The organism is Variovorax sp. Varisp53, assembly GCF_059491555.1.
The window spans coordinates 1,695,302-2,141,005 of sequence record NZ_CP168512.1 but is presented as its reverse complement, the minus strand read 5'-3'; the positions used below and the strand labels follow the sequence as shown (position 1 = coordinate 2,141,005).

Here is a 445,704-nt window from a genome sequence, read left to right as displayed (position 1 = left end):
CCCGGAGGCGCTCAGGATTCGCGACCAGGGATTCGACGGACTCGATCGCGGGCTGGGTCGGTTCGGACTTGCCGCAGCCGGCGAGCAGCAGGACCACGGCGGCCGTGATGATGAAGATCAGATTCTTCATGGACGCCCCTCAGTTGCCGTAGAAGTTGACGCTGTAGGGCGTGTACGGCGTGCCGCTGCCCATGAAGCGCCGGCGCACCTCGCGCGCACGCTCCTGCACCGCCACCTGCCGCGCCTGCTCCAGCGCCGCGGCGCGGTCCTGCGTGATCTGCAACTGCTGCGCCTGGATCGCCTGGCGCGACTGCAGCGCCAGCAGCTGGTTGGTCGCCTGCATCGCCTGCAGGGCCCCTGTGGCCGACTGGCTGCGGTTCACGAGGTCCGTGAGTGCCTGCTCGTCCGACGCGAAGTTCTGCATCGACTGCGACTGCACCTGGGTCGCCGTGCGCAGGGCTTCCAGCGAGTTGCGCCAGCGCTGTCGCGCATCGCCGGCCATCTGCGCGCCGGACAGCGCCGCCGAAAAGGACTCGGGATAGAGGCGCTTGAACTCCTCCTCCATGCGCGAGACGTTGAAGGCCAGCCCCTGGGCCTGCTGGATCAGCTGGTTCGTGGCCGCCAGGGTCGACTTGAGCTCGGACAGCGCACTGAAGTCCAGGCCCTGAAGGTTCCTCGCCTGGTTGCGCAGCATCTGCGCCTCGTTCTGCAGCTGCTCGACCTGGTTGTTGATCTGTTCCAGCGCGCGCGCCGCCGTCAGCATGTTCTGGATGAAGTTCGAAGCATCGAACACGGTGTCGCCGACACCGAAGATGGCATGCGCCGGCGGGGCCACACCGAAAGCGATCGCACCGGCCGCGACCAGCGCGGCGATCCGGGGCTTGAACGAGGACGTGAGGTTCACGGTGATTTCTCCTGCGGGGTTGAGGAAAGAGACGGTGATGCAGAGGGAAACGAAGGGATGAGGTCGGCGGCCCAGCCCAAGCCACGGTGGCGCAGCCAGGCCGCCGCGAATACTGAAGGCATGCGCGCGAACGGCGACGCCAGCACCGAGGCCTGGACGCGGTCGATCTCACGCTGGTCCTCGGGCGAAGCAGCGCCGGCAAAGGCCAGTGCCACCGGCCCGAGCCCGAGTTCGAAGACCCGGTTGCCAAGGCGCGACTGGTAGTAGTAGTCGCGCTTGGGCTGCGCCGTGGCGACGATCTCGATCTGCCGGCGGTTGAGCCCGAAGCCCTCGTAGATCACGCGGATCTGCGGCTCGGTGGCCTGCGGGTTCGGCAGGAAGATCCGGCTCGCGCAGCTCTCGACGATCGCAGGCGCGATACTGGAGTTCTGGATGTCCGCGAGCGATTGCGTCGCGAAGATCACCGAGACGTTCTTCTTGCGCAGCGTCTTGAGCCACTGGCGGATGCGCGCCGCGAACACCGGGTCGTCGAGGAACAGCCAGGCCTCGTCGAGGATCAGCAGGGTCGGCGGGCCGTCGAAGCGCTCCTCGAAACGCGCGAACAGGTAGCCGAGCACAGCCAGCACGGCCGCCTTGCTGTGCATCAGCTCCTCCATCTCGAAGCACTGGATGGAGGAGGCTCCCAGCCGGTCCCGGTCCGCGTCCAGCAGCCGCCCGTGCGCACCACCGAGCACATAGGGCGCCAGTGCCTGGCGCAGGGCATTCGACTGCAGCAGGACCGCCAGACCGGTCATCGTGCGCTGTTCGGGCGGCGCGGTGGCGAGGCTGGCCAGTGCCGACCACACCATCTCCCGCTCGGCCGGCCCGACCTCCAGGCCCTCCTGCCGAAGCCGCCCCGCCACCCACTCCGCCGCCCAGGTGCGGTACCCGTCCTGGTCGATGTGCGCGAGCGGCTGGAACGCGATGGCGCCATCCGAACCGAGGTCGTAGTGCTCGCCGCCCAGCCCAAGGATCGTGGCCCGCAACGAGCGTCCCATGTCGAAGGCGAGGATGCGCGCGCCGGGATAGCGGCGGAACTGCAGCGCGAGCGTCGCGAGCAGCACCGACTTGCCCATGCCGGTCGGCCCGACCACGAGCGTGTGCCCGACGTCGCCGATGTGCGTGACGAGTCGGAACGGCGTCGCGCCATCGGTGCGTGTGACGATCAGCGGCGGCCCGTCGAGGTGCGCATTGCGCTCTGGACCTGCCCACACGGCCGACACCGGCATCATGTGCGCGAGGTTCAAGGTCGAGACGAGGGGTTGGCGAACGTTCGCGTAGGCATGGCCCGGGATCGACGACAGCCAGGCCTCGACCGCGTTGAGGGTCTCGGGAATCGTGACGAAGCCCCTCCCTTGGATCGCGCGCTCGACCGCGCGCAGTTTCTCGTCGGCCGCCGCGGCATCGGCGTCGAGCACGGTCACCGTGGCGGTCACGTAGCCGAAGGCCACCTGGTCGCTGCCGAGTTCCTGCAGCGCCGCATCGGCATCGGCCGCCGTGTTGGAGGCGTCCGAGTCGACCAGCGCGCTTTCCTGCTGGAAGATGGTCTCGCGCAGCAGCGCCACGATGTTCTTACGCTTGGCGAACCACTGGCGGCGCAGCCGCACGAGTTCTTTTTCCGCCTCGGCCTTGTCCAGGCACAGGAAGCGCGTGCTCCAGCGGTAGGCGAAGCCCAGGCGGTTCAGGTCGTCGAGCAGGCCCGGCCAGGTCGACGTCGGAAAGCCACGCACCGAGAGCACGCGCAGGTGATGTCTCCCGAGCATCGGCGCCAGCCCGCCCGTCAGCGGCTCGTCGGCCAGCAGCGCGTCGAGGTGCATCGGCACCTCGGGCACCGCCACCGCCTGCCGGCGCGTGGACACGCAGCCGTGCAGATGGGTCAATGTCTGCGCATCGTCGAGCCAGCCGATCTCGGGCATCACGCCTTCGAGCAGACCGAGGAAGCGTTCGGTCTCGGCCACGAAGGAATCCAGCCGCCCTCGCCAGTCCGATCCATTCGATTCACCCGATCCGTTCTTCCCATCTTTGCTCTCAACCCCGGCGTTTTCGTAGAGCAGCCCCGCGGCGCGCGTTTTCGATTGCTCGGGCGGCAGGTACAACAGCGTCAGGTGGTAGCGGCTCTCGAAATGGCTGGCATCCGCTTCGAAGGCGGCGCGGCGCTCCTCGTCGACCAGCCAGGACAGCGCCTCCGGGAAAGACGAGTCCGGATAGCCGGCCGCCTCGCGCCGCTCGGCCTCCACGAACAGCGCCCAGCCTGAAGCCAGCCGGCGCAGCGCGTTGTTCAACCGCGCCGACGTGGCGATGAGTTCGCCCAGCGTCGCGCTGTCCAGATCCGGTCCGCGGAACCGCGCCGTGCGCTGGAACGACCCGTCCTTGTTGAGCACGACGCCCGGCGCGACCAGGCCTGCCCAGGGCAGCCAGTCGGCCAATAGCGCCGGGCGCTTGCGGTATTCGGCGAGGTTCAGCATGGCGTCTCCCTTCTTGCGTCACGCATCCACTAGACATCGAGAAGGGGCCGCTGCTTGATGTGGCGCGCGAAGACCTGCATGAACTGCGGGTCCAGGCGCGCGCCCCAAACGGCAAGCGCGTGACCGACGACCCAGAGCGCGAGGCCGGGCAGCCAGAGCTGCAGCCCCAGCCCCACGGCGGCGGCCAGCGTGCCGTTGGCGATCGCCACGGTGCGCGGTGCGCCGCCCAGCAGGATCGGCTCGGTCAGGGATCGGTGCAGCGGGATCTCGAAACCAGGCGCGAGGCCTGCGGAGAAAGCAGTTGGTGCGTTCATGCCAGCACCGCCCCACCCGAGAACGAGAAGAACGACAGGAAGAAGCTCGAGGCGGCGAACGCGATCGACAGGCCGAACACGATCTGGATCAACCGGCGGAAGCCCCCTGAGGTGTCGCCGAAGGCCAGCGTCAGGCCAGTCACGATGATGATGATGACCGCGACGATCTTGGCCACCGGACCCTGGATCGAGTCGAGGATCGATTGCAGCGGCGCTTCCCAGGGCATGTTCGAGCCCGCTGCCTGCGCGGGCAGCACGACGCCCAGCAGGAACATTGCCGCAACAGCCGCGTGCAGCAGCGGCTTGGCGGAACTGCGTGAAATCGTCATGACGGTTCTCCAGAAGACGACAGGGTTGAAGGGGCAGGACGAGATGAAGAGAGCAACGGAAATCCAGGCACCGCCGAGGTGTCGAGCTGGTAGCCCTCGCTGTCGTGGCCGACGACGCGCGCGATCTCCCGCACCCGCCGGGCACGGCCGCGGCCGGCGATGAAGACGATGACCTGGACCGCCTCGGCAATCAGCGCGCGCGGCACGGTCACCGCAACTTCCTGAACCAGTTGCTCCAGCCGCGTGAGCGCGCCCAGCGCGGAACCGGCATGCACGGTGGCGATTCCGCCCGGATGCCCGGTGCCCCAGGCCTTGAGCAGGTCCAGCGCCTCGGCGCCGCGCACCTCGCCAACCACGATGCGGTCCGGCCGCAACCGCAAGGTGGCGCGCACCAGGTCGGCCATCGTGGTCACGCCCGGTTCGCTGCGCATGCTCACGTGGTCGTCGGAGCGGCACTGCAGCTCCGCCGTGTCTTCGAGGATCAAGACGCGGTCTCGTGTCTCGGCGATCTCGTCGAGCAGCGCGTTTGCGAGGGTCGTCTTGCCCGTGCTGGTGCCGCCGGCGACCACGATGTTCAGGCGCTCGCGCACGGCCTGCCGCAGAAATCCAGCCTGGTCTGCGGTGAGGATGCCATCGGCCACGTACTGCGCCATGCTCACGATGCGCAGTGCCCGCTTGCGGATCGCGAACGAGGGGGCACGCACCACCGGTGGCAGCACGCCCAGGAAACGCTCGCCGGTCTCGGGCAGCTCGGCCGAGAGGATCGGCATGCCGGCATGCACCTCGGCGCGCACGTGCGCGGCGACGAGCCGGATGATGCGTTCGGCCACGGGCGGCGGCAGCGCCGCGCCGGTCGGCGCGCGGCCGCTGCCGAGCCGGTCCACCCACAGCGAACCATCGGGGTTGAGCAGCACCTCCACAACCTCCGGATCGGCGAGGGCCGCTGCGATTTCTGGCCCCATGGCGGTGCGCAACATGCGGATGCGCCGGGCCACCGCGTTGTCCACGACGCCTGGCGACGAGCCGGAAGAACGATCAGACGGCTGGACCATCAGCGGCCTCCTCCGGCTCCTGCCCTGCGTGCATTGGCGCCGCTTCAGGCTCGATCTCCTCATGGACCTCGCGTACCAGACTGCGCCCGCGCTGCAGGTGCCGCCCGAGCTGCTCGATGAACTGCACATAGCGGGCCCGCCCCTGCGCGCGTGCGGCTTCCTGCTGGCCCTCGGGCACCGGGATCGAGACGGTGAGGAAGTAGCGGACATAGAGCGCGACCGTTTCGATCAGGATGTTCTGGTCGCGCTCCAGCCGGTCGAACTGGCGCGAGAGCCGGTCCAGGCGCTTGGCGATCGCTGCCTCGCGCTGGTCGCCGCCATCGGGCGACAGGAACGACGCCAGCGCCGCGGCGATCACGGCAGATTTCGAGACACCCTTATGCACCGCCAGCCGATCCAGCCGTTTGGCGTGCTCCGGCTCGATGAAGATGTTGAGGCGAGCCCGGCTCATAGGGCGATCCCGTCGTCAGGGTCCAGCGCGGCGAGGCGCGCAGTGCGCGTGAGCTGACGACTCACGTCCCGCGGCCGCAGGGGTACGTCGTCCTCGTCATAGAGCACCAGCAGGCTGTCGTCCTCCGGCAGCGCCGGCGTGTCGCGCACGACTTCCAGCTCGGGCTTGAGCTGGTAGCCGCCCTCGTCGGCAAAGCCACCCGCATCGACTGACGACAAAGACTCGGGAGCGATCAGCGGCGCCAGTCCACTCCAGTCGTCGGGCCGTATCGCAGGACGATCCGCGTAGAAGCCCGCAGCCAGCGCCGGTGGTGGCAGCACACGCCGCGTGAAGTTGCGGTCCTGGTAGTAGCGCAGCTTCCTAGCCTTGATCGGCGGATGGCCGGAGACCATCACCACCGCGTCGTCGGGTGGCAGCTGCATCACCTCGCCCGGCGTCAGCAGCGGCCGCGCCGTCTCCTGGCGCGAGACCATAAGGTGGCCCAGCCACGGCGCGAGCCGGTGCCCCGCGTAGTTGCGCTGCGCGCGCAACTCGGTGGCCGTCCCCAGCGCCTCCGAGATGCGCTTGGCCGTGCGCTCGTCGTTGGTGCCGAACGCAATGCGCACATGGCAGTTGTCAAGAATCGCGTGATTCGGGCCATAGGCCTTGTCGATCTGGTTCAGGGACTGCGCGATCAGGAAGGCACGCAGGTCGTAGCCGGCCATGAACGCCAGCGCAGATTCGAAGAAGTCCAGTCGGCCCAGCGCCGGGAACTCGTCGAGCATCAGCAGCAGCTTGTGGAGCCGTGCGATGCCATCGGACCCGTCGAGCGATTCGGTGAGGCGCCGGCCGATCTGGTTGAGGATCAGGCGGATCAGCGGCTTGGTGCGGCTGATGTCCGAGGGCGGGACGACCAGGTACAGCGAGACCGGGTGTTTCGCCGAGATCAGGTCGGCGATGCGCCAGTCGCAGCGCGAGGTGACTTCAGCCACCGTCGGGTCGCGATACAGCCCCAGGAAGGACATGGCCGTGGACAGCACCCCGGAGCGCTCGTTGTCGCTCTTGTTGAGCACCTCACGGGCAGCCGAAGCAACGACCGGATGGATGTCCTCACCCAGGTGCCGCGTCGTCATCATCCGGTGCAGCGTGACCTCGAAGGGGCATGCGGGATCGGAAAGGAAGTTCGCCACCCCACGCAGCGTCTTGTCCTCACCCGCGTAGAGCACATGCAGGATCGCCCCGACCAACAGCGCATGGCTGGTCTTCTCCCAGTGGTTACGCCGCTCGAGTGCGCCCTCAGGATCGACCAGGATGTCCGCGATGTTCTGCACGTCGCGCACCTCGTGCGCGCCGCGGCGCACTTCGAGCAGCGGGTTGTAGGCAGCCGAGCGCGCCTCGATCGGATTGAACAGCAGGCAGTGCGAGAAGCGAGCGCGCCAGCCAGCAGTGAGATTCCAGTTCTCGCCCTTGATGTCGTGGATCACGGCCGAGCCGGGCCAGGACAGCAGTGTGGGCACCACGAGCCCGACGCCCTTGCCGGAGCGCGTGGGCGCGAACGCCATCACATGCTCTGGGCCCTCATGACGCAGATAGGCGCCGCTCTTGTCCGAAGTCTTGCCGAGGAACACACCTGCCGGCTTCGTCAGTCCGACCTTGTCGATCTCCTCACGCTCGGCCCAGCGCGCGGAACCGTAAGTTGTGACGCGCTTGGCCATCCGCGCGCGCCATACGGCCATCGCAATGGCTGCGCCCGTCGCCGACATCCCGCTCAATGCGGCTATGACCCCACCACGCTTGAACACCTGGGGCGCATAGGTCTCGTAGAAGTACCACCACGCGAACAGCTTCCACGGCTCGTAGACTGGCACGCCGGAAACCTCGAACCACCAGGGCCCGAGCCTCGATTGGTAACCCAGCGAGTGCGCCGTCCACTGCGTGGCCGCCCACACCCCGCCCAAGGCGACGCCGAGCACCACGAATATCTGTCCGAACAGGATGCCGGTCGCTGCTGTCGGCATAGGGCGCCACCTCCCAGGCGTATGAGTTCCAGCACATGTGTGCCGCTGCGGCACGCAGGCATGAGTCTGGAATCAAGCCGCCGGGCGGCACACCCATGGGGGCGTGGCGTGGCGTACGTTGGCGTGGGACTGGCTTGCGACTCCTTCTTCTGCTGAGTGCATGAGCCTTCAGGCTGTCATGACGGGAGCATTCCACGGGCAGCTCGACAACTCCATGGCTGTTGGAGCGAGGCAGTTCGCCTTGCAATCCCGCACCGTAACGTTCAGTTCAAAGCTGTGGCGTGGGTAAGAAACCGTTGCAGCGATTCGGGCAGGCCATTGCGCCGGTGCTTGTGCAGCACGTAGGTTGTGAAGTGCACCGGTTCGGCGAGCGGCACGACCACGACGTCCGTACGTCGCAGTGCCCGCATGTGGTCAGCATCTGCAACCCCAACCCCCTGACCTGCCGCCACACGGGTCAGATAGCCAGTCAGTGTGCGAGCCTCCCCGACGATTGTCGGAGCTACAGAATATCGCCGACGTACTGCCTTCATCTGCTGACATAGTCCTGGATGGTAGGAAGCACTGCAGGCGATGGCGGGGAAGGATGACAACTCGGCAAGGGAAACCACCTCGCGGCAGGCGAGTTCATGTGCTCTTGGAAGCAACGCCACGATGGGGCTCATCCAGGCCACATGTTGTGCGATGGCTTCACTATCTGGCAGGCCGAAGGAGAACCCTGCATCCATCTCCTCGCTGCGCAGCGCGGCCAAGAGTTCTGCCGGGCGCATTTCCGTCAGCTCCACTGGGATATCGGGGACAAGTTCCCGCCAGCGGGTCAGGCATTCGGCCAGCCTGGGCTGCACCGTGCTGTCGTCCGCGCCGATGCGCAAGGGCTCGCGATAGCGTGCATCGGTTTCGCGTATGACGCGTTTAATGCGCTCCAGACGCAAGAAAAGTCCTCGCGCATGATCAAGCAATTTGGCACCTGCGGGAGTGAGCTCGAGTCTGCGGGGCTTTCGAATTAAAAGAGCCACGCCCATTCGGTCTTCCAGGTCACGGACGGTTCGCGACAGTGGAGTCTGGTCGATATGGACTCGCTCGGCGGCGCGACGGAAGCTCAGTTCCTCTGCAACGGCCATGAAATGGCGAAGGTGGCGCAGCTCGATCATCTGCGCGCGAGCAATGAGGCAAGACAGAACTCGGTCACGGGCGGCCATGGTGCCGATGTCGGAGCGAGCCGCTTCGAACTTTCGAGTTGCGGTGCCATCTCAATCAACCGATCAAGTCATCCTAGTCGCGATCTTGGCCGAGATTCGCGAAACGCGCGGGGTCACGGCGCTTGAGTCGACCTGCCGCCAACCACCCGACAGACGCTGCGATCGGCAACAGACCGATCAAAGCGAGAGCACTCCTTTCGCTGGCGCCCGTCAAAATATGGAAGTTCGCAACCGCAAGCACCAGGACCACGCAAAGCCCCATTCCCGCCAACGCCGGCAGCAGCAGGATCCGGACCTTGCCATAACCGTGCGATGCGCGGCGAAAGAACCTAATCACCGAGATCGCGGTGGCGATCATCAGCAAGAGCACACAGACCGTGGCCAGGTTACTCAGCCACGAGAACATCGTCAGGACCGGATCTGCACGGGCCACGGCGAAGCCGATCACCACGGCGGCGCACAAGGCCGTCTGCAACAGCGAAGCAATATGCGGGCTCTTGTGCCTGGGATGTGTCCAGCCGAGCCGTGATGGCAGCAAGCGTTCACGTCCCATCGAGTAGAAATAGCGCGCGGTCGAGTTGTGAAATGCGATCAATCCTGCATAGATACTGACGATGAACATGCCGCGCAGGATCATGGTCAAATGCGATCCCGCATAGGTATCTGACAAGGTGTACAGGAAATTCGTTGGGTCACCCAAGGCAGCAACCGTGGCAGCGACCTTGTCAGTGCCGGCACCCAGCACCAGGCACCACAGCGAGAACGAGTAGAAGCCGCCCACGAGCAACAGCGCGGCGTATGTGGCGATCGGGATGCTGCGTTTGGGATCCTTGGCTTCCTCGCTGTAGATAGTCGTCGCCTCGAAGCCTATGAAGGCCGCAAAGCAGAAGAGCAATCCGATGAACGGGTTTCCGCCAGCGATCACCTGCGGGGTGAAGGACTTGAAGTTGATACCGTCCGCCCCTCCCTGGCTGAGAATCAGCACATCAAGAATCAGCACCACCGCATATTCCGCAACGACGAAGCCGGCCAGCACCTTCGCGGAGAAGTCGATCTGGCGATAGCCGAAGTACGCTACCGTCGCCATGGCTGCCAGTGCGCAGGCCCACCATGGAACACTCAGCCCAAACTGGGCAAGCAAGGCCTCGGACGAGACAGCGCCCAGCAGGCCGTATAGCCCGAATTGCAGTGTGAGGTAGCCCAGGATCGCCACCATCGCCGCAGCGCCGCCGGCGCTTCCACCAAGGCCGCGGGCAACCATGGCATAGAAGCCCCCTGCACTCGTGACGCAAGTGGCCATCGCCGTGTAGCCCGCGGCGAACAGCAGCAGCAGCGCCAGCGCCACAACAACCAGCGCGGGCGTGCCGGCACCGTTGCCCAGCATGATCCCAAGTGGAAAGCCGCCAGCGACAACGCTCAATGGGCTTGCCGCCGAGATCACCAGCAGTGTGATGAACCCCGCGCTGAGCGTTGAACGGCGCAGAGTGGTGGAGCGGACTGCGGCAGCCTCCTGTGGCCGCTCCAACAAGGTGTTCATAACTTCCATGTACTGTCTCCTGACTCGGCATGCGATGTTCGAAGCCGGAATTGCGGGTGGGCGCGAACCTGCTCGGTTGCAGCAGAGGGGTGGCCGGCAGTCTATGAATAGAAGCCTGCTGCGCGGTATCCCGGATCGGCAAGCCATTGCGCGGCCGTTGTGCGCGAGACCAGTCGTGGCACATCCAGCCGATGCTTCATTCGCTGAAAGTGAACCGCCCCTCGGCTGCCAATTGGGTCAGCGGCAGTCGTCCGTTGGGCATCTCGCGAGCGCGCAGCCCCTCGGCAAGCAAGGCCTTGTCGCCCTGCTTGCCAATCGCCAACACCGTTTCCAGCGCGTAGGTGTCTGGAATGCCTGCGGCCTTTCGCAGCCGATCTGCATCGAAGCCCGCCATCCCATGGGCGGACCAGCCCGCGAGCGTGGCCTGGAAGGCGATGCTGGCCCACGCCGCGCCGGCATCGAACGAATGCCATGCGTTGGGCGCGGCATCTGTCTGCCCTGGAAACACGGCTTGCCTGGCCGACACGATGACCACCAGTGCAGCTGCATGCTGGGCCCAGCCTTGGTTGAATTCCACCAGCGTAGCAAAGATCGGCTCCCAACTGAGGGTCTCGCGCTGCGCATAGATGAAGCGCCATGGCTGCGCGTTGTATGCCGAGGGTGCCCACCGAGCTGCTTCCAGCAGGCTCAGCAGCATGGGCCTGGCAATCGGCTCGCCCGTGAATGCGCGCGGCGACCAGCGGTCGACGAACAGGGAATTGATCGGGTGATCGGGCTGGCGTGCTTCAGTCATGGTTTCCTAGTTGAGTTGATTCGTTCGCGGGCTCTCGATTCCCGCCATGTTGATGTACTTGATGACCAAGTAGTCCTCGATGCCATGGCGCGATCCCTCGCGTCCGAGGCCCGATTGCTTGACACCGCCGAACGGCGCCACCTCGTTGGAGATCAGCCCGGTGTTCACGCCAACCATGCCGTACTCGAGGCGCTCCGCGACACGCCACACGCGGCCGAGATCGCGCGCATAGAAATAGCTTGCCAGGCCGAATTCGGTGTCGTTCGCCATCGCGACGACTTCGTCTTCTGTCTCGAAGCGAAACAGGGGCGCGAGCGGCCCGAAGGTCTCCTCGCGCGCGACGCGCATGGCCTGGGTGACGCCCACGAGCACGGTCGGCTCGAAGAAGCTGCGCCCCAGCGCATGCCTGCCGCCACCGGTGATCACCTGCGCCCCTCTTTCTAGCGCGTCAGCCAGATGTTCCTCGACCTTCCGCACGGCCGCGTCGTCGATCAACGGCCCGATGCGTACGCCCTCCTCCTCGCCGGACCCCACCTTCAGCGCCTTCAGCGCGTCCGCCAACTTGCGTGCAAACTGGTCGTAGACCTTGGAGTGCACGTACAGCCGGTTGGCGCATACGCAGGTCTGGCCTGCATTGCGGAACTTGGACACGATGGCCCCTTCCACCGCGGCGTCGAGATCTGCATCTTCGAAGACGATGAAAGGTGCATTGCCTCCCAGTTCCATCGACACCTTCTTTACTGTCGCCGCGGTCTGCTGCATCAGATGTCGCCCGACTTCGGTGGAGCCGGTGAAACTAAGCTTGCGCACCAACGGATTGGTCGCCAACTCCGTCCCGATGTCGCCAGCCGACCCGGTGACTACCGACAGCACGCCCGAAGGAATCCCTGCACGTTCGGCCAACGCCGCGAGAGCAAGCGCCGTCAACGGTGTCTGGCTCGCCGGCTTGACGACCATGACGCAACCCGCGGCCAATGCCGGTCCCGCCTTGCGCGTGATCATCGCAGCGGGAAAATTCCAGGGCGTGATTGCCGCGCACACACCCACGGGCTCCTTGGTCACCACGATCCTCTGGGTGGAGATCGGCGAAGGAATCGTCTCGCCGTAGACCCGCTTGGCCTCCTCGGCGAACCATTGGATGAAGGACGCCGCGTAGGCAATCTCGCCGCGCGCTTCCGCCAGCGGCTTGCCTTGCTCGGCAGTCATGATTCTGGCGAGGTCGTCCTGGTTCTCCAGGATCAGCGCGTGCCAGCGCGCCAGCAGCGCCGAGCGGTCATGGGCCGTGCGCGCGCGCCATGCGGGCCACGCACCATTCGCGGCGTCGATCGCCTGGCGGGTTTCGGTGGCACCCAGGCGCGGTACGTGAGCCACCACGGCGCCACTGGCGGGGTTGGTGACGGCGATGGTTCGGGCGGCAGATATCCACTGACCCGCCACGAAGCATTGCTCTCGAAGCAGAGAAGGGTCTCGCAGGTTCAACATGGTGCAGGAACTCGGGGTTGAGGTTTCAGATCTGGGTGATCAGCTTGGTCACCAGGAAGCTGTCGAAGGACTCGGTGCCGCCCTCGCTGCCGAAGCCGCTGTCCTTCACGCCGCCGAAAGGCAGCTCGGGATGCGCCATGCCGGAATGGTTGATGTTGACCATGCCGGCCTCCAGTTCGTTGGCCACGCGCGTCGAGGTCTGGATCGACTGCGTGAAGACGTAGGCAGCCAAGCCGAAAGGGAGCGCGTTGCCCAGGCGCAATGCATCGTCCACCGTATCGAAACGCGCGAGGGCGGCCAGGGGTCCGAATGGTTCCTCACGCATGACGCGAGCGTGCTGCGGCACGTTAGCGATCACGGTCGGCTCGTGAAAATGGCCGCGCTCGCCCAATGTGCCGCCGCCTGCGAGCACCTGCGCGCCCGCCTGCACTGCGTCGTCCACGAGTTCGCGTATGGCTTGCAGGCGCCTCTCGTGGATCAGTGGCCCCATTTGGACGCCCTCTTCCAAGCCATGGCCCACCTTCACGCCGCGCATCGCATCGGCGAAACTTGCCACGAAGCTGTCGTGGATGCCAGCCTGGACGAAGAAGCGCGAGGGTGATACACACACCTGGCCCGCGTTGCGGGTCTTCAGCCGCGCAAGCAGCGCCGCGGCCTGATCCACGTCGGCGTCGTCGAATACCAGAACCGGCGCATGACCGCCGAGTTCCATGTTCATTCGCTTCATGTGCGAGCCCGCGAGCGCCGCGAGATGCCTGCCCACCGGAACCGAGCCGGTGAACGAGACGACCCGCACCAGGGGCGATTCGATCAATTGGCGCGAGATCTCGCTTGGCACGCCCCACACGATGTTGAACACGCCTTCGGGCAGTCCCGCGTCGTGGAACAAGCGAGCCATCGCCACAATGGCGCTTGGCGATTCTTCCGGCCCCTTGAGCACGACGGTGCAACCGGCGCCGATCGCGGCCACGACCTTCTTCATCGCCTGGCCAAATGGAAAGTTCCAAGGGCTGAATGCGACGCAGACGCCTGCCGGCTCGCGCACCACGAGCTGGCGCACCGCGGGATTGCGCGATGGCACGACACGGCCGTAGATGCGACGGCATTCCTCCGCGTGCCATTCGATATGCTCGACGGCGTTGAGCACCTCGGCCACTGCTTCCGGCAATGGCTTTCCGTTGTCCAGCGTGATGCCATGCCCGATCTCGCTGGCGCGCTCGCGTGCCAGCGCTGCCGCCTTGCGCAACACCTCGGAACGCTCCATCGGCGAACTGCGCCGCCAGGACTGGAACGCCCGGTGTGCGGCCCTCAGTGCCGCATCGACGTCCTCGCGCGTTGCCCAGGGCAGGCGCCCGAGCAGATCAAAGGTGGCGGGATCACGCACGTCCTGTCCTGGACGGCCATCGCCATTCAGAAAGCGGCCGCCGACATAGAGGGAAAGCTCGGGATACAACATCATGGTTTCCTCAGGCATGCGCCGGCAAGCGGGACTGCTCGGAGGCGCTCGCCGAGCCGGCGAAAACAGAGCCAGTTGGCGGCAGTACGGTTTCGCAAAATGTCGAAAGCTGCGGCACCGAATCGCCCGCCTTGCCAGCGGCCGCGATGAAGCGGTCCGGGCGGATCAGCACCCAGTCGACACCTTTGGCCTGGAACCAGAAGTGCAGCGTGTTCTCCACGTCCTCGATCACTGTTCCCGATGGCTGGACCGGCACGTGAGAACAGGCCTCGCTCCTGATGCTGCGCGAGCGCACGCCGACATAGTGGTCGCAGCCCAGACGCTCGAGCTGCTCCCGCAAACAGGCGGGTGCACCCGCCAGTGCGTCGCCGCACCAGCTCAGCAGCGCGAAGCGCGCACCGACCATATCGTCCAGGCGCTGGGTGCGCCCGGCTTCGCGCTCGACGTTGGGTTGGATGAACATGCGCCCCACCAATTCGTCGCTCCGCGCATCGCCACTGTTCAGGACAACACCCTTTGTAAAGCGCGGCATGGGTTTGAACTTCATCTGCAGCACGTAGTCGCGCACGCGCGGAATGTTCTTGATGGACAGGAAGAAACGGTCACGCATCCAGGCCACGAAGCGGTTGCGCTGGGACAGCACGGAGCCGAACAAGTCCGCCAGATCGATCATCGCCTTGGCGTGCGCGTGGCGCTCTTCGTGATAGCTCGCCAGCAACCCGGGCTTCATCCGTCCCTGCAGGATCCAGGCTAGCTTCCAGGCCAGGTTGAAGGCGTCGCGCAGGCCCGCGTTCAACCCCTGGCCGATCCATGGCGGCGTGATGTGTGCAGCATCCCCGGCCAGGCAAACGCGCCCGACGACGAACGCGCCGGCCACGCGAGAGTTGTGCGTGTACACGCGGGCGCGGATCACGTTGAGCTTGTCGGGTTCTGCCACATGCCGGCCCAGCAGTTCTCGCACCTTCTCAGGCTGCAGCATCTGCTCGCCGTCTTCGCCCGGAAACAGCATGAACTCCCAGCGCCGCAGCCCATAGGGGAGCCTCAGGCACACGTAGGGCCTTTGAGGCTCGCAGTGCAACGCGGTGTAGGGCGCGTCCAGGGGATCGTGGTCGCATTCGATCACCACCCACTTGGCTGGATGCGTGCGCCCTTCGAAAGGCAACTTGAGGATGCCTTCGCGCACCATGCTGCGTCCGCCGTCGCATGCCACGAGGTAGCCTGCGCGCACCCGGTGCTCGGCCCCCTCTGCGTCGCGCAAGGTCGCCGTCACGCCCTCATCGTCCTGGACCAGATGAACCAGTTCCACGCCGGGACAAAGGTTCACGTGCGGGAAGCGTTCGAGCCCCTGGCGCAGCGTCAGCTCGCCGAGCGGCTGTGAAAAGAGATTGCGGCGAAACCAGCCGAACTCGCGCGTGCTCGGCAGGATCTCCGCAAAACAGCGCTTGCCGGCGGTGTACATGCGCATCGGCACGTTCTGGATCATGTCGCGCAGCATCGCCTCGGCCAGGCCGGCCGCCTGGAAGGTGCGCAGCGCCTCATCGTCGAGGCCCACCGCGCGGGGATAGTTCAGCACCTGCAGGTTGCGCTCGACGACCAAGCAAGCGGTGCCGTAGTGGCCCAACAGGTTGGCGATGGAGACGCCGACCGGGCCCGCGCCGACGATCAGCACCGGAATGTCCGTGGGGATTTTCATAGGTTCTTGTCTCCGTGCCCGCCGACTCAGGCGGCGGTGAGAAGGCGGCTGTCCTGCCGGACCAGCAAGTGGCGCACGCTCTTGCGAAACTCCGTGAAGCTGGCGTCGGCCATCAACTGGGCACGTCGACGCGCGCGCTCTTCATGGCTGTCATAGGCCCAGAGAAAGACAAGCTGATTGAGATCACCACTCTCCGGCGTCATCAGCGTCACCAGGTTGCCCAGCATGCGGGTCTGCAGCGCTCGCGCCGTCTCGTTGTAGATGCGCAAGTACTCGCGCGTGCCGCCTGGTACGAGGGTATAGGTTCGAAGTTCGTGGATCACGGTGCGCCCTTTCCTGCATGGAACAGACCCCGATCGAGAAAATGGGATACCGCCTGCTGGAACAAGGCCGGCTGGTCGTCATGCACGTAGTGGCCGGCGTCCGGGATCTCGATGCTCGCGATGCGCGGATTCAACGCCTGCATGCGCTCGACCATCGACGGCTGCAGGTAGTCGGATCGCCCCCCGCGGATCACCAGGGTCTCGCAACCGATGGCCGACAGGCACGGCTCAAGATCAACGACACGCGCCGGGTCGGGGTTCAGCCGCGTCGCCGCAATGCCGGCATGGTCGTAGCGCCAGGTGTAGCCGCCCTCGCGCAGGGGCTTGAGCATGCTGTGCAAGCGCTGCTGCCGGGCCTCTTCGCTCACCGTGGGACGCAGCGCCCGCATGAATTCGCCGGCGGCCTCCCAGGACTCGAAGCGCTCGGGCGTCGTTGCGTGTTCCTTGCGGATGCGTGTCGCGCCGTCGCGGGGCTCGAAGGCGCCGGGGCCGGCGTCCTCGATCACCAGGCGCCGCACACGCCCGGGATGGCGCGCGGCATAGACGATCGCGTTGATGCCTCCCATGGAGTGACCCAACAGGTCGAAGCGGTCGAGCCCCAACTGTTGAACGATGGCCTCCACATCCGCCACGTAGGCGTCGGCATAGTAGTTGTGAGCGGGGTCCCAGTCAGAGCCGCCGCGCCCGCGCTGATCGAACGCAATGACGCGGAAGCCGGGATGCAGGGCCGCCGCGATGCCAGCGAAGGTCTCGGCGTAGCCGCGAATGCCGTGGAGCATGACGACGGGCCATCCCTGTTCCGCCCCCCACTCGCTGACGTGGAAGTTCAGCCCCGACAGGGCCAGCATGTAGTCGCGCCGCTCCATGTGCGTCTTTCAGTACAAGCCGTCCTGGCCCTTGACCTCGGAGGCCTTCAGGCCCCCCAGCCGCGCGTTGAGGCGTCCGCGGGTGGCGAAGGCCCAGCAGACGATGACCTCGTCGCGGTTGGGGCCGTCGCTGAACTGGGCGGTCACGGTGTCGTAGTGCGAACGCACGTACAGCGCGTCCTTGTGCGCCAGCGGGATGTCGATCGCGGCGCCGGGACCGCCACGCTTTCCGGTGGAAGGCACCCAGGACTTGCCGCCGCCGAGTGCGTCGCGGATCGGGTTGGCTGCCGGATTGGTGAGCAGCGCGTTGCCATGCTCGTACTCGCCGTCGATGCCCACGAGGCAGGCCTTGCCGTAGCTCTCGATCGCGCGGCCCTGGGCAGCCTCCTGGATGCGGCGACCGAACTCGCGCCCCAGTTCAGGCGACGGCTCGATCCAGGCAGACAGGTCCTGGACGAACCTGCCGGCGAACGGGTTGTGGATGGAGGCCGCAATGACGATCTTGCGCAGTGGGTCGCCATCGGCCGGCGCGCCGGTTTCGCCTGCGAGGGTGTCCTCGATCTGCAGGTACCACTTGCGGATGTGAAAGACGCTGAAATTGGCTGACTTGGTCATGAGAATGATGTGTGAATGTTGAAGAACAGGAAGGGGAAAGCGCGCCGCACTCAGTCGTACAGCGGCTCCAGTTCGAAGTGGTCGCTAGGCGCGTTGTAGTTATGCAGCACTCGCTTGCCCTCCTCATCGTCGTGGACGGTTTCGCAGAAGAACTCGAAGCGATGACCATCCGGGTCGTTGAAGTACAGGCCGTAACCCACCTTGTGGTCGGTGGTCTTGATCACCTCCACTCCGGCCTTGAGCAGTTGCCCGTAGAGCCGCCGCAGTTCCGTGATGTCGCCATCGATTTCCAGGCCGTAGTGCTGCAGCGCACAGCCGCCCACAACGATGCCCGGCTCCGGGCGGATCAACGCGATGTCATGGTGCTTCTGTCCGAAGCTCATGAACACCCACTGCTCGCCGCGCGCGGTTTCCTGCATGCCCAGCACGCGCTCGTACCAACTTGCCGATGCGAAGGGGTTCGACACAAAGAGCGAGAGGTGCGTGCGGCGAATCTTCGGGCGCACGGTCCGGGTCGTCGTATCAGTCATGTGGCTTCGCCCCGAGAGTGGATTTCGGGTGCGCCTTGACGGCGGCGACGACCGGCGTCCATGCCACTGCGGTGATCTCGCTGAAGTCGCGCCAGTCCTTGAACCAGGTTTTTCCCGCGTCCATGGAACGGAAGAGGTGGCCGTATTTGGTGCCGGCCAACACAAACTGAGGGTCTGCGGCGTGCGTTCCCAACGCCCAGAACGTGGAGTTGGGCACCGCATGAAGCAGTGCCGCCGACCATGTCGCGCCACGGTCGAGCGAGCGGTAGATCTGCGTGCGCGTGCCCGGCGTGCCATCGCCGATGGCCACCAGCAGCACGTCCTCCGCGCCCTCCAGAGGTGCGAGCGTGCGGGTGTAGTACATGCCATCGAAGCGATCGGCCGAACTTTCCGCGGCCCACGGCCCGTAGCCACCGTCGCGGTTGGTATAGACCGAATTCACCGTGGCGAGCAGATGGGTCTTGGGCCGGCCGCCGCGGGCCGGAAGGATGGTGATGGCGTGGATGTCGCCGTTGAGGATGCCGCTTTGCGCATCGTCCGCGCGGCGCCAGGTCTCGCCCTGGTCCAGGCTGTGCCAGGCACCGCCCTCCTCTACGCCGAACCACACCGCGCCGTCATCGGCGTCCACGCAGATGGTGAGGATCCGCGGACGGTTTACGCCGCCGCAGAACTCCGGCAATTCGATGCCAAGCCGCGTCCAGCTCTGACCCCCATCGAGCGAGCGGAACATCGCGGCGCGAGAAGGCGCGCCCGTTCCTGCGTAGATGACATTGGAGTCGCGCGGGTCGATCGCGATGGACCAGACATGCATTCCGTTCGCGGGCGATTCGAGGCGCCTGAAATGCGCACCCGCGTCTTCGCTCAGGCAAATGCCGGCGTCCGCACCCGCGAAGATCCGGTTCGGGTCCCGAGGGTCCACCAGAAGACTTCGCACGACGCCATCGAACTCGATGGCTTCCTTCAACCCGAGGCGATGCCATGTCGCGCCGTCGTCTGCGCTGCGCAGGATGCCCTGCCCCGCGGTTCCCACAAGAATCGTTCCTTGCATGATTGAGTGCTCCTTCGCTTTGCTCAGATGAAGATGCCGCGCGTGATGCCGCCGTCCACCGCGATCGACTCTCCGGTGATCGCGCCCGCTCGTTCGGAGGCGAGGAACAGCACGGCATCGGCAATCTCGTTGGGCTGCAGCACGCGGCGGATGGGCGTGGCCTTGGCGTAGTTCGCCTCCACCTGATCCGGCGTGAGGCCCTGTAGCTTGGCCTCCTTGGCGTAGAGCTCGTGGATGTGCGGTGTTTCCACCACGCCGGGATGGATCACGTTGACCGTGATACCCGACGGGCCGAGTTGGTCGGAAAGCGTCTTGGTCAAGTGGCAGATCGCCACGTTGCGCATGCCCGAGAGTTGCTTGCTGCCGCGGCCCGTGAGGCCGCCGATGTTGATGATGCGGCCGAAGCCGCCCTTGCGCATGTGGGGCGCGGCCGCCTTGGCGCAGCGCATGTAGCCCACCACCTTGATGTTGATGTCTTCCAGCAGCCCTTCGGGGCTGGCGTTCTCGATCTCGCTGCGCACCAGACCGCCCGGGTGGGCAGCCCCATTGACGAGAATGTCGATTCGGCCGAAATGCGCCGCGACCCTGCTCATCATGGCGTCGACCTGCTCGGTGCTGCTGACATCCGCGGGCGCAGCAAGAATCTCGATGCCGGTTTGTTCGCTGATTTCGCGCGCCGCCTGTTCGAGCGGTTCCTTGCTGCGCGCCACGATCGCCACGCGCACGCCTTCGGCCGCCAGCGCCTGCGTCACGGCCCGGCCAATGCCAAGGCTGCCGCCGGTCACGACCGCGACCTTGCCCCTGAGTTTCAGATCCATATGTTCTCCTTGATTGATGCAGGCCGCCTGCCGGCGCCCGGACGTTGCGCCCTCAAAGGGCCATTTCGATGAGCGCAGGGCCGGTTTGCCCGAACGCCCGCTGCAGTTGTTCGGACAGTTCCTGCGCTGTGTGCGCACGCGTCGCGGGAACGCCGTAGGCCTGGGCGAGCCCCACCCAATCGATGCGGGGGTGATCCAGGGCGGTCAGAGCCTCGGCCCTTGCGCCAAGGGTCGCGCCATCGCGCCGCAGTTCGTTTCGCAGGATCGCGTACTGATGATTGGCTGCGATCAGCACGACCACGTCGAGGTTTTCATGCGCGAGCGACCACAGCGTCTGGATCGTGTACTGGGTGCTGCCGTCCGACAGCAGCCCGACCACCTTGCGCTCCGGGCAGGCGATGGCCGCGCCCATCGCCACGGGAAGCCCCTGCCCGATGGCACCTCCGGTGTTGGTGAGCGTGGTATGCGGACGGGCGGCCGAAGACGCCGCATAGAAGGGGTAGCCGCAAGTCCCGCCCTCAACCGAGACGATCGCGCCCGCCGGCAATTCGCGCGCCAGAACCGCTGCGATCCTGGCCGGCGTCAGCGCGCCCTCGGGCGCGTCCGGCAGCGACGACACGGCCGCCTGGTAGGCCGGCGCCCCCAGGGCATCGGCCATTTCCTCGAGCCGCCCGGCCACTGGCTGCCCCGGCTCGCTGATGACCAGCAACCGTTCGGCATCGACCAGCAAACTCGGGTGACCCGCATAGCCGAAGTACGTCACCGGCGGCAGCGCGCCGACGAGCACGACGAGTTCGGCCGCATCCAGCACTTCGCGCGCCGGCTCGGGAAAGTAGGGCAACCGATCGAAGGCCGGCAGCCCCTGCCCGCGCTCTGAACGCGACGGAAAGGTCTCGGCATAGGCCTGTGCGCCCAGCAGCGTGCACAGGCGGGCCGTCGCGCGCTGAGCGCGCTGACCCAAGCCAGAGAGTTCTCCGCCACCGCCCAACAGGAAGACCACGCGCCGCGCTGCGCGCAGGCGCTCGATGCATTGTGCTGTGTCGGGGCCGCCCTCGGCGCTCGTGCTGGTGGCGCCAGGCCTTTCGATCTTGGCGGCCTGCGTGACATCGCCCGCCTGAAAATCTGCGGGGAAGATCAGCGTCGTGCCGCGCCCACCTGCTGCAACGCTTTGTCGCACAGCCTCGGCGGCCGCGGCCGCGCTGTCGTCGACACTGTCGATGCGGTGCACCCAGCCAGAGACGGGCCGCGCGAGCGATTCGATGTCGGAGGTCAGCGGCGCGTCATATGGCAAATGCCAGCTGGCGTGATCGCCGACGAGGTTGACGATCGGCGTGCGTGCGCGCCGCGCGTTGTGCAGGTTCGCGATGCCGTTGGCAAACCCCGGCCCCAGGTGCAGGAGCGTTGCCGCGGGACGCCCGAGCATGCGGCCGTACCCGTCGGCCGCTCCCGTGCAGACGTTTTCCTGCAGGCCGACCACGCACCGGATTTCATCGCGCTGCTCCAGTGCACGCACCAGGTCGAGTTCGGTGGTGCCCGGATTGGCAAAGCAGGTGTCCACACCTTCGCCTGCAAGCGCGAGCCAGAGCGCCTCGGCGCCGGTCATTTTCTTCATTGCCTTGTTCCTCTTATTGCACCTTGATGCCGCGCTCGCGCACCAGCTTGCCGACACGCTCGGCGTCGACGGCGATCTGCGCGTCGAGCTCCGCGGGCTTGGAAGCCCCGGCCCGCAGGCCTCGGGCGGACGCCCAGGCCTGCAGGTCGGGAGCGGCCAGCACCTTGGCCAGGGCTGCGTTCATTCGCGCCAGGATTTCTGCAGGGGTGCCTGCCTTGGCATGCAGCGAGTAGGAGGTGGACAGCAGCATGTCGGACCCGCCGGCCTCGGTGATCGTCGGTACATTCGGTGCCACCGGCGTGCGCGCGCTGGCGCCGACAGCCAGCAGCTTCAGGCTGCCCTTTTGCACATGGGGCAGCAGAGCCTCCACGCCGCCCGACGTCGCCACCACCTGGCCACCGAGCATGGCGGGAATGACTTCCGCGAGCGCCTTGTACGGCACGTGCAGGAACTGCACGCCGGTGCCTGCTTGCAGCAACTCCATGTTCAGGTGCATGACGCTGCCAACGCCGCCGGTGCCGAACGGCACCTCCCCGGGATGCGCCTTGACGTAGGCGATGAAGGATCTGAAATCGTTGGCAGGCACCTGCGCACTGGCCACGAGATACAGATTCACGTCGGCGATGTTGCTGACCGAGACGAGATCCTTCCGGGGGTCGAACGGCAGCGGCTGGTAGAGCAGCGGATTGACCGTGAGCGTGAGCCGGTCGACCAGCAGGAAGGTATAGCCGTCGGCCGGCGACTTCACTACCTCCGACGTCCCGATGATCGCGTTGGCCCCCGCCTTGTTTTCCACGACGAAGGCGGTCTTGAGCTCCTTCGCCATTCCTTCCGTCACCAGGCGAGCCATCACGTCCGGCCCCGTACCTGGCGGGTACGGAACGACGATGCGGATCGGCCGGGATGGCCAACCGCCCTCGGCCCAGGCTGGAGCCGGGGCCAGACACGCGGCGAAAAGCATCGCCAGGGCGGCACATGTTTGCCGAAAGCAATTCCTGTTCATCTCGAACTCCTGAACACCCCGACTGACGACGTTCGGCTTCGAGCGGGGCGTGCGCTCGCTGGGCCGGGGCCAACGGCCCGACTACCCCTGCCAGAGCTCTTTCATTCTGCGAGGAATTTTGCAAGTTTATCGATTAGACAAAACAATGCAATATTGTTTGTCATTTTCACGCGCACAACATGCATATTTTTCTCAATATGAGATATTGATCGATCATTTCGAAGCGAGCAAGAAGCCGACAACGGCGCCGATGCTTCGATTAACCTTCCGGGTTTGCCAAGACATGCCGCCCACCCATGACGCCACGCGCTGCCAACGCCCATGAATAGCCTCAGTCGCATGCTCGAGGTGCTGAATCTGTTCAAGCCGGAACAGCCCGTGATTGACATCGAGGTCATCTGCTCGCAGTTGGGTTACACGTCCGCGAGCGCATACCGCTATGTGAAGGAGCTGTCCAACGCGGGCCTGCTCGTTCGCCTGCCCCGCGGTTACGCCCTGGGGCCGCGAATCATCGAACTCGATCGGCACATGACTCAGTTCGACCCATTGCTGGCAGCCAGCCGCGACATCGTGGGCGACCTGATCGCCCAGACCCATCTGGAACTGCTGATCAGCGAGCTCTACGACTCGACCGTGATCAACATCCTGCAGCGCTCCGGTGCCGACGAGCAGGCGCTGAACTTCGGACGCGGCAGACCCATGGACTTGTTTCGCAGCGCGACGGCCAAGGTGATCCTGGCGTACCTGCTGCCGCGTCAGTTGAAACGGCTCTTCGACAACGCCGCGCCAGGAGACCTGGAGCGCATCGGGCTGACCTGGAAAGACTTCTCCAAGGCCATGCTGCGCATCCGCAAGGACGGCTACTGCATCAGCGAGGGCGAACTCGATCCCGGCAAGAGTGGTATCGCCGCGCCGATCTTCGACGAGAAGGGACGCATCCTCGGCAGCATCACCCTGGCGGGAAACTCCGAACGGTTCAATGCCTTCAACCGGGAGTTCCTCTCGACGCTGATGATCGACGCCGCGCGCAAGATCACGTCGCGGATCGCTGGCTAGGGCGGCCAACTCGGCACCCCCTTTAGCTCACGAACGCACCGAGTCTGGCGCAAGGTTTGTCATGGCCGTCAATCGGCCACCTTGATCTTGCGCTCCGAGACCACGCGCTGATAGGTCGCCTTGCCTTGGGTGATTCGCGCCTGCATCTGTTCGGGAGTGCTGTAGGCCGCGGTGAAACCCAGGTTGTCGAATGCGTGGCTGACCGCGGGCGCCGCAAGCGCCGTCTTCATGGCGCCGTTGAGCTTCGCCAGTACTTCCGGTGGCGTCCCTCCGGGCGCGAGCAGGCCGAAGAAGCCGGTAATGGCCAGGTCGGGCAGTCCCACTTCCAACGCGGTGGGAATGGACGGGAACAGCCGGTCGCGCGTGTCGCCCGTGATGAACAGCGGCACCAGTTGATTGGAGCGCAACGCGCCGATGAGCGGCGAGACGACCTCGTCCATCAGTTGGGCATCACCCTTCAGAAGCCCCTCCTTCGCCGAGGCGGCCCCTCTGTAAGGCACGTGAACCAGTTGGATGCCGGTGACCGACATGAGTATTTCGCCCAGCAGATGATTGCTCGACCCCGTCCCGGCCGATGCGAAGTTCAACTCACCAGGCCGTCGCTTTGCCAGCGCGACAAATTCAGCCAGCGTTTTCGCGCCGGTGGCAGGCGTCGTCACGAAGACAAAGGGCTGGGTCGCGCCAAGGCTGACGGGAGCCAGGCTCGCCGCATGCCCCTGGTCCGGATAAAGCACCGGCCCAGCCGTCAGGGTGCTCCCGCTCCCCCAGAGAAGCGTGTAGCCGTCGGCCTTCGCCGAAGCGGCGTATTTCGTCCCGATACGCCCCCCTGCACCCGGCTTGTTGTCGACGATGACAGGCTGGCCCAGGGCGACCGAGAGTTCCTGCGCAACCGCACGGGCAGAGATATCAGTGGAGCCCCCTGGCTCGAACGAGACGACGAGCGTGATCGGCCTGGACGGATAGGCCTGGGCACCGGCCGGCTGCACGAGGGACAGCGCAGTGGCAAGGACGCAGCAAGCCAGGAAGGCCATGCGCAAAAGCGCCGGGTGCAAGCGATTCATCATCATGGACAGCCTCTTCAAGTGAAAGGGAACGCCGAAGCCCCGCGCCGAGGCGCGCTCAAACAGTGGCAATGGGCGTGACAGGCGAACCTGCGGCACCGGGAAGATTCAATGGCGGCGCAGTCAGAAGGAAACGGCTTCGCTCGTTCTTTCTCAGCCAGCGCGCGAGTTCGCCCAATCGCCACAACTCGCCCAGGTGGATGCCGTTCTTGAAAAGGCAGTGCTCGTGAAGCGGCAGCATTGCGTGCCTGGCGCTCTGGCGCATGGCTTTGGGCATCAACTCCACCGCGAAGTTGTCCGAGATCAGCGCAGCAATGCCTGTGTCGGTGATCCACTGAAGCAACCGCTGGTCGCCGCCATTCAGGCCAGCACAGGAATGAAGCAGTTTCTCGGTGACGGGCTTCCTGTTCATGCCGAGGATCAGGTCGTCGAGGCCGGTGTAGAGGCAGACCATGTCTCCGCGCTCTATGACCACCCGATCCTCCTGCAGGATTCGCATCAGGTCCGCATAGCCGACGGGATGATTCTCCTCGCCGTAGTGGCGATTCAGGTCGATCATGACCGCGCGCCCCTGCACGCCGTGGCTGGCCAGTTGCTCGATGCCAAGCGCGCTTGCCGTCGGGTCCTCGTAGGTGTCCCATCGCACGGCGCCTTCGGCACGGCGTGCCGGCTTGACGTGCTCTCCGCCCCGGTAGCCGTTGTAGAAGACGATCTCGTCGACGCCATCACCGTCGGCGTCAAACTCCGCGCCGACGTGCGCCAAGCCGTCCCACTGCGTGGAGTACTGCGTGTGCAGGACCACGACGTCATCCGAATAGACGTCGGAATAAAAAGGATTCTCGCGGGAGAGCGCAAAGCAGAAGCACTGCTCGCCCTCGTTCTTTCCGCCCCGCAGCGTGGCGAAGCGCCGAGGGGCATGGCGGCGCGGATGCAGTGCCGTGCCGCCGGGGTAGTCCAGCGGAAGCGACAAGCTGAATGTCAGCCCCTCTTTCGCCTCCTCGAGCCCCTTCAGCACTTGCGGCCGGCCAACGAGGTTCATCGATCCGAGCTGATCGTCGTTCCCGAAGAGGCCCCAGTTCGAACCCGGCGGCCTTTGCTTCCATCGGTTCGTCATGGCGATCTTTCTTCGGGCGCCTCAGGCGGCGGCACGGGCGGCGATCTCCTGCCGCTCCGCATTCAGTGCCGCCCGAACGCTCTCACGTTGCTCGATGCGTTCGAGATAGGCATTCAGGCTGGGCCATTGCGAAAGATCGATGTCGTGGACGTGGCTCCACATGACGATGGTGTAGCAGTAGGCGTCGGCAATCGTGAAGCGATCGCCGTGCAGGTACTCGCGCCCCGACAGCACGGTGTCGAGCCAGGCCAGCCGCTTGTTCAGGTTCTCTATCGCCAGCACCCGATACGCGGGAGGCGTGGTCGGTCGGAACAACGGAGTGAAGCCCTTGTGCAGTTCCGAACCGATGAAGTTGAGCCACTCGATGACACGGTATCGGTCCATCACGGCACCTGCAGCCAGCAACCCGCTTCCCGGCTTCATGTCGGCCAGGTACTGCACGATCACCGGGCCTTCGGTCAGCAACTCCCCTGCGTCGGTCTCCAAGGTCGGAACCTGTCCCTTCGGGTTGATGGCGAAGTAGTCGCCTCCGTCTTTGAGCTTCTTGGCGCGCACATCCACCCAGATCAGTTCCAGCGGGATACCCGCTTCTCGCGCCACGATGTCGACGGCCAGCGAGCATGCGGTGGGTGTCAGGTACAGCTTCATGTGTTTCCTCAGTCAGTTGCGGGGGTCTCGCGCCATGCCAGCGCCGTCAGGTCAAATTGCCATTTTTCCCATATTCCGATAATTTATTTGTTTCGTCAACACATCACCCACGAACCCGCATCGGCCATCCACCGGAAGGCCGGGCGCAGCCTCGAGCGACGCGGCCCCTAGAATTCCCAGCCATCGCTCAGCCGAAGGGGGAGGAGACCCATACATGCCGCGTGCAAACACAAAGACCAAGCCCCTCAAGGCGACTCCCAAGACGGCCCGCAAGACGCGCTCGGTCGCCGTCAAGGTCCGCGATTCGGAGCAGGACTCCTCGAGCCTCTCCCGGATGCTGAGCACGCTTCAACTCTTCACGCGCGAGCACCCGGTGCTGTCGGCCGAGGAGATCGCCAAGGGCGCGGGCGTTCCCACCAGCACGGCCTATCGCTACGTGAAGCAGTTGGCAACGGCCGGCTTGTTGGTTCGCTGGAAAGGCGGCTACACGCTCGGGCCCAGCATCATGGAACTGGACCTGCAAATCAGGGAGTGCGATCCGGTCATCCGTGCGGCGTCCGAACCCATGCGCACACTGTGTGCGCAGACAGGCCTGAACGCGCTGCTGACCAAGCTCTATGGCAACAAGGTCATGACCGTGCACATCGAATCCACGAGCGACACGGGCTCGCTTGCCTACGGCCGGGGCCGGCCGCTGCCCCTGTTCCGAGGCTCCAGTTCCAAGGCCATCACCGCCTTCCTGCCGGCCGCCAAACTGCGCCGACTCTTCGAGAACGGCGAGGCGCAGGGCGACGAACAGCTCAACGACTGGGAGAGCTTCCACGCCAGCATGTCGAACATCAGACGCCAGGGTTTCGCCCTCTCCGTCGGAGAGCTCAACAGCGGCATCGAAGGCATCTCCGCGCCCGTCTTCATCGAATCCCGGCAGGTCGTGGGCAGCATCACCCTCATTGGCGATGCGGCGCGCATGGCACTGCTGCGCGAGGAGGTCGTCATCGAAATGGTGAAAGCTGCGGCAGCCACGGTCAGCAGCGCCCTGCAGTAACGCGCCGGTAAAGCACCGCGCTTTCGCGCCCCGGAAAAGCCGGCATTTCTTTTTTGTTTGATTTTTTCCCAAAATATGAGAAAGTTCTTCTGACACAACACTGAAAGGCCGACCATGGTGCTTCGCTTGCTCCGAGACGCGCTGAAGATCGGACTTCTGGCTGCAGTGCCGCTCTCGGCCTGGACTCAACCTCAGGCGCAAGCGTTTCCCGCAAGGCCCATCACCATGGTTGTCGGCTTTGCCGCCGGCGGAGGCACGGACACAGCGGCGCGCTTGCTGGCGCAGGACCTGGCCGCCGAGCTGGGACAGCCGGTAGTGATCGAAAACAGGGCGGGCGCCGGAGGAATGATCGGAGCCGCCGCCGTAGCCAAGGCATCTGCGGATGGCTACACACTGTTCTTCGGGTCGGGCTCGGAGTTGACCGTTTTGCCGGCCCTGAAAAAGGCGGTGCCCTATGACACGCTGAAGAGCTTCAGGCCCATCACGCAAGTGGGCACCGTGTCGTTCATGCTGGTGGCGCATCCATCAGTCCCAGCCAGCAGCGTCGGCGAGTTGACCGCCCTTGCCCGGGCGAAGCCGGGGCAGCTGAGCTTCGCGTCCTACGGCGCAGGTTCGACCAATCACCTGATCGGTGAACTCTTCGCGATCAAGACGCAGACAAAACTGCTGCACGTGCCCTACAAGGGAAGCGCAGCTGCCGCGACGGACCTGGTCTCCGGCGAGGTGCAGATTGCGTTCGATACCGTGTCGGTGATGCTTCCGTATGTGCAGGCGGGAAGGCTCAAGGCACTTGGTGTCCTGTCTGCTCAGCGCACCACCCAGGCCCCCAATCTTCCAACGATGGCCGAGGCGGGTATCCCGGACCTGGTGGTTGACGGCTGGCTTGGTGTCATGGCCCCGGCGGGAACATCCGACGCCATCGTGCAACGCCTCGACAAGGCAATCGGAAACGCACTTGCCAAACCGCAGGTCGCAGAGGCCTTGGCGCAGCGCGGCGTGAAGGTATCCGGCGAAGGTCCAGGACCGTTTCGAGCCTTCATCGAACGAGATCAGGACAAGTGGCGAAGCGTTGTCCAGCACGCTCACATTCAACTCGAGTAGCCACTCCAACCCGACAGAGCACTTTTGCCGAAACCCGCATCGACGCCGGCACACGGTCGACCACCGCCGATCGACGACCCGGGCCCGGCGCCGCCGAGCGCCTTCTTACCCCACTTGCCATGCTCAAGAAAATACCTCTCGCAGCGCTTGCACTGTTTACCGCTCTCGCATCCCTCAGCGCCCAGGCCGCTCCTGCATTCCCCGCAGATCGCCCGATCGCGTTGGTCGTGCCGTTTTCCGCCGGTGGCGGGACCGACATACTTGCCAGACTTGTGGCGGCCAAGCTGGGCGCGATGATTCGGCAATCCGTTGTTGTCGAGAACAAGCCGGGTGCCAACGGTGTTCTCGCGAGTCAGTATGCCGAACGAGCGAAAGCCGATGGCTACACGCTGATGTTCGGCGGCAGCTCGACCCACGTCCTGTCGCCGCTGCTGTCTCCGAAGAGGCAGCAGATGGAACAAACCCGCAAGAACTTCTCGATGGTCGGCATCGTGGCGGAAACACCGCTTGTACTGGCCGTGAACGCCAAGTCTTCGTTCAAGAATCTCGATCAGCTGCTGAAGGCTTCGCGCGACCGCGAGCTGACTTTCGGCACCTTCGGCTCCGGGTCGTCTCCCCACATCATGGGGGCGCTGCTTGCGGCGCGAACCAATGCGCGCCTGCAGCATGTTCCGTACAAAGGCTCTTCGCCCGCGATCACCGAGTTGCTCGGCGGTCACATCGACAGCGTGTTCCTGACAGTCGCCGCGCTCAGCAGCCATGTCGAAGACAAGGAAGTGCGCGCCTTGGCGGTGACCGGGGCCCGCCGCGTGCAGACATTGCCCGACGTTCCCACATTCAAGGAAGCCGGCGTATCGGGTTTCGAAGACTCGGGTTGGTTCGCTGTGTTCGCACCCGCCGGGACTCCGGAGCCTGTCATGGACTTTCTTCACGATGCCATCGGGCGCGTGATGGCAACCCCGGAAGTTCAGGCCAAGTTGGTGGAGCTTGGATTGCGCAGCGCGAACAGCAGCCGTGCGCTCCAGATGGCCGTGTGGGAGCGATCCATCGTCGCCACGCAGGGCATCCTGACTCAGGTCAAGATCGAAACGGACCGGTAGCGAACCGTCGCATGAGATTCGACTCAATTCCTGGTCGGCACGACGCTGGCCATTTATGCACTAGAAGAAGATGAGAAATGTCATGAAGCTTTATCACGAGGTGCGCGGCTGCTCGCTGGCTGTCGATATCGTTGCGCGCGAACTGCAAATCCCTCTTGAGCTTGAATGGGTCAACATGACCACCAAGCGTCTGAAGGACGGCACCGACTACTTTCAGGTCAACAGCAAGGGAACCGTGCCCACTCTCGAAATGGCCGACGGGCAGTATCTCAGCGAAGGCGCGGTCATCATGCAGTACTTGGCAGACCAGAGCCCGGGCAGTTCGCTGCTGGCGCCCCCGGGCACGCTCGAACGGTACCGGACGCTCGAATGGATGAGCTTCATCGGAGCGGACCTTCACAAGGGTGGCTTCATGCCGCTCTTCAAGGCGGCGACTCCTCCTGAATACAGGAGCATCGCTCGCCAATACCTCAATGGCCGACTGGGTTGGCTGAACACGCAGTTGAGCGACAGGAACTACCTCATGGGGTCCATCTTCACGATTGCGGATGCGCATTGCTACACCATTGCCATGTGGACAAGAGCCCACGCTATCGACACTGCGCCATGGCCCCACCTGGAAGCCTACCTCACCCGGACCGGTTCACGGTCCAGCGTGAAAGCGGCCGAGCAGGCAGCGCGCGAACAAGGTGAGCGTGAAAGCGCAGAGAGAATGCACAACACTCACTAACCGATTCGCGCACGCGCTCATCGCCGAGCCGACGGACGAGCGTGATCGCCCCCGTCACGGCCATCGCGCTTGAACTGGGTTACGCGATTGCGAGTGCGCTCGTCGGCATGTCTACCGCACCTTCGAAGAGACACGCGCATCCATCGGGTGCATCGCTGGCCCGCATGCACCTCTTGACTCTATTCAATTGTCGCGGCGCTGCGCGCGCGTCTTTCGGCGCAAGTCGATGTGCCGCTCGCAGGCGGTCAAGTTCAAGCGGCACTTGACGCCGCCCGCTCCGCTGGCGACTTCGTCCAGTTGCTGATTTGGGCTAACGCGGGTGACACAGGCAAACGCACACTCGCCATGCGCCCAGAGTTCGGCGCGACTTTCTTCAACCTGCCAGAGCCTCTGGCATTTGTGCGATTTTCATCTGGCAGATCACCCATGACCCTGCAACTGAATCACTTTATCGAGGGCGCTTTGGTCCCTGCCTCGGACCATGCCCGCATGAGCCTCGTCAGTCCTGTTGACGAACTGGAATATGCCACCGCAGCGCGCGGCACGTCCGAGGACGTGCAGCGCGCCGTAGCGGCTGCGCATGCCCAATTGGAAAGCGGCGCCTGGAAGCTACTCAGCGGAGCGCAACGCGGCCACCTGCTGAGCAAGCTGGCCGACCTCGTCGAACGCGACACTGCGCTGTTGGCCGACATGGATGCCAATGCCATCGGACGCTCGCCGATGGAGCCCCGCATGATGGACGTTCCCAATGCCGTGGCCAACTTGCGTGCCGCAGCGGGCTGGGCCAACCAGCTTGAAGGCCGCGCCATCCCTACGGGCGGCTATATGGGGAATCGGACGCTCTCATACACGATCCGGGAGCCGATCGGCGTGGTCGGTGCCATCCTGCCGTGGAACTCGCCCCTGATGATCACGACATGGAAGCTGGCCGCTCTGTTGGCGGCGGGCTGCACCGTGGTGGTGAAGCCGTCAGAGGAAACGCCCCAATCCGCGCTGCATCTGGCTCTCCTCGCGCAGGAGGCGGGCTTTCCCGACGGCGTGATCAACGTGGTCACGGGCTACGGTGAGGTGGTCGGCCGTGCGCTTTGCGAGCATCCCGACGTGGCGAAGATCAGCTTTACTGGAAGCCCCGAAGCGGGACGGGCCATCCAGCGCATCGCAGCTCCGTTGTTCAAGCGAATCACACTGGAACTGGGTGGCAAGAGTCCGCAGATCGTATTTGATGATGCCTCCATGGAGGAGGCACTGCGCGGCTGCGCGATGGGCCTGTTCGTGAATCAGGGGCAGGTGTGCGCGGCTGGATCGCGGATCCTCGTGCAGCACGGCATCGCCCGCGAATTCGCGGCTGCATTGGCGGAGGCGGCGAATTCCATCACCGTGGGGGATCCGCGCCAACCCGGTGTGCAGATGGGCCCAGTGGCCAAGAAGGCGCAGTTCGACCGTGTGAATCGCTACGTGCAGATTGGCCTCGACGAAGGCGCCGAACTCCTTGCCGGCGGTGTGTCGCAGCCTGAGAGAGGATGGTTCGTGAAGCCCACCATCTTCGCCAACGCAACAAACTCAATGACGATTGCGCGGGAAGAGATTTTTGGTCCCGTGGGGACGATCATCGTCTTCGACACCGAGAAGGAAGCCATCGATCTGGCCAACGACTCCGCCTATGGCTTGGCCGCCACAGTGTGGACCAGCCACCTCGCGCGCGCTCACCGCGTCGCAGCCGCCCTCAAGGTCGGAGCCGTTGGCGTGAATTGCTGGAGCCCTCTGGATGCGAACCTGCCATGGGGTGGACTCAAGACGAGCGGCATTGGCCGCGAGGGCGGGTTGTCCGGTGCCCTCGCGTATACCGAAGAAAAGGTTGTCACTGTGCTGTTGCCAAACTGACCTTGGTGCTGCAGTCAAAAGAAGAAGGAGATTGCGATGGGTTGGCGCAACAGAATCGACGCTTACGGAAATGCCTCAATGCTGTTCCATTGGTTCACAGCGGGGGCATTCATCACCGCCTATGTGATTGCGTACTATGTGATCTGGATAGTCGATCCGGAAACAAGTATCAAGCCGGCACTCTTCGGCATCGCTCCGGAGCCTGACCGGGTCATCCCGCTCCTCAATATCCACTGGATTCTGGGTATCACGATCGGCGTGATTACGCTGCCGCGGCTCGTTTGGCGGCTCTGGGGCGGCGTGCCCCGGCACGTCCCCGGTTCACGTCTGGAACATCTCGCCGCGGACGTGGCCCATTGGGCGTTGTACGCCTTCCTCATCCTCATGCCCGTGACGGGCTACATGACGACGTACCACCCGACTGATTTCGGGTTCTTCGTGATTCCGGCATGCAGGGACACAGTCTTCGCGGCCTGGGTCCGGGACCTGTTCGGCCTGAGTGTCAAAGACCTGGAAGACATCATGTGGTCGATTCACAGCTTCTGCGGCAAGTGGCTGGCATGGCCGCTGGTGGTGCTGCACGTCGCTGCGGCTCTTGTGCATCACTTCGTTCGCAAGGATGCCGTGCTGCGGCGGATGCTGCCGTTGAAGCCGCGACCCCAGGTCGTTCCGGCGCACGCCCACCCGGAAAAACGCTGCAACCCCTGATGTGCAAGAGCTCCGGCGCGGTTCGACCGGCCGATGCCCGGCGCGGAAATGGACGGGGTCAGAAGACCGGGGTCATGGAGGATCGTTTCATGCAAGAAGCTCGGAACCTGCTGTTCCTGTCCGTGGTGGTCTGCATTGCGCAGACCAGCTTGGCACAGCCCTCTGTTGCTCAACTGCCCACCGTGCAGGTGACGGATACGCAGGCCGAGGCCGGCAGCACCCTGTCGCTCGATGCGCCCAACAGCACCGGCTCCCGCCTGGGCCTCACTGCACGCGAGACACCGGCCAGCGTCAGCCGTCTGGAGGCGGCCGACATCGCCGAGCGTGATCTCACGCGTGCGCAGGACGTGGCCGTGCGCATGCCCGGCATCAGCGAAGCGCCCGCTCCGGGGAATGGCGGGACCAGCTTGATTGCGCGCGGCTTCGTCGGCCACAACTCGGTGGCCCAGTTGATCGACGGAACACGCCTCACCGTCGCAGCAGGCACCGTCACCTATCCCTTCTCGACCTGGCCCATGGAGTCAGTCGAGGTCCTGCGAGGCCCTGCGTCGGTGCTCTATGGCGATGGAGCCATCGGCGCGGCCGTGAACTATGTGACCAAACGCCCCGACTTCGAGCGCACCCAGCGCGAGGCCTTCCTGGGCGGCGGCTCCTTTGGCACAGTGCAAGGGGGCGTGGGCTTGCGCGGCCCCATCAACGACGTGCTGGCTTATTCGGTCTACCTTGATGCAGAAAGAAGCGACGGCTATCGCCAGTTCATGGACGTGCAGCGTCACAACTACGCGCTGGCACTGGCGGTGCGCGCGAGCCGCGACCTGAGGGTGACCTTCTCCCTCGACGGCGGCATAAACGATGACGCGCGCTACTTTGGTACACCGCTGCGCGATGGTGTGTTGGACCAGCGGCTGCGCCGGACGAACTTCAACGTCTCCGACTCGGTGGTCAAGTACGACGACCGCGTCTGGCGCGCCAAGGTGGACTATCAAGTCGCTGCCGGCCTTCGCCTGCGCAACGAAACCTACCACCTCACCACCGCCCGGCATTGGCGCAACGCGGAGGACTACAATTTCAGTACCGCGGGCACCAGCGTGGACCGCAGCGATTACCTGGAGATCCTGCACGACCAGGAGCAGACCGGCAACCGATTCGACGCGACCTTCGACGGCACGCTGGGCGGCTTGAAGAACCGCTTCATCGTGGGCCTGGACTGGTACCGTACCCGGCTCGTGCACACCAACAATTCGCCCTATGGAGGCGCCAGTGCGGTAGACCCGTACAACTTCACGCCTGGCGTCTTCATCAGTCCTGTACCCACCATTGGGGGCCGTGCGTCACAACTGGAAACCACCGCCTTGTTCGCCGAGAACGCACTCGACCTGACTCGAGAGTGGAGGCTGGTGGCCGGCCTGCGCAGCGACCGCATGGAACTTCACAGCACGGACCTGCGCCGCGGCGTGAACCTGGTCAAGAAGTATTCGCCCATCACCGGCCGTCTTGGCGCCGTGTGGTCGCCCAGCGAGGCGCTCTCGCTCTACGGACAGTTCGGCACCGGCACCGACCCGCTTTCGGGCGCACTGTCGCTGCCCGGAGGCGGCAACACCTTCGATCTCACGAAGGGCCGCCAGGTCGAGGTAGGCGCCAAGGGCGCCGTGCCCGCCGTGCGCGGCGAATGGACGGTGGCACTGTACAAGATCGCAAAGCGCAACCTGCTCTCGCGCGATGCCGGCAATCCCAACGTCACGCAGCAGATCGGCCAGCAGTCGTCCACCGGTATCGAGCTGGCCTTCGCGGCCGAGCCCGTGCGCGGCTGGACGATCGACGCCAATGCCGCCTTCTTGCGCGCGCGCTACGACGATTTCGGGGAACGGGTCTCGGGCGCCCTGGTCTCGCGCAACGGCATGACGCCTCCCGGCGTGCCCGAGCGCACAGCCAGCGTCTGGACAACGTGGCGCTTCCTGCCGCAATGGCAGGTGGGCTTCGGCGCGCGCTACGTGGGTGAGCGTCAGGGCAACACCGCCAACACCACGAAGCTGCCGTCGTACGTGGTACTCGACGCGTCGCTGGCCTACGAACATTCACCCAACCTCAGGTTCAGCCTGTCCGTGAAAAACCTGGCCAATCGCGACTACGCGCTGACAGGCACCGCCAATACAAGCTGGCTGCTGGGTGCTCCGCGCACAGTGCAACTCACGGCGCGAGCGAGCTTCTGATCCGCGCCTGCTGTACAGCAGGCGCGGATTGGGGAATTCCCTAGCCTCAGGACGAACTGCCGTTTTGGGCTAAGGCCACATCACGAAGCGGCCTAACCTTGGCATGCATCGCGATGGTGCAGTGGCATTTTGAGAGGCCACAGATCAATACAAGAGTGGAGACACCCGCAATGAGACATCCGAGGTTATCGCCGTCCTCAATCAGAAGGCGCCTCGTGCTGGCAGTGATCGCATCGGGCCTGCTGCCATTGACTGCATCGGCACATCACTCCTTTGCCATTTTCGACAGAACCAAGACCACCGCGGTCAAAGGCCTCGTCGGTCGGTTCGACTGGACGAATCCCCACGTGACGATCTACGTGGATGCAGAGGGCACGCCGGCCCAGCGATACAAGGTCGAGACCGGAAGCATCAACGCCCTGGCCAGATCGGGCTGGAAATCCGATTCGATCAAGGTTGGCGACAAAGCAGAGGTGTCGTTTCACCCGCTGAAGAACGGTGATCCTGGAGGGTTGCTCATCGAGATCAAGATCGGCAGCGTGGTTCTGACGGGGGGAGGATGATGACGCGCCGCCCAGCCCTTTGTACTGAGACCGACGACGTCCGCCGGGTGGAGATATCGATATGACAATGACACGACGCTCTCGTGCGGGCTTGCTGGCCCTGTTCATCGCCGCAGCTGCCGCAGTGACGTTCATCGCCTCCGAACGCGGTGGTGGTCCTGCAGAAGCGCAGAAGCTCGGCATCAGCGGAACGTGGGAAAGAACACCGGACGACTGGTTTGGCGAGGATCCGGACAACCCTGTATTGCCAGGCGGAAAGATCGACCTGAAAGAGCCCTTCCTCAGTGAATACGAGACGCTGAAGAAAAAGCAGGCTGAGGCCAACGAAGCCGGGACCCCGCTTGCCACAACGAGCAGCAAGTGCCTCCCGGAGGGAATGCCCACGCTGATGGCGGCGCTTTTTCCGATCGAGATTATTCACAACAACAAGCAAGTGGTCGTGCTCGGCGAGTATCTCCAGCAAGTACGTCGCATCCTGTTGACCGAACCGATGCCGTCAAAGGACAAGCTGGAGGCCACGTTCCAAGGGCAATCGCGCGGGCGGTGGGAGGGCGACACGCTCGTGGTGGAGACCCAAGGTATTCGGCCCGAGGCGCGGCTGTACGACGTTCCGCATGGGAAGGACATGAAGATCACGGAGCGAATCCGGCTCAAGGATCCCGATCATCTCGAGAACCAGATCGTGATCGAGGATCCGGAAGTTCTTAACGCGCCGTATCGCTTCACCTTCGAATACAAGAGGTCCGACTACAGGATCCAGGAATACGTCTGTGAGAACAACCAGATCGTGATCGACAGCGAGGGAAAGACCGCCCTTCGTCGCAACTGACACCGCCGCCCTGCCCCCTCACTCCATCCCAAGAGCGGACGTACTGAAATGAATTGGATCTCGAGCGGTCTGATGCGTGCCGTGCTGCAAAGCGCTTTGGTTTCGCTCAGCGTTTCCGGGCTGTCGTGGGCGGAGGTTCCCACCACGCCCACGATCGTGGCAGTCCCCCCCTCCGGCAAGGCGCCCTTGTCTTCGGCGCAGCGCAGGGGCACGGAGTACATCGACCTGGCGCGCCACGGGTATGTCGAAGAGGAGTACTACCTTTCGGGCATCGCGCCAGCCATCACCGCCGCAGGCGAGACGCTGCTGCAAGCCCCATATACCACGCGCATTCTCGTGCGCAAGCCGATCGACCCGGCACGCTTCAATGGAACCGTGGTGATCGAACCGTTCAGCTGGTTCGGCGAGCGTGGAGCCGGCTGGATCCTCACCCGCGACTACCTGCTGCGGCGAGGATACGCCTACGTCGGCTACACGCTGAACATCAACAAGCCAAAGCGTGATCCCAAGTTCATCTCCGAAATGGCGGCGGAGGAAGCCGACGGCATCAGGCAGTACGGCCGGATCGTGAACTTCGACTTCATGCGCCGGTACGACTACGCACGCTACGCACCGCTGGGCACGTACTCCGATCCCGAGCGCTTCAAGCGCGGCAGCGTTGCCGATCCCTTCGTTCCGCAATCGCAGGCCATTGCGGCGCAGCTTGCGATGGCGTTGAAATCCAATGCGCCACAAGGTCCGCTCACCGGACTCGAAGTTCATCGCGTGTATGTCAACAGCTGGGCCGTGACGGCCCAGGTGTGGATGGACTATCTCGACCAAGGGCGTCACCAGCAATGGCGGATGCCCGATGGTGGTCCCCTGATCGACGCCTATATGACTGGCCGCATGGCCTACGGCGAAGTCGGGGGTGACGCCATTCGCGTACCTCGCAAGATGCCCGACGGCGTGCCATTCGTGACGGTCTACAGCCAGTCCGAATTGATGCACGACGCGATCGAGGGCATCGAGCTGCCGCCGGACACGGACAGTCCGAAACTTCGCTACTACGAAGTGACCGGCATGCCGCATCTGCGCCTGGCGGACCTCGGCACGGAGCATTCGGAGCGCCTGGCCGCCGATGTCAGCAAAGGTCGCGATCCTCGCTGCCAGACCTTGTACGACGAGCCGGTCGAAATGCTTGCCTCGGCCTTGCTCGACGGCATGGACCGCTGGGTCCGCGAAGGTACAGCGATGCCCAAGGCGCCACGGGTGGCACGCAAGGGCAAATCGGTGGCGCGCGACCCCGTAACCGGCAACATGCTCGGCGGCGTCCGCCCCCCCTGGATCAGAGTGCCATCCAGCCGCTACATGACCGACCAGGAGACCCGCTGCGGCCTGATCTACGACACCAAGATTCCGTACTCGCGTACGCAGCTGCGCAAGCTCTACGGAACCGGTGAAATCTACGCAAAGAAGTTCGAGGAGGCCAAGGCGCTGTCTGTCAAGGAGGGTTATCTCCTTCCCGAAGACGCCGCGAGCTTGCGCCCGATCGCGAAGCCAGGTGACTTCTGACGAGAAGTTCCATGGTCCCGGCCTGCCAGGCAAGCCAATCCTGATTCTTTTCATTGAAAGGCGACAGATGTCCTCGGAGACCTTCATCGCGTGGCTCTATGAGTCCGCGCCCAGCACCATGATCCGGGACGTGTCCTGGATCGTTCCGACCGTGCAGTGCATCCACATCATTGCGATCGCCGTGATCTTCGGCTCGGCATTCGTTTCCGATCTGCGCCTTGCAGGCGTACTGGCCACGGATGAGTCCCCGGGCAAAGTCGTTCGCCGCTATTTCCCGTGGATGTGGCGCGCGCTCATCGTGCTGCTCCTCACCGGGCTGGTCATGAGCATCGGTGAGCCTGAACGCGTTCTGACGAACTCGACGTTCTGGCTCAAGATGGTGCTGGTCGTTGCCGCCTTCACGTTGACCTGGCTCGCGCGGCGTCCGCTCCTGTCTCCGGACGCGGAGGCCAGTGGCGCTCGATGGGCACACCTCGTCAAGCCGATCTCCTGGCTATCGCTTTTCCTGTGGTGCTGCGTGATCGTCTGCGGCCGATGGATTGCCTACACGATCTAGGTCGCCTCCTCTTTGACGCAACGCTCACCGGTACCTTCCATGGTCATTCAATCCATCCTCCAAGCCGTTCAAGATTCCCGGCTTTCGACTTTCATCCGAGAGACCGGTGTGGCATTTCCGGCGCTCGAGTCAGTGCATGTGATTGCGATCACGCTGGTGCTCGGAATCATTGCCATTGTGGATCTGCGGCTCATCGGCTGTGCCTCGCACCGCTGCAGCGCCCATCGGCTGATGCAAGAGCTGCTGCCATTTACCTGGGTGGCCTTCATCGCCTCCGTGGCGACGGGCCTGCTCATGTTCGCGTCGAATGCCACTACCTACGCCGAGAACAGCCTGTTCTGGTGGAAGATGACCATCCTGGTCTTCGCCGGCATCAACATGGCGATCTTCCATCTGGGCATCTATCGCCGGATCGGCGAATGGGACGAACTGCTGCCGCCGCCGCGCGCGGCGCGCGCCGCGGGATTGAGCTCGATGGGGTTGTGGATCGTTGTGATTGTTCTCGGCCGATGGATAGGATTCTCCTCGTGAGCGCGGGAGGCAGTCTCGTGGGGCGCAGCATCCGGCGGGCGTTGGGTGACTCACCGGCCTTGAAAGGTGGGAGCGCTCGACTCTGGACCGTGCGTCCCCTCACCGGCAGGCTTGAAACGCTCATGATGCCTCTGCTGTTCGTGGCGATGGTCGGCAGCCTGGCAGGCTACGTGCTGTTGCGCCCCGCCCATCCTGAACCCCCGAAACCCCTCAGCTGGCAGATCAGGTCCTTCGACGGCCTCGGGCCCGCCGACCAGGCCATTCACGGCGCGCTGCTGCCCGCCTCGGAAGAGATCATCTGGTTCAACAACGACACGGGCGGCTGGATCTCCCTCGCGGACGCCCAGCGGATCCTGCTCCCGCCCTTCTATCAGGACACCTTCTGGAAGGCGAATGGGGAGGTGCATTGGCAATTGATCCTCCCCGGCGCTCACCAGCCCCATGCCAGCCAGCCCGGCGCAGAGAGCGGCCATCGTGAGACGCCTGCCGCGGCGGCGCCGAACGCTGTGTCCGAAGGCACGCAGGGTCAGGGTGCCACCGTCTACTACGGCTCTGCTGGCAAGGCGCCGGCCCAAAGCGCCTACCTGCTGGTGATCGGACATGCGCACGCGGGGGTGATGTGGGCGAACCAGGCCACCATCTGGATCCATCCCGATGCCCTGGCGCCCTACCCCGAGATCGTCAAACCCGAAGCACTGGTCGCCAAGGGATGGCGGCAAGTCATCGCCTATAACGGCGCGAGTGAAGTCGAGCGCATCAAGGAGGCTCGATGACGGCCACGTCGAAGAAGCTTTCGCTGCGCCGGCGCGGGACGACGATGTGCCTGCTGCTTCTGGGGTGCGGATTGGTCGGCCCGGCACTGGCCGCGGGTAAAAAGCTCAAGGTGGGCGTCACCTTGCACCCCTACTACAGCTTCGTCGCCAACATCGTCGGAGACAAGGCAGAGGTGGTCCCGCTCATCGCGGGAGATGCGAATCCGCACAACTATCAGCCGCAGACGGAAGACATCACGCGTGCCATGTCACTCGATGCGCTGGTGGTCAACGGCATCGGGCACGACGAGTGGGCCTTCGAGATCGTCAAGGCAGCCGGACGCAAGGGGACGCTGCCGCTCATCTACGCCAATGCTTCGGTGGCGCTCATACCGATCGCGGGGGACCAGGGCGACGCCAAGGTCGTCAATCCCCACACCTTCGTGTCCACCACCGCGGCCATCCAACAAGTGTTCGAAATCACCCGGCGCCTGGGAGAGCTCGACCCGGACAACGCCGCCGCGTACCGGCGCAATGCCGCCGCCTATGCGGCGCGGATCCGGGGGCTGCGTGCGGAGTTCATGACCCGTTTTGCCAGTCTCGACCTGTCGTCGTTCCGATGCGCCACGACACACGCGGGCTACGACTACCTGATGCAGGAGTTCGGCCTGACCGTGACGGCGGTCATCGAGCCGCGCCATGGCGTTGCGCCGACCGCGCGCCAGCTCGCCAACACGGTCGATGTCATCAGGAAGGCGAACGTCCGCGTGCTCTTCGCTGAAAAATACTTCTCCATCGGCCTGGGCAAGCCAATCGAGGAAGCCACGGGCGTGAAGATCTTTGCGCTCTCTCACATCACCGGCGGACCGTACACCGCGGACCGGTTCGAAGTGGAGATGCGCGAAAACCTCCAAACTTTGGCCTCGGCCATCGAGTCCACGCGCCGTTGAAGGAGAAAGACCGATGCGTGGCCCGGCCCTGGTATTCGAGCATGTCACCCTTCAGTTGGGTGGAACGCGTGTTCTGGACGACGTGACGTTCCGCGTCGAGGCCGGTGCGCTGCACTGCCTGGTCGGCCCGAACGGCGGCGGCAAGACCTCATTGGCCCGCGCCCTGTTGGGCCAGATGCCGCATTCGGGGCATATCCGCCTCGAAGGTGATGTGGTGGGTCCGATCGGCTACGTTCCTCAGTTGCCGGAGTTCGACCGCAACTTGCCGATGACGGTGGATGACGTCATGGCGCTTCTCAGTCAGCGCAGGCCCGCCTTCATGGGCGCCTCCCGACCGGGCCGGGAAGCATGCGCCGCGGCCCTGCAGCGAACCGGCGTCCAGGTCTCAGGCAGGCGCCCCTTCGGAGCCCTCTCCGGCGGGGAGCGGCAGCGCGTCCTGTTGGCACAGGCCCTGAATCCGGCGCCATGGCTGCTGGTTCTTGACGAGCCCACCACCGGTGTCGACAGGCCGGGCATGCGGCTGCTCGAGGATCTGGTGGCCGAACTGCATGCGCGTGGGGTCACCATCCTGTGGATCAATCATGACCTGGATCAGGTGATGCGTCTCGCCCAGTGCGTGACCAGCATCAATGGTCAAGTCCTTTTCCATGGCTCTCCCGCCGAAGCACTCGACTGGACGCATTTTCGGTAAGAGACCAGCCAATGACGCCCGTATACGAATTCATTCGCAACCAGTTGCAGGCACTCGCCGAACGAGGTGCCTTGCCAGAGCCGTTCCAGTATGAGTTCCTGATCAATGCGCTGCTGTGTACGTTGCTGATCGGCCCGCTGCTGGGGGTGCTGGGCTCGATGGTCATGATCAAGCGGATGGCATTCTTCAGCCAGGCTGTCGGCAATGCAGCCATGACGGGCGTGGCCATCGGGGTGCTCATCGGCGAGTCCTACACGTCGCCCTATGTCTCGATGTTTGCCTTCTGCCTGCTGTTCTCTCTGACGCTCAAGTACGCACAGCACCGCACGACGTTGTCCAACGACATCCTGATCGGCGTCTTCCTGTCGATCTCGCTGGCCCTGGGGGCCTCGCTGTTGCTGTTCGTGTCCGCAAAGATCAATACCCACGTCATGGAAAGCGTGCTGTTCGGCTCCATCCTGGCGGTCGACCACACCGACATGAACGTGCTGCTTGTCGTCACGGTGATCTGCGCCTGCATTGGACTGCCGATGTACAACGCGATGCTGCTGGCCAGCATCAACCCGAGCCTGGCACATGCAAGGGGCGTGCGGGTGCGCTTTGTGGACTATGTATTTGTCGCCATGGTCACGCTGGTGACCGTGGCCTGCCTGAAGATCATTGGTGCCGTGCTCGTCGAAGCTCTTCTTCTCATTCCGGCGGCGGCAGCCCGCAACGTCAGCCGCTCACTGGGTGAATTGGTCGCGCGCTCGGTCGCCATCGCGACGGTGTCCTGCGTGCTCGGCATCCTGCTGCCGATGCAGCTGCATATCCCGGTCCCCACGGGCGGGGCGATTGTCCTCGTCGCTGCGGCGATCTTCGTCTTTACCTCCGTCGTTCGAGCCCGCGCGCCCCGGTTCCGAAGCGCTGGCATCTAGAGCGCACTCCATGACTTTCCGAAACTGGTTGACGATCTTGGTGTTCGCGTGGGGCGCCCCTCTTGCGGCACATGCAGGCGCCGGCGGTGAAAAATGCCGCGTGCTTACGGCACTTCCGGCACTACACGCCCTCACCTCCGCCCTCACCGAAGGGACAGACATCGAAGCTATACGCCTGCCTGAAGGTGCTGCAGTGCCAATGGAAGCACAGGGCAACGCGCTCGCACGCTTGCAGGCCGACGCGTTCATGAAGGCAGAAGCGGTTGTCACGCTGCGCAACCTGTGGCGCGCGGACCCGCTGTATCCGACGGCGCGCCGGCACAACCTGCGCATCATCGAGATCGATGCATCGCGCTCGTGGGATGCCGCGAAGCCGGGGTTGTCGGTGCTCGAAACACCAAGGAACAACGTCCCCTGGGTTGAGGCAGCTGGCCCGGATGCGGGGCCGTCGCCCTACGCTTGGCTCAGCCCCGACAACGGCATGCGCATGGCGGCACTGATCGCTGCCGACCTGGAGCGCTTGTCGCGTCCGGATGCCAACCGGATACAGCAGAACCTCGCCGCCTTCGAAGGGCGCTTGCGCCGATTGAAAGCCGAATATGGCGCACGCATGGCGGCGCAGCGCGACCCTCGCGTTCTTTCGCTGGCCAGCGAGTTCGCCTACATGCTGGGCGACTTCGGCGTGTTCGTCGAAGGCTGGTATGTCAAACAGGATGTCGACTGGAGCGATGGCGATCGCTCGGCGCTGAGCCGCTACTTGCGCGAGCGAGACATTCGGCTGGTTGTCCACAAGTGGAAACCGGACGAGCGGATCGTCAAGGCCATCGAGAAAGGCGGCGCGCGGCTGCTGGTACTGGATGCGGGCAACCCCGGCATTCTCACCGACGAGGCCGGCGCCTACGAGGCCCTTCTGAGGTGGAACATGAATGCCTTGTCGACGGCTCTAGCAGAAACCGCCGGCGACGCAATGAAAGACACGGACCGCTCGCCCCGGCGTTAAGCGGCATGTGAATGAAGGAAAAGACTTGATGAAGCCATTGCTCTCGCTTCGTGGGACGTCGGTTGCTGGAATTCTCTCCGCGTGTGCGGCGGCGCATGCGCATGCGCCCGTCCTTGACTGCTACATCAAACAAGACCAGGTGCAATGCGAAGCTGGTTTCTCGGACGGCAGTTCCGCCGCCGGAAAAAAAATCCAGGTGCTCGACGCCAGGAACAAGGTGCTGCTGGAGGGCGTCCTTGACAACGCCGGCACCTACGTATTCAAGCCACCAGGCGTCGATTACCACGTGGTCTTTCTCGGTGGCGACAACCACCAAACCACGCTGTACAGCTCCAACATCACCAAATGAGGACTTTGATGAACTTTCTTCGCCGAGCCGGAGTGCTCACGTTGGCCGGTTGCCTAGCCGCACTGCCCGTGCAAGCCCATTTTCAGACACTGTATGTCCAGGAGTCGACGCTCGAACGCGGCACAGATCTGGAATTCGCGCTGGTGTTCACCCATCCCTTTCAGGGTGGACCCACGATGCCGATGGCAGAGCCGCGTTCCTTCAGCGTGACCACCCACCGCGCCGGCGCAGAGCCGGTGAAGGCTGATCTCAAGAAATACCTGCGCCCCGTCGAATGGAAAGCGGGTGGCCGGCGGGCCGCAGCGTTCCGGGCCTCCATCCCGCGAGAGGTGGTGCGCTCGCTCGGAGATCACGTGTTCGTACTCGAGCCCGAGCCCTATCTCGAGACAGAGGAAGACCTGTACATCCAGCAGTTCACCAAAGTCGTTGTGAATGTCGGCGGCGTGCCCAGCGGTTGGGCCAACACGCAGGGCCTTCCGGTCGAGATACAGCCCCTCACGAGACCGTACGGCATCTGGACCGGCGGCGTTTTCCGCGCGATCGTTTTGTCGGACGGCAAGCCGGTCCCCTTTGCCCGCGTGGAGATCGAGTATCTGAACCACCCGGTCGATCTCAAGACGGAGGCATTCGGACGAAAGGCGCACGTGACGGCGCCTCATGCCGCATACGAACGCCTGAGCGTTGTCGCCGATACCGAAGGCGTCATCGCGGTCGGCTTGCCCAAAGCGGGATGGTGGGGCATTGCGGCCTTGGACATCGGTACCGCGAGAAGCCACAAGGGAAAGACCATGTCGCAGGACGCCGTGCTGTGGGTCCAGGTCAAGGACATGAAGTGACATCGAGTGGCAGATGCCCAAGAGGTCCCCCTGGGCGGCGAAGCTCATGAAGCGCGCGCTGATCTTCGTTCACAAGTGGCTCGGCGTTGTCCTGGCGCTTTTTTTCCTGATGTGGTTTGCCTCCGGCATGGTGCTGCACTATGTGCCGTTTCCCAACCTGTCGCAGGTGGATCGGCTCGAAGGGCTCGCGCCGCTGCGGGTAGAGCCGGGCTGCTGCTTGACAGCGGAAGCGATCGCGCAGCGCGCCGGCATCGGCTTGGGCGCTGCAAGGCTGGGCATGCACGCCGACGTGCCTGTCTGGCGCATCCTGGCCGGCGAGGCCGAGGGCCGCGCCCCCGTCTGGCGGACCTTCGACGCGGAAAGCGGCGCACCGGTCGCGCCGCTGACTGCGCAACAGGCCGCGCTGGTCGCCCAGGCCTTCAGCGGCCGCAAGGCTGTAGACACCGAGGAACTGGAGCGCGACCAATGGACGGTGCCGCAGGGACTCGATCCTTATCGTCCGCTGGTGAAGGTCAGGCTGGCCGGCGACGACGGCCTTGAGTTATATGTGTCACGCGGCAGCGCCGAAGTGGTTCGAGACACGCGCCGGGCCGAGCGTTTCTGGAACTGGATCGGCGCGGTGCCGCACTGGATCTACCCGACAGTGTTGCGCCAGTTTCCGCAGGCGTGGAACCAGGTCGTGGTCTGGCTGTCGATTCCGGGCGTGGTGCTTGCGGCCACCGGGCTTGCGCTGGGCATCTGGCAGATCTTCCTGAATCGCACCCGCTGGATTCCCTATCGCAAGTTCTGGATGCGATGGCATCACATCGCGGGCCTTGTGGCCGCAGTCTTCACGCTGACGTGGATGTTCTCGGGCTTGATGTCGATGAACCCTTACGGCGTTTTCGGTCCGCGCAGTGCCCTGCCTTCCGAGCAAGCGCGTTGGTTCGGTGCGCCATCGGTCGCACAGCTTCAACCGCGCGACGCACTTGCCGCGCATGCCCGAAGCTCGCCGAACGCCGACGCCCTGGAACTTGAGCGTGTGCAGTTTGCAGGGCACACCTGGTATCGCGTCCATACCCGCGTGGGCCAAAGCGTAATGCGCGCCGATGCCGCCGCGCCGGCTCCGGTGTTGCACGCCAGGTTTCCTGAGGAAGAGATCGCGCGGGCGCTGGGAGGCATCCGGGGCGCCGGGCATGTTCCGGTCGAGTTGCGGCGGATCGACGCCTACGACAGCGCCTACTACGCGCAGAACGCGGCGTCCTCCGACGTACGGGATACGCGTCCGCTGCCGGTGTGGCGAGCCCGATGGGCGGACGGGATCGACCTGTATGCGGATCCGCTGTCGGCCAGGGTGCTGCTGCGTATCGCCCCCTCGGGCCGCTGGCAGCGTGTGCTGTACCAGGGCATGCACAGCCTGGACTTCGAGGCATTGCGCAACCGGCCGTTGGTGCGCGACGGCGTCGTGATGATGCTGTCGCTTCTCGGCCTTGCGCTGTGCATCACGTCGTGCGTGATCGGTTGGCGAATTTTCGCGAGCAAGGTCAGGCCGCGCCGCATGCCCAAGCTCGATGAGCCCTGGTCGCCATCTTCTTGAATTCCTCGCGATTGCTGATTTGGGCTACCACCCCACCCACGGGCAACAGGACACTCGCCCCGCTTGTGGTCGACTCCCTGTCTCCATGGCGCGGTCGTCGTCGAACGACGACAACGCGCACGCTCTGCCGCCGCATGGGCGCCCATCACAAGTCTCTCACGACACAACACAGGAGACACCATGCGTCCGATCCGCAGCCTACCCTTCATTTCACTCACCGCCCTTTGCGTGCTCACGCCTGCGGCCCATGGCTATGAACTCTACGCCGAAAGCGAAACGACTCTGAACGCAGAGCTCAAAGCGGGCTACGGCATGTTCGGCACCCGGCGCAACTATGTGGGTCGACCCGGTGGTTTCCGATGGCAAGAGGGCTTCGCCAAGTACGGCCTGAACGGCTCCACCGACCGGATCGGCAGCGGGACGCTCTACGGCGCACTGAGTGCGATCAGCACGGCTACATGGGGAGACGGGGACCCCGGCGGCATTACCACGGGCCGGGAACACCGCACACGGTTCGAGGACGCGTACGTGGGATGGAAGTCGGGTGACTTGTTTCCCGCATTGGGCAAGGACGGAATCGACTTTTCAGCGGGCCGCCAGGTTGTGAAAGCCGGCTCCGGCTTCCTGGTCAACGACGACGGCGTGAATCCCGGCAAAGGCCTGGCAGATGGACGCTATGACCGCGGCGGTGCCTACTACTTCGGCCAGCGCCTGGCGTTCGCGAGGACGGCTGTCCTGCGTCTGGGCGGCACCGAGGGACTGCACGGAAGCGCGATGTGGCTCAAGTCGAACACGCGCCTGCAGGCCAACACGGAGATTGCGGTCGGGACGCTCGACTACACCGCCCCCGAAGGCACCGTCGGATTCACCTTCATCCGCGGCCTGGACGTCGATGAGCGATACGCCATCTCACCGACGCGTCTGGAGCGCAAGGGCATGAAGATCTATAGCATTCGCGCGGACGGCAACGCCGGAATTCCGGATGCAGACTTCGCATTCGAGTACGCCTACCAAAAGAAGCGCTCTCGCAACGACAACGCATGGTACGCGGAGGCGGGCTATACGTTTTCCGACGTGGCATGGCAGCCTTCGCTGAGCTACCGCTACACCCGGTATTCGAAAGAATTCGACTCCCTGTTTCAGGGTGGCTTCCGCGGGCGGTACCAAGGCGAGGTCGCATCGAACTATGCGTTCTCGTACAACTTCAACACCCGCATCCACGATGTCGCACTCACCGTTCGGCCGCTTGAGAATCTGGCAGCGACGCTGATGTTCTTCGACTTCAGGACGCTCGCCGACCGCTCGACGCTAAACCTGGACGCGCGCGAATTGGCTCTTTACCTGGATTGGGCCATCACCAAGAACCTGACTTTCTCGCCGATCATTGGGATCTACAAGCCTCGCAAATACGAGGGCAACGGGGGCAATCAAAGCGGCAGCGCCAAGGCCAATCCCTATCTCAAGCTGATGGTGGTGGCAAGCTTTTAAACGGTGCACCACGCCGCGTCGTGCCCAGAAAGGGCCGGGAACGTATGCGGCGGGGAGTGCTGCACATGATGGGCGATTCGACGCGCTGCTTCAGGCAGCGTATGCCCGGGCCTCTTCCGCCCGCTTGGTCTGGGACGGCAGGACACCGAACAGTTCCTGGTATTCCGCTGCGAAATGGCTCAGGTGGAAGAAGCCCCATCGGGAGGCCGCGTCGCCAATGGAAAGCTCGGAGGCCGGAGTCGACATGAGAGTCCGACGTACTCCGTTCAGGCGCACGGAGCGCAGGTAGTTCAAAGGCGTAGTCTCAGCGACCAAGCGAAAGCTGTTTTGGACAGTGCGCCGGCTCACCTGAAGGCGTTGGCACAACTCGATCACGCTGGGCACGTTGATCGTCTCCGACATCGCCAATCTGTGGCACTTCTCAACGATGAAACTGTGCGTGGAGCTGCCGCTGCGCTGCCGCCTGTCGCAGGCCGGGTCGGTCATCAGCACCAGAAGTTCATCCAGCATGGCCTGTTCCAGCTCGCGCTCGCGCGCCTGCGTATTGCCAAGCTCCTCGTTGACAAGCGCTTCGGAGAACATCGTGAGCAAACGCTGGCGACACTCTGCAAGACGCGGCGGCGGCACCTTGATTACTGGTTGCCGAAGCAAGGTCTGGATCTCGCTAGCCGAAGCGGTGTCGCCCAACGCGGCTTCGAAGAATTCGCGCTCGAAGGTAATCGCCAGCATGTCCATGCCTGTTGGCATGTGGAACATGAACTCCTCTCCGCCACGAAGAAAAAAGATGCTGCTGTAGTCCGCCTCGCGTCCCTGCATCCGGATCGCCCCCGGGATCGCAAGTGGCACCGCGAAACACACCCTGCCCTTCGGCGCCTCCCCGTGCTGCACCACCCGCTGGTTGATTTGCTCCCGAAAGACATGGCATCTTGCACTCGTGAGTTGCATGAGTGAACTCTCGAGCGACCCCGCAGTGATCTGGCTGTAGGTCTGGTTCCACTCCTGCACCGAGACCGCGTGGGCATGTATGTCTTGAAAGCGATGGATGCTTTGATTCACCGGCTGGCACTCCTTGAAGGACGGCTGCTTTTTGCTATGCCAAATTCTCACATAGACGAAATTTTGCACAGATCGATCAGAGCTTCATAGAGGGGAAACCCCTTTAGGCGAAGGACAGCTTCGCGGCCAACGCAAAGGCCGTGCCGATCAAACGCCGTTGACCTGTTGAATGCTTGTCCAATGCGGAGCGCCTTGGCGTGCAGTCCGTCCGATCCTCCGCAGCTCGTCAGAGAGATTGCACAAGGCAAGGCCCGTTGCCGATGCATTGCACGTATGGAAACAACTGGGTGGAGGATCGAGATCTGTCCAATCAGCGTGGGCAGAGGCACCCGAGGCAACTGGCTGTTCGCGGGTTCACCGTGCGCGGATCGGCACGGCGGCCGCAGCGATGGACTTGATCCGGTCGACAAGTCGCCCAAGCTCAATCGGCTCGATCCGTACGCGTACTTGAAGGACGTCCTGCTTGTGCCTGCCACGCACAAGGTGTCGCTTGTCGGCGAACTGCTGCCGCATCGCCGCCAGCCCGGGGCATCCGCTTCCTGACAGTCGTACGTGTGCGGCCAGCGTCAGGCGCAGAGGGTCGCGATGTTCCGCGAAGTGCTGAGCCTCCTAAAGGAACCCACCTCAGGCACGATCGCTTGTGGGATCCCAAAAAACCCAAACGCCGACGTATGTTGGCGCATCTGCCGATCGGCTCCGGAAGCGAAACCCCGGCCAGCGCGGAAAAACGGTTTGCCTGGCCAAGCGAGATCGAGCGGCAAGGCCATCGTGCTGACCCAAGCGCAGTTCGGCGTGCTGGTTACGACGCGATTTACCGAACAAGCGCCCCCCTAAACCATGAGCTTCTCAAATCTGAACATGTCCCACCTCCCGGGGAGACCTGCAGGCTGGGGATGCTCGGGATCGGGATGGCGCCGGTTGTAAAACTCTACGATTTTGAATCCGCATTTGTTCACGTAGAAGTGGATATTGCGTTTCTCAAAATACGGCGTGTGCGTTTCCCAGACTTTCGTCTCAGGATAACGAGCCTCGATGACCTTCCAGGCCTGGAGTCCGACGCCACGGCCGTGAGTGCCGGTCGACACAAAAAAGAGGTCCAGCGAGTTGTACTGGGTGGCCTCGTCAATTCTCAGCACTACACCACCGACCCGGGCTCCATTCATCAAGATGTGACAGGTGACGGCACCCGTCGCGCCAAACGATTTCTCCATGTCCTCATCCGAGGGGATGAGCTCGTCCGGGCTGGTGCCCAGGGCTTCGACCATGCCTGCAGCAAATGCTTTCTGCAGCTCCCGTTTGAATCCCCGCAGATCCTCCTTGCGAGCAATCTCGAGTGTCAGGCAGATCTCCTGCCAATTTTTCTTCACGACTTCTGCTCCTGTTCCACTCGCCGCAAGGCAATAGTGATAGAGGTCTCATTCATAGTGGTTTGAAGCCACTTCGCCGAGCGCCATCACGCAGGGGATTTTTTGACTTGCGAGATTGTTTCATCCGCCGTCATCGATGCACGATCGCGTCAGCGACCACGGCGCCCCCCGTTGGGCACACAGCGGAGCACCTGATCGTGGCGTCCGGCAACGCAAAGCTCACAACCAGTTCGCGGCAACTTGGCGATGGACAAGCTGCGTCCCACCTCACCGCACTCCCGGGCCGCGCTACATGAAACCCATAGTCCGAAAACAAGCTGGCTCTTCTGCGCGCAGGCTAGGCCGATCGGGAAAGAATCTTGGTGCGCGGTGTGCAGATACCCCAGCAACGAAGGCCTCGATCATCCGCGTGCGGCACCATGACCTTTTCGCAGCCACGCAGCGTCTCCCTTGCCGCTGGCAAGGCGTGGCGCATATCGGCTCGTCGCGTTGCGGCCCCGTCAAAGCGTGGACAAGCCCCGTCCAAAGATGTCAAGCGCCTTGAACAACAGCGATCGCGGAATCGTGAGCGACGGCATCACGCGCATCACATTGCCATAGCGCCCGCATGGCACCATCATCACGCCGTGGCTCAGAACATAGCCCATCAGCTCGCCAATCTTCTCGTGGCTCAGGGGCTCCTTGGTCGCCCGATCCTGCACCAACTCGATACCGATCATGAGCCCCAAGCCGCGGACTTCGCCGATGAACGGACTGTTGAGGCCTTGGATGTACTCCTTTGCCTCGTGACCAAGCGAGCGAGCGCGATCCAGCAGACCCAGCGAAGGATCCTGCAACAGACTGATGTTGGTGAGCGCAACGGCGGCGGAGACCGAATTGGCTGCGAAGGTATTCGGTACTGATCCGTCCGGAATCTTTGCCGCTAGGTCTGAGCGCATCACGAGTCCTGCCATAGGGACATCGCCCCCGATGCCCTTGCCGAAGGTGAGCATGTCCGGCTTCACGCCAGAGTGCTCCACCGCCCACATCTTGCCGGTCCGACCTGCGCCGGCTTGCACCTCGTCAACAATTAGCAGCGCGCCACTGCGATCACAGGCCTTGCGCAATATTTGCAGGAACTCCGGCGCGGGCGGCACGTATCCGCCTTCGCCCTGCACAGGTTCGACAATCACAGCTGCAACATCGTCGGCGGCCGTGTATGGCGTATTCAGAAGATAGTCGACGTACTCACCTGCGATCTGTTCGGCACTTTTTTGATTGGTGTCGAATGGAAACCGATAAGCATAAGGATAGGGCGCGTGAATTACGCCGCCCATGAAGGGAGCGTAGCCCTTGCGATAGGCTGTACCGGTAGTCAGCGCCACGGAGGCGTTCCACACACCGTGATAGCCCCCATGAAAAGCGATGATCTGGTGCCGTCCCGTGACGCGCTTAGCAAACTTCACTGCTGCTTCGAGCGCGTCGCTGCCGCCCTGCGTGAAGAACGTGATGCAATCGCCTCGCAGGCCTTCCGGCATGATCTCAGAGATCTTGGTCGCCAACTCCGTGCGCTTCGTGCTATTCACCTCCATGGCATGCATCAGCACTTCGGATTGCTCGCGCATGGCTGCGACCACCTTGGGATGGCAACGTCCCACACTGCTTACACCAACGCCAGCCGACAGGTCGATGAACGTATTGCCGTCGGGGTCCTTGAAAGTCACGCCGAAGGCGCGATCGATCACCACGGGTGCTCGACCGGCACCGCGCGCCATGGATTCGGTACGTGCCGACTGGGCCAGCGCATCAGCCGACTTCGGGCCAGGGAACTCGGCTGACACCATTTTCGGTGCGTCGGGGAAATTGAGGGCTTCCAGATCGGTCTCGGTCATAGTCATAGTCATAGCTTTTCGGTCGGATTCGGGGTTGAGCAATCGCCGCATCGCTGCGACGGACAAGGACGGAGCGGACAGCTTCGTGAGGCGGCTAGGCCGCGAGGCGGCGGCTCTGCATTCATGAAATACGGTCCGACAACGCTTGGTCCAACCGATGTTGGCCGAGATCACCTCGGCTCGGTAGCCCGAATCGGCAATGCACGCCGGGCGGTCGTCATACGGAGATGCCCCGCTGCCGCCCCAACTGCCAAGTCACCGATTGGCCACGGCTGACGGCGGAGACCTGTTGACCCAGGTGCTGTTCAATCACAGGTCGCCAAGGCAGCAGGGCGAAACCCACCCCGTCATCGAGCATGGCGAAGCGACCACTGGCAAGCTGAATACTTCGGCGATAGGTGCCGCTGGCCCGCTCGCCGTCCTTCAGTCTCCGGTAGCTCCGGCCGGTCTGATCCTGCAAGGATTTGGCAGCTACCGCCAATTCCCGATCCCGCAAGGTCGACAGCAGGTCACGTGCGAGCGCGAAACGCCGACCTCGACGTTCGGCCAGGCCCTGTTCGATCAGGAACTCCGCGCGGCTGCGCATTGCATCGCGTACCTGGGTACCGAAGCCTTGCGCTACCAAGCCGCGGCCCCCATCGATCAATTGCCTGTCCAGCCAGGTGGCGCCGATGGCGCGTACCTGCTGATCGATGCGCAGGTGGGAGTGCAACTCGATGGTCGGTCCTGCAGCTTTCTGCGCATCGTGTTGTCGCGCTTTCACCGTCAGATCCGACGGCACCTTCCAGACGCCATCGGCCACACGCTCCACGACGCCCGCACGGCGCAACGCCTCAAGTCGGCGCACGTGGACATCCACGGCAGATCGAGGATCCGGATCGTTGGCCAGCTCGAGATGGGCCAAATGCTCGGCGGTCCTGTAGACGCCATCTCTCGAGACCGCCGCGATGTTGCGGTCCACCGCCCGCTCCTGCGCCGGCGGGCTCGCCTCCACAATCCCGCCCATCGGAAGCGCCGACAAGTCGGCGCCGACCGGCAGCTTCAGGTAGTGCGCCCGTCCGTCGACGCCATCGACCACCAGATAGCCTCGCCCGTGCAGTTCGTCGGCCAAGCCCTTGCCTGTGATGCGCCCGACGATGGACATTGTCGGGCTCGCCTCAATCACCAGCTCGCGCTTGTCGCCCTTCATTGCCCGGTGCATCGCGCGCAGGATGTCTCCGCGCGCGCCCATCGCTGACAGCGATCGCTCCACGCCCGGCGCCAACCGCCAGTGGTTCGCGTCGAGCCGCTCGGCCAGCCCCATGGCTTCGAGCCGCTGCAGCCGGGCACGCAGCAGGGTCTGGCGCTGCCGCAGGTTCGCGGTCTTCTCTGGCGCCTGGGTCAGGTCCACCACATCGGCCGCCGCTTGCCGCAACAGCGCCCGGTCGAGGTTAGTCAGCCGCTCCTGCTCTACCTCTCGCTGCAGCCCTTGCCGGATCTCCAGCTCGGTACGGGGCCCGAGCCACTCGGTCGCGATCTCGCTGGCACGCAACCGCATGCCGTGGGCCATGTAGTCCGGGGCGATGACCAGGTCCCGGCTCGCCCTCCCCTCGCCGACCTTGCCGCGCAACACGACGTGGGTGTGCGGGTTGTCCGTGTCCCAATGATCGACCGCGACCCAGTCCAGCCGCGTCTCCAGATCCACCTCCATGCGCCGCATCAGCTCGCGCGTGTAGCCGCGCAGGTCTTCCAGCTGCTCGGCGTCTTCGACTGAAACGATAAGACGGAACTGGTGCCTGTCGCCTCGGCCTCGTTCCTCGAAGGCCTTGAGATTCGCCTCGTCCGTGGCCGCACCGTAGGCTTGGCCGCGCTGCCCATCGCGCGTGACACCGTCGCGCTCGATGTAACGCAGGTGCGCGGCGACCGAACTGGCGCCCGCTTTCTTGAGGACCACGAAGCGGGACTTGATGACCACGCGCCGGGCGTTCGCCGGGAGCCGGTGGCCAGCCATGCCGGCAGCCACGCGGCCGCGGCCGAAGATGGATGCTGGCCGCCCAATACGTACACCTGAAGCATTGGCGCCGGCCTTCGAGGCCGCCTTCAGGACATGCGAGACGAAGCGCTGCGAACGTGGCCCGGCGCGCGACCTCGGCGCCGCCGGCCTGACGCGAAAACGCTCGCCATCCTGCGTGTCTTTACGCGAGGCCATGGCGCAAGCTCCAGCGCAACACAACACAAAGCAACGCAGACGGCACGCAGGCATGCTTGGCGGCGAATCGCGTTGCATGCATGCGCGGCACAGGCACTGCAAGGTGCCGTGCCGCGCCAAACCCACGTGCAAACTGGATCGGCAGGCGAAGGCGTGCCGCCCCTTTTATCTTGCCCTCCGTCTCCGCCTCCCGCATCCGCTCCCGGCTCCGACCCACCGCCAGCCGCGCACGAGGTGCGCAACGCTGCCCGAAGGGCAGCGGCGGTGCAGCTGGCGCTGCACGCTGGCGGCAGGATGTCTGTACGGCAGAATGCAGCCCGAGCGCCAGCGCGGCGGCCGTTCGGAAGCACGGGCTACGCAGGGCCAGGCACGGCTGTGGCGCATGTTCAGTGCAGGGGCCGTGCACGCACCAACGCAATGCGATCTCCGCCTGGAGGCGAGACGGAAGAACACTCACCGCGTGTTCCAAGTGCACAGTGCGTGCGCGCTGCCGATCACCGCAGACGCATGGACAGGACCGAAGTAGCGACTGTCAAACGACGCAGGATGGGCATTGCTGAGCAAGAACAGTTCGCCCTCCGCGAGCGTCCTGCACTGCGTCCAAGTTGGCATGGGGCGATGCGTGCCGTCCTGCGCCAGCACCGCCGCCACGGCTGCGCCGTCGATGCGCACGACGCTTCCTCGCACACATATCGATTGCGGCGCCACGGCACCGATCCGCTTGAGCAAGGGAACGCCCTCCGGCAGGTAGCCCCGCTGCGCCGCGAGAGCAGCCGCATCAGCCGGAAGCCGTACCAGCACGATGCTGCCAACGTGCGGCGACTCAGACGGCTCGATGCGATACCAGCCACGCGCCACGCTGTCGCTTGGGTTGTAGACCAGGCGCACCGGAACCTGCACCATGGCCGGCACGCACAGTGCCGCAAGGCTGATGCCCATGCAGGCGAAAACCATGCGGTGCATCATTGCAGCGCCTCGCGCGCGAGATGCGCCGCATGTCGCTCGGCCGTGTAGACGGGCAACGACTGCCGTGCGGCCAGCCGGTTGCCGACTGTGCGCCAGTATGTGGCGGCGGCTGCGCACGGGTCGATGCCCAGCGCCTCGACGGCGTCAATCACCGCGAGCACCGCCTTGACCTGCAGCTCGCCGTCGGCGCGCAGCAGTATGCGCGCGCCGGGTGCCACGCCGGCAACGCGCTGAGCGTCGTCAAATAGTGTCGGCGCCTGCAGCACCATGAGCTGCCAGAGCGCCGTGCCGTAGTCATTCCCGATCCACTTCACGCGGCAGCAGACTTTGCGTGGCGTGAACATCGCCACGCGCCGCCAACGATCCAGCACGATCTCCGCGGTTGGCTGACCAAACCGCAACCAGACGTTCACCCGATGCTCGACGAAAGCGAGCGAAACCCGCATCCCGGTGGGCCAATGCGGCGCCACCGCCTGCAGAGAAGCCTGCGAGACGGTTGGCGTCGGATGCGAAGCCGGCGCCGTCATGCCGCGTCCTCCGGGTACTCACGCTCCAGCAATTCGCGCAGCATGTCCGCCGCCGTGAGGTCGCGCCGGAATGCCACCACCTTGATACGTCCGCGCAGCGCCGGCGTCACGTCGATGGTGAGCCGCGCGGTGTAGATGGAGGCCTTGGCTGGCAGCTCGAGCGTTTCCGCCTGCCGCACCCAGGCCGATACCGGATCGGCACCGGGCCTGCGGCCAATGGACGCCCGGCGCGGCTTCGCGGATGGCAGGGGCTTGGTCATCGCAGCATCTCCCGCACCGCCTGCGCGAGCGCCGCGATCTCGCGCGCGGCCGCGCACTGCGGCGCCACTTCGCAGGCCAGGCGCCCCGCGGCGACGCTGTCGGCGAACACGATGCGCTGCGAGACTTCCGCCGTCAGCGCGGCGAACGGCTGATCGGCGAGCGCGGCGCGTGCCTCGCGGCCGATCACCGTGCCGACCACGCGCCGGTTGATGACAAAGGCCGCGCGCAGCGCAGGCCGGAACACCCGGGCCTCTGCAATGAGCTGCACCATCTCGTGGCTGGCCCACACGTCGTAGGCGCTCGGCTGCACCGGAATCAGCACGAGGTCGGCGGCCAGCAGCGCGGAACGCGCAAGGGCCGCGACGCGCGGTGGCCCGTCGATCACCACGAAATCCGTCTGCAAAGCGATCTGCGGCGCCTCCTGGTGCAGCGAGTCCCTCGCCAGCCCGAAGACGCTGTACAGCCGCCCCTGCCTGTTCTGAAGCCGTCGTTGCGCCCAGTCGAGGGCCGACCCCTGCGGGTCGGCGTCGAGCAGCGTGACGCGGCTTCCCTGCAAGGCCAGCTCGCCAGCCAGGTGCGTGGCGAGCGTGGTCTTGCCGGCGCCGCCCTTCTGGTTGAGCAACGCGATCACCTTGCCGGGGCGGCTGTCTTCTCTTGCCGGGAGGCGGATCTCGGGTATTGGACCTGCCTGATTTGCAGTCGCCGAACCATTGCCCATTTTTTGGGCATCCTCCGCTCGTGCGCGCGTGACTTCCATTTATGTATCCCTTTAGATGTTTAGGGAGCCCCGAAACCGTTGCTGGGCGCGGCTTGGGGGATGTTTCGCGCCGGTGATCTACCGATAGAAGCGCCGGTGATACCCCGAGTCGCGCGCCGGTGATCCACCGAGTCCGTCCACACACCATCCACAGGTTCTTCAACAGAAGCTGTGGACAAGTCGCCCCTCACGACGACGTCCGGGCAATGGCGGAACGCCAGCCATTCGCTGCCGCCGCTGCGCTCGATGAAGAGGCGATAGCCCGGCAGCGCCTGGCGCAGAGCCAGGCCGCGCACATGCGCGGCGAAGTCGCGGTAGCGCTGCAACGCGCCGGACTTCAGATACAAATGGCGCATATCGAATCGCCAGCCACCGGGCTGCCGGCCGCCATGCTTGCGCACGAGCCGGTACAGCCAGCGCTCGATGCCTCCGGAAAGCCGGAAGTACGTGGGGTCCAGAGTGAGCACCAGGGCCTCGTCCATCACCCCCGAGAAGAACCAGTCGGCCAGGATCAGCTCGATGCCGTCGGAGCGGCCATCGAGCCGGATGTACTCCTTCCACTCGTTGATCCAGGAAAAGCGGTGCGTGCGCCTGGCTCCGTTGGGGCGCTCCCGCTGGCGCAAGGTCGTCGAGACGGTGGTGGACTGCAGCCGGTCCAACGCGGCGCGCAGCGCCAGGTAGTCGCTGCGGCCGGTGCCGCGCTGCGCGAAGCGCAGGATTTCGTAGGGCGTGGCCACCATCAGGCGCGAAGGCGCGATGCCCTCCTTCTTGGCCTGGACGATCTGGCTCGCGGCCCAGATCAGCACGTCGGCATCCCAGATGGTGGCGATGCCGTGTTCCGGGACACCCTCCACGGTGAGCGACACGCCGCCGGCCTCGAAGCGAATCGGCACGGTGCGCGGCGACTTGGCCAGCGAGAAGAACGGGTAGGCCATCAGGTCCTGCGCGTCGCGCAGCGCCATGTCGCCGCCCGGCAATGCGCGGAACAGTGACAGCTGTTCGCGTTCACTCGGGCGCTTCGACATTGAGACCGGCCCCTGCCCTGCATCGATCAGCGGACCGAGTCGCGCTGCACGTAGCCGGGATCGGAGGTCATTCCGTAGGCGCGGCTGTTGGCCCAGGTGCGCAGGTCCTCGACCGCGTAGACCACACGCGCGCCGAACTTGCGGAAGCGTGGGCCACCGCCCAACACGCGCTGTTTCTCCAGCGTGCGCGGCGACAGCCGCAGGAAGGCGCCGGCCTCCTCGGTGGTCAGGAACTCGGGGTTAGCTGGCGCGGCGGGTACCGCTTGCGCCTTTAGCGATGGCGCAGGGGCGCGGGTGGGATACAGGGAACTGGCACTCGCCATGACGGCCTCCATCACTGTCGGTGAGCCGCAAACCATTTGCAGCCCGATGGAGGCAGTCTCGGGAGTAAGGGCCTTCCTGCGCAGGGAGAGATTCAGCGCATCGGTTCGTCTCCGGGGGACTGTGCTGCGGTGCGCCTGGCCCCCGCCAGGACCAGATAGCCGCCCCTCATGTACGCCTCGGCGCGCCGCAGCAGGTGCCGGACCTGCGCTCGCAGTTCACCATCGGCTTGCCAGCGCAACGCCACGGCTTCGAGGCCGAACAGGGCCTGAGCGATGTCGCGATGCGACGCGCCGGCCTGCGTGCCGTCGAGCGCCTGCAGGGCGCGAAGATGCAGCAGTTCGGCACGGCTAGCAGCCCGCACGCCCCCTGCCGCGGGTGAAAGGCCCTGCAGGGCCTGTGCCTGCACGGTGAATGTGTCGAGTTGCCCACGCAGGGCAGGGCCGAGCGGAACGGTGACGGCGTAGGCCGTCCCGTCGGCGAGGTCACCAGCCAGTGACGCATGCAAATGCTGCGCGGACACCTCAGCCAGCAGCGTCAGGCCTGCGCCGCCCAGCGCCAGGCGCTTGCGTCCAGGCACACGCCACAGGTCGAAGGACTGCTGGTCAGATGCGCTGCGCGCAGTCAATGCGCGCACGTGCAGCAAATCATCAGTCGCCGTGATCCAGAGCGGATGCGCCTCACGCGCGTCGAGAGTTGGATCTTCAGCGCCATCGCAACCCCCATCGCTCGAACGATGCACCGCGCCGTGCCCAGTCCCTCTGGTACTGCGGATGGCGGCGCAGATACTCCCAAGCGAGTGCGGGACCATCGAGGCTCAGCGTGTACAGATAGGCGGCCGACACGCCCCAGGGTGCGTTCGGCTGATCCTCAATATTGCGGCCAGTCATGGCGGAACTCCGTTTTTCTTGCCTGGGAGTACGCTGCCACAGGTATGGCTGGCATGGCTGGCTTTTGCGGCGGTGCGCTGTCGCGCACGCGGCGACGCTGCCGCGCGACCCAACCGTCATGAAGCTCAGTCGTTGATCGACCCGTCGCGCTGTGCGTCTGCCACATAGGCTGACAGCGGCTGACGCGCGTTGAAATGCGGATCGGCCACGATGCGCAGGCCCTTGGGGCCGCGCACGCTCTCGAGCGCCGACAGGCTCACTCGGCCCAACTCGGGGAAGCCGGTGCCGGCATCGGTAAGCCCGTAGGCGCGATCGCCATCGGCATCGAGCTCGGTCAGTAGCCAGCAGGCGGGCGCGTCCAGCGTGTACAGCTTGACGATGGGATAGGGATCGATGGCCTGGCCAGTGGCGCGGGCCGCGCCGTTGGCCAGCAACTGGGTGCGCTGTTGTTCGGTGAGGAGGGTCATGGTTCCTCCGCAAGAGGGGTTGAAGCTACTGCCGTGAAGGGGGAAAGGACGCAGGTAAGTACTTCCAAGAGGCATTAATTAGACGCCAGATTGAGTTAAAGATAACGTGGTTTAAATTGTGCTGAACCGGGACGCTTCTGTCCATGCAGAAGCGAACCATCCAGCGTGGACGGCCGGCCGGCGCGACGACCTTCGAGGTCGCGCCCGCGCTGGCGTTCGGTGCCGTGGTGCGCGCACTGCGTACCGCGGATGGTGTTGCCCAGGAAACGCTGGCGCACCTGGCCGGCATCGAGCGTTCGCACATGGGCAAGATCGAGCGCGGCGAACACATGCCCACGCTGGTCCTCGTGCTCAAAATAGCCCGGGCACTCGACCGCAGCGCGGGCGAACTGCTGCTGGAGACGGAGGCCAGGCTTCCGAAGGAATGGCACCAGCCGCCCGCCGGACAAGCCGGCGACTGATGCCCGCGGCGCCTATGCCACGATGCGCCCCGCCAGCCGGGCTTCGCGTGCATAGGCGCTGATGGGCTTGTCACCCTGGAAGTACAAGTCGCGCTCGATGGGCAGAACCCAGCGCCCTCGCAAGCTCTCCAACTCTTGAAGGCTCACGTAGCCCAACTCGGGAAATCCTTGCCCCAGATCGCACAGGCCGAAGGCGCGGTCCTGGTCATCCGGATCGATTTCGGTCAGGAGCCAGGTCGCACCTGCATTGGGCGTGAACAGCTTGACCACGGGATATGGATCGAATCCGTCGTTTTCGATGGATCGCCGGCCGTTGGCCAGCAGCTGCGCACTTTGTTCGTCGGTGATGAGTTTCGTCATGGTCTTTCTCCTTGGAAGGAATCCGGGCGGAATTGCCCGAGACCGGACGCAGCACGGCGCAGCGCAGCCGTCAGGGTTCGAAGACGGCCGCCAGGACGCCAGCGCGCAAGGCACGCGCCGACCTTGACGGCGAGAACGGCGTGCAACGATGAAGGGAACAGCAAGACAGTCCCCCAACCACGGCATCCGCATCGCAAGCGCAGCGCGCAGCACCGCAGGTGCGAAGGCGTCAGCGATGGAAGCCCGAACGGGGCGAGACGCCATGGGCGGCTCGATGCGCAGCACGAGAGCGCGGTCCGGCATCGCTGGAGACGCACGGAATCGTGAAACCATGGAAGCGCATCAGCTGAAATCCGAGGAACCGTCATTCCGACTCCACACATCGACGTAAAACCGCAGGTCAGCACAAGCACGGAATCGGCTCTTCGACAAAGCGCAAATGCGGAGTTGCGCTTTTGGGTATATCCGCACATGCACAAAAAAGACGAGCCGCGAACACGAACGCCAACACGACGACGCCCGCGAACCTTCGCGGGCCATCGGTGCGTTCGGCAGAGAAAGCGCCCCGCCGAAGCGGGGCGCCGAGGGCGACGCTCAGTCGCCCTTGCTGCGCGACCAGATCAGGTTGTGCGCGCCGTCCTCGCCTTCGACCAGGCGGGCATAGATGGTCGCCGGGAACGACGGGTCATCCAGCGTCACCGACAGGTAGGGCCGATCCGCCTTGCTGACCTTCTTCCACGCCGCGCCGATCTCCAGGCCGTTGCCGGCGATGACGCGGAAGTCAGGGGCGTTTTCGCTCGTCTTGTCGCTGGCGGCGATCTTGACCTTGACATTCAAGGTCAGGGTGCGAACCGTGCCGGTGTAGCCGTTGCCCGAAGCGGTGAAGTTACCAATGGTGCTCATGATGAAGTCCTTTCGAGGTTGATCCAGGTCCGCGCCGATCGCGGCCTTGGCGTGATCCGGACGGCGCGGGGCCGGGCGCGCCGCACCCCAGGCGAAGCAGGGGCCGCAGCGCAGCGAAGGACCGGAAGGCACGAGAAATTTGCCTCGCGAGGAATCTGCGCAGCAGAGGGGAAATTTGTCGGGCCGCACGGTTGCGGCGAGGAAGCCCGAGGCGAAACGAAACGAAGAGCAGCGCCGCCGTGCCCGCGCCAGGATTCACGGCAAATACAAGGCCGTGGGCGTGGACCTGTTCTCGCAAAGGACGCATGAGCCTGGTACCCGCTCGAAGCAACAGCATTCCGGCATGGACCCGCCCGCACCCGAACGCCAAAGTAGCCGCCTCGCGAAGACCAGAAAGAACGCACCGCCGCATCGCAGCGGCATGGAAGTCGGCATCGGCGAAATGGAAGGGCATGGCGGACGGCCTGTCGAAGAAGGCCTCCGTCGTTCACGGTGGCCTGCCGCCAGCGTCGAGGACGACGCTGCATTCCGGAACCCAGCGCAGCCAAGCCTGTCGTGAACCCGCTCCGCCCATCGGCGGGGCGCACTCCCGGAAGGTCTCAGCGGCGCAGCCGCTGGATGTCAAAACGCGCGCGGCACACCTGCCGCGCGCGTCGCGCCGATTCAAAAGCCCCGGCCCGAAGGCCGGGGCTCATGTTCACGCAGTAGCGTGCTCGCCCTCTTTGGCCACCGCCTCGATGCTGCCACGGCCTACGGCTTCGGCCCTGACCTCACTCTCCGGCACGACACGCGTTGCCGCTTCGGCTGCGACAGCAGCGTCCTGCCCCCCGAACATCACAGGCAACCAGCCCGTTCCCACTGCCAGCCGCTCGGCTTCGCTCGCGATGTCGGCCTTCTTGAGCTTGCCCAGCCGCTTCACCTGATCGGGTGCGAACGCCTGCACCGCTTCCAGTGCCTTGGCTTTCGAGACATGCTCGAAATAGCCCGCAGCGGTCGGCGTCCACCAGTCGTGCATGTCGAGGTTCACCGCCCGCGCGAGCGCGGCGGCAGGCACTTCCTCTTCGCGCGAGGCCAGCACGCTGACCGTGGAGGCCACGCACACCGCCAGCAGCGACAGCAGTTCCTGCTGCGGCAAGGTCAGCAGTTCGGCGAACAGTGTTTCCGAGTTGTCGGGCAGGCGATCGGCCCACGCCTGTCGAACCTTCGTCATCCCGATGGCTGCGAGCGACTGCGCCACGTCCGGCGCATGCAGCCCCAACCCGTCCTGCGGCGTGGCGCTGATATCGACCGGCGAGCCGCCCGAGCCGTAGCTGTCCACAATCACACGCATAGCGAGACGATGCACCAAGGCCACCAGCGCGACCTGCGGGTGCCGCGCCACCTCGGCCTGCAAGGCGGCGGTGCGGTGCGCGCTCAGGCGCTTCGCCAGCTTCTCCGAAATGCCGGGCTTGGCCGGTCCGTCGCTATCGACCGGGTTGCTGCCCGCTCCGCCCTCTTCCTGCCGCGCCTGCTCCCGCAAGACCTTGGCCTGTTCCTCGCGCAGCAAGCCGCGATGCACGACCACGCCTCCCATGGGATCGAGCGACACCACGGCCCCGGCCAGCGCCACCACGGCGGGCGAGTATTCGACCAGCCTCTGCTCGATGGCGTCCAGCTCGTTGCCGAGCTCGTCCATTTCCTCCTGCAGCGCCTGCGCCTGTTCGTCGGTCATGTCCGCGTTCTCGTCGTCCAACCGCGCCTGCAGCTTCGCCTGTTGGTCTTCGAGCTTGGCGATTCGCTTGGCCTCGGCCTTGCAGGGTTCGCGCCGCGCGCTGCGCGCGCGTTGGAACTGGTACAGATCGGAGGACGCGACACGCGGCGCGGCATCCACCCATGCCCAGCCTTCGGCCCGCACCTGCTCGACGGTCGGTGCAAGCCTGTCGCGCGCCAGCGCATCCAACAGCGCGCCATCGGTCAGGAAGATGCCGCTTTGCTCGTCCGCGAACAGGTCGCGGCGCACCCCGCCGCCCGCCTGCTCGTAGGCTTCCACCCCCACGAAGCGCGCCACCGCACCGCGGCTGGCGTCGATCTCGTCGCAGGTCAGATGGTCGCGCAGCGCCTCCGGGCTGCGCTGCCATTGCGGCGAGTCGTAGAACGCAGCCTCCTGCGCCGCATGGTCGTCGGTGATGGCGAGCGCCATCAACTGCTCCAGCGTCACGGCCTGCGTCCCAAAGTCGGCCAGCAGGCGCGGCGAGACGTTGGCGAGCTTCAGGCGCCGCTGCACCACTAGAGGCGTCACCCCGAAATCGGCCGCGATGTCCTCCACCGGACGGCCCTCGGCCACGAGGTCTTTCCAAGCGAACAGTTCTTCGATGGGTGACATGGCCTCGCGCTGCACGTTCTCGGTCAGACTGACAGTTCGGGCCGCATCATCCGGCACCAGCAGGCAATGCACCTCGTGATCCTTCGCCAGTTTGCGGCGCTTGACCAGTAGCTTGAGCGCAGCCAAGCGCCGCCGCCCGGCCACCACCTCGTAGTGCTCGCCATCGGGTGCGGCGACCACGGTGAGGTTCTGAAGCAAGCCGACGCGGGCAATGCTCGATGCAAGTTCGGGAATCGATGTGGCGCCGCTCTTGCGCACATTGCGGCTCGAAGGCCGCAGCTTGGACAGCGGGATCGGCAGCAGTTGCTGCGAGGCCGCGACGGCGGCAGCGCCGCCCGTAGTAACCGCCACGGCATTGGTTTCTTGAAAGGTAGTGGTGTTCATGGTGTAGCTCCAATCGGAAAAACGGAAAGACGTAAAACTTGGGAATCGATAGAGGGGCTGCACGCCCCTCCCAGCTCGGAGTTCAGGCCTTGAGCTGGCGCATGCCATCGGCCAGCAGCCACAGGGCCCGGTTCAGCCGCAGGTTCTGGTCGATGCCCTGCACGGGCCGCGTGCTTTGGCGGCGCCCGTTGCTGGCGCGGGCGCGCAGGCCGCCCTTGATGAGGTTTTCCTGCGTGCGGTTGAACACGCTCCACAGGTCGCGGCGCTCGTCGTCCGTGCGGCGCGGCATCAGGATTTGCGCTTCCGTGATGGGTGCGGGCTTGTCGGGGTCGTCGTACTTGAGGGTCAGCGCGGCACGGGCGAACACCTCGGATTCCCCGGCGTCCAGCGTGATGGCTCGCATGGATTCACGCGATTCCTGGGCCTGCCCGAAGCCTTCCAGCACGGCATAGGCGCCTTCGATCACATGGCCCGCCACGTCGCCCTTGTGGGGCACGCGCACATCGGCCACGGTGTCGCCGCACACCAGCCCGTTGCTGCACACGAAGCGGAACATGCCCGCCAGCATCTGGTAGCTGCTCGTCCCGTCGTGGGAGTTCAGCAGGATGATTTCGTTGGCCTCGCGGCCATTGATCTGGCTGGCATGGCGCAGCCGGATCATGTGCTTGGTGAAGTCGCGCCTCCCCTCCTGCCGCACGCGGGTCTGGCACACCATGAAGGGCTCGAAGCCCTCCCCTCTGAGTTCCCCCAGCACGCTGGCCGTGGGGATGTAGCTGTAGCGCTCCGAGCGGCTGCCGTGCGGGGCCTGCGCGAAGATGGACGGGGCCACGGTCCGTATCTGCTCATCCGACAAGGGATGTTCCGAGCGCAGCACCGGCGAGTGGTTCGCGAAACGGGACGCAAGTTGCATGGTGATTTCTCCTAACGAAGTTGGCTGTTGAAAAAAGCCTCACCGGATTCCTAGATTCGGAGCCCTCTTCGGGTCTTCCGGTGGGGTCGGCACGAAGAACCCGGTTGGCCTCGTTGCCACCGTCTTTCCTGAGTTCATCGCCCGCGGCCCAAGGAGCGCGCGCCGGGGCGCCGTCAAGGAAGAAGCGCGAGGGCTGGTGCGGCCCGCAGCCGAAGGCGAGGACACGGCCTGGCGCGCCTTGACGGCGCCCCGGCGCGCGCTACGGTCGCGGACAAGGTGATGAGGGAAGGAAAGATGGCTGGACAGGCAATGGCCGCCTTCGTCGCCGACACCACGCAAGCGAAGCGCGCAGGCCCGGATCAGCGAACCGGGCCGAAGGCGTCAGCCGAGCGGCGCGAGGGAACGATGGAAGCCCGAAGGGGGCGAGACGCCAAAGGTGGCTCGATGCGCAAGCACGACAGCGCGGCCGGTCAGATCTCCATGGCCGGAGACGCCCGGAATCAGCTACTGTTGCGAGCAATTCAACCCCGCAACGCGAAACCCCGGATGAGCACCACCCCAACGACAACAGAGACACGCGTCGCCGTCCTGGTCGACTGCGACAACGTGCCGCCCGACATCCTCGAGCACGCGCTGCGCATGGTGGCCCAGTTCGGCCGCGTCGTGCTGCGCCGCGGCTACGGCAACCAGGGCACGCTGGCCAACAAATGGCAGGATGCCTTGGTGCGCCTGGCCTTCACGCCCTGCCTGCAGTACCAGTACGCCGCCGGCAAGAACACCGCCGACATCGCCCTGGCGCTGGATGCGCTGGAAGCGCTCTTCGACAAGCGCGCCGACACCTTCTGCTTGGTCACCAGCGATTCCGACTTCGCCTACCTGTGCCGCAAGCTGCGCGAACGCGGCGCCACCGTCTGCATCGTCGGCGAGCCCAAGACGCCCGACGCCCTGCGCAACGCCAGCGACCAGTTCTTCGAATGGGTGCGTCCCGAGCCCCCGGCGGAAACGGCCTCCGAGGCCGCGCCGAAGACCGCCGCGAAGGCGGAGCCGGCCAAGGCCGAGCCGCCGAAACAGGAACCACCCAAGCCGGCGCCGAAGCGCCGGCCACGCTTCCTCGTCGAGGCCGTGGCGCTACTGGCCAGCGACACCTCCGAAGGCAAGGTCGGCCTGGGCGTCCTCGGGCAGTACCTCAAGCGCACCGACCCGGCCTTCTCGCCCCAGACCTACGGCCACTCCGGACTGTTGAACATGGTCAAGACCTACGACCTGCTGGCCCCAAAGCAGGAAGAAGGCGGCCACTGGTCGGTAAGCCTGCTGCCCAAGGCCGAGGGCGCGGCGGAGGCCGACGTGCCGCACACATAGGACGTGCGCCGTGCGGTCGACTTGTTGCCTGCGCTGCGCGAAGCCCGCATCGCCAACACCTGGGCCGGCTACATCGACAGCACGCCCGACGGCGTGCCGGGGATCGGCGAGTTGACGCAGGTTCCCGGGCTCATCTTGGCTGCGGGCTTTTCGGGCCACGGTTTCGGCATCGGTCCCGGCGCAGGCCACCTGATCGCCGACCTGGTGTCCGGGGCCAAGCCCATATTTGATCCCGCGCCTTTCGACCTCGCACGGTTCAAGGAGTCGACGTGGGGCAAGGTGGCTGATTTCTAGACTGTTCCGGGTTTGCCGCACTAGGCCGGCGCCCCATCGCCTTTGATCACCACCCGAAGGGCTTCGATGATCCAGCGCACTGCCTTCATCCACACGGTCGCGATGCTGGTCGAGCGTTTCCCTCCGCTCTTCCAGGCGGAGTTGCCCGACGCAGATTGCTTTCACATGCTGGATGAAGGCGTCCAGCAGGATCTGATCCGGCAGGGTCCTTCGAGCGGCATCACGCGCCGCATCGTCACACTGTCGCAACTGGCGGCCAACGCCGGTCGTGCCCTTCATTGATGGCTCCAGTTGATGCGCCAGCAGCAGCCGGTCACGTGCTGTTGAGAGACACGCTGACCGTGTTGACCGCAGGCACGTCGCGGATCGCGGTCTCGAAGCGAAAGAAATCCTCGCGTCGCGGTCCAAGGACAGCTGGAGCGCAATATCGGCGCCGAGCAGTGTTTTCGGCTACATCGTCATCAAGTCGCGGTTCGTCAAGACGCCCTGCCCGATCGAGAAGCTGTTCCCCAACCGCGCGGCTTGATGCTGTCACGCGGCCCCTGGGACCGAAGTGGGCAGGCCCGCACCACAAAAAGCAGCATCTGCCAGGGCCCGCTCGAAAACCACACGAAGCTCGACATCGAGCCCGAATTGCAGCATCACGCTGCGGCGACGTGCATGTACTCTCGTCAACACGATCTCGGCCTCGGAAGCGGCTGGGCACGCCGATGGTCCTGCAGGCCGGCCGCGCACGGCGCCACCGAGGGCAGTCGGCCCCGAGCCCCTGAATGGAGAAATCACACCGATGAAGACACTGCTGCTGAATAAAGAGAATGTAGGAAGCCTGATTTCCATGAGGGAAGTCATTGGAACGGTGGAGGAGGCGTACAAAGCCTTCAACAGCGGCCGGGTGATCCAACCGGCCTATACATGCATCCACCTCCCACCACCCCGGGGCGAAATCGACTTCAAGCTGGGTTATTGCGAGGCCAACGAGATCATCTCGATGAAGGCCTCGTCCGGGGGATTCCCAAACAACCCCACCGAGCACGGTGTGCCCAGCGGCATGGGAACCATCCTCCTGTTCGACGCCAGAACCTGCGCGCTCATTTGCGTGATGGATGGCAGCCTTATCACCGGCGTGAGAACAGGCGCCGCCGGGGCCGTTTCGGTGAGGGCGCTGGCCCGCAAGAACGCGAAGACCATCACGTCTATCGGGACCGGCAATCAGGCCCGGATGCAGATCCGGGCGATCCGGGAAGTGATGACGATCGAAACCATCCATGCGTGGGACGACCAGCTCCAGGCACGCGCCCAGTACAAGGCTGACATCGAACGAGAGTTCGGCATCCCGGTGGTGATGGCCCGCTCCAAACAAGACGCGGTGGAGCAGGCGGACATCCTCGTGACCACCACCCGTGGCAAAGGTTCGCTGGTGGAAGCCGCCTGGGTCCGACCTGGCACGCATATCGTCGCCATCGGCACGGACACGCAAGGCAAGCAGGAACTGGAGCCGGAGATCTTCCGCAATGCCAAGATCGTCAACGATTCGATCGCGCAATGCGTCGAGAAAGGCGAAACCTGGCACCCGCTGCACAAGAACATCATCAGCAAGCACGACATCCACGCCGAGATCGGCGAGATCCTGCTGGGCAAGAAGCCGGGGCGCGAGTCCGACGACGAGATCACGATCTTCGACTCGACGGGCATGGCCATCCAGGACAACACGACGTCGCACCTGATCTATCGCAACGCCATCGCCAGCAAGACCGGCACGGCCTTTGAGTTCATTCAATCATGACGCCCCTGCTCGAGCACCCCACCCTTCGCGACATCCACCAAGCACGGGAGCGATTGAAACCACACATCCGTCACACGCCCTTGCTGCGCGCCGAGAAGATGGAGACCACCCTCGGGTGCGAGGTGTACCTCAAACCCGAGACGCTGCAGATCACCGGGGCCTTCAAGATCCGCGGCGCGCTGAACAAGGCCTTGTCGCTGCCCCGCGAGGCCATTGCCAACGGCATCATCGCCACGTCTTCAGGCAACCATGCCCAGGGGCTGGCCTACGCGGCGCGGATGCTGGGTGTCAAGGCGCTTCTGGTGGTGCCCGTCACCACTCCGAAAATCAAGGTGGAAAACACCCGGGCGCTCGGCGCGGAGGTGATTCTGTTCGACGGCGACACCGCGGCGCGATGGAAACGGGTTTACGAGATCGCGGCAGAAAACCACTACGCCGTAGTGCACGCATTCGAGGACCCTATGGTCATGGCGGGCCAGGGAACCATTGGCTGCGAAATCCTGGAAGACCTGGCCGACGTGGACACCGTCATCATCCCGATGGGGGGCGGGGGTCTCATTTCCGGCATTGCCACCGCCATCAAGGAAACCAGACCCTCCGTGCGTGTGGTGGGCGCGGAACCCGCGCTGACCCCCAAGTACTTCCATAGCCGCATCAACAAGGAGCGCACTTCGCTGCCGCTGAAGAACACGATCGCCGACGGTCTGCGTATCAGTGTGCCAGGCCAGAACCCCTACCCCATCATCGAAAGGTACGTCGACGAGATCGTGCTGGTGGAGGACGAACACATCATCGAGGGCATGCGCATGCTGGCCAAGGACGCCAAGCTGATTGCAGAGCCGGCGGCCTCGATCGGCATTGGCGCGCTGCTGGCGAAAGGACTCAAAGTGACGCCGAAAGAAAAGGTCTGTGTGGTGTTGACAGGCGGCAACTGGGATTTGTGCGATCTTGCCGAAATCTTTCAACGCGGCAATTGATCGCTCTCGGGTTGAGCGGGTCTGCCATGGGAAGGCGGCGCCGGCAAAGCATCATCTGCCGAGACCCGCTTCACAACCACAGGAAGCGCGGCTCGCGTACATGCCATATGCCCGTGGGCATCGCGAAAGCCGGCGACTGCTCACGTACCAAGGCGTGTCGAGGTAGGCCTCGATCGTGTTGTCTTCCGGATCCATGCAGTAGATGGAGAGCGCGTTGCCATGATTCATGGCCGCGCATCTTCGTCGCACCCAGCGACAGCGCGCGGCGCCGCCCCTCGCGCACCTGAGCTACGGCCATCAGCGCGATGGCCTCCTCCATCAGTCCGCGACGATGGCAGCGGCTCGCGCTCGAAGACATCGAGCGTGGCGCTGCGATGTGCCCGCTCTGGAGCAATGTGCTCAGCGCGGCCAGGTCGACCAGTGCGCCCCGTGCCACGTTCACGGAGGCGGCGCTGGGGCGCAGGTGCTCAGCCGTGTGCGGTTGAAAAGGCCTCTGATCTGCGACTTGATGCGCCCGCGAGCACCCGGGGAATTGCTGGAGTCAAGGCTTCCAGTCGCGAAGGTTGCAAACCGTCTTGGTGCCTGGGCCCATGTCCCTGACTGTGCCGGCTCCAGGGGCTGGTTGGCATGGCCGAGTCGACTGCTCGTTGTCCATGGCAGAGGAGCGCACCCATACGGAGACCAGACCGGAATTTTCTATAGTCTGGTTGCAACCCTCAAGTGCGTGGAATGCGTGAATGGCGTTTCGTTCAAAGTATGTCAGCCACTCCTTGTTCGAGTCGGTGTTGGCGAACCACTTCTTCCAACGGCCGTTCGAACCGTCAATTTCGACTGTCCAGCCCTTGTCGCCTCGCTTCTGACGAAACTGGTCGCTGTCCCAATGCATGACCATGTATTTGTTCTGGTCGATGCACTGCGGCTTGGTCAGCGTTGCGTACATCTCCTGTGGGTGGTGATAGTGGAATGGGTACGTTGTGTTGAACAACTGTGCTGTCATGCCGACCTCGGCGCCGACGGTTTCCCCATCGATCTCCTTGATACGCAGGTTGCCCCATGGTCCCATGACCTCTGCGTAAAGGTAGCCACCGCGGAAGCGTTCGCTGCCAGCGGCCTTGTTTTCGGCATAGAAGGGGATCCAGCCCACCGAAGACCATAGAGTCGGCAGCCCGTTGATGCTCACGTCCTTTGCCCAATGGACGCTCGTGTCGATTCGCGAAGTGACGGCGACGAAGTTCTCGTTGAGCTCCAGGCCGGCCTTGCCCACTTCGCCGCCCATCTTCTTGTAGAAGTCGGTGAGCAAAGGGCGGTTGAGCCACTTGGCCGTTGCCGACAGGTTCCTGGTCTGCTCGCTGGGCGTGTACAGGGGAAATTCCTTGTAGTTCTTCTGCGTGTCGAAGCACGCCTTTGCCTTTTCCGGCTCCGCCAGGATGGCTCTCAGGTGCTTGGCCATCAGCTCGACGTCACGATACTTGAGTACGCATCGTGTCTGTGCCTTTCCGGTTTGAGAGCTGTAGGTCTGAACGGTTGCTTGTGCAGAGTCCTTGCATTGGCCTGTCGGCGTTTCGATGGTCTTCAGGAACTGCCCCAGGTATGTGAGCGACTCGTTCCAGAACTGGTCCACCAGCTTTTGCTCTTCGGGCGTGTGGTTCACAGGTACCACGTCGTCCTGGCACTTGAAGTCGGCCGCGAAAGCATGGACGGATACGAATGCGCTGCCGATGAGGCAGCTCAGAATGCGTTTGCTCATGTTTGTCTCCTTGGATACTGCAACAGAACAGAAGTCGAGTCGCCCTCGAGCAGGCGAGGCCGCTCGCTGAACTCAGGAATTGACGTCGACGACGACCCGCCCACGGACTTTTCCGTCCAGCAGCCTTGGAGCCGTGGCGATGACCTCGGAAAGGCCGATCTCCTCGGCGATGTCCGGTAGCTTGGAAAGGTCTAGGTCGATGGACAGGCGCGTCCATGCCGCGATTCGTTCTTCGCGAGGGCACATCACGCTGTCGATGCCCACAAGCGTTACGCCACGCAGGATGAACGGGGCGACCGATGCGGGAAGGTCCATTCCTCCAGCGAGGCCGCATGCGGTCACGACGCCGCGGTACTTGGTTGCGGCACAGATGTTTGCGAGTGTGTTGGAGCCGACCACGTCGACGGCACCGGCCCAGCGCTCTTTCTGCAGCGGACGGCCGGGCGCCGCGAACTCGGCACGATCCAGCACGAGGCTTGCACCGAGCCCCGTGATGTACTGCGCCTCGTCCAGGCGGCCGGTCACGCCCGCGACCTTGTAGCCGAGCCTGGCGAGGATCGCCACCGCAAAGCTGCCGACGCCACCGGCTGCCCCGGTCACCACGATCTCGCCCGCTTCCGGTGTCACCCCGTGGCGCTCCAGTGCCATGACGCAGAGCATGGCGGTGTAGCCTGCCGTGCCGATCGCCATGGCCTCGCGCGGAGAGAAAGTCGTCGGCAGCGGCACGAGCCAATCGGCGTCAACGCGTGCGCGTTGCGCCAGGCCTCCCCAATGCCGTTCACCCACGCCCCAGCCATTCAGCAGCACGGCATCGCCGGGCTTGTACATCGGGCTTTCGGACTGTTCGACCACGCCCACCAGATCGATGCCTGGAATCATCGGGAAGGAGCGGGCGATGGGAGCGCGTCCGGTGATGGCCAGCGCATCCTTGTAGTTGAGCGTGGAGTAGCTCACGCGAACCGTCACGTTGGCATGCGGAAGCTCGCTGTTGTCGAGCTGCTTGAGCGCGGCTCGATCCGGCCCTGGGCCGTCATCGATGACGATGGCTGAGAAATGTGATTGCATGGTATTTGGACCTGTCTTCTGTGAGGGGAAAAGCCGGTGCGCGGCAAATCAACGGTGCCGGAATACGGGCGCGCGTTTCGACAGGAAGGCATTCATGCCCTCCTTCTGGCCGTCGGTCGCAAAGGCTGCCTGGAACAGCCGGCGCTCGTGCAGCATGCCTTCGGACAAGCCTATTTCCAGGGCGCGGTTGACGGCTTCCTTTGCCATGCGAACGGCCGGGGCGTTGTAGCCAGCGATGGTGTGGGCAGCCTCGAGAGCCGTCTGCAGCAATTCGCCCGCCGGCACGATTCGCGCGACAAGGCCGGCTGCCTTTGCTTCAGGCGCGGTAAGGCTGCGACCGGTAAGAATCAGGTCCATGGCCAAGGCCTTGCCCACCGATTTCGTGAGACGCTGAGAGCCACCTATGCCGGGCAGGATGCCAAGCTTGATTTCGGGCTGTCCGAAGTGCGCATCCTCGGATGCGATGATGAAGTCGCACATCATCGCGAGTTCGCAGCCGCCGCCCAATGCATAGCCGCTGACGGCCGCGATGATCGGCTTGGAGACCTCGATGAGCTCATTCCACGCGGCGAAGATGTCACGTGACTGGAGTTCTGCGAACGTCTTGTCGGCCATCTCCTCGATATCGGCCCCTGCGGCGAATGCGCGGGGACTTCCAGTGATCACGATGGCGCCAATGTTGTCGTCCACGTCGAAGGTCTTCAGGGCGCTGACCACCTCACGGGACATGCGCACATTCAGTGCGTTGAGCGATTTCGGGCGATTCAGCGTAATGAGGCCGACCCGGTCCCGGCGCTCGACGATGATGGTCTCGTACCGTGCGGACAAAGCGTCCCGGGGTACTGGCGCCGTGGCAGGGTCGGCGGCTGCTGCGGGGACGCCCTTCGCGGGGACTGGCGCAGAGGTCTTGGGTGAAGTTGCGGCGATGGACATTTGGAGTTCTCCTTCAGACAGATGAAACAGATGGTTCAAGCAGCGGCGTCGAGCTCTGCGCTGCCGGCCGCAGGTGCGTAATCGCCGGTGCGCGACATCAGTTCTGCGAGGATGCTTTCGCGGTGTTCATCCAGGCCCGGAGCGCGCAAGGGCGTCAGTACATCGATGTCGGCAAATGCGCTCATCTTGATGGGATTGCCAGCTGTACGGATAGGCTTCTTTCCTGCGCCTTCAACTTGAACAATCATGTTGCGCGCCAGCAGCTGCGGATGGTCGAACAGCTTGTCGATCGTGTTGATGGGCGCGCACGGAACGCCGGCTTCGTTGAGTCGCGCGATCCAATGGGCAATCGGCTTGATTCGTGTGATGTCTTCGATGGCCTGGACCAACGCCGGACGGTTCTGACAGCGCAGGTCATTGGTGAAGAACCGCACGTCCAACGCCAGCTGAGGGCTCTCCAGCGCATCTGCCATCAGCATGAACAGCTGGTCATTGCCTGCGGCGATGACGAATCGCCCATCCTTGGCGGCGAAAGTCTCGAAGGGTGCAAGGGAAGGATGGCAGTCGCCAGTCCGCGTGGGGACCTTCTTCTCCACGTCGAAACGAGCGAGTGCCGTTTCCATGAGGGCTGCCTGGCAGTCGAGCATGCCGATGTCCACGCGGGTGCCCTGGGCGTCACGTGTCCTCTTGTAGAGCGCCGAAATGATTCCGATGGCTGCGAACAGCGCTGCGCTGAGGTCCCCGAAACTTGTGCCAACCCGTGCCGGAGGCGCGTCTGGCCATCCGGTCAGGCTCATTACGCCTCCCATGGCCTGCACGACCATGTCGTAGCCGGGGAGGTCGCTGAAGGGGCCTGTATGCCCAAAGCCCGAAATGGAAGCGTAGACCAGATGAGGGTGGGTGCGAGCCAGACGCTCTGCGCCGTAGCCGAGTCGGTCCAGCACACCAGGGCGGAAGTTCTCCACCAGTACGTCCGCTTCGGACAACATTCGCTCGAGCAGGTCACGATCGCGTGGGCTCTTGATGTCCAGCGCGATGCTTTCCTTGCCTCGGTTGAAGCACATGAAGTACGCCGACTCATGATCCACGAAGGGGCCGAACGCTCGGGTGTCGTCGCCAGTCGCGATGCGCTCGATCTTGATGACGCGCGCTCCGAGGTCCGCCAGCACCATCGTGCAGTAGGGACCGGCAAGTACGCGCGAGAAGTCCAGGACGGTGATTCCGTCCAGCGGCCCTTTCTTGGGGGGCAATCCCTGGGGGGTATTCATGGCGGATGTCTCCTCTGTTGGGTGAGTCAGATGCCAGCGAGAATCCAGCGTGCGGCCTTCTCGGCAATCATGAGCGTTGGACTGTTGGTGTTGCCGCTGGTGATGGTCGGCATGACCCCGGCGTCGACCACCCGCAGGTTCTTGACGCCGTGGACTCGCAGATGGCTGTCGACGACCGAGAGTGGGTCGCGAGCAGGGCCCATGGCGGTGGTTCCGACCGGATGGAAGATGGTCGTTCCGATGTCGCCTGCCAGCCGGGCGAGTTGCTCATCCGTTTCGTATTGAGGTCCGGGCTTGTACTCGACCGGCTTGTAGGGGGTCATGGCTGGTTGAGCGGCGATGTGCCGCGTTACGCGCAATGAGTCCGCTGCGACCTGCCTGTCTTCCGAGGTGCTCAGGTAGTTCGGCGCAATGCGCGGAGCCTTGTTGAAGTCGGGGCTCGAAATGGAGACTTGCCCGCGGCTGGTTGGATTCAGGTTGCAGACGCTCGCTGTGATCGCCGGGAAGGTGTGAAGAGGTTGGCCGAACGCTTCCAGGCTCAAGGGCTGAACGTGGTACTGAATGTTCGGGTGAACGTACGACGGGCTGCTGCGAGTGAAGATTCCGAGCTGGGACGGGGCCATGCTCATCGGGCCGCTGCGCCTGAGAAGGTACTCGAGGCCGATTCCCGCCTTGCCCCACAACGTCGAGGCTTGGGTGTTCAAGGTCTTGGCTCCCTCCACCTTGTAGACCGACCGGATCTGGAGGTGGTCCTGGAGGTTGGCTCCGACGCCCGGCAAGTGTTTCACCACGGGAATCTGCAGCTGACGCAGGGTGCTCTCGTCGCCGATGCCTGAGAGCTGCAACAGCTGCGGGGAGCCGATCGCACCACAACTCAAGATGACTTCGCCCCTCGCGTGAACTGTTTGGCGATGGCCGTTCATCACCAATTCGACGCCATGGCAGGCAGGCTGGCCGTCGGCGGATTGCTTGAGCAGGAGCCGGCTGGCTTGCGCACCCGTCCACACGGTGAGATTTACGCGGCTCCTTCGAACGGGCCTCAGGAATGCCTTCGAAGCATTCCAACGCCATCCGCTGCGTTGATTCACCTCGAAGTAGCTGACGCCATCGTTGTCGCCGCTGTTGAAGTCATCTGTGGCAGGGATGCCAGCTTGCCTGGCCGCGTCAGCGAAGGCATCCAGCACTTCCCACTTGAGGCGTTGCTTCTCGACGCGCCATTCTCCGCCGGACCCATGGAGCGACTTGAAGGCTTCTCCATGCCCATTCAATGCTGCTGCGTTCCGGGCATCCAGGCGGTAGTGGTTTTCGTGCGCCCTGAAGTCGTTCAGGCAGTTTTCCCAACGCCATGCGTCGTCGGCGGTGATGTTTGCCCAATGCTCGTAGTCTCGGGCTTGTCCGCGCATGTAGATCATGCCGTTGATGCTGGAGCAACCGCCCAAGGTTTTGCCCCGTGGATACAGAAGCTCGCGCCCATTCAGGCCAGGTGAAGCTTCGGTGCGGAAGCGCCAATCGGTTCGGGGGTTGTCTATGCAGTAGAGGTAGCCGACCGGGATATGAATCCACGGATAGTTGTCAGGTCCGCCCGACTCCAGGAGAAGGACCTTCCTGGTCGGGTCGGCACTGAGCCGGTTTGCCAGCAGGCAACCAGCTGTGCCTGCACCGACCACGATGTAGTCAAAGGATGAGGCGGTCATGGATGAAGTCCTGGCGCGGCAACCGGCGTGAGGTAACCCATTAAATAGACCGATCGTTTTTTAAAAGGCAAAAAAAAGGAGACCTTGGCCGCCGCACATCGCAGCAAGAGGCTGCCTTGGCTCGCCCATGGCGGGATGCTGAGAGAGGTTCTGGGCATGCATGGGACGCGTGTCATCTTGTAGTGCGCCAAGTGGTCAGTCGCTAGGGTAAGTCGGTCGATCTATTGCTGGGACGTCCTTTCGGACAGGTTCGCCATCCGCCCAGCTCTGCGGCAGGGCCTGCATTGCTGAGAGCTAGCCGCCCCTTCGTCGACGGCAAACAAATATTAGACCGATTGCCTAATTAAATGATTAGGGTTTGTTCGGTGTTTTTCGTGCTCCGAAGGCGCGCGTTTCCTTGTCCAGGTGTCCCGAGGAAACACTCTGGACATATTGAGCCGATTGGTCTAATACTTGCACGATGCATTCACTCGCCGCACTCCCTCGCAGAAGAGGGCGGCCGCCAAAGGCGGCTGGTGAGCACCGCGAAACTCGTGAGCAGCTGCTGCGAGCTGGAGTCGCCGCACTTACCGAGAAAGGTTTCTCATCGACCGGCATCGACGAAGTGTTGACGGCTGTTGGTGTTCCGAAGGGGTCGTTCTATCACTTCTTCGCCAGCAAGGAAGCCTATGGTGCGGAGCTCATCAGGCTCTACGCCGACTACTTTGTTCGCAAGCTCGACCTGGCGTTGCTTGATACGAGCCTGACGCCGCTTCAGCGCATCGATGCTTTTTGTAAGGAAGCTGAGCAAGGCATGGGCCGGTTTGACTTCAAGCGAGGCTGCCTCATCGGCAACCTCGGCCAGGAAATGGGCGCGCTCCCAGAAGCGTTTAGAACGCAGCTCAGCGACGTGCTCCTTGACTGGCAGGCGAGAGTTGAACGCTGCCTCGAGGAGGCGAAGCGTCTCGGCGAGATTCCAGAAAGAGCGAACTGCGCACGGCTATCCGCTTTCTTCTGGATTGGCTGGGAAGGCGCCGTCTTGCGAGCAAAGCTCGAGCGTAAGAACGAACCCCTGCGGATATTCGCCGAAGCTTTTCAGGCGTGCGTCAAGAACTAGAGTGATCTGCACCAATCGGGCTGAGGCATTCCGAAGTGCGTCGGAATTTCCGCCCGGTGCGCGCAAACCCTCAATACCCCCCGCCCCACATGCGGTCGCCCTGGGCGGAGCTGGGACGCGGAGCAGCAGCAGGTACTTTTGCAGGGCTTGAGCGTCACATCCGCCCGGTCCACTTCCGCTCGTATTCATGGTCGGCAAATTCATCAACCATGAAGTTGATGAACGCGCGAACTTTCGCCGACAAGTGTTTTCGATTGGGGTAGGCGATATTGATCGTGAGTTGCGGCAACTCCCACTCGTCCAGTACAGGCACCAAGCGACCGGCAACAACGTCGTCGTAGAGGATGTAGCTGGGCTGCACGAGTATTCCATGGCCGTTCAGCGCAGCTGCCCTGAGGACTTGGCCATCGTTCGACTCGAGCAAGCCATGAACCGCCACTGATTCCCGCTGCGCCCCGCGGGTGAAACTCAGTTCATTCGGGTTCTTCGCATAGACGTATAGCAAAAGCGCGTGCCGCGAAAGCTCGTTCGGGTGTTGCGGCACGCCTCGGTTCGCAAGGTATGCCGGCGAAGCCGCCAAGAATCTCCGTGTGGTCCCCAGCCGGCGAATAGTGATGGTGCTGTCCGGTTCCAGTTCGCGTGTTCGGATTGCGACATCGATCCCGTTGTCGATCATGTCCAAGTACCTGTTCGCGGTCTCTATGTGCACACGCAGCTGCGGGTACAACTGTTGAAAACGTGGCAAGCGAGGCGCAATGATTTGCATCGCGAAAGACAGCGAGGCACTCACTCGTAGAACGCCCGAGGGATTGAGCGTAGCGCTTTGGAGTGCCGATTCCGCGTCTTCCAACTCACTGAGGATGTGCCTCGCACGCTCAAGAAATTCCTGCCCCTCGCGTGTCAGGTACAGGCGACGCGTGTTCCGCTCTACGAGCCGCACCTTGACGCGGTTCTCGAGCGAAGCCAAGGTGCGACTTGCCGCAGGATTCGACAAGCCCAACGCCTCGGCGGCCTTGCCAAGCCCCCCACGCTCAGCAACCTGAATGAAGAGCGATAGCTCAGTGAATCGATCCATTTTTCCGACTTTTGGAAATGTGAATTCCGGGCTGGGTGGTTTTCGTCCTAATTGTGAAATTCTAAAGTGTGGCTCACCGGTTCGGTACATGGGTCTTATCCGAATCGCCCACTTTGGAGAAAGCATGAGCATCAATCGTTTCCGTGCGGCTCTTTCCCGCCGTACCGCGTCTGTACTCACGGCAGCAATGCTCGTAGGCGGATCCGTCTTCGCCCAGACAGCGTTTCCGACGAAGCCCATTCGGCTGGTCGTCGCCACGCCAGCGGGAACGTCACCAGACGTTTCGGCCCGTTTTGTTGCCGAGCGCCTCTCCAGGGATCTTGGACAGCCAGTGCTTGTAGACAACAAGCCGGGGGCAAGCTCGATCATCGGCGCGGACACAGTGGCCAAGGCTCCCGCCGACGGATACACGCTTTTCTACGGCACAGCTCCCGCGATCTCGCTCAATCCGCATTTGTTTACCAAGCTGCCATACAAGTCTTCAGACTTTGTGCCGATCATTCACCTCGTCGACGTTCCCTTTGTGCTGAGCGTTCGTACGAGTTCCCCGTACAAGTCAGTCGACGAGGTGTTGCAAGCCGCCAAGCAGCAGCCCGGCAAGCTGACCTATGCGTCTCATGGTCCGGGTACCCCCAACCATGTTGCGATGCTGGAGCTGTTGCAGAAGACCGGCGCGACGATGACGCACGTGCCATACAAAGATGGAGGCATTCTCGACCTCATGAGCGGAGTCGTGGATTGGGCGTTCGTCGCTTCGGCGGACGCCATTCCTCAAATCAAGGGAGGGAAGCTGCGCGCGCTGGCCGTATCTGCGAACGGACGTATGCCAAGTCTTCCTGGCATACCCGCCCTATCTGAGAGCTTCCCCGGCAGCCAGTTGTACTCGTGGAACGGCATCCTGGCGCCGCGTGGCACTCCTGCGGAAGTGGTGGATCGCTTGTCTGCGCCACTGCAGAAGATCGCGGCATCGAGCGAGTTTCGGCAGTACCTGCTCGAACTCGGATTGATTCCCGCCGGGGGAACGCCTGCAGAGTTTCGTTCGTTCCTGGCCAGGGATTTCGACAACTGGGGAGCAGTGGTGAAGCAGAACAGCATTCGACTCGACTGACTCAGCCAAGCGGAAAGCGTCAATCTCATCAATTCAAAAACGGAGTTTTAGTCATGACTTTCACGATCATTGCGCGCGACAAGCAGTCGGGTGATTTCGGTCTCTGCATTTCGAGCTTCTCGCCGGCGGTGGGTTGGATAGCGCCGTTCGGGTCGGCGCAGGCCGGCGTGCTCTCCTATCAATCCTCCGTGGAACCGCGGCTGGGCAAGGTGGCGCTGGGCTTGCTTGAAAGAGGATATTCAGCCCAGAAGGTGCTCATCGACATGGAGCAGATGGACAAACACTGGGAATACCGGCAGGTCGGCGTCCTCGATGCACGCGGCGGGATGGCGGTCTTCACGGGCAAGAAGAACTATCAATGGGCGGGGCACCGCATCGGGCCCGACTTCATCGCCTTCGGCAACGTGCTCGCCGGCGAGAAGACCATCGATGGGATCTGCGAGGCATGGGAGAGCAACCGAGCTGCGAGTTTCGACGACCGCTTGCTGCGCGCCATCGAAGGTGGCCGTGATGCCGGCGGCCAATTGGAGGGCCAGACCTCGGCGGCAATCAAGACGTTCGGCCGCAAGGGCACGGCGCGGCTCGATCTGCGCTGCGACCACGCGTCCGAGCCGATCGCGGAACTGCGGCGGATCGTCGACTGGTACATGCCACTGGTGGAGTATTACGAGGCGTTGGTCGATGACCCGTCGGTCATGCCCCGGCACAAGGACTGGCTCAAGGAGCGCGGTATCGAACGCGAGTACGGCAAACCGCCGTCGCACCTGGCCTGAACTTCAACCCATTCCTTTCGTAGAGCCAGACATGAGAATCAATCTTTTTCGTTGCGCCGTTTCACGCCGCACCGCGTCTGTATTCGCGGCAGCGGCACTCCTGTCCGCGTCCGCCTTCGCCCAGACGCCGTTTCCGACAAAGCCGGTGCGCCTGGTCGTCCCCTGGCCGGCAGGAGCCTCTCCGGATGTCACGGCCCGCTTCATTGCAGAGCGCCTTACCAAGGATCTTGGCCAGCCGGTCCTCGTCGACAACAGGCCAGGGGCGAGCCAGATCATTGGCACGGACCTTGTGGCCAAAGCTCCCGCCGATGGACACACGCTTCTCTTTACCGCGGCTCCGTCGGTCTCGCTCAATCCACATGTGTTTACCAAGCTTCCATACAAGGCATCCGATCTGGTGCCGGTCATCCATGTCGTGGAAGTTCCTTTTGTGATGATCGTTCGCGCTAACTCCCCGTTCAAGTCGGTCGATGAGTTGGTGCAAGCCGCCAAACGGGAACCGGGCAAGCTGAACTACGCGACATACGGAGACGGCACGCCAAGCCACATTGCTGCCCTCCAGTTCGTGCAGAAGGCGGGCATTGCTATGACGGCAATTCCATACAAGGATGGAGGCATCCTTTCTGTCATGAGTGGGGACGTGGAGTTTTCGATGGAAGCGTCAGCTGCCGCCATCCCTCAGATCAACGGAGGCAAGCTGCGAGGGTTGGCAGTGTCTGCAAACGGGCGTGTGCCGAATCTGCCAGGTGTCCCTGTCCTGTCGGAGATTTATCCCGGCAACCAGTTGCATTCATGGAATGGAATCCTGGCGCCGCGCGGCACCCCTCCGGAAGCCCTGAATCGTCTATCAGTGGCATTGCAGAAGATCGTGGCATCGAGCGAGTTCCAACAGAAGGCGCTCGATCTAGGCTTGATTCCAGTGGGTGGAACACAGGCGCAGTTTGCTTCATTCCTGGCCAAAGACTTCGAAGAGTGGGGAGCAGTCGTGAAGCGCAACAACATTCGCCTTGACTGAGCCTATACCTATTACCCTGACAAAAAATTCATCGTGACCTACACAGTAATCGGGCGCTGCCCTCGGACTCACCAGATCGGCGTCGCCGTTGCGACGTATTCAGTTGCCTTCGGGTCGTTCACGCAAGGAGCGCACAGTGCCTATGGCGTCGTGATGTCACAGGCCAACGGGCGCAGGCGGAATGCCCCTCTGGGGCAGAGCCTGCTGCGGCAAGGGCTAACGAGCAAAAGCGTGCTTGCAGCGCTGGTCCAGGATGACGTCCACGAGAGCCTTCGCCAGATCGCCGTGATGACACGAGACGGTTTGGGCGTGGTTCACACGGGCTCGCGCGTCACGGGTTGGGCCGGAGACAAGACGGGGACGGACTACACCGTCTTCGGGAACGTACTAGCAGGCGAACACGTGCTCAATGCGATGGAGGCCAAGTTCAATGAAGATGCGACCTGGCCGCTGGTTGAACGCCTCATCAGCACGCTGGAGTCCGGCAGGGACGCAGGTGGCCAGACCGCCAACGACCGACATTTGCCCGAGCGATCGGCCTGTGTGGTCGTGATGGATCGCGAGAGCTATGCGGCATGGGACCTGCGCGTCGACATGCACGGGACCGCGGTGGAGGAACTGCGTCGCATCTACAACCTGTACAAGCCGTATCAGCCTTACTACGAAGCACGGGAGGTCGACCCCACCAGCTGCCCGACCCAGTTGGCATGGGAGCGCGAGAGCCTGAGCGGCGCTCACCTCCAAGAAACGCTGAAGTGATCAGAGGGCAACTGCCGGCCCTTTGTGCCGCCTCTCCGAACGCCTTGCGCAATCGACGAAACCCCTGACCTTTCCGTCTTCATGAACTTCGCTGGCAACCTCGGCCAGGGTAACGGTGAAAGCCGGGCAGCCGGCCCATCCACTGTGAGCGGACACCCCAAGCGACCGCCAGTGGCGCCATGACGGTCCCCCTCTTGGCTGGCGCAGCGTTTTTCAGCGCGGCCGCCTTGCGCATCTGCGACGCGATGCTGCCGCGCTTGGCCAGCGACTTCAGCGTGACGCCGGGTACAGCCGGGCAGGTCATCATCTGGTTTGCCGTCGCCTACGGCCTGGTGCAGTTGCTGTTCGGACCGATGGGCGACCGCTATGGCAAGGCACGTTTGGTGCGTCTGGCGCTCGCCGGCTGTGCGGGGGCATCCTTGGCGTCGGCGCTTGCGCCCGACTTCCAAGTGCTCGTCTGGACCCGCGTCGCATGGGGCATCGCCGCCGCGGGCGTGATCCCGCTGGCCATGGCCTGGATCGGTGACACCGTCCCCTACGACCAGCGCCAGGTAACGCTGGCGCGCTTGCTCACAGGGACCATCTCGGGAATGATGGCAGGCCAGTTGGCCGGCGGATTCTTTGCCGAATCGGCCGTCGGCTGGCGCGCCGCCTTCCTCAGCTTGAGCGTGGGGTACTCCGTTGTGGCGCTCCTGCTCGTGGCGCAAGCGCGGCAGGTACATGCCTCGATCGCCGCGCCCGTCGCTGCTGCTTCTCGGGTGCCGATGTCGCAGCAGTTGCTGTACGTTCTGCGCCTGCCTTGGGCGCGTGTCGTGCTGCTGGCGGTACTGGCAGAGGGGTTCTTCCTACTAGGGCCGCTGAGCTATCTACCCACCTACCTGCATGTGCGCCACGAACTGCCGCTGTCCACGGCTTCTGCCCTGGCAGCTCTCAATGCGGTCGGCGGCTTGGTATACGCCTTCACCGCCAGGCACATCGTGGCCCGCTTCGGGGAATGGCGCATGGTGCTGGCAGGTGGCTGGCTGATGGGGATCGGCTTTCTGGCTTGGTGGATTTCTGCGGTGCCTCTGCTTTCTGGCCTTATCGCCTTGGTGGTGGGTTTCGGAACCTTCCTGTATCACAACACCCTGCAGACCCACGCAACCCAGATGGTGCCTGCGGCACGGGGGACATCCGTGGCCGTATTCGCGTCTTTCCTGTTCACCGGACAGGCGCTGGGCGTGACCGCCGCCGGGTATGTCGTGGACCGGTTCGGCTTTACTCCAGTCCTGTTGTCGGCGGCTGTTGCCTTGCCTTTCGTGGGCCGAAGTTTTGCGCGTGGCCTTCAGCGCCGGTCGGCTGGCGATTGAGTGCGCCCGGTTTCAATGGCGAGCCACGGTAAAGCGATCCATTTTTCCAAACTCAGGAAATATCATTTCCATTTCAGCGACTTTTCATCTACTTTGTGAAAATTTAAAGTTCGACTGCCCCACGCGGAAAAACGCGCTTCTTGTGAACCATGCGAAACCTCAATCAAGACAACATCACTCAGGCCGTGATCGCCAGCTTCGCAGAGGCCGGGACTCCTCGTCTCCAGCAGATCATGACGAGCTTGGTGCAGCATCTCCATGCCTTTGCACGTGACGTGAAGCTGACAGAGGAGGAATGGTTCCAGGGAGTCGACTTCCTCACGCAGTGCGGACACATCACGGACTCGAAGCGTCAGGAGTTCATCCTGCTCTCCGACGTGTTGGGGTTGTCCATGCTCACGGTTGCGATGAATACCGAGAAGCCGCGAGGATGCACAGAATCGACTGTCTTCGGACCCTTCCATGTCGAAGGTGCGCCCCGGTATGAGCTCGGCGATGACATCGCCAACGGGGCGAAGGGTACGCCTTGCCTGGTGCGCGGGACCGTCCGCGACATCGCGGGTAAAGCCATCCCGGGCGCCGTCTTGGATGTATGGCAATCCGACGAAGACGGACTTTATGACGTACAACAAGAAGGCTTGGACCAAGCCCAGGCGAGGGGCGTATTGACGGCGGATGGTGACGGCACGTTCTGCTTCCGATCCATCCTCGCTGTTCCATACGCAATTCCTCACGATGGTCCCGTGGGTCGCTTGCTGGAAGCCACAGGACGCCATCCCTGGCGCCCTGCGCACCTTCATTTCATGATCAAGGCGCCCGGCTACGAGACGCTGGTCACGCATGTCTTTCGCGACAAGAGCGACTATCTCGATTCGGATGCCGTATTCGGCGTGCGCCAGTCGCTGATCTGCGAGTGGAAGGAGCAGGCGGATGGCAGCTACCTGCTGGAATTTGACTTCGTTCTCAACCCGACTCGCGGGCACTCGGGTTGATGGACATGAAGGAATTCGTCTATACCGCGCAACCCTCGCGAGTGATCTTCGGTGCCGGGAGCCTGTCGCATCTCGAGCGGGAGATCGATCTCCTGGGCGCCAGACGAGCGATTGTTCTTTCGACTCCCGAGCAGGCCGAACAGGCTCGCGCGATTGCCGAGCGCATCGGCAACCGAGCTGCAGGGGTGTTTGCACGTGCGGTGATGCATGTGCCGATCGAAACTGCGCGGGAAGCCCGTGAGTTCGCGCGCCAGCTCAATGCCGATTGCGCCATTGCGATCGGCGGTGGATCCACGACCGGACTGGGCAAGGCGATTGCGCTCGAGTCTTCCCTCCCTGTGCTTGCAATTCCGACGACCTACGCTGGAAGCGAGATGACGCCGATCTATGGCATCACGGAAGCCGGGCTCAAAAAGACAGGCAAGGATCTGCGCGTGCTGCCTCGCACCGTGATCTACGACCCCGAACTCACGCTGACGCTTCCAGTCGGCATGAGCGTCACCAGCGCGATGAACGCCATCGCGCATGCCGCAGAGGGTTTGTACGCGCAGGACAGCAATCCGGTCATGGATCTGATGGCCGAGGAAGGGATTCGCGCACTTGCACAGGCGCTGCCGGGAATCCGGGCGGACGCCACGGAGATAGCGGCCAGGAGCGACGCGCTGTACGGGGCTTGGCTGTGCGGCACCGTGCTCGGAACGGTCGGCATGGCGCTGCACCACAAGCTTTGCCACACGCTTGGCGGAACATTCAACTTGCCCCACGCTGAAGTCCATACCATCGTGCTGCCCCACGCGATAGCGTTCAACTCGACCGCGGCCCCACAAGCAGTCAGACGCATCGAGCGTGCGCTTGGAAGAAATGGGGTGAGCGCGGCGGCTGGCCTTTTCGACCTTGCGCAGCAAAACGGTGCCCCGGTGGCATTGAAGGATATTGGCATGCGGCACGAGGATCTCGACAAGGCTGCTTACATTGCGGTTGCCAACCCATATTGGAACCCGCGTCCGATCGGCAGCGCCCAGCGCGCCGAGATCCGCGATCTGCTGCAGCACGCCTATGAAGGCGTGAGGCCGAGTTCGATTGGCGCACAAGTGCCTTAACCGCCTGCCTCTCGAGGCAGATTTAACCAACCTTTAGGAGAGCAACATGAAGAGAACCGTCATTCACACGAACAAAGTCCCGCCAGTGAAGGTACCGCTGTCACAAGGCATCAAGGTTGGCGACTGGATCTACACGTCCGGCATGCTCGGTATGGATCCCGCCACGGGGCAACTGGCTGTGGGCGGCATGGAGGCGGAAACGCGCCAGGTCTGTGAGAACCTGAAAGCCGTTCTCGAAGCCGGTGGTTCGTCGCTTCAAGATGTCCACAAGGTGGTCATCTATGTTGCGGACCTTGCGGAAATGTTGCCGATGAACAAGGTGTTCAGCGAGTATTTCCCGAACGATCCGCCGGCGCGTACGACGTTCCAGGCGGCAGCGCTGGTCATGGGCGCCCGGGTGGAGATCGAGGCGATCGCCACCGTCAAGGACTGACCAGGCCAATCAAAGCCCCGCCGACGGGAGCCATGAGGCTCCCGTCGGTGGTGATTCGATACGCCGGCATATCGCGACCATCATCAACGCCCAGGCTCCACGACCTCGAGTAAAGGGACCTGGACGAGTCAAGGCAAGCAAAAGCCGATCGTCGGCGGTGTCCGATGTCCGGTGGCCTTTGTTTTCCCCGAAGAGCTGCGCGGTTGAACGCCGCGCTCTTGGGGCTTCTTCGATATTGCGAGCGTCAACCCGCCGACTGCGATGTTCCCTGTCCACGGCACTTGCGAGGATGCGATATCCCAAAATGCTCTACACATTCTTTTTGATCGACAAGCCTGGTTCGAAGGAGCTACGCCTGCAACTTCGGCCCGCCCACAAAGCATATCTGGCCCAGGTAGCTGACCGGATCGCCTTTGCCGGCCCCCTTCTCACGGATGACGGAACGTCGATGATCGGTAGCTTGCTGTCGATCGAGTTCGCCTCCCGGGACGATGCACTCACATGGCTCAATGACGAGCCGTTCACGCACGCTGGCGTCTATGCATCAAGCAGTATCCATGCCTTCCAGAATCTATGGCCTCAGAAGGCGGGCTTTCCGCCCGCAAAGTAAGCGTCATGGAGAGCAATGTGATCAAACACATCGTCATGTGGAAGCTGCGCGGCGAAACGCCTGAACAGCGTCGGCAAAACGCTGGCCAGCTCGCGGAGAGCTTCCACAGCCTTCGCGGGCGAATACCCGGCCTTCTGCACCTGGAAATTGGAATCGATACAAGCGGCGTGGACTATGCGTGCGACGTCGTGCTGTACAGCGAATTCGCCTCCCAAGCAGACCTGGAGGCCTACGCGAGTCACCCCGAACACCTGCGCGTGAAGCGCGAAGTTGGCAATCTGCGTATCGCGCGGCACCAGGTGGATTACTTCACTACAAGACTCGCGGCATAGGTCCGCGGACCTCGTCTAATTTCGACTGGAAACCCGATGAACATTCTTGGCCTGTCCGGCAGCCTCCGCGCCGGCTCTTACAACACGCTGGCACTCAAAGCAGCTCAGAAACTCGCGCCTTCAGGAATCAGGATCGAGATCGCAAGCATCGGCGATGTTCCCATCTACAACGACGATCAGCGCGTTCAGGGTGAGCCCGCCGCCGTCGCAGCGCTGAAGGAAAAAGTGCGCCGCGCGGATGGACTGCTGATCGCCACACCAGAATACAACTTCTCCATCCCCGGAGTGCTGAAGAACACTCTCGATTGGATGTCGCGCCCGCCGGAGCCCCCCTTCACAGGCAAAGTCGTCGGCATCATCGGCGCGAGCCCCGGGCCAGTCGGGACGGCGCGCGTGCAGTACGACCTGCGCAAGGTCCTGGTGTTCATGGATGCGTTCACGGTGAACAAGCCCGAGGTGTTCATCAATCATTGCGCGGACAAGTTCGATGCGCAAGGACAGTTCACCGATGAGGGTGGCAGCAAGCTCATCGTTGATTTGCTGCTTGCCATGCAGGCCCTGAAACAGCGGCTCGGCTAAGCCATGATCGACGATCCAGTACGGCTGCTCTCCATCCTCTGCGGATTGATGTTCATCCCGCACAGCGTTGCGAAGTTCACTGCGCGCCAAGCCGTGGACAAGGTCTTCGAGTCCGCAGGATTGCGCCCAGTTGCCTTCTTCGTCATCGTGTCGCTGATCATTGAAGTCATTGCGACTATCGGTCTCGTGTTCAACCTGCTGCAGCCATACATCGCGTGGCTTGGGGCATTGTTCATGCTTTCCGCGGGAGCGGCCTCGTACAAGATCTCGGGCGGTAAATGGAACTGGAGCCTGGGGGGCTGCGAACTGCATGTCTTCTGGGCACTCTGCATGGTGATCGTCGCCATCCATGGCTGATGTGGCGGGCCAATCCGCTCCCCACTTGTCCGTCGCGACGTCAACTGCGCCCTTTACCCGTGCGGCGTTGACCAGGATCTCGTGGGGATCGCCTTCCAATTGAACGGTCGGAGCCGATCTTGTGATCTGCAATCTACAGATCGACGGCGGATCTCAGCTTTTTCAAGCTGGTGAAACCGTCGGGTCCGATGTCCTTCCTGGAAATATCAGGGCTGAGGACTTCGACCTGGAAGGAAACGCGCGGTTGACGAGCTGACTCAATTCTTCCGATCTTCGTAAATCTCAATTCCAAGTTCCGTTCTTCTCTAAAGAATGTCGAAATCATAGATTCCGTCCCATGGCGCCAGTTATGGCACATCGCATTCCCATCCAACCATACGATCATGAGGTCAGAATGAGTTCTGCTATCACCCGCCGTACCGCATTTGCATTTGCCGCGGCAACATACTTGACTGGAGCCGCTGGCGCCCGTGAAAGATCAGCAATTTTCGATCGGGGCGCCGAGCTGATGGCACCGCTGGCACCGCCCCCTCGCAAGCTTCTGATTCGAGGCGCCACGATCATCAGCATGGATGACAAAGTCGGCAATATGCCCAAGGGAGACATCCTGATTGCCGACGGCACCATTGCTGCCATCGGCGTGAACCTTGATGCTGGCGGAGCCGAAGTAATCAACGCCGCGGACATGATCGCCATTCCAGGCATGGTCGATACTCATCGCCATTCCTGGGAAGGCCAACTGCGTCGCATTAACCCCAATGCGGCAACGCTTGAGGACTATAGCAACGCTACCCACCTCTCATTTGCCAAGTACTACCGCCCGCGCGACATCTACGTAGGCAACATGATCACGGCGCTGGGTTGCATCGATGCCGGTATCACTACCGTGGTCGACGATTCGCACAACAGCCGTACGGCCGCGCACTCCGACGCCGCAGTTGACGCACTGCTCGAGTCAGGCATCCGGGCAGTGCACGTCACCGGGGCGCCGGTCGCGGGCGATTGGGATACGGCACATTGGCCGGGCAACCTTGCACGTTTGCATGCCAAGTACCTCGCCAATCGGCCTGCAGGCTTGTTGACACTTGGCGTGATGGACGCCTTTCCAAAGCTTGAAACGGACCAGTGGGCCATTGCACGGGAACTGGGCGCTGTCATCGTGACCGAGTTCATTGGCGCCGACCTGGCAGCCCAACTTCCGGACCTGCACCGCAAGGGGCTGCTACGTAGCGACAACATCTTCAACCACTGCATCGGCCTGCCGGAATCCGCCTGGAAGATCTTGCGCGAAGCAGGTGTGCGCGTCAGCGTGACCCCACGTTCAGATGCCCACTACGGCATCGAGGATGGCATGAATGCGTGGCAGAAGGCGCTCGAGCATGGCATTCGCCCTGGCCTGAGCGTCGATAACGAGACCTCCTACAGCGGTGACATGTTCATGGAGATGCGCGTGGCCTTCTATCTGCGACGGGTGCTGGGACACGGTGGCAATCCCGATGTGGCGGCATCGACAAATGCCTCCCGGTTGCTGCAGGCTGCCACGATCGACGGCGCAGCAACTGCGGGACTGGAAAAGCGCACTGGCAGCCTGACACCGGGCAAGCAGGCCGACGTGGTTCTGATCCGAACGAGGGACCTCAACATCTACCCGGTCAACAACGCGATCGGTACCGTGGTGCACGCGGCTGAGCGCAGCAATGTCGATACCGTCATCATCGGTGGGCGGCTGCGCAAACGTGATGGCGTCGTGCTGGGCGTAGATCGAGCAAAACTGCGCGCCGCGATCGACGAGTCCCGCGCTTATCTGTTCAATGCCGCCGGCTACAAGCCAGATCCATTTTCGGAATCGTTTATGCCGCTCCGCCGTATGTAAGCAACGCTTGGGGACATCGCAGCGCTGGTGTCCTCCATCGTCGGCTACCGGCGGGCTCTACCTCAAAGTTGAACTCCACGCGTTAGCGCTCCGTCAACTACCAAGTTGGTGCCGGTAATGAAACTCGCCGCCGGACTGGCGAGAAACACCGCCGCATTGGCCATTTCCTGAGGCGTGCCCATCCGCCCTGTTGGATTCAGTGCGAGGGCTTCCGCAAACAGCTTGGGATTGTCAGTCTCGATCTGAGTCCAGACGCCGCCGGGAAAGTATGTGTTTCCCGGTGAGACCGAATTGGCACGGATGCCCTTACCCGCCAGATGAAAAGCCAAGCCTTGTGTGTAGTGCACGATCGCGGCCTTGAACGCGCCGTACGGCCCAGAGGCAAAGTCGATCTCTCGCGCGGAGACGCTGGCGATGGTGACCAAGGCCGCGTGTGCACTCTTTTCCAGCGAAGGCATGGCCGCGTCAACCAAACGGACCGTGCCCATCAAGTCCACCTCGAACCCGTTGCGCCAGGCAGCTTCGTCGTGCGAGATGGCGAGCGCACTGACATTGGCGACGACAATGTCTATGCCGCCAAAATCGGCGTTGATTTCGGCAATCCAAGCTTTGAGTGAGTCGCCATCGCTCACATCCAGTGCGTGGCCCCGAACCTTCGCGCCGCCGGCCGAGAGTTCAGCTTGCACTTGTGCGACTTCGGCGCCATGGCGCGCGCAAAAAGCGACCCTTGCTCCCTCAGCCAGAAGCGTTTCAACGATCGCTCGTCCAATGCCCTTGGTGCCGCCGGTGACAACGGCTTTCAATCCTTGCAATCGCAGGTCCACATCGATCTCCTATGCCTTGAACAGCTGACTCAAGCCAGGTCGGCGAGGTACTTCTTCTCCACGCCGGCGGCCACCGAGTACTTGGGGTCCACAAAGTTGCCCAGGCGAACCTTGCCGCACTGACTGAGCATCATGTAGGCATCCCACTGGTCGTAGCCGTACTCCTGGGCCATCCAGAGCACCAGTTCACGGTAGGCGATGCGGGTAGCGTCCTCGAGCGGCCGGGCACTTCCGATCACCATGATCTTGTCCTCCGTTTCCAGACGGGGCCAATCAATCTCCCAAGCCTTGATGAGGTCTACGTGAATCGTGGTTCGGCTCGCGTACTCCACCGCCGTGCCGCAGACCTCACCGTCGCCTTGGCAGGCGTGCGCATCACCAATGAACAGCCGCGCGCCGGGCGAACGAACCGGCAGGTAGGTGATGCTGCCCGGCCCCATGTCGGGGATGTCCATGTTGCCCCCGTGGTTGTCGGGGGTGAGCGAATTGATGGAGTCGATCTCGGGCGAGAGGCTCAGGGTGCCGATATGCGGCCGGTAAGGCAGCGTGACGCGGCGACTCCAGTAGACGCCGTCTTCATCGAGGTCGATCTTGCGAGTGATCTCCGGCAGCGGATCGTTGAGCAGTGCCGTGAAGTCCGTGGCTGCGAGTCCACCAAAGCGCGGGATCAGGCAACAAGTGCCTCGGGGGTTGGCGCCGCGCGGCAACATCGACTCGATGTAGACCGCCACCACGTCGCCCTTTTCAGCACCCTCGATCATGATCGGGCCGCTTTGGGGATTGAGGAACGGAACTCGCAGCTTCTGGCTGGGGAGGTCCTGTTCGGTCTGGATCTTCCCGTCGAACGCATCACGGGTGTCCACGACGATACGGTCACCCGGTGCGACTTGCATCACCGGCTGCGAGTAGGGGCCGATCGTGTAGTGAAAGGTGCCTTGGCGGGCCTCGCTCAACTCATGAGTCTGCCCCACTTCACCGCGGGCGACACCTCGCATGTGCATGATCGATTGTTTGAGCCAGTCCATTGTCTTTTCCTTGCTTTGGTTAGGTTGAAATCAGGGAGAGGTCTGCCGGGCTGGTCAGACCGAAATCAGAGAACGAATGTCGGTGGCCGCCATGTCACGGCCTTCACCACAGGCCGCGACCTGACCTCGCACGAGCACAGTGAAATGGTCAGCCACCGATTCGGCAAAGTCGACGTATTGCTCCACCAGAAGAATCGATAGCTGCCCCTTGAGCGAGGCGATGACGGCCTGGATCTCCTGCACGATGGAGGGCTGGATGCCTTCCGTGGGTTCATCGAGAATCAGCAGCGTTGGCTGGGTCAGCAGCGCCCGCGCAATGGCCAACTGCTGTTGTTGACCGCCCGAGAGATTCCCGGCCAACCGCTGCCCCATGCTCTTGAGCACGGGAAACAGGTTCACGACGTCTTCGTAGGTGTGGCGGGGCCGGCGGTCCGGTCCGGCACCGTCTCCATGCCCTACTGGCCTGCGCCGCCGCTCAGCGGTGATTTCGCCCACGAGCAGGTTTTCACGCACCGTGAGTTCTGGAAACACCTCGCGGCCCTGAGGCACGTAGCCCATGCCTGCCTGCGCGCGGGCTTCGGGTGTCCACGATGCCACCTCCTGACCACCCAACATTACCTGGCCCGAACGAATGGGCAGCAGTCCCATGAGGCAGCGCAAAAGAGTGGTCTTGCCGACGCCGTTTCGCCCGAGCAGCACCGTGCAGCCGCCATCAGCCACCTGCAGGCTCACCTGCCGCAAAACGTGGCTGCTGCCGTAGTACTGGTTCAGTCCTTCAATCTTGAGCATCACCATCACCTTCCCAGATAGACCTGGATGACCTTCGCGTTGGTTCGCACCGCCTGCATCGACCCTTCGCCCAGCAGCCGCCCTTCGTGCAGCACGCTCACCAGATCGGCCACGCGACCGACAAACTCCATGTCGTGTTCGACGACCACGATGGCCCGGGCGGGGGAACGCAGAGAGGCAATCAACTCGACCGTTCGCTCGGATTCCGCCTCGGTCATGCCCGCCACCGGCTCGTCCAGCAACAACACCTTGGGCTCGGCCACAAGCAACATGCCGATCTCCAGCCACTGCTTCTGGCCGTGCGAGAGTTCGGCCGCCTTGCGCTGGCGCTCTTCCTGCAATCCAATGGTCACGAGCACCTCATCGATGCGCTCCCGCTGCACCGCGCTCAGCCGCGACATCACCATCGCGCCCCAGCCCAACCCGCGCCGCACGGCCAGTTCGAGGTTCTGCGCCACCGGCAACGCCTCGAAGACGCTGGGTTTCTGAAATTTGCGTCCGATGCCGCTGCGCGCGATTTCGGCCTCGCCGCGCACGGCCAGATCCAGCGTGCGGTCCAGAAAAACCTCGCCACTGTTGGGTCGTGTCTTGCCGGTGATGACGTCCATCAAGGTGGTCTTGCCAGCGCCATTCGGCCCAATCAGGGCACGTGTTTCGCCGTAACGGATTTCCAGTGTGAGATCGGTGATGGCCGCGAAGCCCCCGAAACGAACGTTCAGCCCGTTGATGTACAAGGCGGTCGTCTGGCTCATGACACAGCCTTCCAGGCACGCAACTGCTGCAAACCGCCCCACAGCCCGTTTTGCAAGGCCACCGTGATGAGCAGCGTGATGCCAGCCAGCACGAAAGGCCAAGCGCTGGGAATCTCGGCGCTCAGCCAGAACTTGAGGCAGCTGAGGATGACCGCCCCGAGCACCGCACCAGCCAGCGTTCCACGCCCCCCGATGGCCACCCACACCGCGATCTCGACCGAGAGCGTGGGCGAGACGATGCCAGGATTGATGATCCCGACCTGAGGCACGTACAGCATGCCGGCCAGTGCGGCCACGGCAGCCGACAGGCACCAAGCGGCGAGCTTGATGCGGTCGGTCCTGAAACCCAGAAAGCGCAACCGCGCCTCATCGTCCCGCACGGCCACCATGGCTTGCCCGAAGCTGGACAGTGCCAGCCGGCGCAACAGAAAGAACACCGCCGCCAGCACGACGGCCGACAAACTGGCCAACGCTACCTGGGTCGATTCGTGGGCCAGGTTGAAGCCCGCCAGCAGCGTGAAGCCCGTCAAGCCGTTGTTGCCACCGAGACCCAGGTCGTTGTTGAACAGCAGAAGCATCAACGCGTACGTCAAAGCCTGGGTGATGATGGAGAAATACACACCGTTGATGCGGGACCGGAACGCTGCCAGCCCGACCACGCCACCCACCAGCACCGCCAGCACCAAACCCAACAGCAGGGCCATGGGGAGGTCGGCAAAGGGCTTCAGTGCCGCCGGAAATGTGCTCCATCCCATGAACTGCATGAAGTCAGGCAACACCTTCGTGTCTGCATAGGCCGAGTTGAGAAGGTGGAACCCCATCACGTAGCCGCCGATGCCGAAGAAGATGCCGTGTCCTAGGCTCAGCACGCCCAACAGACCCCACACGAAGTCCAGCGCCAGCGCCAGCAGCGCGAAGCACATGATCTGCCCCACCAGATTCACGACGAACAAGGACAGATGCAGCGGGTGGCCGGGGGAAAAGACCGCGTTGAAGAGCGGCAGCACGAACGCCACGCACACCAGCAGCGCAGGCAAGCCGATGCGGCTGGCTGAGCGAAAAGGGGTTCGAGGGGAAAAGACGGAATTCGGCATGGTTCAACCCCGGGTCTTGAGCGCAAAGAGGCCCTGCGGGCGGCGCTGGATGATCAAAACGATGAGCAGCAGTACGGCCACTTTCGCAGCCACAGCGCCATGGAATGGTTCGATCAACTGGTTGACCTCGCCCAGGATCAGGGAGGACACGGCCGTCCCCACCAAACTCCCTGCCCCACCGAGCACCACCACCATGAAGGCATCGATCACGAAGCCGGTGCCCATGGAGGGATTCACGCTGGCGATCTGGGTAAGCACAACGCCAGCCAAGCCGGCCAGGCCGCTGCCCAGTCCGAACGCCAGGCGGTCGATGGAAGACGCGGGAATGCCCAGTGCCCGTGCAGTATCCCGCCGCTGCGTTGTGGCGCGGATCAACAGACCGAACCGTGTTTGGCGGATCAGTGCGTAGGCAGTCGCAAAAATGACCAGCCCCAGTGCGATGGCGAACACGCGATTCCAAGTGACAAAGAAACCGGGATACAACTGCACCCCTCCCTGCAAGAACGACGGTGTGATGAACTCGACGTTCTGCGAGCCGAAGAGGATCTGTACCAGCTTGATCAAGGCGATGCTGACCGCCCACGTCGCCAACAGCGTCTCCAGCGGCCTTTTGTAGAGGTGTCGGATGATGGTCATCTCGAGCACGATCCCGATCAGCGCACACACGAGGAAAGCAAAGGGAATGGCGAGGAACACATACGCATCGAACCAACCAGGCGCGTGAGCCTGAAGCCATTTTTCGACCACATAGGTGGCATACGCACCGATCATGATGAATTCGCCGTGCGCGAGGTTGATCACACCGAGCAAGCCAAACACGATCGACAGACCCAGTGCGGTGATGAGAAGAACCCCCGCATAGCTCAGGCCGCTGAAGAAGATCGAAGCGGCCCTCCCTACCTCCAGTGCACGATCAATCTGCGACAGTGACTGCGTCAGTGCCGCGCGCTCGCCGGCACTCATATCCGGGCGATCCTCTTGGTACTTTTGCAAGAGAGAGCGTGTGCTTTCGCTGGGCGCTTTACCCATGGCGCGTATGGCTTCGACGCGCACTTCCACTGACCCGCTGGCGAGGCTGCGCTTGGCCAGGGCGAGTTCGAGCGTCGCGATGACTTCAGGGTCCGCAGCCTTGGACAATGCCAACCGCACGAGGGGCTCGTTGATCTGTGCGTATGCCTGGCTCATGCGCTGGGCCGCCGCTCGGCGAATGAGCACGTCGGGACTGAAAAGCTCTATCTCTGCCTGCGACGTTTTCAGCAGTCGCGCCAACACCAGCGTAGGCACCATGGGCAATTCATCGACGGCCTCGGTGACGGGTTCGAACGTAGCCGCGTCCACAACGCCGTGGTCCACCTTGAACACCGGGGCACCTTGCGCGCGGCAGATCACCGCCACGGCTTGAAGCCGCTCCAGCAATGTCTTGCCCCAGGCGGCGTCCTCCGAAGAGGCGCCAACCACCGCTTGAACGATGCGATCCAGGGCGCCGCGATACGACCCAGGATCGGTACAGATGGACGCGACGATAGAGCTGCGCTCTTGCGCGGGCATGGCTGCCTGTGCCTGCAGCAATGGTCCGCACAGGCACGCGAGCATCAGATGCTGGAACCAGCGGCGCCAGCGCGCTGTTCCGCGCAATGGTTCGAACAAAGACTTCATGAGAGAGCTCCACAGTCAGGAGATCCGACGTGCCGTGCACGTCGGCCGCGCGCAGGCGCGATCACGCCTTGACGAAAGGGCTGTAGGGAACCGGCGCAACGATGTCCTTGGACTTCCAGAGAATGTCGAAGCCTTGCTTGGCGTTGATGGAGCCGATCATGGTGCCGCGCCACAGGTATTGATTGGTCGCATCCATCTTCGCGACGTAACCTGCAGGATCCGCGACCGTCATGCCCGCCATGGCTTTGCGTACGGCCGCGGGCTCGAACGACTTTGCTTTGGTAACAGCCTGCGCCCATAGCTGGATTCCCATTACCGTGCTCACCATGGGATCGATCACCATGTCAGGGCGGTGCTTGAGTTGTTTGGCCTTGACATAGCTCGCCCAGTCGGACTTGAGCTGGCGATTTGCAGGGGTGTCGACGTTCTGGAAGTAGCACCAGCAACTCAGATGCCCCGTGAGTGGCGCCGTGTCCAGCCCTTCGAGATCGCTGTCCACCACGTCCAGGCCGAGGATCGGGATGTCTGTGGCACGAATGCCCTGGTTGATGGCCTCTTTGAACATCGCGGGAATCGAATCTCCCACCACTGTCAGCACCACGATGGCCTGGCCGCCGGGCTGCGCCGCGAAGGCCTTGATGTCGCGCACGATCGACTGAAAGTTCGAATGGCTGAAGGGAACGTACTGCTCGCGGATAGCACTGTTGGGCACACCCTTGGTCGTGAGGTAACCCTTGAGCATTTTGTTGATGGTGCGCGGCCAAACATAGTCGCTGCCCAACATGAAGAATCGCTTGGCCTCACCGCCTTGGGGGGTCATCAGGTATTCAACTGCAGGAAGCACAGAGCTGCTGGGCGGAGAGTTGAGGTAGACGACGTTCTTGGATTGCTCCTCGCCCTCGAAATGCAGCGGATAGAACAACAGGCTGTCTTGCGCCTCCACTACAGGCAACACCGACTTGCGCGAAACCGAGGTCCAGCAACCGAAGATGGCCGCCACCTTCTCGCTGAGGATCAACTGCTTGCTCATCTGTGCATACATCGGCCAGTCGCTCGCGGGATCCACCACGACACCTTCGACCTTGCGCCCCATCACACCACCTTTGGCGTTGATCTGATCGATCGTCATCAGCGAGATGTCCTTCAGCAACGACTCGTTGTTCGCCATGGCGCCAGATTGAGAGAACAGCAGACCCAGCTTGACGGGACCACTACCCGAAGGTGTTGCCGCGAGCGCGGTCTGGGAAAGATTGCCAGCCGACACCGCCACGACACCCGATCCCACTGCAGACAGAAAATTTCGTCTTTTCATTGCTTCACTCCGACTGAAGAAATTCGCGAACAAAAAAAAAGAGCCCGCACCCCTCGGAGGGGTCGGGCTCTTTTGCCGTTGTCGCCATGGACGCCTTTGTCCGCAGCAACGTGTCCTGGATGCTTGACGATGGTGCGCATCCCAGAGACTGCTTCCACGATGCAAACGGCGTGCCACCCTTCAACACGGCTGCATGTAAATGGTCCTCACCTTGCGCGTCTGCGTGCTTCTCTCACAGGTGGATCGACGGGAGCCGATGGCTCGCTTCTTGCGCCGAGGTCTGCTCCACAGCGGCATGCACCGCGTCCGCGCACCCACACCGCACCATCGCGGTGCTGCATGGTGAACCAGCACAGCACATTCATACACATGGCACCCATCGAGATCGGCGTTCTTTATTCTTCAACCGGCGTAACGGCAGCTGTCGAGGAAACGCAGCGCAGAGCCGTGTTGATGGCCATCGAGGAAATCAACGACGCCGGCGGCGTGCTCGGCAGAGAGATCGTCCCGGTGTGTGTCGATCCCGCATCCAACCCGCGTCTGTATGGGCAGTTGAGTGAGCAACTCATCATTGAAAGCGGCATTCGTCTGTTCCTGGGTTGCTATATGTCGAGCAGCCGGAAGGCAGTCATTCCGTTGGTGGAACGACACGACGCGCTGCTGTTCTACGGCACTGCCTACGAGGGCTTCGAATTCAGCCGCAATGTCTTCTACGGCGGTGCCGTGCCCAACCAGAACATCTTGCCGCTCGCGGGCTACATGCTTGAACGCCATGGCAGCCGCGTCGCCCTGATCGGATCGGACTACGTCTGCCCCCACGAAGCCAACCGCGTGATGAGCGAACTCATCCACGAGCGCGGCGGCAGCAAGGCCCTGGAAACCTACCTGCCGCTTGATGCCGGTGCGCGTGACTACGAAGCAGCGGCCCAGGCCATCCGGCGCAGCGGTGTCGATTTCATCTACTCGACCGTGGTGGGTGAAGGAATGGCCCGGCTGCACAGAGCACTGGAACGCGCCGGCATCGATCGTCAAAGGGTGCCGGTTGCCAGCCATATGAGTTGCGAGGCCGACGTCCAGGCCATCGGCACCGAACTGGCAGAGGGGCTGATCACCTGCTCGACCTACTTCGAGTCTGTGGACACGGAAGCCAACGGCAAAGCCATCCAGCGTTATCGCCAGCGTTTTGGGGCCGACGCACGCACCAATGCCTCCTGGGAGGCGGCCTACGTGCAAACCCATTTGCTCGTCCGAGCCATAGGCGTAAGCGGCAGCACGGAGCCGGTTCATATCTCGCGCGCCATGGCGGGCCTTGAAATGGATGCGCCTCAAGGGCGCATCTGCGTGGACGGCAACAACCACCACACCCACTTGAACCCTCGTATTGGACGCTGCAATGCCAACGGCAGTTTCGACATCCTGGCGGAAGCGCCCGAACCCGTGATTGCGGACCCTTACGTCATGTCGCATGTCCCCCCCGCTTGGGCAGGCCGTCCGCACCCGCAATACAACGGCACAGGCAAGGTTGCAGTGGGGGCCGCATGACCAGAATCAACGAAAGCCAGGTCATCTTCAAAGACATCCGCCTGCTGCAGCTGCTGGTAATCCACCCCGATGACGCAGACCGAGAGGAACTCACGGCCCAGCTTTCGCGCATTGGGTGTTCGTTCAGCTGCACATGGCCGGCGCTAGACACTCTGCCGCAGGGTACCGACATGGTCCTCATGTCCGTTCACCCCGACACACTGTCGCAGCCCTGCTCATGGCTTGAAAGGCCGAATGCACCTCCCGTCATTCCCATCGTTGCGTTCGAGAATCCCATCACCCTTGCGGCGGTATTGCACTTGAACGCATTCACGACGATTGCCTCGCCCGTGAGGCCAGCCGGGGTGCTGACCGCGCTCGCGCTGACACTGCACCAAAGCAAGCAACGCCGATCAAGGGAGCACTACATACAGCGCCTTGAGCAGAAGGCGGCCCACCAGCAAGTCATTCACAAAGCCACGCGTGCACTCATGGATGCGCGTCGGCTCAGGGAAGACGAAGCCTACGAGGTCCTGCGCGAGCGAGCCATGTTGCAGCGCGAACCGATCGAGAGTGTGGCGCGCCAAGTTCTGAAAGCTACCGAAGCGCTGGGAATGTGATTCTGTAGCGCGCCCCCTTCCCCCAAAGACTGCTGGTTCGCCGCCGTTGCCAAGCCCGACCCGGCCGCCAAGCTCACCATATCGGTGCCCTCCACGTGGGCCACATGGAGGGTGCCCGCGCCGTTGCCGCACCAACGCCGAGCGCGAAGTTGCCTCGGCCGGCGACCGAAGCGCTTTTCGCCGATTTACTGACCCTGCCAGACCGGCTTGCGCTTCTCCGCAAAAGCCTTGGGGCCTTCAATCCTGTCGGCGCTGGAGTACACGGCAGCGACCGTCGGCAATTGCTTCTGCATCGGATATGTTCGATCAATTGCCGGAGCCGACAAGCCTGCGTTCACCAGCGCCTTTGATGCGCGTATGGCAAGTGGCGAGGCCCTGAGAATTTCCTCGGCCCAGCGAAGTGCCGCTGGAAGCACTTGGTCCTTGGCAACTACTTCATTGACAAAGCCCAAAGACTTCGCTTCGGCGGCTCCGACGCGTCGGCTCGTCAAGATGATCCCCATCGCTTCCTTGAGTGCAATCTGCTGGGGCAGACGCAAGAGTCCGCCGCAGACTGCAGCCAGCCCCACTTGCGGCTCGGGTAGAGCAAACTCCGCGTGCTCGGCGGCGATGATCAGGTCGCATGCCAAAGCAATCTCGAAGCCCCCGCCCAACGCAACGCCGTTCACGGCTGCGATAACGGGCTTTTCAAGTTGATGCCGAGCAGTCAGACCGCCGAAGCCGCTGGGCGGCCAGGTGTTGTCATTGCCTGCCGCTTGAAACTTCAGGTCATTTCCGGCGCAAAAAGCTTTGTCGCCTTCTCCGGTGATGATCGCCACCCAGGCTGATGAATCTGCGGCAAAACGATCGAATACTTCCTCAAGTTCGAGGCATGCAGGCCGATGCAGTGCGTTCCTCACTTCCTGCCGACAAATCGTGATGACGGTGATGCGCCCACGATGTTCGACGCGGCAGTACTGCAGTTCCAGGATCGAAGACGCGTTCATTCCTTCAACCTCGCGACCTTGGAAAGCGAACGAATGGTCGCTTGGTCGGACTGCAAGCGTTTGAGGAAGTCGGCACCCGTGCTACCAACACCAGTCACACCCAATGCGGCGACCGACTTCGTGAACTCCGGCGTCTTCACCACGTTCACGGAAGCTCGCTCGAGCTTTTCCAAGACTGCCTTTGGCGTTTTGGCGGGCGCTACGATGCCGTACCAGACGTTGAAGTTCATGTTCTTGACGCCGGCCTCGTCGAAGGTCGGTACATCAGGCAGCAGAGGAAAGCGGCTGCTTCCCGTCACTGCCAGGGGACAAATGCGCTTCCCTGTGATGTGGGGCATGGCGACCGGACTGACGAACGTGAACTGCACCTCGCCACCGATGAGGCCCGTGATCGCAGGTGCCTCGCCCTTGTAGGGGACGTGCAACGCTTTGATACCGCTGCTGCGCTTGAACATCTCTCCCACGAGATTGCTTGCGCTTCCATAGCCCACCGACGAATAGTTGAGCGCGTCGGGCTTGGCGCGCGCCATCTCGACCAATTGCGCAACGGTCTTCGGGCCGTTGCGGCACTCAGCGACGAGGAGCCATGGCAGATCGGTCGCGAGACTGACCGTAGCGAAGTCCTTCACCGGATCGAAGCCGGCCTGGTCGTTCAGTACGGGTTCTGCCGCGAGCGAGGATGTGCTGCCGAACAACAACGTATAGCCATCGGCTTCAGCCTTGGCGACGAAACGGGTGCCGATGGCGCCAGAGGCTCCCGCTTTGTTATCGACCACGACTGGCGTCTTGAGCTGCTCCTGCAACCCGCGCGCGACCAGTCGCGCCTGCACATCGGTGCTTCCGCCGGGTGGGAAGGGAACGACGAGAGTGATCGGCTTCGTTGGGTAGTCTTGCGCCGAAGCCGTCAGCGCAAGAGTTCCCAACATCAACGCAAGAATGCTCTGTCGCAGCGAACGTGGTTGTTTTTTGTTGATGGACATGACGTGTCTCCTTTTCGATTTAATTTCAGCCAGCAGGATCAGGGCGATGACCCTGCACAATGTGTATGCATCTAGATCAGGTTGATCGGCCGCCGGCCGCCCGCGACTTGCGAAACTCTGGCCTGACCGCACGGTCTCCTATCACGCCTGCCTCCCGCAGCGCGTCGATTCCGGTTTTTTCGAGACCCAACAGATCGCTCAAAACTTCGTTGTTGAACTGGCCGAGCGTCGGCGCTGGGCGCAATGGAGGAAGCGTTTCCAGGGAATCGCGATAAGGCGGCGAAGGTTGCGGGTGCGGGCCGACCAGTTCCCGGTCGATCCACTGCCAGAAGCCTCTCGCCTTGAGATGAGGGTCGTTCAGCAGTTCCAAGGGCCGTCGGCTCACACCAGCCGGAACACCCGCACGCTGCAGTTCCTCCATCGCGATCTGCGGCGTGCGAGTGGTCGTCCAAGCGGTTATGGCATCGTCGATTCGGGGAAGCGCCCCGCGCCGTCCTGCCGGAGTGGCCAGCGCGCTATCGCTGGCTAGGTCAGGCCTGCCGATCACTTCGCATAGACGCAGCCATTTGGCGTCGTCGGTGACGGCGACCAACAACCACTCGTCCTTGCCCATGCAGCGGTAGAAGCCGTGAGGCGCATGATGAGGGTGGCGTGTGCCCATCCGGGCGGCAACATGGCCATTGGCGGACTGCTCGACGATCCACGGCCCCGCCATGGACATCATGCACTCGACCTGGGAAAGAATGATGCGCTGGCCGCGCCCTGTCCGCTGCTTGTGGTACAGCGCCACCAACATTGCCGACGCCGCATGCAGGCCGCCGATCGGATCTCCATACGCGATGTGCACCATTGAAGGCGGATCTTCCGCACGCCCAGCCACCGTGGGCAGTCCTGAAGCCTGTTCGAGGGTGGAGCCGTAGGCTCGGCATTCCCGCCATGGACCGTCGGTGCCGAAAGCCGGCATCGACAGCATGATGATTTCAGGGTTGGCCTGCTTCAGGTCTGCGTATTCAAGACCCAGTTTCGAAAGCACGCCAGCGGAATAATTGTCGATAACGACGTCCGCGTCTTTCACGAGCTCCTTCACCAGTCGCCGACCTTCTTCCGTCGTCAGATCGAGTGTGATGCCGCGCTTGCTGCGGCTCAGCACGTTGAAGTAGGGGCTTTTCTCGTACAACCGTTGCTCGAAGACAATCGCACGGTCGTCGACCCCGCGCCACCAGTCGGGGTATTGGCAGGCTTCGACCTTCACGACGTCAGCACCAAGCTCAGCGAAGTGACGTGTGGCGAGTGGCCCAGCCCAGCCCATGGACAGGTCGACAACGCGGATGCCGTTCAGCGGCGCGCTTGGATCGCCGTGATCCAGCGGTACTTCGGCGCGTGATTCTGAAAATTCGCGCCAACGTGCTTCATCTGCGCAAGCCACCGGAACCGATCCCCCATGCAGCGGGGGCGTATCCTGCAACCGCAACGGAGAAGCAGGCTGCTCGTGTGTGCGGCTACCGTGACGAATAGTCTCGAAAACCTTGCGTCGACGGTGCTCGGGCGTGTCGAGCAATTCCTCAACGCTCGGAACCACCACGAGCGGAAGCATCTTCTGCAACGCCAGAGAAAACCATTCTTCCGCAGTTTTTTCCAGAAAGCGGGAAGCGAAGCGGGCTTCCAGTTCGTCAGCAAATTGCAACCGGCCGGTGCGTTCTACGAAGCGCGCATCGCGCCCCAAATCTTCCACTCCAAGCAGCGAGCAAAAATTTCTCCACTGGACTGGAGTAACGACGGTCACTCCTACCCAGCCACTTTTGCAACGGTAAATGCCGAGTGGAAAATTCGGTGAGAAGCGGTTGACCCCCCAGCGTTCATCCAGGCCGTTTGTCGCCCAACTCAGCGCAACGTTGTAATCCGCCAGCGCAATGGCAGCATCGAACAGCGGCAACTCCAGCCGCCGCCCGCGCCGCGAAGGTGCCTGCACCGACGAAAGCGTGGCAATGAAAGCGGTCAGTCCGCCGACGAGGCCAGCCTGGTAGTCGTACAGCGCGGTAGGCGGGCCTTCCGCGGATCCTACCAATTGGGTGCCGCCGGCGAGCGCGCGGCATACCGCGTCACTGCCGCAAAAATCGCTGTACGGGCCATCGTCTCCAAACCAGCTCATGGCGGCGACCACGAGGCGTGGATTCGACGTTGCAAGAGCTGCGTGGTCGACCCCCAGCTCCAGACGCTCGGCCGGCGAAAGCGAATCGATCAAAACGTCAGCTTCGACCAGCAGGCTGGCAAGGGCTTCGCGGGAGAGAAGTGCACTGCGCTTTCGTGCATTGAGAAACGAGAAGAAAGCGCCTTCGCCAACCCCCTCGCCGATGTCGATCAAAGGTGCAACGCGGCGCGCGGGGTCGCCGGCAGACGGCTCCAGTTTCAGAACGTCAGCGCCAAAGTCGGCAAACATGCGAGCGCAAAGAGCACCGGCAGGAAGATCGCCGATTTCCAGCACTCGCAAACCGGAGAGAGCGGAGAGAGCAGCTCCCGCCGACCTCATGCCTGCAGCTCCATGAGCCGCGCGCGGTCTTGGTGGCCAAACTTTCGTCCCGACTGCGAGCTCGAGGATTCTTCTTGTTTTGCCGCTGCGGAGTGAATGCCGCTGCAAAAAGTGTGTTGAGGGGAAATTGCCTCAAGCGTTGCTTGGGCAAGGGGCGACGTAAGCACAGCCATATTTTTCTTCCAGATATGTCTCGTTGGGCGGGACTTCATCCGGCGGTGCAGAAGCTGGACAACATGAAGATGTAGCCACTTCAATTTCACCGATCGGCATCCCGCCAGAGCGAGCATAAGGAAGCTCGGATCTGCTGTGCACACAACGCGCGCAAGCCTGGGTTGAGCAAAAATGCAAACCAGCAGGGCGAGAATTGCAAAGCTAGTTGCTATCGCCCGGCTTGATCCCACATGCCCTTGTCCCTCTGGCTTCCAATGATTTCCGTAATTTGGCGGGCCACTGCCGATACAGCTCGAGACGGCCCTTTCTTCCTCGATAAAACCATGGAAACGATACGCCGAATTTCAGGCGAAACAATTTTCGCGGCCTGAAGGCGATTTTCCTGAATCTGAGCCCAAACTGCATGAATAGGCAATACCGTATACAAGCCCGAATCCGCTACTCCGTCGCGCATGAGTGGCAGCGAATCGGCTTCAATCACTGCATTGAGGGATATGCGGTTAAGCCGCGAAAGCCTGTCCAGTGCTGCCCTTAAGCCATTCGGAGCACCGGGCAAAATGAAAGGCAATCCGTGCAAAGAAGAAAAAGGGATCGTCGAGGCAGAGGTAAGTCGATCACCCGCCGGACCTATGAGATAGCTATCGATCGTCGCCAAAGCCTGTTCATCTTCCAATGGCTGATCGCCGTAGCGATATAGGATTCCTATGTCAATCCGCGCCCCGGCCAGTAACTCTTCCACCTGGCCGCTGGAACCTTCTTGAACCTTAAGTCGAATAGCAGGATATCGTTCTCGCACACGCTCAAACAGGCGTGTGGCGATAGCGCTTGCAATAGAGGGAAGCAAACCTAGCGTAACTTGCCCTGCTGGCTCGAGGGCATCACCATGGATTTCGGCCTCGAGTTGCTCCGCATCAGAAAGCAGGTCTCTTACGATCGGGAAAATGCGTAATCCTACGTCCGATAGAGCTAAGCCCCGCCCAGTACGATTGAACAGGCGAGCCTTGCAGTCACGCTCCAAAGAGTTGAGGTGGCGACTCAGATGCGATTGGCTTGTATCAAGAAAAATCGCGGCATGCGTCAGACTTCCGAGTTCTGCTATCGCCACAAAGGCACGCCACTTGCGAAGGTCGGATGTAAGATTGAGTTGAATCTGGCTTGGACTTTTTGGATGCATCTGAAATACCTCTGATTTCACAACCTTCCAGCGAAATTGAGCAACCGCGATAAGGCTTTTTCAGTTGGAGCTATGCAAACGAGATCCACTTGCCCATAACTCGACCATTCAAAAAATGGATCGAAGAGATGTTGTACAGCACCAAGCGCACGATGGAGTCGAGGGTGAGCCAGCGCGACTGACCAACATGAGTCATGAAGCGAACAGGGCGTGAATCGCTACCCATACGCACTGAAGGCTGCGGATCGGGCCCAACCATCCGGGCCGCAGGCAAAGACAACGGGGCATCACAAGAAGTTGCGCGACCACGCACCGGGCTCGACCCAATCAGGCACCAGATCCACGCTCCCTGCTGGCCAACTGGCCGGGTTCAGCCCCTCTTGGCTACAGCGTCCATGCAGCCATCGATGCCAAGCCCCACCGCATCGAAGTTCTGCGTGGATGACCGAACTCACGACCGATTGCCGCGGCCCGACGCGAGGTTGGCGCTGATCCACGATGCCACGTCGGTGACCGGGATGGCGCGCTGTTGATTGAACGTCCCGGTCTTGTCCCATGCGACACCGCGCCCTTGAGCAAAGGCCGCACGATACTTGCGCATCATGTTGGTCGGGTCGCGCGCCAGCTCGTCCAGCAGATACTGTTCGCTCCATTCCGAACGGCTGAAGGGGCGGCCGAGGCCCGTCTGCAGCTTGTCGGCGACCTCACCGTAAGTTACGGTGTCGCCGGCCAGGAACACGATCTCGTTCCGGATACGGGGCGTGGTGAAGACGATCTCGGCAGTCAGCGCTCCGATGTCATCGGGAGTGGTCAGCGTCACGGCAGTGTCGAGGCTGCCGATCGCGTGGACCGCGTCGTTCTGCAGGTCGACCACGCCGAATTCCGGCTCGAACAGGTAGCTCATGAACATGCCTGTAGAGATGATGACCCACTCGGTCTGGTGCTGGCTGCGCAGCAACTCGCGCACGTCCAGCTGTGCATCGAAGATGTCCTGCGGACTGCCGCGGCCGATCACGTCGAAATCGACTCCGAACTGCCACGGGAAGTACCTCGGGATTCGCGCCTGCAAGGCGGCCCGCGCCAACTTCATCGGTGTGTCGATTCCGGCCGCATAGCCCGCGCAACCGATGACCGTGTCATATCGCGCGAACACCACGGCGAGTTCGTCGATGGAGCTCTTCACAAGATCGCCTATGACGATCTCGATTCCGAGACCTTTGAGTTCCGCGATGGCTTGCTGCTTATCCGGTGCACTGGACTCCACGGCGCTTGCACGCAGCAGCACGCTGATCTTCGCACCCTCCACGGCTTTCGCCCGTTTCGCAAGGCTGCGCAGCACCGGGAGGCCGAGTTCCCCGGCGCCGAGCACGAGAATGTTTTGGGAGGTCAAGTTAGGATCGGTTTGGTTCATCGTATGGCTTAGTGGCATCAGAAGTTGCGGGCCTTGATCAGACGTCGTTGATTTCGCCGTAGGCATCATGCGGATGCACTTTAAGGAGTGCAGCAGCGCAGAAAAAGGAGCCCGGGAGGTTTTCATCATTCAGGAAACCCGAACAATGGGTTGTGACGCCGCTTGCTTTACCGCTATTGGGACAAGATATGGATCGCGTACAAGCAATGCAGGTTTTCCTTCGCGTGGTCGAAAGCGGGAGTTTTGTGCGCGCAGCGGAAACCCTGGGCTTGCCGCCATCGTCCGTCACAGGCCTCATCAAGAGGCTTGAAAGACATCTGCAGACGCGCCTTCTGAACCGCTCCACCAGAAGCCTCAGCCTGACACCAGAAGGCGAGCGATACTTCTCTCGCTGTCGCGAAATACTTGAGCTGATCGAGGACACCGAATCCAGTTTGCGCCACGACGAGCGCCCGCAAGGGCGACTGCGCGTAGATGTGCCGGGCGGCATCGCACATGCCTTGATCCTGCCGCAGTTGGGTCAATTCCGGCGACAGTACCCGGATATTTACCTGGCTATCGGTGTCAATGATCGCCAAGTGGACTTGATCCAGGAAGGTGTTGACTGCGTAATCCGCACCGGCAGCCTCAATGACTCGGCTTTGGTTGCTCGACGCTTGGGCAATCTGCGCTGGATCACGTGCGCGGCTCCTTCCTATCTGGAAGACAACGGCATCCCGGAAGTGCTGGGAGACTTGCAACGACACCGAGCGGTCCATTACTTCTCCAGCACGACTCGAAGGGGCAGCGAGTTGCATTTCATCGATGAGGGAGTGAGCTTCGACGTCCCAGTCCCCGGTACTGTGGCGGTCAACGAGACTGCGCTGTACATAAAGCTTGGCCTCGCGGGCCTCGGCTTGATCCAGCTACCTGAAATTCTTGTGGCGGACCATCTGCAGTCAGGAGATCTGGTCGAGGTGCTGGCAGGCATGCGGCCCGAGTCTGTGCCGGTATCGCTTCTGTACCCCCATCACACTTTTCTTTCGCCGGCGATGCGAGCGTTCTCTGATTGGGCGACCGAACTGTTTGCCGTGCCCGGGCTGAAGTGAAGCGGACCATCAGCCGGTGCCATGAAGCTCCCCGAGCCACGATGATTGCGGTACATCTGAGCGGCGAGAGTCCGCTGTAACCAGTCGCCGCACATCTGTCTCACAGAATGGAAATGTCGCCAATCGGAGCGGCCTCCATGCGTTCTGGCTTCCAGTCGATGCGCTGCGCGTGCGGTGGATTGATACCCAGGCGCCGGTGCAGCGGCAACATGGCCGTCACGCACAAGAGGTCAGCGGGCTTGCTTCGAGAGGGAGGGAAAGGAAGGGCAGAAGGCCTTCCTGCCAGGTCAGCCCAGAGTTGCGCCTTGGCTTGCACTGGGCACGTCACTGCCCGGCATGGCGTCGGGCAGCTCGTGCTGGGGTCCTCCGATTTCCGGCTGCAGCCGTTTTGCCGAATGAGACACATGCTCTTCGGACTTGCCGGACACATAGTCACGCCACACCAGCGGCAGGATGCCGCCGTGACGCCAGTAGTCCACGTCCTCTTCAGTGTCGAGACGGATGATGAGCGGGACGGTCGTGGTGGTTCCGTTGATGCGGCGCACGATGGCCTCAATGCGGCCGGAGACCTCGAGGTGCTGAGCGAGCGCTGGTACGTCGATGGTTTCGCTGCCGTCCAGGTTCAACGATTCCGCCGTGGTGCCTGGCTCAAACTGCAGCGGCAGCACGCCCATGCCCACCAGGTTGGTCCTGTGGATGCGCTCGAAGCTCTCGGCAATCACTGCCTTCACTCCAAGCAATGCAACGCCCTTCGCGGCCCAGTCGCGGGACGAGCCGCACCCATAGTTCCTGCCGGCGATAACAGCAAGTGGCACCTCGCGACGCAGATACTCTTTCGCCGCTTCGAAGACCCGCATCTGCTTGCCCTCAGGCATGAGCTTCGTCTCGCCCCCTTCGACGCCAGGAACGATGCGGTTGCGCAAGCGGATGTTTGCGAACGTAGCGCGTACGGCCACGTCATGATTTCCACGGCGCGTCGTGTAGTTGTTGAAATCGCGGCGTTCGACGCCCCTCGACAGGAGGAAGTCGGCGGCGGGCGTCCCGAGGCTGATGGCCCCGGAAGGAGAGATGTGGTCTGTCGTCACTGAATCACCGAGGATGACCAAAGGCCGCATTCCTGTGATGTCCTGAACGGGAGCAGCTTCGCGCGAGAGCCCTTCGAAATAAGGGGGCTGGAGGATGTAGGTGCTGGCGTCATTCCAAGGGAACCGCTCGCTTCGCTCGCCGGCCAGAGCATCCCATGGCTCGCCCCCTTCGAACAGGTCCGAGTATTTCTGGCGGAAGATTTCCGGCTCGTAGGCCCCGTCGACTGCCGCTGCGATCTCGGCTGAAGTGGGCCAGATGTTGCGCAAGTACACAGGTTGACCGTTGCTTCCGGTTCCGATGGGCTCCTTGGTCACATCGACCGACAAGGTGCCGGTAAGCGCATAGACCACCACCAGTGCCGGCGAACCGAGGTAGGCGGCCCGAACATTGGGATGGATGCGGCCCTCGAAGTTGCGGTTGCCGGAGAGCACTGCGGTACCGACCAGTTTTTCTGCTTCGATGGCCTCCACCAAGTGCTCCGGAAGTGGACCGGAGCCGCCATTGCAGGTCGTGCAGCCGAAGCCGGCAACATGGAAGCCGAGCGCATCAAGCGACTGCTGCAGCCCGGCTTTTTCAAGCACGGCGGCCGTCACATGGCTGCCTGGCACCAGAGATGTCTTCACCCACGGCTTTGCCTTGAGGCCCAGTGCCACAGCCTTCTTCGCGACGAGGCCTGCGGCCATCATGTTTACGGGGTTGGCTGTGTTCGTGCAGCTGGTGATGGCTGCAATGAGCACGTCGCCATCGTGCAGGGAGAACTGCTCGCCCTTCACGGGGGCGACATGCTCGGGGTCGAGGGGCCGACCGGCAATCTCCTGATAGTGCTTCACGAATGCGCTGGGCACTGTCTCCAGCGGCAGATGGTCCTCGGGGTTCCGGGGGCCGGCCAAGCACGGGCGAATTTCATCGAGGTCGATGGTCACGACGGCGTCGAAAACAGGTGCGGGCGTTTCGGCGCTGCGCCAGAGCTTTTGCGCCTTGGCGTAAGCCTCCACGAGTTCCACCTGCGCGTCCTCGCGCCCCGTCACGCGCAGATAGTCCATCGTGCGCTCGTCAATGGGAAAGTACACGGCAGTCGCTCCGTACTCCGGCGCCATGTTGGCAATCATCCCGCGGTCACCCAGGGACAGGGCCTCCAATCCGTTGCCGAAGAACTCGACGAACTTCCCGACAACTCCGAGTGCGCGCATGCGCTGCGTGATGGCGAGGACCAGGTCGGTGGGAAGAACGCCTTCACGCAGCTTGCCCTTGACCTCGATGCCGACCACTTCTGGAAGCGCCAGAGCGACGGGCTTGCCGACCATGACAGCTTCGGCTTCGATGCCGCCGACGCCCCAGCCCAACACACCGAGGCCGTTGATCATCGGCGTGTGGCTGTCCGTGCCGACGCAGGTGTCAGGAATCGCCAGTTCGCCCTGGCCGTCCTTTTCGGTCCAAACCACCTTGCCGATGTACTCGAGGTGTATCTGGTGCATGATGCCCTTGCCCGGGGGCACGATTCGTACACCTTCGAAGCTGCTGCTGCACCAACGTAGAAAGGCGAACCGCTCGGCATTGCGTTGGTATTCGCGCTCCAGGTTGACTTTGCGCGCAATCGGAGACGCCCAACTGTCCACCTGAAGCGAGTGGTCGATGATGACGTCGACCGGCACCCTGGGGCCAACTTGCGAGGCATCGCCGCCGGCCTCGGCTACTGCGTCGCGCATGCCGGCCATGTCGACCAACATCACTTGCCCAAGGATGTCCTGGCCATACACACGAGTCGGGTAGAAGCTCAAGCCGGCGCCAATCTTGCGACCGAGAAGCGCATCGATTTCGGCTTGGGTGTCCACGCCGCGCGTCGCAGCCTGACGCAGGAGGTTTTCCAGCAGGATACGGAACGAGAAAGGAAGCTGGTCCACGCCGGCCACGTCGGCGATGGAGACATAACGCACCGCCCGGTTTGCCACGGGAAGCTGCTTGATCTGGGGGGTGGCATTCATCTGCTTTTCCTTTGTTGGGGCGAGGGGCGGTGCTGAAGTATTCAAATCAGCCCGACGTTGGTCATGACGGTGCGAAGCCGGTTGTGCTCCTCGTCGACAAATTTGGAGAAGTCATCGCCGGTCATGACGCTGGGCGACCAGGCATTGGTCTTCAGCGCTTCTTGCCAGACCTTGGTCTTCGTCGCGGCAATGACGGCGTCGGTCAATTCCTTGCGCTGAGCGGGCGTCAGATTGGCGGCGCCGTAGACCCCGCGCCAGTTCCCGATCTCCATGTTGTAGCCAGCCTCTTTCAACGTCGGTGCATCCACCCCCGGGATACGGGTGGGCGAGCCCACCGCCAGTACGCGGAACTGACCCGACTCGATGTATTTGGCGAGCTCGGCGTAGCCCCCGCCGATGGCGGAAATGTGGCCACCGAGCGTTGCGGAGACCACCTCACCGCCACCGCCGAACGGGATGTAGTTCACCTTGGCGACGGGGACCCCTGCGGCGGCCGCAAGCTCAGCGGTACCGATGTGATCGACTGAACCCTTGGAGCCGCCGCCCCACTTCACCGAGCCGGGGTTCTTCTTGAAGTCCGCCATCAAGTCGGCAAAGGTCTTGTACGGCGAATCCTTGCGAACGGCGATGACGTTGTACTCGGTGAAGAGCCGCGCGATAGGCGTCGCGTTGGCCAGCGTGATTTGCGGCTTGTTCTGCACGATTCCCGTCACCATGATGGCGCCCATCACGCACAGCGCGTTCACGTCGCCCTTTGAACCGTTGGCGAACTGCGCCAAGCCCAGCGTACCGCCGGCGCCGTTCTTGTTGTCATACACGACGCTCTTCGCGACGCCGGCGTCCTGCAACGCTTTCCCGAGGGTTCGGGCAGTCTGGTCGTAGCCGCCGCCGGGCGAACCTGGCGCCATGAATCGAACAGTCTCCAAGGCTTGAGCCGACAGTACGGTAGCCAGCACGCTAGCCAACGCGGCGCGGCGCAGGATGGACTTGATGGTGCTCACGGAATGTCTCCTTCATTCGGGTTGTGGGGCAGGCGCAATTCCGACGGTTTGCCATTGTCGCCCATTTTGTATTTTCTAATCAATTTCAACAATCATAGTCGAGGGTAAACCCGGGCAGAAGGCAACGGGTTGTTGAGCGCGCGACGGCCACGCGCGAACGCAGCTGCGCCACCGGGGCCTGTCCGGCCTGGCGGTTTACGGGATTTCAGCCCTTAGGCTGCTTCGGAGAAGACGCTGGGGTCCAGCAGCTTGCCGCGCCGCGCACCGTTGAGGTGAGCCCGCATCAAGTTGGCGGCCTGCATGAAGTCCTGGCGTTCGATGGCGTCCAGGATCGCCAGGTGTTCGGACGCTTGGGTGTGTCGTGGGGTGCGCTTTGACGCCTGGCGGTACTCCACCAGCCGGCGCAGTTGGTTGATACGCCGGACCGACTGCAGGACGAACCGGTTGTGCCCCCACTCGGCAATCGTCTCGTGAAAATGGCTGTTCGCCTCGAACAGCTCAATGGGGGTCATCGTCTGGAACCCGCCGTCCACGATGCGCTGCTGCTCGCGGCGCAGTTGCTTCAGTTCCGAAGAGACGAACGCAAAGGATGGCCCCAGGATGGCCCCCGGCTCGATGGACTGCCGGAAAAGGTAGCTCTCTTCGTAGGCGTCCGGCGAATCAATCATGGACAGGAACCGCCAGCCGTGCCCCATGCTCTGCTCAATCCAGCCCTCCTCGGAAATCCGAGACAAGACTTTGCGGAGGGTGCTTCGGGCGACGCCATAGCGACGCATCAGGTCAGCCTCGGTCACCTCGTCGGCCAAGCGGTCGGACTGGCGGTCGTTGGCAATGCGCAGGTACAGGGGGTCGTCGGTCGCCAAAAGACTGGCCACCGACCCGTCCCAGTCTTTGGCATCGACGCTGAGAAAGAAGCCCCGATTGGCGTCCTGCTGGAGGACACCCAGTTGGGCCAGGTGACGAAGTGCCGCTTGGATCGGCGACCGTGAGGTGCCGATGTGCTGGGCTAACTGAATCTCAGGGAGATGGTCGCCGGAAACACGGTTGTCCCGGCGCACGAGTGCCACGATTTCCCTGGCGACGCGCTGCTGCAGGGAGGTCAGTTCCGGGGCCGAGGCCGCTTCATTCGCCGAAGACATTCCTTGTAGTCTAGGCCAGCGGACTCCTGAACATCGTGCCGATGGTCAATCAATCTTCATGCCGTATTGCTTGATGAGCCTGGACCAGCGGTCGCCTTCTCGCTGAATCAGCTCGCCAAATTCCTTGGGTCCGGCCGCGACCGGCTCGGTCATCCCAGCCAACAGCTTCTCGACGACCTCTTTCTCTTTGAGCGCTGCAGATGCGGCCACATGGATTCTCTGGATGACAGCGTCCGGCGTGCCCTTTGGAACAGTCAGCCCCATCCAGGACGAGAACTCATAGCCGCTGACACCGCTCTCGGCCACGGTGGGGACGTCCGGGAGCGCCTTCGAACGCTTCTTGCCGGTCACTGCCAGCGCCTTGAGCTTGCCTGCCTTGACGTGCGGCAGTGCCGCCAGCGGGAAAGCGACGACCGTGCTGATTTCACCCCCCAGCAACGCAACGATGGCCGGCGCGCCGCCTTTGTACGGCACATGGGTGATGTCGACCTTGGCCATCGACTTGAGCATCTCGCCCGCCAGATGGTTCGCGCTGCCGTTGCCTGCCGTGCCATACGTGAATTTCCCCGGTTCCTTCTTGGTCAACTCCAGGAATTCCTTCAAGTTGTTCGCCGGGACGGAGGGGTGCGCGACGACGACCAGGTCGATGGAAGTCAGCCAGGTCACCGGGGCAAAGCTGTCGACCTTGTAGCCCGTGCTGGGGTAGAGGTTCGGGTTCAGAGCCATGGTGCCCTGATTCACGAAGGTGACCGTGTAGCCGTCCGGTGCGGCCTTGGCGCCCAGGGCCGTCCCGATGTTTCCTCCTGCGCCGGCCCGGTTGTCAATGATGACTGCCTGGCCCAACACCTCTTGCATCTTCGTCTGGATGCTTCGGCAGACCACGTCGGCGTCGCCCCCGGCTGGCTGCGGAACGATGAGCGTGACGGGTTTGCTGGGGAACTTGTCCTGGGAAAAGCTAAGGCCGGCGAAGCCGAGGGGGAGGACGGCGGCGCCTGCCTGCAGCAGCGCGCGTCGAGAGAGATGGCTCATGGTTTTGTCTCCAAAGAGGTGGAAGGAAAGGCATCACTATTGTTGTTTTGTCTAAAATAATCATATAATGCAATCCGACGGCAGGTCAAACGATGGAGACGTATCCGCATTCCGATTCTTGCGATGTCGCCTTTCGGGCGTACGTCGGTTGTCGGACGACCGCACTTAGACGGGCGCGCGGACGAGGGCTCGAGGTCTTCGATGTTTCGAGCGCAGGGAAATGGACCCATCGGTGGACAGTTCCTGCGGGCCACAACCCCTCCTTTCTCCTCATCGACGAGGCACGGGGCGTGCTTCATTGCGTCCACGGGGACGGAAGCGAAGTCAGCAGCTTCAAAATCGACGTCGATGGCCGACTGTTCGGGCTCGGTACACGAGCCACGGGTGGTACGAATCCGGTGCATCTGGCACAGAGCGCCGGCAATCGCTGGATTCTGGTGGCGAACTACGCCACCGGTAGCGTCGCGAGCTTGTCGGTTGAGGAGAACGGTTCAATAGGACCGATGGCTCATCTTCTTGAGTTGCCGGCCAAAGCAGGCCCTCACAAGACCCAACAGCAGGGCGCGCATCCGCATCAGATCGTGCTCCACCCCTCCGGTCGCTGGCTCCTGGTCCCAGACAAAGGCGCCGACGCAGTCCACACCCTCGCACTCGACGAGGACACCGGTGCGCTGCAACTCATAGCAACGCTCGAAGTGGCGCCTGGCAGCGGTCCTCGCCATCTGGTGTTTCGGTCTGACGGCGCCGTGGCGTGGGTCGTACTGGAGCTATCGAGCCAAGTGCTGACGGCCCGATTCGACGCGGCTACCGGTCGGTTGGAGCCGGTGCGTCGCACGACGACGGTCCCCGACTCCTTCGTCGGCGAGAACACAGGAGCAGGCATCGTTCTCCCCCGCGACGAATGCCAACTGTTCGTCAGCAACCGCGGGCACGGCAGCGTGGTCTGCTACGAGGTTGACGCGACGGACGGGGCGCTGAGCTCGCCGACCTGGACCAGGGCTCTGGGCGCGGTGCCTCGCTTCATTACACCTCTTCCCGGCACCAACGCACTTTGCGTCGCAAACGAAGACGCCGATTCCATCGTCCGTGTCTCCGGCCCCTCCCAAGTCGAACCGCTGACCTCCACCGGAAGCCCCGTGTGCGTTGCGTTTACTCATTCATCGAAAGAAATTACCTCATGAGCAAGCAGATTGGCATTCGTGCAACCTATATGCGCGGCGGCACAAGCAAGGGCGTCTTCTTCACGCCGGATGACCTCCCGGCGCCCGCTCGCCAGCCTGGCGCGGCGCGCGACGCGCTGATGCTGCGCGTCACGGGAAGTCCCGACCCGTACGGCAAGCAAATCGACGGAATGGGCGGCGCGACCTCGAGCACGAGCAAGGTCGTCATCGTCGGCCCGAGCGCTCGCCCAGACTGCGATGTGGACTACCTGTTTGGCGCGGTTGCCATCGAATCGCCTGTCGTCGACTGGAGCGGCAACTGCGGCAACCTGACCTCTGCGGTCGGACCCTTCGCAATCGAGCGTGGCCTGGTTTCAGCACCAGAGAACGGCATCGCCATCGTGCGCATCTGGCAGGCCAACATCCAGAAGAAAATCATCGCGCACGTCCCCATGTGCGACGGCCAGGTCCAGGAGACCGGCGACTTCGAACTCGACGGAGTGACCTTCCCTGCGGCCGAAATCAAGCTCGAGTTCCTGGAACCCGGCGCGGACGAAGACGGCGAAGGCGGTGCGATGTTTCCCACCGGGAACATGATTGACAAGCTCGACGTGCTCGGAGTGGGCGTCGTCGAGGCCACCCTCATCAATGCAGGCAACCCGACCATCTTCGTCGACGCCGTCACCCTGGGCTTGAGCGGGTCGGAACTGCAGCCTCGCGTCAACACGGATGCCGAACTGCTGGCGAAGGCCGAAGCCATTCGCGCAAATGCGACCGTGGCCATGGGCCTGGCGGCCACGGCAGCCGAGGCCACTGAAAAGCGCCCACACACGCCGAAGCTGGCCTTCGTTGCACGGCCAACCGGATACACGGCATCCAGCGGCAAGGACGTGAGTTCTAGCGACATGGACCTGTGCGCCCGCATCTTCTCGATGGGCAAACTCCACCATGCCATGACCGGCACTGGAGCCGTCGCGATCGCAGTTGCCGCGGCAATCCCGGGCACCTTGGTGTCTCGCGTTCTCGGTGGCGGCCGCCGCGACGAAGTTCGATTCGGCCACCCCTCGGGCACGCTGAAGGTCGGCGCCGATGCCGCGGAGCAGGATGGGACCTGGGCAGTGACCAAGGCCCTCATGAGCCGTAGCGCGCGACGTCTGATGGACGGCCAGGTCTTCGTCAGCGCGGATTGGTCCCCAAAACAATGAGGTCTATCGGTGCACTACTCTGCGCATGACGTCGAAGCACTTGCTCCAACGGGAGTCCTCCGAGCAACCATCAATCTCGGCAATCCCATACTGGCCCGTCAAGACGCAGGCAATGAGCCCACCGGCGTCTCTGTGGACTTGGCTCGTGCGCTCGCTGCACGCCTGGAAGTTCCTCTCGAACTCCTGGTCTTCGATGGCGCGGGCAAAGCTGTCGATGCTGTAGCCAACGCGAGAGCCGACGTCGGGTTCTTTGCCATCGACCCATTGCGCTCCCAAGGAGTTCAGTTCACTGCGCCCTACGTTCTCATCGAGGGTTGCTATCTCGTCCGCAATGAATCATCGTTTCGGACGCATCAGGACGTCGAGCAACCGGGCGTAAGCGTCGTTGTCGGCAAAGGCAGCGCCTATGACCTGTACCTGACCCGTACCCTCCAGAAGGCGGAACTGATTCGAAGCCCGACGTCTCCTGGCGTCGTGGATATGTTCATCGAAGGAGGCCACGCTGTAGCGGCGGGCGTCAAGCAGCAGCTTGAATACGATGCACATCGCATCGAAGGCCTGCGCCTTCTGCCCGAGCGCTTCATGATCATTCAGCAAGCCATGGGCCTTCCCTCTGCGCGAGGCGCGCTGGCGGCATCGCTGCTTCATCAATTTGTCGAGAGCTGCAAGGCATCCGGGTTCGTACACGAAGCACTTCGACGGAATGGCATTGATGGAGCAACCGTCGCGCCGAAAGGCATTGAGTCAGCACCCACGTGACGGCTTGGCGCCCATTGCGGACTTTACGACCATGCAGGTAGTGGTCGCTCCGATACGCCAAGAGGAAGCTGTCTGACAGCAGCCTCGACCCCGAAACCGCTACTTGAGACCGACGGAAGTCTTCCAACTTCCGACTCGACCTCAAAAGATACGCAGCTGCGATTCCCTTCGCGGTGATTCCGCGCTTCATACGTCCGTACGCGAGTTCATTCGCGCTAGAGCCCCTCTGCACTCTCAATCATTCCGAAAATGAAATTCAGCCGCTCATTTTCAGAGGCAATCCGACGCGCGATTTCTTCATCTTGTGGGCCACACTAGGCACCCGATGGAGGTTCCCTCCAGCCAGTCCGGTTCGATTTAAGGATCGGCTCTTTCCTCGGACAAGCAGGCGCCGACGCGAGTCGCGTCTTGCCCGAACGTGGGAGTGAACTCCGCAACCTGATCGAGCTGCGAGCTGGCGATGCGACTCGACGCATGCAGTGCGGCAGCCATGTGCTGCCGTGCGGGCTCGCGTGCGCGTGCTGCATGGCGATATGTTGCTCGTGCCTGTCGAACATGCGCGGACAAGGCAGCGAGCGATGACATTCCGTGGCGTTGCCGCGCATCGGATGTGACAACGAATGTCAGTTCCTGTCGTTACACGTCGCTCGCGATGCGTGCAATGTATCCATCGGTTTTACCGATTTCATCGCATGGAGCAATCGGGACGCATGGCACGCAGCTTGCGGAATCACTTCATTACATATTCACGAGAAATGACACACGCCCTTCTCCGATTTCCACGCCTATGCTGTCGTGCGCCTCGCATCGCTCTGGCGAGTTGGTTCCAGCAGACATCGCTGACAACCTACGGACGTCCCGCAACGACATTGGACGCGCTGCGGAAGAACCGAAAGGCAATGCCCATGCGAGCCCAAACCAGCCATGAATCGAGCGCGTTCGTCGCCGGCGACCCCACCGCTCAACGAGCCCTGCAAGCGGCATGTCTGCTGCGAGAGGCACTCACGCTTCTCTGCTCCGACTCAACGATGCCGCTGGCGCAGACAATCAGGCGCGCCCCCGACAGGCTTCTGAGACTGCCTGAAGTCGAGCGCCTCACCGGCCTGCGCAGGTCAGCCATCTACGAACAAATGCGCAGGGGCATCTTTCCGCGGTCGGTGAAAGCCGGACAGCGCACCGCGGCATGGCCGGAGAGCGCGGTGCAATCGTGGATCGCGGAGCGCATGAACGGGCGCACGACCTGATTCAACAAGCCGGACCGAGCCGCCCGGACGGCGCGAACCTGCTCTTGGCAAGCGGTCAGGACAGCGCATCCTTCACGCCAGCGGACAGGCCCCTCCCGGCGACTCTCCTCCTCGCAGGGAACTGGTGCTGCCGACCTCAAGCAGGCCTTCATCTCGGCCCCCTGAACGTCAGCACTGCAGCGATTGCTGTCAGTCACAGGCTCGAACGCGCCGCCCGAAAGCTGTCGATCAACATTCGAGCTAAACCGATCGCCTACCTCTAGAAGGCGAGGTCGAAGGCCGGCCCGAGATATCACGGATTCGCCCCATGAGGCTAAACCTCATGGCATCGATCGGCACCGAATAGCGCGCGCATCCGCTCGGCTTTCACTACGGATGCGCCCGCAAGATCGATTACCGCCAGCCGCTGCCGGGCCCTGGAACAGCACACGTAGAAGACATTGCGAGAGCGCTTCGCGCGTCCCGGGTTCGTCGTCTCATCCGCACCGGACAGGTACTTGTCGAAGGAGTAGAAGTTCCAGGCGGCGCCGGCGTCGTCCAGCACCACCAGCACCGTATCGAACTCGTCACCCTTGACGCCATGCTTGGTGGAGAACGGCGTACTGGTCATGTAGAACCGGGCGAAGGCAGCGACCTGCTGATACGGGAGCCCGAAGAAGGCTGCGTACAGAGTTGCGTCCAGTTGCTCGCGCTCTTTGGCAGCGTCATCCATGACCGCAGTGAGGATGGGTTCCGCGTTTGCAAGCCTAACGGCCAGGTCATCAGGCAGCGGGAAAAGCTGCCGATCTCGGATCGTCTCAAGCACTTCACGAACCGTCCCAGCAGTGCGCTTGGCCAACAGGGTGTTGAGTGCCTCGCGTACATCAGACTTCGCCGCACGACTGGCCAGTCGGTGGCCTGCACCATGGAGCCGGCCCAGCGTCTCGCCAATCTGTCCCTTCTCCCAGGCCAGCGCCAGTGGTTCAACCTTGTCCAGGAAAAACGAGATCCGCCGGTCAGAGCCATCGGTCAGAGCATCCTTGGCAAAGGCCCCTCTATCCGTGAAGGCCTGAAGCAGGTCGGCAAAACCGGCTTTGCGAGCGATCAAGCGGTGGGTCAGATAGAGCTCGCGTGTGCCCGAGCCTGCCAACTCCCAGTTCAGGGTGTCCGCTAGCAGATCCCGCGCGCGCTGAAGGCCGGCTTCATCGGAGCCAGCCGCCACGCGGATGTATGCAACGTCACCTTGCGCATTGTTGTTCCCAGGAATCTGTGTAATGTCGGTCCGTATCTTGTTCAAGACATCCATGACGCGCAGAGAACAGCGACGGTTCTCGCGCTTGACGATGACCTCCAGCGGCGCTGCCAACTCAGCCGGCAGCTCGCCGATCCCTTTGTGCTCGCCGTGGTGATAGATATTCTGCATCTTGTCGCCGAAGAACCCGAGCACGAGTGAGCCGCCGGCCAGCGGCAACATCCGGCGTAGCAAGACGTCGATCACGGCTTCGCTGGTGTCCTGATACTCGTCAATGAAGATGAACGGGTAGCGGCTCGCCACAATGCGCGACAGCTTTTCGTAACGGGCGTAGGCGATGCGCGCGATTGACAGCAGGTCGTCGTGGTAGACCCGTCCTTCAAGGAACTTGGAACCCCGATCCGAGTACTTCACCTCGAGCCGTGCCGCGACCCTTGCTTCCAGCTCGACCTGATCAACCCGACGCGTGCTTCCGGCGGGGAGTGCCGCATTGAGATCGAGCAGAGCCTGCCGAAGGGCTTGCTGATGGGGCTGCAGGGTGCTCCAGAGAAAGTCGTGGATGGTCGACACACGAACCAAAGAGTTGCCCTGGATGCGCTCGATCACCTGGTCCTTTGCGACATTGGTGTAGGTGATGCAGGCGATCTGCTGCCTATCACGCCTGAGCCGGTCGGCGACAGGCGGCGCGCAGAGCTTCTTGATACCTTCGACGAGGGAGTAGGTCTTGCCCGCACCCGCGCCGGCGTCGAGAACGAAACTCCGGCCTTCGGCAAGAAATTCGGCGATGCGCTCATCCGCCGTCTTTTCGGCCACGACCGCGGCTACTGCTTCGCCAACCATTCGAGCCCCTCGCGGATATAGGCGGGCGTGGCCCAACCTTCGTTGGCCAGTAGATCAAGCGCAAAGTCGACCTTGGGCAGGCTGATGTTGTAGGCGTCGGTGGTCAGAGCTGCTGCATCGACATGAGTAAACGTTCCGCCGGTGCCCAAAAGCTTGGCCTTGTTGGCAATCAGCCAGGCCGCGTTCGCGTACACAAATGCCTCCTCGAAGCTGCGGCCACAGGGCTGGCCCGCCGCTTCAGGGACTTGATAGGCAACCCGAACCCTTCCCAAAGTCTTCTGCGCTTCGCCAGCGGCCATCAGCGTTGGCAAATCAGAACTTCCTGGCAGCCACTGAGACAGAGTTGCATTGCTGCTGGCGTGCCCATTGGCGACGAGCGCCTTCTTCTTGGACGTGCCGTCGATCGAGTCTAGGTCCGTGATCACGAGCGCCGGCAACTGCAGGAACTCGATCAACTTCCGGAAGAGGTGCGCATACGCGCCGCCTACCTCGACCGTGCAGACATAGGTTGACGTGAGCTTGTCGCGCAGCGCGACTTCCAGAGCCGCGATCAATCGGGGCAGCAGCATGCGTTCGACCTGCCCTTCGATGAACACGAGCTTGTCGGCGAAGAACATGTCGCACCGCGTCGTCGTCAGGTACTTCCGCAGGAACTCCATCGCGGCCTTCTCGGGGTCAGTCGTCGCGGAGGATTCGAAGGACAGCAGGTCCTTGATCTCGACCGTTCCCCTGTTTTTCCGGAAGTAGCGGATCGGCGAGAAACCGCAGTTGGCCGCCATGTGCGATGAATGGGTCGTCAGCAGCAGTTGCACGCCAGTCTCGCCCGCGGCGGGTGCGAGGAACTCGCTGACCTTCTGGACGAAGACCGCCTGCATCTGAGGATGCATGTGCACCTCTGGCTCCTCTACGACGACCAGGTGGACGCGCGGTCGATGCTCGGGGTCGGACTCGACGTCCTCACGGAAGGACTTCAGGCACAGGACAATGTAGATGAGGTTCTTGAACCCGAGGCCGTTATAACGCTCTGGAAGCTCGAAGGCTTGGTCAAGCGCGGCCGCGGCTCCCTCAGCCGGTGGCAGGGTTGCGCCGAACGCCGCGTAGTAGACGCGCGTGGTGTCCTTGAACAGGCCATCGGCGCTGAGTTCGGCGCGGACTGTCAGCTTAGGAGACTCAGGATGGCCGAATTTGGCCAAGCCCTTCATGAGGCCATTGAATGCCTTGACGTACTGGGGACCGAGGGCCGCCGACTGGTCTCGCAGAGTCTTCTCGAGTGCCTTGAAATCGCCGGGGGCGTCGACCTTGTAGCGGCGCTCGTAGTGAGCGTGCAGCAGCGTCGACAGGCGCGTGGCCTTGCTGCCTTCTTCGCGATCATCCATATGGCGTTGTGCGCTGACGACGTCGATACGGATCAGCTGCTGCAGGATGCCGCGGTCCGGCAGCCGCTCCGCCTGGCTACCGTCGGGGCTCAGTTTGAACTGGTCCAGTTTGTAGTGTTCATGCAGTGTGGACGCGAGATAGTCGATAAGCGACTGATCGTCGTCCCGGTCCTTCAAGTAGGCTTGCGCCAGCAGCTTGGGGTCAACGGCCGCGAACCGGATTTCGACCGTCACCGAGGTGGACGTGTCGTCCAGATCCATCAGGAGTTCGCCGGCGATGGCCAAATCTGGGCCCGTATCGTCGTAGTCGAACTTCAGGCGCAACGCCATGGCCGGCACGCCGGGCAAGGGAGGAGCCGCTGGCGGCGGACCCGTGGCAGCTTCCGGACCTGTCGACACCGCGGGTGTCAGGACATGCTGTTCAAACTTCTTGAAGACGTCGCGGCACCCCAGCGAGAAGTCGTTGATTGACAGCTGTTTAATCGGCCTTTGCAGGAAGGTCAGCATCGCCTCGATTGCCGAGGTCTTCCCACTGTTGTTGGGGCCAACGAGGATCGTGGTGATGCCCGCCGTATCCAGCCGCATGCGCGCGTCCAGCAGCAACCGGAAGTTCGTGATGGCGATTTCAGACAGCTTCATGTCCCATATCCCTTTCCGTTCCCAGGCGCCTTGGTCTTGATGTGGTTGCCAGAGGAGCGCACGTTTTTTGAGCCCGTGGCGATGGTAGACGAGATGTGAAACCAATCATCGTCACATTCGATGCTCGATGCCTCGCGCTCATCCCATGTTCATGGGAGAACGCTCGTAAACCCCTGCCCGATAACAGAAGCAGAGGTACACACTCCAGCGCTCATTGGAACGAGGAAACGTCATGAAGAAGGTTGCAATATTGATCGCGGCGCTTTGCATAGGCTGTGGAGCACTTGCGCACTCGGGAGGTACTGACAAGAACGGCTGTCATCGCGACCACAAAAATGGGGGCTCCCACTGCCACTAACGAGCCCCTAAGAACCAAAAGCTATCTCAATAGCAACACTCGATTTGAGATCTGGCTTTTCCAGCCTGAACCCGCTTCGCAGCGATAGCGGCGCTCCCTGTAGCAAGCACAGGCGACGGCACGCCGATGTTGCGCGGACATTGATGAACCTCTACTCCGTTGTCGGCGCCAAGTGTTGAGTAGGGCCCCGCGCCGGGCACGGCGATATGGCCCTACCTCTTCGATTGCAGCTACGATGCGCGCTGGAGACCACAGAAAAAATGGCCGCCCCGAATCACGTGCTTGATACCCTCCTCTTCGTCGACACGAACGTTCTGCTGGACTTTTATCGGATCAGGAAGTCTGATGTCAGCACGAGCTATCTTGAGCAACTGGAGATTTGTCGCGACCGCCTCATCATCGGTGCTCAAGTCGAGATGGAGTACAAGCGGAATCGGCAAAAGGTGTTGCTGGACTACATCAATTCTTCCTCCGCACCAGACTGGTCAAAACTGACCCCACCCGCTCTCATCGCAGACGCAAAGGCTGTTGAGATGATTGAGAAGTACCAGGGCCTGATCATGGAGAAGAGGAAGGTTGTGACGGAAAAGCTCAAGAAGGTTCTGAGCGATCCGACGCACCACGATCCTGTATACCGCACATTGCAGCGGCTCTTTCGTCGCCCGTCTCCGCTGAATCTAAACCGATCAAAGGACGTGCGCTTCGAGGTGCGCGAGCTTGCAGAAAAGCGCTTCATGCTCGGCTATCCACCTCGCAAGTCGAGCGATACCTCGATGGGTGACGCGATCAATTGGGAGTGGATCGTGCGTTGCGCGGCCGACACCGGCAAGCATGTGGTAATCGTCACCCGAGACACGGACTACGGCGTCATCCAAGGTGGTCAATCATTTCTGAACGACTGGCTACGCCAAGAGTTCAGGGAGCGCGTTGGCCGAACTCGCAAACTCATCCTGACGGATAAGCTCTCCGTTGGACTGAAGACAGTCCATGCGGCCGTGACGCAGGAGATGGAGGATGAGGAAGCGTTGCTTCTTGCGCAACAGGCTATTACCGCGGATGATTTTCCTGACAGTGATGGGCAGTGAGAACCTAGATCGTTCGCCGAGACGCATGCTCACCTCGCGGGGTTCTGGAACATCACTCAGGTGACGGCTCATGCCGAAAGCACAGCAGCAGTGGGGCTCTGGTTTGTTCACGCCGTTCTACGCTGACCTTGCGGATGGAGTCTGAGAGGAAGAACGCGCGGACGTTACCGTCATTGAAACCAGAGCCGCTGTCGACGATGGTAATGTCCCGAATAGCTGCGAGCGCTGTTTCCTCATTGCCGTCCAATGCCACTTGGCGCACCTCTCGCTCGAGATACGCGTCTAAGCGCCCGTCGTCGATGCCGCTGTCCTCGATGGCCTCGATAGCGTTCACTAGGCACTCGAAAACTGGAATGAGCGGCTGAGTGACAGGCGGTTGTAGATTGCGTATCCGTCCGACGATGTCCACCTGCATAGCTGTACCCCTCCCGATTTTGGGTCTCCCATGCCGTATGGCTCCTCATAGTAACTGGTTGTAGCTGAACCATGAATGCGAATGGCAGGTAGCAGCATTTGGGGTTCTTCTTCTCGCGATCAGCGAATGACGGCACACAGTCTTGACCGGCCGCAGGCCGACGCCGAATGACGGACCGTTCATGGCTGGGACTTCCCACTCGCTATAGCGCCAGTAAGCTGATGTTCGCTCCCTGAATCGGATTGACGAAGGGCCGCTTCCCGCAGCGGTGATGCGCGACACCCCGGCAAAGTACGGTCGGCGGCGGGCGCCGTACAGCAGATCAGAAAGGCCGTCCTAAGACCCGAAGGGGGCCGTTCTCATGCCGCTACTTGCAACTCAACCGGTGGAGAACTCGCCCTGGTAGCCAGCACATCCAGATAGTCCGCCCACCGCTGGAGCATCACGGTCCGCTGCTTGAGATACTGCGTACGGTTGTAGGCACGGCCATTGGCGTCCTTGACTGCGTGCGCCAACTGGGCTTCGATCACCAGCGGATCGATCTCCAGCGTTTCAGCCAGTAAGGTCCGGGCTGTTGCCCGGAAGCCATGAACCGTCTGCACGGTCGGGCCGTACCCCAAGGTCAGAAGCGCTGCACGCAGAGTGTTGTCCGAGATCGGTCGCTCATGACTGCGCTCGCCCGGAAAGACCAGCGTACTGTGGCCCGTAATGGGATGCAGCTTGCGCAGCAACTCCACCGCCTGCCTGGGCAGGGGTACCAAGTGCGGATCACCATGTTGCTTGCCATCGACGCGCCGCTTCATCCGCGCAGCGGGCACGGTCCAAAGCGCCCCGTCGAAATCGATCTCGGCCCAGGCCGCCGCTCGCAGTTCGTTCGGACGCTGAAAAAGCATGGGCGCCAGCTGAAGTGCCGTACGCACGATGGCTCCGCCTTGGTAGCCCCGAATGACGCGTATCAGCGTCCCCAGTTGGGCAGGATCGGTGATTGCCGCAAAGTGCCGCTTCTTGTGGGGCGTGAGTGCCCCCTTGAGATCCGCCGTGATATCGCGCGGCGCCCGCGCAGTCGCCACCGCATAGCGCCACACCGCGCGTGCCGTCATCAGCACGCGACCGGCCACGTCGAGAGCGCCACGCTCCTCGACACGGCGCAGGGCCGCCAACAACTCGATGGCCTCGATTTCGCTGATGCGACGAGTAGCGAAGTACGGAAACAGGTCCTTTTCCAGGTTGCGCTTCTCGCGTGTGGCGTAGTGGCCGCTCCAGCGCTCATGGTGCTTGTCGAACCACTCGAGCGCCGTCTCTCGAAAGGTATCGCCGGTGTTCACGGCCGCCTTGAGCTTGACCACCTGGCGCGCCTGTATGGGATTGATTCCGGAAGCCTTCTGGGCTTTGGCAGCATCACGGGCCTTCCTCGCCGCCGCAAGGCTTACGTCGGGATAGGAGCCCAAGGCGAATTTTTTCTCGACCCCCGCAATCCTGAACTTCCAGAACCATCGGCGAGATCCCGAGGCTGAGACCTCCAGATAGAGGCCGCCCGCGTCGGCGTAGCGTGCCTGCTTTCGGTCAGGCGGGCAGGAGGCATTGCGGCATGCGGCATCGGTCAACGGCACGGGGGTACATCCAGGGGGTGGGGGTACAAAACCGCCGCACCAGGGGGTTCAGGCGGTTTGTACCCCCTTTTGTACCCCCACTTGGCGCTGGCAGTCACCGGATTTCAGTGTATGCCTCCGGACCCGATTCGCCAATTTCCCCAATGAAAAAGGGCGTCCGGTGGATGAAACCGGACGCCCTTGGACGTTTTATTGGTCGGTGTGAAAGGATTCGAACCTTCGACCCCTTGCACCCCATGCAAGTGCGCTACCAGGCTGCGCCACACACCGAAGCTCTCGATTATAGCGGTTGAAATTCAGCGTCCGATGGTCAACAGCTCACGAATTTCAAAGAGTTCGCGCCGCAGGTGCAACAACTGCGACAGATCGACCGTCTGCGCAGCAGCGGGTGCAGCGGACTCCTGCACCACCGCAGCGTCGAATTCTTCCTGATCGATCTCGATCGCCTCCACGCCTTCAAGCGGCACCTCTCCTGCCTTGCGGCGGTCGCGCTCGCCCTGCACCAGTTCCTGCAGCTTGTTGCGCGCACCGCTGATCGTGAAGCCCTGGTCGTAGAGCAGATCGCGGATGCGGCGGATCATGAGCACCTCGTGGTGCTGGTAGTAGCGGCGGTTGCCGCGCCGCTTCATGGGCCGCAGCTGCGTGAACTCCTGCTCCCAATAGCGAAGCACGTGCGGCTTGACGCCGCACAATTCGCCGACCTCACCGATGGTGAAGTAGCGTTTGACGGGAATCGGTGGGAGCGTTTTCTCCATTGAAATCAAGACTGTGCGCGGGAAACCTTAGAGATTACTCCACCCAGGCGCACAGCACCAAGCACTATTCCGCGCCCAAGCTCCACTCGACTTCGGCTGCGCCGTTCTGGTCGATGCTTCCGTGAATCTGTTCCTTGAGCTTGGCGCTCGCATGGAACGTGGCCACGCGGCGCTCCCCGATCGGAATCGCCTCGCCGGTACGCGGATTGCGGCCGGGCCGGGGCGCCTTCACACGAATCTGGAAGTTGCCGAAGCCCGAGATCTTCACGTCCGTGCCCTCGATGAGGCTGTTGGCCACGAGTTCGAAGAACGCCTCGACCATGTCCTTGGACTCACGCTTGTTCAGGCCGATTTGCTCGAACAGCAGGTCGGCCAGATGCGCCTTGGTGAGCGCGGGCGTTTCGAGAGCCTCGAGCGTGAATTCGGCAGCGTTCATTCCCGTCATCCCCTCAAGCGGCCGCCGAGCGCGGCGCCCAATTGTTCGACGATTGCGCGGACCGCGGGTTCGACCTGCTCGTCCGTCAAGGTGGCGCCGTCGTTCTGGAAGGTCAGGCGAACCGCCATGCTCTTCTCGCCTTGCGCCAGTGCTCCGGGCGCGGCCACGGCACCATCGCGCAATGGCTGCGGACGATAGATGTCGAACAGCGTCACGTCGCGCAGCAGACCCTGTGCGGCCGTTGCCGTGCGAATGGCCTGCACCAGCGCATCGTGCGTGACGGCTTCGGCCACGACGACGGCGAGGTCGCGCTCCACGGCCTGGTGCTTCGGCACGGGCTGCGCAACCGGCACGGGGCGTGCAGTGACCGCGTCGAGGTCGAGTTCGAACAGCACCGGCGCCTGGGCGAAGTCCCACTTCTGGCGCCAGCGCGGATGCAGTTCACCGACGAAGCCGATGGCCTTGCCATCGACCAGCACTCGCGCCGAACGGCCCGGGTGCAGCGCAGGATGCTCTGCCACTTCGAAGACCGGCACGAGCGGTGCAAGCAGTGCCTCGACGTCGCCCTTGACGTCGTAGAAGTCGACGCGGTTCGGCTTGCCGTCCCAGCGCGCCTCGTCGGCATCACCCCAGGCGAGGCCCGCCACGCGCATCGGCTGATTCACGCCGCGCACGGTGCTGTCGGTGGTGACGACGCTGTCGTCGCGCATGAACACGCGGCCCAACTCGAACACACGCACGCGCGGCGCCTTGCGGTCGAGGTTGAACTTGAGCACCTGCAGCAGCGAGCCGAGCAGCGACGAGCGCATCACGCTCATCTGGCTGGCAATGGGGTTCAGCAGCTTGACCGGATTGGCATTGCCAGCAAGGTCCTGCTCCCAGTGCGCCTCGACGAAGCTGAAGTTGATCGTTTCCTGGTAGCCCAATGCGGCCACGCTGCGGCGCACCGCGAAGCGGCTGCGCTGCGCCTCGGGCCGCACGCGGGCGGTGATGGGTGCGAGCGGCGCGATGGTCGGCAGGTTGTTGAAGCCGATCAGGCGCGCGACCTCTTCGATCAGGTCTTCTTCGATCAGCAGGTCGAAGCGGTGCGGCGGCGGGGTCACGGTCAGCGTGCCTTCGCCTTCGGTGATCGCGAAGCCGAGGCGGTTCAGCGCATCGGTGCATTGCGCCTGCGTCAGCGGCATGCCGATCACGCGCGAGGCGCGCGCCACGCGCAGCGTGACGGGCACGGCCTCGGGCACGCGCAGCGTCTGGTCGTCCATCCTGCCAGCCTCGCCGCCGCAGATTTCAATGATCAGCTGCGTAATGCGCTCGATGATCTGCACCGTGCGGCTCGGATCGACACCGCGCTCATAGCGATGGCCTGCGTCGGTCGAGAAGTTGAAGCGGCGCGAACGGCCCTGCACGGCCTCGGGCCACCAGAACGCAGCCTCGACGTAGATGTTGCGCGTGTCGTCGGAAACCGATGTGGCGTCGCCGCCCATGATGCCGGCGAGCGATTCGACTTCGCGGTCATCGGCGATCACGCCGACCTTGTCGTCGACGGTGATGGTGTTGCCATTGAGCAGCTTGAGCTGTTCGCCCGCCTTGCCCCAGCGCACCGTGAGGCCGCCGTGGATCTTGTCGAGGTCGAAGATGTGGCTGGGCTGGCCGTACTCGAACATCACGTAGTTCGAGATGTCGACCAGCGGCGTCACGCTGCGTTGGCCGCAGCGCGCGAGGCGCTCGACCATCCACGCCGGCGTGGCGACCTTGGTATTCACGCCGCGCACGATGCGGCCGGAAAAACGACCGCACAGGTCAGGCGCCTCGACCTTGACTGGCAGCACATCGGCGAACGACGTGGCCACTGGCGCGATAGCCGGGGTCTTGAGCGGTGCACCGGTGAGCGCTGCAAGTTCGCGCGCAACGCCGTAAACGCTCAGGCCGTGCGCCAGATTGGGCGTGAGCTTGAGCGTGAGCAGCGCGTCGTCAAGCTTGAGTACATCGCGCACGTCGGCGCCGATGGGCGCATCGGTAGCGAGTTCGAGCAGGCCGCCGTGGTCTTCGCTCAGCTTCAATTCGCGCGCCGAGCACAGCATGCCCTGGCTCTCGACGCCGCGCAGTTTGCCGAGTTTGATAAGGAAGGGCTTGCCGTCTTCACCAGGCGGCAGTTCGGCACCGACCAGCGCGCACGGCACCTTGATGCCGACGCGCGCATTCGGCGCGCCGCACACGATGTTGAGCAAGGCGCCCTGCCCCGCGTCGACCTGGCACACGCGCAGGCGATCGGCGTTAGGGTGCTGCACCGCTTCCTTGATCTCGCCGACCACGATGCGCGTGAAAGGCGGCGCCACCGGTCGGCGCTCCTCGACCTCGAAGCCGCCCATGGTGAGCGTTTCGGCCAGTGCGGCGCTGTCGAGGGGCGGGTTGCAGAACTCGCGCAGCCAGGATTCCGGGAATTGCATCTCTTCGATCTCGATCTGGTTTTTTATCTATGGAGGGGGCTCACTGGAACTGCGAAAGAAAACGCAGGTCGCCGTCGAAGAAGAGGCGCAGGTCGTTCACGCCGTAGCGCAGCATGGTGAGCCGGTCAGGGCCCATGCCGAAGGCGAAGCCGATGTATCGCTCGGGGTCGAGCCCCATGTTGCGCACCACGTTCGGATGCACCTGGCCCGAGCCCGCCACCTCGAGCCAGCGGCCGGCCAGCGGGCCGCTCGCGAACTGGATGTCGATTTCGGCGCTGGGCTCGGTGAACGGGAAGAAGCTCGGTCGGAAGCGCAGCACGAGGTCGTCGCGCTCGAAGAAGGTGCGGCAGAAGTCGGTGAAGACGACCTTCAGGTCCTTGAAACTCACGTTCTCGCCGAGCCACAGGCCTTCGCACTGGTGGAACATGGGCGAGTGGGTGGCGTCGCTATCGACGCGATAGGTGCGGCCCGGCGCGATCACGCGGATCTCGGGCGCCTTCACGGTACCCGTGGTGTCGGCTGCAGCAGCGGCGAATTCGGCCGCGTACTTCTTGATGTGCTGATGCGCGTAGCGAACCTGCATCGGGCTGGTGTGCGGACGCAGGTTGTAGGGAATGCCGTCGTCGCCGTTCAGGTCGACGTAGAAGGTGTCCTGCATCGAACGTGCAGGATGATTCGGTGGGTTGTTGAGCGAGGTGAAGCTGTGCCAGTCGCTCTCGATTTCGGGGCCGTCGGCCACGTCGAAGCCCATGCTCGAGAAGATCTCCTCGATGCGCTCCAGGGTGCGGCTCACGGGATGCAGTCCGCCGGAAATACGGCGACGGCCAGGCAGGCTCACGTCGAGTGCTTCGGCGCGCAGTTGCAGCGAGAGTTCTTCGTCGGCCAGTTGCTGGCGGCGGTCGGTCAGCGCGGCCTCGATGGCCTGCTTGCCCACGTTGATCGCGGCGCCGCGGGACTTCTTCGCTTCGACACTCAGCGCGGCCATGCCCTTCATCAGCTCGGTGATGCGGCCCGACTTGCCGAGGAACTGGGCCTTGGCGTTCTCGAGCTCGGCGGGCGTCTTCGCTTCGGCAAAAGCGGCGCGGGCGGTGTCGACCAGGGAGTCCAACTCGTTCATAGCAACAAAAATCTTCGAGGGGAAATAAAAAAGAGCTGGAGCCTTTTCAAGCGCCAGCCCTTGAGCCGTGGGCGCAAGAAGCCGTCCGGAGACGGCAACCTGCTGTGCAAAATCAAGCAGCCAGCTTGGCCTTGACCTGCTCCACGATGCCGGCAAAAGCGGCCTTGTCGTGCACGGCGATGTCCGCAAGCATCTTGCGGTCGATCTCGATACCGGCCTTGCGGATGCCGTTGGCGAACTGGCTGTAGGTCAGGCCCAGTTCACGCGAGGCGGCGTTGATACGCGCGATCCACAGCTGACGGAACACGCGCTTCTTGGTACGGCGGTCACGGTAGGCGTATTGGCCTGCCTTCATCACCGCCTGTTTGGCGACGCGGAAGACATTGCCGCGGCGACCGCGGAAACCCTTGGCGAGTGCGAGAACTTTCTTGTGGCGGGCGCGAGCCGTTACACCACGTTTGACGCGAGGCATGTGTGTACTCCTTGTTCGTCTGAGTTAAATGCCACGGCCGGGCAGCATGGCGGCGACAGAAACCATGTTGGTCTCATGCACTGCGACTGCACCACGGAGGTGACGCTTGTTCTTGGTGGTCTTCTTCGTCAAGATGTGACGCTTGAAGGCTTGACCGCGCTTGACGGTGCCACCGGGACGAACGCGGAAACGTTTTTTCGCGCTGCTCTTGGTCTTCATTTTGGGCATGTGAATGCTCCTTTAGTTTGTGCTCGTGAGGCGCCATGGATGCTCCACGGACTTGTTGGCCCCGAGACACTTCTTTATCTCGCCCCTGCCCGCTCTTCTTTCAAAGTGCTGGCAACGGCGAAATCCCTTCAAAACCCTGACTGCTGCAAACGCCTCAGGCGGTTGCAGCCGGCGCCGTTGCCGGCGCAGCGTCTGCTGCCGGCTTGGGAGCCCCGCCGCCAGCCTTCTTGCGGCCCGGCGCGATCATCATGATCATCTGGCGGCCTTCGAGCTTCGGGAACTGCTCGACCATGATCAGGTCGCCCAGTTCGTCGCGAATGCGCTGCAGCAATGCCAGACCCAGCTCCTGGTGCGTGATCTCGCGGCCACGGAAGCGCAGCGTGATCTTGCATTTGTCGCCGTCCTCAAGAAAGCGCTTGATGTTGCGCATCTTGATGTTGTAGTCGCCATCGTCGGTACCGGGCCGGAACTTGATTTCCTTGACCTCGATGACCTTCTGCTTCGACTTCGCCTCGGCCGCCTTCTTCTGCTCGTGGTACTTGAACTTGCCGTACTCGATCAGGCGACATACCGGCGGGTTGGCCGCCGCGACGACCTCCACCAGATCCACATCGGCCTCGCCAGCAAGGCGCAAGGCCTCCGAGAGACTCATAACACCCAATGGCTCGTTTTCCGGGCCTACAAGGCGGACTTCCGGGGCCATGATTTCCCGGTTCAGGCGGTGTTGGCGTTCCTCGCGGTGGCGGCGGTCGCGAAATGCAGTAGCGATGGTCAGGATCCTTCAAAAATTGCTACAAAATCTGTAGCGAACGCCGGTCAGTCCTCGCGGACAAGCGGCACGATTTGGCTGGGAAACATATGGGGTGTTTCAGAGGCAAATCAACGCTTGTCGGCAACATCCTGGACGAGCCGTTGCACGAACGATTCGAGGGACATTGCTCCGAGGTCTTGATTGCCCCGGGCGCGCACTGCGACGGCACCTGCTTCCTTTTCCTTGTCACCCACGACGAGGATGTAAGGGAGCTTTTGCAACGAATGCTTCCGTATTTTATACGTAATCTTCTCGTTGTGCAGATCCAGCTGGACCCTAAGCCCTTGATTCTGCAGCGTTTTCGCCACTGAAGCCGCGTAGTCGGCCTGCCCTTCGCTGATGTTGAGCACCGCCACCTGCACCGGAGCGAGCCATGCGGGCAGTGCGCCGGCATGGTGTTCGATCAGCATGCCGATGAAGCGCTCGAGGCTGCCGACGATGGCGCGATGCAGCATCACGGGGTGTGCGCGGCCGCTCGATTCCGTCACGTACTCGCCGCCCAGACGCTCGGCCGTATTGAAGTCGACCTGCATCGTGCCGCACTGCCACTGGCGGCCCAGCGCGTCCTTCAGCGTGTATTCGATCTTCGGGCCGTAGAAGGCACCATCGCCCGGCGAGATGATGAAGTCGACGCCCGAACGGCGCAGCGCCTCCATCACCGCATGCTCGGCCTTGTCCCACAGCTCGTCGGAGCCCACGCGGTTGTCGGGCCGCGTCGCGACCTTGTAGAGGATGTCCGTGAAGCCGAAGTCGGCATAGACCTTCTGCAGCTGCTCCGTGTACGCGATGCACTCGTCGAGGATCTGGTCTTCCGTGCAGAAGATGTGGCCGTCGTCCTGCGTGAAGCCGCGCACGCGCATGATGCCGTGCAGCGCGCCGCTGGGTTCGTTGCGGTGGCACTGGCCGAACTCGCCGTAGCGCAGCGGCAGGTCGCGGTAGCTGCGCAGGTCGCTCTTGAAGATCAGCACGTGGCCCGGGCAGTTCATCGGCTTCAACGCGTATTCGCGCTTCTCCGATTCCGTCGTGAACATGTTGTCGCGGTAGTTCTGCCAGTGACCCGTTTTCTCCCACAGGCTCTTGTCGAGGATCTGCGGGCCCTTCACTTCCCAGTAGCCCGTGTCGCGGTAGATGCCGCGCATGTACTGCTCGACCTGCTGCCACACGGCCCAGCCCTTGGGATGCCAGAACACCACGCCCGGCGCCACTTCGTCGATGTGGAACAGGTCGAGTTCCTTGCCGAGCTTGCGGTGGTCGCGCTTCTCGGCTTCCTCGATGCGCTGGATGTACTGATCGAGCTGCTTCTTGTCGGCCCAGGCTGTGCCGTAGATGCGCTGCAGCTGCTCATTCTTGGCGTCACCGCGCCAGTAGGCGCCGGCCAGCTTCGTGAGCTTGAAGACCTTCAGGAAGCGCGTGTTCGGCACGTGCGGGCCACGGCACATGTCGACGTATTCCTGGTGGTAATACAGGCCCATGGCCTGCTCGTCGGGCATGTCCTCGACGAGGCGCAGCTTGTAGTCCTCGCCGCGCGACTTGAAGACCTCGATGACTTCGGCGCGCGGCGTCATCTTCTTGACCACGTCGTAGTCCTGCGCGATCAGCTCGCGCATGCGCGCCTCGATGGTAGCCATGTCCTCGGGCGTGAAGGGGCGCTCGTAGGAGATGTCGTAGTAGAAGCCTTCGTCGATCACGGGCCCGATCACCATCTTGGCCGTCGGGTAGAGCTGCTTCACCGCATGGCCGACCAGGTGGGCCGTCGAGTGGCGGATGATTTCCAGGCCCTCGTCGTCCTTGGGCGTGATGATCTGCAGCCTGGCGTCGTGGTCGATGACGTCGCTGGCATCGACGAGCCGGCCGTCGATCTTGCCGGCCACCGTCATCTTGGCGAGCCCGGGGCCGATGGACTGGGCGACTTCGGCCACCGAAACCGGGCCGGGGAACTCGCGGCGCGAGTTGTCGGGAAGCGTGATCTGGATCATGTGGAAACCTCGGGAGAAAAACAAAAAAAGCGCGGTGGATGCCGCGCTTTGCCTGGTTGAAGAGCTGGCAGAAACCAGCGAGCGCGGGGCTACCGGCCTTTTCCTTCGAAGAAGAAAAAGCCGCTGAATCCTTGCGGAGTAGTTCGCGGTGTCATAACCAAGGTGCCTTTCTCGCTCTTGTTGAGTGCAGAGGCGGCGATTCTAACTTCTGCCCGTTCAATCCGCGGCCGCGGCGTCGTGGAGCCCCGGCGCCTCGTCGGGTTGCCCACAAAAAAGCCCGGCACGCGGCCGGGCTCGAGAGTGACAGCGAAAACCGCGTCCGCGGATCAGTGGAACTGCTCTTCCTCGGTCGAACCCGACAGCGCCTTCACGCTGGACGAGCCGCCCTGGATCACGGTGGTTACGTCGTCGAAGTAACCCGCGCCCACTTCCTGCTGGTGCGACACGAAGGTGTAGCCCTTGTCGCGCGCAGCGAACTCGGGTTCCTGCACCATGTTGACGTAGTGCTTCATGCCTTCGCCGCGGGCATAGGCGTGGGCGAACTGGAAGGTGTTGAACCAGTTGACGTGGATGCCGGCCAGCGTGATGAACTGGTACTTGTAGCCCAGCTCCGACAGGTCTTCCTGGAACGAGGCGATCTGCTTGTCGTCGAGGTTCTTCTTCCAGTTGAAGGAAGGCGAGCAGTTGTACGACAGCAGCTTGCCGGGGCAGGCAGCGTGCACGGCCTGTGCGAATTCACGGGCGAAGCCGATGTCCGGCACGCCGGTTTCGCACCACACCAGGTCGGCGTAGGGCGCGTAGGCCACGCCGCGGCTGATGGCCTGCTCCAGGCCGTTCTTCACGCGGTAGAAGCCTTCCTGCGTGCGCTCGCCCGTCAGGAAGGGCTTGTCGTTGGCGTCGTGGTCGGAGGTGATCAGGTTGGCGGCTTCCGCGTCGGTGCGGGCCAGCACGATGGTGGACACGCCCATGACGTCGGCGGCAAAGCGTGCCGAGATCAGCTTCTCGCAGGCTTCCTGTGTCGGCACGAGCACCTTGCCGCCCATGTGGCCGCACTTCTTCACGGCGGCCAGTTGGTCTTCGAAATGCACGCCGGCCGCGCCCGAGGCAATCATGTTCTTCATGAGCTCGAAGGCGTTGAGCACGCCACCGAAACCGGCTTCCGCGTCGGCAACGATGGGCAGGAAATAGTCGATGAATTCCTTGTCGCCGGGGTTGATGCCGCGGCCCCACTGGATTTCGTCCGCGCGGCGGAAGGTGTTGTTGATGCGACGGACCATCGTCGGCACCGAGTCGTACGCATAGAGCGACTGGTCGGGGTACATCGTCTCCGACGTGTTGCCGTCGGCGGCGACCTGCCAGCCCGACAGGTACACGGCTTCCAGGCCGGCCTTGGCCTGCTGCATCGCCTGGCCGGCGGAGATTGCGCCGAACGCGTTCACGTAGCCCTTCTTGGCGCCGCCGTTGATCTTGTCCCAGAGCTTCTCGGCACCGCGCTTGGCCAGCGTGTGCTCGATGGGGAACGAACCGCGCAGGCGCACGACGTCTGCCGCGCTGTAGCCGCGCTTGACACCCTTCCAGCGGGGGTCGGTGGCCCATTCTTTTTCGAGGGCGGCGATCTGCTGTTCGCGGCTCAGTTGTTCTGTGAGGGTCTGGGGCATGGTCACTCCGTGAGGTTGATTGAAGTTTGGCGCTGGGGCCGTGGAGTTACTTTAATCGAATCACGGACTCTTATGTCTTATATAAGACATATTTTTCCTCAAACAAAATCAACAACTTATGGAGATATTTCTCAATACAAAATTATTTTTCTCATATTGAGAAAAAATATTGCGGCGCAGCAGCGGTGGATTTCGCCATGCGCAATCAGTCTTTCGGTTGTGAAAACCAGGCATCGCCGCGCGCCGCATGTGCGATCCAGTCGCCGCTTTCGATGACACGACGGCCTGCGATGCGCGCTGGATGGATCTCGTAGACCAGGCAGTCGAACCACTGCCCGCCAACCTCCACCCGCACCTGTCGTTTGATGTACTCGCCCGAGCCGTCGGCGGCCACCTCCTCGAGCACATCGAGCGCCGCCTCGACAGCGGGCTCGACGACGTAGACCTCACCCCTCACACGCCGCGTCCCACCCAGCACGACGCCCGGATAGTCGCCCAGGTCGTATAGCGTGCCGGCGATGCTCGCGCCGCCGATCCACACCGGCGCGGGCCGGTAGCGCGCGATGTCGTTGCGCCCGCCGCGGCGCAGCGTGCCGTAGACAAAAACGTGGGGCATCATCGAAATCGCTTTCTCCGCAACTACATGGCTTCAGTCTATTGAACTCCGCTACCCCTGCATCAGGCCGCCTCGTGGCCTACGGCTGCCTGGCCTTGAGCATGTCGCTCGTCGGCGGCTACGTCGCCCTTTCCAAACCTCTTGTTGCGGCCTTTCCGGTGCTGCTGCTCGCGTGGCTGCGCTTCGGCATCGCCGCGCTGGCCATGCCGCATTGGCTCAAGCGCGCGACCGACGAGCCACCGATGGCGGCGCGCACGCGCTGGCTGGTGTTCCTCGAGTCCTTCCTCGGCAACTTCATGTTCTCGATCTGCATGCTGTTCGGCGTGAGCCTGACGAGTGCGGTGTCCGCGGGCGTGATCATGGCGTCGATCCCCGCATGCGTGGCCGTCGCGAGCTGGCTCTTCCTGCGCGAACGCATCACCGTGCGCATCGGCCTGGCCATCGGCTGCGCCGCGCTCGGCATCGGCCTGCTCGCGCTGTCGCCAGCGCACGCGCAGGCATCGCCCGCCTCCACGCAATCGTCCATGCCCTGGCTCGGCAACCTGCTGGTGTTCTGCGCGGTGCTGTGCGAGACGGCGTATGCAGTGATCGGCAAGTCGCTCACGGGACGGTTGGGGCCCAAGCGCATCGCCTCGCTCATCAATCTCTGGGGCTTCGTGCTCTCGATGCCCTTCGGCATCTGGTTCGCGCTGCAGTTCGACTTCACCTCGGTGCGCTTCGGCACCTGGGCGCTGCTCGTGGCCTACGCGCTTGCCGCGAGCATCTGGACGGTGTGGCTCTGGATGACCGGACTTCGCCACGTACCAGCCGCACAGGCGGGTGTTTTCGCCGTGATGCTGCCCGTGAGCGCGGCCCTCGTGGGCGTGCTCGTACTGGGTGAAAGCCTCTCTTCACCACAGCTGGTTGCGTTCGTGATCGCGCTCGTGGGCGTGGTGCTTGCGACGTGGCCCGGTCGCCGAACGTGAAAAAGCGCGCTTCTCCCCTCTGAAAAAACAACAGCTCCCAATGAAAAAAGCGCTTTTTCCCTTGGAAACGCGTTTTTTCTCATTTAGCATCCGCATTGCCACTGGAGACGCAAGTTTTTCATTGGTGAACGTTCAACCAAAAAAGGAAATCAACCATGGCAACTGCAAAGAAGGCTCCGGCCAAGAAAGCTCCGGCAAAGAAGGCCGCTCCCGCGAAGAAGGCTGCGGCTCCTGCAAAGAAGGCCGCTCCGGCCAAGAAGGCAGCGGCACCCGCCAAGAAGGCTGCTCCTGCAAAGAAGGCTGCTCCGGCGAAGAAGGCTCCTGCAAAGAAGGCCGCTCCCGCCAAGAAGCGCACCCCCAACGCTGCGTTCATGAAGGCCCTGACCCCCAGCCCGGCTCTCGCCGCTGTGGTCGGTTCGACGCCTCTGCCGCGCACCGCTGTGGTGAGCAAGCTGTGGGACTACATCAAGAAGAACAACCTGCAAGACAAGGCCAACAAGCGCAACATCAACGCCGACGCCAAGCTGAAGGAAATCTTCGGCAAGCCGCAAGTGTCGATGTTCGAGCTGGCCGCGCTGATCGGCAAGCACGTCAAGTAAGCGCTCAGGGGCTCGCGCTCCTGAATCAAAAGGCCCGCTCTGCGGGCTTTTTTTTCGCCTGCAGCGCCGCGCTCAGCCCTGCGACTGCTGCTTCGCCGAGCGCGTGATCGACGCCAGCGTGCCGCGCGTGGTGATCACCTCGGGGTCGAGCGGGATCTCGATCAGCGTGCCGGAGTCGGCCGCCAGCGCGCGCAGCAGCGCGGCCTCGAACTGCGCCGTTTCCGTCACGCGCTCGGCCGCATAGCCGTAGGCACGCGCAAGGCCGCAGAAGTCGGGGTTGCGCAGCGCAGTGCCGCTGGTGCGTCCGGGGTATTCGCGCTCCTGGTGCATGCGGATGGTGCCGAACATGCCGTTGTTGAGCAGCACGACAATGCTCTTGCCGCCGTGCTGCGCAGCCGTCGCCAGTTCCTGTCCCGTCATCAGGAAATCGCCGTCGCCCGCGATCGTGAAAGCCACGCGGCCCGTCGCAAGATTGGCCGCAATGCCGGCCGGCACGCCGTAGCCCATCGCGCCGCTGGTCGGCGCCAGCTGCGTCTTGGCGCCTTTCGCGAGCCCGTGATAGCGGAAGTAGCGGTGCACCCAGCTCACGAAGTTGCCTGCGCCGTTGGTGATGGCCGCATCCGCCGGCAGGTGCTTGTGCAGCAGCGCGACGACCTCGGCCATGTCGACCAACCCACGCGGCGTTTCGGTGGGCATGCCGGCGAGCGCCTGCGGCACAAGGTTGGCTTCGTAGTCGGCATGGGCCTGCTGCGTCCACTCTTCCCACGGCAGTGTCGGCGGCGCGCTCAGCACCTCCAGGCTGCGCGCGGCGGCGCTCATGCCGGCGTTGATGGCCAAGTCGGCCTGGTAGACGCGGTTGAGCTCCTCTGCGCTCGCATGGATGTGCACCAGCGTCTGCCTCGCCTTCGGCGCTTCGAGCAGCGTATAGCCGCCGGTGGTCATCTCGCCCAGGCGCGGGCCGATGGCCAGGATCAGGTCGGCGTCCTTCACGCGCTGCGCGAGCTTCGGGTTGATGGCGATGCCGACATCGCCCGCGTACAGCGGATGGTGGTTGTCGAAGGTGTCCTGGAAGCGGAAGGCGTTCGTCACCGGCAGTCGCCAGTTCTCGGCGAAGCGCTGCAGCGCCTGGGCGGCCTGCGTCGTCCAGCCGCCGCCGCCCGCGATCACCAGCGGACGCCGCGACTTCAGCAGCAGCTCGCGCAAGGTGCGCAGCGCGCCCGGATCGCTCCACGGCTCGACGGCCTCGACACGCTTGAGCGGGCGTGCCGCCGTCTCGCTGCGCAGCATGTCCTCCGGCAGCACGAGCACCACCGGCCCCGGCCGTCCGTTCATCGCGGTGGCGAAGGCGCGTGCGATGTATTCGGGAATGCGGTTCGCATCGTCGATGCGCTCCACGCGCTTGGCAAAGCCCTTGGTGCTCGGCCCGAAGAAGCTGCCGTAGTCCACTTCCTGGAAGGCCTCGCGGTCGCGGAAGTCGCTGCCGACGTCGCCCACGAACAGAACCATCGGCGTCGAGTCCTGAAAGGCGTTGTGCACGCCGATCGATGCATTGGTTGCGCCCGGCCCGCGAGTGACGAAGCACACGCCCGGCCGCCCCGTGAGCTTGCCGTGCGCCTCGGCCATGAAGGCCGCGCCGCCCTCCTGCCGGTTGACGATGAAACGCGCGCGCTCACGGTATGCATGGAAGCCGTCGAGCACCGCCAGGAAGCTTTCGCCCGGCACGCCGAACGCGATCTCCATGCCTTGCTCGACCAGGCACTCGACGATCAGGTGGCCCGCGGGTTGTGATGTACTCATGAGAAGTAGAACCTCAGCTGCAAATGTCTTCGGCAATTATCTGCGCCCACTTCAGACGCCTTGCGTTAATTCACCAATTGGTTAAATTCGCGCCATGAAGGCCTCCAAGGAACCCACGCCCGACGCACCCGAAGCGTTCGAGCCCCGCTCGCGCGACGCAGACCGTTCGCAGCTCGCCATCCTCGCGTCTGCGCGCGACGAGTTTGCAGAGCGCGGCCTTGCCGGCGCGCGCATGGACAGCATCGCCGAGCGCGCAGGCCTGAACAAGCGCCTCATCTACTACTACTTCGGCAGCAAGGACGACCTGTTCCTCGCGGTGCTGGAGCGCGTCTACGCCGACATCCGCGCGGCCGAGCAGCGCCTGCACCTCGACGAGATCGAGCCGGTCGAGGCCATTCGCCAGCTGGTGTCGTTCACCTGGCACTACTACCTCGAGCACCCCGAGTTCATCACGCTGCTCAACAGCGAGAACCTGCACTGCGCGGCGCACCTGAAACGCTCCGAACGCATCCAGGAAATGAACTCGCCGCTGGTGCAGTTGCTCGACACGGTGCTCGAGCGCGGCCGCCGCGACAAGCTGTTCCGAGCCGGCGTGGACCCGGTGCAGCTGTACATCTCCATCGCATCGCTCTGCTACTTCTATCTCTCGAACAACCACACGCTGTCGGCCATCTTCGGGCGCGACCTGCGAGCGCCCAAGGCGATGGCGCAACGCCTCTCGCACATGACCGACCTCGTGCTGGGCTACGTCCTGCACTGAGCCTCAGCGCGCCTTCGCACACCCCGGGTATTCACTAGGCAGCGGCCGTTGACGCTGCGGCGCAGCCGTTTCTACAATTGATAATTCACTCAATGGTGAATTGATTGATTCGAGAAGACGGCCCGACCGCGCGGAGACATTCCATGAAGTTCCTTGCCTCGCTGACCTGCGTCCTTGCCCTGCTGCCGTGCGTGGCCTCCGCGCAGGGCGCCTATCCCAGCAAGCCGATCCGTGTGGTCGTGCCCTTCGCGGCCGGCAGCACCACCGACATCATTGCGCGTGCCATCGCCGACAAGATGAGTCTCAGCATGGGCCAGACGCTGGTCATCGACAACCGCGGCGGCGCGAGCGGCACCATTGGCCAGCAGGCGGTGGCCACGGCGGCGCCGGACGGCTACACGGTGATGATCCATTCCTCGTCGCACACGGTGAGCCCCTCGACTTTCGCCAAGCTGCCCTTCGACACGCTGCACGACTTCGCAGGCGTCACGCCCATCTCGTCGCTGCCCAACGCGCTGGTCATCTCGCCCACGAAGAACATCAAGACGCTGCCACAGCTGCTTGCCGCCGCGCGCGCCAAGCCCGGCAGCATGAACTTCGCATCGGCCGGCCAAGGCAGCGCCACGCACCTGAACGCCGAGAAATTCAAGATGGCCGCGAAGATAGACGCCACCAACATCCCCTTCAAGGGATCGGGCGAGGCCGTCACCGAGGTGCTCTCGGGTCGCGTCGACTATTACTTCTCGCCCATTGCACCGGTCATCGGCCAGATCAAGGAAGGCCAGCTGCTGGCGCTGGCCGTCGGATCGCCCAAGCGCGCCGCCGCCCTGCCCGACGTGCCCACGACCACCGAGGCCGGCGTGCCCGGCTCGGAATTCAACTTCTGGATCGGAATGATGGCGCCCGCCAGGACCCCGCGCGACATCGTCGATCGGCTGAACGCCGAAGTGGCGAAGGCGCTGGCCACGCCCGAGGTGAAGGAGCGCTTCGCCAAGCTCGGCGCCGATGCCTGGACGCTCAAGCCCGAGCAGTTCGACGCCTACATCAAGGAAGAGATCGCGAGCAACGCGCAGCTCGTGAAGGCCGCCGGCCTGTCGGTCCAGCAGTAATCAGGCACGCAAGAAAGCCTCGGCCCTAGCCATGTTCCGCAAGCTCCTGCTCTCCCCGGCCCTGCGTCCTTTCATCCTGATCCTGTTGCTGCTGGTGCTGTGGGACCTGGCGATCCGCCTCTTCAGGATTCCGGCCTACCTGATCCCGCCGCCATGGGAGGTCGTGAAGCAGCTCGTCGCCGAATGGCCGCGCCTGCTCGGCGAGAGCTGGAAGACCACGCTCGCCACGCTGGGCGGCTTCGGCCTGACGATCCTGATCGGCATTCCGATCGCGATGGTCATCGCCTACTCTCGCGTGGTCGAGTCGTACGTGTACCCGCTGCTGGTGTTCTCGCAGAGCATTCCCAAGGTGGCGATCGCGCCGCTGTTCGTGGTGTGGTTCGGCTTCGGCATCTTCCCGAAGGTGATCAGCGCGTTCCTGCTGGGCTTCTTCCCTGTGGTGGTGTCCACGGTGATGGGCTTCAAGTCGGTCGAGCCCGACATGCTCGACCTGGCCCGATCGATGGGCGCGAGCCGCCTGCAGACCTTCTTCAAGATCAGCCTGCCGCAAGCCATGCCCGCGATCTTCAGCGGCCTGAAGGTGTCGGTCACGCTGGCCGTCGTGGGTGCGGTGGTCGGCGAGTTCGTCGGCTCCAACTCGGGCATCGGCTACGTGCTGCAGGTGGCCAACGGCAACTTCGACCTGCCGCTGATGTTCGCTGCGCTGGTCGTGTTGTCGAGCATCGGCGTGATTCTTTTCGTCGCGGTCGACCTGATCGAGCGCGTGATGATTCCGTGGCACGCCTCGCAGCGCCACGCCCAGTGAGTTCCTTCGCCTAGCCAACAACTCCCGGAGACAAGACCATGAAGAAGCTGCTTCCCTCGCTGCTCGCCGCCGCAGCGCTCGTCACCTTCGCCATCGCTCCTGCCCACGCGCAGACCGACAAGCCCAAGGACAAGGTCACGCTGATGCTCAACTGGTACCTCTACAGCGAGCACGCGCCCTTCTTCCTCGGCAGGGAAAAGGGCTTCTATGCCGACGAAGGGATCGACCTCGAGATCCAGGAAGGCCGCGGCTCCGCCGTTACCGCGCAGGCGGTGGCCGCCAAGTCGGCCACCTTCGGCTATATCGACGTCACGACCATGATCAAGGCCGCCGCCAAGGGCGCGCCGCTGAAGTCGACCGGCGTGCTGTTCCAGGTGAGCCCGATGTCGGTCATGGGCTTCACCGAGAAGAACATCAGGGCGCCGAAGGACATCGTCGGCAAAACGGTGGCCGTCACGCCCGGCGATTCGATGTCTCAGATGTGGCCGCTGTTCCTCAAGGTCAACAACATCTCGCCGGATCAGGTGAAGATCGTCTCGGGGGACGCCCAGACCAAGCTCAATGCGGTGACCAACGGCCAGGCCGACCTGCTGCTGGGCTATGTGATGGACCAGGCGATCAAGCTGCAGGACGCCACCGGCAAGCCCGTGACGCCGATCCGCTTCGCCGACTCGGGCGTGAACCAGATCAGCTCCGGAATCATCGCCAACAAGAACCTGCTGACGGAGAACCCCGACCTCGTGAAGCGCTTCATGCGCGCCTCGACCAAGGCCACCGAAGCCGCCGAGAAGAGTCCCGAGGCCGCGGTCGATGCGATGCTCAAGGCCAACCCTAAAGCCGGCGTGCGCGACACGCTGATCGTCGGCATGAAGCAGAGCGTGGCGCTCTATCACACGAAGGAAACGGCCAACCAGCGCCCGTTCCGCGTGGCGATGAAGAACGTGAACGACTCGCTCGATCTGCTGGTGCAGTACGGCGGCATGGACCCATCGACGCGCGGCAAGCCTGAAGACTACGTGACCCTCGACTTCCTGCCCTGATTGGCTCGCCCCCAGGCTGCGCGCACTGCGTGTCGCTTCGCCAACCCCCTACCGGGGGCAACACCTGCGGCCCGGCAAAGCCGGTTCCGCGGTGTTTCCCGAAACCCATTTCCAGACCTGTTTTCCGACAGTCCGCAGTCGTCCTCCCTCACGCCCATGTCCAATGAAGTCCTGATCGAAGCGCGCGGCGTCTCGAAGACCTACCAAAGCAAGGACGGCCCGGTCGAGTCGCTCAGGCCTCTAGCCTTCGCCATCAAGGAAGGCGAGTTCGTCTCCGTCGTCGGCCCCTCGGGCTGCGGCAAGAGCACGCTGCTGAAGATGGTGGCGGGCCTGCTGCCCATCAGCGGCGGCGAGCTCACGTTGGGCGGCAAGCCGATCAAGGGGCCGCAGAAGGACGTGGGCATCGTGTTCCAGAGCGCGGTGCTGCTGCCCTGGCGCAGCGTGGAAGACAACATCCTGCTGCAAGCCGAGATGCGCCACCTGCCCAAGGCGGCATCACAAGCCCGCGCACGCGAGCTGATGGAGATGGCGGGCCTGAAGGGCTTCGAGGGCAAGTACCCCTGGCAGCTGTCGGGCGGCATGCAGCAGCGCGCCTCGATCTGCCGCGCACTGCTGCACGACCCGTCGGTGCTGCTGATGGACGAGCCTTTCGGCGCGCTCGACGCGATGACGCGCGAGAAGATGAACCTCGAGCTGCAGCGCATCTGGATGGCGTCGAAGAAGACGGTGATGCTGATCACCCACAGCATTCCCGAGGCGATCTTCCTGTCGGACCGCGTGATCGTGATGAGCGAGCGGCCAGGTTCGATTGCCGCTGTGTACGACATCGACCTGCCGCGCCCCCGCACGCTCGACATGATGGGCTCCGCCGAGTTCGGCGCGTACACGAAGCTGGTGCGCGCGCATTTCTTCTCGCAGGGCATCCTGGACCACTGAAGGCACCGGCCATGGATGCAATCCGCTTTCACGTCGAGGAGATCCGCTTTGCCGAGCGCGACGTGGCGCTGCGGCTGCCGTTCCGCTTCGGTGCGGCGACCGTCACGGCCTGCCCGCAGGTTTATGTGAAAGCCCGCATCCGCTTTTCGGACGGCCGCACGGCCGAGGGCTGCGCCGCCGAGATGATGGTGCCCAAGTGGTTCGACAAGAACCCGGCGCTCACCAATGAGCAGAACTTCGAGCAACTGCGCTTCGCGCTGCGCGATGCGCGCGAGGCCTATATCGCCGAGCCCGACGCGCAAACCGCGTGGACGCACTTCGCGTCCAACTACGCGACGCTGCAGTCACGCGCCAAGGCCAAGGGCCTGCAACCGCTGGTGGCGAGCTACGGCCCGGCGCTGGTCGATCGCGCCCTGCTCGACGCGCTGTGCCTGCACAGTGGCGTGAGCTTCGCAACGGCCATGAGCGGCAACCTCTGCGGCATCGACATCGCAGGCAGCGGCCTGGCCGATGACCTCGCGGGCTTCGACATGCCAGCCTTCCTGGCGAAGCAATCGCCGCGCACTCGCATCGCGGCGCGCCACACGGTGGGCCTGGCCGATGCCATCGACGACTACGATGCCCTGCCCGGCGCCCCCGCCGATGGCCTTCCGACGACTCTCGAAGCCGCCGTTCGCCGCTACGGCCTCACGCACTTCAAGCTCAAGCTGTGCGGCAACACCGCGCAGGACATCGCGCGCCTCGAACGCATCTCCCGCGTCATCGACGGGCACGCGCAGTTGGTGACGCTCGATGGCAACGAGCAGTACGCCGACGCCGATGCGTTCGCCACCTTCCTGGACCGCATGCTGTCCACGCCCGTGCTTTGGAAGCTCGCGCAGAAGACGGTCTTCGTCGAACAGCCGATCCGCCGTGACGCGGCGCTGCTGCGCGACGTGTCCGCGCTCGGCAAGCGCATTCCGTTGCTCATCGACGAATCGGACGCCACGCTCGATGCCTTCGTGCAGGCCCGCGCGCTCGGCTACACCGGTGTGTCGAGCAAGAGCTGCAAGGGCTTCTACAAGTCGGTCGTCAACGCGGCACGCTGCGCGCACTGGAACGCGGCCGGCGACACGGCACGCTACTTTCTCTCCGGCGAAGACCTCACCATGCAGGCCGGCGTCGGTGTGCAGCAAGACCTGGCACTGGTCGCATGGCTCGGGCTGTCGCACGTCGAGCGCAACGGCCACCACTATGTCAACGGCCTGGCCGCAGCGCCTGAGGCCGAACAGCAGGTCCTGCTGCGCGCCCACCCGGGTCTCTACGAACTGAGCGACGGCGCCGTGCGCCTCGCCATCCGCGAGGGCCAGCTCGACCTGTCCTCGCTTACCACCGCGTCCGGCTTTGCCACCGACAGACCCGGTGCCGGCATCTCTTGGGACGCCATGCGTTCCGTCTACTGAAGCAACGCTTCTCTCTGCCTATCTCGCATCTCAAGGAGCAAAACGATGGCCACCCAACGTCTAGGAATCATCATGCACGGCGTCACCGGGCGCATGGGCATGAACCAGCACCTGATCCGCTCCATCTGCGCCATCCGCGCCCAAGGCGGCGTCACGCTGTCGAACGGCGACAAGGTCATGCCCGACCCGATCCTCATCGGCCGCAACGCAGAGAAGATGGAAGCACTCGCCAAGGCCCACAACATCGCGCGCTGGGGCACCGACCTCGACAAGGCGCTGGAGAACAAAGACGACACCCTCTTCTTCGACGCCGGCACCACGCAGATGCGCCCGATGCTGCTGGCCAAGGCCATCCGCGCCGGCAAGCACGTGTACTGCGAGAAGCCGATCGCCACCAACCTCAACGAGGCCGTCGAGATCGCGCGCCTGGCCGAAGGCTCCGGCCTGAAGCACGGCGCCGTGCAGGACAAGCTCTTCCTGCCCGGCCTGCGCAAGCTCGATATGCTGCGTCGCGCCGGCTTCTTCGGCCGCATGCTCAGCGTGCGCCTGGAGTTCGGCTACTGGGTGTTCGAGGGCGACCTGCAGCCCATCCAGCGCCCGAGCTGGAACTACCGCAAGGAAGACGGCGGCGGGATGATCCTGGACATGATGTGCCACTGGCGCTACGTGCTGGACAACTTGTTCGGCGAAGTGAAGGCTGTGTCGTGCATCGGGGCGACGCACATCCCCAAGCGCTGGGACGAAGCCGGCAAGCCGTATGAAGCCACCGCCGACGATGCCGCCTATGCCACCTGCGAACTCACGGGCCACAACGGCGAGCCGGTGATCGCGCAGATCAACATGAGCTGGGCCACGCGCGTGCGCCGCGACGACCTCGTGACCTTCCATGTCGACGGCACCGATGGCTCCGCCGTCGCGGGCCTGTCGAGTTGCCGCGCGCAGAGCCGCGTCGCCACGCCGCGCCCGGTATGGAACCCCGACGAGAAGCAGACCATGAATTTCTTCGACCAGTGGCAGGAGATTCCGGACTCGCAGGTCTACGACAACGGCTTCAAGATCCAGTGGGAACACTTCATTCGCCACGTGGTCGAGAACGAGCCCTACAAGTGGACGCTGCCCGAAGGCGCCAAGGGCGTGCAACTGGTCGAGGCCGCGCTCGAGTCGTGGCAGGACCGCCGCTGGGTCGATGTGCCAGCGCTGAAAGTCTGAGGCAGCCATGGCGCTTTCGCTCACCCTCCCCACCGCCGACGGCACGCTCGCGCCCTACGCGCTGCGCGGCATCGCGCCGATCAAGCCCGATGCGGGCGTCAAGTTCAACCGCATCGCCTACTCGGCCGCACACGTCGTGGCCGACCCGCTCGCGGCCATCGACCCATGGCTGCAGTGCGCGGTCGACTGGGACACCACCATCGCCTACCGCCGCCACCTGTTCTCGCTGGGCCTGGGCGTGGCCGAGGCCATGGACACCGCGCAGCGCGGCATGGGCCTGGACTGGCCGACCTCGCTGGAGCTGATCCGACGCTCGCTCGATGCGGCGAAGGACGTGCCGGGCGCGCTGGTCGCCTCAGGCTGCGGCACCGACCACCTGAACATCGACGACGTGAAGAGCGTCGACGACGTCATCCGCGGCTACGAAGAGCAGATGGCCGCCATCGAGGCGCTCGGCGGCAAGCTGATCGTGATGGCCAGCCGCGCGCTGGCCCGTGTGGCGAAGAGCCCGGCCGACTACGAGCGCGTGTACGACCGCATCCTGAGCCAGGCGAAGCAGCCGGTGGTGCTGCACTGGCTGGGCGACATGTTCGACCCGGCGCTGGCCGGCTATTGGGGCACGAAGGATATCGATGCGGCGATGGACACCGCCGTGGGCATCATCGCGGCGCATCCGGACAAGGTCGACGGCATCAAGATCTCGCTGCTCGACAAGGACAAGGAAATCGCGATGCGCCGGCGCCTGCCTTCAGGCGTTCGGATGTATACGGGTGACGACTTCAACTACGCCGAGCTGATTGCGGGCGACGGCTTCGGCGATGAACCCACGCACGGCAAGAGCGATGCGCTACTCGGCATCTTCGACGCCATCGCGCCGGCCGCCAGTGCGGCGCTCGGGGCACTGGCCCAGGGCTACACCGAGAAGTTCCACGCCATCCTCGGCCCCACGGTGCCGCTGTCGCGCCACATCTTCGCGGCGCCCACGCGCTTCTACAAGACCGGCGTGGTGTTCATGGCCTGGCTCAACGGCCACCAGAAACACTTCACGATGGTGGGCGGCCAGCAGAGCACGCGCTCGCTGCAGCACTTTGCCGAGCTGTTCAGGCTGGCCGATACGGCCAATCTGCTGGAGCAGCCCGAGCTGGCCGTTCGGCGCATGAAGACGCTGCTGGCACTGCACGGTGTGGAAGGTTGAGCAAGGCCATGCGCGATTTCTCGCAGAACCACGACTGGCTGTCGATCAACACAGCCACCATCCGCAAGCAGTCGGGCGCCGAGGTGCTGCTCAACCGCATCATCGATCAGTGCGCCGAACGCGGCATCCGCGCGATCAGCCCCTGGCGCGATCAGGTGGCGGCCGTCGGGCTCGACAAGGTGGCCAAGCAACTGAAGGCGCATGGCATCGGCCTGTCGGGCTATTGCCGTGGCGGCTTCTTTCCCGCACCCGACGCTGCAGGTCTGAAAGCTGCGCTCGACGACAACCGCCGCGCCATCGACGAGGCGAAGACGCTCGGTGCACCCTGCCTCGTGCTGGTCGTTGGCGCCCTGCCCGGTGCGCTCGAAGGCAAGGCCGCGTACAAGGACATCGCCCGCGCGCGCGGCGAGGTTCACGACGGCATCGCAGCCTCGCTCGAATATGCCCGCGAGGTCGGTATGCCGCTCGCCATCGAGCCCCTGCACCCGATGCAGGCGGCCGACCGCGCGTGCATCAACACGCTCGAACACGCCCTCGACCTGTGCGACGAACTCGATGCAGGCAAGACCGGCATGCTCGGCGTGGCGCTCGACATCTATCACGTCTGGTGGGACCCGAAGCTGCAGCAGCAGATCGCCCGCGCGGGCCGTGAACGACTGCTGGCGTACCACGTCTGCGACTGGCTCACGCCCACGCGCGACCTGCTCTCCGACCGCGGGATGATGGGCGACGGCGTCGTCGAGCTGAAAAAAATCCGCGGCTGGGTTGAGGACGCGGGCTTCGCGGGGTTCAGCGAGGTCGAAATCTTTTCGAACCTCGACTGGTGGCAACGGGCCGGCGAAGAGACGCTGGATGTTTGCATCGAGCGGCACAAGTGGGCCGTTTAGGCGTTCGGGTTCTGGGGCGGTCGATTGCTTCGGGGGGTGCACAGGCCACCGGGTACTCCCCTCCGCGAATGTCCCCCGGCCTTCGGCCCCCTCCTTTATTTCGCTGCGGGGAGCACCCGATGCCCCGCGCACAGTAGACGCTCTTCTTGTGCCGGCGGTTCAACCGCTCTGCTGAACGCTCACGCCGATGGGGTGCCTTGCGCAGCGAAATAAAGGAGGAGGCCGCAGGCCGGGGGACATTCGCGGAGCAAGGTACCCCGTCGGCGTGAGCGAGCCCTGAACAGTGCCCTGCACATCTCGCGAACAGCAGCCACTTGTGCTGCAATTCACCCATGGCTGCCCCGACCCTCGATGACCTGCGCCGATACGCAATAGCGCGCACCCTGTTCAAGCCCACGACGCTGCCCGCCGCTATCCGCCAGCTCGGCTTCGTGCAGGCTGACCCTATCCGCGCCCCGGCGCGCGCGCAGGACCTCACGCTGCGCCACCGCGTGAAGGACTACCGCGCAGGCGATCTCGAGAACCGCTACACGCGCCTCGCCATCGAGGAAGACTGCCTCGTCAACTACGGCTTCCTGCCGCGCGAGCACCTGGCACTGATGCATCCGCGCGAAGCCAAGCGCGCATGGGACGCCGACACGCGGCGCAAAGCAGCCGATGTGCTCGCCTACGTGCGGGAGCACGGCCCTGTGCACCCGCGCCAGGTCGAACAGCACTTTGCACACGGCCGCATCAAGAACTACTGGGGCGGTTCCATCAACGCGACCACGCACCTGCTCGACGAAATGCACTACCGCGGCATGCTGCGCGTGGTGCGGCGCGACAGCGGCACGCGCGTCTACGAAGCCGTGACGCACCAGCCCGCCGACGACAGTCCCGCCGGCCGCGCCCAACGCGCCGCCGCGCTGATCGAACTGGTGGTGCGCAAGTACGCGCCGCTGCCGGCCGCGAGCCTGACGTACCTCGTGCGGCTGCTCGGCTATGGCGCGCCGCACCTGTCGCTGCAGACGCAGGCGGCTCTGCGCATCGCCCGCGAAGAACTCGCGAGCTGCCGCATCGACGGCACCACGTGGTACTGGCCCGCCGACGAGAACCCCGTCTCGCGCCGGCACGCCCCCGACGACGCGGTGCGCCTGCTGGCGCCGTTCGATCCCGTCGTGTGGGACCGCCGCCGCTTCGAGCTGCTCTGGGACTGGACGTACAAGTTCGAGGCCTACACGCCGGCGCCCAAGCGCCAGTTCGGCTACTACGCGCTGCCGATGCTGCATCACGACCGAGTGATCGGCTGGGCCAACGTGACGGCGCCCGAGGGTCGGCTGCAGCCGGCTTTCGGCTATGTCGGCAAGAAGCCACGCGACGCGGCCTTCCGCGCGGCGCTGGACGACGAACTGCACCGCATGACGCAGTTCCTGGCCGGGCGCTGAGCCCGGACAAAATCCCCTTGCGCCCGAAGGTCTGGCGCGCGGGCGACAACCCCGCGCGACAACGGGCTTCTAGAATCGCGCCGTTGTCCGGTTCGCCGGACGGCAAGCGTTCTCAGGGCGGGGTGCAATTCCCCACCGGCGGTGATGGCGGCGTAAAAAGCCGCACAAGCCCGCGAGCGCCCGAGTCCTGCGCATGCAGGCCAAGGGGTCAGCAGATTTCGGTGCGATTCCGAAGCCGACGGTCACAGTCCGGATGAAAGAGAGCGCGAAATGCGGGCGAGCCCGCGCGTTCCGACGTGGGCGCGCGGCCTGCCTTGCGGTTTCGTGCGCCCTGATTCAGGAAACCTGCTTTCAGAGGCACACCATGAGTCAGATCAACGACCTTCCCCTCTCCGCCATCACCGCGTCGAACACATCGCGCGGCGAGCGCATCGCCTTCGTCGAAGCGCAATGGCATTCGGACATCGTCCACCAGGCACGCGACGCCTTCCTCGAAGAAATGGCGCGCCTTGGCGTGGCCCGCGAACGCATCGACATCTTCGACGTACCGGGCGCCTTCGAGATCCCGCTGCACGCCAAGCGGCTCGCCAGCTCGGGCAAGTACGCGGCCATCATCGGCTGCGCGCTGGTGGTCGACGGCGGCATCTACCGCCACGAGTTCGTGGCGAACACGGTGGTCAGCACGCTGATGTCGCTGCAGCTGGAGACCGACGTGCCGATCTTCTCGGCCGTGCTCACGCCGCATCATTTCCACGAGCACGTGGAGCACCGCAAGTACTTCCACCGCCACTTCGCGGTCAAGGGCACGGAAGTGGCCGAGGCCTGCTTCAAGACGCTCGAAGGGCTGAAGAAGATCGACGCGCTGCTGGCGGCGTGACAACAGGCGCAAGCCTGCAGTAATCTGGGCGGATGAGTTCTTCGTCACCATCCCCCAGAGAAGACCGCTACACCCTCTACGGCGCGCCCGGTTCGGGCGCCACCCCCATACACGCCGCGCTGACGCTGATCGGCGCGCAGGTCGAAACCGTCGAAATTTCCCCCTGGGAAAGCGAGGCCGAGCGCGAACGCATGTCGGGCATCAATCCGATGCGGCAGGTGCCCGCCCTCGTGCTGCCTTCGGGCGAGTTGATGACCGAGAGCGCGGCCATCCTGATCTGGCTCGGCGACCGCTACCCCGAGGCCGGGCTCTGCCCCGCGCCTGGCGATCCACTGCGCGCGCGCTACCTGCGCTGGATGGTCTACCTCCCGGCGTCCATCTATTCGCTGTTCTGGGTGCGCGACGAACCCACGCGCCTCACGCCCGACCCGGCCGCGCAGGCCGTGATGCTCGAGCGCACTGCCGAGCGCATCGCTCACTGCTGGCACCTGATGGACACGCAGATCGACGAGCCCGCGCCCTACCTGCTCGGCGAGAAGCTGAGCATGCTCGACCTGTACGTGACCGTGATGTCGCGCTGGACGCCGCAGCGCACGCGCTTCTACCGCGTAGCGCCGCGCATGGCGCGGGTGGTTCGCCTCGTGGATGCCGACCCGCGGCTGGCAGACTTCTGGGCGGCGCGCTTTCCCTTCACCACGACCCCTTCGACCCCATGACCGCACGCACACCGACCACCGCCTATCCGATGACGATCTATCACAAGCCCAACTGCAGCACCTCGCGCAACGTGCTGTCGCTGATCCGCGAAAGCGGCGTGGAGCCCGAGATCGTGCTGTACCTGGAGACGCCGCCATCGAAGAAGAAGCTGCGCGAGCTGGCGAAGGCGATGAACATGGGTGCGCGCGATCTGCTGCGCGCCAAGGAAGCGCCGTACGAAGAACTGAAGCTGGCCGATCCGAAGTGGACCGACGATCAGCTGTTCGACGCCATCGTCGAGCATCCGATCCTGCTGCAGCGGCCCATCGTGGTGTCGCCGCGCGGCACGCTGATGTGCCGGCCGTGGGAGCGCGTGCGCGAGATCCTGCCGGCCTGAAGCGTCAGCCTGCGGCCTGCTGCGCCAGGCCCCACGCGACATGCTCGCGCACGAGTTCGCTCGGGTGCCCGGCGCGTGTCGCCAGCGCCTCCAGCGCACCGGCCTCGCCCGCTCTCGCCGCATTGCCCAGTGCCACGGCGATGTTGCGCAGCCAGCGCTCATGCCCGATGCGGCGAATGGGACTGCCCTCGGTGCGGCGTAAAAAATCTTCTTCCGTCCACGCAAAAAGCTCGGCCAGCGTGCGCCCCGTGAGCCCTTCGCGCGCATCGAAGTCGGGCAGCTCGCTCTTCTTCGCGAACTTGTTCCAGGGGCAGATCAGCTGGCAGTCGTCGCAGCCGTAGATGCGGTTGCCCATCAGCGGCCGCAGCTCCAGCGGAATCGGTCCGCCGTGCTCGATGGTGAGGTACGAGATGCAGCGCCGCGCATCCAGCCGCTGCGGCGCGACGATGGCTCGCGTGGGGCAGATGTCGATGCAGGCGCTGCAGCTGCCGCAGTGCGCCGTGACGGGCTCGCTCGGCGGCAGTTCCATGTCGACGTAGATCTCGCCCAGGAAGAACATCGAGCCCGCGTTGCGGTCCAGTATCAGCGTGTGCTTGCCGCGCCAGCCCTGCCCGCTGCGCGAGGCCAGCTCGGCTTCGAGCACGGGGGCCGAGTCGGTGAAGGCGCGGTGGCCGAAAGGCCCGACCTCTTCCGCGATGCGCTCGGCCAGTTTTGCGAGACGGTTGCGCAGCACCTTGTGGTAGTCACGGCCGCGCGCATAGACCGACACGATGGCTTCGCCGGGCCGCTTGAGCCGGTCGAACTCGATGGCTTGCCACTCGGGCTCGGTGCTGCGCGGCAGGTAGTCCATGCGCGCGGTGATCACGCTCACCGTGCCCGGCACCAGCTCGGCCGGACGGGCGCGGCGCGTGCCGTGTGTTGCCATGTATTGCATTTCGCCATGGAACCCTTGGGCTAGCCATTGCATCAGACCGTCCTCGGCGCTCGATAGATCGACGCCCGCGATTCCGATTTGGGAGAATCCGAGTTCCCGGGCCAAAGCCTGAATACGAACAACGAGTGGATGGCTAACGATCACTTGCCGATTGTAGAAACGCACAAGAACACCCGCATCCTGCGCTGGTGTAGCGAAGCCGACACCGACGCCTTCGCGCGATCGCTGGCCGCTTCGCCCGCATTGCGCGACGCCTTCATCGCGTTGCAAGGCGACCTCGGCGCCGGCAAGACCACTTTCGTGCGCCACCTGCTGCGCGCGCTCGGCATCGCGGGCCGCATCAAGAGCCCCACCTACGCGGTGGTCGAGCCTCACGAGGCGCCCGACGGCCTGCAGATCTTCCATTTCGATTTCTACCGCTTCGCCGATCCGCGCGAATGGGACGACGCCGGCTTCCGCGACATCTTCGCGGGACCGGGCCTCAAGCTGGCCGAATGGCCGGAGAACGCCGCAGGCCGCACACCAGTTGCCGACCTCGCTATTAAAATAGAAGCAATGACCGACGACACACGCAGCGTGACCCTCCTCGCGAACACCCCTCGCGGCAGCGATCTGCTGGCGCGCACCGCCGCATGAAGGCGCGCGGCCTGAAACGGCGCGTGCTGCTGCAGGGCGGCAGCATCGCGCTGATGCTCGGCGTGCACCAGATCGCACGCGGCGCCACCATCCTCGCGGTGCGCGTCTGGCCGGCGGCCGACTACACGCGCGTGACCATCGAATCCGATGCGCGGCTCAGTTCGCAGCAGCTCGTGGTCGGCAGCCCGCCGCGCCTGGCCGTCGACATCGAAGGCATCGAGCTCAGCCCCGAGTTGCGCGAGCTGGTCGGCAAGATCAAGCCGGGTGACCCGTACATCAACGGCCTGCGCGTCGGCCAGAACGCGCCGAAGGTGGTGCGCATCGTTTTCGACCTGAAGCAGGCCGTGGTGCCGCAGGTGTTCTCGCTCGCGCCGGTGGCTGCGTACAAGCACCGGTTGGTGCTCGACCTGTATCCCGAGCAGGCGGTCGATCCGATGGAAGCGCTGATCGCCGAGCGCCTGCGCGACGCGCCCCGCGGCGGCAACAGCAACAACAGCTCCCCAGCCGTCGTGGCCGGCGCACCGCCCGCACCAACGCGTCCCGCCCCGCCGGCCGTCGATCCGCTGGGCGACCTGATGGCACAGCAGGCGGTGCGTCCCGGCCCACCCGCACCGCCCCCGCCCGTGGTGGCCGGCAGCGAGCGCCCGACGGGACTGCCCGTGCCCCTGACTCCCCCGCCGCCTGCGGTGGCCGCGGCACCCGCCAGGCCCGTCGCGCCGCCGGTAGCCGCCGGACGCAGCGACGCCACGGCGAGCCGCACCGACCGCATCATCATCGTGGCGCTCGACCCCGGCCACGGCGGCGAAGACCCCGGTGCCATCGGCCCCAACGGCACGCGCGAGAAAGACATCGTGCTGCAGGTGGCCCACCGCCTGCGCGAGCGCATCAACGCGAGCAGCGTGAACGGCAGCCCGATGCGCGCGTTTCTCACGCGCGACGCCGACTTCTTCGTGCCGCTGGGCGTGCGCGTGCAGAAGGCGCGGCGAGTGCAGGCCGACCTGTTCGTGAGCATCCATGCCGATGCCTTCACCACGCCCGCCGCGCGCGGCGCCAGTGTGTTCGCGCTGAGCCAGAGCGGCGCGTCGAGCAGCGCGGCGCGCTGGCTCGCCAACAAGGAAAACGACGCCGACAAGGTCGGCGGCGTGAACGTCGGCAATCACGAGGCCCAGGTACAGCGCGCGCTGCTCGACATGAGCACGACCGCGCAGATCAACGACAGCCTGAAGCTCGGCGGCGCCATGCTCGGCGAGATCAAGGGCATTGGCGCGCGGCTGCACAAGGGGCAGGTCGAACAGGCCGGCTTCGCGGTGCTGAAGGCGCCGGACATCCCGAGCGTGCTGGTGGAGACGGCCTTCATCAGCAACCCGGAAGAAGAAGCCAACCTTCGCCGTGTCGACTACCAGGAGAACCTGGCCGATGCGCTGATGCGCGGCATCCAGCGCTATTTCGCCCAGAACCCGCCTCTGGCGCGCAGCCGGCAACTCTGATTTGGCGCTGCGGCTTTTGTAAAGCCAAAGCACGCCCTTCCGTCCCACGCCGCGCGGCCCGCTACACCGCACAGGCAGGTGCGGCAGGCTCCTACACCGGGGCCCCGCCTTGCGGCCATGATGAATCATCACTTCTCGAAAGGTGGACATCATGAACACACGTCTCTGGATCGCTGCAGCCGCAGCCACTTCGGTCATGGCGATTGCGGGTTGCGCGAGCGGCCCTAACCAGAATCTCGGGACCGGGGTAGGCGCCGTAGGCGGCGCGCTGGTGGGCAATGCCATCGGCGGCAACACCGCAAGCACGGTGGGTGGCGCGGCCATCGGCGGCGTCATCGGCAACCAGATCGGCCGCAGTGCCGACGAGCGCAACTACTACAACCAGCAGCGCTATCCGCGGGGCAGCGGCTACTACCCGGGCAACGGGCCGAACTACTGATACGCAGCCTGAACGACAAAGCGCGCCGATTGGCGCGCTTTGTCGTTGACGGAGCAAGTCGTCAGGCCCCCGCCGCGCGCGCCTTCTCCGCCTTCGATGCACGCCACGCGCCGAAGATCGCGAGCAGGCCGGGCACGAAGATCAGCGCCCAGATGATCTTGTCCAGGTGCTGGCGCACGAAGGGCAGGTTGCCGAAGAAGTAACCCGCGGTTGCGATGCCCAGCACCCAGAGGAGTCCGCCGACCACGTTGTACATGGTGAACTTCGCGCGGCTCATCTCGGCCACGCCGGCCACGAACGGCGCGAAGGTGCGAATGAAGGGCATGAAGCGCGCAAGGATGATCGTGATGCCGCCGTAGCGCTCGTAGAAGCCGTGGGCCTGGTCGAAGGCCTTGCGGTTGAAGAAGCGCGAGTTCTCCCACTGGAACACCTTCGGCCCGAAGTAGCGGCCGATCGAATAGTTGCACTGGTCGCCCAGGATGGCCGCTGCAATGAGGATCCCGCAGGCCAGCGGAAAGCTCATGAGCCCCACGCCGCACAGCGCGCCCACGATGAAGAGCAGCGAGTCCCCGGGCAGGAACGGCATCACCACCGCGCCGGTCTCGACGAAGACGATGAGGAACAGCAGCGCATAGACCCAGGGCCCGTAGGCAATGACGAAGGCTTCGAGGTGCTTGTCGACATGAAGGATGAAGTCGACGAGAAAGCTGATGATTTCCATGGGGGCGGATTATCCTTGCTGCCACTGAGCGCCCTGCCAATCACCCCATGCGTGCACATACGCGCTGCCACCGATGCGGGCCAGCGCCTGAACGAGCGCCGCTTTTAGAATGCCCCGGTGAGCGCCCTCCCCACTTCCATCTCCCCCGCCGAACGCCGCCCCATCCGCGAACTCCCCGACGAGCTGATCAGCCAGATCGCCGCCGGCGAAGTCGTCGAGCGCCCCGCCTCGGTGGTGCGCGAGCTGCTGGACAACGCGCTCGATGCGGGCGCCGGCCAGATCACGGTGCGACTGGCCTCGGGCGGCGTGCGGCTGATCTCGGTCGAGGACGACGGCCTGGGCATCCCGCGCGAGGAACTCACGGTGGCCCTGCGCCGCCACGCGACCAGCAAGATCGCAAGCCTCAACGACCTCGAAACGGTCGGCACCATGGGATTCCGGGGAGAAGCGCTGGCCGCCATCAATGCGATCGCCGAACTCAGCATCCTTTCGCGCTTCGCCGGTTCCGAGGGCGCGTTCGCGCTCGACGGCCGCACCGGCGAGTTGCGGCCCGTGGCCCGCTCCACCGGCACCACGGTCGAGGTGCGCGAGCTGTTCTTCGCAACGCCCGCGCGCCGCAAGTTCCTGAAGACCGACGCCACCGAACTGGCCCATTGCATAGAGGCGGTGCGCCGCCACGCACTGGCACGGCCCGAGGTGGGCTTTTCGGTCTGGCATGACGGCAAGCTGGTCGAGCAGTGGCGCGCCGCCACCACGCGCGAGCAGCGACTGGCCGACGCACTGAGTGACGATTTCGTGGCGCAGAGCGTGGCCGTCGAGCGCGAAGGCGGCCCGGTGCGCGTGATCGGCCGCGCCGGCATTCCCGATGCTGCGCGGTCGCGCGGCGACCAGCAGTTCTTCTACGTCAACGGCCGCTTCGTGCGCGACAAGGTACTGTCGCACGCCGTGCGCAGCGCGTACGAAGACGTGCTGCACGGACAGCGCCAGCCGATCTATGCGCTGTACCTCGAAATCGATCCGGCGCGCGTCGACGTGAACGTGCATCCGACCAAGATCGAGGTGCGCTTTCGCGACGGGCGCGAGGTGCACCAGGCGGTGCGCCACGCCATCGAGGACGCGCTGGCGGCTCCACGCGCGGGCGACGCCGTGGTGGCCCCGGGCGCGCCGCAGCCGTTCTTCAAGCAAACCCCGCTGCCGTCGAACGCCAGTTGGGCGCAGCCCGCCATCAATTTCACGGCACGCGAACGCGGCGCCGGCGACTTCGAGGCCATGTGGCCCAGGCGCAGCGAGCAGCTGGCGCATACGGCCGAGCCCACCGCCTCGCTCCTCTGGCCTTCCGCCAGTGCGGTGCCGACGACGTTCCCGCCATCCGCAGGGCTGCCCGTGGACGACCGCGCCGACACCACCCCTCTCGCCACCAACGAGGAGGCCTGGCCGCTGGGACGGGCGCTGGCCCAGCTGCAGGGCATCTACATCCTGGCCGAGAACAGCCAGGGCCTGGTGATCGTCGACATGCACGCGGCGCACGAGCGCATCGTCTACGAGCGGCTCAAGACACAGCTCGACGGCGCGGCCATCGCCAGCCAGCCGCTGCTGATCCCGGCCACCTTCGCCGCCACGCCGCAGGAAGTGGCCACGGCCGAGGCCTGCGCCGAGGTGCTGCCGACGCTGGGCCTGGAAATCACCCCTTCTCGGCGCGCACCCTTGCGGTGCGTGCCGTGCCCGGAACGCTGGCCGACGGCGATCCGGTGGAACTGGCGCGCAGCGTGCTGGCCGAACTGGGCCAGCACGACGCGAGCACCGTGGTGCAACGCGCCCAGAACGAGCTGCTGTCCACCATGGCCTGCCACGGGGCAGTGCGGGCCAACCGAAAGCTCACCATCGACGAGATGAACGCACTGTTACGCCAGATGGAAGCAACAGAACGTTCGGACCAGTGCAACCACGGCCGGCCAACCTGGCGCCAGCTGTCGATCCGCGAGCTCGATTCGCTGTTCATGCGCGGCCGATAGGCAGAACGGCGCTTTTAGGCCTTTCTTCTAGGGTTTTCCACCGTCATCGGAATTGTGGGCACGTACGTTGCATAGGTTCGTCAAGGCGCCAGCGAGCGTTGTTTCGGGGGGTTACCAAAGTGCAGTGTCGGCGCACCTCGGTGAAAGCAGATGAACTTTTCAGCCGGCTCTGCTGTCCTTCAACCCCATGATGAAACGCTGGACCCTCCTCGCGTCTGTCCTCTCGCTGTGTGCCCTGCTGGCCGCCGGCTGCTCGACGCTCGACGAGCGGCAGCGCGAATGGATCTTCCAGCCCAGCGATAGCAGCTGGGGCAACACCGCCACCATGGCCAAGGGCATGGAAGACGTGTGGATCGATTTCCAGTCCTCCACCACCGGTGAGCCTGCCCGCCTGCACGGCCTGTGGCTGGGCGGCGCGCCCGAGACCACCGACACGCCCGTGCTGCTGTACCTGCACGGCGCCCGCTACAACGTGGCCGGCTCGGCGCCGCGCATCCAGCGCATGCACGAGCTGGGCTTCTCGGTGCTGGCGATCGACTACCGCGGCTTCGGCAAGAGCTCCAAGGGCCTGCCCTCGGAAGAGTCGGCCCGCGAGGACGCCCGCGCCGCCTGGACCTGGCTGGCCGCGCGCCATCCCAGGCAGCACCGCTACATCTTCGGCCACTCGCTGGGCGGCGCCATCGGCATCGACCTGGCGGCGCATGTGAACGACGAGAGCGGCACCATCGTCGAGAGCACGTTCACTTCCATCGCCGACGTGGTCAGCGGCTTCAAGTGGGGCTGGCTGCCCTTCGGGGCCCTCATCACGCAGCGCTTCGAGGCCATCAACACCGTCAAGGACATCGGCGCGCCGCTGCTGGTGGTGCATGGCACGGCCGACAGCCTGATCAACCCCACGCTGGGCCGCAAGCTCTACGACGCGGCCACCGTGCCCAAGCTGTTCGTGCTGGTCGAAGGCGGCTCGCACCACAACACCAACTCGGTCGGCGAGGCGCAGTACCGCGCGGCGCTGACACAGCTGTTCCGCATGAAGCCCGAGGGCATGGTGGCGCGGAACCAGCCGAAGCTGTCGCCGCCCTCGCCGGCTCCGCAGGACGTGCACGGTGAGGCGCGCGCGAGCAGCGTGCCCGCGGCGATCTAGCCCGGGCTGCGTTCGAAAGGACAAACCCCTTCGAACGCAATCCCGTCTCAAGCCAGGTTGAAAGGCAGCTGCCGCAAAGGCTTGCCCGTCAGCTGCGCGACGGCATTGGCGAACGCGGGCGCCAGCGGCGGCAGGCCGGGCTCGCCCATCCCCTTGGGCGCATCGGCGCTGGGCACGATGTGGATGTCGAACTCCGGCACCTGCGTGATGCGGGCCACGGTGAAGTCGCCGAAGTTGCCCTGCTGCACGACACCGTCCTTCAGCGTGATCGCGCTGCCTTGCAGGCAGGTCGACAGCCCCATCACCGCCGCGCCCTGCACCTGCGCCTCCACGCTGCGCGGGTTGACGGCGAGGTTGCAGTGCACGCCGCTGGTCACGCGGTGCAGCACCGGCTGGCCGTCCTTGACCGAGGCTTCCACCACGTAGGCCACCACAGATTCGAAGGACTCGTGCACCGCCACGCCCCAGGCGCGGCCTTCGGGCAGCTTCTTCTTGCCGTAGCCGCTCTTGTCCACCGCCAGCTGCAGCGCAGCGCGATGGCGCGGGTGCTTGTCGCCGAACAGCTGCATGCGGTAGGCCACCGGGTCCTGCTTGGTGCTGCGGGCGATCTCGTCGATCAGCGTCTCCATCACGAAGGCGGTGTGGGTGGAACCCACGCTGCGCCACCACAGCACCGGCACGTTGACCTGCGGATGGTGTACCGTGAGGCGCATCGGCACCGGGTAGGGATCGCGCATGCCCTCGACGGCCGTGGCGTCGATGCCGTCCTTCACCATCATCCCGGCGAACACCGTGCCCGAGGTGATCGACTGGCCCACGATGACGTGGTCCCACGCCAGGATCTTGCCGCGCTCGTCGAAACCGATGCGCGCGCGGTGCAGGTGCATGGGGCGGTAGTAGCCGCCCTTGATGTCGTCCTCGCGGCTCCACAGCAGGCGCACGGGCGCGTCCAGGCCCGCCGCGCGCGTGGCTTTGGCGATCTCGCAGGCCTCGACCACGAAGTCGCTCGAGCCCACGAAGCGCCGGCCGAAGCCGCCGCCCGCCATCTGCACGTTCACCTTCACCTGCGCGGGATTGAGCTTCAGCGTGCGTGCCGCGGCCTGGCCGTCGAGGTCGGCTGACTGGGTGCCGACCCACAGTTCGGCGCGTCCGTCCGACAGCTTCACGGTGCAGTTCAGCGGCTCCATCGGCGCGTGCGCGAGGTACGGAAACACGAACTCGGCCTCGAGTTTGCGCGGCGCGGTGGCCAGCGGTGCCATGTCGGCGTCGAACTTGCGATTGCCGGGCCGGCCGGCGAGTTCGCGGTACTGGACCAGCTGCTTGTCGCTGTCCACCTTTTCCACGGCGGCCGTGTCCCATTGCAGCTTCAGCGCGTCGCGGCCCAGCTTGGCCGGCCAGTAGCCATTGGCCACCACGGCCACGCCTTCGGCGCCGCGGTCCAGCGGGATGCGCACCACCGCCTTCACGCCCTTGACGGCGCGCGCGGCGCTGTCGTCCACCGAGGCCAGGCGGGCGCCGAACACGGGCGGATGCGCCACCACGGCCGTGAGCTGACCCGGCTGCCGCACGTCGATACCGAAGTCCTGCTTTCCGCTGCTCTTGGCGCGCGCGTCCAGGCGCGTCGTTGCGCGGCCGATGATCCGGAAGTCCTTGGGGTTCTTCAGCGTGACCTTCTCGGGCACCGGCAGCGCCATGGCCGCCTCGGCCAGTTCGCCGTAGCCCAGTTTGCGGCCGCCCGGGCCCAGCACCGTGCCGGCCTGCGTGCGCAGCGTGGCCGGGTCGACCTTCCAGCGCGCCGCCGCAGCCGACAGCAGCATGGCCCGGGCGCGGGCGCCGAGTTCACGGTACTGCGTGAAGCTGTTCTTGATCGAATTGGAGCCGCCGGTCAGGTGCATGCCGAACAGTGGGTCTGCGTATGCCGCATCGTTCGTGCCGTTGCGGCTGCGCACCAGCGCCCAGTCGGCGTCCAGTTCCTCGGCCAGGATCATCGGCAGGCCGGTCTGCACGCCCTGGCCGAATTCGAGCCGGTTGATGGTCACCGTGACTTCGCCGCTGGGCGCGATCTGCACGAAGGCCGAGGGTTGCTGCGTCGGCTTGAGGCCGCCGGCCGCAGGCTTTGCACCATCGGCCTGCGCCATGGCCAGGTGGGGAAAGGCGCCGAGCGCGAGGCCGCCGGCGCCGGCCATCTTGAGGAAGCTGCGGCGGGGCAGCGTGGCGGGCTCTTCGGCCGAAGCCTGGGCCATCAGGCGCTGCAGGGCGCGCGGCAGGTCGTGGTAGTCGATGGAGGGCAGCATGAGGACTCCTTCAGGCGAGGGTTCGGGCCGCATCGGCCACGGCGGCGCGGATGCGCGCATAGGTGCCGCAGCGGCAGATGTTGCCGGCCATGGCCGAGTCGATCTCGTCGGCACTGGGCTGCTTGCCCGCGGGGAGCGACTTCAGGAACGCGGTCGCGCTCATGATCTGGCCGCTCTGGCAGTAACCGCACTGCGCGACGTCGTGCCGCACCCAGGCGGCGTGCACCGCGGCGCCGACCTTGTCGCTGCCGTCGGTGGCGACCTCGATGGTGGTGATCTTCTTGCCTTCGGCCGCGGCGATGGGCGTGATGCACGAGCGGATGGCCTGGCCGTCCATGTGCACGGTGCAGGCACCGCACAGCGCGGCGCCGCAGCCGAACTTGGTGCCGGTCATGCCCAGCGAGTCGCGCAGGGCCCAGAGGATGGGGGTGCCGGGATCGGCATCGACCGTGTGTTCACGGCCATTGACGTGGAGCGCACTCATGTTCTTTTTCTCCGTGGATGGTTGAGGGTCGGATTCACTTGGCGCCGTCGAGCAGCCACTGGGCGAGCGACTGCAGGTCGGCATCGGGCACCTGGGCCTGCGGCGGCATCGGCATCGCGCCCCATTTGCCCGAGCTGCCGGCCTTGATGCTTGCGGCCAACTGTGCGGCCGTGCCCTTGCCGTCGCCGTATTTGGCGCCGATGTCTTTCCAGGATGGGCCCACCACCTTGGTCGCGGGCTGGTGGCATGCGACGCATGAATACTTTTGCGCCAGCGCCTGGCTCGCAGCGGCGTGCAGCGGCCACAGCGCGCTCACGCCGCAGGCCGCGGCCAAGGCAAGGGAGGCGATGCGGCCCGTGCCGCGCGGCAGGTTCCGGTAGAGAGAAGTCGTTTCTGTTTTCATCGTGGCACCGTGGAAAAAAGCGGGTTGTCTGATTCGACGGACACTCCCCCGCGGACCGCATCGGATGCGACGCCGGTGCACCGAGGAGCGCTGCCCGCGAGTGTCGGACGAAGACCGGCCAGCCACTTGCCTGATTCGCGCGCGTTCTTGCCTGAAACACCGAAACTGCATCGGAAACGCAGGCCCTGCCAGGCGCGCGGGCTAGACTTTTTCGTTCGCGTCACTCGAAAGGATTCAGATGGAAGCGGCACAGCCGGCGCAGCACGGCGAATCGGGCGAACCGGGTGCATTGGACGATCTGGCCCGGGCGGTCGCACACATCGCCCACAGTGACGGCGACTACGTGACGGCCATTCCCGAGCTTTCGCTGCACCGTCGCAGCACCACGACCGAGCCGCTGCATTGCATCTACGGCTTCGGCGTGGGCATCACCATCCGCGGGCAGAAGCGGGTGGCGCTCGGCGACGAGGTGTTCGACTATTCGGCGGGCCAATCGCTGCTGACCACCGCCGACCTGCCTGTGGTGACGCACATCACCCGGGCCAGCGCCGCGCAGCCCTTCATGGGCCTGATGCTGCGGCTCGACCCGCGCGCCGTCGTGCAGGCTGCCGCCGAGATGGCCCTGCCCCCGCCGGCCAGGGACGGCACCCAGCGCGCCATGTCTCTCGGCGAACTCGACCCGACGCTGCTCGGCGCGGTCACGCGGCTCGTCCAGCTGCTCGCCGAGCCCCGGCTGATGCCGCAGCTCGCGCCGCTGTTGCAGCAGGAGATCCTCGTGCGATTGCTGGCGGGGCGCCACGGCCCGCAGCTGCAGCGCCTGGTGGCGATCGGCTCGCCGAGCCAGCAGGTGGCCCAGAGCATGGCCTGGCTCAAGATGAATTTCACGCGGCCCGTGCTGGCCGACGCGCTGGCCGCTTCCGCGAACATGAGCCCCTCGACCTTCCGCCAGCACTTCCGGGCCATGGTAGGCATGAGCCCGATGCAGTACCTGAAGCAGCTGCGCCTGCAGGAAGCGCGACAGCTGATGCTGAACCAGGGCATCGACGCCGGCACCGCAGGCGTGCGCGTGGGCTACGAGAGCGCCTCGCAGTTCAGTCGCGAGTACGCGCGCCTGTTCGGCGCGCCGCCGCTGCGCGACATCCGGCGGATGCGCGAAGCGACCTGAGCCGCCCGGGGGCATCCGCCGCGCACGCACCGACCGGCGCGCGCCATTTGCTACCCTCGGCGCATCATGTTTCCCCGCTCCGCACCGGCCGCCGAGGCCGCTCCTCCGGCCGCGCCCACCGCGGCGCCCCCGGGTCCGCCGCCCTACGTCGCGCTCGCCGGCCCCACCGCTTCGGGCAAGACGGCCGCCGCGCTGGCGCTCGCGCGGCTGCAGCGGGTGGAGATCGTCTCGGTCGATTCGGCACTCGTCTACCGCGGCATGAACATCGGCACCGCCAAGCCCACGCCCGCCGAACAGGCCGCCGTGCCGCACCACCTGATCGACATCCTCGATCCGCGCGAGAGCTACAGCGCCGCGGCCTTCGTGGCCGACGCCACGCGGCTCATCGGCGAGATCCGCGCGCGCGGCGCGCTGCCGCTGCTGGTGGGCGGCACGATGCTTTATTTCAAGGCGCTGTTCGACGGCATCGACGCGATGCCCGCGGCCGATGCCGCAGTGCGCGCGCGCATCGATGCTGAAGCCGCCACGCTCGGCTGGCCGGCCATGCACGCGCGGCTCGCGCAGGTCGACCCGGTCACGGCCGCGCGGCTCGCGCCGCAGGACAGCCAGCGCATCCAGCGCGCGCTCGAAGTGTGGGAGAGCAGCGGCCAGCCGCTGTCGAGCTTTCATGCGAGCGACAACAAGACCGCCAAGGCTGTCGAAGACGGCGTGCTGTTCTCGCTCGAACCGGCTGACCGCGCCTGGCTGCACACGCGCATCGCCGAGCGCTTCGACGCGATGCTTGCGGCCGGCTTCCTCGACGAAGTGCGCGCGTTGCGCGCGCGCGGCGACCTGTCGACCGAGCTGCCCTCGATGCGCTGCGTCGGCTACCGGCAGGCATGGGAAACGCTCGATGCCTGCGGCAACGCGGCGCCCTCCACCAAGGCCATGGCCGAGCTGCGCGAACGCGGCATCGCCGCCACGCGCCAGCTTGCCAAGCGGCAGATCACCTGGCTGCGCAGCATGCCGCAGCGCACCGTGATCGCCTGCGACGCGCCCGACGCGGTGCAAGCCGCCGTTCAACTGATCGCCAAGACCACAAGCCCCGGATGACGCTGCGCATTTCCAACCTCGGCAAGCACTACGGCGATGCGCCGGTCTTCGAGAACGTGACGCTGGAGGTCCGGCCCGGCGAGTTCGTCGCCGTCGTGGGCGAATCGGGCGTCGGCAAGTCGACGCTGCTCAACTGCATGGCCGGCCTCGACAGCTGGGACCAGGGCACGGTCACGCACGAAGGCACCGACATCGGCGCGCTCGACGGCGAGGCCTGCGCGCTCTGGCGGCGGCGGCACGTCGGCTTCGTGTTCCAGGCCTTCCACGTGCTGCCGCACCTCGACGTGGCGCAGAACGTGTCGCTGCCGCTGATGCTGCTCGGCGCGCAGCAGAAGGACGACGCCCGCGTCGCGCACATGCTCGAATCGGTGGGCCTGCCCGGCATGGTGCTCGGCTGCCGCAGACGCTGTCGGGCGGACAACTGCAGCGCGTGGCGATTGCGCGCGCGCTGGTGCATCGCCCCGCCCTGCTGCTGGCCGACGAGCCCACGGGCAACCTCGATCCGTCCACCGCCGCGAAGGTGATGGAACTGCTGATCGGCCAGACCCGCGAGCACGGTGCATCGCTGGTGCTGGTGACGCACTCCGAGAGCGCGGCGGCCCGGGCCGACCGCCTGCTGCACCTGACGGCCGGCGGAATCCGCGCCTGAACTACTGCGGCGCGATCAGTGCAGCGTAGCGCGACAGGTCGACGTTGCCGCCACTGATCACGATGCCGACGCGTTGTCCGGCGACGGCCTTGCCGGCCGCAATGGCGCCCGCAAAGGCGAGGCAGCCGGTCGGCTCCACCACCATCTTCATGCGCTCGGCGAAGAAGCGCATCGCGTCGACGAGCTGCTCGTCGGTGACGGTGAAGATGTCGTCCACGTCGCGGCGGATGATGCCGAAGGTGTACTCGCCCAGGTGCTGCGTCTGTGCACCGTCGGCAATGGTCTTCGGCGTTTCGATGTGCACGATTTTCCCCGCGCGGAACGATTGCTGGCCGTCGTTGCCCGCCTCGGGCTCGACGCCATAGACCTTGCAGTTCGGCGCCAGCGCGCGCGCCGACAGCGCTGAACCCGACAGCAGCCCGCCGCCGCCCAGGCACACGAACAGGTGGTCGAGCGGCCCCGTTTCCTCGATCAGTTCCTTCACCGCCGTGCCCTGGCCCGTGAGCACGTCGGGATGGTCGTAGGGCGGGATCATCGTCATGCCGCGCTCCTGCGCGAGCCGCTTGGTCAGCGCCTCGCGGTCTTCAGTGAAGCGGTCGTACATCACCACTTCGGCGCCATAGCCCTTGGTGGCTGCGACCTTGGCGGCGGGCGCGTCCTTGGGCATGACGATCACCGCCGGCATCGACAGCAGGCGCGCCGACAGCGCGATGGCCTGCGCATGGTTGCCCGACGAAAACGCGATCACGCCGCCCTTGCGCTGCGCGGCATCGAACTTCGACAGTGCGTTGAACGCGCCGCGGAACTTGAACGCGCCCATGCGCTGGAAGTTCTCGCACTTGAAGAAGAACTCGGCACCCCAGCGTTCGTTGGCGGTGGTCGAGCGCAGCACGGGCGTGCGGTGGGCATGGCCTTCGAGCCGCGCGGCCGCGGCAATGACGTCGTCGTAGGTAGGTAGTTGCATGGGCCGAGCTTAGCGGGGCTCGCGTTTTTTTTGCAGCCCCGATGGGTAAAAACCCGGGATGCGCGCTCGCTCAACTTCGGTACTCTGTATACAGAGTTCAAAGAAAGCCGCCATGCCCGCCCAGCTCCTCAGCATCGAAGTCGCCCCCGACCTCGTCGACCAGGTCTACCGCGCCCTGCTCGGCGCCATCAGCAGCGGCACGCTCGCGCCGGGCGAACGCATCACGCAGGAAGACATCGCGCAGCGCCTCTCGGTGTCTCGCCAGCCCGTGCTCCAGGCGCTGCGGCTGCTCAAGAAAGACGGCTTCGTGCTCGACGCGCCCGGCCGCGGCGTGCTGGTGGCGCCGCTGGAAGCCGAGGCGATGCGTCAGGTCTACCAGGTGCGTGGCGCGCTCGACGTGCTGGCCACACGGCTCGCGGCGCGCCAGCGTTTTCGCATCGACCCGAAGCTCATCGAGCGCGGACGGCGTGCAGCGCGCGGGCGCAATGTCGAAGCCATGATCGATGCCGACATCGCCTTTCACCAGGCCATCTATGAAGCTTCGGGCAATCCGCTGATCGGCCAGAGCGCCGACCCGCACTGGCGCCACCTGCGCCGCGCGATGGGCGCGGTGCTGCAGGCCGAGCCGCAGCGCGAATCGCTGTGGGACGAGCATGAGGCCATCGCCGCGGCCATTGCCGCCGGCAATGCAGACCGCGCCGCACGCCTGAGCGAAGAACACGTCTCGCGGGCCAGCGAGGCATTGAGCGAACGGCTCGCGCAGCAACTCGCGCGCACCGCATCCACCACCACGCAGAAAAAAGGAGACAAGGCATGAAGCTGACACCCGAGCAACGCGCGCAATTCGAGCGCGACGGCTACCTGTTCTTCCCCGGCCATTTCTCGGCTGAGGAGACGAAGGTGCTGACCGATGCGGTGCCCGAGCTCTACAGCAGGCGCGAGGCCTTCAACGTGCGCGAGAAAGGCTCCGACGCCGTGCGCACGAACTTCGCCGCGCACCTCGTCAGCGAACCCTTCGCCCGCCTCGCGCGCCATCCGCGCATGGTCGGCCCGGTGAGGGATCTCTTCGACGAAGAGGTCTACATGCACCAGTTCAAGATCAACGGCAAGATGGCCTTCGAGGGCGACGTGTGGCAGTGGCACCAGGACTACGGCACCTGGCTCAACGACGACCTGATGCCCACCGAACGCGCAATGAACGTCGCGATCTTTCTCGACGAGGTGAACGAGCACAACGGCCCGCTGATGTTCATTCCGGGCAGCCATCGCAAGGGCGTGGTCGATGCGAAGCATGACCTCACGACCACCAGCTACCCGCTGTGGACCGTGGACAACGACCTGATCCGCCAACTGGTCGACCGCGCGGGCGGCAGGCATGGCGGCATCGTCTCGCCCAAGGGGCCGGCCGGTTCGATGATCCTCTTTCACAGCTGCCTGGTGCATGCCTCGGGCAGCAACCTCTCGCCCTTCAACCGCGTGGCGGTGTACCTGAGCCTGTGCGCGGTCAGCAACCACATCCGGCGCCACAAGCGGCCCGAGTACATCGCGCACCGAAACTTCACGCCCATCGAGATGCTGCCCGACGACTGCCTGCTGAAACCCTACCCCGTCGAGGTGCCGTGGAAGAACGGCCTGCCCGAGAGCGCATTGCGCACCTCGCTCGACGTGCTTGACACCGCGGAGGCCTGAACGACATGAGTCTGCACACCCGCCTGCAGCAGCGCGCCGCCGAAGGCCGCCCCGTCCGCATCGGCCTGATCGGCGCCGGCAAGTTCGGCGCGATGTACCTCGCGCAGATTCCGCGCACGCCCGGCGTGCAACTGGTCGCCATCGCCGACCTTTCGCCCGATGCGGCCCGCGTCAATCTTGAACGCGTGGGCTGGAAGGCCGAGCGCGCCGCCGCAGCTTCGGTACAGGAGGCGCTGAAGCACGGCACCACCTGGATCACCGACGACTGGCAGGCCGTGACGCGCGAGCTGAGCATCGACATCGTGGTCGAATGCACGGGCAACCCGATCGCGGCAGTGGACCACTGCCTCGACGCTTTCGCGCACGGCAAGCATGTGGTCAACGTGACGGTCGAGGCCGACGCCTTCTGCGGTCCGCTGCTCGCGCACAGGGCACGGCAGGCCGGCGTGCTCTATTCACTCGCCTTCGGCGACCAGCCCGCGCTGATCTGCGACCTGGTCGACTGGGCGCGCACCTGCGGCTTTCCGGTGGTGGCGGCCGGGCGCGGCCACAAGTGGCTGCCGCACTTCACCGAATCGACGCCCGAGACGGTGTGGGGCAACTACGGCCTCACGCCCGAGCAGGCCAAGCGCGGCGGTCTCAATCCGAAGATGTTCAACAGCTTCCTCGACGGCTCCAAGCCTTCCATCGAAAGCTCGGCGGTCGCCAACGCCACCGGCCTCACCGTGCCTTCGGACGGCCTGCTCTACCCTCCCGCGAGCGTGGAGGACATTCCCTTCGTCACTCGGCCGAAAAGCGAGGGCGGCGTGCTGGAGCGCAAGGGCATGGTCGAGGTGGTGTCCTCGCTCGAGGCCGACGGCCGCAAGATCCCGTACGACATCCGCATGGGCGTGTGGGTCACGGTCGAGGCCGAGACCGACTACATCCGGAACTGCTTCGAGGAATACAACGCCCACACCGACCCCAGCGGGCGCTACTTCACGCTCTACAAGCGCTGGCACCTGATCGGCCTCGAAGTAGGCATGTCGGTGGCCAGCGTGGCGCTGCGCGGCGAGCCCACCGGCGTGGCCACCTGCTGGAACGCCGACGTGGTCGCCACCGCCAAGCGCGACCTCGCGGCAGGCGAAATGCTCGACGGCGAAGGCGGCTACACGGTGTGGGGCAAGCTGCTGCCGGCCGAGCGCTCTCTGCGCCTGGGCGGCCTGCCGCTCGGGCTGGCGCACAACGTCAAGCTGGTGCGCCCGGTGAAGAAGGGCCAGAGCCTGAGCTGGGCCGACGTGGCGATCGACACGACGACCGCGGCTTACAAGCTGCGCAGCGAGATGGAGGCGATGTTCGCGCCTTCGGTGCGGGCATTGCACCCGACGGCAATCGCGTAAAAAATCTTCTGCTCGGCACGCCCTGCGTGTCGAAATGACCGCCAGCGGGCCGTCATTGTGGTGAGCGATCTTGCTCGACAGCCTTTTCCATGACGGAGAGACACCATGCAGTACATGTTGATGTTCTATCAGCCCGCGGCCGAATTCGAACAGCGCGACGATGCGTCCTCGCAGGCCTACCGGGCCAGCTGGGTCGCGTATGCCGACGCCGTGCGCCAGGCCGGCATTTCGCTCGGCGGCCACGGCCTTTTCCCGCCCATGACCGGCACCACGCTGCGCGTGCGCGGCGACAAGCGCCAGGTGCAGGACGGCCCCTTCGCCGACACCAAGGAGCAGCTCGGCGGCTACTTCGTGGTCGATGTGCCCAACCTCGACGTGGCACTCGAGTGGGCGGCGCGCGCGCCCTGCGCCACCAGCGGCGGGGTGGAGGTCCGGCCCGTCTTCACGGCCACGGCTGTAGCCGCCGCATGACCGACCCGGCGGCGCACCAGGCCGCCGAGCGTGCGGCGCGCGATTCGTACGGGCGGCTGCTGGCCATCCTGTCGGCGCGCACGCACGACATCGCCGCATCGGAAGACGCATTGGCCGACGCCTTCGCGCGAGCACTCGAGCGCTGGCCGGCCGATGGCATTCCCTCACAGCCCGATGCGTGGCTGCTGAGCGTGGCGCGGCACCGCAAGCTCGACGCCTGGCGCCACACCCGCGTACAGGACGCGGCCACGCAAAGCCTGATGCTGCTGGCCGGCGAGGTCGACGAAGGCACCGCCGACGGCGCGGCCGTGCCCGACGAGCGGCTGCGCCTGCTCTTCGTGTGTGCGCATCCGGCCATCGACGCGGCCGCGCGCGCACCGCTGATGCTGCAGACCGTGCTCGGGCTCGACGCCGCGCGCATGGCCGGCGCCTTCCTCACCGCGCCGGCCACGCTCGGCCAGCGGCTGGTGCGCGCCAAGGCCCGCATCCGCGCGGCCGGCATTCCCTTCGAATATCCGCAAGCACGCGACCTGCCGCAGCGACTGCAGGATGTGCTCGACGGCATCTACGCCGCCTACGGCACCGGCTGGGACGACGTGGACGGCGCCGACGCCCTGCCCCGCGGCCTCACGGTCGAGGCCGTCGACCTCTGCCGCATCCTCTGCGGCCTGATGCCGAACGAGCCCGAGCCGCTCGGCCTGCTCGCGCTGATGCTGTTCTGCGAGGCCCGCACGGCGGCGCGACGCAGCGATGCCGGCGCGTATGTGCCGCTCGACCAGCAGGACATCACGCGCTGGGACCATGAACTGCTCGCGCAAGCTGAACACCATCTGCGGCGGGCCAGCGCCATGCAGTCACTCGGCGCCTACCAGCTGGAAGCAGCGATCCAGTCGGCACACTGCGAGCGCCGCGCCGGCGCACCGGTGCCACCCGAAACACTGGTGGCCCTGTACGAGGGCCTGCTGGCGCTGCGGCCGAGCGTCGGTGCGCAGGTCAGCCGCGCCTGCGCGCTGGCCAACGCACGCGGACCGGAAACCGGCCTGCGGGCACTCGATGCCATTGCGGCCAACGAGGTGACGAACTACCAGCCCTTCTGGGCGGCGCGCGCCCATCTGCTGGCGGCCGGCGGGGCGCGAACCGCGGCGCGGCAGGCCTACGACCGGGCCATCGGGCTCAGCGCCAGCGCGGCGGTGCGCGCGTATCTGCATGCGATGTCGGACCGGCTCTGAGCGGCTGGCTCTTCGTCAACGCCGCCGTCACCCCTGCGGCGCGGCCGCCGGCTCAGGCTCGCGCACCAGCAGCTTCGATCCGCGCACATCGCGACAATCGGCCCATGCGCGCATTGCTCACCACCTTCTCCTGGCAGGAACTCCGCCATCATCCCTGGCGCAATGCGGCGGCCGTGCTGGCGGTGATGCTGGGCGTGGCGCTGGCCTTCTCGGTGCAGCTGATCAATGCGTCGGCGCTCGACGAATTCGCGAGCGCGGTGCGATCGGTCAACGGCCAGCCCGACCTGGAAGTGCGCGCCGTGCAGGGCGGCTTCGACGAAGCCGTGTTCGCGCGGCTGGCCCGGCATCCGCAGGTGACGCTGGCGAGCCCCGTGCTCGAGTTCCAGGGCCTGACGCTGGCGGGCGAACGACAGGTGCCGATGCGCGTGATCGGCGTCGATGCGCTGGTGCTGCCGGCCATCGCTCCGGCGCTGATGCCACAGGCCGCAGCCGGCGCCGATCGCTTCGCGCTGTTCGCACCGGGCCATGTGTTTCTCAACACCGCGGCGCGCGCCGCCCTGGGCCTGCCCGCGCAAGCGCCCGGCGGCGGCGGTGTGGAGACGATGCAGCTGCGCAGCGGCGATGCCTGGCAGTGGCTGGACGTGTCCGGCCATGTCGCCGCCAGCGGTTCGGCGCTCGCGGTGATGGACATCGCGGCCGCGCAGGAGCTGTTCGGCCAGGTCGGCCGGCTCAGCCGCATCGACCTGCGGCTGGCACCCGGTACCGACAGGGCCGCCTTCATGGCCTCGCTGCAGCAGTCGCCGGGCTGGCCCGCAGGCGTGCAGTTCGCCGAGCCCGGCGATGCGGCCGAGCGCGTGAGCAACCTGTCGCGCGCCTATCGCGTCAACCTGACGGAGCTGGCGCTGGTGGCGCTGTTCACGGGCGCGTTCCTTGTGTTCTCGGTGCTGGCGCTCAGCGTGGCCAAGCGCGCGCAGCAGTTCGCGCTGCTCGGCGTGCTGGGCCTGACGCCGCGTGAACGGCTGCGGCTGGTACTGACCGAATCGCTGGTGCTGGGTCTGATCGGCAGCACGGCCGGGCTCGTGCTCGGCACCGCGCTCGCGGCTTTTGCGCTGCGGGTGCTCGGCGGCGACCTGGGCGGCGGGTATTTCGAAGGCGTCGCGCCCAAGCTGCACTGGAGCAGCGGCGCGGCAGCGCTCTACGGCGGGCTCGGCGTGGTGGCCGCATTGGTGGGCGGCTGGTGGCCCGCGCGCGCGGCGCAGGCGCTGCCCGAAGCGCAAACACTCAAGGGGCTGGGCGCGGCGCCTGCCCAGGGCAACAGCCACTGGCTGGCGCTGGGGCTGATCGCGCTCGGCGCGGTGCTGGCCAACGTGCCGGCCATCGGCGGCATTCCGGTGGCCGCGTATTTGTCGGTGGCCTGCCTGCTGGTGGGCGGCATCACCGCCTTGCCCTGGCTCATCGCGCTGCTGTACGACCGCATCGCGCCCGTGTTCGCGCAACGCGTGCTGCCGATGCTGGCCATCGAGCGCGCGCGCCGCATGCGCGGCACGGCGGCGGTAGCGGTGAGCGGCGTGGTGGCGAGCCTGAGCCTGGCGGTCGCGCTCACGGTGATGGTCGCCAGCTTTCGCGATTCGGTCACGCACTGGCTCGACGTGGTGCTGCCGGCCGACCTGTACCTGCGCGCCACTGCGGGTGGGCGCGGCAGCAACGCCGGCAACAGCAGCAGCACCGACACCGCGACCTTCCCGCCCGCCTTCGTGCAGGCGCTGGCGCAGTTGCCCGGCGTGGCACGCACGGGCACGCTGCGCACGAAGACACTGCAGCTCGACGCGACCCGGCCCGCCGTCACGCTGATCGCGCGCAGCCTCGAAGGCGGCGCCACGCAGTCGCTGCCGCTGGTGGGCGCCGCGCTGCCGGTACCCGAGGGGCAGGTCGGCATCTACGTGAGCGAGCCGATGGTCGAGCTGTACGGCGCGAAGCCGGGCACCGCGTTCGCGCCGCTGTCGGCCGCAATGGGCGTGGCAGCCGGCACGAACAAGCCGCCGGTGTTCTTCGTGGCGGGCGTGTGGCGCGACTATGCGCGGCAGTTCGGCGCGGTCACGATGGACGCGCGCGATTTCGAACGCATCACCGGCGAACGCAACGTGAGCGACGTGGCGCTGTGGCTCGCGCCCGGTGCGTCGGAAGGCGCGGTGCAGACACAGGTGCGCGCACTGGCGGCGCGCCAGGAAGGCGGCTCCGCGGAGTCCCTCGAGATCGCCTCGGTCGGCCAGATCCGCACGACCTCGCTGCGCATCTTCGACCGCAGCTTTGCCGTGACCTACTGGCTGCAGGCCGTGGCAATCGCCATCGGTTTGTTCGGCATCGCCGCGAGCTTCAGTGCGCAGGTGCTGGCACGGCGCAAGGAGTTCGGCCTGCTCGCGCACCTGGGCTTCACGCGGCGGCAGGTGCTGGCCGTCGTGGCCGGCGAAGGCGCGGCCTGGACGGCCATCGGCGCGGTCGCGGGGCTGCTGCTCGGGCTGGCCGTGTCGGTGGTTCTGGTGAAGGTGGTGAACCCGCAGAGCTTCCACTGGAGCATGGACCTGCTGGTGCCGTGGGTCCGGCTGCTGGCGCTGTGCGCCGCCGTGGTGGCGGCCGGCACGTTCACGGCGTGGATGGCCGGGCGCGCCGCCGCCGGCAAGGATGTCGTGCTGGCGGTGAAGGAAGACTGGTAGAGACCGGCGACCCCAGGCCGACCTCGATGGCCGGCCCGGAGTCGCTCATTGCCGCATCAGCTGCAGTACTGCGCGTTCGCGTCGGTGTTGACCTGCGGCGGCGCGTCGGCTCGGAACTGCTGCACCGGCACCACCGTGCCATTGCAGTTGTCGTCGGTGCGCAGGTCGAACACATGCCAGTAGCGGGTGTCCGTGGTTTCGCCAGCAGGCGGCGAGAACACAGCCTGCGCGCCACGGTTGCTCAGTTCCACGCGCACCGGCGAACCGGTCTGGCCCGGGTTGTAGGTGTCCGAGTAGTTGACGACATAGAAGCGGTAGGTGCGGTTGCGCGCGAGCTTCGCGAAGGTCGTGTACTCGGGTCCGAAGCTGGATATGTCGTCCACGTCGAGGTTCACGAACGGTGCCACGGCCAGCGAGCCCTTCCCGGCGAAGTAGATGTGCTCGCCCACGTTCGCGCCCAGCGTGTGGGCGTCGATGTCGTAGGGCTTCTCGCCCCAGGTCAGCTTGATCGACACAGCCGCGCGCGTCAGCTTCAGGCACCCGTCGATCGTCGTGTCCTGGTCGGACGGGTTGGCACTGACCGCGTTCGACAGCTCCGCCCCCCGGCTCGCCAGCACGAAGGCCGCACCGCCGCGCTTGGCCGGCACCGAGAACTCGCCATTGCCGTTGGTCAGCGCCGAGCCCGAGCCGCTGTACGACTTGCCTTCCGACGACACCAGTGCACCCGCGATGCGCTGGCCTTCGGCGTCCTGCACGCAGCCCTTGATCTGCACCGTGTTGTAGACCTGATCGGCATTCCAGGTCGTGAAGTGCGTGACCGTGCCTTCGTAGTACTGGTTGGGCGCCGTGCCCTGCAAGGTCGCGGCGCCCTCTTCCACCCACAGGCCCGTGGCGGTGTTGTAGAAGAAGAGTGGCACGCTCGTCGGCAGCGTGTCGGTGCGCGACGACGGCGCGATGCGCACCGTGGCGTTCACGCCCGAGGCCAGGTTCAGCGGTGCGCCGTCGGCATCGACGAAGCTGGCGTCGAGCGCGCCGAAGCTCTCCATCGCCGCCGTGCCGCCGCCGCTCGCCGCGAGGTAGTTGCCGGGCATGAAGTTGACGTTCATGGCCGGTGCGATCGGCGTGAGTCGGCCGGTCACCATGCCGGTGGGCGCGCCGCCGTCGGCGCGGCGCAGCGCGTTGGCCGGCAGCTTGACCATCGCGGTCGAGCCCGGCACGGCAAGGTCGCGCGGCGCCGTGGGGTCGAAGGTGTCGGTGAAGGCCACCGGCAGCATCGGCACGTTGACGACCGTGGTAGCGCCCGAGGCCTCGAGCGCTGCCGTGGCGCGGCTCTGCGGCGCGAAGCCGGTCTTGCTGTAGCTCAGCAGCACCGAGCTTGCGTTGGTGACGCCTTCGAGCGTGTAGGTGCCGTCGGCGGCGGTCGTCGCGCTGACGCCGCCGGCCGACACGGTGACCTGGCCCACGCCCGCGCCGTCGGCGGCATTGGTCACCCGGCCCGAGACCTTGGCATTGGCCTGCGCGGGCGGGTTGGTGCTCGGTGGATTCGTGCCGGGAGGGTTCGTGCCAGGAGGGTTGGTGCCCGGGTCGTTGCCGCCCGGCCCGCCCTGGTCGGGCGGCGGAAGGAAGAAGCCCGGCGAACCACCGCCACCCCCGCCGCCGCACGCGACGACGGCCAATGCGACCGCAATGGCCGCCACCACAGGCTTGAAATTCATGACTCGACTCCCTGATTTGTTGAATGACGGGCGAGCGTAAGGAGCGCGGCGCGACGCGAACAGTGCCGAAAGTCACGCGTTGAAACGATGAGAACCCAAGCACTCGCAGGCCAAAGAGGCCGCTGTTCAGTAGGGTTTCCGGCTTTTCGGCGACATCCGGAGACCGTGCCGCGAGGCCGTTTCCGGGGCGGCTTGTAGACTGCCCGCCATGTCACAACCACTCAGCACCACCGGCTGCGGCGACTGGCTCGACAGCGCCATCCGCCGCATCGAGGCCGACTACCAGCGCAGCGCCGACACGCACCTGATCCCGCTGCCCCTGCCCTCGCTCGCGGCGCACGGCATCGACCTGTACCTGAAGGACGAATCGACGCACCCGACCGGCAGCCTCAAACACCGGCTCGCGCGTTCGCTCTTTCTCTACGCGCTGTGCAACGGCTGGGTGCGCGAGGGCACCACCATCGTCGAGGCCTCGAGCGGCTCCACGGCCGTGAGCGAGGCCTACTTCGCGCGGCTGCTGGGCCTGCCCTTCATCGCGGTGATGCCGCGCACCACCTCGCCCGAGAAGGTCGCACAGATCGCCTTCTACGGCGCGAGCTGCCACTTCGTGGACCATGCCGCCCAGGTGTACGAAGAGGCGCGCGCGCTGGCCGAGCGCACCGGCGGCCACTACATGGACCAGTTCACCTATGCCGAGCGCGCGACCGACTGGCGCGGCAACAACAACATCGCCGAGAGCATGTTCCAGCAGATGGCGCACGAGCGGCATCCGGTGCCGAAGTGGATCGTGGTGGGCGCGGGTACGGGCGGCACCAGCGCGACCATCGGGCGCTACCTGCGCTATCGCTGCCACGACACGCAGGTGTGCGTGCCCGACCCCGAGGGCTCGGTGTTCTCGGCCTACCACCGCACGGGCGATGCCTCGCTGACGGACGCAGGCTCGCGCATCGAAGGCATCGGCCGACCGCGCGTGGAGCCCAGCTTCATCCGCACGCTGGTCGACCGGATGATCGAAGTGCCGAACCTCGACTCGGTGGCGGCGATGCATGCACTGTCGGCACTGCTGGGCCGCAAGGTCGGGCCGTCGACGGGCACCAACTTCATCGGCATGCTGGCCGTGGCGCACGAGATGCGCGCGGCGGGACAGCAGGGCTCCATTCTTTCTCTGCTGTGCGATGCGGGCGAGCGCTATCTTCCGAGCTACCACGATGCGGCCTGGGTGCGGAATGCCTTCGGCGACATCGCGCCGGCGCAGCGGCGCATCGATGCACTGGTGGCGGCATGAGGCCTCCTCCTTCGTCGCTGTTCGGCCTCTCGCGGCGCGGCCTGCTGCTGGCGGCGCTCGCGGCCGGGCCGCTGGCGGCGTGGGCACTGCCCGAGCGCCGGATGGAGTTCCCGCGCGACTTCGGCAGCCATCCCGACCTGCACACCGAATGGTGGTACGTCACCGGCCACGCGAAGACTGCGGGCGGACGCGAGTTCGGCTTCCAGGTGACCTTCTTCCGCTCGCGCGTCGAGGCCACGCAGGGCATGCGCTCGGCGTTCGCCGCGAAGCATCTCGTGTTCGCGCACGCCGCCGTCACCGACCTCGAAGGCCGCGTGCTGCTGCACGACCAGCGCATCGCACGCGCGGGCTTCGGCGTGGCGGAAGCCGGCACCAACGACACCGACGTGCGCATCCGCGACTGGTCGCTGGTGCGGGAGAACGGGCTCTACGTAGCGCGCATTCCGGCCGGCGAATTCACGCTCGACTTGCGCTTCACGCCGACGCAGCCGGTGCTTCTTCAAGGCAACGCCGGCCTCTCGCGCAAAGGGCCCGAGGAATCGCAGGCGAGCTACTACTACAGCGAGCCGCAGCTCAAGGCGCAGGGCAGGCTCACGCTCAAGGGACAGGCCTTCGACGTTACCGGCGCCGCGTGGCTCGACCACGAATGGAGCGAAGCGCTGATGCACCCCGAGGCCGTGGGCTGGGACTGGATCGGCATGAACCTCGACGACGGCAGCGCCCTCACCGCCTTCCGCCTGCGGCGCAGCGACGGCAGCGCGCTGTGGACCGGCGGCTCGTTCCGCCAGCGCGATGGCGCGGCACGAACCTTCAGAAACGACGAAGTGCGCTTCGAAGCCCTCAAGACCTGGGACAGCCCGCGCACGCAGGCGAAGTACCCCACGCAATGGCGCGTGCAGACGCTCGCCGGCAGCTTCGAGGTGCGTGCACTGCTCGACGACCAGGAACTCGACAGCCGCGGCTCGACCGGCGGCGTGTACTGGGAAGGCGTGAGCGAGCTGCTCGATGCCCAAGGCCGCCGCGTGGGCCGCGGCTATCTGGAAATGACCGGCTACGCCGCGCCGCTGAAGCTGTAACTGTTGTAGCCGCGCACAAGACCTGACAACCGATTCCTTGCCGCCTGCGTTGGGAATCGTGCCCCACCCATTTGAAAACGGAGGATCACCCACATGAAGATTCGAATCGCAATGCTGGCCGCGGCCGGCGCCCTTTCCATCCTTGCAAGCCCCATCGCCGCCAACGCGCAGGTCTCGGTCAACATCAACGTGCCCGGACTGGTGATGACGGCACCGCCGCCGCCGCGCTACGAGCCCCTGCCCCCGCCACGCGGCGGGTTCGTCTGGGTACCGGGCCGCTGGGCCTGGGCCGGCCGCGCCTACGGATGGCGCCCGGGCGGCTGGCAGCCCGAGCGCGCGGGATACGCCTATGCCCCAGGCCGCTGGGTCGAAGACCGCGGCGGCTGGCGCTGGACCGAAGGCGACTGGCGCCGGCAAGAAGCCCGCCGTGAAGCCCGCCGCGAGCGCGAATGGGACGACGACCACCGCCGCCACGATGGCGGCCATCGGCACGGCCATGACCGCGACCGCGACTTCTGCCCGCCCGGCCAGGCGAAAAAAGGCAACTGCTGATTACTGATTCACAAACACAAAGGGAGCCGAGGCTCCCTTTTTTCTGTTGGCCGCGCGTTACTTCGTCCGTCGTCTGTCGATGAACGCGATGATCTCGCCCATGATCCCCTTGCGGAAGGCCAGCACGCAGATCACGAAGATCAGGCCCGTGACCATGGTCACCGACTCGCCCAGCGTGTTGAACCAGTCCACCGTCGTGATGCGCGCAAGCAGATTGCCAAGTTCGCCGATCTTGTTCTCGAGCAGCACCACCACGGCCGAGCCCACCAGCGGACCCGAGAGCGTGCCCAGGCCGCCCACCAGCGTCATCAGGATGACCTGGCCCGAAGCGGTCCAGTGCACGTCCGACAGCGTGGCGAAGCCCAGCACCAGCGTCTTGAGCGAACCGGCCAGCCCCGACAGCGCCGCCGAGATCACGAAGGCCAGCAGCTTGAAGCGGCTCACGTCGTAGCCCAGCGACAGCGCGCGCGGCTCGTTCTCCTTGATGCCCTTGAGCACCTGCCCGAAGGGCGAATGGATGGTGCGCACGATCAGCAGGAAGGCCGCGACCACGATGACCAGTGCCACGTAGTACATCGTGAGGTCGTTGGACAGGTCGATCACGCCGAACAGCTTGCCGCGCGGCACGCCCTGCAGGCCGTCCTCGCCGCCCGTGAACTTGGCCTGCAGCGCGACGAAGAACATCATCTGCGCGAGCGCCAGCGTGATCATCGCGAAGTAGATGCCCTGGCGGCGAATGGCCAGCACGCCGAAGATCCAGCCGAGGAAAGCGCCGCTGAGCGTGCCCGCGATCAGCCCCAGCTCGGGCGTGAGCCCCCAGACCTTGATGGCATGGCCCGCCACGTAGGCGGAGCCGCCGAGGAAGGCCGCGTGGCCGAAGGACAGCAGGCCCGTGAAGCCAAGCAGCAGGTTGAAGGCCGCGGCGAACAGTGCGAAGCACATGAGCTTCATCACGAACACCGGATAAGCGCCGAGGAACGGCGCCGCGACGAGCGCGACCAGCAGAAGTGCGTAGACGACGAGGGAGATTTTTTTCGTGTTCATGCCACTCGCCTTATTTTTCTTTGCCGAACAGGCCGGCGGGGCGGATGAGCAACACGATGACCATGATCACGAACACAACCGTAGACGATGCCTCGGGATAGAAAACCTTGGTGAACCCTTCGATCACGCCGAGCCCCAGCCCGGTGAGGATGGCCCCCATGATCGAGCCCATGCCGCCGATCACGACCACCGCGAACACCACGATGATGAGGTTCTGCCCCATCAGCGGCGACACCTGCATCACCGGTGCGGCGAGCACGCCGGCGAAGGCCGCGAGCGCGCAGCCGAAGGCATAGGTCAGCGTGATCATCAGCGGCACGTTGACGCCGAAGGCCTCCACCAGCCGGGGGTTCTCGGTGCCGGCGCGCAGGTAGGCGCCCAGGCGGGTCTTCTCGATCACGAACCAGGTCGCGAAGCAGATCACCAGCGATGCAACGACCACCCAGGCGCGATAGTTCGGCAGCACCATGAAGCCCAGGTCGGTGGAGCTCGACAGCGCATCGGGCGCGTCGTAGGGCAGCCCCGACACGCCGTAGACCGAGCGGAACACGCCCTCGATCAGCAGCGTGAGGCCCAGCGTGAGCAAGAGGCCGTAGAGGTGGTCGAGCTTGTAGATCCAGCGCAGCAGCAGGCGCTCGATGAGCACGCCGAAGATGCCGATGACGACGGGCGCCGCGATCAGCATCACCCAGTAGTTGACGCCGAGATACTCCATCGCCATCCATGTCAGGACGGCGCCCAGCATGAACAGCGCGCCATGCGCGAAGTTGATGACATTGAGCAGGCCGAAGATCACCGCCAGCCCGAGGCTCAGGATGGCGTAGAACGAGCCGTTGACCAGCCCCAGGAGGAGCTGGCTCAACAACGCAGGAAGGGAAATGGTCATAAACGTTTCAACGAACCCGGGCGCCTGCGCGCCCGCGGGAGATCACTTCCAGAGGGCGCATTTGCTTTCGGCCTTGGTGGTGAAGACGTCTTCGCCGTTCAGCTTCTGGACCACCTTGTAGTAGTCCCACGGCTGCTTGGATTCGGCCGGCGACTTGACCTGCACAAGGTACATGTCGTGCACGAAGCGGCCGTCGGCGCGGATGCTGCCCTTGGCATAGAAGTCGTCGACCGGGGTCTTCTTGAGCGTCTCCATCACCTTGTCGGCGTCGACCGTCTTGGCGGCCTGCACGGCCTTCAGGTAGGTCATGGTGGCCGAATAGTCGGCGGCTTGGATATCAGTAGGCATGCGCTTGGTCTTCTCGAAGAAGCGCTTGCCGAAGGCGCGCGTCTTGTCGTCGAGGTTCCAGTCCCAGCTGGTGGTGAGCAGCAGGCCTTCGGTGTTCTTCAGGCCCAGGCTGTGCACGTCGGTCACGAACACCAGCAGGCCGACCATCTTCATGGTCTTGGTGATGCCGAATTCCTTGGCCGCCTTGATCGAGTTGATGGTGTCGCCGCCCGCATTGGCCAGCGCCAGCACCTGGGCCTTGGAGTTCTGCGCCTGCAGCAGGAACGACGAGAAGTCGGAGGTGTTGAGCGGATGCTTCACGCTGCCCACCACGGTGCCGCCCTTCTCCTTCACGACCTTGGATGCGTCGGCTTCCAGTGCCTGGCCGAAGGCATAGTCGGCCGTCAGGAAGTACCAGCTCTTGTCGCCGCGCGCGATCACGGCGCTGCCGGTGCCCTTGGCCAGCGCCACGGTGTCGTAGGCGTAGTGCACGGTGTAGGGACTGCACTGCTCATTGGTGAGCGCCGAGCTGCCGGCACCGTTCACGACGAACACGCGCTTCTTCTCCTGCGCCACCTTGGCCATGGCCAGCGCGGTGCCCGAACTGGTGCCGCCGAACAGCATCGTCAGGCCCTGCGTGTCGATCCATTCGCGCGCCTTGGAAGCCGCGATGTCGGCCTTGTTCTGGTGGTCGGCCTGCAGCAGTTCGATGGGCATGCCGTTGACCTTGCCGCCGAAGTCGTCGATGGCCATCTGGATCGCGAGGGCGCCGTTCTTGCCCTCCACGTCCGCGTAGAGGCTTGACATGTCGGTGATGAAGCCGATCTTGACCTTGTCCTGGGCCTGGGCGGCGCCCGCGGCCAGCGCTGCGGCGGCGAAGACGGCGGTATAGGCGAATGCTTTTTTCATGGGAGCTCCTGAGAAAGGTGTCGAGGGGTTATTTCCAGAGCGCGCACTTTGATTCGGCCTTCGTCGTGAAGACCGTGTCGCCGGGCAGCTTCTTCACGAGCTTGTAGTAGTCCCAGGGCGTCTTCGATTCGGCCGGCGACTTGACCTGCATCAGGTACATGTCGTGCACGTAGCGGCCGTCGGGACGGATCTGGCCGGAACCGAAGAAGTCGTTGAGCTTCATCTTCTTGAGCTCGGCCATGACCTTGTCGGCGTCGTCCGACTTGGCCGCATCCACCGCCTTGAGGTAGGTCATGGTGGCGGAATAGTCGGCCGCCTGGATCTCCGTGGGCATACGCTTGGCCTTCTCGAAGAAGCGCTTGGAGAACTTGCGCGTCTCGTCGTTCAGGTCCCAGTACCAGCTGGTGGTGAACTGCAGGCCCTCGGTGTTCTTCAGGCCCAAGCTGTGCACGTCGCTCAGGAAGATCAGCAGGCCGGCGAGCTTCATGGTCTTGCCGATACCGAATTCCTTGGCGGCCTTGATGCTGTTGACGGTGTCGCCGCCCGCATTGGCGAGGCCGAGGATCTGGGCCTTGGAGTTCTGCGCCTGCAGCAGGAACGACGAGAAATCGGAGGCATTGAGCGGATGGCGCACCGAGCCCACGATCGTGCCGCCCTTGGCCTTCACGACGGTGGAGGTGTCGGCTTCGAGCGCATGGCCGAAGGCGTAGTCGGCGGTCAGGAAGAACCAAGTCTTGCCGCCGCCGTCGACCACGGCCGCGCCGGTGCCCTTGGCGAGCGCCACCGTGTCGTAGGCGTAGTGCACGGTATAGGGCGAGCACTGTTCGTTGGTCAGCACAGACGACGCAGCACCGTTGTTGAAGTACACCCGCTTCTTCTCGGCTGCTACCTTGGCCAGTGCCAGGCCCACACCGGAGTTGGTGCCGCCGAACACCATGCTCAGCCCCTGCGTGTCGATCCACTCGCGCGCCTTGGAAGCTGCGATGTCGGGCTTGTTCTGGTGGTCCACCGTCAGGAGCTCGACGGGCTTGCCGGCCGCCTTGCCGCCGAAGTCGTCGATGGCCATCTGAATCGCCAGCGCGCCGTTCTTGCCTTCGAGGTCGGCATACAGGCTCGACATGTCGGTGATGAAGCCGATCTTGATCTTGTCCTGCCCTTGCGCCTGGGCTGACGCGGCGAGCGCCAGTGCGCCAAGAGCCAGGGCGAATGCGGTAAGCCTATTTTTCATGTTTGTCTCCAGCAGTAGCAACGGGTGAAAGAACCTAGACGCCGAGCAATTCGGTGAGCACCGGCATCTTGGCTTCGAGTTCGGCCGCGCCGAATTTTTCGACGATGCGGCCGTGCTCCATCACATAGAAGCGGTCCGCCAACGGCGCCGCGAAGCGGAAGTTCTGCTCCACCATGACGATGGTGTAGCCCTTGGCGCGCAGCATGGTGATCATTCGGGCCAGCGCCTGCACGATGACCGGCGCGAGGCCTTCGGAGATTTCGTCGAGCAGCAGCAGCTTGGCGCCGGTGCGCAGGATGCGCGCCACGGCCAGCATCTGCTGCTCGCCGCCCGACAGGCGCGTGCCCTGGCTGTGGCGGCGCTCGGCGAGGTTGGGGAACATGGCGTAGATCTCTTCGACCGACATGCCCTGCCCCGCGCCTTTCAGCTCGGGCGGCAGCATGAGGTTTTCTTCGCACGAAAGGCTCGCGAAGATGCCGCGCTCCTCCGGGCAATAGCCGATGCCGAGGTGCGCGATGCGGTGCGTCGGCATGCCGATGGTTTCTTTGCCGTTGACCTCGATGCTGCCCTTGCGTGCGCCGGTGAGCCCCATGATCGCGCGCAGCGTGGTGGTGCGGCCCGCGCCATTGCGGCCCAGCAGCGTGACGACTTCGCCCGGCTGCACGACCATGTCGACGCCGTGCAGCACATGCGACTCGCCGTACCAGGCTTGCAGGCCCTTGATCTGAAGTGCCGCGGTCATCAGTGGGCCCCTTGCAGCTGGCCGTCGGTGGTGCCCATGTAGGCCTCCATGACCTGGGGATTCGCGGAGACTTCGGCGTAAGGTCCTTCGGCCAGCACGGCGCCGCGCTGAAGCACGGTGATGGTGTCGGCGATGGTGGAGACCACGCTCATGTTGTGCTCCACCATCAGGATGGTGCGCCCCGCCGACACGCGCTTGATGAGCTCGGCCACGCGGTGCACGTCTTCATGGCCCATGCCCTGCGTGGGCTCGTCGAGCAGCATCAGCTCGGGCTCCATGGCCAGCGTGGTCGCGATCTCAAGCGCGCGCTTGCGGCCGTAGGGCAGGTTCACGGTCTGCTCGTCGGCGAGTGACTCGAGGCCCACCTCGGCGAGCAGTTCGCGGGCGCGCGCGTCGAGCGGCTTGAGCGACTTCTCGCTCTTCCAGAAGTGGTACGAAGTGCCCAGCCGGCGCTGCAGGCCCAGGCGCACGTTCTCGAGCAGCGTGAGGTGCGGGAACACGGCGGAGATCTGGAACGAGCGGATGACGCCGCGCCGCGCGATCTGCGCGGGCCGCTCGCCGGTGATGTCCTGTCCGTTGAAGAGGATCGTGCCGGTGGTCGGCTCGAGGAACTTGGTGAGCAGGTTGAAGCAGGTCGTCTTGCCGGCGCCGTTCGGGCCGATCAGCGCGTGGATCGAGCCGCGCACCACCGAGAGATTGACCTTGCTGACCGCAGTGAACCCCTTGAATTCCTTGGTGAGCTCGCGTGTTTCGAGGATGACGTCGCTCATCTCGCGAGGTCGCCCGGATTCGGAAAAAGAAAGTCGGTCATGCGGTCCATCCCAATGCGCCACCATTGAGCGCGGACCGATTGTTCGTGCGTGCCACTCGCTTGGATACTGGGGCAAATGCCTATGCTGCAGTGCAACCTGCGCGGACCTGTGCGGCATCCGAATCGGGAGTGTCGTCGCAGCGACAAAGAAAACCCCCAGGCTCCTTGCGGAGGCTGGGGGTCGATGAGGCGACGGTGCGTGCGCTCAGTGCGCGCCGGCTGCGGCGTCGCTGCCGGCACCGCCGCGCTGCGGCCGCGCCAGCCACACCAGCGGGATCAGCAGCAGGAACAGGATCGCCGACGCATAGAAGATGTCGTTGGTCGCCAGCATGAACGACTGCTGGTCGACGATGCGGTTCAGCTGCCCCAGCACCTGCTCGCTGCTGAAGCCGCTGCTCGCGAGGCCAGACATCGCGCTGGTCGCCGCGTTGTTGCCCTGGTTCACGGTCTCCGCCAATTGCGAGTGATGCAGCGCCGCGCGGTTCTCCCACAGCGTGGTGGTGATCGACGTGCCCATCGCGCCCGCGGTGATCCGCAGGAAGTTCGACAGCCCCGACGCGGCCGGGATGCGGTCGGGCGTGAGGCCCGACAGCGTGATGGTCACGAGCGGAATGAAGAAGAACGCCATCGCGATGCCCTGGATGATCGTCGGGATGATGATCGTCACGAAGTCGGCCTGCGTGTTGAAGTTCGAACGCATCCACAACACCAGCGCGAACACCAGGAACGAGAAGGTCGCATAGCGGCGCGGATCGATCTTGGCCACGGTGAGCCCCACCACCGGCGAGAAGAAGATCGCCAGCAGCCCCACGGGCGCCATGATCATGCCGGCCTGCGTCGCGGTGTAGCCCATCCATTGCTGCAGCCACAGCGGCAGCAGCACCACGTTGCCGAAGAACAGGCCATAGGCCACGGCCGTTGCCACGGCGCCCGACCAGAAATTGCGGCGCTTGAAGAGCGACAGGTCGACCACCGGGTGCTTGTCGGTCAGCTCCCACACCAGGAAGAACGCGAAGCCGACCACGGCCACCACCGCCAGCGTGATGATCTGCGCCGAGTGGAACCAGTCGAGCTCCTTGCCCTTGTCGAGCATCAGCTGCAGCGAGCCCACCCACAACACCAGCAGCGCCAGGCCGATGGCGTCGATCGGCACCTTGTGCGTGGCGCTCTCGCGGTGGCGGTACAGCGCCCAGGTGATGGCCGCGGCGACGATGCCCACCGGGATGTTGATGTAGAAGATCCACGGCCACGAGATGTTGTCGGTGATCCAGCCGCCGAGCAGCGGCCCCATCACCGGCGCGACCAGCGTGGTCATCGACCACATCGCCATCGCGAGGCCCGCCTTGGCGCGCGGATAGCTCGACAGCAGCAGCGTCTGCGACAGCGGGATCATCGGACCCGCAACGAAGCCCTGCAGCGCGCGAAAGGCGATCAGCGTCGTCATGTTCGGCGCCAGGCCGCACATCAGCGAGGTGATCATGAACAGGATCACACTGGCCATGAACAGGCGCACCTGTCCGAAGCGCTGCGTCATGAAGCCGGTGAGCGGCACCGCGATGGCGTTGGCCACCGCGAAGCTGGTGATGACCCAGGTGCCCTGCGTGGTGCTCACGCCCAGGTCACCGGAGATGGCAGGCAGCGACACGTTCGCGATCGACGAGTCGAGCACGTTCATGAAGGTTGCCGCAGACAGCGCGACCGTGCCCCAGAGGCGGGCTGCGCCCTCGAGCGGCGGATGCGCGACGTAAGCAGGAGCAGCGGTGGCCATGGGGCGGGCTGTTTACCTGAGGAAGAAGGTCCGGGCGATCAGCCCGGGTGCCCTTGCACGGCCACCGACGTGGCAGGCGCTGTCGGGCTCTTCGCCGGTGCGGCAGCTGCCGTGGCCGACGCGCTGCGGCCGAGGTTGGCCGCGACGATGCGCTCCACTTCGGCGTCGGCGCCGCGGTCGAGCTGGCTGTAGACCTGCGTCTGCGTCAGCGCGGCGGCGCGCGGCGCGTCGGCGAGCATCTTGCCGCTCTTCGATGAGATGTCGATCTCGGCATCCATCGACAGGCCGATGCGCAGCGGGTTGGACTTGAGCTGCTCGGGATCGAGCGCGATGCGCACGGGCACGCGCTGCACCACCTTGATCCAGTTGCCGGTGGCGTTCTGCGCGGGCAGCAGCGCAAACGCACTGCCCGTACCCACGCCGAGGCCCGCGACCTTGCCGCTGTATTCGATCTTCTTGCCGTAGACGTCGGCCGTGAGCTTCACGGGCTGGTCGATGCGGATGTTGCGCAGCTGCACTTCCTTGAAGTTGGCGTCGACCCACAGCTGGTTGAGCGGCACGATCGACATCATCGGCGTGCCGGCGGCCACGCGCTGGCCGAGCTGCACCGTGCGTTTGGCGACGTAGCCGTCGACCGGCGCGGGCATGGCCACGCGCTGCGTGGCGAGGTAGGCCTCGCGCACCTTGGCGGCAGCGGCCAGCACGCTCGGGTGCTGGGCCACGCTGGTGCCTTCGGTCAGCGACTGGTTGCTGACCAGGGCTTCCTTCGCGGCGACCACGCCGGCCTGCGCCGCGGCGAGCTGGCTCTTGGCGGTGTCGAGCTGCGTTTCGGCATGGTTGAGCTCTTCCTTCGACACGGCGCCGTTGCCCGACAGCGCGCGGCGGCGCTGCAGGTCGTCCTGCGCCTTGGCGATGTCGCTCTGCGCCTTGACGATGTCGGCCTGGCGCAGCGTGACCTGCGCGGCCAGCGAGCCATTGTTGGCATACAGCGTGCGCACCTGGCGCACGGCCTGCGCGAGCGCGGCTTCGGCCTGTTCAAGCGACACCTTGGCGTCGGCCGGGTCGAGCTGCACCAGCGGCTGGCCGGCCTTCACGAAATCGGTGTCGTCGGCGTTGATGGCCATCACGGTGCCGCCGATCTGCGGCGTGATCTGGATCACGTTGCCCTGCACGTAGGCGTTGTCGGTGTCCTCGTAGTGGCTGGCGACCAGCCATTCGTAGACACCCCAGCCGCCGCCGGCGACGATCACCACCGCGGCGAGCGCGGTGAGTGCGCGGCGGCGCTTGCCGTTGCCGGCGGGCGCCTCGGGGGCTGCGGAAGCTGCGGCTGCAGCGGGCGTCGGAGTGTTGTTGTCGCTCATGATGAAGTTCTTTCCGAAGACGAAAAAATCGGACTGGTTCGGGTGGTGTCAGTTCAGCGCGGCTGATGGCGCGGCTGCCGTGGCGGTGGCCGGGGGCTGCCAGCCGCCGCCCAGCGCGCGCGCCAGGCCCACCTGCGTGTCGAGCGCGCGGGCGGCCAGATCGACCGCCAGCCGGCGCTGCGCCAGCACGGAGGTTTCCGCCGTCAGCACGTTGAGGTAGTTGCCGAGGCCCGCGCGGTAGCGCTGCACGGCGATGTCGTAGGCGCCCTCGGCAGCGGTCTGCGCGGCGCGTTGTTCGGCTTGCTGGCGCGCGATCGACTGCGCGCTGGTGGCCTGGTCGGCCGCGTCGCGCACCGCGTCGAGCACGGTGGCGTTGTAGCTTTCGATGGCCACGTCGAGGTCGGCCGACTTGCCGCGCAGGTTGGCCCGCAGCTTGCCGCCTTCGAAGATCGGCAGCGTGATGGCCGGGCCCACGCCCCACTGCTCGCTGCCCGACTTCAGCAGCTTGCCGAAGCCCAGGCTCTGGAAGCCGGCGAAGGCCGTGAGGTTCACGTTGGGATAGAACAGGGTCTTGGCATTGGCCACGTCGCTCGTGGCGGCCTCGACGCGCCAGCGCGCGGCGGCGATGTCGGCACGGCGGCCCAGCAGGTCGGCCGGAATGTTTGCCTGCAGCGCCATCGGCTTGACGTTCGCCAGCACCGGCGGCTTGAGCGATGCCGACACGTTCGGCTGGCCGACCAGCGCATCGAGTGCGTGCTGCTGCAGCGCGATCTGCTCGTTGAGCGATTCGATCTGCTGGCGTGCCTCGGGCAGGCCGCCTTCGCTCTGGCGCAGTTCGAGACGGGTGTCGAGGCCGGCGGACACGCGGTCGCGCACGAGCTTGAGTGTTTCGTCGCGCTGCGCCAGCGTGCGCCCGGCAACGGTGAGCTGGTCGTTCAGGCGCGCCCACTGGAAGTAGCTGCGCGCCACGTTGCTCGCGAGCAGCACGCGTGCGGCATCCGCATCGGCGGCCGCGGCGTTGGCCGCGGCGATGGCGGTATCGAGCGCGCTGCGGTTCTTGCCGAAGAAGTCGAGTTCCCAGCTGGCGCTGAGCTGCAGCAGGCCGATGTTCTGCGTCGAGCCGCCCAGCGGTGCGGGGTAGATGTAGTTGGTGTTGAACTTCTGGCGCTTCAGGTCGAGGTCGCCCTTGACCTGCGGCTTGAGCGCCGCGCCGGCGATGTCGGCCGAGGCCTGTGCTCGCGCGAGACGGGCCTGCGCGACCTGCAGGTTCGGGTTGCCGGCCACGGCCTGGTCGATCAGCGAATCGAGCTGCGTGTCGCCGAAGGCCAGCCACCATTGGTTGTCGAGCCGGGACGCCGGCGCCGCGGCGCTGTCGGGCGCGATGCCCAGCGACGAGGCGTCGCGCAGTTTGGCCTGCGAGCCTATGCCTGACATGTCGGCACAGCCGGCCAATGCCACCACCAGCAGTGCGGCGGCCACGATGGGGGTGCGACGCACGGCGCGCACGGCGAGGGAATCAGTCATTTTTATCTCCACGGGCCGCGAGGGCCTGGGCGTTGTCGAGGATGCGGCGCAAGTACCCCTTGAGCTGCTCCCATTCTTCGGTGCTGAAGCCGGCAAGGTGTTCGTTCTGCACACGGCTCAGCACGTAGGGCACTTCCTTGGCGGCGGCACGGCCTTCGTCGGTGAGCTCGATGTTGACCACGCGGCGGTCTTCGAGCGATCGCACGCGGCGGCACAGGCCCTTGGCCTCGAGGCGGTCGAGCAGGCGCGTCATGGCACCGGTGTCGAGTTCGCAGGCTCGGGCCAGTTCGGCCACGGTGGTAGCGGCGCCTACATGCAATTTATAGAGAGGCACCCACTGCGGATAGGTCGGGCTGCCCGGCTCGCACATGCGGTTTTCGACCGACTGGCCGACCGCCGTAACGATGCGGCGCATCAGGTAGCCGATGCTTTCTTCGGTACGGTAGGTTTCCGGGCTGTAGAAGGCTGCAGGCGCGCGACGCTCGGCGTCGGCAGGCGCCGACGGGGCTTGGGGGGTAGTTGCATCGCTCATGGGCCGAATATTAGTTGCCGAGGCAGTTATTGTCAAGGCTGCCTTTGTAGTAGCAATGTTTCTGTAGAATCCTTCCATGGCTTCTCCCCCACCGTCTTCCATGGCCAAGGGCTCGCCCCGATCACTCTCGGGCCTGAGCCCTTTTCTTCGTCCCTACCGGGTGCAGATCGTCCTGGCAGGCATCTTTCTGGTGATGGCGGCGCTCACCACACTGGTTTTTCCTATCGCATTACGCAGCCTGATTGACGGTGGTTTGATCAGCGCCGACAAGGGCGCCCAGACGATGGCGCTGCGCGAGCACTTCGGCGCCCTCTTCGCGGTGGCAGTGGCGCTCGGTCTTTTCTCGGCGGCGCGCTTCTATACGGTGAGCTGGCTGGGCGAGCGCGTGACGGCCGACATCCGCAACGCGGTCTATGGCCACGTGCTGAAGCAGAGCCCGGCCTTCTTCGAGACCACGCAGACCGGCGAGGTGCTCTCGCGCCTGACGGCCGACACCACGCTGGTGCAGACGGTCGTCGGCTCTTCATTGAGCATGGGCCTGCGCAACGCGGTGATGGGCGTGGGCGCGCTGGCCGTGCTGGTGTGGACCAACCCCTATGTGATGGTGCAGGTGCTGGGCATCCTCGTGCTGGTGGTGCTGCCGAGCATGTGGTTCGGCCGCCGCGTGCGCAAGCTGTCGCGCGCCAGCCAGGACCGCGTGGCCGATTCGAGCGCCATCGCCGCCGAGGTGCTGAACGCGATTCCGGTGGTGCAGAGCTACACGGCCGAAGGCCGCGAGGCCGCGCGCTTCAGCGGTTCGACGGAGAACGCCTTCCGCACCGCCGTGCGCCGAACCAAGGCACGCTCGGTGCTGGTGGCGTTCATCATCATCGCGACCTCCGCGGCGCTGCTCTGGGGCCTGTACCAGGGCACGCAGGCAGTGCTGCGCGGCGACATCACGGCCGGCCACCTGGGCCAGACTGTCGTCTACGTGGCCATCCTGGCCAGTGCGACCGCCGTGCTCGGCGAGGTGTACGGCGACTTGCTCCGCGCGGCCGGCGCAACCGAGCGGCTGATGGAACTGCTGCATGCACCCGCGGCCATCTTTTCACCGTCGAATCCGACGGTCGCGCCCGTTCCCGTAGCGGGCAGCGCGATCAGGTTCGACGCAGTGACCTTCCATTACCCGTCCCGGCCGGACACGCCGGCATTGCGCGGCTTCAGCCTCGACGTCGCGCCCGGCGAGACCGTGGCGCTGGTGGGGTCGAGCGGCGCGGGCAAGAGCACGGTGTTCCAGTTGCTGCTGCGCTACTACGACCCGCAATCGGGCCGCCTGCTGCTCGACGGCACTCCGCTGGCTTCGCTCGCCCTGCCCGACCTGCGCACCCGCATCGGCCTGGTGCCGCAGGATGCGGTGATCTTCTCGACCAGCGCGTTCGAGAACATCCGCTACGGCCGGCCCGAGGCAACGGCCGAGGAGGTGCACGCCGCCGCCCGCGCCGCCTTCGCCCACGACTTCCTGCAGGCGTTGCCCGAGGGCTACGACACCTTCCTCGGCGAGCGCGGCGTGCGCCTGTCGGGCGGACAGCGCCAGCGCATCGCGATCGCGCGTGCGATCCTCAAGAACCCGCCGCTGCTGCTGCTCGACGAGGCCACGAGTGCACTGGACGCGGAGAGCGAACGCATGGTGCAGGCGGCACTGGAATCGGCGATGGAAAACCGCACGACGGTCGTGATCGCCCACCGCCTGGCGACGGTACAGAAGGCCGACCGCATCGTGGTGCTGGACCACGGCGGGATCGTCGAGCAGGGAACGCACGCGACGCTGGTGGCGCAGGGCGGCGTCTATGCGCGCCTCGCTGCGCTCCAGTTCACGGCATGAGAACGGCCGCGGCCCGGTCAGCTACTGCAGGGTTTCCTTGAGCGCAGCCGGTATCGGCAGAGCCATCACCGCAATGCCCTCGTCGAGCAGCGCCTCGGCCTGCTCGGGCGTGGCCTGTCCGCGAATGCCCCGTTCCTGGGCCTCGCCGTAGTGCATCTTCCGGGCTTCGTCGGCAAAGCGCTCGCCGACGTCTTCGGTCTTCGCCAGCACCTCGCGCACGGCTCGCATCCAGCGGGCCTCGGGCGAGAGTTCGGCGGGAACAACGTTTGAAGCGGCAGTTGCAGCGGCTTCCTGCGGCGCCTTGGCATTGCCGAGGTTCAGGCGCGGCGCGCTCAGCAACTTGACGATCGCGGTGTCGCCGCAGACCGGGCACTCGACCAGTCCGCTCGCCAACTGGCTGTCGAAGGCCTCGTTGGACGCAAACCAGCCCTCGAAGCCGTGGCCGTGTGCGCAGCGGAGATTGAGAACCTTCATGCGCGGATTATCCCGCGCTGCCTTCTGCCGGCACGGCCTGCCAGTCCAGAGCCCATGCGCCCGAAAGGACGTTCTGCAGCCAGAGCGTGCAGGTCAGCGTCTTGGCATCGGTCACGGTGCCGTCGCGGCACCAGCCGGCCAGCTCTTCGGGCGTGGCCGTGAACACGTCGAGGAACTCGCCATGGTCGAGCTGCCGCTCGCCCAGCGAAAGACCGCGCGCGAAGTAGATGTGGATGATCTCGGTCGAGTAGGCCACCGCCAGGTGCATCGCACCCGCATGCGCCCATTCGCGCGCGGTATAGCCGGTTTCCTCGAGCAGCTCGCGCCGGCCGCAGACGAACGGGTCTTCACCCGCGTCGAGCTTGCCCGCGGGGAATTCGATCATCACGTGGCCCACCGGGTAGCGGAACTGGCGCTCCAGCACCACGCGGCCATCGTCCAGCAGCGGAATGACCACCACGGCACCCGGGTGCACCACGTACTCGCGCGTGGCGGTGTGGCCGTCGGGCAGGCGCACAGTGTCGCGCTTGGCGTGCAGGAAGTTGCCCTTGAAGAGCTCCACGCTCTGCGTGAGTTCTTCCTTCAGGTGCGAATCGGTGGTCGTGTTGGTTGTCGAAGTCATGTCGTCAGTGCCTGTGCTTCATCAGGTAGCGCCAGGTGAACCCGGGAAAGGCCAGCACAATGAACAGCGCACCGGTCACCGCATAGAACTCCCAGCCCTGCGAGGCGATCTGCCCTGCCCTGCGCTCGAACAGCAGCCCGACGCCGCCCGCCAGAAAGTACAAGACCACCAGCTCGGCGAGCCGCACCGCGAGCGACTTGGGTGTTGTCGCCAGAGGCACGACGCCGAACAGGCGGTCGTTAAAGAACGGCAGGTTGGCGGCCACGAGGGCCACCAGCAGAACGACCCAGACCGACGCGGTTTGCGACACCCGAGGTCGGCCGCGTCAGTGGGCCAGCGTGGCCACGATCGCGTCGTAGCAAAGCGTCATCAGGCCGCCGGGCACGATGCCCAGGATCAGGATCAGCGCGCCGTTGATCGTGAGCACGGTGCGCACGTCGCGCGGTGCCGACACCGTGGTGGCCGTGACGGGCTCATCGAAGTACATGACCTTGACCACGCGCAGGTAGTAGAAGGCGCCGATCAGCGACATCATCACCGCGAACACGGCCAGTCCGATGTAGATCGCCTGGCCCGAGGCGATCAGCGCCTGCAGCACGGCCAGCTTGGCGTAGAAGCCGACCAGCGGCGGCAGGCCGGCCAGCGAGAACATCGCGATGGCCATCACGCCGGCATACAGCGGGCTGCGCTGGTTCAGGCCTGCGAGGTCGGTGATCTCTTCGCTTTCGAAGCCTTCGCGCGCCAGCAGCAGGATGATGCCGAAGCTCGCGAGCGTGGTCAGCACGTAGGTCACGATGTAGAACATCGAGGCGCTGTAGGCGAACTGGGCGTTGTACGTGCCCTGCTGGTCCGAACCCGCCACCAGGCCGAGGAGCATGAAGCCCATCTGCGAGATCGTCGAGTACGCCAGCATCCGCTTCAGGTTGCTCTGCGCAATGGCGGCCAGGTTGCCGACCAGCAGCGAGGCAATGGCGAGCACGGAGAGCATCTGTTGCCAGTCGATGGCCAGCGGCTGCAGCGCGTCGACCAGCAGGCGGATGATGATGGCGAAGGCGGCCAGTTCGGGCGCGGCGCCGATCAGCAGCGTGACCGCCGTCGGTGCGCCCTGGTAGACGTCGGGCACCCACATGTGGAACGGCGCAGCGCCCACCTTGAAGGCCAGGCCGGCCACGATGAACACCAGGCCGAACACCAGCACCTGGTGGTTCACCTTGCCGCTCGCGATGGACTTGAACACTTCGTTGACGTCGAGCGAACCGGTCGCGCCGTACATCATCGACAGGCCGTACAGCAGGAAACCGCTGGCCATGGCGCCGAGCACGAAGTACTTCATGGCGGCTTCGCTGGCCACCGCGTTGTCGCGGCGCAGCGCCACCAGCGCATAGCTCGACAGCGTGAGCAGTTCCAGGCCCAGGTAGATCAGCAGGAAGTTGCTACCCGAGATCATCACGAACATGCCCAGCAGCGCGAACATGCTGATGGTGAACAGTTCGCCGCCGCGCAGCATCTCGCGGTCGGCCGCGTAGGGACGACCGTAGACCAGCGTGACCATCAGGGCGACGGTGGCAAAGCATTTGAGCCAATTGCCCATCGGATCGCTGACGACCATGCCGCCGAAGCCGTAGGCAGTCTTGCCACCGAGGGCGGCGAGGCCCGACAACACCGCGACCACGGCGAGCGTGGCCAGCGTCAGTACATAAGTGCGGGTACGGCGCGGGCTCGCGTCCGACAGGTCGACCAGCGCAATGATGCAGGCCATGACCAGCAACACGATTTCGGGGTAGATCGTGACCCAGCTGAGTTTGTCAATCATCTCGTTCTCTTCTTCAGCGTGGCATCAGGAGGGCAACTTGGAAATCGCCACGTGGCGCAGGAGCTCGGACACCGAAGCGTTCATCGAGTCGGTGAAAGGCTTCGGATAGAGGCCCATCCACAGCACGGCGATCGCCAGCAGCGCCAGCATCAGGAACTCGCGGGCGTTGATGTCGCTGACTTCCTTGACGTGGTCGTTGCCGACCGGGCCGAGGTACACGCGCTTGTACATCCACAGGGTGTAGGCGGCACCGAAGATCAGCGCGGTGGCTGCCGCCATGCCGATCCAGAAGTTGGCCTTCACGGCACCCAGGATCACCATCCACTCGCCCACGAAACCGGCGGTGCCCGGCAGGCCGCAATTGGCCATGGCGAACAGCAGCGCGAACGCGGCGAACTTGGGCATGGTGTTGACCACGCCGCCGTAGTCGGCGATCTGGCGCGAGTGCACGCGGTCGTACAGCACGCCGATGCCCAGGAACATGGCGCCCGACACGAAGCCGTGCGCAATCATCTGCACGATGCCGCCGGATACGCCGAGCTCGTTGAAGATGAAGAAGCCGAGCGTCACGAAGCCCATGTGGGCCACCGACGAGTAAGCCACCAGCTTCTTCATGTCCTGCTGCACCAGCGCGACCAGGCCCACGTAGATCACCGCGATCAGCGACAGCGCGATCATGAGCCAGGCCCATTCGTGCGAGGCGTCGGGCGCGATGGGCATCGAGAAGCGCAGGAAACCGTAGGCGCCCAGCTTCAGCATGATCGCGGCCAGCACGGCGGAGCCGCCGGTGGGCGCCTCGACGTGCACGTCGGGCAGCCACGTGTGCACCGGCCACATCGGCACCTTCACCGCGAAGGCCGCGAAGAACGCGAAGAACAGGAAGGTCTGCGCGCTCGCACCCAGCGGCAGCTTGTGCCAGCTCAGGATGTCGAAGCTGCCGCCCGACTTGTTGTACAGGTAGATCAGCGCCACCAGCATCAGCAGCGAGCCGAGCAAGGTGTAGATGAAGAACTTGAAAGCTGCGTAGATCTTGTTCGGGCCGCCCCAGATGCCGATGATCAGGTACATCGGGATCAGCGTGGCTTCGAAGAACACGTAGAACAGCACGCCGTCGAGTGCAGCGAACACGCCGATCATGAAGCCCGACAGGATCAGGAACGCGCCCATGTACTGGTTCACGCGCTCGGTGATCACTTCCCAGGCCGAGATCACGACGACGACCGTGATGAACGACGTCAGCAGCACCAGCCAGAGCGACATGCCGTCGATCCCGAGGTGGTAGTTGACGTTGAAGCGCGAGATCCAGCCCGTCTTCTCGACGAACTGCATCGCGGCGCTACTGTTCTGGAAACGCGTGACCAGCGGCACCGTGACCAGGAAGCTCACGATGGAACCGACGAGCGCGACCCAGCGTACGCCTCTGGCGTGCTCGTCACGGCCAAACGCCAGCAGCACGGCGCCGAATGCGATCGGCACCCAGATGGCAAGGCTCAACAAACCCATTTTTCTTTTTCTCCAGCGCTAGGCTCAGCGTTTGAACCAGACGAAGTACGTCATCAGGATGAAGATGCCGAGCAGCATCGCGAAGGCATAGTGATAGATGTAGCCGGACTGCATCCAGCGAACCACGCCTGAAACCCGGCCGACCAACTTCCACGAGCCGTTCACGACGGCACCGTCGATCAGGGCCTGGTCGCCACCCTTCCACAGGCCGGTACCGAGCGCGCGCGTGGCGCGGGCGATGACGTTCTCGTTGAACCAGTCCATGTAGTACTTGTTCTCGAGCAGGCGGTAGATCGGGCCGAAGGCGCGCTTGATCGCGGCCGGCAGCGCCGGGTTGATCATGTACATGTACCAGGACAGGACCACGCCGGCCAGCGCCAGCCAGAACGGCGGCGCCGTCAGGCCGTGGATGGCCATGGCCACAGGACCGTGGAAGGCTTCTTCCAGCTCCTTCATGGCGTGGTGGCGGGTGCCGTCCACGGCGATCGCGTTCTTGAAGAACTCGCCGAACAGCATCGGCTCGATCGTCATGAAGCCGATCACCACCGAGGGAATGGCCAGCAGCACCAGCGGCAGCCAGACCACCATCGGCGATTCGTGCGGCTTGTGGTCGTGGTGGCCATGGCCGTGGTCGTCGTGGCCATGGTCGTCATGGTGCGCATCGGGGTTCTGGTCGTAGCGTTCCTCGCCGTGGAAGACTAGGAAGTACATGCGGAACGAATAGAACGCCGTGATGAACACGCCGGCCAGCACCGCGTAGTACGCGAAGTTCGCGCCCCACAGGTGGCTCTCGTGCACTGCTTCGATGATGCTGTCCTTCGAGTAGAACCCGGCGAAGAACGGCGTGCCGATCAGCGCGAGCGAACCCAGCAGCGAGGTGATCCAGGTGATCGGCATGTACTTGCGCACGCCCCCCATCCAGCGGATGTCCTGGTTGTGGTGCATGCCGATGATCACCGAGCCCGCGCCAAGGAACAGCAGCGCCTTGAAGAACGCGTGCGTCATCAGGTGGAACACCGCGACCGAATAGGCCGAGGCACCGAGCGCCACCGTCATGTAGCCGAGCTGCGAGAGCGTCGAGTACGCGACCACGCGCTTGATGTCGTTCTGGATGATGCCCAGGAAGCCCATGAACAGCGCGGTGATGGCGCCGATCACGAGGATGAAGCTCAGTGCCGTGTCGCTCAGTTCGAACAGCGGCGACATGCGCGCCACCATGAAGATGCCGGCCGTCACCATCGTTGCCGCGTGGATCAGCGCGGAGATGGGCGTCGGGCCTTCCATCGAGTCGGGCAGCCACACGTGCAGCGGGAATTGCGCGCTCTTGCCCATGGCGCCGATGAACAGGCAGATGCAGATCACCGTGATGAGCATCCACTCGGTGCCCGGGAAGGTGATGCCGGCCAGCGTGTTGGCCTTGGCGAAGGCTTCGCCGTAGTTCAGCGTGCCGGCATAGGCCGCGATCAGGCCGATGCCGAGGATGAAGCCGAAGTCGCCCACGCGGTTGACCAGGAAGGCCTTCATGTTCGCGAAGATCGCAGTCGGCCGGTTGAACCAGAAACCGATCAGCAGGTACGACACCAGGCCCACCGCCTCCCAGCCGAAGAACAGCTGGAGCATGTTGTTGCTCATGACGAGCATCAGCATCGAGAAGGTGAACAGCGAGATGTACGCGAAGAAGCGGTTGTAGCCGTCGTCTTCCTCCATGTAGCCGATGGTGTAGATGTGCACCATCAGCGACACGAAGGTCACCACGCACATCATCATGGCGGTGAGGCCGTCGATCAGGAAGCCGACTTCCATCTTCAGGCCGCCAACGGTCATCCATTCGTAGATGGTTTCGTTGAAGCGGGCGCCATCGGCCACCACGCTCTTGAGCGTCATGGCCGAAATGATGAAGGCGACCAGCACGCCCAGGATGGTCAGCGAATGCGTGACCTTGCGGCCGATGTGATCGCCGCCGAACTTGGTGCCGAACAGGCCGGCGACGACGGCGCCGACCAGGGGTGCCAGCGGCACGGCCAGCAGGGTGGATGCGGAAAGGGTTGCGCTCATGTTGCGTTCAACCCTTGAGTGAGTTGAGTTCGTCGACGTTGATGTTCGACTTGTTGCGGAACAGCAGGACCAGCAGCGCCAGGCCGATGGCCGACTCGGCCGCGGCCACCGTCAGGATGAAGAACACGAAGATCTGGCCGTGCATGTCGCCCAGATAGTGCGAGAACGCCACGAAGTTCATGTTGACCGCGAGCAGCATCAGCTCGATGGCCATCAGCAGCACGATGAGGTTCTTGCGGTTCAGGAAGATGCCGATCACGGACAGCGCGAAGAGCATCGCGCCGAGCGAGAGAAAGTGTCCGAGCGTGAGCGTCATGCCTTGTTTTCCTTTGCAGCGTCCGCAACTTCGACCACAGGCTCCGCAGCACGCGTTGCCGGCATCTGCACGATGCGCACGCGGTCACGCGCCTTCACGCGGACCTGGTCGGCCGGGTTCACGTACTTGCTGTCCTTGCGGGTGCGCAGCGTCAGTGCGATGGCCGCCACGATGGCCACGAGCAGGATGACCGCGGCGATCTCCAGCGGGTAGAGGTATTCGGAGTAAAGCAGCTTGCCGAGTTCGAGCGTATTGGAAGTGTTGGCCCCCATCGCACCGGCAGCGGCGCGCGGTGCCTCGCCCAGGCGGAAGCCGCCCATGAGCACGGCCGCCATTTCGAGCGCGATGAGTGCGCCGACACCGGCGGCCAGCGGGAAGTGCTTCCAGAAGCCCTCCCGCAAGCTGTCGACGTTGATGTCCAGCATCATCACGACGAACAGGAACAGCACCATCACGGCGCCGACATACACCAGCACCAGAGAGATCGCGAGGAACTCGGCGCGCAGCAGCAGCCAGATGGCCGATGCCTGGAAGAAGGCCAGCACCAGGTACAGCGCGGCATACACGGGATTGCGGGCGGTGATGACGCGGAACGCTGCGAACAGCAGCACCACGGCAAACAGATAGAACAGACCGGTCTTGACGTCCATGGAATTCGAATGGGTTCGGGCTGGTCGGATCAGCGGTACTTGGCGTCGGCCGCCTTGTTCGCTGCAATTTCTTTTTCGTAGCGGTCGCCCACGGCCAGCAGCATGTCCTTGGTGAAGTACAGGTCGCCGCGCTTTTCGCCGTGGTATTCGAAGATGTGCGTCTCGACGATCGAGTCGACCGGGCAGCTCTCTTCGCAGAAGCCGCAGAAGATGCACTTGGTCAGGTCGATGTCATAGCGCGTGGTGCGGCGCGAGCCGTCGTCGCGCACATCCGATTCGATGGTGATGGCCAGCGCCGGGCAGACGGCTTCGCAGAGCTTGCAGGCGATGCAGCGCTCTTCGCCATTCTCATAGCGGCGCAGCGCGTGCAGGCCGCGGAAACGCGGCGACAGCGGCGTCTTCTCCTCGGGGAACTGCACCGTGATCTTGCGGGCGAAGGCGTACTTGCCGGTGATGGCCAGGCCCTTGAACAATTCGAACAGCATGAAGCTGCTCAGGAAGTCCTTGAGCGAAAAAGGCGCAGACGCGAGTTTGGAAGGGCGCGCCAGCGCGCCGGCGGTGTGCGAAGCAGTCATGATGTTGGCGCTTCCTGTTATTTCCAGATGTTGAACGGCGTCTGCATCCAGCCACCGACCACGACCAGCCACACGAGAGTGACGGGAATGAAGATCTTCCAGCCCAGACGCATGATCTGGTCATAGCGGAAGCGCGGGAACGTCGAGCGCACCCACAGGAACATGGTGACCACGCAGAAGGTCTTGGCGCCGAGCCAGATCCAGCCCGGGATGAAGCTCAGGAACTCGAACGGCGGCAGCCATCCGCCGAGGAACAGCACCACGGTCAGGATCGAGACGAGCCACATGTTGGCGTACTCGGCCAGGAAGAACATCGCGAAGCTCATGCCCGAGTACTCGATCATGTGGCCGGCCACGATTTCGGACTCGCCTTCCACCACGTCGAACGGGTGGCGGTTGGTTTCGGCGAGTCCCGAGATGAAGTAGACGACGAAGATCGGCAGCAGCGGCAGCCAGTTCCACGACAGCAAGCCCACGCCCATGTTGGCGAACATGCCCTTGCCCTGGACGTTCACGATCTCGCTCATGTTCAGGCTGCCCGTGACCATCAGCACCACGACGAAGCAGAAGCCCATCGCGATTTCGTAGCTCACCATCTGTGCCGAGGCGCGCAGCGCGCCCAGGAAGGCGTACTTCGAGTTCGAAGCCCAGCCGGCGATGATCACGCCGTACACCTCGAGCGAGGTGATGGCCATCACGAACAGCAGGCCGGCGTTGATGTTGGCCAGCGCCACGTCGGGACCGAAGGGAATCACGGCCCATGCGGCCAGCGCCGGCATGATGGTCATGATCGGGCCCAGCAGGAACAGGCCCTTGTTGGCGACCGTCGGAAGAATGATTTCCTTGGTCATCAGCTTGAGCGCGTCGGCGATCGGCTGGAGCAGGCCCAGCGGCCCGATGCGGTTCGGGCCGATGCGGATCTGCGTGAAGCCGATGGCCTTGCGTTCCCATAGCGTGAGATACGCCACGGCACCCATCAGCGGGAGGACGACCACGATGATCTTGATCAGCGTCCAGATCACGGGCCAGACCACGGCGGTCCACCAGCCTGCGGCGACCAGCCCCTGGCCGAAGCCATGAATTGCGTCGATCATGCCAGTGCCTCCTCGGCACGTGCCGGTGCGGCCGATGCATTGCGCGCATCAGCGGTCAGTTGCAGCGATGGCGCGCGGCGCACGATCGAATCCAGTTGGTAGATGCTCGCGACCACGGGCGCGGCAGCCGCTCCGCCGGAGGCGACGGCCTTCGCGGACGTGGCGTTGCTCAGCGCATTCGCCGGCACCGCGCCCTTGTCACCGATGGTGGCCAGCACCTCGGCGGTCGATTCGAACGCGAAGCCCGGCAGGCCCAGCAGGTTGGCCAGCACGCGCAGCACCTTCCATGCCGGACGCGTTTCGCCTTGCGGCTTCACGACGGCATGGAACCCTTGCAGGCGGCCTTCGGCATTGACGAAGGTGCCCGGGGTCTCGGTGAACGGTGCGATGGGCAACAGCACGTCGCTGAACTCGAGATTGGCCTTGAAGGGGCTCAGCGTGACGACCATCTGCGCATTGCCGATGACATCGGCCGCGGCGGCGCCGACTGCCGAATCGAACACCGGCTCGGTGTTCAGCAGCATCACGGCCTTCAAGCCGGAGCCTGCGGCGAGCATGCGGCCGGCATCGAGGCCGCCGTTCTTCGGGAACGCGCCGACGATCTGCGCGCCCACGGTGTTGGCGGCCTCGGTCAGGTAGCCGACGGTGGCGCCGGTTTGCGCCCCGATCCAGTTCGCCAGGGCCAGCAGGCTGCTGGCTTGAGCGTGATGGGCGGCGGCGTTGCCGAGCAGGATGGCCTTGCGTTCGCCACTCAGCAGCGAGGCTGCGATGGCCTTGGCGGCGGCATCGGGTGCGTTCTTCGGTGCCAGTGGCGCGGCTGCGCCGTTGGTTTCACCGACCGCAGCGGCCACGGCGGCCAGCGCTTCGACCCACTGGTCGGCTTCGACGATGGACGATTGCGCCACGTCGATGGCCCAGGCGTCGCGGGCGGCCATCAGGCTCGCCGAGGTGATCACCGACAGCGCGGCGCCCTTGCGCACGGCCTGGCGGATGCGCTGCGCGAACAGCGGATGTTCCTTGCGCAGGTTCGAACCGACGACCAGAGCGCGCTGCACTTGCGTGAGCGATGCGATCGAGGTGCCGAGCCAGCGCACGCCCTCGAACGCCGTGAATTCGGCGTTGCGCAGGCGGTAGTCGATGTTGTCGCTACCCAGTTCACGCGTGAGCATGGCGGCGAGCTGCAGCTCTTCGAGCGTGCTGTGCGGGCTGACCAGCGTGCCGATGCTTTGCGCACCGTGGTCGGCCTTGATCTGCTTGAGGCCGTTGGCGACGTACTCGAGCGCCGTCTGCCAGTCGACCTGCTGCCATTGACCGCCCTGCTTCAGCATGGGCTGCGTCAGGCGCTCGGGGCCGTTGAGCGCTTCGTACGAGAAGCGGTCGCGGTCGGCGATCCAGCATTCGTTGACGTCCTCGTTCTCGAGCGGCACCACGCGCATCACGCGGTTGTTCTTGACCTGGACGATCAGGTTCGCACCGGTGGAATCGTGCGGGCTCACCGACTTGCGGCGCGACAGCTCCCAGGTGCGGGCGCTGTAGCGGAACGGCTTGCTCGTGAGCGCTCCGACCGGGCAGATGTCGATCATGTTGCCCGACAGTTCGGAATCGACCGAGTCGCCGAGGAAGGTTTCGATTTCGGAGTGCTCGCCGCGGTGCGACATGCCGAGCTCCATCACGCCGGCCACTTCCTGGCCGAAACGGACACAGCGCGTGCAGTGGATGCAGCGGCTCATTTCTTCCATGCTGATCAGCGGGCCGACATCCTTGTGGAACACGACGCGCTTTTCTTCCTCGTAGCGCGAGGAAGAACCGCCGTAGCCCACCGCCAAATCTTGCAGCTGGCATTCGCCGCCCTGGTCGCAGATCGGGCAATCCAGCGGGTGATTGATCAGGAGGAACTCCATGACCGACTGCTGCGCCTTGATGGCCTTTTCGCTCTTGGTGCGAACGATCATGCCCTGCGTGACGGGCGTGGCGCAGGCCGGCATCGGCTTGGGCGCCTTTTCCACGTCGACCAGGCACATGCGGCAGTTGGCCGCGATGCTGAGTTTCTTGTGATAGCAGAAGTGCGGGATGTACGTGCCCGCCTTGTCGGCCGCATGCATCACCATGCTGCCTTCGGTCACTTCGACCTTCTTGCCGTCGAGTTCGATTTCGATCATGAGTATGTTTCTTCTCGCGCCAACAGACAGCCTCCGCCTTCGGCTGCGGTATTCACCTTGGGAGCGGCCCGGCGGTTCATGCCTTGACGGGCTCCGTCGGGACGTGGCCTGGAATCAGGGCCTCGAACTCATGGCGGAAGTGCTTGATCATGGCACGCACGGGCATGGCCGCCGCATCGCCGAGCGCACAGATGGTGCGGCCCATGATGTCGCCGGCAACGGAGTCCAGCAGTTGCATGTCGCTGGGCTTGCCCTGACCGTTATGGATGCGGTCTACCACGCGGTAGAGCCAGCCGGTGCCTTCACGGCACGGCGTGCACTGGCCACAGGACTCGTGCATGTAGAAGTACGAGAGGCGCTTGAGCGACTCGACCATCGAGCGGCTGTCGTCCATGACGATCACCGCGCCCGAGCCCAGCATGGAGCCGGCCTTGGCGATGGAGTCGTAGTCCATGGTGCAGGCCATCATGATGTCGGCCGGCAGCACCGGCGACGACGAGCCACCGGGGATCACCGCCTTGAGCGTGCGGCCCTTGCGCACGCCGCCGGCCAGTTCGAGCAGCTTGGAGAACGGCGTGCCCATGGGCACTTCGTAGTTGCCGGGCAGCTCGACGTCGCCGCTGACCGAATAGATCTTGGTGCCGCCATTGTTCGGCTTGCCGCATTCGAGGTAGGCCGGACCGCCGTTGTTGATGATCCAGGGCACCGCCGCGAAGGTCTCGGTGTTGTTGATGGTGGTCGGCTTGCCGTACAGGCCAAAGCTCGCCGGGAACGGCGGCTTGAAGCGCGGCTGGCCCTTCTTGCCTTCGAGCGATTCGAGCAGCGCGGTTTCCTCGCCGCAGATGTAGGCGCCGAAACCGTGGGCGGCGTGCAACTGGAAGTTGTACGTGCTGCCCATGATCTTGTCGCCGAGGTAGCCCGCGGCACGCGCTTCTTCGAGGGCTTCCTCGAAGCGGTCGTAGCTCTGGAAGATCTCGCCGTGGATGTAGTTGTAGCCCACGCTGATGCCCATCGCATACGCGGCGATGGCCATGCCTTCGATCACGATGTGCGGGTTGAACTGCAGGATGTCGCGGTCCTTGCAGGTGCCGGGCTCGCCTTCGTCCGAATTGCAGACGAGGTACTTCTGGCCCGGAAACTGGCGGGGCATGAAGCTCCACTTCAGGCCGGTCGGAAAACCCGCGCCGCCACGGCCGCGCAGGCCCGAGGCCTTCACCTCGGCGATCACTTGGTCGGGCGTGAGGCCCTCGGTGAGGATCTTGCGCAGCGCCTTGTAGCCGCCGCGCGCCTCGTAGTCGGCCAGGCGCCAGTTGGTGCCATTCAGGCCGGCATAGATCTGCGGCTCGATGTGGCGGTCGTGGAAACAGGTCTGGACGCCCGTGGCCTGGAACTGCTGGAGAACTTGTTCGGGCGACATCAGGCGGCCTCCCCTTTCACGGAGCCACGCAGGCCCTCGATGAGCTGGTCGAGCTTGTCGTTGCTCATGAAGCTGCACATGGTGCGGTCGTTGACCAGCATCACGGGCGAATCGGCACAAGCGCCCAGGCATTCGCTCTGCTGCAGCGTGAACACGCCGTCGGCCGTGGTCTCGCCCATCTTGATGCCGAGCTTCTTCTCGAGGTGCACGAGGGCCGTGACGCCGTCACGCAGCTGGCAAGGCAGGTTGGTGCACACGTTGAGCTTGAACTTGCCCACCGGATGCTGGTTGTACATGTTGTAGAAGGTCGTCACTTCATGCACGGCGATGGGCGCCATGCCGAGGTACTCGGCAATCTCGCGCTCGCGCTGCAGGCTGACGTAGCCCTCGTCCTGCTGGACGATGGCGAGGCAGGCCATCACGGCGGATTGCTTGCCCGCTTCGGGGTACTTGGCGACCTCTCGCGCAAAGCGCTCGAGGATCTCGTCCTTCAACGGGGCCGAAGGGGCCGCGTCAAGGTGATGGGTTGAGGAAGTCGTCATTCGCTCTTTCTCACCTGTCGATTTCACCGAACACGATGTCCATCGTGCCGATCACCGCGACAGCGTCGGCGATCATGTGGCCGCGCGACATTTCGTCGAGGGCGGCGAGGTGCGGGAAACCAGGGGCGCGGATCTTCAGGCGGTACGGCTTGTTGGCGCCGTCGCTCACGAGATAGATGCCGAACTCGCCCTTCGGATGCTCGACGGCGGCATACGCTTCGCCTTCGGGCACATGGAAGCCTTCGGTGAAGAGCTTGAAATGGTGGATCAGCTCCTCCATGTTCGCCTTCATCGATTCGCGCGCGGGCGCGGCAACCTTGTGGTTGTCGGTGATCACCGGGCCGGGGTTGGCGCGCAGCCATGCCGAGCACTGCTGGATGATCTTGTTGGCCTGGCGCATTTCTTCCACGCGCACGAGGTAACGGTCGTAGCAGTCGCCAGTCTTGCCCACGGGCACGTCGAACTGCATCTGGCCGTAGACGTCGTAAGGCTGCTTCTTGCGCAGGTCCCATTCGACGCCCGAGCCACGCAGCATCGGGCCGGTGAAGCCGAGGTTCAGCGCGCGCTCCGGCGTGACCACGCCGATGCCCACGGTGCGCTGCTTCCAGATGCGGTTGTCGGTGAGCAGCGTCTCGTACTCGTCGACCATCTTCGGGAAGCGCTTGCAGAAAGCGTCGACGAAGTCGAGCAGCGACCCTTGGCGATCTTCGTTCAAGCGCTCGATGGCCTTCGCGTTCTTGATCTTGCTGACCTTGTACTGTGGCATCGCGTCCGGCAGGTCGCGATAGACACCGCCCGGACGGAAGTACGCCGCGTGCATGCGCGCGCCGGACACGGCCTCGTACATGTCGAACAGGTCTTCACGCTCGCGGAAGCAGTAGATGAGCATGTTCATCGCACCGCAGTCGAGACCGTGCGCGCCGAGCCACAGCAGGTGGTTCAGCAGGCGGGTGATCTCGGCAAACATCACGCGGATGTACTGCGCGCGGATCGGCACATCGAGGCCCATCATCCGCTCGATGGCGAGGCAGTAGGCGTGCTCGTTGGACATCATCGACACGTAGTCGAGACGGTCCATGTAAGGCAGCGACTGGATGAAGGTGCGCGACTCGGCGAGCTTCTCGGTGGCGCGGTGAAGCAGGCCGATATGCGGGTCGGCGCGCTGGATCACTTCGCCGTCGAGCTCGAGCACCAGGCGCAGCACGCCGTGCGCGGCCGGATGCTGGGGGCCGAAGTTGAGGGTGTAGTTCTTGATTTCGGCCATATCAGTGCAAACCGCCGCCGTAGTTGTCTTCGCGGATCACGCGCGGCGTGATTTCCCGCGGCTCGATCGATACCGGCTGGTAGACCACGCGCTTCTGCTCTTCGTCGTAACGCATCTCGACGTGACCCGACACCGGGAAGTCCTTGCGGAACGGGTGGCCGATGAAGCCGTAGTCGGTCAGGATGCGGCGCAGGTCGTCGTGGCCATCGAACACGATGCCGTACAGGTCGAAGGCTTCGCGCTCGAACCAGGTGGCGGCGCTCCAGACGGGCTGGAGCGAGTCGACCACGGGCAGGTCTTCGCTCGGCGCAAACACCTTGAGGCGCACGCGCTGGTTGAGGCTCACCGACAGCAGGTGCGTGACGACGCCATAGCGCTCGCCCTGCCACTCGCCTTCGCGGTAGTCGGAATAGTCCATGCCGCAGAGGTCGATCAATTGCTCGAAGCGGCAGCCGGGCGCGTCGCGCAGCAGCAAGGCGGCTTCAATGTAATCGGCGGCACCGACCACCACGGTCACCTCTTCCAGGGCAAGCGTCACGCTCCTGGCCTTGGCGCCAAGCGTCTCGGCGATGGTGGCGCGCAGCACCTCCGGCGAAATTGCAAAGTCAGTCATCGTCGGCAATCTCTCAGGCGCGGGCAATGGTGTTGGTGCGGCGAATCTTCTGCTGCAACTGGATCACGCCGTAGAGCAATGCTTCGGCGGTGGGCGGGCAACCCGGAACGTACACATCGACGGGCACGATGCGGTCGCAGCCGCGCACGACCGAATAGCTGTAGTGGTAGTAGCCACCGCCATTCGCGCACGAACCCATCGACAGCACCCAGCGCGGCTCGGGCATCTGGTCGTAGACCTTGCGCAGGGCCGGCGCCATCTTGTTGCACAACGTGCCAGCCACGATCATCAGATCGGACTGGCGCGGGCTCGGACGAAACAGCATGCCGAAACGATCGATGTCGTAGCGGGCAGCACCCGCGTGCATCATTTCGACCGCACAGCATGCGAGGCCGAATGTCATCGGCCAGAGAGATCCGGTCTTCGCCCAGTTCACCACCGAGTCGTAGGTGGTGGTGACGAAACCTTCTTTGAGAACGCCTTCAATGGCCATCGTGTGCTTTCCTTGTCATTCCCAGTCGAGCGCGCCCTTTTTCCACTCGTAGGCAAAGCCCACGACGAGGATGGCGAGAAAGATCATCATGGCCCAGAAGCCGATAGCGCCAATCTCCTTGAGCGCGATGGCCCAGGGAAAGAGAAAGGCAATTTCGAGATCGAACAGGATGAAGAGAATCGCGACGAGGTAGTAGCGCACGTCGAACTTCATGCGCGCGTCCTCGAAGGCTTCGAAGCCACACTCGTAGGGAGCATTCTTCGCGGCGTCGGGCCGATTGGGGCCGAGAATGTATCCGATGACCTGAGGGGCGACGCCTACGCCGACTCCGACCAGAATGAACAAAAGGACGGGGAGGTAGGAGTCGAGATTCATCGAGAGTTTTTCACCGCTTGCCACCGGCAAGAAGAACCTCTGGATGAGGTTTTCTGCCGATGAGATTTGGTGCGGTCGGCGAGACTCGAACTCGCACAGCTTTCGCCACTACCCCCTCAAGATAGCGTGTCTACCAATTTCACCACGACCGCGGTTTTTGCTGTTCGGATGGCATGAGGTACCTGCAAGAGGCATTTGGCTTTCCGAACAGATTTAGAGTTTACCCTGAAATGAAGCCATTTCTCACGGGCAACTCATGAAAACGAGTTGATTACTTGCTGGGGATCTGGCCCGCACCCGAAACCGGGGCTGCAGGAGCCGAAGCGGGGGCGCTGGGAGCTGCCGCGCCAGGAATTTCACCAGCCGCACCGGAAGCCGGCGCAGCGGGCGCACCCACCGCGGCGCGCTCCAGAAGACTGCCGCCGCCTGCGGGACGTGCATGGCTGAAATAGGCCAGCAGCAGCGTGCAGGCGAAGAACACGGCAGCAAGCACGGCCGTTGTGCGCGAGAGAAAGTTGGCACTGCCGCTGGCGCCGAACAGGCTGCCGGCACTGCCGCTGCCGAAGGCTGCGCCCATGTCGGCGCCCTTGCCATGCTGGACCAGGATCAGGCCGATCATTGCGAGGGCTGCCAGCATCTGCACGCCGACCAGAAGGTTGAGGACCACGTTCATTCGTTCTTACTCCTAATTGATACAGCCGTTGCGCATTCAGCGCGCAGCGGCAGAAATGATCTGCAGAAAATCGGGCGCCTTGAGCGACGCGCCACCGATAAGGCCGCCGTCGATGTCGGCCTGCGCCAGCAGTTCGGCGGCATTGGCCGCGTTCATGCTGCCGCCATAAAGGATCTGGATGCCCGCGGCATGCTCGCTTGCCGCGTGATGCAGTTGCGCGCGCAGCACGGCATGCACCGCTTGCGCCTGCTCCGGCGTGGCAGTCTTGCCCGTGCCGATGGCCCAGACAGGCTCATACGCCACGACGATCTCGCTGATGCAATGGCCGTTCACGTGAATCACCGCAGCCAGCTGACGCTTGACGACCTCTTCGGTCTGCCCTGCTTCGCGCTGCGCCAGCGTTTCGCCGACACAGACGATCGGCGTGATGCCATTGGCCAATGCCGCAGCGGTTTTCGCCGCGACGGTCTCGTCGGTCTCGCCGTGGTATTGCCGACGCTCCGAGTGACCGACGATCGCATAGCGCACACCGAAATCCTTCAGCATCGCCGCCGATTGCTCGCCGGTGAATGCACCTTGCGGATGCGCCGAAATGTCCTGCGCACCGAGCGCCAGCGACGGCGTACCCGCCAGCAGCGACTGCAGTTGGGCGAAGTACGGCGCGGGCGCGCACAGCGCCACGTCGCACGCGGCCGGGCTTGCGGCCAGGCCTTGCTGCAAGGCCTTCACCAGCGCTTCGTTGGCAGCGAGGCTGCCGTTCATCTTCCAGTTGCCGGCGATCAGTTTCTTCTTGGTTGTCATCGCGTTCTTCCCGTCACCATGTCAGCACGATCTTGCCGATGTGCTGGTTCGATTCCATCAGCGTGTGAGCCTGGGCTGCGCCGCTAGGCTCACCCGCTGCCGCAAAGGTGCTGTAGATCACGGGCTTGATGGCGCCGCTTTCCAGCAGCGGCCACACCTTCTCGCGCAGGGCCTTGGCAATGGCGCCCTTGAAGGCCACCGGCCGCGGCCGCAGCGTCGAGCCGGTGATCGTGAGGCGCCTGCGCAGCACGAGGCCCGCATTGATCTGGCTCTTCACGCCGCCCTGCACCGCGATGATCACGAGCCTGCCGTCTTCGGCCAGGCATTCGATCTCGCGCGCCACGTAGTCGCCTGCGACCATGTCGAGGATCACGTCCACGCCCTTGCCACCGGTGAGCTTCTTCGCCTCTTCGACGAAATCGCTCGTGCGGTAGTTGATGGCGTGGTCGGCCCCCAGCTTCTTGCAGGCTTCGCACTTGTCGTCGCTGCCGGCTGTGACAATCACCGTCGCGCCCAGCGCCTTGGCGATCTGGATCGCCGTGACGCCGATGCCGCTCGAGCCGCCCTGGATCAGCAGCGTCTCGCCTTTTTGCAAACGGCCGCGCTCGAACACGTTGCTCCACACAGTGAAGAAGGTTTCGGGCAGCGACGCCGCATCGACATCGCTCCAACCCTTCGGCACCGGCAGGCATTGCGCCACGGGCGCCACGCACAGCTGGGCATAGCCACCGCCAGCGATCAACGCACAGACACGATCACCAACCTCGAACCCCGCCTCGGCCAACGCCGCGGCATCGCCAGACACGATCTCGCCGGCCACTTCGAGGCCCGGCAGATCGGATGCACCCGGCGGCACCGGATAGTGGCCCATCCGCTGCAGCACGTCGGGCCGGTTGACGCCACTGGCCGCGACGCGAATCAGCAGCTCGCCCTCACCCGCCACCGGATCGGGACGGTCGGCCACGCGCAGCACCTCAGGGGCGCCGTACGAAGTGATTTCAATGGCTTTCATGGTCTTTCGGCCTCCAACGCCCGCAGATGGGGCGAAGCTTGACGTTCAAAAGATTGCAACGGCGGCAATGAACCGCCGTTGCACCCTTCTTACTCCTGAGGCTCGCGCGGGGCCTGCGACTGCTCGCCGGCCGGAGCCTGCTGCTGGTCGTTGAAGCGCGGTGCGCGCTCGCCACGATCGCCGCCGCGGTCACCACCACGGTCGCCACGGTCCGAACGCTCGCGGCGGTCGCCGCCACGGTCGCCGCGATCGCCACGGTCTTCACGCGGCGGGCGCTCGCTGTATTCCATGCCGGCCGGACGCTCGGTCAAGGCCTTCATGGACAGCTTGACGCGGCCCTTTTCGTCGGTTTCCAGAACCTTGACCTTCACGATCTGGCCTTCGCTCAGATAGTCGGTCACCTTCTCGACGCGTTCGTGCGCGATCTGGCTGATGTGCAGCAGGCCGTCCTTGCCGGGCAGCAGGTTGATCAGCGCACCGAAGTCCAGGATCTTGGTGACCGGGCCTTCGTAGACCTTGCCGATTTCGACTTCGGCCGTGATCTGCTCGATGCGCTTCTTGGCCAGCTCAGCCTTTTCCGGATCGGTCGAGGCGATGGTGATGGTGCCGTCTTCGTCGATGTTGATCGTCGTGCCGGTTTCTTCCTGCAGGCCGCGGATGACCGAACCGCCCTTGCCGATCACGTCGCGGATCTTCTCGGGGTTGATCTTCAGCGTGGTCAGGCGCGGTGCGAAGCTGGAGACTTCGGCCTTGGCCTCGCCCATGGCTTCCTGCATTTTGCCCAGGATGTGCATGCGCGCTTCCTTGGCTTGCGCCAGTGCGACCTGCATGATTTCCTTGGTGATGCCCTGGATCTTGATGTCCATCTGCAGCGCGGTGATGCCGTTGGTGGTGCCTGCAACCTTGAAGTCCATGTCGCCCAGGTGGTCCTCGTCGCCCAGGATGTCGGTCAGCACCGCGAAGCGGTTGTCTTCCTTGATCAGGCCCATGGCGATACCGGCCACGTGCGCCTTCATGGGCACGCCGGCGTCCATCATCGACAGGCAGCCGCCGCAGACCGAAGCCATCGACGAGGAGCCGTTCGACTCGGTGATTTCCGACACCACGCGAACCGTGTACGGGAATTCTTCCTTGGTCGGCAGCACGGCGACCAGCGCGCGCTTGGCGAGGCGGCCGTGGCCGATTTCGCGGCGCTTGGTCGAGCCCATGCGGCCCACTTCGCCGGTGGCAAAGGGAGGCATGTTGTAGTGGAACAGGAAGCGGTCTTCGTACTCGCCGGCCAGCGCGTCGATGCGCTGTGCGTCGCGTTCGGTGCCGAGCGTGGTGATGACCAGCGCCTGGGTTTCACCGCGCGTGAACAGGGCCGAACCGTGGGTGCGCGGCAGCACGGAGTTGCGGATCTCGATGGGGCGCACGGTGCGCGTGTCGCGGCCGTCGATGCGGGGCTCGCCCGACAGGATCTGGCTGCGCACGATCTTCGATTCGATGGCGAACAGCAGGTCGTTGACCTTGCCGGCGTCGAAGGGCTCGCCGCTTTCCTTGAGCGTGTTCATCACGCTGGCATTGGCTTCGCGCAGGGCTTGCGTGCGGGCTTGCTTGCTGCGAATCTGATAGACGGCGCGCAGCTTTTCTTCGGCCAGGCCCTTGACCTTGGCAACGAAGGCTTCGTCTTCGGCGGGCGCCTGCCAGTCCCACACCGGCTTGCCGGCGTCGCGCACGAGGTCATGGATCGCGTTGATGGCGATGTTGGCTTGTTCATGGCCGAACACCACGCCACCCAGCATGACTTCTTCGCTGAGCTGCTGCGCTTCGGACTCGACCATGAGCACGGCGGCTTGCGTGCCGGCGACGACGAGGTCCATCTGCGAATCCTTGCGGGCCGTCTGGCCCGGATTCAGCACGTACTGGCCGTTGATGTAGCCCACGCGGGCGGCACCGATCGGGCCGCTGAACGGGATGCCGGAGATGGCGAGCGCAGCGCTCACGCCGATCATGGCGGCGATGTCGGCGTCGACTTCGGGGTTGAGCGACACGGTGTGGATGACCACGTGCACTTCGTTCAGGAAGCCTTCGGGGAACAGCGGGCGGATCGGGCGGTCGATCAGGCGGCTGGTCAGCGTTTCATGTTCGCTGGGCTTGGCTTCGCGCTTGAAGAAGCTGCCGGGGATCTTGCCGGCGGCGTAGGTCTTCTCGATGTAGTCGACGGTCAGCGGGAAGAAATCCTGGCCCGGCTTGGCCGACTTGGAAGCGACAACGGTCGCAAGGATCACGGTGCCGTCGATGTCGACCAGCACGGCGCCATTGGCCTGGCGGGCGACTTCGCCCGTTTCCATGACGACGGTCTTGTCGCCCCATTGGAAGGACTTGGTGACTTTGTTGAAGAGGCTCATGTTTGCTCCTGTTTTAGTAGCGAACCACTCAGGGTTCGCAAGAGGCGGAGGCTGTCTCAGAACACGATGCCATTCCAGCGAAGCTCGGAGGGAACTTCATTGGAATGACACAGCTTCGCTCTGTTTGGCACTCCGAAAGTGGATCGCGAAGTAAAAAACGCCTGAGCTAGCGGACTAACCCAGGCGTTTTTTCATGCGATTCGATTTACTTGCGCAGACCCAGCTTGGCGATCAGCGCGGTGTAGCGGTCGGCGTCCTTGGACTTGAGGTAGTCGAGGAGCTTGCGGCGGCGGCTCACCATGCGCAGCAGGCCGCGACGACCATGGTGGTCCTTGGCGTGCGTCTTGAAGTGGGGGGTGAGCTCGTTGATGCGGGCGGTCAGCAGTGCGACTTGCACTTCCGGGCTGCCGGTATCGTTGGCGGCGCGGGCGTTGTCTTTGACGACTTCGGCCTTGATGGAGGCTGCGATCATGATGATTCCTTGGTTCCTAGATGTTTGACTTGCGGTGAGCGCTGGAACTGCCCTCACCGTGCGCCTTGCGGCATGCAAAGCCTCGGGATTATAGCTCGCCCCCAGGCTACGCGCACTTCGTGTCGCTTCGCCTACCCCCTACCGGGGGCAACACCTGAGGCCCGGCAAAGCCGGTTCCTCGGTGTTTCACGAAGGGGCCGCTGCCGGGTCGAGCCCCTTGCCACTCCTGCCATCGAGCGAAGCCAGGCCTACCGCGCCGAGCACGCAGGCGGCCCCGCCGATCTGCGCCAGGCTGATACTTTCCCCCAGCCAGAAGGCCGCCAGTATCAGTGCTGAAACCGGCAGGAGCGCTGTGAAGAGCGCCGCTTCGGCCCCTTTCAGCCTGGCCGATCCGGCAAACCAGAGGACGAAGCCCAGCACCGTCGGCACCAGCGCGTAGTAGGCGACGCCGAGCAACGCATCGTTCGGCAACGGGTGCTCCCAGGCCCGCTCGAACAGCGCCGGAACCAGCGACAGCAGGAGCCCGAAGGCCGTCATCAGCGTCGACAGCGCCAACGGCCGCACCGGCACCCGAAGCCGCTTGTTGAGCAGGATGAACATCGCCTCACAGACGACCGCGCCCAGTATCAGCAGGTTGCCGGCGAACGCCGCGGCCGATTTGGAGCCCCCTGCGGAGCCTTCGCCCGGCCAGCTGATTGCCAGCACCCCCACCGTTGCCAAGACGATGCTGCCCACCAGATAGCGCCCTGGCCGCTCGCGCAAAGCCAGCACCGCCACCAGCGCCGCAACGGCCGGCAGCGTCCCGGCCACCACGCCTGCGCTGGCGGCCGGCGCCCACCTCACGCCCAGGATCAGCAGCACCGTATAGCCCACGCTGCCCAGCCCTGCCTGGCACAAGAGCAGCACGAGGTCGCGCCGGTCGGGGCGAGGCCAAGGCGTGCGCGTCAGCCGCAGCAGCAGGAGAAACACCGGCAGCGCCATCGCAAACCGCAGCGCGGTCGCGGTGAACGGCGGAAGCCCGCCTGCGATGACCTTGCTGGCCACCACCGTGCTGCCCACCGTGACCATCGCCAGCGCGCACAGCGCCATTCCCTTCAACCGTTCCGACATGCCAGACCTTTCGCTTTCGAGAAAAGTCCGAGCTTCGCGGCCCGGTCGCGTCGCGTATTGAACGAAATTGCAGGCGGCCGGATCAGCCCTTGCGCTGCGGCTGCTCCGCCAGCCAGTTGCGCAGGCGCTCCACGCCCTTCACCAGCCGCTGCGGGTCTTTCGAGGCAAAGCACCAGCGCAGCCATCCCTGCGCCTCGGGCGCGAAGGCATTGCCCGGCGCGAGTCCCAGGCCCGCCTCGGCGACCAGCCGCTTGGCCACTTCGAGCGAATCGCCGAAGCCTTCGAGCCGGAAGAAGGCATACATGCCGCCCTTGGCCGAAGCCACCTGCACGCCCGGCAGCGCCGCCAGCAGCGGCACCAGCGTGTCGCGGCAATGCTTCAGGTGCGCCACCACGCGCGGCGTGATCTCGCTCGTGTGTTCGATGGCGGTGATGGCGGCGCGCTGCGTGAACACGCTGGCGCACGAGGTGTTGAACTCGATCAGCTTGCCGATGCCGTCCACCATTGACGGCGGCAGCACCAGCCAGCCCAGGCGCCAGCCCGTCATCAGGAAGCTCTTCGAGAAGCTGTGCGTGACGACGAGCCGGTCGTCGGGCTTCGAGATGTCGAGGAAGCTCGGCGCGCAGGCATTGGGCGTCGGCTCGTAGTACAGGCGCTCGTACACCTCGTCGGCGAGGATCCACGTGCCGGTCTGGCGGCAGTGGCCGAGCACGGCCTGCTGCTCGTCGCGCGTCATGGTCCAGCCCGTGGGATTGTTCGGTGCGTTGACGATCAGCAGCTTCGTCTTCGAAGTGACCGCCGCACGCAGCGCGGGCAGGTCGAGCGTCCACTGCCCGTTCACCGGCACCAGCGGCAAGGTACGAACGCGCGCGCCCATGATGGCGGGCTGCGCCGTCAGGTTGGGCCACACCGGCGTCACGGCGACCACTTCGTCGCCCGCGTCGACCAGCGCCTGCACCGCGAGCATCAGCGCGCTCACGCCGCCCGAGGTGACGGCGATGCGCGAGGCATCGACCGCCGGATGCAGCCCGCTCGTGTAGCGCGCAATGGCTTCGCGCAGCTCTGGCAGGCCAAGGTTGTGGGCGTAGAAGGTCTCGCCCCGCTGCAGCGAATCGATGGCCGCCTGGCGGATCACCTCGGGCGTGACTTCGTCGCTTTCGCCGAACCAGAAGGCCAGCACGTCGTCGCGGCCCATGCCGGCATTGGCGACTTCGCGGATCTTCGACGCTTCGAGGTTGTGGATGGCTTCACGCATGTCTGGTCGTCCTGCTCTTCATGATTGAGGTTTCTTCATCTTGCACGAGGTCGGCAGCTCGGCGCGTTCGGGGGCGATGGTCTTCACCACTCGGAACCCGTAGCCCGAGCCCTCGACGTCGAACTGCACGCCCGGCTTGCCCTGCCGGTCCATCACGCCGACGACGAGCTGCTGCTGGAACTGATGGTCCGTCGCGCGCATGCGCCCGCGCTGCCCGTACAGGCTCACGTCGGCCTGCTCCAGCGCACGCGCCACCGGCACCGCGTCGGCACTGCCCGCACGCTCGACGGCCTGCACGAGCGCTTCGATCATCAGCTGCAGCCGCATGTGCACATAGTCGTCGGCCGGCTTCGGAAAGCGCGTGCGGAAGGCGCGGTAGAAGGTTTCGGACTGCGCCGTCTGCACGTTGGGCAGCCAGTCGGCCACGGCGATCACGCGGCCGATACCCGCATCGCCGATGGCAGCCGGTGCGCCCAGTGCGTTGCCATAGAAGGTATAGAAAGTGCCGTTGAAGCCCGCCTCGCGCGCCGCCTTCACGAGCAGCGTGAGGTCGTTGCCCCAGTTGCCCGTGACCACGGCCTGCGCGCCGCTCGCGATGATCTTGGTGGCGTAGGGCGCGAAGTCCTTCACCTTGCCCATCGGATGCAGTTCGTCGCCCACGATCTCCACGTCGGGGCGCTGCGCACCGAGCTGCCGGCGCGCCTCGCGCAGCACGGCCTGCCCGAAGCTGTAGTCCTGGCCGATCAGGTAGACGCGCTTGAGCGCGGCATCGTCCTTCACCACGTCCATCAGCGCGGCCACGCGCATGTCGGCGTGCGCGTCGAAGCGGAAGTGCCAGAAGCTGCAACGCTCGTTCGTGAGCGCCGGGTCGACCGCCGCGTAGTTGAGGAAGACCACGCGCCGCGCGGGGTCGCGCTCGTTGTTCTTGTCGATGGCATCGACCAGCGCCGCGGCCGTGGCCGACGAATTGCCCTGCAGCACGATACGCGCGCCGTCGTCCATCGCGGCGCGCAACGCGGAGAGCGCTTCTTCGTTCTGCCCCTTGCTGTCGTAGCGGTCGAGCTGCAATGGCCGCGCGCCACCGGGCAGCTTCACGCCGCCGCGCGCATTCACGCGCTCCACCGCCCACAGCAGGTTGCGGAACACGGCCTCGCCGGTGTTGGCGAACGGGCCGCTCATGCTTTCGATCAGCGCCAGGCGAATGGGTGCGGACGAGGTCGACACGTTGGCCTGCGCCAGCGCGGCGAACGGCCTCGCGCATAGCGCCAGCACCGCGAATTTCAAGGCCTCGCGACGCCAAATAAAGGGGGGATTCATTGTCTTGAAACGCGTGCCGATGCGCCTAGATGAGGTCTCAAGCGGCACTCACGATGGAACGGCCGCGCAGTGTAAGGGACACACATTCCTTGTCCCCATTGTGTTCACTCAGGAGTTCTTCACATGCTTTTCGCCCCCACCCTTCGCACCGCCCGCTTCGCTCCCCGCGCCTATGACCGCGCCTTCGAGCGCTTCGTGAACGATGCCTTCGCCGCCCCCCGCCGCTCCCCGCTGGTGGAACAGGACGACAAGAGCTGGACCCTCTCGCTGGACGTGCCGGGCTTTGCGCGCGAAGACCTCGCGATCAGCATCGAAGGTGCCGTACTGCGCATCGACAGCAAGGCCGAAGCCAAGCGCCAGTTCAAGGCCGCCTACGAGTTGCCGCAGGACATCGACGTGGCCACCAGCGAGGCCAAGCTCGAGAACGGCGTGCTCACGCTGAAGCTCGGCAAATTGGTGCCCGCGAGCCAGGCCGCACAGTTGCAAATCAACTAGTTTGGCCTATGCCCACAAGAAGAAAATGTTGGTAACAGCCTCGTTTTGACTTTAAACGAGCACCTTATTCACAATAGCGCTGAATAACGTCACATGATGTGACGTTTTCTTAGAACTTTCTTCTTCGTGGGCGTCTCGTAGCGCACCGAATTCCCTGCCGGTGCGGTTCGGGTGCCCCAAAAGGCACCATGAAAACGCACCTTCAACCTGCCAATCCCAACGAACAATCCGACACGCTCCTGGTGTTCCTGCCCGGGGCCTACCTGAAGCCCGACGAGTTCGAGCGCGAAGGGTTCATCGCCGCGGTGCGCGAGCGCCATCTGGCGGCCGATGCGCTTCTGGTGGACGCGGATGTTTCCTACTACTACGAGCAGACGCTGAGCGAGCGCCTGCACACCGAGGTCATCGAGCCGCAGCGTGCCAGGGGCTACAAGTCGATCTGGCTCGTGGGCATTTCCATCGGCGGCTTCGGCGCGCTGATCCACGAACTGGCGCGACCGGGCTCGGTGGACGGCATCGTGGCGCTTGCGCCCTACCTCGGGCGCCGGGTGCTCGGCGCGGAGATCAGGAAGGCCGGCGGCCTGCGCGCCTGGCAGGCGCCCACCGGACCGCAGGCCGACGAGGAGCCCGATCGCAAGCTCTGGCCCTTCTTCCAGCAGTACCTGGACGCCAAGCCGTCGAAGAATCTGCCGCCGCTGTACCTGGGCTTCGGGCTGGACGACCGCTTTGCCGGCAACCACAAGCTGCTGGCCGACGCCCTGCCGCCGGGGCGCGTCTTCACGATCGAGGGCGGCCACGACTGGCCGCAGTGGCGCCAGCTGTGGCGCAATGTGCTGGACGTGCTGCCGTTGCCGGCAATCGGCCGCTCGCGGCAGTCGGCTACGCAGTCTCCGGCAGCGGCGCCTCAGCCGACGAGAGCGACGCCATGGGCCATCGCGGCTTGACGTCGAAGGCATAGCGCTCGCTCGCCTGCGACAGCCCCGACTGCAGGCGCATTGCCGCGGCCATGGCGATCATGGCGCCGTTGTCGGTGCACAGGTGCAGCTCGGGGTAGTGCACACGCACCTTGCGCTTTGCACACGCGGCATTCAGCTGTTCTCGCAGATTCCTGTTGGCCCCCACCCCGCCCGCCACCACCAGCCGCTTGAGCCCGGTCTGGTCGAGTGCCGCGAGCGACTTCTTCAGCAGCACCTCGACGATGGCCGCCTGCGTGGACGCCGCCAGGTCGGCCTTGTTCGCTTCGAGCTGGTCGCCGAGCTTCTTGGCCTGCGTGAGCACGGCCGTCTTCAGGCCGGCAAAGGAAAAATCGAGATCGCCGCTGTGCAGCAGCGGCCGCGGCAGCTTGAAGGCCGTTGCGTTTCCGTCTTCGGCCAGCTTCGCGAGCCACGGTCCGCCGGGGTACGGCAAGCCCATGAGCTTGGCGCTCTTGTCGAAGGCCTCGCCGGCCGCGTCGTCGATGGTCTCGCCGAGCAGCTCGTAGCGCCCCACGCCGTCCACCCGCATCAGCTGCGTGTGGCCGCCTGATACCAGCAGCGCGACGAACGGAAACTCCGGCGGATCGGCACTCAGGAACGGCGACAGCAGATGCCCTTCGAGGTGATGCATCCCCAGCACCGGCTTGCCCAGCGCCACGCCGAGCGCGCAGGCCACGCCCGCGCCCACCAGCAGTGCGCCCGCCAGGCCCGGCCCGCGCGTGTAGGCCACCACGTCGATCTCGGCCAGCGAGCGGCCGGCTTCGGCCATGACCGTCTCGGTCAGCGGCAGCACGCGACGGATATGGTCGCGGCTGGCCAGCTCGGGCACCACGCCGCCATAGGCCTGGTGCATGGCGATCTGGCTGTGCAGCGCGTGCGAACGCAGCATCGGCAGCGCGCTGCCGTGCGACTCGACCAGCGCCACGCCGGTTTCATCGCAGGATGATTCGATTCCCAACAAGAGCATGGCGCCGAGTGTAGGCGGCGCCCCGTGCGGCCGCCCGCGAAGGGGCAAACGGCGCCAGCAAGGCACGGATGTTGCAGTGGGAGGGTCAGCGCCCCTCCCACCATGAAATCCGGACTGAGTTTTCTGATCGCCGCCCGCCGTTGCGAGATCGACGAGCTGGACCGGCTCGCCCGCACCAGCGAGCTGGTGGGCGTGATCGGCCGCCTCGTCCATGCGCTGCAGCGCGAGCGGGGCATGTCGAACATGTTCCTCGCCTCGCACGGCGGCCGCTTCGCCGACCAGCGCGGCCCGCAGATCGCCGAATGCACGGCGCTCGAGCAGGAGGTGCGCGCCGGCTTCGACCAGCTCGAAGCCGACGACCACCGCAGCGCAGGAGCCGGCAACAGCGCGCGCCTGTTCAGCCGCATCGCCTGGGTGCTCCCGGGCCTGGACGCCCTGCCTGCCCTGCGCCGCCGCATCGATGCGCTCGAGCTGAAACCGGCGCAGTCCACCGCCGCCTTCGCCAAGCTCGTTGCCGGCCTGCTGTCGGTGGTGTTCGAAGCCGCCGACGGCGCCACCGACCCCGAGATCTCGCGCCTGCTGGTCGCGATGTTCAACTTCATGCAGGGCAAGGAATTTGCCGGCCAGGAGCGCGCCTTCGGTGCCGCCGCGCTGGCGCTGGGCCGCAGCGACGAGGCACAGCGCCTGCAGTGGCTGCACCTGATCGAGTCGCAGGAGCGCTGCTTCCAGGTGTTCACCGATTTCTCCGGCGAGGCCGTGCTCGCGCTCTGGCGCAACAGCCAGCCCGACGCCGAAGTGGCGGAGCTCGAACGCATCCGCCGGCGCGGCGCCACCTCCGCCCCGGCCGACGTGCCGCTGAGCCAGGCCTGGTTCGACTGCTGCACCCGCCGCATCGACGCCATGAAGACCGTGGAAGAGCGCCTGGCCGCAGTCTTGCGCGCACTGTGCGAGCGCAAGACCGCGCAGGCGCGCAGCGAGTTGCAGGACTACCGGCAGCTGCTGGACACGCTGGCCCCGCAGGCCGGCGCCCTGTTCTTCGACGACGCCGACGCGCAGGCCGCCACGCCCGCCCAGTTCGGCCGCCACCTCGAACGCTCGGTGCTCGACATGGTCCAGGAGCAGTCGCACCGCCTGCAGGCCATGAGCGACGAGCTCGAAACCGTGCGCGCCTCGCTCAATGAACGCAAGATCGTCGAGCGCGCCAAGGGCCTGCTGATGGCGCACCGCCGACTCAGCGAGGATGAGGCGCACAAGATGCTGCGCCAGACCGCCATGAACCAGAAGCGGCGGCTGGTCGACGTGGCCGAGTCGATGCTGGCAATGGCCGACTACCTGCCCATGCTCGACCGCGCGCCCCCGCGCTGAAGCGGCCCGGCCGTTCAACTTGGTGCAGTGCACAACAACCGTGCGATCGGCGCTGCGCGGTTCCGATCGGGCGCTCGCCCATGCTGCACCGCTGCATCGAGCTACTTTCCTGATAGCAGCGTGCAGGTCCTGAAGGCTGGCACACCACTTGCAAGCATTTCGTTCACAGGCCCCCAATGGGCCTTCAGGCAGCGGCACCCAACGGCGGGTGCCTCCACCGAACCGGACAAAGGCGTCCCCATCCCGCAAGGGCTCGTTTTCGAGCAGCCCCTGCGCGGTGCGGACGCCTTTTTTGTTTTTGTCTTTTGTTTGTTCGCCTTCAACCGGAGCCCCGCCCATGACCGACCTGCTCACAACCCGCCTCAGCCGACGCCGCGTCCTGCAAGCCGCAGCCATCGGTGCCGTCGGCATCGACCCCGCGCTGCGCGCCGCCGTCTGGGCTCAGGGCTCGGACAAGCCCGAGAAGCAGGAAGTGAAGATCGGCTTCATCCCGCTGACCGATTGCGCCAGCGTGGTGATGGCCTCGGTACTGGGCTTCGACAAGAAGTACGGCGTGAAGATCGTCCCCAGCAAGGAAGCCAGCTGGGCCGGCGTGCGCGACAAGCTGGTCAACGGCGAACTGGACATGGCCCACGTGCTGTACGGCCTCGTCTACGGCGTGCACGTCGGCGCCAGCGGCCCGAAGAAGGACATGGCGGTGCTGATGGGCCTGAACCGCAACGGCCAGGCCATCACGCTGTCGAAGGCGCTTGCGGACAAGGGCGCGGTGGACGCGCCCTCGCTCGCCAAGCTCATGGCCAGGGAAAAGCGCGAGTACACCTTCGCCGGCACCTTCCCCACCAGCACCCACACCATGTGGCTCAACTACTGGCTGGCCTCGGCCGGCATCAGCCCGGTGGCCGACGCCAAGGTGATCGTGGTGCCGCCGCCGCAGATGGTGGCCAACATGCGCGTGGGCAACATGGACGGCTTCTGCGTGGGCGAGCCCTGGGGCCAGCGCGCCATCATCGACAAGATCGGCGTCACCGCCATCACCACGCAGGACATCTGGAAGGACCACCCCGAGAAGGTGCTCGGCACCCGCGCCGACTTCGTCAAGCAGAACCCCAACACCTGCCGCGCCGTGATGATGGCCGTGCTGGAGGCCAGCAAGTGGATCGACGCCAACCTGCAGAACAAGGCGAAGATGGCCGACACGGTCGCCGAGAAGAGCTACATCAACACCAGCGCCGATGCCATCAACCAGCGCATCCTGGGCCGCTACGAGAACGGCATGGGCAAGACCTGGGACGACCCCAACCACATGAAGTTCTTCGACGACGGCGCGGTCAACTTCCCGTACCTGTCCGACGGCATGTGGTTCCTTACGCAGCACAAGCGCTGGGGCATCCTGAAGGAGCACCCCGACTACCTGGCGGTCGCCAAGCAGATCAACCAGATCGACATGTACAAGGACGTGGCTGGCGCCATGAAAGTCAGCGTGCCCAAGGACCCCATGCGCACCAGCAAGCTGATGGACGGCTCGGTCTGGGACGGCAAGGACCCGAAGAAGTACGCCGATTCGTTCAAGATCCACGCATAGGGAGAACACCATGGTCAGCGCCGTCTTTCATTCGCCGCTCGAAGCCTCCCTCCCTCTCCCGCGCGCGGGAGAGGGCCGGGGTGGGGGCCAGCCCCGCGCCGAAGCTGCTCCTCACCCCGCCCCTCTCCCCAGAGGGGAGAAGGAGCAGAAGCCAAGAACACCACTCGACCTGCGCGCCTTCTGGATGCGCGTGCTGCCGCCGCTCGCAGGCTTCGGCCTGCTGCTGCTGATCTGGGAAATCGTGGCCATGAAGAGCACCACCGGTTTCCCGACGCCCGCAGCCACCTGGCAGCAGGCCGTGACCGTGTTCAGCGACCCGTTCTACAGCAAGGGCCCGAACGACCAGGGCGTGGGCTGGAACGTGCTCTCGTCGCTGCAACGCGTTGCGCTGGGCTTCGGCCTTGCGGCGCTGGTCGGCATTCCGGCCGGCTTCGCAATCGGGCGCTTCGAGTTCCTCTCGCGCATGTTCAACCCGCTGATCAGCCTGCTGCGTCCGGTCTCGCCGCTGGCCTGGCTGCCCATCGGCCTGCTGGTGTTCAAGGGCGCCAACCCGGCCGCCATCTGGACGATCTTCATCTGCTCGATCTGGCCGATGGTCATCAACACTGCCGTGGGCGTGCAGCGCGTGCCGAGCGACTACATGAACGTGGCCAAGGTGCTGAACCTCAGCGAATGGAAGATCCTCACGAAGATCCTGTTCCCCGCCGTGCTGCCCTACATGCTCACCGGCGTGCGGCTGGCCGTGGGCACCGCGTGGCTGGTGATCGTGGCGGCCGAGATGCTCACGGGCGGCGTAGGCATCGGCTTCTGGGTGTGGGACGAGTGGAACAACCTCAACGTCGCCAACATCATCATCGCGATCTTCGTGATCGGCATCGTCGGCCTCGTGCTGGAGTTCGCGCTCATCAAGCTCGCCACCGCATTCACGTTCGAAGAGGTGAAGTCATGATCGATGATTCGAAGTACATCGAGATCCACGGCGTCGAGCAGGCGTTCAAGACGCCCAAGGGCCGCTTCGTCGCGCTGCGCGACGTGAACCTGAACGTGGCCAAGGGCGAGTTCATCACGCTCATCGGCCACTCGGGCTGCGGCAAGTCGACACTGCTGAACCTCATCGCCGGGCTCACCACGCCCACCGAAGGTTCGCTGCTGTGCGCCAACAAGGAGATCAAGGGCCCCGGCCCCGAGCGCGCCGTGGTGTTCCAGAACCACTCGCTGCTGCCCTGGCTCACCTGCTTCGAGAACGTGTACCTCGCGGTCGAGCGCGTGTTCGCGGCCACCGAGAACAAGGCGCAACTGCGCGCGCGCACCGACGCAGCGCTGGCGCTGGTCGGTCTCACGCCCGCCGCGCAGAAGCGCCCCGGCGAGATCTCCGGCGGCATGAAGCAGCGCGTGGGCATTGCGCGCGCGCTGTCGATGGAGCCCAAGGTGCTGCTGATGGACGAGCCCTTCGGCGCGCTCGACGCCCTCACGCGCGCCAAGCTGCAGGACGAGCTTCTGGCCATCGTGCAGAAGACGCACAGCACCGTGGTCATGGTCACGCACGACGTGGACGAGGCGGTGCTGCTGAGCGACCGCATCGTGATGCTGACCAACGGTCCGGCCGCCACCATCGGCGATGTGTTGGCGGTGGACATTCCGCGCCCGCGCAACCGCGTCGAGCTGGCCGAAGACCCGGCCTACGTGCACGCGCGCAAGGCCGTGATCGACTTCCTCTACACGCGCCAGGCGCACGTGGAGAAGGCCGCGGCCTGACAGATCGACACAGCGCCCAGGCGCGTCGAGCCATGCCTTCCTTCCAGCAAACACCGCGGAACCGCCTTTGCCGGGCCGCAGGTGTTGCCCCCTGCAAGGGGGTTGGCGTAGCGACACGCAGTGCGCGAAGCCTGGGGGTGTGCCAGGTTCACGACATGATCACCTGGAGGCTGTGCTCGTACGACGCCGTGAGACGCTCGAAGGTGTCGACCAGCGCGTCGCTGGAGCGCACCAGCGTGGCGCGGCCGTCGGCGCTGTCGAGCGCGTGCCCGCCGCCGCCCCGCCGCAGCCAGTCGTCGCGGGCGCTGGGCCGCGCGGGGGGGGTCTCGGGGGTGGTGGGCGGGGCGCGCGCGCGGTCGAGCAAGGCGGCCTCGAACTCGGCCATGGTGGGCATCAGCCGCGCGTCCGCGGCTTTCTCTTTCAGCGTGGCAGCGAGCAGCGCGTCTTTCGCCAGCCGCTGCGCACGCATGCGCTGCCTTCCGCAGATGTTGACGATGCGCAGCGCACGCCGCGCGCCCGAGGCTTCGAGCGCCTCGGTCAGCGCCTCCGCGGCCGAGAGCAGCACTTCGGCGCGCTGGTCGACGTCGGCCAGTCCCGCCGCCGTGGGCCGCGCCGTCAAGGCCGGAGCCAGCCCGCTCCATGCGGCTTGCGCCTGTACGAGTGCCTGCGCGCCGGCCGCATCGAGCCCGAGGGCCGCCAAGTGATCGAGGTTCTGCTGCACCCGCTCGGCGGACTGCGTGCGCAGCACCCGCGCCCGCTGCGCATCGATGCCGCCCAGCAGCTGCGCCGCCACGCGCACCAGCCGCTGCGAGAGCATGCGCAACTGCCCGGCGCGGTTGATCGCGTCGGCCCACTGCGCCGCCTCGATGACCGAACGCGACACTTCGCCGAGCCGCAGGTTGGCGTGCATCGCGGCGCCGCGCAGCAGGCCGAAGGCTTCGTCCTCGCCGATGCCGCGCGCGGACATCAGCAGACCCTTGGCGCGATCGACCCACTTGCGCTCGTCCATGCGGGTGCGCAGGCTCTCCAGTTCGGTGCGCAAGGCGGCCTCTCGCTGCCAGCGGGCCTGGGCGCGAGCGGTCAGCGCGGCGAGCGATGCGGCATCGACGGCATCGCTCTGCATCCACGCCTCCACGCCGAGCTGCACCAGCTCTTCGTGCTGCGCACCGCTCAACAGCTCGCCGACGAAGCTCAGCGCACACGGCGGCACGCCGGACCACGCGCGCAGCGCGTCGAGCAATGCGGGCGTGGGCAGAGGCAGGCAGATCAGGGCCTGGGCCGGCGCCAACGCCTCGACCTGCCGCGCGAAGGTGCCCACATCCGCGCAGCCGACCACATCGAGACCGGCGTCGGACAGCGCCCGTGCAAGCGCCTCGGGCAGCACGGGGCCAGCAGTTTCATCGGGCAGGACAACGAGAAGGGACATCTTGGAAAAGCGGTGTGGGAGCGCACCGCGAGCATAGGCCACGCCCGCGCGAATTCGCAGGCACGCCTCTTGCATGAAACGGACCGCGGTGTAACGAAGCACCGCTTTGGTGAGGCTGCAGGCTCCTGCATCCGGCTCGGCAACGCACATGCCGAGCGCACCCCCACGCCGACAGCGTCCGCTGCCGGCACTCCGTCTCCAACCCCGTCCGTCGACACGGCCCCTCCAGGGTCGGGCCGCGGCTTTTTGCACCTTTGAACGCCATGTCCAGTTTCAAGAACTTCTTGCAGTCAGGCCACAGTCCGACACTGTTCGCGGCCTTCCTGTACTTCTCGTTCTCCTGCTGCATCTGGGTGCTCAACGGCGCCATGGCGCCCTTCATCGGCGAAACCTTCAACCTCTCGCCGGCGCAGAAGGGCCTGATGCTGTCGGTGCCGATCATCGCGGGCGCGCTGATGCGCTTTCCGCTCGGCATCCTCTCGCAGTACATCGGCCGCAAGAAGGCCACGCTGGTCGAGATGGGCCTGATCGCGGTGGCGATGCTGTTCGGCTTCTTCTTCGTCAAGAGCTTCAACAACCTGCTCGCCATGGGCGTGTTGCTGGGCATCGCGGGCGCGAGCTTCGGCGTGGCGCTGTCGCTGGGCTCGGGCTGGTTTCCGCCGCAGCACAAGGGCCTGGCCATGGGCCTGGTGGGCGCGGGCAACGTGGGCACGGCGGTGTCGGTGCTGGTGGCGCCGCCGCTCGCGCTGTGGCTGGGCTGGCAGGCGGTGTACGGCGTGGCCGCGGTCGCCATCCTGGTTCCCATGGTCGTGATGGTGGTGTTCGCCAAGGAACCGCCGGACGTGAACGCCCATTCGAGCTTCCGCGAGCACATCGCCTGCCTGTTCGAGAAGGACGGCTGGGTGTTCAGCCTGATCTACGGCGTGACCTTCGGCGGCTTCATCGGCCTGACGACCTTCCTGCCCTCCTACTACTACGACCAGTTCGGCGTGAGCAAGGTGCAGGCCGGGCAGCTGACCATGCTCGCGGCCTTCATGGGCGCGGCGGTGCGCATCGTGGGCGGCTGGCTCTCCGACCGCTGGGGCGGCGTGAACACGCTGACGGTGGTGCTGCTGGTGGTGGCCGTGAGCCTCGTGCTGGTGGGCGTTTCCTCCGGCTCGCTGACTGTCACCACGCTGGTGCTGATCGCGTGCTTCGCCGCGCTGGGCGCGGGCAACGGCGCGCTGTTCCAGCTGGTGCCGCTGCGCTGGCCCGCGAGCACGGCAGTGGCCGGCTCGATGATCGGCGAGATCGGCGCGCTGGGCGGTGGCCTCGTGCCCAACGCCATGGGCCTGTCGAAGCAGTACCTGGGCAGCTACCTGTGGGGCTTCGTGTTCTTCGCAATGCTGTCGCTGGCGATGCTGGGCGTGATGCGTGTGATGCAGATCCGCTGGACCCGCACCTGGGCCGAGAAGGGTGGGCGCGCGCGCGTCACGACGTCCCACGCCCCAGCCTCTTCCTCCCACGCTCGCAAAGCGGCACGCTCATGACACTTTCCGCTCGTCGTCTTCGCTCAGCGTGGCAGGAACAAGAGCCACACGATGAGCAGCACGTTGAACAGCACCGACACACCAAGCGCCAGCTGGTAGAGCGCAAGCGGGTCGCGGCGGATCAGCGGCGTGGCGGCGGGCGCGTTCACCGGGCGGGAAGCACCGCGCTCCAATGCGAGCAGCAGCTCCTCGGCGGTTTCGAAGCGCTCGCGCGGGTCGCGGGCGACGGCCTTGCGCACCAGGTGGTCGAGCCAGATCGGCACGTCGGGCCGCAGGCGCGAGAGCGCGACCGGGTCTCGCCGGTAGCGCGCCACCTGGTAGGGCTCGATCTCACCGTAGGGCAGGTGCCCGGTGAGCCACTGGTACAGCGTGACGCCGAGCGCGAACAGGTCGCTGCCCGCATCGGCGACGCCACCCTCCTCCCATTGCTCGGGGTTGATGTAGCTCGGCGTGCCGGCATGCAGTTCGCGCTGCGCCGCGCCTTCGCGGCCGGACAGCGCCACGCCCAGGTCGATGATGCGCCAGCGGCCGTCCTCGCCCAGGTGCAGGTTGCCCGGCTTGATGTCGCGGTGCACCACGCCTTGGCGGTGCAGCCGGCCGAGCGCACGGCTCAGTGCGATGGCGGCGGCAACGACCTCGCCCACCGCGCCCCGCGCGTTCGCCTTGCGCAGCTGCTCCAGCGTACGGCCGCCGTGCCAGTCGAACACGATGTACAGCGCGCTCGCATCCGCGGCGCGCTCGTGCACGCGCACGAAGCCATTGCCGCCGACGCGCAAACCGAGCCACGCCTCGTGCGCCAGCATCGCGCGCTCCTGCGGGTCGCCGGCGCGCGAGGGGTGCAGCGTCTTCAGCGCGACCAGCTCGCGCGTGGCCGGATGCCGCGCCTGGTAGAGCAGGTGCACGCCGGTGTCGGCCACCAGCGCGGTGATGGCATAGCCGTCGAGCACGTCGCCCACCTTCAACGCGGGCGGCGGTGCGAGCCGGCGGCCGTCGCCCAGTTCGTCGTCGAGCTGCCGCGCGTCGAGCCCGACCACGCGGATGACCAGCGCAGTCGCGTTGTCGCGCGTGCCGGCCTCCAGCGCCGCATGCACCAGCGCCTCGCTGGCCGCTTCGGCATCGCCTTGCAAGGCGAGCGCGGCCACCTGCTGCGGCTTGAGCACGCCATGCACGCCGTCGGAGCTCAGCACGAAGCAGTCGCCCACGCGCACGTCGCCCTGCACGTAGTCGACGCGCACCTGGTCGTCCAGGCCGATAGCGCGCGTCAGGCGGCTGCGCATGTCGGGATGGTCGAAGGCATGGTCCTGCGTGAGCGGCACGGCCGGCTCGCCGCCCGCGCGCACGCGCCAGGCGCGCGTGTCGCCCACGTGCGCCAGCGTGTAGCCCTGGCCATGCAGCACCAGTGCGGTGAGCGTGGTGAGTGCCGTGCCGCCGCCCTCCTTGCCCTGGCGCCGGCGGTTGTGGTCAGCCAGCCAGCCGTTCTGCGCGCCGATCAGGCGGTCGAGCGCGGCGGTCGGCTCCCAGGTGTCGGGCGTGGCGAAGTAGTCGGCCAGCAGGCCCATCACCTTGGTCTGCGCGGCCTCGCGGCCGTGCCCTCCGCTGGACACGCCGTCGGCAATGGCCGCGATGAGGCCGCGCGCCTCGTCACCCCGCGGTGCATGCACCGCGCCGGCGAAGTCCTCGTTCAGCTCGCGCGGTCCGCGCTGGCTGCTGTAGCCGATGTCCACTTCAAAGCTCATGGCGCGATTCTCCACGCGCGCCGCGGGCACTCGCTTGCTTGATTCGACGAAAGGTAGGGCCCCATGAAGAAAATGAAACTCGTGATGGTCGGCAACGGCATGGCCGGCGTGCGCACGCTCGAAGAGCTGCTGAAGATCGCGCCCGACCTGTACGACATCACCGTCTTCGGCGCTGAGCCGCATCCCAACTACAACCGCATCCTGCTGTCGCCCGTGCTGGCCGGCGAGCAGACGGTCGACGAGATCGTGCTCAACAGCTGGGAGTGGTACTCCGAGAACAACATCACCCTGCACGCCGGCAAGAAGGTGGTGGAGGTCGACCGCGTCAAGCGCATCGTGCGCGCCGAGGACGGCACCGAAGCCGCCTACGACCGCCTGCTGATGTGCACCGGCTCCAACCCCTTCATGCTGCCCGTGCCCGGCAAGGACCTGAAGGGCGTGATCGCCTACCGCGACATCGCCGACACCGACTACATGATCGAGACCGCGCGCACGCACAAGAACGCGGTGGTCATCGGCGGCGGCCTGCTGGGCCTGGAAGCCGCCAACGGCCTGATGCTGCGCGGCATGAACGTGACGGTGGTGCACGTCATGCCCTGGCTGATGGAGCGCCAGCTCGATGACGTGGCGGGCAAGCTGCTGCAGAAGTCGCTGGAAGACCGCGGCCTGAAATTCATGATGGGTGCTCAGACGCAGGACATGGTCGGCAATGAAGAGGGCCGCGTCAAAGCCATCCGCTTCAAGGACGGCACCGAGGTCGCGGCCGACCTGGTGGTGATGGCGGTCGGCATCCGCCCCAACGTGGAGCTGGCCGAGAAGATGCGTCTGCACTGCAACCGCGGCATCGTCGTCACCGACACCATGCAGACCGTGACCGATGCGCGCATCTATTCGGTCGGCGAATGCGCGGCGCACCGCGGCATCGCCTACGGCCTGGTCGCGCCGCTGTTCGAGCAGGCCAAGGTGGCGGCGAACCACCTGGCGCAGTTCGGCATCGGCCGCTACCTCGGGTCGCTCACCTCCACCAAGCTCAAGGTGACTGGCATCGACCTGTTCAGCGCCGGCGAGTTCATGGGCGGCGAAGGCACGGAAGAGATCGTCATGAGCGACCCCTTCGGCGGCGTCTACAAGAAGCTGGTGCTCAAGGACGACAAGCTGGTCGGCGCCTGCCTGTACGGCGACACGGTGGACGGCAGCTGGTACTTCAAGCTGCTGCGCGACGGCCGCAACGTGCACGACATCCGCGACAAGCTGATGTTCGGCGAATCGAACATCGGCGACACCGGCCACGAGGGCCACAGCAAGGCCGCGAGCATGCCCGACGACGCCGAGGTGTGCGGCTGCAACGGCGTGAGCAAGGGCACCATCTGCAAGGCCATCAAGGACAAGGGCCTGTTCACGCTCGACGAGGTGAAGAAGCACACCAAGGCCAGCGCCAGCTGCGGCTCGTGCACCGGGCTGGTCGAGCAGATCCTGATGTTCACCGCCGGTGGCGACTACTCCGCCACGCCGAAGAAGAAGGCCGTGTGCGGCTGCACCGACGTGAGCCACCAGGACGTGCGCGACGCGATCCGCAAGCAGCACTACCTCACGCACGACGAGGTGTACCGCAACCTCGGCTGGCGCACGCCCAACGGCTGCGCCACCTGCCGCCCGGCCGTCAACTACTACCTGATCAGCACCTGGCCGAAAGAAGCGAAGGACGATCCGCAGAGCCGCTTCATCAACGAACGCAGCCACGCCAACATCCAGAAAGACGGCACCTACTCGGTCATTCCGCGCATGTGGGGCGGCCACACCACGCCCGACGAACTGCGGCGCATCGCCGACGCGGCCGACAAGTACAAGATCCCGACCGTCAAGGTCACCGGCGGCCAACGCATCGACCTGCTGGGCGTGAAGAAGGAAGACCTGGAGAACGTCTGGAAGGACATCGGCATGCCCAGCGGCTTTGCCTACGCCAAGTCGCTGCGCACGGTGAAGACCTGCGTCGGCAGCGAGTGGTGCCGCTTCGGCACGCAGGACAGCACGCAGATGGGCAAGGACCTGGAGCGCGCGCTGTGGGCCATGTACTCGCCGCACAAGGTCAAGCTGGCCGTGTCGGGCTGCCCGCGCAATTGCGCGGAGGCCGGCATCAAGGACGTGGGCGTGATCGGCGTCGATTCGGGCTGGGAAATCTACGTGGGCGGCAACGGCGGCATCAAGACCGAGGTGGCCGAATTCCTCGTCAAGGTGAAGACCAGCGAAGAGGTGATGGAGTACGCGGGCGCGTTCCTGCAGCTGTACCGCGAAGAGGGCTGGTACCTGGAACGCACGGTGCACTACATCGGCCGCGTGGGCCTGGACTACGTGAAGAAGCGAATCCTCGAAGACGCGGAGGCCCGCAAGATGCTGTGGGAGCGCCTGCAGTTCGCGCTCGACGGCGAGCCCGATCCGTGGTTCGAATCGGCGCAGGCCTCGGTGGACGTGCGGCAGTTCACGCCGCTGACCGCATGAAGCGCCGGGCTTTCCTCGCATCCGCGGCCGCCACCGCCGGCATGGGCGTGGGGCTGGGCGCGAATGCCCAGGTCGCCGACCTGAACGATGCGATCAACAAGGCGGGCCGCCAGCGCATGCTGTCGCAGCGCGCGAGCAAGGCATATCTGGCACTGGTGCAGAACGTCGAGTCGCGCAACGCGCAGCAGGTGCTCGACAAGTCGATCGCGCTGTTCGAGCGCCAGCTCGGCGAGCTCAAGGCCTTCGCGCCCAGCCCGGCCATTCGCGGCACCTACGAGTCGCTCGACAACGCCTGGAACGAGTTCAAGCGCGAACTCACGAGCATGACGCCCGGCAAGGAGGAAGCCGCCAGGGTCGTGAAGCTCGACGCCGCCGTGCTCGCGCTGGCCAACCAGGGCACCGCGCAATACGAGGCCGCGTCCGGCAAGCCGGTGGGCAAGCTCGTGAACATCGCGGGCCGCCAGCGCATGCTGTCGCAGCGCATGGCCAAGTTCTACCTGGCCACGGCAATGCAGATCGACCCGGCCGGCAGCGCGGCCGAGATCGGCAAGTCGCGCACCGAATTCCTGGCCGCGCTCGAAGTGCTGCGCAACGCGCCCGAAGCCACCGCGCAGATCAGGCAGGAGCTGGTGCTGGCCGATGCGCAGTGGATGTTCTTCAACAGGGGCCTGCAGCGCCTCGAAGGCGCCGGTGCGTCGCCCGCCTCGATGTCCGACGTGTTCATCAGCAGCGAGAACCTGCTGGCGATCATGGACCGCGTCACCGGCCTGTATTCAGAAATCAAGACGTAGACGAAAAGAGAGCCCACCATGAGCGATTGGAAAGTCATCTGCCGCATCGACGACATCCCCGTGCTCGGCGCCCGCCGCGTGGCGCGGCCTGCCGGCGTGGACGTCGCCGTGTTCCGCAATGCCGAGGACCAGGTGTTCGCGCTGCTCGACCGCTGCCCGCACAAGGGCGGCCCGCTCAGCCAGGGCATCGTGTTCGGCACCAGCGTGGCCTGCCCGCTGCACAACTGGGCCATCGGGCTGGACGACGGCTGCGCCAAGTCGCCCGACGAAGGCTGCACGCCGAAGTTCGCCGTGAAGGTGGAAGACGGCGTGGTGCATCTCGACGCGGGCGAACTGGCCACGCACGCCATAGACTTGCCACGCCCCGTTGCCGGCCCCAAGGTGTTGTCCCCTCTCCCTCTGGGAGAGGGCTAGGGTGAGGGCAGCAGCGTGACCTTCGTGAGCGCCGTCAACTCTCGCCCCCGCGCTCTTGCGGAGGTAGAGGGAGCCATGCGGGAAACCCGCTCCACCTGCCCCTACTGCGGCGTCGGCTGTGGCGTCATCATCGAATCGAGTGGCGATGAAATCACCGGCGTGCGCGGTGACCCCGACCACCCGGCGAACTTCGGCCGCCTGTGCACCAAGGGCTCGACGCTGCACCTCACGGCCAGCGCCACGGTCACGCGGCAGACGCGGCTGCTGCAGCCCATGCAGCGCCTCGTGCGCGGCGAGGCGCCCGCGGTCGTGACGTGGAATACCGCGCTCGACAACGCTGCCGGCAAGTTCGCGCAGGTGATCCGCGACCACGGCCCCGACGCGGTCGGCTTCTATGTGTCGGGCCAGCTGCTCACCGAGGACTACTACGTCTTCAACAAGCTCGCCAAGGGCCTGGTCGGCACCAACAACGTCGACACCAATTCGCGCCTGTGCATGAGCAGCGCGGTCGCCGGCTACAAGCAGACGCTGGGCGCCGATGCGCCGCCGGCCTGCTACGACGACCTGAAGCACGCCGACTGCCTGTTCATCGTGGGCAGCAACACGGCGTGGGCACACCCCATTCTTTTCCGCCGCATCGAGGACGCGAAGGCCGCGAACCCCGCGCTCAAGATCATCGTGGCCGACCCGCGCCGCACCGACACGGTCGAGATCGCCGACCTGTTCCTGCCGATCCAGCCCGGCACCGACGTGATGCTGTTCAACGGCATGCTGCACCTGATGCTGTGGGAAGGCTGGATCGATGCGAAGTACATCGCCGCCCACACCAACGGCTTCGACGTGCTGAAGGCCACGGTGCGCGAATGCACGCCCGACAAGGTGGCGCAGGTCTGCGGCATCTCGAAGGACGACCTGCTCGCGGCCGCACGGCTGTTCGCCACATCGCCTGCCACGCTGAGCCTGTACTGCCAGGGCCTGAACCAGTCGTCCAGCGGCACGGCGAAGAACGCAGCGCTCATCAACCTGCACCTGGCGACCGCGCAGATCGGCCGGCCCGGCGCAGGCCCGTTCTCGCTGACCGGCCAACCCAACGCGATGGGTGGGCGCGAAGTCGGTGGTCTCGCCAACCTGCTGAGCGCGCACCGCGACCTGGCGAACCCCGATCACCGCGCCGAAGTGGCCGCGCTGTGGGGCGTGCCCTCGGTGCCCGAGAAGCCGGGCAAGACGGCGGTCGAGATGTTCCAGGCCGCGGCCGACGGCGAGATTCGCGCACTGTGGATCGCCTGCACCAACCCCGCGCAGTCGATGCCCGACCAGGCCACGGTGCGCCGCGCGCTGGAGCGCGCCGAGTTCGTCGTGGTGCAGGAAGCCTTCGCCACCACCGCCACCTGCGCCTTCGCCGACCTGCTGCTGCCCGCCACCACCTGGGGCGAAAAGGAAGGCACCGTGACCAACAGCGAGCGCCGCATCTCGCGCGTGCGCCCGGCCGTTGCCGCACCCGGCGAGGCGCGCAACGACTGGTCGATCGCGGTGGCCTTCGCGCACCGGCTCGAGCGGCAGCTGGGCCGCGCATCCACGCTGTTCCCGTACGAGACGGCCGAATCGGTCTGGAATGAGCACCGCGAATCGACGCGCGGGCGTGACCTCGACATCACCGGCCTGAGCTACGCGATGCTGGAAACCGCCGGCCCGCAGCAATGGCCGCTGAAGGAAGGCGAAAGCACCGGCCGCGTTCGCCTCTACGAAGACGGCGTGTTCCCCACGCCCGACGGCCGCGCCCGTTTTGTCGACACGGTCTACAAGCCGGTGGCCGAGGCCCGCGAGGCCCGCTACCCCTTCTCGCTGAACACCGGCCGCCTGCGCGACCAGTGGCACGGCATGAGCCGCACCGGCACGGCCGGCCGGCTGTTCGGGCACGTGTCGGAGCCTGTGGTGCAGATGAACGCACAGGACATGGCGCGCCGCCAGATCGGCGAAGGCGACCTCGTGCACCTGACCTCGAAGCGGGGCTCGATCATGCTGCCCGCGCGCGCCAGCGCCGAGATCGGCCTGAGCCAGGCCTTCGTCGCCATGCACTGGGGCGAGGAATACCTGAGCGGCTGCTCGTCGACCGGTGTGCGGCTGGCGGGCATCAACGCGCTCACCACGCCGGCCTATTGCCCGACCTCGAAGCAGCCCGAGCTGAAGCACACGCCGGTGAAGATCCTCAAGGCCGAACTGCCTTGGTCGCTGCTGGCCATGGCCTGGCTGCCCGCCGACGCGGCGCTGACCGCGCACCGCGCGCTGCAGCCGCTGATGGCGCTGTTTCCTTTTGCGACCTGTGTGCCGTTCGCGGGCAACACCCAGGGCCAGGAGCGCAGCGGCATCCTGTTCCGCGCCGCCGCGCACGACGCGCCCGACGAGGCGCTGGTCGAGAAGATCGAAGCCCTGCTCGGCCTGCAGACCGCCGACACCCTGCGCTACGCCGACCGCCGCCGCGGCCAGCGACGCTCCGCGCGGCTGGTGCGCCGCGCCGACGGCAGCGCCGGCCTGGAAGCCTTCCTGCTGGGCGGCGACACCAGCGCCGAAGCCTGGATCGCCACGCTGCTGCGGGAAGAGCTGCCGGCGCAGAGCTACGGCCGGCTGCTGCTGTCGCCAGGTTCGAAGGCGCCGGTGGCGGTGCAGTCGCGCGGCAAGCTGGTGTGCACCTGCTTCAACGTGGCCGACGTGGCGATCCAGACCGAGCTGGGCCGCTGCAGCGGCACGGCCGACGAGCGGCTGGCCAAGCTGCAGGGCGCGCTGAAGTGCGGCACGAACTGCGGATCGTGCATTCCGGAACTCAAGCGGATGGTGCGGGCGACGCCGGTCGAGGCCGAGGCGCTCACCCCATGACTCCCCGTCTTGCTCCCTCCCCCGCTGGGGGAGGGCTGGGGTGGGGGCAAGCGGCGCTCCTACGGAACGCTCTGCCCGCCCCCATCCCAACCTTCCCCCAAAGGGGGAAGGAGCCAATCCAAGGCATAAGCCACCTCGCATTCCGGCATAAGCCTTGCAGGACAATCCACCCACCCATGGGAATCAGCCAATACATCAAGGAAATCGGCCGCGGCGCGCGAGGCGCCAAGCCGCTCACGCGCGAACAGGCCACCGACCTGTTCGGCCAGGTGCTGGACGGCACCGTCACCGACCTCGAGATCGGCGGCTTCTGCCTGGCCATGCGCATCAAGGGCGAAACGCCCGAGGAGATGGCCGGCTTCCTCGATGCAACCCATGCGCGGCTGAACCGCATCCCGGCCGGCGACCGCTCGCTGGTCGTGCTGCCGAGCTACAACGGCGCGCGCAAGCTGCCGGTGCTCACGCCGCTGCTGGCGCTGCTGCTGGCCCGCGAAGGCCTGCCGGTGCTGGTGCATGGCAGCGCAAGCGAAACCTCGCGCGTGCTCGCGTCGAACGTGCTCACGGCACTCGACCTGCCGCCGATGACCGAAATCCGCCCCATCGCCAACGGCGAAGCGGCCTTTGCGCCGACCGAGCTGCTGAACCCCGCGCTCAAGCGCCTGCTCGACGTGCGCCGCGTGGTCGGCCTGCGCAACCCCGGCCACAGCGTGGTCAAGCTGATGCAGCCCACCGCCGGCCCCTGCGTGGTGATCGCGAGCTACACGCACCCCGAATACGCGCGCACCATGGGCGAGACCTTCGAGCTCACGGGCATGACCGCCCTGCTCTCGCGCGGCCTCGAAGGCGAAGTGGTGTCCGATCCGCGCCGCACCGCGCAGATCGACGGCTTCGTGCGCGGCGTGCGCACCGAGCTGCAGGCGCAGCAGGCCGGCACCGCCACAGACGTGCCGGGCCTGCCGAAGGAAATCGACGTCGCGACCACCGCCGACTACACGCGCCGCGTATTGAATGGCGAGCTTCCCGTGCCCGAGGCCATCGCAACGCAAGTCAGGCACATCACGCAACTGGCATCCCACGCATGAACAACGCATCCACTCTCATCACCGGCCACTGCACCCTGGTGGGCGCCGGCCCCGGCGACCCGGAACTGCTGACCGTCAAGGCCGTGAAGGCAATCCAGGCCGCGACGGTGCTGCTGGTCGACGACCTCGTGAGCGACCAGATCGTGCAGGCCTACGCCCGCCCCGGCGCGCGCATCGTGCACGTGGGCAAGCGCGGCGGCTGCAAGAGCACGCCGCAGGCCTTCATCGAGCGGCTGATGATCACCGCAGTGCGCGAAGGCGAAACCGTGGTCCGGCTCAAAGGCGGCGACCCGTTCATCTTCGGCCGCGGCGGCGAAGAGGTGGAGCACCTGCGCGAAGCCGGCATCGAATGCGCCGTGGTCAACGGCATCACCGCGGGCCTTGCGGCCGTGACCTCGCTGGGCGTGCCGCTCACGCACCGCGACCATGCGCAGGGCGTGGTGTTCGTCACCGGCCATGCCAAGACCGGCGCGGGCGCGGGCGAAGACCCGACCGACTGGCGCGCGCTGGCCGCGACGGCCTACAACGCACGCCTGACGCTGGTGATCTACATGGGCGTGTCGGGTGCCGCGCACATCGAACGCGAGCTGCTGCAAGGCCTGCCGGGCGACACGCCGGTGGCGGTCATCCAGCATGCGAGCCTGCCGCACCAGCGCCACATCGCGACCACGCTCGACAAGCTGCAAAGCGGCATCGCCGAAGCCGGGCTGGCGAGCCCCGCGGTGATCGTCGTGGGCGACGTGCTGCGCGGGCTTGCGGCGGCGGCGCTGCCGGCGAGCGCGGGCAAATTCGGTACCTGAGCAGCACCTGACCAGGACGACGGCGGCGCGGATGCCGCAGGCCGCGGCGTGGCATGGTTCCTGCTGGGCTCCCGGCAATGAATGCCGTTGCCACGCCCGTCCCCGCCGCAGTCGAAATCGTCGCGCTCACCAAGCGCTACGCCCCCGGTACGCCGGCTGCCGTGGACCAGATCGACCTGCGCATCGCCAGCGGCAGCTACTGCTGCCTGCTGGGCCCTTCGGGTTGCGGCAAGAGCACCACGCTGCGCATGGTTGCCGGCCACGAGTCGGTCACCAGCGGCGACATCCTGCTGGACAACCGCAACATCACGAACCTGCCCGCCGCCGCGCGCGGCACGGCGATGATGTTCCAGAGCTTCGCGCTGTTCCCCCACCTGTCGGCCACCGACAACGTGGCCTTCAGCCTCAAGATGAAAGGCGTCGGCAAGGCTGAGCGCCACCGGCGCGCCAACGACCTGCTCGCGCGCGTCGCCATGGGCCACCTGGCCGCGCGCAAGCCCGGTGAACTTTCGGGCGGCCAGCAGCAGCGCGTGGCGCTGGCGCGGGCGCTCATCACCGAACCGCGCGTGCTGCTGCTCGACGAGCCGCTCTCGGCGCTCGACCCCTTCCTGCGTATCCAGATGCGCGCCGAGCTGCGGCGCTGGCAGAAGGAACTGGGCCTGACCTTCGTGCACGTCACGCACTCGCAGGAGGAAGCGATGGCGCTGGCCGACACCATGGTGGTCATGAACCACGGCGTGATCGAGCAGGTCGGCTCGCCGCACGCGGTCTACAACCATCCGGCGAGCGAATTCGTGGCGCGCTTCATGGGCGGCCACAACGTGTTCGATACGCCGGCCGGCCCGATCGCCGTGCGCAACGACCACATGCGGATCGCCGCGGCAACGGATGCCGCCACGGCGGCCGGCTTGCCCGCCACCGTCACCGACGTCGAGTACCAGGGCACCTACGTGCTGCTCGGCCTGGCGCTCGACGCCGTCGCGCCGGGGCGCCAGAACGTTTCGGTGCTGCTGGGCGAGGCCGCCTTTCTCTCGCGCCCCTATGCGCAAGGCGAGGCGGTTCGCCTTTCGTGGGCCGAGGCCGACGCGCGCGTGCTCGGCCCCGGCGCCAGGCCGCCGGGCGAGCGGGTGCCGGCGCCCGCCAACGCAAACACCCTGCGTGACGACACAGCCGCACTCGCCCTGACCCTGTGAGCGCTCCCGCGACCCGCTTTCTCTTTTTCCCGCGTTCGTCCCCTTCCACTTTTTTTCTGGAGACCTAGCCATGACCGACCCCATCGACTCGTCCACCGGCGTCAAGCGTCGCACCCTGCTGCAAGGCACGGCCGGCATCCTGGCTGCGGGCGTCGCGCCCTTCGTGCATGCGCAGGAGAAGGTCGTGCTGCGCTACCTCGGCACCGCCGTGAACCAGGACAAGGCCATTGCCGAGAAGTTCAAGGCCGACACCGGCATCGAGATCCAGTACGTGGCCGTGACCACCGACGACGTGACCAAGCGCGCAGTCACCGCGCCGAACAGCTTCGACCTGATCGACACCGAGTTCTTCTCGCTCAAGAAGATCGTGCCGACCGGCAACCTCAAGGGCATCGACACCAAGCGCGTGAAGAACGCCGACAAGATCACCTCGCTCTTCACCAAGGGCGAAGTGGCGGGCAAGAAGGTCGGCAGCCAGGGTACGGCGCCGGTCAAGGTGATTTACCTCGAAGGCGAGAAGAGCAAGGCCTTCGCCAAGTCGGCCACGCAGTTCATGTCGCTGATCCCGACCACCTACAACGCCGACACGCTGGGCATTCGCCCCGACCTGATCAAGCGCCCAATCGGCTCCTGGGCCGAGCTGCTGAACCCGGAGTTCAAGGGCAAGGCGGCGATCCTGAACATTCCGTCGATCGGCATCATGGACGCCGCGATGGTGGTGGAAGCCAAGGGCATCCACAAGTACGCCGACAAGGGCAACATGACCAAGGCCGAGATCGACCTGACGATCAAGACCCTGATCGAAGCCAAGAAGGCCGGCCAGTTCCGCGCGCTGTGGAAGGACTTCAACGAGTCGGTGAACCTGATGGCCTCCGGCGAAGTGGTGATCCAGTCGATGTGGTCGCCCGCCGTGACGGCCGTGCGCAGCAAGGGCATCGACTGCACCTTCCAGCCGCTCAAGGAAGGCTACCGCGCCTGGGCATCGGGCTTCGGCCTGCCGGCCACGCTCTCGGGCAAGAAGCTCGATGGCGCCTATGAGTTCATCAACTGGTTCCTCGACGGCTGGGCCGGTGCGTACCTCAACCGCCAAGGCTACTACAGCGCCGTGCTCGACACCGCCAAGGCCAAGATGGAAGCCTACGAATGGGCCTACTGGATGGAAGGCAAGCCTGCAGCCCAGGACATCAAGAGCCCCCAGGGCGACGTGATCGCCAAGGCCGGCGCAGTGCGCGACGGTGGCAGCTACGAGCAGCGCATGGGCGGCATCGCGTGCTGGAACGCGGTGATGGACGAGAACGAATACATGGTCCGCAAGTGGAACGAGTTCGTTGCGGCCTGAGCCTGTGAGCGCTCCCGCCACCCGCGCGTCCGTCGCCGCTGCCCCCGTCCACGCCGTCAAGGCGTGGTGGCAGGCGGCGCCGTTCGCGCTGGTGTTCCTGCTGTTCTTCCTGATTCCGCTGGCGCTGGTCGCGATGGTCAGCCTGTGGAATTTCAACGAGTACGAGCTGATCCCGGCCGTCACGCTGCGCAACTACCTGAGCCTGTTCGAGGGTTGCGCGAGTCTCACCGACAACGGCGATCTCTGCGTCACGCTGAACACCTACTTGAGCACCTTCAAGTTCTGCGTGCTGGTGTGGGGCATCACGCTGCTCGTCGGCTTTTCGGTGGCCTACTTCCTGGCGTTCCACGTGCGCTCGTCGACGATGCAAACGGTGCTGTTCGTGCTGTGCACCGTGCCCTTCTGGACTTCCAACGTGATCCGCATGGTCTCGTGGGTGCCGCTGCTGGGGCGCAACGGGCTGGTCAACCAGGCGCTGATGGGTACGGGCCTCGTGAACCAGCCGGTGGAGTGGCTGCTGTTCTCCGATTTCTCCGTGGTGCTGGCCTTCGTGCACCTGTACACGATGTTCATGATCGTGCCGATCTTCAACAGCATGATGCGCATCGATCGCTCGCTGCTCGAAGCGGCCAGCGACGCGGGCGCCTCGGGCTGGCAGACGCTGTGGAACGTGGTGGTGCCGCTGTCGCGCACCGGCATCCTGATCGGATCGATCTTCGTCATCACCATCGTCATGGGCGACTTCGTCACCATCGGCGTGATGGGCGGCCAGCAGATCGCGTCGATCGGCAAGATCATCCAGGTGCAGACCTCGTACCTGCAGTTTCCGCTGGCTGCGGCCAACGCGATGATCCTGCTGGCGGTGGTGCTGATGATCATCTGGGGGCTCACCCGGCTGGTCGATATTCGCAAGGAGCTCTGAAGTGAGCCGGAGCTCTGACGTTCGAATCGTGCGGCAACGTTCGGGGTGCGATCACGCCGACGGGGTACCTTGCTCCGCGAATGTCCCCCGCCCTTCGGGCTCCTCCTTTATTTCGCTGCGCAAGGCACCCCATCGGCGCGATCGTTCAGAGCACCGGTTGATCGGCTCGCATAAGCGCCGCGCCCATCGTGCACAGGGCACCGGGTGCTCCCCGCAGCGAAATAAAGGAGGAGCCGAAGGCGGGGGACATTCGCGGAGGGGAGTACCCGGTGGCCCGTGCACCCGCCCTGAAGGACCCTTATGACCCAACACATCAGAGAACAACGCCCTCCCGGCTTCTGGCCCCTGGCGACAGTCTTCGCTCTATTCGTGCTGTTCCTCTACGGCCCGATGATCACCATCTTCGTGCTGAGCTTCCAGGGCCCCGAGGGCGGCCTGACCTTTCCGCTGCGCGGCCTCTCGCTGCACTGGTTCTACAAGCTGGCCGAAGGCCTGGGCACCGTCGACATCGGCGCGGCCTTCCGGCGCTCGCTGGCGCTGGGTGCGGTGGTGATGGCTTTCACCGTCGTGCTGTCGGTGCTCGCCGGGCTCGCGTTCCGCAAGAAGCTCGCGGGCAGCAACGCCCTGTTCTTCGTCACGGTCGCCAGCCTCATCATGCCGTCGATCATCATTTCGCTGGGCATCGGCCTGCAGTTCCGGCTGCTCGACACGGGCATCAAGAGCCTGCTCACGGCCGTGGACGCAACCACGCTGCTTGAGGGCTACGGCACCGCGCTCGGCCTGTTCAGCTCCGCCCTCGGCGCGCACCTGACGTGGACGCTGCCGTTCGGGCTGCTCATCATGTTCGCGGTGTTCAACCGCTTCAACCCGGCCTACGAGGAAGCCGCGCGCGACCTCGGCGCAACGCCGTGGCAGACCTTCCGCTTCGTGGTGCTGCCGCTGATCGGCCCATCGATCGTGGGCATCGGCATGTTCGGCTTCACGCTGTCGTGGGACGAGATTGCCCGCACCTCGCAGGCCATCGGCGACGTCAACACGCTGCCGCTCGAACTGCAGGGGCTGACCTCGACCGTCACCACGCCCTCGATCTATGCGCTGGGCACGGTGACCACCGTGGTGTCGTTGCTGGTCATGGCGGTGGCGCTGGGCGCGGCTGCGCTGCTGCGCCGGCGCTCTGTGCGGAAGGCGTGAGCGTTTTCCTACAGCCGCCTAAAATCGCGCCCCAACAAAAGCGCAAGCAGGAAAGAGGCGGAAATGCTCGAGAAACTCAATGAATTCACGGAAAGCCACGGCGAATTGCGCCGCGGCCGAGGCCTGGTCACAGGAACCATCGCACTGAGCCTCGGCATCCTGTGCTTCCTCGGCGTGCTGGCCTTCCACTTTCCGCAGTACCTCACCACGCCCGAGCTGCGCAAGAGCTACAACGTCGACGTGATGCGCTTCATCCTGCTGGCGGCCATGGTGATCTCGGGCGGGCTGTCGCTGGTCAACATCATCTTCAATCGCTCGCGCTGGCTGTCGTCGGCCGCGTTCCTGCTGGTGGCGGCCTCGGCGCTGCTGGGCGGGCACAAGGTGCCGGTGCACGACTTCGCGGACAACACGCCGTACATCGGGCTGGACTGGTTCATCCTCGACCTGCTGGGCTCGTCGCTGATCTTCATCTTCATCGAGAAGCTCTTTGCGCTGCGCAAAGACCAACCCGTGTTCCGCGAGGAGTGGCAGACCGACTTCCACCACTTCGTGGTGAACCACATGATCGTGGGCTTCGTGCTGCTGGCCACCAACCTGATGGTGCACAAGTTCTTCGGCTGGGCCGCCAACGACGGCATCCGCGGCTGGGTGGGCAACCTGCCGTTCTGGGCCGGCATCCTGCTGATCATCCTGGTGGCCGATCTCGTGCAGTACTGGACGCACCGCGCGTACCACGAGGTGCCGGTGTTGTGGCGCCTGCACGCGGTGCACCACAGCGTGAAGAGCATGGACTGGATGGCGGGCTCGCGCCAGCACATCCTCGAACTGCTGATCACGCGCACGCTGGTGCTCGCGCCGATCTACGTGCTGGGCTTCAGCAAGGAAGTGATCGACGCCTACATCGTGGTGGTGGGCTTCCAGGCGGTGTTCAACCACTGCAACGTGAGCGTGCGGCTCGGCCCGCTGCGCTACCTGATCGTGACGCCCAACTTCCACCACTGGCACCACAGCCAGGACATCGAGGCGCTCGACAAGAACTACGCGGCGCACTACGCCTTCCTCGACTACCTCTTCGGCACCGCGGTGAAGAGCACCAAGCTCTGGCCCGAGAAATACGGCGTGCTGGGCGACTACGTGCCCAACGGCTTCTTCAAGCAGCTGAAGTTCCCGTTCGTCTGGAAAGGCTGATGCGCTCCCGCTTCCGGACTTTCGCGGCCCTCGCTGCCGCGGGCGCCGCCCTGCTGCTCACGGCCTGCGCCACCCGCGTCGACCTGCCGACCAAGGACGCCGGCCTGCGCGTGCGGGTGCAGAGCTCGGTCATCGCACCGGGCAACGGCGGCGAGCTCATAGCCGCCGCCCCGCTGGCGCCGGGCGACATCCTGCTGACCTCCATCGCCACGTTGAACTCCTTCGGCATCCGGCTGGGCACCTTCTCGCCGGTAAGCCATGCGGTGCTCTACCTCGGCGACGGCCAGATCGCCGAAGCCGTGGGCACCGGCGTGCGCGCACGGCCGCTGACCGAGGTGGTCGATGAAGAGCAGATGGTGGTGGCCTTCCGCGTGCCGGGCGTCGACGAAGCCGGCGCCGGGCGCATGCGCGAATGGGCGCTGTCGCAGGTCGGCGCGCGCTACAACACCGTGGGCGTGCTGCTGAACGCGCCTTTCGTGCTGAACCGGCGCCTGTGCGAGCTGCCGCTGGTGCCGGGCGCAGTCAGCCACTACTGCATGAGCGGCATGGCGATGGTGCAGTTGGGCGCGAGCCGCGACGACCAGTTCTTCTGCTCGCAGTTCGTGCTCGAGGCCTACAGGCAGGCCGGCCTGCCAATCACCGATGCCGACCCGCGCTGGGTGAGCCCGGCCGACCTGCTGCACATGCGCGAGGGCGACGTGCCCTCCATCGCCGCCACGCAGCCGCTGCGCTACGTGGGCCACCTGAAATACAACCCGCCGCCTCTGCTCGCGGCAGACGGCCCTTGAGCGCACCCGAGTCTTCCCATTTCGACGTCGTCGTGATCGGCGCCGGGGCCGCCGGGCTGTTCTGCGCCGGCGTCGCAGGCCGGCGCGGGCTCAAGGTGCTGGTGGTGGACCACAGCGAGAAGGTGGGCGAGAAGATCCGCATCTCGGGCGGCGGCCGCGCCAATTTCACCAACCGCGACCTCGACGTGCGCGCGCCGCAGCGCCACTTCATCGGCGACAACCCTAACTTCTGCCGCTCGGCGCTGTCGCGCTATGCGCCGCAGCAGTTCATCGAGCTGGTGCAGAAGCACGGCATCGCCTTCCATGAGAAGCACAAGGGGCAGCTGTTCTGCGACGGCTCCTCGCAGCAGATCGTCGACCTGCTGCTGGCGGAATGCGCGGCGGGCGGGGTCGAGCGCTGGCAGCCGTGCAAGGCTGGAAACATCACGCTGACGGGCTCTGGCAGCTATCGAATCGAGAGCAGCCGCGGTGCCATCGAGACGCCGAAGATCGTGGTTGCCACCGGCGGCCTGTCGATTCCCCAGATCGGCGCCAGCGACTTCGGCTACCGCATCGCCGAGCAGTTCGGCCTGCGCCTCGTGACGCCCCGGCCGGCGCTGGTGCCGCTGTCCTTCGGCGGCGAGGCCTGGGCGCCGTATGCCGAACTGGCCGGGCTCGCGTTGCCGGTGCGCATCGAAACCGGTGCCAGGAAGGAAAAGACGGCATTCCTCGAAGACCTGCTGTTCACCCACCGGGGCCTGTCGGGCCCGGCGGTGCTGCAGATTTCGAGCTACTGGAAGCCCGGCACCCCGCTGACGCTCGATTTCGCGCCGGGCACGAACGTGGCCGAGGCGCTCGGCGAAGCCAAGCTGCGCTCGAAGAAGCGCATCGCCAACGAACTGGCCACGCTGGTGCCCTCCCGGCTGGCCGACGCCTGGGTCGGACAGGACCCGGCCCTGCAGCGCCCCGTCAACGAGGCCGCCGACAAGGCGCTGGCCGCCCTGTCGGAGCGCATCGCCCGCTGGCAGATCACCCCCAGCGGCACCGAAGGCTACAAGAAGGCCGAGGTGACGGCCGGCGGCGTCGACACCCGCGACCTGTCGTCCCAGACCATGGAATCGAAGCAGCCGGGCCTGTATTTCATCGGCGAAGTGGTCGATGTGACGGGTTGGTTGGGCGGATACAACTTCCAATGGGCCTGGGCGAGCGCGCACGCCTGCGCAAGCGCGCTATAATCTCGGGCTAACTTCTGGCCTCCCCTCAACGGCCACCAAAGATTTCAGTTGAGGAACCCCGGCTTTGGGCCTCGATCTCCCCGAGCCAACTTCAGTTCAACGATTCATCAATGACCACCATCCGCGTTAAAGAAAACGAGCCCTTCGACGTCGCACTGCGCCGTTTCAAGCGCACCATCGAAAAGCTCGGCCTGCTGACCGACCTGCGCGCCCGCGAGTTCTACGAAAAGCCGACCGCCGAGCGCAAGCGCAAGAAGGCCGCCGCGGTCAAGCGCCACTACAAGCGCGTGCGCAGCATGCAGCTGCCCAAGAAGCTGTACTAAGCAACGCCCCGGGCGGTTCGCTCTCGACGAAAGTCGGCGCTACTGCCCCGTTGCCTCAGCCGCGCCAGGGAAACCTGCCGCGGCTTTTGTTTTTTCCGAAAGGTTGCCGAATGACACTCAAAGAACAGATCACCGAAGACATGAAGACGGCGATGCGCGCCAAGGACTCCGAGCGCCTCGCCACCATCCGCCTGCTGCTCGCAGCCTTGAAGCAGAAGGAAGTCGACGAGCGCGTGGAGCTCGACGACGCCATGGTCGTCGCCATCGTCGACAAGATGGTCAAGCAGCGCAAGGACTCGATCGCCGCCTTCACCACCGGCGGCCGCATCGACCTGGCCGACAAGGAGGCTGCCGAGATCAAGGTGCTCGAGGTCTACCTGCCCCAGCGCATGAGCGCCGATGAAACGGTGGCCGCAGTGAAGGCCATCGTGGCCGAACTGGGCGCCAGCGGCCCCGGCGACATGGGCAAGGTGATGGGCGTGGTCAAGACCCGCCTCGCCGGCAAGGCCGACATGGGCCAGGTCAGCGCCGCCGTCAAAGCGGCCCTGACAGGCGCCTGATGAGCACCGGCAGCCCCAGCGCCCCGATCCTCAAGGCCTGTGCCTGCCTGGTCGACGCGCAGGGCCGGCTGCTGGTATTCCGCCATCCCGAGGATGGCAACATGCAGCTCCCCAAGGGCACCATCGAGCCCGGCGAGTCGCCCGAGATCGCGGTGCGCCGCGAGCTGCTCGAAGAATCGGGCATCGACTACGCCGGCCCGCTGCAGTCGCTCGGCACGCTCGACCGCGAATGCGAAGCCGGCGTCGAGGGCAACACGCACCGCCATCCGCAGCTGTGGCACCTGTTCCTGATGCGCGCCGAGGGCAGGCTGCCCGAGACCTTCATGCACACCGCCACCGGCAGTCCTGAAGAAGAAGGCCTCATCTTCCTGTTCAGCTGGCTCGAACCCGGCGATGCCATCGACGACTTCGCCCTGCCCTACCGCCAGACAATCGAGCGCGTGCGCACGGCCCTGCTGCTCGCGGCCTGAGGCTTTTCAGCCCGCGGCGCGCGTGACCATGTACACGCCCAGCAGCGCCAGTCCGACCAGGAAGCAGCGCCGGAACACGGTCACCGAAAACCGCCGCCGCAGCCAGGTCCCGAGCACCATGCCGCCGATGGCCGGCACCAGCATCGCGATCGAGCCGCCTACCGCCGACATCGGATAGCTTCCGTTCCCGGCCAGCCCGATGGCTAGAACCACGGTCGAGGTGGTGAACGAAATGCCCATCGCCTGGATCAATGAGTCGCGCTGGAACCCCAGCGCCTGCAGGTACGGCACGGCCGGCACCACGAACACGCCGGTCACGGCCGTCACCACCCCCGTGGCGATGCCCGCCACAGGCCCCAGCCAGCGCGCCTGCCCCTCGGCCACGTGCAGCTGCCGCCCCGTCAGCCCCCAGCCCGCATAGAGCACCAGCGCCACGCCGAGCGCCACCGTCGCCCACGCCCCCGACGGCACGCCCAGCCACAACGCACCGCCCAGCGTGCCGGCGACGATCCCCGCCTGCATGCCGCCGATGCGCTCGAGCACCGGCACGAAGCTCGCGCGCGGCCCGGTCTGCCAGACGTTGGTGACCAGCGACGGCACGATCAGCAGCGCCGCCGCCTGCACCGGCGGCATCCACAGCGCGAGCAGCGCCATAGACACCGTGGGCAGCCCCAGCCCGATCACGCCCTTGATCACCCCGGCCAGCAGGAACACGGCCGCTGCGGCAACCCAGAAGCTCGTCAAGTTGTTCGAATGCATCATCGCGGCCGAGTCTGCCGGGCAATGCCGCACTGGGAAATGCGGTGTTCGCAGAGCCAGCCTCAGGCTGCGGCTGAGGCTCTTGATGCACACTCCGCCGAACCATGCGATTCGATCTCACCGACCTTCGGCTTTTTCTCAACGTCGTCGAAGCCGGCAGCCTCACCGGTGGCGCCGGGCGCTCGCACATGACGCTGGCCTCCGCGAGCCAGCGCGTGCGCGGCATGGAAGACGCCCTCGGCAGCCCACTGCTCACGCGCCACGCGCAGGGCGTGCGCGCCACCGAGGCCGGCCGCACGCTGCTGCACCATGCGCGCGTCGTGCTGCAGCAGATGGAACGCCTGCGCGGCGAGCTCGGCGAATACGGCCAGGGCCTCAAGGGCCACGTGCGCTTCATGTGCGGCACCTCGGCGCTGACCGAGCACCTTCCCGAGGTGCTGAGCCGCTTTCTGGCCGAGCATCCGCGCATCTCGGTCGACCTCGAGGAGCGCGCCAGCCCGGACACGGTGGAGGCGCTGCGCGGCGGCCTGTGCGACATCGGCATCGTCTCGGACGCCATCGACAGCGAAGGCCTGGAATGCCATCCCTTTCGCCGCGACGATCTCGTGCTCGTGATGCCTCGCGGCCATGCGTTGGCCGGACGCCGGCGCCTGCGGCTGGCCGACGCGGTCGACAGCGAATTCGTGGGCCTGCCCGCGAACAGTGCGCTGCAGCAGCTGATCACCCAGCACGTGCGCGCACTCGGCAAGCACCTGGCCTACCGGGTGCGCGTGCGCAACTTCGAGGCCGTGTGCCGCATGGTGGAGTACGGCATCGGCGTCGGCATCGTGCCGCAGACCGCAGCCGAACGCTGCGCGCGTTCGATGAAGATTGCGCGCGCCTCGCTCTCCGACGCCTGGGCGGAACGCACGCTGATGGCCTGCGTGCGCTCGTCGGAAGACCTGCCGCTCAATGCGCGGCGCATGCTCGAGCACCTGGTCGCTCCGCCCGCAGAAGCTGCGAAGAAGTGACCGGCGGGCGGGCGCCCGCCCCGGGGCTCAGCTGCCCGCGATCTTCATCCGGTTCACCAGGACCGACCCCGTGGTCTTGGCGCCGAAGGTGTACGCATCGGCCCCGATGGCCTCGATGCCCATGAGCATGTCCTTCAGGTTGCCGGCGATGGTGATCTCCTGCACCGGGAAGGCGATGCGGCCCTTCTCGACCCAGAAGCCGCTGGCGCCGCGCGAGTAGTCGCCGGTCACGTAGTTCACGCCCTGCCCCATCAGCTCGATCACGAACAGGCCGGTGCCGAGCTTGGCGAGCATGGCGTCGAGGTCGTCGCCGTGCTTCGTGAGGCGCGAGCTCAGCGTCAGGTTGTGCGAACCGCCGGCGTTGCCGGTGGTCTTCATGCCCAGCTTGCGGGCCGAATAGGTCGACAGGAAGTAGCCTTCGAGGCGGCCGGCCTCGACCACCTTGCGCGCCCGCGTGGTCACGCCTTCGTCGTCGAAGGGCGCGCTGCCCTTGCCGCGCATCACGTGCGGGTCTTCGGCCACGTCCACGTGCTTCGGCAGCACCGGCTTGCCTAGCGAGTCGAGCAGGAAGCTGCTCTTGCGGTACAGCGCACCGCCGCTCACGGCCTGCACCAGCCCGCCCAGCAGGCCCACGGCCAGCGGCGACTCGAACAGCACCGGGCATTCGGTGGTCTTGATCTTGCGCGACTTCAGGCGGCTCAGCGCCCGTTCGGCGGCGTAGCGGCCCACGGCCTGCGGGCTGGCCAGTTCGCCGGCCGAGCGCATGGAGCTGTACCAGGCGTCGCGCTGCATGTCGTCGCCCTTGCCGGCGATGGGCGCCACCGAGATCGAGTGCCGCGAGCTGGCATAGCCGCCGCGAAAGCCGTGCGTGTGGGCGCTGAAGAAGTGGCTCTGCTGCGCCGAGACGCCCGCGCCTTCGCTGTTGGTGATGCGCTTGTCGGTCGTCAGGGCCGCCTCTTCGCATTCCAGCGCCAGCCTGGCGGCCTGCTCGCTCGTCACGTCCCAGGGATGGAACAGGTCGAGTTCGGGGTGCACCTTGGCGATGTCCTCTTCGTCCGGCAGGCCGCTGACGGGGTCTTCGGCCGTGAAGCGGGCGATGTCGTAGGCCGCCTGCACGGTCTGCTTGATGGCGGCGTCGGAGAAGTCGGAGGTGCTGGCGTTGCCGCGGCGGTGGCCCACGTAGACCGTGATGCCCAGCGACTTGTCGCGGTTGCGCTCGACGTTTTCCAGCTCGCCCTTGCGTACCGAGACGCTCAGGCCACAGCCCTCGGAGGCCTCGGCCCCGGCGTCGGTGGCGCCGAGCTTCTTGGCGTGGGCCAAGGCCGAGTCGACCAGGTTTTCGAAGAAGGAGCGGCTGTAGGCGAAGCCGGAATCGGCGCGCGAGGAGGATGTCGTCATGTGGTGGCTATGATACTTGCGCCCCCCATTTCCCGTTTTCCCCCAGCTTCCCACTGCGCATTGCACGCGTTGCAACGCCGCACGGTGCGGCCCAGAATCCACCTCATGTCCCGCAAACCCAAAAAAGGCTATTTCGTCCGTGGCCAGTTCGTCGCCGAGGGCAGCGAACTCGACCTTGAGCTCAAGCGCGAGCTCAAGGGCTCCGACGAAGCCAGCCGCACCGATCTCAAGCGCGAAAGCGACGAACTGCAGAAGCTCGGCGCCGAGCTGCTCACACTGCGCGCCGGCCTGTTCGACGCACTCCAGCTCGACGAGAAACTGGTCGACGCCATCGCCGAGGCCAGGCGCATCACCAATTTCGAGGGCAAGCGCCGCCAGATGCAGTTCATCGGCAAGCTCATGCGCAAGCTGGAGCCCGAAGTGCTCGAGGCCGTGAAGCTCGCCCTGAGCGAACAGAACAGCGTGCCGGCCGCCGAAACCGCCGCCCTGCACGAGGCCGAACGGTGGCGCGACCGGCTGATTGCCGACGACGACACCCTGGGCGGCTGGATCGAAACCCATCCCGCCACCGACTCGCAACAGCTGCGCGCCCTGGTGCGCCAGGCCCGAAAGGACATGAAGTCCGGCCCGGCCGGTGAAGCACCCCGCCAGGGTAAGGCGTATCGCGAAATCTTTCAGCTCGTGCGCGCGCAACTGGCAGTGCACGGAGGCGCGGACCATGCGGCGGCTGCCGCCGCGCAAGACCGGGAAGACGACGCATGAGCCCCTTGCTTTTCTCCCTCCCCTCCCGGGGGAGGGCCGGGGTGGGGGCAAGCGGCGTATCCATCGAGCGCTCTGCCTGCCCCCATCCCAACCTTCCCCCGGAAGGGGAAGGAGCAACACCATGAGCGCACCTGACTCTGTTCGCATCGGCATCGTCTCGGTCAGCGACCGCGCCTCCAGCGGCACCTACGAAGACAAGGGCCTGCCTGCGCTGAAGGAGTGGCTCGGCCGGGCACTGAAGAACCCCATCGAATTCGAGCCACGACTGATTCCCGACGAGGCAGCGCAAATCAGCGCGACGCTGATCGAACTGGTCGACGCCGGCTGCTCGCTGGTGCTGACCACCGGCGGAACCGGCCCCGCCCTGCGCGACGTGACCCCAGAGGCCACGCTGGCCGTGGCCCACAAGGAAATGCCCGGCTTCGGCGAACAGATGCGCCAGATCAGCCTGCGCTTCGTGCCGACGGCGATCCTGTCGCGGCAGGTGGCGGTGATCCGTGGCAAGAGCCTGATCATCAACCTGCCGGGGCAGCCGAAGTCGATTGCAGAAACGCTCGAAGGGCTCAAGGACACCGAAGGCGTGCAGGTCGTACCCGGCATCTTTGCAGCGGTGCCCTACTGCATCGACCTGATCGGCGGGCCGTACCTCGAGACGGACGATTCGGTCTGCAAGGCGTTCAGGCCGAAGTCGGCCGTTCGCGCACGCTGACCCGCCCTTGAAAGCGCCCGCCCCTTCTCAGGCCTTCGCGTGCTGCGCGAGCCAGTCTTCGAAGCGGGTCGCCCCCAGGCGCGGGTTGGCGCCGGGCGTCAGCGAACTGTCGTCGAGCCGCACGCCGAAGTAGTGCGATCCGGGATCGGTCACGACCGGCCGGGCATCGCCGTTCGCCGCGAAAAAGCGGCGCACCAGTTCGTCGAGCGGCATGGCCTCGGGCCCGGCGATCTCGATACGGCCCTGCGCCGGCGGCTCGGTCACGACCTTGGCCAGCGCCGCCGCCACGTCCTCCGCCGCCATCGGCTGGATCCGCGCGTTCGACAACCGCACCGCGCCGTCCTGGACGCTCGATGCCGCGATGCTGCCCACGAACTCGAAGAACTGCGTGGCCTGCACGATGGTGTACGGCACGGGCGATGCCTCGATCAGCTCTTCCTGGAGCTGCTTGGCGCGAAAGTAGCCGCTGTCCAGCAGGCGCCTGGTGCCGACCACCGACAGCGCGATGTGATGCGCCACGCCGGCCTCCGCCTCGGCCGCGAGCAGGTTGCGTCCGGAGGTCTCGAAGAAGTGGCGCACGGCCTCGTCCTCGAACGAAGGCGAGTTCGCGACGTCCACGACCACGCGGGCGCCCGCGAGCGCCTCCTTCAGGCCTTCGCCGGTGAGAGCATTGACGCCGGTGGAGGGTGACGCGGCGACGACCTCGTGGCCGGCCTGTCGCAGCCGCGCGGCGAGTTTCGAGCCGATGAGGCCGGAGCCTCCGATGATGACGATCTTCATGGTCGATTCCTTGGTCGAAGAGTACGAAAAGAGCATCCCCGTGGATGCTCCCACCTGCAAGACGTCCGGCTGCGTGTGTTTGTGACAGCCGGACCGCCTCCTCCCGGAAAAATCGGCCCGTGCGGCTCCGGCTAGGCACCGAGCGGTGCGCCGCGTCGCTGATCCTGCGCTTCCTCTTCCTGTTCCTCCTCGTCGCGCCGGTGCGCGATGCGGTAGAGCAGCGGAAGCACCAGCAGCGTCAGCGCGGTCGACGACAAGATGCCGCCGATTACCACCGTCGCCAGCGGCCGCTGCACCTCGGCGCCGGTGCCGGTGGCGATGGCCATCGGCACGAAACCCAGCGAGGCGACCAGCGCCGTCATCAGCACCGGCCGCAGCCGCGTGAGCGCGCCCTCGCGGATCGCGGCGTCCAGCGGCAGCCCGCCTTCACGCAGATTGCGGATGAACGAGATCATCACCAGCCCGTTGAGCACCGCCACGCCCGACAGCGCGATGAAGCCCACTGCCGCCGAAATCGACAGCGGAATGCCGCGCAACCACAGCGCCACGATGCCGCCCGTGAGCGCGAACGGAATGCCGGTGAACACCAGCAGGCCGTCCTTCAGGTTGCCGAACATCGCGAACAGCAGCGTGAACACCAGCAGCAGCGACACCGGCACCACCACCTGCAGCCGTTCGGTGGCCGAGGCGAGGTTCTCGTACTGACCGCCCCACACGGTCCAGTAGCCGGCAGGGATCTTCACCTTGCCCATCGCCTCCTCGGCTTCGGCCACGAAGGAGCCGAGGTCGCGGCCGCGCACGTTGGCACTCACCACGATGCGGCGCTTGCCGTCCTCGCGGCTCACCTGGTTGGGGCCGGGCGCAATGTCGAGCGTGGCCACCTCTCCCAGCGGGATGAAGCTGGTGCGCATGCCTTCGGCGCCCGCGCCTGCTCCCTTCGGCAAGGCAACGGGCAAGCGCTTGATGGCCTCGAGGTCGGTACGCAGGTTCTCGGGCAGCCGCACGATGATGTTGAAGCGCCGGTCGCCGTCGAACAGCGTGCCCGCTTCGCGCCCGCCGACCGCGGCCGAGATCGCGTCCTGCACGTCGCCCACATTGAGGCCGTAGCGCGCGGTCTGGTTGCGGTCGATGTTCACCGTGAGCATCGGCAGGCCGGTGGTCTGCTCGACCTTCACTTCGGCCGCGCCGGCGATCTTGCCCAACGTGCCCGACACCTCGGCCGCCGTCTTGTTCAGCACGTCCATGTCGTCGCCGAAGATCTTCACGGCCACGTCGCTGCGCACGCCTGAGATCAGCTCGTTGAAGCGCAGCTGGATCGGCTGCGAAAACTCGTAGTTGTTGCCCGGCAACTTCTCCACCTCTTCCTGCACGGCGGCCAGCAGTTCTTCCCGCGTGCGCTTCGGCTTGGGCCACTCGCTCTCGGGCTTGAGCATGATGTAGCCGTCGGAGATGTTCGGTGGCATCGGGTCCGATGCAATCTCGGCCGTGCCCGTGCGCGCGAACACGCGCTCGATCTCCGGAAACTTCGCCTTCAGCGTGCGTTCGAGCTGCTTCTGCATCTCGACCGACTGCGTGAGGCTCGTGCCCGGAATGCGCAGCGCCTGGATCGCGAAATCTCCCTCGCTCAGGCTCGGCACGAACTCGGTGCCCAGGCGCGTCGCCAGCAGGCCCGACAGCATCACCGCCACCGCGGCCAGCGTGATGACCAGCGGCTTGGCCGACATGACGCGCGCAAGCAGCGGCTCGTAGCCGCGCTTGGCCCACACCATCAGGCGGTTCTCCTTCTCGCTGACCTTGTTGCCGATGAACAGCGCCACGGCCGCGGGGATGAAGGTGATCGACAGGATCATCGCGCCCAGCAGCGCAATCACCACGGTGAAGGCCATCGGGTGGAACAGCTTTCCCTCGACCCCCGTGAGCGCAAAGATCGGCAGGTACACGATCATGATGATCAGCTGGCCGAACAGCAGCGGCCGCCTCGCCTCCTGCGAGGCCGCGAACACTTCATGAAAGCGCTCGCTGCGCGTCAGCGGCCGCCCCTTGTGCGCCTGTGCATGGGCCAGCCGCCGCACGCAGTTCTCCACGATCACCACCGCGCCGTCGATGATGATGCCGAAGTCCAGCGCGCCCAGGCTCATGAGGTTGGCGCTGACCTTCTGGTTCACCATGCCGGTGAAGGTGAAGAGCATCGACAGCGGAATCACCAGCGCCGTGATCAGCGCCGCGCGGATGTTGCCGAGGAACAGGAACAGGATCGCGATGACCAGCACCGCGCCCTCGAACAGGTTCTTCTTCACCGTGGCGATGGCCTTGTCGACCAGCACCGTGCGGTCGTACACCGTCACCGCCTTCACGCCGGCGGGCAGCGTGCGGTTGATCTCCCGCATCTTTTTATCGACAGCCTGCGACACGGTGCGGCTGTTCTCGCCGATCAGCATGAACACGGTGCCGAGCACCACTTCGCGGCCGTTGTCGGTGGCGGCACCCGTGCGCAGCTCGTTGCCGATGCCGACCTCGGCCACGTCCTGCACGCGCAGCGGAATGCCGCCCGCGTTGCCGAGGATCACGTTGCCGATGTCTTCCACCGACTTCACCTGCCCCGGCGCGCGAATGAGGTACTGCTCGCCGCGCTTCTCGATGTAGCCCGCGCCCACGTTGGCGTTGTTGCGCTCCAGCGCGGTGACGATGTCGGTCATCGTGAGGCCGTGGGCCAGCAGCTTGGCGGGGTCGGGCGCGATCTGGAACTCCTTGGCGTAGCCGCCGATGGAGTTGATCTCGGTCACGCCCGCCACGTTGCGCAGCTGCGGCTTGATGATCCAGTCCTGGATCTCGCGCAGGTCGGTGGGCGAGTAGGGCTTGCCGTCGGCTTTCCTCGCGCCCTCCTGTGCCTCGACGGTCCAGAGGTAGATCTCGCCGAGGCCGGTCGAGATCGGCCCGATCACCGGCGAAATGCCGCTCGGCATGCTTTCCCGCGCAGACTGGATGCGCTCGTTGACGAGCTGCCGCGCGAAGTAGATGTCGATGCCGTCCTTGAAGATCACCGTCACCTGCGACAGGCCGTAGCGCGACAGCGAACGGGTCTGCTGCAAGCCCGGCAGCCCGGCCATGACCGTCTCGATCGGGTAGGTCACACGCTGCTCGGTCTCCAGCGGCGAATAGCCGGGTGCGGCGGTGTTGATCTGCACCTGCACGTTGGTGATGTCGGGCACCGCATCGATGGGCAGCTTCTGGTAGCTGAAGATGCCGAGTGCGGCCATGCCGAGCACGGCGAGCAGGATCAGCCAGCGCTGTTCGATGGAGAAGCGAATGATGCGTTCGAACATGCAGGCGTCCTCAGTGGGTGTGCGTGGCCGAGCTCTTGCCCTGCTGCGACTTCACGACGAAGCTGCCGCTGGCGGCATAGGCCGCGCCGGGCTTCAGTCCGCTCACGATCTCGATACGCTTGCCGTCGCTGCGGCCGGTCTGCACGTGCTGCGGCACGAAGCCGCCGGACACCCTGAGGAACACGGTCGGCTTGTCCTCCACCGTCTGCACCGCTTCGGCCGAGACGGTCACGAGCGCATCCGTCTCGGAGGCCACGAGCTCGACATTCACGAACAGGCCCGGTCGCCAGATGCGCTGCGGGTTGGTGAGCGTGACGCGCGCGGTGGCCGTGCGCGTCTGCGCGCCGATCAGCGAGCCCACGTACGACACCGTGCCACTGGCCGTCTGGTCGAACGAGGTCGAGCGGATGGTCACGCGCTCGCCGATGCGCACCAGGTTCAGGTTGTTGGCGGCCACGCTGATCTCGGCCCACACGGTCGACAGGTCGGAGATGGTGAAGACGTTGACGGCTTCTCCCACCGATTCGCCGAGCGAGATGTGCTTCTCGACCACCATGCCGTCGAAGGGCGCGCGCAGTTCGTAGCGGCCCAGCGCCGACGAGCCGGGCGTGGCGCCGAGCGCCAGCAGCTTCTGGTTGGCGTTGGCCACTGCGATCTGCGCCTCCTGCATCGCCTGCTGAGCTTGCAGGTAGTCCTGCTGCGGCGAGATCTTTTCTTCCCACAGCTTCTTCTCGCGCTCGTAGGTGGTGCGGGCCAGCTGCAGCCGGCGCTGCGCAGACTGCAGTTCGCTGCGCTGCTCCGAAAGCCCCGGGCTCGACAGCACCGCGAGCACCTGGCCACGCTTCACTTCCTGCCCCAGGTTGGCCGACACACTGTCGACCACGCCCGCCACGCGCGGCACCACGTGGGCAGTGCGGTCCTCGTTGAACTTGATCTCGCCGGGCAGCTGCAGCGACGTCTTGATGCGCGCGGGGCCGGCGCTCTCGATGCTCACGTCGGCCGCCTTGATCTGCTCGTCCGTGAAGGCGATCTTCTCTTCGTCTTCCTTGTGGCCGGCGGGCTCGTGGCTGGCTTCCCGCTTGCCCTCTTCGTGGTGCTCCTTGTCGGTATGGCCCGAGGCTTCGCCATGGCTGTGATCGTGGTCCTTGCCCTGCGCCTCGGCTTCCTTGTGGCCTTCTTCTTCATGGTGCTCGCCGTCGCCGTGCCCCGCGGCCTCCGAATGGCCCGCTGCTTCGGGCTTGGTGGGTGCGGTGCGCAGAATCATCGCGCCCGCGCCAAGGCCCAGCACCACGACGACCGCGATGGCGATCCACTGCTTCCTGCCCCCGCTTTTTTCAGCGAAAGGTTTGCGTTCTTCGGTGTTCATGATCTTTGGAATTCCTTGCCTGTCAGCGCGCAATAGGCGCCGTCGCGGGAGAGAAGTCGCTGGCTTCGTTGCCGAGCAGCCGGTCGAGGTCGCCGGCCGCGCGGTGCGCGTCGGCCAGTGCGAGCAGGTACTGCGCACGCACCTGGAACAGCGTGCGCTGCGCATCGAGCGCTTCAAGAAAGCTGAACTTGCCGAGCTCGAAGCCCTTGGTCGCGGCCCTGTAGGCGGCTTCGGCGCCGGGCAGCGCATCGCGCTTCAGCGTCTGCGCGGTGGCGCGCGCGGAGCGCAGCCGCTCCGAAGCCTGTGTGACGTCTGTGCCCAGCTGCAGCTCGGCGGCGGCGAGGTCGTCGCGGGCCTTCTCTTCGCGGCTCAGGGCCTCGGCGACGTTGCCGCGGTTGGTGTCGAAGATCGGCAACGGAACCGACAGGCCCACGACCACCTGGTTGCGGCGGCTGCCGCCGGTCTCGCCCTCGGAGGACGGCACGCGCTTGGCGCCGAGCGACACAGTCAGGTCGGGAATGCGCCTGGCCTGCTCCAACTCGGACAGCGCCTTGCGCCGCTCGACTTCGAGCCGCGCCTGCCGCACCACGGGCGCGGCACCCAGGCGGCTTTCCACTTCCTGCGCCGGCACCATCGCCGGCAGTTGGTCGATCGCGCCTTCCACCTGCGCGAAGCGCGGGCTCGGATTGCCCCACAGCGCGGCCAGCTGCTGGCGCGCCGAGCGCAGCGCGCCCTCTGCCTGCAGCAGCTCGACGCGGATGCCGGCCTCGGCCACGCGCGCCCTGGTTTCTTCCAGCGGCGAGACCTTGCCGGCTGCCACGCGGTTGGCCGCCGCGCGGGTGACCGTCTGCGCGAGTCCGGCGGAATCCTGCGCAAGCCGCAGGCGCTCCTGCGAGGTCAGCACGTCGAAGAAGGCGGTGACCGTCGCCGCGCGGATCTCGGCGCGACGGCCGGCCAGCGCCGAGACGGCCTGGTCTCTCGCGCGCTCGGCCGCCGTCACGCGGGCGGCGCGCTTGCCGCCCAGTTCGAGCGACTGGCTCAGCTGCAGCGTGGTGGTGCGGTTGTCGCGGCGCAGGTCTTCCACCTGCGCGTCGAGCGTGGGATTGGGCCAGGCGCCGGCCTGGACGACGGCGGCCTCGGTGGCGTCCTGCTCGCGGGATGCCGCAGACAGGCCGGGGTTGGCCTGCAACGCCATCGCAACGGCGTTGCCCAGCGTCAGCGGGCCTGCGGGCTCCAGTGTGCGGGCCGCCGCGCCGGATTGCTGTGAATACGGGGAGCCGGCAGCGGTCGGCATGACCTGTGAAAAAGCCGGGGGCGCCGCCATGGCCAACGCGGCCAGCGGCACGAAGAGCGTGCGCATCGAATTCTCCTGGGTTGCGAAACAACGGACGGACGAATTCGGCGAGAGCTCAGCTGATGGTGGAAATCAGAAAAGGGGGGTGTTCTCTCGCCGAATCAAAGGGCGAGAGACCAGTCGGGACGGACCGGAACGTCGGAGATGTGCGAGGCGAAGCGCTCGGCGGACGTCGCGCGCAGGGCCGGGGCCACGCGCGTCACGGCCATCACCGGCTCTGCCGAAGCTTCTGCATGCTGCAAGCTGCCGGCATGGCAGACCGCGTAGTCGCCGACCACGGCATTCGGCTGGGTGCTGGAATTCTTCTGCGCGCCCTCCCCGCTGTGGCTGCGGTCGGTGCCGCGGGTTTCGCTTTCGTGATGGCCCCAGTGCTCGGGCTGCGTGTCGCGCTCATGCTGGCAGTACGCCGATGCCGACGCCCAGCTGAACTGGAACGGCAACAGGACGAGCAGGAAGATGAGAAGCCAGCGGCGCATGGGAGCAAAAAGTATATCGGCGGCGCGCGGCAGGCTCTGGCAAAGGCCTTGCGGCCTGCGGGCCCGGCGCAATGTATGACGCCGGGTGAAGGCTTTATCCGTCGATAGGATTACCAAATCGTAATCCCCGTATCGAAAGCGCTTCGATACCATGCGTGAATGCGAATCCTTGTCATAGAAGACGAACCCAAACTGGGCGACTACCTGAAAAAGGGACTCGAGGAGAACGGCTATGTCGTGGATATCGCTCGCGACGGCATCGAGGGGAGGTACCTCGCCACCGAGGGCGACTATGCACTCATCCTGCTCGACGTGATGCTGCCCGGCATCGACGGCTTTGCCGTGCTGCAGGCCATCCGCCGCACGAAGAACGTGCCCGTGCTGGTGCTGACGGCGCGCGACAAGGTCGAGGACCGCGTGCAGGGGCTGCAGCAGGGCGCTGACGACTACCTCGTCAAGCCCTTCTCCTTCTCCGAACTGCTGGCGCGCGTGCAGGCGCTGCTGCGCCGCGGCAAGCAGCAGGAATCTACCGTGCTGCGGCTGGCCGACCTGGAGGTCGATCTCGTCAGCCGCAAGTGCACGCGCAACCGCACGCGGCTCGACCTCACGGCCAAGGAGTTCACGCTTCTGCTGGTGCTGCTGCGCCGACGCGGCCAGATCCTGTCGCGCACCGCGCTCGCCGAGCAGGTGTGGGACATGAACTTCGACAGCGACACCAACGTGGTGGAAGTGGCCATCCGGCGCCTGCGCAGCAAGCTCGACGATCCGTTCGAAGCGAAGCTGCTGCACACGGTGCGCGGCATGGGCTACGTGCTGGAAGACCGGTCCTGGGCATGAGCCCTCCCCCAGGGGCTTGCCCGCTTCGCGGGGCGGCATTTTCCCGATGAGTCCCCGGCCGCAATCGCTGCAGAGCCGGCTGTCGCTCTGGTTCGCGGCACAGACGCTGCTGGGGCTGAGCGCGATCTGCTTCGCCATCTACCTCGTCACGGCCTGGAACTTCAGGCAGAAGCAGGAAGAAGAACTCGAACACAAGGCCGTGCTGGTGCAGCACCTGATGCAGGAAGCCGACAAAGGCGGCGATCTCGCCTTCCTGCAACACAAGCTCGACGACTTCTTCTCGATGCATGACGACGTGACGCTGTCGATCTCGCACGAGGGCAAGCCGCTCTATCAGTCCAGGCCCCTGGCCGGAGGCCGCTGGATGCTGCGCGACGTGGAAGTGCCCTGGACGCAAGGCGGCGCCACCACGCAGCTGTCGGCGCGCATCGGCGTGAACACGGCGCAGGAAGCGCAACTGCTGCGGCGCCTGGCGTGGACGCTGCTGGGCGCCGTGGTGCTGGGCACGGCGCTGGTCTCGCTCACCGGCATGTGGCTGGTGCGGCGCGGCCTGCGCCCACTCGAGGCGCTGACCCGGCGCACCGCCGCGATGGCGCCCGACAAGGCCGACCAGCCCATCGACCCAGCAGATTTCGCGGAAGAACTGCGGCCCTGGATCACCCAGTTCAACGCGCTGCTGCTGCGGGTGCAGCGCGCCTACGTGCAGCTCGAATCCTTCAATGCCGACGTGGCGCACGAGTTGCGCACGCCGCTCGCCAACCTGATCGGCACCACCGAACTCGCGCTCACGCGTCCGCGCGGCAACGAGGAGCTGCAGGCCGTGCTCGCGTCCAACCTCGAAGAGATCGGACGGCTCTCGGGCATCGTCACCGATATGCTGTTTCTCTCGCAGGCCGAACGCGGCACGCCGATGCGCACACGGGCGCTGGCCAGCCTGGCGGCGCAGGCGAGCGACGTGATCGACTTCTACGACGCCATGCTGGAAGAAGCCGGCCTGCGCGCGGAGGTGAAGGGCGACGCCATGGTCGACGTGGACGCCGCGCTGGTCCGTCGCGCCCTCTTCAACCTGCTGGGCAATGCGATCCGTTTTGCGGCGCCTGCTTCGACGATCCGCATCGAGATCGGAAGCGAGAAGAACCACGGCGAGTTCACCTTGACGGTGGTCAATCGGGGCGAGCCGATCGACCCCGCCGCGTTGCCTCGCCTGTTCGAGCGCTTCTATCGCGCAGCACCGGCCCGCGACGGCTCGCCTCGGCACCACGGCCTGGGCCTGTCCATTGTGGAAGCCATCGCGCGCATGCACGGCGGGCGCGTGTTCGCGGCGAGCCAGGGCGGCGAGACGCGCATCGGCTTCACGGTGCGCCGCGACGGCTGAGCCGCCGTCAGGACTTGGCGTGAGCGCCGTCCGACGCGACTGCCGCCTTGCGGCCGATGAACAGGTTGATCAGCGGCCCCGTCATTGCCGTGGTCACGAGCGCCATCACCAGCAGCATCGTGAACAGCTCGGGGCCAATCAGCCCGGCATCGAGGCCGATCTTCATCACGATCAGTTCCATCAGGCCGCGCGCATTCATCAGCGAGCCCGTGGCCAGGCTGTCACGCCAGCCATAGCCCGCCATGCGCGCGCCGGCCGCGCCGCCTGCGATCTTGCCCACGGTGGCAACGCCCACGATCAGCAGCATTGCGCCAAGGCTCGCGCCCGAGAAGGCGTTGGCCGTGGTGCCCAGCCCCGCCAGCGCGAAGAACAGCGGCATCAGCACGACGATGGAGATCGGCTCGATGCGCTCGGTGAGCGACTTCAGCAGCCTGTCGTCGCGCGGCAGGCAGGCGCCGAACAGGAAGGCGCCGAACACCGCATGCAGGTGCAGCCACTCGGTGACCAGCGCCGTCGCGAGCAGACCGATCATCAGCGCCGCCATCACCGTGGTCGAGGGCTCGCCCTCGGGCGCCTTGGCGCGCAGCAGCTGCGCGAAGGCCGGCTTGAGCCCGAAGAACAGCGCCAGCAGCACCACCGCCATGCCCAGCGTGGTCTTGAGCAGGCCCCGGTAGCCCTCGCCCGCGCCGACCAGCGCGACCACCACGGCCAGCAGGATCCAGGCGAACACGTCGACCACGGCCGCAGCACCCAGCGACAGCTGGCCGAAAGGCGTGCGCGTCATGCCGCGGTCTTTCAGGATGCGCGCCATCACGGGAAAGGCGGTGATCGACAGCGCCGCCGCGATGAACAGCGCGAACGGCCAGAAGCCCACCCCGGCCGGCGCGAGCGCCGGATGCAGCGCCGGCGCGATCGCCAGGCCCAGCGCCATCGGCACGGCCACGCTCAGCACGCCTACGTAGCCCGCCGAGCGAAGCTGCTCACGCACGCCCTGCGACGCCCGCAGCTCCAGGCCGACCACGAACATGAACAGCACCAGCCCCAGCGTCGAGAGCGACGAGAGCCCCTGCAGCGATTCCTTGGAGAACAGCTGCGCATGCAGCGAGGGAAACAGCGCCCCCATCACGACCGGCCCGAGCATCAGCCCCGCCGCCATCTCTCCGACGACGCCCGGCTGGCCCACGTGGCGAAGAATCCATCCGCACAGGCGCGCGGTGATCAGGATGACGATGAGTTGCAGCAGGAGCGAAGTGACGGACATCGGGAAACAGGAATACGGAAGGCGATGCGGCGGATGTTAGTTCGAAGCCGTGTCGTCGAGCCAGCGGTTGGCCCATTGGTTCAGCGGCGTGAGGCGCTTGACGAGTTCGCCGCCCGACTCTGTGAGCGCATAGCCCGCGTCAGCAAGCTCGACCACGCCGACAGCGCGCAGCTCCTTGAGCCGGTCGTTCAGCACCGAGGGCGACATGTCGTCCGTGCTGGTGCGCAACGCCCTGAAGCTCTGCGGCAGCCCGTCGCGCAGCTCCCACAGGATGCGCAGCGTGCCCTTGCGGCCGAGCTGCTCCAGCAGCCGCATGATGGGCCGGCGCGATGCCGTGGGTTGTGCGTCTTCCATGCCGGGTCCTTCGGTTGATCGTCGTCCGGCGAGTGTACGCGCTTGCGCTACGCATTTCGTAGCGATAGACTGCGGCGGATCGCTACGCTTTTCGTAGCGATTTCCACCATTGCATTGAAGGAACCCATCCATGGCCGACACAGCCGCGAACCCCACGCCGAGGATTCCCCCGCTCGAAGCGCCCTACCCCGAACCCATCGGCGAACTGCTCACTCGCATGACGCCGCCACAGGCGCCCGAAATCCTCGCGCTGTTCCGCGTGATGGCCGTGAACCCTGCGCTGGCCGAACGCACGCTCGACCTGGGCCGCTACCTGCTGGGTCGCAAGGCGGCCATCGGCTTGCGCGAACGCGAGATCGTCATCCTGCGGGTCTGCGCCCGCTGCGGTGCCGAATACGAATGGGGCGTGCACTGGGCCGGTTTCGCAGACGCGGCCGGCTTCAGCGAAACCGACCGGCGCGTGATGGCATCGGCCGATGGCGACCTTTCATTGCTCGCACCGCGCGACCGGCTTCTGGTGTCGATGGTCGATCAGTTGCACGACACGAGCAATGTGGACGATGCACTGTGGGAGGCCCTGGGTGCGCACTGGAGCCATGCGCAGCTGATCGAGCTGATGATGCTCGCGGGGTGGTATCACTCCGTGAGCTATGTGTGCAATGCGGCGCGGGTGCCGCTGGAGGCGTGGGCTGCGCGCTGGTGAAGTGCAGCCGTGGCTTCTACTTTTTCGCGCGCATCAGACGCAGCCCGTTCGCCACCACCAGCAGGCTCGCCCCCATGTCGGCAAATACCGCCATCCACATGGTCGCGCTGCCGAACACCGCGAGCACGAAGAACACGGCCTTGATGCCCAGCGCCAGCGTGATGTTCTGCCACAGCACTGAGTGCGCACGGCGCGACAGGCGGATGGTCTCGGGGATGCGGCGCAGGTCGTCGTTCATGATGACCACGTCGGCCGCTTCCATCGCGGTGTCGGTGCCGGCCCCGCCCATCGCGAAGCCGATGTCGGCCTGCGCGAGCGCGGGGGCGTCGTTGATGCCGTCGCCGGTCATCGCGGCGGCGCCGTAGCGTTGCTGCATGGCCTTGACGGCATCGAGCTTTTCCTCGGGCAGCAGGTTGCCGCGCACGTCCTCGATGCCGGCATGAGCGCCGATGGCCTTCGCGGTGGCTGCGTTGTCCCCGGTGAGCATCACGGGCACGACGCCGAGCGCGCGCAGTTCCGCCACCGCGGCCTGCGACGATTCCTTGATGGTGTCGGCCACGGCGAACAGCGCGAGCACGGCCTTGTCCGATGCCAGCAGCGTGACGGTGCGACCCGCCTCTTCATGGCGCTTCAGTTCGACTTCGAGCGACGGCGTGCACAGGCCTCGCTCCTCGATCAGGCGGTGGTTGCCGAGCACGTAGGCCTGCCCCGCGTGCGTGGCCCGCACGCCGCGGCCGGGCAGCGCGGTGAAGTCGCCGACTTCGTCCTGAGGCCCCTTCAGGCCTTCGGCGATGGCCTTCGACACCGGGTGGTCCGAACGGCCCGCGATGCTGGCGGCAATGGTGAACACGGTGGCCTCGTTGCCCGAGGTGTCGACCAGCACCGAGTCGACCAGCTTCGGCTTGCCTTCGGTGACGGTGCCAGTCTTGTCGAGCGCAACCGCCTTGAGCTTGCGCGCCTCTTCGAGGTACGTGCCGCCCTTGATGAGAATGCCGCGCCGCGCGGCCGCGGCCAGCGCGCTCACCACGGTGACGGGCGTCGAGATCACCAATGCGCATGGGCAGGCGATGACCAGCAGCACCAGCGCCTTGTAGATGGCCTGTAGCCACGTCCAGTCCATGAACAGCGGCGTGAGCACCGCGACGGCCAGCGCCAGCACGAAGACGGTGGGCGTGTAGATAGCGGCGAACCTGTCGACGAAGCGCTGCGTCGGCGCGCGCGAACCCTGCGCCTCCTCGACCGCGTGGATGATGCGCGCCAAGGTGGTGTTGGCCGCCACCGCCGTCACGCGGAACTCCAGCCCGGCGGTCTGGTTGATGGTGCCCGCGAACACCTGGTCGCCGACGGTCTTGTCGACCGGAATGCTCTCCCCCGTGACCGGCGCCTGGTCGATGGCGCTGGTGCCTTCGGTGACGACGCCGTCCAGCGGCACGCGCTCGCCGGGGCGGATGCGCGCGATGGCATCCAGCGCCACCTCGCTGGCCATCACGGTGCGCCAGCTGCCGTCGGCCTGCTTCACCTCGGCCTGCTCGGGCGCGAGCGCCAGCAGGCTCTGGATGGCGTTCCGCGCGCGGTCCACGGCGCGCGCTTCGATCAGTTCCGCAATGGCATAGAGCGCCATCACCATCGCGGCTTCGGGCCACTGGCCGATGATAAAAGCGCCGGTGACGGCCACGGCCATCAGCGCGTTGATGTTCAGGCGCCCGCGCACCAATGCGGCGAAGCCCTTCTTGTAGGTGTCGAGACCGGCGAGGCCGATGGCGCTCAGTGCCAGCACCATCTCGGCCGCCACGAAGCCCTTGCTTTCGAGCCCCATGAACGAGATCGATTCGGCCGCGATGGCCAGCAGCAGTGCAGCCACCAGGCGTGCAAGCCCGATGCTCATGCCGGCGATCTTCGCGGGCGCGGCTGCAACGGCACCCTCTGCGTTCAGCGGCTCGGGCTTGAAGCCGGCCTTGCGGATAGCGGCGAGCGCCTGGGGCAGCACGCCGTCGTCGGTGGTGATGGCCAGGGTGCGTTCGCCAAGCCGGAAGCGCAGGCCCTTGACCCCCGCGACCGGTTCGAGCGCGCGGCGGATCTCGGATTCCTCGACAGCGCAATCCATCGTGGGAATGCGAAAGAGCAAGGCGCCCTTGGGAATATCGGCCACATCGATGGCGGGCGACGAGCCGCAGACCGGATTGCCGCAGCAGGATGTTGTTGCGGCAGGGGAATGCGCATGCCCGGGCGCGTGGTCGTGACCATGATCGTGGTCGTGCGGATGAAGGGCCGGCGTCACAGGCTTCAGGGCGTTCTGGTTCGTCATGGCATCGATTGGAAACCCTGAAGCAGGTGTAGAGTCAAACGCTCATTCCCACTCGTTCATTTGCCGCATCATGAAAATCGGGGAACTGGCCAAGGTCGCGAACACGCCGGTCGAAACCATCCGGTACTACGAGCGCGAGCAACTGCTGCCCGAGCCCGCGCGCACCGATGGCAACTACCGCATCTACGACGAAGACCATGCCCAGCGCCTGGGCTTCATCCGCCGCTGCCGCTCGCTCGACATGACGCTCGACGAGATCCGCAGCCTGCTGAAATTCCGCGACGCGCCGCAGGACGACTGCGGCGAGGTCAACCAGTTGCTGGACGACCACATCGGCCACGTGGCCACGCGCATCGCCGAACTCAAGATGCTGGAGAAGCAACTGAAGGCGCTGCGCCAGCAATGCCGCGGTCCCGAATCGGCCAACGCCTGCGGCATCCTGCAGGAACTGGACACCGCCGCCCTCGCGCCCGAGCCCTTCGGCCAGCACGCAGGCCATGTGCACGGGGCGCTGCACGCGCCGGCCAAGCGGGGCGGCTGATCGATCGGGCGTCTTCTTACTTGCCCACCAGCTGCGTGAGCTTTTCCGCCTCGAAGTTCTCGTCGCGCGCCGCATCGCCGGGCACGCAATCCTTGGTGCCCGGCTGCGCCGACAGCTTCTCGATGGCCTGCCACAGCAGCGCGATCTGGTGCTCCTGGCTCGATGCGCTGTCGATCAGCCCGCGCAGCGCCTGGCTCAGCGGGTCGTCTTCCTGCGTGATGCCGTAGGCGGAAAACTTCTGCGGTGCGGCCACATCCGCGCTTTCGCCGGTCTTCGACGGAATGATTCGTGCGGGAATGCCGACCGCGGTCGCCCCCGCCGGCACCGGCTTGATGACCACCGCGTTGCTGCCGATCTTGGCGCCATCGCCCACGACGAAGCCGCCCAGCACCTTGGCCCCCGCGCTCACCACCACATCACGCCCCAGCGTCGGGTGCCGCTTGGCGCCCTTGTAGAGCGAGGTGCCCCCGAGTGTCACGCCCTGGTAGATGGTGCAGCCGTCGCCGATCTCGGCCGTCTCGCCGACCACCACGCCCATGGCGTGGTCGAAGAACACACGGTCGCCGAGCTTGGCGGCCGGGTGAATCTCGATGCCGGTGAGCCAGCGCGCCCAGTGCGCGATGAAGCGCGCGGGCCACTTGAAGCCATGCGTCCAACAGGCGTGCGCCCAGCGATGCAGCACCACGGCATGGAAACCGGGGTAGACCGTGATCACTTCCCAGGCGCTGCGGGCGGCCGGGTCGCGTTCGAGGATGCACCGGATGTCGGCGCGCAGTCGAGAGAACATCGCTGCCTTCTGTCTGTTGTCGTTATATCGATAGGGGCGAGGCAGTCTAAGGCCGGGGGTCTTGGCGTAGGGCCGATGGGGTTTATTTATTCAGGAGCCTTTGCCTGCCTTGGTGCCTTGGCGGCGTCGGCCATGGCCTTGGCGATGCCACGCAGGATGTGGATTTCCTCCGGCGTGGGCTGGGCGCGGTTGAAGAGCTGCTGCAGCCGCGGCATCAGCTTCTTGGGCGCCTCGGGGTCGAGAAAACCGATCTCCACGAGCGAGCGCTCCCAGTGGTCGAGCATGCCGGCCACCGCCTGCGCATCGGCCGCCTGCACGGGGTTGATGGCTTCGCGCACCTCGTAGCCGCCGAGCGCGAGCCGCCACTCGTAGGCCACCACCTGGATCGCCGCGCCCAGGTTGAGCGAGCCGAACTTCGGATCGGTCGGGATGCTCAGGGCCACGTTGCAGCGGTAGACGTCCTCGTTGCGCATGCCGAATCGCTCAGAGCCGAACAGGAAGGCCACGTGCTGGTCGCCCTGTTTGGCCAGCGGTTCCAGGTGCTCCCGGGGCGTGCGCGTGGGCGGGCCGAAGTCGCGCGGGATCATGGCCGTGGCGCACAGGTGGGTGACGCCGTCCAGGGCTTCGTCCAGCGTTTCGACAATGCGGGCGTTGGTCAGCACGTCGAGCGCGCCGCTCGCGCGCTGGATGGTTTCCTCACGCCGGAGCACGTTGGCCCAGCGCGGTGCCACCAGCACGAGGTCGGAAAAACCCATGGTTTTCATGGCGCGGGCGGCGGCGCCCACATTGCCGGCGTGGCTGGTCTGGATCAGGATGAAACGGGTGCGCATGGCGGATTTGGAGACACGAAACGGCGGAGCCGGTAAAATCCCCCGATTCTCGCTGCCCGCATCGCCGGGCCGCCTCCGGGGACCTCCCCACCGTTCTTCCCACAATCCAATGTCGTCCCCCAACCTGCATCCCATGCTCAACGTGGCCGTCAAGGCCGCACGCGCCGCCGGCGCGATCATCAACCGCGCCGCCCTCGACGTCGAGGCCGTGCGCATCTCCCAGAAGCAGGTCAACGACTTCGTCACCGAAGTCGATCACGCCAGCGAAAAAGCGATCATCGAGACGCTGCTTGGCGCGTACCCGGGGCACGGCATCCTGGCCGAAGAATCGGGCACCGAACACGGCGCCAAGGACTCCGACTACGTCTGGATCATCGATCCGCTCGACGGCACCACCAATTTCATCCACGGCTTCCCGGTGTACTGCGTGTCCATCGCGCTGTCGGTGCGCGGCAAGATCGAGCAGGCCGTGGTGTACGACCCCACCCGCAACGACCTGTTCACCGCCACCAAGGGCCGCGGCGCCTACATGAACGAGCGGCGCATCCGCGTCTCCAAGCGCACCCGCCTCAACGAGTGCCTGATCTCCACCGGCTTCCCGTTCCGCACCGGCGACAACTTCAAGCAGTACCTGGCCATCATGGCGGACATGATGCCCCGCGCCGCCGGCCTGCGCCGCCCCGGCGCCGCCGCGCTCGACCTCGCCTACGTGGCGGCCGGCTTCACCGACGCCTTCTTCGAGACCGGCCTGAACCCCTGGGACGTGGCCGCGGGTTCGCTGCTGGTTACCGAGGCTGGCGGCCTGATCGGCAACTTCACGGGCGAGCCCGAGTTCCTCGAACAGCGCGAATGCCTGGCCGGCGCCCCGCGCATCTACGGCCAGCTGGTGCCGCTGCTCGCCAAGTATTCGAAGTTCGCCAACGTGGACGACAAGCTGCGCGCCAGCGACCGCGTGCGCGCCGTGTCCGCCTCGACCAAGTCGAATGCCGCCGACGCCTCGGTCGACCTGTACGCCCGCAGCACCGTGGTCGACTTCGCCGATGAAGCCGCCGAAGGCGCCGCCCCGGCACCCGCCGCCGCACCCGCGCCCCGCAAGCTCACGCGCATCCGCCGCGACGCACCCGCCGCCGGTGGCCCCTCCGAGGGCGACACGCCCGCCAAGTGACGATGCTGGGGCCCCACGCCGCGCCCCGCGTTCGTGCCGCTCTGCGCATCGCGCTGAGCCACTACGTCGAGAGCGGGCTCACCGTCGCGCTGGGCCTGCTGTTCATCTCGGGCGGCATCCACTTCTGGCTCGGCACCATCGCGGCCTCTGCGGCCGCCACCGGCGTGATCGTCACTGCGCCGCCCGACTTGCCCGGCCCGCGCCGCGGCAAGTTCCTGCAGATGCTGCCGGCGCCGCTCATCGGGCTGCCGCTCTTCTTCGCGGTGCAGATGCTGCACAGCGCCCCCATCCGCCTAGGGCTGCTGCTGGTGCCCGCCACCTTCATGGCCTTCCTGGCCATGGCGTGGGGCAAACGGGGCATCCCGATCGCCATCGCGGTGATGTTCTCGATGGTCTTCTCCATGGCCACGCCGCCCCCCGCCGACCTGGCCGACGTGCTCCAGCGCACCTGGCACTTCGGACTGGGCGCGGGCCTGTACGTGATCTGGGCCACGCTCGCCAACCTCGCGCTCAACGGGCGCTTTCGCACCCAGTCGGTGGCCGACGTGCTGTATTCGCTGGCCGCGCTGATGCGCACCGAGGCCAGCCAGTTCCTGCCGCAGGACGAAACCCGCGACGTGCGCGACACCCCCGCGCCCTTGCTGGGCCAGCTGCTGCGCGAACAGGCCGCGCTGGCCGACCAGTTGCAGGCCACGCGCGACATCGTGCTCGAATCGCCGCGCACTCCGCGCCGCCAGCGCCTGGCCGCCATGCTGGTGATCGTGCTCGAGATGCGCGACCAGCTGCTGGCCAGCGAGCTCGACCTCGACACCCTGCGCGCCCACCCCGCGCACGCCGAGGCGCTGATCGAGATGCGCCGCGTGCTCGAAGAACTGGCCGACGAGACCATCGCGCTGGCCGACGCCCTCATGATGGGCCGCCACCCCGAGGCCGTGGCCGACCGCCGCCCGCGCCTGGCGGCCATCCACGTCTCGGCCGACGACAGCGCCGACATGCACGGCGGCAGCGGCGGCCACATCGGCCCCACGGCCGCCATGCTCGCGCGCGGGCTGGCCAGCCGCATCGGCCACATCAACGACGAGGTGCTGCGCCTGTCGGCCATGGCGCGTGGCGATGCCGAGCCCAACCTTGCCGTGGTGCGCGCCAACTGGCAGCTCTTCGTGAGCCCCACCGACTGGTCGCTGCGGCCCTTCCTCACGCTGTGGCGCTGGGACCAGCCGCCGCTGCGCCATGCCATCCGCGCCGCGCTGGCCATTGCCGCGGGCTACGCCATCGCCGTGTCGATGCCCTGGGGTTCGCACGACTACTGGATCCTGCTGACCATCGTGGTCGTGCTGCGCGGCAGCCTCTCGCAGACGCTGGAGCGCCGCAACGCGCGCGTGGCCGGCACGCTGCTGGGCTGCGTGCTCGCGGTAGGGCTGCTGTCGGCGCACCCGTCGGCGCTGATGCTGCTGGTGATCGTCACCGTGGCGCAGGCCATTGCGCACAGTTTCGCGGTGCGGCGCTACCTCATTACCGCCGTGGCCGCCACCGTGCTCGGCCTGGTGCAGGCTCACATGCTGAACGTGGGCATCGCGCCCATCTTCGCGCTGTTCGAGCGCATCGCCGACACGCTCATCGGCGCCGCGCTGGCCTGGGGCTTCTGCTACGTGCTGCCCTCATGGGAGCGCACGCAGATTCCAGCGCTGGTCTCGCGCGTGCTCACCGCGCAGGCGCGGCATGCGCGGCTCGCGCTCGGCCTGGGCCAGCTCAAAGCCATCGACAGCAGTCCCGAGCTCGAATGGCGCCTCGCGCGCCGCGAGGCCTACGACAGCCTCTCGGCGCTGGTGCAGGCCACGCAGCGCTCGCTCTCGGAGCCGCGCGCGGTGCAGCCGCCGCTGGAGCCGCTCGAGCACCTGCAGGCCCACAGCTACCAGCTGCTCGCGCAGTTGAGCGCCGTGAAGTCGATGCTCGTGCTGCGGCGCGACCGCCTCACGCCCGCAGAGGTCGAAGGCCCGATCAGCCGCACCGCGCAGCGCATCGAGGCGGCCATCGGAACCATCCCGACCACCGGCCCCTCTCAACCCGAGAGCGCCGGCTCGACCACCGTGGGCGGCCCGATCCCCCTGCCCGACCCGTTCGACAACGACATCAGCCCCTGGCTGCTGCGCCGGCTCGACCTGGCCACGGCACTCGCCACGCAGCTGCGCGACGACGCGGCGCGCATTCTTCAACCCCTGAACGAGACAACAGCAGCAACGCAAGCAAAGACGACCACCGCCTGATGACCAAAGAGATACTCGCCCACCCCTGGCTAGGCACATGGATTGCCGCCCTCGTCGCAGTTCCCCTCTCTCTTCTTGCTCACCGCATCGGTGGTCTTGTCCTGAAGCGGGTGACACGCCCCGCGCTGGCGATCCACGCGATGGTGCTCAATTGCAACGCAGCGGCGCGGCTGGTCCTTCCGCTGGCGGCCCTCACCATGGTGTGGCAGGGCGCGCCCGACGACCTTCGCTTTATCGGCAGCGTGCGCCATCTCACGGGCCTGCTGCTGATCGCGGCGACCACCTGGCTCGCGGTGAAGGCCATCAGCGGCTTCGCCGAAGGCGTGCTGGCCCAGAACCCCTCCGACATCGACGACAACCTGCAGGCGCGCCGCGTGCTCACGCAGACGCGCGTGCTGGCGCGCACCGCCATGACGGTGGTGCTGGTGGCCGGCGGCGCGATGATGCTCATGACCTTTCCGGGTGCGCGCCAGGTGGGCGCGAGCCTGCTGGCTTCGGCGGGCGTCATCGGCATCGTGGCCGGCCTCGCGGCCAAGCCGGTGTTCAGCAACCTCATTGCGGGCCTGCAGATCGCGCTGGCGCAGCCGATCCGCATCGACGACGTGCTCGTGGTCGAGGGCGAATGGGGCCGCGTCGAGGAGATCACCGGCACCTTCGTCGTCCTCAAGATCTGGGACGAGCGCCGGCTGATCCTGCCGCTCACCTACTTCATCGAGAAGCCGTTCCAGAACTGGACACGGCACTCCGCGCAGCTGCTGGGCGCCGTGTTCATCTACGTCGACTACGGCATGCCGCTCGCGCCGTTGCGCGCGGAGGTCGAGCGCATCGTGAAGGCCGCGCCCGAATGGGACGGCCGCTTCTTCAACCTGCGAGTGACCGATGCGACCGAGCGCACCATGCAGATCCGCGTGCTGTGCACCGCGGCAACATCGGGCCTTGCGTTCGACCTGCGCTGCAGCGTGCGCGAAGGGCTGATCGACTTCATGCAGCGCGAGTATCCGCAGTTCCTGCCGAAGATGCGCATCGCGAGCGACGGCGACCAGGAATACGGACAACAGCAGCAACGGGCCGTGGCCTGATGCGGCGTTGAAGCCCGAGCCCGCCCCCGAACAGCGTTCCGCGCTCGTGCGCGCCCTGCTGTACGGCTCTGCCGTGCTGTGCCTGGTGCTCGGGCTCATCGGCGTCGCCGTGCCCGGCATGCCGACGACGGTGTTCATCCTGATGGCCGCATGGGCCGCGGCCCGCAGCTCGCCGCGGCTGCATGCCTGGCTGCTGAACCATCGGCTGTTCGGCCCTCTGCTGCACAACTGGGCCAACGGCCGCACCGTCAGCCGACGCGCCAAGTGGAGCGCGACAGTCACGATGGCCGTGTGTGCCGTGATCGTGTCGTTCACGGCGCACCGCGCATGGCTCGCCGTGCTGGCCATTGCATGCATGACCGTGGTGCTCGCGTGGCTGTGGTCGCGGCCGCTGCCCTTGCCACCTGCGGCCGACCCGCCGCCGCCCTGAGCGCCAGGGCCAAGCCTCAGCGCCTGCGGCGCATCGGCGGCAGCGCGAGATTCGTGAACGCGCGCAGCAACCACTCCACCGGCCCGTAGACGAAGCGGCTCATCCACCAGCGGCTCAGCATCAGCTGGGCCGCGAAGATCGCGAAGGCGATGGCCGTGGCCGCGAGCGGGCCGACCGTACCGATCCAGCGCAACCCATAGGCCAGGAAAAGCCATGCGCAGACCAGCGACTGCATCAGGTAGTTGGTCAGCGCCATGCGCCCCGCCGGCGCCAACACGCTTTCCAGCACATGGCCCCGCGGCGACTGCATCAGCAGCACCAGGCCGGCCGCATAGGCCGCGGCGAGGAAAGGCGCCGTCAGCAGCGTGGCCGCGAGGCCGTAGAACTCCCGCACCACGTTGTCCAGCCGCATCGAAGGAAAGGCATACACCGCGGCCCCCGGCAGCCCGACCGCCAGCCCCCAGTACAGCGTCCGCCGGAACAGCGCGCGGTGCGCCCCGGCGTTCTCGAAGAGCCCGCGCCGCCCGGCAACGAAGCCCGCGAGGAACATCGCCAGCGCCGTGGGCGCCTGCACCAGCCCCGTGATCCACCAGATCTGCGACAGCTCGCGCAGATGCTGGACGACCACCGTGGCGGGCGTTCCGCGATAGGCAGCCAGCGCCACGGCGGCCTCTGCATACGCGTTGCGCATCGTCTCCGGGAGCGAGCCGGCCAACGTCAGCAGGTAGCCGATGCCGGCCCACAGCAGCGAGGTCGCCAGCACCAGCCCGACCGCGCAGCGCGCGAGAAGGACGTCGCCACGCCGCCGCAACATCAGCAGCACTGCGCCCAACACCGCGTAGGTGGTGAGGATGTCGCCGTGGTAGAGCAGCACCGCATGCAGCAGCCCCAGCATCCACAGCCCCACGAGCCGCCGCAGCATGCGCGGCGCGAAGGGCTTGCCGTCGCGCTCGGCCGACTGCATCTGCAGCGTGAAGCTGTAGCCGAACAGGAACGAGAACAGCAGGTAGAACTTGGTCTCGAACACGAAGGTCCGCACGAAGAGCGCGCAGCGCTCGGCCAGCGACACAGCCATCGGGTCGGGCACGCCCACACCGTAGTAGGTCGAGGAGAAGCTCGCGATGTTGACCACCAGGATGCCCAGCAGCGCGAAGCCGCGCAGGGCGTCGACCAGCGGCTGGCGTTCACGGCCAGGTGCGCCCTCTGGCTGCGTCGGAAGATTGCTCGGTGACATGGACTCCTTCTGCATGGTGCGCCAGGCGGTGGTCAAACTGCTGTCGATGCCGCGCCCCCCGCCCGGCTCGCCGAAGGTCGGCTGGCCAGCGGAAGGCTCGAGGGTAAGCCTCCCTGATGGTTGATTTGAACAATCGAGCGCGCCGTCTTCAGAATCGTCTGCAACTGCGCATACCGCGGCCATACTGACTCGCCATCGCCTGAACGATGAAGACAAGGACTCTCCCATCATGCTGCCGCCCCTTTCCAATCCCGCCTCCCGCACTCCCACCCTCACCCGCCGCCGCCTCGCCGGCCTGCTGGCCATCGCCGGCCTTGCAACGGCCTTCACCACCGGCGTGGCTGCCCAGCAACAGCAGCAGGCGAAGATCGACACCCCCCTGCACATCGTGGTCGGTTACGCACCCGGCGGCGCCACCGACCGCGTGGCGCGCATCGTGGGCGACAAGCTCACCTCCCGCCTGGGCGTGCCCGTGGTGGTCGACAACAAGCCCGGCGCGGGCGGCCGCCTTGCGGCGCAGCAGGTGAAGACCACCCCGGCCAGCCAGAACGTGCTGATGCTCGCCAACCCCGCCGTGATGGTGGTGGCGCCGCTGGTCTTCAAGGACAACAACTACGACCCCGAGCGCGACTTCGTGCCCGTGTCTTACGTCAACGACTACAACTTCGCGCTGGCCGTGTCGCCCACCCTGCCCGTACGCGAGCTCAACCACCTGCTCGCCTGGATGCGCGCCAACCCCAACCAGGCCAACGTCGGCGTGCCGGCCACCGGCAGCCTGCCGCACTTCTTCGGCCTCATGGTGGGCGAGAAGGCCAAGGTGCAGACCCAGGTGATCGGCTACCGCGGCTCCGCGCCGCTGCTGAACGACCTGATCGGCGGGCAGGTGCCCATTGCCGTCGACACCGAAGACGTGGTGATCCCGCAGCACGCGGCCGGCAAGCTGCGCATCCTGGCGCTGTCAGGCGCCAAGCGCTCGCCTTTTGCGCCGAACGTGCCGACCTTCAAGGAAGCCGGCCTCGACCTGTCCGCCACCGGCTGGAACACCTTCTTCGCGCCGGCCAGCATGCCCAAGGACAAGGTCGAGCGCCTGTCCAACATCATTCGCGAAGTGATGCAGGACCCTGACACGCAGCGCAAGTTCAAGGACTCCGGCATGACCCCGGTGGTGAGCACGCAGGCGCAGACCGCCGCGATGCTGAAGTCCTACCGCGCGCAGTGGGCCCCGGTGGTGCAGAAGTCGGGCTACCAGCCCTGAGCCCCGACGACGCCAAAGAGACATGACCAGACCCAACATCATCTTCATCGTTGCCGACGACCTCGGCTATGCCGACCTCGGCTGCTACGGCGGCCGCGACGCCGTGTTCGGCCCCGTGTCGCCCGTGCTCGACGGACTGGCCGCCAACGGCCTGAAGCTCACGCAGGGCTACGCCAACTCGCCCGTGTGCTCGCCAACCCGCTTCGGCATGATCACCGGGCGCTACCAGTACCGCCTGCGCGGCGCCGCCGAAGAGCCCATCAACAGCAGGAGCCGCGGCAGCACTACCCTGGGCCTGCCGACCGACCATCCCACGCTGCCTTCATTGCTGAAGGCCAGCGGCTACAGCACGGCGCTGATCGGCAAGTGGCACCTTGGCTACCCGCCCAGCTTCGGGCCGCTGCGCTCGGGGTACGACGAGTTCTTCGGCCCGATGTCGGGCGGGGTCGACTACTTCACCCACTGCGACTCCACCGGCCGCCACGACCTGTGGTTCGGCGAGGAAGACAAGCAGGAAGAGGGCTACCTCACCGACATCCTCTCGAAGCGCGCGGTCGAGTACGTGGAGCGCATGGCAAAGCAGGAAGCGCCCTTCTTCCTGAGCCTGCACTACACCGCCCCGCACTGGCCATGGGAAACGCGCGACGACGCGGCCAAGGCACCCGCCGTGAAGGACAACCTGTTCGACCTGGCCGGCGGCAACATCCACGTGTACCGCCGCATGATCCATCACATGGACGAAGGCATCGGCTGGATCATGGCCGCGCTGCAGAAGCACGGCATGGCCGACAACACGCTGGTGGTGTTCACCAGCGACAACGGCGGCGAGCGCTTCTCGGACAACTGGCCGCTGGTGGGCGGCAAGATGGATTTGACCGAAGGCGGCATCCGCGTGCCATGGATCGCGCACTGGCCTGCGGTGATCGGCAAGGGCGGCGAGAGCACGCAGTTGTGCATGACGATGGACTGGTCGGCCACCATGCTCGACGCGGCCGGCGTGGCGGCGCATGCGGACTATCCGCTGGACGGCGTGTCGCTGATGCCAGTCCTGAAGGATGCGAAGCACAGCTTTCGCAGGCCGCTGCACTGGCGCATGAACCATCGCGGGCAGGAAGCCATGCGCGATGGGGACTGGAAGTACTTGAAGGTGGACGGGAACGAGTACCTGTTCAACATCCCCGGGGATGAGCGCGAGCGGGCCAATCTGGCGAAGAAGGAGCCGGAAAGGCTGGCTGCGATGCGGGCGGATTGGCAGGCTTGGAATGCGACGATGCCGGCGATTCCGGAGGATGCGACCGTGAGCTTGGGATATTCGGTCAAGGACATGCCGCAGAGGTGAAGAGGCTGCAGCGCAAGCTGCGTGTGGCCAAGGAAGGGCCTACGGCCCGCCCTTTTTCCGGCGATTCAGAATCACGGCAACTACAGCTTTCAAGTCGCTAATATCCTTGCCGAACTCGGCGGCTGTCGGCACAGTTGCGCTCTTTGCTGAAGACGGATCATGTGCATCCGTGGTGTCACAGCAGCGTTTGTGAAGCCGAGAAATTTCAGCTTGCTCTGCGGGTTGAAATCCGACGACTCCCTCCAATCCATCCATTCGTATCCAGTCCCGGTAGCGGCGGATTACTCCGCAGAACACTACATCTTGAACAATGCGTTCTATCGTAGAGCGCATCTGTGAATACTGCTCCCGCATCTTAGATGCCTCGGCTTTTCCTGGATATGTCGGCCAAGGTAACTTCTCGAACGCCTTCTGCGACTTCTCCAATGCATCGAGCCGTTCTTTATAGCCTTGATGCTCCCAAGGGAGCCCGTCGCTTACGTGACCCGGCCGATCATCACGCCATTCGAGGTTTTGCATTGAATGAGGAACTCCCACCTGATCTATGCAATCCCTCAATTCCCCTAGGAAAGCGGTGTCATGGGTAAACACAATGACTTGCCGGTGTTGCGCTTCTTCCACCAATCGTCTCGCAACCTTAAGACGCCGCCAGTGATCAAGGGAAGAAACAGGATCATCAAATACGACCGCACCGGCGTGCCCAGCAATTTTTAGTTCTGCCAGAAAGGAACCTATTGCGATAGCACGTTGCTCGCCCTCACTAAGAATGTCTTCTAGATTATTTGTGACAGGCAAATCAAGAAGCAGCCTGTACTTCATCTTTCCTTTGTCAGTTCTCTCGGAAAGTTTTGTTTTTATGTGCCCCATTCCCATAAGCGAAAACTCTGCATCGAGCGCGATTTGCAGCGTCTTGGTTACAGCATTACTCGCAAACTCTTTGGACTTATCCGAAATACCTTTTGTTCTCAGGCTCTGCTTGCACGACTCGAGCTTCTCTTTCAGTTGAAACCGATCGATCAGGGCGAGGATAGACGGCACAGATGCGGCAAGTGACCGGCGAGCACGCAGCTCATCTCTCTCTTTTTCAAGCGCTTTTCGTGTTACCTCATCACCTGCTTTTTCAAGTTCTGCAACCAGCATTGCAAGTTTGACGATTATTTCTTTCAAGGACTTTCGAGGATCATCAGTAAGAGGAGGAATTTTTTCCCAGTCATGAGATGCAACAGCCATCAACATTGCTTGGCGTCTGGCCTCAATAGCTTCATCAAAATTCTTCAATGACACAGGAAGCCCGGCCTGAATTCCCGCCAGTTCGTTGCTCAGGGCCTCGCTGATTGAAAGGCTCACCTGGGCACTCGATATCTTTGCAATAGCCCCTGCAACTAGCTTTCGCTTCTCCTCCGCCACCGTGGCAGCATCCTGCCTGACGAAGGCTTCGAATCGTTCAAGCCGCGCAGCCCCTTCTCCCAAAGGCTGCTGGCAAAGTACGCAAAGAGCGCCATCGTGAACGTGCGGATATGGACTATCAGGGTAAGCGGCTTCGATTGAGAAACGCCGCGCAGCTTCAAACAGCCTCTTCCAGACAACGTCGCCTGTTCCATCAAGTAGGTTTTCACCGGCACGGAAAGCTTCTGCAGCTGCCTTCTCTGCGGAAAGCGCGACAACAGCTGTGCCATCGAGATCGTGAAGCTTTGCGATGGCCGGATCGGCCACCCAAGCGACCGCCGTATCAATACTCTTCTCAAGGCCTTCCAATCTCTGAGCTTGCAGACGAACCTCTGTTGCCTTGGCCTTAGGATCGGCTTCTGCGAGTGCTTTTTCCAACTCCGCTAGGCGCGCAATCTCTGCATCCTTCAGGTTCGCAAGCTCACCGACCGTAATAGGATTCGTCTTAGCTCCAAGTGTTGCGACAAGCTTCCCCACGGCAGTGTCGCCCAATAGATGGTGGAATGGTTGTACGTCCATGCTTATGGACGCAATCTCGGAGGCAAGACGGGTAGATAGCTGCGGTAAGACTTTGTTTGCCAAGCTCTCCACTACATCTAGACCATAGGGCAAATACGCGACAACCTGTTCGGCAGTCAGGTAGACCCGCGCACACCGGGCATCAAAGATTGCAGTAGACGACAACAGATCCGGCGGAGCTACATCGCTTCGCCACGTCACTGATGCAGCGGAACCATTGACTGAAACGTCAAAGGTAGCTTCTGGAATGGCTGTTTTGTTGGCTGCATTCGTCGCATCCGGAAGCACGGCTTCGGCTTGATCGCGCGCTCTGCAAGCCTTCTTCAAGACCCTTGAATAACCGGACTTCCCTGCGCCGTTTCCTCCATAGATGACGGAAATTCCCGCCGGAGAAAACGTTAACGTCTGTGACGAGGCAAGGCGATTCACATTCTTCATGCTTCGCATCGCTGTCAACGATACCGAGGCTCCAGAGTCAGATGCGACGGGAAGATGCTCGGCAGCCAGCGGAACAGCAACTAACCCCGCAGCACTAGGCAACCCATGGCTCGCGCGAAGTAGTGCATAGAGTTCATCATGATCTACGTCGTTTAGATCCTTCTGAAGAAAAAGACGGCGCGCTGCATCCTGCTGCCAGGGCGTGAGGCTTGTTTGGGTCCATTTAAGAATCTCGTCCAGGAGTGCCATCATCTTCTCCATGTACTCATTTCCATGAGTCGTCTGTCAATCAGTCCACCGCATAGTCACCAGGTGACGCTGCCATAGCACTCGGCGACAGCCTGAATATGCATTCCACATACGGCCGAACCTCTACCCATTCCGCCTCCCGGTCATGGAACTGCGCAAGCACCCGCCCCACATCCACAGCAGTCGGCGCCCCGGAAGACCAGTGAACCGAAAACGCAGCACGAGCGTCCGCCTCGGAATGCTTGTCCGCGTCTTGGTGTCCATAGGAGTGGAATTCCTTGATGCGCCCCGGCGCCGCGTAGTCACTTGCAGCGCCCGGGCACTTGGCCCCCTTCGTCACTTGCTCCCGCTCGACATGTGCACGGGAGAACGAGTCCTGAACGGTGTGCAAGAGGCTTCCGAACGCGACGCTTCCCAGATACGCAGGCTTGCGGATGTTCGGGTTGCCGAGGGCAAAGAGATCCTGCACGCTCCATCCGTTCATGCCGAAGACGTCGCGGATGCCCGGCACGTCCTGGTTCGCCACGATGCCATCGGGAGGAATCTTTCTGGTCGCGACCTTCCATGTGAACTCGGCCCACATCATGATGCGCCCGAAGGTGACGTCCGGCGGCTCGCCATCGGCTGCGCCCATCGCGTGAAGAAACTGCATGTCCCCGAAATGGGAGCGCACAAGCAGCGGTGCCGTCCTGGCATTCAGTACGTCACCGCGAGCCGCCCTTTTCTTCCCGTCGTAGAACACGCGCCCCCAGCACTCGGGCTGCACCACAAGGCGCACCGTGTCCCCGGCCTTGCACCCTCGGTACTTTCCGAACGCGGACTCGAACCTGAATGGCGGGTCGTCGTTCCAGCGTACTCCAGCAAGCACGTAAGCCTGCGCCGGATCCCAGTCGGGGTCTGCGCAGATCTCTTCGTCTCCATCGCAATCCAGCGATCGGTTCGCAATCTCTTCGTGAACCGGGCTGCCGAACTTTCGAACGCCCAGGTCCGCGAGCTTGCCGAGCAACCTCTCGCCGGTTGGCTGCCCCTTCTTCGCGAGCTTCTTCTCGAAGGAGGTTCCATCCGGCGATAGTTCGAAGGCGAAGGAAGTCCATGGCATCAACAACATGAACGCCACCGTGGCTACGCTCGTCGCGGTCCAGTGCATCTTTCGGCCTCCGTATTTCTTGTGCTTGTCTTGCAGCCCCGTGCCGGCCGCTACCACACTGCATCCAGCGCCGGTAAGAACTTCCGCTCCGCGAGCAGCCGAAACCCCTCGGGAGTGGGATGCAATTCGTTGGCCCATTGATTTTTCGCCAAGGTCCCAGTCGTCTTCAGCGCAACGATCTTTCCCAAACCGGGCTCTGCCGCCAACGCGTCCTGCGCTTGGCCGAAGGCACCTACGAGATCTTTGAAGAGAGCCTTGCGCAAAGAGACCGGGACGCGGCATGTCTCCATCGGCACCTTGAGCCAGTCCGCTGGCCCGAAGACGCCCTTGCCGGTTGCGTACGCGTCGTCGTAGTTGTGGAGTACGACCACGGCTGTCTGGTTGTAGGTCCTGAAGAGTTTGATCAGCCTTCGGTAGTGGCCGATGATCTTGTCCAGTGCCGACGATGGCTGCTCATCCGCGTAGCAGGACGGCACCGACTGGCAGGCCGAGCAGTTGGCCTTGATCAGCTTCGGAAAATTCTCCTGCCCCACGATGTCGTTTCCACCGCCACTGAGCAAGAGGGCCTTCACGAGAGGGCCTCTGGCGTACATGTCGAAAGTGGTCTTGATGGCGGTGGCGTACTTGCCCTTCCATTCCGAAGCCTCGGAACCGTTGTAGCCCGCCACGACGATCGACTGCAGTGGGCGATGCGCTGCAATCTCGCCGAGCAGGTTGTCGAACGGATACCAGAACCAGGAATCGCCCACGGCGAGCGTTGTGGGAGATGCGCCGCGCATCAAGGCATCTTGGTGCCCGTAGAACAAGTTTGGGATCGGCATGGGAACCCTCCTCGGCGCTACGTTAACGGAGAGGAAAGTTCCAGAGCATCCCCTCTTTGTGGGATGCCCTGGCCGTCAGCCGATCTCGACTGCCTCTACCCCGGCCCACTCACCTGCAACAACATCTCCGCCTCTCGCGCCAGATCCGCCGCGATCCAGAGCATGTGGTCCCGGTGTTTCTCCCCTGCTTCCTCGAACCACCCGTTGCCGTCGCCGTAGCAGCACCACAGCAGCGAGTTCAGCTGTGCCAGTTTGATTTCGAGCAGTTCCCTTGCCTCGTCGGGCATCGGGGTAGCCGCAGTGGGCTTGGTGGAGCCGCGTGTGCGGCGGGGAGATTGGGGCGTGGAACGCCCGGCCATAATTCGCTCAGCCATGTGGTGTGCTCCTTGTAGAAGATTGGCACGTCATGTGGTCAGACGGTCAGGGTGTTCATGCACCCTGGCCGTCGCCTTTTGTGCCTCACGTTCGTGCCAGTGCACGAGGGCACCGGCCACCCGCCGTGAGGCGAGGCGGTTCATTAATTCGTCAACTGGAGTGCGCGTTCCTTTCACGGTGTTCGTCGCCCACAGGGAGGGGCGCCTTGTCGCAGGGGCATTCACTGTAGAGAAGCGAAGCCGCACAAGGAAAAAGATTTCGTCGAAGATTTCTCGAATCGAAGAGATATCTGCCGCGGCGCAGCGGCAAGACACAGAGCCCTGACAGTTGGGCTCCCGGCCCGAACTATCGGCCCAGCGAAATGAGGCTCCACACGATGGCCACGAGCTGGGCGATGTTGATCAGGATCGCGATGACGTGGGTTCGGCGGAATCCCGGAATGGCGTCCATGTAGTTCGCCTGGATCTGCGCTCCGAGCGAGTCCATCTTGGGGATGATCTTCCTGCGCAGGGCGACGGCAATCAGCGCCAGCACCACGGCACCCGCGGCGAGCCCCGCGCGCCCCGCAAGCGCAAAGCTGATGGCTGTTGCAGTCGCGGTAATGAACGCGGCGTTGTAGTAGATGTTGAAGAAGCCGCGCACAAAGCGGGCGTCGAGCGGCGTGTCGTGCTTCAGCACCAGAAGCGGGATCGAACCCATGATGAAGTAGGCCGTCGTGACGAGGAGCGCCACGGTAAAGCCCAGGGCGGCAAACATGGCGACAGGCATCTGGATTCCTCCATGCGGTGGGCCTGAGATGCGCCGGCCCTGGCGCGCTGCTTACGACGGGTCGTGGCCCGGGGCCGAGCTGATCTCGGTGGGCTTGTAGATCTTGTGCTGCGCGGTCGAGCTGCCCGCGTCGGTCACCACCAGCAAACGCCAGAGCGGCTCGCGCACGGAGCATGCGCTTTCTTCCGCGCTGAGCTTGAAGCTCGGCACGCCCGGTGCGGTGCCCTTGACCACGACGCGCAGCAGCGTCTGGCCCTTGGCGTTCGACACTTCGAGGTCGTAGCCGATGTTCTTGTCGGCGAGGTTCTCGGCCTTGTAGCCGTAGCCGGTGAAATGCTTGACGACGTACGCGATGGCGGCGGCCCGCACTTCTTCGGGCGAGGCCTTGCTTGCGGCGCCATCGGCTGCACCGGCGCCTGCGGCCAGCTGCTGCGGCACGTTGCTGCGCGCCCTGGCGGCTTGCACTTCGGCCTCGGTCGGCACCCAGCCGCGCGGGCCGCGCACCAGCACGGCCAGCTTCTGCTCGGGCTCCCAGCTGGCGACGTGCCATTCGTCGTCGTCGCGCACGCGGGTGGACACCTTGGCGTCCTTGTTGCTTTCCACTTCGACGATGGCGAGGCGGTTGGTCTGCACCACGGCACGAAAGCCCTGGCCGGCGTCGAAGGTGCGCTTGAGCAAGGCCAGGCGGTCTTTGCCGCGCTGGACTTGTTGCGCGTTGCGCTCGCCGCCGCCCGCGCGGTGGTGGATGTCGAGCGACTCCAGGCAGAACCAGCGTCCGCCGCTCCCCACGTTCACCCATTCGGCCCAGATGGTGGCGATGACGTTGTCGCCGGTTGCGAGCCAGGCGTGGTCGAACGGCTTCTCGCGCGCGTCGAACACGCCCATCTTGGCAACGATTTCGACCGGCGTGAGCCGTGGTCCGGACAGTCGCTTTTCATTGATGACTGCGAGTACCTGGGGGTCGACTTCGTTTTCCATTCGGCGGGCTTCTGGGAGTTTTTTAGGGGCTGGCAGTATGCCGCATCGGTTGCGGGGGCCGCTAGGCGCATGCGATCGTATGGCACGATCAAAGGATGCATGAGCCGTCACGCCGCATACCGTATCGCACCTGGCCAGGCGCGCTGGCGGTGCTCCTCGCCATTGCCGCCTATGTGGGCGGCCTCACGTTCTGGAACCGTCACACGCCGGGCAACCGGCCGTTGCCCGTGGGGCAGACGGTGGACGCCGGCCAGGCCAGGTTCGTCCCCGCCGAGGGATGGGAGATGGACGTTTCCCGCTCGAAGGCAGGCCAGTCGCTGATGCTGTTCAAGGGCAGCCACAAGTTCCTGGTAACGACGCAGCCCTGGGCCGGCGGGCCGGATGGCTCGCTGGTGCGGCAGCAGCGGCTGATGGAGCGCGGCCAGCGCCTGCGCATCGATGGCGACGTGTCCGACTTCGTCACGTCGTGGGGGCTGCAGGGCAAGACCTTCGCCTACTACGGCTCGAAGCTGGCGGGCCGGTTCTGGCAGGTGGTCGACCTGCAGCGCAAATCGCTCGTGCAGATCGATTTCTACGGCGCCAACGAAGGCATGGACGACGCGCTGACCGAAGCCCGCGGCATGCTGGACTCGATGGACCTGGAGGCCGCGCAGTGAGACCGCCCGTCTTCGACCAGGACCGGGCCCAATGGCCGGTCGGCACCGATTCGTTCTTCCAGCCGCGGCGCGCCGCTTTCTGGCTGCTGACGGCGCTGATCGTCAACGGGCTGTTCTACACGGTCCAGATGTTCTCGATGGGGTTTCGCGTGGTGCCCATCACCGCATTCCTGGGGCTGGTGGTGTGGGGGGTCTACACACTGCTTTTCGTGCTGGCCTTTCGCACGCTGGACCTGCTCGAGCAGCACCCGCCGGAGGCTTACGTGCTGGCCTTCGCATGGGGCGGCATGGGCGCGGTGTATTTCGCGGCGCCGGCCAACATTGCCATTCAGAGTCTGTGCGCCAAGCTGGTGTCGCCGGAGTTCGTCGCGGTGTGGGGGCCGGCCGTTGCGGGGCCGATCACGGAAGAATTCCTGAAGCTTGCCGGGGTCGTCCTGCTGGTGCTGGTGGCGCGCAACCAGTTCCAGACCTACCTTTCGGTGCTGATCGTCGGCGCGATGGCGGGGCTGGGTTTTCAGGTGGTCGAGAACCTGAGCTACACGGTCAACGCCTCCATGCACTTTCCGCTGGAAAACCAGGTGTATCCGGTGCTGCTGAACCTGCTGACGCGCGGGCTGCTGAGCGGACTGTGGAGCCACGCGGCCTACACGGCGATTGCGTCTTTCGGCGTGGCGTGGTTCCTGCTGCATCCGCATCGGCCGATGGCGGTGCGCATCGCATGCGCGCTGCTGTGCTTCTTGCTCGCGTGGGCGATGCACTTCATTTGGAACTCACCTTTCCTCGAGGATCTCTTCGACGGCGGATACGGTGAAATGGCCATCATGCTGGTGATCAAGGGGCTTCCCGCGGTCATCGTGGCGGGGCTCTTCTGGCAGGTTGCCGCGCGCGAGAACGGCACGTACCTGCACGCACTGGCAGCCTGGTTCGTGCCGGAGCGCGAGCTGATCCGCGACGACGAATGGGTGCGGCTGGGCGCGCCCATGCAGCGGTACAAGGTCCGCAGGGAAACGGGCTGGACCTACGGCTGGCGCGCAAGGCGCCTGAAGACACGGCTGCAGCGCGAGCAGTTGCGGCTGATTCGCAAGGCCGCGACCTACGGGCGCGGCGCGCAGACGCTGCGGCACGAAGTGGCGGTAAAACGCCTTCGCGCCGAACTGGATCCACTCATCGAGGTACGAACATGAAGCAGTCGGACACGAAAGCAGACCAGGGCCAGCCAGCCTCGGAACTCATCTCCGAAAAAATCGCCGGACTCGGCGACTGGCGCGGCGCAACACTCGCCAGGATGCGCAAGCTCATCACCGAGGCAGACCCGCAGGTGATCGAGGAGTGGAAGTGGATGGGCACGCCGGTCTGGTCGCACGACGGCATCATCTGCACGGGCGAGTCGTACAAGAGCGTGGTGAAGCTGACCTTCGCCAAGGGCGCGTCGCTGAAGGACCCGGCCCGACTCTTCAATTCGAGCCTCGACGGCAACGTGCGCCGCGCCATCGACATTCATGAAGGTGAAGAAGTCCACGCGGCCGCGTTCAAGGCGCTCGTGCTCGAGGCGGTGGCGCTCAACGCTTCGGGCAAGCCGAAGAAGACGAAGGCCTGAGAGGCCACGTCACCAGAAGGCGTCGCTCTTGCGGGCACTCACGGTCCGCAGGCAGTGCTCGGCGATCTTGCGAATGAGTTCTTCGGGCATGGGGTCGTCGTAGGGAATTCGCAGGGTGCCCTTGGTGGTCTTGTGCTTTTCCAGCTCCTTGCGGAAAGACTCGAACGCTCCCGCTATCGGCACGAAACTCAGGTGCGCCTTGTGCGCCGAGAAGGCGAACAGGAACCGGGGCTCCACGAAGAAGGGAGTGCCCCACTTGATCGCCTCCCGGGCCTGCGGCGCGACGCTCTTGAGGATGGCGTGCACTCGGCGCAGATGCGGTTGGCCCTCGGCCGGGGCAGCCTGGATGTACTCGGCAATGGTGGTCGGGGGGTTGCTTGCCATGCCATCTCTCCTGCTTCGGCTTCTGGTGCGTGCGCACGATGCCGCGAACCGGCCGATGTTGCAAGGGGGTCGTCGGTGGCTGTCGCACAAGTTCGGTCGCGGACGTTGCTAATTCAGCGCTAAGTCTTTCGCCTTTTGACTGACACAGAGGGCTTCTAGATTCATCCGCAGTCCGCAGTGCAGGCGCAGCCATCGGCTGCGCTGCTGCTTCACGCTCCCCTCCACGCTCGAAAGAAGAAATTGAAAGCCATTCAAAAAATCAGATCCGGCTTGCTGTGTCCCACCCTGACCGTGCTCGCAGCTTCGCTGCTGGCTGCGTGCGGAGGCGGAGGCGGCGGCTCGGGGCCGGTTGCATTCCTCCCGCCGCCCGCGAACCAACCCGCGAGCCAGCCCGCGGGCTCCGGCAACACCACCTTCAGCGGCGTGCTCGCCGCCACCGCCTTCAAGGCCGGCAGCAGCACCGACCCGGTGATCACCGCCGGCTACTACGCAGGCGCCACCGTCTGCGTCGACAGCAACAACAACGGCCGCTGCGACAGCGGCGAGCCCGCCACCGTGACCGATGCCAACGGCAAGTTCAGCCTGTCGCTGCCGGGCGCGTCCGCGCTCATCGCCGACATCGGCACCAGCGCGAAGAACACCGCCACCAACGCCAGCGTGCCCAGGCGCGAAGTGCTGCGCGTGGCGCTCGACCAGGTGAAGGAGCAAGGCACGGCCGTGGTGGTGAGCCCGCTGTCGTCCGAAGTCGCGCGCCTGATCGAAGCCAACGGCACGAGCTACGCAGCCGAGAAGCAGAACCTGGCCACGCGCTTGGGCGTGCCGGCCGACGCCCTGCTCGCCGACTTCAATGCCGCGGCCGCCAATGTGCAGACCGCCTTGCTCGGCGAGGCCAATGCGCTCAACAACCGCTTCGCCTACGCGACCACCAAGCTTGACCGCGGCGACCTGTACCCCGACGCGCTGGCCAACCCCGGCGGCGACCCGCGCCTGAGCGGCATGGCGGGCGTGACGGTGGCGACGGCAGGCGTCGCGGACAACCGCAAGCCCATCACCTTCCTGCAGTCGCAGCAAGCCGCATTCAACGTCGAGGGCATTCCGCGCTACGACAACATCTTCATCGTGATGCTTGAGAACAAGGCCACGATGTCGATCCTGAACTCGGCCTACGCGCCCAAGATCAACGGCTACCTGAAGGCCGGCAATCAGCTCGTGAGCTACTACGCCACCGGCAACCCGAGCGAGCCCAACTACACGGCGCTGGGCGGCGCGGATGACTGGGGCATCACCGACGACAGCCAATGGAACTGCGACGCGACCGGCGCCAATGCGGTGCAGGACACGCCCGTGCCCGACAACACGCAGCCGGGCCTGGCCAAGTCGCCATTCGCTGCCACCTGCACGCAGGCCGCCGCGGTGAACCACAACATCGTCGGCAAGCCGAACCTCTTCAACGCGATCACGAGCGCCGGCCTCACCTGGCGCACCTACAGCGAGTCGATGAACCCGGGCCAGGACTTCCGCACCGACAGCGTGGCCGACACCGCCGTCACCGCGAAGGACAACGTCTACCCGCCCGGCACGCTCGGCGGCAACACCACGGCCATCGGCGACGCCACTCTCACGCTGCCGCTGCCCGGTGGCCTGTACAAGACCAAGCACCACCCCGGCATGGCCTACCAGAACGTGCGCAGCGCGCCCGAATGGAAGTACAGCAACCGCACCATGGGCGGCGGCCAGTGGGATGCGGCGCTGAAGAACAGCACCGACTACGCCATTCCCGCACGCTACGACTACGATCAGCTCGGCACCGACCTGGCCAGCGGCAACGTCGGCAACCTGAACTTCCTGGTGCCCGACCAGTGCGACGACATGCACGGCATCAGCGTGAAGGGCGCCGGCGGCACCGGCACCGCGAGCGACTGCAGCAGCGTGGCGAACAACGTGTCGACCACGGCCGTCTCGCCGATCATCACGCGCGGCGACAACTACGTGGACTTCACGGTCAAGCGCATCCAGGCTTCGCCGCTGTGGAAGAACACGCACAAGCGCGTGGCGATCGTGCTGATGTTCGACGAAGGCAGCGCCACCAGCGGCTTCAATTCCTGCTGCGGCTGGAACGTGGCCAACAGCACCGTCGCCAACCCGATCAAGCAGAACGCGGACGGCACCTGGTCGGTCGATGCCACGATCAACAACTACACCAAGGGCAACCGCGGCCACGGCGAGAGCATCTTCGGCATCCTGACCAACCAGCCCGACGCACCCAAGGGCGTATCGGACAGCGATGCCTACAGCCACTTCTCGTTCGTGCGCACGCTGCAGGACATGTTCCAGCTGGCCGACCCGGCGGTCGACGGCTCGTACATGAACCGCTCGAAGTACACCGAGGCCTTCATCGCCCAGAACATCATGAACCTGCCGGAGTACGCGGGCAGCGCGGACACGCACTTCGACAGCGTGCGGCCGATCAACCACGCCTTCGTGATCCCGGCGAACTACACGCAGAAGCAGTCGGGCGACGTGTCGACCGCCGCGCAGGTCGGGCCGGATGCCAATCAGTTCAACGTCTGGTCGCTGAAGCAATGAGCGAACGCCGTTCGGGCCCGAAAGGGCCGGCGGTGACGCGCGCCGGCTGGATCGGGCTGGCGGTGCTGGCTGCCGCAGGCGTGGCGGGAGTCGTGCTCGTCTCCTGCGGCGGCGGCGGTGGCGGGGGATCGGTGGCCGCGCTGCCGGCCGCCTCCGCGCCCGCCACGGCGGCGAGCTCGCCCGCAGCGGCGCCCGCCGCCGCCAGCACGCTGAGCCTCGCGGCGCAGGTGGGCCAGAAGATGTTCTTCGACAAGAACCTCTCGGGCTCCGGCGCCATGTCGTGCGCGAGCTGCCACGACCCGGCCCATGCGTACGCGCCGGCCAACGACCTCTCCGTGCAGCTCGGCGGCGAGCACATGGACAAGGCCGGCCTGCGCGCGGTGCCCTCGCTGCGCTACAAGGACATCACGCCGCCCTACGCCGATCTGCTGGACAACCCCGACGGCATCAGCGTGCCCGGCCCCGGCGGCGGCTTCGCCTGGGACGGCCGCGCCGGCACGCTGGCCGCGCAGGCCCGACTTCCGTTGCTCGATCCGCTGGAGATGGCCAACGCGAGCAGCACTGACGTGGTGAAGAAACTGAAGGCGGCCGACTATGCGCCGCTGGTCGCCAAGGCCTTCGGCGCAAAGGTGTTCGACGACAGCGACGCCGCCTTCGCCAGCGCGCTGCAGGCCCTGCAGGCCTATCAGCTGGAGGACAAGAGCTTTCATCCGTACAGCAGCAAGTTCGACCTGTACGCGGCCAACAAGATCGGCGGCACGCTCACGCCGGCGGAAACGCGTGGGCTGAAGGTGTTCACCAACCCGGCCACCGGCAACTGCGCCTCGTGCCACTACCAGGGCGCGGGCCTGAACGGCAGTTCGGCGCTGTTCACCGACTTCTCGTACGAGGCGATCAGCGTGCCGCGCAACGCGGGCATCCCGGCCAACGGCGACCTGAAGTATTTCGACATGGGCGTGTGCGGCCCGCTGCGCACCGACCACGCGCCGGCCGCACCGAATGCCGCGAACGGCTTCTGCGGCATGTTCAAGGCGCCGACCATGCGCAACGTGGCGACGCGGCAGGCCTTCTTCCACAACGGCGTGATGCATTCGCTGGAGCAGGTCGTGCGCTTCTACAACACGCGCGACACGCAGCCCGAGCTGTGGTACCCCACCGTCGGCGGAACGCCCAAGGCGAAGAACGATCCCGGCTTTCCGGCGTACGGCCTCATCACGACGCAGTACACGGGCGGCAAGGTGCAGAAGTACGACGACCTGCCGGCTGCCTACGCAGCCAACATCGACACGCAACTGCCGATGGACGGCCGCGCCGCGGGCTCCGCGCCTCCCATGTCCGAGCAGGACATCGCGGACCTGCTCTGCTTCCTGAACACCCTGAGCGATGCGGACACGGCACCGGCCACGCCCGCGAAGCCGGGGGCGTGCGTCAATTGATTTGCCTACACATGAACAACAAGATCCTTTGCGCGGCAATCGCCGCCGCCGCCCTGGCCGCACTCACGGGCTGCGGCCCGCAGCAGCCCGAAGCCGACCTGCCGAACCTCACGGCCGCGATGAACGCCTACCTTGCGAAGAAAGGCGACCTGTGCCTGGGCAAGACCCAATGGCCCATCGACGTGCCGCAGCGCGAGGCAGGCACGCGCGCGCGCAACGCGGTGCAGATGCCGGTGCTGGAGCATGTCGGGCTGGTGAGTGCGTCCACGGCGAAGGTCGAGGACGGCAAGGAGGCCGGCGAGATCGAGGTCACCCGCTACGCGCTGACCGACGAAGGAAAGAAGTACTTCCTGGTGCGCAAGAACCAAAGCGGCCAGAGCGGCCAGGGCGACTTCTGCGCCGCTCACCTGACGCTCGACAAGATCGTCGGCTGGGAAGCGCGCAAGGACGCCAAGGACTCGGCCGATGTCGTCGTCACCTACACCTACAGGATCGATGCCGCACCCTGGACGGGCAATGCCGACGTGCAAAAGGCCTTTCCGATGGTCGACCGCGTGGTGCGCGGCGCCGGCACCATGCAGCTGAAGCAGAACTTCAAACGCACCGACAACGGCTGGGTTCCGGCGGAAGTCTGAGCCGATGGATGCGGTGCTGCGTTTCTCGCCCGCGCTGAGCGACTGGGTATTGCACAACCTGCACCAGGGCTGCGCCCCCGCGAACGTGATCGAGGCCATGCGCGCGCAAGACATGCCGCCCGAGGCCGCCAAGGCCATCGTCGATGCCTTCGTGTTCGCGCTGCGCACCGGAAGCCCGGTGCCTGTCGATTCGGTGACGGTAGCGCCCCTCTACCAGTACGAGCCGCCGCGGCTGCCGCCGGGCACGTCGATCCGCACCACGGACCGGCTCGTGCGCGTGGCCGCGCGCGCGGCGCAGCCGGCCATGGCTGTGCTCGACGACGTGTTCAACGCGCAGGAATGCGAAGAGCTGATCGCGCTCGCGAGGCCCCGGCTGGCGCCATCGACCACTGTCGATCCGCTGTCCGGGCGTGACCTTGTCGGTGAGCAGCGCAGCAGCCTGGGCATGTTCTTCCGGCTGCGCGAAAACGCGTTCATCGCCAGGCTCGATCAGCGCGTGTCGGAGCTCATGAACCTGCCGGTGGAAAACGGCGAAGGGATGCAGGTGCTGTGCTACCCGGCCGGCGCGCAGAGCATGCCCCACTTCGATTTCCTGGTGCCGTCGAACGCGGCCAACAAGGCCTCGCTGGCACGCAGCGGCCAGCGCGTGAGCACGCTCGTGAGCTACCTCAACGAGGTGGAGGAAGGCGGCGAGACCGTATTTCCCGAATGCGGCTGGTCGGTGTCGCCACGACGCGGCAGTGCGGTGTACTTCGAGTACTGCAACAGCCTTGGGCAGGTGGACCATGCATCGCTGCATGCGGGCGGACCCGTGCTGCGCGGCGAGAAATGGGTGGCGACCAAGTGGATGCGGCAGCGGCGCTTCGTGGCCGCTGGAGAGGCTTCGGACAGCTGACTCGTGGCGATGGGCGAGCCACCTCCCGTGTGGTCTGGGGTATCGGTTTGACTTTATTTTAGATATATCTAAAATAATTCCGATACACATCATGAAGGATGCTCACCATGAGACATTTCCATTCCAGCCATCACCACTGCCGCACCGCCCGCGGCGAACATGAAGACGGCCTTTCCGGCGGGCGCGGCCAACACCGCGGCGGTGGCCGTGGCGGCGCACGCGTGTTCGGCCACGGCGGCCTGCGCTTCGTGCTGCTGCAGCTCATTGCAGACAAGCCGGCCCACGGCTACGAACTGATCAAGGCCATCGAAGACCGCCTCGGCGGCAGCTACGCGCCGAGCCCCGGCGTGGTCTACCCCACGCTCACGCTGCTCGAGGAAATGGGCTACCTCAGCGTGGAAGCCGGCGACGGCAGCGGCCGCAAGCGCTACAGCGTCACGGCCAGCGGCCAGGAATTCCTCGCCGCGAACCGCGAGATGGCCGACGCCATGATGGCCCGCATGAGCGGCGGCGTGGACGGCGCCGGCCCGCGCGGCGGACGGCCGCCGCAGGTCACACGCGCCATCGAGAACCTCAAGCTCGCAATGCGCATGCGCCTGTCGGGCGCCGCGATGACCGATCAGCAGGCGCATGAATTCGCCGCGGTGCTCGACGCGGCGGCCCAGCAGATCGAAAAGATCTGAGCCCGCGCCCTCCTCCCGAATCTCAACCCATCCTGTTCGCCACAGGACTCCTGCAATGACCGACTCCAGTACTTCGTCTGCCTTCGCCGCACCCGACCGCATGCCGCGCCGGGTGCGCCACGACCTGCGCTTTCGCCGGCTCACGGTGAAGACCGCGCAGCGCGTGACGCCGCACCTGATCCGCATCACCCTCGCGGGCGACGACCTCGCGGGCTTCACCAGCCCCGGCTTCGACGATCACGCGAAGATCTTCTTTCCCGATGCCACCGGCAAGCTCACGCTGCCCACGGCCGGCCCCGAGGGCCCGATCTGGCCCGAAGGCCGCCCGACCATGCGCGACTACACGCCGCGCCGCCATGACGCCACGGCCGGCACGCTCGAAATCGACTTCGCACTGCACGAGGCCGGCCCCGCCACGCATTGGGCCGAGCAGGCCAGGCCCGGTGACGTCGTCGGCGTGGGCGGCCCGCGCGGCTCGTTCATCGTGCCGACCAAATTCGACTGGCACCTGCTGATCGGCGACGACACCGCCCTGCCCGCGATCTCCCGGCGCCTGGCCGAACTGCCGGCCGGTGCGCGCGCGGTGGTGCTGGCTGAAGTCGATAGCGAAGCCGACGAGATTCCGTTCGACACGCAGGCCGAGCTCACGCTGAAGTGGGTGCACCGCCGCGGCACCGAGCCGGGCCTGAGCCCTGTGCTGCTCGACGCGCTGAAAGCGATGCAGCTACCGGCCGGCGACTTCCATGCATGGGTAGGCTGCGAGTCGGCCATCGCCAAGGCGCTGCGCGCGCACCTCGTGGGCGAGCGCGGCGCGAACCCGAAATGGACGCGGGCCTCGGGCTACTGGCGCCGCGGCGCGGTGGCCACGCACGATTCGCACGACGAGTGAATTGCCTTGCTCCTTCCCCCTCTGGGGGAAGGTCGGGATGGGGGCAAGCGGCGCTCGAAAGGCCGCTGGCTGCGGATGCGCCGCTTACCCCCACCCCTGCCCTCCCCCCAGCGGGGGAGGGAGAAAAACCGGGGCAGCCCCGCCCTCACAGCCAGCCAGCGCGCTTGAAGCGGTAGTAGAGATAGCCGCAGGTGCCGGCGATCAGCCCCAGCGCCACCGCATAGCCGTAGCGGAATTTCAGCTCCGGCATGTTCTCGAAGTTCATGCCCCAAATGCCGGCGTAGGCGGTGCACACCGCGAAGATGCTGGCCCAGGATGCAAGGCGCTTGGTGACTTCGCTCTCCTCGATGGTGACCATCGACAGGTTCACCTGGACCGCCGTGCCGATGGTGTCGCGCATGGCGTCGATCGAGCCGTTGATGCGTCCCAGGTGGTCGCCCACGTCGCGGAAGTACTCTTGTGAACTCATGCAGATCTGGGGCACCCGCCCGCCGTGCAGCTTGCTGGCCGCCTCCAGCAGCGGCGCCACCGCGCGCTTCAGGATCATGCTGCGCCGCTTCAGGTCGTACAGCTGCTTGATCTTGTCGCGCGCCACGCCGCCCTGGCCGAAGATCTGCTGCTCGATGGCCTCGAGCTCCACCTCCAGCGCGTCGATCACCGGGAAGTAGCGGTCGACCACCGCGTCCATCAGCGCATACAGCACGAAGCCCGCACCGTTGCGCAGCAGCTCGGGCTCGCGCTCGCAGCGCTCGCGCACGCCCAGAAAGCCCTGCTTGCTGCGGTTGCGCACCGACAGCACGTAGTTGCTGCCCACGAACACGTCGACCTCGCCCACGTTCGTGCAGTGCTCGCCTTCGGGCGAAGGCTCCACGAGGTGCATGACGACGAAGAGCGAGTCGCCGTATTCCTCCACCTTGGGGCGCTGGTGACCATGCTGCGCGTCTTCCACCGCGAGCGGATGCAGGCCGAATTCCCGCTGCATCTCGGCCAGCTCTTCCGTCGTGGCGTCGCTCAGTGCCACCCAGACGAAGCACCCCGGCCGGGTGATGTATTCGCTGATGTCCTCGACCGGAATGTCGGCGAGCTTGGCGCCGTTTTCATAGGCCACGCAGTTGATAAGCATCGGTATGCGTCCGTGTTCAGTCTTGGGGGCTGGCCGCAGCCAGTTGGCCCGTGGCAGCCAGCGATGCCTCGATGGCCTGCGTCTCGCCCTTGAGCAACGCGAGCCCCTTCTCGGCGAATGCGGCGTGGCTTGCAACGTCGGCCCACAGGCTCGCGGCGGCTTCGGCGCATGTGAGCGATGTGAAGCGGATGCGGCCCTTCGCGATCGCCACGAAGCGCTGCTCGCGCAGGGGGTCCGAGCGGTCCCAGGCACCGCCGATGAGCACGCGCTTGCCGCGCTTGATGCGGGGTTCGCACTCGGCGAAGAAAGGCAGCTTGACGGACACCCAACCCAACAGGCCGCTGTTCAGCGCGGTGTCGAAGGCCGAAGGGGCGGGGTGCGCCTTGGCAAATTCGCGCAGCGTACCGAGTGTGTAGAGCACCGGGTCTTTGGACCCGGCTGAACCGCCTTCCACCGGCCTGATGACGGACAGGCCGTTGCCTCCGCGCCCTTCGGGCCGTTTCGACTTGCGCAGGTCCGCGAGCTGGGCCGGCGACATGCAGAGGTACAGCGCCGCGAGTTCGGCGGGCAAGGTGGCGGTATCTGGCAGCGCATCCGCTTCAGCGCCTTTGAATTCATCCAGCTGGGCCATGGGCGCCTTGTTCTTCACGCGGGGTTGCGCCGGGGGATTTTAGAGTGGGGGATGCGGGCCGAAGCATCCCGTAGTCGCCGATGTCCTCGACCGGAATGCCAGAGAGCTGGCCCTCGGCTGAGACTTTCGCCTGTCCCCGATAATTGCCCGAGTGAAAACGACGACTGCCCACCCCACCCCCTCGACCAGCGATCTCTCTGGGCACACGCCGATGATGGCCCAGTACCTGGGCCTCAAGGCCAACCATCCGGACACCCTGCTGTTCTACCGGATGGGCGATTTCTACGAACTCTTCTGGGCCGACGCCGAAAAAGCGGCGCGCTTGCTCGACATCACGCTCACTCAGCGCGGCCAGTCGGCCGGCCAGCCAGTGGTGATGTGCGGCGTGCCCTTCCATGCGGTCGACACCTACCTGGGCCGGCTCATCAAGCTGGGTGAATCGGTTGCCATCTGCGAGCAGGTGGGCGAAGTCGGGGCCAGCAAGGGTCCGGTGGAACGCAAGGTGGTGCGGGTAGTCACGCCCGGCACGCTGACCGACTCCGAACTGCTCAACGACAAGAGCGAATCGCTGCTGCTCGCGGTGCATGCGGGCTCGCGCAATTTCTGCGGACTGGCCTGGCTCAGCGTGACAGGTGCCGAACTGCGGCTGGCCGAATGCCCGGCCGACGCGCTCGAAGCCTGGATCGCGCGCATCGCGCCGAGCGAGCTGCTCTACAGCGCCGAAGTGACGCCCGCCTTCGAGCAGCGCTTGAAGGCTGCGCGCGCCACCACGCCGTTCACGTTGTCGCTGCGACCGGCGTGGCAGTTCGACGGTGGCCTGGGCGAACGCAAGCTCAGCGAGCAGATGGGCAGCAACAGCCTGGCCGCGTGGAACGCCGAATCGCTGACCAACGCGCACGCCGCCGCCGCCGCGCTGCTGGGCTATGCCGAGCACACGCAAGGCCGCGCGCTCTCGCACGTCCAGCGCCTGTCGGTGGAGCGCGATGGTGACCTGATCGAGTTGCCGCCCACCACGCGCCGCAACCTCGAACTGGTGCAGACGCTGCGCGGCGAAGACTCGCCCACCATGTTCTCGCTGCTCGACACCTGCATGACGGGCATGGGCAGCCGCCTGCTCAAGCGCTGGCTGCTGTCGCCCCGCCGCGACCGTTCCGAAGCGCAGGCCCGGCTCGAAGCCATCGGCGCGCTGCAGTCCACCGTGCTCGACGGCACGGCCGCGCCGTGGCGCACGCTGCGCGAGCAGCTCAAGAACACGAGCGACGTGGAACGCATCGCCGCGCGCATCGCGCTGCGCCAGGTGCGCCCGCGCGAACTGCTGGCGCTGCGCCTGGCGCTGTCGAAGGCGGAACAGCTGGCGCCGCTGCTGCCCGGCGCCGCCGCGCTGCTGGCCCGGATCGCCGAACGCCTCGCCCCGCCACCGGGCTGCGCCGACCTGCTGACCAGCGCCATCAAGCCCGACCCGTCCGCGCTGGTGCGCGACGGCGGCGTGATCGCCACCGGCCACGACGCCGAACTCGACGAGCTGCGCGCCATCAGCGAGAACTGCGACGACTTCCTGCTGAAGCTCGAAATCAGCGAGCGCGAGCGCACCGGCATCAGCAACCTGCGGGTGCAGTTCAACCGCGTGCACGGCTTCTACATCGAGGTGACGCAGAGCGCGCTCTCGAAGGTGCCCGACAACTACCGCCGCCGCCAGACGCTGAAGAACGCCGAGCGCTTCATCACGCCCGAGCTGAAAGCCTTCGAGGACAAGGCCCTGAGCGCACAAGACCGGGCACTGGCCCGCGAGAAATGGCTGTACGAACAGCTGCTCGACGCGCTGCAGCCCTCGGTGCCCGCGCTCACGCAGCTGGCCGGCGGCATCGCCACGCTCGACGCGCTGTGCGCACTGGCCGAGCGCTCGCACACGCTGCACTGGCGCGCGCCCAGCTTCGTGGCGCACCCGTGCATCGAGATCCAGCAGGGCCGCCACCCGGTGGTGGAGGCGCGGCTGGCCGAGAAGTCGTCGGGCGGCTTCATCGCCAACGACACGCAGCTCGGGCCGCAGCAGCGCATGCAGGTCATCACCGGCCCCAACATGGGCGGCAAGTCGACGTACATGCGGCAGGTGGCGATCATCGTGCTGCTGGCTTCCATCGGCTCGCACGTACCGGCGGCCGCCTGCCGGCTCGGGCCGATCGACGCGATCCACACCCGCATCGGCGCGGCCGACGACCTTGCCAATGCGCAGTCGACCTTCATGCTCGAGATGACCGAGGCCGCGCAGATCCTGCACAGCGCCACGGCGCAGTCGCTGGTGCTGATGGACGAGATCGGCCGCGGCACCAGCACCTTCGACGGGCTGGCGCTGGCCGCGGGCATAGCCGCCCAGTTGCACCACCGCAGCAAGGCCTTCACGCTGTTCGCCACGCACTATTTCGAACTCACCGAATTCCCGGCCACGCACCACGGTGCGGTGAACATGCACGTGAGCGCCACCGAGGCGGGCCGCGACATCGTGTTCCTGCATGAAATGCAGCCCGGCCCGGCCAGCAAGAGCTACGGCATCCAGGTGGCGCGGCTCGCGGGCATGCCCGCGGCGGTGGTCAACCATGCGCGGCAGGCGCTGGAAGCACTCGAATCGCAGCATGCGCAAACTCGTGCACAGGTCGACCTGTTCGCACCGCCCCCGGTAGCCGAAACGCCGCTGGCCAGCGCCGTAGAATCCGCGCTGGCTGCGCTCGACCCCGACACCATGAGCCCGCGCGAGGCGCTCGACGCCCTGTATGCCCTTCAAAAACTGAATAAACGTGAACTCGGCGCCGCATGACCGGGCACCGTTCATGCAAGATGAACTCATGACTTACTGCGTAGGCATCAAACTCAACGCCGGCCTGGTGTTTCTCTCCGACTCGCGCACCAATGCGGGCGTGGACCACATCAGCACCTTCCGCAAGATGATCGTCTACGAGCAGCCGGGCGACCGCGTCATGGTGCTGCTGTCGGCGGGCAACCTGAGCATCTCGCAGTCGGTGCGCGAAATCCTCCAGATCGAGGAGCTGCGCGAAACCCGCGAAGACGGCACGCAGGGCGACCCGATCACCATCTGGAACGCCAAGAGCATGTTCGATGCCGCGCGCGTGTTGGGCTCGGCGGTGCGCCACGTGTACGACCGCGACGCCGAGGCGCTGAAGCACGCGGGGCTGGACTTCAACGTGTCGTTCATCTTCGGCGGGCAGGTCAAGGGCGAGGGCATGCGCCTGTTCCTGGTCTACGCGGCGGGCAACTTCATCGAGGCGACCACCGAGACGCCCTACTTCCAGGTCGGCGAATCGAAATACGGCAAGCCCGTGCTCGACCGCGTGCTCACGCCCGAGACCCCGCTCGACGAGGCCGCCAAGTGCGCGCTGGTGTCGATGGACTCGACCATGAAGTCGAACCTGTCGGTCGGCCTGCCGCTCGACCTCGTGGTGTACGAGGCCAACAAGCTCGAGACCGACCGCGTGATCTGCATCGACGCCGACAACCCCTACTACCGCATGATGCACAACAGCTGGGGCCAGAAGCTGCGCGAGGTGTTCGACAGCATCGAAGACCCGGTGTGGGACGACAGCCATACCGAGCATCCGCTGAAGATGCCCGCCACGCGGCACAGCGCACTGCGCAAGATCTCCACGCCCGACGAAAAACTCATCTGAAGCCCGGTGCGGCTGTGGTGATGCCTCCCGTCGTCTTCTCGCACGGCAACAGCTTTCCCGCGAGCACCTACCGCGTCGTTCTCGACAGCCTGCGCAGCCGCGGCTTCGAGGTCGACGCCATCGAGAAGTTCGGGCACGACCCGAAGTACCCCGTCACCGACAACTGGCCGCACCTCGTGCAGCAGCTGGCCGACTTTGCGCAGCAGCACGCGGGCCGCGCCGGCAGACCGGTGTTCCTGGTCGGCCATTCGCTTGGCGGAATCCTGAGCCTGATGTGCGCGGCGCTGCACCCGGAGCTCGCCTGCGGCGTGGTGCTGCTCGATTCGCCGATCCTCAGCGGCTGGCGCGCGAACACGCTCAATGTCGTCAAGCGCACACCGCTCATGAAGAGCATTTCGCCCGGCGCCATCAGCCACCGGCGCAGGAACAGCTGGGCGCACCGGGAGGCGGTGTTCGAGCACTTCCGCAGCAAAAAGGCTTTCGCGAAGTGGGACGAGCAGGTGCTGCACGACTACATCGACCACGGCACCTTCGAGGGGGAAGACACGCGCGAGCTGAGTTTCGACCGCAACGTGGAAACGGCCATCTACAACACCTTGCCCCACAACCTCGGCGCCCTGCTGCGCCGCCACCCGCCCAAGTGCAAGGTGGCCTTCATCGGCGGGCGCCAGTCGGTGGAGATGAAGCAGGTGGGCATGGCGATGACCGAGCAAGTCACCAAGGGACGCATCGCGATGCTCGACGGCGGCCATCTGTTTCCCATGGAAAAGCCGCTGGCCACCGCCGCTGCCATCGAGGCGGCGCTGCGCAACCTGCTCTGAGCGGCCGCCGCGCCCTCACTCTTGGGTAACGTGCACCCCGGGCCGCTTGCCCGAATTCCATTGGCCCCCGAGCGCCCGCTCGATCTGCGCCGCCAGTTGCAGCAGCAGCCCGTCGTTCGCCTGCGCAGCCTGGGCCTGGATGCCCAGCGGCAGCCCGTTTTCCTGCGCAGCCATCGGCAGCGAGATGCCCGGCATGCCGCACAGGTTGGCCAGCGGCGTGTAGGCGAAGTTCTGCCAGAGGTTGGCGAACCAGTCGTAGACCGACGGGTTCGTGCTGGTCGTGAGGTACTCGCTGGTGCCCACCTTCGGCGTGGGCAGCGCGGTGATGGGTGTGAGGATGATGTCCCAGCGCTGGAAGAAGTCGCCGAAGGCGCGCGAGGTGGTGTTGAACACCGCCTGCATCTTCGAGCGCTCGGTGTATGAGGTGTGCAGCCCGGCTTCCCAGATCTTGATGTTGATCGGCTCCAGCAGCTCGGCCGGCGGGCGCTCCAGCCCCAGCCGGTGTAGGTGGCCGTCGATGACCTGCGCGAAGTTGCTGATGTAGCAGGTGGTCTGTGCGTCGAAGGCGGCCTTGAAGTCGACCGCCGGCAGCACCCATTCGACGTGGTGGCCCAGCTCCTCGAGGAACTTGCCCACGCGCTCCAGCTCGGCCACGAAATGCGGCGTGGCGCGGAAGTCGCCCCACTCGTGCGACAGCGCGATGCGCAGGCGGCCCGGGTCGCGCCGGATGAGCTCGCTGTACGGCTCGGCCGGCGACCAGAAGGGCATGAACTCGCCAGGCGCGCCGCCGCGGCAGTGGTCGACGAAGGCGGCCGTGTCGCGCACGGTGCGGCTGTGGCAGCCCTGGATCGACACCAGCCCCGAAAGATCGGACAGCCCCGGCGCTAGCGAGAACACGCCGCGCGACACCTTCAGCCCGATGTTGCCGTTCACGCCCGCCGGAATGCGGATGGAGCCGCCGCCGTCCGTGGCATGCGACAGCGGCAGCACGCCGGCGGCCACGATCGCCGCCGTGCCGGCCGACGAGCCGCAGGTGGTGTATTCGAGGTCCCAGGGGTTGCGCGTGACGTGGAAGGCGTTCTCCGCCGAACTGCACACGCCGAACTCCGGCGTGGTGCTGCGGCCCATGATGTTGAGCCCCGCCTTGCGCAGCTGTTGCGTGAGGAAGCTGTCGGCCGCCGGACGGTGGCCCTGCATCATCATCGAGCCGAACTCCTGCAGCCGGCCCTTCAGCGTGGGGCCCAGGTCCTTCATGAGGTAGGGTAGGCCCGCAAACACACCTTCGGGGTTCATGCCGTCCTTCAGCGGGTCGGCTACCACGTCTTCGAACACTTCGACAACCGCGTCGAGCTGCGGATCGAGCCTCGCGATGCCGGCGGCCGCCTGCGCGGCCAGTTCCGCCGCCGTCACATCGCCCTTGCGCACGCGTTCGGCCAAACCGATGCCGTCGTGATCGGCCCATTCGCTCCAGCTCATTGCCAACGTCATTTCGCGGTGCTCCATTTCTTGTTCGTCGAGGAAAGTGCGTCCGATTTTGCCGAGCGTGTCGGCGCGACGCATACTCATTCGTCCTTGGGTGAGCAGGAACGAAGGACAAGCAAGCAGACAAGCAAGCGCGCCGCATGACCGACGACGACACCGCCTGGATCGCCACCACGCTGACCGCCTCGCGCCCGCGCGCGGTGGCCGCGTTGCTGCGCTACTTCCGCGAGCTCGACATGGCCGAGGAAGCCTTCCAGGAAGCCAGCCTGCGCGCCCTGCGGCACTGGCCCGCGAGCGGCCCGCCGCGCGATCCGCTGGCCTGGCTGATCTTCGTCGGGCGCAACGCGGCGCTCGACGAGGTGCGCCGGCGCAACCAGCACGAGGCGCTACCGGAGGACGACGCGCTCATTTCCGACCTCGACGACACCGAAGCCGCCCTGGTCGAGCTGCTCGACCAGACGCACTACCGCGACGACGTGCTGCGCCTGCTCTTCGTCTGCTGCCACCCCGAGCTGCCGCTGACGCAGCAGATCGCGCTGGCGCTGCGCATCGTCTCGGGCCTGTCGGTGCGGGAGATCGCACGCGCCTTCCTGGTCGGCGAAAGCGCGATGGAGCAGCGCATCACCCGCGCCAAGAAGCGCGTGGCCTCGGCCGGCATTCCCTTCGACACGCCGGGCCGGCGCGAGCGCGACGAGCGGCTGGCTGCCGTGTGCACCACCGTCTATCTGCTTTTCAACGAAGGCTATTCGGCCAGCGGCGGCGAGGAGCACGTGCGCGCCGCGCTGTGCGAGGAAGCCATACGCCTCGCGCGGCTGCTGCTCGAGCTGTTCCCCGGCGAGCCCGAGCTGATGGGCCTGGTCGCCCTGCTCCTGCTGCAGCATGCGCGCGCCGATGTGCGGCTCGATGACGGCGGCATGGTCGTGCTGCTCGAAGACCAGGACCGCACGCGCTGGAACCGCGCGCTCATCGCCGAGGGGCTGGCGCTGGTCGAAGGCGCGCTGCGGCAGCGCAGGCCCGGCCCCTACCAGCTGCAGGCCGCCATCGCCGCCACCCACGCGCAGGCCGCGCACGCCGGGGACACGGACTGGGCCGAGATCGACCGCCTCTACGCCGCGCTCGAAACCCTGCAGCCCTCGCCGGTCGTCACGCTGAACCGCGCGGTGGCGGTGCACAAGCTGCACGGGCCGCAGACCGCGCTGGCGCTGACCGAACCGCTGGCCGGCGCGTTGGACGGCTACTTCCACTTTCACGGCCTGCAGGGCGCGCTGCTGATGCAGCTGGAGCGCGCCGACGAGGCCCGCGCCGCCTTCGCGCGCGCACTCGGCATGGCCCGCACCGCCGCCGAGGCAGCGCACATCCGGGCAATGCTCGACCGCATCGGCACGCCCGGCTGATACCGACTCACCCCGCCACGAACCACGGAAAGAAAAGGAAGACCATGCTCTATTCCATCCTCATCTACGGCTCCGAATCCACGGTGGCCGCCTGGGAACCGGGCGTCGAAGAGGAAATGCTCGAACGCCACACCGACCTGCGCGAGGACCTCCAGACGCAGGGCAAGCTCGGCACCGTGCTGCGGCTGATGCCGAACGTGGCGACCACGGTGCGCCAGGCGGGCGACATGCACCCGCTGGTCACCGACGGGCCCTTCGCCGAGACGAAGGAGCAGCTCATGGGCATCTACATCGTGGAGTGCGAGTCGGTCGAGGAAGCGACCCACGCGGCGCACCGGCTGGCCTTCGAGGGCGGGGTTTTCGAGATCAGGCCGATCACCTGGTACGACCCGGGCGTGATTCCGGCGCGAATTCCGCAGGTTTGAAAAAAGATCTGCCGGCGATGTCGGATCGGACCACCGCCCCGCGTCCTTGGATGGAACGCCCGCATGTCGCGGGCGGCAACCCGAGGAGAAACGATGTCGCAGACGTTCAGGAACAAGTGCGTGGTGGTTCACGGTGGCAGCGGTGCCATCGGCGGCGTGGCGGCCCGCGCCTTCGCGCGTGAAGGCGCCAGGGTGTTCATCACGGGGCGCGACCGCGCCAGGCTCGATGCGGCAGTGCGGGCCATCGAAACCGAGGGCGCGCGCGCCGAGGCGGCCGTGGTCGATGCGCTCGATGAGCAGGCCATGATCCGCCACGCCGCCGAAGTGGCCGAATGCGCCGGCGGCATCGACATCGCGCTCAACGCCATCGGCGTGATGCACGTGCAGGGCACGCCGCTCGCGGCGCTGCCGCTGGAAGACTTCTTCCTGCCCGTGCAGGCCTACACCCGCAGCTGCTTTCTCACGGCCAGGGCCGTGGCGCCGCACATGGCGAAGCGCGGCGGGGGCGTGATTCTTTCGGTGTCCACGCCAGCCTCGCGCCTGCCGGGGCCGGGCTACCTGGGCCACGCGGTGGCCTGCGCGGGTGTGGAGGCGCTTTCGCGCCACATGGCGGGCGAGCTGGCGGCCTTCAACATCCGCACCGTGTGCATCCGCTCGCACGCCATTCCCGAGGCGGTGACGGCCGGGTCGCATGCCCGCGAGGTGTTCCGCCCGGCCGCCGAGAGCATGGGGCTCACGGTCGAGCAGATGCTCGCGGCCAAGCCGCCCGGCCTGCTGGTGCAGCGTCTGCCCTCGCTCGACCAGATGGCGGCCGCCGCGCTGTTCGCGGCCTCCGATGGCGCGGGCGCGATGACCGGCGCGGTGCTGAACCTGAGCGGGGGTGTCACGCTGGATTGAGGCGCGGCCGCCATGGCTCCCTAGAATCGCCCGGGTCATCCCCGAACCTTGCCGATTCCGCATGCAGCCCGAATTTCCGTCAGCGCCTGCGCTGGCCGACGCACTGATCGTCGACCCGTTCTATCTCGCGATCTCCGTCGATTTCGAGCACGACATGCCGCGGCGCAAGGCGGTGCTCGCCAACTACTTCGCCTACTCGCTGGGCGAGGCCGTGCGCACAGGCCGCTACCTCGCCGCCGAAGACGCCCGGCTCGGGGCGGCGGCCTGGCTGCTGCCTCGCGCCGATGCGATCGACGCGGCCGAGTCGGCGGCGAAGAGCGATTACCTCGCCGACGCACTGGGCCCGCGGGGCCACGGCAACTACCGCCGCATCGTCGATTTCATGGCCGCGCGCTCGCCGGCCGTGGTGCCGGCGCATGCCTGGTACCTGTCGATCCTCGGCATCTCGCCCGATGCACAGGGGCGCGGGCTGGGCGCGCAGCTGCTGGCGCCTACGCTGGCCGAGGCCGACGCGGCGGGCGTGCCCTGCTTCCTGGAAACCTTCACGCCGCGCAGCGTAGCCTTCTACGAGCGGCTGGGCTTCCGTGGCGAAGCGGAGCACCTGGAGCCGATCACGAACTCGACTTACCTGATCATGTGCAGGCCTGCCCGGCAATCGTTGGCAACAAGTCTGGAAAATAAGTAAATACCTTGCGCCCGGCTCACCGGCCTGGCCGAAGAATCCGCCGCATGTCTCCCCTTCCGACAGAACACGCCGAACCCGTTTCGCTGAGCCCCACGCTGATCGTCGAGGACGAGCCGGCCATGCAGGAGCGCCTGCGCTACGTGCTGTCCACCCTCGGCTGCGACGAGAGCCGCATTTCGGTGACCGACAGCGTCGCCGGTGCCCGGCAGCTTCTGGGCGAACAGGGCTACGGCTTGGTGCTGGTGGACATCGGCCTGCCCGACGGCAGCGGGGTCGAGCTCATCGGCTGGCTGCAAACGCACCACCCGGGCGTTCCGGCGGTGGTGATCTCGGCCTGGCGCACGGAGGAAATCATCTTCGCAGCCCTGCGCGCAGGCGCCATCGGCTACCTGCTCAAGGAGCGCGACGACATCGAGCTGGGCATCGCGCTGCGCAGCATCGAACAGGGCGGCGCGCCCATCGACCCGAGCATCGCGCGCCACATCCTCGCCTGGCTGGCAACGCACCAGCCGCCGCCGGCCGAAGCGGCAGTGCAGGCATCCACAGAAGCACCGGCCGCGCTCACGCGCCGGGAGCGCGAGATACTGGAACTCGTCTCGCAAGGCCTGAGCAACCGCGATATGGCCGAATCACTCTCGATCTCCAGGCTGACCGTGGAATGCCACACCAAGAACATCTACCGCAAGCTGGCCGTCAGCTCGCGCACCGAGGCCGTCTTCGAGGGCCGGCGACACGGCTTGCTGCGCTGACCTGACGCGCCGCGGCCTTCTTCCCCCTGGCCTTCACCATGCGTAGCCCGCCTGAACGCGGGCGGCAACGCGGTTGCTGCTGCCGCTGCTGGTGGCGGTGGAGACACCCAGTCCCAGGTTCAGGTTGTCGTTGACCTGGTAGCCGAAAGCGAAGCCGATGGCGGATGCGCCGGCGTAGTTGCCCGCGGCGGCCCCCATCCACTTCTTGCCTGCTGCGAGCGTCGGCATGGAGGGCATGGCGAGCGCCGCTGCAATGCCCTTTGCGGCAAAGGCATTCGCCTGGCTGGTCGCGCTGCTCACCGCCTGCTGCAGCTGGTTGACGTTGACGGCGTCGGTGCCCAGCATGCCGGGCGCGACATTCGCAATGCCGCGCAACTGCCCGGTGGCCGCGTTGCCCACCGACACGGTGTTGTCGCGATCCGCCACCGAGCCCTGGCCCAGCGCAACCGCATTGCTGCCCGAGGCCAGCGTGTTGGCCCCGAGCGCCACGGCGTTGTTGCCGGTGGCCACCGCGTTGTTGCCTACGGCGGTGGTGGGATCGGCCAGCGCCCTGGCGCCTGCACCGATGGCGACCGAGCCGGCATAACGGGCCTCGGCGCCGCTGCCGACGGCGGTGGTGCTGTCGCCATTGGCCGTCGCATTGGTGCCCATCGCCGTGGCGCCCGCACCGGTGGCCTTGCTGCCCGTGCCGCAGGTCACGCTGCCTCCGCTGAAGCTGCACAGGCCATTGGCAAGGGCCTGATTCATGACGCTCTGCAATGCGGCCACCTGCTGCACCGTGAAGCTGTTGGAGGTCGCCACGGCGCCTTGCTCGGCCTGCTGGACCTGCCCGACGTTGGCGGCATCCGTCATGGCCGTGCCGGCGCGAACGTTGCTGAGCGTGGTTCCCGCGCCGCCGTTGGCATTCAGGCTGACGGTCGCGCCACCCGGGCCGTACTGGACCGAGTTGTTCGCCACGCCCAGGGCGGTGTTCGCCGTGCCCTGGGCAGCCGTTGCCGCAGCTTGGGCACCGTTGGCCGTGGTCTGGGCCGTGCCCGCATTGGCGAGCGCGGTGTTCGCCGTGCCTTGGGCAGCAGCAGCCGCTGTCTGGGCTCCGCTCGCCATGGTCTGTGCCGTGCCTGCATTGGCAAGCGCAGTGTTCGCCGTGCCCTCGGCTGACGCCGCAGCGCCCTGGGCAAAAGCAGCCACGGCCGTTGCGCCGCTGGCGGTTGCCATAGCCGTGTCGGCGGTCTCTCGCACCGAGTACAGCTGGCTGCCGTTGACGGCGTCGGTGCTCGTGGCGGTCACCGATCCCGCACTGACGTTGACCAGGCCACGCGTTTGGCCGGTGGACCCGAAGGAGACCGTATTCGCCGCCGTGGCAACGGAGTTCGCGCCAATGGCCGCGCTGCCGCTCGCACCGCTTTCGACCCGACTGCCCGAGCCTATGGCCACACCGCCTGTCGCAAGCGCCGCCGCGCCCGAAGCACCGCCGTTTGCGCCGCCGATCGCCGTGCTGCCGTTGCCGGACGCCAATGCGCCCTGGCTGGTGCCCGAGGCGCTTCCGATGGCGACCGCCGAGTTGCCCGTCGCCTGCGCGCCGCTGCCGCCGGCCCGGCCGCCGAAGCCGCAGCAACCGTCAAGGCCGGTGCCGCCAGCGCCGACGGCAATGGCGCCGGAGGACGTGGCCTGAGCGCCGCTTCCCCCTGCCCCGCCCGTGCCGCCCGCGGTACCTTGCCCCGCGGTTCCGCCGCCCCCGATGGCCGTCGAACCATTCGCGGTCGCACTGGCGCCAACGCCGCCCGTTCCACCGGTTCCGCCAGCAGTTCCGTTGCTGCCATCGCCACCCGCACCGATCGCGGTGGAACCGTCTCCTGAGACCGTAGCCGCGCCGCCGCCGGCGCTGGACGACCACCCGGGCTGGGCGCCTGCGTTGCCCGCACCACCGGCGGCATAGCCGGCGGCATATGCGCTTCCCGCGAAAGACAAGGCAATCGCCAGCAGTTGCGCGTGGATCCGGATGGACATGGACTTCTCCCCCTGTGAACAACTAAGACAAAACATGGCAAAGTGTGTCTTTTCGTTTTCATCGAGGCCATCCCCGAGAACTGGTAAATGAAGGATCTGGATCGATGAGGAGCCGGCAGCCCGGGTCGCCCGCACAGGCATTGCTTGCCGCGTTGATGGGCGCCTTTCTTTTCTTCCTCCTTGTTTTCATCCCCGCGAGGACGCTGGCGCAGCAGCCTCCTCCTCCCGAACTCCGCGTCGAAGCGGTGCGAGGCACGGGCTGGACCGAGACCAGCCCCCCGACCGACGGCTGGACGCGCGTCACGCTGCCCGACAGCTGGGCCGAACGCTGGCCCGGCTTCGACGGCGTGGTCTGGTACCGGCTGACCTGGGTCCAGCCCGCGCAGACCAATGAAACGGGCCTGCTGCTGCACTACCTCAACATGGCCGGCGAGGTTTCGCTGAACGGCACGCCGATCTCGCGCGACCAAAACCTGGTCGAACCGCTGACCCGCGCCTGGAACATGCCGCGCTACTGGCTGCTGGCGCCGCCGCTGCTGAAGCCGGGCGCCACCAACATGCTGACGGTCCGCGTCTCGGGCCTGTCTGCCTACCAGGCCGGCCTGGGCCCGGTCAGTCTCGGCAGGCCCGCCGCCGTGCAGGCGACCTACGAGCGGGAGCGGTTCGTGCGCCGCGACCTGCAGGTGCTGGGCCTCGCGGTGAGCGCGGCGGTCTCGGCGTTCTTCGCCGCGCTGTGGCTGCTGCGGCGGCGCGAGGCGGCCTACGGATGGTTCGCGCTGATGTCGGTGCTGTGGCTGCTGTTCGGCTACAACCAGATCGCGACCAGCCCCTGGCCGTTTGCCTCCAACCACGGGTGGCAGGCGCTCAACACTTCGCTGCTCTTGGTTTTTGGCGTGTCCTACATCGTCTTTGCGCTGCGCTTCTGCGCATCGCGCATGCCGCGCCTTGAAGCGGCGGCACTGTTGGTCGCGCTGGCCGGCGTGCTCGATCTGTGGCTGGCGAGCGGCCTGGACCTGCCGGTTCACCGCGCCATCTGGACGCTGGTGGGCGGCCTCACGGTCATTGCGGTGAACAGCGCATCGATCATGCATGCCCTGCGACACCGCGCGAGCCCGATGCGTTCGCTCGCGCCCTTCATGGCCGTGTCGGCGGCAACGGCAATGCACGACCTGCTGGTGTTCACGCAGGTGATCCACAGCAACATCTACTACACGACCATGTCGTCGTACGTGCTGTTGCTGGGCATGGCGCTGACGCAGGCCGGGCGCTTCGTGAGCAGCCTGAAGCGCATCGAAAACTTCAACACCGAGCTCATCGAAGAGGTGAACACCGCCAAGGCCGAGCTGGCCGCCACGCTCGCGCAGCAGCATGCGCTGGAACTGGCACATGCGCGCATCGGCGAGCGCGTGAACCTCGCGAGCGACCTGCACGACGGGTTGGGCGGCATGCTGGTCGGCAGCATCGCGACACTCGAACGCAGGCCCGAAGAGCTTTCCGCGCCCGCACTGCTCGCGATGCTCAAGAGCCTGCGCGACGACCTGCGGCTGATCATCGAGGCCACGGGCCAGCACGATGGTGCGCGTGCGTTCGGCGAGCTGCTCGCGCCCTTGCGCCACCGCACCTCGCAGCTGCTCGATGCGAACGGCATCGACTGCCGCTGGCAGGTATCGAACATCGAGACGCTCGAGCTGCCGCCGTCACAGAGCCTCGACCTGCTGCGCTTCCTGCAGGAGGCGCTGACGAACGCGCTCAAGCACAGCGCAGGCCGGCGCGTGGACGTGGCCGTGACGCGCACCGGCGCGGGTCTGCAGCTCAGCGTGCGCGACGACGGTCGCGGCTTCGTGGTCGATGGAGCCGACAAGGGCGCGGGTGCCGGACTGCGCAGCCTGCGCGCCCGGGCGCGGCGCCTCGGGGCCGAACTGCGGCTGCAGTCGCGCCCGGGCGAGACGCGGCTGACGCTTCAGGTGCCGCTGGCGGCAAAGGCAAGCTGAGCGCCGCGCAAAGTTACTCCGCCCAGACCACCGCCCCGCTCCACGCGGTGGCCAGCACCACGATGCCGAAGGCGATGCGGTACCACGCGAACGGAATGAAGTTGTGGGTGCTGATGTACTTCAGCAGCCAGCGCACGCACAACCATGCGCTGATGAACGAGAACACCAGCCCCACCGCGAACAGCGGGAGGTCGGCCACCGACAGCAGCGCGCGCTCCTTGTAGAGGCTGTACACGCCGGCGCCGATCAGCGTCGGGATTGCGAGGAAGAACGAGAAATCGGTCGCTGCCTGTCGTGACAACCCCAGCAGCATGCCGCCGATGATGGTCGAGCCGCTGCGGCTGGTGCCCGGGATCATCGCGAAGCACTGCACCAGGCCCACCTTGAGCGCATCCCATGGCGACATGTCGTCGACATGCTCCACGCGTACCGAACCCGGCGGCCGCTTCTCGGCCCACAGGATGATGAAGCCACCGATGATGAAGGTGCTCGCCACCACGGTCGGAATGAACAGGTGGGCCTTGATGGCCTTGCCGAACAGCAGGCCCAGCACCACCGCCGGCAGGAAGCCGATGAAGATGTTCAGCGCCAGGCGCTGCGCCTTCGGCTGCCGGGGCAGCGCGACGACGGTCGACTTGATCTTGTGCCAATAGACCAGGATCACCGCGAAGATCGCGCCGGTCTGGATGGCGATGTCGAAGACCTTGGCCTTGTCGTCGTCGAAACCGAGCAGCGAGCCCGCAAGAATCAGGTGGCCGGTCGACGAGATCGGCAGGAATTCGGTCAGCCCTTCGACGATGCCCATCACGGCGGCCTTGACCAGCAAAACAATGTCCACGCGCACTCCTTTGAAGAGCGGCCATTATCGCGAGGGAGCAGTCAGGCGCCATTCAGGCTCCCCTGTTCGGGTGATGTTCAGACCCGGTGCGTTGGCACACAGTCGGGCATGTTCGGGCATGTGTGGCGCCCGAAGGAGCTTTGATCAATGCGAACGTTCACGCCCAGCGACGGGCTCGAAGAACACGCCTCTACCGCCGACGACCACGGCGAAGACCGCCGGAAGAACGCGCAGGATCTCGAGCGCGAGCAGCGCGCCTCGATGCGGCGGGTGGCCGAGGCCACCGGCGCATCGGCCGGCGAGCTGCAGCAGCTGATGCAGCGGCTGCTCGACATCGACCGCACGGGCACGAGCGCCTGCATCGTGGCGCAGGGCCACATCGCGGCCGACCGCATGCAGTCGGGCATGCCGGTGCTGGACCTCGGCGGCGGCAACATGGCCGAACAGCAGGTCGACGCCATGCAGAGCATCGATTTCTGGCTGCTCGAAACGCTGGACCCGGCGCACGACAAGAAGTGGTACGCCCGCTGGAAGTTCTGGAGCTTCATCCTCGGTACGGCCGGCCCCGAGGCCGCGCTCACGCTGCAGGGCCTGGCGCTGCGCCCCACCGAGCCCGGCGATGCGCACGCCGACCTGGTGGCCAAGGCGCGCAAGGTGCTGGAAAGCTGGCGCCGCACCTCCGAGCCGCTGTTCTGGGCAGCCGTCGAGTGCTATGTGCGGCAGCAGTCGTTCTCGCTCGAAACGCAGGCCTACCTGATGCACTGCATCGCCGCCGTGTTCGCGGGCACCTCGATGAAGCTGTCGAACGCGCAGAGCGAGCAGCTCGCGGGCGTGCTCATCGACACCTATTGCGATGCGCTGGGCACCTCGGCGTGCATGCCCTCGGCGGACATCTACCGGCGGCTGTCGCAAGGCCTGGACGCGACCGACCGCGAAACCGGCATTCCCCGCTACCTGGGGCGCAGCGACGCGGCGCAGATCGCGATGACGGCGCTGTTCTCGGTCATCGAAGGCTCGCGCTCACGCTGACCCGGGCCCGATGCGACGGCGCAGTGCGCGCACTGCGCTGTCGACCGTGGTCAGCACCGGCAGGCCGCTGGCCGTTTCGCAGGCGGCGCGCGCCCGCGCCATGCTGAACTGGGCCAAGGCAATGCGCGTGCAGCCGCGCTTGCTCAGGGCCACGGCCTGCGCGGCGATCAGGGCGTCGTGCCGCTGCGTGTCGCCGGCATTCAATGCGTCGAGCGCGCCTTCGGCCAGTGCGGGTTCGATTGCCGTACCCTGCGGAAACTCGGGCGGCATCGAGGCCAGCGTCGGCGCGAAGGTGGCGATCAGCCCGAGCCGCCCCTGCCCTTGCGCCACCTCGTCGATCATGGCCTCGTTGGGCTTGAGCACCGGAATGCCCGCATGCCGCCGCGCCACCGCCTCGATGCACGGTCCGAAGGCCGAGCAGGTGAAGAGGATGCCCTGCGCGCCCGTGTCGACCGCGTACTGCGCGAGCCGCTGGAAACGCTCGTGCATGGCACCGTCGAGCCCCTTGCTGCCGTTGCGCGCGAGGTCGGCCGACAGGCTGTCGTCGAGCAGGTTCATGCGCCGAGCCTCGGGCCAGTCGCGCGCGAAGGCGTCGTTGATGGGCGCGACCGAGTGCGACAGGGCGTGGATCAGGGCAATGCGAGTCATGGGGTCACGGGGTTCAGATGCCTTTCGACGAGGGGTTCGCGAACGCGTCCTTCGTCTCGGCGTTGAGCGGGTAGTTGATGTTGATGCCCTTCGGCGGAATCGGCGACATGAACCACTTGGCATAGAGCTTTTCCATCTCGCCCGACTTCATCATGCCCGACACCACGCGGTCGACCAGCGCCTTGAAGGCCGGGTCGTCCTTGCGAAACATGAGCGACTGGTTCTCGGTGCGAAGGCTCTCGCCGGTGATGATGAAGTCCTTCGGGTTGCGCGCATTCGCGATCTGCCCGGCCAGCAGGATGTCGTCGAGCACGAAGGCCTGGGCGCGGCCGCTTTCCACCAGCAGGAAGGAGTCGCTGTGGTCCTTGCCCGCGAGGTTGGTCACATCGAGGCTGCGGCCTCGGTCAGCCTCGCGCAGCAGGCGGAACGAGGTGGTGCCGGTGGTGGTGGCCACTGTCTTGCCCTGCAGGTCGGCGATGCCCTTGATGCCCGAATCTGCCTTCACCAGCATGCGCACGTTGTAGCGGAAGATGTCCGGCGAGAACGCCACCTGCTTCTGGCGCTCGACCAGGTTGGTGGTGGAGCCGCACTCGATGTCGACCGTGCCGTTCTGCACCAGCGGCATGCGGTTGGCCGAGGTGACGGCCTGGTACTTGATCTCGATGGCGGGCATCTTCAGCTCGGTCTTCACCGCCTCGACAATGCGGTTGCAGATCTCGATGCTGTAGCCCACGGGCTTGAGGTTGCCGTCGAGATACGAGAAGCCGAACGACGACTCGCGGTAGCCGAAGGTGATGGCGCCGCTGGCCTTGATCTTGGCGAGCGTGTCGTTGTCCTGGGCCTGTGCGGCGGCGAAGGGCATGAGCACAGCCGCAAGCACGGCGGCGAAGGGAAACAGCGGACGAAGCTTGGGCATGGAACGCTCCTCGGAACGATGGTTGAGGGAAAACGAACGGGAAAGGGGGAGCGCTCAGCGCGCCGTTGCAGCTGCGGCCCGCGTGACAGCGTCGATGGAGGCCGCGAGCCGCGCGGCGATCTCCTGCAGGTCCTGCCGCGTGGCGATGAAGGGCGGCGCCAGCAGCACGTGGTCGCCCTGCCGGCCGTCGACCGTGCCGCCGAAGGGGTAGCACAGCAGGCCGCGCGCCATGGCGTCCTTCTTGACGGTGGCGTTGAGCTTCAGCGCCGGATCGAACGGCGCCTTGCTCGCGCGGTCGGCCACCAACTCGATGCCCCAGAAGAAGCCGCGGCCGCGGATGTCGCCCACATGCGGGTGCGCGCCCAGCGCCTCGGCCAGCATCGCGCCAAACGCAATGCCGTCTTCGCGCACCTTGGCCACCAGCCCGTCGCGCCGGATCACCTGCTGCACCGCGAGCGCGGCGGCACAGGCCATCGGATGGCCGAGGTAGGTGTGGCCGTGCTGGAAGAAGCCGCTGCCCTTCGACATGGCATCGACGATGCGGCGCTGCGCCAGCACCGCGCCGATGGGCTGGTAACCGCCGCCCAGGCCCTTGGCGACGGTCATCAGGTCGGGCACCACGCCCTCCTGCTCGCAGGCATGCAGCGAGCCGGTGCGACCCATGCCGCACATCACCTCGTCGAGGATCAGCAGCACGCCGTACTTGTCGCACACCGCGCGCACCGCCTTGAAGTAGCCCGGCACGGGCGTGAGCACGCCGGCCGTGGCGCCGCCGACGGTCTCGGCCACGAAGGCGATCACCCGGTCGGCACCCTGCGCGAGGATGGCCGCCTCGAGTTCGGCCGCAAGGCGCAGGCCGTACTGTTCGGCGCTTTCGTCGGCGCGCTGCTCGCGGTACGGATAGCACGGCGCCACATGCGTGGCCGGCACGAGGATCGGCGCGAAGGGTTCGCGCCGCCACGCGTTGCCGCCCACCGCCAGCGCGCCCAGCGTGTTGCCGTGGTAGCTCTGGCGGCGCGCGATGAAGTGCGTGCGCTGCGGCTGGCCGATTTCGACGAAGTACTGCCGCGCCATCTTCAGCGCCGACTCCACCGCCTCCGAACCGCCGCTCACCAGGTAGACGTGGCTCATGCCCTCGGGGGCGGAGCTGATCATCTCGTCGGCCAGCTGTTCGGCCACCTCGCTCGTGAAGAAGCTGGTGTGCGCATAGGCCAGCTTGTCGAGCTGGGCGTGCATGGCGGCCAGCACCTCGGGGTGCGCATGGCCCAGCGATGACACCGCGGCGCCGCCCGAGGCGTCGAGGTATTCGCGGCCCTCGGCGTCACGGATGAACATGCCGTGGGAGCCGGCGGCTACGGGCGGGGTCTGGCGAAGGTGGCGGTGGAAGACGTGCGTCATGGCGGGCTGGAAGCTGGACTCGGGGTTGGAACCAACGTTTCCGATGGATTATTGTTTGGAACATTTGTTCCGTCAACTGTTCGCACATTCCACCTCCGGTACATTTGTTCCAGCAACAGCCGAAGAGGGACACCGCCATGGGCGCCAGAGAGCAGATCCGCCAGCGTTTCAACGAACTGAGCCCCGCACTGCAGCAGGTGGCGCGCTACGTGCTCGACCACCCGAACGAGGTGGTCACGGGCTCGATGCGCAACGTCGGCACGCGTTCGCAGAGCACGCCCGCCACGCTCGTGCGGTTCGCGCAGCATCTGGGTTTCGGGGGCTGGCCGCAGCTCAAGGAGGCCTTTGCCGCCGACATGGGCCTGGGCTCCGAAACCTACGGCGGGCGCGCCAAGCAGCTCGTCGGCCGCGCGAAGGACCAGACGCTGACCGGCGAAATGTTCGAGGTGCAGCGCCGCAACCTCGAGGCCACCCACCAGCAGAGCGAGCAGGCGCTGCAGAAGGCCTGCGCGCTGATCGAGAAGGCGCCGGCCGTGCATGCCGCGGGTTTCAGGGCATGCTTTCCGATCGCCTTTTCATTCGTCTACGTGTACCGGCTCTTCCGCGCCAGCGTGCACCTGGTCGACGGCCAGGGCGGCTCGCTGGAGATGCAGCAACGCGCCTTTGCCAAGGGCGACGCGCTGGTGGTGGCGAGCTTTGCGCCCTACTCGCGCGAGGCACTGCAGGTGGCGCAGGCGGCCCGGGCGGCGGGCTGCCACATCGTTGCCATCACCGACAGCGCGGCCTCGCCGCTGTCGCTGCTGGCGGACGAGACGCTGCTCTTCACGATCAACAGCCCCTCGTTCTTCCCCTCGGTCGCGGCCGGGGTGGCGGTGACGGAAGCTCTGGTCGAGCTGCTGGCCAGCCGCGCCGGCAAGCCCGTGATCCGGCGCATCGACCAAGCGGAGGCGCAACTGTTCGAATCGGGGGCCTACCTCACGGCCCCGGCGGCCCGGGGCAGCTAGCTCGTCCAGCGGAACCCTGCCCGCAACGGTGTATCCAACCGTTGTCGCGGCGCCTTGTCGCGACAGGAGGTAATGACCATGAAGCAAGTGAAGCATTGGCAAGACCCTGTCAACGCCGTCGCCGGCGCCTGGCTGATCGTCTCGCCCTGGGTTCTGGGCTTTTCGGGCACGACGGCCGCCATGTGGACGATGGTTGCGACCGGCATCCTGCTCGGCGCGGTGGCGCTCGGTGCGACCTTCGTGCCCCGGCAGTGGGAAGAATGGACCGAGGTGGGCCTGGCGGCCTGGCTCGCGGTTTCGCCGTGGGTGCTCGGCTTCCGCGGCATCGAGATGGCCATGGTCAACGCGGTGCTCGTGGCCGCGGTGATCCTGGTGCTGGCGCTGTGGGTGCTGGTGACCGACAAGGACTACCTGGGCCACACCATCGACCGTACGGCGCATTGACCGCCCGGACGTCGTGACATTGCAATCAGGCCCGGCGAAGCGCCTGCGCTGACCTTCGGGCTTGCGGATGGGCCTCGCGCCCATCCCCGGCATCGCCGCCTACTGCGTGCGGGAAGCGGCGGGGGGCGGTGCTGCCGCGTCCGCCTTGGCGTTGCCCTCCATCCATCCGGCCTGCCATCCGCCGCCCATCGCCTGGACCAGCGCGACGGCGGTGTTCTGGCGATTGACCTGCAGTTGAACCAGCGTGCGCCGCGCGCTGAGCGCGGCAGCCTGTGCCGTGACCACGTCGGTGTAGCTCACCTGCGCGGCGCGGTAGCGGTTGAGCAGCTGCTGCTCGGTCTTGTCGGCCGCCGCGGATGCCTCGCGGCGCAGGCCCTCTTGCTGCGCGAGCGTTGCGCTGGCGGTGAGCTGGTCTTCCACGGCCTGGAAGGCGGTAAGCACGGTCTGGCGGTAGCGCGCCACGCTGGACTCGTAGCCGGCTTTGGCGGAATCGACATTGGCCGCGATCGCGCCCCCGTCGAATATCACCTGCGCCACCGACAGTCCGAGCCCCCACAGGGTGTTGGCCGAACCGAACAGATCCTTCACGCGGCTTGCGTTGCTGCCCACCGAGGCCGTGAGGCCGATGTTCGGGAAGTACGCCGCGCGCGCAATGCCGATCTGCGAATTGGCCGCCGCCACCGAGCGCTCGGCCGCCGCGATGTCGGGCCGGCGCTGCAGCAGCGTGGAAGGCACGCCGAGCGGCACGCCGGGCACCATGGGCGTCCATTGCGCCGCCGGCAGGCTGAAGTCGGCCGGCGCCACGCCCAGCAGCATCGCAATGGCATGCTCGTAGGTGGAGCGCGTGCGCTGCAGGCCCACGCGCTCGGCCTTGGCGTTGACGAGTTGCGTCTGCGCCTGCAGCACGTCGGTCTGTGCGGCGATGCCGGCCGCATAGCGGTTGCTCGTGATCTCGAAGGCGCGCTGGTAGCCCTGGATGGTTTCGTCGAGCAGCACGATCTCGGCATCGGCCTCACGCAGCGAGAAGTAGTTGGTCGCGAGGCTGCCAATGGCCGAGAGCCGCGCGGCCGCAAGATCGGCCTCGCTCGCCTGCGCGTTGGCCTGCGCGCTGCTCACGGCTTCGCGCAGGCGGCCCCACACGTCGGGCGTCCAGCTCGCGCCGAGCGTGGCCGAGAAAGTGTTCGCCGGGCTCGACGTGCTGCTGCCGCCCACCGTGCCGGAGCGCTTGGCCGAACCGTCGAGCGACACCGACGGGAACAGCGCCGCGCGCTCGCCGCGCACCAGCGCCTGGGCCTGCGTGTAGTTGGCCACCGCCGCGGCGATGTTCTGGTTCGACACCTGCACGCGGCCGGCCAGTTCGTCGAGCGTGGGGTCGGCGAACAGCTTCCACCACTCGCCGCGGTCGAGCGCATCGGCCGGCGCGGCGGGCAGCCAGCCTTCGGCGGTTTTCTGCTCTTTCCAGTCGATGGACGCGGCGGTGGTGGGCTGCACGTAGCGCGGGCCGACAGCGCAGCCGGCGAGGGCCGCGGCGAGCGCGAGCGCCGAGAGCGAAAAGCGCGAAGTGGAAAGCAGTGCGTTCATGGCGGTGTTGTTCTCAGACGGGCGTGGCACGGCTCAATTCGTGTTCATGTTTGCTGCGGCGGCGCAGCTTGTCCAGCAACAGGTAGACCACTGGCGTCGTCAACAGGGTCAACAGCTGGCTCGCGATCAGCCCGCCGATGATGGCCACGCCCAGCGGCCGGCGCAGCTCGGCGCCCTCCCCGAAGCCGATGGCCAGCGGCAGCGCGCCCAGCGCGGCTGCCAGCGTGGTCATCAGGATCGGTCGGAAGCGCAGCAGGCAGGCCTCGCGCACCGCCTCGAGCGGCGTGAGCCCGCGCGAGCGCTCGGCTTCCAGCGCGAAGTCGATGATCAGGATGGCGTTCTTCTTCACGATGCCGATCAGCAGGAACACGCCGATCAGCGCAATGATCGAGAACTCCATGCGGAACATCAGCAGCGCCAGCACCGCGCCCACGCCGGCCGACGGCAGCGTCGACAGCACGGTGATCGGATGCACCAGGCTTTCGTAGAGGATGCCCAGCACGATGTAGATCACGACCAGCGCCGCCAGGATCAGCATCAACTGCTGGCCCTGCGACTGCTGCGCACTGGCTGCCGTGCCGGCGAATGCGCCGCGCACGTTGGTGGGCATGGCGATGTTGGCCTCGGCCTTCGCGATGGCCTCGCGCGCGTCGCCGAGGTTCGCGCCCTCGGCAAGATTGAACGAGATCGTGGTCGCCAACTCGCCGTCTTCATGGCTCACCGAGGTTGCGACCGATTGCTCCTCGAACTTCGCCACCGCCGACAGCGGCACCAGGGCAGTGGCCGTGTTGCTGAGCACGTTGCCGGTCGACGCACCGCGCAGGCCCGCGTTGGCCGAGACCGGCACCGTCGCGCTCGCGGCCGTGGCCGGTGCCGCCGAACTGCCGGAGGACGACGTGGTGCCCGTCGTCGCCGCCACCTGGGTGGTCACCGTCTGCCCGCCGATCACCGAGGTCTTGGTCGCCGGCACGTACACATCGCTCAGCGAATTGGGGCTGCGCGTGTAGCGCGGCGCCCACTCCATCACCACGTGGTACTGGTTGAGCTCGGTGTAGATGGTTGCCACCTGCCGCTGGCCGAAGGCGTTGTAGAGCGCGTTGTCGATGGCTGTCGAAGTCAGGCCGAGCCGGCGCGCGCTGTCGGGGTCGACCTTGGCCACCGTCTCCACGCCGTTCTGGTCCTGGTCGGTGTCGATGTCGGTCAGCACCGGCTGCGTCTTCAGTTCGTCGGACAGCTTGACGGCCCAGGTGCGCAGATCGGTCAGACTGTCGCTCTTGAGCGAATACTGATAGGTGGAATTGCTGGCGCGGCCGCCCGAGCGCACGTCCTGCACGGGGCCGAGGAAAACGCGCAGGCCGGTCACCTCGTTGAGCTGCGGCCGCAACCGCGCGATCACGGCCAGGCCGCTTTCCGTGCGCTGGTTGGCCGGCTTCAGGTTGACGAACATGAAGCCGCCGCCCGCACGCGATCCGCCGGTGAAGCCGATCACCGTGTCGACCGCCGGGTCCTTGCGGACGATATCGATCACTTGCCGCAGCTTGTCGGCCAGCGCCTGCGACGAAATGCTCTGGTCGGCGCGCAGCCCGCCGTTGAGCTGGCCGCTGTCCTGCTGCGGAAAGAAGCCCTTGGGCGCGGCGCTGAACAGGTAGACGTTGAGCCCGACCACCGCCACCAGAATGAGCATGACGAGCGCCTTGCTGTCGAGCGCCCAGTCGAGACTGTTCTCGTAGCGCTTGAGCACCCAGTCGTAGCTGCGCGCCGCCATGCGGCCGAGGCGTCCCTGCGGCTTGTTCTTGTCGTGCTCGCCGCCGGGCTTCAGGAGCCATGCGCACATCATCGGCGTGGTGGTGAGCGAGATGACCAGCGAGATCATCACCGCCGCCGACAGCGTGATCGCGAACTCGCGGAACAGCCTCCCCACCTGCCCGCCCATGAACAGCAGCGGGATGAACACCGCCACCAGCGACACGCTGATCGACAGCACGGTGAAGCCCACCTCCTTCGCGCCCAGCAGCGCCGCCTTCATGCGCGACATGCCGGACTCGATGTGCCGGCTGGTGTTCTCGAGCACGACGATCGCGTCGTCCACCACGAAGCCGGTGGCCACCGTGAGCGCCATCAGGCTCAGGTTGTTGAGGCTGAAGCCCAGCAGGTACATCACCCCGAAGGTGCCGAGCAGGGCCACCACAGTGGCCACCGCCGGCACGATGGTGGCGCGCGCGCTGCGCAGGAACAGGCTGACCACCAGCACCACGAGCAGCACCGCGGCGATCAGCGTGAACTCGACCTCGCGCAGCGAGGCGCGGATGGAGTTGGTGCTGTCCGACGCCACCTGCAGCGTGACGTCGGGCGGCAGTTGCGCCTGCAGTTCGGGCAGCAGCGCGCGCACGCTGTCCACGGTTTCGATGATGTTGGCCGAGGGCTGCCGCGTGATGAGGATGACGATCGCCGGCTGGCCGTTGAAGAGGCCCAGCGTGCGCGTGTCTTCCACGCCGTCGAGCACCTCGGCCACGTCCTGCAGCCGCACCGCCGCGCCGTTGCGCCAGGCCACCACCATCGAGGCGTAGTCGCTGGCGCGCAGGGCCGGCGTCTGCGTGTAGATCTGGAGCTTGCGGCCTTCGCCCTGCACCATGCCCTTGGGGCGGTTGGCGTTGGAGGCCTGGATGGCGGCGCGCACGTCCTCGGTGCTGATGCCGTAGCGGTTGAGCGCGAACGGCAGCAGTTCCACGCGCACCGCGGGAAGCGAGCCGCCGCCGATTTCCACGTCGCCCACCCCGTCCACCTGGGACAGGCGCTGGCTCACGATGTTCGAGACGGCGTCGTAGATCTGGCCCGGGGTCTTGGTCTTGGACGTGAGGGCCAGGATGATGACCGGCGAGGCCGCCGGGTTGGCCTTGCGATAGGTCGGGTTGCTGCGCAGCGTGGCGGGAAGGTCCACGCGGCTGGCGTTGATGGCGGCCTGCACTTCGCGGGCCGCGCCGTCGATGTTGCGGCTCAGGTCGAACTGCAGGGTGACTCTTGAGGAGCCCACCGAGCTGGTGGACGTCATTTCGTTGACGCCAGCGATGGTGCCCAAGTGGCGCTCCAGCGGGGTTGCCACGCTGGTTGCCATCGTCTCGGGGCTTGCTCCCGGGATGGATGCTCTTACCGAGATGACCGGGTAGTCGACCTGGGGGAGCGGAGAGACCGGGAGGACGAAGAACGCAGCTATGCCTGCGAGGGCGACGCCGATGGTCAGCAGGACTGTGCCTATGGGGCGGCGGACGAAAGGCAGCGAGAGATTCATCGCTCTTTCCCCTGCTCGGGGCGGAGGCCGGGTCTCGGCCCGGCGGCCGACCTACTTTTCTTTGCTTCGCCAAAGAAAAGTAGGCAAAAGAAAGGCGACCCTACTGTCTGCGTCCCTCCGCTTCGCTGCGGGCAACCTGCGGTGCTCGCGTTTCGCGGGGTCTCGCAGAACTCGCTTCGCTCAAACAGCTGCGAGCCCTGATCCGCGAAACGCTGCGCTCCTCGGCGCAGCCAGAAGGGATTTGGGGACGGGCCTTCGCTGCGCTCGGCTCCGGAACAGCCCATACCCCACAGCAGGCGCGAGCACCGCAGGTTGCCCCGTAGCGCAGCGAAGGGGTCGCAGACAGTGGGGTCGCCTTTTCTTTGCTTACTTTCTTTTGGCGAAGCAAAAGAAAGTAAGTCCGCCGCCGGGCGGAACTCCCGGCCTCGGGAAACAAACAAGCCGCAGGAAGCAAAACGGTTCAAACCGCCTCCTCCTCGATCACGCCCCGTCGAGAGCTCTCCCCACCCAGCCGGTCGAACGCCAGATAGATCACAGGCGTAGTGAACAGCGTCAGCAACTGGCTGACGATCAGCCCGCCGAAGATCGCCAGGCCAAGAGGCCTGCGCAACTCGGCGCCTTCCCCAAAACTCAACATCAAAGGAATGGCAGCAAACAAGGCAGCCAGCGTCGTCATCAGGATGGGCCTAAAGCGCAGCAAGGCAGCCTGATGAATGGCTTCGCGCGCAGACTTGCCCTGGGTACGCTCCGCATCGATAGCGAAGTCGATCATCATGATCGCGTTCTTCTTCACGATGCCGATCAGCAGGATGATCCCGATGATCCCGATCACCCCCAGGTCATTGCCGGTGATCATCAGCGCGAGCAAAGCACCGACCCCGGCAGAAGGCAGCGTGGACAGGATCGTCAGCGGATGCACGTAGCTCTCGTACAGCACCCCCAGCACGATGTACACGCAGACGACGGCGGCAAGAATCAGCCACAGCTGGTTCGACAGCGACCTCTCGTAGGCCCCTGAAGCGCCCAGGAAAGTCATCGTCACGCTGCTCGGCAGCCCGATCTCCTTGGCGGCTGCGCGAATCGCATCGACCGAAGCGCCAAGCGAAACCCCAGGCGCGGTATCGAAGTTCAGCGTGCTCGCCGGGTACTGCGCCACGTGCGTGATCTGCAGCGGTGCCTGCTGCTCGGTGATGTCGGCGATGGCGGACAGCGGCGTCGCGGTGCCGGAGCCCGCGATCAGGCTCAGCTGCCCGAGCGTCTGCGGCGTGTTCACCATCCCGGGCTGCGCCTCGAGGATCACGCGGTACTGGTTCGTCTCGGTGAAGATCGTCGACACGATGCGCTGGCCGAAGGCGCTGTAGAGCGCATCGTCCACCGTGCTCGCCGTGATCGACAGCCGGGCGGCCGTATCGCGGTTCACGTTCACGAAGGCGGCCAGCCCTTGCGCCCCGGCATCGCTGCTCACGTTGCGCACCTTGTCGGAGTCCTGCAGCTTCGCCACGAGCTTCTTCATCCACCCGGTGATCGTCGCGCTGTCCACGCCTTCGAGCGACACGCGGTATTCGGTCGGTCCGGTCTCGGCGTCGATGGTCAGGTCTTGCGTGGGCTGCAGATACAGCGTGACGCCGGCCACCTGCCGCGCGCGTTCGCGCAGCCGGTCCATCACTTTCTGCTGGTTGTCGTGGCCGGACTTCAGGTTGATGAGCATGCTGCCCGTGTGCAGCATGGTGTTGTTGGCGGCGTCCACGCCGACAAAGGAGCTGAGGTTCTCCACGTCGGGGTCGTCCAGAATCGCGCGGGCCGCCTGCTGCTGCAGCTGCGACATGCGGTCGAACGACACGTCCTGCGCCGCCTGGATGCGGCCTTGCAGCTGGCCGGTGTCCTGCGTGGGAAACAGGCCCTTCGGAATGGTGAGGTACAGCACCACGGTCAGCACCATGGTGAGCAAGGCGACCAGCAGCGTGAGCGGCTGGTGATCGATTACCCAATGCAGCGAGCGGTCGTAGCGCAGCATCACGCCTTCGAAGAAGCGCTGGGCGCGCGCGCCGAAGCCCGTGCCGCCTTCTTTCTTCGGCTGGTGCTTGAGCCAGCGCGCCGACATCATCGGCACGAGCGTGAGCGAGACCACGGCCGATATCAGGATGGTGATGGCCAGCGTCACCGCGAACTCGCGGAACAGCCGGCCCACCACGTCGCCCATGAAGAGCAGCGGAATCAGCACGGCAATGAGCGACACCGTCAGCGAGATGATGGTGAAGCCGATCTGCGTGGCGCCCTTGAAGGCGGCCTGCAGGGGCTTCTCGCCCTCCTCGATGTAGCGCGCGATGTTCTCGATCATCACGATCGCGTCGTCCACCACGAAGCCGGTGGCGATGGTCAGCGCCATCAGGCTCAGGTTGTTCAGGCTATAGCCCAGCATGTACATCAGGCCGAAGGTGCCGATGAGCGAGATGGGCACCGCGACACTGGCAATGACGGTGGCGCGCAGGCTGCCGAGAAAGGCGAAGATCACCAGCACCACCAGCACCACGGCCAGCACCAGTTCCATCTCCACGTGCTGCACCGAAGCGCGGATGCCCGCAGTGCGGTCGCTGAGCACTTCGATCTTCAGGCCCGCCGGAAAGCCGGCCTGCAGCTCGGGCAGCAGCTTCTTGATGGCGTCGACGGTGGCGATCACGTTGGCGCCGGGCTGGCGCTGCACGTTCATGATGATCGCGGGCGACAGCTTGCTGGTGCCGTCGGCCTTGTTGCCGGCCCAGGCGGCGAGCTGGTTGTTCTCGGCGCTGTTGACCACCTGCGCCACGTCGACCATGCGGATCGGCGCGCCGTTCTTGTACGAGACGATCAGGTTCTTGTAGTCGTCGACCGTCAGCAGCTGGTCGTTCGAATTGATCGTGTAGGCGCGCTTCGGTCCGTCGAAGCTGCCCTTGGCGCCGTTGGAGTTGGCTGCCGAGATGGCGGTGCGCAGCGTGTCCAGACCGATGCCGTTGGCCGCCAGCGCCTGCGTATTGGCCTGGATGCGCACGGCCGGGCGCTGCCCGCCGCTGAGCGACACCAGCCCGACGCCCGAGACCTGGCTGATCTTCTGTGCGAGCCGCGTGTTGACGAGGTTCTGCACGTCGGTGAGCGGCAGCGTGTCGGAGGTGATGGATAGCGTGAGCACCGGCGCATCGGCCGGATTGACCTTGGCATACACCGGCGGCGCGGGCAGGTCGGCCGGCAGCAGCGAGCCGCCGGCGTTGATGGCGGCCTGCACTTCCTGCTCGGCGACGTCGAGCGTCTGGCCGAGCGAGAACTGCAGCGTGATGATCGACACGCCCGCGGCGCTGGTCGAGCTCATGCGGTCGAGCCCCGACATCTGGCCGAACTGGCGCTCCAGCGGCGCGGTGACGGTGTTGCTCATCACCTCGGGGCTGCCCCCCGGGTAGAGCGTCTGCACCTGGATGGTCGGGTAGTCGACCTGCGGCAGTGCCGACAGCGGCAGGAAGCGGAACGCCACCAGGCCGGCCAGCACGATGGCGACCATCAGCAGCGAGGTCGCCACCGGTCGGAGGATGAACGGGCGTGACGGGCTCAACGTGGGGCCTCCGTGCTGCTACTGCGACGACCGCCCGTCATTGGTTGCCGCGCCTGCCCTGCGCGCCTTCGCCGCCGCGGCCTTCGGACATGCGCTGCCAGCGCTCCAGCGCCGCCGGATCGCCGCGGTCCAGAGCTTCGAGGAAACGCTTGCGGCGTTCGAGCTGCTCGGGGTTGTCCTTGGCGGAATCGAGCATGCGCTGGCGCTGCTCGGCGGTCGGGAGCTTGGCGGGGGTCGCGGGAGCGGCAGGGGCCGGGGATGCCGCGGGAGCCGCGGGGGTTGCCGGAGAGGCAGGAGCAGCACCCGTGCCGGCTTCACCCGCCTTGGGCGCGCCCGCACCACCGGCGCCACCGCCCTGGCCGCCTTGGCGGCGGCCGCGATGCGTGCCGCCCGCGGGCGCCGATGCCGCGCCGGCTGGTCGCTCGGCCTGGGTCTGCACCCGCGCGCCATCCTTCAGCCGGTCGCCGCCTTCGGTCACGACCTGTTCGCCGGCCTTCAGGCCCGACATGACCGCCACGTTGTCCACGCTCGATTCACCGCGCGTCACCGGCCGCTGCGACACCGTGCTGTCGTCGTTCAGCACATACACATAGTCGCCGTTGGGGCCGTGGCGCAGCGCCGTGACCGGCACCACCACCGCGCTGCTCACGGTGCGCAGCAGCAGCCGCAGGTTGACGAACTGGTTCGGGAACAGCGCCTCGTCGGCATTGGAGAAACGGGCCTTGGCCTTGACGGTGCCGGTCGCGGTGTCGACCAGGTTGTCGAGGGTGGCGAAGGTACCGCTCGCGAGCCGGCGCGTGCGCGTGCGGTCGAAGGCGGTGGCGTCGAGCTTGGCGCCCTGCGCGAGGCGCTCCTGCACTTCGGGCACGCGGTCTTGGGGAATGGCGAACTCGACGTCGATGGGCGCGATCTGCGTGATGGTCGCCACGCCGTTGGTGCTGCCGGTCGAGATGTAGTTGCCCGCGTCCACCGGCCGCAGGCCGATGCGCCCGCTCGCCGGCGCGGTGATGCGGCTCCAGGCGAGGTTGAGCTTGGCCGTGTTCTCGTTGGCGCGGTCGATGGCCACGGTGCCTTCGAGCTGCTTGACCAGCGCGGCCTGCGTGTCCACGTCCTGGCGGGCGATGGAGTCCTGCCCCAGCAGGGTCTGGTAGCGCTGCAGCGTGACGCGCGCCGCCGCCAGCTGCGCCTCGTCGCGCTGCCGCGCCCCCGAGGCCTGCGCCAGCGCGTTCTGGAACGGCTGCGGGTCGATGGTGGCGAGCACGTCGCCCTTCTTGACCATCTGCCCTTCCTGAAAGAGCACGGCCGTGAGCACGCCCGACACCTGCGGCTGGACGATCACGTTGGCCAGCGGCGTGACGGTGCCCAGCGCTTCGAGTTGCACGGGGATGTCGGCCTGCCTGGCCGTGGCGATGCCCACCGTGCTGGAGGCCCCGCCACCGCCGCCGCGCCCACCCGGGCCGCCCGGACCACCGGGCCCGCCCTGCCGTCCGGCACCGGGGCCGCCGCCGGCACCGGGAACGGGCGTCTTCGACCGCTGGATCAGATACCAGGCGCCCCCGCCCAGTGCCACGAGCAGCAGCAGCGTCAGCAGCCCGCCGACCCAGCGGCGCCTGCGCACCGTCGGATGTGTGGGCGAGACGGTGGGAGGCAGGGGCTCGGATGGTTTTTCTTGTTCCATGGACGGTGCGTGCAGGAAATGCAGGGCAGGAGTGCGGACCAGCGTAGTACAGCGCGGAATGGTAGTCCGGCTGTTTGCTACGCCGTAAAGCGACGGTAAAGCTGCCCGCCGACATACGCGATCAAGCGCAATTCACGCCTTCGGGCTGCAGTTCGCGCCGCCCGCATGCATTTCGTCGCACGCCCGTGGCAGGAACGGGCGTGCGTCGGCACAGTCCGCTGCATCGATTCAACCTTCCACTTCAACGGAGCGCCGCCATGCTGATGCAAATCGTCCTTCACACGCCCAAGTGGGTCTTCGCCGTGTTCTTCCTGCTGCTGTGGCTCGGCGCCAGGCAGCTGCTCGCCAACAACGTGAGCCTGGGCCGCATCACCCTGATGCCCGTCGCCATGGGAGCGCTGTCGGTCTACGGCGTGGTCTCGGTCTTCGGCGATTCCTTCGGCGCCCTGCTCGGCTGGGCAGCCGCGGCAGTGGCGATGCTGGCGCTGGTGCTGCAGCGCCCGCTGCCCGCCACCACCCGCTACGACGCGGCAGCGCGCCGCTTCCACGTGGCGGGTAGCCCGGTGCCACTGATGCTCATGATGGGCATCTTCCTGACCAAGTACGTGGTGGGTGCGGCCCTGGCCATGCACCCCGAACTGCGCCAGCAGGCGGCCTTCGGTCTCGTGATCCCGGTGCTGTACGGTGCCTTCAGCGGTGTCTTCGCGGCCCGTGCGGTGCGCCTGTGGAAGCTGGCCATCCGTACTGACGCCATGACGGCCACGGTCCGCGCCGCCTAAGATTCCGAGCTGCAGCCCCCAGGAAATCACCGCCATGAACGTACTCCTGCTGATCCTCAAGATCTCCGTCACGGTGGTGCTCGCCGCCTCCATCGCCGAGGCGCTCGTGCTGTCCTGGCGCAACGGCTGGCGCAGCTACGACTGGAAGGCGTCCGGCATCTCGGTGGTCGACTTCCTGGTGCGCGAATACCCGCTGCGCTGGCTGCTGCCGCTGGCCTTCTGGAGCGGCGCGATGGACTGGTTCTACGCCCACCGCCTCTTCACCCTGCCGATGGACCACTGGACCGGCTGGGCCGCCTGCTTCATCGGCCAGGAGTTCTGCTACTACTGGTACCACCGCGCGGCGCACCGGGTGCGCTGGTTCTGGTGCACCCACGCCATCCACCATTCGCCGAACCAGCTGAACCTGTCGGCCGCCTACCGCTTCGGCTGGACCGGCCGCCTCACCGGCACGCTGGCCTTCTTCATGCTGGCGCCGCTGCTGGGCATGCCGCCGCGGGTGATCCTGCTGATGCTCACGCTGAACCTGCTGTACCAGTTCTGGATCCACGCAACCTGGATCCCGCGCCTCGGGCCGCTCGAATGGGTGCTAAACACCCCCTCGGCCCACCGCGTGCACCACGCCTCCAACCTGGAATACCTGGACGGCAACTACGGCGGCGTGCTGATCGTGTTCGACCGCCTGTTCGGCACCTACATTCCCGAGCGCGCCGACATTCCCTGCCGCTACGGGCTGGTGAACCCGGTCACCTCGTACAACCTCTTCGAGATCGAGTTCACGCACTGGCGCGCGCTGTTCCGCGACCTCGCCTCGGCCCGCTCGGTGCGCGCCTTCGTCGGCTACCTCGTGAAGCCGCCGGGCTGGAAGCCCGACGGGCCGGGCGAAACGACCGAGGAACTGCGGCAGCGCGCGGCCTTGCAGGCGACATCGCCGCCACCGCTGGCCGCCTCGGATTTCATTCCTGTCCAATACAAGGAGTTGTCATGAACCACTTCGCATCGAACCCCGCCCGCTCCGACATCGAACGTCGCGCCCGTCGCCGCGCCGGCGCCAAGATGGGCTGGTACATCCACGCTTTTGTCTACGTGCTGGTCAACCTCGGTCTCGTGACGCTCTCTGCCGCACATGGCCACAGCTGGGCGATGTACCCGCTCATGGGCTGGGGCCTGGGCCTGCTGATCCATGGCGCCGTGGTCTGGTTCGTGGCCGGCGGTGGCTTCTACGACAGGCTGCTGGAGCGCGAGCGCCGCGCACTGGGCGCCGGGGACCGCGGGTGAGCGCAGGCCTGCCTGCTGCAAGCAACAGGTTCGCGCCCGAGAACCTGCGGAGCATGCTGCGGCATGGCCTGATCACCGCCGTCTTCTGCTGCCTCATCGCCATCGCGATGACCCTCACCGGCGGCGGCAACTGGGCTGGCCACCTGGTCTATTCGCTGGCGATCGGCACCGTGAGCTGGCTCTTCATCGACATCGGCCGGCTGCTGATCAGCGGACACCGCGAAACCCTCTGGCCAGGATGGCCGGCGGGCTTTCTCCTGATCGTCATGGGCATGGTCGTCGGCTTCTTCGTCGGCAATCTCATCGGCGACGCCTGGTTCGGCGCGCCTCGATTCGACTTTCTCGAATTCAAGGACCACAAGCTGGCCACCGCCGCCACGATCACCATCATCGCGACGGTCGGCATGTGCTTCTTCTTCTACAGCCTTGGCAAAAGCAAGCACATGCGCAGCCAGATCGAGCTGGCACAGCGCAACGCCACGGAGGCGCGGCTCAAGCTGCTGGAGACGCAGCTCGAGCCACACATGCTGTTCAACACGCTGGCCAACCTGCGCGTGCTGATCACTGTCGACCCGCCGCGCGCCGTGGCCATGCTCGACCGGCTCAACAGCTACCTGCGCATGACCTTGAGCGGCTCGCGCGCGCTGTCGCATCCACTGTCGGCCGAGTTCGAGCGGCTGGGCGACTACCTCGAACTGATGTCGGTGCGCATGGGCGAGCGCCTGCGCTACACCCTCGACCTGCCGGACGACCTGCGCGATGCGCCCGTACCGCCGCTGCTGCTGCAGCCGCTGGTGGAAAACAGCATTCGCCACGGGCTGGAGCCGAAGGTGGAAGGCGGCGAGATCGTCGTGCGCGCCCGCAGGCAGGCCGGCCTGCTGGAGATCGAGGTGAGCGACACCGGCGTGGGCCTCGATGCCGCACCGCCTTCTGAAGGCAGCGGCTTCGGGCTCGAGCAGGTGCGCGAGCGGCTGGCCACGGTATACGGCGCGCAGGGCCGCATGAGCCTCGCGCCCTCGCGCGCCGGCGGCACCCGCGCCACGCTGAGCCTTCCCTCGCCCGTCTGAACAACATCATCCACAACAACAACCAGATGACCCCGACCGCCCTCATTGCCGAAGACGAACCCCTGCTCGCTCAAGCCCTCAAGGCCGAGCTGGCCGCCGCATGGCCCGAACTGCAGATCGTCGCCACAGCAGGCGACGGCCGCAGCGCCGTGCGCGAGGCGTTGCGCCTGCAGCCGCAGGTGCTGTTCTTCGATATCCGCATGCCCGGCCTCGACGGCCTGGGTGCCGCCGCCGAACTGGCCGACAACTGGCCCGTCGACGAGGCGCCGATGCCCCAACTGGTGTTCGTGACGGCCTACGACGAATACGCCACCCGCGCCTTCGAGGCCCAAGCCATCGACTACGTGCTCAAGCCCGTGCAGCCCGGGCGCCTGCGCAAGACCGTGGGCCGGCTGCAGCAGGCACTGGCCGCGCGGCAACCTGCGCCCACATCCGCCGTGGCCGACGAAGCGCTCGAACGAACGCTAGCCCAGTGGCGCCAGGTACTGACGGCCGCCGGAGCCGGCGCGGCAACAACGCCCCCCGCCCCGCTGCGCATGATCGCCGCCAGCGACGCCGGCGGCAGCACCGTGCGCATGGTGCCCATCGACGAAGTGCTGTACTTCGAAGCCGCCGACAAATACCTGCGCGTGCTGACCGCCTCGCACGAATACCTGATCCGCACGCCCCTCAAGCAATTGCTGATCCAGCTCGACGCCGACACCTTCTGGCAGGTGCACCGGGCGGTGGTGGTGCGCAGTTCGGCCATCGAATCGGTGCACCGCGACGAGGCCGGCAAGCTGCACCTGATGCTGCGTGGCAGGGCCGAGAAGATCCCGGTCAGCCGCTTGTACGCCCATCTTTTTCGCGCCATGTGAAATCGGCTGGCACGCGCCCATAGAAAAAGCCGGCCCTTTGGGGGCCGGCTTTTTTCATTCAGTCACGAATGACGTTGCGATTTAGCGCCAGTGGCCGTGGCCGTGGTGGTAGCCGCGACCGTAGTAGCGCGGGCCGTAGTAGGCCGGCGGACCGTAGTAGACAGGGGCCGGACGGTAGTACACGGGCGGCGGGTTGTAGTAGACCGGGGCCGGGGGTGCGTAGTACACGGGTGCCGGCGGCGCATAGACCGGCGCCGGGTAGTAGGCCGGAGCGCCCACGCCCACTGCCACACCGGGAAGGCCGACACCGACCGACCAGCTCACGTCGCCGCGGGCGCTGGCGGAAGTGGCTGCGAACAGTGCACCGGCTGCCACCACGCCTGCGGTGGCCCATTTGAAGAAAGTTGAACGTGTGAGGCTCATGATCCTGGACTCCTTGTTTCTGTGGGCTGCGTTCGGATCTGAACCGCCCATGGATGTATTGAACGCGGCAAATGCAAAGGGGGTGCACCGGGCATTGTGAAGAACGTTGCCAAAGGTAACCTATAAGGGGTGCCCTCTAGAATGAAGCAATGACCTCCCCGACCGACAAAAACGGCGCCAAAACGACCGCTGCACCAAGCAATTTCCTGCGCCACGTGATCGAGAACGATCTCGCACAGGGTGCTTATTCTGGCCGCAAATGGGGCGGATCGCCCGGCAACGCCACCCACCACGCCCAGGGCATGGCCGACCCGGCCAGGGTGCGCATGCGCTTTCCGCCCGAGCCCAACGGCTACCTGCACATCGGCCATGCCAAGAGCATCTGGCTCAACTTCGAGCTGGCCAAGGAATACGGCGGCGTGAGCCACCTGCGCTTCGACGACACCAACCCCGAGAAGGAAGACCAGGAATACGTCGACTCCATCCGCGACGCGGTGAAGTGGCTGGGCTACGAAACCTACCTCGCCGACCGCCCCAGCGCCCCAGGCACGCTGCAGCCGCACGAGTATTTCGCGAGCAACTACTTCGACTTCATGTACGAGGCCGCCGAATACCTCATCGGCGCCGGCCTCGCCTACGTTGACGAACAGACCGCCGATGAAGTGCGTGCGAACCGCGGCGACTTCAACACGCCCGGCACCGACAGCCCCTTCCGCACCCGCACGCCCGAGGAAAACCTCGCGCGCTTTCGCGCCATGCGCGACGGCCAGGTGGCCGACGGCGCCGCCATCCTGCGCGCGAAGATCGACATGGCCAGCACCAACATCAACATGCGCGACCCCGCGCTGTACCGCGTGCGCCGGGCCACCCACCACAACACCGGCGACAAGTGGTGCATCTACCCGATGTACACCTATGCGCACCCCATCGAGGACGCGCTGGAGCAGATCACCCACAGCATCTGCACGCTGGAGTTCGAAGACCAGCGCCCCTTCTACGACTGGCTGCTCGACCGTCTCGCCGAAGGCGGCTTGGTCGCCAGCCCGCACCCGCGCCAGTACGAATTCGCCCGCCTCAACGTGACCCACGTGCTCACCAGCAAGCGCAAGCTGCGCCAGCTGGTCGAAGAGAAATACGTCGACGGCTGGGACGATCCGCGCATGCCCACCATCGCCGGCCTGCGCCGCCGCGGCTACACGCCCGAGGCGCTGCGGCTGTTCTGCGAACGCAGCGGCACGACCAAGTCAGGCGGCTGGATCGATTACGCCAGCCTCGAAGCCGCGCTGCGCGACACATTGGACCCGATCGCCCCGCGCGCGATGGCCGTGCTCGACCCGGTCAAGCTCGTCATCACCAACTGGGGCGAGTTGATGGGCGGCGACGGCACGCTCGACGATTGCTCGGCGCCGGTTCACCCCCACCACCCCGAGATGGGCCATCGCGAGTTCAAGCTCGGCCGCGAGGTATGGATCGAACGCACCGACTACGAAGAAGTGCAACCCAAGGGCTTCTTCCGCCTGTTCCCGGGCAACAAGGTGCGGCTCAAGTACGGCCACGTCATCGAATGCACCGGCGGCACCAAGGATGCGAGCGGCAAACTCGTCGAAGTGCAGGCCACGCTGGTTCCGGACACCAAGAGCGGTACGCCCGGCGCGGATGCGATCAAGGTAAAGGGCAACATCACCTGGGTGGCGGCCGCGGATGCGGTGCAGGCCGAGGTGCGGCTGTACGAGCGGCTGTTTGCCGCGGCCCATCCGGGCAGCGGTGAACTGCTGGACGAGCTGAACACGGCGAGCCTGGAGGTGTGCTCGGCGTTCGTCGAGCCTTCGCTGGCCAAGGCCGAAGCCGGTGTCGGCATTCAGTTCGAGCGGCACGGGTACTTCGTGCTCGACGCCAAGGCCAGCGCGGACGGCAAGCCCGTGTTCAACCGCGCGGCGGGGATGCGGGACAGCTGGGGCAAGTAAGCCCTGCGCCGCTATCCGGGCCGCTTGTAGACCACGCCCAGCACCGCACTGTTCTCGTCGGTGGTGCACACGGCGGAGCGTCCCTGCGGCCCGACCTTCAGGTTGATCGTGTAGACGCCGTCGCGCGGCGTCGTGCCGCTGTCCACCACGATGCTGCCGGGCGGCACACGCAGTTCGCGCGCGGCCGCAGCGACGCAGTTCTTGACGCTCGCCTCGGGCGCGCCGCCGACGCGCAGGGATGAGCTGCTGCAGGCGGCCATCGAAAGGCCTGCTGCCGCCGCCACGCACGCGAGAGGGATGTGGCTTCGCATCGTCATGCCGGGTTCTCCTGTGTGATGAGCCGATTGGAATCCCCGAGGCGGTCCGGATGCTGCAGGACAGACCCGGGCTATCCTGTGCGCTCATGACTTTTCCGAGCTCTTCCCGCCTGATCCGTTTCAACAAGCCTTACGGCGTCCTCAGCCAGTTCACGCCCGAGGGCCGCTGGCGCGGCCTGAAGGACTTCATCGACATCCCCGGCGTCTACGTCGCCGGCCGGCTCGATGCCGACAGCGAGGGCCTGCTGCTGCTCACCGACGACGGCAAGCTCCAGGCGCGCATCGCCGATCCGCGCTTCAAGATGGAGAAGATCTACTGGGTGCAGGTGGAAGGCGTGCCGACCGAGGCAGCGCTCGCAGCATTGCGCAGCGGCGTGCAACTCAATGATGGCCCTACGCGACCGGCCAGGGCGCGGCTGCTCGATCCACCGCCCGAAGTCTGGGAGCGGCAGCCTCCCATCCGCGAACGCAAGAACATTCCCACCGCGTGGCTTGAGCTGGCGATCAGCGAAGGCCGCAACCGCCAGGTGCGGCGGATGACGGCAGCCGTGGGGCTTCCGACGCTGCGACTGATCCGCGCGGCAATCGGGCCTCACACGCTCAATGGCCTGGCGCCCGGAACCTGGAGCGAATAGCACCCTCCATCCAACCTATTCCCGTCCTCTTCACATGAAGCAAACGCCCTCCTCTTTCCTCGCAACTCTCGCCCTCAACCGCCGCAGCGCCGTGCTCGGCACGATCGGCCTGATCGCCGCGATGCACGCCAACGCTGCGATCAAGTCGACCGCAAAGAAGCAGCCAGCCGCAACACCCGGCGTATGGCCCCGCGCATTGCAGGTGCCCGGCGGCGTCGCCCGCCTGTCGCTGGGCCCGTCGGCCAAGCGGCCCCAGGCCTTCGCGGGCGACATCCCCCTGCTGGTGGTGGGCGATGCCATCGAATGGACCGCGCTGGTAGGCATCCCCCTCGCGACCGAGCCCGGCGAGGCAAGCATCACCGTGCGCGCCGAAGGCAAGCCCGAACGCCAGATCGCCTACACCGTGGCCCCGAAGCAATACCGCGAGCAGCGCCTCACCGTGGCCCCGCGCACCGTCGACCTGTCGCCCGAGGACGAGGCGCGCTACGCCAAGGAACGCGACCACCTCACCAGCGTGATGGCCACCCTCACCGACATGCACCCCGATACCGTACTGCAGATGCGCGTGCCCGTTCCCGGCCGCCGCTCCAGCTCCTTCGGCCTGCGCCGCGTGTTCAACGGCCAGTCGCGCAATCCGCACAGCGGCATGGACATCGCAGCCGGTACCGGCACGCCGGTGCTCGCGCCCCTGCCCGGCAAGGTGATCGACACCGGCGACTATTTCTTCAACGGTGGCACCGTCTGGCTCGACCATGGCGGCGGCCTGCTGACCATGTACTGCCACCTGAGCCGCATCGACGTGAAGGTCGATGACGTGCTGAAGACCGGTGAAGCGCTGGCCGCCGTGGGTGCGACCGGGCGGGTGACGGGGCCGCATCTGCATTGGTCGGTGATGCTGAATCGGGCGATGGTGGACCCGGCGTTGTTCATCGCGGCCTGAGTACTCACCCTGAACTCCTGATTTCGCCCAGCTCCTAAACTCGCGCTACTCATACAAGGGGTGGGTTGGAGCAATGGCCAAACAAACAAGAGCCGAGCGGCGCCGCGAGCGCGCGCGGAGGGAACTGGCAGGCAAGGGATGGATGGCGGCCATCATCGGCGTCATCTTTTTGGTGGGACCGAGTTTCATGCACGGCTCCATCATCGGCACGCTCGGTCCGGCTCTTCGGCCGGCGGGCTGGGCAGCATTGGCCATTGGTGTGGTGCTGCTGGGTTTGCACTACTTCGCCACCCGCAAGACGTCCCTGCCAGAGGTGGAACATGCGGCACCGCAGCCGCCTGCGGCCAAGCCGTCCCGGCCCAAGCCATCCTCTTCTTTTGCCCCTCGGCACGAGCCTGGACTGGCCCCGGCGCCCTCTCAATCCAGCCCTTCTCCCTCCGAGCCCACGCCACAACGCGAACCGCAATGGAGCCCGGGTGTGCTTGCCGCCATTGAATGGCGCCGCTTCGAAGCACTGTGCGAAGCGCTCTACGCCCAAGCCGGATTCACCACGCGCAGCCAATCGCATGGCGCGGACGGCGGCATCGACATCTGGCTTCACTCCAAGCACAGCGACGTCCCACGCATCGTTCAATGCAAGCACTGGCAGAGTAAGGTCGTGGGCGTGAAGGAGATGCGCGAGTTCTTCGGTGTGATGGCATCGCACCAGCTCAAAGGCGGCACCTACGTGACGAGCTCGACTTTCTCCGCCGAAGCCCTCGCCTTCGCGAAGACCAACGGCATTCACGCGCAGGATGGCGCGGCCTTGCTCAAGTTGATCGGCCAACGCACGCCGGAACAGCAGGCCGCATTGCTCGCCGTAGCCTATGAAGGCGAATACTGGCGGCCCACCTGCGCCAGTTGCGGTACGAAGATGGTCGAAAGGAACTCATCGAAGAGCGAGGGAAGCTTCTGGGGCTGCGCCAACTACCCGAAATGCCGGGGCAGGACGATTCCGAAGTCCAAGGCATTCTCAGCAGCCTGAATACAAGGCGAACGATGACCGTTCAGCCAATGTTCACCGAAGCCTGCCTCGCCACATCAATCCGCCCCGGCAGCCAGCGCAACATCCTCGCCCTGCTCAACGACCGCCTGCACCCTGCGCTGCAAGCCGTCGTCGCGGCCGAGGTCTCAGCAGGCAACCGAGTCTGCGACGCCGGTATCGACTGGCCCGACCCCGGCTCGGTCCATGTCACGCTCGACAAGCACTTCGACGGCCGCCATGCCCGCGCCGAAGCCGTATTCAGCCCTTGCGACGACCCGCACTACTGGCACGCGGACTACAGCACCACGGACAAGCCGCGGCACCTCCTGATCTGCTGACTGGCCGGCCTCAGATCGGCTTGGTCAAATACACCGCCTCGCGCCCCACGATCACGCGCTGCGCGGGCATGAAGATCGTGCAGTCGTCGCACAGCGCGCGAATTTCCTCGTCGCCGTTGGTCGCGATCAGCTCATCCTTGGCGAAGGTCTCGAAACCGATCAACGGTCGCACGAAGGCGAAGTCCGGCGACTTGATGACGTGCGTCTGCAGCAGCTGGAAGCGCCGTTGCGGCTCGGGCGCAGGCGCGGCCAGGTTCTTGTCGACGAGGCCGAAGTAGGCGAGGAAGTCGTACGTGACGGCCGTCGCCAGCTCCGATGCCGAGCGCAGGAAGTGTTGGCCGCACTCGACCACCATCGCCACGCCTTTGCCGTCCGGCCCGCCGTGGCTGCCGTACTGGATCAGCGGGGTGCCCGAGCCCAGGCCGTCGGGCATCACGAGGTGCACCGAGGGACGGCCGATGGCCAGCGCGACCTTGGCGTTGCGCTCGAATGCCGGATAGACCCAGAACGGCACGACGGGCTGGCTGGTCGAGTGGATGTCGAGGATGTGGTCGGCCGCATCCACCACCGGGCGCAGGATGCGCGCGCGGCTCAGCTCGGGACTGTCCTCCGTGCCGTCCAGCCACTCGGGCGACCAGATGCGGTTGAGGTTGTGCACGAGCTGGCGGCTGTCGAAGGGCAGCGCCTTGTTGAAGGACTCGTACGCGGCCACGTTGGCAAAACTCACGGTGAGCGTGCCGATCTTCGGGCGCACGTTGTTGTCGAGCAGGTGCGTGGCCGCCGTCATGCCGCAGATCTCGTTGCCGTGCGTCAGCGCGTTGATCAGCACGTGCGGGCCGGGCTTGCCGGACTCGAAGCGGTGCACGTAGTCGACGCCGACGTTGCCCTTGCGGTACGCAGAAAGGTCGCGGGGGAGGACTTCGAGGGCGGGGGGAGATTGAGTCATGGGGCGAATGGTTAAGGCGAAGCGGTCGGCCAGTTTGCTACAGGGCGCGCATTCGCGCCCGAGGACGCAGCAACACCGGGCCGCGCCGCTCGGGCTTCATCCATTCAGCCGGCTATCGCACCTGCTGGTAGTCCACCGGCACCCACACGTAGCCCTTGCCCTCGGCCCGCACGTGCCCCAGCCCCGGGAACGGCAGGTGGGCGCTGCCCACGAGGTAGCGCCCCTTCGCCGCATCCGCATACGCCTTCTTGCGCTCGACCGCCGCCGGCTTCGAGTCGACGTCGAACGAGATGGTGACCTGCGGCTGCGCGAACTGCACGGCGGCCACGTGCATCAGGTCGCCCCACAGCACCAGCTTCTGGCCCTTGGACTCGACGACGTAGATGTTGTGGCCCGGCGTGTGGCCGTGGGCGGGCACGGCCTTGATGCCGGGCAGCAGGTCGGTGCCACCCTTCATGCCCTTGAACTTGCCGGCCTCCACGTACGGGTTCAGCGACGCCATCGCGCCCTGAAAGAAGTCCTTCATCTCGGCGGGGGCCTTCTCCAGGTTGGCCTTGCTCAGCCAGAAGTCGGCGTCTTCCTGGCCGGCATGGATGGTGGCGTTGGGGAACACCAGCTTGCCGTCCTGCACGAGGCCGCCGACGTGGTCGCCGTGCATGTGGGTGATGAGCACGTCGTCGACCTGGTCGGGCTGGTAGCCCGCAGCCTTGAGGTTGGCCTGCAGGCTGCCGAGCGTGGGGCCGAACAGGCCGCCGGCACCGGTGTCGACCAGCACCAGCTTGCTGCCGGTGTTGATGAGGTAGCCGTTCACCGAGGTGGGCACGGCGTCCTTCTCGAAGCCGCGATCGAGCAGCTTGCCGACCTGCGCCTGTGTGGTGTTGGTGAGCAGCTTCTTGGGTTCGAGGTCGAGGGTGCCGTCGAACAGCGCGGTCACCTCGAAGTCGCCGAGCATCATGCGGTAGAAGCCAGGCGCCTGGGTCTTGACCTGCGGGGCGCCGGCCTGCGCCGCGAACGAAAGCATCAACAGGCTGCCGGCCAGTGCGGTGATGCCGCGGCGCAGCCAGCGGGCGGGTGTTCTTGTCATGGGTTCTACTCCTCGGCAGTTGTAAGGGGCGCCGAGAATAGCCCAAGCAGGCCCATCCTGCTGCGATGGCTGGCGATTACCAGTTGACCTCTCGCTCGGGCGTGGCCGAGATGTGATGAATCGACAGGTCGGCGCCGTCGAACTCCTCCTCCTGCGACAGCCGCAGTCCCACCGAAGCCTTGAGCGCGCCATACACCGCCGCACCCGCCAGCGCGGCCCAGGCCACGCCGATGACGGTGCCGATGAGCTGCGCCCACACGTTCACCCCGCCGATGCCGCCCAGCGCCTGCGTGCCGAAGATGCCCGCCGCAATGCCGCCCCAGGTGCCGCACAGGCCGTGCAGCGGCCACACGCCGAGCACGTCGTCAATCTTCCATTTGTTCTGCACCAGCGTGAACATGTAGACGAAGATCGCGCCCGCCACGCCGCCCACCACCAGCGCGCCCAGCGGATGCATCAGGTCGGAGCCGGCGCACACGGCCACCAGGCCGGCGAGCGGGCCGTCGTAGACGAAGCCGGGGTCGTTCTTGCCCATGGCCAGCGCGACCAGCGTGCCGCCGACCATCGCCATCAGCGAGTTGACGGCCACGAGGCCGGAGATCTTGTCGATGCTCTGCGCGCTCATCACGTTGAAGCCGAACCAGCCCACGCACAGCACCCACGCACCGAGCGCGAGGAACGGGATGTTCGACGGCGGATGCGCACTCAGCGAGCCGTCGCCCCTGTAGCGGTTGCGCCGCGCGCCGAGCAACAGCACCGCCGGCAACGCGAGCCAGCCGCCCACCGCGTGCACCACCACCGAGCCCGCGAAGTCATGGAACTCGTGGCCCGTGAGCGAGGCGATCCAGCCCTGGATGCCGAAGTGCTTGTTCCATGCGATGCCCTCGTACAGCGGGTAGACGAAACCGACGATCACGGCCGTGGCAATCAGCTGCGGCCAGAACTTGGCGCGCTCGGCGATGCCGCCCGAGATGATGGCCGGGATCGCTGCCGCGAAGGTGAGCAGGAAGAAGAACTTCACCAGCTCGTAGCCGCTCTTTTCCGCCAGCTCGGTGGCACCGACGAAGAAATGCGTGCCATAGGCCACGCCGTAGCCCACGAGGAAATACACGATGGTCGAGACCGAGAAGTCGACCAGGATCTTCACCAGCGCATTGACCTGGTTCTTCTTGCGTACGGTGCCCAGTTCGAGAAAGGCAAAACCGGCGTGCATGGCCAGAACCATGATGGCGCCGAGAAGGATGAACAGCGCGTCTGCGCCCTGTTTGAGTGCGTCCATTGAAGCTTCTTGCTGATTTTTGATTTGGATTGGTGCGCCGCACCCGAATGACCTGTAGGGGTGGGCCAATGAAGCAAAAATGGTGCCTGAAAGCTCTTTGATGGTGCGCAATGAACCAAAACGGACTGCCGTGAGCCCGCCATGCACCTGTTCAGCCCGCACTGGCGCGCAACGCGTCCCGGTAGCGGCGGCTGCAGGGCACGGTGGTGCCGTCGTGCATGTGCAGCCGCGCATCGCCGCCGTCCAGCGGCTCGATTTCCTTGATTCGGCCCAGGTTCACCGCATGGCTTCGGTGCACCCGAACGAAGCGGACGGGGTCGAGCTGCGCCAGGAAGTCGGTCAGCGTGGCGCGCAGCAGGTAGTCATGGCCGTTGACGTGCAGGCCGACGTAGTTGCCCTCGGCCTGGAGCCAGTCGATGTCGGTAGCGGCGATGAGGAATTCGCGGCGCAGCTTGCGCACCAGGAAGCGCTCGGGGCGCACGGGTGGCGACAAGGCTTCGGGCTCGGCGGGTGCGGCTCCCTCCGGTTCCGCCGGAGCCTCCGGCGCATCGAGCACCCGCGCCTCGCCCTGCAGCCGCAGCATGAACAGCCGATAGGCCCAGATGCCGAAGACGATGCTCGCGTACACCCGCACGTCCTTCAGGTACTCGTAGCCCCATTGGTCGACCCAGCCGCCGAAGTCGTAGCGCTCGCCGGCGATCGCGTAGACGACTGCGCGCAACCCGAACATGCCCACCACGTGGACCACGCTGAACGCCACGCTCGCCAACGCATGCCAGGCCAGGAAGCGCACCCAGTGCCCGCGCGCCAGCGGCGACAGCCGGCGCTCGACGGCGACCAGCGCCGGGATCAGCAGCAACAGCACCAGGTGGCTCGACCCTTCCCAGGTCGCGACCTCCCAGTTCGCGCGCGGCACAGCGCGCGTGCGCATGTCGACGATCGCGACCATCGTGCTGAACACGGTCTGCAGGGCCATCAGCACGATCCAGAACGCCACCTCCACGGGGCGGCGGATCGGCTCGTAGCGCTCGTAGAGGTTCCTGCGTGGGTCTCCCATGGGGCGGGATTCTCCCGAAAACGGGCCCGGGGGCAGTGAATTTCGTCCCTCGGGGCCACCGCTCGTCACAAAGCGGGGGGCATCCGTCCCCCGGATACGCCGCGCAGCCGCCACGGGCCCGAGCATCGCGGCTTCTTTGCTTCGAGGAGCTTGCGATGAACATCGCCGCCAACCCGCCCTGCCATCGCCGCCACGACATCGACGCCCTGCGCGCGCTGGCCTTCCTGTTCGTCATCCTCTATCACGCGGGCATGTACTACGTGGCCGACTGGCCCTGGCACCTCAAGAGCCCGCACGCGGCCGAATGGCTGCAGTGGCCGATGCGCATCCTGAACCTCTGGCGCATGGACCTCGTCTTCCTGGTCTCGGGCGTGTCGCTCGGCTTCCTGAGCCGGGGCCAGGGAACCTGGGGCCTGCTGCGCAGCCGGGGCCTGCGGCTGATGCTGCCACTGGCCTTCGGCATGGCGGTGATCGTGCCGTACCAGGCCTATGCGCAGGGCGTGGCCAACGGGCTGGTCGCGCCAGGCTTCGGCGCCTTCGTGCTGCGCTACCTGTCGATGGCCGAACCCTGGCCGAAGCGGGCCTTCGACGGCGCGGAGTTCGGCATCACCTGGAACCACCTCTGGTACCTGCCCTATCTGTTCACCTACACGGCGCTGGTCGCGCTGACGCTGCCGCTGTGGAATTCCGCCGCCGGCCAATGGCTGCGGCGCGGCTTCAACGGCCTGCGGGGCTGGAAGCTGCTGATGCTGCCGGCGGTGCCGCTGCTCGTCTTCACCACGCTGCTGGCCTCGCGCTTTCCACCCACGCACAACCTGGTGCGCGACTTCCACCTGCACAGCCTGTATTTCACGATGTTCCTCTACGGCTACTGGATGGGCGTGGACACCGACGTGTGGAGGGAGCTGGAGCGGCTGCGCCGGGTGTCGCTCGCGCTGGCGGTCGCGGTGATCGCCGCCCTCATCGCGCTACGGACCGGCGCGATGGGCCCGGCGTCCGGCCTGCCGATGGACACCCTGCGCGTGCTCTACCTGTGGCTGGCCGTCGCGGCCATCCTCGGCCATGCCCACAGCCACCTGAACCGCCCATGGCCCTGGCTTCGCTGGGCCAACGAGTCGGTGTACCCGTGGTACGTGCTGCACCAGACGCTGATCATCGCCGCCGCGAGCGCGCTGGCGCCGCTTGCGCTCGGCCCGGTGCTGGAGCCCGCGCTGCTGGTGGCGCTCACGGTGTTTGGCTGCTGGGCGCTGACCGACGGGCTGATCCGCCGCGTGAACTGGCTTCGGCCGCTGTTCGGGCTGAAGCTCAGGCAGCCGGCTTCGCCGCAGCCTCTTCCACCGGAACCAGGATGGCGTTCCCCGTCGCCACGAGCTTGAGCGCATCGTCGCCTCCGCCTTCGGGTTGCGCATAAAGCTCGGACGCAACGAACACCTGCTTGCGCCCGGCCTTCGCCACCCGTGCGCGTGCCACGAAGGCTTGACCCACGGCCGGTAACATGAAGTTCACCGAGAAGTGCGAGGTCATCACGCGGCCGGCCAGCGTGGCGGCTGCGTAGCCGCTCACGGTATCGAGCAGTGCGGAGATCATCCCCGCGTGGAGGAAGCCGGCGTATTGCCCCATGTCTTCCTTGCGCCATTTCATGCGCAGCTCGGCCTCGCCGTTGCCGGCCTGGGTGGCCTCGATGCCGGCCCAGCGATTGAAGGATGCGGTTTCGTTGAGAGCCTTGAAGGTTTCGAGCATGGCGTGTCCTTTGCGGGGGCGGGTGTGAGAAGCGGTTCAAGCCACTCTACGAACCACGCAGGACAAGCGCCGTCACGCGCGTGACGGGCGGGGTAGTGAACAGTTGCATTGGCGACAGCGGCGCTCTTCGCGCCGGAGTGGCGGGCGTCTCTCAGGCGCTCTCTCAGGCGTCCTGTTCGGGCGCGATCTCGGGCTTCGGCTTGCCCCTGTGCTTGCGCGCCGCCTTCTTCGCCGCGCGCTCGGCATCGGCACGCTGGCCATCGGCCAGCCACAGCGCGAACTCGTCGGGCGTTTCGAGCGTGATCCGCCCCAGGTTGCCCGCGCGAAACTCGTGCATCACGATCTCCGCTGCCTTTTGAAGGTTGACGCGGCCCTTGCCCAGCAGCGCGCCGCGCTTGCGGCCGATGGTGTCGAGCAGCGCTTCGTCCTTCATGCCGGCCATGGTCTCGGTGTCGAGCTCCACGAGCTTGAAGCGCGCGGCCACGCCCGCGGCGTAGTGCGTCTTGAGGTAGTTGAGCAATTCCAGCGCCACCTCTTCCTCGTCGAAGGCGTTGCGCCCCACCGCGCCGCTGGCTGCGAGGTTGTAGCCGCTCTTGGGCACGATGATGCGCGGCCACAGCATGCCGGGCGTGTCCCACAGGTAGAAGTCGTCGGCCAGCGTGATGCGCTGTTCGAGCTTGGTGATGCCGGCCTCGTCGCCGGTCTTGGCCTTGCGCCCGCCGGTGAGCGTGTTGATGAGGGTCGACTTGCCCACGTTGGGAATACCGCAGATCAGCACGCGCATCGGCTTGGCCATGCCGCCGCGGTTGGGTGAAAGCTCGTGGCAGGCCTTCACGAGTTGTTGCGCGGGTGTGGTCTGGCTCGCATCGAGCCCGATGGCGCGCGTGGCGGGCAGCGCGTTGTAGTGCGCCAGCCAGAGTGCGGTGCGCGCGGGGTCGGCCAGGTCCTGCTTGTTGAGCACCTTCAGCGTGGGCCGCCCGGCCGTGAGCTCGGCCAGCATCGGGTTGGCGCTGGAGCCGGGCAGGCGCGCATCGAGCAGTTCGATGACCACGTCGATGTCCTTCACCCGCTCGGTGATGGCCTTCTGGGTCGCATACATGTGACCGGGGAACCACTGGATCGCCATCGGTTGGCTCTTTCTTTCGCGCTGTTTGGGAATGGGGTGGCCACCGAAAGGGGGCCGGGTGCGCATTGTGAACCGGGAACCTGAACGGGACCTTGTTGCTACGCTTTCGATAGCTGGATGCGGGCATTCTGCCTTCGCTTCGGGCCTGTTCGATCCTAGAATCCGCGCGCTGCCCCGCGCAGCCACTCCAACAACTTCGAGGGAAATCCATGTTCAAGCGCCTTGCCGCTGCCGCCCTGCTGGCAGCCATCGTCGTGCCCGCGACCGTCACCGTCGCCCATGCCCAGCGGCCCTCTCCTCCCCCCGGCCCCATGATCAACGGCTACCTGTGCTGCAACATGCGCACCTACGGCGACTCGATCAGCGACATCAACTACGACGAGCAGGGCACGAGCATCGTCGCGGTGGGCACGCCGGCGCGCATCACCGCGTACGACTTCCGCTGGTTCAACCTGGATCTGGCCGGCAAGCCGCAGCGCATCAAGAACGACTACAGCCGCAACATCCCGTTGCCTGCGTTCGCGCAGCGCTATGTGGTGACCGAAGACCCGAAGCAGAAGATGGCGGCCTTCCCGCCCGCCGTGCGCGACGCCATCCTCGCCGTGAAGGTGATGCCCGGCATGACGCGCGAGCAGGTGCTGATGGCCATCGGCTACCCGGTTGCCAGCGAGAACCCCAGCCTCGACGCGCCCGTGTGGCGCTACTGGCGCGACAGCTGGTCGGAGTTCCAGGTGCAGTTCGACGAGAAGGGCCTTGTGAAGACAGTGGTGGGCGATCCCGTGGCGTTGAGCCGCATGCTGGCCGCCGCGCCCGCCCAGCCTTAAGTTCTCGCGCATTGCGCGTGCGTTGCAAACACGCGCAATCCCCTAGGGGGTTTGCATCGCGGGGGCAGTCATCGCCCCTATGATTTGACCGAGTGCGGCGCCCGAGCGTCGGTCGAATCGAAACCCTTTGATGGAGTTACCCGCGATGAAACCCGTCTCCGAACTGCTCAAGCGCCATGATTCCGCAGCATGGCGCACCTCCCCCGACACCAGCGTGTTCGATGCGCTCTCCACCTTGGCGCGCTTCGAGGTGGGCGCGCTGATGGTGATGGACGGCGAGAAGCTGGTGGGCTTCCTGTCCGAACGCGACTACACCCGCAAGGTCGCGCTGCAGGGCAAGAACTCGAAGGAAGTGAAGGTGCGCGACATCATGACGCCCGACGTGATGACCGTCACCCCGCAGACCCGCACGCGCGCCTGCATGACGCTGATGAGCCAGCGCAAGTTTCGCCACCTGCCGGTGGTCGACGGCGAGAAGGTCATCGGCATGATCTCCATCCAGGACCTGATGGACGACATCATCTCGGACCACGAGGCCACCATCGAGCAGCTGACCACGTACATCCAGAGCTGAACCTCTGTTGCCCCGCCTTGCGGACCCTGCCCGGCGCATGGGTAGGAAACAGGCCTACGCACGCCGGGGCACACGGGGGCGCACAGTGGGCCTTCGTTCATCCATCCATCCAGCAGGAATATTGCATGCAGATTCAGGTCAACACGAGCAACGGCATCACGAACAAGGACGCGCTGGAGCGTTGGGCCGACACCGAGATCAAGCAGCACCTGAGCCGTTTCGTCGACGACGTGACGCGCGTCGAAGTGCACTTGAGCGACGAGAACCACGACAAGACTGGCGGCGGCGACAAGTGCTGCGTGATGGAAGCGCGCCTGGCGCACCACCAGCCGCTGGCGGTGACGCAGCACGCTACCAGCCTCGACGAGGCCTTCCGCGGCGCGGCCGACAAGCTCAAGCGCTTGCTGGACAACACGCTGGGGCGCCTGCACAACCACCGCGACCGCGGCTCGATCCGCACCGACCCGGGCTTCATCGCGGAGTAGGTCCGCTCACCTGCCCTTGCGCTTCGGTGGCTTCGGGCCGGGCGTTTTTTCGGCGGGAACGAGCGGCGGGCGGTGGCCGCTGGCCATCCATTCGTCGTAGAAGCCGATCTTGCGGTCGACCAGTGACAGCGCCCGCGTCCACTCGGCAATGGTCTGCGTCACGCGCTCGCGGTGCGCGGCGAGCATGTCGCGCCGCTGGCGCAGCGTGACCTTGCCCTGTACTGCCAGCGCGGTGTATTCGCGCATCTCGGCAATCGACATGCCGGTGCGGCGCAGGCGCTCCATCAGATCGAGCCAGCCGACGTGCAGCTCGACGTAGAGGCGCCGGCCGCCCTCGTCGCGCGCCACGCCGGGCACCAGGCCCTGCGTCTCGTACCAGCGGATGGCGTGCACCGTGCGGCCGGTGCGCGTGGCCAGCTCGCCGATGTGGAAAGGCGTGCCGCCGTCAGCCGGCATGGGCGGCAACGGCGATCGGGGGCGCCTGCAGCGCCTCCTGGACCAGTGCGGTGTCGAAGTACTCGGTCAGCTCTTTCACCTTGCCTCCTTCGAGTCGATAGACGTAGCAGTAGCGGTTGTTGTAGCGCTTGCCGGCCTTGGTGGGCACGTCGCCGCTGAACAGCACCACGACGCGGTCGCCCTCGGCGATGATGCGTTCGGTCTTGCTCACGTAGGGCGCCGCGAATTGCGCGAAGAGCGGGTTCAGCAGCTCCTCCCGGATCGCCTTCTTGCCCCGGTAGGTGCGCGACCACGGGGTGGTGCCTTCGAGCTTCCAGCTGGCGTCGTCCGCCAGGCTGTCGACGAAGGCCTGGCCGTTGCCCTTGTCCAGCTCGTCATGGATGCGCTGGACCAGGGCCTTGTTGTCGATCGTGTTCATGGCTTGATTTCCTTGGATTGAATGAACCGGATACCCGGAGAATTCATTGGAAATGCTCGAGTGCACTCGAGGTCAAGCGCCATGGGCACCATGGACGTCGATCAGCCCCTCTTCGCGTTCGCCATGCCCTTGGCGACTTCGTTCGCGCCCTGCGCAGTACCGCTCTGCGGCACGACCTCGCCTTCGCGCTGCGTGACCTCCGACAGGCGCGCCGCCAGTTGCTCCGGCGTGTCGGCGTCGATGCCCAGCCAGGCGCCCTGCGTCAGCGTGATGTGCGCGGCCTCGAAGGTGCCAGCGCCCGCGCACAGGATGGTGCGGTTGGGCGCGTCCTGGGCGGCCAGCACCAGCATCGCGGGCACCACGGCCTCGGGGCGGAAGGCCTCCAGCATTTCCTTGGGGAACAGGTCCTCGGTCATGCGGGTGGCGGCGGTGGGCGCCAGGCAGTTCACGCGGATGTCGTTCTTCGCGCCTTCGATGCTCAAGGTCTGCATCAGGCCCACCAGCGCGAGCTTGGCCGCGCCGTAGTTGCTCTGGCCGAAGTTGCCGTACAGGCCCGACGACGAGGTGGTCATCACGATGCGGCCGTACTTCTGCTCGTTCATGAGCGCCCAGACGGCCTTGGTGCAGTTCACCGCGCCCATCAGGTGCACGTCGACCACCAGCTTGAAATCGGCCAGCTCCATCTTGGCGAAGCTCTTGTCGCGCAGGATGCCGGCGTTGTTGACCAGGATGTCGACGCGGCCCCAGGCGTCGACCGCCTGCTGGACCATGGCCTGCACCGCCTCGAAGTCCGTGACGGACGCGCCATTGGCAATAGCTTCGCCGCCCGCGGCCTTGATCTCGTCGACCACCGCCTGCGCGGCACTCACCGAACCGCCGGAGCCATCGCGCGCGCCGCCCAGGTCGTTGACCACCACCTTCGCGCCGCGCGCGGCCAGCGCCAGCGCGTGCTGGCGGCCGAGGCCGCCGCCCGCGCCGGTCACGATGGCCACGCGGCCCTTGAAGTCGATGCTGCTGTTGTTGCTCATTTCTCTCTGTCGCTTTCCTGGGAGTTGCTCGGCGCCGCCTCGGGCGGCAGCGTGGCGTTTTACCCCAGAAGGCGTACGACCCCAGTCGTGCGCGCGTCACCCGGGAGAGCGCACCTTCTCGCAGAAGGCCACCAGCTGGTCGAGTTCGGCCGATTTGTCGAAGAAGGCATCGGCGCCCAGCGCGCGCGAACGCTCGCGCATGTCGGCGGTGGCGTAGTTGCTGAGCACGACCACCTTCTGGTGCGGCGCCCGGTGACGGCAGGCGCGAATCACGCCGAACCCGTTGCCGCGCTGGAGGAACAGGTCGATGATGATCAGGTCCCAGTCGTCCTTGGAGGCGTGCAGGCGCAGCCACTCGATGGCCTCCTGCTCGGTGCTCGCGGAAGCCACGACTTGTGCCTCGGCCACGTCTTCCAGAAAACCGGCCAGGTTCTCCCGGATCACCGGGCTGTCTTCGACGAGATACGCCTTGAACCGCATGGCGGCCATCTTCGCCCCGGCCCGTTTGCACGCGGTGGGCAATGCGGGTCAATGCCTGTAGGTCATCCGCCCCCGCCCCTGTCGTCAAGCGAAGGAGGCTCGAAACGAAGACTGAACCAAAGTCCTAAGCGGCGACGGCCATGCGGCCGCGTGACACGCCCAGGCGCGCGGGCGAGACGTACTGCTCGCGGTAGATCTCGAAGGGCATGGTGTCGGCCGCCTCGATGCGCTTCTGCTCCTGCAGCGACTCGGCCGTCATCTGCTCGAATTCGGCCTGCTGCGCGGCCGGGAACGGCAGGCCCAGCAGCGTAGCGCGGGTCTGCTCGGACTGGGCGCGCACGAAGCCGATGAAGGAGTTGCCGTGGTCTTTCTCGACGGCCGCGAGTACGCGTGCCGAGGGCAGGCTGTCGGGGTTGTGCAGCGCGGCCCTGGCGGCGCGCACCGCGTCGGCATGCGCCGTGCCGCCCTGCGCCGCGTCGAGCGCGGCGGCGATGGGCTGGCACTGCTCGACCAGCTCCAGGCCCCAGTCGGCCAGCGCCACCTCGCGCCCGCCGCGCAGCAGCTTCAGGCCCGGCTCGCGGCCGCGCGCGGCCGTGAGGTGCTGGTTCTGTGCGAGCTCGGCGATTTCCTGCGGCGTGTCGTCGGGGCTGTCGCTCAGCAGACAGTGCAGCAGGAACACGTCGATGAAGCGCATCGTCTGCGCGTTGATGCCGACGGTTTCGAAGGGGTCGAGGTCCATCAGGCGCACCTCGACGTATTCCACACCGCGCTCGCGCAGCGCATGCAGCGGGCGCTCGCCGGGGTTGATCACGCGCTTGGGACGGATGGTGCCGTAGAACTCGTTCTCGATCTGCAGCAGGCTGGTGCCCAGCTGGTTGTAGTCGCCGCCGAGGTTGCGGATGCCGATGGCTTCGTATGCCGGCCACGGGCGCGTGAGCGCGTCCTGCAGCGAGGCCGCGTAGCCCTCGAGGCTGTTGTAGCTCACGGCCAGCGAGGCCTGCGCATCGCTCTGGTAGCCCAGGCGGCCCATACGCAGCGAGGTGCCGTGCGGCATGAACATGCTGCCATCGCCCAGCGGCTGCAGTTCGTGCGGGCGACCCGCCACGAAGCTCGAACACAGGGCCGGCGAGGCGCCGAACAGGTACAGCAGCAAAAAGGCCTGGCGGCGGAAATTGCGGATCAGCGCGAAGTACTGTTCGCTCGACACGTCGGGCAGCGACCAGTTGTAGTGGATGCCCGAGATGGTCTGCATGCGGCGGCCATAACGGTGGCTCAGGCCCATGCGGTAGACGCTCTTGGCGCGGCCCACGTTCGATGAGCCGTAGCGGCCGATCGGAATCGTCTCGTCGGTCGGCAGGCCGCAGGGCATGCTCGACACCCAGAGGCGCTCGTCTCCGAGCTGGTCGAGCACGCGGTAGGTGAACTGGTGAACCCGCGTCAGTTCCTCGAGTGCCGATTCGACGCCCGCATGCACGCCCGTGATGAGTTCGAGCTGCGATTCGCTGAAGTCGGTGGTGATGTGCGGATGCGTGAGCGCGGAGCCCAGGGCGATCGGATGCGGCGTCAGCGCGAGCTTGCCGTCGGGGAGCGCGCGCAGGCTTTCCTTCTCGATGCCACGCCGCATGCCCTTCAGTCGTGCGGCTGAAAGTGCAACCAGTCTCTCCTGCAATCTGTTGCTCATATTGTTATACCCATCAATCTTCTGAGGGGCTGGAAGGTAGCACGGGCGCGCGGGCATTGCTCGTGCAGGGAATCCCTCGCCCCGCTACCCTGTTGCTCGCTATGTTTTTGATAGCTCTCTGCATAGGCAGCGCCGCGGATGGCGCGTGAAGCTCAGGCCCTGGTGCGGCCCGCCGACAGATCGATCTCGCTCGACTCGTAGACGTGCATCTCCGGCGTGCCGTCGGCCATGGCCGCGAGCGCCTTGCCGAAAGCCCGCGAGGCATCCACGCGGAAGTGCACCTGCAGCGCGGCCATGTCGCTCCAGCGCTCCACGAAAGTCAGGCGCAGCGGCTCCTGCGCGTCGGTAGCGACCTCGTGCGAGATGCAGCCGGGCTCGGCGCGCGAGCGCAGCACGTGCTCGGTGCTGATGGCGAGCATCGCCTGCAGGGTGTCGGGCTTTGCCAGGGCGTGTCCGATGACCAGAATCATTTTGTTGCCTCCTTCGACAAGTTTCGGCCGAGCACCCGCAGCAGGAAGCTGTTGAGGTCGGCGATTTCTTCCATGCACACCGAATGCGCCATCGTGTATTCGTGCCACTCGACGGCATGGCCCAGAGCGGCCAGCGCGTCGCGCGAGCGCATCGCGGCGGCCAGGGGCACCACGGGGTCCTGCCGGCCGTGGGCGAGGAACACGGGCGTTTCGTGGTTGGCTGCGTGCCGCTCGGCCGCCGTGGTGGCCGCGATCGGCAGGTAGCCGGAGAGGCCGACGATGCCGGCCAGGCGCTCGATGTGGCGCAGGCCCGTCATGAGCGCCATCGCGCAGCCTTGCGAGAAGCCGGCCACCACGATGCGGCTGGCGGCGATGCCACGGGCCTTTTCATTCGAGATGATCGCCTCGATGGTCGCCTGCGAGCGGCGCAGGCCGGCCTCGTCCTCCTGCGCCGCCAGGTCGGGCAAGGCGATGTCGTACCAGGCCGGCATCTGGTAGCCGCCATTGATGGTCACGGGCATCACCGGCGCATTGGGGAACACGAAGCGCACCGGGCCCACGGCCGAGAGGTCGAGTTCGTTGGCGATGGGCACGAAATCGTTGCCGTCGGCGCCGAGGCCGTGCATCACGATCACCGTGGCGATGGGATTGGGGGCGGTTTCGATCTCGATGGGGGGACGGGACATGGTCGGACAAAGGTATTCAGGAATGCGGATGGCCAGACCTTAGCGCATTCGGGGCCCGCCACAAGAACCGAAACGACCGGTTGGCTGGCTTGCACATCGTTGCGCCGGTGTGCTGCGTTCCGGAGATACGGCCCACGGCGCTGCGGAATGCAACACAATGGCGTTTCGCCTATGAAGACCACCACCTCGCGTCCGAAGTCCGCCCTGGCCCCGCCGTTCGACAGCGAAGCCCTGCTGCGCGGCAGCGGTCTGCGCGTGACCCGCGCCGCGCAGACCGTGCTCGAACTGATCGAACACAGCTCGCAACCGCTGACGCATGAGGAAGTGGCCGCGGCCTACACCACGGCCACCGGCGAAGCGCCCGACCGCGTGACCATCTACCGCGTGCTCGACCGCCTGGTCGAGGCCGGCCTGTGCGACCGCCGCGTGGTCGCCGACCGCATCAACCGCTTCTCGCGCCACGTGGAGGCCGAGTCGGGCAACATCTTCGAATGCGACCAGTGCCACAAGGTGCTGGCGCTGCCGTCAGACCCCGAGCTGCCGAAGATGATGGGCCGGCTGGGGCGGACCTTGCGCAAGCAGGGCATCGACACGCGCCGCACCGCACTCACGCTGCACGGCACCTGCGGCAACTGCGCGAGATCGCAGGTTCAATAGGCAAGCTTCGGATACCAGTCCGTCCCCCGCCCTTCGGGCGTCAGGTCGAGCAGGTTCCATATCGGCATCGCATCGGGCGCGCCGCGCGGGTCCTGCCCCGGGTCCGCGGTTCCGAGGCCCATTTCACTGCCCCAGAAGTGGCGAATCGTCCGGCCCTCGCGCCGGAACACATTGAATGCCGGGTTGTCGCCGCTGTCGGGCGTCTCGCCGGCGTAGTCGCGGTTGAAGGTGTTGCCGGCCGATGAGTACAGCGGCAGGTGCCGCCAGCCCCGCTCCCTGGCGAAAGCCGTCATCCGCTCGATCGGCGAGCTCGCGACGACCGCGAACGCCACACGCTGCAGGATATCGGGCATCTCGCCGTCGTAGGCGCTCAGCAGCGAGGTGCACATGGGGCACGGACGCTCGCGTTTCGGGCCATACATCCAGTTGTAGGTGATGAGCGTGCCGTGCTTGCCGAAGAGTTCGGAGAACCTGACCGGCCCGCCGACTCCCTGAAACTCGTAGTCCTGCGGCACCTCGCCGCCCGGGGGCAGCGCGCGGCGCATTTCCGCGACGCGTTCGATGCGTCGGCGCAAATCGATCTCCTCGGCAAGGAGTTCCGTGCGAGCCCGCCGGTAGGCGACGCTTTCGCCCGGGAACCGGACGGAACTGGAATGGGCAAGCCGGCTGGCGGATACCAGTTCGGTGGCTTCGGCTGGGGCGGACATGGCAGGTCACCTCCTGGGGTGATTGAAGGGATTGACGTGCATGGTGCACCCGCGCGCAGGCCGTTGCCGGTACGTGCTTTTCCCCGGTCGGGCGCGAACTTGTCCTACGGCCCGGCCTGCATCTCGAAAGCCGCGACCTGCCTTCCATCGATGTCGGTGAAGCCGTACTCGCGCGCCAGATCGGCCACGCGCAACACCTCACCGCTTTTCTCCAGCACCCGCGCATCGCCCGCCAGCGCCGCGACCGCCCGCCCCAGGTAGCGCGGCGATTCGGTGCGCGCCAGCTCGGGCCGCTGTTGCCAGTGCGCCTCGTCGGTCTTGTGACCCGCGAGCACGAACTCGGTGCGCATCCAGCCTGGAGACACCGCGACCGAGGCCACGCCGTGCGGCTTCAGCTCCTGCGCGATGCCGAAGGCCAGCCGCGTCATCGACGCCTTGGCCAGGTCGTAGAAGAGATTGCCGCGCAGGTAGTGGGCGCGGTCCCAGAAGGTGGTGGTGACGATCAGCCCCCTTTTGCGCCGCACCATCAGCGGCGCGGCGCAGCGGCTCGACACGAGGTGGTTGCGCACGCCGCGGTCGAACATCGCGTCCCAGTTGGCGAGCGGGTGCTCCCAGAAAGGCGCGTCGAACACGCCCGTGAACGTCTCGTGGCCGCCCCAGGCGTTGTTCACCAGCAGGTCGAGGCGGCCTGCCTCGCGCTCCACGCGGGCGAAGAGCGCGGCCACTTCCTGTTCGTTCGTGTGATCGCATCGCACGGCGATGCCGCGGCCGCCCTGGCGCGTGACCTCGTCGGCGGTGTCGTCGATGCTGCCGGGCACCACGGCCATGTCCGACAAGGCGAGCAACTGGCCGTAGCTATCGGCGGGCCTTTCGCGCGTGCTGCGCCCGGTGACGTACACGGTGGCGCCGGCCGCGCCCAGTTCGACCGCAATGCCGCGCCCCGCGCCGCGGCTCGCGCCGGTGACCACCGCCACGCAATCCTTCAGCGGGCGACTTGTGTTCTCGTCCTTCATTCGATGAGCTCCTTCGATCCGTTTTGCATGAGCGCGGACGAAGATAGTCCGCCCTCAGCCCGCCGTCTTGGAAGAAACCGAAACCGCCCGGCCCATGAACTCGGTGGGCGTGACGCCGCACAGCGTCTCGCACATCCTGCTGTACCGCGAGACCTTTGCCGAAGGCCATGAGGGTGAATGAACGCGTGCTGCCCGATGGCGCCGGCGCTGGTGAACGGCGCCTGCAGCAGTGGCCGCGTAGGGCAGCCCCCAACCGGCAGCGCGCGCAGCGTGCCGGCGGGCACGTTCGATTCAGGCCCGTGCAAGGGGTCGTCGTCGAGCCGGAGGAAAAGACGTTCGCGCATGCGGCGATTGTGTGGAAAAACCTGCCCGCACGCGACCGGGCGCGGTCACCGAAAATCGGCCGCTTCGCCTGTACGCCGCGCATGCCCAACGCTCTCCCCGTCCTCTACTCGTTTCGCCGCTGCCCCTACGCGATGCGTGCCCGCCTCGCGCTGGTCGCGAGCGGCCAGTCTTGCGAGCTGCGCGAAGTGGTGCTGAAGAACAAGCCCGCCGAGATGCTGCAGGCCTCGCCCAAGGGCACGGTGCCCGTACTGCTCATCGAAGACGGCACGGTGCTGGAACAAAGCTTCGACGTGATGCTGTGGACCCTGCGCCGCAACGATCCGCGGCGCTGGCTGCAGCCCGGCACCGGCACGCTGCAGGACATGCTCGCGCTGGTCGCCGCCTGCGACGACGACTTCAAGCCCCAGCTCGACCGCTACAAATATCCCGACCGGCATGCGGATGGCGGAGAGCCCGCCCGCGAGCGCGGCGCCCAGTTCCTGCGCGGCCTCGAAGCCAGGCTGTCGGCCACGCCGCATCTGGCCGGCGCCCACGCCACGCTGGCCGACGCCGCCGTCATGCCCTTCGTGCGCCAGTTCGCGATGGTCGACCCGGCATGGTTCGATGCCCAGCCCTGGCCCCACCTGCGGGCGTGGCTGTCGGGCTGGACCGCCTCGGACCTGTTCGAGCGCGCCATGCACAAGTACGCGCCGTGGAAGACCGGTGAAACCGGCGTCGACTTTCCTCCGAACTAACCGCCCATCGCCGCCGCCGAGGCCCGCTGGATGCATTCGACGAAATGCTGCGCGGCCGGCGTCAGCAGCTGCCCACGGCGCTTGATGACGCTGACGCTGAGCATCGGCAGCTCTTCCTCGATCTCCACGCGCCGGATGCCGTGGCGCTTGAAGGTCAGCGTGGCCAACGGCTCGACGAACAGGCCGACCAGGTCCATCTGCCCCACCAGCGCCAGCGCCACCGTGACCGACTGCCCCTGGATCACCCGCGCCGGCGGCGGCAGGCCCAGCGGCAGCAGCGGCGACACGGCTTCGCGGCCGCTGAAATGGTCATCGCCCGGAAGAATCCACTCGGCCTGGTAGAGCTCACGGATCGAGCGGCTCGCGCGCAGCGGATGGCGATCGCGCAGGCCCACCACCAGCTTCACCGGAAAGAGCTCCATGGCCTCGAACTGCGGGTCGAGCCGGCCGGGCACCACGTGCGCCACCGCGAAATCGAGCGAGCCTTCGCGCAGGCGCGCCAGCATCCAGGGCAGCACGGTTTCGCTGAACTGCACGTCGACCGCCGGCAGCCGCGCGTGAAAGTCCTTGAACGCGGCCGGCAGCACCGTGAGCGCGAATGAAGTGCTGACGGCCAGCGAGACCTTGCCCGTGAGTCCGTCGCGGATCTGCGCGATCTCGTCGCGTGCGCGCTGCATGTCGGCCAGCAGCAGCCGTGCGCGCGGCGCAAAAGCCTTGCCGAATTCGGTGAGCCGCACGCCCTTGACGCTGCGCTCCACCAGCGGCGCGCCGACCTCGCGCTCCAGCTCCCGCACGATCTTGGTCACGGCCGGCTGGGAAATGCCCAGCACGCGGGCCGCGGCACGGATGCTCATCTGCTCGACCACCGCCACGAAGGCGTGCAACTGATTGGGTTTCATGACAACCAAAAGTTATCTTTGACGCCCAATTATTGTCTTTTCATGACAGCGGCGAGTCTCTAGCATCCGGCGCGATCGAAGGCATACCTTCGACCGACACCTTCGAAAAGCAAACACTGGAGAGACATGAGCAACCCAAGCAACCCGCCTTCGTCATCCGCACGCAGGCGCCAGACCATCGTTGCCACCACCATCGGCAACGGGCTGGAGTTCTTCGACTTCACCGTCTACGGCTTCCTGGCGCTGGTGATCGGCAAGCTCTTCTTTCCGACCTTCAATTCGTACGGCCAGCTGCTGCTGACGGTGGCGAGCTTCGGCGTGGGTTTCATCATGCGGCCGCTGGGCGGCATCGTCATCGGCGCGTACGCCGACCGCGCGGGCCGCAAGAAGGCCATGACGTTGACCATCTTCCTGATGGCGCTGGGCTGCGCGCTGATCGCGTTCACGCCCACGTACGCGGCCATCGGCGTGGCGGCGCCCATCGTCATCGTGCTGGCGCGGCTCATCCAGGGTTTCTCGGCCGGCGGCGAGGTCGGCGCATCGACCACGCTGCTGGTCGAACACGCCACGCCCGCCAACCGCGGCTACATGGCGAGCTGGCAGTTCGCGAGCCAGGGCCTGGGCGTGATGCTCGGTGCCGTGGTGGTGGGCGGGCTCACCTTCACGCTCACGCCCGAGGCGATGCAGAGCTGGGGCTGGCGCGTGCCCTTCGTCATCGGCATGCTGATCGCGCCGGTGGGCATGTACATCCGCCGCCACCTCGAAGAGTCGCTGCACATCTCGCCGGAGGATGCCGCCGCACCGCGCGAGAGCAGCCTGAAGATCGTCTGCACGCAGCACGGTAAAACGGTGCTGGCCGCCATTCTTTCGCTGGTGGGCGGCACCACGGCAGCCTATGTCGTCACCTTCTACATGCCGACGTATGCGGTACGCGAGCTGGGCCTCACGCCATCGGCGGCGCTGTTCGGCGCCGCGCTCACCGGCCTGATCTCGTTCGCGCTCGCGCCCTTCGTGGGCAGGCTGTCGGACGCGGTGGGCCGCAAGCCGCTCATTGCCTGGAGCCGCATCGTGCTGGCGATCCTGATCTACCCGGGCTTCCTGTGGCTCAACGCCTCGCCCACGCCCACGGTGCTGTTCGTCGTGCTTGGCGTGCTGAGCATCGGCCTCGTGGTGCAAACGGTGCCCGGCATCACGATGCTGCCCGAGATGTTCCCGAAGGCGGTGCGCGCCAGCGGCATGTCGCTGGTGTACAGCGTGGGCGTCGCGCTGTTCGGCGGCTTCGCGCCTTTCATCAGCACCTGGCTGCTCAACACCACCGGCAACAAGCTCGCACCGGCGTGGTACCTGGTGGCGATGACCCTGGTGTCGCTGCTCGGCCTGCTCTGGCTGCGCGACCACACCGGCCGCGACATCGATGCCGCGGGCGCCCACGCGGCGGCCTGACGGCCTCCCATCTTCAAAGCACAGGAGTCCTCACCTCATGCAAGCACAACCCACCGCCGCTACACGCTTTTTCTCGGGCACGTATGTCGAAGCCCGCGCCAAGTTCCTCGAGGCCGCCGCGCAGCGCGGCGCGGCCGTCGAGTCGTTCGTGCTCGAAGCGCACCGCGGCGCGCTCGGCGAAGAACTGGCCACCGACGTGGCGCTGGTCGGCTCGATCGACGCGAAGAAGGTCCTGCTCGTGAGCTCGGGCACGCACGGCCCCGAGGGCTTCTGCGGCTCGGGCACGCAGGTCGCCACGCTCAACGACCCCCACCAGCTCTCGCGGCTCGAGCAGGCCGGCGTGTCGCTGCTGCTGGTGCACGCCATCAACCCACACGGGTTCTCGCACCTGCACCGCACGAACGAAGACAACATCGACCTGAACCGCAACCACATCGACTTCCATGCGCCGCTGCCGGTGAACGCCGAATACGCCGAGGTCGAGCCACTGGTGCTGACCGCGACCTGGCCGCCCACGGCCGCCGACGAAGCGGCTGTGGCCGCCTATGTCGGCAAGCACGGCATGCGTGCCTTCCGCGCAGCCGTCACCAGGGGCCAGTACGCATCGCCCGACGGCCTGTTCTACGGCGGCACCGCGCCCTCGTGGAGCAACAAGACGATCCGCGCGATCCTGCGCAAGTACGCCGCGTCGGCCACGCACCTCGGCTGGATCGACGTGCACACGGGCCTCGGGCCCTACGGCCATGGCGAGAAAATCTACCCGGGCCGCAACGCGCCCGAAGACCTCGCACGGGCCCATGAATGGTGGGGCGCCGACGTGTTCGCGCCCTTTGCCGGCGACTCGGCCTCGGCCGACGTGTCGGGCCCCGTCATTTCGACCGCGTACGACGAATGCCCGAACGCGAAGATCGCGCCGATGGGGCTGGAGTTCGGCACGCTGCCCGACGGCGAAGTGCTCACGCGCCTGCGCGCCGACACCTGGCTGCGCCGCCACCCCGACGCGCCGGAGATGCAGAAGCGCGAGATCCGCGCACAGCTGCGCGACGCGTTCTACTGCGACAACGACGAGTGGAAAGGCATGGTGCTGGGGCAGACCCGCGTCGTGCTGCTGCAGACGCTGCAAGGTTTGCGCAAGGCCTGACCTGTCAGCCGAAGTCCGGCGCGCGCCGCTCGCGCAGCGAGGCCACGCCCTCGCGCACGTCGGCGCCCGCAAAGCCCATGAATTCGAGCGCCAGCGAGGCATCGAAGGTCGGGCCGGCCTGGCGCAGCCAGTTGTTCAGCGCGTACTTGGTCAGGCGGATGGCGCTCTGGCTGCCGGCTGCGAGCCGGTCGGCCACCTCGTAGGCGCGCGGCAGCAGTTCGGCCTCCTCCACCGCGAGCGACACGAGGCCGATGCGCTCGGCCTCCTCGCCACTCACCGGCTCGCACAGCAGCAGGTGGTACTTGGCCTTGGCCATGCCGCACAGCAGCGGCCAGACGATGGCCGCATGGTCGCCCGCCGCCACGCCCAGGCGCGTGTGGCCGTCGACGATCTTCGCGTTCTTCGCGGCGATGGAAATGTCGGCCAGCAGCCCCGCCACCAGCCCCGCGCCCACGGCCGGGCCGTGCATGGCGCTGACGATGGGCTTGTCGCAGTTAATGATGTTGTAGACGAGGTCGCGCGCCTCGCGCCACACGCGCTGGCGCACCGCGTCGTCGGTGGTCATGTCCTGCACCATCGCGAGGTCGCCGCCGCCCGAGAAGCCCTGGCCTTCGCCCCGCAGCACCGCGCAGCGCACGCTGTCGTCGGCCGACACGTCGCGCCAGATTTCGGCCAGCTCGCGGTGGCCGTCATGGCCCGCCGTGGGCAGCTTGCCGTTGGCGGCCCGCATCTGGATGTCGAGCACCGCGCCATTCGCACCTCGGCGCGTGATGGCGAGGGTCTGGTAGCGGGCGTAGTCCATGGCGGGTGTCTCTTTCTTTCGTCTACTTTTTCGCGGCCGCTTCGCGGCAGCGCTGCACATTGGCATCGAAGCGCGAGGCCAGCCCCGGTTCGCACTCGTCGGAAGGCGTGAGCCTGCACATGCCGACAACCACGTAGTCCATCACCGCCGACGTGCACATCGGGTAGGCCGCGAGATCGGGGTTGGCCTTGACCTTGAAGCCCCAGCGTTCCGAGAACTGCACCGTGCGGACCATCGCGCCGTGGAAGAAGCTGCGGTCCCTCGCGGCGATGGCGGCTTCCATGCGAGGCAGCTCCTCGTTCAGGTACCCGACCGAATCCAGCGGAAAGCTGGACGGCTCCTGCTGCGCGGTGGCGAGGGACGCAGCTAGCACGAGAGGCAAGGCGGCAAGGGCGCGCAGAGCGGAGGTGAGCGCGGAACGTGGAGAGGTGCGGTGGAGATGCATGGCTTCGAATTTTGCAACGTTTTGAAGCACTCCTGAATGCGCGGCGATGCGCGGACGCGACGCCCTACCTTCCCTTTTTCTGCTTGTCGTACTTGCGCCAATACTGGAATTCGTCCTCGTGCACTTCGAGGTCGACCTCCGAGATGCGCGACTGCAGGCGCTCCTGCACATCCGCCACGGCCTTGTTGTAGACGAGCGGGCCGACCTCTTCGAGGAAGAAGCCGAGCAGCGCGCCGGCCGCGATATTGCCGATCGGCTCCTCCATGTTCTCGCGGAAGTAGCGCTCGATGGAGGTGATGGCCTGCTGGCGCGCTTCTTTCGGTATCTCGATGGTCATGTGGGCCCCGGGGAGTGGATCGATCGATTGTGCCGGGCGCAGGCCTGGCGACGAAGCCGCGCCGTTCGCTACCATGCGCGCACAACAACACCGGAGACAGACAACATGAAGTTCCGCCCCGCCGCGCTCGCGGCCCCCGCCCTGGCCGCCGCCCTTGCAGTGCTTGCCGGCTGCACAAACATCCCCCCCACCGTGCCGCAGCGCCAGCTGATGCTGGTCGCCAACGACGAGAAGCAGTCGTGGAACGCCGCCGGCGTCGTGGCCCTCGGCCCGATGGGGCGCGACACGGTGCAGGTGCTCGACATCGGCACCGACCCGCTGGCGCCCAAGGTACTGGGCACGCTGCAGCTGGACAACACCATCGCCGGGCCGCCGACCAACCTCGCGATCACGCCCGGCGAAACGCTGGCGCTGGTCGCCAACTCGCTCAACGTGGTCGAGGAGAACGGCGCGCGCAAGCAGGTGCCTGACAACCGTCTCTTCATGATCGACCTGACCACCACGCCGCCCAGGCTGCTCGACACGCTGCAGGTCGGCAAGCAGCCCTCGGGCCTGTCGATCAACCGCGCGGGCAACCTCGCGCTGGTGGCCAACCGCGCCGACAACTCGGTGAGCGTGCTGCGCATCGCGGGCAAGAAAGTGACGCTGATCGACACCGTGGCCATGGGCGATTCGGTGGCGCACGTGCGCTTCACGCCCGATGGCAAGCGCGCGCTGGCCGCCAAGTTTCCGAGCCACAAGATCGCGCTGCTCGACGTGAACGGCGAGAAGGTCAGCTACAACAAGGTCGATCTCATGGCGGGCCTGTGGCCCTACAACGTCGACGTAACGCCCGACGGCAAGCTCGCGCTCACGGCCGACAACGGCAACTCTGGCGCCTCCGACGGCCAGGTCGACACCGTGAGCGTGGTCGACCTCGAAGCCGCGCCGCCGCGCGTGATCGACAAGGTGGTGGTGGGCGACGGCCCCGAGGGCCTGGCCGTGAGCCCGACCGGCAGGCATGCGGTGGCTGTGATCCTGCGCGGCAGCAACGCGTCGAAGAGCGCTTACTTCTACAACCGCAACGGCTCGGTGGTGCTGCTGAAGATCGACGGCAAGAAGGTCACGCGCGCCAACGAGGTGGAGGTGCGTGGCCTGCCCGAGGGCGCGGTGTGGAGCGCCGATGGCAAGTACCTCTACGTGGGCAACTTCATCGACCAGGACATCACGATCTTGCGGCTCGAAGGCGACACGCTGGTGCCGACGGGCAAGTCGTTTCCGCTGCAGGGCCATCCGGCCGCGATGCGCGGGACAATGACGCACTGATCGACCCACACTCCCCCGAACGAAGAAGCCATGGCGCAACCCAAACGACAACTCCGCACGCTCGAACGCGGCATCCTCTGCCTCGTGATCGGCGCCGCCGTTCTGCTGGGGCCGCGCTTCCTGCAGGGCACGCGCTGGTTCGAGATGGTGGCGGGGGCCTATCTGGTCGGCTGGTTCGCGGTGGTGCTCGGCGTGGCGTTGATCGCGGTCGAGCTGGTGAAGCGCGGCAAGCCGCGCCAGTAGCCAACAACCTGGCCTCTCAGGCCTTCTTGCCGCGCAGCTTGCCGACCAGCTCCACCACGGCCAGCACGATGGCGCCGGCCACGACGCCGACACCGGCGTTCACGCCCATCGAGCCCAGCGTGCCGAACACGCCGCCCGTGGCCGTGGCCCAGTCTTCGACCGCATGGCCCAGCGCCGGCACACCGTGCACCAGGATGCCGCCGCCGACAAGGAACATCGCGGCCGTGCCGGCCACCGACAGCGCCTTCATGAGCCAAGGCGCCGCAGCCAGGATGCCGCGGCCCAGGGCGCGCGATGCGGCGCTGGCGCGCTGGCTCAGGTAGAGGCCCGCGTCGTCGAGCTTCACGATGCCGGCCACGAGGCCGTAGACGCCGATGGTCATGATCAGCGCGATGCCGACCAGCACGCTCAGCTGAGTCGTGAAAGGCTGGCCCTGCACGGTGCCCAGCGTGATGGCGATGATCTCGGCCGAGAGGATGAAGTCGGTGCGCACCGCTCCCTTGATCTTGTCCTTCTCCATCGCGACGACGTCGACCGAGGCGTCGGCCACGGCCTTCTCGTGGCGCTGGGTGTCGGCTTCGTGCTCCTTCTTGTGCAGGAACTTGTGCGCGAGCTTCTCGGTACCTTCGAAGCACAGGAACGCACCGCCCACCATCAACAGCGGCGTCACCAGCCACGGCAGCCAGGTGCCGATGGCGAGCGCCGCGGGCACGAGGATGGCCTTGTTGACGAAGGAGCCCTTGCACACGGCCCACACCACCGGAATCTCGCGCTCGGCCTTGACGCCGGACACCTGCTGCGCATTGAGCGCAAGGTCGTCGCCCAGCACGCCGGCCGTTTTCTTGGCGGCGACCTTGGTGAGGACCGACACGTCGTCGAGAACGGTCGCGATGTCGTCGAGCAGCAGGAGCAGGCTGGTGGCCATGGGCAAAGTTCGGGCTGAAAAAGAAGCGGCGAGCTTATCCGCAGCCGTTACCCGCCCTCGGCAATAACCGTACGCGGTCGCCCTGAACGGGGGCCGGCATGCGAGCTTGCCGGCGAATCAGAGAGCGCCGATCGCAATGGCGAGCATCGCGGCCAGCGACACGCCGAACAGCGCCAGGCCCACGCGGCGGCGGCGGTGCGTGAGCATCCACAGCGCCACGCCCGAGATCGACAGGAAGATCAGGCTGCCGGCCAGCGTGTCGACCAGCAGGATCCACGGCAGCGGCATGCTGCCGCCCTTGTGCATGTTGGTGAGCGTGGCGACGAAGCCGTTGTGCGTGGTGGCGACGCCGACCGAGCGGTTGCCCTGCCAGTACTCGGCCTGCACGATCTCGTTGGGGCCGCCGAAGTTGAACACCCAATGCGCCGGCTGCATGAGCGCCGGGGCGCTCTTGCCGCCCGTGTCGCTCTTGTCGCTCTTGTCGGCCCAGGCAACGGGCTTGGCCGGTTCGATGCGGGAGGAGCTGGGCGGGCCGCTCATGCGCAGCGCACCCTGCAGCCACAGGCTCATCGCCTCGGGCGTTGCCGGCACCGGATCGGGCAGTGCCAGCTGGGCGCGCGTGCGCTCCTGGGCCTGCGGCAGCTTCAGCACGTTGCGGTGGTTGAGCCAGATGCCGCTGAAACCGAACAGCAGCCCCAGCACCGCACCCCACAGGCCGAACCAGCCATGCGTGCGGCGAATCCATTGCACGGCGGCGGTGCGGCGCTGGTGCGATCGCACGCGCGCGGCGTGGCCGAGGGTGCTGCTGCCGGCGTCCATGTCAGGAAACGTCGCGCTTGAGGCGGATTTCCTCGACGCGCACCGTGCCCAGGGCGGTGGTCTTGGCGGTCTTCATCTCGCGCTTGAAGCCCGCGAGTTCGTGGAAGCGCATGGCGCGATCGTTGCGGATCGGCACCCAGATGGTGACCGTCGTGCAGCCCTCTTCTTCCAGGCCTTCGCGCGCGGCGTCCCACAGGGCCACGCCCACGCCCTTGCCCCAATGCTCGGGCTTGACGTAGATCGCCCAGATCTCGCCGGTGGTGGGCGGCGTCTTGGGGTCGCGCGAGCGGTCGAAGCCGACGAAGCCGACGACCTGGCCGTCGAGAGTGGCCACGTGCACCTGGGGTTCGCTGAATTCGATGGCTTCGCGCCACTTGGCTTCGCGCGAGGCCGGGGCCAGCATGCGCAGCTCTTCTTCGGGGAGGATGCCTTCGTAGGCGGCCTTGGCGGACAGGGCGTGGACCTCGGCAACGGCCTTGGCGTCGCGCAGGGTGGCGGGGCGAACTTCGTAATCTGACATGAATGCGGGAAATCGGATGGAACCGCGTATTGTCGCCGCACCGCTAAACTGCCTGCTGCATCCGTCGCAACAACAGGAGAATTCGACATGGCCAAGGGTCAGCAACGCACCACCAAGGAAGCGAAGAAACCGAAGAAGGACACTTCGCCACCCAAGCCCGTGGGCACCGGCGGCATCGAGCCCGTGCGCACGATCACCACCGCCGTGATCCCCCGCGGCAAGCTCAAGAACAAGTGACCGGCGAAGCGCCAGCTCCCGCGGCCAAAAAGGCCCAGCCACGCAACCCGTTGCACGGGTTGACGCTGGAGGCCATCGTCACGGCGCTGGTCGATTACTACGGATGGGAGCACCTGAGCGAGCTCGTGCCCATCCGTTGCTTCACGCTCGACCCGAGCGTGAGCTCCAGCCTCAAGTTCCTGCGCAAGACGCCGTGGGCGCGCGAGAAGGTCGAGAGCCTGTACCTCTTCATGCTGCGCGAGCAACGCCGCGAGCAGCAGCAACAGGAACCGCCGCCGCAGCCATGAAGGTCCGACTCGAGCCCTCGGGCCTCGACTTCGAGACCGACGCCGCCACCACGCTCCTGAAGGCCGCCGAAGAAGCCGGCATCGAACTGCCGAGCTCGTGCCGCAACGGCACCTGCCGCACCTGCATCTGCCAGCGGCTGTCCGGCGAAACCCGCCACACCATCGAATGGCCCGGCCTGAGCGCCGAGGAAAAGGCCGAGGGCTGGATCCTGCCCTGCGTGGCACAGGCGCTGGGCGACCTGACGCTCGACGTGCCCGCCGCTCGCGCCCTGTTCGCGGATTAGGCGGGCGGAGGCCTGACGGAAGGCGCCGCCACCACCAGCCGGTCCCGCTGCGCCAGCGACGGGAACAGCTTGAACCACGTCAGCGCGACCAGCATCGTCCCCACGCCCCCCACCACCACCGAGCCGACCGGCCCGAGCAACGCCGCCGTGGCGCCCGACTCGAACTCGCCGAGCTGGTTGCTCGCGCCGATGAAGATCGAGTTGACCGCGCTCACCCGCCCGCGCATGGCATCGGGCGTCTCGAGCTGCACCAGCGTCTGGCGGATCACCACGTTGACCATGTCGGCGCCGCCCGAGACCGCCAGCGCGATCAGCGAGACGACGAAGCTCTTCGAAATGCCGAACACCACCATGCACACCCCGAAGAGCCCCACGGCCAGCAGCAGCGTGCGCCCCACGTTGCGCTCGACCGGCCGGCGCGTGAGCGCAATGGACATCACCAGCGCGCCCACCGCCGGCGCGCTGCGCAGCAGGCCGAGCCCCCAGGGCCCCGTGTGCAGGATGTCCTTGGCGTAGATCGGCAGCAGCGCCACCGCACCGCCCAGCAGCACCGCGAACAGGTCGAGCGAGACTGCGCCGAGCACGGGCTTGCGCTTCCAGATGAAATCGACGCCCGCGAACACCGTGGCCAGCGTGACCGGTTCGCGCGCGGCCGGCGTGTAGGCATAGCGCAGCCGCAGAACAAGCGCGCAGGCGATCGCGAAGAACGCCACGCTGGCGCCGTAGACCACCGCCATGCCCGCCACGAACAGCAGCCCGCCGAGAGCAGGCCCGCCGATGATTGCGCCCTGCATGCCGGCCGAGCTGAAGGCCATCGCGCGCGACAGCATGGCGGGCGGCACCAGCAGCGGCGTCAGCGCCTGCTGTGCCGGCATCTGGAAGGCGCGCACTGCGCCCAGCACCAGAGACAGCCCCAGCAGCAGGCCACGCGTGTCGTGCTTCTCCAGCACCGCCAGCAGCAGCGCGAGCGCCACCAGCCCCTGCACCGCGAAACAGGCCGCCACGATGCGCCCGCGATGGTGGCGGTCGACGACGTGGCCGGCCAGCAGCGCCAGCAGCAGCGCGGGCACGAACTGGTAGAGGCCCACGAGGCCCAGGTCCCAGGCGCTGCCGGTGAGTTCGTACATGTGCCAGCCGATGGCCACCAGCAGCATCTGCGAGGCGGCTGTGCCGAACAGCCGCGCCGTCCACATCTGCATGAACGGACGCTCGCGCGTCAGGTCGGAAAAGCCGGGGGAAGAAACCGCGGCGCCTGAGGAAATGGCTGCGGCGTCGGGGGAGGAAGCGGAAACAGGGGCGGGGCCGGACATTCGTTCGAGGATAGCCGAGGCTTCATGAGCGCGGCGTGAGAGGGCCAAAACGGGCCTGCAATGGGCTCTCTACACTCGGCGGCATCCATGACCGCGCCGCCGCTCCTGCACCCCCTCCACGAAGACCCCTACCTGCTGGTGTTCGACAAGCCCGCCGGCCTGCTCTGCGTGCCCGGCCGCGGCGAGGACAAGCAGGATTGCCTGAGCACGCGTGCAATGCGTCAGTGGCCCGACGCGCTGATCGTGCACCGCCTCGACATGGGCACGAGCGGGCTGGTGGTGATGGCACGCGGCATCGCCATGCAGCGCGCGCTGAGCGCGGCCTTTGCCGAGCGTCGGGTGCACAAGCGCTATGAAGCCGTCGTCGATGGTGCGATGCCGGTGCGGGAAGACTGGTCGCTGATCGACGCGCCGCTGATGGCCGACTGGCCGCGCCGGCCGCTGCAGAAGATCGATCCTGCGGGCAAGCCCAGCGTCACGCGGTGGAAGGCGGTGTCGCTGCTACCCGGCGAGCCCGCGGCGACCCACGTGCTGCTGGAGCCACTGACGGGCCGCTCGCATCAGCTGCGCGTGCACCTGCTGTCGATCGGCCATCCGATCCTCGGCGATGCGCTGTACGGCGATGCCGCCCTGCAGGCGCGTGCGCCGCGCCTGTTGCTGCATGCGAGCGAATTGGGATTCGTGCACCCGGTGACGCAGCAGGACCTTTGCTTCAATCGGCCGCCCGATTTCATCGTCTCCCGAGCGATCAGCCGCCCTTGACGACCAGCACGGGCATGTTGGCGTCCTGCAGCACGCGCTGTGTCACGCTGCCCAGCAGCAGTTTCTCGATGCCGCTGCGGCCGTGCGAGCCCATCACGATCAGGTCGGCCGCGATGGCGATGGCCGTGTCGACGATGCCTTCGTGCACCACGTGGCCGTCGATCACGCGCTGGTCGCTGTGCAGGCCTTCGGCCGCCAGGGCCGCCACGCCGCGCGCGAGCGCCGCATTGGCACTGGCAGTGGCTGCAGCGAGGTATTCGTTCTGGCCGAGCGCGTAGTCCGCGCCCACACCGATGAAGGGATAGTTGTCGATCACGTGAATCAACGTGATGCGGCTACCGAAAGCCAGCGCGAGGCCGCTGGCCTTGCTGACGGCGAGCATGGAAGTTTCGGAGCCGTCGATCGGAACCAGGATGTGATTGAACATGGCGGGACCTCGCTTTCGTCGCAGACAGACACGACTCACCGTCGAGCCGGGCCCCGAATTTAACCCCGATGCCGGAGGGAACCTGTAGGACTCAAGGCAGCGACGGGAAACGGGGCGTCAATCCCCCTGGAAACCCTTGGCCCGGCAAGTGATCACGAGCGTGTCGCGCCAGCCTTCGCCGCCCTCCTCGAGCGGCTGGATCGGCGTCGATTCATGGATCACACGCGCGTCGTCGAGCAGCAGCAGGGTCCAGGGTTCGGTCATGGTGAAGCGCTCGCCGCGGCGGCCATTGGCCTCGAACACGCGCGTCTCGCCGCCCTTGATGCCGTGCCTGCCGACGAGTGCCACGGCCACGAGATCGACGCCATCGCGGTGCGCACCTTCGGGCGTCGGCCGGCCGATGCCGCCGGCGGTGTCGATGCGGAACTGGTGCGCTTCCACGTACCAGCGCTGCTGTGTCGTGCCACGCATGTCGCTGCAGGCCTTGCCGAGCTGCCGCAGCAGCCGCTGCCACACGGGCTGCGCCACGGTGGCATCGAGCATCGGCGCAAACCAGCGCTGCATGCCGCCGTGCAGCGCGTTGTATTCGACCGGCTGCCAGTGCGCGCGGTGCGGCACTTGCGTGAGCGTGGCGTAGTCGTCGGCTTCGATGGTGAAGCAGGCGTGGCGCCGAGTGCGGTAGCGGCCACCGTCCTTCAGGTAGTCGTCGGGCGGGAGGTCGTTCCAGTCGGCGTGCAGTGCATCGAGCTGCGCGATCGGTGCGCCAAGCCATTCGGCCACACCCTGCGGACTGAGTACCGCGTAGCCTTGCTCGCGCAGTGCGGCGGGCAGCTCGGCCGGGGCGATGAACGGCGGAGTGAAGGCGGCCGTGGTCACTGCGCGCTGACCTTCACGTCCTTCCAGAACGCGACGCGGTCGCGGATCTCTTCGGCTTCGGGCTTGGGGTCGGCGTAGTACCAGGCGGCGTCGGTGTGGAGCTCGCCGTTGACCAGCAGCGAGTAGTAGCTGGCCGAGCCCTTCCAGGGGCAGGTGGTCTTGTGGTTGCTGAAGGTGACGTAGTCGCGGTTGAGTGCGCTCATCGGGAAGTAGTGATTGCCTTCGACGATCACGGTGTCGTCGCTTTCGGCGATGGTGACGCCGTTCCAGGTTGCTTTCATGGTCCTTGGCTCCAGGGGGAGGGTTGCGGGGCGCTGGCCGTTGCGCTGCCGCACGGGGCCGGGGTATTGTGCCGTTTGCTTGGCACAGTCGCTTTCTTCGTGGCTGTATCTACCCTGTCTGGGGGTTTTCTTTTCGGGGCCGGGTCTCGGCCCGGCGGCCGACCTACTTTTCTTTGCTTCGCCAAAGAAACGTAGGCAAAAGAAAGGCGACCCTACTGTCTGCGTCCCTTCGCTTCGCTACGGGCAACCTGCGGTGCTCGACGTAGGCGGGGGTCCGCAGAACTCGCTTCGCTCAAACAGCTGCGGCCCTGATCCCGCCTACGTCTGCGCTCCTCGGCGCAGCCAGAAGGGCTTGAAAACCAGACGCGCCATCGCTGCGCTCGGCCCCGGAACAGCCAATACCCAAAACCAGTACCAAGCCACCGCAGGCGCGTTGCGCCTGCGGTGGCTTGGTGGCCGAGCGAAGCAAAGGCCCGGGAGGGCTCCCCTCCCCTCTGGCTGCGCCGAGGAGCGGAGTGTTTCGCGGATCAGGGCTCGCCCTTGTCTGAGCGAAGCGAGTTTGGGCGAGACCCCGCGAAACGCGAGCACCGCAGGTTGCCCGTAGCGAAGCGAAGGGTCGCAGACAGTGGGGTCGCCTTTTCTTTGCTTACTTTCTTTTGGCGAAGCAAAAGAAAGTGAGTCGCCCGCCGGGGCGAGTCCCGGCCCCGGAAGCAAACCTAGGCAACCAGCCAGTGAACACTAAAAAGCTTCTCCGGATCCGTCCAGACAGCCCCAGGCCGAAACCCAGCCCGAACAGCCAAGGCACGAAGCCCTTCAACAGTGAACTTGTGCGAGTACTCCGTATGAATGGTCTCGCCCTCCTCGAACCCGAACGTCTCCCCATTCAGCGAAACGCTCTGAGCCATCCGGCTCACAAGATGCATCTCGATCCTCTGCCGAGGCGCGTTGTAGAACGCCGCATGCGCAAACCCGTCAAGATCGAAGTTCGCATCGAGCTCGGCATTGGCGCGCCGCAGGAGATTCAGGTTGAAGTCCGCAGTCACCCCTTGCGCATCGTTGTAAGCCGCATGCAGCCGCCCCGGATCCTTGACCAGGTCCACGCCAATCAAGAGCCCTCCACCACGCAACATCCGGGCAGCCAGCTGCAGGAAGGCCAGCGCCTCTTCAGGCTCGAAATTTCCGATCGTCGACCCCGGGAAAAAACCGACGCGCCGCCCGGCACCCGCCACGGGCGCGGGCAGCACCAAGGGCATCGTGTAGTCAGCGGCAATGGGCTGCACCACCAGCTCCGGATAGTCGGCCTTCAGCCGCTGCGCAGCAGCCTCCAGATACTCGCCGGAAATATCGATGGGCAGGTAGCGCCTGGGCGAGTCGAGCGCATCGAGCAGCAACCGCACCTTTGTCAACGACCCCGCACCGAACTCCACGATCTCCGCATTCGGCCCGATCTGCCCGGCGATCTCCCCCGCGCATTCGCCGAGGATGCGCAGCTCGGTGCGCGTCGGGTAGTACTCCGGCAGTTCGCAGATCCGGTCGAACAGCTGCGAGCCCGCCGCGTCGTAAAAAAACTTCGGCGAAATGCGGCGTGGCGACCGTGCGAGCCCGGCCTGCATCTCGCGTCCGAACTCGGACAACGGCGCGGCGGCTGCAGGCGCAGACGAAGCGCGCGGCTTCGCGGCAGGCACGAACGACAGCGACGAGGAGGAGGAAGTTGGATTGCGCATGATCAAAGGTCTTTCGCGAGCCGCAGCCCCGAGAACTGCCAGCGCGCCGCCGGCGGAAAGAAGTTGCGGTAGCTGGGCCGCGTGTGCCCCGCCGGCGTGGGCACGCTGCCACCGCGCAACACCAGTTGCCCCACCATGAACTTGCCGTTGTATTCGGCGGCGATGCCGGGCATCGGCCGGAAGCCGGGGTACGGGTCGTACGAGGAACGCGTCCACTGCCAGACATGGCCGGCCATCTGCGCGATGCCGGGCGCGTCGAACGCGGCCTCCCATTCGAATTCGGTCGGCAACCGCGCGCCGGCCCACTCGGCATACGCGGCGGCTTCATAGAAACTGAGCTGCGAGACGGGTGCATCGGCCTCCATCGGCCGCACACCATGCAGGCCGAACACATGCCAGCCCGCAGCGCCCTGCGGCTGCAAACCGAAGCCCAGCCGCGGATCGTCGGACGCGAGCCAGTACGCCGGATGCCGCCACCCGTTCGCCTGCACGGCGACCCAGCCGTCGGACAGCCAGAGCTCGGGCCGCTGGTAGCCGCCATCCGCGATGAACTGCGCGTAGTCGCCGCAGTTCACCAGCCGATCGGCAATCGCATAGGGCTGCAGCAGGGCCTTGTGGCGCGGCGTCTCGTTGTCGAATGAAAAGCCCTGCCCCGCGTGCCCCACCTCGGCCACGCCGCCGGGTTGCGCGAGCCAGCGCATCGCCGGCGGCACCGCGGCCAGCCGCAGCGCAGGCCCGCCGGCGGGCTTGTAGGCCGGCAGCAGCGGATTGCATGACAGCGCGTGCAGGATGTCGGTGAGCAGCAGTTCCTGGTGCTGCTGCTCGTGGTTCAGCCCGAGCGTGACGATGGGCTCGACGGTGGCCCAGTCGAGCCCGTCCTCTTCCAGCAGCGCGATCACCGCCTCGTCCACATGCCGGCGATAGGCATGCACCTCGTCCACCGACGGCCGCGTCAGCAGGCCCCGCTGCGGGCGCGGGTGGCGCGGTCCCAGCGCCTCGTAGTACGAGTTGAAGAGATAGTGAAAGCGCACATCGAAAGGCTGGTAGCCCGCCGCATGCGGCTGCAGCAGCACGGTCTCGAAGAACCACGTGGTGTGCGCGAGGTGCCACTTGGTCGGGCTCGCGTCGGGCATGGACTGGATGCACTGGTCTTCGGCGGAAAGCGGGGCGGCAAGTGCCAGGCTCGCTGCACGCACCTCGCGAAACCTGTCGCGCAGTGCGCTCGCCGCCTGTGTGATCGGCCGGGAAAGCGTCATGGAATCTCCAGTCGGGTCAGCCGCAAGTTGTAGCCCATCCGGACCGCGGCGGCGCGTAGGACAAAACGCCGCCGGCCCGCCGCGAGCACATCGGCAAAAAGGGCAGCCACTTTGGCACAAGATGGAAGCACGTGCAGGGCGGCTGCGTATCATTCGCCGCATGCAAACGACCAACCCCTCGGGCAGGCCCCAAGTCGTCATCGTCGGCTGCGGATTCGGCGGGCTCGAAGCCACGCGCAAGCTGCAGAACGCCGACGTGGACGTGACGGTGATCGACAAGACCAACCACCACCTGTTCCAGCCGCTGCTGTACCAGGTGGCGACCGCGGGGCTGGCGGCGCCGTCGATCGCGGCGCCGGTGCGCGCGCTGTTCCGCAAGCAGTTGAACATCACGACGCTGCTCGGCGAAGTGGGCGGCATCGACCCGGCGACGCGGTCCGTGCACCTGGCCAACGGCGACCGCGTGCCGTACGACCACCTGATCGTCGCGGCGGGCGCCACGCACAGCTATTTCGGGCACGACGAATGGGCGCCCGTGGCGCCGGGGCTGAAGACGCTGGCCGATGCCTTCGAGATCCGCCGCCGCGTGCTGCTGTCGTTCGAAAGCGCCGAAATCACGGCCGACCTGGAGCACCGCCGCGCCCTGCTCACCTTCGTGGTGATCGGCGCCGGCCCCACGGGCGTCGAGATGGCCGGCACGCTGGCCGAGATCGCCAAGCACACGCTGTCGGGCGAGTTCCGCCACATCGACCCCAGCAGCGCGCAGGTGCTGCTGGTTGAAGGCGGCCCGCGCGTACTGCAGGCCATGCCCGAATCGCTGAGCCGGAAGGCGCTCGAACAGCTGGAGAAGCTGGGTGTCGAAGTGCGGCTCAATGCGCGCGTGACCTCCATCGACGCCACCGGGCTCGAAGTGCAGACAGGCGGCGGCGCGGACGGCGCACCCGTCGAGAGCTACCGAATCGATAGCAGCTGCGTGGTGTGGGCGGCCGGCGTGGCGGCATCGCCGCTGGGCCGCATGCTGGGCACTGCCACCGGCGTCGAGTGCGACCGCGCGGGCCGCATCAAGGTCGAGCCCGACCTGAGCCTGGCGGGCCATCCCGAGATCAGCGTGGTCGGCGACCTCGCGGCCGCCATGAGCCACGCGCCCGGCAAGCCGCCCAAACCGGTGCCCGGCGTGTCGCCCGGCGCCAAGCAGATGGGCCGTGCAGCCGCCACCAACATCCTGCGCCGCATCGCGGGCCAGCCGACGGTGCCGTTCCGCTATGCCGATTACGGCAACCTCGCCACCATCGGCCGCAACTCGGCCGTGGTCGACCTGGGCACGCCCTTCGGCCCGCTGCGCTTCAGCGGCCGGCTCGCGTGGCTGTTCTGGCTGTTCGCGCATGCGTACTTCCTGATCGGCTTTCGCAATCGCATCGTCGTGATGATGGATTGGGCCGGCGCCTACTGGAGTTTCCAGCGCAACGCGCGGGTGGTAGCAGAAGTGCAAGGCAAGAGCGAGTCCTGAGCGGCACCCTCCTCGCCCGCGGCCTCAGGTTCCGATCACACCGCCGTCAGAAGAAGCTGCCCCAGTGCGGCTGCTCGTTGCGCTGGTGCCTGCGCCATTCCCAGGGCGGCGTGGGCTCGGAGTCGGCCCACAGGACGAGTTGCCGCGCACGCGCGCTGGCCTGCAGCCTGAACAGCCCGCCACCGCGCTTGGTGGCGAGGTGGTTGTAGTCGTACACCCAGGCCCAGCCGTCGGCCACCATGCGGCTGCCGGCGTCCTCGCCGTTGCAGCTCACGTCGGCCACCGTGCGGCCGTAGCGGTCGGTGTCGATATCGGTGATGAGCGCCTGCTCGCGAAAGCAGATGTTGCTCAGCGCCTGCCTGCTGCGCTGGCCGTAGGGCTGGGCTTTCTCGGGCGCGTCGATGGCGGCGATGCGCACCTTCACGCGCTCGTAGGCGCCGATGCGGCCGCAGCGGGCGGTGAGCGTGTCGCCGTCGCTGATGCCGACGACGAGGCAGGTGCGCGGAGCGGCCTGGGTGAGAAGAGGAAAGGCAAGAAGAAAAATGGGCAGCGCGCGAAAGTGCATGGAAGAGCCGGATGTGGGCAGAATGGCCGGACCGATCGAGGCTAAGTGATCCGTGCGCAGGGAGGGGTCGGGACACAGATTTTTTCTTTCTTCTGACCGCGCTTCGAAGGAGACCCCTCACATGCAGGAACCCACCCGGGACGACTGGTTTTTCGCGGCGAACGACGCGTGGGATGCCGGCGCGCACAAGAAGGCGCTGTCGCTGTTCCTCAAGGCGGCGGCCGCGGGCGAGACCCACGCGCTCAACAGCGTCGGCTACTTCCTCGACCACGGCATTGGCGTGAAGCAGGACAGCGCCGCCGCGCGCGACTGGTACCGCAAGGCCGCCAGGGCCGGCGATGTCGCGGGCTGCGCGAACCTCGCCATCTGCTACCGCGACGAAGGCAACTTCCGCTGGGCCCGCTTCTGGTTCGAGCGCGCCTATGCGCATGGCGACGGCGACGCGGCGCTCGAACTGGGCCGGCTCTTTCTCTGGGAAGGCCCGAACCAGAACCACCGCAAGGTCGTGCACTACCTGACCAAGGCGGTGTCTTCGACGGATGTCAGCGTGGATGGGAAGAAGGAAGCCGGGAGGCTGCTGAAGTCCCTGGGCCGTAAGTAAAAAGCGCCGGTCCCCGGCCGTCCCGTTACCGGTGTCGGCAATCCGTCCTGAATCGATTGGCCGACTCGATCATGCGCAACCCAAACGGCTGCGAAAGGTGCATCATCGTCACTGACGAACCCACGGTGCAGACTGTTCGCGAGGCAGAGCATGACATGGTTCAAGAAGCTTTTTTGGGTCGGCGCCGGGGTCGCCGTGGGGGGTACGCTTGCCGTATTCGCGGTAGACGAACTGAAGACTTCCCGGCTGCAATCGGCCCTGTGGCGCAACCTCGGCAACGGTGCCAGCTTCAGCGTCGACGCCGGTGCCAGCGATGCCATCCGCTTTCCCCACACCGGACCTTACGACGAGCGGCTGGGCTATCACGATCTTCCCGACTTCATCCAGCGGCTGGACTCCCAGGGCTACGCCATCACCCGCCAGGCCCGCTTGTCGCCTCGGCTGATCGAACTGCAGGAGCGTGGGCTCTTCATCCCGTACCGCGAGAAGAACCAGGCCGGCCTGGCCGTGCGCGACTGCCGCAATGCGGCGCTGCTGCACACGCGCGTGCCCCAGCGCACATACGAGCGCTTCGAGGACGTGCCGCCGCTGCTGGTGAGCGCCCTGCTGTTCGTCGAAGACCGCCACCTGCTGGACGCGGAACCGGCGCAGCGCAACCCTGCGATCGATCCGGAACGCTTCGCGAAGGCCGCGCTCGAGCAGGCGCTGCGGGCGGTCAGCCTGAGCCATACGGCGACGGGCGGCAGCACGCTGGCGACCCAGATCGAGAAGTACCGCCACTCGCCGCAGGGCCGCACCGGGTCGGTCCGCGACAAGCTGCGCCAGATGGCATCGGCCTCGCTGCGTGCCTACCAGGACGGTGAAGACACGCAGGCGCGGCGCCGCCAGATCGTCGTCGACTACCTCGACACGGTGCCGCTGGCCGCACGCCCGGGCATGGGCGAGGTGCATGGCCTGGGCGACGGCCTGTGGGCCTGGTACGGACGCGACTTCGGCGAGGTGAACCGCCTGCTCGCCGACAACGCCGAGGGGACGGCGCCCACCGACGAAGCGCTGCGGCAGCAGGCCGAGGCCTTCAAGCAGGCACTGTCGCTGATGATCGCGCAGCGCCGGCCGTCGCAGCACCTGCTCGGCGACGGCACCGGCCTGGCCCGGCTGACCGACAGCTACCTGCGGCTGATGGCCGAGGCAGGCTTGATTTCGCCCGAGCTGCGCGATGCGGCCCTGCCACTGCCCCTGCGGCTGCGGCCCGAACTGCCGCCAACGCCCCGGCCGGACTTCGTGCAGCGCAAGGCCGCGACTGCACTGCGCACCCACATCTCCACGCTGCTCGGCGTACCGCGCGCCTACGACCTGGAGCGGCTGGACCTCGAGGCCGAGACCAGCCTGGACGGCGAAGCGCAGGCGATGGTGGCGCGGGTGCTGGCCGGCCTGCGGACGCCCGCCGCGGCCAAGGCCGCTGGACTGTTCGGCTTCCACCTGCTCGACCCGGGTGCGGACCCGGGCCCGCTGGTCTACAGCTTCACGCTGTTCGAGCGCGGCGCGCAGGAGAACCTGCTGCGCGTTCAGGCCGACAACATCGACCAGCCTTTCGACGTGAACCAGGGCGCGCGGCTGGACCTAGGCTCGACCGCCAAGCTGCGCACCCTGGTGAGCTATCTGGAGCTCGTGGCCGCGCTGCACGCTCGCTGGGCCGACCTGTCCCCCGCCCAGCTCTCGGCGCTGGAGAACAACCCGCGCGACCCGCTGGGTGCGTGGGCGCGGCAGTACCTCCTGCGCGCCAAGGATCGCCGCCTCGCGCCGATGCTCGAGGCTGCCATGGAGCGGAAGTACTCGGCCAACCCCGGCGAGGCCTTCTTCACTGGCGGCGGCCTGCACCAGTTCGCGAACTTCGAGCGCTCGAGCGACAGCGAAACGATGACGGTGCGCGAGGGCTTCAAGCATTCGGTCAACCTGGTGTTCATCCGCCTGATGCGCGACCTGGTACGACACCACATGTTCGGCAGCGCGTCGGATGCCGAGCGCCTGCTGAAGGACCCCGCCGACCCGCGCCGGCGCGAGCTGCTCGCGCGCTTTGCCGATCGCGAAGGCTCGGCCTTCCTCATCCGCTTCTATCGCAAGTACCAGCGCCTATCCGCCCCGGAGGCCGAAGCCCTGCTGCTGCAGGGCCTGAGGCCATCGGCGCCGCGCCTGGCGAGCGTGCTGTTCACGATCGAGCCCGAGGCCAGCGACGCGCGGCTCGACGAGGTTCTCGTGCAGCAGCTGGGCCGTGGCGCCGGCTCGCCGCGCGCACTGCGGGCGCTGCGCAGCACCTACGCCGGCTTGTCGCTCGCCGATCGCGGCTACGTCGCGCGTGTGCATCCGCTGGAGCTCTGGCTTGTCGGTTTCCTGCAGCGCCACCCCGGCGCCTCGCTGACCCAGGTGCTGGAGGCGAGCGCGAGCGAACGCCAGGAAACCTACGCCTGGCTCTTCAAGACGCGCCACAAGAGCGCGCAGGACAAGCGCCTGCGCGAGCTGATCGAGCTCGACGCCTTCGCGCAGGTTCATCGCTCGTGGCAGCGCCTGGGCTACCCCTTCGCATCGCTGACGCCGTCCTACGCGAGCGCGATCGGCGCGTCAGGCGACCGGCCGGCCGCCCTGGCGGAACTGATGGGCATCCTCGTCAACGACGGCGTACGGTTGCCGACGCAACGAATCGGCGCACTGCACTTCGGGCGCGACACACCCTACGAGACACGGCTGGAACCGCGCAACGCGAGCGCCGAACGGCTGCTGCCCGCGGAGGTGGTCGCGACGGTACGGCGCGCGCTGGTCGAGGTGGTGAACGACGGCACGGCACGGCGCCTGAAGGGCTCGCTCGTGGACACGCGCGGCCGCGCGATCGAGATCGGTGGCAAGACCGGCACCGGCGATCATCGCTACGAGAAAACCGACCGGAACGGACGGGTGATCTCGGAGCGCAAGATCGATCGATCGGCCACCTTCGTGTTCATGATCGGCGACCGCTACTTCGGCACCATCATGGCGTATGTGCACGAGCCCTATGCCGCTCGCTATCGGTTCACGAGCGCGCTGCCGACCCAGTTGCTGAAGTCGCTGGGGCCGCAGCTGCTGCCCGTGCTCCAGCGCAACGGGTGCGGAGGAGATCGATAAAACCCGATGTAGTCCGCGCTGCCGCTTTCCTCACGGCTTGCCGACGATCGTTTGCCTATGCGCCCTCCTCCTCCTGCAGCAGCCGCCACATCACCTTGCCGCTGCCGCTCTTGGGCAGCGCATCGACGAACTGCACCTTGCGCGGGATCTTGTAGACCGCCATGTTCTCGCGGCACCAGTCGATGATCTCCTGCTCGGTGGTGTCCTTGTGCGTGGCGCGCAGCACCACCACGGCCTTGACCGACTCGCCGCGGTAGGCGTCCTTGGTCGAGATGACGCAGGCCTCCTGGATCGCCGGGTGGCGGAACATCAGCAGCTCGACCTCGGCCGGCCACACCTTGAAGCCGCTCGCATTGATCATGCGCTTCAAGCGGTCGGTGATGAAGAAGTAGCCGTCCTCGTCCATGCGACCCATGTCGCCCGAGCGGAAGAAGCGCTTGCCCTCGAACTCGACGAAGGCGGCGGCCGTGGCGTCGGGGCGCTTCCAGTAGCCCTGGAACACCTCGGGGCCGTGAATGATGATCTCGCCCGATTCGCCGATGGGCATTTCGGCCAGCGTGTCGGGGTCGACCACGCGCGCGTCGGTGCTCATGAACGGGATGCCCAGGCACTGCTGCTTGGGATGGTCCGACGGGTTGGTGTGCGACGGCGCGGCGGTCTCGGTGAGGCCGTAGCCCTCCTGGTACTTCAGGCCGTACTGCTCGAGCAGGCGCTGCGCCACGGCCTGCGGCATGGCCGCGCCGCCGCCGCCGATGTAGGTCATGCTCGACAGGTCGTAGCTCGCGAAGTTGGGGCTGGCCATGAGGTCGATGACCATGGTCGGAATGTTGGTCCAGGCCGTCACCTTCCAGCGCGAGATGAGCCGGCCGGCCACGTCGCGGTCCCAGCGCGGCATGATGATCAGCGTGGCCGCCGCCAGGATCGCCGTGTGCATCATGCTCACCACGCCCGTGATGTGGAACATGGGCACCACGGCCAGCACCACCGTCTCGGATGTCGACCCGCCCCACAGCTGCCCGGCCACCGCGTTGTGCATCAGGCTCGAATGGTGGTGCACGCAGCCCTTGGGCAGGCCGGTGGTGCCGCTGGTGTAGGGCAGCAGCGCCATGTCGTTGGCGCCCACCACGTGCTCGGGCGGCGGGTGGTTGGCTTCGAGTGCGTCGGTCCACGCGATGGTCTTGCCGCCGTCCAGCGCGGGCAGCGGGTGGCGGGTGGTGAGCCAGTCTTTCCAGGCGGGTGCCGGAGCGTCGTCGCCCGATGCATCGGCGTCGAAGGCATCGGTGAACTGGGTCACGACCATGTGGTCGAGCCGCTGCTCCGCGGGCAGCGCATTGCTGGCCTTGGCCAGCTCGCCCGCCAGGTCGCCGGTGATGATGGCCACCTTGGCGTCGGAGTCGGTGATGTAGTGCTTGAGCTCCTCGGCCCGGTTCATCGGGTTGACCGGCACCACGACGGCATTGGCGCGCAGGATCGCGAAATGCGCGATCACCAGTTGCGGGCAGTTCTGCATGTCGAGGATCACGCGGTCGCCGCGCTTCACGCCCAGCGCATGCAGCGCGCCCGCCAGGCGTTCCGCCTGGGCGGCGAAGTCGCGGTAGGTGGTCACGCGGCCGAAGAACACGAGCGCGGGCTTGTCGGGGTAGCGTGCGGCCGAGGTGGCCAGGTTGTGCCAGAGCGAGGTGGCGGGGACGGTGATCGAGTGAGGGAGGCGTTTGGGCCAGAACTTGTAATGCGGGCGTTGTTGCATGGTGAGTACAGGCGGGGGAAAGGAAAAAGCGACAGCTCGCCAGACTAAGCCGCCACGGCCGCCGCTCCCATGGGGGAAGCCCCCCGGAGCGTCGCCTAGGTGACGCCCATTCTTCTGACGCCGCTCCCCCTTCGAGCCTCCGCACGCGCCGTACGACTACAGACAGCCGCCGGTTTCTGGGCGAACCTGCCGTTCCCTCCACACACCACCCAAGCGAAGGAACCGACATGCCAGCAGACAAGCACGCAAGCGTCCACTGGGAAGGCGCCGGCAAGACCGGCAAGGGCCAGGTCAGCACCGAGACCGGCGCCCTGAAAGACTACCCCTACGGCTTCGCGAGCCGCTTCGAGGACGACAAGCGCGGCACCAACCCCGAGGAGATCGTCGGCGCGGCGCATGCCGCCTGCCTCACGATGGCCTTCGCCTTCGCGCTCGAACGCGAAGGCCTGACCGCCACACGCATCGACACCAAGGCCGCCGTGCGGCTGGCCAAGGACGGCGACGGCTTCAAGATCGACCGCATCCAGCTCGAGCTCGACGCGGCCGTGCCGAACCTCGATGAAGCCAAGTTCCAGCAGATCGCGGCCGCCGCCAAGGCCGGCTGCCCGCTGTCGAAGGCGCTGGCGAGCGTGCCCGAGATCACGCTGAAGGCCACGCTGGCCGGCTGAGCGCGCTGCCTATGATCGTCTCCTCACAAGAAGGAGACGGATCATGAACAACACGACTGCCCGGACCGCGCTCGCGGTCCTTTCCCTTGCCATTGGCGCCACGGCGATGGCCGCCTACCCCGACAAGCCGATCAAGGTCGTCATCGGCTTCCCGGCCGGCGGCCCGCTCGACCAGCATGCGCGCCTGCTCACCGACAAGCTGCAGGCCGTGCTCGGCCAGCCGCTGATCGTCGACTACAAGCCCGGCGCGGGCGGATCGGTGGGCGCCGACGCGGTCGCCAAGAGCCCGGCCGACGGCTACACGCTCATGCTGGCCAACACCGGCGTGGCCGTGATCAACGGCGCGCTTTACAGCAAGCTGCCCTACAACACGCAGCGCGACTTCGTTCCCATCGCGCGCACCGCCATGCAGCCGCTGGCGCTGCTGGTCACGCCGAAGCTGCCGGTGCAGAACCTCAGGCAGTTCGTCGACTACGCCAAGGCGCGGCCCGGCCAGGTCAACTACGGTTCGGCCGGCAACGGCGGCATCAGCCACCTCGTGCCCGAGATGTTCAAGACCGCGACGGGCATCTTCATGGTGCACATCCCGTACCGCGGCAGCGCGCCCGCCTTTACCGACCTGATGGGCGGGCAGGTGCAGTTCATGGCCGAGTCGATCCCGCAGGCGGCCAACTACCACAAGCAGGGCAAGGTGCGCGCGCTGGCCGTGACCAGCCGCGAGCGCAACCCCGCCCTGCCCGACGTGCCGACCGTGATCGAGTCGGGCTTCAAGGGCTTCGAGGTGGTGGGCTTCTATGGCTTCTTCGCGCCGAAGGACACGCCGAAAGACGTGGTCGCCAGGCTCGGCGAAGCGTTCAGGCAGGTGCTGACCAGCCCCGAGGTGCGCGAGCGCATGGTGAGCCAGGGTGCCGACCCGGCCTTCCTGGGCAGCGAGGACTTCGCGCGCTTCCTGGCCGCCGAAACGCCGCGCTGGGAGAAGGCGGTGAAGGCCTCCGGCGCGCGGATGGATTGAACCGGAGCCCGCCGGCGCGTTCAGCTCGGCGTGGCCGCGTGCCGCTCCAGCTGCGCGCGGCTGAGCAGCTCGATGCCGCGGTAGCGCACGCGCAGCGTGCCATCTTCCTCCCACAGCTTCAGCTGCCGGTTCACGCTCTGGCGCGACACGCCGAGCATGAACGACAGGTCTTCCTGCGACACGCCGAGCAGCGTGCCGCCGCCCTCGCCCTCGCCCGGGCTCGATGCGCGCGCGTCCAGCGTCAGCAGCCGGTGCGCGAGCCTCACCGACAGCGGCATCAGGATCACGTCGTCGATCCACGCCAGCGCCTGGCGCAGGCGCAGGCACACCAGCCGCGTGAAGGCCATGTGCACGTCGGGATGCTCGGCCACCAGCCGGTGGAAGTCGGCCGCCGCGACCACGGCCATCTCGGTCGTGTCGACCGCGCAGGTGTCGTAGACGCGCTCTCGCCCCACCAGCAGCGACACCTCGCCGAACCAGTGCCCGGGCTCGAGCATGGCAATCACCGCCTCGCGCCCGCCCGTCGCCACCACGCTCACGCGCAGTGAACCGCTGACCACACCGAACAGCGCATCGGGCCGCGAACCCTTGTGGAACAGCGACTCGCCGCGCGCCAGCGTGCGCCGGTGCGCCACCGCGAGCAGCCGCTGCTGCACGTCGTCGGCCAGCCGCATGTCGCCGTTGTGCGCCGGTGTCGACGGCGCATCCGGCTTGCTGCTGGAAGAGAGGGGCGTGCGTGGCATCGCGGGTTTGTCCGGAGCGGCGATTGCCAACACCGGACAGTCTTGTCTCGAGGGCGTGCCGATAGTACGCAGCGAGCCCGGGCCGGCGCATTCGCAGCAACCCGATGTCACCTGTCGTCCCTGTCACATGGAGCACACCCCGATGAACACACAACGCACCGAACTTCAAGCCCGCCGCGAGCGCCTCGTGCTCGATCACTTCGCCGACGAAACCCGGCAGGACTTCGACGCCGTGCTCGGCACCTTCCCGCACCCGCACTACGAGCTGATCCCAAGCGGCGAGGTGCACGACGGCATCGCCGACGTGCGCCAGTACTACACCGACACGCGCCGCGCCTTTCCCGATCAGCGCCACGAGATCATCCAGCTGCGGCACGCCGACGATTCGGTGGTCGTCGAGTTCTGGCTGCTGGGCACGCATCGCGGCCCGCTCAAGGGCCTGCCCCCGACGGGCAACAGCTTTCGCTGCCGCATGAATGCCTTCTTCATCTTCGAAGGCGACCGGCTGGTGTGCGAGCGGGTGTACTTCGACACGCTGACGATGCTGCGGCAACTGCTGGCCGGCGTACCCGCGGAGCATGTGGCCGCGCTGATGGGCGCACTGCTGGGCCAGCCCGCAGCCGCACGCCCGCAAGAAGCGGCAGCCGCATGACTGCGCTGCGCAACGATGCGCTCGCGGGCCGCCACGCCGTCGTGACGGGCGGCGCGCGCGGCATCGGCCTGGCGATTGCGCGTCGCTACCTCGCGGCCGGCGCCAGCGTCGCGCTGTGGGACCTCGATGCGTCGGTGCTGGCGAATGCACTGCAAACGCTCTCACCGCTCGGCACCGCGACCTCAGCGGTCGTCGATGTGCGCGACGAAGACCAGATTGCCCGCGCGGCTTCGCAGTCGCAGGAGCGCTTCGGCGGCATCGACATCCTGGTCAACAACGCGGGCGTGCTCGGCCCGACCGTGCCGGCCTGGGAGCACACGCCCGCACAGTGGCGCAACGTGCTCGACATCAACCTGACGGGCGCGTGGCTGTGCTGCCGCGCGGTGGCGCCGGTGATGCTTGCGCAGCGACGCGGGCGCATCGTCAACATCGCCTCGGTCGCCGGCAAGGAGGGCAACGGATTCAATGCCGCGTACTCGGCGTCGAAGGCGGGGCTCATCGCGCTGACCAAATCGCTCGGCAAGGAGCTGGCTTCTTCGGGCGTGCTGGTGAACTGCATCACGCCGTCTGCGGCCGACACCGAGGTGTTCGCGGCCGTGCCTGCGGAGCACCGCGAACAGCTGCGGACTGCGCTGCTGTCGCGCGTGCCGATGGGGCGCTTCGTCGAGGTCGATGAAGTGGCTGCCATGGCTGCATGGCTTGCATCGGATGAATGTTCGTTCAGCACGGGCGCGGTGTTCGACATATCCGGCGGGCGGTCGATGTACTGAAGGGGGCATTCGGGGCGTGTGCACAGGACACCGGGTACTCCCCTCCGCGAATGTCCCCCGGGGCTTCGCCCCTCCTCCTTTATTTCGCTGCGGGGAGCACCCGATGCCCTGTGCACGATGGGCGCTCTGCACATGCCGGCGGTTCAACCGCTCTGCTGAACGCTCACGCCGATGGGGTGCCTTGCGCAGCGAAATAAAGGAGGAGGCCGCAGGCCGGGGGACATTCGCGGAGCAAGGTACCCCGTCGGCGTGAGCGCCCCCCGAACAACGCACAACGAATCGAAGAGCAAGACTTCATCTCCAGGAGACGATCATGACCCGAGACCCCGAACCCACCGGCTTCGCACAACTGACGGAATTCAACGGCGCACGCAACGCCGCCATGCCGCAAGACCGCCTGCGCGCCATCCGTCACGGCGCCGAGGCACTGCGCGAACAACTGCTCGACGCGCCGCCGGTGCGCTTTGCGCGCAGCTTCAACCTGCTGCGCATTCCGTACCCCGCGTGGTTCGCCTTTACCGGCGTGTACTCGCAGCAACTGCTCAAGCCGCACATGGTCCACCTGCTGGCGCGCACCGTGCTGATCCAGTACGACGACTTCGAGGGCCGCCTGCGTACGCTGCTGTTCACGCCGGCCGACTTCGAGGCCGGCAACGAAACGCCCTACTTCAAGCGCCTGAGCGAACAGACGCCGAAGTTCCTGCACAAGGCCATCGCGCCGGTCTACCAGACTGTGCCGCAGGCGCTGGCGAGCTGCGGCATCGCGCCGGAGCAAGTCGACTACATCACCTACGACCACCTGCACACGCAGGACGTGCGCCGCTGGCTCGGCAACGCCGGCACGCCGGGCCTGCTGCCCAACGCAAGGCTGCTGGTGCACCGCCAGGAGCTCGCGAACGTGCAGGGCCTGCTGCCGATACAGGCCGAGTGGTACTGCCCGCGCGGCCTCGACGGCGTGCCGGCCGAACGCATCGTCGCCTTCGACGGCAGCATCCAACTGGGCCGCGGGCTCGCTCTGGTGCACACGCCGGGCCACACCGAGGGCAACCATTCGCTGGTCTACCGCACCGGCGACGGCCTGCGCGCGAGCAGCGAGAACGGCGTGGCGGCCGACAGCTGGGCGCCTTTGCAGTCGCGGCACAACGGCATCCGCCGCTATGCGCAGGCCACGGGCGCGGAGGTGATTCTCAACGGCAACACGCAGGAGGGCAGCAACGACCAGTACCTGTCGATGGTGCTGGAGAAGACCCTCGCCGGCACCTCGTCCTCGCACGGGTTCAGCAACGTGGTGCCGTCGGCCGAATGTTCGCCGCACTGGCTGTTTCCGGGTGCGCCGGCCAGCCACCTGTGGGGCGAGACGAGCTTCGGTGCGCCCACGGTCGCCTGAAGCATCTCGGGCAGGAACAACAGAAGGAGACACACGATGAACACCGCCACTCTCGACGCAGCGGATGCGCGCACCCCGGCAGCGGATACCGTCGCACGCGACGACGCAGCGCTCTTCCGCAGGATCACATGGCGCCTGATGCCGCTGCTGTGCGCCTGCTACGTGCTGAACTACCTCGACCGCACCAACGTGGGCTATGCGCAGCTGCAGATGAAGGACCAGCTCGGCTTCAGCGATGCGGTGTTCGGCCTGGGCGCGGGCATCTTCTTCATCGGCTATGCGGTGTTCGAGATTCCGAGCAACCTGATGCTCGCGAAGATCGGCGTGCGCGCGACGCTGCTGCGCATCATGGGCCTGTGGGGGCTGGCGTCGGCGGCGATGATGTTCGCGACCACGCCCACGCAGTTCTACGTGCTGCGCTTTTTCATCGGCGTGTTCGAGGCCGGCTTCGCGCCGGGGGTGCTGTTCTACCTGACGCTGTGGTTCCCCTCGCACCGCCGCGCGCAGGCCACCGCGCTGTTCTTCATGGCCTTCGGCGCCGCACCTATCGTGGCGGGCCCCATCGCGGGGCTCACGATGACGTATCTCGACGGCGTGCTGTCGCTGCGCGGCTGGCAGTGGCTGTTCCTGCTCGAAGGGATTCCGAGCGTGCTGCTCGGCGTGGCGGCTTTCCGCTGGCTGTCGAACAGCCCGTCGCAGGCGGCCTGGCTGTCGCCGGCACAGAAGCAGCGCGTGGCGCGCCTGCTGGCCGAAGACCAGGCCGCCAACGGCGCCACCGGGCGTCACACCTTCGGCGCGGCGATGCGCGACGCCCGGGTGTGGCTGATCGGCTTCATGTCGTTCCTGATCATCCTCGGCATCTATGCGCTGTCGTTCTGGCAGCCCACGATCCTGAAGTCGATGGGGCTCAGCGTGCTGCAGATCGGCTTCTATTCGGTCGTTCCGGCGGTGGCGGGCATCGCGGCCAACATCGTCGTCGGGCGGCATTCGGACCGGCGCAAGGAGCGCCGCTGGCATTTCGCGCTGAGCGCGGTGGTGGGCGCGGCCGGGCTGGCGCTGACCACGCTGTTCATGCACAACGCCTTCGCCGCCGTGCTGTGCCTGGCACTGGCGGCCATGGGCATTTCCGCCGCGTTCACCGTGCTCTGGTCGGTGCCCGGCAATTTCATGTCGAAGAGCGCCGCGGCCGCGGGCATCGCGCTCATCAGCACCATCGGCGGCAGCGCGGGGCTGGTGGCGCCGATGATGGTCGGCGCGCTCAAGACGCTGACGGGCGGGTTCACCGCCAGCCTGTACGTGCTGAGCGGGGCGCTGGTGCTGTCGGCATTGCTCATGCTTGTGGCACTGCCGGCCAGCGCGCTGGGGCGCAACAAGGGCTGACGCCGGTGCGGCCCGGCCGGCCGCAATCCATTTCGGTGCAGCACGTCGGCATATCAACCCGCGCCTAGCCGGCGGGCGAAGTCCGGGCACAGATGAAGCACAGCACTGCCGGCGTGCACGGCGGCTGACACCGGCCAGGAGCGCGGTACTGACGTCATCGCCACGCACGATGCGCCCTGCGACTACAGACAGGCGCGCCCGGATGGATTGACCGACCGGCCCGGCCGCGCGCCCGCCGGCACCGGTGCCAACTTCTTTGCAATTGCCTTGCCCGATGCGCAAGCGCGCCCGCCCGACGCTTCCAAGCCTCTTATAGTGCCCACACCTTGTCGCATGGAGGGCGGCCTGCATCGCCAGTGACGACAAGGGCAACGCAATCAAATGGGAGGAATCGCGCAATGCGCACACATCAAGACCACATCGGCTTCGGCCGCCGCATGGCGACCCTGACTTGCTTCACAGCCATGTCTTTCTCGGCCGGTGCCGCCGGCACGGCGCCCGCCAACCTCGCGCCCGACCTGGACGCAGCGAAGACGGCGCTCACCGCATTCGCGCAATGCGATGCGTCGTTTTTCACGTTGCTGGGCCAGAAGCCGCAGCTCTTCGGATCGGGCGTCGAAGTTGCCATGAATGGCACGATGGCGGCCCCTGCGGTGGCGGACCCGCGGTCGGAGAAAGGACAGCGACAGTCTTTCGCCCGGCCGATCGACGTGGCGGGCCTGCGCCTGGTCGCCTGGCGCAACGAGGTGAGCTATGACGCGACGATGGGCGCGTTCCTCTGGTGGGGTTTCGACGTCGAAGGCACGCCCGATACGGCCGCGACTGCCCTCAACAGCCTGCTGCAGCCGGCTCAGCGTGTCGTGAAGACCGGCGCCGAATGGGCTCGCGCGGAAAGCCGGCGAATCGGCGATCCCATGGACACATGGCGCCGTGGCGGCCAGTCCGGGTCGGTGACACAGAAGGGCACGGTCGAGCGCGTGCTGCTTATCGAAGCCGACAAGGCGCCCGGCCGGACCAAAGTCTCTTGCGCCTTGCAAGGCTCCGTCACGCCGCCCTTGCTGGAGCGCGTGCGTCCCGACCTTCCCGCGTCGCTGCAGCAATGAGCGAAACCAGCATCAAACTCGTCCTGGCCGCCGCGCTGGGACTGGCCGTCGCCGGCTGTGCGTCGGGACCCCTCACGGGCCAGGGCGCATGCCGTGCCGCCGGCAACCTGCCCCTGACCGCCAGCAAGGACGAGTATCAGCAACCGGACCGGGCCGTGGCGCTCTGGACCCGTTGCGTCGAGAACGGACCGCAGACCGCCATCCTGAAGGGCCTGGCGCTGAAGATGCGCAGCCACGCGAGAAGGCAGCTCGAACAGTACGACGAGGCGATCCGTGACCTCGAAGAATCCCAGCGTCTGATGCCACGCCGCGAGGCCTGGGACTTCATCAACCTAGCGTCGCTGTACCGGGACACAGGACAACCCGCCAAGGCACTCGAGTTGCTTCGCAAGATGCAGGACGAGCGGTTCGGCCTGTCGGGCATGCCGGCCTACTACCACCTGGGCAGGACCTTGAGCGATCTCAAGCAATGGCCCGAAGCGACCGAAGCCTTCACCGAGGGCCTGAGCTATCAACCGACCTATGCGTGGGCTTACCTGTACCGCGCCCTCGCGTACGACGCGCAGGGTCGGCGTGAATTGGCCAGGAAGGATCTCGATCGCGGCAAAGAATTGCTGGGCACCGACGCCAAGCCGGCCGATCGTGCGCAATTGCTTGCCTCGCTACGGCAACCACCCTTCGATGCGCTGCTTTCCCGGTACGGCTACGACAGCGAGACCTTCATTGCCAGATAGCCTCCAATAAACCCTTCAAGAGATTCCAGATGAAGAAAAGCACAGCACGCATCGCCATCCTCCTGCTTACCGCTGTGGCAGGGCATGCAGCCATGGCCGCCGACTACGGCAGCTACCGCGGCAAAGGCGGCATGGGCGCCTACAAGATCGAGTCGAACGTCTACGAGTACCACTACGACAAGGGCTTCACCGGGCCGGACGCAATGGGCTGGGACCCGAACCTCCAGTTCGCCTGGTCGCGCCTGGGTGCGGCGAAGACCTGCGGCATCCCGTACGACCGCGCGAACGCCGTCGCGCAGCTGATCAAGAAGTACCAGCAGGACGCGCTGATGCACGAAATGAACGGCATCGACTTCCACGCGGCGCAGAGCAAGGCCAACCCGAAATTCTGCACGTTGGAGCGCGTGGAGGAACTCAAGGCGGTGATTCCCGCCTTCGAGAAGGGCGACTTCCCGGCCAGGTTCTGAGGGCCTGAAGAGGCCGCTCAGCCTCTTTTTGGTGCACAGATCTTGCATACCAGTTGGCACAGAAGCTGCTGGTATGCAGGCCATGGCCACCTCCGCATCCCAAATCAGTGCACGCATCATCGAAGCGGTGATGGCGCAGAAGCTCGCGCCGGGTTCGCGCCTGGGCGAGCAGCAGCTGGCGATGCTGTTCGACTGCAGCCGCACCATCGTGCGAGAGGCGCTCACGCGGCTGGCGGCGCGCGGCATCGTCACGGTGAGCGCACGGCGCGGCTGGTTCGTCATCGAGCCCTCGCAGGACGAGGCGCGCGAGGCCTTCGAGGCGCGGCGCGTCATCGAACTGGGGCTGATCCGCAGCGCGGGCAGCGCCGGCAAGATCGACAAGACCGCACTGCGCGAGCTGAAAGCGCACCTTCAGCGTGAAAAAGCCGCACTGAAAGAGAGCGACGTCGGCAACCGCAGCTTTCTGCTGGGCGACTTCCATGTGTGCCTGGCCGAATGCCTGGGCAACACGCTGTTGGCCGACACGCTGCGCGACTACACCGCGCGCACCACGCTGATCGCCATGCTCTACCAGTCCACGCACGACGCGGTGCAGTCGGGCGAAGACCACGTGCAGATCGTCGCGGCGCTGGAGCGTGGCGACCCCGCCGCCGCCGAGGCGCTGATGGCCGCGCACATCGGCACGGTGCAGTCGGCGCTGCGCGTGCAGGCGCCCGCCGATCCTCTCGCGCAGCTGCGCGATGCGCTGGCGCCGCTGCAGAACACGAACACCGCCGCCGCAGCAGCGCCCAAGGGCAAGCGCCGCAAGGCGGCCGCATCCCCTGCTTCCGATTCTTCGACTTACCTAGGAGCCTTGCTATGACTTTCTCTTCTCCGTCCAAACGCCGCTTCGCGCTCGCACTGGCTTCGCTCGCCATGATGGCCGCCACGGGCGCCGCCCAGGCCCAGAACGCACTCGACAACGTGCTCAAGGCCAAGACCATCAAGATCGCCGTGCCGACCGACTACCCGCCCTACGGCTCGGTCGACAGGAACATGAAGCCCCAGGGCCTGGACATCGAGATGGCCGAGCTGATCGCCGCCAAGCTGGGCGTGAAGGTCGAGCTGGTGCCCGTGACCAGCGCCAACCGCATTCCGTACCTGCAGACCCGCAAGGCCGACCTCGTGATCTCCACGCTCGGCAAGAACGCCGAGCGCGAGAAGGTGATCGACTTCACCTCGGCCTACGCGCCCTTCTTCCAGGCCGTGTATGCGGCCAAGAGCATGAAGCTCACGAGCTTCGCCGACATGGCCGGCAAGACCGTCGCCGTGACGCGCGGCGCGATGGAAGACCAGGAACTGAACAAGGTCGCGCCGCCGAACGTCGACTACCGCCGCTTCGAGGACAACAACGCGACGATCGCGGCCTTCGTGGCCGGCCAGACGCAAACCATCGCGACCAGCGCGGCGGTCGCCGGCGACATGCTCGCCAAGAATCCGAAGGTGAGCGCCGAGTTCAAGCTGCTGCTGAAAGACAGCCCCTGCTTCGTCGGCGTCGCCAAGGGCGAAACCGCATTGAAGACCAAGGTCAACGAGATCATTGCCGCCGCCAAGAAGGACGGCACGCTGGACGCCATGTCGAAGAAGTGGCTCGGCAAGGCCGCCGGCGACCTGCCGGTGTAATTGGCTCTCCCCCATGCTTCGCGCACTTCGTGTCGCTGCGCACACCCCCTCGCCGGGGGCAACGCCTGCGGCCCGGCAAAGCCGGTTCCGCGGCGTTTCACGAACAGACTGACTTATGAACATCGAGTTTGATTTCGGCGCGGTGCTCTCCGAGTGGCCGCTGCTGCTTCGCGGCGTGGCGTGGACCATCGGCCTCACCGCCATCGGCACCGTGCTGGGCATGATCGTGGGCACCTTCTGCGCGTGGGCGCGTGCCAACGGCCCTGCATGGCTGCGCGCCATCGTGGGCACCTACGTGGAGCTGATCCGCAACACGCCCTTCATCGTGCAGCTGTTCTTCATCTTCTTCGGGCTGCCCGCGGCGGGCGTCAAGCTCACGCCGGAGACGGCGTCGATCATCGCGATGGTGATGAACCTCGGGGCCTACTCCACCGAGATCATCCGCGCCGGCATCGAGGCCACGCCCAAGGGCCAGATCGAAGCGGCCGTGAGCCTGGCGCTCAGCAAGGCGCAGGTGTTCACCCGCGTGGTGCTGCCGCCGGCGCTCAAGAAGGTGTGGCCCGCCATGGTGAGCCAGATCATCATCGTGATGCTGGGCTCGGCCGTGTGCGGGCAGATCTCCACCGAGGAGCTGAGCTATGCGGCCAACCTCATCCAGAGCCGCAACTTCCGCGCCTTCGAGGCCTTCATCGTCGCCACGCTGATCTACCTGGCCCTGGCGGTCGCGCTGCGGCGGCTGCTCAACTGGGCCGGGCCGAAATTCTTCTTCGGCCGCTGAACGCGGGAAAGCCACACACACCATGGTCGATTTTTCCCTCTGGGACATCCTGCGCAACCTGCTGATGGCACTGCGCTGGACTGTCGTGCTGTCGCTCATCGCCTTCATCGGCGGCGGGCTGGTCGGCGCCCTGCTGCTGTTCCTGCGCCTGCGCGGCGGCAGCGCCATGAACCGCGCCGTCGGCCTCTATGTGCAGCTGTTCCAGGGCACGCCGCTGCTGATGCAGCTGTTTCTCGCCTACTTCGGCATCGCGCTGTTCGGCGTCGACGTGTCGGCGTGGACCGCGGCCAGCGTGGCGCTCACGCTCTACACCAGCGCCTTTCTCACCGAGATCTGGCGCGGCTGCGTGGCCTCGATCCCGAAGGGCCAGTGGGAGGCCTCGGGCAGCCTGGCCCTGAGCTTCGCCGAGCAGATGCGCCATGTGATCCTGCCGCAGGCCGTGAAGATCGCGGTCGCGCCGACGGTGGGCTTCCTGGTGCAGGTGATCAAGGGCACGGCGCTCGCCTCGGTGATCGGCTTCGTCGAACTCACCAAGGCCGGCAGCATGATTTCGAACGCCACCTTCAAGCCCTTCGTGGTGTTCAGCTGCGTGGCCCTGCTTTATTTCGTGCTGTGCTTCCCCGTGAGCCTGTACGCCAAGAACCTCGAGAGGAAGACCCATGGCCGCCGCGCTTGAACCGCAACAACAGCAACCCGCCACCTCGGTGGGCGCCCCCATCGTGCGCATCACCGCGCTGCGCAAGTCCTACGGCACCAACGAAGTGCTGAAGGGCATCGACCTCGACGTGAAGCGCGGCGAGGTGATCGCCATCATCGGCAAGAGCGGCTCGGGCAAGAGCACGCTGCTGCGCTGCATCAACGGGCTCGAGGTGTTCCAGGAAGGTTCGCTCACCGTCGACGGCAAGCCGCTGCTGCACGAAAGCACCATGGCCATGCGCGAGCTGCGCCAGCGCGTGGGCATGATCTTCCAGAGCTTCAACCTGTTTCCGCACCTCACGGTCGGCAAGAACGTGATGCTCGCGCCCACACTGGTGAAGAAGCGCGGCGGCATGGAGGCGGCCTCGCAGGCGCGCAAGCTGCTCGACCGCGTGGGGCTGGCCGAGAAGTTCGACGCCATGCCCGACCAGCTTTCGGGCGGCCAGCAGCAGCGCGTGGCCATCGCGCGCGCACTGGCGATGGAACCGGCCGTGTTGCTGTGCGACGAGATCACCTCGGCGCTCGACCCCGAACTGGTGGGCGAGGTGCTGCGCGTGGTGGAATCGCTGGCCGACGAGGGCATGACGCTGCTGATGGTGACGCACGAAATGAGCTTCGCGCGCAAGGTCAGCGACCGCGTGATCTTCATGCACCAGGGCCGCGTGCACGAGATGGGACCGCCGGCGGAGCTGTTCGGGAATCCGCAGACGGCGGAGCTGAAGCAGTTCCTGTCGTCGCTGCACGATTGAGCCGCGGCCGTGGGCGGCTGCTATCCTTCGCCCATGGCCTGCCTGCGTACCGCGTCCATTATTCGACCCATCCGGAAGACGGTGGGTTAGCGCCCGGCACTTTGAACGACACATCAGGTACTCGCCATGCAACCCGCCCCACGAGGCGGGTTTTTCGTTTCCTGGGGCATTTTTCTTCCACCCTTCAGGAGATCGAAATGACACCACTCCCCCGCCCCGGGCTGCACATGGTCTGCGGCAAGATCGGCGCCGGCAAGTCCACGCTCACGCGGCAGCTCGCCGCCGCGCCGGGCACGGTGCTGATCAGCGAAGACGCGTGGCTCGCCGCTCTGTACCCCGACGAGATCCGCGAGCTGCCCGACTACGTGCGTTGCGCCGGCCGACTGAAGCAGGCCATGGCGGGCCACGTGGCCGACCTGCTCTCAGCCGGCATGTCGGTCGTGCTCGACTTTCCCGCCAACACGGTGGCCAGCCGCCAGTGGATGCGCGGCATCTTCGAGGCGGCCGGCGCGGCGCACAGGCTGCACTTTCTCGACGTGCCCGACGCAGTCTGCAAGGAGCGCCTGCGCGCGCGCAACGCGAGTGGCACGCATCCCTTCGAGACGACGGACGCGCAGTTCGACCAGATCAGCAGCCACTTCGCCGCGCCTTCGCCGCAGGAAGGCTTCGACGTCCTCAGGCATGCCTGAGGCCGGCGCCGCTATGCTCTGGCCCCGATGCAGATCGAACAAGCCAAGCCCTCCGAGGCCGCCACCGTAGCGGCCGTACTGAACGAAGCCGCCCGGTGGATCGCCGCCGAAGGCCGTCCGCTGTGGTCGGCCGCCGACGTCGCCTTCGAGCGCATCCAGCGCGACACCGATGCCGGCAGCTACTTCATCGCACGCGATGGCGGCGGTGCGGCCGGCGTGATGCGGCTCGACCTGGAAGACCCCGGTTTCTGGCCCGAGATGGAAGCCGGCACCTCGCTCTACGTGCACAAGCTCGCCGTGAGCCGGGCCTGGGCGGGACGCGGCGTTTCCGTGCGGCTGCTGGAGTTCGCACGCGAACGCGCCGTGCAGCTCGGCCGCCCGCACCTGCGGCTGGACTGCGTGGCCGACCGCGCGCCGCTGCGCTCGCTGTACGAGCGCTTCGGGTTTTCGCTGCACAGCGTGATCCGCAAGGGCGAAAGAGGCGAGCGCTCCTTCGCGCGTTACGAGATGCAGCCGGGAGCCGCCGGCGTCCCGCCGGACGCCGGGAAACTTCAGGCCTGTGGCAAGCTCGGAACCGTATGAACCACCGCAACCTGCTCCCCACCTCCCGCAGCAGGGTGCTGCGCGCTCTGCTGGGCGCCGCGGCCCTGCAGGCGCCCTTCGCGGCGCTGGCCGGCTTCAATTTCTTCACGAGCGAATACACCGCCACCCGCGAGGAGCTGCAGGTGCAGATCGCCAAGCGCTTTCCGGTGGCCGAGCGCTATGCCGAGATCTTCATGGTCGGGCTGCGCGATCCGCAGCTGGGTTTGGACGAACGCAACAATCGCGCAGCCATCACGGCCACGCTGACCATCGCGAGCCCGCTGCTCGCGGCTTCGCCGGTGCAGGGCGTGGTGTCGGTCAGCAGCGCACTGAAATACGACGCAGCTGCGCGCGCGCTGCGGCTCGACCAGCCCAAGGCCGAGCGCATCGAACTGCAGGGTATCGAAGGCCGCGATGCCGAGCGGCTGCAAAAGATCGGCGCGCTGGTCGCACAAGAGCTTCTGCAGGGCCAGGTGCTGCGCAGCTTCACGGCCAACGAACTGACGGTCGGGCGCAAGACCTACGAGATCGGCGACATCACTGTGCAAGACGACGGCATCAAAGTGCAGCTCAAATGAAATACGCCCTCCTCGCCTCCGCCCTGCTCGTCGCCGGCTGCGCCGCCATCGCACCCACGGCCAAGCAGCACTTCGACCTCGAAGCCCACCGCGGCGGACGCGGGCTGGCACCCGAGAACACGCTGGCCGCGTTCTCCAACGCCATCGACCTGGGCGTGACCACGCTCGAACTCGACATCGGGCTCACGGTCGATGGCGTGGTCGTGATCTCGCACGACACCTCGCTCAACCCCGACCACACGCGCGACGCCAGCGGCGCCTGGCTGCCACCGAACAGCGGCGCGTCGATCCGCTCGCTCACGCTGGCGCAGCTGCAGACCTACGACGTGGGCCGCCTCAATCCGGCGAGCAACTACGGCAAGCAGTTCGCGCTGCAGCAGCCGCGCGACGGCGAGCGCATCCCGACGCTGGCCGCGCTGTTCGCGCAGGTGCAGGCGCGTGGCGCCGAAGCAGCGACGGTGCGCTTCAACATCGAGACCAAGATCGATCCGACCAAGCCGGAGGAAACCGCCGCGCCCGAGCCGATGGTGCGCGCGCTGCTCGCCGAGATCGACAAGGCGAAGATGGCCGACCGCGTGACGATCCAGAGCTTCGACTGGCGCACGCTGGCGCTGGTCGGCCGGCTCGCGCCGCAGTTGCCGCGCGCCTACCTCACGACGGCCCGCACGCTGAAGGACAGCCGCTGGACGGCCGGCCACGACGCGGCGGGTTTCGCGTCGGTGCCGCAGATGGTCAGGGCCGCTTCGGCCAATGCACCCGGTCCGGTGATCTGGTCGCCGGCCTTCGCCGACCTCACGCCCACCGTCATCAAGGAAGCGCAGAAGCTCGGCCTGAAGGTGCTGCCCTGGACGGTGAACCAGCGTGCCGACATGCAGCGGCTGATGGACTGGGGCGCGGACGGGATCATCACCGACTACCCGGACATCCTGCGCGACCTGATGCGAGAGCGCGGGCTGTCGCTGCCGCCGCCCGGGAAGACCACGCCATGAGCGCCGCATCGCAGCTCGACGCCATCGCCGCGCGCATCGCGGCGCTGCGCACCGACTCCGGCGGCTCCATCACCACGCTGTCGAACGAAGCACGCAACAGCACCGAATTGCTCGGCGCCCTGCCCCCGCGCTATGGCGAGGTGCTGCTGAGCCTGCTCGACCGGCTGGAGTCGAGCGCGCTCTTCAGCGAGGAAAGCTGCTCCTTCAGCCAGAAGGACCTGCTCGACAACCTGCAGGTGTGGCTGGACAAGGCCCGCGGCCAGCTGGTGTCTTAGGGCGCAGGTTTATCATCCCGCCCATGCGCACCCTGCTGCTCGCCCTCATGATCGTCCTGCTGCCCATCCGCGGCTGGCTGGGCGACGCGATGGCGGTCGAGATGATGCGGCATTCGCTGACGGCTGCGACAGCAGCCGTCTCGATGGCCAGCACGGCCACCGAGGCCCATTGCCATGAGGCGATGGAGGCCGGCAACGGCATGGACATGTCCGGCCATGACAGCCACGACGACAGCGGCGCCGACCACGGGGGCTGTGGCACCTGCACCGCCTGCCAGGTCTGCCACACCGTGGCGCTCGGCGGCATGCCCCTCGTGGACATCGTGCATAGCGCGCCCCAGGCGCCGCCAGCGGCACACGCGGCCCGCTTCGCCAGTGCAGAGCCCGTTGCGGGCCTGAAGCCACCCATTTCCTGATCTCCCTGCCCGTAGTCCGTCCGCGGTGAGCCCGTTCCGGCTCGCGGCGTCCGTCGTATTGCTCATGGAGATCGAGCGTGAACCCCTTTGTTGGCCGGCAGCCTGCCGGCATCCATCGCTATCGCAAGCGCTGCGGCCTGCGTCCGCCCGGCGCCCGCAGGCCCCGGCTTTCATTCCTCAGGACCGGCGCCGTGCTGGCCGCAGCGCTGGCACTGGCCGGCTGCGCCAGCCTCGCGCCTGACGGCGGCAGCGCCGACGTGCAGGCGCTGGTCGACGGCAACCCGCTGATGGCAGGCGCCACGGCCCAGCGCGCACCGGATGAGGCCTCGCGCAAGCGCATCGACGAACTGCTCGCCGGGCCGCTCGACGCCGAGGCCGCCGTGCGCATCGCGCTGGCCAGCAGCCCGCGCGTGCAGGACGCCTTCGCCACCCTGCAGCTCAGCGATGCCGACCGCGTGCAGGCGCAGAGCCTGCCGAACCCGGTGTTCGCCTTCGGCCGCCTGACCGAGGGCAGCGAGCGCGAGATCGACCGGCTGCTGAGCTTCAACGTGGTGGGCCTGCTCACTCTGCCGTGGCAGGCGCGCTGGGCCGGCCAGCGGCACGAGTCGGCCAAGCTGCAGGCCGCGCAGAGCGTGCTGGTGCTGGCCGCCGACACGCGCCGCGCCTGGGTGCGCGCGGTGGCCGCGCAGCAGAGCGTGGTCTACCTGCGCGACGCGAGGGAGGCCACCGAAGCCGGTGCCGAACTCGCGCACCGCATGGCCCAGGTCGGCAACTGGAGCGCGCTGCAGCGCACGCGCGAGCAACTGCTGCTGGCCGATGCATCCGCGCAGCTCGCCCGTGCCGAACAGGCGGCCGTCGCCTCGCGCGAACAGCTCACCCGGCTGCTCGGACTGAGCGGCGACCGCGCCGCCAGGTACACCCTGCCCGACCGCCTCCCGCCGCTGCCCAAGGCAGCGCCCGAACTCGGCGACGTGCAGGCGCTCGCGTTGCGCGACCGGCTCGACGTGCGCTCGGCCCAGGCGCAGAACACGGCCATGGCCGGCTCGCTCGGTCTCACGCGCGCCACGAGCGTGATCAACGCGATGGAGCTCGGCGTTGCGCACAACAGCAAGTTCGACAACGGCGCCGACCGCTCGCACAGAACGCAGCGCGGCTTCGAGCTGGAGCTGCCGATTCCGATCTTCGACTGGGGCCAGGCACGCAGCGGACGCGCCGAGGCGCTGTACATGCAATCGGCCGCCCGCGTGCGCAACGTGGGCGTGCTGGCCGCGAGCGAGGCGCGCGAGGCATGGCAGGGCTGGAACACCGCCTACGCCCTCGCCCGCCGCTACCGCGACGAGGTGCTGCCGCTGCGCAAGAAGGTCAACGAGGAGATGGTGCTGCGCTACAACGGCATGCTCGCGAGCGTGTGGGAGCTGCTCGGCGAGACGCGCGCCAGCATGCTCGCGGTGAACGCGGGCATCGAGGCGCAGCGCGATTTTTGGCTGGCGGACACCGATCTGCAGCTGGTACTCACGGGGAGTTCGCCCGGTGGCATGACGGCGCTGCAGACCGCTGCGGCCGGTGACGCCCCCGCCACGGGAGGCCACTGACATGAACCGCCGCAACTTCTTCGCAGGCGCGGCCACCGCCGTCGCCGCAACCACCGTAAGCCGTGTGGCCATGGCCGCGCTGCCCGAACCGGTGTCGCAGGGCTCCACCGCCACCGCGCCGCCGCTCGTGCCGCCGAACGGCCGCTCCTACAACCCCGTCGTCACGCTCAACGGCTGGACGCTGCCCTGGCGCATGAACTCCGGCGTCAAGGAATTCCACCTCGTCGCCGAACCCGTCGTACGCGAGATGGCGCCCGGCTTCAAGGTCAACATGTGGGGCTACAACGGCCAGTCGCCCGGCCCGACCATCGAGGTGGTCGAAGGCGACCGCGTGCGCATCTTCGTGACCAACCGGCTGCCCGAGCACACCACGGTGCACTGGCACGGCCAGCGCCTGCCCAACGGCATGGACGGCGTGGGCGGCATCACGCAGCCGCACATTCCGCCGGGCAAGACCTTCGTCTACGAATTCACCGCGCGCCGACCCGGCACCTTCATGTACCACCCGCATGCCGACGAGATGGTGCAGATGGCGATGGGGATGATGGGCTTCTGGGTCACGCACCCGAAGGCCGAGCATCCGCTGATCGAGAAGGTCGACCGCGACTTCTGCTTCCTGCTCGGCAGCTTCGACGTGGAGCCCGGCAGCGCCACGCCCAAGGTCAACACCATGACCGACTTCAACATCTGGAGCTTCAACAGCCGCGTGTTCCCGGCCATCGACACGCTCAACGTGCGCAAGGGCGACCGCGTACGCATCCGCGTGGGCAACCTCACGATGACCAACCACCCGATCCACATCCACGGCCACGAGTTCGAGGTGACCGGTACCGACGGCGGCCCCGTGCCGCGCACCGCGCGCTGGCCCGAGGTGTCGGTGGACGTGGCGGTGGGCCAGATGCGGCAGATGGAATTCATTGCCGACGAGGAAGGCGACTGGTCGCTGCACTGCCACAAGGCGCACCACACGATGGGGCCGATGGGACACGACGTGCCGACCATGATCGGCGTGGACCACAAGGGCGTGGCCGAGAAGATCCGCAAGCTCGTGCCCGACTACATGGTGATGGGCGACAAGGGCATGGCCGACATGGGCGAGATGGAAATGCCCATTCCCGACAACACGGTGCCGATGATGACCGGCACCGGCCCCTTCGGCTCGGCCGAGATGGGCGGCATGTTCACGCTGCTGAAGGTGCGGCGCGACCAGAAGCCCGGCGACTACCGCGACCCGGGGTGGTTCAGGCACCCGGCCGGCACAGTGGCGCGCGAAGTGCCGGACGCGAACGTGCCGCCGGCCACGCGCAAGTCGCCTGCGCCCTCGAAGGACGGCAGCCCCGATGCAACCGTGCGCAAGCCCTCCGGGCACGGCGCGCACAACCACTGATCCCTTTCATTTTTTCTGGAGCTCGCACCATGAACAAGACATTCAAGTCCATCGCCGCAGGCCTCGCGCTCGCAGCAGTTGCCACAGCCTCGCTGGCTCACGAAGGCCACAGCGCCCAGCCGAAAAGCGCCGCCGCGCTCGCCCCCGAGCAGAAGGCCTGGGGCATCGCGGGCAAAGCCGGCGCCGTGAAGCGCACCATCGACATCGCAATGGCCGACGACATGACCTTCACGCCCTCGGTCATCGAAGTGCGCGAAGGCGACACCATCCGGCTGCGCCTGAAGAACCGCGGCAAGGAACTGCACGAACTCGTGCTCGGCACCACCGCCGAGATCGGGGCGCACGCGGCCATGATGAAGAAATTCCCGGACATGGAGCACGACGATCCATGGATGGTGCACGTGCCCGCCGGCAAGACCGGCGACATGGTCTGGACCTTCAACCGCGCGGGCGATTTCGACTTCGCCTGCCTCGTGAAGGATCACTACGAACTCGGCATGGCCGGCCGCATCCGCGTGCAGGGCCGTCGCTGAATCGACCAGCAACCAACGAAAGCAGATCATCATGAAGAAATTGTTCACCGCACTCTCCGCCGCCCTGCTCGCCGCAGCTGCCTTCGCGCAGGCCGCATTGCCGTCCGTCGAAGGCGAGGTCCGCAAGATCGACACCGACGCGAAGAAGATCACGCTGAAGCACGGCGACATTCCCAACCTCGAAATGACCGGCATGACGATGGTCTTTCGCGTGAGCGACCCTGCGTTGCTCACCAAGGTGAAGCCGGGCGACAAGGTGCAGTTCACGGCCGACAAGGTCGATGGCGCACTCACGGTGCTGTCGATCGCACCGGCGAACTGACGCTCGGCGTGCCGGCTGGCCCTATGGCTTGAAGCGGCCCGGATCGAACGGGGCCAGCGGTATCTCCGCCGCAGCGCCCGCGAGCAGTTGAGCCGCCAGGAGCCCCGTGCGCGCCGAGCCGCACAGGCCCACGTGGCCATGCCCGAAGGCCAGAACGATGTCGGCGCTGGCGGCGGCCGGGCCGATGCAGGGCAGTCCGTCGGGCAGGCTCGGGCGATGGCCGAGCCAGTGCTTCGTCGGCGATGCACCCGCTGCGAGCGCGGGAAACATCGATTGCAGGTGCCGGTGCAGGATCTCGGCGCGGCGCCAGTCGGGCGCCGCTTCGAGGCCGGCAATCTCGACCTGCCCCGCCGCGCGCAGGCCGCCGTCCATCCAGTGGGCGATGAGCTTGCCGTCAGCCACCATCGTCGGCGTGCGCGGGCCGGCCGTGGCGTCTTCGATGACCACGTGGTAGCCGCGCTCGGAATCAAGCGGCACCGCGGAGCCGGCCGCTGCCGCGAGCGGGCCCGAGCGCGCACCGGCGCAGATGGCGGCGCCGTCGCAGGCGATGTCGCCGGCCTCGGTGCGCACTGCGCGCAGCCGTCCGTCCTCGATGAGAAAGCCCGTCGCGCGGGCGGTGATGCGTTCGGCACCCGCATCGAGCGCATGGCGCGCCAATGCAGCCACGTAGGCGCCCGGATTGCGGCAATGGCCGGCTTCGGGCACGAAGATGCCGAGCGTGTAGCGCGCGTCCAGATCGGGCTCGCGGCGGCGCAGCTCGTCTTCGCTCCACTCGTTCCACTGGATGCCCACACGCCGGCGCACGCGCCAGCCCAGCGCGTCGCCATCGAACTCCGCGCGCGAGCGATAGGCATGTAGCAACCCGCGCCGCTCGATGAGCTGCGGCACGCCGGCCTCGGCCGCGAGTTGCGCGTGAAGCTCGGGCGCATCGACCAGCAGCGTGCGCAGCGCGTCGGCCGTGCGCTGCACACGCGCCTCGGTCCAGCCCGAAGCCAGGTAGCGCAGCAACCACGGCAAGGCGCGTGGCAGGTAGCGCCAGCGCAGGGCGAGCGGACCGAGCGGTTCGGCCAGCCAGCCCGGCACCTTGCGCCAGGCGCCCGGCAACGCGGGTGGCACCACGGAGTGCGACGACAGCCAGCCGGCATTGCCGTAGCTCGTGGCCTGCGGGCCGCCCGGTTCGCCGGGCTCCAGCACCGTCACGCGCAGGCCCGCGCGCAGCGCCTCGATGGCGGTGGCGCTGCCCACCGCGCCCGCGCCGATCACCACCACATGGCGGCGTCCGCCGCCGGGAGAGAAACTTCTTGCAACCGTCATGGCAAGGATCGTAGAGGGTGCGGTCCCATAATCGGCCGCCATGCCAGCCTCAGTTTCCGCTCCCTCCCAATCCGCCGGTTCCATCACCGACGTCGCCGGCATCGAAGTCGGCCATTTCTCCGACACCCGCCGCCCCACCGGCTGCACCGTGGTCATGGCGCGCGACGGCGCGGTGGCCGGCGTGGACGTGCGCGGCGCTGCTCCCGGCACGCGCGAGACCGACCTGCTTTCGCCCGGCAACCTCGTGCAGCAGGTGCACGCGGTGATGCTCGCGGGCGGCAGCGCCTGGGGCCTTGCGGCCGCCGACGGCGCCATGCGATGGATGGAAGAACGCAACATCGGCATGGACGTGCGCTTCGGCACCCTGCCCATCGTGCCGGCCGCCGTGCTGTTCGACCTGCCCATGGGCGACGCGCGCATCCGCCCCGATGCCGCCGCCGGCTACGCGGCCTGCGAAGCCGCAAGCACCGCGGCGCCCGCCGAAGGCAACGTGGGCGCGGGCACCGGCGCACTGGTGGGCAAGCTCTTCGGCGTGGACCGTGCGATGAAGGGTGGCATCGGCACCGCGTCGGTCACGGTCGGCGGCGTCACGGTCGGCGTGCTGATCGCGGTCAACTCGCTGGGCGACGTGATCGACCACAACACCGGCCAGCCGGTGGCCGGCGCGCGCACCGAAGACGGCAAGGCGCTGCTCGATACACGCCGCGCGCTGCTGCGCGGCGACAGCCCCAAGCCGCTGCTGGCGGGCACCAACACCACCATCGGCGTGATCGCCACCGACGCGGTGCTGACCAAGGCGCAGGCCAACCGGCTCGCCATGGTCGCGCACGACGGGCTGGCGCGCGCCATCAACCCGGTGCACACCATGAGCGACGGCGACACGCTGTTCGCGCTGGCCACCGGCCGCGTGCCGCTGGAAGGCAGTGCGCCGGGCATGACGGTGCTCAGCACCATGGCGGCCGAGGCCGTCGCAATCGCCACGCTGCGCGCGGTGCACGCAGCGCGGTCCGTGACGTTAGGCGAGCTGCACATTCCCTGCGCGGCCGATCTCGCCACGCCGCGCGGCTGAAGACGGAAGAGACACCATGGCGTTTCCCAGAACCTTGAAACTGATCCTGCTGTCGATCCGCGACCTGATCGCCTCGGCCGGGCCGATCGTGTTCATCGTGATCGGCCTGCTGATCGCCGCCTACTGGTGGCTGCAGCCACAGCCGCCCAAGCACGTCACGCTCGCCACCGGCCCCACGGGCAGCGCCTATGCACAGTTCGGCAAGCACTACGCGGAAGCGCTCAAGCGCGCCGGCATCGAGGTGGAGCTCAAGCCCACGTCGGGCTCCACCGAGAACCTGCAACTGCTGCGCACCGGCGGCGCCGACGTAGGCTTCGTGCGCGGCGGCAGCGCCGACCCGGTGGCCGACGAAGAAGCCGGCCTGACCTCGCTCGGCAGCCTGTTCTACGAGCCGATCTGGCTGTTCTACCGCGCCGACTCGGCGCAGAAGATCGACCGCAAGACCGGCACGCTGACATCGCTCACGCAGCTGCGCGGACTGCGCGTGAACGTCGACCTGTCGGGCAGCGGCCTGCCCGACATCATGGAGCGGATGCTCAAGGCCAACCATCTGGGCCCCGACGACCTGCTGCTGTCGAACCTCGAGCAGGCGGCGGCGGCCGAAGCGCTGCAGGCCGGGCTGCTCGATGCCATCGTGCTGTCTTCGGCGCCGCAGTCGCCGCAAGTGCAGCGGCTGCTGCGCTCGGACGACATCAAGCTCCTGGACTTCGGCCAGGCCGATGCCTACTCGCGGCGCTTTCCGTTCCTCTCGGCAGTGACGCTGCCGCGCGGCGTGGTCGACCTGTCGAAAGACCTGCCGCCGCACGACGTGTCGCTGCTCGCGGCCACCACCTCGCTGCTGTCGCGCGAGGAAACGCACCCCGCCCTGCGCCAGCTGTTCGCGCAGGCCGCGCAGTCGATCCACGGTGGCGCCGGCTGGTTCAACCGGGCGCGCGACTTTCCCAACACCCGCACCAGCGAACTGCCGGTGAGCCCCGAGGGCGACCGCGCCATCAACGGCACGCCGCCGGTCTGGCAGCGCTACCTGCCGTTCTGGGCCAGCAACCTGGTCGAGCGCATGTGGCTGGTGCTGGGCGGCCTGCTGGTGCTGATGCTGCCGCTGAGCCGCGTGGTGCCGCCGCTGTACCAGTTCCGCGTGCGGCGGCGCGTGTTCCGCTGGTATGCACGGCTGCGCGACATCGAGGCCAAGGTCGATGCGAAACAGGGCGAGCAGAAGGCGTTGCTCGAAGATCTCGATCAGCTCGACCGCGTCGTCAACAAGGTGGCGGTGCCGCTGTCGTATGCCGACGAGCTCTACGCGCTGCGCAACAACATCTATGCGGTGCGCAAGCGGGTGCTGGCCAGAACGTCGCAAGGCGCTGCCGCACCGACGGCCGCGGCGAACGATGCCGGCTGATGGGGCCCTGCTTCCGGCCTTGCGCACGCTGATCGATTTTGCGCAGCCGCGCAGCGACGGCGCGAGCCGGCTGCGCCTGGCCTTCGGCGCGCCGTCGCGCGTGCTGGTGGCGCGGACTGCCGGCGAGGTGCGGCCGGTGCTGGAGGCTGTGGAGGCGCTGGCGCGCGAGGGGCGCTGGTGCGTGGGCTACCTGCGCTACGAGGCCGCCATCGCGTTCGATCCTGCGTTGGCCGTGCACGAAGCCGACGGCCCGCTGGCATGGTTCGGCGTGCATGACGAAGTGCTGCCCTGGCCGGAAGATTCGCCCGCAATGCCGCCAGTCGAATGGCAAGGCAGCCTCTCGCGCGAGTCCTTCGACCAGCGCATGCGGGCCATCCACCGCGCAATTGCGGACGGTGAGCTTTACCAGCTCAACTACACCGCCGCATTGCATGCTGAATTCCACGGCGACGCGCGCGACTGGTTCTTCGCACTGCGGCAGGCACAGCCCGGCGGCTACAGCGCCTTCATCGACACCGGCGAGGAACAGGTGCTTTCGGTGTCACCCGAACTCTTCTTCGACTGGCACGGCGACCGCATCCTGGCGCGCCCCATGAAGGGCACGGCCCCGCGCGGCGCGACACCGGCCGAGGACGCAGCGCTGGCACTGCGGCTGCGCACCGTGCCGAAGGAACGGGCCGAGAACGTGATGATCGTGGACCTGATCCGCAACGACCTGTCGCGCGTGGCGCAGCCCTTCTCGGTGCGCGTGCCGCGGCTCTTCCATACCGAAGCGCTGCCGGCGGTGTGGCAGATGACGTCGGATGTCGAGGCACTCGTGCGCGAGGGCATCGCGCTGGCCGACGTGTTCGGGGCGCTGTTCCCGTGCGGCTCGATCACCGGTGCGCCCAAGGTCAGCGCGATGCGGCTGATCCGCGAGCTGGAGCCCGAGGCGCGCGGCGTGTACTGCGGCGCGGTCGGCGTGGTGCGGCCCGGCGGTCATGCGACCTTCAATGTGCCGATCCGCACCGTGACGCTGCGCGGCACCGAGGCGCGCTGCGGCATCGGCAGCGGCATCACGACCGATGCGCGGGCGGACGCCGAATGGGAGGAATGGCGCCACAAGCGGGCCTTCCTGGGCCAGGCGGCGAACCCGCCGTTCGAGCTGCTCGAAACCCTTGCGCTGGTTGGAGGCGAGCTGCGCGATGCGCCCGCGCACCTTGCGCGCATGGCGGCCGCGGCAGCGCATTTCGGCCGCACGTGGAGCGAAGCGCGCGTCACCGCATGCCTCGATCGACTCAAGGCACAGCATGCCACCGGCACATGGCGCGTGCGCCTGCTGCTCGATGCGCAAGGCGCGCCGCGCGCAGAAGCCTTTGCGATGGAGGCGCCACCCGCGCGCGTGCAACTGCAACTGGCCACGCGCGCGTTCGACGAGGCCGACAGCGATTTCACCCGCTTCAAGACCACCCGCCGCGCCCACTACGAGGCCTTCGCGCCCACAGCCGCGGGCGTGTTCGACACGCTCCTGTGGAACCGCGATGGCGAGATCACCGAATGCACGCGCGGCAACATCGCCCTGCTGCTCGACGGCCGCTGGGTCACGCCGCCCTTGCACTGCGGCCTGCTGAACGGCGTCGGCCGCGCCAACCGGCTGCGCAGCGGCCAGCTTGCCGAAGCCGTCGTGCGGGTGAACGATCTGCCGCGCGTGCAGGCCCTTGCCTTCGTGAACAGCCTGCGCGGCTGGCTCGATGCCGACCTGCACACTCCGCAAAAATAGTTCGTCAAAGCGCTTGACTTGGAGCGCGCTCTAACTTTGAGAATCAACGCCATGGAAACCAGTCTGACCATCGCGGAAGTCGCGCAGCGAACCGGCCTCACGGCCTACACGCTGCGCTACTACGAACGCATCGGGCTGATCGCCGCGGTGCCGCGTGCACCGGGCGGTCAGCGCCGCTATGCGAGCGCCGACATGGACTTGCTGGATTTCCTGTTGCGCCTGCGCGAGACCGGCATGTCCATCCAGGGCATGCAGGCCTTCGTCAGGCTTCGAAACCAGGGGGACGCCAGCGTCGGCGAACGGCGCGAGATGCTCGAACAGCACCTCGCGGAAGTTCAGGCCCGGGTGGCGGCGCTGCAGCAATCGATGCAGGCGCTGTCGCTCAAGATCGACCACTACCGTGCGGTCGAGAAGACGAAGAAGCGTCCTCCTTCATCGGGCACTGCCCCGGAAGGAAAGACGAGCAATGACGAACACACAGAACCAGGGCCACAACGACAACCTGCGCTACACGCGCGGCCTGGCCAAGCTTCACGAGATCGACGGTGAAGGCGGCGTCAAGGTGGTCGAGAGCCTGGCCGACATCGCGCCAGACTTTGGCCGCCTGGTGATCGAGTTTCCGTTCGGCGACATCTACTCGCGCCCCGGCCTCGACCTGCGCTCCCGCGAGATCGCGACGGTGGCTGCGCTCACGGCCATGGGCAATGCGGCGCCGCAGCTGAAGGTGCACATCCAGGGTGCGCTGAACGTCGGCGCGACGCGCACCGAGGTTGTCGAGGTCATCATGCAGATGGCGGTGTATGCGGGCTTTCCGGCGGCGCTCAACGGCCTGTTTGCGGCGCGCGAGGTGTTCGCGGCCGACGATGAAAAAAGCGCGCGGCCCCTTTGAGAACCACGCGCTGTCTTTGTCTTGCTCCTTCCCCCTCTGGGGGAAGGCAGGGATGGGGGCTGACGGCGCTTGCAATGCAGCGGTGCCTGTTCGAAGGCCGTCGAGCCCCCACCCCAACCCTCCCCCGGAAGGGGAGGGAGAAATACCGGGGCCTTACTTGAGCGCCTTGTAGCGCATGCGTTTCGGCTTCGCGCCTTCTTCGCCCAGGCGCTTCTTCTTGTCGGCTTCGTACTCCTGGTAGTTGCCGTCGAAGAAGGTCCACTGGCTGTCGCCTTCGGCGGCCAGGATGTGGGTGGCGATGCGGTCGAGGAACCAGCGGTCATGGCTGATCACCATGACCGTGCCGGCGAACTCGAGCAGCGCGTCTTCGAGCGCGCGCAGCGTTTCCACGTCGAGGTCGTTCGACGGTTCGTCAAGCAGCAGCACGTTGCCGCCGGCGATCAGCGTCTTGGCCAGGTGCAGGCGGCCGCGTTCGCCGCCCGACAGCGTGCCGACCTTCTTCTGCTGGTCGGCCCCGTTGAAGTTGAAGCGGCCCGCATACGCGCGGCTTGCCATCTGGAACTTGCCGACGTTGATGATGTCCAGGCCGTTCGAGATGTCTTCCCACACGGTCTTCTGGTTGGCCAGCTCGTCGCGGTGCTGGTCGACGAAGGCCATCTTCACGGTCTGGCCGATGACGACCTCGCCCGAATCGGGCTTTTCCTTGCCCGCGAGCAGCTTGAAGAGCGTCGACTTGCCGGCGCCGTTCGGGCCGATGATGCCGACGATCGCGCCCGGCGGCACGGTGAAGCTCAGGTTGTCGATCAGCATGCGGTCGCCGAAGGACTTGCTGACGCCGTGGAACTCGAACACCTGCTGGCCCAGCCGCTCCGCCACAGGAATGAAGATTTCCTGCGTCTCGTTGCGCTTCTGGTATTCCATGTCGCTCAGCTCTTCGAAGCGGGCCAGGCGCGACTTGCTCTTGGCCTGGCGTGCCTTCGGGTTCTGACGCGACCACTCGAGTTCCTTCTTCAGGGCCTTGGCGTGGGCTTCTTCGCTCTTCTGCTCCTGCGCCAGGCGTTCGCCCTTCTGCTCGAGCCAGGTGCTGTAGTTGCCCTTCCAGGGAATGCCGCGACCGCGGTCCATTTCCAGGATCCATTCGGCCGCGTTATCGAGGAAGTAGCGATCGTGGGTGATGGCCACCACGGTGCCCGTGAAGCGCTGCAGGAACACTTCGAGCCACTCCACCGATTCGGCATCCAGGTGGTTGGTCGGCTCGTCGAGCAGCAGCATGTCGGGCTTGGACAGCAGCAGGCGGCACAGCGCCACGCGGCGTTTTTCACCGCCTGACAGCAGGCCGATCTTGGCGTCCCACGGCGGCAGGCGCAGCGCGTCGGCGGCGATTTCCAGCTGATGCTCGGAATCGGTGCCGGCAGTGGCGATGATGGCTTCGAGCTGGGCCTGCTCGGCGGCCAGCGCGTCGAAGTCGGCGTCTTCGGCACCGTAGGCGATGTACACCTCTTCGAGGCGCGCTTTGGCCGCAAACACCGCGCCCATGGACTCTTCGACCGATTCGCGCACCGTGTGCTCGGTGTTGAGCTTGGGTTCCTGCTCCAGATAGCCGATCGTCATCCCCGGCATGGGCAGCGCCTCGCCCTCGAACTCCTTGTCCACACCCGCCATGATCTTGAGCAGCGTGGACTTGCCCGAGCCGTTCAGGCCGAGCACGCCGATCTTGGCGCCGGGGAAGAAAGAGAGCGAAATGTCTTTCAAGAGCTGCCGCTTGGGCGGCACCGTCTTGCTGACGCGGTTCATCGAATAGACGTATTGAGCCATCTGGGAATAGTTACCTTGGGTACAAAGATTCGGGGGAAAGCGCGGTCGCCAGAAAGAAGCCCTTGGGAAGCATTCAGGCGCGGCAAATCACCGATTATCGACTCATGCGACAATAGCCACCGTTGCCGGGTCCAGTTGCCCGCAACACCGGCTCTCTGCCGGGGACGAAGAAAGGTCCATTTCAACCCTTTTGCGAGGGCGGACTTTCCGGCTCCCACCCCTGACCTTCATCTGCCTTGACTGGCTCGGCGTCAACAAGACGCCAAGCGGGCCGATGCCACTGCGCCGTGTATGGCGCTTATTGTTTCCAATGAATTTTGATGAACTGAAGCTGGCTCCCGCCATCTTGAAGGCTGTGCACGAGCACGGTTACGACACCCCCACCCCCATCCAGGCGCAAGCCATCCCCGCCGTCCTCGAAGGCCACGACCTGCTCGGCGGCGCCCAGACCGGCACCGGCAAGACCGCCGCCTTCACGCTGCCCATGCTGCACAAGCTCACCATGAGCCGCAGCGCCACCAACAAGTTCGGCGGCACCGGCATCCGTGCCCTCGTGCTGACCCCCACGCGCGAACTCGCGGCCCAGGTCGAAGAGTCGGTCCGCACCTACGGCAAGTACCTGCAGCTCGACTCGACCGTGATCTTCGGCGGCGTCGGCATGAACCCGCAGATCAGCAAGCTCAAGAAGGGCGTCGACATCCTCGTGGCCACCCCCGGCCGCCTGCTCGACCTGCAGCAGCAGGGCATGCTCGACCTGGCCCAGGTCCAGATGCTCATCCTCGACGAAGCCGACCGCATGCTCGACATGGGCTTCATCCACGACGTGAAGAAGATCCTGGCCCTGGTGCCCAAGGAAAAGCAGAGCCTGCTGTTCTCGGCCACCTTCAGCGACGAGATCCGCGACCTCGCGGCCACGCTGCTGAAGAACCCGCAAAGCATCCAGGTCACGCCGCGCAACACCACCGTGCAGCGCATCACCCAGGTGATCCACCCCGTGGGCCGCGGCAAGAAGAAGGCGCTGCTCGCGCACATCATCAACGAGAACAAGTGGAGCCAGGTGCTCGTGTTCACGCGCACCAAGTTCGGCGCCAACAGCGTGGCCGAATTCCTCACCAAGAACGGCATCGAGGCGATGGCGCTGCACGGCAACAAGAGCCAGAGCGCCCGCACGCAGGCGCTGGCCGGCTTCAAGACCGGCGACATCCGTGCGCTGGTGGCCACCGACATCGCGGCGCGCGGCATCGACATCGACGAACTGCCGCACGTCGTGAACTACGAGATTCCGAACGTCAGCGAAGACTACGTGCACCGCATCGGCCGCACCGGCCGTGCCGGTTCGAGCGGCGAGGCCGTGAGCTTCGTGTGCCTGGACGAAGAAGGCTTCATGCAGGAAATCGAACGCTTCACGAAGCAGACGATTCCCGTGCAGATCGTCGAGGGCTTCGGCCCCGAAGAAGGTGAACGCGCCGAGCCGATCGCCATGGGCCGCCAGACGATCTGGGGCGGCGCCGGCCGTCCGCCGAGCCGCGACGTGATGCAGGCGGCCGCCAAGGCTGCCCGCACCGAGATGCTGCAGCGCATCCGCGAGAACAAGGCCGGCCAGGGCGGCGGCGAGCGCGCAGGCGGTGGTGGCGGCGGAAACGGTGGCGGTCAACGCCGCGGTGGTGGCGGCCAGGGTGGCGGTCAAGGCCGCAACGCCAACGGCGGCGGCCAAGGCCAGGGTCAAGGCCCGCGCGGCCAGGGTGCTCGCGCACCGCAGGGCCGTGGCCCGCAAGGTCCGGCACGTGCGCCGCACCATGCACCGCATCAGCAACAGGCTCATCAGCCACATGACGAGCGCCAGCCGCGCCATCACGGCAACAGCCACAGCCCGACCCAGGCCAACCAGGTCGCGCACCTGCGCGCCGAAGCGGTCGCAGGCGGCGCCGGCCAGCCGGATCCGTTGCGCACGAGCGTCGACCACATGGGTGGCGGACGTGGTCGCGGTCGCCCGGGTGGTGGCGGCTACGGCGGCAACCGTTCGGGCGGCGGTGGCCGTTCGGGTGGTGGCGGCGGCTATGGTGGCGGTGGCCGCTCGGGCGGCGGCGGTGGTGGCCGTTCGTTCGGTCGCTGACATCCACGGGCAAGGACATACCTGCCCTTAGACGAAAGGGCACCTCGGGCAAGCCGTTCGCTTAATCTGTTGAAATTTTGCAGGTTTTCGACCTGATGCAATCGGGCCTCTTCGGAGGCCCGATCCCTTTTTTGGAGCTGGCTGCCACGGATGTCAGCGGCACGGTCAAGACCTTCATATTGCGGCCATGCACCGGCCACGCACCATGATCTACGCACTGGCGACAGCCGAAGAGCTGATGGCCGAGTTCGGGAAAATGCTCATGCGCACGCGGTCAATTGGCGGGCTCAGCGTCGACGATCAGGCCAAAGGCCAGCCAGTCAAGCGTCGAGGAGATCGAGAGGATCGAGTCAGAGCAAAGCGGCGATCTCGTGACGCTGTTGCGGATCGCTCAGGCTCTACGATTCGCCGACGCTCTCATGGAGGTACTCAAGCCACCGCTCGCCAGCTTGGATGAGATCGAGCGGAGGAAGAGTTGATCCAAGCCGAGGGCGAACGGTGAGCCAGTTCGCTCAGCGAGCCTTCCGCCTGAGGCGGCTCAGTGGCGCCAGAGACTGGTCGCCAACGCGCCAAGCGAGAACCACCATACCCAGCCGAGGCGACCGTTGAGCGCGGCGAGCGACTGCTTCAATTGCTCCAAGGTTTGGCCCGAACTGGGCTGGGCCAACATTTCCGACAAGGCCAAGACATCAGCCTTGGTCGCCGGCTCGTCGCTGGCCTCCAACTCGGGCTGGTGGTCGTCCTCGTCCTTGAACCAATCTGGATGCTTCTCCGACAGGTCCGTCCGGATGCCATTGAAGATGTTGGCCGCCAGCAGGTCCGAATGCTTGTCGGCGTGGACCACGGCCCATGCGATGGTCTTCAAGGCACCCCGTCCCGCCTGCGTTCGCCAAATCTTGTGGTTGTGCATGGCTTGGTTGAACACAAGCTCTCCATCCCGCTCGTAGGCGGCCGAAAGCTGCTCGGGTTTGATGTCCCCATCCGCGTATGCGGCGGATCGGAGAGCCGGATCGTCGCTGGCCAGCAGGATCGGCAGGAGCTTTGAGTCCTTAGAAAGGGCAAGGCGGGCCAAGCCCTTGCGGACCCCTTGATGGCCGGAAAGCCAGCCCCCCATGATGTCCTTGGCCTCCCTCGCAACGGCATCGGCGTCCGAGGGGTCAACATGCCAGCGGGCGGCCAGCTCCAATGGTTTTTTGATGGAGAAGGCGTCGGTCTCCAAGCGGTCATAGAGGTAGTTCAGAGCCGCGGCCCAGCGAACGGTGGGCTCCACCCGCTCGGCGAGGGTCCATGCGGCGTTGAACACGGCCCCGTAGCTGTATTCGGCATAGCCGTCCATGAAGTCGTCATCGTAGGGCCGCCGCATCCGCTCGTTGCGATGGAGAGTGACCACGATCATCGCGAGCCGGTCGTCAGGGATTTGGTCCCATGGCTTCTTGCCTTCCAGCAAGTCCCGCAGGAATGAGTCGTCGAGGTTGTGGTTCTCGAACAGAGCTGACAGCTCTTCGCTTGGCGACGCGATCAGCCATGCGACCGTTTGCTCCTCGTCGTCAAACAGAGCGACGGGGAACTTCGAAAAGTTCTCGCCGCCCACGACGATGTTGGACAGCACGGCAAGCCGTGAGGCTCCCGATGGCTCGCCGGAGGTGAACAAGGGTTTCGACGTCGCGATGAAGCGGGCATGCTTGGCCAATGCTAGGTTGATCGCCGGGTCGTCACGCGCGAGCAGCGCCGCCTCGATGTCCTCATCCACTTCGTCGCTGCGCCACTCGTCCTTGGACTGAGAGGCCCGCTTCTTCAAAAACGCGACGAGTGCGTCTGGCGACATCGCCATCAACTCGGCCTGCTTGATGATGCCTTTATAGCTCTTGTAGCTCCCCATGCCGTCCCCTTTTCGGTGTCGAGAGCAAACATACTACACGGAGGCAAATCCATCATGGGCAATCGCCGATTGCCTACTAAGAAGCACCAACCCGCCCCCCTGCACGCCCCGGGGTCGGGCTCGCGCGATGGCGAACTACTGAGGCTCAATGCGAACCGTGATCAATATGACCTATTCACATATCGGGTAGAGAAAGTGCTTACCGCCAGCGCGTCAATACAGTCCAACTATTACATCCTGGCCCGATTGGGTTTTTAAAGCAATGAAGATATGGGATGCGGAAAAATGGAGAGATAGTGTCTAGGCAAGCGAGAAGGCGACGGACGGGAAGCCATTTATCAGCCCAAGGTCGTCATGGGGCTGGAATCCGCTGATGAGCTCTTGTGCTCCTCGCGTGATATGAAGGATGAAATCAATTAGTCAAAGCGCTTAACTCTGTCGAACACTATTCGCTTTGCTCGTGAGCTTAGTGTCCGGAGTTTTAGGTTTTTTCTTTGGCTCCAAAGACCACTTCAAACAGCAGAAATGACATTAGTGGTTAGCGGCACAGCAATGCGATTGAACCGCGACTAATGCCAAGCGCCGCCATGGCGCACCCCGTGATCCGCATCAGCTTCATACATTCCGCGCTGGGCGGCTCCCTGAATTTGCTTTGTTCGACTCTATCGTTGCAGGAACGACGTTTCAGTCGGCAATCGTGACCCGGGCCACAATCGTTGCCGCCATGCAATACATCCCACCCAACTACGCCACCCTCTTCGTAGCCACCTGCAACCTCCTCAATCTAGCGGCACCGAACCGCGTGTACTACGAGAACCAGGACGCCTACACCGAGCGCGAGTACGAACGAAAGATCGACTGGACCGGCGAGCGCTTCCATGCGCTCAATGCCGACGTGCTGGCGGTGCAGGAAGTGTGGGACGAGTCGGCGCTCAAGGCCTGCATCGCGCGCAGCGGCCTGCGCTACGACTTCGTCTCGGTGCCGGGCGCCGAGAACACGCCACCGCACACCGGCGCGCAAGGCACGCCGCGCGTGGGCATCGCGACGCGGCTGAAGGTGGACGAGCTTCGCTCCTTCGTCGACTTCCCTCCGGGCTTCGGCGTCGAGGTGCCGGGCCTGGGCCCTCACACGCGCTTCGAGCGGCCTCCCCTGCTCGCCACGGTGCGCATGAAACACGGCCAGCAGGTGCATGTGCTCGCGGTGCACCTGAAGTCCAAGCGGCCGAAGTTCCTGCAGGACGCCCAAGGCAACCCGCTCGAAGACCGGGACGACCGCAAGGTGGGCGTGATGGCGTCGCTGCGCTCGCTGCTGATGCGCGGCGCGGAAGCCGCGGCCCTGCGCTGCATCGTCATCGACCTGCTGCAGGACACGAACGTGCCGCTCGTGGTGATGGGCGACTTCAACGACAACCCGCACAGCGTGACGACGCAGCTCGTGGCCGCCACTTCCGAGGTCGCCTACGACAAGGCCGCGCGCGACGTGGCCCTGTTCAACGCCTACGAGATGCAGGGTGAATCAGCACTCAAGAAGGACGTGGCGTACTCACACATCCACCAGGGCTTTCCGGATGTGCTCGATCAGATATTCGTGAGCGAGGAATTCGTCGCCACCAGCCACCACAGCCTGGGCGACGTGCGGCGGGTCGACTATTTCAACGACCACCTGCACGAAGGGCGCGACCGCTCGCGCTCCGACCACGGCTTCGTGCGCGCCCTCCTGCGGCTGCGCACGGCCTGAGGATCAGCCCATGCGCCGACCGGTCTGCCGGTCGAACAGGTGCACGTTCTCGGCCTCGATGGCCAGCCGCACCATTTCGTCGGGTCCGGCATCGACGCGGCCATGCACCGCCAGCACCAGCTTTTCCTCGCCGACCTGCACCAGCAGTTCGGTCTCCGCGCCGGTGGGCTCGACCACGATCACCTTCGCTTCGACGCTGCGCGGGCCGCCGCCGAGCGTCATGTCGCCGGGCCGGATGCCGTAGTGCACCGGCTGGCCGTCAGGGGCCGAGGTGCCGGCCGGCACCGGCCAGCGCGCGCCTTGCGATTCGACCCAGCAGTCGCCGCCGGCGCGCCGCACCGTGCCTTCGATGACGTTCATCGACGGCGAGCCGATGAACTGCGCGACGAACAGGTTGTCGGGGCGGTCGTACAGCTCCAGCGGCGTGCCGATCTGCTCGATGATGCCGTCGTGCATCACCACGATGCGGTCGGCCATGGTCATGGCCTCGATCTGGTCGTGCGTCACGTAGACGGTGGTGGTCTTCAGGCGCTGGTGCAGCGCCTTGATTTCGGCGCGCATCGCCACGCGCAGCTTGGCGTCGAGGTTGGACAGCGGCTCGTCGAACAAGAACACCTTCGGGTCGCGCACGATGGCACGGCCCATGGCCACGCGCTGGCGCTGGCCGCCCGAGAGCTCGCGCGGATAGCGGCCCAGCAATGCGTCGAGGTTGAGGATCTTCGCGGCCCGCGCCACGCGCTCGTCGGTCACCGATTTCTCGGCGTTGCGCAGCCGCAGGCTGAAGCCCATGTTCTCGCCCACGGTCATGTGCGGATAGAGCGCGTAGCTCTGGAACACCATGGCGATGTCGCGGTCCTTCGACTCGAGGTCGTTGACCACGCGGCCGTCGATGACGATCTCGCCGCCGCTGATGTCTTCCAGACCCGCGAGCATGCGCAGCAGCGTCGACTTGCCGCAGCCCGAGGGGCCGACCAGCACGACGAATTCGCCGTCGGTGATGTCGAAGCCCAGGCCCTTGATGATCTGGACCTTGCCGAAGGATTTCTGGATATTGCGAAAGGTTACGGATGCCATTTGTGATTCCTGGATTCGCTCAGCTCTTGACGGCGCCGGCAGTAAGACCACCGACCATGTAGCGTTTGAATGCGTAGTAGATGGCCGCAGGCGGCAACGCATAGATGAGGCCGGTGGCCATCAGCAGCTCCCATGGCGAATCGTCCGCCGAGAGGAAGTTACCGAGCGCGACGGCAAGCGTCACGCTTCTGTCGTTCGACAGCAGCAGGAAGGCGTAGAGGTATTCGTTCCACGCCAGCAGCAGCGAATAGGTGCCCACCGCCACCAGCGACGGCACCATCAGCGGCAGGTACACGAGGCGGAACAACTGCAGCGGCGAGGCGCCGTCCATGCGCGCGGCTTCGTCGAGCTCGTAGGGCAGCTTGTCCGACGCCTGCTTCAGCACCCAGATGCAGTACGGCGAGGCGATGGTCACCATCGCAAGAATCAGCGCCCACTGGCTGTTGAGCAGCCCGTAGTTGCCCATGGTCTTGTACATGGGCACCGCGAGGAATGCCGCCGGGATGAAGTACGTGAACAGCGCCAGGTTCATCACCGTGCGCCCGCCACGCACACGCAGCCGGCTGATGGCGAATGCGGCCGTGGTCGCCACGAACAACGTGAGCACGCCCACCGACAGTGCGATCAGCAGCGAGTTCCACAGCTGCAGCCAGAAGTGGTCGAGGTAGAAATGCTTCTGCTGGAACACGATGCGGAAGTTGTCCAGCGTCGGGTTCTTGGGCCACAGGTGGCCCGAGGTCGCGGAGTCCTTCGACGAGATCGCGAACAGCACCATGTGGTAGACCGGGATCAGCGTCCACAGCAGCACAGGTATGCCGATGAGCAGGAGCCGGGCTTCGGTGAGCACGGCTTTCGGAGTCCAGCGCTTCATTTCGAAAGCCTCTTCATCATGAAGTACACGAGGGGCAGCACGAGCGGCAAGGCCACCACGATGGAAGCCATCGACAGGTCGACCTGATCGAGGCGCAGGTAGCGGATGCCCAGCGTGGCGAGCACGTGCGTCAGGTCGGCGGGGCCGCCACCGGTCAGCAGGTAGACGCTGTTGAAGTCGCCCAGCGTCCAGATCATCGAGAGGATGGTCGAGGTGATGTAGAGCGTCTTCAGTGCCGGCCAGCTCACGAAGCGGAACTTCTGCCACGACGAGGCGCCGTCGACAGAGGCCGCTTCGTATTGTTCGGATGGAATGGCCAGCCGCCCCGCCACCAGGATCAGCGTCCAGAACGGCAGCGACTTCCACACATGCACAACCATCGCGAAGGCCAATGCCAGCGCGGGGTCGTTGAGCCAGTTGGGCCCGTCTGCGCCGGTCAGGCGGAAGATGGTGCTGTTGATCACGCCCCACTCCGGGTTCAGCATGAAGCGGATCGACAGGATGGTCGGAATCGATGGCATCGCCCAGGGCAGGATGAAGATCGCCGAGACGATCTTGATCCACCAGCGCGATGTCACGAAGAAGCCCGAGAGCACCAGTGCCACGAGCATCTTGAGGTTGATCGCCACGATCAGGAAGATGGCCGTGTTGATCACCGAGCGGAAGAAGATCGGGTCTTCGACCAGCTTCACGTAGCTTTGCGGATGGCGGGCGAGCCAGAGGCCATAGCCCACCGGGTACAGCACGAACACCACGAACACCAGCAGGTAGGGCACGACCATGACCGCGCCCCAGAACTGCCAGCGCGCATGCCGCGCTCCGGGATTGACGACAGGCGTCGGGGTCGACGCGGCGGCGGTGGCAGTGGCGCTCATGGCATGCAGCTGCTGGTGATTGCGGGTGTCGCGTGTGCGCCGCTTACTGCGCCGCCACCGTCTTGATGCGCGCGATCATCTCGTCCACGGCCTTGTCCACCGGCACCTTGTCGGTGACGACGCGGCTCATGGCCTTGGCCCAGACGTTCTCGTTGTTCAGCACGGTGAACTTGTAGTTCTTGGTGAACTCGAAGGTCACGGTGCCGGCGGCGTACTGGTTGTAGACCGAGAGGCGGTGCGGATCGGCCTTCCAGAAGTCGCGCTGCTGCGCGGCCTTGGTGACCGGGAACCAGCGGCCCAGCGAGCCTTCGACGTACGGCGTCAGGTTTTCTTCCTGCATCAGGAAGGAGACGAACTCCTTGGCGCGCGCCTTGTTCTTCGCGTCCTTGAACACCACGCCGGTCTTCACGGCGGTGCGGTAGACCATCTTGCTGCCGTCAGGCTTGCTCGGGAAACCCGCCGTGCGGATGCGCTCGGTGTAGTTCTTGCGCGCTTCCTCGCGCTGCTCGGGCGTGAGCGAGGCGTTGTCCGAATCGTCGAGCCACTTGGCGGCGATGGAGATGGTCGCGTTGTGCGTCATCAGCGTCGTCTTGTTGTGGAACGCGACGTTGTTGTCCGGGTCCTTCCAGCTCGTCGACGACGGCGGCGTGCAGCCCTTGATGTAGGGCGTGGTGTAGTCGGTCAGCGCGCCGATCAGGCCGGTGCGCACCTTCGGGTCGTCGACCAGCAGCTTGCCGTTGTCGTCCACCAGCTTGACGTTGTAGGCGTCCATGAAGGTCAGGAACGAATAGAACGAGTCGCTCGAATCCACGCCCATCGGCATGCCGATGCCGAAAGTGCGCTTGCCGCTCTTCTGGCGGCTGGCGGTCTGCGCCTTCTCGCACCAGAACGTCCAGTACTCCTTCCAGGTGGTCGGGATGTCCGACTCCTTGAGGCCCGCCTCCGCCAGCATGTCGCGCCAGTACTCGATGTGCATCGTCTGCTGCTTGATCGGGAAGGCGTAGTAGGCCTTGCTCTTGGTCTGGTCGTTGTAGAGGTAGGTGGTCTCGATCGTGTTGGGCGCGAAGCGGTCCTTCATGGGCGTGAGCACGCTGCTGATGTCTTCGAGCTTGCCGTCGAAGGCCCACTTGCCGGTGACCTGGAAGTCGTACACGTCGGCATAGGCCACGTCGGGCGGGCTGCCCGAGTCGAGCGCGGACACGGTCTTGGGGATCATGTCCTGGATCGGGTACTGCGACAGTTCGATCTTGACGTTCTTGTTCTTCTCCTCGAACTTCTTGATGGCGGCGAACAGCGCGTCGTCCTCCGCCTTGTAGAAGCCCTTGACCCACCAGACGGTGAGTTTTTCCTGCGCGGCAGCGTGGCCTGCCGACAGCAGGCCCAACGCGACCAGCGTCGGCGCGATCAGCGACTTGACGAGTTTCATGGTTGATGTCTCCTTCTCTTCTTCGGTGGAATTTGCTCGGGGCGCGAGCGTAGGGTGAAAGAACCGGATGCGAACTGCGGACAAACGCGTAGACAGCGCAGGGCGGCTAGCTGGCCTTGAGCCTGGGCGGCGGCCGGCTCAGGCGCGGCAATCGCCGGCGCGAGCCCAGCACGTCCTCGATGTCCTGGCGCGCGCCGTCGATGAGGCGGATGATCGCGCGCTCGGCCCCGGACGGGTCGTGCGCGATCACCGCGTCGATCACCGCGCGGTGCAGCGGTAGCGAAAGCGCGGGCCCGTCGGGCTTGGCGGTCGAAATCTCGAAGCTGGTGCGCAGCAGCGCGTTGAGCACCTTGCTCATCTGCGCCAGCATGCGGTTGCCTGCGGCACTCAGCAGGCCGTTGTGGAAGCGCAGGTCGAAGGTGACGTAGTCACCGCCGTTCTCCACGGCCTCTTTCATGCCGGCGAAGGCGGTCTCTATTTCCTCGATGTCCTTGGCCGTGGCCCGCTCGGCCGCGAGCCTGACGGCCGCCGGCTCCACCACGCGGCGCAGGTCCTGCAGGTCGCGCAGGAACTCGGGCGTGAGCCCCGCGCGAGCCTGCCAGGTGATGACGTCGGGGTCGAACCAGTTCCACTTGTCCTGGGGCAGCACGCGCGTGCCGACCTTCGGCCCCGTGACGATCAGGCCCTTGGCCGCCAGCGACTTGATGGCCTCGCGCACCACGGTCCGGCTCACGCCGAGTTCCTCGCCGAGCACGGGCTCGGAGGGGATCGACGCACCGATCGCATAGCGTCCCGACACCACGGCTTCACCGAGCAGTTCGAGCGTGCGACCGTGGATGTTCTTGATCATGTGTGATGCGAAATTCGGTATCTCGACGCTCGAAAACACCAAGGGTCCGGCGTGTTGGCCGCGCTTATCATATGATGATTGAAAGCCCGGATCGGCAGGACAAACCCTGAGAGTTCTGCCTCTTATTTCGACAACAAAGAGAGACACTCCATGAGCACCGCCCCCAAGAAAAAACCCGGTGAACTTCGCAGCCAGCAATGGTTCGGCCGCAACGACCGCGACGGCTTCATCTACCGCAGCTGGATGAAAGGCAAGGGCCTGCCGCACGACCAGTTCGACGGCCGCCCGGTCATCGGCATCTGCAACACCTTCAGCGAACTGACGCCCTGCAACTCGCACTTCCGCACGCTGGCCGAGCAAGTGAAGATCGGTGTGTACGAAGCGGGCGGCTTCCCGCTCGAGTTCCCCGTGATGTCGCTCGGCGAAACGCTGCTGCGCCCCACCGCCATGCTGTACCGCAACCTCGCGAGCATGGACGTCGAAGAAAGCATCCGTGGCAATCCGCTCGACGGCGTGGTGCTGCTCATGGGCTGCGACAAGACCACGCCCGCACTGATGATGGGCGCGGCCAGCGTCGACCTGCCGACCATCGGCGTGTCGGGTGGCCCGATGCTCTCCGGCAAGTGGCGCGGCCAGGAGCTGGGCTCGGGCACCGGCGTATGGCAGATGAGCGAGCAGGTGCGCGCCGGCACGCTCAAGCTGCAGGAATTCTTCGAGGCCGAGAGTTGCATGCACCGCAGCCACGGCCACTGCATGACGATGGGCACCGCCAGCACCATGGCCAGCATGGTCGAGTCGCTGGGCATCGGCCTGCCGGGCAACGCGGCCTATCCCGCCGTGGACGGCCGTCGCAACGTCCTCGCGCGCCAGGCGGGCCGGCGCATCGTCGACATGGTGCATGAAGACATGAACATGTCGAAGATCCTCACGCGACAGGCCATCGAGAACGCCATCAAGGTGAACGCGGCCATCGGCGGATCGACCAACCTCGTGATCCACCTGCTGGCCATCGCGGGGCGCATCGGCGTGGACCTCACGCTCGACGACTTCGACCGCCTCGCCTCCGAGCTGCCCTGCCTCGTGAACCTGCAGCCCTCGGGCCAGTTCCTGATGGAAGACTTCTGCTACGCGGGCGGCCTGCCGGTGGTCATCAAGGAGATCGCCGATCACCTTCACAAGGACATCCTCACCGTCACCGGCCAGAGCGTGTGGGAGAACGTGAAGGACGCCGAGAACTACGGCCCGCAGGTCATTCGCACGCTGGCCGAGCCCTTCAAGGAGAAGGCCGGCATCTGCGTGCTGCGCGGCAACCTCGCACCCAACGGCGCCATCATCAAGCCCAGCGCGGCCACGCCCGAACTGCTGGTGCACAAGGGCCGCGCGGTGGTGTTCGAAAGCGCCGAAGACCTGCACAAGCGCATCGACGACGAGAACCTCGACATCGACGAGCACTGCATCATGGTGCTCAAGAACTGCGGCCCCAAGGGCTACCCCGGCATGGCCGAGGCCGGCAACATGCCGCTGCCGCCGAAGGTGCTGCGCAAGGGCATCACCGACATGGTGCGCATCAGCGATGCGCGCATGAGCGGCACGGCCTACGGCACCGTGGTGCTGCATACTGCGCCCGAAGCCGCAGCCGGTGGTCCGCTGGCGCTGGTACAGGACGGCGACATCGTCGAGCTCGACGTGCCGAACCGCAAATTGCATCTGCATGTGAGCGACGAAGAGCTGGCGAAGCGCCGCGAGAAATGGGTCGCGCCCAAGGCGCCGCTGGACTCGGGGTACTGGAAGCTCTATGTCGACACGGTGCTGCAGGCTGACCAGGGGGCGGACCTGGGCTTTCTGTGTGGTCGCCGTGGGGCTTTTGTGCCGCGCGACAATCACTAGGATCGAGGGCTGACGGTTCGGGGTGCGCTCACGCCGACGGGGTACCTTGCTCCGCGAATGTCCCCCGCCCTTCGGGCTCCTCCTTTATTTCGCTGCGCAAGGCACCCCGCCGTCGTGATCGTTCAGAGCACTTGTTGATCGGCCAGCACAAGAGCAGCGCTTGTTGTGCACAGGGCATCGGGTGCTCCCCGCAGCGAAATAAAGGAGGAGGCCGCAGGCCGGGGGACATTCGCGGAGGGGAGTACCCGGTGCCCTGTGTACGCACCCCGAAACAAATCCTCAAACCGCAGGCGACAGACATGACAAGACTGATAGCCATCGACTGGGGCACAAGCTCGCTGCGCGGTGCCTTGCTGGACGCCCACGGCAAGGTACTGGAAGAGCGCAGCGATGCGCGCGGCATCCTCACGGTGCCCGAGGACGGCTTTCCCGCCGTCTTCGAGTCGCTGTTCGGCGACTGGATGCGCCTGGAAGGCGCGCGCTGCCTGATCTCCGGCATGGCCGGAAGCAAGCAGGGCTGGGTGGAAGCGCCCTACTGCGCCTGCCCCGCCGGCCGCGTCGAGGTGGGCCGCAGGATCATCGACATCGACGCCCTCCCCGGTGCCAGCATCGCGATCGTGCCGGGCCTGAGCGACGAGCACGACGGCGTGCCCGACGTGATGCGCGGCGAAGAGGTGCAGATCTTCGGCGCGATGTCGATCACCGGCCTGGACGACGGCGTCTTCGTGCTGCCCGGCACGCACAACAAATGGGTCACGGTCAAGAAGGGCCGCGTCGCGGGTTTCCGCACCTACATGACGGGCGAGTTCTACGCGCTGCTGAGCCAGCATTCGATCCTGGCGCGCACGCTCGACGCGTCGGCGCCGCTCGACGAGGCCTCTTTCCTCGAAGGCGTGACCTGCTCGGAAAACGGCCACGGCCTGCTGCACAACGCCTTCGGCACGCGCACGCTGGCGCTGTTCGAACGCATGCCGAAGCAGGAGCTGTCGAGCTATCTCTCGGGCCTGCTGATCGGCGAGGAACTGCGCACGCAGTCGCTGCAGGCCGCCGGCGAGGTGATCCTCATCGGCTCGTCCGCCCTCACCCAGCGCTATGCACTGGCCCTGCGCGCCACCGGCGTCGCCACGCGCACGCTGGGGGCCGAAGCCACCTGGGCCGGACTGCACGCGCTGTCCGGTTTTCTCGACACCGACAGAACCTCCACATGACCACGCCCCTCGAAAAATTCCATGCCGCGATGCGCGAGCTGCCACTGGTGGCGATCCTGCGCGGCCTCACGCCCGCCGAAGCTGCCGACATCGGCGACGCCATCGTCGAGCCCGGCTTCCGGCTGCTCGAGGTGCCGCTCAATTCGCCGCAGCCGCTGGAGAGCATTGCGCTGATGCGCAAGCGCTTTCCGCAGGCGCTGGTCGGCGCCGGCACGGTGCTCGGCGCACAGCAGGTGCGCGAGGTGCACGCAGCCGGCGGCGAGCTGATCGTCTCGCCCAACTTCAATGCCGAGGTCATCGCCGAGGCGGCGCGGCTCGGCATGGTGTGCCTGCCGGGCGTCATGACGCCGACCGAGGCCTTCGGCGCGCTCGCGGCCGGCGCCACCGGGCTCAAGCTGTTCCCGGCCGAACTGGCCTCGCCGGCCGTGGTGAAGGCGCTGCTCGCCGTGCTGCCGGCCGGCACGCCCGTGATGCCCGTGGGCGGCATCACGCCCGCGAACATGGCCGAATGGCGTGCGGGGGGGGCGGCCGGGTTCGGCATCGGCTCCGCGCTCTACAAGCCCGGCAAGCAGGCCGCGGCGGTGTGCGACGATGCGAAGAAATTCATCGCGGCCTGGGCGGGATTGATCCAGGCCTGATCCAGGACGCAACCCAAGAACAAGGAGCCCCCTCGATGTCCGCCGATGCCGCCTACGCCAGCCCCGCCGTCAGCAAGCTGCGCGAAGACCTCGCCCTGGCCTTGCGCGCCGCCGCCCACCACGGGTTGTCCGAAGGCGTCTGCAACCACTTCAGCGTGATGCTGCCGGGCGCGCAGGACCGCTACCTCATCAATCCGCGCGGGCTGCACTGGAGCGAGATCGGTCCCGACGACATCGTGCTGATCGACGTGCACGGCGAGGTGCTCGCGGGCCGCCATCGCGTGGAGCCCACCGCCCTCTTCATCCATGGCGCGGTGCACCGGCTCACGGGCCATGCGGTCGTGATGCACTGCCACATGCCGTACGCCACCGCACTCACGATCACGGTCGACCGCGCCCTCGATCCGACCGCGAGCCAGAACGCGATGCGCTACATGAACCGCATCGCCATCGACGCCGAATACAACGGCCTCGCGCTCGACGACGCCGAGGGCGAGCGCATCGCCCGCGCGATGGCCGGCAAGGACGTGGCCTTTCTCGCGAACCACGGCGTGATCGTCGCAGGCGGCACCATCGCCCATGCCTACGACGACCTCTACTACCTGGAGCGCGCCTGCCTGCACCAGGTGATCGCACAATCGACCGGCCGTCCGCTGGTGCCGGTCGACGCGAAGCTGGCCGCGCACGTGGCGGCGCAGATCCAGGGCGAGCGCGAGCAGTCGGACCTGTTCTTCGAGGCCCTGCGGCGCATGCTGCCCGCCCCGCGCGGCTGAGCATCCGGCCGATACGGCCAATGGCCTGTCCGCGGGGCGTGTTCCGCGGTGCAAAGCCATTCACAATTGTGTCTTGACCGCGCTGCGCCCTGCGCGCACGGGCTTACAGCTCTTCATCCGATTTCGCTCCAGCCTTACAACAACTTCACACGGGGCCGCGAGGATGAGGCTTCCAACCACAACCGGGGGATCAAGTGAAAAAGCTTAGTTTCGCAATCGGCGCCGCGGCCTTGTTGTCGCTGGCCACGCTCAGCATTCCGGCGCAGGCCCAGACGGGCGGGCGCTTCATCCAGGCGCAGGTGTATGTCGTGCCCGCACCGCCACCACCGCCCCGCCACTATTACGCCCCGCCGCCCCCGCCGCGCCACTACTACGGCCCCGGCTACTACCGCGGTCCGGATCGCCACTACGGCCGCCGCTGGGACGACCGCCCGCGCTATGGCCGCAGGGACAACGACGGCGACGGCGTACCCAACCGCTACGACCGTCGGCCCATCAACCCCTACCGCTATTGACGGAGGCCCGGGCCGCGCGCCCGGGTGCTCCGTTCGGGCATCGGTTCAGGCTGCCTGTGGCGAGCCGGCATAGGGCGGCGTCGGACTCGACAGGCCCTGCTTGAGCTGCCGCGAGACCTCGTCGGCCAGAACCTCGGGCTGCCCCGCCTCCACGCCCGCCAGCGCCTGGCGCGCCACGTCATCCGGCGAGGCCTTGTCGCCTTCGGCGTGCGCGGCCATGTCGGTGTCCATGTAGCCCACATGCAGGCTCGTGACCTGCGTGCCCTGTGCGGCCAGTTCGTTGCGCAGGCCGTTGCTCAGCGACCATGCCGCCGATTTCGTCGCGCTGTAGGTCGCCACACTGGGGAAGGTGGTCCAGCTCAGCGCCGACAGCACGTTGATCATGCCGCCCCCGCCGTTGGCCGCGAGCACGGGCGCGAAAGCCTGCGCCAGCGCCCAGGGGCCGAAGAAGTTGGTTTCGAGCTCGGCGCGCGCGGCGGCCACCGCATCGGGCGAACCCAGGAAGCTGGAGCCGCGCGAGATGCCTGCGTTGTTGATCAGCAGCGTGACGTCGCCGCAGGCGCGCGCGGCCGCTTCGGCCTGCGCGGGCTGCGTCACGTCGAGCGCCACCGGCGTCACACCGGGCAGCGTGATGCTTTTCGGGTCGCGCGCCCCGCCATAGACCTTGCGCGCGCCCGCCGCCAGTGCCGCCTTCGCAAAGGCGAGCCCGAGGCCGCGGTTGGCGCCGGTGATGAAGACCACGGAGTCCTTGATTTGCATGTGAGCCTTTCGTTGGTGGAAGTCGTTGGATGCCTGCGTTCGAAGTTCGCGTGAGCCGGACGCATGAAGCGTGAAGCCCGGGGCAAGCTTCATCCGGCCTGCGCCATGCGCCGCAGCAGCCCGCCGGTGGTGCGCGGCCAGCCGATGCGGCCGAACCAGGCCCCGCCCGCGATGGCCGATGCGATCACGATGCCGTATACCGCCAGCGCCACGCCCTGCGCCGCGAACACGCCGGTGAGCCCGCCGCCCCAGCGCAGCGCGAGCCAGCCGCCCGTGCCCGCCACCGCCAGGCGCGCGATGTTGCCCAGCACCGGCCACAGCAGGCGGCCCGCGCCCTGCGACGCGAAATACAACACCAGCCCGACGCCGAAGAAGCCATACAGCGGCCCGACCACGCGCAGGTAGTGCGCGCCGGTCTCGAGCATCGCCGGGTCGTTGCCGAACAGCAGCAGCCACGGGCGCGGGAACAGCGCGGCCGCGAGTCCGATGGTTTCCGTGAGCGCAAAGGCCAGCGCCGCGCCGGTCCAGGTGGCGCGCAGCGCGCGTTCGCGCTGCCCTGCCCCCATGCAGGTGCCGACCATGGCCACCAGCGGCGCGCCGAGGCCGAACACCAGCGGCACCAGCAGGTATTCGAGCCGCGAGGCCGTGCCGTAGCCGGCCAGCGCGCCCGAGCCGAAATGACCTGTCAGCGCGGTGGCAATACCGATCGACAGGTTGGTCGCCACCGTCGACACCGCGCCCACCAGCCCGATGCGCAGGATGTCGCGAAACAGCGGCCAGCGCAGCTTCAGCGCGGCCAGCGTGGGCCGCAGCAGGCTGCGCGGCGAGCGCAGGTAGACGATCAGCGCGATGGAGCCCAGCAGGTAGTACAGCAGCAGTGCCATCGCACCGCCCGCAATGCCCATGCCCGGCAACGGTCCGATGCCGAAGATCAGCAGCGGCGATGCGGGAACGAGGAACACCACGCCCGCCACCGTCACGTTGGCCGGCACCGACATGTTGCCGGTGCCGCGGATGATGGCCGAGAGCGAATTGAAGAGCCACACCAGCGTCGCGCCCGCGAACACCCAGTGCGAGTAAGTGAGCGCAGCCTCGAGCGCCGGCCCCGTGCCGCCCATGGCCCCGTAGAGCCAGCGCCCGCCCAGCAGCAGCGCCAGCGTGAAGCACAGGCCGAAGCCCAGCGCGATGACGATGGCATGCCACACCAGCGCATCCGCATCGTCTTTGCGGCGCGCGCCGAGTGCGCGCGCGATCGACGAGGCGATGCCGCCGCCCATCGCGCCGCTGGAGGTCATCTGCATCAGCATCACGATGGGAAACACCAGCGCCATGCCGGCGAGCGCATCGGTGCCGAGCTTGCCGACGAAGTAGGTCTCGATGAGGCCGACGGAGGCCTGTGCCAGCATCACCAGCACATTGGGCGCCGCGAGGCGCAGCAGGGTGGGCACGATGGGCGCCTCGAGCAGGCGGCGCGTGCGCGGGTCGAGCTCGGTGTGGGCTGTCGTCATGTCGGGGGCTCCGCGCGCTCAGGCCCGTGCCGCGGCGGACGCGACCTGCGCACCAGCCTTCGCCGCCGGACGGCGGATCATCATCACGACCACCGCCGCCACCAGGCAGGCTGCGCCGGCCGCGTAGAGCGCCGGTGTGTAGGTCAGCAGCAGCGTGCGCGCGAAGCCGGCGCCGTAGGCGGCCGTGGCGGCGCCCAGCTGGTGCGCGGCAAAGACCCAGCCGAACACCAGGCCCACCTTGGCGGGGCCGAAGGCGGCGCCCGCGAGCTTGACGGTCGGCGGCACGGTGGCGATCCAGTCGAGGCCGTAGAACATCGCGAAGATGCCCAGGCCGTAGATGGTGAACTCCGAATGCGGCAGCCAGAACAGCGACAGGCCGCGCAGGCCGTAGTACCAGAAGAGCAGCTTGCGGTTGTCGTAGCGGTCCGAGAGCCAGCCCGAGAGGATGGTGCCGACGAAGTCGAAGGCTCCCATCATGGCGAGCACCGAGGCTGCGGGCACTGCGCTCATGCCGTAGTCGCCGCACAGCGAGATGAAGTGCGTCTGCACGAGCCCGTTGGTGCTCAGGCCGCAGATGAAGAAAGTGGCGGCGAGGATAAGGAAGGTGCGGTTGGTCGAAACTTCCTTCAATACGCGAAACGGCGTGGCGAAGTTCATCGCCGGCGCGGCAGTGGCAGGCGCGGCCGGCTGAGTGCCGGGCAACTCGCCGTAGGGCAGCAGGCCGAGGTCCGAAGGCCGGTTGCGCATGAGGCACAGCGCCAGCACGCCGATGAGGATGCTGCCGGCCACGATCGGCACGATGGCCGAGCGCCAGCCCCAGTGCTCGATCATCCAGGCCGCGAGCGGCAGGAAGGCCAGCTGACCGGTGGCCGAACTGGCCGTGAGCATGCCGACGACGAGGCCGCGCCGCGCGACGAACCAGCGGTTGGCCACCACCGCGCCGAGCACCAGCGCCGTCATGCCGGTGCCCAGGCCCAGCATCAGGCTCCACAGCACGAACAGGTGCCACAGCTGCGAAGCCATGGTGACCAGCGCCATGCCCAATCCGACCAGCGCGAGGCCGGTGCAGACCACGGCGCGCAGTCCGTAGCGCTCCATCAGCACCGCGGCGAACGGCCCCATCAGGCCGAACAGCGCGAAACGAAGCGCCAGCGCCGACGAGATCTGCCCGGTGCTCCAGCCGAACTCCTTGCCCAGCGGCTGCAGCATGGCGCCCGGCAGGCCCAGCGCGGCCGACATGGTCAGCATGGTGAGGAAAGTGATGGCGGCGACGATCCAACCGTAGTGAATGCCGCGGCGCTGCAGCCATGCGGAGACGGGAGTGGCGAACATGGGACCTCTGCTGTTGGAATTGAATGTGAGGAGAAGCAAGAAACGAAAACGGAATCCGCGCGCGGCCTCGGACGCGATGGGTGAAGGCTTGCGGTTGGAAGGAAAGGGTCAGTCTTCGGCGTCGGGCTCGTCCTCCGCGCCCAGCAGTTCCATCGACTCGTCGATCAGCCGGTGCAGCGCGAGCACGCGCTCGACGCCCAGCAGCGCATTGAGTTTTTGCTGCGCCGCCTTCCAGTGCAGCTGCGCCTCGCGGCGCTTGGCATCGCCCTCTTCGGTGATCTGCACCAGCCGGCTGCGCGCATCGGCGCCGGCGCCCAGCGAGATCCAGCCCGCGGCGATCAGCGGCTGCAGGTTGCGGCTCAGGGTCGAGGCGGTCATCTTGAGTTCGCTTGCCAGGTCGACCGGACGCGAGGGCCCGAGCCGCGCCAGATTCGACAGCAGCGAGTACTGTGTGGTCTTGAGGCCGCTCTTCGACACCTCGGCGTCGTAGTGCTGCGAGAGGCGGCGCGAGAGCTGGCGCACCTTGAAGCTGGTGCAGCCGCGTGGCTTGGCGAGGGTGTCCATGGGGTATTATTGTAGCTGCAACTATTGCATATGCAACTTAACCCTCCAGGCAACCCGGACAGGAGAACACCCGGCATGACGCAGAACCCCAGCCAGCTCGACGCATGGATCGCCGAAGAGCGAAAGATCACCGAACGCCTCGAAGCCGGTCCGGGCCCCGGCCTCGCCCGCCCCGACCAGATCGCGGGCAAGACCGGCCTCGAGATGATGCAGGCGATGCTGAACGGCGAGATTCCCTTTGCAGCCATCGCCAGGACGCTGGACTTCACGATCCTCGAAGTGCGCCCGGGCGTGGCCATCTTCCAGGGCACGCCGCTGCCGCAGCACCTGAACCCGCTGGGCACCATCCATGGCGGCTGGGTCGCCACGGTGCTCGACTCCGCCCTGGGCTGTTCGATCCACACGATGATGCCGCCCGGGCGGGCCTACACCACCGCCGAGCTGAGCGTGAATTACGTGAAAGGCCTGACGCCCAAGGTGCAGCGCGTGCGCGCCGAGGGCAAGGTGATCCACTGCGGCCGCCAGCTGGCCACCGCCGAGGCCCGCCTCTTCGGGCCCGATGGCACGCTGTACGCGCATGCCACCACCACCTGCCTGGTGTTCGAGACGCGCCCGGCGGGCTGAGCCGTGGGAAACGAGATCCAGCCGGCCGATCTGGGCTTCTTCTGCGCGCTGGCGAGCGCCGGCAGCCTCAGTGCCGCGGCGCGCGAGCTGGGTGTCTCGACGGCGGCCGTGAGCAAGCATCTCGCGCAGATGGAAGCGCGCCTGAGTGTCAGCCTGCTCAACCGCACCACGCGGCGCATGAGCCTGACGCCCGAAGGCGAGCTCTATCTCGAGCACGCGCGCCGCATCCTGAACGACATCGACAGCATGGGCGAGATGCTGGGCGCGTCGAAGGCAACGCCGCGGGGACTGCTGCGCGTCAACGCCACGCTCGGCTTCGGCCGCAGCCACATCGCACCGCTGATATCCAAGTTCGTGCGCGAATATCCGGAGGTGGAAGTGCAGCTCCAGCTGTCGGTCAACCCGCCGCCGCTGACGGACGATTCCTTCGACGTCTGCGTGCGCTTCGGCGCGCCGCCGGATTCGCGCGTGATCGCAAGGCGGATCGCGGCCAACCGCCGCCTGCTGTGCGCCGCGCCGGCCTACATCGCCAGGCGCGGCATGCCCAAGGTGCCCAGCGACCTCGCCAGGCACAACTGCATCGGCATCCGGCAGGGCGAGGAGGCCTACGGCCTCTGGCGGCTGTCGAGCGGCCGGGGCAAGAGCGCCACCACGCAGGCCGTCAAGACACGCGGCACGCTGACGACCAACGATGGAGAGATCGCCGTCAATTGGGCGCTCGACGGGCACGGCATCCTGATGCGCGCGGAGTGGGACATTGCCCGCCACCTGCGCAGCGGCCGCCTCGTGCAGGTCCTGCCGCAGCACCACACGCCGGACGCGGACATCTACGCGGTCTACCCGCAGCGCCACCGACTCGCGGCGCGCGTGCGCGCCGTGGTCGACTACCTGGCGCTGTCGCTCGCACGGCAGGCTTCGGCCGCAGCGGGGTAACCCGCCGTCAAACGCAAGCTCAAACGCGCCGCGCCTACGGTCGCGCTCCCTTCGACTTTCTCTTCAAGGTGAGCTTCATGCCCAAATTCGTCATCGAACGCGCCATTCCCAACATCGGCGCCGCCAGCGCCGCCGAACTGCAGGCCGTGTCCCAGAAGTCGTGCGGCGTCCTGCGCGAACTCGGCCCCGACGTGCAATGGGTCCACAGCTACGTCACGGGCGACAAGATCTACTGCGTCTACAACGCGGCCAGCGAAGAGCTGGTGCGCGAGCACGCGCGCAGGGGCGGATTTCCCGCCGACAGCGTGGCGCGCGTGGTGACGACGATCGATCCGACGACTGCGGAGGCCTGACCCCACGATCCTGCTGCGCCCTGTGCCTCGCTCTGCCAAACTGCGGGCATGAGGCCCTTCGTCCAGCTTCTCGGCGTGCCGTGTGTGGTGAGCACAGACGGCCCGGTCGCGCCCATCCGGGGCCACAAGGCCTGGGGACTGCTTGCCTATCTCGCGCTCCAACCGAGCGCTGTTGCGCGGCAGCGCCTGGCCGGATTGCTGTTCGAAGACGCCGAAGACCCGCTGGCTGCGCTGCGCTGGAACCTTCGCGAACTGCGTCGGGCCCTGGGCGACTGCACGCTGCGCGGAGATGCGATCGCCTTTCCCCATGAGCACGTCGCCGGCGTGGACGTTGCCGTGCTGACGCGGGGCGACTGGTCGGACGCGTTGTCGCTCCATGGACTCGGATGCGAGCTGCTGGAAGGCCTGGGCTTTTCATCGAGCCCATCGTTCGCAGCGTGGCTGCAGTCCGAGCGACGAAGGATGCAAGCCACGTCGGAGGCCGTGCTGCGCGAGGCCGCCCTGTCCCGGGTTGCGGGCGGCGCACCGGGCGCGGCCGCCCAGCTGGCCTACCGGCTCGTCAGCCTGGACCCGCTGGACGAGAACGCGCATGTCCTGCTGGTGCGCTGCCTTGCGGCGGCGGGCGATGGGGTGGGCGCGGCGCGGCAGGCGGCCGCCTGCCGGGAACTGTTCAGGCGCCAGCTTGGCGTCGCACCCGGGCCCGCGCTGGCCGATGCACTGCACACCGTGACGGCCACGCCGACGGCCCGGCCGGCCATCGGTCGCGCGGGTGCCTTGGCGCAACTCGAGGCAGGCGAGGCCGCCATCGGCGCGGGCGTGCTCGAGGCCGGCCTGCAATGCCTGCGCCGAGCCATGGTCGACGCCGATGGCACCGGCGATCCCGCCCTGCGCACGCGCGTGCGGGTTGCGCTGGGTGGCGCGCTGGTGCACGCGGCACGCGGCCGCGACGAAGAGGGCGCCGCGGCCCTGCACGAGGCCTTGGCGATAGGCCGTGAAGCCGCGCCCGCACTGGCCGCCGCCGCATGCCGCGAACTGGGCTACGTCGAGTTCCTGCGAGGTCGCTATGAGCGCGCGCTGGCGTGGATGGCACGGGCAGAGCCATTGGCAGGCGACTCCCTTGCCGAGCGGGCCCGGATCGCCACGGTGAAGGGCTCCATCCTGAGCGACACGGCCTACTACCCGGCCGCCATGGAAACGCTGCGCGACGCCGCAGCCTGGGCGTTGGAGGCGAGCGAGCCCAAACAGGTGATCTACGCCGAGTCCATGCTGGGTCGGGCCATGATCCTGCGCGGCGAGTGGGAAGCAGCAAGGCCGATCGTCGACCGTGCCGTCGACCAGGCAGGCCGGTTGTGGACCGCCTTCCTTCCCTGGCCCTTGTCCTTTCGCGCCGAAATCGATCTGAGCGACGGCCAACTGGAGTCGGCCGCGGAGCGCTTCGAGCACGCCTTCGCGCTGGGATGCCAGTTGGGCGATCCGTGCTGGGAAGGCATAGCCGGCCGCGGCCTCGGATTGGTCGCGATGGCGCGCGGCGACGCTGCGCGCGCGGAGGAAATCCTGCTGGACACACTGGCTCGCTGCACCCGCCCGCCGGACGCCTACCTGTGGGGCGAGGCCTATGTGCTCGAGGCGCTTTGCCGCCTTGGCGTGTCGCGGCGCACGTCGCCGATCCGCCGGCAGGTGGACGAGTTGATGGACATCGCCGCACGAACCGGCATGCGGGAACTCGTGGTGCGGGCCCACCTCCTTCGCGCCGCCCTCGACGATCCGGATGGGGCAGTGGCCGCACGAACCCTGGCCACAGACATCGACAATCCGGCGCTCACGGCGCTGACGCTGGACATCGCTTCGCCTGGAGTAGGCCTTCGCCCTGTAAGTCCAAACAGCTCACACCTCCGTCGACAGTGATAATTGTTCGCATCGGCGACGCAGGCCGCGCCGCCGATGTATTCACAAGAACACATCACCGTCCTGGAGGATCTTTCATGACCGAACGCCCCGGCGCTCAATTCCGCGCCGCGCACGCACTGATCTGCGCCGCCACCGCGTGGCTCGCCACCACCGCTCTGCCCGCCCATGCCGCGAACGACGAACTCACGCTCTACACGACGCGCGAGCCCGCGCTGATCCAGCCGCTGATCTCCGCCTTCAGCGCGCAGAGCAACATCAAGGTCAACACCGTGTTCGTGAAGGACGGCCTGCTGGAGCGCGTCAAGGCCGAAGGCGCCCGCTCGCCGGCCGACGTGCTGATGACCGTGGACATCGGCGCGCTGATGGACCTGGTCGACGGCGGCGTGACGCAGCCCGTGAAATCGCCCGCGCTCGAATCGGCCATTCCAGCCAACCTGCGCGGCGCCGACGGCCAGTGGTTCTCGCTCTCGCTGCGCGCGCGCGTGCTCTATGCCGACAAGGCCCTGCCGCTCGCGAGCTTCCGCTACGAAGACCTCGCCAGCCCGAAGTACAAGGGCAAGGTCTGCATCCGCGCCGGCCAGCATCCCTACAACACCGCGCTGGTCGCCGCGCTGATCGCGCACGACGGCGAAGCCAAGGCCGAGCAGTGGCTGCGCGGCGTCAAGGCCAACCTGGCGCGCAAGGCCACGGGCGGCGACCGCGACGTGGCGCGCGACATCCTCGGCGGCATCTGCGACGTGGGCCTGGCCAACTCGTACTACGTCGGCCAGATGAAGAGTTCCAAGGAAGGCACCGACGCGCGCAAGTGGGGCGACGCCATCAAGGTGGTGCGCCCGACCTTCGCCAAGAGCGGCGGCACGCACGTCAACATCAGCGGCGCGGCCGTGGCGAAGAACGCGCCGCAGCGCGCCAACGCGGTCAAGCTGCTCGAGTTCCTGGTGTCGGAGCCGGCGCAGGCGCTGTATGCGCAGACCAACTACGAGTACCCGGTGCGCAAGGGCGTCGCGCTCGACCCGATCATCGCGTCGAGCATCGGCGAGCTGAAGGCCGACCCGCTGCCCGTGGCCGAGATCGCCAAGTACCGCAAGCAGGCCAGCGCGCTGGTCGACAAGGTCGGCTTCGACCAGTAGCGTTGGCTCGCCCCCAGGCTGCGGCCCGGCGAAGCCGGTTCCACGGTGTTCCTGGAAGAAGCGCGCACGATGGAGAAGCCTTGTTCCGCATGACCATCAACGGTCGGCATGAGGGCCTGCGCGCAGCAAGCCCGGCGTGGCGCTGCGCGTCGTTCCTGATCGCCGTCGGCGTGCTCGCGCCGGTGCTCACGCTGGCGTGGCTCGCCTTCGGCTCGGGCCTCGGGCACTGGGGGCCGCTGTTCGCGCACGTGCTGCCGCAAGCGGCGCTCAACACGGCCATGCTGCTTGCGGGCGTGGGCGTGCTGGTGCTGGTGATCGGCACCGGCTGCGCGTGGCTGGTGACGGCGCATGACTTCCCCGGCCGCGGTGTGCTGCACTGGGCGCTGCTGCTGCCGCTGGCGATGCCGACCTACATCGTCGCCTTCGCGTACCTCGACCTGCTGCACCCCATCGGCCCCGTGCAGGGCGCGATCCGCTGGGTGCTGGGCTTCGACAGCCCGCGCCAGTTCCGCCTGCCCGATCTGCGCTCGATACCGGGTGCGATCTTCGTGCTGGGCTTCGTGCTCTATCCGTACGTCTACATGACGGCGCGCGCGATGTTCATGACGCAGCCGGCGCACCTGATGGAAGCGGCGCGCACGCTCGGCGAAAGCCGGCGCGGCGCGTTCTTCCGCGTGGCGCTGCCGCTGGCGCGGCCGGCGCTGGCCGTGGGGCTGAGCCTCGCGCTGCTCGAGACGCTCAACGACATCGGCGCCTCGGAGTTCCTCGGCGTGAACACGTTGACGGTGGCTGTCTACACGACGTGGATCACGCGCTCCGACTTGGCGGGGGCTGCGCAGATCGCCTGCGCGATGCTGTTCGTGGTGGTGGCGCTGGTCTGGCTCGAACGCAATGGCCGGCAGCACCAGCGCTTCGGCTCGGCGCAGCGCATGCGCGCGGTGCAGCCGCGGCGGCTGCACGGTGGCGCGGCCTGGGCCGTCAGCGCGGCGGCGGCGCTGCCGGTGCTGATCGGCTTCGTGGCCCCTGCGCTCTACCTCGTGCGGGAAAGTTTCAAGCGGCTGCATCAGGGCGGCGGCATTTCCCAAGGCCTGGTCGCGAGCCTCGGCAACACGCTGGCGCTGGCTTCGGGTGTCACCGCGGCCACGGTCGCGGCGGGGCTGGTCGTCGCCTGGGCCTCGCGCAGCCAGGGCGCGGGCCTCGCCAACCGCGCACGATGGCAGGCGCGTGCGGCGACGCTGGGCTACGCGGTGCCGGGCACGGTGCTGGCCATCGGGCTGCTCACGCCAGCACTGGCCTTCGACAGCGCGCTCGCCACGGCATTCGGATGGCAGGGCCTGCCGCTCATGGGCGCAGGCATCGTGCTGGTCGTGGCCTGCGCGATCCGCTTTCTCGCGCTGCCGGTCGGCGGCATCGAGGCCGGCCTCGCGCGCATTCCTCCCGCCATCGAGCAGGCTTCGCGCCTGCTCGGCGAAACCACCGGCGGCACGCTGCGCCGCGTGCACCTGCCGCTGCTGCGCCCCGCCATCGCCACGGGCGCGCTGCTGGTGTTCGTCGATGCGATGAAGGAGCTGCCGGCCACGCTGCTGCTGCGGCCCGCCAATTTCGACACCCTCGCCACCTGGCTCTACGCCGAGGCCGCGCGCGGTACGTATGAAGAAGGCGCGATTGCCGCGCTCGCCATCGTGCTGGCCGGCCTGCTGCCCGTCCTGCTGCTCGCGCGCAACCAGCTGGGCGCGCCTTCGGTCGCACCCGGCCTCGACCAGACACCATGAGTTCCCCCCTGCACCTCGACGCGATCCAGCTCGCATACGACACACCGCGCGGCCCGCACACGGTCGTCGACGGTTTCTCGCTGGCATTGGACGCCGGCGAAATCGGCTGCCTGTTCGGCCCTTCGGGCTGCGGCAAGACGACGGTGCTGCGTGCCATCGCAGGCTTCGAGCCCGTGCGCGCCGGCACGGTCCGGCTCGGCGACGTGCTGCTCTCGTCCGCGCAGAAGCACCTGCCGCCCGAGCAGCGGCACGTGGGCATGATGTTCCAGGAGTACGCGCTGTTCCCGCACCTGTCGGCCGCGAAGAACGTGGCCTTCGGCCTGCGCCGGCTCGACCGCACGGCGCAGCAATCGCGCGTGGCGGAAATGCTGGCGCTGGTCGGCCTCGACGACGCGGGCGAACGCTATCCGCACGAGCTCTCCGGCGGCCAGCAGCAACGCGTCGCGCTGGCCCGCGCGCTCGCGCCCTCGCCCGCCCTGCTGCTGCTCGACGAGCCGTTCTCCAACCTCGACGGCGGCACGCGCGAGCGGCTGGCCGCGGAGGTGCGCGGCATCCTCAAGCAGGCTGGCCAGACCGCCATCCTCGTCACGCACAACGAGGCCGAGGCGCACGCCATGGCCGACCGCATCGGCGTGATGCACGGCGGGCGCATCACGCACTGGCTCGACGCAGCGGCATAGCACACGAGGCCCGTTTTCCGAATGGGCTTTCCGGGAAAAGGTTGTTCGGGACCGCAAGAATCGCGGCCTTCCAGACACATCCATCACCCAGGAACGGAAAGCCCCATGACGCAAGCCCTCACCCTCGTCAGCCACCTGCTGTGCCCGTATGTCCAGCGCGCCGCGATCGCGCTGCATGAAAAAGGCGTGCCCTTCGAGCGCGTGGTCATCGACCTCGCGAACAAGCCCCAGTGGTTTCTCGACATCTCGCCGCTCGGCAAGGTACCGCTGCTGAAGGTTCACAAGCCCGACGGCAGCGAGGCCGTGCTGTTCGAGAGCAACGTGATCTGCGAGTACCTCGAGGAGACACAGCCCGGCGCCCGCCTGCACCCCGAAGACCCGCTCGAGCGCGCCGAACATCGCGCGTGGATGGAGTTCGGCTCGGCCATCCTCGGCGACCTCTGGGGTTACGAGACCACGCAGGACGCGGCCGTGTTCGAGCAGAAGCGACTGGCGCTCGTCGCCAGGTTCGAGCGCGTGGAGTCGGCGCTGGCAGCCTCGGGAGAAGGTCCCTACTTCGCCGGCCAGAACTTCAGCCTCGTCGATGCGGTCTTCGCACCGGTGTTCCGCTACTTCGAGGTGTTCGACGCGATCAGCGACTCGCATGTCTTCGACGCACTGCCCAGGGTCAAGGCCTGGCGCAAGGCGCTGGCGGCCCGCCCCAGCGTGCGCGATGCGGTGGTGCCTGAATATCCCCAGCACCTGATGGAATTCCTGAAGCGCCACCAGGCCCACCTGCTGACACTGGCGGCTTGATCGCCGCGGCGGGAGGCAGACAATAGCGGCCTCCCTTTCTTCACGCCCAACGGCCCCCACGAGATGCGACTCCTCCACACCATGCTGCGCGTCGGCAACCTCCAGCGCTCCATCGACTTCTACACCAAGGTGCTCGGCATGAACCTGCTGCGCACCTCGGAGAACCCCGAGTACAAGTACAGCCTCGCCTTCATCGGCTACGGCAAGGGCAACCCCGAGCAGGCCGAGATCGAGCTCACCTACAACTGGGGCACCGAGAGCTACGAACTGGGCACCGCCTACGGCCACATCGCGCTGGGCGTGCCCGACGCGTACGCGGCCTGCGAGAAGATCAAGGCCGCGGGCGGCAACGTGACGCGCGAGGCCGGGCCGGTCAAGGGCGGCACCACCGTGATCGCGTTCGTGACGGACCCCGACGGGTACAAGATCGAACTGATCCAGCGCGACGAAGGCGCCGCCGGCGGCGGCCTGCGCTGATGACCCGCCGCGTTGCCCTGCTGCGTGGCGTGAACGTCAACGGCATCGCGATCAAGAGCGCCGACCTGAAGGCGCTGTTCGCGGAAGAACTCGGCTTCGCCGCGGTGCGCACCGTGCTCGCCAGCGGCAACGTGCTGTTCGACACCGACGAGCGCGATGCCGACGCATTGCGCAAGCGCATCGAGCAGGCGCTGCGCAAGCGATTCGGCTACGAGGCGTGGATCGTGCTGCTCACCCAGAAGCAGGTGGCCGACGTGGCCAAGGCCTATCCCTTCGAGCGCATCGACGACGAGCGGCATCCCTATATCGTGTTCGGCTCGGACACCGCGATGCTCGACGAGATCGTGGAGAAGGCCGGCACCGTCGATACCGACGTCGAACAGCTGAAGCCCGGCAAGGGCGTGCTGTACTGGCAATGCCCGCGCGGCGAAAGCCTCGATACGCCGGTGGCCAAGCTGCTGGCCAAGACGCGCTACAAGTCCAGCACCACCACGCGCAACCTGCGTACGGTGGAGAAGCTGCTCACCGGCTGATCAGCAGCCGAGCAGGTCGGCCAGCGCCTCGATGTCGCGCGCATGCAGGTTGTTGTCCGGCTGCGGTGACACGTCCTTCGGCTTGGCGCGGCCGAATTCGTACGGACGCTCGATGTAGGCCGTCTTCAGGCCGCACACGCGCGCGGCGGCCAGGTCGTCGTGGTGCGCGGCGGCCAGCATCACCTGACCGGGCGTTGCATCGAACACACCCGCCACGCCGAGGTAGGTGCGCGGATCGGGCTTGTAGGCCTTGAACACCTCGGCCGACAGCACGCAGTCCCAGGGCAGGCCCGCGCGCTTCGCCATCTCGGTGAGCAGGCCGATGTTGCCGTTCGACAGCGTGCAGATGGTGAACTTCTTCTTGAGCCGCGTGAGCCCCGCCACCGAATCGGGCCAGGCCGGCAGGCGATGCCAGGCGCGGCTCAGGTCGCGCCTGGCGGCCGTGTCGAGGCGCTCGGACAGGCCGAAATCGCGCAGCACCTGTTCGAGCATGCTCAGGTGCAGCTCGTCGAGCAGCGTGAAGCCGCCCTCGCCCGCGGCAATGCGCTCCATCACGGCCTTCATCGCGGGCTGGTAGCCCGCACGCCACGCCAGCGCGAAGGCCGCGCCGTCCACGCCCGGCAATGCGCGCTCGGCCTCGGCGGCAATGCCGCTGTGCCAGTCGACCACCGTGCCGAAGACGTCGAACGCGATGACCTTCAGGTCGCTCGCGTCGAAATCGGCGCGCATGATCAGCGCGGCAGCTGGCTCGCGGCGCGTGCCAGTTGCTCGATGCGAGCCCAGTCGCCGTCGCGGATCGCGTCGGTCGGCACGATCCACGAACCGCCCACGCAGGCCACGTTCGACAGCGCGAGGAACTCGGCCGCGTTGCCCGCCTGGATGCCGCCCGTCGGGCAGAAGGTGACGTCGCCGAACGGACCCTGCCAGGCCTTGAGCATCGGCAGCCCGCCGGCCTGCAGCGCGGGGAAGAACTTGAGCTGGGTGTAGCCGTCTTCCTGCGCCATCATGATCTCGCTGCCGGTGGCCACGCCGGGCAGCAGCGGCAGGCCGAGGTCGTGGCAGGCCTTGCCGACCGCACGCGTGTAGCCCGGGCTCACGCCGAACTTCGCGCCGGCCAGCGCCGAGGCCTGGGCATCGGCCGCGCTACGGATGGTGCCGGCACCGGCGACCGCCTCGGGCACTTCCTTGGCGATGGCTTCGATGCACTGCAGCGCCTGCGGCGTGCGCAGCGTGACTTCGAGCATGCGGATGCCGCCGGCCACCAGTGCACGAGCGAGAGGGACGGCGTCTTTCACGTCGTTCAGCACGATGACCGGAATGACCGGCGCATCGCGCATGACTTCGAGGGCGGTGAGTTTCTTTGTCATTTCATAGCTCCATTACGTCAAGCACGCGATCCTGAAAATCGCGGTGCTCAATTCCAGAAACACCGCGGAACCGGCTTTGCCGGGCCGCCGGTGTTGCCCCGGAAGGGGGTTGGCGAAGCGACACGAAGTGCGCGCAGCCTGGGGGCGAGTCCGATTACAGCCATGAGCAGGCTCCTTCTTCAGCGGTCAATGCATTGCGGCGCATGCCGGCGAACAGTTCGCGGCCGAGGCCGTGTCCATCGGCGATGCGCTGCGCTTCGGGCAGCGTCGCGGTTTCGCGCGCAGCCCATTCGTCTTCGGGCAGCAGCACGGCCAGCGTGCCCGCGACCGCGTCGAGGCGGATCAGGTCGCCGTCGCGCACCTTGGCGAGCGGGCCGCCCGCAGCCGCTTCGGGCGAGACGTGGATCGCGGCCGGTATCTTGCCCGACGCGCCGCTCATGCGGCCATCGGTGACCAGCGCCACGCGGAATCCCTTGCCCTGCAGCACCGACAGCGGCGGCGTGAGCTTGTGCAGCTCGGGCATGCCGTTGGCCTGCGGGCCCTGCCAGCGCACCACGCAGACCACGTCGCGCTCGAGTTCGCCGGCGGTGAAGGCCTTGTGCAGCGCGGCCTGCGAGTCGAACACGCGCGCGGGCGCTTCGATGACATGGCGGTCGTCGGGCACCGAGGACACCTTGATGACGCTGCGACCGAGGTTGCCGCCCAGCAGCCTGAGGCCGCCGGTGGCACTGAACGGATTCGCGACCGTGCGTGTGATGGCTTCGTTCTTCAGCGGCGCCGCGGGGCTCCATTGCAGGCGCTGTTCGGCGTCATCGCCCACCAGCGCCGGGATGTTCGCGTATTCGCGGATGCCGCCCGCACGCACCGTCAGCACGTCGGCATGCATGAGGCCGGCGTCGACCAGCTCGCCGATCACGAGGCCGGGGCCGCCCGCGGCCTGGAACTCGTTCACGTCGGCGCTGCCGTTGGGGTACACGCGGCTCAGCAGCGGCACCACGTCGGAGAGCTTCGAGAAGTCGTCCCAGTCGATCACGATGCCGGCGGCGCGCGCCACGGCCACCCAGTGGATCAGGTGGTTGGTGGAGCCGCCCGTGGCCAGCAGCGCGACCATGGCATTGACGATGCAGCGCTCGTCCACCATCTCGCCGATCGGCGGGCACTGGAAGGAAATGTCGCTCGCCTTGCCCAGCACCGTGCGCACCGCTTCGCGCGTGAGCGTCTCGCGCATCGCGTCGCCGGGCTGGATGAAGGCCGTGCCGGGCACGTGCAGGCCCATGGCCTCGAGCAGCATCTGGTTGCTGTTGGCGGTGCCGTAGAAGGTGCAGGTGCCCATCGTGTGATAGGCGGCCATCTCGGCATCGAGCAGGCCCTGGCGGCCCACGAGGCCTTGCGCCGCCTGCTCGCGCACCTTCGACTTGGCATTGTTCGACAGGCCCGAGGGCATCGGGCCGGCGGGCACGAACACGGTCGGCAAATGGCCGAAGTGCAGCGCGCCGATCAGCAGGCCGGGCACGATCTTGTCGCACACGCCGAGCAGCAGTGCGCTGTCGAACATGTCGTGCGTGAGCGCGACCGCCGTGCTCATGGCGATCAGGTCGCGGCTGAACAGGCTCAGCTCCATGCCGGGCGTGCCCTGCGTGACGCCGTCGAACATGGCGGGCACGCCGCCGGCCACCAGCGCGGTGGCGCCGAGGCGCCGGGCCTCGTGCTTGATGATGTCGGGGTAGCCCTGGTACGGCGCGTGGGCCGAGAGCATGTCGTTGTAGGCGGTGACGATGCCGATGTTGGGCGCGCGCTCGGCCACCACGCGGAACTTGTCGTTCGCCGGAATGCCGGCCACGGCGTGCGCCACATTGGCGCAGCCCATGCGGTCGGAGCCGCGGTCGCGGTCGCGGATTTCGGCGAGGCGGGAGAGGTACGCGCTGCGCAGCCCCTTGCTGCGCTCGCGGATGCGATCGGTGACGTCGCGGACGATGGGGTGTGTGCTGCTGCTCATGGGGTCGGTGGCTCTTGCTGCGTGCCGCCAGGGCGGCTGTAGGCCTGGAGACCCATGGTAACAAGCCGGGCACGAAAGCCCGATGAAATCCGGGTGCCCGCCAATACGAATCCACTCATCCGCGCCCCTGCAGGGAGGCACCCATGAAAAAGCCCGGCGTCACCGGGCTTCTTCTTGTTCTTGCAGCCGATGCGCAGCGCTCAGTCCACCAGCTTCACCTCGACGCGGCGCGCCTCGGCGTTGTTGCCCGAGCCGGCTGTCACGGCGGGCCTCTGCAGGTCGACCTTGGCCGCGGGCACGCCCAGGCCCACGAGCACGTCGCGCACCATCTCGGCGCGCTTCTTCGCGAGCTGTTCGTTGATGGCGGCATCGCCGGTGGTGTCGTGGAAGCCCGAGACCACCGCCTTGCGGCCGCTCTCGACGCCCTTGATGACCGCGGCCAGCGCCTCGGCGGCGCCGGGCGCGAGGTCGGCGCTGCCGGTCGCGAAGTAGAAGTTCACCACGCCATCGACCACGCGGATGCTTGCGCCGTCGGGGATCGTGACCGTCACGGTCTCGGTGACCTCGGCCACCTTGGGCGCGGCGCCGGGGGCCGGCGCCGAGATCACCACCGCCGGGGCGGCGGCGGCGGCCCGCACGGCCGCCGGGTTGTGGCCCTTGTGCCAGAGCACGATGCCAACCACGAAGAAGATCACCAGGGCGATCAGCGCCATGACGAATCCGAGGATGAAATTCTGCTGGCTGTCGTCATCGCTCATCGGGGGTCTTGCTCCATAGGGAAGGGGTAGGTAAATAATGGTGCGGTGAACCATGATCAGGAAATTGTAGGTGGCGGTCCCGGCATCCCCATGTCGGACCCTGCGCCGAACCCCGGTCCGCCGGGACTCGACCCCATGCCCAAACCCCTGCGCGATCCGCAGCCGATGCTCGAGCGCGCCATCGCCGACTGGGGCGGGCATGAGGATCTCTGGCTCTTCGGCTATGGCTCGCTGATCTGGCGGCCCGAGTTCGACTTCGTCGAGCGGCGCCAGGCCTGGGTGCGCGGCTGGCACCGCGCGCTGAAGATGTGGAGCCGCGTGAACCGCGGCAGCGTCCAGGTGCCCGGCCTCGTGTTCGGATTGCTCTCGGGCGGCAGCTGCCGTGGCATGGTGTTCCGCGTGCCCAGGGCCGAGGGTCTGGAAACGCTGCGCCGGCTCTGGCTGCGCGAGATGCCGACTGGCGTGTATGACCCGAAATGGCTGCGCTGCGGCACAGCCGAGGGGCCCGTGCGCGCGCTGGCGTTCACGCTGTCGCGGCGCAGCCCCAACTTCACGGGCGAGCTCAGCGACGAGCGTTACCGCCACATCTTCGCCAACGCCGTCGGCCGATATGGCACGTCGCTCGACTACGCGCGCCAGACGCTGCTCGAACTGCAGCGCCACTCGATCCACGACGCGGCGCTGGCCCGCCTGGTGGCGCTGGCCGCCGTTCAGGAACAGCAGCGCCAGCAGCAAACCGAGGCCGCCGCCGATTGCGGGGCGCCGCAGCCTCCGGTATATGTTCCGGGGTCTTCAGACCCTTCTTCCCAACCTTCCGAATCGTCCAAGGAAAACACATGACCCAACGTCGTCTCGCCGCCGCCGGTGCCGCCCTCCTCGCCTCCGCCCTTCTCGCCGCCTGCGGCAGCATGGGCGGCAAGCCGAGCACCGCCGTCGAGCTGGTGCCGACCGGCGCCATCACGCCCAACCCGACGCGCGGCACGGTGACCTTCGCCGCGCTCGACCACGGCGCGCGCGTGTCGGGCGAAGTGCGCGGGCTGGTGCCGGGCAGCGAGCACGGCTTCCACATCCACGAAAAGGGCGACTGCGGCAACAACGGCGACGCCTCGGGCGGCCACTTCAACCCGACCGGCGGCACGCACGGCAAGTTCGCCGCCGCGGGCAGCCATGCCGGCGAGTTGCCGAGCCTGGTGGCCGATGCCAGCGGCGTGGCCCGCTTCAGCGTGGAAGACCACTCGATCTCGCTGACGGACGGCGCCGCCAACAACGTGGTGGGCCGCGCCCTGGTGGTGCACCGCGACCGCGACGACTACACGACGCAGCCGTCGGGCAACTCGGGCCCGCGCATCGCCTGCGCGGTGATCACCAAGCCCTGATCGAAACGGGCGGCAAAAGCTAGGCGCCCTCGCGCGCCAGCCACAGCGCCTCGGCCTGCGCCAGCGCCTCGGGGGTGTCAATGTCGGTGACCACGCCGACGTCGTCCACCACCAGGTCGGCCACCGAATCGATCGCACGCATCGACCGCAGGATGGACGATGCGCCGAGGCTTCCCTCCAGCATGGCGAGTTGCGCGCCGCACCCGGCGGCAAAGCCCACCGGATGGCCGCGCTCGCCCCGGTACTGCGGCTGCACGGCATTCACCCGGCCGCCGAGGGCGGCTGCAACAGCCTGCAGCGTCGCGGGCTGCACCAGCGGCAGGTCGCCCGGCAGGATCAGCCAGCCCGCCGCATCGGGCGTTGCGCGCACCGCGGCCGCGATCGAATCGCCCATGCCGGGGTGCCCCGCATCTTCCACATGCCACGGCAGGCCGCTGGCGCGCACCGCGTCGAGCGTGCGCTCCAGCACCGGCCTGCCGGCAAGCAGCGCCTTCAGCTTCGAGCCCGTGCCGCCGGCCGCGATGAAGCGTTCGCCGCGGCCCGAGGCCAGCACGATCACCACCGGGGAATTCGCCTTCATGGTCGTCATGGGCCGAGTATGTGCGCAACAATCCCGGCATGACCTCCTCCCTCTCCAATGACGCATTGGCGGCGCTGCGCAAGAGCTACGAGCGCGCCGAACTCGGCGAAGCCCACAGCGCGGGCGATCCGCTGAAGCAGTTCGAGCGTTGGCTCACCGAAGCCATCGACGCGCAGGTGCCCGAGCCCAATGCGATGACGCTGTGCACCGTGGGCAGCGACCTGCGGCCGTCCAGCCGCATCGTGCTCATCAAGGGCTACGACGCGCGCGGCATCGTCTGGTACACCAACTACGAGAGCCGCAAGGGCCGCGAGCTGTCGGGCAATCCGTATGCGTCGCTGCAGTTCCACTGGGTCGAACTCGAGCGCGTGGTGCGCATCGAGGGCCGCGTCGAGAAGGCAGGCCCCGAAGAGAGCGACGCCTACTTCGCGAGCCGCCCGCTCGACTCGCGCATCGGCGCCTGGGCCAGCCCGCAGAGCGAGGTGATCAGCGGACGCGACGTGCTGGTGAAGAACGCCGCCGTTGCCGCGGCCAAGCACATGCTCTCGCCACCGCGCCCGCCGCACTGGGGCGGCTACCGGCTCGTGCCCGATCGCTGGGAGTTCTGGCAGGGCCGCAAGAGCCGGCTGCATGACCGGCTGCGCTACCGGCTCGAAGGTGCGGACTGGGTGCGCGAGCGCCTGGCTCCGTGAGGCGGATCGTCGTCAGGCCTCACACCCCACAACTTTGAACTCGACGCGCCGGTCCAGCGCGTCGCTCGCATCGTCTGCCCCCGTGCCGACGATGTTCTCGCGGAAGCCCATGCCCGATTCGCGCAGCTTCTTCGACAGGGGCGCCGCCTCGCCCACCAGCCGGGTCTTCACGCTCACCGCGCGCTGCAGCGACAGCCGCTCGTTCACCGCCTCCGAGCCCGTGCGGCTCGTGTGGCCCGTGACCACCACGCACGAATCGATCTGCGCCGCCTGCCGCGCGATCTGGCGCAGCCACATCGGATAGGCGGCGCTGATCTTCGGATCGGCGAGGAAGTCGGTCGAGCCCGGCTTGAACAGGAACTTCACGCTCAGGTTGTTGGTTTCGAGCCCCAGCCGCGCGATGGTGCCGAAGGTCTTCTCGGCATCGGCCGTGCGGCCGAGTTGCGACTGCGTGAGGTACAGCCCGCTGTAGATGCGCAGCTGCTGGCCGTCGGGCCGCTTCGATGCGGCCTCGTAGCGGCCGAGCGCCTCGCTCATGCGGCCGGCCTCGTAGGCGGCGGTGGCCTCCTGCAGCACGGTCGAGGTCGGCAGGCGCTCCAGGTACAGCGCGTCCGCGGCCTGGCCGGGCTGGGTCTCGGCGGTGCGGATGTAGCCCTCGACGCCGCGGTCCTTGCCATTCACCGGGCTGTCGCGGAAGAAGGCGGTGGGCCGTGTGTCGAGCGTGGCGTCGCTGATGCGCGTGACCGACTGCGCGATCACCATGCCGCTGCGGATCTCGGTCAGCGCAAGGTTCAGCCGGTACGGTGCGCCCGAGGCGTCCCTGTCGCGCACCAGCGTGCCGTTGAGCACGTACTGCGCGCTGCCGATCTCGCTCGCGTTGAAGGGCGTGACGGTGAACTGCCTGAACTGCGCCTGCATGCGCTGCACGATGCGTTGCTCGGCCACGCGCGTCACCTCGGTCTGCTGGCCGCTCGCGCCTTCGAGCAGCGGGTCGATCACGATGCGGCGCTGCGTGAGCGTCGACTCCACCTTGGCCAGGAAGGCCGGCAGTTTCTGCGTCTGCACCATCAGGTCGTCCACCGCCTGGTTCACGGCCTGGTCGAAGGGCATGGCGTTGCCCGGCGCGGGGCGGTGCGCGCAGGCGGCGGCAAGCACGGCGGCGCACAGCGCGAACGCGCGCAGCGCCAGGCGAACTCGTTGGGTGGTGGTGGTCGTCATCAGCATTGGCTCCTCAATGTCTTCATGTCCTGGTCCGACAGCGGCTCGCCCACGGCGGCGCGCATGTTGATCTCGCTGCAGCGTTTCGAAGGCACGGGGTGCCGCTCGACGGGTTCGCGATGCGCCTCGGGCGCCGGCGCCGCGGTGGCGGTGATCTGCGGTCGCGGCTTCGGCACCGGCCGCACGACGGCGGGCTTGGGCTCAATCTCCTGTGCCGGCGGTGCCTCCGCCGGCACAGGAACGGCCAGGCAGGGCGTGCGGCACGGCTTGGCCTCGCCCGCCGCATGCGCGCGTGCGCCGTGCAGCGCGATCACCGTCGCGACCACCGCCGTCACTGCAAGGGCAAGGGGCGAAACACGCGCCGGATAGATCGTCATCAGCCGGCAAATGTAGGGGCGCGAACGCCGCGCGCCAGCCCATCAAACGGCCACCCCTGCCAAACGGCATAGGGCTAGCGCTGTCGTTCAGTCGGGCAAAAGTTCGCGAAAACGCCGGAATCCGGCGCGCCATGAAACTGGCGCGATTCAGTCGCGGGACACCGCAGAACCGGCTTTGCCGGGCTGCTGGTGTCGCTCCCGGTAGGGGGTTGGCGTAGCGACACGAAGTGCGCGAAGCCTGGGGGCGAGCTCCTTTATGGCAGCCACTGCACCCAGACCATCATGAGCGGGAGCGTGCCGAGCCCCAGCACCGTCGACATCGCGACGCTGGCCGTCACCAGGTCTTCGGCCGTGTGGTAGCGCTGCGAAAAGAGGAACACGTTGGCGCCGATCGGCAGCGCCGCCGCCACCACCATCACCGTGAGTGGAATGCCTCGCACGCCCAGCAGCCAACCGATGACGGCCACCAGCAGCGGATGCAGCAGGTTCTTCACCAGCGCCTGCATCAGCGCGCCGCGCCAGTGCCGGCCGATGGGCGTGAGCGCGAGCGTGATGCCCACCATCACCAGCGCGATGGGGCCGAAGGCCTGGCCGAGCAGCTGGATCGGCTTGTCGATGAACTCGGGCATGACCAGCCCGGTCTGCGCGAACAGCAGGCCCGCGATGATCGGCAGCGGCACGGGGTGGATGATGGCGTTGCGCAGCGCACGCATCACGGTGCGTGCCATCGAGGGGCGCGTGTCTGCGCCACCGACACCCGCGTGCTCGCGCGCGACGGCCAGCTCCAGCACCACCGTGGCGCTGGTCAGGAGCACCAGCGAATGCAGCGAGATCAGCGTGAGCAGCACCACCATGCCCGCCTCGCCATACGCCAGGCCGATCAGCGCGATGCCGATCATCACCGTGTTGCTGTACGTGTTGGCCAGCGCGATCACCGCCGCGGTGCGGTTGAACCCGCGCAGCGCCAGCGTGGCCGCGAACAGCAGGCCCGAGGCGACGAAGTACGCCGCGACCGGCTTCAGGCTCAGCTGCTCGACGTGCACTGTGCTCATGGCGCGGAACAGCAGCGCGGGCGCGAGCAGCAGGAAGATGAGATGCGACAGGTCCTTCACCGCATTGCCGCCGATCCAGCGGCGCTTGCCGGCGAGGTAGCCCGCGGCAATGAGCAGGACGACGGGGAGCAGGGAGGAGATGACGAAGGAATTCACTCGGCGAGGATAGCCCAGTGAGTGCCTTGCTCCTTCCCCTCCTGGGGGAAGGTTGGGATGGGGGCAAGCGGCGCTCGCTGAAGCCATGGCTTCTCAAAGGCCGCCTGCCCCCACCCCTGCCCTCCCCCGGAAGGGGAGGGAGAAACACGGAATCAGAACGTCACGCGCAAACCGACCTTCAGCGTGCGCCCCGGCAGCGGCGCGTTCGGATACACCGTCGTCGTCAGGATCGACGTCGCGCTGTAGGCCAGCTTGTTCGTGATGTTGTCCATGCGCGCGTACCAGGTGAGGTTGGCGCGCTGCACCTTCATGCGATAGGTAATGGCCGCATTCCACAGCGTGTAGGCATCGGTCTCGCGCGCGCCCACCGACGGAATGCGATGCTGCGCCGCGTTGTAGTCGAAGCCGAAGCGCGCGCCCCACGGACCGTTGGCGTAGGCCAGCGTCGCGCCCAGGCGCAGCGGCGCGATGCGCGGCAGCGGCTCTCCGGTGTCGAGGTTCTTCGCGCGCACGATGTCGCCGCGCCATTCGAGGTCCAGCGTGCCGGCGTCGTCCATGCGCGCGAATCCGTCGGAGCCCAGCAGGCGCAGGTTGCCGTTGGCCTCGATGCCGGTGAAGCGCGCACGCACGCCGCCGTAGACGTACTCGGCCAGCGTGTCGGTGGCGCCGGGCTCGGCCACGTTGCCTTCCCCGTCGAGGTTGCGCCCCGTCGCGGTCAGGCCGATGTAGTTGCTGAAGCGCGTGACGTAGGCATTCACGCGGGCCGTGTTGGGGCCCGACTTCCACTGCGCACCCAGGTCGAGGCCGGTCGACTTTTCCTTCTTCAGGTTCGGGTCGCCCACCTCCCACGCGGCCGTCGCCACGTGGGGGCCGTTGGCCAGCAGTTCGTAGTCCTTGGGTGCGCGCTCTGTGTAGGCGAGGTTCGACGTCAGCTGCCACTGCGGCGCGAGGTTGACCAGCGCACCGAAGGCCGCGCTGTGCGGGTTGAAGGTGCGCTCGCCGACGGCGAAGCGCGTGACCGTCGGATCGTCCGGGTAGCCCAGCGATCGGATGCGGACCTGCTCGGTGCGCGCACCGAAGCTCAGCCGGCCCCACGAAGTGCCGTACTCCTCGTACATGAACAGCGCATTGGAGCGCGTGCGGCTGTGCGGCGCAAAGGCCTCTTCGCCATCGGCGGCGAAGCGGTTGCTTTCGCTGCTGAAGCCGACCAGCCCCTCGAAGTTGCCGATCTTCTGGTGGCGCGCCTCGATGCGCAGGTCGTTGCTCATGTTCGAGAACGTGGTGCCGGGCGTGCCGCCATCGAACTCGGTGTGGCGGTAGTCGGTGTGGCTGAGCTTGGCGTGGATGCTGCTGATGAAACCGCCCGGGCGCCATTCGCCTTCGAGCGCATAGCGGTCGGACTTCATCCCGATGGTGACGTTGTCCTCGGCCACGGTGCCGTAGGTGCTGCGGTAGGTGCTGACCGAGGCGCCGATGTAGCCCTGGTCGAAGAACATCGTGCCGCCGAGCGCGCCGCCGTGCGCCTCGTTGGCCGAGTTGCAGATCTTGCGCGCCATCCATGGCGAGCCGGGCTTGCTGCATTCGAGGGTGATGGGCACCGAGACGTCCTTCGAGTCGCGGTTGAAGGCGTCGACGTGCAGCGCGAAGCGGTCGTTGCCGCCTTCGAGCACCACGCCGCCGTTCTTCTCCTTGTTGCCGGTGGAATAGCCCAGGTCTGCGCGGCCGCCGAAGCCGTTGATCGGCTCCGAAGGAATGCGGTTGTCGATCACGTTGACCACGCCGCCGACAGCGCTGCCGCCGTACTGCAGCGCCGACGGGCCGCGCAGCACTTCGATGCGGTCGGTGACCAGCGCATCGACAGGCACCGCGTGGTCGTAGCTCAGCGAGGAGGCATCGGGCGCGCCGCCGCCGTTCTGCAGGATGCGGATTCGGTCGCCGTCCTGGCCGCGAATGATCGGACGGCTGGCGTTGGGGCCGAAGTAGCTGCTGCTCACACCGGGCACGTTGTCCAGCGTTTCGCCGAGCGTCGACTGGGAACGCAGCAGCAGCTTGTCACCCGACAGCGTGGTCGTGGGCGCGATCAGTTCGGAGGCGCCGAGCGGATTGCCGGTGACGGTGACCTCGCGCAGGCTGGCGGCGTCGGCGGGTTGGGCCTGAACCTGCGCCTGGTCCTGGGCCATGCTTGCGAAGGAGGCGAGCGAAAGAACGGCAACGCCGATGGCGTTGCGACGGAAATGGGGAGTCATGAAGGGACACTCGTTGAATCGGATAACGACCGGCCGCCGCCCGCGCGGGAAGCGGGTACAGCAGCCGGAACACAGGAGATTCAGCGAGCGGAAGGCGGGCCGCGCGCGTCGAACAGCGCGACCCAGCGGGCGATGGTTTCGCCCTGCAGGAAAGCAAAGGTGGCCGACGGCAGCAGCATCGGCAGCACCACCAGCGGCACGCCGGGCATGCCGGAACCGTGCGAGAGCTGGTCGTACAGACGGCACTCGGCGTCGTTGTGTTCACCGAACAGGCTGGCCAGCTGGGGGACGGCATGCTTGTGGGCAGCCTGCGCCGCGGCGGCCGG

The 445,704-nt window shown here is 66.1% G+C and carries 427 protein-coding genes, 2 tRNA genes, 4 pseudogenes and 1 riboswitch (2 of these 434 only partly in view); of the genes and pseudogenes, 220 read left to right on the top strand and 213 right to left on the bottom strand.

The features are described from left to right. From ACEOAB_RS09915 to ACEOAB_RS09810, 22 genes are all read right to left on the bottom strand, one after another. On the bottom strand, nucleotides 1-130 hold the 5' end (the start) of the coding sequence (locus ACEOAB_RS09915; RefSeq protein WP_495653678.1) for an EexN family lipoprotein. 179 nt of this gene lie to the left of the window's left edge; only the first 130 of its 309 coding nucleotides appear in the window; its start codon is at nucleotides 128-130; the stop codon falls past the left edge of the window. Between the two features lie 9 nt (nucleotides 131-139). Next, a complete protein-coding gene (trbJ, locus tag ACEOAB_RS09910; protein ID WP_495653677.1) occupies nucleotides 140-904 on the bottom strand; it encodes a P-type conjugative transfer protein TrbJ in 765 nt (254 codons plus the stop codon). Beyond that, a complete protein-coding gene (trbE, locus tag ACEOAB_RS09905) occupies nucleotides 901-3,408 on the bottom strand; it encodes a conjugal transfer protein TrbE (RefSeq protein WP_495653676.1) in 2,508 nt (835 codons plus the stop codon). Before trbE ends, trbJ begins: the two co-directional genes overlap by 4 nt. A gap of 29 nt (nucleotides 3,409-3,437) precedes the next feature. Then, a complete protein-coding gene (locus ACEOAB_RS09900) occupies nucleotides 3,438-3,722 on the bottom strand; it encodes a VirB3 family type IV secretion system protein (RefSeq protein ID WP_309929037.1) in 285 nt (94 codons plus the stop codon). Continuing rightward, nucleotides 3,719-4,051, bottom strand: coding sequence for a TrbC/VirB2 family type IV secretion system protein (locus ACEOAB_RS09895; RefSeq protein ID WP_309929034.1), 333 nt, complete (start codon nucleotides 4,049-4,051; stop codon nucleotides 3,719-3,721). Before ACEOAB_RS09895 ends, ACEOAB_RS09900 begins: the two co-directional genes overlap by 4 nt. Beyond that, complete coding sequence (trbB, locus tag ACEOAB_RS09890) at nucleotides 4,048-5,103, bottom strand: P-type conjugative transfer ATPase TrbB (protein ID WP_495653675.1); 1,056 nt, start codon at nucleotides 5,101-5,103, stop codon at nucleotides 4,048-4,050. Before trbB ends, ACEOAB_RS09895 begins: the two co-directional genes overlap by 4 nt. Continuing rightward, entirely contained in the window at nucleotides 5,087-5,554 is a 468-nt protein-coding gene (locus ACEOAB_RS09885) for a CopG family transcriptional regulator (protein ID WP_145745753.1), read from the bottom strand. The genes trbB and ACEOAB_RS09885 overlap by 17 nt, the downstream gene beginning before the upstream one ends. Next, a complete protein-coding gene (locus ACEOAB_RS09880; RefSeq protein ID WP_495653674.1) occupies nucleotides 5,551-7,551 on the bottom strand; it encodes a conjugal transfer protein TraG in 2,001 nt (666 codons plus the stop codon). Before ACEOAB_RS09880 ends, ACEOAB_RS09885 begins: the two co-directional genes overlap by 4 nt. Before the next feature lie 263 nt (nucleotides 7,552-7,814). Then, a complete protein-coding gene (locus ACEOAB_RS09875; RefSeq protein ID WP_225612720.1) occupies nucleotides 7,815-8,750 on the bottom strand; it encodes a LysR family transcriptional regulator in 936 nt (311 codons plus the stop codon). A 73-nt stretch (nucleotides 8,751-8,823) separates the two neighbouring features. After that, nucleotides 8,824-10,287, bottom strand: coding sequence for an APC family permease (locus tag ACEOAB_RS09870; RefSeq protein WP_307614625.1), 1,464 nt, complete (start codon nucleotides 10,285-10,287; stop codon nucleotides 8,824-8,826). Between the two features lie 196 nt (nucleotides 10,288-10,483). After that, the gene (locus ACEOAB_RS09865) at nucleotides 10,484-11,080 is read right to left on the bottom strand and encodes a nitroreductase family protein (protein ID WP_413312868.1); all 597 of its coding nucleotides are present in this window, start codon (nucleotides 11,078-11,080) and stop codon (nucleotides 10,484-10,486) included. Between the two features lie 6 nt (nucleotides 11,081-11,086). Further along, complete coding sequence (locus ACEOAB_RS09860; RefSeq protein WP_307614368.1) at nucleotides 11,087-12,562, bottom strand: NAD-dependent succinate-semialdehyde dehydrogenase; 1,476 nt, start codon at nucleotides 12,560-12,562, stop codon at nucleotides 11,087-11,089. Nucleotides 12,563-12,587: 25 nt separating this feature from the next. After that, on the bottom strand, nucleotides 12,588-14,015 hold the full coding sequence (locus ACEOAB_RS09855) for an NAD-dependent succinate-semialdehyde dehydrogenase (RefSeq protein WP_495653834.1): 1,428 nt from the start codon (nucleotides 14,013-14,015) through the stop codon (nucleotides 12,588-12,590). 13 nt (nucleotides 14,016-14,028) lie between these two features. Further along, nucleotides 14,029-15,711 carry a bifunctional 3-(3-hydroxy-phenyl)propionate/3-hydroxycinnamic acid hydroxylase gene (locus tag ACEOAB_RS09850; protein ID WP_495653673.1) on the bottom strand — a complete coding sequence of 561 codons (1,683 nt, stop codon included), beginning with the start codon at nucleotides 15,709-15,711 and terminating at the stop codon, nucleotides 14,029-14,031. 26 nt (nucleotides 15,712-15,737) lie between these two features. Beyond that, a complete protein-coding gene (locus tag ACEOAB_RS09845; RefSeq protein ID WP_145745758.1) occupies nucleotides 15,738-16,034 on the bottom strand; it encodes an NIPSNAP family protein in 297 nt (98 codons plus the stop codon). Next, entirely contained in the window at nucleotides 16,031-16,900 is an 870-nt protein-coding gene (locus tag ACEOAB_RS09840) for an alpha/beta fold hydrolase (protein ID WP_495653672.1), read from the bottom strand. Before ACEOAB_RS09840 ends, ACEOAB_RS09845 begins: the two co-directional genes overlap by 4 nt. A gap of 9 nt (nucleotides 16,901-16,909) precedes the next feature. Continuing rightward, nucleotides 16,910-17,515, bottom strand: coding sequence for an amino acid synthesis family protein (locus tag ACEOAB_RS09835; protein ID WP_192322820.1), 606 nt, complete (start codon nucleotides 17,513-17,515; stop codon nucleotides 16,910-16,912). 50 nt (nucleotides 17,516-17,565) lie between these two features. Further along, nucleotides 17,566-18,045, bottom strand: coding sequence for a VOC family protein (locus ACEOAB_RS09830; protein WP_413312861.1), 480 nt, complete (start codon nucleotides 18,043-18,045; stop codon nucleotides 17,566-17,568). Beyond that, nucleotides 18,038-19,093, bottom strand: coding sequence for a WD40/YVTN/BNR-like repeat-containing protein (locus tag ACEOAB_RS09825; protein WP_145745762.1), 1,056 nt, complete (start codon nucleotides 19,091-19,093; stop codon nucleotides 18,038-18,040). Before ACEOAB_RS09825 ends, ACEOAB_RS09830 begins: the two co-directional genes overlap by 8 nt. Nucleotides 19,094-19,116: 23 nt before the next feature. Then, complete coding sequence (locus tag ACEOAB_RS09820; protein WP_307614365.1) at nucleotides 19,117-19,911, bottom strand: SDR family NAD(P)-dependent oxidoreductase; 795 nt, start codon at nucleotides 19,909-19,911, stop codon at nucleotides 19,117-19,119. Between the two features lie 52 nt (nucleotides 19,912-19,963). Then, a complete protein-coding gene (locus ACEOAB_RS09815) occupies nucleotides 19,964-21,523 on the bottom strand; it encodes an acetolactate synthase large subunit (protein WP_495653671.1) in 1,560 nt (519 codons plus the stop codon). Nucleotides 21,524-21,536: 13 nt separating this feature from the next. Then, nucleotides 21,537-22,373: a Bug family tripartite tricarboxylate transporter substrate binding protein gene (locus tag ACEOAB_RS09810; RefSeq protein ID WP_309929377.1), complete on the bottom strand. Its 837-nt coding sequence runs from the start codon at nucleotides 22,371-22,373 to the stop codon at nucleotides 21,537-21,539. Between the two features lie 492 nt (nucleotides 22,374-22,865). On the opposite strand from ACEOAB_RS09810, the gene ACEOAB_RS09805 reads away from it, so the two are divergent. After that, nucleotides 22,866-23,582 (top strand): IclR family transcriptional regulator, encoded by a 717-nt coding sequence (locus tag ACEOAB_RS09805; protein WP_307614363.1) that lies wholly within the window; start codon nucleotides 22,866-22,868, stop codon nucleotides 23,580-23,582. Between the two features lie 68 nt (nucleotides 23,583-23,650). On the opposite strand, the gene ACEOAB_RS09800 is transcribed toward ACEOAB_RS09805, so the two are convergent. The 3 genes from ACEOAB_RS09800 to gstA (ACEOAB_RS09790) are packed head-to-tail and all read right to left on the bottom strand — an operon-like array spanning nucleotide 23,651 to nucleotide 26,405. Further along, nucleotides 23,651-24,649 carry a Bug family tripartite tricarboxylate transporter substrate binding protein gene (locus ACEOAB_RS09800; protein WP_225612721.1) on the bottom strand — a complete coding sequence of 333 codons (999 nt, stop codon included), beginning with the start codon at nucleotides 24,647-24,649 and terminating at the stop codon, nucleotides 23,651-23,653. Nucleotides 24,650-24,701: 52 nt separating this feature from the next. After that, nucleotides 24,702-25,757, bottom strand: a complete 1,056-nt coding sequence (locus tag ACEOAB_RS09795; RefSeq protein WP_495653670.1) for a cyclase family protein — start codon at nucleotides 25,755-25,757, stop codon at nucleotides 24,702-24,704. Between the two features lie 21 nt (nucleotides 25,758-25,778). Then, a complete protein-coding gene (gene gstA / locus ACEOAB_RS09790) occupies nucleotides 25,779-26,405 on the bottom strand; it encodes a glutathione transferase GstA (protein WP_307614360.1) in 627 nt (208 codons plus the stop codon). Between the two features lie 214 nt (nucleotides 26,406-26,619). Here gstA (ACEOAB_RS09790) and ACEOAB_RS09785 point away from each other — a divergent pair, with 214 nt between their 5' ends. The 21 genes from ACEOAB_RS09785 to ACEOAB_RS09685 all read left to right on the top strand — a co-directional run bounded on the left by ACEOAB_RS09785 (nucleotide 26,620) and on the right by ACEOAB_RS09685 (nucleotide 47,772). Continuing rightward, on the top strand, nucleotides 26,620-27,450 hold the full coding sequence (locus ACEOAB_RS09785) for an IclR family transcriptional regulator (RefSeq protein ID WP_413312850.1): 831 nt from the start codon (nucleotides 26,620-26,622) through the stop codon (nucleotides 27,448-27,450). A gap of 114 nt (nucleotides 27,451-27,564) precedes the next feature. Then, nucleotides 27,565-28,551 carry a Bug family tripartite tricarboxylate transporter substrate binding protein gene (locus ACEOAB_RS09780; RefSeq protein ID WP_309929003.1) on the top strand — a complete coding sequence of 329 codons (987 nt, stop codon included), beginning with the start codon at nucleotides 27,565-27,567 and terminating at the stop codon, nucleotides 28,549-28,551. 119 nt (nucleotides 28,552-28,670) lie between these two features. Then, complete coding sequence (locus tag ACEOAB_RS09775) at nucleotides 28,671-29,651, top strand: tripartite tricarboxylate transporter substrate binding protein (protein ID WP_495653669.1); 981 nt, start codon at nucleotides 28,671-28,673, stop codon at nucleotides 29,649-29,651. An 82-nt stretch (nucleotides 29,652-29,733) separates the two neighbouring features. Continuing rightward, nucleotides 29,734-30,381, top strand: coding sequence for a glutathione transferase GstA (gene gstA, locus ACEOAB_RS09770; protein ID WP_145745772.1), 648 nt, complete (start codon nucleotides 29,734-29,736; stop codon nucleotides 30,379-30,381). A gap of 426 nt (nucleotides 30,382-30,807) precedes the next feature. Beyond that, the gene (locus ACEOAB_RS09765) at nucleotides 30,808-32,262 is read left to right on the top strand and encodes an aldehyde dehydrogenase family protein (protein WP_309928998.1); all 1,455 of its coding nucleotides are present in this window, start codon (nucleotides 30,808-30,810) and stop codon (nucleotides 32,260-32,262) included. Between the two features lie 36 nt (nucleotides 32,263-32,298). Next, the gene (locus ACEOAB_RS09760) at nucleotides 32,299-32,970 is read left to right on the top strand and encodes a cytochrome b (protein WP_495653668.1); all 672 of its coding nucleotides are present in this window, start codon (nucleotides 32,299-32,301) and stop codon (nucleotides 32,968-32,970) included. Nucleotides 32,971-33,059: 89 nt separating this feature from the next. After that, entirely contained in the window at nucleotides 33,060-35,180 is a 2,121-nt protein-coding gene (locus ACEOAB_RS09755) for a TonB-dependent receptor (protein WP_495653667.1), read from the top strand. Nucleotides 35,181-35,395: 215 nt separating this feature from the next. Next, nucleotides 35,396-35,743 (top strand): DUF6152 family protein, encoded by a 348-nt coding sequence (locus tag ACEOAB_RS09750; RefSeq protein WP_209499599.1) that lies wholly within the window; start codon nucleotides 35,396-35,398, stop codon nucleotides 35,741-35,743. Between the two features lie 61 nt (nucleotides 35,744-35,804). Next, nucleotides 35,805-36,572 carry a hypothetical protein gene (locus ACEOAB_RS09745; RefSeq protein WP_307614353.1) on the top strand — a complete coding sequence of 256 codons (768 nt, stop codon included), beginning with the start codon at nucleotides 35,805-35,807 and terminating at the stop codon, nucleotides 36,570-36,572. Between the two features lie 48 nt (nucleotides 36,573-36,620). Further along, complete coding sequence (locus tag ACEOAB_RS09740) at nucleotides 36,621-38,126, top strand: alpha/beta hydrolase domain-containing protein (protein ID WP_495653666.1); 1,506 nt, start codon at nucleotides 36,621-36,623, stop codon at nucleotides 38,124-38,126. Beyond that, nucleotides 38,116-38,682, top strand: coding sequence for a DUF6644 family protein (locus ACEOAB_RS09735; RefSeq protein ID WP_307614351.1), 567 nt, complete (start codon nucleotides 38,116-38,118; stop codon nucleotides 38,680-38,682). The genes ACEOAB_RS09740 and ACEOAB_RS09735 overlap by 11 nt, the downstream gene beginning before the upstream one ends. 39 nt (nucleotides 38,683-38,721) lie before the next feature. Then, nucleotides 38,722-39,213 carry a DUF6644 family protein gene (locus ACEOAB_RS09730; protein WP_145745778.1) on the top strand — a complete coding sequence of 164 codons (492 nt, stop codon included), beginning with the start codon at nucleotides 38,722-38,724 and terminating at the stop codon, nucleotides 39,211-39,213. Nucleotides 39,214-39,302: 89 nt separating this feature from the next. Next, entirely contained in the window at nucleotides 39,303-39,986 is a 684-nt protein-coding gene (locus ACEOAB_RS09725) for a DUF6162 family protein (protein ID WP_495653665.1), read from the top strand. Next, the gene (locus ACEOAB_RS09720; protein WP_495653664.1) at nucleotides 39,983-40,915 is read left to right on the top strand and encodes a metal ABC transporter solute-binding protein, Zn/Mn family; all 933 of its coding nucleotides are present in this window, start codon (nucleotides 39,983-39,985) and stop codon (nucleotides 40,913-40,915) included. Before ACEOAB_RS09725 ends, ACEOAB_RS09720 begins: the two co-directional genes overlap by 4 nt. A 13-nt stretch (nucleotides 40,916-40,928) precedes the next feature. After that, nucleotides 40,929-41,606 (top strand): metal ABC transporter ATP-binding protein, encoded by a 678-nt coding sequence (locus ACEOAB_RS09715; protein WP_192322832.1) that lies wholly within the window; start codon nucleotides 40,929-40,931, stop codon nucleotides 41,604-41,606. Nucleotides 41,607-41,617: 11 nt separating this feature from the next. Further along, nucleotides 41,618-42,523, top strand: a complete 906-nt coding sequence (locus tag ACEOAB_RS09710) for a metal ABC transporter permease (protein ID WP_145745781.1) — start codon at nucleotides 41,618-41,620, stop codon at nucleotides 42,521-42,523. Nucleotides 42,524-42,533: 10 nt separating this feature from the next. Continuing rightward, the gene (locus ACEOAB_RS09705) at nucleotides 42,534-43,523 is read left to right on the top strand and encodes a metal ABC transporter solute-binding protein, Zn/Mn family (RefSeq protein ID WP_209535076.1); all 990 of its coding nucleotides are present in this window, start codon (nucleotides 42,534-42,536) and stop codon (nucleotides 43,521-43,523) included. A gap of 28 nt (nucleotides 43,524-43,551) precedes the next feature. Next, nucleotides 43,552-43,872, top strand: a complete 321-nt coding sequence (locus tag ACEOAB_RS09700) for a hypothetical protein (RefSeq protein WP_145745782.1) — start codon at nucleotides 43,552-43,554, stop codon at nucleotides 43,870-43,872. An 8-nt stretch (nucleotides 43,873-43,880) separates the two neighbouring features. Beyond that, the gene (locus ACEOAB_RS09695; protein WP_495653663.1) at nucleotides 43,881-44,708 is read left to right on the top strand and encodes a DUF4198 domain-containing protein; all 828 of its coding nucleotides are present in this window, start codon (nucleotides 43,881-43,883) and stop codon (nucleotides 44,706-44,708) included. 46 nt (nucleotides 44,709-44,754) lie between these two features. Continuing rightward, nucleotides 44,755-46,284, top strand: coding sequence for a PepSY domain-containing protein (locus ACEOAB_RS09690; protein ID WP_495653662.1), 1,530 nt, complete (start codon nucleotides 44,755-44,757; stop codon nucleotides 46,282-46,284). A 180-nt stretch (nucleotides 46,285-46,464) separates the two neighbouring features. After that, nucleotides 46,465-47,772 (top strand): alginate export family protein, encoded by a 1,308-nt coding sequence (locus ACEOAB_RS09685; protein WP_495653661.1) that lies wholly within the window; start codon nucleotides 46,465-46,467, stop codon nucleotides 47,770-47,772. A gap of 90 nt (nucleotides 47,773-47,862) precedes the next feature. Here the strand turns inward: ACEOAB_RS09685 and ACEOAB_RS09680 are convergent, their stop codons facing one another. Next, nucleotides 47,863-48,828, bottom strand: a complete 966-nt coding sequence (locus ACEOAB_RS09680; RefSeq protein WP_307614342.1) for a helix-turn-helix domain-containing protein — start codon at nucleotides 48,826-48,828, stop codon at nucleotides 47,863-47,865. Nucleotides 48,829-49,143: 315 nt separating this feature from the next. Between ACEOAB_RS09680 and ACEOAB_RS09675 the strand changes: the two genes are divergently transcribed. After that, the gene (locus tag ACEOAB_RS09675) at nucleotides 49,144-49,371 is read left to right on the top strand and encodes a transposase domain-containing protein (protein ID WP_495653660.1); all 228 of its coding nucleotides are present in this window, start codon (nucleotides 49,144-49,146) and stop codon (nucleotides 49,369-49,371) included. Nucleotides 49,372-49,658: 287 nt separating this feature from the next. On the opposite strand, the gene ACEOAB_RS09670 is transcribed toward ACEOAB_RS09675, so the two are convergent. From ACEOAB_RS09670 to ACEOAB_RS09615, 12 genes and pseudogenes are all read right to left on the bottom strand, one after another. Beyond that, nucleotides 49,659-50,195: a GNAT family N-acetyltransferase gene (locus tag ACEOAB_RS09670; RefSeq protein WP_309928897.1), complete on the bottom strand. Its 537-nt coding sequence runs from the start codon at nucleotides 50,193-50,195 to the stop codon at nucleotides 49,659-49,661. Nucleotides 50,196-50,695: 500 nt separating this feature from the next. After that, nucleotides 50,696-52,066 (bottom strand): aspartate aminotransferase family protein, encoded by a 1,371-nt coding sequence (locus ACEOAB_RS09665; RefSeq protein WP_192322840.1) that lies wholly within the window; start codon nucleotides 52,064-52,066, stop codon nucleotides 50,696-50,698. Nucleotides 52,067-52,283: 217 nt separating this feature from the next. Further along, the gene (locus ACEOAB_RS09660; protein WP_495653659.1) at nucleotides 52,284-54,254 is read right to left on the bottom strand and encodes a DUF3363 domain-containing protein; all 1,971 of its coding nucleotides are present in this window, start codon (nucleotides 54,252-54,254) and stop codon (nucleotides 52,284-52,286) included. 453 nt (nucleotides 54,255-54,707) lie between these two features. Then, nucleotides 54,708-55,220, bottom strand: a complete 513-nt coding sequence (locus tag ACEOAB_RS09655) for a S26 family signal peptidase (RefSeq protein ID WP_374710874.1) — start codon at nucleotides 55,218-55,220, stop codon at nucleotides 54,708-54,710. Continuing rightward, the gene (locus ACEOAB_RS09650) at nucleotides 55,217-55,747 is read right to left on the bottom strand and encodes a DUF2840 domain-containing protein (protein ID WP_413312814.1); all 531 of its coding nucleotides are present in this window, start codon (nucleotides 55,745-55,747) and stop codon (nucleotides 55,217-55,219) included. The genes ACEOAB_RS09655 and ACEOAB_RS09650 overlap by 4 nt, the downstream gene beginning before the upstream one ends. Next, nucleotides 55,744-56,007, bottom strand: coding sequence for a chromosome partitioning protein ParB (locus ACEOAB_RS09645; protein ID WP_495653658.1), 264 nt, complete (start codon nucleotides 56,005-56,007; stop codon nucleotides 55,744-55,746). Before ACEOAB_RS09645 ends, ACEOAB_RS09650 begins: the two co-directional genes overlap by 4 nt. After that, nucleotides 56,004-56,765 carry a ParA family partition ATPase gene (gene parA, locus ACEOAB_RS09640; protein WP_309928887.1) on the bottom strand — a complete coding sequence of 254 codons (762 nt, stop codon included), beginning with the start codon at nucleotides 56,763-56,765 and terminating at the stop codon, nucleotides 56,004-56,006. Before parA ends, ACEOAB_RS09645 begins: the two co-directional genes overlap by 4 nt. A 200-nt stretch (nucleotides 56,766-56,965) precedes the next feature. Next, a pseudogene (locus ACEOAB_RS09635) lies at nucleotides 56,966-57,790 on the bottom strand (replication initiator protein A); the annotation flags it as partial. Nucleotides 57,791-57,816: 26 nt separating this feature from the next. After that, nucleotides 57,817-58,113, bottom strand: coding sequence for a helix-turn-helix transcriptional regulator (locus tag ACEOAB_RS09630; RefSeq protein WP_225612725.1), 297 nt, complete (start codon nucleotides 58,111-58,113; stop codon nucleotides 57,817-57,819). 92 nt (nucleotides 58,114-58,205) lie between these two features. Then, nucleotides 58,206-58,748, bottom strand: a complete 543-nt coding sequence (locus ACEOAB_RS09625) for a DUF2285 domain-containing protein (protein ID WP_495653833.1) — start codon at nucleotides 58,746-58,748, stop codon at nucleotides 58,206-58,208. Between the two features lie 67 nt (nucleotides 58,749-58,815). Next, complete coding sequence (locus ACEOAB_RS09620) at nucleotides 58,816-59,001, bottom strand: transcriptional regulator domain-containing protein (RefSeq protein WP_309928881.1); 186 nt, start codon at nucleotides 58,999-59,001, stop codon at nucleotides 58,816-58,818. 125 nt (nucleotides 59,002-59,126) lie between these two features. Next, nucleotides 59,127-59,468 carry a DUF2958 domain-containing protein gene (locus ACEOAB_RS09615; RefSeq protein WP_145745794.1) on the bottom strand — a complete coding sequence of 114 codons (342 nt, stop codon included), beginning with the start codon at nucleotides 59,466-59,468 and terminating at the stop codon, nucleotides 59,127-59,129. Nucleotides 59,469-59,611: 143 nt separating this feature from the next. On the opposite strand from ACEOAB_RS09615, the gene ACEOAB_RS09610 reads away from it, so the two are divergent. Beyond that, nucleotides 59,612-59,929, top strand: a complete 318-nt coding sequence (locus ACEOAB_RS09610; RefSeq protein WP_145745795.1) for a helix-turn-helix domain-containing protein — start codon at nucleotides 59,612-59,614, stop codon at nucleotides 59,927-59,929. Between the two features lie 12 nt (nucleotides 59,930-59,941). On the opposite strand, the gene ACEOAB_RS09605 is transcribed toward ACEOAB_RS09610, so the two are convergent. Further along, on the bottom strand, nucleotides 59,942-60,289 hold the full coding sequence (locus tag ACEOAB_RS09605; protein ID WP_495653657.1) for a DUF2958 domain-containing protein: 348 nt from the start codon (nucleotides 60,287-60,289) through the stop codon (nucleotides 59,942-59,944). 594 nt (nucleotides 60,290-60,883) lie between these two features. Continuing rightward, a complete protein-coding gene (locus tag ACEOAB_RS09600; RefSeq protein ID WP_145745991.1) occupies nucleotides 60,884-61,192 on the bottom strand; it encodes a DUF736 domain-containing protein in 309 nt (102 codons plus the stop codon). Between the two features lie 175 nt (nucleotides 61,193-61,367). Here ACEOAB_RS09600 and ACEOAB_RS09595 point away from each other — a divergent pair, with 175 nt between their 5' ends. Next, a complete protein-coding gene (locus ACEOAB_RS09595) occupies nucleotides 61,368-61,751 on the top strand; it encodes a hypothetical protein (protein WP_145745796.1) in 384 nt (127 codons plus the stop codon). Between the two features lie 138 nt (nucleotides 61,752-61,889). Here ACEOAB_RS09595 and ACEOAB_RS09590 read toward each other — a convergent pair whose 3' ends face one another. Both ACEOAB_RS09590 and ACEOAB_RS09585 read right to left on the bottom strand, forming a co-directional pair. Continuing rightward, complete coding sequence (locus ACEOAB_RS09590; protein WP_495653656.1) at nucleotides 61,890-63,938, bottom strand: ParB/RepB/Spo0J family partition protein; 2,049 nt, start codon at nucleotides 63,936-63,938, stop codon at nucleotides 61,890-61,892. Between the two features lie 82 nt (nucleotides 63,939-64,020). After that, a complete protein-coding gene (locus ACEOAB_RS09585) occupies nucleotides 64,021-64,848 on the bottom strand; it encodes a DUF932 domain-containing protein (protein WP_309928866.1) in 828 nt (275 codons plus the stop codon). Nucleotides 64,849-65,394: 546 nt separating this feature from the next. On the opposite strand from ACEOAB_RS09585, the gene ACEOAB_RS09580 reads away from it, so the two are divergent. The 5 genes and pseudogenes from ACEOAB_RS09580 (at nucleotide 65,395) to ACEOAB_RS09560 (ending at nucleotide 69,261) form a co-directional block, all read left to right on the top strand. After that, the gene (locus tag ACEOAB_RS09580; protein WP_309928863.1) at nucleotides 65,395-66,207 is read left to right on the top strand and encodes an NYN domain-containing protein; all 813 of its coding nucleotides are present in this window, start codon (nucleotides 65,395-65,397) and stop codon (nucleotides 66,205-66,207) included. 6 nt (nucleotides 66,208-66,213) lie between these two features. Then, nucleotides 66,214-66,501, top strand: a pseudogene (locus ACEOAB_RS09575) (NAD(P)/FAD-dependent oxidoreductase); the annotation flags it as partial. Between the two features lie 66 nt (nucleotides 66,502-66,567). Continuing rightward, nucleotides 66,568-66,783: a hypothetical protein gene (locus ACEOAB_RS09570; protein ID WP_309928860.1), complete on the top strand. Its 216-nt coding sequence runs from the start codon at nucleotides 66,568-66,570 to the stop codon at nucleotides 66,781-66,783. A 505-nt stretch (nucleotides 66,784-67,288) separates the two neighbouring features. Next, on the top strand, nucleotides 67,289-68,284 hold the full coding sequence (locus tag ACEOAB_RS09565) for an ornithine cyclodeaminase family protein (RefSeq protein WP_495653655.1): 996 nt from the start codon (nucleotides 67,289-67,291) through the stop codon (nucleotides 68,282-68,284). Further along, on the top strand, nucleotides 68,281-69,261 hold the full coding sequence (locus tag ACEOAB_RS09560) for a threonine ammonia-lyase (RefSeq protein ID WP_495653654.1): 981 nt from the start codon (nucleotides 68,281-68,283) through the stop codon (nucleotides 69,259-69,261). The genes ACEOAB_RS09565 and ACEOAB_RS09560 overlap by 4 nt, the downstream gene beginning before the upstream one ends. A gap of 541 nt (nucleotides 69,262-69,802) precedes the next feature. On the opposite strand, the gene dddY is transcribed toward ACEOAB_RS09560, so the two are convergent. The 5 genes from dddY to ACEOAB_RS09535 form a co-directional block, all read right to left on the bottom strand. Further along, nucleotides 69,803-71,008 carry a dimethylsulfonioproprionate lyase DddY gene (dddY, locus tag ACEOAB_RS09555; RefSeq protein ID WP_495653653.1) on the bottom strand — a complete coding sequence of 402 codons (1,206 nt, stop codon included), beginning with the start codon at nucleotides 71,006-71,008 and terminating at the stop codon, nucleotides 69,803-69,805. Between the two features lie 72 nt (nucleotides 71,009-71,080). Then, complete coding sequence (gene acuI, locus ACEOAB_RS09550) at nucleotides 71,081-72,073, bottom strand: acrylyl-CoA reductase (NADPH) (RefSeq protein ID WP_495653652.1); 993 nt, start codon at nucleotides 72,071-72,073, stop codon at nucleotides 71,081-71,083. A 48-nt stretch (nucleotides 72,074-72,121) separates the two neighbouring features. Further along, a complete protein-coding gene (locus tag ACEOAB_RS09545) occupies nucleotides 72,122-73,006 on the bottom strand; it encodes an enoyl-CoA hydratase (RefSeq protein ID WP_413315982.1) in 885 nt (294 codons plus the stop codon). Nucleotides 73,007-73,041: 35 nt separating this feature from the next. Then, nucleotides 73,042-74,274, bottom strand: coding sequence for a CaiB/BaiF CoA transferase family protein (locus ACEOAB_RS09540; protein ID WP_309928804.1), 1,233 nt, complete (start codon nucleotides 74,272-74,274; stop codon nucleotides 73,042-73,044). 26 nt (nucleotides 74,275-74,300) lie between these two features. Next, complete coding sequence (locus ACEOAB_RS09535; protein WP_495653651.1) at nucleotides 74,301-75,968, bottom strand: GMC family oxidoreductase; 1,668 nt, start codon at nucleotides 75,966-75,968, stop codon at nucleotides 74,301-74,303. Nucleotides 75,969-76,428: 460 nt separating this feature from the next. Here ACEOAB_RS09535 and acuR point away from each other — a divergent pair, with 460 nt between their 5' ends. Next, nucleotides 76,429-77,064, top strand: coding sequence for an acrylate utilization transcriptional regulator AcuR (acuR, locus tag ACEOAB_RS09530; RefSeq protein WP_495653650.1), 636 nt, complete (start codon nucleotides 76,429-76,431; stop codon nucleotides 77,062-77,064). A gap of 154 nt (nucleotides 77,065-77,218) precedes the next feature. On the opposite strand, the gene ACEOAB_RS09525 is transcribed toward acuR, so the two are convergent. Continuing rightward, complete coding sequence (locus tag ACEOAB_RS09525; protein WP_145745807.1) at nucleotides 77,219-78,139, bottom strand: LysR family transcriptional regulator; 921 nt, start codon at nucleotides 78,137-78,139, stop codon at nucleotides 77,219-77,221. 124 nt (nucleotides 78,140-78,263) lie between these two features. On the opposite strand from ACEOAB_RS09525, the gene ACEOAB_RS09520 reads away from it, so the two are divergent. From ACEOAB_RS09520 to ACEOAB_RS09460, 13 genes are all read left to right on the top strand, one after another. Next, nucleotides 78,264-79,247 (top strand): Bug family tripartite tricarboxylate transporter substrate binding protein, encoded by a 984-nt coding sequence (locus ACEOAB_RS09520; protein WP_413315979.1) that lies wholly within the window; start codon nucleotides 78,264-78,266, stop codon nucleotides 79,245-79,247. A gap of 53 nt (nucleotides 79,248-79,300) precedes the next feature. Then, nucleotides 79,301-80,020 (top strand): DUF1028 domain-containing protein, encoded by a 720-nt coding sequence (locus ACEOAB_RS09515; protein ID WP_145745809.1) that lies wholly within the window; start codon nucleotides 79,301-79,303, stop codon nucleotides 80,018-80,020. A gap of 31 nt (nucleotides 80,021-80,051) precedes the next feature. Then, complete coding sequence (locus tag ACEOAB_RS09510; protein WP_186454224.1) at nucleotides 80,052-81,035, top strand: tripartite tricarboxylate transporter substrate binding protein; 984 nt, start codon at nucleotides 80,052-80,054, stop codon at nucleotides 81,033-81,035. A gap of 33 nt (nucleotides 81,036-81,068) precedes the next feature. Continuing rightward, nucleotides 81,069-81,794 (top strand): DUF1028 domain-containing protein, encoded by a 726-nt coding sequence (locus ACEOAB_RS09505; protein WP_209535060.1) that lies wholly within the window; start codon nucleotides 81,069-81,071, stop codon nucleotides 81,792-81,794. Nucleotides 81,795-81,973: 179 nt separating this feature from the next. After that, nucleotides 81,974-83,143, top strand: coding sequence for an MFS transporter (locus ACEOAB_RS09500; protein ID WP_495653649.1), 1,170 nt, complete (start codon nucleotides 81,974-81,976; stop codon nucleotides 83,141-83,143). Between the two features lie 149 nt (nucleotides 83,144-83,292). Next, the gene (locus tag ACEOAB_RS09495; protein WP_495653648.1) at nucleotides 83,293-84,135 is read left to right on the top strand and encodes an intradiol ring-cleavage dioxygenase; all 843 of its coding nucleotides are present in this window, start codon (nucleotides 83,293-83,295) and stop codon (nucleotides 84,133-84,135) included. A gap of 5 nt (nucleotides 84,136-84,140) precedes the next feature. Further along, nucleotides 84,141-85,235, top strand: a complete 1,095-nt coding sequence (locus tag ACEOAB_RS09490; protein WP_495653647.1) for a maleylacetate reductase — start codon at nucleotides 84,141-84,143, stop codon at nucleotides 85,233-85,235. 46 nt (nucleotides 85,236-85,281) lie between these two features. After that, nucleotides 85,282-85,668, top strand: a complete 387-nt coding sequence (locus tag ACEOAB_RS09485) for a RidA family protein (protein WP_125966973.1) — start codon at nucleotides 85,282-85,284, stop codon at nucleotides 85,666-85,668. A gap of 304 nt (nucleotides 85,669-85,972) precedes the next feature. Further along, nucleotides 85,973-86,278, top strand: a complete 306-nt coding sequence (locus ACEOAB_RS09480; protein ID WP_145745815.1) for a YciI family protein — start codon at nucleotides 85,973-85,975, stop codon at nucleotides 86,276-86,278. A 17-nt stretch (nucleotides 86,279-86,295) separates the two neighbouring features. Further along, entirely contained in the window at nucleotides 86,296-86,610 is a 315-nt protein-coding gene (locus ACEOAB_RS09475; RefSeq protein ID WP_309928772.1) for a Dabb family protein, read from the top strand. A 36-nt stretch (nucleotides 86,611-86,646) separates the two neighbouring features. Beyond that, nucleotides 86,647-87,189 carry an NADPH-dependent FMN reductase gene (locus tag ACEOAB_RS09470; RefSeq protein ID WP_495653646.1) on the top strand — a complete coding sequence of 181 codons (543 nt, stop codon included), beginning with the start codon at nucleotides 86,647-86,649 and terminating at the stop codon, nucleotides 87,187-87,189. A 3-nt stretch (nucleotides 87,190-87,192) separates the two neighbouring features. Then, nucleotides 87,193-87,546, top strand: a complete 354-nt coding sequence (locus ACEOAB_RS09465; RefSeq protein WP_495653645.1) for a DoxX family protein — start codon at nucleotides 87,193-87,195, stop codon at nucleotides 87,544-87,546. Nucleotides 87,547-87,940: 394 nt separating this feature from the next. Further along, complete coding sequence (locus tag ACEOAB_RS09460) at nucleotides 87,941-89,419, top strand: amidohydrolase family protein (RefSeq protein ID WP_495653644.1); 1,479 nt, start codon at nucleotides 87,941-87,943, stop codon at nucleotides 89,417-89,419. 62 nt (nucleotides 89,420-89,481) lie between these two features. Here the strand turns inward: ACEOAB_RS09460 and ACEOAB_RS09455 are convergent, their stop codons facing one another. From ACEOAB_RS09455 to ACEOAB_RS09425, 7 genes are all read right to left on the bottom strand, one after another. Then, a complete protein-coding gene (locus ACEOAB_RS09455; protein ID WP_413315973.1) occupies nucleotides 89,482-90,243 on the bottom strand; it encodes an SDR family NAD(P)-dependent oxidoreductase in 762 nt (253 codons plus the stop codon). Nucleotides 90,244-90,272: 29 nt separating this feature from the next. Continuing rightward, nucleotides 90,273-91,268, bottom strand: coding sequence for an acetamidase/formamidase family protein (locus tag ACEOAB_RS09450; RefSeq protein ID WP_309928759.1), 996 nt, complete (start codon nucleotides 91,266-91,268; stop codon nucleotides 90,273-90,275). A 54-nt stretch (nucleotides 91,269-91,322) separates the two neighbouring features. Next, nucleotides 91,323-92,057, bottom strand: coding sequence for an urea ABC transporter ATP-binding subunit UrtE (gene urtE, locus ACEOAB_RS09445; protein ID WP_309928756.1), 735 nt, complete (start codon nucleotides 92,055-92,057; stop codon nucleotides 91,323-91,325). Between the two features lie 5 nt (nucleotides 92,058-92,062). Then, on the bottom strand, nucleotides 92,063-92,809 hold the full coding sequence (gene urtD / locus ACEOAB_RS09440; protein ID WP_309928755.1) for an urea ABC transporter ATP-binding protein UrtD: 747 nt from the start codon (nucleotides 92,807-92,809) through the stop codon (nucleotides 92,063-92,065). Then, on the bottom strand, nucleotides 92,806-93,903 hold the full coding sequence (urtC, locus tag ACEOAB_RS09435; RefSeq protein WP_309928754.1) for an urea ABC transporter permease subunit UrtC: 1,098 nt from the start codon (nucleotides 93,901-93,903) through the stop codon (nucleotides 92,806-92,808). The genes urtD and urtC overlap by 4 nt, the downstream gene beginning before the upstream one ends. Nucleotides 93,904-93,906: 3 nt before the next feature. Then, nucleotides 93,907-95,559: an urea ABC transporter permease subunit UrtB gene (gene urtB / locus ACEOAB_RS09430; RefSeq protein ID WP_495653643.1), complete on the bottom strand. Its 1,653-nt coding sequence runs from the start codon at nucleotides 95,557-95,559 to the stop codon at nucleotides 93,907-93,909. A 61-nt stretch (nucleotides 95,560-95,620) separates the two neighbouring features. After that, nucleotides 95,621-96,871: an urea ABC transporter substrate-binding protein gene (locus ACEOAB_RS09425; RefSeq protein WP_495653642.1), complete on the bottom strand. Its 1,251-nt coding sequence runs from the start codon at nucleotides 96,869-96,871 to the stop codon at nucleotides 95,621-95,623. A 369-nt stretch (nucleotides 96,872-97,240) separates the two neighbouring features. Between ACEOAB_RS09425 and ACEOAB_RS09420 the strand changes: the two genes are divergently transcribed. Then, nucleotides 97,241-98,413 carry a transporter substrate-binding domain-containing protein gene (locus ACEOAB_RS09420; RefSeq protein WP_309928749.1) on the top strand — a complete coding sequence of 391 codons (1,173 nt, stop codon included), beginning with the start codon at nucleotides 97,241-97,243 and terminating at the stop codon, nucleotides 98,411-98,413. Beyond that, the gene (locus ACEOAB_RS09415; RefSeq protein WP_309928746.1) at nucleotides 98,410-99,012 is read left to right on the top strand and encodes an ANTAR domain-containing response regulator; all 603 of its coding nucleotides are present in this window, start codon (nucleotides 98,410-98,412) and stop codon (nucleotides 99,010-99,012) included. The genes ACEOAB_RS09420 and ACEOAB_RS09415 overlap by 4 nt, the downstream gene beginning before the upstream one ends. Nucleotides 99,013-99,197: 185 nt before the next feature. Here ACEOAB_RS09415 and ACEOAB_RS09410 read toward each other — a convergent pair whose 3' ends face one another. From ACEOAB_RS09410 to ACEOAB_RS09390, 5 genes are all read right to left on the bottom strand, one after another. Further along, nucleotides 99,198-99,998, bottom strand: coding sequence for an enoyl-CoA hydratase-related protein (locus tag ACEOAB_RS09410; protein ID WP_495653641.1), 801 nt, complete (start codon nucleotides 99,996-99,998; stop codon nucleotides 99,198-99,200). Next, a complete protein-coding gene (locus ACEOAB_RS09405) occupies nucleotides 99,995-100,978 on the bottom strand; it encodes a Bug family tripartite tricarboxylate transporter substrate binding protein (protein WP_495653640.1) in 984 nt (327 codons plus the stop codon). Before ACEOAB_RS09405 ends, ACEOAB_RS09410 begins: the two co-directional genes overlap by 4 nt. A 76-nt stretch (nucleotides 100,979-101,054) precedes the next feature. Further along, on the bottom strand, nucleotides 101,055-103,505 hold the full coding sequence (locus ACEOAB_RS09400; protein WP_495653639.1) for a CaiB/BaiF CoA transferase family protein: 2,451 nt from the start codon (nucleotides 103,503-103,505) through the stop codon (nucleotides 101,055-101,057). 382 nt (nucleotides 103,506-103,887) lie between these two features. Beyond that, a complete protein-coding gene (locus ACEOAB_RS09395) occupies nucleotides 103,888-104,853 on the bottom strand; it encodes a LysR family transcriptional regulator (protein WP_495653638.1) in 966 nt (321 codons plus the stop codon). 451 nt (nucleotides 104,854-105,304) lie between these two features. Beyond that, entirely contained in the window at nucleotides 105,305-106,264 is a 960-nt protein-coding gene (locus ACEOAB_RS09390) for an aromatic alcohol reductase (protein ID WP_309928733.1), read from the bottom strand. Nucleotides 106,265-106,452: 188 nt separating this feature from the next. Here ACEOAB_RS09390 and ACEOAB_RS09385 point away from each other — a divergent pair, with 188 nt between their 5' ends. Then, on the top strand, nucleotides 106,453-107,352 hold the full coding sequence (locus ACEOAB_RS09385; RefSeq protein ID WP_309928730.1) for a LysR family transcriptional regulator: 900 nt from the start codon (nucleotides 106,453-106,455) through the stop codon (nucleotides 107,350-107,352). A 287-nt stretch (nucleotides 107,353-107,639) separates the two neighbouring features. On the opposite strand, the gene acnA is transcribed toward ACEOAB_RS09385, so the two are convergent. The 4 genes from acnA to ACEOAB_RS09365 all read right to left on the bottom strand — a co-directional run bounded on the left by acnA (nucleotide 107,640) and on the right by ACEOAB_RS09365 (nucleotide 113,589). Beyond that, nucleotides 107,640-110,420, bottom strand: coding sequence for an aconitate hydratase AcnA (acnA, locus tag ACEOAB_RS09380; protein WP_495653637.1), 2,781 nt, complete (start codon nucleotides 110,418-110,420; stop codon nucleotides 107,640-107,642). Between the two features lie 41 nt (nucleotides 110,421-110,461). Continuing rightward, complete coding sequence (locus ACEOAB_RS09375) at nucleotides 110,462-111,421, bottom strand: Bug family tripartite tricarboxylate transporter substrate binding protein (protein ID WP_495653636.1); 960 nt, start codon at nucleotides 111,419-111,421, stop codon at nucleotides 110,462-110,464. Nucleotides 111,422-111,633: 212 nt separating this feature from the next. Next, nucleotides 111,634-112,560 (bottom strand): GntR family transcriptional regulator, encoded by a 927-nt coding sequence (locus ACEOAB_RS09370; RefSeq protein WP_309928723.1) that lies wholly within the window; start codon nucleotides 112,558-112,560, stop codon nucleotides 111,634-111,636. A gap of 45 nt (nucleotides 112,561-112,605) precedes the next feature. Then, nucleotides 112,606-113,589: a Bug family tripartite tricarboxylate transporter substrate binding protein gene (locus tag ACEOAB_RS09365; protein ID WP_309928722.1), complete on the bottom strand. Its 984-nt coding sequence runs from the start codon at nucleotides 113,587-113,589 to the stop codon at nucleotides 112,606-112,608. 92 nt (nucleotides 113,590-113,681) lie between these two features. Here ACEOAB_RS09365 and ACEOAB_RS09360 point away from each other — a divergent pair, with 92 nt between their 5' ends. The 4 genes from ACEOAB_RS09360 to ACEOAB_RS09345 all read left to right on the top strand — a co-directional run bounded on the left by ACEOAB_RS09360 (nucleotide 113,682) and on the right by ACEOAB_RS09345 (nucleotide 117,957). Continuing rightward, nucleotides 113,682-114,770 (top strand): lactonase family protein, encoded by a 1,089-nt coding sequence (locus tag ACEOAB_RS09360; RefSeq protein ID WP_495653635.1) that lies wholly within the window; start codon nucleotides 113,682-113,684, stop codon nucleotides 114,768-114,770. Continuing rightward, nucleotides 114,767-115,954 (top strand): 2-methylaconitate cis-trans isomerase PrpF, encoded by a 1,188-nt coding sequence (prpF, locus tag ACEOAB_RS09355; protein ID WP_495653634.1) that lies wholly within the window; start codon nucleotides 114,767-114,769, stop codon nucleotides 115,952-115,954. Before ACEOAB_RS09360 ends, prpF begins: the two co-directional genes overlap by 4 nt. A gap of 9 nt (nucleotides 115,955-115,963) precedes the next feature. Continuing rightward, nucleotides 115,964-116,713 carry a transporter substrate-binding domain-containing protein gene (locus ACEOAB_RS09350; RefSeq protein ID WP_495653633.1) on the top strand — a complete coding sequence of 250 codons (750 nt, stop codon included), beginning with the start codon at nucleotides 115,964-115,966 and terminating at the stop codon, nucleotides 116,711-116,713. 905 nt (nucleotides 116,714-117,618) lie between these two features. After that, nucleotides 117,619-117,957: a helix-turn-helix transcriptional regulator gene (locus tag ACEOAB_RS09345; protein WP_495653632.1), complete on the top strand. Its 339-nt coding sequence runs from the start codon at nucleotides 117,619-117,621 to the stop codon at nucleotides 117,955-117,957. Nucleotides 117,958-118,270: 313 nt separating this feature from the next. On the opposite strand, the gene ACEOAB_RS09340 is transcribed toward ACEOAB_RS09345, so the two are convergent. Both ACEOAB_RS09340 and ACEOAB_RS09335 read right to left on the bottom strand, forming a co-directional pair. Next, nucleotides 118,271-120,028, bottom strand: coding sequence for a UvrD-helicase domain-containing protein (locus tag ACEOAB_RS09340; protein WP_495653631.1), 1,758 nt, complete (start codon nucleotides 120,026-120,028; stop codon nucleotides 118,271-118,273). Continuing rightward, nucleotides 120,010-122,043 (bottom strand): ATP-dependent nuclease, encoded by a 2,034-nt coding sequence (locus ACEOAB_RS09335; RefSeq protein WP_495653630.1) that lies wholly within the window; start codon nucleotides 122,041-122,043, stop codon nucleotides 120,010-120,012. Before ACEOAB_RS09335 ends, ACEOAB_RS09340 begins: the two co-directional genes overlap by 19 nt. Before the next feature lie 232 nt (nucleotides 122,044-122,275). On the opposite strand from ACEOAB_RS09335, the gene ACEOAB_RS09330 reads away from it, so the two are divergent. Both ACEOAB_RS09330 and ACEOAB_RS09325 read left to right on the top strand, forming a co-directional pair. Next, nucleotides 122,276-122,401 (top strand): YHYH domain-containing protein, encoded by a 126-nt coding sequence (locus tag ACEOAB_RS09330; RefSeq protein WP_495653629.1) that lies wholly within the window; start codon nucleotides 122,276-122,278, stop codon nucleotides 122,399-122,401. Nucleotides 122,402-122,661: 260 nt separating this feature from the next. Then, nucleotides 122,662-123,486, top strand: a complete 825-nt coding sequence (locus tag ACEOAB_RS09325; protein ID WP_495653628.1) for a PIN domain-containing protein — start codon at nucleotides 122,662-122,664, stop codon at nucleotides 123,484-123,486. Between the two features lie 52 nt (nucleotides 123,487-123,538). On the opposite strand, the gene ACEOAB_RS09320 is transcribed toward ACEOAB_RS09325, so the two are convergent. The 13 genes from ACEOAB_RS09320 to ACEOAB_RS09260 form a co-directional block, all read right to left on the bottom strand. After that, on the bottom strand, nucleotides 123,539-123,901 hold the full coding sequence (locus ACEOAB_RS09320) for a hypothetical protein (RefSeq protein WP_495653627.1): 363 nt from the start codon (nucleotides 123,899-123,901) through the stop codon (nucleotides 123,539-123,541). Nucleotides 123,902-124,260: 359 nt separating this feature from the next. Beyond that, nucleotides 124,261-125,511, bottom strand: a complete 1,251-nt coding sequence (locus tag ACEOAB_RS09315) for a tyrosine-type recombinase/integrase (RefSeq protein ID WP_495653626.1) — start codon at nucleotides 125,509-125,511, stop codon at nucleotides 124,261-124,263. Nucleotides 125,512-125,704: 193 nt separating this feature from the next. Further along, nucleotides 125,705-125,781, bottom strand: a tRNA-Pro gene (locus tag ACEOAB_RS09310). Between the two features lie 26 nt (nucleotides 125,782-125,807). Further along, nucleotides 125,808-126,266, bottom strand: a complete 459-nt coding sequence (locus ACEOAB_RS09305; protein ID WP_007832504.1) for a MerR family transcriptional regulator — start codon at nucleotides 126,264-126,266, stop codon at nucleotides 125,808-125,810. Between the two features lie 64 nt (nucleotides 126,267-126,330). Further along, the gene (locus ACEOAB_RS09300) at nucleotides 126,331-126,702 is read right to left on the bottom strand and encodes an integration host factor subunit alpha (RefSeq protein WP_042673257.1); all 372 of its coding nucleotides are present in this window, start codon (nucleotides 126,700-126,702) and stop codon (nucleotides 126,331-126,333) included. A gap of 5 nt (nucleotides 126,703-126,707) precedes the next feature. Further along, nucleotides 126,708-129,149 carry a phenylalanine--tRNA ligase subunit beta gene (gene pheT / locus ACEOAB_RS09295; RefSeq protein WP_056596136.1) on the bottom strand — a complete coding sequence of 814 codons (2,442 nt, stop codon included), beginning with the start codon at nucleotides 129,147-129,149 and terminating at the stop codon, nucleotides 126,708-126,710. 40 nt (nucleotides 129,150-129,189) lie between these two features. Beyond that, on the bottom strand, nucleotides 129,190-130,266 hold the full coding sequence (gene pheS / locus ACEOAB_RS09290; RefSeq protein WP_413748379.1) for a phenylalanine--tRNA ligase subunit alpha: 1,077 nt from the start codon (nucleotides 130,264-130,266) through the stop codon (nucleotides 129,190-129,192). 112 nt (nucleotides 130,267-130,378) lie between these two features. Beyond that, nucleotides 130,379-130,738, bottom strand: a complete 360-nt coding sequence (rplT, locus tag ACEOAB_RS09285) for a 50S ribosomal protein L20 (protein ID WP_007832499.1) — start codon at nucleotides 130,736-130,738, stop codon at nucleotides 130,379-130,381. Between the two features lie 24 nt (nucleotides 130,739-130,762). Then, nucleotides 130,763-130,966: a 50S ribosomal protein L35 gene (rpmI, locus tag ACEOAB_RS09280; protein WP_007832497.1), complete on the bottom strand. Its 204-nt coding sequence runs from the start codon at nucleotides 130,964-130,966 to the stop codon at nucleotides 130,763-130,765. Nucleotides 130,967-131,120: 154 nt separating this feature from the next. Then, the gene (gene infC, locus ACEOAB_RS09275) at nucleotides 131,121-131,744 is read right to left on the bottom strand and encodes a translation initiation factor IF-3 (protein ID WP_082519464.1); all 624 of its coding nucleotides are present in this window, start codon (nucleotides 131,742-131,744) and stop codon (nucleotides 131,121-131,123) included. A gap of 101 nt (nucleotides 131,745-131,845) precedes the next feature. Further along, nucleotides 131,846-133,753, bottom strand: coding sequence for a threonine--tRNA ligase (gene thrS, locus ACEOAB_RS09270; protein WP_413748378.1), 1,908 nt, complete (start codon nucleotides 133,751-133,753; stop codon nucleotides 131,846-131,848). Nucleotides 133,754-134,079: 326 nt separating this feature from the next. Next, on the bottom strand, nucleotides 134,080-135,411 hold the full coding sequence (gene aceA, locus ACEOAB_RS09265; protein ID WP_056596143.1) for an isocitrate lyase: 1,332 nt from the start codon (nucleotides 135,409-135,411) through the stop codon (nucleotides 134,080-134,082). Nucleotides 135,412-135,616: 205 nt separating this feature from the next. Beyond that, entirely contained in the window at nucleotides 135,617-136,030 is a 414-nt protein-coding gene (locus ACEOAB_RS09260; protein ID WP_413748377.1) for a gamma-glutamylcyclotransferase family protein, read from the bottom strand. A gap of 38 nt (nucleotides 136,031-136,068) precedes the next feature. Here ACEOAB_RS09260 and ACEOAB_RS09255 point away from each other — a divergent pair, with 38 nt between their 5' ends. Continuing rightward, entirely contained in the window at nucleotides 136,069-136,992 is a 924-nt protein-coding gene (locus tag ACEOAB_RS09255) for a DMT family transporter (protein WP_042673253.1), read from the top strand. A gap of 155 nt (nucleotides 136,993-137,147) precedes the next feature. Beyond that, entirely contained in the window at nucleotides 137,148-137,591 is a 444-nt protein-coding gene (locus ACEOAB_RS09250) for an SWIB/MDM2 domain-containing protein (RefSeq protein ID WP_007832487.1), read from the top strand. Between the two features lie 72 nt (nucleotides 137,592-137,663). Here ACEOAB_RS09250 and ACEOAB_RS09245 read toward each other — a convergent pair whose 3' ends face one another. After that, the gene (locus tag ACEOAB_RS09245; protein ID WP_413748376.1) at nucleotides 137,664-139,388 is read right to left on the bottom strand and encodes a thiamine pyrophosphate-binding protein; all 1,725 of its coding nucleotides are present in this window, start codon (nucleotides 139,386-139,388) and stop codon (nucleotides 137,664-137,666) included. Nucleotides 139,389-139,482: 94 nt separating this feature from the next. On the opposite strand from ACEOAB_RS09245, the gene ACEOAB_RS09240 reads away from it, so the two are divergent. The 13 genes from ACEOAB_RS09240 to arsC all read left to right on the top strand — a co-directional run bounded on the left by ACEOAB_RS09240 (nucleotide 139,483) and on the right by arsC (nucleotide 152,165). After that, nucleotides 139,483-140,148 carry a TetR/AcrR family transcriptional regulator gene (locus ACEOAB_RS09240; RefSeq protein ID WP_413748375.1) on the top strand — a complete coding sequence of 222 codons (666 nt, stop codon included), beginning with the start codon at nucleotides 139,483-139,485 and terminating at the stop codon, nucleotides 140,146-140,148. Between the two features lie 143 nt (nucleotides 140,149-140,291). Next, the gene (locus ACEOAB_RS09235; RefSeq protein WP_413748374.1) at nucleotides 140,292-141,257 is read left to right on the top strand and encodes a tripartite tricarboxylate transporter substrate binding protein; all 966 of its coding nucleotides are present in this window, start codon (nucleotides 140,292-140,294) and stop codon (nucleotides 141,255-141,257) included. Nucleotides 141,258-141,288: 31 nt separating this feature from the next. Next, nucleotides 141,289-142,062, top strand: coding sequence for an ABC transporter permease (locus tag ACEOAB_RS09230; RefSeq protein WP_042673261.1), 774 nt, complete (start codon nucleotides 141,289-141,291; stop codon nucleotides 142,060-142,062). A gap of 38 nt (nucleotides 142,063-142,100) precedes the next feature. Then, nucleotides 142,101-143,102 carry an ABC transporter substrate-binding protein gene (locus ACEOAB_RS09225; RefSeq protein WP_413748373.1) on the top strand — a complete coding sequence of 334 codons (1,002 nt, stop codon included), beginning with the start codon at nucleotides 142,101-142,103 and terminating at the stop codon, nucleotides 143,100-143,102. Between the two features lie 156 nt (nucleotides 143,103-143,258). Further along, nucleotides 143,259-144,038 carry an ABC transporter ATP-binding protein gene (locus tag ACEOAB_RS09220; protein WP_413748372.1) on the top strand — a complete coding sequence of 260 codons (780 nt, stop codon included), beginning with the start codon at nucleotides 143,259-143,261 and terminating at the stop codon, nucleotides 144,036-144,038. A gap of 11 nt (nucleotides 144,039-144,049) precedes the next feature. Next, on the top strand, nucleotides 144,050-145,480 hold the full coding sequence (locus ACEOAB_RS09215; RefSeq protein ID WP_413748371.1) for an enolase C-terminal domain-like protein: 1,431 nt from the start codon (nucleotides 144,050-144,052) through the stop codon (nucleotides 145,478-145,480). Nucleotides 145,481-145,525: 45 nt separating this feature from the next. Then, the gene (locus ACEOAB_RS09210) at nucleotides 145,526-146,689 is read left to right on the top strand and encodes a Gfo/Idh/MocA family protein (RefSeq protein WP_413748370.1); all 1,164 of its coding nucleotides are present in this window, start codon (nucleotides 145,526-145,528) and stop codon (nucleotides 146,687-146,689) included. Nucleotides 146,690-146,696: 7 nt separating this feature from the next. Then, nucleotides 146,697-147,884, top strand: a complete 1,188-nt coding sequence (locus ACEOAB_RS09205; protein ID WP_056596171.1) for a dihydrodipicolinate synthase family protein — start codon at nucleotides 146,697-146,699, stop codon at nucleotides 147,882-147,884. A gap of 8 nt (nucleotides 147,885-147,892) precedes the next feature. Then, a complete protein-coding gene (locus ACEOAB_RS09200) occupies nucleotides 147,893-148,771 on the top strand; it encodes a sugar phosphate isomerase/epimerase family protein (protein WP_413748369.1) in 879 nt (292 codons plus the stop codon). A gap of 332 nt (nucleotides 148,772-149,103) precedes the next feature. Then, on the top strand, nucleotides 149,104-150,195 hold the full coding sequence (locus ACEOAB_RS09195) for a DNA glycosylase AlkZ-like family protein (RefSeq protein WP_413748368.1): 1,092 nt from the start codon (nucleotides 149,104-149,106) through the stop codon (nucleotides 150,193-150,195). A 104-nt stretch (nucleotides 150,196-150,299) separates the two neighbouring features. Then, a riboswitch (FMN riboswitch) is annotated at nucleotides 150,300-150,464 on the top strand. Between the two features lie 95 nt (nucleotides 150,465-150,559). Next, nucleotides 150,560-151,072, top strand: a complete 513-nt coding sequence (locus ACEOAB_RS09190; RefSeq protein ID WP_413748367.1) for a 6,7-dimethyl-8-ribityllumazine synthase — start codon at nucleotides 150,560-150,562, stop codon at nucleotides 151,070-151,072. A 32-nt stretch (nucleotides 151,073-151,104) separates the two neighbouring features. Further along, nucleotides 151,105-151,788, top strand: a complete 684-nt coding sequence (locus tag ACEOAB_RS09185) for a glutathione S-transferase family protein (protein WP_413748366.1) — start codon at nucleotides 151,105-151,107, stop codon at nucleotides 151,786-151,788. Beyond that, on the top strand, nucleotides 151,785-152,165 hold the full coding sequence (gene arsC, locus ACEOAB_RS09180) for an arsenate reductase (glutaredoxin) (RefSeq protein ID WP_056511244.1): 381 nt from the start codon (nucleotides 151,785-151,787) through the stop codon (nucleotides 152,163-152,165). The genes ACEOAB_RS09185 and arsC overlap by 4 nt, the downstream gene beginning before the upstream one ends. 4 nt (nucleotides 152,166-152,169) lie before the next feature. On the opposite strand, the gene queG is transcribed toward arsC, so the two are convergent. Further along, complete coding sequence (gene queG / locus ACEOAB_RS09175) at nucleotides 152,170-153,243, bottom strand: tRNA epoxyqueuosine(34) reductase QueG (RefSeq protein WP_413748365.1); 1,074 nt, start codon at nucleotides 153,241-153,243, stop codon at nucleotides 152,170-152,172. Here queG and tsaE point away from each other — a divergent pair. The 3 genes from tsaE (at nucleotide 153,229) to ACEOAB_RS09160 (ending at nucleotide 155,661) form a co-directional block, all read left to right on the top strand. Then, nucleotides 153,229-153,735 (top strand): tRNA (adenosine(37)-N6)-threonylcarbamoyltransferase complex ATPase subunit type 1 TsaE, encoded by a 507-nt coding sequence (tsaE, locus tag ACEOAB_RS09170; protein ID WP_413748364.1) that lies wholly within the window; start codon nucleotides 153,229-153,231, stop codon nucleotides 153,733-153,735. The two genes, queG and tsaE, sit on opposite strands and share 15 nt — an antisense overlap. Further along, nucleotides 153,732-155,222 carry an N-acetylmuramoyl-L-alanine amidase gene (locus ACEOAB_RS09165; protein ID WP_495653625.1) on the top strand — a complete coding sequence of 497 codons (1,491 nt, stop codon included), beginning with the start codon at nucleotides 153,732-153,734 and terminating at the stop codon, nucleotides 155,220-155,222. The genes tsaE and ACEOAB_RS09165 overlap by 4 nt, the downstream gene beginning before the upstream one ends. A 151-nt stretch (nucleotides 155,223-155,373) precedes the next feature. Continuing rightward, nucleotides 155,374-155,661 (top strand): YMGG-like glycine zipper-containing protein, encoded by a 288-nt coding sequence (locus ACEOAB_RS09160; RefSeq protein ID WP_082572206.1) that lies wholly within the window; start codon nucleotides 155,374-155,376, stop codon nucleotides 155,659-155,661. Between the two features lie 61 nt (nucleotides 155,662-155,722). Here ACEOAB_RS09160 and ACEOAB_RS09155 read toward each other — a convergent pair whose 3' ends face one another. After that, nucleotides 155,723-156,382 (bottom strand): DedA family protein, encoded by a 660-nt coding sequence (locus ACEOAB_RS09155; RefSeq protein WP_413751354.1) that lies wholly within the window; start codon nucleotides 156,380-156,382, stop codon nucleotides 155,723-155,725. Nucleotides 156,383-156,499: 117 nt separating this feature from the next. On the opposite strand from ACEOAB_RS09155, the gene mutL (ACEOAB_RS09150) reads away from it, so the two are divergent. The 3 genes and pseudogenes from mutL (ACEOAB_RS09150) (at nucleotide 156,500) to ACEOAB_RS09140 (ending at nucleotide 159,535) form a co-directional block, all read left to right on the top strand. After that, the gene (gene mutL / locus ACEOAB_RS09150) at nucleotides 156,500-158,275 is read left to right on the top strand and encodes a DNA mismatch repair endonuclease MutL (protein ID WP_495653624.1); all 1,776 of its coding nucleotides are present in this window, start codon (nucleotides 156,500-156,502) and stop codon (nucleotides 158,273-158,275) included. After that, nucleotides 158,173-158,394: pseudogene (gene mutL, locus ACEOAB_RS09145) on the top strand (DNA mismatch repair endonuclease MutL); the annotation flags it as partial. The gene mutL (ACEOAB_RS09150) and the pseudogene mutL (ACEOAB_RS09145), both read left to right, overlap by 103 nt. 190 nt (nucleotides 158,395-158,584) lie before the next feature. Then, nucleotides 158,585-159,535, top strand: a complete 951-nt coding sequence (locus tag ACEOAB_RS09140) for an alpha/beta hydrolase (protein WP_413750546.1) — start codon at nucleotides 158,585-158,587, stop codon at nucleotides 159,533-159,535. A gap of 47 nt (nucleotides 159,536-159,582) precedes the next feature. Here the strand turns inward: ACEOAB_RS09140 and ACEOAB_RS09135 are convergent, their stop codons facing one another. The 3 genes from ACEOAB_RS09135 to ACEOAB_RS09125 are packed head-to-tail and all read right to left on the bottom strand — an operon-like array spanning nucleotide 159,583 to nucleotide 162,716. After that, nucleotides 159,583-161,829 carry a xanthine dehydrogenase family protein molybdopterin-binding subunit gene (locus tag ACEOAB_RS09135; protein ID WP_413750542.1) on the bottom strand — a complete coding sequence of 749 codons (2,247 nt, stop codon included), beginning with the start codon at nucleotides 161,827-161,829 and terminating at the stop codon, nucleotides 159,583-159,585. 10 nt (nucleotides 161,830-161,839) lie between these two features. Beyond that, entirely contained in the window at nucleotides 161,840-162,313 is a 474-nt protein-coding gene (locus ACEOAB_RS09130) for a (2Fe-2S)-binding protein (protein ID WP_413750543.1), read from the bottom strand. A gap of 34 nt (nucleotides 162,314-162,347) precedes the next feature. Further along, nucleotides 162,348-162,716, bottom strand: a complete 369-nt coding sequence (locus ACEOAB_RS09125) for a c-type cytochrome (protein ID WP_413750544.1) — start codon at nucleotides 162,714-162,716, stop codon at nucleotides 162,348-162,350. Nucleotides 162,717-162,954: 238 nt separating this feature from the next. Between ACEOAB_RS09125 and ACEOAB_RS09120 the strand changes: the two genes are divergently transcribed. From ACEOAB_RS09120 to ACEOAB_RS09110, 3 genes and pseudogenes are all read left to right on the top strand, one after another. Further along, entirely contained in the window at nucleotides 162,955-163,881 is a 927-nt protein-coding gene (locus ACEOAB_RS09120) for an AraC family transcriptional regulator (RefSeq protein ID WP_413750545.1), read from the top strand. 66 nt (nucleotides 163,882-163,947) lie between these two features. Next, complete coding sequence (gene miaA / locus ACEOAB_RS09115) at nucleotides 163,948-164,973, top strand: tRNA (adenosine(37)-N6)-dimethylallyltransferase MiaA (protein ID WP_495653623.1); 1,026 nt, start codon at nucleotides 163,948-163,950, stop codon at nucleotides 164,971-164,973. Continuing rightward, nucleotides 164,970-165,622, top strand: a pseudogene (locus ACEOAB_RS09110) (ABC transporter ATP-binding protein). Before miaA ends, ACEOAB_RS09110 begins: the two are co-directional and overlap by 4 nt. 1 nt (nucleotide 165,623) lies before the next feature. Here the strand turns inward: ACEOAB_RS09110 and ACEOAB_RS09105 are convergent. Continuing rightward, nucleotides 165,624-166,586, bottom strand: coding sequence for a threo-3-hydroxy-L-aspartate ammonia-lyase (locus tag ACEOAB_RS09105; protein ID WP_413750510.1), 963 nt, complete (start codon nucleotides 166,584-166,586; stop codon nucleotides 165,624-165,626). A 112-nt stretch (nucleotides 166,587-166,698) separates the two neighbouring features. Between ACEOAB_RS09105 and ACEOAB_RS09100 the strand changes: the two genes are divergently transcribed. The 6 genes from ACEOAB_RS09100 (at nucleotide 166,699) to ACEOAB_RS09075 (ending at nucleotide 174,065) form a co-directional block, all read left to right on the top strand. After that, nucleotides 166,699-167,403 (top strand): GntR family transcriptional regulator, encoded by a 705-nt coding sequence (locus ACEOAB_RS09100; protein WP_413750511.1) that lies wholly within the window; start codon nucleotides 166,699-166,701, stop codon nucleotides 167,401-167,403. Next, entirely contained in the window at nucleotides 167,400-168,275 is an 876-nt protein-coding gene (locus tag ACEOAB_RS09095) for a phytanoyl-CoA dioxygenase family protein (RefSeq protein ID WP_413750512.1), read from the top strand. Before ACEOAB_RS09100 ends, ACEOAB_RS09095 begins: the two co-directional genes overlap by 4 nt. A 5-nt stretch (nucleotides 168,276-168,280) precedes the next feature. Further along, the gene (locus tag ACEOAB_RS09090; RefSeq protein ID WP_413750513.1) at nucleotides 168,281-169,654 is read left to right on the top strand and encodes an NAD(P)H-dependent oxidoreductase; all 1,374 of its coding nucleotides are present in this window, start codon (nucleotides 168,281-168,283) and stop codon (nucleotides 169,652-169,654) included. 105 nt (nucleotides 169,655-169,759) lie between these two features. Next, on the top strand, nucleotides 169,760-170,125 hold the full coding sequence (locus ACEOAB_RS09085; protein WP_056596219.1) for a YciI family protein: 366 nt from the start codon (nucleotides 169,760-169,762) through the stop codon (nucleotides 170,123-170,125). Further along, a complete protein-coding gene (locus ACEOAB_RS09080) occupies nucleotides 170,122-171,354 on the top strand; it encodes an RNA polymerase sigma factor (RefSeq protein WP_495653622.1) in 1,233 nt (410 codons plus the stop codon). The genes ACEOAB_RS09085 and ACEOAB_RS09080 overlap by 4 nt, the downstream gene beginning before the upstream one ends. Nucleotides 171,355-171,458: 104 nt before the next feature. Further along, nucleotides 171,459-174,065, top strand: a complete 2,607-nt coding sequence (locus ACEOAB_RS09075; protein WP_495653621.1) for an FtsX-like permease family protein — start codon at nucleotides 171,459-171,461, stop codon at nucleotides 174,063-174,065. A 56-nt stretch (nucleotides 174,066-174,121) separates the two neighbouring features. Here the strand turns inward: ACEOAB_RS09075 and ACEOAB_RS09070 are convergent, their stop codons facing one another. Beyond that, nucleotides 174,122-175,780: a carboxypeptidase regulatory-like domain-containing protein gene (locus ACEOAB_RS09070; protein ID WP_495653620.1), complete on the bottom strand. Its 1,659-nt coding sequence runs from the start codon at nucleotides 175,778-175,780 to the stop codon at nucleotides 174,122-174,124. A 208-nt stretch (nucleotides 175,781-175,988) separates the two neighbouring features. On the opposite strand from ACEOAB_RS09070, the gene ACEOAB_RS09065 reads away from it, so the two are divergent. The 3 genes from ACEOAB_RS09065 to ACEOAB_RS09055 all read left to right on the top strand — a co-directional run bounded on the left by ACEOAB_RS09065 (nucleotide 175,989) and on the right by ACEOAB_RS09055 (nucleotide 178,693). Beyond that, entirely contained in the window at nucleotides 175,989-177,065 is a 1,077-nt protein-coding gene (locus ACEOAB_RS09065; protein WP_413751243.1) for a PLP-dependent cysteine synthase family protein, read from the top strand. Continuing rightward, nucleotides 177,062-178,141 (top strand): lipocalin-like domain-containing protein, encoded by a 1,080-nt coding sequence (locus ACEOAB_RS09060; protein ID WP_413751242.1) that lies wholly within the window; start codon nucleotides 177,062-177,064, stop codon nucleotides 178,139-178,141. Before ACEOAB_RS09065 ends, ACEOAB_RS09060 begins: the two co-directional genes overlap by 4 nt. Nucleotides 178,142-178,234: 93 nt before the next feature. Then, nucleotides 178,235-178,693 (top strand): hypothetical protein, encoded by a 459-nt coding sequence (locus tag ACEOAB_RS09055; protein ID WP_495653619.1) that lies wholly within the window; start codon nucleotides 178,235-178,237, stop codon nucleotides 178,691-178,693. 57 nt (nucleotides 178,694-178,750) lie between these two features. Here ACEOAB_RS09055 and ACEOAB_RS09050 read toward each other — a convergent pair whose 3' ends face one another. From ACEOAB_RS09050 to ACEOAB_RS09005, 10 genes are all read right to left on the bottom strand, one after another. Next, nucleotides 178,751-179,737, bottom strand: coding sequence for a branched-chain amino acid ABC transporter permease (locus tag ACEOAB_RS09050; RefSeq protein ID WP_413750304.1), 987 nt, complete (start codon nucleotides 179,735-179,737; stop codon nucleotides 178,751-178,753). Between the two features lie 10 nt (nucleotides 179,738-179,747). Beyond that, a complete protein-coding gene (locus ACEOAB_RS09045; RefSeq protein WP_413750305.1) occupies nucleotides 179,748-180,623 on the bottom strand; it encodes a branched-chain amino acid ABC transporter permease in 876 nt (291 codons plus the stop codon). Nucleotides 180,624-180,665: 42 nt separating this feature from the next. Continuing rightward, nucleotides 180,666-181,859, bottom strand: a complete 1,194-nt coding sequence (locus ACEOAB_RS09040) for an ABC transporter substrate-binding protein (RefSeq protein ID WP_056596245.1) — start codon at nucleotides 181,857-181,859, stop codon at nucleotides 180,666-180,668. Nucleotides 181,860-181,887: 28 nt separating this feature from the next. Continuing rightward, nucleotides 181,888-183,087, bottom strand: a complete 1,200-nt coding sequence (locus ACEOAB_RS09035) for an ABC transporter substrate-binding protein (protein ID WP_056596248.1) — start codon at nucleotides 183,085-183,087, stop codon at nucleotides 181,888-181,890. Between the two features lie 34 nt (nucleotides 183,088-183,121). Then, entirely contained in the window at nucleotides 183,122-183,829 is a 708-nt protein-coding gene (locus ACEOAB_RS09030; protein WP_056596250.1) for an ABC transporter ATP-binding protein, read from the bottom strand. Next, nucleotides 183,829-184,599, bottom strand: coding sequence for an ABC transporter ATP-binding protein (locus ACEOAB_RS09025; RefSeq protein ID WP_413750306.1), 771 nt, complete (start codon nucleotides 184,597-184,599; stop codon nucleotides 183,829-183,831). Before ACEOAB_RS09025 ends, ACEOAB_RS09030 begins: the two co-directional genes overlap by 1 nt. A 246-nt stretch (nucleotides 184,600-184,845) precedes the next feature. Continuing rightward, nucleotides 184,846-186,408, bottom strand: a complete 1,563-nt coding sequence (locus tag ACEOAB_RS09020; protein WP_413750307.1) for a DHA2 family efflux MFS transporter permease subunit — start codon at nucleotides 186,406-186,408, stop codon at nucleotides 184,846-184,848. Between the two features lie 38 nt (nucleotides 186,409-186,446). After that, a complete protein-coding gene (locus ACEOAB_RS09015; RefSeq protein WP_413750308.1) occupies nucleotides 186,447-187,769 on the bottom strand; it encodes an HlyD family secretion protein in 1,323 nt (440 codons plus the stop codon). A 48-nt stretch (nucleotides 187,770-187,817) separates the two neighbouring features. After that, the gene (locus tag ACEOAB_RS09010; RefSeq protein WP_495653618.1) at nucleotides 187,818-189,293 is read right to left on the bottom strand and encodes an efflux transporter outer membrane subunit; all 1,476 of its coding nucleotides are present in this window, start codon (nucleotides 189,291-189,293) and stop codon (nucleotides 187,818-187,820) included. Next, complete coding sequence (locus ACEOAB_RS09005) at nucleotides 189,286-189,825, bottom strand: MarR family winged helix-turn-helix transcriptional regulator (protein WP_042674198.1); 540 nt, start codon at nucleotides 189,823-189,825, stop codon at nucleotides 189,286-189,288. Before ACEOAB_RS09005 ends, ACEOAB_RS09010 begins: the two co-directional genes overlap by 8 nt. Before the next feature lie 76 nt (nucleotides 189,826-189,901). Between ACEOAB_RS09005 and ACEOAB_RS09000 the strand changes: the two genes are divergently transcribed. Next, nucleotides 189,902-191,686 (top strand): ABC transporter transmembrane domain-containing protein, encoded by a 1,785-nt coding sequence (locus tag ACEOAB_RS09000; protein ID WP_413748318.1) that lies wholly within the window; start codon nucleotides 189,902-189,904, stop codon nucleotides 191,684-191,686. Nucleotides 191,687-191,707: 21 nt separating this feature from the next. Here the strand turns inward: ACEOAB_RS09000 and ACEOAB_RS08995 are convergent, their stop codons facing one another. From ACEOAB_RS08995 to ACEOAB_RS08870, 26 genes are all read right to left on the bottom strand, one after another. Beyond that, nucleotides 191,708-192,160: a DUF1178 family protein gene (locus ACEOAB_RS08995; protein WP_056596264.1), complete on the bottom strand. Its 453-nt coding sequence runs from the start codon at nucleotides 192,158-192,160 to the stop codon at nucleotides 191,708-191,710. Nucleotides 192,161-192,167: 7 nt separating this feature from the next. Beyond that, entirely contained in the window at nucleotides 192,168-192,782 is a 615-nt protein-coding gene (locus tag ACEOAB_RS08990) for an NUDIX domain-containing protein (protein WP_056596267.1), read from the bottom strand. Between the two features lie 4 nt (nucleotides 192,783-192,786). Beyond that, nucleotides 192,787-193,092, bottom strand: coding sequence for a DUF2818 family protein (locus ACEOAB_RS08985; RefSeq protein ID WP_056511131.1), 306 nt, complete (start codon nucleotides 193,090-193,092; stop codon nucleotides 192,787-192,789). A 15-nt stretch (nucleotides 193,093-193,107) separates the two neighbouring features. Further along, nucleotides 193,108-194,595: an NADH-quinone oxidoreductase subunit NuoN gene (nuoN, locus tag ACEOAB_RS08980; protein ID WP_056596270.1), complete on the bottom strand. Its 1,488-nt coding sequence runs from the start codon at nucleotides 194,593-194,595 to the stop codon at nucleotides 193,108-193,110. A 24-nt stretch (nucleotides 194,596-194,619) separates the two neighbouring features. Beyond that, on the bottom strand, nucleotides 194,620-196,098 hold the full coding sequence (locus ACEOAB_RS08975; protein ID WP_056596274.1) for an NADH-quinone oxidoreductase subunit M: 1,479 nt from the start codon (nucleotides 196,096-196,098) through the stop codon (nucleotides 194,620-194,622). Nucleotides 196,099-196,122: 24 nt separating this feature from the next. Further along, nucleotides 196,123-198,153 carry an NADH-quinone oxidoreductase subunit L gene (gene nuoL, locus ACEOAB_RS08970; RefSeq protein ID WP_056596277.1) on the bottom strand — a complete coding sequence of 677 codons (2,031 nt, stop codon included), beginning with the start codon at nucleotides 198,151-198,153 and terminating at the stop codon, nucleotides 196,123-196,125. Nucleotides 198,154-198,160: 7 nt separating this feature from the next. Beyond that, on the bottom strand, nucleotides 198,161-198,469 hold the full coding sequence (gene nuoK / locus ACEOAB_RS08965) for an NADH-quinone oxidoreductase subunit NuoK (protein WP_007837741.1): 309 nt from the start codon (nucleotides 198,467-198,469) through the stop codon (nucleotides 198,161-198,163). Then, a complete protein-coding gene (locus tag ACEOAB_RS08960; protein WP_007837742.1) occupies nucleotides 198,466-199,119 on the bottom strand; it encodes an NADH-quinone oxidoreductase subunit J in 654 nt (217 codons plus the stop codon). Before ACEOAB_RS08960 ends, nuoK begins: the two co-directional genes overlap by 4 nt. 29 nt (nucleotides 199,120-199,148) lie before the next feature. Beyond that, nucleotides 199,149-199,694, bottom strand: a complete 546-nt coding sequence (nuoI, locus tag ACEOAB_RS08955; RefSeq protein ID WP_007837743.1) for an NADH-quinone oxidoreductase subunit NuoI — start codon at nucleotides 199,692-199,694, stop codon at nucleotides 199,149-199,151. Between the two features lie 17 nt (nucleotides 199,695-199,711). Next, nucleotides 199,712-200,788 carry an NADH-quinone oxidoreductase subunit NuoH gene (gene nuoH, locus ACEOAB_RS08950; RefSeq protein WP_056596280.1) on the bottom strand — a complete coding sequence of 359 codons (1,077 nt, stop codon included), beginning with the start codon at nucleotides 200,786-200,788 and terminating at the stop codon, nucleotides 199,712-199,714. Further along, the gene (gene nuoG / locus ACEOAB_RS08945) at nucleotides 200,785-202,947 is read right to left on the bottom strand and encodes an NADH-quinone oxidoreductase subunit NuoG (protein WP_413748319.1); all 2,163 of its coding nucleotides are present in this window, start codon (nucleotides 202,945-202,947) and stop codon (nucleotides 200,785-200,787) included. The genes nuoH and nuoG overlap by 4 nt, the downstream gene beginning before the upstream one ends. A 76-nt stretch (nucleotides 202,948-203,023) precedes the next feature. After that, entirely contained in the window at nucleotides 203,024-204,364 is a 1,341-nt protein-coding gene (nuoF, locus tag ACEOAB_RS08940; protein ID WP_056596285.1) for an NADH-quinone oxidoreductase subunit NuoF, read from the bottom strand. Further along, a complete protein-coding gene (locus tag ACEOAB_RS08935) occupies nucleotides 204,364-204,906 on the bottom strand; it encodes an NADH-quinone oxidoreductase subunit NuoE family protein (protein WP_413748320.1) in 543 nt (180 codons plus the stop codon). Before ACEOAB_RS08935 ends, nuoF begins: the two co-directional genes overlap by 1 nt. Nucleotides 204,907-204,916: 10 nt before the next feature. Then, the gene (locus ACEOAB_RS08930) at nucleotides 204,917-206,170 is read right to left on the bottom strand and encodes an NADH-quinone oxidoreductase subunit D (protein WP_056596291.1); all 1,254 of its coding nucleotides are present in this window, start codon (nucleotides 206,168-206,170) and stop codon (nucleotides 204,917-204,919) included. Nucleotide 206,171: 1 nt separating this feature from the next. After that, a complete protein-coding gene (locus tag ACEOAB_RS08925; protein WP_007837755.1) occupies nucleotides 206,172-206,783 on the bottom strand; it encodes an NADH-quinone oxidoreductase subunit C in 612 nt (203 codons plus the stop codon). A gap of 13 nt (nucleotides 206,784-206,796) precedes the next feature. Further along, on the bottom strand, nucleotides 206,797-207,276 hold the full coding sequence (locus tag ACEOAB_RS08920; RefSeq protein WP_007837763.1) for a NuoB/complex I 20 kDa subunit family protein: 480 nt from the start codon (nucleotides 207,274-207,276) through the stop codon (nucleotides 206,797-206,799). Between the two features lie 15 nt (nucleotides 207,277-207,291). After that, the gene (locus tag ACEOAB_RS08915) at nucleotides 207,292-207,651 is read right to left on the bottom strand and encodes an NADH-quinone oxidoreductase subunit A (RefSeq protein WP_042674206.1); all 360 of its coding nucleotides are present in this window, start codon (nucleotides 207,649-207,651) and stop codon (nucleotides 207,292-207,294) included. A gap of 67 nt (nucleotides 207,652-207,718) precedes the next feature. Then, a tRNA-Leu gene (locus ACEOAB_RS08910) sits at nucleotides 207,719-207,803 on the bottom strand. 119 nt (nucleotides 207,804-207,922) lie between these two features. Further along, the gene (secG, locus tag ACEOAB_RS08905) at nucleotides 207,923-208,324 is read right to left on the bottom strand and encodes a preprotein translocase subunit SecG (RefSeq protein WP_413748321.1); all 402 of its coding nucleotides are present in this window, start codon (nucleotides 208,322-208,324) and stop codon (nucleotides 207,923-207,925) included. 36 nt (nucleotides 208,325-208,360) lie between these two features. Continuing rightward, the gene (tpiA, locus tag ACEOAB_RS08900) at nucleotides 208,361-209,125 is read right to left on the bottom strand and encodes a triose-phosphate isomerase (RefSeq protein WP_413748322.1); all 765 of its coding nucleotides are present in this window, start codon (nucleotides 209,123-209,125) and stop codon (nucleotides 208,361-208,363) included. A gap of 13 nt (nucleotides 209,126-209,138) precedes the next feature. Further along, nucleotides 209,139-210,137, bottom strand: a complete 999-nt coding sequence (locus tag ACEOAB_RS08895) for an NAD(P)H-quinone oxidoreductase (protein WP_413748323.1) — start codon at nucleotides 210,135-210,137, stop codon at nucleotides 209,139-209,141. Between the two features lie 89 nt (nucleotides 210,138-210,226). Continuing rightward, nucleotides 210,227-212,527, bottom strand: coding sequence for a polyribonucleotide nucleotidyltransferase (gene pnp / locus ACEOAB_RS08890; RefSeq protein ID WP_413748324.1), 2,301 nt, complete (start codon nucleotides 212,525-212,527; stop codon nucleotides 210,227-210,229). Nucleotides 212,528-212,732: 205 nt separating this feature from the next. Then, nucleotides 212,733-212,999, bottom strand: coding sequence for a 30S ribosomal protein S15 (gene rpsO / locus ACEOAB_RS08885; protein ID WP_007837783.1), 267 nt, complete (start codon nucleotides 212,997-212,999; stop codon nucleotides 212,733-212,735). Between the two features lie 186 nt (nucleotides 213,000-213,185). After that, complete coding sequence (locus tag ACEOAB_RS08880) at nucleotides 213,186-214,109, bottom strand: DMT family transporter (protein WP_495653617.1); 924 nt, start codon at nucleotides 214,107-214,109, stop codon at nucleotides 213,186-213,188. A gap of 82 nt (nucleotides 214,110-214,191) precedes the next feature. Beyond that, entirely contained in the window at nucleotides 214,192-215,364 is a 1,173-nt protein-coding gene (locus ACEOAB_RS08875; protein ID WP_413748326.1) for a pyridoxal phosphate-dependent aminotransferase, read from the bottom strand. 18 nt (nucleotides 215,365-215,382) lie between these two features. Then, the gene (locus tag ACEOAB_RS08870; RefSeq protein ID WP_413748327.1) at nucleotides 215,383-216,681 is read right to left on the bottom strand and encodes a branched-chain amino acid ABC transporter substrate-binding protein; all 1,299 of its coding nucleotides are present in this window, start codon (nucleotides 216,679-216,681) and stop codon (nucleotides 215,383-215,385) included. A gap of 123 nt (nucleotides 216,682-216,804) precedes the next feature. Between ACEOAB_RS08870 and ACEOAB_RS08865 the strand changes: the two genes are divergently transcribed. Together ACEOAB_RS08865 and ACEOAB_RS08860 are read left to right on the top strand one after the other, a co-directional pair. Further along, the gene (locus ACEOAB_RS08865) at nucleotides 216,805-217,176 is read left to right on the top strand and encodes an Hsp20/alpha crystallin family protein (protein WP_056596568.1); all 372 of its coding nucleotides are present in this window, start codon (nucleotides 216,805-216,807) and stop codon (nucleotides 217,174-217,176) included. 188 nt (nucleotides 217,177-217,364) lie between these two features. Continuing rightward, complete coding sequence (locus ACEOAB_RS08860; protein WP_413748328.1) at nucleotides 217,365-218,120, top strand: alpha/beta hydrolase-fold protein; 756 nt, start codon at nucleotides 217,365-217,367, stop codon at nucleotides 218,118-218,120. Here ACEOAB_RS08860 and tsaD read toward each other — a convergent pair. Next, nucleotides 218,056-219,117, bottom strand: a complete 1,062-nt coding sequence (gene tsaD / locus ACEOAB_RS08855; protein ID WP_413748329.1) for a tRNA (adenosine(37)-N6)-threonylcarbamoyltransferase complex transferase subunit TsaD — start codon at nucleotides 219,115-219,117, stop codon at nucleotides 218,056-218,058. The two genes, ACEOAB_RS08860 and tsaD, sit on opposite strands and share 65 nt — an antisense overlap. Nucleotides 219,118-219,219: 102 nt before the next feature. Here tsaD and ACEOAB_RS08850 point away from each other — a divergent pair, with 102 nt between their 5' ends. From ACEOAB_RS08850 to ACEOAB_RS08835, 4 genes are all read left to right on the top strand, one after another. Beyond that, a complete protein-coding gene (locus tag ACEOAB_RS08850; RefSeq protein WP_056596323.1) occupies nucleotides 219,220-220,482 on the top strand; it encodes a nitrate regulatory protein in 1,263 nt (420 codons plus the stop codon). Nucleotides 220,483-220,819: 337 nt separating this feature from the next. Continuing rightward, the gene (locus ACEOAB_RS08845; protein ID WP_413748330.1) at nucleotides 220,820-222,064 is read left to right on the top strand and encodes a CmpA/NrtA family ABC transporter substrate-binding protein; all 1,245 of its coding nucleotides are present in this window, start codon (nucleotides 220,820-220,822) and stop codon (nucleotides 222,062-222,064) included. Between the two features lie 10 nt (nucleotides 222,065-222,074). Further along, nucleotides 222,075-223,013, top strand: coding sequence for a nitrate ABC transporter permease (gene ntrB, locus ACEOAB_RS08840; protein WP_495653616.1), 939 nt, complete (start codon nucleotides 222,075-222,077; stop codon nucleotides 223,011-223,013). Further along, a complete protein-coding gene (locus ACEOAB_RS08835; protein ID WP_413748332.1) occupies nucleotides 223,010-223,819 on the top strand; it encodes an ABC transporter ATP-binding protein in 810 nt (269 codons plus the stop codon). Before ntrB ends, ACEOAB_RS08835 begins: the two co-directional genes overlap by 4 nt. Nucleotides 223,820-223,967: 148 nt before the next feature. Here the strand turns inward: ACEOAB_RS08835 and ACEOAB_RS08830 are convergent, their stop codons facing one another. Then, nucleotides 223,968-225,245, bottom strand: coding sequence for an ANTAR domain-containing response regulator (locus ACEOAB_RS08830; protein ID WP_495653615.1), 1,278 nt, complete (start codon nucleotides 225,243-225,245; stop codon nucleotides 223,968-223,970). 263 nt (nucleotides 225,246-225,508) lie between these two features. Here ACEOAB_RS08830 and ACEOAB_RS08825 point away from each other — a divergent pair, with 263 nt between their 5' ends. After that, complete coding sequence (locus ACEOAB_RS08825) at nucleotides 225,509-226,774, top strand: MFS transporter (RefSeq protein ID WP_413748335.1); 1,266 nt, start codon at nucleotides 225,509-225,511, stop codon at nucleotides 226,772-226,774. A 23-nt stretch (nucleotides 226,775-226,797) separates the two neighbouring features. Here ACEOAB_RS08825 and ACEOAB_RS08820 read toward each other — a convergent pair whose 3' ends face one another. Then, the gene (locus tag ACEOAB_RS08820; protein ID WP_495653614.1) at nucleotides 226,798-228,510 is read right to left on the bottom strand and encodes a bifunctional protein-serine/threonine kinase/phosphatase; all 1,713 of its coding nucleotides are present in this window, start codon (nucleotides 228,508-228,510) and stop codon (nucleotides 226,798-226,800) included. Nucleotides 228,511-228,573: 63 nt separating this feature from the next. On the opposite strand from ACEOAB_RS08820, the gene nirB reads away from it, so the two are divergent. From nirB to ACEOAB_RS08740, 16 genes are all read left to right on the top strand, one after another. Further along, nucleotides 228,574-231,006: a nitrite reductase large subunit NirB gene (gene nirB, locus ACEOAB_RS08815; RefSeq protein ID WP_413750692.1), complete on the top strand. Its 2,433-nt coding sequence runs from the start codon at nucleotides 228,574-228,576 to the stop codon at nucleotides 231,004-231,006. After that, nucleotides 231,003-231,797, top strand: coding sequence for a type IV pili methyl-accepting chemotaxis transducer N-terminal domain-containing protein (locus ACEOAB_RS08810; protein WP_413750693.1), 795 nt, complete (start codon nucleotides 231,003-231,005; stop codon nucleotides 231,795-231,797). The genes nirB and ACEOAB_RS08810 overlap by 4 nt, the downstream gene beginning before the upstream one ends. 18 nt (nucleotides 231,798-231,815) lie before the next feature. Continuing rightward, nucleotides 231,816-232,211, top strand: coding sequence for a nitrite reductase small subunit NirD (gene nirD, locus ACEOAB_RS08805; protein ID WP_056596349.1), 396 nt, complete (start codon nucleotides 231,816-231,818; stop codon nucleotides 232,209-232,211). 75 nt (nucleotides 232,212-232,286) lie between these two features. Continuing rightward, entirely contained in the window at nucleotides 232,287-235,082 is a 2,796-nt protein-coding gene (locus ACEOAB_RS08800; protein WP_495653613.1) for a nitrate reductase, read from the top strand. A 176-nt stretch (nucleotides 235,083-235,258) separates the two neighbouring features. Next, nucleotides 235,259-236,164: a DNA-binding protein YbiB gene (gene ybiB / locus ACEOAB_RS08795; protein WP_413751226.1), complete on the top strand. Its 906-nt coding sequence runs from the start codon at nucleotides 235,259-235,261 to the stop codon at nucleotides 236,162-236,164. After that, nucleotides 236,161-236,964 (top strand): uroporphyrinogen-III C-methyltransferase, encoded by an 804-nt coding sequence (cobA, locus tag ACEOAB_RS08790; protein WP_413751227.1) that lies wholly within the window; start codon nucleotides 236,161-236,163, stop codon nucleotides 236,962-236,964. The genes ybiB and cobA overlap by 4 nt, the downstream gene beginning before the upstream one ends. Before the next feature lie 77 nt (nucleotides 236,965-237,041). Next, the gene (locus tag ACEOAB_RS08785) at nucleotides 237,042-238,157 is read left to right on the top strand and encodes an ABC transporter ATP-binding protein (protein ID WP_495653612.1); all 1,116 of its coding nucleotides are present in this window, start codon (nucleotides 237,042-237,044) and stop codon (nucleotides 238,155-238,157) included. Nucleotides 238,158-238,227: 70 nt separating this feature from the next. Continuing rightward, entirely contained in the window at nucleotides 238,228-239,496 is a 1,269-nt protein-coding gene (locus tag ACEOAB_RS08780) for an ABC transporter substrate-binding protein (protein WP_056596363.1), read from the top strand. A gap of 4 nt (nucleotides 239,497-239,500) precedes the next feature. Then, nucleotides 239,501-240,418: an ABC transporter permease gene (locus ACEOAB_RS08775; RefSeq protein WP_413750394.1), complete on the top strand. Its 918-nt coding sequence runs from the start codon at nucleotides 239,501-239,503 to the stop codon at nucleotides 240,416-240,418. Between the two features lie 300 nt (nucleotides 240,419-240,718). Further along, entirely contained in the window at nucleotides 240,719-241,609 is an 891-nt protein-coding gene (locus ACEOAB_RS08770; protein ID WP_056596368.1) for an ABC transporter permease, read from the top strand. Nucleotides 241,610-241,672: 63 nt separating this feature from the next. Beyond that, complete coding sequence (locus ACEOAB_RS08765) at nucleotides 241,673-242,797, top strand: sterol desaturase family protein (protein WP_413312576.1); 1,125 nt, start codon at nucleotides 241,673-241,675, stop codon at nucleotides 242,795-242,797. After that, a complete protein-coding gene (locus ACEOAB_RS08760; RefSeq protein WP_495653611.1) occupies nucleotides 242,797-243,585 on the top strand; it encodes a YaeF family permuted papain-like enzyme in 789 nt (262 codons plus the stop codon). Before ACEOAB_RS08765 ends, ACEOAB_RS08760 begins: the two co-directional genes overlap by 1 nt. Beyond that, the gene (locus ACEOAB_RS08755; protein WP_495653610.1) at nucleotides 243,582-244,799 is read left to right on the top strand and encodes a BaiN/RdsA family NAD(P)/FAD-dependent oxidoreductase; all 1,218 of its coding nucleotides are present in this window, start codon (nucleotides 243,582-243,584) and stop codon (nucleotides 244,797-244,799) included. Before ACEOAB_RS08760 ends, ACEOAB_RS08755 begins: the two co-directional genes overlap by 4 nt. 110 nt (nucleotides 244,800-244,909) lie before the next feature. Then, entirely contained in the window at nucleotides 244,910-245,122 is a 213-nt protein-coding gene (rpsU, locus tag ACEOAB_RS08750; RefSeq protein WP_007833691.1) for a 30S ribosomal protein S21, read from the top strand. A gap of 110 nt (nucleotides 245,123-245,232) precedes the next feature. Beyond that, the gene (locus tag ACEOAB_RS08745; protein ID WP_007833692.1) at nucleotides 245,233-245,682 is read left to right on the top strand and encodes a GatB/YqeY domain-containing protein; all 450 of its coding nucleotides are present in this window, start codon (nucleotides 245,233-245,235) and stop codon (nucleotides 245,680-245,682) included. Continuing rightward, entirely contained in the window at nucleotides 245,682-246,152 is a 471-nt protein-coding gene (locus ACEOAB_RS08740) for an NUDIX domain-containing protein (RefSeq protein WP_056596380.1), read from the top strand. Before ACEOAB_RS08745 ends, ACEOAB_RS08740 begins: the two co-directional genes overlap by 1 nt. 6 nt (nucleotides 246,153-246,158) lie before the next feature. On the opposite strand, the gene ACEOAB_RS08735 is transcribed toward ACEOAB_RS08740, so the two are convergent. After that, nucleotides 246,159-246,914 carry a sulfite exporter TauE/SafE family protein gene (locus ACEOAB_RS08735; RefSeq protein WP_495653609.1) on the bottom strand — a complete coding sequence of 252 codons (756 nt, stop codon included), beginning with the start codon at nucleotides 246,912-246,914 and terminating at the stop codon, nucleotides 246,159-246,161. Nucleotides 246,915-247,015: 101 nt separating this feature from the next. On the opposite strand from ACEOAB_RS08735, the gene ACEOAB_RS08730 reads away from it, so the two are divergent. Beyond that, complete coding sequence (locus tag ACEOAB_RS08730; protein ID WP_413751137.1) at nucleotides 247,016-247,921, top strand: LysR family transcriptional regulator; 906 nt, start codon at nucleotides 247,016-247,018, stop codon at nucleotides 247,919-247,921. 27 nt (nucleotides 247,922-247,948) lie between these two features. Here the strand turns inward: ACEOAB_RS08730 and pmbA are convergent, their stop codons facing one another. Beyond that, nucleotides 247,949-249,319 (bottom strand): metalloprotease PmbA, encoded by a 1,371-nt coding sequence (gene pmbA, locus ACEOAB_RS08725; RefSeq protein ID WP_413751136.1) that lies wholly within the window; start codon nucleotides 249,317-249,319, stop codon nucleotides 247,949-247,951. Nucleotides 249,320-249,424: 105 nt separating this feature from the next. Here pmbA and yjgA point away from each other — a divergent pair, with 105 nt between their 5' ends. Together yjgA and mog are read left to right on the top strand one after the other, a co-directional pair. Next, nucleotides 249,425-250,081, top strand: coding sequence for a ribosome biogenesis factor YjgA (gene yjgA, locus ACEOAB_RS08720; RefSeq protein WP_413751135.1), 657 nt, complete (start codon nucleotides 249,425-249,427; stop codon nucleotides 250,079-250,081). Nucleotides 250,082-250,202: 121 nt separating this feature from the next. Continuing rightward, entirely contained in the window at nucleotides 250,203-250,790 is a 588-nt protein-coding gene (gene mog / locus ACEOAB_RS08715) for a molybdopterin adenylyltransferase (RefSeq protein ID WP_413750631.1), read from the top strand. 27 nt (nucleotides 250,791-250,817) lie between these two features. On the opposite strand, the gene ACEOAB_RS08710 is transcribed toward mog, so the two are convergent. The 5 genes from ACEOAB_RS08710 to czcI form a co-directional block, all read right to left on the bottom strand. Next, complete coding sequence (locus ACEOAB_RS08710; protein ID WP_413750630.1) at nucleotides 250,818-251,570, bottom strand: SDR family oxidoreductase; 753 nt, start codon at nucleotides 251,568-251,570, stop codon at nucleotides 250,818-250,820. Nucleotides 251,571-251,701: 131 nt separating this feature from the next. After that, nucleotides 251,702-254,893 carry a CusA/CzcA family heavy metal efflux RND transporter gene (locus ACEOAB_RS08705; RefSeq protein WP_495653608.1) on the bottom strand — a complete coding sequence of 1,064 codons (3,192 nt, stop codon included), beginning with the start codon at nucleotides 254,891-254,893 and terminating at the stop codon, nucleotides 251,702-251,704. A gap of 10 nt (nucleotides 254,894-254,903) precedes the next feature. Next, nucleotides 254,904-256,259 carry an efflux RND transporter periplasmic adaptor subunit gene (locus ACEOAB_RS08700; RefSeq protein WP_413750628.1) on the bottom strand — a complete coding sequence of 452 codons (1,356 nt, stop codon included), beginning with the start codon at nucleotides 256,257-256,259 and terminating at the stop codon, nucleotides 254,904-254,906. Nucleotides 256,260-256,281: 22 nt separating this feature from the next. Continuing rightward, nucleotides 256,282-257,619, bottom strand: coding sequence for a TolC family protein (locus tag ACEOAB_RS08695; protein WP_495653607.1), 1,338 nt, complete (start codon nucleotides 257,617-257,619; stop codon nucleotides 256,282-256,284). 95 nt (nucleotides 257,620-257,714) lie between these two features. After that, nucleotides 257,715-258,242, bottom strand: coding sequence for a cation efflux protein, CzcI family (czcI, locus tag ACEOAB_RS08690; RefSeq protein WP_413750109.1), 528 nt, complete (start codon nucleotides 258,240-258,242; stop codon nucleotides 257,715-257,717). Between the two features lie 6 nt (nucleotides 258,243-258,248). Between czcI and ACEOAB_RS08685 the strand changes: the two genes are divergently transcribed. Both ACEOAB_RS08685 and ACEOAB_RS08680 read left to right on the top strand, forming a co-directional pair. Then, complete coding sequence (locus tag ACEOAB_RS08685; RefSeq protein ID WP_056596408.1) at nucleotides 258,249-258,926, top strand: heavy metal response regulator transcription factor; 678 nt, start codon at nucleotides 258,249-258,251, stop codon at nucleotides 258,924-258,926. Nucleotides 258,927-258,972: 46 nt separating this feature from the next. Then, entirely contained in the window at nucleotides 258,973-260,301 is a 1,329-nt protein-coding gene (locus tag ACEOAB_RS08680; RefSeq protein WP_413750110.1) for a heavy metal sensor histidine kinase, read from the top strand. A gap of 7 nt (nucleotides 260,302-260,308) precedes the next feature. Here ACEOAB_RS08680 and ACEOAB_RS08675 read toward each other — a convergent pair whose 3' ends face one another. Both ACEOAB_RS08675 and ACEOAB_RS08670 read right to left on the bottom strand, forming a co-directional pair. Next, nucleotides 260,309-261,562 carry a cation:proton antiporter gene (locus ACEOAB_RS08675; protein ID WP_056596414.1) on the bottom strand — a complete coding sequence of 418 codons (1,254 nt, stop codon included), beginning with the start codon at nucleotides 261,560-261,562 and terminating at the stop codon, nucleotides 260,309-260,311. A 36-nt stretch (nucleotides 261,563-261,598) separates the two neighbouring features. After that, nucleotides 261,599-261,916, bottom strand: a complete 318-nt coding sequence (locus tag ACEOAB_RS08670; RefSeq protein WP_413750111.1) for a winged helix-turn-helix transcriptional regulator — start codon at nucleotides 261,914-261,916, stop codon at nucleotides 261,599-261,601. A gap of 130 nt (nucleotides 261,917-262,046) precedes the next feature. On the opposite strand from ACEOAB_RS08670, the gene ACEOAB_RS08665 reads away from it, so the two are divergent. Next, complete coding sequence (locus ACEOAB_RS08665; RefSeq protein ID WP_413750112.1) at nucleotides 262,047-262,619, top strand: carboxymuconolactone decarboxylase family protein; 573 nt, start codon at nucleotides 262,047-262,049, stop codon at nucleotides 262,617-262,619. A gap of 16 nt (nucleotides 262,620-262,635) precedes the next feature. Here the strand turns inward: ACEOAB_RS08665 and ACEOAB_RS08660 are convergent, their stop codons facing one another. Further along, nucleotides 262,636-264,924, bottom strand: a complete 2,289-nt coding sequence (locus tag ACEOAB_RS08660) for a heavy metal translocating P-type ATPase (protein WP_413750113.1) — start codon at nucleotides 264,922-264,924, stop codon at nucleotides 262,636-262,638. A gap of 70 nt (nucleotides 264,925-264,994) precedes the next feature. On the opposite strand from ACEOAB_RS08660, the gene cadR reads away from it, so the two are divergent. Further along, nucleotides 264,995-265,465, top strand: a complete 471-nt coding sequence (gene cadR, locus ACEOAB_RS08655; protein WP_413750114.1) for a Cd(II)/Pb(II)-responsive transcriptional regulator — start codon at nucleotides 264,995-264,997, stop codon at nucleotides 265,463-265,465. 16 nt (nucleotides 265,466-265,481) lie between these two features. On the opposite strand, the gene cysE is transcribed toward cadR, so the two are convergent. Together cysE and ACEOAB_RS08645 are read right to left on the bottom strand one after the other, a co-directional pair. Beyond that, nucleotides 265,482-266,252, bottom strand: coding sequence for a serine O-acetyltransferase (cysE, locus tag ACEOAB_RS08650; RefSeq protein ID WP_056596431.1), 771 nt, complete (start codon nucleotides 266,250-266,252; stop codon nucleotides 265,482-265,484). Between the two features lie 86 nt (nucleotides 266,253-266,338). Continuing rightward, nucleotides 266,339-267,082, bottom strand: coding sequence for an RNA methyltransferase (locus ACEOAB_RS08645; RefSeq protein WP_056596433.1), 744 nt, complete (start codon nucleotides 267,080-267,082; stop codon nucleotides 266,339-266,341). A 109-nt stretch (nucleotides 267,083-267,191) separates the two neighbouring features. On the opposite strand from ACEOAB_RS08645, the gene ACEOAB_RS08640 reads away from it, so the two are divergent. Genes ACEOAB_RS08640 through ACEOAB_RS08625 form a run of 4 tightly spaced genes read left to right on the top strand, consistent with a single transcriptional unit; the run spans nucleotide 267,192 to nucleotide 272,020 of the window. Continuing rightward, a complete protein-coding gene (locus ACEOAB_RS08640) occupies nucleotides 267,192-268,247 on the top strand; it encodes an inositol monophosphatase family protein (RefSeq protein WP_056596436.1) in 1,056 nt (351 codons plus the stop codon). A 2-nt stretch (nucleotides 268,248-268,249) separates the two neighbouring features. After that, nucleotides 268,250-270,511, top strand: coding sequence for an FUSC family protein (locus ACEOAB_RS08635; protein WP_495653606.1), 2,262 nt, complete (start codon nucleotides 268,250-268,252; stop codon nucleotides 270,509-270,511). Then, nucleotides 270,511-271,590, top strand: a complete 1,080-nt coding sequence (locus tag ACEOAB_RS08630) for a mechanosensitive ion channel family protein (protein WP_413749469.1) — start codon at nucleotides 270,511-270,513, stop codon at nucleotides 271,588-271,590. The genes ACEOAB_RS08635 and ACEOAB_RS08630 overlap by 1 nt, the downstream gene beginning before the upstream one ends. Before the next feature lie 7 nt (nucleotides 271,591-271,597). Further along, nucleotides 271,598-272,020 carry a YbaN family protein gene (locus tag ACEOAB_RS08625; RefSeq protein WP_413749468.1) on the top strand — a complete coding sequence of 141 codons (423 nt, stop codon included), beginning with the start codon at nucleotides 271,598-271,600 and terminating at the stop codon, nucleotides 272,018-272,020. Nucleotides 272,021-272,036: 16 nt separating this feature from the next. Here ACEOAB_RS08625 and ACEOAB_RS08620 read toward each other — a convergent pair whose 3' ends face one another. Continuing rightward, on the bottom strand, nucleotides 272,037-273,254 hold the full coding sequence (locus ACEOAB_RS08620) for a DUF418 domain-containing protein (protein WP_413749467.1): 1,218 nt from the start codon (nucleotides 273,252-273,254) through the stop codon (nucleotides 272,037-272,039). Nucleotides 273,255-273,483: 229 nt separating this feature from the next. Here ACEOAB_RS08620 and ACEOAB_RS08615 point away from each other — a divergent pair, with 229 nt between their 5' ends. Together ACEOAB_RS08615 and ACEOAB_RS08610 are read left to right on the top strand one after the other, a co-directional pair. Next, the gene (locus ACEOAB_RS08615; protein WP_413749466.1) at nucleotides 273,484-274,509 is read left to right on the top strand and encodes a Bug family tripartite tricarboxylate transporter substrate binding protein; all 1,026 of its coding nucleotides are present in this window, start codon (nucleotides 273,484-273,486) and stop codon (nucleotides 274,507-274,509) included. Between the two features lie 22 nt (nucleotides 274,510-274,531). After that, complete coding sequence (locus ACEOAB_RS08610) at nucleotides 274,532-275,848, top strand: sulfatase family protein (protein ID WP_413749465.1); 1,317 nt, start codon at nucleotides 274,532-274,534, stop codon at nucleotides 275,846-275,848. Nucleotides 275,849-275,887: 39 nt separating this feature from the next. Here ACEOAB_RS08610 and ACEOAB_RS08605 read toward each other — a convergent pair whose 3' ends face one another. The 6 genes from ACEOAB_RS08605 to ACEOAB_RS08580 all read right to left on the bottom strand — a co-directional run bounded on the left by ACEOAB_RS08605 (nucleotide 275,888) and on the right by ACEOAB_RS08580 (nucleotide 282,589). After that, nucleotides 275,888-278,512: an AAA family ATPase gene (locus tag ACEOAB_RS08605; RefSeq protein WP_413749464.1), complete on the bottom strand. Its 2,625-nt coding sequence runs from the start codon at nucleotides 278,510-278,512 to the stop codon at nucleotides 275,888-275,890. A 28-nt stretch (nucleotides 278,513-278,540) separates the two neighbouring features. Further along, nucleotides 278,541-279,647, bottom strand: a complete 1,107-nt coding sequence (locus ACEOAB_RS08600; protein WP_413749463.1) for a hypothetical protein — start codon at nucleotides 279,645-279,647, stop codon at nucleotides 278,541-278,543. 50 nt (nucleotides 279,648-279,697) lie between these two features. After that, a complete protein-coding gene (locus ACEOAB_RS08595) occupies nucleotides 279,698-280,468 on the bottom strand; it encodes an SGNH/GDSL hydrolase family protein (RefSeq protein WP_413749462.1) in 771 nt (256 codons plus the stop codon). Nucleotides 280,469-280,563: 95 nt separating this feature from the next. Next, a complete protein-coding gene (locus tag ACEOAB_RS08590; RefSeq protein WP_413749461.1) occupies nucleotides 280,564-280,842 on the bottom strand; it encodes a hypothetical protein in 279 nt (92 codons plus the stop codon). A 346-nt stretch (nucleotides 280,843-281,188) separates the two neighbouring features. After that, complete coding sequence (locus tag ACEOAB_RS08585; protein ID WP_056596454.1) at nucleotides 281,189-281,611, bottom strand: hypothetical protein; 423 nt, start codon at nucleotides 281,609-281,611, stop codon at nucleotides 281,189-281,191. Nucleotides 281,612-281,662: 51 nt separating this feature from the next. Further along, the gene (locus ACEOAB_RS08580) at nucleotides 281,663-282,589 is read right to left on the bottom strand and encodes a protein NO VEIN domain-containing protein (protein WP_056596457.1); all 927 of its coding nucleotides are present in this window, start codon (nucleotides 282,587-282,589) and stop codon (nucleotides 281,663-281,665) included. 95 nt (nucleotides 282,590-282,684) lie between these two features. Between ACEOAB_RS08580 and ACEOAB_RS08575 the strand changes: the two genes are divergently transcribed. The 3 genes from ACEOAB_RS08575 to ACEOAB_RS08565 are packed head-to-tail and all read left to right on the top strand — an operon-like array spanning nucleotide 282,685 to nucleotide 284,842. After that, nucleotides 282,685-283,245, top strand: coding sequence for a hypothetical protein (locus tag ACEOAB_RS08575; protein ID WP_007833740.1), 561 nt, complete (start codon nucleotides 282,685-282,687; stop codon nucleotides 283,243-283,245). Further along, nucleotides 283,242-284,429 (top strand): PrsW family intramembrane metalloprotease, encoded by a 1,188-nt coding sequence (locus ACEOAB_RS08570; protein WP_056596459.1) that lies wholly within the window; start codon nucleotides 283,242-283,244, stop codon nucleotides 284,427-284,429. The genes ACEOAB_RS08575 and ACEOAB_RS08570 overlap by 4 nt, the downstream gene beginning before the upstream one ends. Beyond that, the gene (locus tag ACEOAB_RS08565; RefSeq protein ID WP_056596462.1) at nucleotides 284,426-284,842 is read left to right on the top strand and encodes a DUF1801 domain-containing protein; all 417 of its coding nucleotides are present in this window, start codon (nucleotides 284,426-284,428) and stop codon (nucleotides 284,840-284,842) included. The genes ACEOAB_RS08570 and ACEOAB_RS08565 overlap by 4 nt, the downstream gene beginning before the upstream one ends. 9 nt (nucleotides 284,843-284,851) lie before the next feature. Here the strand turns inward: ACEOAB_RS08565 and ACEOAB_RS08560 are convergent, their stop codons facing one another. Continuing rightward, the gene (locus ACEOAB_RS08560) at nucleotides 284,852-285,226 is read right to left on the bottom strand and encodes an iron chaperone (RefSeq protein ID WP_056596464.1); all 375 of its coding nucleotides are present in this window, start codon (nucleotides 285,224-285,226) and stop codon (nucleotides 284,852-284,854) included. A gap of 270 nt (nucleotides 285,227-285,496) precedes the next feature. Here ACEOAB_RS08560 and ACEOAB_RS08555 point away from each other — a divergent pair, with 270 nt between their 5' ends. The 6 genes from ACEOAB_RS08555 (at nucleotide 285,497) to ACEOAB_RS08530 (ending at nucleotide 292,350) form a co-directional block, all read left to right on the top strand. After that, the gene (locus tag ACEOAB_RS08555) at nucleotides 285,497-287,812 is read left to right on the top strand and encodes an alkaline phosphatase family protein (RefSeq protein ID WP_413749460.1); all 2,316 of its coding nucleotides are present in this window, start codon (nucleotides 285,497-285,499) and stop codon (nucleotides 287,810-287,812) included. Further along, nucleotides 287,809-289,248: a cytochrome-c peroxidase gene (locus ACEOAB_RS08550; RefSeq protein ID WP_495653605.1), complete on the top strand. Its 1,440-nt coding sequence runs from the start codon at nucleotides 287,809-287,811 to the stop codon at nucleotides 289,246-289,248. Before ACEOAB_RS08555 ends, ACEOAB_RS08550 begins: the two co-directional genes overlap by 4 nt. 11 nt (nucleotides 289,249-289,259) lie before the next feature. Then, entirely contained in the window at nucleotides 289,260-289,883 is a 624-nt protein-coding gene (locus ACEOAB_RS08545; RefSeq protein ID WP_056596472.1) for a hypothetical protein, read from the top strand. A gap of 4 nt (nucleotides 289,884-289,887) precedes the next feature. Then, the gene (locus ACEOAB_RS08540) at nucleotides 289,888-290,778 is read left to right on the top strand and encodes a 2OG-Fe(II) oxygenase (RefSeq protein WP_413751025.1); all 891 of its coding nucleotides are present in this window, start codon (nucleotides 289,888-289,890) and stop codon (nucleotides 290,776-290,778) included. A 107-nt stretch (nucleotides 290,779-290,885) separates the two neighbouring features. Beyond that, a complete protein-coding gene (locus ACEOAB_RS08535; RefSeq protein WP_495653604.1) occupies nucleotides 290,886-291,461 on the top strand; it encodes a PadR family transcriptional regulator in 576 nt (191 codons plus the stop codon). 55 nt (nucleotides 291,462-291,516) lie between these two features. Further along, on the top strand, nucleotides 291,517-292,350 hold the full coding sequence (locus tag ACEOAB_RS08530) for a siderophore-interacting protein (protein WP_495653603.1): 834 nt from the start codon (nucleotides 291,517-291,519) through the stop codon (nucleotides 292,348-292,350). A gap of 145 nt (nucleotides 292,351-292,495) precedes the next feature. Here the strand turns inward: ACEOAB_RS08530 and ACEOAB_RS08525 are convergent, their stop codons facing one another. Next, on the bottom strand, nucleotides 292,496-293,473 hold the full coding sequence (locus ACEOAB_RS08525; RefSeq protein WP_413751272.1) for a magnesium and cobalt transport protein CorA: 978 nt from the start codon (nucleotides 293,471-293,473) through the stop codon (nucleotides 292,496-292,498). Between the two features lie 16 nt (nucleotides 293,474-293,489). Continuing rightward, nucleotides 293,490-294,104 carry a hypothetical protein gene (locus ACEOAB_RS08520; RefSeq protein WP_495653602.1) on the bottom strand — a complete coding sequence of 205 codons (615 nt, stop codon included), beginning with the start codon at nucleotides 294,102-294,104 and terminating at the stop codon, nucleotides 293,490-293,492. A 211-nt stretch (nucleotides 294,105-294,315) separates the two neighbouring features. On the opposite strand from ACEOAB_RS08520, the gene mutS reads away from it, so the two are divergent. The 3 genes from mutS to ACEOAB_RS08505 are packed head-to-tail and all read left to right on the top strand — an operon-like array spanning nucleotide 294,316 to nucleotide 298,602. Further along, entirely contained in the window at nucleotides 294,316-296,913 is a 2,598-nt protein-coding gene (gene mutS / locus ACEOAB_RS08515) for a DNA mismatch repair protein MutS (protein ID WP_495653832.1), read from the top strand. A 28-nt stretch (nucleotides 296,914-296,941) separates the two neighbouring features. Further along, nucleotides 296,942-297,781 (top strand): proteasome-type protease, encoded by an 840-nt coding sequence (locus ACEOAB_RS08510; protein ID WP_042673444.1) that lies wholly within the window; start codon nucleotides 296,942-296,944, stop codon nucleotides 297,779-297,781. Between the two features lie 20 nt (nucleotides 297,782-297,801). Beyond that, nucleotides 297,802-298,602, top strand: a complete 801-nt coding sequence (locus tag ACEOAB_RS08505) for an alpha/beta fold hydrolase (protein WP_056596485.1) — start codon at nucleotides 297,802-297,804, stop codon at nucleotides 298,600-298,602. Between the two features lie 15 nt (nucleotides 298,603-298,617). On the opposite strand, the gene ACEOAB_RS08500 is transcribed toward ACEOAB_RS08505, so the two are convergent. After that, on the bottom strand, nucleotides 298,618-300,090 hold the full coding sequence (locus ACEOAB_RS08500) for an amidase (protein WP_413750838.1): 1,473 nt from the start codon (nucleotides 300,088-300,090) through the stop codon (nucleotides 298,618-298,620). Between the two features lie 134 nt (nucleotides 300,091-300,224). Here ACEOAB_RS08500 and ACEOAB_RS08495 point away from each other — a divergent pair, with 134 nt between their 5' ends. From ACEOAB_RS08495 to ACEOAB_RS08475, 5 genes are all read left to right on the top strand, one after another. Next, entirely contained in the window at nucleotides 300,225-301,478 is a 1,254-nt protein-coding gene (locus ACEOAB_RS08495; protein WP_495653601.1) for an RNA polymerase sigma factor, read from the top strand. A 44-nt stretch (nucleotides 301,479-301,522) separates the two neighbouring features. Continuing rightward, nucleotides 301,523-301,903, top strand: coding sequence for a YciI family protein (locus ACEOAB_RS08490; protein ID WP_056596490.1), 381 nt, complete (start codon nucleotides 301,523-301,525; stop codon nucleotides 301,901-301,903). Nucleotides 301,904-301,996: 93 nt separating this feature from the next. Further along, nucleotides 301,997-302,800, top strand: a complete 804-nt coding sequence (locus tag ACEOAB_RS08485) for an SDR family NAD(P)-dependent oxidoreductase (protein ID WP_495653600.1) — start codon at nucleotides 301,997-301,999, stop codon at nucleotides 302,798-302,800. A 61-nt stretch (nucleotides 302,801-302,861) separates the two neighbouring features. Continuing rightward, nucleotides 302,862-303,485, top strand: coding sequence for a GNAT family N-acetyltransferase (locus ACEOAB_RS08480; protein WP_056596497.1), 624 nt, complete (start codon nucleotides 302,862-302,864; stop codon nucleotides 303,483-303,485). Nucleotides 303,486-303,529: 44 nt separating this feature from the next. Continuing rightward, nucleotides 303,530-304,234 carry a response regulator transcription factor gene (locus ACEOAB_RS08475; protein ID WP_056596499.1) on the top strand — a complete coding sequence of 235 codons (705 nt, stop codon included), beginning with the start codon at nucleotides 303,530-303,532 and terminating at the stop codon, nucleotides 304,232-304,234. 33 nt (nucleotides 304,235-304,267) lie between these two features. On the opposite strand, the gene ACEOAB_RS08470 is transcribed toward ACEOAB_RS08475, so the two are convergent. Beyond that, entirely contained in the window at nucleotides 304,268-306,241 is a 1,974-nt protein-coding gene (locus ACEOAB_RS08470; protein WP_495653599.1) for a YadA family autotransporter adhesin, read from the bottom strand. A 104-nt stretch (nucleotides 306,242-306,345) separates the two neighbouring features. Between ACEOAB_RS08470 and ACEOAB_RS08465 the strand changes: the two genes are divergently transcribed. Then, nucleotides 306,346-308,232, top strand: coding sequence for a sensor histidine kinase (locus ACEOAB_RS08465; protein WP_056596503.1), 1,887 nt, complete (start codon nucleotides 306,346-306,348; stop codon nucleotides 308,230-308,232). Between the two features lie 13 nt (nucleotides 308,233-308,245). Here ACEOAB_RS08465 and ACEOAB_RS08460 read toward each other — a convergent pair whose 3' ends face one another. Further along, nucleotides 308,246-309,070, bottom strand: a complete 825-nt coding sequence (locus ACEOAB_RS08460) for an undecaprenyl-diphosphate phosphatase (RefSeq protein ID WP_007833779.1) — start codon at nucleotides 309,068-309,070, stop codon at nucleotides 308,246-308,248. A 147-nt stretch (nucleotides 309,071-309,217) separates the two neighbouring features. On the opposite strand from ACEOAB_RS08460, the gene ACEOAB_RS08455 reads away from it, so the two are divergent. Next, the gene (locus ACEOAB_RS08455; RefSeq protein ID WP_056596504.1) at nucleotides 309,218-310,099 is read left to right on the top strand and encodes a hypothetical protein; all 882 of its coding nucleotides are present in this window, start codon (nucleotides 309,218-309,220) and stop codon (nucleotides 310,097-310,099) included. On the opposite strand, the gene ACEOAB_RS08450 is transcribed toward ACEOAB_RS08455, so the two are convergent. The 3 genes from ACEOAB_RS08450 to ACEOAB_RS08440 are packed head-to-tail and all read right to left on the bottom strand — an operon-like array spanning nucleotide 310,091 to nucleotide 313,061. Then, nucleotides 310,091-310,747, bottom strand: a complete 657-nt coding sequence (locus ACEOAB_RS08450) for an aspartate/glutamate racemase family protein (protein ID WP_413749605.1) — start codon at nucleotides 310,745-310,747, stop codon at nucleotides 310,091-310,093. The genes ACEOAB_RS08455 and ACEOAB_RS08450 overlap by 9 nt on opposite strands. 13 nt (nucleotides 310,748-310,760) lie before the next feature. Next, a complete protein-coding gene (locus ACEOAB_RS08445; protein ID WP_056596508.1) occupies nucleotides 310,761-311,663 on the bottom strand; it encodes a transporter substrate-binding domain-containing protein in 903 nt (300 codons plus the stop codon). Nucleotides 311,664-311,717: 54 nt separating this feature from the next. Beyond that, the gene (locus tag ACEOAB_RS08440; protein WP_056596511.1) at nucleotides 311,718-313,061 is read right to left on the bottom strand and encodes an aspartate aminotransferase family protein; all 1,344 of its coding nucleotides are present in this window, start codon (nucleotides 313,059-313,061) and stop codon (nucleotides 311,718-311,720) included. 137 nt (nucleotides 313,062-313,198) lie between these two features. On the opposite strand from ACEOAB_RS08440, the gene ACEOAB_RS08435 reads away from it, so the two are divergent. Beyond that, nucleotides 313,199-314,065, top strand: coding sequence for a MurR/RpiR family transcriptional regulator (locus ACEOAB_RS08435; protein ID WP_413749604.1), 867 nt, complete (start codon nucleotides 313,199-313,201; stop codon nucleotides 314,063-314,065). Between the two features lie 78 nt (nucleotides 314,066-314,143). Beyond that, complete coding sequence (locus tag ACEOAB_RS08430; protein ID WP_007833805.1) at nucleotides 314,144-314,509, top strand: SPW repeat protein; 366 nt, start codon at nucleotides 314,144-314,146, stop codon at nucleotides 314,507-314,509. 99 nt (nucleotides 314,510-314,608) lie between these two features. Here the strand turns inward: ACEOAB_RS08430 and ACEOAB_RS08425 are convergent, their stop codons facing one another. From ACEOAB_RS08425 to ACEOAB_RS08410, 4 genes are all read right to left on the bottom strand, one after another. Then, a complete protein-coding gene (locus ACEOAB_RS08425) occupies nucleotides 314,609-316,090 on the bottom strand; it encodes an efflux transporter outer membrane subunit (protein WP_413749603.1) in 1,482 nt (493 codons plus the stop codon). Between the two features lie 13 nt (nucleotides 316,091-316,103). Continuing rightward, entirely contained in the window at nucleotides 316,104-319,376 is a 3,273-nt protein-coding gene (locus ACEOAB_RS08420; RefSeq protein WP_413749602.1) for an efflux RND transporter permease subunit, read from the bottom strand. Between the two features lie 460 nt (nucleotides 319,377-319,836). Then, a complete protein-coding gene (locus ACEOAB_RS08415) occupies nucleotides 319,837-322,953 on the bottom strand; it encodes an efflux RND transporter permease subunit (RefSeq protein ID WP_495653598.1) in 3,117 nt (1,038 codons plus the stop codon). A gap of 37 nt (nucleotides 322,954-322,990) precedes the next feature. Further along, a complete protein-coding gene (locus ACEOAB_RS08410; protein WP_495653597.1) occupies nucleotides 322,991-324,631 on the bottom strand; it encodes an efflux RND transporter periplasmic adaptor subunit in 1,641 nt (546 codons plus the stop codon). Nucleotides 324,632-324,888: 257 nt separating this feature from the next. Here ACEOAB_RS08410 and ACEOAB_RS08405 point away from each other — a divergent pair, with 257 nt between their 5' ends. The 5 genes from ACEOAB_RS08405 to ACEOAB_RS08385 are packed head-to-tail and all read left to right on the top strand — an operon-like array spanning nucleotide 324,889 to nucleotide 328,612. Then, complete coding sequence (locus ACEOAB_RS08405) at nucleotides 324,889-325,410, top strand: DUF6622 family protein (RefSeq protein ID WP_413749254.1); 522 nt, start codon at nucleotides 324,889-324,891, stop codon at nucleotides 325,408-325,410. A 34-nt stretch (nucleotides 325,411-325,444) separates the two neighbouring features. Next, nucleotides 325,445-326,398, top strand: coding sequence for a sterol desaturase family protein (locus ACEOAB_RS08400; protein WP_413749253.1), 954 nt, complete (start codon nucleotides 325,445-325,447; stop codon nucleotides 326,396-326,398). Next, nucleotides 326,395-326,688 carry a 2TM domain-containing protein gene (locus ACEOAB_RS08395; protein ID WP_413749252.1) on the top strand — a complete coding sequence of 98 codons (294 nt, stop codon included), beginning with the start codon at nucleotides 326,395-326,397 and terminating at the stop codon, nucleotides 326,686-326,688. Before ACEOAB_RS08400 ends, ACEOAB_RS08395 begins: the two co-directional genes overlap by 4 nt. Nucleotides 326,689-326,741: 53 nt before the next feature. After that, the gene (locus tag ACEOAB_RS08390; RefSeq protein ID WP_495653831.1) at nucleotides 326,742-327,755 is read left to right on the top strand and encodes a sensor histidine kinase; all 1,014 of its coding nucleotides are present in this window, start codon (nucleotides 326,742-326,744) and stop codon (nucleotides 327,753-327,755) included. Between the two features lie 26 nt (nucleotides 327,756-327,781). Further along, on the top strand, nucleotides 327,782-328,612 hold the full coding sequence (locus ACEOAB_RS08385; protein WP_413749251.1) for a LytR/AlgR family response regulator transcription factor: 831 nt from the start codon (nucleotides 327,782-327,784) through the stop codon (nucleotides 328,610-328,612). An 81-nt stretch (nucleotides 328,613-328,693) separates the two neighbouring features. Here the strand turns inward: ACEOAB_RS08385 and ACEOAB_RS08380 are convergent, their stop codons facing one another. Continuing rightward, nucleotides 328,694-329,035, bottom strand: a complete 342-nt coding sequence (locus ACEOAB_RS08380; protein ID WP_056587714.1) for a hypothetical protein — start codon at nucleotides 329,033-329,035, stop codon at nucleotides 328,694-328,696. Nucleotides 329,036-329,184: 149 nt separating this feature from the next. Here ACEOAB_RS08380 and ACEOAB_RS08375 point away from each other — a divergent pair, with 149 nt between their 5' ends. Continuing rightward, complete coding sequence (locus ACEOAB_RS08375) at nucleotides 329,185-330,999, top strand: glutamine--tRNA ligase/YqeY domain fusion protein (RefSeq protein WP_413749250.1); 1,815 nt, start codon at nucleotides 329,185-329,187, stop codon at nucleotides 330,997-330,999. Nucleotides 331,000-331,010: 11 nt separating this feature from the next. On the opposite strand, the gene ACEOAB_RS08370 is transcribed toward ACEOAB_RS08375, so the two are convergent. Next, nucleotides 331,011-331,316: a hypothetical protein gene (locus tag ACEOAB_RS08370; RefSeq protein ID WP_413749249.1), complete on the bottom strand. Its 306-nt coding sequence runs from the start codon at nucleotides 331,314-331,316 to the stop codon at nucleotides 331,011-331,013. 86 nt (nucleotides 331,317-331,402) lie between these two features. Between ACEOAB_RS08370 and ACEOAB_RS08365 the strand changes: the two genes are divergently transcribed. The 4 genes from ACEOAB_RS08365 (at nucleotide 331,403) to ACEOAB_RS08350 (ending at nucleotide 334,253) form a co-directional block, all read left to right on the top strand. Beyond that, on the top strand, nucleotides 331,403-331,951 hold the full coding sequence (locus ACEOAB_RS08365) for an rRNA large subunit pseudouridine synthase E (RefSeq protein WP_413749248.1): 549 nt from the start codon (nucleotides 331,403-331,405) through the stop codon (nucleotides 331,949-331,951). Nucleotides 331,952-331,985: 34 nt separating this feature from the next. Continuing rightward, nucleotides 331,986-332,891 (top strand): peptidoglycan DD-metalloendopeptidase family protein, encoded by a 906-nt coding sequence (locus tag ACEOAB_RS08360; RefSeq protein WP_413749247.1) that lies wholly within the window; start codon nucleotides 331,986-331,988, stop codon nucleotides 332,889-332,891. A gap of 73 nt (nucleotides 332,892-332,964) precedes the next feature. Then, a complete protein-coding gene (locus tag ACEOAB_RS08355; protein ID WP_495653596.1) occupies nucleotides 332,965-333,915 on the top strand; it encodes a restriction endonuclease in 951 nt (316 codons plus the stop codon). A gap of 14 nt (nucleotides 333,916-333,929) precedes the next feature. Further along, nucleotides 333,930-334,253, top strand: a complete 324-nt coding sequence (locus tag ACEOAB_RS08350; protein WP_413749245.1) for a hypothetical protein — start codon at nucleotides 333,930-333,932, stop codon at nucleotides 334,251-334,253. 10 nt (nucleotides 334,254-334,263) lie between these two features. Here ACEOAB_RS08350 and ACEOAB_RS08345 read toward each other — a convergent pair whose 3' ends face one another. From ACEOAB_RS08345 to ACEOAB_RS08330, 4 genes are all read right to left on the bottom strand, one after another. Beyond that, nucleotides 334,264-335,199, bottom strand: coding sequence for a M14 family metallopeptidase (locus ACEOAB_RS08345; protein WP_413749244.1), 936 nt, complete (start codon nucleotides 335,197-335,199; stop codon nucleotides 334,264-334,266). Between the two features lie 112 nt (nucleotides 335,200-335,311). Then, on the bottom strand, nucleotides 335,312-336,283 hold the full coding sequence (locus ACEOAB_RS08340) for an MBL fold metallo-hydrolase (protein ID WP_413749243.1): 972 nt from the start codon (nucleotides 336,281-336,283) through the stop codon (nucleotides 335,312-335,314). A 76-nt stretch (nucleotides 336,284-336,359) separates the two neighbouring features. Beyond that, complete coding sequence (locus ACEOAB_RS08335) at nucleotides 336,360-337,562, bottom strand: ammonium transporter (RefSeq protein WP_495653595.1); 1,203 nt, start codon at nucleotides 337,560-337,562, stop codon at nucleotides 336,360-336,362. A 151-nt stretch (nucleotides 337,563-337,713) separates the two neighbouring features. Then, on the bottom strand, nucleotides 337,714-338,619 hold the full coding sequence (locus ACEOAB_RS08330) for a LytTR family DNA-binding domain-containing protein (protein WP_413749242.1): 906 nt from the start codon (nucleotides 338,617-338,619) through the stop codon (nucleotides 337,714-337,716). A gap of 155 nt (nucleotides 338,620-338,774) precedes the next feature. Between ACEOAB_RS08330 and ACEOAB_RS08325 the strand changes: the two genes are divergently transcribed. Next, nucleotides 338,775-339,995 (top strand): acyltransferase family protein, encoded by a 1,221-nt coding sequence (locus ACEOAB_RS08325; RefSeq protein WP_413749241.1) that lies wholly within the window; start codon nucleotides 338,775-338,777, stop codon nucleotides 339,993-339,995. Here ACEOAB_RS08325 and ACEOAB_RS08320 read toward each other — a convergent pair. Both ACEOAB_RS08320 and ylqF read right to left on the bottom strand, forming a co-directional pair. Continuing rightward, nucleotides 339,925-340,359, bottom strand: coding sequence for a PaaI family thioesterase (locus ACEOAB_RS08320; RefSeq protein WP_413749240.1), 435 nt, complete (start codon nucleotides 340,357-340,359; stop codon nucleotides 339,925-339,927). The two genes, ACEOAB_RS08325 and ACEOAB_RS08320, sit on opposite strands and share 71 nt — an antisense overlap. Nucleotides 340,360-340,522: 163 nt before the next feature. Beyond that, nucleotides 340,523-341,485 carry a ribosome biogenesis GTPase YlqF gene (ylqF, locus tag ACEOAB_RS08315; RefSeq protein WP_413749239.1) on the bottom strand — a complete coding sequence of 321 codons (963 nt, stop codon included), beginning with the start codon at nucleotides 341,483-341,485 and terminating at the stop codon, nucleotides 340,523-340,525. A 209-nt stretch (nucleotides 341,486-341,694) separates the two neighbouring features. Here ylqF and ACEOAB_RS08310 point away from each other — a divergent pair, with 209 nt between their 5' ends. The 3 genes from ACEOAB_RS08310 (at nucleotide 341,695) to ACEOAB_RS08300 (ending at nucleotide 343,368) form a co-directional block, all read left to right on the top strand. Continuing rightward, entirely contained in the window at nucleotides 341,695-342,309 is a 615-nt protein-coding gene (locus ACEOAB_RS08310) for a cell envelope protein SmpA (protein WP_056587675.1), read from the top strand. A 145-nt stretch (nucleotides 342,310-342,454) separates the two neighbouring features. After that, nucleotides 342,455-342,883 (top strand): CBS domain-containing protein, encoded by a 429-nt coding sequence (locus ACEOAB_RS08305; protein ID WP_413749238.1) that lies wholly within the window; start codon nucleotides 342,455-342,457, stop codon nucleotides 342,881-342,883. Between the two features lie 125 nt (nucleotides 342,884-343,008). After that, nucleotides 343,009-343,368, top strand: coding sequence for an HPF/RaiA family ribosome-associated protein (locus ACEOAB_RS08300; protein WP_007833857.1), 360 nt, complete (start codon nucleotides 343,009-343,011; stop codon nucleotides 343,366-343,368). Between the two features lie 6 nt (nucleotides 343,369-343,374). On the opposite strand, the gene ACEOAB_RS08295 is transcribed toward ACEOAB_RS08300, so the two are convergent. The 7 genes from ACEOAB_RS08295 to ACEOAB_RS08265 all read right to left on the bottom strand — a co-directional run bounded on the left by ACEOAB_RS08295 (nucleotide 343,375) and on the right by ACEOAB_RS08265 (nucleotide 348,587). Further along, the gene (locus ACEOAB_RS08295) at nucleotides 343,375-343,824 is read right to left on the bottom strand and encodes a MerR family transcriptional regulator (protein WP_495653594.1); all 450 of its coding nucleotides are present in this window, start codon (nucleotides 343,822-343,824) and stop codon (nucleotides 343,375-343,377) included. Further along, nucleotides 343,814-344,242, bottom strand: a complete 429-nt coding sequence (locus ACEOAB_RS08290; protein ID WP_413749236.1) for a nuclear transport factor 2 family protein — start codon at nucleotides 344,240-344,242, stop codon at nucleotides 343,814-343,816. The genes ACEOAB_RS08295 and ACEOAB_RS08290 overlap by 11 nt, the downstream gene beginning before the upstream one ends. Before the next feature lie 101 nt (nucleotides 344,243-344,343). Further along, nucleotides 344,344-345,270, bottom strand: a complete 927-nt coding sequence (locus ACEOAB_RS08285; protein ID WP_056587666.1) for an SDR family NAD(P)-dependent oxidoreductase — start codon at nucleotides 345,268-345,270, stop codon at nucleotides 344,344-344,346. Nucleotides 345,271-345,366: 96 nt separating this feature from the next. After that, nucleotides 345,367-345,750: a response regulator gene (locus ACEOAB_RS08280; RefSeq protein WP_413751455.1), complete on the bottom strand. Its 384-nt coding sequence runs from the start codon at nucleotides 345,748-345,750 to the stop codon at nucleotides 345,367-345,369. Between the two features lie 124 nt (nucleotides 345,751-345,874). Beyond that, on the bottom strand, nucleotides 345,875-347,431 hold the full coding sequence (gene gshA / locus ACEOAB_RS08275; RefSeq protein WP_495653593.1) for a glutamate--cysteine ligase: 1,557 nt from the start codon (nucleotides 347,429-347,431) through the stop codon (nucleotides 345,875-345,877). A 152-nt stretch (nucleotides 347,432-347,583) separates the two neighbouring features. Continuing rightward, nucleotides 347,584-347,901, bottom strand: coding sequence for a putative quinol monooxygenase (locus tag ACEOAB_RS08270; protein WP_413749349.1), 318 nt, complete (start codon nucleotides 347,899-347,901; stop codon nucleotides 347,584-347,586). Beyond that, a complete protein-coding gene (locus ACEOAB_RS08265; protein ID WP_413749348.1) occupies nucleotides 347,898-348,587 on the bottom strand; it encodes an alpha/beta hydrolase in 690 nt (229 codons plus the stop codon). The genes ACEOAB_RS08270 and ACEOAB_RS08265 overlap by 4 nt, the downstream gene beginning before the upstream one ends. A 171-nt stretch (nucleotides 348,588-348,758) precedes the next feature. Between ACEOAB_RS08265 and ACEOAB_RS08260 the strand changes: the two genes are divergently transcribed. Next, nucleotides 348,759-349,244: a Fur family transcriptional regulator gene (locus ACEOAB_RS08260; RefSeq protein ID WP_413749347.1), complete on the top strand. Its 486-nt coding sequence runs from the start codon at nucleotides 348,759-348,761 to the stop codon at nucleotides 349,242-349,244. On the opposite strand, the gene ACEOAB_RS08255 is transcribed toward ACEOAB_RS08260, so the two are convergent. Both ACEOAB_RS08255 and ACEOAB_RS08250 read right to left on the bottom strand, forming a co-directional pair. Then, nucleotides 349,238-349,951, bottom strand: a complete 714-nt coding sequence (locus tag ACEOAB_RS08255) for a DUF899 family protein (protein WP_413749346.1) — start codon at nucleotides 349,949-349,951, stop codon at nucleotides 349,238-349,240. The genes ACEOAB_RS08260 and ACEOAB_RS08255 overlap by 7 nt on opposite strands. 104 nt (nucleotides 349,952-350,055) lie before the next feature. After that, complete coding sequence (locus ACEOAB_RS08250; protein ID WP_413749345.1) at nucleotides 350,056-350,964, bottom strand: SDR family NAD(P)-dependent oxidoreductase; 909 nt, start codon at nucleotides 350,962-350,964, stop codon at nucleotides 350,056-350,058. 425 nt (nucleotides 350,965-351,389) lie between these two features. Here ACEOAB_RS08250 and ACEOAB_RS08245 point away from each other — a divergent pair, with 425 nt between their 5' ends. Next, nucleotides 351,390-352,043, top strand: a complete 654-nt coding sequence (locus tag ACEOAB_RS08245; RefSeq protein WP_413749344.1) for a glutathione S-transferase — start codon at nucleotides 351,390-351,392, stop codon at nucleotides 352,041-352,043. Here ACEOAB_RS08245 and ACEOAB_RS08240 read toward each other — a convergent pair. Beyond that, the gene (locus ACEOAB_RS08240; RefSeq protein WP_413749343.1) at nucleotides 352,040-352,942 is read right to left on the bottom strand and encodes a LysR family transcriptional regulator; all 903 of its coding nucleotides are present in this window, start codon (nucleotides 352,940-352,942) and stop codon (nucleotides 352,040-352,042) included. The two genes, ACEOAB_RS08245 and ACEOAB_RS08240, sit on opposite strands and share 4 nt — an antisense overlap. Before the next feature lie 126 nt (nucleotides 352,943-353,068). Here ACEOAB_RS08240 and ACEOAB_RS08235 point away from each other — a divergent pair, with 126 nt between their 5' ends. Next, on the top strand, nucleotides 353,069-354,385 hold the full coding sequence (locus ACEOAB_RS08235; RefSeq protein ID WP_413749342.1) for an MFS transporter: 1,317 nt from the start codon (nucleotides 353,069-353,071) through the stop codon (nucleotides 354,383-354,385). A gap of 37 nt (nucleotides 354,386-354,422) precedes the next feature. Then, nucleotides 354,423-355,526 (top strand): M14 family metallopeptidase, encoded by a 1,104-nt coding sequence (locus ACEOAB_RS08230; RefSeq protein WP_495653592.1) that lies wholly within the window; start codon nucleotides 354,423-354,425, stop codon nucleotides 355,524-355,526. 4 nt (nucleotides 355,527-355,530) lie between these two features. On the opposite strand, the gene ACEOAB_RS08225 is transcribed toward ACEOAB_RS08230, so the two are convergent. The 3 genes from ACEOAB_RS08225 to ACEOAB_RS08215 all read right to left on the bottom strand — a co-directional run bounded on the left by ACEOAB_RS08225 (nucleotide 355,531) and on the right by ACEOAB_RS08215 (nucleotide 357,110). Next, nucleotides 355,531-356,328: an enoyl-CoA hydratase/isomerase family protein gene (locus ACEOAB_RS08225; RefSeq protein ID WP_413749340.1), complete on the bottom strand. Its 798-nt coding sequence runs from the start codon at nucleotides 356,326-356,328 to the stop codon at nucleotides 355,531-355,533. 22 nt (nucleotides 356,329-356,350) lie between these two features. Then, complete coding sequence (locus ACEOAB_RS08220) at nucleotides 356,351-356,701, bottom strand: hypothetical protein (RefSeq protein ID WP_413749352.1); 351 nt, start codon at nucleotides 356,699-356,701, stop codon at nucleotides 356,351-356,353. Between the two features lie 136 nt (nucleotides 356,702-356,837). Continuing rightward, complete coding sequence (locus ACEOAB_RS08215; RefSeq protein WP_007833887.1) at nucleotides 356,838-357,110, bottom strand: DUF2164 domain-containing protein; 273 nt, start codon at nucleotides 357,108-357,110, stop codon at nucleotides 356,838-356,840. Nucleotides 357,111-357,215: 105 nt separating this feature from the next. On the opposite strand from ACEOAB_RS08215, the gene ACEOAB_RS08210 reads away from it, so the two are divergent. Continuing rightward, nucleotides 357,216-358,415: a YncE family protein gene (locus ACEOAB_RS08210; RefSeq protein WP_495653591.1), complete on the top strand. Its 1,200-nt coding sequence runs from the start codon at nucleotides 357,216-357,218 to the stop codon at nucleotides 358,413-358,415. A 30-nt stretch (nucleotides 358,416-358,445) separates the two neighbouring features. Next, complete coding sequence (locus ACEOAB_RS08205) at nucleotides 358,446-358,658, top strand: hypothetical protein (protein ID WP_056587618.1); 213 nt, start codon at nucleotides 358,446-358,448, stop codon at nucleotides 358,656-358,658. 16 nt (nucleotides 358,659-358,674) lie between these two features. On the opposite strand, the gene ACEOAB_RS08200 is transcribed toward ACEOAB_RS08205, so the two are convergent. From ACEOAB_RS08200 to ACEOAB_RS08190, 3 genes are all read right to left on the bottom strand, one after another. Then, nucleotides 358,675-359,583 (bottom strand): DUF808 domain-containing protein, encoded by a 909-nt coding sequence (locus ACEOAB_RS08200; RefSeq protein WP_413749338.1) that lies wholly within the window; start codon nucleotides 359,581-359,583, stop codon nucleotides 358,675-358,677. A gap of 117 nt (nucleotides 359,584-359,700) precedes the next feature. Beyond that, nucleotides 359,701-360,402: a PepSY-associated TM helix domain-containing protein gene (locus ACEOAB_RS08195; protein ID WP_413749337.1), complete on the bottom strand. Its 702-nt coding sequence runs from the start codon at nucleotides 360,400-360,402 to the stop codon at nucleotides 359,701-359,703. Nucleotide 360,403: 1 nt separating this feature from the next. After that, nucleotides 360,404-360,922: a GNAT family N-acetyltransferase gene (locus tag ACEOAB_RS08190; RefSeq protein ID WP_056587609.1), complete on the bottom strand. Its 519-nt coding sequence runs from the start codon at nucleotides 360,920-360,922 to the stop codon at nucleotides 360,404-360,406. 87 nt (nucleotides 360,923-361,009) lie between these two features. On the opposite strand from ACEOAB_RS08190, the gene ACEOAB_RS08185 reads away from it, so the two are divergent. The 3 genes from ACEOAB_RS08185 to ACEOAB_RS08175 are packed head-to-tail and all read left to right on the top strand — an operon-like array spanning nucleotide 361,010 to nucleotide 361,730. After that, complete coding sequence (locus ACEOAB_RS08185) at nucleotides 361,010-361,159, top strand: hypothetical protein (RefSeq protein ID WP_165403194.1); 150 nt, start codon at nucleotides 361,010-361,012, stop codon at nucleotides 361,157-361,159. Next, a complete protein-coding gene (locus ACEOAB_RS08180) occupies nucleotides 361,156-361,446 on the top strand; it encodes a VF530 family protein (RefSeq protein ID WP_413749336.1) in 291 nt (96 codons plus the stop codon). Before ACEOAB_RS08185 ends, ACEOAB_RS08180 begins: the two co-directional genes overlap by 4 nt. Then, complete coding sequence (locus tag ACEOAB_RS08175; RefSeq protein WP_413749335.1) at nucleotides 361,443-361,730, top strand: 2Fe-2S iron-sulfur cluster-binding protein; 288 nt, start codon at nucleotides 361,443-361,445, stop codon at nucleotides 361,728-361,730. Before ACEOAB_RS08180 ends, ACEOAB_RS08175 begins: the two co-directional genes overlap by 4 nt. Here the strand turns inward: ACEOAB_RS08175 and ACEOAB_RS08170 are convergent. Then, nucleotides 361,727-363,040 carry an MFS transporter gene (locus tag ACEOAB_RS08170; protein WP_495653590.1) on the bottom strand — a complete coding sequence of 438 codons (1,314 nt, stop codon included), beginning with the start codon at nucleotides 363,038-363,040 and terminating at the stop codon, nucleotides 361,727-361,729. The genes ACEOAB_RS08175 and ACEOAB_RS08170 overlap by 4 nt on opposite strands. A gap of 87 nt (nucleotides 363,041-363,127) precedes the next feature. Here ACEOAB_RS08170 and ACEOAB_RS08165 point away from each other — a divergent pair, with 87 nt between their 5' ends. After that, nucleotides 363,128-363,802, top strand: coding sequence for an RluA family pseudouridine synthase (locus ACEOAB_RS08165; protein WP_413749334.1), 675 nt, complete (start codon nucleotides 363,128-363,130; stop codon nucleotides 363,800-363,802). Here the strand turns inward: ACEOAB_RS08165 and ACEOAB_RS08160 are convergent. From ACEOAB_RS08160 to egtB, 5 genes are all read right to left on the bottom strand, one after another. After that, nucleotides 363,789-364,229, bottom strand: coding sequence for a universal stress protein (locus tag ACEOAB_RS08160; protein ID WP_007833935.1), 441 nt, complete (start codon nucleotides 364,227-364,229; stop codon nucleotides 363,789-363,791). The genes ACEOAB_RS08165 and ACEOAB_RS08160 overlap by 14 nt on opposite strands. Nucleotides 364,230-364,346: 117 nt before the next feature. Then, nucleotides 364,347-365,105, bottom strand: a complete 759-nt coding sequence (locus tag ACEOAB_RS08155; RefSeq protein WP_413749333.1) for a 2OG-Fe dioxygenase family protein — start codon at nucleotides 365,103-365,105, stop codon at nucleotides 364,347-364,349. Further along, on the bottom strand, nucleotides 365,102-365,386 hold the full coding sequence (locus ACEOAB_RS08150; protein WP_056587596.1) for a DUF427 domain-containing protein: 285 nt from the start codon (nucleotides 365,384-365,386) through the stop codon (nucleotides 365,102-365,104). The genes ACEOAB_RS08155 and ACEOAB_RS08150 overlap by 4 nt, the downstream gene beginning before the upstream one ends. Nucleotides 365,387-366,102: 716 nt before the next feature. Next, nucleotides 366,103-366,999 (bottom strand): L-histidine N(alpha)-methyltransferase, encoded by an 897-nt coding sequence (gene egtD / locus ACEOAB_RS08145; RefSeq protein ID WP_413748803.1) that lies wholly within the window; start codon nucleotides 366,997-366,999, stop codon nucleotides 366,103-366,105. Between the two features lie 113 nt (nucleotides 367,000-367,112). After that, nucleotides 367,113-368,366: an ergothioneine biosynthesis protein EgtB gene (gene egtB / locus ACEOAB_RS08140; protein WP_495653589.1), complete on the bottom strand. Its 1,254-nt coding sequence runs from the start codon at nucleotides 368,364-368,366 to the stop codon at nucleotides 367,113-367,115. A gap of 160 nt (nucleotides 368,367-368,526) precedes the next feature. On the opposite strand from egtB, the gene ACEOAB_RS08135 reads away from it, so the two are divergent. Beyond that, nucleotides 368,527-369,873: an NAD(P)/FAD-dependent oxidoreductase gene (locus tag ACEOAB_RS08135; protein WP_413748801.1), complete on the top strand. Its 1,347-nt coding sequence runs from the start codon at nucleotides 368,527-368,529 to the stop codon at nucleotides 369,871-369,873. Nucleotides 369,874-369,919: 46 nt separating this feature from the next. On the opposite strand, the gene ACEOAB_RS08130 is transcribed toward ACEOAB_RS08135, so the two are convergent. Further along, nucleotides 369,920-370,438, bottom strand: a complete 519-nt coding sequence (locus ACEOAB_RS08130) for a thermonuclease family protein (protein WP_495653588.1) — start codon at nucleotides 370,436-370,438, stop codon at nucleotides 369,920-369,922. Nucleotides 370,439-370,559: 121 nt separating this feature from the next. Between ACEOAB_RS08130 and ACEOAB_RS08125 the strand changes: the two genes are divergently transcribed. Together ACEOAB_RS08125 and ACEOAB_RS08120 are read left to right on the top strand one after the other, a co-directional pair. Then, nucleotides 370,560-371,039, top strand: a complete 480-nt coding sequence (locus tag ACEOAB_RS08125; protein WP_413748799.1) for a tetratricopeptide repeat protein — start codon at nucleotides 370,560-370,562, stop codon at nucleotides 371,037-371,039. 150 nt (nucleotides 371,040-371,189) lie between these two features. Continuing rightward, nucleotides 371,190-374,192, top strand: a complete 3,003-nt coding sequence (locus ACEOAB_RS08120) for a transglycosylase domain-containing protein (protein ID WP_413748798.1) — start codon at nucleotides 371,190-371,192, stop codon at nucleotides 374,190-374,192. A gap of 55 nt (nucleotides 374,193-374,247) precedes the next feature. Here ACEOAB_RS08120 and ACEOAB_RS08115 read toward each other — a convergent pair whose 3' ends face one another. Further along, the gene (locus ACEOAB_RS08115) at nucleotides 374,248-375,939 is read right to left on the bottom strand and encodes a long-chain fatty acid--CoA ligase (RefSeq protein ID WP_413748797.1); all 1,692 of its coding nucleotides are present in this window, start codon (nucleotides 375,937-375,939) and stop codon (nucleotides 374,248-374,250) included. A 227-nt stretch (nucleotides 375,940-376,166) separates the two neighbouring features. Here ACEOAB_RS08115 and ACEOAB_RS08110 point away from each other — a divergent pair, with 227 nt between their 5' ends. Next, nucleotides 376,167-376,607: an OsmC family protein gene (locus ACEOAB_RS08110; RefSeq protein ID WP_495653587.1), complete on the top strand. Its 441-nt coding sequence runs from the start codon at nucleotides 376,167-376,169 to the stop codon at nucleotides 376,605-376,607. Between the two features lie 43 nt (nucleotides 376,608-376,650). Beyond that, entirely contained in the window at nucleotides 376,651-377,619 is a 969-nt protein-coding gene (locus ACEOAB_RS08105) for a Bug family tripartite tricarboxylate transporter substrate binding protein (protein ID WP_495653586.1), read from the top strand. 20 nt (nucleotides 377,620-377,639) lie between these two features. Here ACEOAB_RS08105 and ACEOAB_RS08100 read toward each other — a convergent pair whose 3' ends face one another. After that, complete coding sequence (locus tag ACEOAB_RS08100) at nucleotides 377,640-378,362, bottom strand: Crp/Fnr family transcriptional regulator (RefSeq protein ID WP_413748795.1); 723 nt, start codon at nucleotides 378,360-378,362, stop codon at nucleotides 377,640-377,642. A gap of 142 nt (nucleotides 378,363-378,504) precedes the next feature. Between ACEOAB_RS08100 and ACEOAB_RS08095 the strand changes: the two genes are divergently transcribed. The 22 genes from ACEOAB_RS08095 to ACEOAB_RS07990 all read left to right on the top strand — a co-directional run bounded on the left by ACEOAB_RS08095 (nucleotide 378,505) and on the right by ACEOAB_RS07990 (nucleotide 396,103). Next, nucleotides 378,505-379,014, top strand: a complete 510-nt coding sequence (locus ACEOAB_RS08095; RefSeq protein WP_007833966.1) for an ester cyclase — start codon at nucleotides 378,505-378,507, stop codon at nucleotides 379,012-379,014. Then, entirely contained in the window at nucleotides 379,011-379,784 is a 774-nt protein-coding gene (locus tag ACEOAB_RS08090) for an SDR family NAD(P)-dependent oxidoreductase (protein WP_413748794.1), read from the top strand. Before ACEOAB_RS08095 ends, ACEOAB_RS08090 begins: the two co-directional genes overlap by 4 nt. 313 nt (nucleotides 379,785-380,097) lie before the next feature. After that, the gene (locus tag ACEOAB_RS08085) at nucleotides 380,098-381,171 is read left to right on the top strand and encodes an MBL fold metallo-hydrolase (RefSeq protein ID WP_413748793.1); all 1,074 of its coding nucleotides are present in this window, start codon (nucleotides 380,098-380,100) and stop codon (nucleotides 381,169-381,171) included. Between the two features lie 36 nt (nucleotides 381,172-381,207). After that, nucleotides 381,208-382,551, top strand: a complete 1,344-nt coding sequence (locus ACEOAB_RS08080) for an MFS transporter (protein ID WP_413748792.1) — start codon at nucleotides 381,208-381,210, stop codon at nucleotides 382,549-382,551. 464 nt (nucleotides 382,552-383,015) lie between these two features. After that, nucleotides 383,016-383,654 carry a hypothetical protein gene (locus tag ACEOAB_RS08075; RefSeq protein WP_495653585.1) on the top strand — a complete coding sequence of 213 codons (639 nt, stop codon included), beginning with the start codon at nucleotides 383,016-383,018 and terminating at the stop codon, nucleotides 383,652-383,654. Then, a complete protein-coding gene (locus ACEOAB_RS08070; protein WP_413748790.1) occupies nucleotides 383,651-384,388 on the top strand; it encodes a tetratricopeptide repeat protein in 738 nt (245 codons plus the stop codon). Before ACEOAB_RS08075 ends, ACEOAB_RS08070 begins: the two co-directional genes overlap by 4 nt. A 29-nt stretch (nucleotides 384,389-384,417) precedes the next feature. Beyond that, nucleotides 384,418-384,855, top strand: coding sequence for a hypothetical protein (locus ACEOAB_RS08065; protein WP_413748789.1), 438 nt, complete (start codon nucleotides 384,418-384,420; stop codon nucleotides 384,853-384,855). An 82-nt stretch (nucleotides 384,856-384,937) separates the two neighbouring features. After that, nucleotides 384,938-385,717: a GntR family transcriptional regulator gene (locus tag ACEOAB_RS08060; protein ID WP_413748788.1), complete on the top strand. Its 780-nt coding sequence runs from the start codon at nucleotides 384,938-384,940 to the stop codon at nucleotides 385,715-385,717. Beyond that, nucleotides 385,714-386,517 (top strand): transporter substrate-binding domain-containing protein, encoded by an 804-nt coding sequence (locus tag ACEOAB_RS08055; protein WP_413314113.1) that lies wholly within the window; start codon nucleotides 385,714-385,716, stop codon nucleotides 386,515-386,517. Before ACEOAB_RS08060 ends, ACEOAB_RS08055 begins: the two co-directional genes overlap by 4 nt. Nucleotides 386,518-386,632: 115 nt before the next feature. Continuing rightward, nucleotides 386,633-387,295 (top strand): amino acid ABC transporter permease, encoded by a 663-nt coding sequence (locus ACEOAB_RS08050; protein WP_413748787.1) that lies wholly within the window; start codon nucleotides 386,633-386,635, stop codon nucleotides 387,293-387,295. Between the two features lie 22 nt (nucleotides 387,296-387,317). After that, nucleotides 387,318-387,971, top strand: coding sequence for an amino acid ABC transporter permease (locus ACEOAB_RS08045; RefSeq protein WP_007829575.1), 654 nt, complete (start codon nucleotides 387,318-387,320; stop codon nucleotides 387,969-387,971). Next, nucleotides 387,955-388,740 carry an amino acid ABC transporter ATP-binding protein gene (locus ACEOAB_RS08040; protein WP_413748786.1) on the top strand — a complete coding sequence of 262 codons (786 nt, stop codon included), beginning with the start codon at nucleotides 387,955-387,957 and terminating at the stop codon, nucleotides 388,738-388,740. The genes ACEOAB_RS08045 and ACEOAB_RS08040 overlap by 17 nt, the downstream gene beginning before the upstream one ends. A gap of 197 nt (nucleotides 388,741-388,937) precedes the next feature. Further along, nucleotides 388,938-389,429 (top strand): P-loop nucleotide/nucleoside kinase family protein, encoded by a 492-nt coding sequence (locus ACEOAB_RS08035; RefSeq protein WP_056587543.1) that lies wholly within the window; start codon nucleotides 388,938-388,940, stop codon nucleotides 389,427-389,429. A 27-nt stretch (nucleotides 389,430-389,456) separates the two neighbouring features. Beyond that, nucleotides 389,457-390,011, top strand: a complete 555-nt coding sequence (locus tag ACEOAB_RS08030) for a GNAT family N-acetyltransferase (RefSeq protein ID WP_413748785.1) — start codon at nucleotides 389,457-389,459, stop codon at nucleotides 390,009-390,011. Further along, on the top strand, nucleotides 390,008-390,589 hold the full coding sequence (locus ACEOAB_RS08025; RefSeq protein WP_495653584.1) for a DUF1439 domain-containing protein: 582 nt from the start codon (nucleotides 390,008-390,010) through the stop codon (nucleotides 390,587-390,589). Before ACEOAB_RS08030 ends, ACEOAB_RS08025 begins: the two co-directional genes overlap by 4 nt. Further along, entirely contained in the window at nucleotides 390,586-391,578 is a 993-nt protein-coding gene (locus ACEOAB_RS08020) for a glycerophosphodiester phosphodiesterase (protein ID WP_413748783.1), read from the top strand. The genes ACEOAB_RS08025 and ACEOAB_RS08020 overlap by 4 nt, the downstream gene beginning before the upstream one ends. Next, the gene (locus ACEOAB_RS08015) at nucleotides 391,575-391,853 is read left to right on the top strand and encodes a hypothetical protein (RefSeq protein ID WP_413748782.1); all 279 of its coding nucleotides are present in this window, start codon (nucleotides 391,575-391,577) and stop codon (nucleotides 391,851-391,853) included. The genes ACEOAB_RS08020 and ACEOAB_RS08015 overlap by 4 nt, the downstream gene beginning before the upstream one ends. Nucleotides 391,854-391,876: 23 nt before the next feature. Further along, nucleotides 391,877-392,269, top strand: coding sequence for a hypothetical protein (locus tag ACEOAB_RS08010; RefSeq protein ID WP_413748781.1), 393 nt, complete (start codon nucleotides 391,877-391,879; stop codon nucleotides 392,267-392,269). Between the two features lie 77 nt (nucleotides 392,270-392,346). Beyond that, entirely contained in the window at nucleotides 392,347-393,861 is a 1,515-nt protein-coding gene (locus ACEOAB_RS08005) for a TolC family protein (RefSeq protein WP_495653583.1), read from the top strand. A gap of 1 nt (nucleotide 393,862) precedes the next feature. Beyond that, nucleotides 393,863-395,248, top strand: coding sequence for a multicopper oxidase family protein (locus ACEOAB_RS08000; protein WP_413751172.1), 1,386 nt, complete (start codon nucleotides 393,863-393,865; stop codon nucleotides 395,246-395,248). A gap of 29 nt (nucleotides 395,249-395,277) precedes the next feature. Beyond that, a complete protein-coding gene (locus tag ACEOAB_RS07995; protein WP_413751171.1) occupies nucleotides 395,278-395,781 on the top strand; it encodes a cupredoxin domain-containing protein in 504 nt (167 codons plus the stop codon). Between the two features lie 31 nt (nucleotides 395,782-395,812). After that, complete coding sequence (locus ACEOAB_RS07990; RefSeq protein ID WP_093078801.1) at nucleotides 395,813-396,103, top strand: copper-binding protein; 291 nt, start codon at nucleotides 395,813-395,815, stop codon at nucleotides 396,101-396,103. 21 nt (nucleotides 396,104-396,124) lie between these two features. On the opposite strand, the gene ACEOAB_RS07985 is transcribed toward ACEOAB_RS07990, so the two are convergent. Then, complete coding sequence (locus ACEOAB_RS07985) at nucleotides 396,125-397,417, bottom strand: NAD(P)/FAD-dependent oxidoreductase (RefSeq protein ID WP_495653582.1); 1,293 nt, start codon at nucleotides 397,415-397,417, stop codon at nucleotides 396,125-396,127. Nucleotides 397,418-397,457: 40 nt separating this feature from the next. Between ACEOAB_RS07985 and ACEOAB_RS07980 the strand changes: the two genes are divergently transcribed. The 5 genes from ACEOAB_RS07980 to ACEOAB_RS07960 are packed head-to-tail and all read left to right on the top strand — an operon-like array spanning nucleotide 397,458 to nucleotide 402,530. Further along, entirely contained in the window at nucleotides 397,458-398,486 is a 1,029-nt protein-coding gene (locus ACEOAB_RS07980; protein WP_413751251.1) for a P1 family peptidase, read from the top strand. Nucleotides 398,487-398,502: 16 nt separating this feature from the next. Beyond that, complete coding sequence (locus ACEOAB_RS07975) at nucleotides 398,503-399,882, top strand: TAXI family TRAP transporter solute-binding subunit (protein WP_413751250.1); 1,380 nt, start codon at nucleotides 398,503-398,505, stop codon at nucleotides 399,880-399,882. Next, nucleotides 399,872-401,641: an aminodeoxychorismate synthase component I gene (gene pabB, locus ACEOAB_RS07970; protein WP_495653581.1), complete on the top strand. Its 1,770-nt coding sequence runs from the start codon at nucleotides 399,872-399,874 to the stop codon at nucleotides 401,639-401,641. The genes ACEOAB_RS07975 and pabB overlap by 11 nt, the downstream gene beginning before the upstream one ends. Nucleotides 401,642-401,692: 51 nt before the next feature. Then, on the top strand, nucleotides 401,693-402,190 hold the full coding sequence (locus ACEOAB_RS07965) for a MerR family transcriptional regulator (RefSeq protein ID WP_413751262.1): 498 nt from the start codon (nucleotides 401,693-401,695) through the stop codon (nucleotides 402,188-402,190). After that, nucleotides 402,108-402,530 carry a carboxymuconolactone decarboxylase family protein gene (locus ACEOAB_RS07960; RefSeq protein ID WP_413751261.1) on the top strand — a complete coding sequence of 141 codons (423 nt, stop codon included), beginning with the start codon at nucleotides 402,108-402,110 and terminating at the stop codon, nucleotides 402,528-402,530. Before ACEOAB_RS07965 ends, ACEOAB_RS07960 begins: the two co-directional genes overlap by 83 nt. A 153-nt stretch (nucleotides 402,531-402,683) precedes the next feature. Here the strand turns inward: ACEOAB_RS07960 and ettA are convergent, their stop codons facing one another. Further along, nucleotides 402,684-404,345: an energy-dependent translational throttle protein EttA gene (gene ettA, locus ACEOAB_RS07955; RefSeq protein ID WP_056587499.1), complete on the bottom strand. Its 1,662-nt coding sequence runs from the start codon at nucleotides 404,343-404,345 to the stop codon at nucleotides 402,684-402,686. 310 nt (nucleotides 404,346-404,655) lie between these two features. On the opposite strand from ettA, the gene ACEOAB_RS07950 reads away from it, so the two are divergent. Beyond that, entirely contained in the window at nucleotides 404,656-406,458 is a 1,803-nt protein-coding gene (locus ACEOAB_RS07950) for a DEAD/DEAH box helicase (protein WP_495653580.1), read from the top strand. Between the two features lie 538 nt (nucleotides 406,459-406,996). Here the strand turns inward: ACEOAB_RS07950 and ACEOAB_RS07945 are convergent. Further along, the gene (locus ACEOAB_RS07945) at nucleotides 406,997-408,337 is read right to left on the bottom strand and encodes a hypothetical protein (RefSeq protein WP_413749709.1); all 1,341 of its coding nucleotides are present in this window, start codon (nucleotides 408,335-408,337) and stop codon (nucleotides 406,997-406,999) included. 724 nt (nucleotides 408,338-409,061) lie between these two features. Between ACEOAB_RS07945 and ACEOAB_RS07940 the strand changes: the two genes are divergently transcribed. Then, the gene (locus ACEOAB_RS07940; RefSeq protein WP_413749710.1) at nucleotides 409,062-410,075 is read left to right on the top strand and encodes an endonuclease/exonuclease/phosphatase family protein; all 1,014 of its coding nucleotides are present in this window, start codon (nucleotides 409,062-409,064) and stop codon (nucleotides 410,073-410,075) included. A gap of 3 nt (nucleotides 410,076-410,078) precedes the next feature. Here ACEOAB_RS07940 and ACEOAB_RS07935 read toward each other — a convergent pair whose 3' ends face one another. The 5 genes from ACEOAB_RS07935 to ACEOAB_RS07915 all read right to left on the bottom strand — a co-directional run bounded on the left by ACEOAB_RS07935 (nucleotide 410,079) and on the right by ACEOAB_RS07915 (nucleotide 415,171). Continuing rightward, nucleotides 410,079-411,149 carry an ABC transporter ATP-binding protein gene (locus ACEOAB_RS07935; protein WP_056587490.1) on the bottom strand — a complete coding sequence of 357 codons (1,071 nt, stop codon included), beginning with the start codon at nucleotides 411,147-411,149 and terminating at the stop codon, nucleotides 410,079-410,081. A 19-nt stretch (nucleotides 411,150-411,168) separates the two neighbouring features. Beyond that, entirely contained in the window at nucleotides 411,169-412,020 is an 852-nt protein-coding gene (locus ACEOAB_RS07930; RefSeq protein ID WP_007829528.1) for a carbohydrate ABC transporter permease, read from the bottom strand. Beyond that, entirely contained in the window at nucleotides 412,017-412,895 is an 879-nt protein-coding gene (locus ACEOAB_RS07925) for a carbohydrate ABC transporter permease (RefSeq protein ID WP_007829526.1), read from the bottom strand. Before ACEOAB_RS07925 ends, ACEOAB_RS07930 begins: the two co-directional genes overlap by 4 nt. A 43-nt stretch (nucleotides 412,896-412,938) precedes the next feature. Continuing rightward, entirely contained in the window at nucleotides 412,939-414,321 is a 1,383-nt protein-coding gene (locus ACEOAB_RS07920; protein WP_413749711.1) for an ABC transporter substrate-binding protein, read from the bottom strand. Nucleotides 414,322-414,427: 106 nt separating this feature from the next. Next, nucleotides 414,428-415,171 (bottom strand): FadR/GntR family transcriptional regulator, encoded by a 744-nt coding sequence (locus ACEOAB_RS07915; RefSeq protein WP_413749712.1) that lies wholly within the window; start codon nucleotides 415,169-415,171, stop codon nucleotides 414,428-414,430. Between the two features lie 150 nt (nucleotides 415,172-415,321). Between ACEOAB_RS07915 and ACEOAB_RS07910 the strand changes: the two genes are divergently transcribed. From ACEOAB_RS07910 to ACEOAB_RS07890, 5 genes are all read left to right on the top strand, one after another. Further along, entirely contained in the window at nucleotides 415,322-417,058 is a 1,737-nt protein-coding gene (locus ACEOAB_RS07910; RefSeq protein WP_413749713.1) for an IlvD/Edd family dehydratase, read from the top strand. Nucleotides 417,059-417,357: 299 nt separating this feature from the next. Beyond that, complete coding sequence (locus ACEOAB_RS07905) at nucleotides 417,358-418,266, top strand: 2-dehydro-3-deoxygalactonokinase (RefSeq protein WP_413749714.1); 909 nt, start codon at nucleotides 417,358-417,360, stop codon at nucleotides 418,264-418,266. Beyond that, nucleotides 418,263-418,904, top strand: coding sequence for a 2-dehydro-3-deoxy-6-phosphogalactonate aldolase (locus tag ACEOAB_RS07900; RefSeq protein ID WP_413749715.1), 642 nt, complete (start codon nucleotides 418,263-418,265; stop codon nucleotides 418,902-418,904). The genes ACEOAB_RS07905 and ACEOAB_RS07900 overlap by 4 nt, the downstream gene beginning before the upstream one ends. Then, the gene (locus ACEOAB_RS07895; RefSeq protein ID WP_413749717.1) at nucleotides 418,904-419,677 is read left to right on the top strand and encodes an aldolase; all 774 of its coding nucleotides are present in this window, start codon (nucleotides 418,904-418,906) and stop codon (nucleotides 419,675-419,677) included. Before ACEOAB_RS07900 ends, ACEOAB_RS07895 begins: the two co-directional genes overlap by 1 nt. Nucleotides 419,678-419,871: 194 nt before the next feature. Then, nucleotides 419,872-420,192: a hypothetical protein gene (locus ACEOAB_RS07890; protein ID WP_495653579.1), complete on the top strand. Its 321-nt coding sequence runs from the start codon at nucleotides 419,872-419,874 to the stop codon at nucleotides 420,190-420,192. Nucleotides 420,193-420,237: 45 nt separating this feature from the next. Here the strand turns inward: ACEOAB_RS07890 and ACEOAB_RS07885 are convergent, their stop codons facing one another. The 4 genes from ACEOAB_RS07885 to ACEOAB_RS07870 all read right to left on the bottom strand — a co-directional run bounded on the left by ACEOAB_RS07885 (nucleotide 420,238) and on the right by ACEOAB_RS07870 (nucleotide 424,355). Beyond that, a complete protein-coding gene (locus ACEOAB_RS07885; protein WP_413749716.1) occupies nucleotides 420,238-420,951 on the bottom strand; it encodes an SDR family oxidoreductase in 714 nt (237 codons plus the stop codon). 89 nt (nucleotides 420,952-421,040) lie between these two features. After that, nucleotides 421,041-422,459 carry an MATE family efflux transporter gene (locus ACEOAB_RS07880; protein WP_495653578.1) on the bottom strand — a complete coding sequence of 473 codons (1,419 nt, stop codon included), beginning with the start codon at nucleotides 422,457-422,459 and terminating at the stop codon, nucleotides 421,041-421,043. A gap of 18 nt (nucleotides 422,460-422,477) precedes the next feature. Next, nucleotides 422,478-423,791 (bottom strand): MFS transporter, encoded by a 1,314-nt coding sequence (locus tag ACEOAB_RS07875; protein ID WP_413750910.1) that lies wholly within the window; start codon nucleotides 423,789-423,791, stop codon nucleotides 422,478-422,480. A gap of 108 nt (nucleotides 423,792-423,899) precedes the next feature. Then, a complete protein-coding gene (locus ACEOAB_RS07870) occupies nucleotides 423,900-424,355 on the bottom strand; it encodes a MarR family winged helix-turn-helix transcriptional regulator (RefSeq protein WP_413750909.1) in 456 nt (151 codons plus the stop codon). Between the two features lie 75 nt (nucleotides 424,356-424,430). Here ACEOAB_RS07870 and ACEOAB_RS07865 point away from each other — a divergent pair, with 75 nt between their 5' ends. The 10 genes from ACEOAB_RS07865 to ACEOAB_RS07820 all read left to right on the top strand — a co-directional run bounded on the left by ACEOAB_RS07865 (nucleotide 424,431) and on the right by ACEOAB_RS07820 (nucleotide 433,560). After that, on the top strand, nucleotides 424,431-424,979 hold the full coding sequence (locus ACEOAB_RS07865) for a PaaI family thioesterase (protein WP_413750908.1): 549 nt from the start codon (nucleotides 424,431-424,433) through the stop codon (nucleotides 424,977-424,979). Between the two features lie 3 nt (nucleotides 424,980-424,982). After that, nucleotides 424,983-425,912: a LysR substrate-binding domain-containing protein gene (locus tag ACEOAB_RS07860; protein WP_495653577.1), complete on the top strand. Its 930-nt coding sequence runs from the start codon at nucleotides 424,983-424,985 to the stop codon at nucleotides 425,910-425,912. Nucleotides 425,913-425,989: 77 nt separating this feature from the next. Continuing rightward, a complete protein-coding gene (locus ACEOAB_RS07855) occupies nucleotides 425,990-426,265 on the top strand; it encodes a DUF4242 domain-containing protein (RefSeq protein ID WP_413750906.1) in 276 nt (91 codons plus the stop codon). Nucleotides 426,266-426,313: 48 nt separating this feature from the next. Continuing rightward, nucleotides 426,314-428,170, top strand: coding sequence for an AfsR/SARP family transcriptional regulator (locus ACEOAB_RS07850; protein ID WP_495653576.1), 1,857 nt, complete (start codon nucleotides 426,314-426,316; stop codon nucleotides 428,168-428,170). Between the two features lie 77 nt (nucleotides 428,171-428,247). Beyond that, on the top strand, nucleotides 428,248-429,303 hold the full coding sequence (locus ACEOAB_RS07845; RefSeq protein ID WP_413751205.1) for a Fe(3+) ABC transporter substrate-binding protein: 1,056 nt from the start codon (nucleotides 428,248-428,250) through the stop codon (nucleotides 429,301-429,303). 89 nt (nucleotides 429,304-429,392) lie between these two features. After that, entirely contained in the window at nucleotides 429,393-431,075 is a 1,683-nt protein-coding gene (locus ACEOAB_RS07840) for an ABC transporter permease (RefSeq protein ID WP_495653575.1), read from the top strand. Next, a complete protein-coding gene (locus tag ACEOAB_RS07835) occupies nucleotides 431,072-431,755 on the top strand; it encodes an ABC transporter ATP-binding protein (RefSeq protein WP_495653574.1) in 684 nt (227 codons plus the stop codon). The genes ACEOAB_RS07840 and ACEOAB_RS07835 overlap by 4 nt, the downstream gene beginning before the upstream one ends. 105 nt (nucleotides 431,756-431,860) lie before the next feature. Further along, a complete protein-coding gene (locus ACEOAB_RS07830) occupies nucleotides 431,861-432,550 on the top strand; it encodes a glutathione S-transferase family protein (protein WP_413750687.1) in 690 nt (229 codons plus the stop codon). A gap of 63 nt (nucleotides 432,551-432,613) precedes the next feature. After that, nucleotides 432,614-433,027, top strand: coding sequence for a lactoylglutathione lyase (gene gloA, locus ACEOAB_RS07825; protein ID WP_042672808.1), 414 nt, complete (start codon nucleotides 432,614-432,616; stop codon nucleotides 433,025-433,027). Next, nucleotides 433,027-433,560, top strand: coding sequence for a DUF1697 domain-containing protein (locus ACEOAB_RS07820; protein ID WP_413750688.1), 534 nt, complete (start codon nucleotides 433,027-433,029; stop codon nucleotides 433,558-433,560). The genes gloA and ACEOAB_RS07820 overlap by 1 nt, the downstream gene beginning before the upstream one ends. On the opposite strand, the gene ACEOAB_RS07815 is transcribed toward ACEOAB_RS07820, so the two are convergent. The 4 genes from ACEOAB_RS07815 to ACEOAB_RS07800 form a co-directional block, all read right to left on the bottom strand. After that, the gene (locus ACEOAB_RS07815; protein WP_056587430.1) at nucleotides 433,561-434,289 is read right to left on the bottom strand and encodes a haloacid dehalogenase type II; all 729 of its coding nucleotides are present in this window, start codon (nucleotides 434,287-434,289) and stop codon (nucleotides 433,561-433,563) included. A gap of 2 nt (nucleotides 434,290-434,291) precedes the next feature. After that, entirely contained in the window at nucleotides 434,292-434,927 is a 636-nt protein-coding gene (eda, locus tag ACEOAB_RS07810; RefSeq protein ID WP_413750689.1) for a bifunctional 4-hydroxy-2-oxoglutarate aldolase/2-dehydro-3-deoxy-phosphogluconate aldolase, read from the bottom strand. 154 nt (nucleotides 434,928-435,081) lie between these two features. Further along, the gene (edd, locus tag ACEOAB_RS07805; protein ID WP_495653573.1) at nucleotides 435,082-436,923 is read right to left on the bottom strand and encodes a phosphogluconate dehydratase; all 1,842 of its coding nucleotides are present in this window, start codon (nucleotides 436,921-436,923) and stop codon (nucleotides 435,082-435,084) included. Nucleotides 436,924-437,123: 200 nt separating this feature from the next. Next, entirely contained in the window at nucleotides 437,124-437,681 is a 558-nt protein-coding gene (locus ACEOAB_RS07800) for an OmpA family protein (RefSeq protein ID WP_495653572.1), read from the bottom strand. A gap of 135 nt (nucleotides 437,682-437,816) precedes the next feature. Between ACEOAB_RS07800 and ACEOAB_RS07795 the strand changes: the two genes are divergently transcribed. Both ACEOAB_RS07795 and ACEOAB_RS07790 read left to right on the top strand, forming a co-directional pair. Further along, entirely contained in the window at nucleotides 437,817-438,521 is a 705-nt protein-coding gene (locus tag ACEOAB_RS07795) for a gamma-glutamylcyclotransferase (RefSeq protein WP_413751445.1), read from the top strand. Beyond that, nucleotides 438,518-439,057 carry a superoxide dismutase family protein gene (locus ACEOAB_RS07790; protein ID WP_495653571.1) on the top strand — a complete coding sequence of 180 codons (540 nt, stop codon included), beginning with the start codon at nucleotides 438,518-438,520 and terminating at the stop codon, nucleotides 439,055-439,057. Before ACEOAB_RS07795 ends, ACEOAB_RS07790 begins: the two co-directional genes overlap by 4 nt. A gap of 19 nt (nucleotides 439,058-439,076) precedes the next feature. Here the strand turns inward: ACEOAB_RS07790 and ACEOAB_RS07785 are convergent, their stop codons facing one another. Further along, nucleotides 439,077-439,637 carry a nucleotidyltransferase family protein gene (locus ACEOAB_RS07785; RefSeq protein ID WP_414930034.1) on the bottom strand — a complete coding sequence of 187 codons (561 nt, stop codon included), beginning with the start codon at nucleotides 439,635-439,637 and terminating at the stop codon, nucleotides 439,077-439,079. A 38-nt stretch (nucleotides 439,638-439,675) separates the two neighbouring features. Here ACEOAB_RS07785 and pdxH point away from each other — a divergent pair, with 38 nt between their 5' ends. Continuing rightward, complete coding sequence (gene pdxH, locus ACEOAB_RS07780) at nucleotides 439,676-440,329, top strand: pyridoxamine 5'-phosphate oxidase (protein ID WP_413750241.1); 654 nt, start codon at nucleotides 439,676-439,678, stop codon at nucleotides 440,327-440,329. A 12-nt stretch (nucleotides 440,330-440,341) separates the two neighbouring features. Here pdxH and ACEOAB_RS07775 read toward each other — a convergent pair whose 3' ends face one another. The 5 genes from ACEOAB_RS07775 to ACEOAB_RS07755 all read right to left on the bottom strand — a co-directional run. Continuing rightward, entirely contained in the window at nucleotides 440,342-441,550 is a 1,209-nt protein-coding gene (locus ACEOAB_RS07775; protein ID WP_495653830.1) for an OmpA family protein, read from the bottom strand. Further along, nucleotides 441,547-441,924, bottom strand: a complete 378-nt coding sequence (locus ACEOAB_RS07770; RefSeq protein ID WP_056587412.1) for a hypothetical protein — start codon at nucleotides 441,922-441,924, stop codon at nucleotides 441,547-441,549. The genes ACEOAB_RS07775 and ACEOAB_RS07770 overlap by 4 nt, the downstream gene beginning before the upstream one ends. Before the next feature lie 254 nt (nucleotides 441,925-442,178). Beyond that, nucleotides 442,179-443,132 (bottom strand): AEC family transporter, encoded by a 954-nt coding sequence (locus ACEOAB_RS07765; RefSeq protein ID WP_413750243.1) that lies wholly within the window; start codon nucleotides 443,130-443,132, stop codon nucleotides 442,179-442,181. Between the two features lie 152 nt (nucleotides 443,133-443,284). Then, nucleotides 443,285-445,378 (bottom strand): TonB-dependent receptor, encoded by a 2,094-nt coding sequence (locus tag ACEOAB_RS07760; protein WP_413750244.1) that lies wholly within the window; start codon nucleotides 445,376-445,378, stop codon nucleotides 443,285-443,287. Nucleotides 445,379-445,458: 80 nt separating this feature from the next. After that, on the bottom strand, nucleotides 445,459-445,704 hold the 3' portion of the coding sequence (locus ACEOAB_RS07755) for a hypothetical protein (RefSeq protein ID WP_413750245.1). 126 nt of this gene lie beyond the right edge of the window; only the last 246 of its 372 coding nucleotides appear in the window; the start codon falls outside the window, past its right edge — the gene reads right to left on this strand; its stop codon occupies nucleotides 445,459-445,461.

Coding starts and splice junctions, on each gene's coding strand:
- ACEOAB_RS08550 (WP_495653605.1), top strand. CDS start 287,809: ATGAGCGAACGCCGTTCGGGCCCGAAAGGGCCGGCGGTGACGCGCGCC.
- ACEOAB_RS09070 (WP_495653620.1), bottom strand. CDS start 175,780: ATGAATTTCAAGCCTGTGGTGGCGGCCATTGCGGTCGCATTGGCCGTC.
- ACEOAB_RS08360 (WP_413749247.1), top strand. CDS start 331,986: ATGAAGCAAACGCCCTCCTCTTTCCTCGCAACTCTCGCCCTCAACCGC.
- ACEOAB_RS08270 (WP_413749349.1), bottom strand. CDS start 347,901: ATGATTCTGGTCATCGGACACGCCCTGGCAAAGCCCGACACCCTGCAG.
- ACEOAB_RS07795 (WP_413751445.1), top strand. CDS start 437,817: ATGCCCAAACCCCTGCGCGATCCGCAGCCGATGCTCGAGCGCGCCATC.
- ACEOAB_RS09335 (WP_495653630.1), bottom strand. CDS start 122,043: ATGAAGCTGTCTGAAATCGCCATCACGAACTTCCGGTTGCTGCTGGAC.
- ACEOAB_RS08735 (WP_495653609.1), bottom strand. CDS start 246,914: ATGATGCATTCGAACAACTTGACGAGCTTCTGGGTTGCCGCAGCGGCC.
- ACEOAB_RS09340 (WP_495653631.1), bottom strand. CDS start 120,028: ATGGTTGGCGAAGCAGTAGCCGCGGTCGTGGCCGAAAAGACGGCGGAT.
- ACEOAB_RS08745 (WP_007833692.1), top strand. CDS start 245,233: ATGACACTCAAAGAACAGATCACCGAAGACATGAAGACGGCGATGCGC.
- ACEOAB_RS09780 (WP_309929003.1), top strand. CDS start 27,565: ATGGTGCTTCGCTTGCTCCGAGACGCGCTGAAGATCGGACTTCTGGCT.
- ACEOAB_RS09415 (WP_309928746.1), top strand. CDS start 98,410: ATGACCAGAATCAACGAAAGCCAGGTCATCTTCAAAGACATCCGCCTG.
- ACEOAB_RS08830 (WP_495653615.1), bottom strand. CDS start 225,245: ATGTCCCTTCTCGTTGTCCTGCCCGATGAAACTGCTGGCCCCGTGCTG.
- ACEOAB_RS08880 (WP_495653617.1), bottom strand. CDS start 214,109: ATGTCGGAACGGTTGAAGGGAATGGCGCTGTGCGCGCTGGCGATGGTC.
- ACEOAB_RS09815 (WP_495653671.1), bottom strand. CDS start 21,523: ATGAAGAAAATGACCGGCGCCGAGGCGCTCTGGCTCGCGCTTGCAGGC.
- ylqF (WP_413749239.1), bottom strand. CDS start 341,485: ATGGCGATCCAGTGGTTCCCCGGTCACATGTATGCGACCCAGAAGGCC.
- ACEOAB_RS08395 (WP_413749252.1), top strand. CDS start 326,395: ATGAACCACTTCGCATCGAACCCCGCCCGCTCCGACATCGAACGTCGC.
- ACEOAB_RS08450 (WP_413749605.1), bottom strand. CDS start 310,747: ATGACTCGCATTGCCCTGATCCACGCCCTGTCGCACTCGGTCGCGCCC.
- ACEOAB_RS09130 (WP_413750543.1), bottom strand. CDS start 162,313: ATGAGTGCGCTCCACGTCAATGGCCGTGAACACACGGTCGATGCCGAT.
- ACEOAB_RS09720 (WP_495653664.1), top strand. CDS start 39,983: ATGACGGCCACGTCGAAGAAGCTTTCGCTGCGCCGGCGCGGGACGACG.
- ACEOAB_RS09000 (WP_413748318.1), top strand. CDS start 189,902: ATGGCTTCTCCCCCACCGTCTTCCATGGCCAAGGGCTCGCCCCGATCA.
- ACEOAB_RS08355 (WP_495653596.1), top strand. CDS start 332,965: ATGGCCAAACAAACAAGAGCCGAGCGGCGCCGCGAGCGCGCGCGGAGG.
- ACEOAB_RS08800 (WP_495653613.1), top strand. CDS start 232,287: ATGCGGGAAACCCGCTCCACCTGCCCCTACTGCGGCGTCGGCTGTGGC.
- ACEOAB_RS08835 (WP_413748332.1), top strand. CDS start 223,010: ATGATCGATGATTCGAAGTACATCGAGATCCACGGCGTCGAGCAGGCG.
- ACEOAB_RS09250 (WP_007832487.1), top strand. CDS start 137,148: ATGGCAACTGCAAAGAAGGCTCCGGCCAAGAAAGCTCCGGCAAAGAAG.
- ACEOAB_RS09785 (WP_413312850.1), top strand. CDS start 26,620: ATGCCGCGTGCAAACACAAAGACCAAGCCCCTCAAGGCGACTCCCAAG.
- ACEOAB_RS08120 (WP_413748798.1), top strand. CDS start 371,190: ATGACATGGTTCAAGAAGCTTTTTTGGGTCGGCGCCGGGGTCGCCGTG.
- ACEOAB_RS07815 (WP_056587430.1), bottom strand. CDS start 434,289: ATGCGCGCCGATTTCGACGCGAGCGACCTGAAGGTCATCGCGTTCGAC.
- urtE (WP_309928756.1), bottom strand. CDS start 92,057: ATGCTCAAGATTGAAGGACTGAACCAGTACTACGGCAGCAGCCACGTT.
- ACEOAB_RS07930 (WP_007829528.1), bottom strand. CDS start 412,020: ATGAAGCGCTGGACTCCGAAAGCCGTGCTCACCGAAGCCCGGCTCCTG.
- ACEOAB_RS09805 (WP_307614363.1), top strand. CDS start 22,866: ATGCTCGAGGTGCTGAATCTGTTCAAGCCGGAACAGCCCGTGATTGAC.
- ACEOAB_RS09090 (WP_413750513.1), top strand. CDS start 168,281: ATGAGTCTGCACACCCGCCTGCAGCAGCGCGCCGCCGAAGGCCGCCCC.
- ACEOAB_RS08620 (WP_413749467.1), bottom strand. CDS start 273,254: ATGTCACCGAGCAATCTTCCGACGCAGCCAGAGGGCGCACCTGGCCGT.
- ACEOAB_RS08205 (WP_056587618.1), top strand. CDS start 358,446: ATGGCGCAACCCAAACGACAACTCCGCACGCTCGAACGCGGCATCCTC.
- ACEOAB_RS09610 (WP_145745795.1), top strand. CDS start 59,612: ATGCAGAAGCGAACCATCCAGCGTGGACGGCCGGCCGGCGCGACGACC.
- ACEOAB_RS09870 (WP_307614625.1), bottom strand. CDS start 10,287: ATGAACACCTTGTTGGAGCGGCCACAGGAGGCTGCCGCAGTCCGCTCC.
- ACEOAB_RS09885 (WP_145745753.1), bottom strand. CDS start 5,554: ATGAGCCGGGCTCGCCTCAACATCTTCATCGAGCCGGAGCACGCCAAA.
- cadR (WP_413750114.1), top strand. CDS start 264,995: ATGAAAATCGGGGAACTGGCCAAGGTCGCGAACACGCCGGTCGAAACC.
- ACEOAB_RS08565 (WP_056596462.1), top strand. CDS start 284,426: ATGAAGCAGTCGGACACGAAAGCAGACCAGGGCCAGCCAGCCTCGGAA.
- ACEOAB_RS09535 (WP_495653651.1), bottom strand. CDS start 75,968: ATGACCGCCTCATCCTTTGACTACATCGTGGTCGGTGCAGGCACAGCT.
- ACEOAB_RS09740 (WP_495653666.1), top strand. CDS start 36,621: ATGAATTGGATCTCGAGCGGTCTGATGCGTGCCGTGCTGCAAAGCGCT.
- ACEOAB_RS09685 (WP_495653661.1), top strand. CDS start 46,465: ATGCGTCCGATCCGCAGCCTACCCTTCATTTCACTCACCGCCCTTTGC.
- ACEOAB_RS08060 (WP_413748788.1), top strand. CDS start 384,938: ATGGCCACCTCCGCATCCCAAATCAGTGCACGCATCATCGAAGCGGTG.
- eda (WP_413750689.1), bottom strand. CDS start 434,927: ATGACAAAGAAACTCACCGCCCTCGAAGTCATGCGCGATGCGCCGGTC.
- ACEOAB_RS08380 (WP_056587714.1), bottom strand. CDS start 329,035: ATGAGCCTCACACGTTCAACTTTCTTCAAATGGGCCACCGCAGGCGTG.
- ACEOAB_RS09080 (WP_495653622.1), top strand. CDS start 170,122: ATGACCGACCCGGCGGCGCACCAGGCCGCCGAGCGTGCGGCGCGCGAT.
- ACEOAB_RS08080 (WP_413748792.1), top strand. CDS start 381,208: ATGAACACCGCCACTCTCGACGCAGCGGATGCGCGCACCCCGGCAGCG.
- ACEOAB_RS08780 (WP_056596363.1), top strand. CDS start 238,228: ATGACCGACCCCATCGACTCGTCCACCGGCGTCAAGCGTCGCACCCTG.
- ACEOAB_RS09205 (WP_056596171.1), top strand. CDS start 146,697: ATGGCGCTTTCGCTCACCCTCCCCACCGCCGACGGCACGCTCGCGCCC.
- ACEOAB_RS09385 (WP_309928730.1), top strand. CDS start 106,453: ATGGATCGCGTACAAGCAATGCAGGTTTTCCTTCGCGTGGTCGAAAGC.
- ACEOAB_RS09820 (WP_307614365.1), bottom strand. CDS start 19,911: ATGGATCTGAAACTCAGGGGCAAGGTCGCGGTCGTGACCGGCGGCAGC.
- ACEOAB_RS07880 (WP_495653578.1), bottom strand. CDS start 422,459: ATGACGACAGCCCACACCGAGCTCGACCCGCGCACGCGCCGCCTGCTC.
- ACEOAB_RS08870 (WP_413748327.1), bottom strand. CDS start 216,681: ATGAATCCCCCCTTTATTTGGCGTCGCGAGGCCTTGAAATTCGCGGTG.
- ACEOAB_RS07760 (WP_413750244.1), bottom strand. CDS start 445,378: ATGACTCCCCATTTCCGTCGCAACGCCATCGGCGTTGCCGTTCTTTCG.
- ACEOAB_RS09135 (WP_413750542.1), bottom strand. CDS start 161,829: ATGCTGCCCTCCATCGACTACCACGACCTGCCGCGCGCCCTGCAGCGC.
- rpmI (WP_007832497.1), bottom strand. CDS start 130,966: ATGCCCAAAATGAAGACCAAGAGCAGCGCGAAAAAACGTTTCCGCGTT.
- ACEOAB_RS09410 (WP_495653641.1), bottom strand. CDS start 99,998: ATGAACGCGTCTTCGATCCTGGAACTGCAGTACTGCCGCGTCGAACAT.
- ACEOAB_RS09580 (WP_309928863.1), top strand. CDS start 65,395: ATGAGCACCACCCCAACGACAACAGAGACACGCGTCGCCGTCCTGGTC.
- pdxH (WP_413750241.1), top strand. CDS start 439,676: ATGACCTCCTCCCTCTCCAATGACGCATTGGCGGCGCTGCGCAAGAGC.
- ACEOAB_RS09050 (WP_413750304.1), bottom strand. CDS start 179,737: ATGAACACGAAAAAAATCTCCCTCGTCGTCTACGCACTTCTGCTGGTC.
- ACEOAB_RS07920 (WP_413749711.1), bottom strand. CDS start 414,321: ATGAAACTCGTCAAGTCGCTGATCGCGCCGACGCTGGTCGCGTTGGGC.
- ACEOAB_RS08240 (WP_413749343.1), bottom strand. CDS start 352,942: ATGAAACCCAATCAGTTGCACGCCTTCGTGGCGGTGGTCGAGCAGATG.
- ACEOAB_RS09755 (WP_495653667.1), top strand. CDS start 33,060: ATGCAAGAAGCTCGGAACCTGCTGTTCCTGTCCGTGGTGGTCTGCATT.
- ACEOAB_RS09525 (WP_145745807.1), bottom strand. CDS start 78,139: ATGGATCGATTCACTGAGCTATCGCTCTTCATTCAGGTTGCTGAGCGT.
- ettA (WP_056587499.1), bottom strand. CDS start 404,345: ATGGCTCAATACGTCTATTCGATGAACCGCGTCAGCAAGACGGTGCCG.
- acuI (WP_495653652.1), bottom strand. CDS start 72,073: ATGCAATCACATTTCTCAGCCATCGTCATCGATGACGGCCCAGGGCCG.
- arsC (WP_056511244.1), top strand. CDS start 151,785: ATGACCGCACGCACACCGACCACCGCCTATCCGATGACGATCTATCAC.
- ACEOAB_RS08895 (WP_413748323.1), bottom strand. CDS start 210,137: ATGAAAGCCATTGAAATCACTTCGTACGGCGCCCCTGAGGTGCTGCGC.
- ACEOAB_RS09860 (WP_307614368.1), bottom strand. CDS start 12,562: ATGTTGAACCTGCGAGACCCTTCTCTGCTTCGAGAGCAATGCTTCGTG.
- ACEOAB_RS08265 (WP_413749348.1), bottom strand. CDS start 348,587: ATGTCCCGTCCCCCCATCGAGATCGAAACCGCCCCCAATCCCATCGCC.
- nuoG (WP_413748319.1), bottom strand. CDS start 202,947: ATGATCGAAATCGAACTCGACGGCAAGAAGGTCGAAGTGACCGAAGGC.
- ACEOAB_RS09760 (WP_495653668.1), top strand. CDS start 32,299: ATGGGTTGGCGCAACAGAATCGACGCTTACGGAAATGCCTCAATGCTG.
- ACEOAB_RS09470 (WP_495653646.1), top strand. CDS start 86,647: ATGAACATTCTTGGCCTGTCCGGCAGCCTCCGCGCCGGCTCTTACAAC.
- ACEOAB_RS09615 (WP_145745794.1), bottom strand. CDS start 59,468: ATGACCCTCCTCACCGAACAACAGCGCACCCAGTTGCTGGCCAACGGC.
- nirB (WP_413750692.1), top strand. CDS start 228,574: ATGAAGAAAATGAAACTCGTGATGGTCGGCAACGGCATGGCCGGCGTG.
- ACEOAB_RS09495 (WP_495653648.1), top strand. CDS start 83,293: ATGCGAAACCTCAATCAAGACAACATCACTCAGGCCGTGATCGCCAGC.
- nuoH (WP_056596280.1), bottom strand. CDS start 200,788: ATGATCGACGCAATTCATGGCTTCGGCCAGGGGCTGGTCGCCGCAGGC.
- ACEOAB_RS07855 (WP_413750906.1), top strand. CDS start 425,990: ATGCCCAAATTCGTCATCGAACGCGCCATTCCCAACATCGGCGCCGCC.
- ACEOAB_RS09330 (WP_495653629.1), top strand. CDS start 122,276: ATGAAGAAGGTTGCAATATTGATCGCGGCGCTTTGCATAGGCTGTGGA.
- gstA (WP_307614360.1), bottom strand. CDS start 26,405: ATGAAGCTGTACCTGACACCCACCGCATGCTCGCTGGCCGTCGACATC.
- ACEOAB_RS08485 (WP_495653600.1), top strand. CDS start 301,997: ATGTCGCAGACGTTCAGGAACAAGTGCGTGGTGGTTCACGGTGGCAGC.
- ACEOAB_RS08820 (WP_495653614.1), bottom strand. CDS start 228,510: ATGAGCTTTGAAGTGGACATCGGCTACAGCAGCCAGCGCGGACCGCGC.
- ACEOAB_RS09515 (WP_145745809.1), top strand. CDS start 79,301: ATGACTTTCACGATCATTGCGCGCGACAAGCAGTCGGGTGATTTCGGT.
- ACEOAB_RS08685 (WP_056596408.1), top strand. CDS start 258,249: ATGCGAATCCTTGTCATAGAAGACGAACCCAAACTGGGCGACTACCTG.
- ACEOAB_RS08035 (WP_056587543.1), top strand. CDS start 388,938: ATGACACCACTCCCCCGCCCCGGGCTGCACATGGTCTGCGGCAAGATC.
- ACEOAB_RS07785 (WP_414930034.1), bottom strand. CDS start 439,637: ATGAAGGCGAATTCCCCGGTGGTGATCGTGCTGGCCTCGGGCCGCGGC.
- ACEOAB_RS08825 (WP_413748335.1), top strand. CDS start 225,509: ATGTCCAGTTTCAAGAACTTCTTGCAGTCAGGCCACAGTCCGACACTG.
- ACEOAB_RS08050 (WP_413748787.1), top strand. CDS start 386,633: ATGAACATCGAGTTTGATTTCGGCGCGGTGCTCTCCGAGTGGCCGCTG.
- ACEOAB_RS08170 (WP_495653590.1), bottom strand. CDS start 363,040: ATGTCCGGCCCCGCCCCTGTTTCCGCTTCCTCCCCCGACGCCGCAGCC.
- acuR (WP_495653650.1), top strand. CDS start 76,429: ATGCATTCACTCGCCGCACTCCCTCGCAGAAGAGGGCGGCCGCCAAAG.
- ACEOAB_RS08210 (WP_495653591.1), top strand. CDS start 357,216: ATGAAGTTCCGCCCCGCCGCGCTCGCGGCCCCCGCCCTGGCCGCCGCC.
- ACEOAB_RS07830 (WP_413750687.1), top strand. CDS start 431,861: ATGACGCAAGCCCTCACCCTCGTCAGCCACCTGCTGTGCCCGTATGTC.
- ACEOAB_RS08670 (WP_413750111.1), bottom strand. CDS start 261,916: ATGGAAGACGCACAACCCACGGCATCGCGCCGGCCCATCATGCGGCTG.
- ACEOAB_RS08300 (WP_007833857.1), top strand. CDS start 343,009: ATGCAGATTCAGGTCAACACGAGCAACGGCATCACGAACAAGGACGCG.
- ACEOAB_RS09140 (WP_413750546.1), top strand. CDS start 158,585: ATGAAACGCTGGACCCTCCTCGCGTCTGTCCTCTCGCTGTGTGCCCTG.
- ACEOAB_RS08475 (WP_056596499.1), top strand. CDS start 303,530: ATGTCTCCCCTTCCGACAGAACACGCCGAACCCGTTTCGCTGAGCCCC.
- ACEOAB_RS08335 (WP_495653595.1), bottom strand. CDS start 337,562: ATGGACGCACTCAAACAGGGCGCAGACGCGCTGTTCATCCTTCTCGGC.
- ACEOAB_RS08245 (WP_413749344.1), top strand. CDS start 351,390: ATGCCCAACGCTCTCCCCGTCCTCTACTCGTTTCGCCGCTGCCCCTAC.
- ACEOAB_RS08470 (WP_495653599.1), bottom strand. CDS start 306,241: ATGTCCATCCGGATCCACGCGCAACTGCTGGCGATTGCCTTGTCTTTC.
- gshA (WP_495653593.1), bottom strand. CDS start 347,431: ATGAGCAACAGATTGCAGGAGAGACTGGTTGCACTTTCAGCCGCACGA.
- yjgA (WP_413751135.1), top strand. CDS start 249,425: ATGTCCCGCAAACCCAAAAAAGGCTATTTCGTCCGTGGCCAGTTCGTC.
- ACEOAB_RS08190 (WP_056587609.1), bottom strand. CDS start 360,922: ATGTCAGATTACGAAGTTCGCCCCGCCACCCTGCGCGACGCCAAGGCC.
- ACEOAB_RS07790 (WP_495653571.1), top strand. CDS start 438,518: ATGACCCAACGTCGTCTCGCCGCCGCCGGTGCCGCCCTCCTCGCCTCC.
- ACEOAB_RS08995 (WP_056596264.1), bottom strand. CDS start 192,160: ATGAAGGTTCTCAATCTCCGCTGCGCACACGGCCACGGCTTCGAGGGC.
- ACEOAB_RS09605 (WP_495653657.1), bottom strand. CDS start 60,289: ATGACGAAACTCATCACCGACGAACAAAGTGCGCAGCTGCTGGCCAAC.
- ACEOAB_RS09465 (WP_495653645.1), top strand. CDS start 87,193: ATGATCGACGATCCAGTACGGCTGCTCTCCATCCTCTGCGGATTGATG.
- ACEOAB_RS08740 (WP_056596380.1), top strand. CDS start 245,682: ATGAGCACCGGCAGCCCCAGCGCCCCGATCCTCAAGGCCTGTGCCTGC.
- ACEOAB_RS08705 (WP_495653608.1), bottom strand. CDS start 254,893: ATGTTCGAACGCATCATTCGCTTCTCCATCGAACAGCGCTGGCTGATC.
- ACEOAB_RS09825 (WP_145745762.1), bottom strand. CDS start 19,093: ATGCAAGGAACGATTCTTGTGGGAACCGCGGGGCAGGGCATCCTGCGC.
- ACEOAB_RS09095 (WP_413750512.1), top strand. CDS start 167,400: ATGAAGCTGACACCCGAGCAACGCGCGCAATTCGAGCGCGACGGCTAC.
- ACEOAB_RS09155 (WP_413751354.1), bottom strand. CDS start 156,382: ATGGAAATCATCAGCTTTCTCGTCGACTTCATCCTTCATGTCGACAAG.
- ACEOAB_RS08425 (WP_413749603.1), bottom strand. CDS start 316,090: ATGAACGCACTGCTTTCCACTTCGCGCTTTTCGCTCTCGGCGCTCGCG.
- ACEOAB_RS09010 (WP_495653618.1), bottom strand. CDS start 189,293: ATGACTGATTCCCTCGCCGTGCGCGCCGTGCGTCGCACCCCCATCGTG.
- ACEOAB_RS07800 (WP_495653572.1), bottom strand. CDS start 437,681: ATGAGCGATGACGACAGCCAGCAGAATTTCATCCTCGGATTCGTCATG.
- nuoF (WP_056596285.1), bottom strand. CDS start 204,364: ATGTCGCCCGAACAAGTTCTCCAGCAGTTCCAGGCCACGGGCGTCCAG.
- ACEOAB_RS08295 (WP_495653594.1), bottom strand. CDS start 343,824: ATGCCGGCTGACGGCGGCACGCCTTTCCACATCGGCGAGCTGGCCACG.
- ACEOAB_RS08770 (WP_056596368.1), top strand. CDS start 240,719: ATGACCCAACACATCAGAGAACAACGCCCTCCCGGCTTCTGGCCCCTG.
- ACEOAB_RS09200 (WP_413748369.1), top strand. CDS start 147,893: ATGCGCGATTTCTCGCAGAACCACGACTGGCTGTCGATCAACACAGCC.
- ACEOAB_RS08700 (WP_413750628.1), bottom strand. CDS start 256,259: ATGAACACCGAAGAACGCAAACCTTTCGCTGAAAAAAGCGGGGGCAGG.
- parA (WP_309928887.1), bottom strand. CDS start 56,765: ATGGAAGTCACGCGCGCACGAGCGGAGGATGCCCAAAAAATGGGCAAT.
- ACEOAB_RS08730 (WP_413751137.1), top strand. CDS start 247,016: ATGCGATTCGATCTCACCGACCTTCGGCTTTTTCTCAACGTCGTCGAA.
- urtB (WP_495653643.1), bottom strand. CDS start 95,559: ATGAAGTCTTTGTTCGAACCATTGCGCGGAACAGCGCGCTGGCGCCGC.
- ACEOAB_RS09830 (WP_413312861.1), bottom strand. CDS start 18,045: ATGACTGATACGACGACCCGGACCGTGCGCCCGAAGATTCGCCGCACG.
- ACEOAB_RS08340 (WP_413749243.1), bottom strand. CDS start 336,283: ATGACAAGAACACCCGCCCGCTGGCTGCGCCGCGGCATCACCGCACTG.
- ACEOAB_RS08150 (WP_056587596.1), bottom strand. CDS start 365,386: ATGAAAGCAACCTGGAACGGCGTCACCATCGCCGAAAGCGACGACACC.
- ACEOAB_RS08465 (WP_056596503.1), top strand. CDS start 306,346: ATGAGGAGCCGGCAGCCCGGGTCGCCCGCACAGGCATTGCTTGCCGCG.
- ACEOAB_RS07885 (WP_413749716.1), bottom strand. CDS start 420,951: ATGCAAATCAAGGACTCCGTGGTCTTCATCACCGGCGCCAACCGCGGC.
- ACEOAB_RS09030 (WP_056596250.1), bottom strand. CDS start 183,829: ATGACCGCGGCACTTCAGATCAAGGGCCTGCAAGCCTGGTACGGCGAG.
- ACEOAB_RS08375 (WP_413749250.1), top strand. CDS start 329,185: ATGACCTCCCCGACCGACAAAAACGGCGCCAAAACGACCGCTGCACCA.
- cobA (WP_413751227.1), top strand. CDS start 236,161: ATGAACAACGCATCCACTCTCATCACCGGCCACTGCACCCTGGTGGGC.
- ACEOAB_RS09085 (WP_056596219.1), top strand. CDS start 169,760: ATGCAGTACATGTTGATGTTCTATCAGCCCGCGGCCGAATTCGAACAG.
- ACEOAB_RS08390 (WP_495653831.1), top strand. CDS start 326,742: ATGCTGCGGCATGGCCTGATCACCGCCGTCTTCTGCTGCCTCATCGCC.
- ACEOAB_RS09730 (WP_145745778.1), top strand. CDS start 38,722: ATGGTCATTCAATCCATCCTCCAAGCCGTTCAAGATTCCCGGCTTTCG.
- ACEOAB_RS08545 (WP_056596472.1), top strand. CDS start 289,260: ATGAACAACAAGATCCTTTGCGCGGCAATCGCCGCCGCCGCCCTGGCC.
- ACEOAB_RS09370 (WP_309928723.1), bottom strand. CDS start 112,560: ATGTCTTCGGCGAATGAAGCGGCCTCGGCCCCGGAACTGACCTCCCTG.
- ACEOAB_RS08605 (WP_413749464.1), bottom strand. CDS start 278,512: ATGGAGAAGATGATGGCACTCCTGGACGAGATTCTTAAATGGACCCAA.
- ACEOAB_RS09690 (WP_495653662.1), top strand. CDS start 44,755: ATGAAGCGCGCGCTGATCTTCGTTCACAAGTGGCTCGGCGTTGTCCTG.
- ACEOAB_RS09800 (WP_225612721.1), bottom strand. CDS start 24,649: ATGATGATGAATCGCTTGCACCCGGCGCTTTTGCGCATGGCCTTCCTG.
- ACEOAB_RS09210 (WP_413748370.1), top strand. CDS start 145,526: ATGGCCACCCAACGTCTAGGAATCATCATGCACGGCGTCACCGGGCGC.
- ACEOAB_RS08665 (WP_413750112.1), top strand. CDS start 262,047: ATGGCCGACACAGCCGCGAACCCCACGCCGAGGATTCCCCCGCTCGAA.
- ACEOAB_RS07940 (WP_413749710.1), top strand. CDS start 409,062: ATGCAATACATCCCACCCAACTACGCCACCCTCTTCGTAGCCACCTGC.
- ACEOAB_RS07980 (WP_413751251.1), top strand. CDS start 397,458: ATGCCAGCCTCAGTTTCCGCTCCCTCCCAATCCGCCGGTTCCATCACC.
- ACEOAB_RS08520 (WP_495653602.1), bottom strand. CDS start 294,104: ATGGCCCAGCTGGATGAATTCAAAGGCGCTGAAGCGGATGCGCTGCCA.
- ACEOAB_RS09100 (WP_413750511.1), top strand. CDS start 166,699: ATGCCCGCCCAGCTCCTCAGCATCGAAGTCGCCCCCGACCTCGTCGAC.
- ACEOAB_RS08875 (WP_413748326.1), bottom strand. CDS start 215,364: ATGCGTGAAGCCATCCACAACCTCGAAGCGTCGAAGATCCGCGAAGTC.
- ACEOAB_RS07915 (WP_413749712.1), bottom strand. CDS start 415,171: ATGATCAAGAACATCCACGGTCGCACGCTCGAACTGCTCGGTGAAGCC.
- ACEOAB_RS09005 (WP_042674198.1), bottom strand. CDS start 189,825: ATGAGCGATGCAACTACCCCCCAAGCCCCGTCGGCGCCTGCCGACGCC.
- pmbA (WP_413751136.1), bottom strand. CDS start 249,319: ATGACGACATCCTCCTCGCGCGCCGATTCCGGCTTCGCCTACAGCCGC.
- ACEOAB_RS08580 (WP_056596457.1), bottom strand. CDS start 282,589: ATGGAAAACGAAGTCGACCCCCAGGTACTCGCAGTCATCAATGAAAAG.
- ACEOAB_RS08345 (WP_413749244.1), bottom strand. CDS start 335,199: ATGACTCAATCTCCCCCCGCCCTCGAAGTCCTCCCCCGCGACCTTTCT.
- ACEOAB_RS09705 (WP_209535076.1), top strand. CDS start 42,534: ATGACTTTCCGAAACTGGTTGACGATCTTGGTGTTCGCGTGGGGCGCC.
- ACEOAB_RS09055 (WP_495653619.1), top strand. CDS start 178,235: ATGAAGATTCGAATCGCAATGCTGGCCGCGGCCGGCGCCCTTTCCATC.
- ACEOAB_RS07905 (WP_413749714.1), top strand. CDS start 417,358: ATGACAAGACTGATAGCCATCGACTGGGGCACAAGCTCGCTGCGCGGT.
- pabB (WP_495653581.1), top strand. CDS start 399,872: ATGCCGGCTGATGGGGCCCTGCTTCCGGCCTTGCGCACGCTGATCGAT.
- ACEOAB_RS08760 (WP_495653611.1), top strand. CDS start 242,797: ATGCGCTCCCGCTTCCGGACTTTCGCGGCCCTCGCTGCCGCGGGCGCC.
- ACEOAB_RS08645 (WP_056596433.1), bottom strand. CDS start 267,082: ATGCGCACCCGTTTCATCCTGATCCAGACCAGCCACGCCGGCAATGTG.
- ACEOAB_RS09765 (WP_309928998.1), top strand. CDS start 30,808: ATGACCCTGCAACTGAATCACTTTATCGAGGGCGCTTTGGTCCCTGCC.
- ntrB (WP_495653616.1), top strand. CDS start 222,075: ATGGTCAGCGCCGTCTTTCATTCGCCGCTCGAAGCCTCCCTCCCTCTC.
- ACEOAB_RS09620 (WP_309928881.1), bottom strand. CDS start 59,001: ATGACTGGCCGCAATATTGAGGATCAGCCGAACGCACCCTGGGGCGTG.
- ACEOAB_RS07900 (WP_413749715.1), top strand. CDS start 418,263: ATGACCACGCCCCTCGAAAAATTCCATGCCGCGATGCGCGAGCTGCCA.
- ACEOAB_RS08400 (WP_413749253.1), top strand. CDS start 325,445: ATGAACGTACTCCTGCTGATCCTCAAGATCTCCGTCACGGTGGTGCTC.
- ACEOAB_RS09365 (WP_309928722.1), bottom strand. CDS start 113,589: ATGAGCCATCTCTCTCGACGCGCGCTGCTGCAGGCAGGCGCCGCCGTC.
- ACEOAB_RS09395 (WP_495653638.1), bottom strand. CDS start 104,853: ATGCATCCAAAAAGTCCAAGCCAGATTCAACTCAATCTTACATCCGAC.
- ACEOAB_RS08065 (WP_413748789.1), top strand. CDS start 384,418: ATGAAGAAAAGCACAGCACGCATCGCCATCCTCCTGCTTACCGCTGTG.
- ACEOAB_RS09875 (WP_225612720.1), bottom strand. CDS start 8,750: ATGGCCGCCCGTGACCGAGTTCTGTCTTGCCTCATTGCTCGCGCGCAG.
- ACEOAB_RS08610 (WP_413749465.1), top strand. CDS start 274,532: ATGACCAGACCCAACATCATCTTCATCGTTGCCGACGACCTCGGCTAT.
- ACEOAB_RS09405 (WP_495653640.1), bottom strand. CDS start 100,978: ATGTCCATCAACAAAAAACAACCACGTTCGCTGCGACAGAGCATTCTT.
- ACEOAB_RS09565 (WP_495653655.1), top strand. CDS start 67,289: ATGAAGACACTGCTGCTGAATAAAGAGAATGTAGGAAGCCTGATTTCC.
- ACEOAB_RS07820 (WP_413750688.1), top strand. CDS start 433,027: ATGACCCGCCGCGTTGCCCTGCTGCGTGGCGTGAACGTCAACGGCATC.
- ACEOAB_RS09065 (WP_413751243.1), top strand. CDS start 175,989: ATGTCACAACCACTCAGCACCACCGGCTGCGGCGACTGGCTCGACAGC.
- ACEOAB_RS07770 (WP_056587412.1), bottom strand. CDS start 441,924: ATGACGATCTATCCGGCGCGTGTTTCGCCCCTTGCCCTTGCAGTGACG.
- ACEOAB_RS08920 (WP_007837763.1), bottom strand. CDS start 207,276: ATGGCCATTGAAGGCGTTCTCAAAGAAGGTTTCGTCACCACCACCTAC.
- ACEOAB_RS09485 (WP_125966973.1), top strand. CDS start 85,282: ATGAAGAGAACCGTCATTCACACGAACAAAGTCCCGCCAGTGAAGGTA.
- dddY (WP_495653653.1), bottom strand. CDS start 71,008: ATGAGCAAACGCATTCTGAGCTGCCTCATCGGCAGCGCATTCGTATCC.
- ACEOAB_RS09300 (WP_042673257.1), bottom strand. CDS start 126,702: ATGAACGCTGCCGAATTCACGCTCGAGGCTCTCGAAACGCCCGCGCTC.
- trbB (WP_495653675.1), bottom strand. CDS start 5,103: ATGGTCCAGCCGTCTGATCGTTCTTCCGGCTCGTCGCCAGGCGTCGTG.
- ybiB (WP_413751226.1), top strand. CDS start 235,259: ATGGGAATCAGCCAATACATCAAGGAAATCGGCCGCGGCGCGCGAGGC.
- ACEOAB_RS08185 (WP_165403194.1), top strand. CDS start 361,010: ATGGCCAAGGGTCAGCAACGCACCACCAAGGAAGCGAAGAAACCGAAG.
- ACEOAB_RS08440 (WP_056596511.1), bottom strand. CDS start 313,061: ATGACGCACGTCTTCCACCGCCACCTTCGCCAGACCCCGCCCGTAGCC.
- ACEOAB_RS08480 (WP_056596497.1), top strand. CDS start 302,862: ATGCAGCCCGAATTTCCGTCAGCGCCTGCGCTGGCCGACGCACTGATC.
- ACEOAB_RS08135 (WP_413748801.1), top strand. CDS start 368,527: ATGCAAACGACCAACCCCTCGGGCAGGCCCCAAGTCGTCATCGTCGGC.
- ACEOAB_RS08490 (WP_056596490.1), top strand. CDS start 301,523: ATGCTCTATTCCATCCTCATCTACGGCTCCGAATCCACGGTGGCCGCC.
- ACEOAB_RS09880 (WP_495653674.1), bottom strand. CDS start 7,551: ATGCCGACAGCAGCGACCGGCATCCTGTTCGGACAGATATTCGTGGTG.
- ACEOAB_RS08305 (WP_413749238.1), top strand. CDS start 342,455: ATGAAACCCGTCTCCGAACTGCTCAAGCGCCATGATTCCGCAGCATGG.
- ACEOAB_RS09165 (WP_495653625.1), top strand. CDS start 153,732: ATGAAGGCGCGCGGCCTGAAACGGCGCGTGCTGCTGCAGGGCGGCAGC.
- ACEOAB_RS08660 (WP_413750113.1), bottom strand. CDS start 264,924: ATGACGAACCAGAACGCCCTGAAGCCTGTGACGCCGGCCCTTCATCCG.
- ACEOAB_RS08435 (WP_413749604.1), top strand. CDS start 313,199: ATGGGCGCCAGAGAGCAGATCCGCCAGCGTTTCAACGAACTGAGCCCC.
- ACEOAB_RS08595 (WP_413749462.1), bottom strand. CDS start 280,468: ATGCCGATCCCAAACTTGTTCTACGGGCACCAAGATGCCTTGATGCGC.
- acnA (WP_495653637.1), bottom strand. CDS start 110,420: ATGAATGCCACCCCCCAGATCAAGCAGCTTCCCGTGGCAAACCGGGCG.
- ACEOAB_RS08125 (WP_413748799.1), top strand. CDS start 370,560: ATGCAGGAACCCACCCGGGACGACTGGTTTTTCGCGGCGAACGACGCG.
- cysE (WP_056596431.1), bottom strand. CDS start 266,252: ATGTTCTCTCGACTGCGCGCCGACATCCGGTGCATCCTCGAACGCGAC.
- ACEOAB_RS08810 (WP_413750693.1), top strand. CDS start 231,003: ATGAAGCGCCGGGCTTTCCTCGCATCCGCGGCCGCCACCGCCGGCATG.
- ACEOAB_RS09560 (WP_495653654.1), top strand. CDS start 68,281: ATGACGCCCCTGCTCGAGCACCCCACCCTTCGCGACATCCACCAAGCA.
- ACEOAB_RS08095 (WP_007833966.1), top strand. CDS start 378,505: ATGAACACACAACGCACCGAACTTCAAGCCCGCCGCGAGCGCCTCGTG.
- ACEOAB_RS08200 (WP_413749338.1), bottom strand. CDS start 359,583: ATGGCCACCAGCCTGCTCCTGCTGCTCGACGACATCGCGACCGTTCTC.
- ACEOAB_RS08405 (WP_413749254.1), top strand. CDS start 324,889: ATGCTGATGCAAATCGTCCTTCACACGCCCAAGTGGGTCTTCGCCGTG.
- ACEOAB_RS08575 (WP_007833740.1), top strand. CDS start 282,685: ATGCATGAGCCGTCACGCCGCATACCGTATCGCACCTGGCCAGGCGCG.
- ACEOAB_RS09900 (WP_309929037.1), bottom strand. CDS start 3,722: ATGAACGCACCAACTGCTTTCTCCGCAGGCCTCGCGCCTGGTTTCGAG.
- ACEOAB_RS09190 (WP_413748367.1), top strand. CDS start 150,560: ATGAGTCAGATCAACGACCTTCCCCTCTCCGCCATCACCGCGTCGAAC.
- ACEOAB_RS09500 (WP_495653649.1), top strand. CDS start 81,974: ATGACGGTCCCCCTCTTGGCTGGCGCAGCGTTTTTCAGCGCGGCCGCC.
- ACEOAB_RS09585 (WP_309928866.1), bottom strand. CDS start 64,848: ATGCAACTTGCGTCCCGTTTCGCGAACCACTCGCCGGTGCTGCGCTCG.
- ACEOAB_RS08695 (WP_495653607.1), bottom strand. CDS start 257,619: ATGCGCACGCTCTTCGTGCCGCTGGCCGCGTTGGCCATGGCGGCGCCC.
- ACEOAB_RS07910 (WP_413749713.1), top strand. CDS start 415,322: ATGAGCACCGCCCCCAAGAAAAAACCCGGTGAACTTCGCAGCCAGCAA.
- ACEOAB_RS09195 (WP_413748368.1), top strand. CDS start 149,104: ATGGCTGCCCCGACCCTCGATGACCTGCGCCGATACGCAATAGCGCGC.
- ACEOAB_RS09420 (WP_309928749.1), top strand. CDS start 97,241: ATGGCACCCATCGAGATCGGCGTTCTTTATTCTTCAACCGGCGTAACG.
- ACEOAB_RS08385 (WP_413749251.1), top strand. CDS start 327,782: ATGACCCCGACCGCCCTCATTGCCGAAGACGAACCCCTGCTCGCTCAA.
- ACEOAB_RS09645 (WP_495653658.1), bottom strand. CDS start 56,007: ATGACCAAGCCCCTGCCATCCGCGAAGCCGCGCCGGGCGTCCATTGGC.
- ACEOAB_RS09810 (WP_309929377.1), bottom strand. CDS start 22,373: ATGGCTCGCCTGGTGACGGAAGGAATGGCGAAGGAGCTCAAGACCGCC.
- gloA (WP_042672808.1), top strand. CDS start 432,614: ATGCGACTCCTCCACACCATGCTGCGCGTCGGCAACCTCCAGCGCTCC.
- ACEOAB_RS09345 (WP_495653632.1), top strand. CDS start 117,619: ATGCGAGCCCAAACCAGCCATGAATCGAGCGCGTTCGTCGCCGGCGAC.
- ACEOAB_RS07870 (WP_413750909.1), bottom strand. CDS start 424,355: ATGGACACCCTCGCCAAGCCACGCGGCTGCACCAGCTTCAAGGTGCGC.
- ACEOAB_RS08845 (WP_413748330.1), top strand. CDS start 220,820: ATGACCGACCTGCTCACAACCCGCCTCAGCCGACGCCGCGTCCTGCAA.
- mog (WP_413750631.1), top strand. CDS start 250,203: ATGAGCGCACCTGACTCTGTTCGCATCGGCATCGTCTCGGTCAGCGAC.
- ACEOAB_RS08420 (WP_413749602.1), bottom strand. CDS start 319,376: ATGAATCTCTCGCTGCCTTTCGTCCGCCGCCCCATAGGCACAGTCCTG.
- ACEOAB_RS09390 (WP_309928733.1), bottom strand. CDS start 106,264: ATGAACCAAACCGATCCTAACTTGACCTCCCAAAACATTCTCGTGCTC.
- ACEOAB_RS09045 (WP_413750305.1), bottom strand. CDS start 180,623: ATGACCATTTCCCTTCCTGCGTTGTTGAGCCAGCTCCTCCTGGGGCTG.
- rpsO (WP_007837783.1), bottom strand. CDS start 212,999: ATGATCGCAGCCTCCATCAAGGCCGAAGTCGTCAAAGACAACGCCCGC.
- ACEOAB_RS08020 (WP_413748783.1), top strand. CDS start 390,586: ATGAAATACGCCCTCCTCGCCTCCGCCCTGCTCGTCGCCGGCTGCGCC.
- ACEOAB_RS09125 (WP_413750544.1), bottom strand. CDS start 162,716: ATGAAAACAGAAACGACTTCTCTCTACCGGAACCTGCCGCGCGGCACG.
- ACEOAB_RS09360 (WP_495653635.1), top strand. CDS start 113,682: ATGGAGACGTATCCGCATTCCGATTCTTGCGATGTCGCCTTTCGGGCG.
- ACEOAB_RS08350 (WP_413749245.1), top strand. CDS start 333,930: ATGACCGTTCAGCCAATGTTCACCGAAGCCTGCCTCGCCACATCAATC.
- urtC (WP_309928754.1), bottom strand. CDS start 93,903: ATGCCGAATTCCGTCTTTTCCCCTCGAACCCCTTTTCGCTCAGCCAGC.
- ACEOAB_RS08110 (WP_495653587.1), top strand. CDS start 376,167: ATGCCAGCAGACAAGCACGCAAGCGTCCACTGGGAAGGCGCCGGCAAG.
- tsaE (WP_413748364.1), top strand. CDS start 153,229: ATGGCTAACGATCACTTGCCGATTGTAGAAACGCACAAGAACACCCGC.
- ACEOAB_RS09655 (WP_374710874.1), bottom strand. CDS start 55,220: ATGATGCACCGCATGGTTTTCGCCTGCATGGGCATCAGCCTTGCGGCA.
- ACEOAB_RS08175 (WP_413749335.1), top strand. CDS start 361,443: ATGAAGGTCCGACTCGAGCCCTCGGGCCTCGACTTCGAGACCGACGCC.
- ACEOAB_RS07965 (WP_413751262.1), top strand. CDS start 401,693: ATGGAAACCAGTCTGACCATCGCGGAAGTCGCGCAGCGAACCGGCCTC.
- nuoL (WP_056596277.1), bottom strand. CDS start 198,153: ATGAGCGCAACCCTTTCCGCATCCACCCTGCTGGCCGTGCCGCTGGCA.
- ACEOAB_RS08230 (WP_495653592.1), top strand. CDS start 354,423: ATGCAAGCACAACCCACCGCCGCTACACGCTTTTTCTCGGGCACGTAT.
- ACEOAB_RS09665 (WP_192322840.1), bottom strand. CDS start 52,066: ATGACCGAGACCGATCTGGAAGCCCTCAATTTCCCCGACGCACCGAAA.
- ACEOAB_RS08785 (WP_495653612.1), top strand. CDS start 237,042: ATGAATGCCGTTGCCACGCCCGTCCCCGCCGCAGTCGAAATCGTCGCG.
- ACEOAB_RS09795 (WP_495653670.1), bottom strand. CDS start 25,757: ATGACGAACCGATGGAAGCAAAGGCCGCCGGGTTCGAACTGGGGCCTC.
- ACEOAB_RS09650 (WP_413312814.1), bottom strand. CDS start 55,747: ATGACGGCGCCGGCTTCGCATCCGACGCCAACCGTCTCGCAGGCTTCT.
- ACEOAB_RS07850 (WP_495653576.1), top strand. CDS start 426,314: ATGAGGCCCTTCGTCCAGCTTCTCGGCGTGCCGTGTGTGGTGAGCACA.
- ACEOAB_RS08510 (WP_042673444.1), top strand. CDS start 296,942: ATGACTTACTGCGTAGGCATCAAACTCAACGCCGGCCTGGTGTTTCTC.
- ACEOAB_RS08235 (WP_413749342.1), top strand. CDS start 353,069: ATGAGCAACCCAAGCAACCCGCCTTCGTCATCCGCACGCAGGCGCCAG.
- ACEOAB_RS09305 (WP_007832504.1), bottom strand. CDS start 126,266: ATGGAGAAAACGCTCCCACCGATTCCCGTCAAACGCTACTTCACCATC.
- rpsU (WP_007833691.1), top strand. CDS start 244,910: ATGACCACCATCCGCGTTAAAGAAAACGAGCCCTTCGACGTCGCACTG.
- ACEOAB_RS08560 (WP_056596464.1), bottom strand. CDS start 285,226: ATGGCAAGCAACCCCCCGACCACCATTGCCGAGTACATCCAGGCTGCC.
- ACEOAB_RS08115 (WP_413748797.1), bottom strand. CDS start 375,939: ATGCAACAACGCCCGCATTACAAGTTCTGGCCCAAACGCCTCCCTCAC.
- ACEOAB_RS08255 (WP_413749346.1), bottom strand. CDS start 349,951: ATGTCCGCCCCAGCCGAAGCCACCGAACTGGTATCCGCCAGCCGGCTT.
- ACEOAB_RS08100 (WP_413748795.1), bottom strand. CDS start 378,362: ATGCCACGCACGCCCCTCTCTTCCAGCAGCAAGCCGGATGCGCCGTCG.
- ACEOAB_RS08195 (WP_413749337.1), bottom strand. CDS start 360,402: ATGGACGCCGGCAGCAGCACCCTCGGCCACGCCGCGCGCGTGCGATCG.
- egtD (WP_413748803.1), bottom strand. CDS start 366,999: ATGCAGGCCGGGCTCGCACGGTCGCCACGCCGCATTTCGCCGAAGTTT.
- ACEOAB_RS09850 (WP_495653673.1), bottom strand. CDS start 15,711: ATGAAAATCCCCACGGACATTCCGGTGCTGATCGTCGGCGCGGGCCCG.
- ACEOAB_RS07960 (WP_413751261.1), top strand. CDS start 402,108: ATGACGAACACACAGAACCAGGGCCACAACGACAACCTGCGCTACACG.
- ACEOAB_RS09235 (WP_413748374.1), top strand. CDS start 140,292: ATGAAGTTCCTTGCCTCGCTGACCTGCGTCCTTGCCCTGCTGCCGTGC.
- prpF (WP_495653634.1), top strand. CDS start 114,767: ATGAGCAAGCAGATTGGCATTCGTGCAACCTATATGCGCGGCGGCACA.
- ACEOAB_RS09460 (WP_495653644.1), top strand. CDS start 87,941: ATGAGTTCTGCTATCACCCGCCGTACCGCATTTGCATTTGCCGCGGCA.
- urtD (WP_309928755.1), bottom strand. CDS start 92,809: ATGAGCCAGACGACCGCCTTGTACATCAACGGGCTGAACGTTCGTTTC.
- ACEOAB_RS08010 (WP_413748781.1), top strand. CDS start 391,877: ATGCGCACCCTGCTGCTCGCCCTCATGATCGTCCTGCTGCCCATCCGC.
- ACEOAB_RS08030 (WP_413748785.1), top strand. CDS start 389,457: ATGCAGATCGAACAAGCCAAGCCCTCCGAGGCCGCCACCGTAGCGGCC.
- ACEOAB_RS08495 (WP_495653601.1), top strand. CDS start 300,225: ATGACCGACGACGACACCGCCTGGATCGCCACCACGCTGACCGCCTCG.
- ACEOAB_RS09520 (WP_413315979.1), top strand. CDS start 78,264: ATGAGCATCAATCGTTTCCGTGCGGCTCTTTCCCGCCGTACCGCGTCT.
- ACEOAB_RS09160 (WP_082572206.1), top strand. CDS start 155,374: ATGAACACACGTCTCTGGATCGCTGCAGCCGCAGCCACTTCGGTCATG.
- pnp (WP_413748324.1), bottom strand. CDS start 212,527: ATGAGCCTCTTCAACAAAGTCACCAAGTCCTTCCAATGGGGCGACAAG.
- ACEOAB_RS07925 (WP_007829526.1), bottom strand. CDS start 412,895: ATGAGCGCCACTGCCACCGCCGCCGCGTCGACCCCGACGCCTGTCGTC.
- ACEOAB_RS08600 (WP_413749463.1), bottom strand. CDS start 279,647: ATGCACTGGACCGCGACGAGCGTAGCCACGGTGGCGTTCATGTTGTTG.
- ACEOAB_RS09035 (WP_056596248.1), bottom strand. CDS start 183,087: ATGAAAAATAGGCTTACCGCATTCGCCCTGGCTCTTGGCGCACTGGCG.
- ACEOAB_RS08930 (WP_056596291.1), bottom strand. CDS start 206,170: ATGGCCGAAATCAAGAACTACACCCTCAACTTCGGCCCCCAGCATCCG.
- ACEOAB_RS09240 (WP_413748375.1), top strand. CDS start 139,483: ATGAAGGCCTCCAAGGAACCCACGCCCGACGCACCCGAAGCGTTCGAG.
- ACEOAB_RS08075 (WP_495653585.1), top strand. CDS start 383,016: ATGTCTTTCTCGGCCGGTGCCGCCGGCACGGCGCCCGCCAACCTCGCG.
- ACEOAB_RS09510 (WP_186454224.1), top strand. CDS start 80,052: ATGAGAATCAATCTTTTTCGTTGCGCCGTTTCACGCCGCACCGCGTCT.
- ACEOAB_RS09120 (WP_413750545.1), top strand. CDS start 162,955: ATGGAAGCGGCACAGCCGGCGCAGCACGGCGAATCGGGCGAACCGGGT.
- ACEOAB_RS08990 (WP_056596267.1), bottom strand. CDS start 192,782: ATGACTTCGACAACCAACACGACCACCGATTCGCACCTGAAGGAAGAA.
- ACEOAB_RS08250 (WP_413749345.1), bottom strand. CDS start 350,964: ATGAAGGACGAGAACACAAGTCGCCCGCTGAAGGATTGCGTGGCGGTG.
- nuoI (WP_007837743.1), bottom strand. CDS start 199,694: ATGACTGCTTCGCACACCGCCGGCGCGCTGGCGCGCCCTTCCAAACTC.
- ACEOAB_RS08680 (WP_413750110.1), top strand. CDS start 258,973: ATGAGTCCCCGGCCGCAATCGCTGCAGAGCCGGCTGTCGCTCTGGTTC.
- ACEOAB_RS09425 (WP_495653642.1), bottom strand. CDS start 96,871: ATGAAAAGACGAAATTTTCTGTCTGCAGTGGGATCGGGTGTCGTGGCG.
- ACEOAB_RS08370 (WP_413749249.1), bottom strand. CDS start 331,316: ATGACGATGCGAAGCCACATCCCTCTCGCGTGCGTGGCGGCGGCAGCA.
- ACEOAB_RS09540 (WP_309928804.1), bottom strand. CDS start 74,274: ATGAATACCCCCCAGGGATTGCCCCCCAAGAAAGGGCCGCTGGACGGA.
- ACEOAB_RS08860 (WP_413748328.1), top strand. CDS start 217,365: ATGAAAACGCACCTTCAACCTGCCAATCCCAACGAACAATCCGACACG.
- ACEOAB_RS09060 (WP_413751242.1), top strand. CDS start 177,062: ATGAGGCCTCCTCCTTCGTCGCTGTTCGGCCTCTCGCGGCGCGGCCTG.
- ACEOAB_RS08430 (WP_007833805.1), top strand. CDS start 314,144: ATGAAGCAAGTGAAGCATTGGCAAGACCCTGTCAACGCCGTCGCCGGC.
- mutS (WP_495653832.1), top strand. CDS start 294,316: ATGATGGCCCAGTACCTGGGCCTCAAGGCCAACCATCCGGACACCCTG.
- ACEOAB_RS08015 (WP_413748782.1), top strand. CDS start 391,575: ATGAGCGCCGCATCGCAGCTCGACGCCATCGCCGCGCGCATCGCGGCG.
- gstA (WP_145745772.1), top strand. CDS start 29,734: ATGAAGCTTTATCACGAGGTGCGCGGCTGCTCGCTGGCTGTCGATATC.
- ACEOAB_RS09490 (WP_495653647.1), top strand. CDS start 84,141: ATGAAGGAATTCGTCTATACCGCGCAACCCTCGCGAGTGATCTTCGGT.
- ACEOAB_RS07985 (WP_495653582.1), bottom strand. CDS start 397,417: ATGACGGTTGCAAGAAGTTTCTCTCCCGGCGGCGGACGCCGCCATGTG.
- ACEOAB_RS08640 (WP_056596436.1), top strand. CDS start 267,192: ATGTCGTCCCCCAACCTGCATCCCATGCTCAACGTGGCCGTCAAGGCC.
- ACEOAB_RS08535 (WP_495653604.1), top strand. CDS start 290,886: ATGAGACATTTCCATTCCAGCCATCACCACTGCCGCACCGCCCGCGGC.
- ACEOAB_RS08525 (WP_413751272.1), bottom strand. CDS start 293,473: ATGCTTATCAACTGCGTGGCCTATGAAAACGGCGCCAAGCTCGCCGAC.
- ACEOAB_RS08615 (WP_413749466.1), top strand. CDS start 273,484: ATGCTGCCGCCCCTTTCCAATCCCGCCTCCCGCACTCCCACCCTCACC.
- ACEOAB_RS08215 (WP_007833887.1), bottom strand. CDS start 357,110: ATGACCATCGAGATACCGAAAGAAGCGCGCCAGCAGGCCATCACCTCC.
- ACEOAB_RS09015 (WP_413750308.1), bottom strand. CDS start 187,769: ATGAGCGACAACAACACTCCGACGCCCGCTGCAGCCGCAGCTTCCGCA.
- ACEOAB_RS08530 (WP_495653603.1), top strand. CDS start 291,517: ATGACCGACTCCAGTACTTCGTCTGCCTTCGCCGCACCCGACCGCATG.
- ACEOAB_RS08025 (WP_495653584.1), top strand. CDS start 390,008: ATGAACCACCGCAACCTGCTCCCCACCTCCCGCAGCAGGGTGCTGCGC.
- secG (WP_413748321.1), bottom strand. CDS start 208,324: ATGAACGTGGTCCTCAACCTTCTGGTCGGCGTGCAGATGCTGGCAGCC.
- egtB (WP_495653589.1), bottom strand. CDS start 368,366: ATGACGCTTTCCCGGCCGATCACACAGGCGGCGAGCGCACTGCGCGAC.
- ACEOAB_RS08330 (WP_413749242.1), bottom strand. CDS start 338,619: ATGGGAGACCCACGCAGGAACCTCTACGAGCGCTACGAGCCGATCCGC.
- edd (WP_495653573.1), bottom strand. CDS start 436,923: ATGAGCAGCAGCACACACCCCATCGTCCGCGACGTCACCGATCGCATC.
- ACEOAB_RS08410 (WP_495653597.1), bottom strand. CDS start 324,631: ATGGAACAAGAAAAACCATCCGAGCCCCTGCCTCCCACCGTCTCGCCC.
- ACEOAB_RS09895 (WP_309929034.1), bottom strand. CDS start 4,051: ATGACGATTTCACGCAGTTCCGCCAAGCCGCTGCTGCACGCGGCTGTT.
- ACEOAB_RS09025 (WP_413750306.1), bottom strand. CDS start 184,599: ATGAGCGACGTCATCCTCGAAACACGCGAGCTCACCAAGGAATTCAAG.
- ACEOAB_RS08130 (WP_495653588.1), bottom strand. CDS start 370,438: ATGCACTTTCGCGCGCTGCCCATTTTTCTTCTTGCCTTTCCTCTTCTC.
- ACEOAB_RS09105 (WP_413750510.1), bottom strand. CDS start 166,586: ATGCAACTACCTACCTACGACGACGTCATTGCCGCGGCCGCGCGGCTC.
- ACEOAB_RS09260 (WP_413748377.1), bottom strand. CDS start 136,030: ATGATGCCCCACGTTTTTGTCTACGGCACGCTGCGCCGCGGCGGGCGC.
- ACEOAB_RS09225 (WP_413748373.1), top strand. CDS start 142,101: ATGAAGAAGCTGCTTCCCTCGCTGCTCGCCGCCGCAGCGCTCGTCACC.
- ACEOAB_RS08925 (WP_007837755.1), bottom strand. CDS start 206,783: ATGACTGACTTTGCAATTTCGCCGGAGGTGCTGCGCGCCACCATCGCC.
- ACEOAB_RS08320 (WP_413749240.1), bottom strand. CDS start 340,359: ATGCTCGAAACCTTCAAGGCTCTCAACGAAACCGCATCCTTCAATCGC.
- nuoN (WP_056596270.1), bottom strand. CDS start 194,595: ATGATTGACAAACTCAGCTGGGTCACGATCTACCCCGAAATCGTGTTG.
- ACEOAB_RS09040 (WP_056596245.1), bottom strand. CDS start 181,859: ATGAAAAAAGCATTCGCCTATACCGCCGTCTTCGCCGCCGCAGCGCTG.
- ACEOAB_RS09545 (WP_413315982.1), bottom strand. CDS start 73,006: ATGTCCATCGCCGCAACTTCACCCAAGACCTCTGCGCCAGTCCCCGCG.
- ACEOAB_RS08260 (WP_413749347.1), top strand. CDS start 348,759: ATGAAGACCACCACCTCGCGTCCGAAGTCCGCCCTGGCCCCGCCGTTC.
- ACEOAB_RS08000 (WP_413751172.1), top strand. CDS start 393,863: ATGAACCGCCGCAACTTCTTCGCAGGCGCGGCCACCGCCGTCGCCGCA.
- ACEOAB_RS08090 (WP_413748794.1), top strand. CDS start 379,011: ATGACTGCGCTGCGCAACGATGCGCTCGCGGGCCGCCACGCCGTCGTG.
- ACEOAB_RS08915 (WP_042674206.1), bottom strand. CDS start 207,651: ATGAATCTCGACTCCTACCTCCCCGTCCTTTTGTTCATTCTGGTCGGA.
- ACEOAB_RS09020 (WP_413750307.1), bottom strand. CDS start 186,408: ATGGCCACCGCTGCTCCTGCTTACGTCGCGCATCCGCCGCTCGAGGGC.
- ACEOAB_RS09245 (WP_413748376.1), bottom strand. CDS start 139,388: ATGAGTACATCACAACCCGCGGGCCACCTGATCGTCGAGTGCCTGGTC.
- aceA (WP_056596143.1), bottom strand. CDS start 135,411: ATGCCCCAGACCCTCACAGAACAACTGAGCCGCGAACAGCAGATCGCC.
- ACEOAB_RS08365 (WP_413749248.1), top strand. CDS start 331,403: ATGACTTTTCCGAGCTCTTCCCGCCTGATCCGTTTCAACAAGCCTTAC.
- tpiA (WP_413748322.1), bottom strand. CDS start 209,125: ATGACAACCAAGAAGAAACTGATCGCCGGCAACTGGAAGATGAACGGC.
- ACEOAB_RS07995 (WP_413751171.1), top strand. CDS start 395,278: ATGAACAAGACATTCAAGTCCATCGCCGCAGGCCTCGCGCTCGCAGCA.
- ACEOAB_RS08445 (WP_056596508.1), bottom strand. CDS start 311,663: ATGCCCAAGCTTCGTCCGCTGTTTCCCTTCGCCGCCGTGCTTGCGGCT.
- ACEOAB_RS07975 (WP_413751250.1), top strand. CDS start 398,503: ATGGCGTTTCCCAGAACCTTGAAACTGATCCTGCTGTCGATCCGCGAC.
- thrS (WP_413748378.1), bottom strand. CDS start 133,753: ATGATCCAGATCACGCTTCCCGACAACTCGCGCCGCGAGTTCCCCGGC.
- ACEOAB_RS09710 (WP_145745781.1), top strand. CDS start 41,618: ATGACGCCCGTATACGAATTCATTCGCAACCAGTTGCAGGCACTCGCC.
- ACEOAB_RS09700 (WP_145745782.1), top strand. CDS start 43,552: ATGAAGCCATTGCTCTCGCTTCGTGGGACGTCGGTTGCTGGAATTCTC.
- ACEOAB_RS08160 (WP_007833935.1), bottom strand. CDS start 364,229: ATGTTCAATCACATCCTGGTTCCGATCGACGGCTCCGAAACTTCCATG.
- ACEOAB_RS08500 (WP_413750838.1), bottom strand. CDS start 300,090: ATGACGTTGGCAATGAGCTGGAGCGAATGGGCCGATCACGACGGCATC.
- ACEOAB_RS07950 (WP_495653580.1), top strand. CDS start 404,656: ATGAATTTTGATGAACTGAAGCTGGCTCCCGCCATCTTGAAGGCTGTG.
- ACEOAB_RS08850 (WP_056596323.1), top strand. CDS start 219,220: ATGAAATCCGGACTGAGTTTTCTGATCGCCGCCCGCCGTTGCGAGATC.
- ACEOAB_RS08310 (WP_056587675.1), top strand. CDS start 341,695: ATGTTCAAGCGCCTTGCCGCTGCCGCCCTGCTGGCAGCCATCGTCGTG.
- ACEOAB_RS09865 (WP_413312868.1), bottom strand. CDS start 11,080: ATGACTGAAGCACGCCAGCCCGATCACCCGATCAATTCCCTGTTCGTC.
- ACEOAB_RS08505 (WP_056596485.1), top strand. CDS start 297,802: ATGCCTCCCGTCGTCTTCTCGCACGGCAACAGCTTTCCCGCGAGCACC.
- ACEOAB_RS08975 (WP_056596274.1), bottom strand. CDS start 196,098: ATGGGTTTGTTGAGCCTTGCCATCTGGGTGCCGATCGCATTCGGCGCC.
- rplT (WP_007832499.1), bottom strand. CDS start 130,738: ATGCCTCGCGTCAAACGTGGTGTAACGGCTCGCGCCCGCCACAAGAAA.
- nirD (WP_056596349.1), top strand. CDS start 231,816: ATGAGCGATTGGAAAGTCATCTGCCGCATCGACGACATCCCCGTGCTC.
- ACEOAB_RS09630 (WP_225612725.1), bottom strand. CDS start 58,113: ATGGCGAGTGCCAGTTCCCTGTATCCCACCCGCGCCCCTGCGCCATCG.
- ACEOAB_RS09695 (WP_495653663.1), top strand. CDS start 43,881: ATGAACTTTCTTCGCCGAGCCGGAGTGCTCACGTTGGCCGGTTGCCTA.
- ACEOAB_RS08070 (WP_413748790.1), top strand. CDS start 383,651: ATGAGCGAAACCAGCATCAAACTCGTCCTGGCCGCCGCGCTGGGACTG.
- czcI (WP_413750109.1), bottom strand. CDS start 258,242: ATGGTATCGAAGCGCTTTCGATACGGGGATTACGATTTGGTAATCCTA.
- ACEOAB_RS09600 (WP_145745991.1), bottom strand. CDS start 61,192: ATGAGCACCATTGGTAACTTCACCGCTTCGGGCAACGGCTACACCGGC.
- ACEOAB_RS08765 (WP_413312576.1), top strand. CDS start 241,673: ATGCTCGAGAAACTCAATGAATTCACGGAAAGCCACGGCGAATTGCGC.
- ACEOAB_RS08225 (WP_413749340.1), bottom strand. CDS start 356,328: ATGGACTACGCCCGCTACCAGACCCTCGCCATCACGCGCCGAGGTGCG.
- ACEOAB_RS07945 (WP_413749709.1), bottom strand. CDS start 408,337: ATGGGGAGCTACAAGAGCTATAAAGGCATCATCAAGCAGGCCGAGTTG.
- ACEOAB_RS07935 (WP_056587490.1), bottom strand. CDS start 411,149: ATGGCATCCGTAACCTTTCGCAATATCCAGAAATCCTTCGGCAAGGTC.
- ACEOAB_RS08865 (WP_056596568.1), top strand. CDS start 216,805: ATGCTTTTCGCCCCCACCCTTCGCACCGCCCGCTTCGCTCCCCGCGCC.
- tsaD (WP_413748329.1), bottom strand. CDS start 219,117: ATGCTCTTGTTGGGAATCGAATCATCCTGCGATGAAACCGGCGTGGCG.
- ACEOAB_RS09835 (WP_192322820.1), bottom strand. CDS start 17,515: ATGACCAAGTCAGCCAATTTCAGCGTCTTTCACATCCGCAAGTGGTAC.
- ACEOAB_RS07840 (WP_495653575.1), top strand. CDS start 429,393: ATGACCATCAACGGTCGGCATGAGGGCCTGCGCGCAGCAAGCCCGGCG.
- ACEOAB_RS09220 (WP_413748372.1), top strand. CDS start 143,259: ATGTCCAATGAAGTCCTGATCGAAGCGCGCGGCGTCTCGAAGACCTAC.
- ACEOAB_RS09480 (WP_145745815.1), top strand. CDS start 85,973: ATGCTCTACACATTCTTTTTGATCGACAAGCCTGGTTCGAAGGAGCTA.
- nuoK (WP_007837741.1), bottom strand. CDS start 198,469: ATGACGCTCACGCTCGGACACTTTCTCTCGCTCGGCGCGATGCTCTTC.
- ACEOAB_RS08055 (WP_413314113.1), top strand. CDS start 385,714: ATGACTTTCTCTTCTCCGTCCAAACGCCGCTTCGCGCTCGCACTGGCT.
- ACEOAB_RS07875 (WP_413750910.1), bottom strand. CDS start 423,791: ATGTTCGCCACTCCCGTCTCCGCATGGCTGCAGCGCCGCGGCATTCAC.
- ACEOAB_RS09840 (WP_495653672.1), bottom strand. CDS start 16,900: ATGGAGCGGCGCGACTACATGCTGGCCCTGTCGGGGCTGAACTTCCAC.
- pheS (WP_413748379.1), bottom strand. CDS start 130,266: ATGAACGAGTTGGACTCCCTGGTCGACACCGCCCGCGCCGCTTTTGCC.
- ACEOAB_RS08280 (WP_413751455.1), bottom strand. CDS start 345,750: ATGCGGTTCAAGGCGTATCTCGTCGAAGACAGCCCGGTGATCCGGGAG.
- ACEOAB_RS07835 (WP_495653574.1), top strand. CDS start 431,072: ATGAGTTCCCCCCTGCACCTCGACGCGATCCAGCTCGCATACGACACA.
- ACEOAB_RS07845 (WP_413751205.1), top strand. CDS start 428,248: ATGACCGAACGCCCCGGCGCTCAATTCCGCGCCGCGCACGCACTGATC.
- ACEOAB_RS08290 (WP_413749236.1), bottom strand. CDS start 344,242: ATGAACACGATCGACAACAAGGCCCTGGTCCAGCGCATCCATGACGAG.
- ACEOAB_RS08085 (WP_413748793.1), top strand. CDS start 380,098: ATGACCCGAGACCCCGAACCCACCGGCTTCGCACAACTGACGGAATTC.
- ACEOAB_RS08540 (WP_413751025.1), top strand. CDS start 289,888: ATGGATGCGGTGCTGCGTTTCTCGCCCGCGCTGAGCGACTGGGTATTG.
- ACEOAB_RS09745 (WP_307614353.1), top strand. CDS start 35,805: ATGACAATGACACGACGCTCTCGTGCGGGCTTGCTGGCCCTGTTCATC.
- ACEOAB_RS08585 (WP_056596454.1), bottom strand. CDS start 281,611: ATGCCTGTCGCCATGTTTGCCGCCCTGGGCTTTACCGTGGCGCTCCTC.
- ACEOAB_RS09775 (WP_495653669.1), top strand. CDS start 28,671: ATGCTCAAGAAAATACCTCTCGCAGCGCTTGCACTGTTTACCGCTCTC.
- ACEOAB_RS09660 (WP_495653659.1), bottom strand. CDS start 54,254: ATGGCCTCGCGTAAAGACACGCAGGATGGCGAGCGTTTTCGCGTCAGG.
- ACEOAB_RS09590 (WP_495653656.1), bottom strand. CDS start 63,938: ATGAACACCACTACCTTTCAAGAAACCAATGCCGTGGCGGTTACTACG.
- pheT (WP_056596136.1), bottom strand. CDS start 129,149: ATGCAATTCCCGGAATCCTGGCTGCGCGAGTTCTGCAACCCGCCCCTC.
- ACEOAB_RS09715 (WP_192322832.1), top strand. CDS start 40,929: ATGCGTGGCCCGGCCCTGGTATTCGAGCATGTCACCCTTCAGTTGGGT.
- ACEOAB_RS09320 (WP_495653627.1), bottom strand. CDS start 123,901: ATGCAGGTGGACATCGTCGGACGGATACGCAATCTACAACCGCCTGTC.
- ACEOAB_RS09075 (WP_495653621.1), top strand. CDS start 171,459: ATGCGCGCATTGCTCACCACCTTCTCCTGGCAGGAACTCCGCCATCAT.
- ACEOAB_RS09215 (WP_413748371.1), top strand. CDS start 144,050: ATGGATGCAATCCGCTTTCACGTCGAGGAGATCCGCTTTGCCGAGCGC.
- ACEOAB_RS08105 (WP_495653586.1), top strand. CDS start 376,651: ATGAACAACACGACTGCCCGGACCGCGCTCGCGGTCCTTTCCCTTGCC.
- ACEOAB_RS08675 (WP_056596414.1), bottom strand. CDS start 261,562: ATGTCCGTCACTTCGCTCCTGCTGCAACTCATCGTCATCCTGATCACC.
- ACEOAB_RS09230 (WP_042673261.1), top strand. CDS start 141,289: ATGTTCCGCAAGCTCCTGCTCTCCCCGGCCCTGCGTCCTTTCATCCTG.
- ACEOAB_RS08045 (WP_007829575.1), top strand. CDS start 387,318: ATGGTCGATTTTTCCCTCTGGGACATCCTGCGCAACCTGCTGATGGCA.
- ACEOAB_RS08710 (WP_413750630.1), bottom strand. CDS start 251,570: ATGAAGATCGTCATCATCGGAGGCTCCGGCCTCATCGGCTCGAAACTC.
- ACEOAB_RS09570 (WP_309928860.1), top strand. CDS start 66,568: ATGATCCAGCGCACTGCCTTCATCCACACGGTCGCGATGCTGGTCGAG.
- miaA (WP_495653623.1), top strand. CDS start 163,948: ATGTTTCCCCGCTCCGCACCGGCCGCCGAGGCCGCTCCTCCGGCCGCG.
- ACEOAB_RS09185 (WP_413748366.1), top strand. CDS start 151,105: ATGAGTTCTTCGTCACCATCCCCCAGAGAAGACCGCTACACCCTCTAC.
- ACEOAB_RS08455 (WP_056596504.1), top strand. CDS start 309,218: ATGCGAACGTTCACGCCCAGCGACGGGCTCGAAGAACACGCCTCTACC.
- ACEOAB_RS08630 (WP_413749469.1), top strand. CDS start 270,511: ATGACCAAAGAGATACTCGCCCACCCCTGGCTAGGCACATGGATTGCC.
- ACEOAB_RS07865 (WP_413750908.1), top strand. CDS start 424,431: ATGACGCAGAACCCCAGCCAGCTCGACGCATGGATCGCCGAAGAGCGA.
- ACEOAB_RS08960 (WP_007837742.1), bottom strand. CDS start 199,119: ATGGACGTCAAGACCGGTCTGTTCTATCTGTTTGCCGTGGTGCTGCTG.
- ACEOAB_RS08635 (WP_495653606.1), top strand. CDS start 268,250: ATGCTGGGGCCCCACGCCGCGCCCCGCGTTCGTGCCGCTCTGCGCATC.
- ACEOAB_RS08165 (WP_413749334.1), top strand. CDS start 363,128: ATGACCGCGCCGCCGCTCCTGCACCCCCTCCACGAAGACCCCTACCTG.
- ACEOAB_RS09450 (WP_309928759.1), bottom strand. CDS start 91,268: ATGGACTGGCTCAAACAATCGATCATGCACATGCGAGGTGTCGCCCGC.
- ACEOAB_RS09325 (WP_495653628.1), top strand. CDS start 122,662: ATGGCCGCCCCGAATCACGTGCTTGATACCCTCCTCTTCGTCGACACG.
- ACEOAB_RS09400 (WP_495653639.1), bottom strand. CDS start 103,505: ATGAGGTCGGCGGGAGCTGCTCTCTCCGCTCTCTCCGGTTTGCGAGTG.
- ACEOAB_RS08935 (WP_413748320.1), bottom strand. CDS start 204,906: ATGACGACTTCCTCAACCCATCACCTTGACGCGGCCCCTTCGGCCCCG.
- ACEOAB_RS08040 (WP_413748786.1), top strand. CDS start 387,955: ATGGCCGCCGCGCTTGAACCGCAACAACAGCAACCCGCCACCTCGGTG.
- ACEOAB_RS08325 (WP_413749241.1), top strand. CDS start 338,775: ATGAACATCGCCGCCAACCCGCCCTGCCATCGCCGCCACGACATCGAC.
- trbE (WP_495653676.1), bottom strand. CDS start 3,408: ATGCTGAACCTCGCCGAATACCGCAAGCGCCCGGCGCTATTGGCCGAC.
- ACEOAB_RS07990 (WP_093078801.1), top strand. CDS start 395,813: ATGAAGAAATTGTTCACCGCACTCTCCGCCGCCCTGCTCGCCGCAGCT.
- ACEOAB_RS08285 (WP_056587666.1), bottom strand. CDS start 345,270: ATGAGCAACAACAGCAGCATCGACTTCAAGGGCCGCGTGGCCATCGTG.
- ACEOAB_RS08590 (WP_413749461.1), bottom strand. CDS start 280,842: ATGGCTGAGCGAATTATGGCCGGGCGTTCCACGCCCCAATCTCCCCGC.